The sequence below is a fragment of the Streptomyces sp. 2-1 genome, assembly GCF_048564895.1.
GTDB lineage: Bacteria > Actinomycetota > Actinomycetes > Streptomycetales > Streptomycetaceae > Streptomyces > Streptomyces phaeochromogenes.
The window spans coordinates 10,250,972-10,704,933 of sequence record NZ_CP183383.1; the positions used below are offsets into that span (position 1 = coordinate 10,250,972).

A 453,962-nucleotide genomic window follows, 5' to 3' on the forward strand; every position below is an offset into this window, starting at 1 on the left:
GAAGTCCGCCGCCGGGGTCGTGGCCAGTCCCACCTGGGCGGCCAGCTCCGGGTCGTCGGGCTCGACCAGCACGGCCCCGTCCGCGGTGATCACGAGCGGCAGCCGCTCGCCGTCCTGGTCGGCGCAGGCCAGCAGCCGCTTGCCCTCCGGCTCGTCCGAGGAGTACCAGCGGTAGGGCACCTGGTTGCGGGCCAGGAACTCCCGTACGTCCGACGACCGCGCGGACCAGCGGTGCCCGACGACCTTCGTGATCGGCACCGCCCGGTGGTCGGAGGTCCGCCAGGCGTCCAGGAGGTCGTCCAGGACGGGATAGAGCTTCTCCTCGGGCGGGTCCCAGGGCTTGAGCAGGTAGTGGTCGAGGTCGACGACGTTGATCGCGTCGATGGCCGCGTTCGTGTCCGCGTAGGCGGTCAGCAGCACCCGCCGCGCGCCCGGGTACACGTCCAGGGCCTGCTCCAGGAACTCGATGCCGTTCATCTGGGGCATCCGGTAGTCCGCCAGGATCACCGCGACGAGATCACCGCGCAGCTTCAGCTCCCGCAGGGCCTCCAGGGCGCTCTCGCCGGACTCGGCGCGCACGATCCGGTATCCCTCGCCGTAGCGTCGCCGCAGGTCACGGGCCACGGCACGCGAAACTCCAGGGTCGTCGTCCACGGTGAGGATGACGGTCCGTGCTGCGTCCGTGCCCTGTGCCATTCGTCTCCCACCCCGAGCGGTCGGCGTCCCGGGGCGGCCTGTCTGCGAGACCGTCCCCAGTGCATGCCCATCGTATGTTCGATCGTCCTGCTTCGCTCCGAAACCGGGAGGTACCGCACGGTCGGTGCCTGTGGGGGTGTCGTACGGCCGGTCGGGGGCACCTGGGGACGGGAGGCAATGATGAACGCAAGTACGTTGACGCGAGGCGGCAGGGCCGGGAAACGAAAGGCCGCCCCGGCGATCGAGGGCGCGGCCCGCGCAGGTTTCACCGCACGCGGTGTCATCTACCTGCTCGTGGGCCTGCTGGCGCTGCAGATCGCCTTCGGCGGCAGCGGGAAGCAGGCGGATCAGGGGGGCGCACTCCAGGAGGTCGCCGAGAAGCCCTTCGGTGGGGTCGTGCTCTGGGCGCTCGGCATCGGGCTGGTCGGTATGGCGCTCTGGAGGCTGTCCGAGGCGGTCTTCGGTGCGGCGGGCCCCGACGGCGGCAAGGCGAAGAAGAGGCTGGCCTCGGCGGCACGAGCCGTGTTCTACGGCTTCGTCGCCTACTCCGTGCTCTCCTTCGCCGCCGGTTCCAGCGGGAGCGGATCGAGCGACGGCAAGTCCCGGGACGCGACGGCCAGGGCCATGGAGCTGCCCGCCGGGCAGTGGCTCGTGGCCGCGGCGGGCGTGGGCATCCTCTGCGCGGGTGTGTGGATGGTGGTGCAGGCCGCGCGCCGGAAGTACCACAAGCACATGAGGCTCGGTGAGATGTCGCACCGGGTGCGCCGCACGGTCGACGTGACGGGTGTCGGCGGCGGTGTGGCCCGTGGTCTGGTGTTCGCCGTCGCCGGAGGCTTCGCGCTCCGGGCAGCCGTGGAGTACGAACCTGACAAGGCCAAGGGCATGGACGACACCCTGCGCTCGTTCACCGAGACCCCGGTGGGGCCGTGGCTGCTGGTGTTCATAGCCGTCGGCCTGATGCTCTTCGGGCTGTTCTCGTTCGCCATGGCCAGGTACCGCAAGGTCTGACGGGCGTCCGCACGGGCGGTGCCCCGGGGTCCAGCTGGACCCCGGGGCACCGACACGTCAGCGGGGCAGCCCGCCGGGCGCGGTCGCCCAGTCGGTGTCCGGCTCCTGCGAGAGTCCGAACGTGAGGGTGCCGCCGCCGCGCAGGAAGCGGGCATCCGTCCAGGAGCGGTCGTGCGTACGGCCGTTGAGCCGGACACCGCTCACATACGGATGACCGGCGTCGGCCGAGGGCGCGTCGATGACGATGTCACCGCCACCGGGCCGGTCGACCACGGCGTGCGGGAAGAGCGGCGCGCCAAGCAGCAGGTTGCCGCTGCCCGGGGTCTGCGGATAGATGCCGAGGGCGGAGAAGACGTACCAGGCGGACATGGTCCCGAGGTCGTCGTTGCCGGGGAGTCCGGCCGGTCCGGTCCCGTAGACGGTGTCGAGGATCTGCCGGACCGTCGCCTGGGTCTTCCACGGCTGACCGAGCGCGTTGTAGAGCCAAGGGGCGTGGATTCCGGGCTCGTTGGTCGGGTCGTACCGCAGGGCGTCGCCGCCCTTCACCGACCAGGAGCCGTCGGGCTTGTGGAAGAAGCCGTCCAGCCGGCGCGCGGCCGTCTCGCGTCCGCCCATCGCCTCGGCGAGCCCCTGGACGTCCTGCGGCACCATCCATGTGTACGTGGCGCTGGTGCCCTGCGCGAAACCGCGGTCGCTGCCCGGGCTGAACGGCGTGACCCATGAACCGTCGAGGTTGCGGGCCTGGATGTAGCCGGTGGTGCCCGCGCCGTCGGTGGCGCCCGGGTTGAAGACGTTGCGCCACCAGCCGCCCCGCTCGGCGAAGGCGGCGGCCTGCTCGTCGAGGCCCAGCAGCTTCGCCCAGCGGCCCAGCGCGTCGTCGGCGACCGAGTCCTCCAGGGTCTCGGCAGCGCCGCCCCAGCAGTGGCAGACGTCCTGCGCGGCGTACTGCGAGGTCAAGTACTGGGCGAGGTTGGGCCGTTGGCCCGTGCACTGGCCGGGGCAGCCCGCGTCGGAGAGCCCGTCGGGGTGCGGCACGGTCGCCTGGCGGGCCAGCGAGTCGAAGGCGCCGCGGTAGTCGAAGTTGCGGACCCCCATGGCGTAGAAGGTGGCGAGTGTGGCCGCCGTCGGATCACCGGTCATCACGTGGGTCGGCCCGTTGATGTGCACCCAGCGGTCCCACACCCCGCCGTTCTGCCGTGCGAAGTTGTAGAGGGACTGCGCGAAGTCCCCGGCGATCCGTGGCTTGAGCAGGGCGAGCAGCTGTATCTGCGCCCGGTACTGGTCCCAGCCGGAGAAGTTGCTGTACTGCGCCCCCTGCCCGCGCTCGATGCGCTGCGGCTTGCCGTCCATGCCCGGATAGCGGCCGTCGGTGTCGCTGACCAGGTTCGGCTGCATGAGCGAGTGGTAGAGCGCGGTGTAGAAGGCGGTGCGCTGGGCCGTACTGCCGCCTCCCACGCGCACGGACCGCAGCTCCCGGTCCCAGGCCCGCGTCCCCGCGGCGGCCACCTGGTCGACGCTCGACCTCGGCGCGATCTCCTCGCGGAGGTTGGCCTCGGCGCCCGCCTTGCTCACGTACGAGATTCCGAGCCGCATGCGGACATCGTTGTCAGAGCTGGTGTCGAAGCCGACCCAGCCGCCGGAGCCGCGGCCCGCGCGGTCGGCGCCCGTGGCGTATCCCTCGCCGCCTCCGCCCGAGGTGGCGCCGGGGGAGAGGGTGCCGTCCTTCCACGTGCCCGTGGTCGAGAAGGCACGGTCGAAGGAGGCGCTGAAGTAGAGCCGGTAGTAGCTCTTGCGGTTGTTGACGCCGCCGTTGGCGCGCCGTCCGCAGAACGCGCCAGTCAGCACCCAGCCGCTCACCTTGCGCCCCGCCCGGTCGATCTCGACATGGGCGTCCTCGCTGCCGTTGAGCGAGTTGGAGACCCGGAAGAGCAGGTTGGCGGGCTTGTCGGCGGGGAACGTGAAGTCGGCGACGCCGGCCCGCTTGGAAACGGCGAGGTCGGCCCGGGCACCGGAGTCGAGCCCCACGGAGTAGCGGCCCGGCACGGCCCGCTCGTCGGCGTGCGAGAAGTTCGCGGCGTACACGGAGTCCGTGGTGTCGGCCGACGGTGACGAGGTGACGTCCCCGACGAACGGCATGATCGGCACGTCGCCCGCGGCCCCCGGGTTGCAGCCCGCGCCGTTCACATGCGTGAGACTCAGCCCGCGCAGCCGGGTCGCGTTGTACTCGTAGCCGTTGGCGGCGCCCGTGCTGGTCTGGTCGCCCCGGGTGCTGGTCGGAGACCAGGCGATCATGCCGTACGGGAGGGTGGCACCCGGATAGGTGTTGCCTCCGTTCGTGGTGCCGATGAGCGGATCGACGTACGCCGTGGGGTGGGCCGGCGTGTCGGGGGCGTCGGCCGCGGAGGAGACCGGGCCGGGCAGTGCGGCGGCGAGGGCGGTGGTCAGCGCGAGAGCGGCGGCTCTTCTGCCGAACCTCCGCGCCCCACCTGTGGATCCGAGGACCATGTAACGGAACCTTCCGTCAGGACGGACAGCGGGCACCGGCTGCCCGTCGGGGATCCGGGCCCGCGAAATGCCGCCGAGCGTAGGCCGCCCGGACGCGGGGTGGAACGACAGGGGTGGCAGCGCTGGTGAACGGGTGGTGAATCCGGGGCACTTGGGTCGAGGGGAGATGCCCCGGGTAACGCGGGGCGGGCGCCAACGGGCTCCGCCACCTGACCGGTGACGGAGCCCGCCGAGCCGTGCCCCGGAGCCTTGCGGATCAGGCCGTGTGGAGCGTGAGGCCGTACCGGCTGAGGATCTCGTTGATCGGCTGGTACCAGGTCTCACCGCCGCCGGAGCAGTTGCCCCAGCCGCCGGAGGTGACGCCCTGCGCCTGGTCGCCGCTGATGAAGGAACCGCCGGAGTCGCCCGGTTCCGCGCAGACGCTGGTCTTGGTCATCTGGTGCACCGCGCCCTGGCTGTAGTTGACGGTCTCGTTCTTGGCGAGGACCGTGCCGCAGTGCCAGTGCGTGGTCGACCCCGACCGGCAGATGGACGAACCGACGGGCGCCTCGTTGGACCCGCGGACGAGCCGGTCCGAGATGGTGCCCCAGCCGAGCACGACCGGCACGGTCCACCAGCCGCTTCCGACGTTCACCCAGGCGTAGTCGTTGCCCGGGAACGAGGAGCCCTGGATGTTGCCTATGTAGGACCGGTCCCAGCCGCTGACGCCCTGTCCCGCCCCGCCGCAGTGGCCCGCGGTGACGAAGCCGCCGTGCACCGAGAAGCCGATGGAACAGCGGACGTTGCCGGTGTAGAAGGGGTCGCCGCCGACCGTCCCGGCGGCGAAGGTCTCCGGCGCCGAGGTGGCCTCTTCGACCTTGACGGGACCTGCCGCACGGGCCTTCGAGAGGAACGTGCGGACATCGTTGTCAGCACGCTGCGCGGCGACGACGGCCACGACGACCGAGCTCGCCTTGGCGTCGACGTACCAGTTGCTGACACCTTCGGGCGCGGCCAGCTTGTCGATGCGCGACTTGGCCGCGTCGAGCTGCTTCGCGCTGTGCTTGACGGTACGGACGGTCGCGCCGGTCTTCCGTACGGAATCGACGGCGGCGTCGGAGGCGCCGGCCGTGACGGCGACGGTCAACTTCCCGCTCTTGGCGTCGAACCAGGAACCGCCGTACGCGGCTCCCGCCGCGCGCCGCGCGTCCGACTCGACGGCCGTCGCGGTCTTCTCGGCCGCGAGCCGCGCTTCGGCCTGGGTCTTCGTCAGACCGAAGTCTCGCTGCATGGCGTCGAGGAGACCGGCGGAGGCCGGAGCGCCGGAGGTGCGGGTGGGTTCGGGGGCGCCGGCGGCAGAGGCGGGTCCGGCGGCGAAGGTTGCCCAGGCGCCGACGATGAGGAGTGCGGACAGGCCTGTGCGCATGGTTGTGGTGCGTCTCAAGGCAGTAGCCCTTCGTTGTTCCAGCGAGGTGGGGGTGGAACAGCTGTCTTGTGAGAGCGCTCTCAGTGCATGGCGGGGCAGAGCCTAGCGGCTGTTCATGGTCAGGTACATACCAAAATTGGTTCGCTCTTTACTCATGACCGGCGCGACGATCCGAACCGGCCGGACCGCCGCGCCGCTCGCTGTCCGCCGCCGAACTCCCGGACGGACGGGACCCGTTCTCAGGACGCGGTGCAGGAACCGACCGAGGGAGCCGAGGAGTTGCCGTTCTTCATGACGGTGAACCCGAAGCTCGTCGACGCTCCGGCGGCCAGACTGCCGTTGCCGTTCGGCCTCATGGTCATGACGTTGCCGCTGGAGTCCCAGCTCGGTGTGCCGTTCCAGGTCGTGGAGACCTTCTGCGGGGAGGTCACCGTGACGGTCGTCGTCCAGGTACTGATCGCCGAACCGCCCGCGGTCACGGTCACCCTGCCGTTGTAGCGGTCGCTCCAGTCGTCCGTCCTGCTGTACGACACCGTGCAGGCGGCGCCTCCACCGCCGCCGCCCGAGCCGGTGCCGCCGAGCGCGGTGAGCACGGCGTTGTACGCGGCCTTCTTGTTGTAGTTGTTGTCGAACAGCAGGGGAGTTCCGCTGGCCCGCCACGAGTACTTGTCCGTGACGCCCCAGACGGTGATGCCGGTACAACGGGACACGCCCAGACAGGCGTTGACCACATTGGTGTAGCTGTTGGCCTGCGCTGTACCGGAGCCCTCGATGTCGAGCTCGGTGATCTGCACGTCGACACCGAGGTCGGCGAAGCGCTGCAGGTTGGCGCGGTAGTCGCCGGGCACCGGGGAGGCGCTGTTGAAGTGGGACTGGAGGCCCACGCAGTCGATGGGTACACCGCGCGCCTTGAAGTCCCGCACCAGGTTGTAGACGGCGTTGCTCTTCGCGTTGACCCCGTCGGTGTTGTAGTCGTTGTAGCAGAGCTTGGCCGCGGGATCGGCGGCACGGGCCGTGCGGAACGCCTCCTCGATGAAGCCGTTGCCGAGCTTGTCCTGGAAGGGCGAACTGCGCCGGGCGCCGCTGCTGCCGTCCTGGAAGGCCTCGTTGACGACGTCCCAGGAGTGGATCTTGCCCTTGTAGTGCTGCATGACCTGCGTGATGTGGTTGTTCATCGCCGTCCTGAGGTCGGCGGCGCCGAGCCCGCCGACCCAGCCGGGCAGCTGGGAGTGCCACACGAGGGTGTGCCCGCGGACCCTCATGCCCCTGCTCTGGGCATGGCTGACGATCTGGTCCGCGGCGCCGTAGGTGAAGGAGTTGCGGGTCCCTTCGACCGCGTCCCACTTCATCTCGTTCTCCGGAGTCACCGAGTTGAACTCCGTGTTGAGCGTCGAGGCGTACGGGGCCTCGCCCAGGTGGTTGGCCGCGACCGCGGCGCCGAAGTAGCGGCCCTTCTCCGCCGCCGCGGCACCGAGCGTGCCGGCGGCCTCGGCCGTCCCGGCGAGAGTGGTGACACCGGCCGCGGCGAGCAGGCCCGCCATGCCGATCACCAGGGCTCTTCGGGTGCGGGACTGCCGGGGCGGCGGGGTGGCCGTGGGATCTGATGACGTGCGGGTGATCATGTCGTCCCTTTCCGTCGTTTCGAAAGTTTCGAGCATGTTTCCGATTGGCTGCGCAGACCTTACGGCCGGCTTCAGGAGGCGTCAACGCCCCGCACTGGCAAGGATTCGGGATGGCTCAAGATGCTCGGGTCGCCCCGTGGGTCTCGTCCTGCCCCTTGTCGGGCGGCCCTGTTCTGCCTACATTCCGCACAACAGTCGCCATCGGGCCCGAATGTTTCGAAGAAGGAGGGTCAAGGGACGATCAGGAGGACAACCGAGTGATTCTGCGTCACCGATCGAACCGACCTGACGAGTTCCTCACATGTACGGGTCAAGGTCGACACATGATCACACCCACACACGGTGCCGTGCGCCGCCCCGTCGTCGTTCTGGCCGCCTCTCTCGTCCTCGTCGGCTGCGGAGGAGGACCGGCCACGACGTCGGATCAGAGGCCCGGCACGGTATCGGTGAACGGCAGTGCGGGAGCGTCACCCGCCCCCGCACCCCACGTCGCCCTGAGCGTGGCACCTCAGCAACTGCCCGGCCTGGGCTCCAAGACGTGGGCCAAGGTGCCCCCGAAGACCCGTCAGGCCCTGGTGGTGACGGGCCGGGGCAAGAACTCGTCGACCTCCACCGCGGTGCTGTACGAGCGCACGGAGTCCGGCTGGCACGCCGGGGCCAGCTGGCCCGCGCACAACGCCCTCAGGGGCTGGACCGACCACCACCGGGTGGGAGACCTCCGCTCGCCCATCGGCGTCTACGCGCTCACGGACGCGGGCGGCCTGCGCCCCGACCCGGGCACGAGCCTTCCGTACGACCACTCCGGCGGCTTCAGCATCGGAGGCACGGGATTCGAGGGCGAGCCCCTGGCCGGCTCGTTCGACTACGTGGTCGCCATCAACTACAACCGCCAGGCCGGCACCACACCGCTGGACTGGACCCGCCCCCTCGGAGCCGACCGCGGCGGCGGCATCTGGGTGCACGTCGACCACGACGGCCCCACCCAGGGCTGCGTCAGCCTCCGGAAGAGACACATGAAGGAACTCCTGCGCGCCCTCGACCCCGACCGAGATCCCGTGATCGTCATGGGCAACGCTGCCGCACTCAGACGCTGACCCGGGCCGCCGGACCGGCACTAGGGCCTGTCTGACAATTCCCGTCTGCCTCGCGACGCCATGCACGCACCCTCGCCGCACCGGGCGCAGAGCCAAGTACGTCCAGTACGAGGCTCTACGCCCGGCACGCCGAGAGCACGCACCTGACGCCGCGAGGCCGCCCTCCGGGCGACGACGGGAATTGTCAGACAGGCCCTAGCAGGCGGTTGTGAGGAAGATGTCAGGGCGTGGGAAGCCCCTCACCCACGGTCCCGCCACGGCCCGGGGCGCTTAGCATCGGCCCCGTGTGCGCACATGTGATGGTTGCCGAGGACGACGAGAAGCAGGCGGAGCTGATACGCCGTTCCCTGCTGAGCGAGGGCCACACCGCCACCGTGGTCCACGACGGCGGAGCCGCCCTGGAGGCGGCCCGGCAGCGTCGGCCCGACCTCGTCGTCCTGGACCTGATGCTCCCGGTGATCGACGGCTTCGGCGTGTGCCGGGCGCTGCGCCAGGACGACGACATCCCCGTCCTCATGCTCACCGCACGCTCCACAGAGGAGGACGTGCTGCTCGGCCTCGAACTCGGCGCCGACGACTACATGACCAAGCCGTACAGCCCGCGCGAACTCATGGCCCGCATCCGCACCGTCCTGCGCCGCAGCGGACGCCAGGCCGCCGGGCACCGCGAGGACCCGGTCGTACGGGCCGCCGGGATCGTCGTGGATCCCGTACGGCACGAGGTGGTGTGCGACGGATCGCCGGTGGAGTGCACCCCGGCCGAGTACGAGATCCTGCTGGCCATGGCCGCCGAGCCGGAACGGGTCTTCTCCCGGCAGCAGTTGCTGCACCGCACCCGGGGCATCGACCGCGCCTCGACCGAACGGGCGGTCGACGTGCACATCATGAACCTGCGCAAGAAGATCGAGGCGGATCCGCGCAGACCGGTACGGCTGCTGACCGTCTTCGGTGTGGGCTACAAGCTCAGCGGGGACCGCTGATGACCCGCCCGATACCGCTGCGCAAGAGGCTGCTGGTCCGGCTGCTGATCACGTCGGTGCTGATCGCCATCTGTTCCGTGGCGGCGACGGCCTGGCTGGCGGTGGAGACCACGACCCGGGCGATCCAGGAGGAGCAGGGGCAGGTACTGACCGAGGACATGGACATCCTGCGCCAGTTGAGCGGATACGCGGCCACCCATCGCGACTGGTCCGGCGTCGGGAAGACCGTCCGCGCGCTGTCGGACCGGACCGGGCGGCGCATCGCCCTGACGGCCCCGGACCGTACGCCGATCGCGGACTCCGAGACACGGGACACGGCTCTGCCGCCCAGGGCCGCCGCCGCGGTCGATCCCCTGCACACCGACACCTTCACCGAGCCCGGAGCACAGCGGACCGGCATCGACCCGCGTGCGGTGGGTCCGTTCCGGCTGCCGCGCGCGGAGCGTGAGCGCGTACGGCTGCTGGCCGAGAAGCGCCGGGCCTGCTTCTCGATCAACGGTGTCGAGACCACCATCACGCAGATGGCCAGCGGCCGTTCCGTCCTCGTCGACGAGGACGGCACCGTGGACGGAGGCCAGGTACCGACGCCGTGCGCCGACGGATTGCTCAACACCCCGACCGCGACGGAGGAGAAGGCCCTGGCGGAACTCAACACGTACGCCGGGGACTGCCTGAAGGGTGTCGGCGGGAAGTTCCCCTCGCTCTTCGCCGCCACGGTCGACTTCACGGACCGGTCCATGCTCACGCGCTACCTCGGCCGGAAAGCGGAGACGGGCATCGACACCACCCGTGACCAGGACAAGAAGGCGCAGGAGTGCGTCGACCGTGCCCGGCGTCAGCAACTGGAGCCCTACGTCGCGCCGGCCGCGGAACTGTTCCTCGGCCGCGGCGACAGCGCCGTCCCGCACTTCGACATGTCGGCCGCCAACAAGGCCAAGGTGACAGGCGTCGCCGGCCTCGTCCTCGCCCTCACGGTGGCCGTGACGGTGCTGGTCGCCACCCGGCTCGTACGGCCGCTGCGCGCGCTGACGCACGCCGCCCAGCAGCCGCCGGAGCAGCACGTACGGGTACCCGTGACCACGCAGGACGAGACGGGCATCCTGGCCGTCGCGTTCAACGACCTGGCCGATCGCCGTGAACGCATGGAGGCGCAACGCAAGGCGATGGTCGCCGACATCGCCCATGAACTGCGCACCCCGCTCACCAACATCCGCGGCTGGCTGGAGGTGACCCGCGACGGCGTCGTCGACCCCGACCGCGAACTGCTCGCCTCCCTGCACGACGAGGCGGTCGTCCTCCAGCGGGTCATCGACGACCTCCAGGACCTCGCGGCCGCCGACGCGGGCACGCTCAGGCTGCACCGCGAACCGGTCCGCGCCGACGAACTGCTCGAACAGGTCGTCGCGGCCCACCGGGTGGCGGCAGAGGGGGCGGGAGTCCGGCTGCACATGTCCGTGGCCGCCTCACAGGGCTCACAGGGCTCGCACGGCTCTGACGGCACACCTTGGCTCGACGCGGATCCGGTCCGGATGCGGCAGGCGCTGGGCAACCTGGTGTCGAACGCGATTCGCCACACGCCGGCCGACGGCACGATCACGCTCTCCTGCCGTCGCCAGGGTGACGAGGTCGTCTTCGAAGTGGCCGACACCGGCAGCGGGATCGCCCCGGAGGATCTGCCCAGCGTCTTCGAACGGTTCTGGCGGGCGGAGAAGTCCCGCAGCCGGCGCACGGGCGGCAGCGGCCTGGGTCTGTCGATCGTGCGTCAACTCGTCACGGCCCACGGCGGTACGGTGACGGTCACCAGCGAACTCGGCACCGGGTCGGTCTTCACTCTGAGGCTCCCCGACGCGGGCTGACCGGTGGTTCGGCATCCGTTGGCTGGTGGTTCCGGTACCAGGATCCGCGGTCCTGCACACAACAGTGATCTGGTTGCTCCGGCACCGTTGGCGCAGTGTTGCCCCATGAACACCACCAAGCACCCGGAGGTCAGGATCCGCGTGACGCCTCTGCGTCGCCTCAGGGGTGACGCATACGTCCCGCGCACCGTTCGAGCAGTTCCCGCACAGGCCGACGACGAGGCCCCGCGCGTACGGAGCCGGGAACGGCCCACACGATCGGACGGCCGCCGCCCCGCATGTGACTGAGCGTCGGGAGCGCGAACCGGCCCGGCTCACTCGGCCGGGCCGGTTCGCCCGGCTCCTCAGCCGTCCGCGGCATGCACGCCCGGGGTCAGGATCTCGTCCAGCACCTTGCGTACGGCCTCATAGGCCTGACTCCGCACGTCGGCATCGCGTGACCCGCCGGGATCGCCCCGCCTGAGGTCGTCGCTCCGCGCCTTCCACGTCTCCTCCTCCCGCTCGGCCCAGGCGCGAGCACGCTGGATACGGCGCAGGAGTTCGTCGGAGTCCACGACATCAGCCATGGCATACGGATACCCGCTGGAGCGCTTTCGACAGCCCGTGGGCCCCACTGATCCGGGCGAGGCCCGTGAGCCTCCGCCCGCACCACCCGGTCGTCATCCCGGCGGGGTGCCCGCGTCATCGCGGCGCACCCCGCCGGTGTGCGACTACTCCGTCGGCGCCGGGACGCTCGGCAGAGCGGGCAGACCGCCGCCGAGGAGCCCCGTCAGCACGCCGATCACGTTCGACAGCACCTTCGGCACCTCGGCGACCACTCCTCCCACATCGAGGGAGGTCAGAGCCGAGAGCAGCCCGCCGAGTGATTCCTGAAGCCCTGCCACCGCGTCCGACACCGGGTCGGCCGCGGCCAGCTCGGTGGGACGGTCCACGGTCTCCAGCCGCTCCTCGACGGACGCGGTCGCCTCCGTGACGGCCTGGCCGTGCTCGGCCGCCTCGTCCGCGTCGAGCGGTTCGTGATCCCGGTCGGCGAGGGGGATGAGCGCGTCCAGGAGAGGCCTCAGGACGTCTCCGTGATCCGCCGCTTCCAGGGAGTGGATCCGCTCCAAGGCCGTGTCGGCCGCGTCGGCGGACAGCGGGGCCACCGCGACGGGGTTGCCCACGGACCCCGTGGACACGTCGGAGGCGGCAGTGGCCGTAGCGACCGGCCCGCAGACGAGAGCGGCACAGACGAGGGGCGGGAGAAGGAGCCCGCGGGATACCAGGGCGCGCATACCGGTTCCTTTCGAGGACGGCAGTATCTGGGCCCCACCGTGTGAAACCAGCCGACTCACCGCAACCGATCACACACCGAAAGTGAGCTCCCGCCGCACGCCCACCAGGGCGCCGACCTGCGCTTTTCTTCTGTACGCGCCTGACTCCCCAGGGACCGGCCCGTACCGCCGTCGGGGTACGGCGGTGCCGGAGCAGCCCGATCTGGGAGCGGTCAGGTCGCTTCGCGGTAGAGGACCAGGTGCTCGTGGTACAGCACTCCGTCGCGGACATCGCCCGTGGCGGTGAATCCGATGTCGTCGACGTAGTCGATGTGGCTGCCGGTCACGGTGTAGCTGCCGGTGTACGCGCTCTGCCGGGCGCCGCGGGCCTCGTCGTACCGGCCGTCGGGCAGCAGTTCCTGGCGGATGTGGCCGTCGGCGGTCACCCACATCCCGACGTACGGGTGCGGGGCGCGGGAGGTGTCGTCGTTCGTGCTCGTTCTCGTGGTCATGGCTCCACGGTCGCCCCGGCGGCGCGGGCCGACCAGGCCGCCCTCTTCCCAGGTGGACGACTCCTGGGTGCCGCACACCCAGGAGAGCGGTCCGCTCATGTCGGGGACGGCACGGGACGACCGGCGGGTCAGCGCTCCAGCAGGTCCAGCAGATCCGCGAGCGGCAGCGGCTTGGCCAGGTGGGCGTCGAATCCGGCCTCGTGGGCCAGCGTCCGGTCGGTGCCCCGGCTGAAGCCGGAGACCGCGATGAGGCGCAGCCCGGCGCCGTGCGGACGGGACCGTACGGCACGGGCGACCGCGTAGCCGTCCATGTCGGGCAGCCCGAGATCGCACAGCACGACGTCGAAAAGGCTCGCCTCGGTGGCCGTGACGGCGTCCGCGCCCGTGTGGACGACCGTGACGTGGTGCCCCTGGCGCTCCAGCAGGGTGCGGTAGGTCGCTGCGAGGTCCGTGTTGTCCTCGACGATCAGGATGGCCAACTGCCGTTGCGCACGGCCGGTGGCCGCGGGGCGGGTCGGCTGTGGCGCGTTCGAGGCGGCCGTCGGCAGCAGCACGTCGAACGAGGCGCCCTTGCCGGGCCCGTCGCTGTGCGCGGAGATCCGGCCGCCGTGGAGTTCGACGATGGTCCGGGCCACCGCGAGCCCGAGTCCGAGCCCCTCGGGGGTGTGCGGCCCGGCGGGAGCCGCCCGCATGAACACCCCGAACAGTTCCTCCGCCTGACCGGGCTCGAAGCCGATCCCGTCGTCCCTGACCGTGAGCTGCGCCTGCCCGTCCACGGTCGCCAGGCATACGTCCGTACGGCCGCCCGGCAGCGTGTACTTCAGCGCGTTGGACAGGAGGTTCGTCAGCACCTGGGCCAGCCGCAGCCGGTCACCGTCCACGAGCACCGGGCCGTCGGGCAGCCGGAGTTCGAGGGCCCGTCCCTCGTGGCCGAACAGGCCACGCATGTCGGCGCAGGCGCTCTCGACGGCCGACCTCAGATCCATCCGCTCGGGCACCAGCTCCAGACGACCGGTCAGCGCGCGCGTGCCGTCCAGCAGGTCGTTGCTCATCCGGGCCAGGATGCCGAGCTGCCGCTCCAGGACGGAGAGCGCAGGATGGCCGCCGGGGAGGTCGAGCGCCAGCAGCTCGGTCGCCGCGGTGGCGGCGGCCAGCGGATTGCGCAGCTCGTGCGAGAGCGTCGCGATGAACCGGTCCTTGGCCCGCTGTTCCTCCTGCAACTGCCGCCCGGCGGCGTCTAGTTCGCCGTTCACCCGGCGCAACTGCTCGTTGACCTCACGGATCTCCCGCGCCCGGACGAACAGATCGATCTCCATTCCCTCCGCGCGCATCTGCGCCTCGGCTGCCGCTCGCTCGCGTTCGTGCCCGGCCCGGCGCAGCCGCACGAACTCGGTGACGTCCTCGACCCGGTGGATGATGTGCGTGACCCGGTCGTCGGCGTCCAGGACCGGTGTGTTGACCGGGCTCCAGTAGCGCTCGGCGAAACCGCCCTCGTCGCCCGTCGGGATGTCGTACCTCTGCAGCGCCATCGTGTCCGTGCGGCCCGTGCCCACCACCGTCTCCAGCGAGCGGCGCAGGTTGGTGACGCCGTCGGCCGACGGGTCCTCGGGGTTGTCGGGGAACACATCGAAGATGGGGCGCCCGACGATGCTCCGCCGGGTGCCCGTGGCCGTCAGATAGGCGCGGTTGACCTCGACGATCGTGAAGTCCGGGGCGAGGACGAGCAGCGGGGAGAGCGTGGAGTCGAAGAGGCGCCGGAAGTCCGGGACGGGCTTCGGGGTGCTGGACGGACGGCTCGTGGACATGGCGGCCCTCAGGGGTCGAGACGGTATCCATAGCCGCGCACCGTGGTGATCCGCGGTGCGGGCGCCGGGAGTCGGGAGAGTTTGCCGCGCAGCCGGTACACGTGCTCGATGACCGTCGCGGGCTGCTGCCAGGACGCTCCCCAGATCAGCTCCAGCAGCTGCTCGGCGGAGAAGACCCGGCCGGGGGAGCGGGCGAGGGCCTCCAACAGGGCGTACTCCTTGGGGCGCAGGTTCAGCAGGACGCCCGGCCCGCTCGCCTGGCGTGCGGCGGTGTCGACGCGCAGGGTCCCGACGTCGAGGACGGTCGGCAGCTCGGGCGGCCGGCACCGGCGCAGCACGGCGCCGATGCGGGCGACGAGTTCCCGCTGCGAGAACGGCTTGACGAGATAGTCGTCCGCGCCGATCTCCAGGCCCGCCACCCGGTCCGTCTCGTCTCCGCGACCGCTGACGACTATGACCGGAAGTCGACTGGTCGAGCGCAGCGCCCGCAGCAGTTCGAGACCGCTGCCGTCGGGAAGTCCCAGGTCGAGGACGACGAGATCGATGCCGCCGTCGTGCATGACGGCCTTGCCGGCCCGGGCGTCCATGGCCCACGAGACGCTGAAACCCTCACGCTCGAGATAGGTACGGCACATCAGTGCGAAGTCGGGGTCGTCCTCGATCAGCGCGAGGTGTGGACGCACTCGTCATCACCCGGCCCAACTGCCGCCCGCACGTTGTGTCGCTGGTGAGCGGGCGTTGATGCCCCGACCATGTGGCGAAGGTAGAACAGTAAGCACCCACGGTTCAAGGGGGAGCCGCCCGGGGGAGTTCCGGCGCGGGCGCGTGCGGCGCGGGGAGCGCATGACGCCGCACCAGCCCGTGCCGGAACAGGGGCCACAACCGGCCACGGAAACCGCTCCAGTCGGGCCGGGAGCCCCGCTGTCAGCGGGGCCTGCGGGCCGGTCGCGGCGCGGTCCTGCGGTGGATGGGGCCGCCCGGCGCGTACCAGCCGGCCTTCTTCCGGACAGCGGGCGACGGATCGTTGTCCCGTGCCCGGACCAGGGCGGCGACCGCCTCCGTGTGGGTGTGCACCGACAGCCCGACGAGCTCCGCGGCGAAGTTGCGTACGTGGGCGTCGGGATCCCGGTGCAGCAGCCGGATCCCCCGGGGCAGCACCACGGCCCGGTCGGGACGGCAGGCGTCGCTCTTGCACCGGTCACAGGCGAGCGCGTGCACCGCGGCGATCCGGACCTGGGGGCTGGGGTCGTCGAGCATGGCGATCAGGTCGTCCAGTGCCTCGGTCACCAGCAGGTGGTCCAGCAGCCTGCAGCACTGCTCCCGTACCAGGGCCTCGTGGTGCGCCAGGCCCCGCCGGATGGTCGGCACGGCGGCGGAGCCGAGCCGCATCAGCTCACGGAAGGCCGCGGGCCTCCTCGGCTCGCTGCCCAACGCACGCACCAGAGCGTCTTCGTGTGTCTCCGTGGCCGACATGGCGCCTCCCCGTCCCGGGCTCCCCTCATCGACGAGTCTGCGGAGGCCCTCTCATGGCCCGCAACGCATTTCTTCGCGGCGGATCACCTGCCGCTGTCCTCGGCGAGCGTGTGCGCGACGAGGGCGTTGGCGTGGCCGTGGCCGATGCCGTGTTCGGTCTTGAGCCAGGCCACGAGTTCCATGTGCTTGGTGAGGGGCGAGGAGCGGATGAGGCCCTGCCACTCGGCTATGGGGCGGCCGTACTTCTTCTCTATGGAGGGGAAGTAGCTCGCGGGCCCCTTCACGGTCTCACTCATGGCGGTGTCCCATCCTCTGGTCTGCTGTTTCGACTGGTGTCGCAGTGTTGGACCGAGGCGGTCACGGAACATCATCGGCGGGTAAAAGTGATCTGCGTCACGTATCTCGCGGTGTTCGCCGCGCGCTTCGGCCGACGGCTGGCTAGCGTGACAGGTCAGAGCCTTCAATGACGAGGGAGTCAGAGCCATGGCCGTACAACCTGAGGGAACCCCGTGCTGGGCCGACGCCAGCTTCAGCGATGTCGAGGGTGCCAAGAGCTTCTACGGTGACGTGCTGGGGTGGACGTTCGGCGAGGCGTCGTCGGAGTTCGGGAACTACACACAGGCTTACGCGAACGGCAAAGCGGTGGCCGCCGTCGTCCCGCCGATGCCCGGCGACGAGGGCCCGTCGGCGTGGTGTCTGTACCTCGCGTCGCCGGATGCGGCCGCGACCGCCGAGAAGGTACGCGCCAACGGTGGCCAGGTCCTGATGGAACCGATGAAGGTCGGCGACTTCGGCACCATGCTGCTGGCCCAGGAGCCGAGCGGCGCCGTCTTCGGCGTGTGGCAGGCCGGTGAGCACGAGGGCTTCGAGGCGACGGCCGTGCCGGGAGCCTACTGCTGGGGCGAGTTCTTCACCCGGGAGCCCGAGAAGGTGGACGCCTTCCTCCCCGCCGTCTTCCCCTACCGCGCACAGCAGATGGAGGACGACGCGATCGACTTCAGGATCTTCAACCTCGGCGAGGAGACCGTTCTGGGCCGGATGAAGATGACGGACGAGTTCCCGCCCGAGGTGCCGTCCTACGTCAACGTCTACTTCACGGTCGAGGACTGCGACGCCGCCGTGGCGAAGGCGACCGAACGTGGCGCGATCCTGCGGTTCGGCCCGATGAGCAGCCCCTTCGGACGGTTCGCGGCACTCAGCGACCCCCAGGGCGCGTCGTTCTCCGTTATCGACGTCACCACGACCGAGGGCGAGATGCCGAAGCTGACCGACGTGTCCTGAGCGCGTATCCGATGCGCACGGGTGGGGCGGGCCCGTCCTCGGACGGGCCCGACCGCGACGACCCGCTACGGCTTGCGGCCGACCGCTCCATAGGCGTCGACCACCGAACCGGCGGCCTCCGGACGCCACTGGGTGACCTGCACGACGCCGGGCTCGACCAGCTCAAGGCCGTCGAAGAACCCGGCGATCTCGTCGACGGCCCGCACGTAGTACGGGACGGCGCCACTGGCGTTGTACGCATCCGACGCGGCGATCATGCCCTCGCTGGTGGCGGTGCTGTCGCTGATCACCAGGTAACTGCCCGACGGCAGACCGGCCATGAGGCGCGAGACCAGATCCCGGGCCTGGTCGTACTCGGCGACATGGCCGAGCGTGTTGAGGATCATCAGCGCGACGGGCTTGGAGAAGTCCAGCGTGTGCGCCGCCGCCTTGAGGACGGCCTCGGGCTCGTACAGATTGGCGTCGAGGTACGCCGTCTCGCCCTCGGGCGTGCTGGTGAGCAGCGCGCGGGCGTGGGCGAGGACCAGGGGGTCGTTGTCGACGTACACGATGCGTGCGTCCGGGGCCACACGCTGGGCGACCTCGTGCGTGTTGTCGGCGGTCGGCAGACCGGTGCCGATGTCCAGGAACTGCCGGATGCCCTGCTCGCCGGCGAGGTGTGTGACAGCGCGTCCGAGGAAGTGGCGGCTCGTGCTCGCCACGTCGACGAGGCCGGGGAAGATCTCCTTGATGTGGTCCCCGATCTCACGGTCCACCTCGTAGTGGTCCTTGCCGCCCACGAAGTAGTTCCAGAAACGGGCGGAGTGCGGCTTGTCCGTGTCGATCCGGGCCCGTATCTCGGCAGCTGCGGCGAGTTCGGGTTCGTGCTCTGTCACGAGAGGGCCTCCTGCGGATCGTTGTTCGGCAATCGAACGTCAACTTAGCCGAACGATCCGCTCGCGCGTCCCCGCTCCGGGGGCAACTCGGGCGGACCGTACGGGTTTTGGCCACTGTGGGTTAGTGTCGGGCACCGGCGCAACGGGGTTCAAGGAGGAGACATGGCGATCGAGATCAGTGACAGGCCCGAGGCGCGTCGCTACGAGGCCCGGATCGACGGGGCGTCGAAGGTCGCCGGCTTCGCGGAGTACATCCGTACCGAGGAGCTGATCGCGTTCGTCCACACCGAGGTGAGCCCCGAGAGCGAGGGCAAAGGTGTCGGGTCCGCGCTGGTCCGGGCGTCCCTGGACGAGGCACGTGCCGCGGGACTGCGGGTGCTCGCCACCTGCCCCTTCTACGCGGGCTGGATCGCCCGCCACCCCGCGTACGGGGACCTGCTGTACCAGGCACGCAGCCAGGTCAGCGACTGACACCGACGACACCGCCGACCAAGCCGCACCGCACACACCGAAGGCGCCGTACGCGTGGCCGACGGGCCCCTCTATCCCTGCTGGGCCGTCGCCTGCCAGCCAAGCGCCGGGCCCAGCCGGGTGGCGATGTCGGTGAGGATCTGGACGTAGTCGTCGTGCTCGAAAGTGAAGGGCAGCGCGAACGCCACTTCGTCGATCTCCCGGAACGCCGCGTGCGCGTAGAGCCGTTCGGCGATCTCCGCGGACGTACCGACGAGATCCGGCGCGAACATCAGACGGGCCGGCCCCTGCGGCGTGGCGGTCCGGGGCAGCCGCTTCTCCGCGTACGCCTCGTACTTCGCGCGCTGCTCCGGTGAGGCGCTGTCGGTCGGGATGACGACGAGCCCCTGGGAGACCCGGGCACGGTCGCCGTCGGGGTGGTGGGCACGGAAGGCGCGTACGTGGGACAGTTGGACCTCGGCGAAGTCCTCGGGCTCCTGTGGTCCTTCCGCCTTGACGACGCTGCTGGTCAGGAAGTTCATCGCGTGCTCACCGGCCCACTGCGCCGACCGCAGGCTTCCCCCGCCGTACCAGAGACGGCGGCCAAGACCGGGCGCGTGCGGCTGGACCCGGTCCGAGAACACCTCGAAGCCCTCGACACCGCTGAAGTCGGTGGCCGGTTTGCCGCGTACGAAGTCCAGCAGCCGCGCCACCCGGTCGTACCCGAAGTCCTCGGCGTCGGCGGTGTCCGGATACAGCGCCTGCTTGACCTGGTCGTAGTGCATCGGCGGGCCGACGCTGATGCCGGGATTGAGCCGGCCGCCGGACAGGATGTCGACCGTGGCCAGGTCCTCCGCCAGCCGCAGCGGGTTCTCCCAGCCCAGCGGGATGACCGCGGTGCCGAGCTCGATACGGGTGGTGCGCTGCGAGGCCGCGGCCAGGACGGCCACGGGGGAGGAGATGCCGTACTGGAGATGGCGGTGGCGCAGCCACGCGCTGTCGAAGCCCAGCCGCTCACCGAGCTGGATGATCTCCAGCGTGGACTCGTGGCCCTTGCGGGGGTCGGCCTCGTCGAACAACCCGATGGTCAAGAAGCCCAGCTTCCGCAACGGTTGTGAGGGCAGCGGCACGGGGCTCCTCCATCGTCCTGGGCGGGTTCTGTCGAACGCCTGCGCTGATCACCATTCTGGCAGGCGATCACCGCAGACCGCGCTCGCGGGGTTCGCCCTCAGCCGAGAATGTGCCGGAGATAGGCGTGCGGGTCGGCGAGATAGCGGCGCCAGTGGTCGACCAGGGCGAGATCCTGCCAGGCCACCCGGCGCATCCCGTGGTCGCCGACCTCGATGATGTCCGCCCCCGGCAGCGCGGTCAGCAGCGGTGAGTGCGTGGCGCAGATGACCTGCGCGCCCTGCTTCGCCAACTGGTCAAAATGGCCGAGCAGTTCGAGGCAGGAGCCGAACGACAGCGCCGCCTCCGGCTCGTCCAGCACATACAGCCCGGGCTCCAGGAACTTCCCGCGGAACGCCGCGAGGAAGCCCTCGCCGTGACTGACCGAGTCCGGCGCGAGCCCTTCGCGGTCCAGCGCGTCCATCGCCGTCTCCGCCCGAAGGAAGAACCCCTTGCGGGCCGACCAGCTGCCGAGCATGCGACGCCCGCGTGCTGCCGCAGCGTCGAAGCGGATCCGCTCGCCGAGCACCGACTTGGCCCGGGGACTCGCGTACCGCCAGTCGTGCGAGCCGCCCCAGGAGTCCAGACCGAAGCCCTCGGCCAGCGCCTCGACCAGGGTCGACTTGCCCGATCCGTTCTCACCGACGATGAAGGTCACCGGCGCCGTGAACCGCATCCCGTCCGCCATCAGTCCGCGCACACAGGGCACGGACCAGGGCCACGCGTTCTCGTCGTGCGAGGCGATGTGTGCGTACGCGCGTTCGATGATCACGGGTCGAGTCTTCCACAGCGCACCACGGCGGTCCGAGGGAGTGCTGAGGCCGTCCGAGGACCGTTACGTGCGCGGCTGGTCGCCCTTGTCGTCGCGCTCCGCGTTCTTCTCCTTGATGCGGACCGCTTCCTTGCGGACCTCGGCCTGGGTGGCGCGCTCCTTCTGGAGCCACTCGGGACCCTCGGCCTTCAGCGCCTCGATCTGCTCCGTGGTGAGAGCCTCCGTGACACCGCCGCGCGCGAGCCCCGCGATGGAGACGCCCAGCTTCGACGCGACGACCGGACGGGGGTGCGGGCCGTCGCGGCGCAGGTCCTGCAGCCACTGCGGGGGGTCGGCCTGCAGTGCGGTGAGCTCGGATCGCGAGACGACACCCTCCTGGAACTCGGTGGGGGTGGCCTCGAGGTACACACCCAGTTTCTTGGCCGCGGTCGCGGGCTTCATCGTCTGGGTGTTCTGGTGCGACGTCATGGTGTCCAGGGTATCGAGCATGTGAACCACCGCCGACCACGCCGGGTAACCTGGCCAGGTGACAGGCTCGGAAGATTCCCCTTCGTTCCGGCTCGCGTATGTCCCGGGAGTGACGCCCAGCAAGTGGGTGCGGATCTGGAACGAGCGGCTGCCCGACGTCCCCCTCACCCTCCTCGCGGTGTCCGTCGCGGAGGTCTTCGAGGTGCTGCGCGGCGGCGACGCCGACGCGGGATTCGTACGGCTGCCGGTCGACCGTACGGACCTCAGCGCGATCCCCCTCTACACCGAGACGACCGTCGTCGTGGTCCCGAAGGACCATGTCGTGGCGGCCGTCGACGAGGTGACCGCCGAGGACCTGGCGGACGACATCGTGCTGCATCCCCTGGACGACACCCTCGACTGGGAGCAGCTGCCGGGCCGCCCCGCGATCGAGCGCCCCGCGACGACGGAGGACGCGATCGACCTCGTGGCGGCCGGGGTGGGACTCCTGGTGGTCCCGCAGTCCCTCGCCCGCCTCCACCACCGCAAGGACCTCACCTACCGGCCGGTCACCGACGCCCCCGAGTCGCGCGTCGCCCTGTCCTGGCCGGAGGACCGCACCACGGACCTGGTCGAGGACTTCATCGGCATCGTCCGCGGCCGGACCGTCAACAGCACCCGCGGCCGCTCCACGGCCCAGGCGCAGCCGAAGACCGAGTCCAAGACCAAGGGCTCCGACAAGGGCACCGCTCGTCGGAAACCCGCCGCGGGCAAGGCGACGGGCAAGCCGACCGGCAGGAGCCCGCGGACCGGCTCCGGCGCCCCCAAGGGAACGAAACGCGGAAAGCCCCGCCGCAAGTCCTAGCGACCGCGGGGACCGCCGAGTCCCGCGGGCTACTCCCGGTGGCGTATGCGCCGGGATGATCCGGCCCATACGGTGATGTCGTGACGAGCTTCGACGGACTGGTGGAGCGTGCACGATCACTGTCGCCGCTGACCGCGGATCTGCTGGTGGTCGCCGTGGTCGGGCTGTTCACGGCGTCCGACGCCGCGTCCAACGACCCCGACTACCAGCAGGCGGACGGGCTCACCTGGCTGCTGCTCGCGATCTCCCTGACCGCGCTCGTGTGGCGCCGACGGTGGCCGGTCCCGGTCGCGGTCGTCACGGGCGCCGCCTGCGCGGGCTGGGCGCTGCACGGGCACATCGGGGAACTGCTCAACCTGCCGGTGATCGTCGCCCTGTACACCGTCGCGGTGCTGGGCGACCGACGGCGCACCCTGTGGACCGGGCTCGTCGCGTCCCTCGTCTCGGGCGCGGTCGCACTGCGGGTGGGGCGTGACGTGGCCAACCCGCAGGGGCTGCCGATGCTGGAGATGATCTGGCCGCTGGTGCCCCTGCTCCTCGGCGAAGTCATCGGTACGCGGCGGGAGTTGATGGACGAGTACGCGGCCCGGGCCGTCCGCGCGGAGGAGGAGCGGGAGCGGGAGGCGGCCCGCCGGGTGCACGAGGAGCGCCTGCGCATCGCCCGCGAACTGCACGACATCGTTGCGCACACGGTGACCGCGATGACGGTGCAGGCCGGAGTCGCCCTCGACGCACTCGACACCCGGCCCGAGATCTCCCGGCAGGCGATGCGGCAGGTGCGCGACTCGGGCAAGGAAGCCGTGGGAGAACTGCGGGCCACCGTCACCGTACTGCGAGACCACGACCGCGAGACCATGGCACCCGCTCCCGGACTCGCCCAACTGCCCGAACTGGTCGGCCGGTTCACCGACAGCGGCGTGGACGCGGCACTGCGCCACGACGGCACGGCGGACGGGCTCTCGCCGATGGTCGAGCTGGCGGCGTACCGCATCGTGCAGGAGGCGCTGACGAACGTGGTCAAGCACTCCGGCGCACGCCACGCGGCGGTCTCGGTCGCCCGGCAGGGCGACCGGCTGTGCGTGGAGATCGTGGACGACGGACCACCCTCGCGGACCGAACCACGCTCGCGGTTCGAACCACCGTGGCAGCTCGGCCCACCGCCACCGTCGGCGGCCGAAGGCTTCGGGCTCGTAGGCATGCGGGAGCGGGCCGCCGCGGTCGGTGGCAGCATCGAGTACGGTCCGGTGCCCGGCGGCGGCTTCCGGGTACGGGCCACACTCCCGGCCGTACTCCCGGCCGAGGCACTCCATGGAGGACGGCCATGACCGTGCGCGTGGTGCTCGCCGACGACCAGACCGTCGTACGGGCCGGTTTCCGGGCCCTGTTGGACCTGACCGACGACCTGGTGGTGGTCGCGGAGGCCGCCGACGGGACGCAGGCCGTCGAGGCGGTCCGGCTGACCCGGCCGGACGTGGTCCTGATGGACATCCGGATGCCCGGCGTCGACGGCATCGAGGCCACCCGCCGCATCGCCGCCGACCGCACCCTCGACGGCGTACGCGTCGTCATGCTCACCACCTACCAGGTCGACGCGTACGTCTTCGAGGCGCTGCGGCACGGCGCCGCGGGCTTTCTGCTGAAGGACATCGAGCCGGACGGGCTGCGCGCGGCGATCCGTACGGTCGCGGCCGGACAGAGCCTCCTCGCACCGGCGGTCACGCGGTCCGTCGTCGAGGAGTTCGCCCGGCTGAAGGCCCCGGAGACGGCCGGTGCCGAGCGGCTGGCCGTGCTCACCGACCGGGAGCGCGAGGTGATGGCCCTGGTCGCGGCCGGACTGAGCAACGAGGAGATCGGCCGGGAGCTGATCATGAGCCCGTTGACCGCGAAGACCCATGTCAGCCGGGCGATGACCAAGCTGGGCACGCGCGATCGGGCGCAGCTGGTGGTGCTGGCGTACGAGACCGGGCTGGTCCGGGCGGGGGAGCGGTGAGGGTACTCCCGCGGGAGTAGCGGCCGACTCCAGGCGGCGGATGTCCGGGGCGTCGCCGCTCCCTACGGTCGAAGACATGATCGAGGCACGCGAACTCACCAAGAGGTACGGCGACAAGACCGCCGTCGACCAACTGTCCTTCACGGTCCGGCCCGGCCGGGTGACCGGCTTCCTCGGCCCGAACGGCGCCGGAAAATCCACCACGATGCGACTGATCCTCGGCCTGGACGCGCCCACTTCGGGCTCCGTCACGGTCGGCGGGAAGCCCTACGCCGAACTGCCCGCGCCTCTGTGTGCCGTGGGCTCGCTGCTGGACGCGAAGGGCGCGCACGGCGGGCGTTCGGCGTACCGGCACCTGGCCGGGCTCGCGGCGAGCAACCGCATCCCGCGCCGACGTGTCGACGAGGTGCTGGACCTGACCGGTCTGACCGAGGTCGCCGGACGCCGGTTCAGCGGCTTCTCGCTCGGCATGGGCCAACGGCTCGGTATCGCCGCCGCGTTGCTCGGCGACCCGGAGGTGCTGATCCTCGACGAGCCGGTGAACGGGCTGGACACCGAGGGCATCCGCTGGATCCGCGATCTGATGAAGTCCCTTGCCGCGCAGGGCCGTACGGTCTTCCTCTCCAGCCATCTGATGAGCGAGATGGAGCTGACCGCAGAGCATCTGATCGTCATCGGACGCGGTCGGCTCCTCGCCGACACCACCATGCGCGACTTCATCGAGACCAACTCCCGCGCCCATACGCTCGTCCGCTCCCCGGAACCCGAGAAGCTGCGGGGCCTGCTGGAGGCGAAGGGCGCCGACGTCCGGCTCGACCCGCGGGGCGGCTGGCGCGTGGACGGTCCAGACGCCGCGGCCATCGGCGACCTGGCCCGCGACCACGGACTCGCGATCCATGAACTCACGCCCGCGCACTCCTCGTTGGAGGAGGTCTACACGGCCCTGTCCAAGGACTCGGCCGAGTACCGGACGAGCGCGGTCCGCAGCCGCAAGGAGACAGTCTGATGGCGACCGCCACCCTCACCACCGCCCGGGCCGGCTTCCCGCAGGCCCTCGCCCACGAGTGGATCAAATTCAACAGCGTGCGCTCCACGGTCTGGACGACACTCGCGACCGCCGTCGTGCCCGTGCTGGGCGCGGTGTTCGTGGCCGCGACCGAGAGCCTGCAGCCGGACGACACGGTGCTCGGCGGCAGCCTCACCGCCTCCGTCCCCGCCCAGATGCTGGCCGCGGTGGTCGGTGCCCTGCTGATCACGGGGGAGTACGGCAGCGGCACGGTCCGGACCACCTTCGCCGCCAACCCGCGCCGCGCCACCGTGCTCGCCGCGAAGGCCACCCTGATCGCGGCCCTGATGTACGTCCTGGCCCTCATCTCCTGCACCCTCGCCTACCTGACCGGCGGCGCGATGCTCGACGACGGCCGGTACGCCCAAGGTGAGCCGCTGCCCGCCCTGTTCGGCATCGCCGCCTCCTTCGCCGTCGCCGGAATCCTCGGCCTCGCGGTCGGCACCCTCGTACGCCACTCCGCGGGAGCCGTCACCACCATCATCGGCGTACTGCTCCTGCCCTCCCTCCTCGGCCCGCTCTTCGGCGACGCCCAGCGCTGGATCGCGGGCGTCTCCCCGACGAGCGCCCTGGAGAAGCTGATCCAGACCTCGGACGCGACCGCGGAAACCGTCGGCAGCCTCGGCCCCTGGCCGTCCCTGCTCCTGGTGGCGGGCTACACGGCAGCCCTGCTCCTCCTCGCGACCGGGGCACTGCGCGGACGCGACGTCTGACAGGAACGGAGGAACGCCCATGACTTGGAGCGCCGCTCGACTACGCACCCTGCTCGCCCTCGTGGTCGCCGATCTCCTGCTGTTGGCGGCGGTGTCCGCCACGTGCGCGGAGGCGACCGTTTCCGCCCCGCACGGCGCCCGGATCATCGCCGAGGAGAAGGCCGGTGAGCGCCTGGTCGATCTCACGGTGGACTCGCCCGCGCTGGGCCGTACCGCGAAGGTACGGCTCCTCACCCCGGACGGCTGGGACCGGCGACGGCCCGGCGAGACCTGGCCGACGCTCTATCTCCTGGTCGGCGGCGACGGCAACTACAAGGCCTGGACCGAGGACTACGACGCCCGTCTCCAGGAACTGCCCGCCCTGCGGGACGTACTGGTCGTGATGCCGGAGATGCCGTTGTTCGGCTTCTACAGCGACTGGTTCAACGGCGGCGAGGGCGGTCCGCCGGCGGTCGAGACCTTCCATCTCAGAGAGGTACGCCCACTTCTGGAGCGCCGCCATGGAGCGGGCGTCCGGCGCGTGGCCGCGGGGGAGTCTCAGGGCGGATTCGGTGCCGTCTCCTACGCGGCACGCCACCCCGGGCTGTTCCGGGCGGTGGCGAGCTACAGCGGATTCGTACATCCACTGCGCCATCCCCACGCGGTGCGGGCCGCGATGACGTACCTGGGCCTGGACTGGACGGCGTTGTGGGGCGACCCGGTCGCCCAACGGGCCAACTGGCAGGCCCACGACCCCTATTACCTGGCCGACCGACTGCGCACCACCCCGGTCCACCTCTCCGGCGGCGACGGCACGGCAGGCGTCCTCGATCCGCCCGGGACACCACCGGACGTGGAGATCCCGGGACTTGAGGACCCCGCCGACCCGTTCCCCGAGGACGCGATCTCCCCCACGGAGACCCTCATGCAACGCCAGTCCCGGACCCTGGCCACCCGCCTGGCGTCCGTCGGGGCTCCGGTGACCACCCACTTCTACGCCGGGACGCACTCGCCCGCCTACTGGAAGCGCGAGCTGTACCGCTCGCTCCCCATGCTGCTGCGTGGCCTGGGGATCCGGGACCGGTGACCGTGACGCGCTGCTTCAGTTCTGCGGACGGGGCTGCCCGGAGTCCGGCTGCGCGGGGTGCGGTGCCGCGGCGGGCTGGGCGCTGTCGGCCGGAGTGGTGCTCTTCGGGCCGACGGTCTCGCCCGGGATGACGCGGGGACCGGTCTGCCCGTCCGTCCCGGCCGGCTCGTCCTTCGCCGCCGCGGCCTCGGCCTTGAGGATGCGGGCCGACTTGCCTGCCGAGCGGGCCAGATCGGGGAGCTTCTTGGCGGCGAGGACGAGTATGACGACGACGAGGATGATGGCGACTTCACTCAGTCCGAACATTCGGGTTCTGCCTTCTTCTCTGCCCGGCCGGTCGGGGCAAGGGCACTACGGGGACGGGGTGGTGCGGTGTGCGGGGGTGGGCGACGCAGTGGCGGATGGCGCGGTGCGGGGAGTCAGTCGAAGCGGGTGGCGGCGAGCTGCCGGCGGAGGTAGGGCAGCATGCCGCGCTCCAGCAGCGCCCGCTGCCACCTCGCACGGGCATGGTGCAGATTACGGGCCGATGCTCCGGTCCGGTCGCCGTGGCCGGGGCGTGCGCGCAACGCGGTGCACAGCAGGGCGGTCAGCCCGGCGAGGGTACTCGCGACCGCGATGAGCGCGAACACCCAGCCGGCGGCGACGAGCGAACCGCCCATCGGGCCCTGCGCGTCGGCGAGTCGAAGGCTGTACCCGAGCACGAGCAGGACCGCCGCCGCCGTGCCGGCGATCGGCGGAGTGAGCGCGGCGAGGGCGGGCAACAAGGCTCCGGGACCGGCCGGTTGGGGCTGCCGGTCGTGCTCCACGGTCGTGCCGGACTGCCGACCGTGTTCCACGGTTGTCCCGGACTGCCTACCGGGCTCCCCGGCGGCACGGGACCGCCGACCGCGCTCCACGACCGTGCGCGCGGCGAGGTACTCGCGGTACTCGTCATTCGCCGCGGCCGTGATCTCGTCCACGGCCCGCAGCGCCTGGGCGCGCAGTCGCGTGGCTGCCGCGCTCGTGGGGTCGGCGAGCAGCGCCGTACGGATGTCCGTCGTGCTCAGTGCCTGGCGCAGTACGTCCTCGAAGTCCGCTCGGTCCTCCGGGCGGAGGCGGGTCGGGCCGGCCAAGTGCTCTCCTGGGGTGGCTCGAACGATGGAGGTGCGGCCCGCTTCAAGCGGGGCGCGGGCCCGCCCCCGGTGAAAGGGGCGGGCCCGTGGATACGGAGGGCGAGAGCCGCTCGCTCAGACGCCGACGCCGAAGTCGGAGGCGATTCCGGCCAGACCGGACGCGTAACCCTGGCCCACGGCACGGAACTTCCACTCCGCGCCGTTGCGGTAGAGCTCGCCGAAGACCATCGCGGTCTCGGTGGCGGCGTCCTCGGACAGGTCGTAGCGGGCGATCTCGGCGCCGCCGGCCTGGTTGACGATCCGGATGAAGGCGCCACGGACCTGGCCGAAGCTCTGGCCGCGGTTCTCGGCGTCGTGGATGGACACCGGGAAGACGATCCGGGTGACGTCGGCGGGCACACCGGCGAGGTTCACCTTGATGACCTCGTCGTCGCCCTCGCCCTCACCGGTGAGGTTGTCACCGGTGTGCTCGACCGACCCGTCAGGGCTGGTGAGGTTGTTGTAGAAGACGAACTGCGTGTCGGAGGCGACCTTGCCGGCCTCGTTCAGCAGCAGCGCGGACGCGTCGAGGTCGTAGTCGGTGCCCGTCGTCGTCCGGACGTCCCAGCCCAGGCCGACCAGGACCGCGGTCAGGCCCGGAGCCTCCTTGCTGAGCGAGACATTGCCGCCTTTGGCCAGGGAAACTCCCACGCTGCTCTCCTTCATGCTCGGTTGTGCGGTGCCGGGTCCGGGTGGTGGACCCTAAAATAAATCTACATCACTGTAGAAATGTGGGGAGTGGGTCGGTCGTACTCGGTCGTGAGGCCGGTCCGGACGAGGGGGCGGTTCGCGGGCGAGTGGAGCGCGGGCGGATCTCTATACGATGGACCGCCCGCGAAGTGTGAGTGCGAGTGCGCGGCAGCGGAAGGGAGACAGGGCGTGACGGATCACCGGCGGCGTCCCCGGCGACGGGGGCAGGGTGAGCTGGAGGTGCAGGTCCTGTCGGCCTTGCGGGAGGCGGAGGGGCCGGCGACGGCGGGCTGGGTGCAGGACCGCCTCGGCGGGGATCTCGCCTATACGACCGTGATCACGATCCTCACCCGGCTGCTGGCCAAGGGCGCGGTGACCCGGGAGCGCGCGGGACGGTCGTTCGCCTGGACACCCGCGTCGGACGAGGCCGGGCTCGCCGCCCGGAAGATGCGCAAGGTGCTGGACGGCGAACCGGACCGGGAGGCGGTGCTGGCCAGCTTCGTCACCGCGCTGTCGCCGGACGACGAGCGGCTGCTGCGTGAACTGCTCGGGCAGCCCGAGACGGAGAGGGAAGACTGAAGCCTGATGGGGGTGTTCGTCTTTCTGCCCTTGGTCCTGCCTCTGACGGCCTGGCCGATCGCCCGGCTGGCCGAACAGCGCCTGCACCCGGGCACCGCCACCCGGCTGCTGACCGGCGTGGCCGGTGTCATGGCCGTCTGCAGCACGGTCTGCCTGGCGCTGCTGATGGTCGTCGGCACGGCGCAACTGCCCGGGAACCCGCTGCCCGACGGGTGGTCGGACCCCGAGGTGCGCGCGGCCGTCCCGTACGACGAGGTCGCCGGACGAGCGGCCATCCCCGCCCTCCTGGCCGTGGCCGTGGTGTGCGTGGCAACGCTGTGGCGGCACGGCAGGGTCCGCCGCCGCGCCCACCGAGCGCTGGCCGGAGTGCCCGGCACGGGTGTCGCGGTGCTGCCCGACGAGACGCCCTACGCGTACGCCCTGCCCGGCGGGTTCCGCGACCGGGTCGTCGTCACCACCGCCCTGCTGTCCCGCCTCGAACCCGCTGAACGGCGCGCCCTGTTCGCCCATGAGCGCGCCCATCTGACGGCCCGCCACCACCGCTTCCTGCTGGTCGTGCAACTCGCGGCCCGCGCCAACCCGTTCCTGCGACCCCTGCGAACGGCCGTGTCCTACACGGCGGAACGCTGGGCCGACGAAGAGGCGGCCCACGCCGTGGGCAGCCGCAGGGTCGTGGCGCGTGCGATCGGCAAGGCGGCGCTGGCCTCCCGCGGCACCCCAATCCCGACACTCGCCGGCTTCGCCGCACCGGGCCCCGTACCCCGCCGGGTGGCGGCCCTCCTGGAACCCGCGCCCGCCGCGCGCAACTGGCCCTCCCTGTTCACCACGGTCGGCATGGCCACCTGGGCGGCGGCCGTCGGAACGGCACTCTCCGCGATGTCATCGGCCAACTCCGCCGTGACGATGGTCCTGATCCTGCACGCGGCGACACCACTCTGAGCCATGGCCGACGGCCCGACGGCTGGTCCGGACCCGGGCCTTCGGACCGTCAGGTCACGGACGAGGGCGAGGGAACGTCTCCAGGGCTCTGGCGAGGCCGGCGGCGTCGGTGCCGATCTTGCGGTAGACGGAGGAGAGCAGTCGCGTCACGCCCTGTTCGGTGAGGCTCAGTGCCTTCGCGACCACCCCTGCCGGGAGCCCCTGGGCCGTCATCTCGGCGGCCTTGCGCTCCGGAGCGGTGAGCGTGTCCGTCTGACCGTAGCGAAGGGGCAGCGGTCGCAGTCCGGCCGCCGAGAGCTCTGCCCTGGCCCGGGTCGCCAGCGCCTCGGCACCGCAGTGGACCGCACCTTCCTGGCCTTGGTAGAGACGGTCCGCGGCCTCCTGCAGCCTGCCGTTCCGGGACAGGGCCGCCCCGTGGCCGACCAGCGCACGGGCCAACTCGTAGGAGGCGGGCGACCGTTCGAGATGCTCGATCGCCTCCGTGTACAGGTCGAGCGACGCGGGCCCGCCGGTCACCTCGGCCTCGGTGTGGAGCGCCTGGCCGATCGCGGAGGCCGCGCCGAAGTCACGGGCCCGCTTGACTGCGTCCTGGGCGAGACGGATCGCCCGGTCGGGAGCGGTGTGGGCCACGGCGGACGCCAGATTCAGCTGCCAGGGGCACCAGGTCGGATTTCTCCAGGATCGTGACTCCAGCCATTCGCCTACCGCGGACAACAGGTGCTCGGCCTCGGAGTGCCTGCCCTCGGCCAGGAGCAGTTCGGCGTACACCGTGCGGGGATCCGGGTAGATGACAGCGTTCGGGACCACCTCGCCGTAGTGGTAGAAGTCGGCGAGCTGCCGCGCTTCGTCGGTCCGCCCGCGGGCGAGGAGGATCTGAATGAGGATGCCGATGGCGAACCACTGGGCGGGCACCGCTCCTTCCACCCGGTCGGCGGTGCGCAGTCCCTCACGTACGAATTCCTCCGCCTCGGTGAGGCAGCCGCGACGGTAGCGGATGTAGCCGAAGAGAGTCTGGCCGACGGCCAGGTGGGAGCCGCGCCAGCCTTTTGTCTCGCACTCGGCCATTCCCTTGGTGAACAGTTCCTCGGCGCGTCGTGGCTGGTCGCAGTACATGAAGACGAGGGCGACGGAAACGGGCAGCTCGAAGCCCCGGTTCTCGGCGGTCCAGCTCAGCCCGCCCCGCAAGGACTCCTCGGCATACTCAAGAACGGTCTGCCGTGGCTCGCCCCGCATCATCGCGTCCCAGGACCGAAGGCCCAGGATGTACCGCTCCTCCAGACCACGGCCGGTCAGCCGCGCGGCCAGCCGTGTCAGCCTGCGCGAGCGGGCGGCCGAGTCTGGCTCGTCGGTGCGGAACGCGCTCCAGACGAAGTGGTCGGCCTGCATGCGCAGTCGGACACGTGGATTGGTCGCCTGCTGCGCCTCGTCGGCGGCCACGGCGGCGGCCTCGGCCACCCGGTCGAGGTGGGCCAGCGCCTGGGTCAGCCGGTAGACGATGGAGGCGCGCAGATCGGGGTCGACCCCGGGCTCCGCCAGCGCCGCCCGGAGGTGGCTGACGGTGGCCGCGGGTTCGATCAGGAAGGTCGAGCACGCGAGTTCGTGGAGGAGAGCCGCCCGGTCCTCCGGAAGGGGCGGCTCCTGCAGGGCCCGGGTGAGGACGCGCCGGGCGGCCTCCGGAGCCCCGGCGCACAGATACTCGTGGGCGGCCTCCCGCAGGCAGGCGACCGCCTCGGGCCTGCCCTCGCACGGGACTTCAAGCAGATGCCGGGAAGCGGCGGTGGGCCCGAACCCCGCGGCGTGGACCGCCTCCGCCGCCGCGTTGTGCAGACCGACCCGCAGACTCGCGGAGATGTCCCGGTAGACCGCCGTCGCGATCAAGGGGTGTACGAACTCCAGGCCGCCTCCCTGACCTGGGGCGTCCTTCAGGATCCGAGCGGTGCGCAACTTCTCGGTCGCCTCGGCGGCTTCCTCGCTGCCGACCACCGCGATGGTGGCGGCGAGCTCCGGCGAGATGGACGTACCGAGGACGGCCGCGGCCCACGCGAAGCGGACGGTGGTCGTGCCGAGCCGGTGCAGCCGGTCGAGCAGCCCGGGTCCCTTGACCGCCGAGGCGAGGTCCCGCATCGAGGACAACTCGTCCCGTGTGCCCTTCATACGGCGCTCGCCGAGTCGGATGGCGAGCTCGACGGCCTCGAACGGGCTTCCGCCGGTGGCCGTCCAGCACTCGTGGCAGAACTCGTCCTCGGCTCCCTCGCCCACCTCGTCCCTGACGATGCGCGCCACGCCCGCGGACGTGAGCGGTGCGAGGGAGTAGGGACGGTTCCGGTGGCGTTCGACGAGTGTGCGGAAGACCGCCGCCTCGCTCGGCAGTTCGTCGGGCCGGTAGGCGGCGACGATCAGCAGCGGGAGGTCCTCGGCCCGTGGGGCGAAGGAGGCGAGCCAGTTCAGGGACTCGACATCGGCCCAGTGCATGTCGTCCAGGAGCAGGATGACGGGCGCCTTCATCACCGTGAGGCGCGTCATGACCCAGTCGAGTCCGTCGCGCACCCCGGTCGGGTCCGGCACCCGGGCGCTGCCCGTCGCCTCCAGTCCGAGCGCGGCGGCGACGATGTCGTACCAACTGCCCAGGAAGGCCCGGCGCTCGGGCTCGTCCATCGCGGCCAGGGCGGGTTGCACGAGCTGGCGCACGACGTGGAAGGCCAGCTCCTGCTCCTTCTCTCCGCCCTTGCCCGAGAACACCGTGAACCCGTGGGCCAGGGCCCTGGCGCGTGCCTCCGTCATGAGGGCCGTCTTGCCCAGCCCGGCGGATCCGGTGAAGGTGAGGAGTCCGGTGTGGCGCGGTCGCGGTACACCGTCCCCTGTCTCACTGAGGTCGGCCAACGCGGCGTCGATCGCGCGGAGTTCCCTATGGCGCTCCAGCAACAGATGGCTCTCGGGGTCCGGTTGCCGCAGCTCATGCGCCATATGCCCTACCGCTTCCTGTTTCGTTGATCCTTCGGAAGGCAGCGATGAGCGTACGCCCTTGCGGACATCGGGTGGTCGTATTGAGCAATGAGTACACAGGGACGGGCGAATCATGCATCGGAACGGTTTGAGCGCCTTGCTTTCAGGTAACGTAATTTGATTGGTCTGCCGTCAGTGGACGGAGGACATCGCCGCCGCGTCCGCGTAGCGCGGCACGGTGCGGGACCAGTAGTAGCACCCGCGAATCCAGCCGGACATGCCTTCCACGTAACCGACGCCGGCCGGGCTCAGCTCCGGCTTGATCTTCTCGTAGAGCGTCTCGAACTCGTCGATGGTGCTGTTGATCCGTCGGATGGCCAGCGTGACGGCCTGCGGCAGCGAACAGTCGTACGCACGCTGATAGGCGAGGGCCAGGTTGATTATTCCACCGGTCCGTTGTTCCTTCACCGAGGAGAAGAGGTCGGCTATCCACACTGCCGCATCGACCGAGAGACGCCGCAGGCGCCGCATTGTGGCGTGATGGAGGTCCTCGGGGGCGAGTTCGCAGGGCTGCGCGGCTTCGTACAACGGATAGAAAGGCTCGATGCCTGCGGTCAGTGAACGTATCGAGTTGCACAACCCCATCCGCACCGGAGGAGTGTGCGCCTGAGCCACCGCCTCGTACAGCAGACCGTGCACGTACTCGCGGCTGTTCCAGGCCCATCGTGCCGCCTGTGCGGGCGTGCACCGTTCCTGGACCTGGCGGTGGAGGTCGGCCAGGGCCACTCCGAGGGGTGTGACGGGGGCCTGGCCGTCGCGCAGGATCCCGATGCTCTCGCTGAGCATGGGCAGGAGGCGGCCCGGCCGCCGTCGGCCGACCTCTTCCGCCAGGTCGTCGAAGATGAACTGGTAGGCGATCTGGTTGGCCACGATCTGGAGGACATCGCGGTCCACGGTCGGGCTGTTGTAGGACGCGAGTTCCGCAGGCCGGGTTTTGGCGATCATGGCCGCGACTGCCGGGTCGTCGGTCAGTCCACAGGTACGCAGCCATGCGTCGACGCCTGCCGCAGATTCGGATTCGTGGCGGTTGCTCTGGAAAGGGAACGGCATGTAGAGACTGGCGTCGATGAGGTCCTTCAAGTTGTCCGCGGGAATTTCTTCTTGCAGGGCGACCGTGATTTCCTCATGCGTCGTCGACACCGTTGTCACCTGCCGTTTGGGGATCCTGCGTACGGGATGTCACCGTGGTTCGAGGAGCGAGAGAACGGGCGCGCGGCGGTGTGCCGACCGGTATGCGTGAACGTGGTTCGCAGATCATCGGCAGCGACCTCGGACCCAACGTCACTGCGGGGCGGGGTTGTCCGACCGGTCCGGGCGGGTGGCGCAGCCGCCAGTGACCGGAGATGGTCGCGACGGCAACCGTGGCCTCCGCCATCGCGAACGCGTCCCCGATGCACTTGCGGCTACCCGTGGCGAAGGGGAGCATCGCGTGGTGCTGTGCGGCGGTGGTCCGCTCCGAGCCCGGCAACCAGCGCTCGGGCAGGAACAGTTCGGGGTCGGGGAACGACGCGGGATCGTGGTGCAGGAGGTAGGGGCTGTACAGGACGGTGGCTCCCCGGGGGATTCGGCGCCCGGCGAGCTCTGTCTCCCTGGTCGTGACGCGGGTGAAGAGCCAGCCAGGTGGGGAGTGGCGCAGCGTCTCGGTGACGGCGGACCGGGTGTAGGTGAGCCGTGACAGGTCGTCGAGGCGGGGCCGCCGCCCGTCGAGCACGGTGTCGACCTCGGAGTGCAGGTGGCGCTCGGTCTCCGGATGCTGTGCCAGGAGGCTGAAGGCGGAGGCCATGCAGAGCGCGGTGGTCTCCACGCCGGTGATCAGGAGCGTGATGAGCTGGTCGTGGACCTCCTGTTCGGTGACCGCCGCATCCTCGCCCCCGTCGCGCGCCGCCGCCAGCAGCGTTCCGAGCACGTCGTCGCGGGGAGTGCCCCGCCGCCGGTCCGCGATGACGGAGTCGATGACCGCGTGCAGGCGGTCGACGGCACGCCGATAGCGGCGGTTCGCCGGTGTGGGTAAACGGAACGGGGCGTCGACCGGCACGACCGTGCGGACGAACAGGCCACGGACGATGGTGCCGAGAGCCCTCCGTATCTGGGCGGCCCTGGCGTCGTCGAGCGAGTCGGAGAGCAGGACGCGGCTGGTCACCTTTGTGGTCAGGGCCATCATCGCCGCGCTGACGTCGATCCTCTGCCCGGCTCGCCATGCTCGGCACACCGACTCGGCCTCCTCGCCCATCAGTTGCGTGTAGTCGGCGACGCGGGAGGCGCGGAAGTCCGGCTGGAGCATTGTGCGTTGCCGTCGGTGTGCCTCCTGGCGGCAGGTGACCAGACCGTCACCCATCAGTGCCCGGAGCCTGTCGTACTGCGAACCTCCCTTGTCGAAGGTGCGTGGGTCCATGAGCATCCGGTGGACCAGCTCCGGGTGGCACACCATCCAGGCCCGCAGCGGGCCCAGGCGTAACTCGACCAGATCGCCCCGGGCGGGCAGGGAATTCAGAAAAGCCAACGGCCGACGGAACAAAGCGATACTGTGGCTGATGCTTGGGAATATGCCTGGCGCAGTGCCCACGGTCCATAGTCGATCCGGTTCGGGCATGGCGTCGGTCATCGAATACCACCTGCCTCAGTCGACTCACGTAAATCGGTGAACGTGCCACCGGCTCGGTGCTTGAGTCATGTCCTGCCCAGTTCAACTGCTGTCGGCTCCCCAGATCCACTTTCAGTGGGGGCGCACAGGAGCACAAAGAGGCGTTGGGCGAAACATACTTGATGCATGCTGCATTTACTGGAATTGTCTTTCGTCACTCAAGTGGCCTTTTGTAAAGGGGCACATCAGGGGGACGAAAAAGAGGAACCGGCGGACCCGGATCCTGTACGGGGCCGGAGTTCGTCCGCATCACGAACGAGCCCCGCGACATGGTCGGTGATCGTGTCGAGGATGTCGGCCCAGGCCGCGTCGTCGCCCAGCACGAGGAAGTTCAGGGTCAGCCCGTCGGTCATGGCGGCCAGGTAGCGGGCCAGCACGGGGGCCGGGACGCGGAGTTCGAAGTCCATGCTGCTGGCGAGCTGTTCGACGAGCTCGGTGTAGGTGTCGCAGTACAGCTGGTACTGCCGCCGCGCCAGATGCTCGAACCCCGGCTGACGCAGGGCGTACTGCGTCAGCTCGTACGTGAGCATGTGCTCGCCGGGATGCGCGGACACATGGTCCCAGTAGGCCTGGAAGCCGGCCCGGACGGTCTCCCGAAGGGTGGCCTTCGGCCTGATCGCCTCCTTGACCACCGTGACGGAGTGCTCGGTGATCGTCGTGATGACGGACTCGACCAGGGCCTGCTTGGAGTCGAAGCAGTAGTGGAAGACGCTCAGGGACAGACCGGCCTCCGCGGCGATGGACCGGGTCGTCGTCTTGGAGACGCCGTCCCGGGTCATCGCGCGGATGGCCGCTTCGGTGAGCTGCCGACGCCGTTCGGCCGACGGCATCCGTGCCATGGGTGTTCCCTTCGTTCCGGTGGGCGTCAGCTGCTGTAGACGCCCACCTCGTAAAGGGAGTAGCCCCAGTCGGTGCCCCGGTCCAGCCCGTGGATCCTTACATAGCGGGCCGGCACGCCGTTGAACCGGGCCGTGTCCAGGCCGCCGTCACCGGCGGTGGTGGCCCAGGCGGACTGCCAGGTGGTGCCGTCGGTGGAGACCTCGACGCGGTACGACTTCCCGTAGGCGCGCTCCCATTCGAGGGTGACACGCTTGACCGTGCTCGTGGAGCCGAGATCGATCCGCAGCCACTGGTCGTCGCTCCAGTCGCTCGCCCAGCGGGTGTCCGCGTTCCCGTCCACCGCCCGGCCGGGGGCGTAGCTCGTGAACGGGTTGGACTCCGACGAACTGGCCGACGCGGACGCGCCCTTGGCGAGATTCACACCCGCCTTGTGCCCCTCCGACGCGCCCCAGGTGTCGAGATACGACTCGGCGCCCCGGAAGAGGTCGTCCACGACATCCTGGCCGCCGACCTTCCGGATGTCCTCGATCCAGTCGGGGACCAGCCCGTAGTGCGAGGCGCCGTCGGTGTTCAGGTCCCAGGTGCGCGAACCGGTCGTCTGCTTGTCGATGACCGAGCCGCCGTCGGTGCTGCGGAAGGGGTACGTCACGGGGTTCGAGGCGTCCGCTCCGCGTGGGGCCGGCCAGCCGCCGACGCCGTTCATGTCGGTGCCGTAGCCGTACCCGACGTCGTACTTCTCGCGCAGCGCCTTGGTGCGGTCCGCCTCCGCGCTGAACCCCTCGGAGCCGTGCATGTACTGGGCGATGAAGCCGCCGAGACCGTAGACGCGCTCGGTCCAGTTGAGGTCCATCCAGCTGTGCGAGGAGAGCACTCCGGGGTAGGACTCGGACTCGAAGATGTCGAGGGCCCGGCCGGTGGCCTTGACGCTCATGTGGTCGACCTCGAGCATCATCTTGCGCTGCATCATGCCGCGTACGGCGTACTCGCCCAGCTCGGTCAGCCCGCGTTTGTTGCACTGGGCGTCGTCGTCGTACGACGGGACCTCGACCCCCGCCGGCAGCTCCTCCTCGGCGCTCGGCGCCGCCGCACCTCCGATGGGGTTGTCGTGCTGCGGGCCCGTGCACTTCTCGGTCTGCCAGAAGGTGCCGGTCGACAGGAACTGGCCGACGTTGATCGCCGTACCGAGGCCGCCCTCGTCGAACCGGACTCCGCAGAGCGCGTTGTCGAACTTGTGGCAGAGGAACATGCTGCGTACGCCCAGGTCGTACAGCTCGTCCAGACCGGCGTCGATGTCTTCCTTGTCGCACTGGGCGATGTCCAGGACCTGCTTGCAGCCGAACGGCTCGGACGTCTCGACGCCCAGGATGACGGCCAGCTTGCCCTGCTCGATGACGCTGCGGGCCTGCTCGCTGTCGGTGACGATCCGGAACCAGCCCTTGCCCGTGCCGCCGTACATCTTGTCGATGTAGGCCTGCATGTCGTAGGTCAGCTTCGCCTGCAGACGGATGGACGTCATCTCGTCGCAGCTGCGGTCCTTGAAGGGGTAGACCGAGCAGATCACGCCGTTGGTGACGAGGTCGTTGACGAGTACGCGCTGGCCGCCGCGCCAGGCCCGCTCCACCCAGGCGTAGTAGTTCTGCTGGTGGGTCAGCGAGTCGTAGGCCGGCCAGTCCTTGAAGGTGGGCCAGCCGTCGGGGTCGTGCTTGCCGTCGCCGCCGTTGGTGATGAAGTCGAAGATCGCGAGCGAGCCGTCGGGGTAGTGCTCGGGGCAGTCCTTGAGCGCGTCGGCCACCCCCGCCTCGGAGAACGGCTTGCCGCAGATGAGCCGGCCGCCGAAGGCCTCGTTGGCCATGATGTGGTTGTGCGCGTCGACGAACCCGCGCACCTCGCCCTGGGAGTTGGTCCCCTTGAAGGGCTCGCCGGTGACGCCGATCTGGGAGTCCGGGGCCGGCCGTGCGACCGGGTTCCACCAGTCCGTCCCAGCGGCGGAACTGGGAGTGGGGCCGAGTGTCACGGCCATCACGAGCAGGAGCAACGACAGAACCGTGATCGGTCTGCGCCTGTGGTGCGGCTGTCGAGTCATGGTCATCACCCACGTCTTCGGTCGGCGGACGGCGCAGTCGATGAGCCAGACGGTCGGGGCTCGACACCCCACGGCTGGTTGTCATGACTCGTGCAAGCGATGGGTCGAGAATCGCGACTGCGGTGAACGGAGTCAAGGGTCCGGGACGGATGACCTGATGGTTCGTCGGCCGTGACGGGTCCCGGCGATGAACAGCTGGTGCACATGGACCTCTTGACGACCCGTTGGTCCAGTCCTACCTTCCAGTCAGTTGTTCAAAAAGGCAGTCATCGTTCATATCTGTGAATTCAGACTGACCCCCCACGCCCCAAGGAGCCGACATGCTCACGCGCTTTCGGGCGCTCACCGTGACCGGTGCGGTGTGCGCTTCAACGTTCATGGCCCTGCCGAACGCCGTCGCCGAGGTGGAACCCGGCGGCTGGACCTCCGTCTCTCCGACCTACACCGTCCAGGAGCGAGGCTGTGGACAGGTCGACGGCCTGACCTTCCAGCTCACCTGCTCGACGGCCAGCGGCGACCAGCGCGCCGAGCGGCGGTACGCCACCTACACCGGCGGCACCCGCCAGTTCGAGGGCTACTTCCGGATCAGCAGTCTCAGCGGCACCCGGATCAGCCTCAAGCAGACCTTCAACGAGTCCGCGGCGGGCCCGTACTTCATGCTCGCCGTCGAACGAGGCGGGCGCCTGTACGCGGTCCACGGCGGCGCCACCCTGTCCAACGCGGGCACGGTCGGTGCCACGGTCCGCGTCAACACCGTTCACCAGGTGGGCAGTTCGCACCGCACCTACATCAACGGCTCGCTCCAGCACACCTATGCGAGCCCCGGCGGCAGCTTCTACGACAAGTTCGGCGCCTACCGCACCAATAGCGGCAACGGACCGGCCACCGTCGTGTGGAGCAACGTCCGCTTCTGGCGCAAGTAGCCGAGAAACGATGAGTGTTCCCGTACGCATCGCGGCGCCGACAGCGCTGGTCCTCGCTCTCCTCCTGATGCTGTCGGCCTGCTCGGCCACGACGGGCGGAGGCGGGGCGGACAGGCGTCCCGCGACCGCCGGGCACCCCGTGGCGGGGAAGGCCGATGCCGCCTCGGGGGTCGTGCTCAGTGCGGAGCGCACCACGCCCACCGACATCGATCTGCGCTGGCGGGGCGGCGGTTCGGGTGCCTCCGGCCACGTCCTCGAATTCGCGACGGAGGAGTCGGGACCGTACACCGTCCTGCAGTACCTGCCGCCTCAGGTGACGAGCTACCGGCACCCCGACCTGATCCCGAACACCACCTTCTTCTACCGCCTGCGCGCCTTTCGCGGTCCCGCCTCGAAGCCGGTGAGCGTCACCCTCCCGAAGGGGGAACTGACGGCGGCGGACGAGAACTCCAGCCACGACTGGCTGCCCGCTCGCAAGGATCCGAAGCGGACGGTCCCGGGCCGACCCCTCCGTTCCACGGGTGCGGGAGCGCCCACCGGATTCAAGGCCACGGTCAAGCATGCGAACGGCATTCTCTTCACATGGACGGACCGTGCCTCGGACGAGGCGGGGTTCCTGCTGGAGTCCCGTACGAGGACGGGCTCGGCCTACGAACCCGTCGTGGTCCTCGATCCCGACGTCAATTCCACCGGGCTGATCACCCTGCCCACCGAGAAGGAGGCGTCCTACCGGGTCCGCGCCTTCACCTACGGAGCGCGGTCGAACGTGGTGCGGCTGACCACCGGCGGGTCCACCGGTCCCTGACCTGCCTGACACGGACCGGACCAGGATGGTAGAAGCAGGGCATGACCACTTGTTCCACCTGCACATTCACCTCCGGCACCACCCGCACCTCCGTCCCGGCCGGCGCACGATGACCGCGGGCATCGACACCCCCGACAGCAGGGGCCGCACCGGACTCGACCGGGTCGGCCTGGACCTGACGGGAAACCATCGGGTCAAGGTGCGGGACGTGAAACTCCTGTCCTGCCACTGGTACGTGGAGCGCACCACGACCTTCGACTTCCAGAACGCCGACGGCACCTGGTCCACCCAGGAGCGCGAAACACACGACCGCGGCAACGGCGCCACGATCCTGCTCTACGACGAAGACCGTGAAACCGTGCTGCTCACCCGGCAGTTCCGCTATCCCGTGTACGTCAACGGCCACCCGGACGGGATGCTCGTCGAGACACCGGGCGGACTGCTGGACGAGGACGACGAACACCCCGAGGTCGCCGTACGCCGAGAGGTCATCGAGGAGACCGGCCACACGGTCGGTGACGTCCAGCGGGTCTTCGACGTCTATATGAGCCCGGGTTCGGTCACCGAGCGCGTGACCTTCTACGCGGCCTCGTACGGACCGGCCACCCGCACCCACGAGGGCGGCGGCCTCGACGAGGAGGGCGAGGACATCGAGACCCTCGAACTGCCCTTCCGCCAGGCCCTGTCCATGATCCGTACCGGTGAGATCGCCGACGCCAAGACCATCATGCTGTTGCAGTGGGCGGCACTCGAAGGGCCGTTCAGCGGCGGGAAGGACACGTCCGTCACCGAGTAGGCCACGCGGGTTCAGCGGAGCAGCAGTTGGACGATCGAGACGGTGCCGACCGCCACGATCAGGGCTCGTAGGGCCGCTGGGCTGAACCGGCGGCCGATCCTGGCCCCGAACTGGCCGCCCAGCGCGGAACCGCAGGCGATCAGTGCGACGGCCGTCCAGTCGAAGTCCGCGACGAAGAGGAAGAACGTCGCGGCTGCTGTGTTGACGATGGCGACCAGGACGTTCTTGACGGCGGTGAGTCGCTGCAGCGACTCGTCCAGGAGCGTTCCCATCACCGCCACATAGATGATTCCCTGCGCGGCGGCGAAGTAGCCGCCGTAGACGCTGGCGAGGGTCAGGCCGGTGAACAGCAGAGGGCCGCCGTCGCTGCGGGCCGGGACGCCGGTCCGGGCGCGGCGGCCCCGCAGGAACTTCCCGATCAGCGGCTGGAACGCGACCAGCACGAGCGCGAGGCCCACCATGACCGGCACGATCCGCTCGAACGCCGACGCCGGGAGGGCCAGCAGGAGCGTGGCGCCCGTCAGGCCTCCCAGCAGGGCGCCCACGCCCAGTTTCAGGATGCGCCGGCGCTGGCCGCGCAGTTCCTCGCGGTAGCCGAAAGCTCCGCTCACGTTGCCGGGGATCAACCCGAGCGCGTTGGAGACCGTGGCGGTGACGGGCGGCAGGCCGGTGGCGAGCAGAACCGGAAAGGTGATCAGCGTCCCCGAGCCGACCGCGGTGTTGATGCCGCCCGCGCCCACCCCGGCGGCGAACACGGCGAGACCCTCCAGCGGAGTCACGCGGCTCCCTGCCCGGCGTGACCGCCACCCGTGGCCGGTTCGACGGCGGAGACAGTACGGCGGAAGAGGCGGCGGGAGACGTTCATGGAGCCGACGCTAAGCGGCGGACACTTCGGCATCCGCCGAAGTGTCCCGGCTGCTCCCGCCAGGCTCCCGACCCGGCCGCGCGTCGACGCGCGGCGCGGCCCCACCGTCGGCCGCACCGCGGAGCGGCATATCACTCGAACCGTGCCGTGTCGCCCGCTCCCTTGCGCACGATCTCGGCCTCGCCGCTGGAGAAGTCGATGACCGTGGTCGGCTCGGTGCCGCAGTCCCCGGAGTCGATCACCGCGTCGACGACGTGGTCGAGCTGTTCCTTGATCTCCCAGCCCTGGGTCATCGGCTCCTCCTCGTCGGGCAGGAGCAGGGTGCTCGACAGAAGAGGCTCGCCGAGCTCGGCGAGCAGGGCCTGGGCGACCACGTGGTCGGGGATACGGACCCCGACCGTCTTCTTCTTCGGGTGGAGCAGCTTGCGCGGCACCTCCCTGGTCGCGGGCAGGATGAAGGTATAGCTGCCAGGGGTCGATGCCTTGATGGCGCGGAACACGTCGTTGTCGACCTGCACGAACTGGCCGAGCTGCGCGAAGTTCTGGCAGACGAGGGTGAAGTGGTGCCGGTCGTCGAGCCGGCGGATCGAACGGATCCGGTCGATGCCGTCACGGCTGCCCAGCTGACAGCCCAGCGCGAAGCAGGAGTCCGTGGGGTACACGACGAGCGCGCCCGCGCGGATGGAGTCGGCGACCTGGCTGATCGTCCGCTGCTGAGGATTCTCGGGATGAACGTCGAAGTACTTGGCCACGTGCCGAGCTTATGCTCTCGGCCCCCGCGGCCGACGCAGGCCCTGTGCGGAGGTCCGGTGAGGGCGTCCGATGCGGGGTCCGGTGCGGGTCTCCGCGCGGCGCTGATGAGCCGGGCTCACCAGCGCCGCGAGCGGTTCGGCGTCGAAGGCCGTCAGTCCCTGAGCCGGTCGATCTGCCGGATCTTGTTGGTCGCGTCCAGGGCGGCCACCTTGTACGACTCGGCGAGCGTCGGGTAGTTGAAGACGGCGTCGACCAGGTAGTCGACGGTTCCGCCGCAGCCCATCACCGACTGCCCGATGTGGATGAGCTCGGTGGCGCCCGTGCCGAAGCAGTGCACGCCGAGCAGCTTGCGGGTCTCGGGGGAGACCAGCAGCTTGAGCATGCCGTGCGAGTCGCCGATGATCTGGCCCCGGGCCAGTTCGCGGTAGCGGGAGATGCCCACCTCGAACGGCACGCAGTCCTCGGTGAGTTGGTCCTCGGTCTTCCCGATGAAACTGATCTCGGGAATGGTGTAGATGCCGATCGGCTGGAGGTCGTGCATCCGGTTCACCGGTTCACCGCACGCGTGGTACGCCGCCGTACGCCCCTGCTCCATCGAGGTCGCGGCCAGCGCCGGGAAGCCGATGACGTCGCCGACGGCGTAGATGTGCGGCACCTCGGTGCGGTAGTGCTCGTCGACGGTGATCCGCCCGCGCCGGTCGGCGGACAGGCCTGCCTTGTCCAGGTCGAGGTCGTCGGTGAGCCCCTGGCGGCCGGCGGAGTACATGACGGCGTCGGCGGGGATCTTCTTGCCGCTCTCCAGGATGGTGAGCGTGCCCTTGGGGTGCTGTTCGACCGCGGCGACGGTCTCGCCGAAGCGGAACGTGACCGCGAGTTCCCGCAGGTGGTACTTGAGCGACTCGATCACCTCGACGTCGCAGAAGTCGAGCATCCCGGGCCGCTGTTCGACCACGGTGATCTTGCTGCCGAGGGCGGCGAACATGGAGGCGTACTCCATGCCGATCACGCCGGCCCCGACGATGACCATGGAGCGGGGTACCCGTTCCAGGTTGAGAACGTTGTCGGAGTCCAGGATCGTCCGCTCGTCGAACTCGACGGTCGCGGGCCTGGCCGGGCGCGTACCGGTGGCGATGACGATGGTGTCCGCGCTCAGCATCCGGTCGTGGCCGGTCACTTCGCGCAGGGCGACGGTGTGGTCGTCGACGAAGCGGCCGGTGCCGGCGAAGAGCGAGACGTGGTTGCGGGAGAGTTGGTTGCGGATGACGTCGACCTCGCGGCTGACCACGTGAGAGGTGCGCGCGGTCAGGTCGGCGACGGTGATGTCCTCCTTCAGGCGGTAGCTCTGGCCGTACAGATCGCGCTGGGTGAGACCCGTGAGATAGAGGACCGCCTCGCGAAGCGTCTTTGAGGGGATGGTCCCGGTATGGATGGAGACCCCACCGACCATGTCGGGGCGGTCGACGACGGCGACCCGGCGGCCGAGCTTGGCCGCGGCTATGGCGGCCTTCTGGCCGCCCGGGCCGGATCCGATGACGAGCAAGTCGAAGTCGCGCACCCTCCGGAGTCTGTCAGCCCGAGGCTCTCGCCCGAAAGGGTGAACGGGTGTCGGTTCTTCCCGCTCACTGGAATCCGGCGAGCTCCTGCCCGGTGCGCAGGGTCCAGGAGTGCTCCTCGCCGAGGTGCCGGACACGGTCCTGGAGTATCTGCCGCAGCAGCCGCGCGGCACGCGCCCGGTCGCCCGCCTCACCGACACACCGGGCGTGCGCGTTGCGGCTGCCCAGGGTCGCGGGGTGGTCGTCGCCGAGGATCCGGGTGCGGTCCTGTACGAGGATCTCCAGCAGGTCGGCGGCTTCCGCGGCGCGGCCGACGGCGCCCAGGCCGCGTGCGTGACCGCTGCGGGCGGCGAGCGTGTGCGGATGGTCGTCACCCAGGGCCGACCGGCAGTCCTCGACGAGGCGTTCGTACAGCTCCACGGCTTCCAGCGTCCGGCCTCGGCGGCTCGTACTGCGGGCGTGCGCGGCGCGGATGGCGAACAGATGCGGGTGACCGTCGTCGAGCACGGCGCGGCTGTCGGTGAGCAGCTCGTCGAGCAGCCGCGCCGCCTGGTCGGGATCGCCCGCCTCCCCGGTGAAGAAGGCCCGGTAGCGCCGCCACACCAGGGCGACCGGGCTGCGGGAGCCGTGCGTTCCGCCGTCCCGTGCGCCGTCCCCGTTCGCGTCGGCCAGCAGCGCGGTGAGCAGGGCCGCCGCCCTGGCGGGGTCGCCGGACTCGCCGAGGAAGCGAGCGTGCCCATGACGGGCCGCGACGGTGTCGGGATGGTCCGGGTCGAGGACCTGGAGGCAGTCCCGGATCAGCTCCTCGAACAGCTCGGCCGCCTGCGCCGCGTGCCCGGCCTCCCCCAGGAAGTGGGCATGGTGGCGCCGGTTGTTGAGCGTGTACGGGTGGTACGGACCCTGCGTACGGGTCCGGTCGGCGACCAGACTCTCGAAGAGCCGGGCCGCATGCGCGGGGCGGCCCGCGTCGCCTAGCAGATACGCGCGCCCGTAGCGGGTGCTGAGGGTGTGCGGATGGTCGGCGCCCAGCAGCCGGGTGCGGTCGGCGAGCACGGACTCGAACTCGGCCAGCGCCGGGCCGATCCGGCCGGACTCGCCGAGGAACAGGGCAAGGTTGTTGCGGCTGTTGAGGGTGTGGGAGTGGTCGGCACCCAGCACCCGTACGCGGTCTGCGACGACGTCGCGCAGCAGGTCCGCCGCTTCGGCGGGGCGGCCTGCCATGCCGACGTACCGGGCGTAGGCGTTGCGGTTCTCCAGTGACTCGCGGGCGTCCGGGCCCAGTTCGCCCGTCGACTCGGTCACCAGCTCCCCGTACAGCTCGACGGCCCGCGCGGGGTTGCCCGCCTCGCCCACGCAGGTCGCGTACCACTGGCGGGGCAGCCGTCCCCGGCCCAGGCCCGCCTTCTCGAACGCGGCCATGGCGTGCGAGAGGTCGCCGCGCTGGTAGGCGGTCGTGCCGATGTCGAGTGCTCCCGTGGCGTTCGCGTGGCCGATGAGGGTCTCCCAGACGCTGTCCGGGATGCGCGGCGGCGGGACCTGCTCGTCGAGGGTGTGGTGGAGGTAGTCGAAGGCCTGGAAGCGGTCCCCGTCGTGCGGCAGCAGCAGGCTGGAGGTGGCGTGCAGGGGTTCCGTCGCCCAGGTCAGCGCCTCCTCCCAGGGCTCCGGACGCAGCGCGGTCCCGCCGCGTCGCTCCAGATACACCTCGTGCAACCGGCGCAGGACCTCCTGTGGCAGCGGCTGGTGGAAGCCCGTTCGGCGGGCGTCCGCGGCGGCCGTCACCAGCGCGGCGGCACGCGGATGGGTGCCGGTCGACCAGGCGTTGTGCCACTCGTCCAGCAACTGCGGTGCGGCGGCCAGGTATTCGGCCACCCCGTGCCCGTCCCGGCCGGCGCCCTTGACCGCCGCCCTGATCCGGGGGTCCTCGGTGTGCCGCTCGGCACGGGCGATCTCGGCCGCGCTCCACGTACGGTCGACCCGCACCGTCGTCGCCAGCCGGATCACCTCACGGCCGCTGCGCAGGACATCGAACCCGGGCTCGTTGTCGGCCCCCGACCTGGCCCCGAACTTGCCGTGCTGCTGGGCGCTCATCGTCGCCAGGATCACCACGCTGGAGTCCTCGGTGCCCAGCATCCGCTGCACATGACCCGCGGTAAGCCCGCCGACTCCCAGAAACACGTCGAGCTCGTCGAGCCACACCACTGCCCGGCGTGTCCGCACGACGAGGTCGACCAGGGGAACGGCCGACTCCCGGCTGTCGGGCACGATGAGGTGGTACTTGGCGAAGTGCTTGCGCATCACCTCGTACGCGAGCCGCGACTTGCCCGCCGTCGACTCGCCGACCAGCAGGACGAACCCCTCACCCGCACTGAGCGCGGCCTCCACCTGCGGCATCGTGTCCCGGTCGATGAACGCGGGTACCCGGCCGAGCCCCGCCGCCCCACCACCGCCCGGCGGCGCCGGATGCACCCCGAGCCAGATCGGATCCCGCGCGTCGGCCACGGTCGGCACGCGCCCGCGCCGCGAGATCCTCAACAGCCCCGGTAACGCCTGCTGCCGCGCCGCGACCCGGTCCAACGCCTGCCCGCCCGATGCCGCCGCGGCCCCCGCGGGCCCTGCGACGGCAGCACCGGGCGGCCCGAGAACCGCCACGAGCACCGGCCGAGCCACGGCCGCCACCAGGCGCACCACCCCGGCCCCCACAGACGCGAACCACCCCGCCCGCCACGCCATGACACCACCCCCGTGCGGCTGTTGGTCCTCCTTTTCCCGCTCGGGGGCAGGTGTAGCCATGCCGCGGGCGTTCCGCCTACTCGTTGGGGAACTTCCAGATGTACGGCTCGCCGTCCTCCTCCGACCAGTGGACCTCGAGGGACTTCGCGTTCGAGGGCACCAGGTACGACTCGCAGAAGACGTGGCTCTCGCCGGACTTCCAGCTTGTGACGTCGTACGGGTCCTCGCAGCCGGGGGCGTCGTCGGCGGAGCCGAGGAGCAGGGTGCCGCGCTGTCCGTCCGCCCAGATGGTGGTGCCGTCGCCCGCGTCGGAGTCGCTCGTGAGGGCCGGGCCCGCCTTGTGGGTGTACTTCACGTGGGCGACCGCGAGGGCCATGCCCTTGGCGTCGGCCTTGTCCTGGACCAGCTTCTCGGCCTCGGCCTCGGTGCCGAGATCCACCTTCTGGGCGGTGATCTCGTACGTGACCTTGCCGTCCTCCTCCTCGACCTTGCCCGTGGCGCTCTCGCCGGTGGCCAGGTCGCCCCCGGACGCGGCCTTGGACTGCGATGCGGTGGCCTTGGGCCGGGAGGACTTCTTCGCGTCCGTGCCGGTGTCGTCGCCACCGCCGCATGCGCTGAGGGTGAGCGCGAGGACAGCGGCGGGTGCGACGGCGCGCAGCGCGGAATTGTGGCGCAGCAAGACAGACTCCTTGAGATGAAAGGCGTGGGGGAGGGGCCCCGGCTGCCGGTGGCGGCGCGGCCTGGCGGGCCGCGGTCAACACGGGCGGGGCATGGGGGAGTTCGCGCTCCTCGCCGAGGGCGCGATCACTCGTCCGTTGAAGATCTTGGTGCAACCCAATGCGCTGCGTCAACAAATGTGAACGTTGTGTGAGGTGTGGTCGCCCTGGTGTGGAGGGCGCGTTGAGCTCCGGGTTCGCCGCCGACCCGGGCAACTCCCTGTCTCCCCCGGCAACTTCCTGTTCCGGACAGCTCTCCGACCCGGTCGGCCCCGCCAAGTCCCCGTCCCGGTGGGCGGATCAGGGCGCGGCGGAGCGCGCGACGCGGAACCCCACGTCGTCGACCTGGTAGCTGGGGTGGCTGCGGCGTCGTGCGGAAGCCCGGCAGCTCCAGTGCTCGTCGAACCAGCCGCCGCCGCGCAGGACCCGGTAGGTCCCGTAGACCTCGGCGTCGTAGACGTCCCAGCACCAGTCCCAGACGTTGCCGAGCATGTCGTGCAGGCCCCATGGGTTGGGCTGCTTGCCGCCCACGTCGTGGATGCGCTCGTCCGAGTTGCCGCGGTACCAGGCGATGTCGTCGAGCGGCCCGTACCGCGGCCCGGTCGTGCCGGCGCGGCAGGCGTGCTCCCACTCGGCCTCGGTGGGCAGCCGGTACCCGTCCGCGGACGTGTCCCACTCGACGCCCTCGACACCTTCGTCGTCCGTGTGGAGGACGTAGGCGGGGGTCAACTCCTCATCCCGGGACAGGGCGTTGCAGAACCGGACCGCGTCCCACCAGGACACACCCTCGACGGGCAGCCGGTCACCCTCGGCGCTGCTCGGCCGCGCACCCGTGACCTGTGCGTACAGCGCCTGCGTGACCGGGAACGCCCCGAGCCGATAGGGCGCGAGGTCGACCTGCCAACTGCGTTGCGTCCGCCGGTCCGACAGCGTGACCTGCCCCGGCGGGACAGCGATCATCTCGTTCACCGTGCTCGTGTCCATGAGCGGTCGATCCTACTGAGGATCTTGGCGCGTCTCCGGGACCGCGTAGCCGGGCAGGGACGGCCAGCGGACGGTCAGCACGACCGACTCCTCCTCCGCGAACCACGAGTGGTCGACTCCGGGCCCCCAGACCACGTAGTCACCCTGCTGTCGCAGCGTGACGCTGCGGCCTGGGAACTCCACGCGGAACCGGCCGCTCACCAGGACCTGGAGGGCGGTTCGTTCCTCGCCCTCGACCCACTGCGCTCGCTCGTCGCCCTTGGGATGTACGCCCCACTTGATCTCCAGGGCCTCGCTGTGGCGCGGATCGTCGGCGTCCTTGAAGTGCCCGAGCAGCCAGCCCCGGTCCATCGCCGCGTCCTTGCCCGCGTTTCCCACATACACACTGTCGTTCACGCGGTCGGACGCTAGCAGTTGCCCGCGCCCGGTGCGGCCTCCGGTGCCGCGTCCGGTGCCGCGCTGAGGGCGGTCCACCCACGCCGAGGCCCTACCGTCCGTCCAGGATCGCGGGCAGCTCGTCCATCCAGGCCAGCACCGCCTCCTCGTAACGGATGCCGAAGGCCAGCGTGGCCTCCGTGAAGCGGTCGGGAGCGCCCGCGGCCACCCTCTCCCGGTAGTCCGCGAGCCGCTTCTCGTGGTCGGCGCGGTGCCCGGCGATGAACTCCGTCAGCCGGTCCCGGTCCAGCGCGGAGCCGAAGGCGATGGTGAGCAGCAGCGGATAGCGGATCTGCTCGGAGCCCGGCGGCTCGGCGAGCCACGCGGCGAAGGCGGCCCGGCCCTCGTCGGTGAGCCGGTAGGGCTGCCGCGACCGGGGGCCCGCGGGCCCGGCCTCGACGAGCCCGCGTCCGGCGAGGGCCGTGAGCTCGCGGTAGACCTGGCTCCGGGTGAGGGTCCAGAAGTCGCCGATGAGCTGCTCGGCGGTGTGCACCAGCTCGTACCCGCTGGCTTCCCCGCCGTGCAGGAAACCGAGCAGCGAAGCCGCGGTGGGGTTGAGGTCGGCCATCCCGTTCTTCCCTTGACATTCCACTGTGGACGGTGTGCCATGAAATGAAGAGCACAGTCCACTGTGGCATGTCGGGAGGCGACCATGAGTACACCGGGTTTCACGGCCGGGTTTCAGGGGCTGCACGACGAGGCCGAAGTCGCAGAGCTTCCGGTCAAAGGGGCGCTGCCCGGCTGGCTGGAGGGGAGCCTGCTGCGCAACGGCCCCGCGCGCTACGACGCGGGGGAGCGCTCCCTGCGGCACTGGTTCGACGGGCAGGCGATGCTGCACCGCTTCACCATCGACGGCGGGAAGATCTCCTACGCCAACAGGTTCCTCGACACCGCCTCCCGACGCGCCGTCGAGTCGGGGACGATCGCCTACCCCGAGTTCGCGACCGACCCGTGCCGGTCACTGTTCGCGCGTTTCTTCACCCGCTTCTCGCGCAGGCCCACCCTGAACGCGAACGTCAACATCACCCGCTTCGGCGACCGCTTCGTGGCGCTGACCGAGACGCCGATTCCGGTCGCCTTCGACCGGGACACGCTCGCGACCGCGGGAGTGGTCGGCTACGAGGACGAGTTGAGCGGCCAGCTGACCACGGCCCACCCGCATCAGGACCCCACCACCGGCGACCTGGTCAACTACCTGCTGCACTTCTCGCGCACCAGCGAGTACCGCGTCTACCGCCAGCAGGCCACGGGTACGGCCCGCGAGCTGATCGGCACCCACCGGATCGCCCGCCCCTCCTACATGCACAGCTTCGCGATCACGCGCCGGTACGCGGTCCTCGCGGAGTTCCCGCTCGTGGTGAACCCGATGAGCATCGTGCTCAGCGGCCGGCCGTTCATCGAGAACTACCGCTGGGAGCCGGAGCGCGGCACCCGCTTCACGGTCATGGACCTGCGCGACGGCTCGGTGCGCGGTGTGTACGAGGGGCCCGCGTTCTTCGCGTTCCACCACATCAACGCCTTCGACGACGGCGACGACATCGTCCTCGACATGTGCTCGTACGAGGATGCCTCGATCATCGACACGCTGTACCTGGACCGGCTGCGCGCGGGCGACGCGATCCCGTTCGCGCTGCCCACCCGCTACCGCATCGGTCTCGGCAGCGGCGAGGTCGAGGTGCGGCGGCTGTCCGAGGAGGCACTGGAGTTGCCGCGCATCGCGTACGAGCGGCACAACGGCGTCGACTACCGCTACGCGTACGGTGTGGGCGCCCGCGACCGCAGCGGCGACGACTTCCTCAACCAGCTCGTGAAGGTCGACGTGACGGCGGGCCACGCGCTGAAGTGGTCCGAGGAGGGCTGCTACCCGGGCGAGCCGGTCTTCGTGGCGGCACCGACGGCCGCGCCCGGCGCGGAGGGCGAGGACGACGGCGTCGTGCTGTCGGTGGTCCTCGACTCGGCGCGGGGCTCGTCGTTCCTGCTGGTGCTGGACGCCCGCACGTACGAGGTGCTGGCGCGTGCGGACGTGCCGCACGCCATCCCCTTCGGCTTCCACGGGCTGTTCACCCGCCACACCTCGTAGGTGCGGGCCTCGGTCCTCAAGCGGCCTTCGGTCCTTACGCGGGACTCGCCCAGGTCCCGCTCTCGGCGGAGCGCGACATCGCGTCCAGGGCGGCCGCGCTGTGGACGGCGTCCTCGACCGTGGCGCCGTACGCCGTGCCCTCGGTGATCGAGCGAAGGAAGTTGTAGGCCTCGATGACCTTGAGGTCGTCGTAGCCCATGCTGTTGGCCGAGCCCGGCTGGAAGGCGGCGTACTCGCCGTGCCCGGGGCCCACGTACAGCGTGCTGACCGGCTGGTCCTGGTACGACGTGCCCCGGCTGACGGCCAGCTCGCCCATGCGGCGGAAGTCCCAGGAGACCGCGCCCTTGGTGCCGTGGATCTCGAAGCCGTAGTTGTTCTGCTCGCCGACCGAGACCCGGCAGGCCTCCAGGACACCGCGGGCGCCGGACGCGAAGCGCAGGAGGCAGGACACGTAGTCCTCGTTCTCCACCGGGCCCAGTTCGCCGCCCGCCGAGCGGGTGTGGCCCGCGGTGGCGCCGGTGGGTCGGGCGCGCTCGGGGACGAAGACGGCCGTGTCGGCGGCCAGCGACGCGATCTCGCCGAGCAGGAAGCGGGACAGGTCCACACCGTGCGAGGCGAGGTCACCCAGCACTCCGCTGCCGCCGCGCTCACGCTCGTACCGCCAGGTCAGGGCGCCCTCGGGATGGGCAGCGTAATCACTGAAGAGACGGATACGGACATGCGTGACCGTGCCGATCTCGCCGGAGGTGATCAGCTCGCGGGCCGCCGCCACGGCAGGCGCGTTGCGGTAGTTGAAGCCGACCGTGCCCTGCACGCCCGCCTTCGTGACGGCGCCGGCGACGGCCCGTGCGTCCTCGGCGGTGAGGCCGACCGGCTTCTCGATCCAGATGTGCTTGCCCGCCTCGGCCATCGCGACGCCGATCTCGCGGTGCAGGAAGTTCGGGGCGGCGATGCTCACCGCCTGGACCCGGGGGTCGGCGGCGACCTCGCGCCAGTCCCGGGCCGCGGTCGCGAAGCCGTACTGCCCGGCGGCCTCCTCGGCCCGGCCGGGCACCTCGTCGGCCACGGCGACCAGTTCGGGCCGCACGGGCAGCTGGGGGAAGTGGTGCGGCACACGGGCGTACGCCAGAGTGTGCACCCGCCCCATCCAGCCGAACCCCACGACGGCGACGCCGAGCGTACTCACCATGACTGCCCTTCTTTGGACCGGTCCAGAACTCTTCCGGTTCACACTGAAGGCCCGTTCCCGCACGTGTCAAGCCCCTCAGAGCCCCTCGGAACCCTTTGACAAGCCATCGATCCCTGTGGAACGGTCCATTTCATGAGACCACCGACGATCCGCGACGTCGCCGAACGGGCCGGAGTGTCGAAATCCCTGGTCTCGCTCGTGCTGCGCGGATCCGACCAGGTGCGCCCCGAGAAACGGCAGGCCGTGCTGGCCGCAGTCGAGGAGCTCGGCTACCGGCCCAACGCCGCCGCGCGCAGCCTCAGCGAGCGACGAACCCGGACGGTCGGCGTGCTCCTCAACGACATGCGCAACCCCTGGTTCGTCGAACTGCTCGACGGCCTCAACTCCCTGCTGCACGCCCACGGCCTGCGCATGCTCCTCGCCGACGGCCACCTCAACCTGCGCCTCGGCGAGGACCTCACCCGCGCCTTCACGGACCTGCGGGTCGACGGCCTGATCGCCGTCGGCACGCTGCCGGGCCCCGAGGCGCTGCGCACGGCCGCCACGCGGGTGCCCACCGTCGTCGCCGGCGCCCGCGAACCCGTACTGCCGCACGTCGACCTCGTCGCCAACGACGACCAACTCGGCGCCCGGCTCGCCACCGAGCACCTCATCGCGCTCGGCCACCGGCGCATCGCCCACATCGCGGGACAGGGCATGGTCGGCGAGCTGCGCCGCCGCAGCTTCGAGACGGTCATGCGCGAACACGGACTGGCCGACACGGCCGTCGTGGAACAGGGCGACCTGACCGAGGAGGGCGGCTACCGGGCCACGGTCCGGCTGCTGAGCGCCGGCGAACGGCCCACCGCCGTCTTCGCCTTCAACGACATCGCCTGTGTCGGCGCCCTGTCGGCCGCCGAGGAACTCGGCCTCCGCGTGCCGCACGACCTCTCCCTCGTCGGCTACGACAACACATACCTCGCACGTCTGCGCCACCTGTGGCTGACCACCGTGGATAGCGCCGGCCACGACGTCGGCCGCCGCGCCGCCCAGTGCCTCCTCGACCGCATCGCCGACCCCGCCCGTCCCGCCGAGGTCGTCCTCAGCACGCCGGTGCTGGAGGTCCGGGGCACGACGGCCGCGCCGCGCGAGACCCGCGCCTGAGTCGCGCACGCCACGAGCCCCGACGGCGGACGGCGCCGGTGAACGCCCGACCCGAACGAAGCCCGGGGAGCACCGGCGCGGGGCCGTGTCCTCGCGCGCCAACGGCTCTAGAGTGGGCGGCTTCTGACCGGTTCACCGTGTCCTTCCCCCTGGAGGAGCGCATGTCCCGCAGACCGCCCCGACGTTCCGTGCTGCGTGGCCTGGCCGCCGCCGGAACCGCGGTGATCGGCTTCGACCCCTTCACCCGCAGCTGGGCGGTGACCCCGACCGACGGGCCGCTGCACGGCATCCCCGACCTGGACGGAACCCTCCACACCGACGAGGCCGCGCTGAGCGCCGCCGCCGACGACTTCGGCCACATCGTGCACCGCCGCCCGGCCGCCGTGCTGCGGCCGGGCTCCGTCGCGGACGTCGTGGCGATGGTGCGGTTCTGCGACAGGCGCGGAATCCCGGTCGCCCCACGCGGACAGGGCCACGCCACGAACGGCCAGGCACAGGTCGCCGGCGGCCTCGTCGTCGAGACCGCTCCGCTCGACGCCGTCCAGTCCATCGGCCCCGGCAGCACCGGCGTCAGGGTCGGCGCAGGCGCGAAGTGGAGCGACGTCGCCAAGGCCACCCTCGTCCACGGCCTGACCCCTCCCGTCTTCACCGACTACCTCGAACTCTCCGTCGGTGGAACGCTGTCCGTCGGCGGCCTCGGCGGCCAGACCCACCGCCACGGCGCCCAGGTCGACAACGTCCTGGAGCTCGAAGTCGTCACCGGCGCGGGGGAGTTGCTGCGCTGCTCCCCGACCCGCCACCAAGACCTGTTCCTCGCCGTACTCGCCGGCCTCGGCCAGTGCGCCGTGGTCGTCGGCGCGACCGTACGACTGGTCCGCGCGCCCGAGACCGTACGCCACTACCTCCTGCCGTACGACGATCTGCGGACCTTCGTGGAGGACCAGCGCCTGCTCGTCAGCGACCGACGGTTCTCCTATGTCGAGGGGCAGATCGTTCCGGATGCCACGGGCGCCTTCCGCGGATACGTCATCGAGGCCGTCGCCTACGGACCTCCCGCGGGAGACGTTCCCGACGACACCGCGCTCCTGCGGGGTCTGCGACACGACCCGTCCGGTGCGGAAATCACGAATATCCCGTACTACGACTTCCTCGACCGGCTCGCCCCGGCCGTCGCCGCCCTCAAGGAAGCCGGGCTGTGGGCGTACGCCCATCCATGGCTCAACCTGCTCGTGCCCGGCCGGAAGGTTGCCGAGGTGACAGGCCGGCTCCTGGACGCGCTCACCCCGGACGACGTGGGTCCGGGCGGCGTGGTGCTGCTGTACCCACTGGTGCGCGAACGCCTGCGGACCCCGCTGCTGCGCATGCCCGAGGACCCCGTGCCCTACCTCTTCGCGATCCTGCGGACCACTCCTCCCGACGACACGGAGTCGGTCCGGCGACTGCTGGCGGCCAACCGGTCCGCCTACGACCTGGTCCGCGCGGCCGGCGGCACCCAGTACCCGGTCGGCTCCGTGCCCTTCGACCGGGCCGACTGGCGACGGCACTTCGGGTCCGCCTGGCCCCGGTTCGCCGCCGCGAGGAAGACGTACGACCCGCGCGGGAACCTCGTCCCCGGACAGGGAATCTTCTGACCGGGCCGGTCGGCCGACGACCCGGTCAGCCGACCGGGTCGTCGCACTGCGTCCCGGGTGGGCAGAACCAGAGCAGGGCCGTGTCCACGAGCTCCCGTTCGTCCTCGGTCCCGTCGGCCTCGGAGCCGTACGCGACCAGTGCGTACCGTTCGCCGTCCGTCGCCTCGAAGCGATGGTCGATGACGTGCCGGGTGCCGCCGCCGCCCAGCTCGCCCGCGATCTCGTCGGCCCGGTACTCGTGCTCGGCCGCCTGCCCCACGGCGCTCGGGACCTCCTCCATGGCGACCGGTTCGTAGCCGTCGAGCTTCTCCGCCTCGATCTGCGCGGCCTGCAAGGAGGAGTACGGGGAGGTCTCCATCACCTGGAAGACCTGAAGCCGTCGGGTGCCGTCCGGACTGCGGTAGTCGACGATGTCGATGCCGTACTGCGAGGACCGGCTCTTGCGCTCCCAGCCCTTCGGAAGCGCCACCCGATACCCGGCGACATCCTGGAAGGACTCGTAGTCCTCGGGAAGGGCCGTCGACGACTCGAAGGTCGTGTCCTGCGAGGGCGACCCGTCCGACGGCACGTCGTCTCCGCTTCCGCCCGAGGTCGTCTCCGAGGAGTCCTGCCCGGTGGCGGCGGGTTCCTTGTACGGTTCCGGCTCGTCCTTCCAGGCCAGTGCCCAGATGCCGAAGGCGAGCCCGGCGACCGCGAGCACGATCCCCGTCTGCTGCCGGACGGTCTTCTGCCGCGGCACGTCCAGGTACTGGTCGGTGTGGAAGAGACGTTCGCGCCGGGAACCGCCCCACTCCTGCCGCTCGGTGTCGAACACCCTCATCGCCGCGGCCCTCCCTGTCGCCGTCCCGAGCCCGTCATCTGCTGCCTGCCACCGCCCGTCGTCATCGCGCCGGTCATCCGAGGAGCTGGGCGATGCCCTGGACGACGGCGGTCGCCGAAGCGATGGCTCCGGCGGCAGCGGCCTGCGATCCCAGCCAGCCGCGTACGCCCGTCAGCAGGCGGCTGAGGCGTTCCGGCCCGGCGGCTCCGGTGCGCGTGATCTCGGCCTCCGCGTCGGCCAGTTCACCGTCGAGGGTGGTGTCGTCGGCGCTTCGCTCCCGCGCAGGCAGGGCTTCGCGGAGGGCGCGAATCGCCTGGAGCAGTTCGGCGTGCCGTACGTCCGGCTCCGCCGTCGTCTGGTTGACGGAGTACGCGCTGCCATGGCTGCCGGTCGCGATCGAGCCGCCGCTCATGGAGCCGATGTGCACGCCGCCGGCACCGCCGTCCTGTGTCGGTCGGCCGGGGGTGGGGTGTCCTGTGTCGCTCATGTGCTGGGGTCCTTGGGGTCCGGTACCTAGCTGGGGTCGGTGCTCGGTGTGCCGTGCGCCGGTGCGGGGGCGGTGTTGTGCGAGGTGGCGCTGCCGTTGGGGCCGGTGGCGACGGAGCCGCCGGACATCGCCTGGACGAAGACGCTGCCACCGCTGACCTGGTAGACGTGCTGCTCGAACTGCTCGGTCTGGTAGCCGTGGGTGTGGAGCGCCTGGCGCACGCCGTTCACGATGCGCTCCTCGACGGTCTTGATGTACCGGGTGACGTCCATCTCCTGATAGGGCGACAACCAGGAGGCGGCGGTCAGTTGACGCAGCGAGACCCGGGGCACGTCGGGGGCCGGTTCGCGGGTGGTCCAGCCGGTGCTGAGCTCCCTGGAGACGGTCTTCAAGGCGCTGATGCCCGCGCTCACACCGGTCGCGGGACCGTGGCCGAGGGCACGTACCGCGCCGCGCGCCCAGCCCTCGGGCAGCTGGTCCACCAGGGCGTCCACGTTCCTGAAGTCCTTGCGGACCGGGCCGAGTACGTACGGTGAGACCTCCAGCACGAGCATGCCGCCCTGGGTGTGCACGCGGACCAGGACCGTCACCACGACCTGTTCGTGCCAGGCACCGATGCGGACGCGCAGGAACACGCGCCGCCCCTCGCCGCCCTCGTCGACGGCTTCCTTCAAGTGGGCGGCGACCTGGACGGGGTCGTAGACGGTCGGACCGCCACTGTTGGGTCCGCCCGCCGCCGTCGTGCTCGCGTCCGGGCTGCCGCCGACGTGCAGTTCCTCGTCACGGCCGACACCGCCCGGCAGATAGACGAACCGGTCGATCTCCAGTTCGCGGAGCCGGTCCTTCCCGGTGTGTGCGGCCGAGTCGCGCAGTCGCAGCAACTGGGGCTCGATCATGGCGAGTGCGCGCTCGGCGGTGAGCGGTCCCTTGTCCTGGTGCGGGATCAACGCTCCGTTCGAGGCGGGGTCGGCCGGGGCGGCTGACCCGGCCGGCGGCCCGGAGCGCTTGCGCAGTTCCATCGCGAAGGACCAGGCCCGACGCCGTGTGCCCAGTCCGACGAAGGGGCTGTCCGCTTCGTAGAGGGTCAGTTTGGCCTTCTGCTCGCGCTGAATGTTGGCGAGCAGATCCTCGTACAACGGCCCTGCGGGCAGCTCCGGTTGAGCCGTCTTCTGGAAGGTCCAGCGCGACAGCCAGCGGCACAGGGACCGGCGCTGAGTGGCCTGGTGCCACCATGCGATCAACGCGATGAGCAGCGGAAACAGCAGCGGGTAGGGCGTCTGTACGGTGCCTTGGAGCACCCCGGCCACGTACCAGTACCAGTAGAAGAGGGCGAACATCGCCGCACACCACGTCACCGTGCGGCCGAGGCCCTCGGCCGCCTTGGCCACCGGGTCGGGGAGGCCCGCCTGACGCCCTTCGGAACTCTGCGTCTTCACGGCATGGGCGAACCAGAGGCCGAGGGTGACGAACGCGTAGAACTGGAACCACGGCAGGGGCATTCCGGCAGTGAGCTTCTCGTCGCCGGTGTAGAACGCGGTGAACACGTCACCGAAGCCGACCTCGGCCCCGTCGCCCCAACTGTCCGCGACGCGGTCCCAGAACATCACGACGTCGGAGAGGAAGAAGCCGAGCCAGGCAATCAGCATCAGCCCTGCCGTGCGCGCCTCCTGCCGGGTGACACGCAGGGCATGGGCCAGTACGGGCAGAACGTCGACCCCCAGCGGAGGGGCCACCGGCCGCTCCTGGTGATCCACGAGTTCATCGATGACCCGGCGTCGGAAGCCGGCGTCCTGATAGACGCCGGCGCACAACAGCCGGGTCGCCTCCGTGCGGCTGTACGGATGTTCCGGGAGGCTCACTCCGGCCACGTCGCTCCTATGTCCCCTGGTGTCAGGGGAAGGAAGCTAGTGGACGATCGGCCCCGCTCGTCCGGTCGTCGGGCACCGGCACTTCGTTAGGGTGAAAGGCGCCGTTTCCGCTGGACAGGGCCGTGAGGTTCGAAATCTCGGCCCACCATTCGAAGCCTCAGCCCACCAGCGGATAGTGACAGGCGGCCTGACGGCCCGAAGCGGTCCGGGTGAGCGGGGGACGTTCCACCGCGCAGCGCTCCCGGGCGTACGGGCAGCGGGTGTGGAACGTGCAACCGGTCGGCTTGGCCACCGGGTTGGGCACATCACCGCTGAGGACGATGCGTTCCCGGCGCGATCCGGCCGCCGCCGCGTCGGTGCCGTCGTCGATCTCCGGGACCGCGGACATCAGGGCCTCGGTGTAGGGATGGGCCGGGGCCGCGTACAGCTCCTCGGTTTCGGCGAGTTCGACGATCTCGCCGAGATACATGACGGCGATCCGGTCCGACACGTGCCGGACCACTCCGAGGTCGTGGGCGATGAAGACATACGTCAGCCCGAACTCGTCCTGGAGATCGGCGAAGAGGTTCAGCACCTGGGCCTGGATCGACACGTCGAGGGCGGACACCGGTTCGTCGGCGACGATCAGTTTCGGGTCGGTGGCGAGCGCGCGTGCGATGCCGATGCGCTGGCGCTGGCCGCCGGAGAACTCGTGCGGGTACCGGTCCAGGTGTGCCGTGGCGAGCCCCACGACGTCGAACAGCTCGGCGACCCGCTTCCGGACGGCGCCGGCGTCCCCGTAGCGGTGGATGAGCAGCGGTTCGGCGACGATGTCACCGGCACGGCGCCGGGGGTTGAGCGAGGCCTGCGGGTCCTGGAAGACCAGCTGCATGCCGGGGCGTACGGGACGCAGGCGGCGTGCGGACAGCGTGCTGATGTCCTGGCCGTCGAACTCGACCCGGCCGCTCGTGAGGTCGGTGAGCCTGACCAGGCAGCGGCCGAGGGTGGACTTGCCGCAGCCCGATTCGCCGACGATGCCGAGTGTCTCCCCGGCACGTACCTCCAGCGAGACTCCGTCCACGGCTCGCAGCACCTTGCGGTGCCGGGCGAGCGAGTCGGCGCGCAGGGTGTAGTGCTTGGTGACGTCCGTGGCGCGCAGCAGTACGTCGCCGCCGGGCCGGGTGTCGTCGTCCGCTGCCGCTGTGTCGAGGGCTGTCACGGCGCCATCTCCCTGTCCGTCTCGTCCGTCCTCTGTGCTCCTGCGCCGGCCTCTGGGCCTGCCCGGGCCGCGAGACGCTGCGCCGCGCGGTCGTCCGGTGGCAGCCAACAGGCGTCGCGGTGTGCGGTGTTGGCGTTGCCCGCGGCGAGTTCGGGGCGCTCCTCGCAGCGATCGTGACGTGCCGGACAGCGAGGCGCGAACGCGCAGCCCTCGGGGAGGCTGTCCGGCGATACCGGCATGCCCGCGATGGTGGGCAGCCGTCGCAGCCGGGTTCCGCCGACGCGCGGGACCGAGTCGAGCAGTCCCCAGGTGTACGGATGGCGGGGGCCGTGGAACACCGCCTGGCGAGGGCCTTCCTCGGCCGCGCGTCCGCCGTACATGACGAGGACCCGGTCGGCGATCTCGGAGACCACACCCATGTCGTGCGTGATGAGCACCACGGCGGAGCCGCGTGCGTTCAACTCCCGCATCAGGTCCAGGATCTGCGCCTGGATGGTCACGTCCAGGGCTGTGGTCGGTTCGTCGGCGATCAGCAGTGAGGGGCCGCAGGCGAGGGCCATCGCGATGACCGCGCGCTGCCGCATACCGCCGGAGAACTCGTGCGGGTAGGCGTTCACCCGCGAGGCCGCGTCGGGGATGCCGACGTCGGACAGCAGCTCCACCGCGCGGGCCCGTGCGGCCTTGCGGGACACCTGCTCGTGGGCCCGAATCTGCTCGGCGATCTGCCAGCCCACGGTGTAGACGGGGGTCAGCGCGGTCATCGGGTCCTGGAAGACCATGGCGATCTCCCGGCCCCGCACCGCGCGCATCTCCTTGTCGGGGAGAGCGAGCAGGTCGCGGCCACGGAAGAGGACTTGACCCGAGACCGTGACGTTCGGGTTGGTCAGCAGGCGCAGGACGGCCAGCATCGACACGCTCTTGCCGGAGCCCGACTCGCCCACCACGCCCAGGATCTCGCCGGGAGCCACCGAGAGGGAGAGACCGTCGACCGCCGTGACAGAGCCTCGGCGGGTACGGAAGGTCACCCTCAAGTCGCGTACGTCCAGCAGGGGTTGGCCGGGCAGTTCCTTGACTGGCTGATCAGGCATGGCGGGCCCTCGGGTCGAGTCGCGCGTACAGGATGTCCACCAGGGCGTTGGCGAGGACGACGAAGAAGGCCGCGTACAGGACCGTGCCCATGATCACGGGCAGATCCAGGTTCTGCAGGGCGTCGAACGTGAGCTTGCCGACGCCCGGCAGTCCGAAGACGACCTCGGTGAGCAGGGCGGCGCCGCCCACGAGCGCGCCGAAGTCCAGGCCGAACAGGGAGACGATCGGGATGAGGGAGCAGCGCAGGGCGTGCCGGACCAGGATGCGCCGCTCGGACAGACCCTTGGCACGGGCGGTGCGTACGTAGTCCTCGCCCAGCGCGGTGACGACCTCGCCGCGCAGCAGCCGGGCGTAGATCCCGGCGTACAGCAGCGCCAGGGTCAGCCAGGGGAAGAGCATGCGCAGCGCCCACTGGCCGGGGTCATGGCCCAGTTCGACGTATCCGGGTGGCGGCACCCAGGAGAACACCGTGTCGTGAAGCCGGTTCTGGGTGACCAGGTTGACGACTTCGCCGAGCCAGTAGGCCGGCAGGGACACGCCGACCACGCCGACCAGCATGATCAGTGGGTCGGCGAGCGTGCCGCGCAGGGCCGCCGCGGCGGTGCCCATCACGATGCCCACGGTCATCCAGATGACGGCCGCCCCCACCACGAGCGACAGGGTCACGGGCATCGCCTGGACGATCTGCGGGACGACGCGGGAACCGCGGTTGACGAACGACTCCAAGTCCCGGTCGATCAGCAGGTGTTGCATCATCAGCAGGTAGCGGACGGGCATCGGCCGGTCCAGCCCGAAGGAGTGCCGCACCTGGGCGAGCGTGGCCGGATCGGCGTTGCGGCCCGCGATCCGCGCGGCCGGGTCCACGCCGGGGGTCGCGAAGAAGATCAGGAACACCAGGACGCTGATCGCGAACATGACGAACAGGGCGGACAGGAAGCGCCGGAGGGCGAAGTACAGCATGGGTCACACCCCTCCGCGCAGCCGGGCGCTCGGGTCGAGCGCGTCACGCACGCCGTCGCCCAGGACGTTGAGAGCCACCGTGGTCAGCGCGATGAGCAGTCCCGGGGCGATGGTCACGGCGGGCCGGGTGTAGAGGAGTCCCAGGCCGTCCTCGATGATCGTGCCCCAGCTCGCGTCGGGCGGCTGGACCCCGACGGACAGGAACGACAGCGCCGACTCGGTGAGCATGGCGAGCGCGGTCATCAGCGGCAGGAAGACGATCGCCGTGGGCACGACGTTCGGCAGCACCTCCCGGCGCATGACGCGCAGGGCGGGCGCGCCCGAGCCGATGGCCGCCTGGATGAACTCCTTGTTGCGCAGCACCAGTACCTGGCCGCGCAGGGGCCGGGCGACGTACGGGACGTAGATCGCCGCGATGATCACGACGGGCAGCCACAGGCTCCCCGCGTCCACCGTGACCGGACCGAGCCGCAGTCCGTCGGTGAGCAGCACCACCGACAGGCAGATGGCCAGCAGATACACCGGGAACGCCCAGATGACGTCCAGGATCCGGGAGATGACGGCGTCCACGACACCGCCCGCGTAGCCGGCGAGGACGCCGACGGCCGTACCGATGACGACGGTCAGCAGGGCCGCGGTGACCCCGATGAACAGGCTGGTGCGGCCGCCGTAGAGCAGCCGTGCCATGACGTCGCGGCCCTGGTTGTCGGAGCCGAGGAAGTAGTGGGCGGTGTCCCAGGTGGGCCCGATGGGCGTGACGCCGAGACCGAGGCCGGTACTGCTCGGGGTGAGTACCGGCACGGTCTTTCCGTCGACGACCGTGGTGCCGGAGACATGGGACTGGAACGGGTCGGTGTGGGCGATGTGGTCCGCGTACAGCGGGGCGCACAGGCACACCACGACGACGATCAGCAGGACGACGGCCGCGGCCGTCGCCGGCCTGTTGCGGGACAGGTCGGCGACGGCGGTCCGCCAGGGGCCCGGCGAGCGCCGGGCCTCGGTGGTGGGCAACGGGGCCACGGCGCGGCTCACTTGACCCACAACTGCCCGACGAGCATGTAGAACTGCTTGCTGAACTGGTAGTTGCCGACGCGCTTCGACGTGAAGTCGATGATCTTCGGGTTGATCACCGGGACGACCGGGGACTCCTTCATGATGTCCTGGTCGATCGTGCCCCACTGCTGGTCGGCGCTCTTCTGATCGGTCTGTCCGGTCTTCAGCGCGGTCCGCATCCGCGCGTCGATGCCCTTGTCGCAGAAGCCGGAGATGTTGATGCTGGAGTCGCTGCCCGGGTGGAACGAGGCGCAGGACAGCAGCACGTTGAGGAAGTCGGAGGCCGCCGGATAGTCCTGGTACCAGGACGTCAGGGCGAGCTGCACCTTGTTCTTGGTGTTCTGGATGTACGTGAACTGGATGTTGCCCGACAGCGGTTTGAGGGTGGCCTTGTAGCCGAGCTGGGTGAGCAGACTCTGCAGGTACTGGCCGATCGACTTGTTGACCTCGTCGTCCTGAACGACGATGCCGACCTCCTGCCCCGCCGTACCGGACTTCTTGACCAGTTCCTTGGCCTTGGCCAGGTCCGGGGCCGACCAGGTCTTCCCGCCGCCCTTGGTGTAGTCGCAGGAGTCGACGTGCCCGGGGAAGCCCGGCGGCAGGATGGTGCACGCGGGAGAGGCGAGGTTCTTGCCGCCGTACAGCCGGACCACGGCCTCGCGGTCCACGGCCCAGTTGATGGCCTGGCGCGCCAACTTGTTGTCGAACGGCGCCGAGTTGACGTTGAGCGTCAGATACCAGAACGCGGTCAGCGGGTTGACGTGCGCCTGTGAGGCGTACTTGGTGCCTATCTCGTTCAGGCGGTCGGCGGGCGGCGGATCGTACATCCAGTCCGCCTGGCCGTTCTGGACGGCGGTGACCTCGGACTCGACGGTCTGCCCGAAGGTGTAGTCGATCTTGTCGGGATAGCCCTGGGGCTGGCCTTCCCGCGACCACTCCTTGAAGTGCGGGTTGCGGACCAGCTTGAGCGCCCGGTTCGGATCGTACGAGGCCGCCATGTACGGACCGGTGGTCGGCAGTGGCTTTGTGCCCGCGTCCTTGGCCGGCGAACCCTTCGGCAGCACGCTGGCATGCGGGACGGCCAGCTTGTACGGGAACTCCGGGTCCGCGGCGGTGAGGTTGACGGTGACGGTGCCTGCCGACGCGTCGCCGACGACGCCCTTGTCGAGCGTGCAGTCCGCGGGCTTCTTGATACAGGCGTCCGCGCCGACGATCCCGTTGTAGAAGGTGCCCGCGGTGGGGCTGGAGACCTTGAAGATGCGCTGGAAGGACGCGACCACGTCGTCGGTGGTCAGGGCCTTCCCGTTGGAGAACTTGATGCCCTTGCGCAGGGTGAAGGTGTACGTCTTGCCGCCGTTGGTCACCTTGGGCATGGCCGTGGCCAGGTCCGGTACGACGGTGAACGACTGCTGACCGCCGGTCTTCTTGAACGCCAGCAGACCGTCGTACATCGACTGGTACAGCTGCCAGTACTGGAGTGTGTAGTTCACCTGCGGGTCCAGGCTGCCGGCGGCCGCGTGGGCGACCATCCGCAGGGTGCCTCCCTTGTGCTCCGGCCGGAAGGCGGAGGACCCGGAGCCGGAGGAGGACGAGGTCGGGCCGGAGGCGCTGCCGTCGTCGGAGGACGAGCAGGCGGCGGCGGTGAGGGCGAGGGCGGCGGTGGCGGCGACGAGGGCGGTGCGTCTGGTGCTGCGGGACATCCGGACTCCCGTGGGTGGATCGAACGGTGGAGACAGCGGGGCGGGGCGGCGAGTCGAGTCGGCCTTTGGATCTGGCCGAGTCAGTCGGTCGAGTCGAGGAACGCGCCGACGACCTGGAGGTAGAGCTCCTCCTCCTCGACGTGCGGCATATGGCTGGAGTGCTCGAAGAAGTGCCAGCGCACATCGGGGATGTGGTCGGCGAAGGGACGGACGGTCTCGGGAGTCGCCTCGTCGTACCGCCCGGACACCAGCAGTGTCGGGACGTCGACGAGGTGCAGCCGGTCGATGACCGACCAGTCCTTGAGGGTTCCGACGACGTGGAACTCGTTCGGCCCGTTCATCGTGTGGTACACGGTCGGGTCGGCCTCGATGTTGTCCCAGGTGGCCTGGACCTCGGGCGGGGTCGGGACCAGGCGGCAGACATGGCGCTCGTAGAAGACCTGCTCCGCCGCGTGGTAGTCGGGGTGGTCGGTGGTCCCGGCGTCCTCGTGGGCGAGCAGGGTCCGTTGGGCCTCGGGCGGGAGAGCGGCGCGCAGCCCGGCCGCGCCGGACAGCCACAGCTCCATGGACGCGGGGGAGTTGGCGATGACCAGGCTCCGCAGTCCCGGCGGGCGCCGTACGGCGTGTTCGGCGGCGAGCATGCCGCCCCAGGACTGACCGAGGACGTGGTACGCGTCGGAGATGCCCAAGGCCTTGAGGAGGTTGTCGAGTTCGTCGAGGAAGAGCTGGACGGTCCAGAAGTCGGCGCCCCGGTCGGGCAGATGGGTGGACCGTCCGACGCCGAGCTGGTCGTAGTGCACCACGGGCCGGCCCTGTCGGCCGATGCCCGCGATGCGCAGCGTGTAGTCGTGACCGGCGCCGGGCCCGCCGTGCAGGACCACCAGAGGTGTCTTGCCCGGTTCGCCGGTGATCCGGTACCAGGTGGACCAGCCGTTGAAGTCGACGGTTCCGGTGTGGTTCGGTTCGGGGATCGCCACTGGGAGCCTCCCGGACCGGCCGAGAATCGGTCGGTCCCTGTCTGGAACGAGATGGGTGTGACGGGTGGCTGCGATACTGATTGGGCAAATGGTCAGGGCACAAGACCTTTTAGCGGGGGCAGGGCAAGACGTAACTGCGTGTTTACGTGTCCAGCGCGCGTTTACATGTCCGGCATCCGTGACCGACCTGAGGAGGACCAGCTGACATCCGCACCGCAGCCGCCCGAGCCGGGGGACGAGTTCGCCCGGGTGCTCGACCGTGTCCTCCTCGGTGGTGCCCCTTCACCGTCCCTGCGCCCGGTCCGTGTGACGTCCGCGGTTGACGAGGTCTCCGACCGGCTGCTCACGGCGATCGCCGTCGGGGACTTCCTGCCGGGGGAGCGGCTGCCGGCCGAACGCGAGCTCACCCAGCTCCTGCGGGTGAGCCGTCCCACCGTGCGCGAGGCCGTCGGACGTCTCCAGGCCGTGGGTGTCATCGAGATCCGCCGCGGCCGCAACGGCGGCGCGTTCGTGCGCGAAAGCTGGAGCGAGTCCTCGGCGGCCGCGGTCCGCCGGACGCTGCTGCCCCGCTGGGAGGAGTTCGAGCAACTCTTCGATCTACGGGGGCTGGTGGAGGGCATGGTGGCCGCCACGGCCGCCCGGCGCCGGCGGCCCGAGGACCTCGAACCGATACGCGAGGCCCTCGACGCGTACCTCTCCGCGACGACACCCCGCGAGGAACAGATCGCCGACAGCGCGTTCCACGAGAGCATCTGCCGGGCCACGCACAACCCGCAGATCGCCACGCTCAGCCGGGACCTGCTGACCCGGATCAGCCTCGGCTTCCCGGCGGAACCCTGGGGCAAGGGGGAACGGTCCCACTTCCACCGGGCCAGCAGGGACCACAAGGCTCTCTACGAGGCCATCGCGGCCGGTGAGCCCGCCAAGGCCGAGGAGATCGCCCGCGACCACTTCACCATCAGCGCCGACATGATCCGCGAGGTACTGGCCCGGGTGCGTGCCGGCGGACCGGCCTGACGCGCTGCGGGCCCACCGTCAGAAGGGCGGGATCTCCTCCGGAACGATCCCGAGCTGCCGCAGGAGGCTGTAGAGGTCGGTCTCGCCCCAGAACTCGACGATCCGCCCCTCGCTCAGGCGGTAGGACTTGGTGCCCGACATGGTCAGGTCACGCCCGGTGCGGTCGTGCGTGTACGTCAGGGTGAAAGCGGTGACCACCCGGTCCTCGGCGGCGAACAGATCGTCCACCTGTACGCGGCAGTTGGACAGACCCGGGCTCAATATCGCCCCTTCCGGATAGCGCCGCCCCCGCACATGCTGCCCGGCGCCATGGACCGCCACGTCCTCGGCGACGAGTTCCGCGAGCTCGTCGAGGTCCTGTGTCTCGAACACGCGCAGGTAGCGGAGGACGACCTCGGCGTTGAGCTTGCTCAGGGCGGTCGGCTCGGCGGGCATGGGAGGAACGTATCCAGCGGGGCCGACCGCCACCAGAGGTGTGCCGGCCGGTTGTCAGAGAACGGCAGCCACCTCGAAGCCCGCCTCGGTGATCGCGGCGCACACCTTCGAACCGTCGAGCGCCTCGCCCGTCACGGTCACCGAACCGGTGTCGAGGTCGATGCCGACCCGGTCGACGCCCAGCACCCCGCAGACTTTGCTCTCCAGGGCGTCGGCACAGCGGCCGCAGGTCATTCCGATGACGTGGTACCGCTGTTCAGTCATGATCCCTCGTCTCTTCCCGACGTGCGCACGCACGCTGTGGGAGCCGTTCCGGGATCAGATACGCGTCCGCCGACAGCGGTGTTCACCCCCGCGGGCGACTCACAGGGAAGCAGGTCGGGCGGTCCCACCAGCACCGCCGAGTACGTCCAACGCCGTGACGGCCACGTGCAGTTGGGTGCGGTGGGCGCCGGACTCCAGGTCGTTGCCCAGGAGCCGCTCGATGGTCCGCAGCCGTTGGTAGAAGGCCTGCCGGGAGAGCCCGACGTGCTTGGCGGCGATCGACTTGTTGCCGGCGGCGACGAGATATTCGCGCAGGGTGGAGAGCAGGTCGCTGCCGTGTCGGGCGTCGTGCTGGACGAGGCGCCCCAACTGCTGTTCCACGTACCGCTGGACGCGGACGTCGTCGCGCAGGGAGTACAGCAGTTCCGGCAGACCGATGTCCGACGCGACATGGAAGGGGCGGTCGAGCGTCCCGGGGCCGATCGCGTCGGCGATCTGCTCGGCCTCGCGGAACGACCGGGTGACCTGGCTCAGTTCGGTGACTCCGGGGCCGACCGCCACGACGAGCCCCTCCCCGAACGTGCCGCGCAGATCCCGGCCCACGCGCTCCACCACCGGCTGCCAGGCCGAGGCGCGGGCCAACGCGAGGAGCAGTCCGGTCCGGTGCTCGGACAGATCTCCCACCAGGGCCTTGACGCCCGAGATGGGCAGTTCCGCGGCGAGGTGCCCGGTCACCGTGGTGTTGCCGTCGGCCGTGTCCCCGTGGTCGATGACGACCGGGACGAGGCGGTGACCGGTCGTGGGCAGGCCGAGCGCCTCGGCCCTCAGCCGCGCCTCGGTACGGCTCCGGTAGCGCCAGTGGAGCAGATCGAGCAGGACGGAACTGTGCGCGCGCCGGTCCCACTCGGGTCTGCCGGTCAGCCGCGCCAGGGTGAGGGCGGTGGCGGCCTGTTCGAGGATCATCGTCTGCTCGGGGCCGATCGGCGGGCCGGACGCGTGGGGCAGCATGATCAGCCGCCCCCACCGTCTGCCCCGGTCCTCCACCGGCGCCACGAGCCAGCCCTCGGGCCCGCTCGCCGCCGCCCGATCCGGCGTCGGGGCGGTGCGCGAGCGCCGTGGCCAGGCCTCCAGGACCTGCCCGTCCGGAGGACCGGCGGTCCGGCAGATCACCGCGTGGTGGATGAGGTTCTCCAGGACCACCGGACACCCCGTGAGGTCCGCCGCGGCCTGCACGAACTCCTCCGGGTCCGCTCCGCGCAGGGTGAGGGAGGTGAACAGCTCGCGCACCTGCTGGGCTCGGCGCAGCAGCTCGCCCTGCGCGTCCAGGATCAGCGCGTGGACGGTCTGGGTGACCTCGATGAACCGCACCCCGCGCGCCAGCACGATCAGCGGCAGGTCCCGCTCCCGGCAGGCGGTGACCAGCTCCTGCGGCGCGTGCTGGTAGCGGCGCCCCAGCTCGACGACCAGCCCGGCCACGCCCACATCCGCCAACGAGTCGACGTAGCCGCGCAGTTGGGTGGGATCGGCCGGGTGCGGCATGCCCGTGGTGAGGACGAGTTCGCCGCCCTCCAGGAAGGAGGCCGGGTCGAGCAGCTCGGTGACATGGACCCAGCGGACCGTGCGCGACAGCTGGTCCTCGCCCGCCGCCACCCGGGGCAGACCGGCGGCGATGACGGGCAGCCGCAGCACGTCCGCGACTGTGAGGAACGGCATGGGGGCAGCTCCAGTCCGACGACGTGCCGACCGATCCGGCACGATGTCCGGACCACTCTGAAGGGTGAGACAGACCGGCGCAAGGCCCGATTGCCCAGCTCAGCGCCGCGCCCCGCCCCGTAGAGGGCGCGGGGAGTGGCGCGAGCGACCACGCGGAACGGCCGGCCGCGAAGGCACCACGTGCCCGGTGCGACGGGACGAGGCGAAGAGGCGGCCAGAACCAACGGGACGCCTCAGGGCCGCCGCGCGATCAGATCCGCGACCGTGGCGATCGGCGACGTACGGGCACGCCCACCCGCCTCGTGCCGGTCCGCCCACCCGTAGGCCACGTACAGCCCGCGCACGCCCAGCCAGCGCAGCGGTTCCGGCTCCCAGGTGCCGGGGCGGTGCCCCGTCCACGGCAGCCGGGTCAGCCGGGACTCGCGCCGGAGCACCAGATCGGTGAGGGTGCGGGCGGCGAGGTTCGTGGAGGTCACACCGTGTCCGACATAGCCGCCGGCCCAGCCGAGCCCCGTGGCGCGGTCGAGTCCCACGGTGGCGGACCAGTCGCGGGGCACGGCGAGCACACCGCACCAGGCGTGATCGACCCTGGCACCGGTGGTCTGCGGCAGCATGGCGTAGAGCGTGTCGGTGAGCTGACCGATGGTCCGGGCGTCCACCTGCCCGGCGTCGTCGGTGCGGGAGCCGAAGCGGTACGGGACACCTCGGCCGCCGATCGCGATCCGGTCGTCCGGGGTGCGCTGCGCGTACATGTGCCCGTGCGCCGTGTCGCCCAGCGTCTCGCGGCCCGCCCAGCCGATCTCCTCCCACACCTCCTTCGGCAGCGGCTCGGTGGCGATCATCGAGCTGTTCATGGGCAGCCAGGCGCGGCGCAGCCCCTTGAACGAGGCCGTGAACCCCTCCGTCGCACGCAGGACGACGGGCGCGGTGACCGTGCCGTGCGCGGTGACCGCCCGGCCGGGCTCGATGGCCGTGACCGGGGACTTCTCGTAGAGGGTCACACCGAGCCGTTCGACCGTCTCGGCGAGCCCCTTGACCAGGGCGGCGGGCTGCAGCCGGGCGCAGTGCGGGGTCCAGGCCGCGGCCGTCATGCCGTCGACGCGGATGCGGTCCGCGGCCTCGTCCGGTGTGAGCATCACGGCGTCGGGCACGCCCCACTCGTGGTCGGCCTCGGTCTTGTGGCGCAGCCGGGTCGCCTGTGCGGGGGTGCGGGCCACCCGCAGGGTGCCGCCCTTGACGATGCCGGCGTCGATCTCCTCGCGTTCGGCCACGGCGACGATCTCGTCGACGGCCTCGTTCATCACGCGCTGGTAGTCGAGCACGGCGTCCCGCCCGTACTGCTTCGCCAGTCGGTCGCGTGCGCCGGGCACGAGCCCCGACGCCCAGCCGCCGTTGCGGCCGGAGGCGCCGAACCCGGCGAACTCGGCCTCCAGGATGGTGATCCGCAGCGACGGGTCGGCCAGTTTCAGGTAGTACGCGGTCCACAGTCCGGTCAGTCCGGCGCCGACGATGCACACATCGGCGTCGCGGTCACCGGGCAACGCGGCGCGTGGGGTGGGCAGTTCGGCGAACCAGTGGGAGATCCGGCCGTTGACCGGGCCGGGCTGACCGAGCGTGGTGGCGCTCACGGGATGTCCTTTCACGGCGGCTGGACGAGAAGACGAGGAGACCAGGAGACGACGAAGAAGGTCAGACGCCGAGCAGGGGCGGCAGCTGGGAGAGGTCGCTGATCTCCTCGTACGGCTGGTAGGCGGCCGAACCCGGGAAGCCGTACCGGTTCACCCAGATCCGCCGCATGCCCTCGTACCGCTTGGTCGGCATGATGTCGTACTCCCAGCCCTGCGCGGTGTGGATGATGTCCTCGGGGCCGCGCCCGGTGGCCTTCATCAGGTACTCGAAGGCCTGCGGCAGCGGCTTGTACGCTCCGGCCTGCTCGGCGGTGAGCACGTAGTCCCACTCCACGCCGAGCTCGTCGACGGCGTACGAGATGAGGTCGTCCTCGCTGTTGGAGAGGATGGCGATGTCGTACTCGCCCTTGAGGCGGCGCAGCGCGTCCGGGACCTCGCGGAACGGCGTGAACTTCTTGATGGCCTCGATCAGCGCCTCGCCGTCCTCGTCCCGGTACTCCAGGCCGTGCAGCAGCATGACGTTGCGCAGGGTGCGGCGGACGACCTCGCGGTAGGGGCGGTAGTCGTCGACGACGCCCTGGAAGCGCATGACGTACGCGTCGTGGTGGAACTGGTCCGGGTCCACGCCGAACTCGGCCAGGCGGTCCTTGACGATCTCGTGCGTGGCGCTCCGGGTGTCGAAGTTGATGAGGGTCCGGTAGCAGTCGAAGCTGACGACCTTGCGCATGGAGTGAACTCCTCTGTGTGGGGCGGCGGTTGAGGTGTTTTGAAGGCGAAGTGGTGACGGAGCGAGCGGGTTCAGGGCCGGCTGCTGGCCTCGGTCAGGCCCAGGTCCTTGGTCTCGGGGGCGAGGAAGTAGGAGACGACGAGTCCCACCAGCGTGATCGCCACGGCGACGCCCAGCGTGCCGCGTACGCCCAGGTCCTCGGCGGCGATCGGCAGGAGGAACGTGGAGGTGGCGGAGCCCACGCGGCTCATCGCGGTGGCGATGCCCACGCCCGTGGCCCGCAGATCGGTCGGGAACAGCTCGCTCGGGTAGACGAACTGCAGCCCGCTGCCCGCCGCCTCGAAGAACTGGAAGGCGGCGAACAGGGCCACCACCGCGAAGGCCCAGTGCAGCGGCAGGACCGCCAGCGCGATGAGCGAGACGTTGATGCACACGAAGCTGCTGATCAGGAGCGAGCGGCGGCCGATCCGGTTGACGACCACCAGGCCGAGCCCGATGCCCGCCACCGCGATGGTGGTGATCAGCGCGCTGGCGCCGTACGTGCTCCCCACGCCGAACGCGGACAGCATCTGCGGCTGGAAGGAGCGGACCGCGAAGGCGGGTGCGACCTGACAGATCCAGAAGACGGAACAGAAGACGACGGGGACGGTGTAGCCGCGTTTGAAGATCTCGACGAGATTTCCGAGCCCGGAGCCGCCGCGCTTCTCCTGGCGGCCCTCCGCGAGCAGCTCCTCGTCGCTCACCTCCTGGCCGAGGTGTTTGCGGACGACGGCCTTCGCCTCGTCCATGCGGCCGCGCGAGGCCAGCCAGCGCGGGGACTCGGGGATACCGGCCCGCATGAACAGAAAGATGAGCGCCGGGACCGTGCCGGAGGCCAGCATCCAACGCCAGGAGTCGTCGCCGAGGCCGGTCAGCGCCCAGCCCACCCAGTAGCTCACGCCGTACCCGACCCACCAGGCGAGGACCAGGCCGGACAGGGCCGGGCCGCGCATCCGGCGGGGCACCAGCTCGGTGGTGAGGGCGGAGGCGATGGGGTAGTCGGCGCCGATCGCGATGCCGATGAGCAGCCGCAGCACCAGCAGCTGCCAGGCCTCGGTGACGAAGAACTGGAGCGCCGAGAAGACGACGAAGGTGGCCAGGTTGAGGACGTACATCAGATGACGGCCGACCCGGTCGGTGATCGGGCCGAAGACCGCGCCACCGATGAACACGCCGACCAGGACGGAGGCCGCTATCAGGCCCGTCCACAGGGTGTCGAGGGCGAGTGCGGGCGTGATGAGGCCGAGGGCGACGCCCATCACTCCGAGCAGATAGCCGTCACAGAAGGGGCCGCCCATGGCGACCACCATGATCCGGCGGTGGAAGGAACTGACGGGCGCGTCGTCGAGCGACGAGGCCCCGCCGGTGGTTGATGAGGTCAGAGACATGCTTGAGGCTCCTGGGGGACGCGGGAAGACGAGGGGGACGCGCGCCGGCAGGGGGACCGGGCGAAGGAGGCTTCGTACGTCAAGCATTGGAAAGCGGGGGTGGGGGGATTTTCAGGGGGGAAGGCGCACAGCGCTGTACGCGGTGCGGACCGGTCGTCACCGGGGTGGCCGGGCGAAGCGGTCCGGGGTTGGCCATCACCCTGGTTCAGCGTGGATCCACCGTCAATGAACATGGTGTTCTCTTGGGAGACGGCGGGTGGACAGTGTGTTCCGTGGCCGCCGACCGGTTGACACACCGTCCACAGCGGCCGTCCCGGGAGAACACCGTGGTCATTGACCCTTCCGCCACACCCCCCGGAGGGTGGGAGCGGTACCTCGTACCAGCCGCCCCCGCACCGTCTCACGCCGTGGGAGAACCGCCTTGGCCGACCGACTCGTCGTCCTGCACCGCGGCATCCTGCCGCACAACGCCGCCGGCATCGAAAGCCTCGCGGACACGGTGTACGCCACCGAGGAGGAACTGCCGCACCTCCTGCCCGGCGCGGACGCCCTCCTCTGCTGGCACTCGATCACCCCGGCCGTCGAGGCGGCCTGGCCCGCGGACCCGTCGAGCGCACCGAACTGGGTGCACGTGGCCGCCGCCGGTGTCGACTCCCTGCTCTTCCCGGCCCTGGTCGACAACCCCCGGGTGCTGCTCACCAACTCGCGAGGCGTCTACGACCGGCCCATCGCCGAGTACGTACTCGGCCTGATCCTGGCCCTCGCCAAGGACTTCCCGGGCACCTGGGAACACCAGCGGCGCCGCGAGTGGCGGCCCCGGGACAGCGAACGCATCGACGGACGGACCGTCCTCGTCTGGGGCACGGGCCCCATCGGCCGTGCCGTGGCCCGCATGCTCCGTGCCGTGGGCATGCGGGTGAGCGCCGTAGGGCGTACGGAGTGCGCGGAGGACCCCGACTTCGGCACCGTGCACGCCCTCTCCGGGCTGCGCCCCGCCCTGGCCGCGGCGGACTACGTGGTGCTCGCGGCTCCCCTCACGGCGGCAACCCGGGGCATGGTCGACGCGTCCGTGCTCGCGTCGATGAAGCCCGGCGCGCGGCTGGTGAACGTGGGCCGGGGCGGACTCGTCGACGAGGAGGCGCTTGTTCGGCACCTCACCGACGGCCGCCTGGCCGGAGCGGCCCTGGACGTCTTCGCCCACGAGCCCCTGCCCGCCGCCTCACCCCTGTGGGACCTGCCCGGCGTCATCGTCTCCCCGCACACGGCAGGCGAGGTCACCGGCTGGCGCGACGACCTCGCGGACCTGTTCCTCGACAACCTGACCCGCAGGGCCGAGGGCAGGGAACTGCGCAACGTGGTCGACAAGGAACGCGGCTATGTACGGGAGGACCCTGTGGGGACGTCTCCGACGTAGACCGGGTGGCCGGGTGGCCGGGTGTCAGCCTGGTAGTGACTCGGACAGGGGCAACGCGCCGATCACACCGACCGCGGATCGAATAGCAACAGGAAGCGGGAGCGGGCTGGGCGACTACCTGCGCTCCCGGCGGGGAGCGGGTCCGCCCCGAGGACATCGGCCTGCCGGGCGGGGCCCGGCGGCGGGTCACGGGTCTGCGCCGCGAGGAGGTCGCCCTGCTCGCGGGCATCAGCACCGAGTACTGCCTGTCGCTCGAACAGGGCCGAAAACCTCATCCGCCTCGGCCTGCTCAAGGACGCGACCCTCGCGTAGCCGGCTCGCGCGGCGCCCCCGGGGTTCGGCCGGAACCTCGGGGCGGCTCAGCCGCGCTTCGGCGGTGTGTAGAAGTCGCCCTCGGACGTCCAGACCCCGTCCTTCACGACCACTCGCTGCACGCTGCGGGTGCCGAGGTGGTTGCTCGGGCTGAAGTTCATGACCGGCGACACCCCCGTGTCCACCTTCGTCGCCTTCTCGTACGCCTTGTCGAGCGCGTCGGCCGTGACGGGCCCCTTGATGGTCTTCGCGATCTCCGCGAACACCTTCGCGTTGCTCCAGCCCCACAGCGCGAGGAATCCGGCGGGCTGCTTGGGCTCGTACTTGGCCATCGCGGTCCGGAACTCCTTCACCGCGGGGTCGGTGTCCGAGGGCGCCTTGACCAGCTGCACGGCCTTGAGCCCCTCGGCCGCGTCCTTGGCGAGGGAGACCGTCGACTCCGCGGCGACCGGCGCGTAGGCGTAGGTGGGCAGCGACAGCCCTTGCAGCTTGGCCTCCTTCAGGAAGGCGGCGGCCTCGGGGGAGGTGAGGATCAGGATCACCGCCTGGGTCTTCGCGGCCTTCACCTTGCTGATCACCGGGGTGTAGTCGGTGGTCTGGTACTTGACCGTCAGCCGGTCGACCTCGACCGAGGGGTCCACCTTCTTCGCGACGGGCTCGACCTGCTTGGCCACGTTCACGAACGCGGCCGGGTCACTGTGCACGACGAGGATCTTCTTCGCGCCGTCCTGCACCGTCCACGCCGCGATCGCCGCGGCCTGGTCCTCGTAGAGGGTCTGGGTGCCGAACAGACCGGGGCGCGGCGGCTTGTACCAGGACTCGTTGCCGCCCACCTCGTTGAGAACCGGAACCTTCGACTGATTGAGTACGAACGGGAAGGCCGCCTCCGCCTGGGAGGTGCCGTTCGCGTTCACGATGGCCACGACCTTGTCCTGGCCGACGAGTTCGCGGGCGATCTGCACGGTCTGCTGCGGGTCGGCCGCGTTGTCCTTGACGGTCCACCGGACCTTGCGGCCGTTGATGCCCCCGGACGCGTTGATCATCTTGAAGTACGCCTCGGCACCGGCCTTCTGCGGCACGCCGTACGAGGCGGTGGCGCCGGTCGTCGGGAGCCACGCCCCGATGTGTATCTCCGACGAGTCGCCGCCGGCTCCCGCGGAGTCCTGCTCCGCGCACGCGTTGGCGGTCAGCGCCACCACGGCCAGGACGGCCGTCGTTCCCGCGGCGCGGTGGAATTTTCTCATTGTCCGGAACACGGTCCACCTCGTTCACAACAGTTCACAACATGAGTTCAGTTTGTTTTGTGGCGGGGTTGGTTCACAGTCGGGCGGTGGTCGCGGCGGTCTCCCGGGCGCCGCTGAAGTACGCCGCCTCGGCGAGGGCGGCGAACGACGGGTCCCCGGGCCGCCCCTGAGCGGCGACCGACCCCTCGTGCAACACGGCCACCTCGTGGCAGACGGACATGGCACGGCTGAGCAACTGCTCCAGCAGAACGACCGTCAGGCCGTCGTGGGCCAGTCGCACCAGCCGGTCGTACACCTCGTCGACCAGCGCGGGCGCGAGCCCGAGCGCCGGCTCGTCGACGATCAGGACGTCGGGCCTGACGATCAGGGCGCGGGCGATGGCGAGCATCTGCTGCTCACCGCCCGACAGTCCGGCGGCCGGCACGGACATGCGGTCGCGCAGCCGCGGCGGCAGCCACTCGGTGGTCTCCGCAAGGCGCTCGCGCAACGGTGCCCCGGTGATGCCCGCCGCGTAGGCCGCCACTTCGAGGTTCTCCCGCAGGGACAGCGTCTTGAACAGGGCCCGTCCCTCGGGCGCCAGGCTGGTACGGACGGTCCCGCCCGTCTCCCTGTTCCCGCGCGCGGGCTTCAGCGAGCCGTGCAGGATCCCGGCGAGGGTGCTCTTCCCGGCGCCGTTGGCCCCGGCGATCCCGAGCACGACCCCCTCGCGTACGTCGAGGTCGACGTCCCGCAGGGCGACCACGCCGCCGTAGGTGTGACCGACCCCGCTGAGCCGCAGCACGCTCCGCTCACCGACCCGCTCGGGCAGCTCGGCCCGGCCACCGACCGTACCCAGGTACGACGACCGCACCTCGGGGTTGTCCAGCACGGTGTCCGGGGTGCCCTCGCCGATGGTGCGGCCGAAGTCGAAGGCCAGCACCCGGTGCGCGACGGAGAACAGGTCGTCGAGCACGTGGTCGATGACCAGCACGGCGGTGCCCTGTGCGTGCAGCCGCCTGATCTGCTGTGCCAGCAGTGCCCGTTCGCCGGCGTCCAGGCCGCCGAACGGCTCGTCCAGCACCAGGAGTTTCGGTTCCTCGGCCATCGCACGGGCGAGGTCCAGGCGCTTCTGCAGCCCGAACGGAAGCTCTCCGGGCCGTCGGTCGGCCACGTCGGCGAGGCCGACCGAGTCGAGCAGCCGCGCGACGTCGGCCCGGTCCCGGGCGGTGATCCAGCGGCGCGTGCACAACACGTTCTCGGCGACGGTGAGTTCGGAGAACACCTCCGCGTGCTGGAAGGTACGGCCGATGCCCAGCCGGCGCCGCGCGGTGGCCCGCGCCTTGAGCAGGGAACCGCCCGCGAAATCAACCGTCCCGCTCACCCGGCCGTTGCCGGTCAGGCCCGACACCGCGTTCAACAGGGTTGTCTTTCCCGCCCCGTTGGGCCCGATCACGGCCAGGACCTCGTCCTGCCGCAGCGACACCGAGGCATCCTCTAGCGCCTTCAGCCCGCCGTACGCGACCGACACGTGCTCCAGGCGCAGTACGACGGCGCCTTCACCTGTGACTGTGGCCGTGGCCGGTTGCCGCGGTGCGAGGTCCGCGGCAGGGGTTGGCTTCGGGGGCGTGGGTGCCGGCCGTCGCCACACACGCCGGAGCACCGACCGCAGGGGTGCGCTGAGGAACGGCACCACTCCGCCGGGCAGGAACAGCAGCACCCCGACCAGCACGAGGCCCTGCACGACCGGCTGGGGGAGTCCCACGGCGGACGACAGCGAGGGGTTCCAGGTCAGATAGGCGCCGCCGGCCACCGCGCCGACGATGGTTCCGACCCCGCCCAGCACGCACGCCGCGATGAGCGCGATGCCGAGGTTGAGGGAGAACGGGTCCGGGCTGACGAAACCGGTGATGAGCCCCAGCAGTACACCCGCGAAGCTGGTGAACGCGGCGCTCACCGCGAACGCCAGCGCCGACTGCGCCTCGGGCGCGATGCCGATCGTACGGGCCGCCAGGGGATGCGATTTCGCGGCCACCAGCCGCATCCGCAGTCCGGATGCGGCGGCCGGTACCGCCAGCGCGAGCACCACGGCCGCGGCGCCGACCGCGAGGTACTGGGACTCGGTGCTGCCGCCCGCGAGGGTGCCCAGGCCCAGGGAGCTGCGCAGTTGGAGCACCGCGACGCCCTGGTCGCCGCCGGTCACGCTGCTCCAGCGGTTGACCAGCTCCAGCGTCACCATGGTGAAGGCGAGCGTCAGCAGGGCGATGTAGAGCATCGAGAACCTGGCACCCGCGTACCCGAGGAAGGCGCCGAGTACGGTTCCGGTGACCACTGCTCCCAGGACCACCGTCTCCAGCGACCAGCCGTGACCGCTGCCGTACGCGGCGAAGTAGGCGCCGATGGCGAAGAACGCCGGGTGGCCCACCGACCAGATGCCGGACCAGCCGGCGAGCAGGCCGACCGACAGCACGACGACGGTGTAGATCGCGGCGAGCGCCACCGAGTACATCTGGTACGCCGGAATCGCGCCGGAGGCCATGAAGGCCATGAGCACCGCGCCGGCAGCCGGCCCGAGCGCGGCCTTCGCGAGGAGGGAACGGTTGAAGACCATGGATACGACCCCTCAGACCCGTTGGAAGGTGCGGGTGCCGAAGATGCCCTGAGGGCGGATCAGCAGCACGAGAACAGTGAACGAGAAGACGAATGTGTCCCGGAGGCTGGCTGAGGCGTAGTTCGCCGCGAGGTTGTCCAGCACGCCGACGGTGAGTCCGCCGACGACAGCGCCGTACATGCTCGTCAAGCCCCCCAGGAAGATCCCGGCGAAGGCGCGGAACAGCGGTGCGACGAGGGCGGTCGGTACCAGCCCCGACCTCGGCGCGTACAGACACGCGGCGAGTGCGGCGAGGCCGAGTCCGAGCGCCCAGGCGATCCGGGCCAGGCGCTGCGCCCCGAGCCCGACGACGCGCGCGGTTTCCGCGTTCTCGGCCACCGCGCGCATCGCGGAGCCGAGCGTCGTGCGGGCGAACAGATAGCCCACGACGGCCATCGCCACCGCGGCGACGGCGATCGTCACCAGGCTCTGGACCGGCAGTGCCGCGCCCGACCAACTCACCGTGCCGTTGACCAGGTTGGGGAAGGACTTCGGTTCGTCGCCCCAGATCGAACTGGCCACGTTCTCGACCACCAGGGACACGCCCATCGTCACGACCAGCGCGGAGAACAGCTGGCCCTGGCCCAGCGGCCTGATCACCGTTTCGCGCACCAGCAGGCCCGCCACGACGGTGATGGTGACGGCCGCGACGATGCCGAGCACCGTCGCCACCCCCTGGTCCCGGAGCGAGACCGCCACGTACAGGCCCAGGGTCGCCAGGGACGCCATCGCGAAGTTCACGACGTCCGTGGCCCGATAGATGATGACCAGGCCGAGTCCGATGAGGCCGTACACGGCTCCGCTGGCCACGCCGCTGACCAGGACCAGCAGAAACTGACTCACGGTCCCTCCTTCTTCGAAGAGCTTCGAGAAGCGCGTGCGGCGTGTTCGCGCCACGTGCTCGAAAGCCGGGTGCGCGGTACTCGCCGCTTAGTAAAGTGAACTCAATTCAGTAAGCTAGGCACTCCGGTGCCGGACGGGCAAGACTCGTGCACGGGATTTGTCGGAGTGCGGGTGATCTGGTGCCTGTCCGGCACGATCCGACGGACGGATGGACGGACTGAGAGGCAGACGGGAAGAAAGGCGGGTAGGCCCTAGCTCTGGCGCAGCGCGGTCCGCGCCGCCGCCAGGCCGAACACGAGCGCGGGGGCGAGGCCGCCCGCGTAGGCGCGCCGGTAGAGCCCGCCCGCGTCCGCACCGGCCACGAGCAGGCCCGGTACGGGGTGCCGGCTGTCCGCAGACAGGGCGCGGGCGTCGGCGTCGATCAGCAGACCGCCAAAGGTGAACGTGATGGCGGGCGCGGCCTCGATCACATAGAAGGGCGGCTCGTTGAGTGGCTGCCGGTCGAGCAGCCGCCCGGGGGCCGGCTCGCCGCCCCCGCCGACGGTGTCGTTGTACTCCTCGACCCGGTCACGGATCCTGGCGCCCGGGTAGCCCCACTCCTCGGGCATCCACGCGAACTCCTCCAGGCTGTCGGCGACCGCGCTGCGGGCGCCCGCGCGATGGCAGAGCTGGAACTTGTCCACGCCGGGGATGCCCTCCACGTACGACGCGGAGATCCATTCCCGGTGCACGCGCGCGTCGGCGACCAGCAGCCCACGGGCCTGCGGTCTCTCCAGCAGTGCCATGGTGGTCAGGTGATCCCCGACGGTCTCGTCGACGAACCGTTCGCCCGTGAGGTCGAACAGCAGGGCGTGCTCGCTGTAGTAGAGGGCGAGGTCGACGAACCGGGCGGGGTCGGTGAGAGAGACGCCCGCGGGCATCAGATGCCCGTAGAAACCCGCGTCCTTCTTGCCGAACGCAGCCCCCGCCGCGAGACCGAGCGACAGCCCGTCGCCCCGGCTGTGCGGGTTCGCCCGCAGCTCGATGTCCGCGGCCTGGGGATGTACGTGTTCCGTGCGCAGGCCCGGATTTCCCTGGAATCCGCCGGTCGCGAGCAGGGTCCAGGTGGCGTCGATCCGACGGATCGATCCGTCCGGCAGCACGCACTCCGCACCTGTGACGGCGCCGTTCTCCGTCAGCAGAGTGCGCGTCGAAGTGGCGGTCAGTACCTCGCCGCCCCGGTCGCGGATCAACCGCTCGCAGGTGTCGAGGTAGTGGTTCGTGTCGAGTTGATGCCCCCGGCCGAAGCCGAGTACGGGCACCGGCGGCCGGCATTCCACGCCGAGCGACCGGATCCAGGCCACCGCGTCGGTGAACCCGTCCACCAGGGCCGCGGCGAGTTCCGCGTCGCCGTCGGGATTGACGCGACGCAATTCATCGAAGGTGGGGGTCGTCCATACGAAGCCGGCGAAGCGTGCCGAGCCGCCGGGGCGCTCCGCCTTCTCCACGAGAACCACGGAGCCGCCTTCCGCGGCCACCCGGGCGGCGGCCGAGAGTCCGGCCATTCCGCCACCCACCACCAGCAGATCCACTGTTCCAACACCCATAGCGGGTCCCACCGCCTTGTCGTGTCGCTGAGTGACCTGAACCCTAATTGAACTCACTTCTGTAGTCGAGAGGTGTGTCGGCACGAGCTTTGGCAGGGCAGCTTTCGGCCGGACAGGGCGGCCCGGATCAGTCGGGGACGAGCACCGTACGCCCCCGCGCGTGGCCGGAGCGCAGTCTGTCGATCGCCTCCGGCGCGCTCGACAGGGCGAACTCCTCCGTCTCCACCCTCACCACGCCCTTGCGCGCCAGGGCGACGACCTCTTCGAGCTCCGGCCGCGTCCCCCAGAAAGGCAGCGAGATCCGCACCCCGGGAGGCAGCGCTCCGGGCTTGCGTACGGTGAGCTCCCCGCCGCCGCTCCCGACGACGGCCAGCTCGCCGCCCGCCCGCAGGGCGCCGACCGCGAGCTCCAGGCTGGAGTGGCTGCCGACGAAGTCGAGCACGGCGTCCACGCCGATCCCACCGGCCCGTCGCCGGAGCACCTCCGAGGTGTCGGGCCGCAGCAGCGTGCCGAAGTGCGCGCCGCAGGCGTCGGCCAGCGAGAGCGCCTCCTCGCGTACGTCCACGGCGAGGACCTGCGCCGACGTCGTGGCACGCAGGATCTGCACCGCCAGATGCCCCAGCCCGCCGACCCCGATGACCGCCACGCTCGCACCGCCTTCGACCGGCAGCGCCGGCCGGATCCCGGACACGGCGTGATACGCGGTGAGCCCGGCGTCCGACAGGGGCGCCGCCTGCGCGGCGGGCAGATCGCCCACCGGAACCAGCAGCCGTCCGGACGGTACGAGCAGGAAGTCGGCCATACCGCCGTCGCGCCCCAGCCCCACTCCCGTACCGGTCCGGACGGCGTCGAGGTCCGCGCGGCGGTCGCAGTAGTTCTCCGCGCCGGCCGCGCAGCGGCTGCACAGCCCGCACCCCCAGGGGCCGTAGACGACCACGCGCTCGCCCACCGCCGGACCGGTGGCCCCGGGGCCGCGCTCGGCCACACGCCCGGCGACCTCGTGCCCGAGAGTGAACGGAGTTCGGTACGGAAGGGTGCCGGGCCTGGCGTCCAGGACGTGGAGGTCGGAGCGGCACACACCCGCCGCCTCCACCCGGATGAGGACCTCATCCTCCCTGGGTATCGGGCGTGCCACTTCGGTCAGCACCGGTGGGCCGCCCCAGTGCGTCATCCGGACTGCTCTCATCCTGCCTGTTGACATGCGCGAAACGGTAGCAAAAATGAAGTCAGTTCAATAAGTGAGCGGAGGCGAGTGGATCCGATGGACGACGAAGACACGCCACACGGACGCTTCACGGGCAGAGCAGCGCTGGTCACCGGAGCCGGCTCCGGCATCGGCGCGGCGGTCGCCCGGCGACTCTCCGCGCAAGGAGCCGTGGTCTTCGCCGCGGACGTCGACGGTGCCGCGGCCGAGGCGGCCGCCAAGGAACTGCCCGGCGCACACGCGGTGACCATGGACGTCTCGGACGCCGACCAGGTCGACCGCGCGGTCGAAGGGGTCGTACGGGCGCAAGAGCGCCTGGACGTTGTGGTGCACGCGGCCGGAGTCGACGACCCGGTGGCGAAGCAGTGGATCGCCGATGCACTGCTCGACGAACGGCCTCCCGATGTCGTCACCCGGCTCGACGGGGCTGCTTGGCGGCGTGTCATGCGGGTCAACCTGGACGGCACCTTCTATGTCCTGCGGGCTGCGCTGCGGGTCATGGCGCCCCGCCGGTCCGGTGCGATCGTCACCGTTGGTTCTTCCTCGGCCTTCGACGCTCCGGCCGGCTATCCGCACTACGCGGCCTCGAAGGCCGGTGCGCACGCGTTGAGCCAAGCCGTCGCCAAGGAGGCGATCGCGTTCGGCGTCCGTGTGAACACGGTGGCGCCGGGGCCCACCCAGACGGGGATGGCGGCGCGGACGCCCGCCGCGTTGCGGCAGGACCTGGCCGATCCCCGCGTGCGGCCCTACGCGACGGCTGAGGAGATCGCCGACGTCGCGTTGTTTCTGGCGAGTGATGAGGCGGTGAATCTCGTTGGGGCGGTTCTGCTGGCCAACGGGGGGCGGTTCACGGTGTGAGGGGTTCGTGGGGGTGCGGACCGGATGATCGCTGCGGGTGCGTCGTGGCTGGTCGCGCAGTTCCCCGCGCCCCTGACGGGGCGCCCATGGAACCGGAGTTTGCTTGGTCTAGGGAGGTCTGTGTGAACCGGCTCGATGTGGACCCGGCCGTGTTGCTGGAGAGCGAGGAGCGGCATCAACTGCGGGCGGTTCTGCGGGACTTGTTCGCCGAGAGCTGTGGGCCCGAAGAAGTGCGCAAGCAAGTGGAGAGTGCGCGCGGGCACGACCAGGCGCTCTGGGCTCGGCTCGCCGGGGAGATCGGGGTGCACGGGCTTGCTCTGCCGGAAGAGTACGGAGGTGGGGGCTACACCTTCGCCGAACTCGCCGTGGCTCTGGAAGAGGCCGGGCGTGTGCTGTGTCCGGCGCCGCTGCTGTCGACCGTCGTGCTGACGGGGCATGCCCTGCTGGGGAGTGGTGATCGGCGGGCCTGTGAGCGCTGGTTGCCCGGGATCGCCTCCGGTGCGGTCACGGCCACGGTCGCCGGGTTCGTGCAGGCCGCCGATGTGACGGCCGAGCGCGGGCCCGACGGCTGGGTGCTGCGCGGGGAGGCCGACTTCGTGCCCGACGGCGAGGGCGCCGATCTGCTGCTCGTGGTGGCCCGGGCGCCGGACGGGGAGCGGCTGTTCGCCTGTGAACCGGCGCCGCCGCACGGGATGCACGGCTCGACCTGTGATCGCACGGCCCGTCGCGTTCTCGATCCCACCCGCCGCCAGGCGCTCGTCCGCTTCCGGGGAACGCCGGCCGAACCGGTCGGTGAGCCCGGGCAGGTGTCCGGAATCGTCGACGCCGTCCTCGACGCCGGGCGCGTGGCGCTCGCCGCCGAGCATGTCGGCGGCAGCGCGCATGCCCTGGACGCGACCCTGGACTACGTTTCGCAACGAACTCAATTCGGTCGCGCCATCGGCTCGTTCCAGGCGGTCAAGCACCGACTGGCCGATCTGCTGGTCGAGGTGGAAGGGGCGCGGTCGGCGTCGGCGTACGCGAGCGCCTGTCTGGCTGAGTGGACTCCGGAGTTGCCGGTCGCCGCGAGCGCCGCGGCGGTGGCCTGCACCGGCGCGTACCGACTCGCCACGACCGAATACGTGCAGCTCCACGGCGGTATCGGCTTCACCTGGGAACACCCGGCCCACCTGTATGTCCGCCGGGCGCGGGCCGACGAGGCGCTGTTCGGCACGGCCGACGACCACCGTCTGCGGTTGGCGGGGCTGCTCGGCCTCACCGGCACTTCGGACTGAGTGTCGGCTCCCGATCCATTGACAGGGGCATCTACTGCCCACAGAATCGTACTGAATTCAGTTCAGTTTGGAGGAGCTCATGGCAGTCGAAGACGAGATCCAGTTCGAGCGGGACGGGCACGTCGCACGGGTCTGGCTGAACCGGCCGCACAAGAAGAACTGCGTGACCGTGCCGATCCTCAACCGGCTCGACGAGATCATCACCGAGGTCGACGCCGACCCCGAGCTGCGTGTGCTGGTGCTGCGCGGGCGGGGCAACACCTTCTGCTCCGGGTTCGACCTGGACAGCCTCAAGGCCGAGTTCATCGGCAGCTCCACCGCCATCGACGTCGCCGTGCTGTCGGCGAAGGTCTGCGACCGGCTCTACTCGATGAAGACGCCGTCCATCGCCGTCCTCGAAGGCCATGTCACCGCGGGCGGCTTCGAGTTGATGATCTCCTGCGACTTCGCGATCGCCGCGGACGACGCACTGATCGGCGACTTCCACATTCGCCGCGCGTTGTTCGGCGGGGCAGGTCCCATCTACCGCGTGCCGCGCATGATCGGTGTCCGCAAGACCAAGGAGCTCATGCTCACCGGCAAGCTGCTCACCGGTGTGGAGGCCGCGGAGTTCGGGCTCATCAACTCCTCGGCGCCGGCGGACAAGCTGGACGCGACGGTCGAGGAGTTCTCCGACCAGCTGGTCGACAAGAGCCCGTTCACCATGTGGATCACCAAGATGACCATCGACCGCAGCCTCGACGCCGACATCCAGTCGCTGATGGTCATGGAGCACCTCGCGGTCGGCGTGATGCTCAACTCCGAGGACGCGGCGGAGGGTGTGGCGGCCTTCCTGGAGAAGCGGGAACCGCAGTGGAAGGGACGCTGAGCACCGTGGCGGATCCCGGGAGCCGACTCCGCGGCTCCCGGTGCGCCGACTGCGCGGTGGCCGTCTACCCCGCCGACCCGGCGTGCCCGCGCTGCGGGGGACCGGCCGAGCAGGTCGCTCTCTCCGCTACGGGCACGCTGTGGACGTGGACCGTGCAGCGGTACGCGCCCAAGTCGCCGCCGTACGCCGAACCCGCCGCCGGATTCCAGTCGTTCGCCGTGGGATATGTCGAACTGCCGGAGGGCGTCCGGGTGTTGGCCGTGCTGGACATCCGGCCCGAGGACGCGGAGATCGGCATGCCGCTGACCATCGCGGCGGGGGACGGCGTGCCCAGGGCCGTGGGAGCCAGGGCATGAGCGCCGAAGAGGTGCTGGTCTGCGGCGCCGGAATCACCTCCTTCGCCCGTACGGAGGACGACGGCAGGCAACTCGCCGTACGGGCCGTCCGATCCGCACTCGCCGACGCCGGAGTGCCCTGGTCCCGGGTGCGGGCGGCCTACGGCGGCAGCGACGCGGCAGGCAACGCCGACACACTCGTCAGCGAACTCGGCCTGACCGGCGTGCCGTTCATCAACGTCCGCAACGGCTGCGCCACCGGCGGCAGCGCCCTGGTGTCGGCCGTGGGCGCGATCCGCTCCGGCGCGGCGGACGTCGCCCTCGCCGTCGGCTTCGACAAACACCCGCGCGGCGCCTTCGACCCGCGGCCCGCCGACTGGGGGCTCGACGAGGCCTACGGGCGCGACGGACTCATGGTCACCACCCAGTTCTTCGCCATGAAGATCCAGCGGTACATGCACGACCACGGCATCAGCGCCCGGACTCTCGCACTGGTCGCAGAGAAGGCGTACGCGAACGGGGTCCGCAACCCCCACGCCTGGCGCCGCAAGCCGGTCGACGCGGACGAGATCCTGGCGTCCGGCGTGGTCAACGACCCGCTGACCCGGTACATGTTCTGCTCGCCCGGCCAGGGCGCGGTCGCCCTGATCCTGTGCAACCGCGCGGTCGCCGACGAGCTGGAAGGCACCCCGGTCGCACTGCGGGCCGCGGTCGTACGGACCCGGCGGTTCGGCTCCTTCGAGGTGTTCAGCCCCTGGGCGCCACCCGGGACGCCGACCAGCGTGAGCGCGGACGCCGCCCGACTGGCCTTCGAGGAGGCCGGGTTGGGTCCGGGCGATATCGACGTGTGCCAGCTCCAGGACACCGAGAGCGGTGCCGAGGTGATGCACATGGCCGAGTGCGGGTTCTGCGAGCACGGCGAGCAGGAGCGGCTGATCCCCTCCGGCGCGACCGCGATCATCGGCGCGCTGCCGGTCAACACCGACGGTGGCTGCATCGCCAACGGGGAGCCCATCGGCGCCTCCGGGCTCCGCCAAGTCCACGAGATCGTCCAGCAGTTGCGCGGCAGGGCGGGCGAACGGCAGGTGCCGGGCGAACCGTCGACCGGCTTCACACACGTCTACGGAGCGCCGGGAGTCAGCGCCTGCACGGTACTGACCCGTTGATCCTGGCACCTGATTCGCTCGCCGAAGGGAGGACCATGAGTGATATCCCCGAACCCGAGGAGTTCCGTGCCGAGGCCCGGCGCTGGCTGGCCGGCACGGCGGAGCAACGCGCCGCGCGCCAGGACTGGGACAGCGGCGACGACTCCGTGGCCGTCTTCGAGAACTGGACCGAGACCGAGGAACGCGCACACACCGAGCGGATACGGGACTGGGAGCGCACCCGGTACGACCGGGGCTGGGGCGCTCTCGACTGGCCGCCGGAGTACGGAGGCCACGAACTGCCCTCGTATTACGAGCAGTTGTACCGGACCGAGGAGGCCGCCTTCGACGTGCCCCGGCGCACCGAGGTCTTCCCGGTCACCCAGCAGCTCGTCGCCCCCGCGATCCGCATCTGGGGCACCGACGAACAGAAGGCTCGCTGGCTGCGCCCCATGCTCCGCACGGACGAACTCGCCTGCCAGCTCTTCTCCGAGACGGAGGCCGGTTCCGACCTCGCCGCCGTCCGCACGCGGGCGGTACGCGAAGGAGACGGCTGGCTGCTGCGCGGTCACAAGGTCTGGACTTCCGGCGCCCGCGTCGCCACTTGGGGTGTCGCCGTCTGCCGAACCGACCCGGACGTGCCCAAGCACGCGGGCATCACGGTCTTCCTGGTCCGGATGGACGCGCCCGGCGTGACCGTGAGGCCCATCCGGCAGATGACCGGCGGCTCCAGCTTCAACGAGGTCTATCTCGACGACGTCTTCGTGCCGGACGCGGACCGGCTCGGCCCGGTGGGGCAGGGCTGGCGGGTGACGCTCACCGTGCTCGCGGCCGAGCGGCTGGACTCGGGAAGCCTCGGACTGGACAACGCCGACCGTGCCCTCCACCTTGCCCGCCGACTGCCCCGCCCGCTCACCGGCGGTGAACAGCAGCAGGCGGCAGACCTGTACGTCCGCACCCTCGTTCAGCGACTCATCGGACTGCGCGTCACGGCAGCCGTGGCCGCCGGCCGTGAACCGGGCGCGGAGGCCTCCGTCGGCAAACTCCACGCCACCGCGACCATGCGGGCCACCACCGACCTCGTACAGCAGTTGCTCGGACCGCGACTGGCCGCCGACACGGGGGAGTGGGGCACGTTCGCCTGGACCGAGCACCTGCTCGGCGCACCCGGATACCGCATCGCCGGCGGCAGTGACGAGATCCAGCGCACGATCCTGGCCGAGCGAGTACTGGGCCTGCCCAAGGAGCCGAAAGGGGCGGTGAGTTGAGTACAGCGACCGGCGTGATCGCACTCGCCGGACGGGTGCGCGAGCGGCTCGCCGCCCGGCATCCGGGCCTGTCCTTCGGCGAGTTGCGCACCCTGCCCGGCGGCCACTCGGGGCTCACCTACTCGATCGCGGCGGGATCGGCCTCGTACGTCGTGAAGGCGGTGCCGCCCGGGCAGCGGCCTGTCGGTCGCAACGACGTGCTCCGCCAGGCCGAGGTGCTGCGGGCCCTCACCGGATCGTCGGTCCCCGTGCCAGAGGTGTTCGCCGTCGACGATCGGGAACCTGCCTGGTTCGCCATGGAGTTCGTGGACGGCGAGGCGGTCGAGCCGGTCCTGGACGAGCACCGGCTCGACCCGGGCCTGTGCCGGACCCGGATGCTGGCCCTGGCCGGGGTGCTGAGGGATCTGCACGGCACGAAGACCGAGGTTACCTCGGAACTCCTCGACCCGGCAGGGGAGTTGGAGCGGTGGGGACGCACCATGCGAGCCGTGCCGGAGGACCTCCGGCCGGGTGCGGAGGAGTTGCTGAGCCGCCTCGCCTCCATGGTCCCGGACGGCATGCCACCCACCCTGACCCACGGCGACTTCCGGCTCGGCAACGTCCTGTGCCGGGGCGAGCGACCCGCGGCCGTCGTCGACTGGGAGATCTGGAGCCTCGGGGACCCCCGCATCGATCTCGGCTGGTTCCTCCTCTTCGCCGACCACCGGAACTTCCCTCGACTGGGCCGCCCGGTCCCGGGTCTGCCGACCGAGGAGGAGCTGCTCGCCGCCTACACGGACGGGGGCGCCGACCTCGCCGACCTTGCCTGGTTCCGTGCCCTGGCCCGCACCAAGATGGCCGCGATCATGGGCCACAACCTGCGCAGACACCGCGAGGGCAAGCACCACGACCCCGACCAGGAGCGGCTGCCGCCGACCATCGCGGCGATGATCCGCACGGCGCTCGACATCCTCGCGCAACGGTCTTGAAGGAGCACCACCATGGATTTCGGACTCTCCCCGAGGACCGACGAACTCCGCGCGCGCATGACCGCGTTCATGGACGAGTACGTCTTCCCCGCCGAGCCCGTGTACGACCGGCAACTGGCCCAGGCGGGCAACCCGCACGAACTTCCGCCGGTCATGCGCGAGTTGAAGGAGAAGGCGCGCGCCGAGGGGCTGTGGAACCTCTTCCTCGCACACGGCGACTGGGGTGCCGGTCTGACGAATCTCGAATACGCGCCGCTCGCCGAGCTGGCCGGGCGGTCGGTCATCGGCCCCGAGGTGTTCAACTGCTCGGCCCCGGACACCGGCAACATGGAACTGCTCGCCCTGTTCGGCACGCCGGAGCAACAGGACCGCTGGCTGCGGCCGTTGCTCGCGGCCGAGATCCGGTCGTGCTTCGCGATGACCGAGCCGGAGGTCGCCAGCTCCGACGCACGCAACATCCGCACCCGGATCACCCGCGACAGCGACGAGTACGTCGTCAACGGCCACAAGTGGTACACCTCCGGCATCCTCGATCCGGACTGTCGGCTGATCATCCTCATGGGCGTGACCGACCCGGACGCGCCCACGTACCGGCAGCAGAGCATGCTGCTGATCCCGCGCGACACCCCCGGCATCACCGTCCTGCGCGATCTGCCGATGTTCGGCTACACCGACCGCTGCGGCCACGGCGATGTCCTCTTCGAGGATGTACGGGTGCCCGTGTCGGGGCTGTTGGGCGGTGAGGGGGAGGGATTCGCCCTGGCCCAGGGCAGGTTGGGGCCGGGCCGCATGCACTACGCCATGCGCGCCGTCGGATTCGCCGAGCGGGCACTGGAGTTGATGTGCCGCAGGACCCTGACCCGTACGGCCTTCGGCGGTGCTATCGCCGAGCAGGGTGTCGTCCGCGAATGGATCGCGCGCAGCCGGATCGAGATCGAGCAACTGCGGCTGCTGGTCCTCAAGTCCGCCTGGCTCATGGACACCTCGGGCAACGCGGCCGCCCGTACCGAGGTCGCCGCCATCAAGGTGGCCGCACTGGAGGTCGCCCACCGGGTGGTCGACCGGGCGGTCCAGGCGCACGGGGCCGCGGGGGTCAGCGACGACACCGTACTGGCGCGGCTGTTCGCGATCACCCGGGCGCTGAAGATCGCGGACGGGCCGGACGAGGTGCATCTGCGGACCGTGGCACGCCGTGAACTGACGAAGTACCGCGAGGAGTCGGCATGAGCGGACACGCACTGCACGGCCGTGTCGCCGTGATCACCGGCGGTTCCCGGGGCATCGGCCTGGGCATCGCCAAGGCGTACCGGGAGGCGGGAGCCCATGTGGTGATCGCCGCCCGCAAACCGGACGGACTCGCCGTCGCACGGGAGGAGTTGCTCCGCGTCAAGGGCGACGGCGAGGTGTACGAGGTGATCGCCAACGCCGGGGAGCCGGACGACGCCGCGCGCTGTGCCGAGGAGACCATGGCACGGTTCGGCCGCCTCGACATCCTCGTCAACAACGCGGCCACCAACCCGTACATGGGCGATCTGCTCGACCTCGACCTGCCGCGCGCGGAGAAGACCGTACGGGTCAACCAGTACGGCATGATCGCCTGGACCCGGTGCGCCTGGCGGGCGTGGATGGCGGAGCACGGGGGAGCGGTCGTCAACATCGCCTCCGTCGGCGGGCTGATCGTCGATCCGCACATCGGCTGGTACAACGCCACGAAGGCGGCGATGCTCCACATGACGCGGCAGCTCGCGTACGAACTCGGCCCGCGGGCGCGGGTGAACGCGATCGCGCCCGGCCTGATCAAGACCGAGCTGGCGCGGGCCGTCTGGGAGCCGAGGGAGCCGATCCTCACCGCGAAGCTGCCGCTGCGCAGGCTGGGCACGGTGGAGGACGTGGCGAACGCCGCGGTGTTCCTCGCCTCCGACGCGTCGGCGTGGATGACCGGCCAGACGCTCGTCCTGGACGGCGGGGCGACCGTGCTGCCGATCGGGGTGGACGCATGACGACGGCCTCCCCGAAGAACCGTGACGCGGACCTGTTCTCGCTGCACGGCCGGACGGCCGTCGTCACCGGGGCCTCCTCGGGGCTCGGGGCCCGGTTCGCGACCGTCCTGGCCGCCGCCGGCGCCACGGTGTTCGCCGCGGCCCGCAGACCGGATCGGCTGAAGGAACTCGCCGACGAGGATCCGCGCATCCACCCCGTCGTCTGCGACGTCTCCCAAGAGGCGGACCGGGTGCGACTGGCCGAGACCGTGCTGGCGACCGGCGGACGCTTCGACATCCTCGTGAACAACGCGGGGGCGCCCGGAGCGGTTCGGGCGCAGGACGAGAGCGCCGACGACTTCGCGGACGTACTCGCCGTGAACCTCGTGGCCGCCTTCCACCTCGCCCGGCTGCTGGCGGAGGCGCCGGCCTCCGGCCGTACACGATCCATCGTGAACGTCTCGTCCGTCCTCGGGCTGGTCTCCGGTGCCCCGATGGGCGGCGCCGCCTACGCCGCCTCGAAGGCCGGACTCGTCGGGCTGACCCGTGAACTGGCCGGTCAGTGGGGGCAGTCGGGGATCCGCGTCAACGCCCTGGCCCCCGGCTGGTTCCGCACCGAGATGACTCACGAGTTGTTCGCGGACGAGCGGTCCCGGCGGTGGGTCGAGCGCGGCACGATGCTCGGCCGGGGCGGTGAACAGGGCGAACTGGACGGGGCGTTGCTCTATCTGGCCTCGGACGCGTCCTCGTACTGCACCGGGCAGGTGCTCACCGTGGACGGCGGGTGGACGGCGCGATGAGGGTGACGGTCGAGGTCGACGGTGACGGGGTGGCGCGCGTCGAGATGTGCCGAGGGAACGGCAACGCGATCGACCTGGCGATGGCCCGGGCGCTGCTGGACGCCGCGCGGGAGTGCGAGCGGGCGGGAGCACGGGCGGTGCTGCTCACCGGGCAGGGTCGGCACTTCTGTGTCGGAGGCGACCTGAAGGAGTTCGCGGCCCTTTCCGGTGATCGGCTGGTCGCGCACCTCACCGAGGTCACCGACGCGCTGCACGGAGCGCTGCGGATCCTCGCCGGTCTGGACGCGCCGCTGGTGACGGCCGTGCAGGGGAGCGCGGCGGGCGCCGGGCTGGGGCTCGCCGCGGCGGCCGACCTGTGCTTCGCGGCCTCGGACGCGGGCTTCACGGCCGCGTACACCGGCATCGGGTACTCGCCGGACGCCGGGGTCAGCTGGTCGCTGCCCAGGCTCGTCGGACCGAGGCGGGCCATGGACCTGCTGCTGACCAACCGCCGGATCCCGGCCGCCGAGGCCCTGGACATGGGCCTGGTGAGCAGGATCGTCGCGCCGGAGCGGCTGTACGAGGAGGCCGCCGAGGCCGCGAGCGCGCTGGCGCGCGGGGCCACGGGGGCGTACGGGGCGACCCGGCGGCTGGTCGCCGGGGCACTGTCGGCGGAGTTCGGTGAACACCTCGACGCGGAGGCCCGCCAACTGGCCGCCGCCGCGGTCTCCGACGAGGGGCGGGAGGGCGTGGCCGCGTTCCTCGCCAAGCGCCGGCCCGACTTCACGCACGCCCCGGTCCCATGAGCACCGGGGTCGTGCAGGTCACGCCTCTTTCATTCGCAACCGGCCTTCCATTCGTAACCGACTTGAACTTGGGTCTACTCTCGGACACCCGAGCGGTGATCGGTGCCGGTCGTGGCGAGAAGAGGGAGAGACGATGGTGAGCGCGCGGATCGTGGATCCGGACGAAGGGCCCAGGTCCAAGCGGGCCGCGATTCTCGTGGCGGCCGTGGAGCGGTTCGGTGAGGACGGCTACGAGAACACGAAGTGGTCCGAGGTCGCGGACCGGGTGGGCATCGGGCAGACCGCCCTGTACCACTACTTCGAGTCCAAGGCCCACTGCCTGCTGACCATCATGCGCCTGGAGCTGCAGCGCTCCCACGACATGTTCGTCGAGGCCACGGCCGGGAAGTCGGAGCCGGTCGAGGAGCTGCGCGCGGGGGTCCGTACCGCCTTCGCGGTCACTGAGCAGGAGATCCGCCAGATGCGCATCCTCCAGGCCAACATGTCCCTGCTCGCCACCCCGCGGAAGTCCAAGCGCGAGGAGACCGAGCGCGTCGCGGCCCGCCAGCTGGTGCAGATGGTCGAGCGGGACTGGACGAACCTGCTCATGCGCGGCATGGCCAAGGGCGCCTTCCCGGTCCGGGACGCGCACACCCTCGGGCTCGCCGTCCTCGGGATGATCGTGAGCGTCTGGCGCTGGTACCGCCCGAGCGGAGCCATCCCGCTCCCGGAGATCAGCGACATGATCGAAGGATGCGTGGTGCGCATGGTCGCCGAGTAGCAGTCCCGGCCGCCGGTCACGTCCCGCCTCTTGCCGGGGGCGGGGCACCCGTCTTACATTCAAACTGAAGTGAACTCAGGTTGTTTTAGGAACGCTTGCGGAAACGCTGACAGGAACGCTGACAGGAACGCTGAGGAGAATGATCAGCATGGTGCTTCGCGCATACATGGCCGCCATGGACGGCCAGGACCCGGACAAGGCCCTGGAACTCCTGGAGCCCGACTTCCGCTTCCTCATCGCGCTTCCCGGCGGGCAGCGGGCCGGGGAGTCCCGCGAGGACTTCGCGGGCTACATCGCCGGGCGCGCCGCGGTGGACCGTACCCACGAGATCATGCGGTACGCGGTCGACGGCGATGTCGAGACGGTGTACGGCTTCGTGGTCGAGAAGGGCGTGACCACCGGTGCCTTCCTCTCCGCCGCGCAGGTCTCGCCCGCCGGGCTGATGGCGCGCTACCAGTCCTTCTTCACCACCGACTTCGACCTGGTGGACCGGCCATGACCACACAGTCCCGTGCATCCCAGTCGGCTGCTTCTCGGTCCGCTGCTTCCGGGCCCGCCGCCCCGCAGCCCGGCGCCTCTTTCCTGACGGCCTGGTTCGCGATCCTGGACAGCGAGGACGCAGACCGGATCCTCGACCTGATCAGCGACGACTTCTCGTTCGCCATCCTCTTCTCCACCGGCGGTGACGGCGCGACCGACTTCCACGGCGGCCGGGCCGAGATGGAGGGCTACCTTGCCCAGCGTGAGGTGGGCGTCCGCACCCACCACCTGCTCTCCGCGAGCACCGTCGGCCGGGACGAGCTGTTCCTGGGCGAGGTGCGGCGCCACGGTGAGCTGGAGGCGACCTTCGTGGCCTCCGCGCGCCTGACCGACGCGGGCCGGGTGCGGCGGCTGCTCATCGGGCGCTCGCCTTCCGTGCTGTTCACCTGAGGAGTCCCGACAAGCCCCGGAAGCCCGAGAACTGTGAGGAGAGACGATGTACAACCTCGTGCTGCTGGCCGCCCGGCCGTCCGACTGGACCCATGAGCGGTTCATCGACTGGTGGCGCGGCGACCACGCCGAACTGACGCGCACCCTGCCCGGACTCAGGTCCTGGCGGCACACCGAGATCGACACGGCACTCGAACCGCGCTCCGAGGGCTGGGACGGCGTCTCCGTCCTGGGCTTCGACACCGCGGATGACCTGCGCAAGGCCCTCGACAGCCCCGAATGGGCGGCGGCCGTCGCACAGGTCGGCGACATGAAGGGCCGCCGGATCGCGGTCATGGGCGGCGAGAAGGACATGCTCGCGGGCTGAGCGGGCTGAGCGGGCTGAGCGGCCGGGCCGGCCGGCGGGACGAACATCACCACCTTTCGCGCGACGAGGCGAGGAAGCGGATGCGACAGACAGTACGAGCTTTCCAGGAGCGGGCCGAGGAGGCCGACTTCACGGCCGTCGTCGACGACGCCGGACCGCACAGCGCGCGCGAACTCCTGGCGCGCGCGGCCGACCTGGCCGACACCATGACACCTGACGGAACACCGGGCGGCACGGTCCTCCTCCAGGCAGACAACACCTGGCGCACCGTCGTGGCGACCCTCGCCGTGGGGATGACCGGCGGTGTTCTGGCCCTGGTCAACCGGCACACGACCCGGGCGGAGTTCGCCGCCGCGCTGGAGGACATCCGCCCCGACGTCGTGATCGCCGAGCCGGACGCGCTCCAGGAGTGGCACGGCCGGGAGGGTCTGCCGGGCGCGTGGCAGACCGAGGCCCTGGACGGCTGGACGGTCCTCGCCGGCCGCGGCCCGCGCGACGTCTCCCGCTGGTCCGGCGGCGCCCTCATCGGCCTCACGTCCGGGTCGACCGGGCGGCCCAAGGGCGTCGTCCAGTCCGAGAGCGCACTGCGGTACGCCTGTTCGAGCACCGCCGACATCAACGGGCTGCGCGACGGTGACGCGGTGGCCGCCGTCGTCCCCCTCTCCTCCACCGCCGCGTACTGCTTCGGCGTCTGCATGGCGCTCATGCTCGGCGGACCGCTCGTCCTGAGCGGACGATGGGACCGCGAGGAGGCACTCGCGCGGATGGCGGCCCACGACGTCCGGTGGACCATGTGCGTGCCGACCATGGCCCTCCAGATGGGCTCGGCGGCGGCCGGATCGCGCGTCCTCGAAGGGGTCCGCTCGATCACCGTCGGCGGCGGCCCCATGGACCGCGGAGCGCTCGCCCGCGCCGAACGCTCCCTCGGTACGAGGATCCTGCGGGTGTTCGGCATGTCCGAGTGCCTGGGACACACCTCGCCGCGCCCCGAGGACCCCGAGGAGCTCCGCTTGGACCGCGACGGCCGGCCCTTCCCCGGCACCGAGCTGCGAGCCGTAGCCCCCGACGGAACAGTTCTGGGTCCCGGCCGGACGGGCCGGGCCGAGGTCCGCGGCCCTTCCCTCTTCCTCGGCTACGCGCGCGACGGCAAGGTCGAGCCGCCCGCACTCACTCCGGACGGCTTCTTCCCCACCGGGGACCTGCTCATGACCGGCGACGACGGCACGGTCACCATCATGGGCCGCGAGAAGGACGTCATCATCCGCGGCGGCCGCAACCTCGACATCACCGAGATCGAGCGCGCCGTCGCCGGGCATCCGTCGGTGGCCCGCGTCTGCGTGGCGCCCGTACCGGATCCGCTGCTCGGCGAACGCGCCGCTGTCCTCGTCGTGCCCGAGGACGGCGGCGACGCACTCGGTCTCGACGAGATCATCGCGCACCTCGCAGGCACCGGCCTGTCCAAGGCCAAGTGGCCCGAATTCGCCTTCACCGTGGGCGAGTTGCCGCAGACGACCGTCGGCAAGCTCGACCGCTCGGGAGCCCGCGAACTCGCACGCCAACTGCACGCACGGCTCTCAGCAGAGCCGGAACCGACGCCGACGCAGCAACGGACGTCGAAGCCGGAGTCGGACCAGGGACAGCCTCGTCAAGGAGATGCATGACCACCCCCACGACCCGCGTCACCCGCTTCGACCGCGGCAGGTGGGCGGAAGCAGGAGCCGAGACCGTACGTCCCGGCGTCCACCGCATCCCGCTGCCGCTGCCGGACGACGGACTGAGGGCCGTCAACGTCTACGCCCTCGAAGGGCTGACGGAAGGGGTGGTCCTGATCGACGGGGGATGGTCGATCCCCGAGTCCCGCAAGGCACTTGAGGACGCGCTGGGCGGGCTCGGCCACGACCTCGGTGCGATCAGCCACGTCCTGGTCACCCACATCCACCGCGACCACTACACCCAGGCCGTCGAACTGCGCAGACTGCTCGGTTCCCGGGTCTACCTGGGCTCCGGCGAGCGCCGCGGTCTGGAACTGCTCGGGGAACTGCGTACGGACCAGCCGGTCGGCTCGCTTCGGACGCTGCGCCGGGCCGGTGCCCACGAACTCGCCGAGCGCATCGCCGCGATGGACCACGGCGGCTTCGACCCGAGCGTGTGGGAGGCCCCGGACCGCTGGCTAGAGAGCGAGGAACTCCGGTTCGGGGAAGTCGAGTTGACGGTCGTGCCCACCCCCGGCCACACCCGCGGACATGTCGTCTACCTCGACCGGGACCGGGGCCTGTTGTTCTCCGGGGACCACGTGCTGCCGCACATCACCCCTTCCATCGGCTTCGAACTCGGCGGCGGCACACTGCCGTTGGGCGACTACCTCGCCTCGCTGCGACTGATGACCGCACTTTCCGACGCCCGACTGCTGCCCGCGCACGGACCGGTCGGCGACAGCGTCCACGCACGCGTCGGTGAACTGCTGGCCCACCACGACGACCGGCTCACCGAGACGCTCACGGTTCTCGGCGACCGTACGCTCAACGCCCATGCCGTGGCGGGGGAGTTGGGCTGGACCCGGCGCAAGGTGGCATTCGCCGACCTCACCCCGTTCAACCAGATGCTCGCGGTCAGCGAGACCGCGGCACACCTGGACGTCCTGGTGGCCGACGGCCGTGCGCGCCGCACGCAGGAGGACGGCGTCGACCTGTACGCCGCCGTCGTCCCCGCCACTGCCTAGCGAGCCCCTCGCCGCACCGGCACCCTGAGACATCACAGGATGTGCCCGTCCCCGTTGGATGCCAAGGTCGATGACCATGACCATCGAACGGAGGAACCGATGCTGACGTCACGGCAACTCAGGTCGCGAAAAGGCTCGGCGGCCGTCGCGGGGGCGGCCACCGTCCTGCTCGCCGGGGCCGGGCTGCTCGCGGCCACGCCCGCCCAGGCCGCGCCGCGTCCGTGCCCCGGCGCAGGCCCGGGCGACCCGGCCCGTTGCGCCCAGGTGACCGGCATCGACCCGGGCTCGGCCCTGGTGATGCGTACCGCACCGAACTACGGCGCGACGCCGGTGGCCCGTTGGGGCAACGGGCAGTGGCTGGAGGTCAAACTGCTGGACCACCGGCGACCCGGACGCGGACGGCCACGGCTATCGCTACTGGATGAAGGTCTCCACGGGGAGCTCCAGCGGCTACGTCAACGACTGGTATCTCGACACCGGCGGCCCCAGCACCTGGAAGCCGCTGATCCGCCAGTGCTGACCGCGCCGACCCCACGGAAGGACCCCTCATGAAGCAGTCGAACCAGCCGCACTCGTCCAACCAGCCGCAGTCGTCGGACCTGCGGACGCGGCCCAGGCGCCGTCTGCGTGCGCTCGCCGCCACCGGTGCCGTTCTGACCGCCGCCGCCTCGGCCGTGGTCGGCGGAGCCGGCCCGGCGGGCGCCGCCATCCACCAGTGCAGCATCTCGGGCGACCGGACCAACTGCGCGTACGTCACCGGCATCGACGCGGGCTCCCACCTGGCCGTACGCACCGGCCCGAGCTACGGCGCCGCGAAGTCGCCCGTCTTCGGGCAGTACCACAACGGGGACCAGCTGGGCCTCATCTGCTGGACCACCGGCGACCCGGACGCGGACGGCAACGGCTACCGCTACTGGATGCGGGTCGACAACGGAATCGGCGACGGTTACGTCAACGACTGGTATCTGGACACGGGTGGCCCGGGCACCTGGAAGTCCCAGATCCCGCAGTGCTGAGCCGGACCGTGCGACCTGCCGTGCCCACTGCGGCGGGGCGGGTCGCACGGCCCGTACCCCGTATGACGGGGCCGTCCGGTCGGGTCCCGGTCCCACTCATCGGGCCGTCCAGCCGCCGTCGACGTACAGCTCCGAGCCAGTCATGAAGCTCGCGTCGTCGGAGGCGAGGAACGCCACGGTCGCCGCGACCTCCTCGGGTGTGCCGAGGCGGCCGAGCGGGGTGCCGTCGAGCATGGCGGCCAACCGGGGCGTGTCGCGCCACAGTTCACGTGAGCGCGGCGTCTCGATGAAGCCCGGATGGAGGGAGTTGACCCGTACGCCGCGCTTCGCCCAGTGCAGCGCGGCGTTCTTCGTCATCAGACGTACGGCACCTTTGGCCGCGTGATACGAGAACTGGGCGCCGAAGCCGCCGACCGTGCCGAAGATCGACGCGACGTTGACGATCGAGCCGCCGCCGGAGCGCTCGATGGCCGCGCCGCCGTGCTTCATGCCGAGCCAGACCCCGGTCTGGGTCACGCCGATGACCCGGTCCCAGGTCTCCTGGGTCTCCGTCTCCACGGTGCCCATCGCGGCGATGCCGGCGTTGTTGACCAGCACGGACAGGCGGCCCAGCTCGGCGGTCGCGCGAGCGACGACCGATTCCCAGGCCGACTCGTCGGTGACGTCCAGGGCCAGGCCCATGGCACCGCCCCCGACCTCCTCGGCGAGTTTCGCGCAGCGGTCCACGTCGACATCGGTCACCACCACCGCCGCGCCCTCGGCCGCGAGCCGCCGTACGACCGCGTCGCCGATTCCTCCGGTCGCGCCGGTCACCAGCGCCACCTTCCCGGCCAGTCTCGCTTCCATCGTGTCTCCCACGTGCTCAGCCCTTGACGCCGCGCCAGGCCAGCGCGCCGCCGTCGATCACATACGAGGAGCCCGTGATGAACGCCGCGTCGTCGGACGCCAGGAAGCAGGCGAGCCGGGCCACCTCCTCCGGCCGTCCGAGCCGGTCCACCAACTGCGGTGCGGTCAGCTCCCGTTCCATCGCGTCACGGTCCTCGGCCGCCGTGAAGAAGTCCTGCGCGAGCGGTGTGTCGATGACGCCGGGGCAGAAGCAGTTGCAGCGCACGGGGGCGAGATCGACGGCGGTGACCTTGGTCAGATGGATGACGCCCGCCTTCGTGACGCCGTAGGCGGGGGCGTTCGGGAAACCGGTGAGACCGGAGACGGACGCGGTGTTCACGATGGCCGGGCCACGCCGGGAAGCACGCAGGAACGGCGCCGCGTACTTGGTGGTGAGCCACACGGCCTTGAGGTTGACCTCGTAGACCGCGTCCCACACCTCCTCGGAGAGTGTGTCGACGCTCCGGCCGGGGTCGGCCGTGAACGTGGTCTCGATCACCCCGGCGTTGTTGACCAGCACGTCCAGTCCGTCGAACCGCTCCGCCGAACGCGTCACCATCGCCTCGATGTCGCTGCGCACCCGCAGATCGCAGACGATCGACTCCGCCTTCGCCCCCGCCGCGCGCACCAGCTCGGCCGTCTCAGCGGCGGGTTCCTCGTTCCGGTCGGCGACGGCGACCGCCGAGGCCCCCTGGAGGGCGAGCTCCACGGCGATCGCCCGCCCGATGCCCTGGCCCGCCCCGGTGACGAGGGCGGTCTTGCCGTCGAGAGAACCCAGCATTCCGTTCACTCCCGTCCGCGAGCCGTTGGATCCAGATAGCTGAACCCACTTCAGTTCGATTTCGAGTCTAGGTCCGGGAATCGAGGTCGACAAGGCTCGGGACAGGCCTTCGGCCGGGCCCGGTGCCGCCCGGTGGAGGGCCCGGGCCCAGGGAGGCAGACGTATGGCCGCCGAGGTCCCCTCCCTGGCCGCGCGGACCAGTTCGCGCCGAGCGCCCGGTGCATAGGTTTCCGGCAACACCGGCGAAGTGCGAGGAGAAAGGAGGCGGGCTCGTGGAGAAGACCCAGTACGACACCTGTGTCATCGGGGCGGGACCTGCCGGGCTGGCGGTCGCGAGGGCCCTGGCCGAGAGGAACCTGCCGTACACGCATCTGGAGCGGCACACCGGGCCCGGCGGCATCTGGGACATCGACAATCCCGGCAGTCCGATGTACGAGTCGGCCCACTTCATCTCCAGCAGGACGCTCTCGGGATTCGGCGGCTGGCCGATGCCCGACCACTTCGCGGACTATCCCCCGCACCGCCAGATCCTGTCGTACCTGCGGTCGTTCGCCGACGCCTACGGGCTGACGGACCGGATCGAGTTCGGCGTCGGGGTCGAGGGCGTCGAGAAGAACGCGGACGGGACCTGGACCGTCACCCGGGCCGACGGACGGCAGAGCGTGCACGGCGAGGTCGTGGTGTGTACGGGCGCACAGTGGCACCCCAACCTCCCCGAGCTGCCGGGGGACTTCACCGGCGAGGTCCGCCACACCGTCGGCTTTCGCAGCGCGGAGGAACTGCGCGGGAAGCGGGTGCTGGTCGTGGGCGCGGGCAACTCCGGCTGCGACATCGCCTGCGACGCGGCGCGCAGCGCGGACCACGCGGTGATCAGCATGCGGCGCGGCTACTGGTTCATCCCCAAGCATCTGTTCGGGCGACCGGTGGACACCATCGCGGCCGGCGGGCCGAAGCTGCCGATGTGGCTGGAGCAGCGGGTCTTCGGCGCCCTCCTGCGGATCGTCAACGGCGACCCGAGGCGCCTGGGCCTGCAGAAGCCGGACCACAGGCTGTTCGAGACGCACCCCGCGGTCAACTCGATGCTGATCCACCACCTCCAGCACGGGGACATCACCGCCAAACCGGGGATAGCCCGCGCCGAGGGCAGCACCGTCCACTTCACCGACGGCACGAGCGGCGACTTCGACCTCGTCCTCATGGCCACCGGCTATGTGCACAAGGTGCCGGTCGCGCAGAAGTACTTCGGCGACGAACAGCACCCCGATCTGTATCTGTCGTCGTTCTCCCGCGAGCACCGGGGGCTGTTCGGCGTCGGCTTCATCGAGACCAACTCCGGTGCGTACCAACTCTTCGACACCCAGGCGCAGTTGATCGCCGGGTACATCCACGACACGCGACACGGGCTGCCGAACGCGGAGCGTTTCGCGCAGATGATCCGCAACGACCGACCGGACCTGACCGGGGGCCTGAAGTTCGTCGCCTCGCCCCGTCACACCGGCTACGTCGACAGCGCGACCATCGTGAAGCACCTCGGCAGGATCGCGGCCCGGATGGGCTGGCGCACCGAGGGGCAGCCACCGCCGGTGAAGTCCCCGCGGCGTGCGGAGGTGGTGTCGTGAGCGGCTTCGACTTCACCGACAAGGTCATGCTGGTGACCGGCGGCGCGGGCGGTATCGGCAGCGCGATGTGCCGTCGATTCGCCTCCGGCGGTGCCCGCTGCGTGGTCGTCGACATCGACGCGGCCCGCGCCGAGAAGACCGCCGACGAACTGCACGGCACCGGGCACCTGGGCATCGGCTGCGACGTCCTGGACCGCGTCCAGGTGGAGCGTCTCTTCGACCTGGTCGCCGACACGTACGGCCGGCTCGACGTGCTGGTCAACAACGTGGGCATGACCAGCGCCGAACGCTTCGACGTCCGCAGTGTCGAGAGCATCGAGCGGGAGATCACCCTCAACCTGACCTCCCCGCTGATCGCGACCAGGATCGCGATACCCCTGCTCCAGGCCTCCCGGGACGCCCGGGTGGTCACCACCGTCTCCCTCGGCGGGATCTTCCCGCTGGGCGAGACGCCCATCTACACGGCCTCGAAGTTCGGACTGCGGGGCGCGATGCTCTCCATCGGGCTCGACCTGCGGAGCAAGGGCATCCTCGCCGGGTCGGTGCTCCCGTCCGCCACCGACACCCGCATGCTGCGCCAGGAGGCCGTGGACGGCGGCAACTCCATGCAGTTCCAGGACCCGCCGCAGCAGCCCGCCGACGTCGTGGCGGCCGTTGTCAGCCTGCTGGACAGGCCCCGCCTGGAGGCCTACGCCCGGCCAGGTGAGTCGTGGCTCGTCCGGTTCGCGATGCTCGCGCCGAACCTGCTGCCCAAGGTCCTCCCGCTCTTCCGCAGGAGAGGCGATCGCGGCATGGCCCGCTATCTGGAGGACCTGCGCCGCCGGGGGCTGGCGTGCAGGGTCGACGACCGATGGGAACTGGTGGAAGAGGCATGACCACAGTGGAGAGCCGGTCCGTACTGCGCGTACTCAACCCCACGACGGGGGAACTGAACACCACGATCCCCGCCACGACGGCCGAGGATGTCGCCAAGGCCGCCGAGCAGGCCCAACAGGTCTTCGACTCGGGAGTCTGGTCGCGGTTGCCGGTCCGCGAGCGGAGCGCGGTGCTGCTGCGGCTGGCCGGTCTCATGGAACGCGACGGCGAGCTGCTGGCCCGGCTGGACAGCGAGGACGCGGGCAAGCCGATCTCCGAGTGCCGGGAGGGTGACGTACCCGGCGCGATCGAGTCGATCCGCTGGTTCGCCGAAGCGGCCGACAAGGTCTTCGGCCGGGTGGCCCCCACCGGGTCCGACAGCCTGGGCCTGACGATCCGGGAGCCCATCGGTGTGGTCGCGGCGATCCTGCCGTGGAACTACCCGCTGGCCATGACCGCGTGGAAGGTCGGGCCCGCGCTGGCCGCCGGAAACTGCCTGCTGGTCAAGCCCGCCGAGGCGACACCGCGTTCGGCGCTCCACCTGGCCGCTCTCGCCGCCGAGGCGGGCGTCCCGGACGGTGTCCTCACGGTCCTGCCCGGATACGGCCCGGTCGCCGGGGCCGCCTTGGCCCGCAGCCCCCTCGTCGGCGCGCTGTCGTTCACCGGGTCCACCGACACCGGGCGGCGGATCCTCAAGGACGCGGCCGAGACCAACTTCAAGCGCGTCTCAATGGAGATGGGCGGCAAGAGCCCCCAGGTGCTGATGGCCGACGCCCTCGCCTACGGGGACGAGCTCATCGACGGCATGATCGAGGCCGCGTTCCTGACGATGGGCCAGAACTGCACGGCGGGCTCCCGCATCCTGGTCCATCGGAGCATCGCCGACGATGTCCTGGCCCGGTTCACGGTCGCCGCGAGGGACCTGGTCATCGGCGACCCGGCCGACCCACGAACGCACATCGGCCCGCTCATCAATCGTGCCGCCTTCGACCGGGTCGCGGGAGCCGTGGAGGCCGCGCGGTCCGCCGGAGCCCACATCCACACCGCGGGTCTGCCCGACGGTCTGCCGTCGCGCGGCGCCTACTACCCGCCGACCGTCGTCACCCACGCGCCCGAAGGCAGCGACGTCCTCACCAAGGAGCTGTTCGGGCCGGTCGTGACGCTGCAGACCTTCACCTCGGAGACCGAGGCGATCGCCCTGGCCAACGCCACCGCGTACGGGCTCGCGGCCTCCGTGTGGACCCGCGACCTCGACGCCGCCCTCCGCCTGGCACGCGGCATCCAGGCCGGGGTCGTCTCCGTCAACTCCTACAGCGAAGGCGACATCACGACCCCCTTCGGCGGCTGGAAGGAGTCCGGCTTCGGCGGCGCGGAGAAGTCGACGAACGCCTTCGAGCAGTGGACCAGGGAGAAGACCGTCTGGATCCGCAGCCGCTGACCGACCGCCGGGTACGGGGCGTACGGGGGCATGCGGGGCCTACAGGGCGCCCCGTCCGGCGTCAGCCCCGGGCAGGCCCCTCGGCGCCCAGCATGTCCTCCCGAAGCCGCCGCGAAGAGGTGCCGTGCCAGCGGCGCACCGCTCGGCGCAGGGTCCGCTCGTCGGAGAAACCCGCCTGATGGGCGATGTCACGCAGGGTCAGTTCCGGGCGTCGCAGCAACTGTTCGACGCGCTCCCTGCGCACCCCGTCCACGAGAGCCTCGTACGTGGTGCCGCAGTCGGCCAGCCGGCGCCGGAGCGTGCGCTCGCTGGCCGCGTGCCGACGTGCCTGCTCGGCGAACGACGGCACCACCGGGAGGCTCTGCGCGATGGAGATCTCCATGACCTCCAGCAGCTCCTGGTGGTGCCTACGCGAGGCCATCTGCTCGTCGAGCGTCTCCAACGCCGACGCGAACGTCACCGGATCCCGGCCCGGCATCGGCGCCCGGGCCCACACGGGGTCGATGACGACACGGCTGACCGGGACCCCGAAACGGACCGGACAGCCGAAGAAGGCACCGTACGGGTCGCCGTGGGCCGGTGCGGGGAACGCGAACTCCGCCACGCGCGGGCCGAATTCGGGGCCGACGGTCAATCGGGCCAGCGTGACCGCGGAGGTCAGCGCCTCCTCGATCAGGAAGACGGCGACACCCGGATCCATGGCGGGATCGGGCAGGTCGGCACGGATGGCGAAGCCGTCGTCCTCCTCGCCGGCCGACCACACCACCATCGCCCCGGACAGATTCTGGTACGTCACCCCGGTCTCGGCGGCCTGCCGCAGGTTCTCCGCGGCCATGAGCGCGAAACCGAGCAGCCCCCAGGCGGTCAGGTGTTGAGCGGCGCCCACCTTCATGCCCAGGTGTTCGTCACCGGTGAGTTCCAGGGCCCGCCGGATCACCGCGCTGCCCTGACGGTAGGAGACCCTGAGGGCCGCCGAACGCATCAGGGTCTCGCTCAGACCGACCTGCTCCAGATGCGGGCGCAGGTCGACACCGCGCTCGAAGGCGACCGAGGTGAGATAGCGCAGGATGTTCGGCTGGATCGTGGCCGATGTGCTGCGGCTGGTTCCCGCGGGGGCGGGGGCTCGGGCTGGGGTCGCCGGTACGTCGGCAGCGGGCATAGCGGTCACCTCCTGCCTGGGCGGCCCACCTCTTGCCTGGGCAGACCCACTTCTTGTCCGGGCGCACCACTGTAGGCGGGCGGGACCCCAGCGGCAGGAGGTCTGGCCGGTGAAGTCCCCTGTCCGGCCTCTGGCGCCCGCCTACCCCGTTCAGGCCGGTTGCCTGATGCTCTCGATGATCCGGGCGAAGCCCTCGTCCCCGTGGCCGGCGTCGATCTGGCGCTGGATGAGCCGCTGGACCATGTCGACCACCTCGGTGCCGATGCCCTGGTCCGCACTGGCGGCCACGAGGTCACCGAGGTCGGAGAACACGAGGCTCTGCTGCCCGGCCACCGTGTAGTCCCCGCCGTCGATGACCTCGGCGAACCCCTGGAAGCCGCCGGTCATGGCCGTCAGCCAGGGCGCGGCCAGCGCGGCGAACTCGCCCGCCGTCACACCGGCCGGAGCGACCATGGCGGCGCCGTGCAGGAATCCGGCGAACATGACGTACATGCCTGCGAGCAGGGCGAGGTCGTACAGGGACGCCAGCCCGGCGTCCTCACCGAAGTAGGTACTGGTACCCCACAGTTCGAGCAGCGACTTGTACTCGTCGAAGACATCGGCCGATCCGCTGTAGAGGATCGAGGCCCCGGGTCGGCCGATCATGTCCGGCACGGCCATGATTCCGCCGTCGAGATACGCGACCCCTGCTCGGGCGGCCCACTCCGCGAACTCCCGTGACTGCGCCGGGGACGTCGTGGTCACGTTGACCAGGGTTCGCCCGGCCAGTTCGTCGGAGAGCGGATCGAGGACCTCATGGACCGACGCGTGGTCCAACAGACACACGACCACGAGTCGGCCGGCCAGGACCGCATCACGGGCCGTGGGGGCTACCTCCGCGCCCTGCGCGACGAGTTCGTCCGCCTTCCCCGGAGAGCGGTTCCAGCAGGTGGTCGTGTATCCGGCCTTCACCAGGGCGCCCGCGAGAGCGGTCCCCATCGCACCCAGCCCTAGAACACTCACCCGGACACTGTTGTCGGTCGTCATTTCCGGCGTTTCCCCTCGTGTTTGCGGTTCGGTTCGATCCTCTCCCGGGCCGGTAGGGTTGACCAGTACGGACTAATTAGTCGGGTACTCACCTGTTAGTAAGTACCCCTTGGGGTTCAAGTACCTCTTGGGGTTTGGGTCTTGGGGGACGGATGGCGACCTCGGCACGACGTGGTCCCTATTTCTGCGGCATCGACGCGGCCATGGACGTGGTGGCCGGCAAGTGGAAGTCGCTGATCCTGTGGGAGCTGGACCACTACGGGGTCCGCCGGTTCGCCGAGCTGCGCCGCGGACTGCCGGGCGTCAGCGAGAAGATGCTGATCCAGCATCTGCGGGAGATGGAGGAGGACGGGCTCGTCCATCGTGAGGTGTACCGAGAGGTGCCGCCGAAGGTCGAGTACTCCCTGACGGAGCACGGCGTCTCGCTCAACGCCGCCCTGGCCTCCCTCGGGGCGTGGGGCACCGAACGCATCCGGCGGATCGGTGCCGAGAAGGTCTCCGCCGAGAGGGTCTCCGCCGATGTCGCGGAGACCGCTCAGAGCTAGGCACCTGGGCTTCCGAGCAGGGCGAACCGGCTCCCGGGCACGGCCAACCGGCTTCCCGGCAGTATCAACCGGCGTCCGGCAGGGCGCGGTTGAGGATCGCGTCCAGGTCGGCGGAGGCGGGGAGCGTACCGAAGGCGTGTCCCCAGTCGCCGCCGAGCCGGGTCGCGCAGAAGGCGTCGGCGACGGCGGCCGGGGCGTGACGGACCAGGAGCGAGCCCTGCAGGGCCAGTGCCATCAGCTCCACCAGCCGGCGGGCGCCCGTCTCGGCTCCCTGCACGTCGGACAGCTGGTCCTTCAGCCGGAGCACGGCCGCGTCGAGCCGGGCGTCGGCCCCGTGCGCCAGGGCGAGTTCGGTGAACAGGGCTTCTGAGGTGTCGGGAGAGCGGCCGAGGGCACGCAGCACATCGAGGGCGTTGACGTTGCCCGACCCCTCCCAGATGGAGAGCAGGGGCGCCTCGCGGTAGTGGCGGGGCATGCCCGACTCCTCCACATAGCCGTTGCCGCCCAGGCACTCCAGGGCTTCGGCGGTGAAGGCCGGACCGCGCTTGGTCACCCAGTACTTGCCGACGGCGGTGGCGATCCGGCGGAACGCCGTCTCCTGCGCGTCGCCGCGGATCGACCGGTCGGCGGCTCCCGCGAGCCGCAGGGTGAGCGTCGTGGCGGCCTCGGACTCCAGCGCCAGATCGGCCAGTACGTTGCGCATGAGGGGCTGGTCGATCAGCAGTGCCCCGAAGGCGCCGCGGTGCTTCGTGTGGTGGCCCGCCTCGACGAGGGTCTTGCGCATGAGCGTCGCGCTCATCATCACGCAGTCCAGACGCGTGCAGTTGACCATCTCGATGATCGTCTTCACGCCCTGCCCCTCGGGGCCGACCAGCCAGGCGACGGTATTGTCGAACTCCGGCTCCGAGGAGGCGTTGGAACGGTTGCCGAGCTTGTCCTTCAGCCGCTGGATCCGGAACGTGTTGCGGGTGCCGTCCGGCAGGATCCGCGGCACGAGGAAACAGGACAGCCCGCCGGGCGCCTGGGCGAGTACCAGGAACACATCGCACATCGGCGCCGACGTGAACCACTTGTGGCCGCGCAGCGTGAACACACCCGGCTCGGCCGTCGGCGCGGCCACCGTCGTGTTGGTACGGACGTCCGAGCCGCCCTGCCTCTCCGTCATCCCCATGCCCGCCAGCAGCCCGCGCTTCTCGCCCGGGACGCGCAGTCCCGGATCGTAGACCCGGCTGACCAGCAGGGGTTCGTAGACCGCGGCCAGCTCGGGCTGGCGCCGCAGAGCGGGTACGGCCGCGTACGTCATCGAGGTGGGGCAGCCGTGTCCGGCGTCGGTGTGGCCCCACACGAGTCCGCCGGCGGAACGGGCGACATGGGCGCCGGACCTGTCGTCCGCCCAGGGCGAGGCGCCCAGGCCCTCGGCCACCGCGACGCCCATCAGCCGGTGCCAGCTCGGATGGAAGTCGACCTCGTCGATCCGGTTGCCGAAGCGGTCGTGCGTACGCAGCTCCGGCTCGTGGCGGTTGGCCTGCTCGCCCCACAGCTGGGCCTCTTCACCGCCGGCCACACGCCCCAGACGCCGTACGTCCTCCTCGGCCCAGCCGGCGCCCTCGCGGCGCAGCCCCTCCAGCAGGGCCGCGTCCTCGGAGGCGTCGTACGGGGTGAGGGGCGGGGCCTGGTTGGTGACGTCGTGCGTGGCGGACTGCTCGGGCGCGAGTATCGGGACCATGCCGTCAGTGTTGCACTATTCCTGCGACCGCATCAAGGATGTAACACACGGCTTCTGGGGCGTGCTCGGCCCACGCGGGAGGCGCCCACGCATGCCTGGCGGGGCCGCGCCCGGGTCCCGCCTCGCCTGACCGGGCACAATGCGGTCCATGCGGATGAACGCCACCCAGTCGCCGGACGACGTCGAACTGCGCCCCCTGTCCGCGCGGTCGGTCGTCCTGAGCCTTCTGCTCGGCGTGCATCCGCCGGAGCTTCCGGTGCGGGACCTGGTCCGCAGCGTCGAACCCTTCGGCATCGCCGGTTCCACGCTGCGGGCCGCGCTCAGCCGGATGGTGACGGCGGGCGACCTGGACCGCGCCGACGGGGTCTACCGGCTCAGTGAACGGCTCCTGGAGCGCCAGCGCCGCCAGGACGACGCGGTCCACCCGAGGACGAGGGCCTGGGACGGTTCGTGGGAGACCGTCGTCGTCACCGCGACCGGCCGAGGGCCCGCCGAACGGGCCGAACTGCGCGCCGAGTTGTCCCGCCTGCGACTGGCGGAGCTGCGCGAGGGCGTCTGGCTCCGCCCGGCCAACCTGCGACGACCCTGGCCGACCCACCTCACGGAGTTCACCCAACGCTTCACCGCACGCCCCGAACAGCCCGACCGGGCCCTGGCCGCGACCCTGTGGCCGCTCGACGACTGGGCCCACACTGCGGGCGCGCTACTGGCCAACGTGGCCCGACTGACCCAACCGGCCGACCGTTTCGCCACCTTCGCGGCCATGGTCCGCCACCTGGTCACCGACCCCGTCCTGCCCGACGACCTCCTCCCCACCCCCTGGCCGGCCCCGGCTCTGCGCGCCGCCTACACCGACTACCAACGAGAGGTGACGGAGGCGCTGCACCGGGAACCGACGTCCACGGAGCGTCTCGACGACGACTGAGGCGGTGGCGCGGTCGGGGTGGAGCAGGGTCCAAAGGTGCCACCATCGCCGTTCACGGCTCTGTTTCCGGGGCTCCCGCTTTCTCCTTGTCGGCGTCGACGTCGGTCGTGTCGGTGGGTGGGGGAGTGGTGAGTTCGGCGACCGCCGTCGCCAGGTGCTGTCGCAGTGATTCGGGGAGAGGTCCGCCCTGGACGGCGCCCACCATGTCCTGGGCCAGGTGGTGGAGCTTGGTGTTGGTGTTCTGGGAGACCGCCACCAGGACGTTCCAGGCGTTCTCGGGGCTCAGGCCGAAGGAGGCCATCAGGACTCCGCGGGCCAGGTCGATGACCGGCCGGGTCTGCATGGCGCGCTTGAGCTGGACGACTTCCGCCCGCAGGTCCCGCTCGGCTTCGTCGTGCAACGCGTCCTCCTCCGTGGGGCGCTGTTCCTTGTCGGGGTGCGCGTCCTGGCCGGGAAGGGCCACGGCCCTGGTGGCCTCGCCGGTGGACGCGTGCGTGGGTGCGTATGCGGGCGCGAACAGTGACGACGTCTCGGTGAGGGAGAGCAGTCGCTCGACCACCGGGTCGGCGGCCTGTATGACGACGGTCTTGTCGTCCTTGAGAGCACGCCGACGCAGGCGCAGTAGGACGTTGAGACCGGAGCAGTCGCAGAACTCGACTCTGCTCAGATCGAGATCCACGCCGGTGACCGACTCGGCGAGGGCTCGGCGCAGTACCTGCTTCAGCGTCTGTTCGCCGTCGAGGTCGATCTCACCGGCGATCACGACGGCTGTGCGCGGACCGGTTTGGTGTGCCTCGATCTTGAGGGACGTCGGCGGACGCCCCGTCGCCGCGATGACCGATGCCGCGCCGCCGGGCTCGTACCCGCTCTCGAACTGCGCGGAAAGTGCAGTGTCTCGCATGGCAGCCGCTCCTGAGGCATCCGGCCGTTTCTAACTCACCCAGGCTCAGCTCCCGAGCGTCACACGTCAAGCGATACATGAAAATTCTTTCGTCCTTTTGAATGCGTGAATGACAGGACCTATGCTGTGGCGCATGGGTGGAGTACCTGAGACACATTCCGGCTGGACCTTCCTCACCAACCACGCCCGCGTACTGGCTGCCATCGCCGATGACCAGAACACCCGTATCCGGGACATCGCCGCACGTTGCCGACTCACGGAGCGGGCCGTACAGAAGATCATCTCCGATCTGGAGCAGGGTGGTTATCTCACCCACACCAGGCAGGGGCGCACGAACGAGTACCACATCGAGCCGGGGACCGGCCTGCGCCATCCGGCCGATGCCGGGCTCTCGGTCGCGGGTCTGCTCTCCGTGCTGGCGCAGCACGACGCCGAGCGCGACACCAGATCGCAGCGGCTGCAGACGGCATCCGTCTCCGAACAGGGTTCCGCCGCCGACGAGTGACGAGTGGCGCCGCAGCCACTCGGACCAGGGCAAGATCGACTGGTGAGGCTCGGCGCTCCGGACTACCGTCGGTACAGCGAACGTCGACCTTCACGTCGTCGTACACGCAGGACAAATGCCATGACGGGCGCTCAGACGACACCCTCGGAATCTGCCAAGTCCCCGGAGCGGGGCCGAGGCAGGGGGATCGCACTTCTCGTCATCGCCTCCTGCCAGCTGATGGTGGTCCTCGACATCACCATCGTGAACATCGCCCTCCCGCACATCCAGAGCTCGCTCGGCTTCTCGACCGAGAACCTGTCCTGGGTGATCAACGCCTACACGCTGACCTTCGGCGGTCTGCTCCTGCTCGGCGGGCGGTTGGGCGACATCCTCGGCCGTCGCCGGGTCTTCATGTTCGGCGTGCTGCTCTTCGTGCTCGCCTCCCTGCTCGGCGGACTCTCGCAGGAATCCTGGCAGTTGCTCGCGGCCCGCTCGCTGCAGGGCGTCGGCGGCGCCATCGCGTCCCCGACGGCCCTCTCGCTGATCACCACGACGTTCGAGGAAGGGCCCGAGCGGAACAGGGCGTTCGGTGTGTTCGCCGCGGTCTCGGCCGGCGGCAGCGCGATCGGCCTGCTGGCCGGCGGACTCCTCGTGGAGTGGCTCGACTGGCGCTGGGTCCTCTTCGTCAACGTGCCCATCGGCCTGCTGATCGTGCTGGCGACGCCCCGCTACATCCGGGAGTCCGAGCGCCATCCGGGCCACTTCGACATCCTCGGCGCGCTCACGTCCACCGTCGGCATGGTGATGCTCGTCTACGGGTTCATCCGCGCCTCGGAGGACGGCTGGAGCGACAGCCTCACCCTCGCGGCCTTCGCGGCGGCCGTCGTGCTCCTCGCCGCGTTCATCGCCATCGAGCGCAGGTCGAAACAGCCCATCACGCCCCTGTGGATGTTCCGCGACCGCAACCGGGCGGGCGTCTACGCGATCATGCTGAGCCTGGCCGCCGCGATGTTCGGGATGTTCTTCTTCCTGACGCTCTTCGTGCAGAACATCCTGGGCTTCAGCCCGCTGGAGGCCGGTCTCGCCTTCCTGCCGGTGAGCGCGATCATCGCCATCGGTGCCGGATTCGCCTCACAACTGCTGCCCAAGTGGGGGCCCAAGCCCTTCATGACGGTGGGCGCGGTCCTGTCCGCCATCGGACTCGGCTGGCTCACTCTGACCGGGGTCGACAGCACGTACGCGGGCAGCATCCTCGGCCCCATGCTGGTCTTCGGCTTCGGCATGGGTCTCAACTTCGTGTCGCTGACGCTGATGGCGGTCTCGGGAGTGGAGTCGCAGGACGCGGGGGCGGCCTCCGGCATCCTCAACGCCACCCAGCAGGTGGGCGGTTCGCTCGGTCTGTCGGTGCTGGTGACCGTCTTCGGCACGGCCAGCCGCAACGAAGCCACCGATCAGGTAAACGACTTCATGGCGGAGGCGACCCCGGCCCAGCGCCTCGAGTTCCGCAGAACCGGCGAACTCCCGTCGCCCTGGAGCGACCAGGTGCTCACCTCGGGCATTTCAAGCGCGTTCATCGTCGCGGCGATCATCGCCGTCGTGGGCGCCCTGATCGCCCTGTTCGTCATTCAGGTACGCCCCGACGACCTGGAGCGTCTCCAGGGAAACAGTGGCATGACGCCCGTAGCGGCCGGGGACGTCCCGGAGGCCGGGAACGTACAGGAGAGCCCGGCCGACGCGAGCCGGCCGGCTTCGGACCCGTCCGAGTCCCGCCCGGGACCCGGCGAGGATCCCCCCTCGCACGGCTGAGTGCACGGACGAGCCCAAGGCGGGGCCTCAGGGCAGCGGCTGTTCGGTCCAGATGACCTTGCCCGCGGGGGTGTAGCGGGTGCCCCAGCGTTCGGCGAGCTGGGCGACGAGGAACAGTCCGCGTCCGCCCTCGTCCGTGCTGGCCGCGTACCGCAGGTGCGGTGAGGTGTTGCTGCCGTCGAAGACCTCGCAGATCAGGCTGCGGTCGCGCAGCATACGGACCTTGATGGGGCCCGTGCCGTACCGGATCGCGTTGGTGACCAGCTCGCTGAGCATCAGCTCCGTGGCGAACGCCAGGTCGTCCAGCCCCCACTCGGTCAGCTGACGGGTGACCGACGCGCGCACCTCGCCGACGGCGGCCGGGTCGGAAGGCACCTGCCACTCGGCGATGCGGTCGGCTCCGAGGGCACGGGTGCCGGCGACGATCAGGGCGATGTCGTCACCGGGCCGGTCGGGGAGGAGGGCGTTGAGGACGCCCTGGCAGGTGTCCTCCGGTGACCGGTCGGCGCCGGCCAGCGCGGTGCGCAGCAGCTCGAGGCCGACGTCGATGTCCCGCTCCCGGTCCTCGACGAGCCCGTCCGTGTAGAGGACCAGCCGGCTGCCCTCCGCCAGTTCGAGTTCGGCCGTCTCGAACGGGAGGCCGCCAAGACCGAGCGGCGGACCGGCGGGCACCTCGGGGAACTCCACGTTGCCGTCGGGGCTGACGACGGCGGGCGGTGGGTGGCCCGCTCGGGCGACGGTGCACTTCCGGGAGGTCGGGTCGTAGACGGCGTACAGACAGGTGGCGCCGGTGATCGCGGCACTGCTGTCCTCCGCCGCCTCGTCCTGGTCGATGCGGCCGACCAGCTCGTCGAGGAGTCCGAGCAGCTCGTCGGGCGGCAGGTCGAGCGCGGAGAAGTTGTGCACGGCGGTCCGCAGCCGCCCCATCGTCGCCGCGGCGTGCAGCCCGTGGCCGACGACATCGCCCACGACGAGCGCGACCCGGGCGCCGGACAGCGGCAGTACGTCGAACCAGTCACCGCCCACCCCCGCCTGCGCGGGCAGGTAACGGTAGGCGATGTCCAGGGCGCTCTGCTCGGGCAGATTGCGCGGCAGCAGGCTGCGCTGCAGCGTGACGGCCATGGTGTGCTCGCGCGTGTAGCGGCGCGCGTTGTCGATGGAGACCGCGGCACGGGCGACCAGCTCCTCGGCGAGGGCCAGCTCCTCCTCGTCGAACGGCTCGGGCTTCTCCGAGCGCCAGAAGTTGACCACGCCCATCACCAGGTGCCCCACCCGCACCGGAACGATGATCAGCGAGTGGATCCCGTACTCCACTACCTGCGCGGTGCGCTCCAGATCCTGCGCGAGCCACCCCGGAGCCTCCCGGAGGCTGGGCTCGACCACGGCCTGGCCGGTGCCGATGCTGCGGGCCTGGGGCGTGGATGCGACGAATCTGATCCGCTCGCCCACCGGATAGAGGGGAGCGTCCTTGCGGATACCGCTGAACGCCGTACGCCGCAGATCGGTGCCCGCCTCCGGCTCCTCGCCGCTCAGCACGGCGTCGGCCAGGTCCACGGTGACGTAGTCCGCGAACCGCGGCACCGCCACCTCGGCCAGTTCCTCGGCGGTACGGGTCACGTCCAGGCCCGTACCGATGCCCACCCCGGCGTCGTACAGGAGCTTGAGATGCTCCCGCGCCACCTCGGCCTTGCCGGACAGGGCGCGCAGCTCGGTCGAGTCGCGGAGTGTCGCGACGCTGCCTGCCGGGCCGCCCTTGAGGTCCGTGGGCCGCTGGTTGATCGCCAGCAGCCGGTCGCCGACCAGATGCACCTCGTCCGTCGCGACGCGCCCCGAGGCCAGCAGGGCGGCCGTGTCCGTGTCGAGGCCGAGTTCGAGCACATGCCGTCCCTCGGCGTCCCGGGGGAGGTCCAGCAGCCGGTGCGCCTCGTCGTTGGCGAGCAGCAGCCGCCCCTCGCCGCTGGCGATCATCACGCCTTCCCGGACCGCGTGCAGCACCGCGTCGTGGTGCTCGTACATCCGGGTCATCTCGAAGGGGCCCAGCCCGTGTGTCTGGTGCAGGAGCCGTCTGCTCACCAGTGCGGTCCCGCCGAGGGCCAGGGCGAGAGCCGCGGCGGCCGCGGTCAGCAGGAGCGGGAGCTGCCGGTCCGCGACACCGCCGACGTTCTCGGTCGTGATGCCCGCCGACACCAGGCCCACGACCTCGCCGTCGTCCGACTTGACGGGGACCACGGCCTGTACCAGCGGCCCGATGGTTCCCGTGATCTCCTCGGTGAAGGAGCGGCCCTCCAGCGCCGGTTCGAGGGTCCCGACGAACTTCTTGCCGATCCGGTCGGGCTTGGGATGGGTGTAGCGGACCCCGTCGGTGTTCATCACCACGATGAAGTCCACCTTGGACCGCTCACGGGCCGCCTCGGCCCGCGGCTGGAGCACCGCGGTGGGATCGGAGGAACTCAGGGCTTCGCGGGTGCCGGGAGCATTGGCGAACGTCTCGGCGACGGCCAGGGAGCGGTTCGTGGCCTCCTGGGTGCTGTCGTGCCGCACCTGCAGCACAAGGGCCACCACCGCGGCCACGACGAGCAGCAGAACGATCACCACTTGCAGGACGAACACCTGGCCCGCGACACTGCGCCCGCCCAGCCCGGACCGGAGCCCCGCCGAGGGCCCGTGCCCGCCGTCGTGGGCCCCCCGAGGATCGACTGGATGGCGCGGCGTGTGCCGTGCTCGCCGCGCATGCGCCCGGCGAGGGCGGTCACGCCTGCGCCGCGCACGCAGGCCGCCCAGGCGGGGGGTCGACCGAGCCCAGGATCGACCCAAGAGTCGGACCATAAGCCCATGTCTACACTGCCGGGCGCCATGAGGCGAGAGGGTCATGCCCCGGGAGGGGCGACGGCCCGGGGCGAGTGGCCCAGACCAATGGCGGAAGGAGGGCCTCAGGTCCCTGGGACAGCACGGCCCAGGCATGTGGGGTGGTACCTGGTGGACGCGGCCCGGTGCCGATGATCCCGGGCCGTCCGATGCTGCCGTCGGCACGATCTCGCCGCATCATGGAGAGGGGTACATTTGTGCGCTTTTGTTCCTGGAGTGCGGGAGGCCGTCATGCACAGCCCGGACCGGTACCGGCTGACCTTCACCCATGAGGGATCGGGCGTCGGCGCGACCACGGACAAGGTGGTCGTCGAACGGACCGACACCCTGGGACCGGGCGGAAACCCTGTCTACTGCGATCCCACCGGCATTCTCCGTGCCGAGATCAGCCCGGCGGGGGAGGTGCGGATGCTGGCCAGCGGCGGCTACCAGTCGCCCGTTCCACCGTCCGCCGAACCGCTCCGGCAGTCCTAGGAGCGTGACCAGCACACTCCGGCCACAGGGACGTACGCGGTGAGCCGGTAGCCCCAGTCACCCGCGGCGGTGCCCCTGCATGTCATGTACGGCATGGCTCGACGCGCCTGGCCGAAAGAGCCATTGGTCCTGTGACTGGTCCCGGTTAGCGTGCTTTTCAACCGATCATCAGGGGGAAACAGCATGTCAGCAGGGCCTGTTGTCGATCTGCAGCAACTCGGCGGGGACTTCACCCGCGATCCCTATCCCGTCTACGCCGAACTCCGCGCGGCCGGACCCGTACACCGGGTGCTCGACACCGACGGTGAGGAGGTGTGGTTCGTCGTCGGTTACGACGCGTGCCGTGCCGCCTTCACCGACCCCCGGCTCAGCCGGGACTGGCGCAAGTCCGGGAACATCGGCCAGATCGTCAACACCGAGCAGGACCAGCCGGCGCTCGCCCACATGCTGATGTCGGACCCGCCGGACCACACCCGGCTACGGCGGCTGGTGGCAAGGGAGTTCACCCCACGCCGTATCGACGCTCTGGCCCCCCGCGTCCAGGAGATCGCCGACGAACTGCTGGACGCGATGCTCGCGGGGGAGGAACGGCAGGCGGACCTGGTGGCGTCCTTCGCCTTTCCGCTGCCCATGACCGTCATCTGCGAACTGCTCGGCGTGCCCGCGCTCGACCGGGACGCCTTCCGCGCCTGGTCCAACGAGATGGTCGCCCGTACGAGTCCGGAGGCGGAGGCGCGCGCCTACCAGGAGATGCCGGCGTACCTCGCCGAACTGGTCGCGGCGAAGCGGAGCCGGCCCGGCCAGGATCTGCTGAGCGCGATGATCCACACCGTGGACGAGGGCGGCGACCGGCTCTCACCCGACGAACTCATCGGCATGTGCGTGCTGTTGCTCATCGCCGGCCACGAGACCACGGTCAACCTGATCGGCAACGGCATGCGGGCCCTGTTCGCGCATCCTGCCCAACTGGCCGACCTGCGAGCCGACTTCGGGCTGCTCGATGGCGCGATCGAGGAAATGCTCCGCTACGACGGCCCGGTGGAGAACTGCACGGACCGACTGGCGCTGGAGGACGTGGAGATGGGTGGCGTGACCATCCCCGCCGGTTCCACCGTCCTGATCGCCATGGCCGGCGCCGACCGTGATCCGGAGCGCTTCAAGCAGGCCGACCGGTTCGACATCCGCCGGGACTCGCGCGGCCACATCGCCTTCGGCCACGGCCTGCACTACTGCCTGGGCGCCCCGCTGGCCCGGCTGGAGGGGCGTATCGCGATCCGCACCCTCCTGGAACGCTGCCCGGACCTGAGGCTGGACGCGAACGAGTCCGAGCTGCCCTGGATGCGGGGGCTGTTGATCAGGGGTGCCCGCGAACTTCCCGTGCGCTGGTGAACCGGCGGTCCACCACGCCGGTGACCGACGGTGCTCCGGCCCTTGTTGGTTACCGGCAGTAATAAGGACTGCCGTCGCCGGACCCCGTCCGCCACCAGTACCTACGCGATGGCACGCCCTCATCGACAACCTGACTTCGCGGCGCCCGGCAGGCCTGTCTGCCGGGCGCCGCAAGGCGTTTCAGGCTCGGCTCCCGCTCCGCGGCGATGAAGGCGGCGCAGACGCGACGCGCGCTCGCCGCCCTTCTCTGGGGTAAGGTCCTCGTCACTTCGGAGGCGCCCGTATCTCTCCGTCACATTGACCGGCCTCGCACACCTGCCGGACGACGGAGCGTGTACGCGGACGAGGAGCAAGAAGCCGTATGGCGCCCTCGGGTGAGCTGGTTCATGAGAGGTTGCTATGAATCCGCGAGACGTTTGAACACTCGGGGCCTCCCCTCCGTATAGGGCGGGGGATTGCCATGCCGGCTCCGGCAACAGAAGCGTAGGAGTAGATCCTTGGGACGCAACACGCGCAGACGCCCAACAGGCGCACGACGCGCGACCATTGGGGCGGTCGCGCTGATGCTGGGCGGAGGTGGGCTGGTAGCGGCGAACGTCTACGCGACGGCCTCCGAGAGTGGTCAGAGCCAGGCCGGTCAGGTCCTGGCCTCGGGTGCCGCCACCATCGACTGCCCGGATGTGGGCAGCCAGCTGACGGCGGTGCCGGACGAGGCGAAGGCGGAGGTCGACAAGGAACTCGCCCTCCTCGACAAGCAGATCGCCGAGGCCTACCAGCGGTTGCAGCAGTCGACGCAGGCCATCCAGCAGGACGGTGCCTTCGCCGAGAACTCGATCATGAACCCGCTGAAGGAGAAGCGAGCCGCGACCATCGAGCGGATCGCGATAGCCGTCGACCGGGTGGGGGACCGTCCGCAGGGCCTCGAGGCCTTCGCGGCCTGCATACTTCGCGCCTCGGGCAACCAGGGCGAACAGGGCGGCGACGGACAGAACGGCGAGCAGGGCGGCGAAGAGCAGCAGCAGGGCGACAACCAGGACGGTCAGAACCAGGGCGAAGGCCAGGACAACGGTCAGAACCAGGACAACGGCCAGGGTCAGGGCGACGAGCAGGGTGATCAGCAGGGCGGCAACGGCGGCCAGGCCGGCAACGGCCCTGTGGCCGCCGACTTCGTTGACATCAAGTCGGTCCAGCCCAACGTGCAGAGCCCGCGCAAGCAGGGCAACGCCTCCCGCGGCACCTTCAGCACCGCCTGCGGTGTGAACGAGAACGGCCTGTTCAACTCCGACAACGTGATCGTGGCCCCCGGTGTCACCAACGGCGCCCACCACTTCCACGACTACGTCGGCAACCAGGGCAACAACGCCTTCGCGAGCGACCAGGACCTGGCCGACGCCGATACGTCCTGTGAGAACCAGGGCGACAAGTCCTCGTACTTCTGGCCTGTGATCCGTCTGCAGAACGGCGCCCAGGAGCAGGACGCCGGTTCTCCCGGCGGTGGCATCGAGGGCAACGCCGGTGAGATCGTCACGCCGAAGCAGGTGACCATGACCTTCGTGGGCAACCCGCAGAGCAAGGTCACCGAGATGCCGAAGCTGCTGCGCATCATCACCGGAGACGCCAAGGCGTTCGTCAACGGCACCGCCAACGCCAACGCCTCATGGAGCTGCACCGGGTTCGAGGACCGGCAGCTGAAGGACAAGTACCCGCTCTGCCCGCAGGGCAGTGACGTGGTCCGCACCTTCAAGTTCCAGAGCTGCTGGGACGGCAACAACATCGACAGCGCCAACCACCGCACCCACGTGGCCTTCGCCGACGCCAACGGCGTCTGCGGGAACGGCTTCAAGGCCATCCCGCAGCTCGTCCAGCGGATCGTCTACGACATCGACGCGCCCAGCCTGAACGACGGCGGACGTACAACTCCGCTGTTCGCGGTCGACTCCTTCCCGGAGCAGCTGCACAAGCCGGTCACCGACCACGGCGACTTCATCAACGTCTTCGACGAGGACCTGATGGGGGAGATGGTGGACTGCATCAACGGAGGCCGGAAGTGCGACGCCGCCGACGGTGCGGGTGACGGTGACGGTGGCGGCGCGGGCGAGGAACCCGGCAACTCCCCGTCGCCGACGCCCGAGAACCCGCCCGGCGGCGGGAACAACGGGGACGACGACCCCGCGGACAACGGCAATGGGAACGGCAACGGCGGCGACAACGGCAACGGTGGCGAGGACACCCCGTCGCCCACCGCCACCGCCCCGTCCGGTGGGAACAACCAGGACGACGAGCCCGCCGACAACGGCGCCGAGAACACGCAGAAGCCTTCCGCCGACAGCACCCAGGCCCCCAACCCCGCCGACGGCGAGGACAAGGGCAACGGCGAAGCGGTCCCGAAGGCCGAATCGTCCCCGTCGGCCGTCCAGAGTGACGATGCCGCGGCTACGGGCGGCGACGACAACGACCTCGGCGGCGCTGTGCCTGGCCCCGAACCGTCGAGCGCCTCGGTGCTCGAACCGCAGGCGACCTCGGGCGGACTCGCCGACACCGGGACGCAGTTGTGGCCGGCCGCGGCCGGAGCGCTGCTCCTGCTCGCCGGGTTCGTACTGCTCCGCCGTATCAACAGCAGGCAGACGTGACGCGGTACCGCCACGGTGAGGTAGCGCCACGACGGGGTAGCGCCACAACGAGGTAACGCCGTATCGCAGTCACGGCATCGAGGAGCCGACCGGGGAAACCCGGTCGGCTCCTCGCTTGTGTGCGGGCCCGTAGCTCGGTGCGACCGTCTACCGCGGCGCCTCGTCCGGACCGGAACCGAGCACCTCGGCGACGAAGGTCGCCAACTGCTTCCGCATGTCTTCCCGGGACACGCCCTTCTGGCCGGCCAGGTGCTCGACGAGGTCGGCCCGGACGGTGGCGAGCAGCGCGTGCCCGGTGAAGTCGCTGTTGGTGAGGCCGGGAATCTGCTCCAGTGCGGACCGGAGCAGGCTGTGCCAGCGCTCGTAGTGCTCCGCCTGGTAGGGGCTGTCGTTGCCGGTCGCCTCCAGGGCCAGGGCGAGATGGCGGTTGTCGAGCTTGAAGCACAGGAGGGCGTCGAGCAGGGCGGGTACGCGCTGAAGCGGGGGAGTGTCCGGCCCCAGCGGCGGTGGGCCTTCCTCGACGGCGCTCCCGACCGGTTCGAGTCGCGTCGCGTACAGCGCCCGGATCAGTCCGGTGCGGTCGCCGAAGGCCCTGAAGAGCGTCCCCTTGCCGACGCCGGCCGCCGTCGCGATGTCGGCCATGGTGACGTCCTCGGGGCTCTCGCACTCGGTGAAGAGCGTGTCGGCTGCCGCGAGGACGGCGGCCCGGTTACGGGCCGCGTCCTTGCGTGGTCTGCGCTCGGTCATGCTGCTCCTCCATTTGCGAAACGGACCCTGGGTCCGTATCGTCCATTGAAACGGACCAGCGGTCCGTATCGTACTGGACGGAGCAACGCATGCCCGCGAACACCTCACCGGCAGATCTGTACCGCCACAGCCTGCGCCTGCTGCTGGACAAGAACATCCCCGCCTGGGTCGACCTGTGGGCCGAGAACGGCGTCATGGAGTTTCCCTTCGCGCCCCCCGGCTGGCCCGGGCGGCTGGAGGGCAAGGAGGCCATCGCCGCCTACATGCGCCACTATCCCGACCACATCGACCTGCACGACATCCGCGACGTGCGGATTCACCAGACCACCGAGCCCGACGTCATCGTGGTCGAGATGCGCGGTGTGGGCCGGGTCGTGGAGACCGGCGGCCCCTTCGACATGACCTATATCGCCGTCGTGACCTTCCAGGACGGGCTCATCTCCTCCTACCGCGACTACTGGAACCCGCTCGCCGTCCAGGAACCCGGCGTCGACTTCGTCGCGAGCGGCACCCGATGAGCAGCACCGGCAGGACTCTGGTCATCGGTGCCACCGGTACGACCGGCAGCCGTATCGCCGAGCAACTGATCGCCGCCGGCCATCGCGTCAAGGCCGCCAGCCGTCGCGCGACTCCGGTGCCGGGCGCGGAACCGGTCCGCTTCGACTGGGGCGATCCTGGGACCCACGCCGAGGCGCTCGACGGGGTCGACCGCGTCTACCTCATCCCGCCCCTGGGCGACTCCGACCCGGCGTCGGTCATGCTGCCCTTCCTGCGGCAGGCCCGCGCCGCCGGGGTGCGCCGTGTGGTGCTCCTCAGTTCCTCGGCCGTACCCGAGGGCGGCCCGGCGGTGGGAATGGTGCATCAGGCGCTGCCCGGCCTGTTCGACGAGTGGGCGGTGCTGCGGCCCTCGTGGTTCATGCAGAACTTCACCGGAGCGCACGCCCACGCCGAAAGCATTCGTGCGGACGGCACCATCCTGACCGCGGCCGGCACCGGCCGTGTCGGGTTCGTCGACGCCGACGACATCGCCGCCGTCGCCGTGCGTGCCCTCATCGACGACCGCGCCCCCAACACGGATCTGGTCCTGACCGGGCCGGAGGCGCTCAGCCACGACGACATCGCCGCGATCGTCACGGAGGTCACCGGTCGACCCGTGGTCCACCGCCGACTGGCCCATGAACAACAGCGGGACCGCCTCGCGGCGTTCATACCGCTGGAGTTCGCCACGATGCTGGCCGACATGGACCACGCCATCGCCGGTGGCGCCGAGGACCGCACCACCGGCACCGTCCAACTCCTCACGGGCCGCCCGCCCAACGGATTCCGCGCGGTTGCCGAACGCGAGTTGAGCGATCCAGTCCCCTTGTAAGGGGCCGCCGGTATGCGCCTGTTCGCCGGACACCGGGTCGGCCCGGCGCCCGACGAACCGCAAGGTCAGCCGTGGTAGCCGATGTAGCCGTTGCCGTCCCGGTCGTTGTTGCTCTTCGTGTAGCTGTGCACGTCCGCACGGCTGCCCGCGGGCTTGTAGAGGTAGATGGTGTCGGCGTCGTTGTTCCACATGAAGTTGCAGTTGTCGCGGTAGACGACGTTGTTGGCATCGGAGTCGTTGCCGTTGCCGCCGCGCAACTTCACATAGTCACCGGGCTGGAGATAGTGGTTCGCGGTGAAGGCGAACCGGTTCCCGGTCTTGTCCTTGACGACGTAGCCCTTGAGATTGACGGTCGCCGAGGACGAGTAGTTCTTGATGGTCAGGTATTCCTGGTGAGTGTTGCCGGTGGTGCATCTGTTGGAGTCGCTGCCGGGTGCGTCGTACTGGATGCCCCGGACCTTCAACGCCGATGTGTACTCGGCCGCCTGGGCCGGGGCGGCAACGAGAACCGCCAGCGCACCGGCTGTGAAGGACACGGCTATGACAGGGTGCTTTCGCATGGGAATCCCCCTCCGGATCGCTATGAGGCACTGGAGCCTAGCCATGCCGTGAACGAAGTGTGTCGGGTTGGGGGTTATTGCGATTTCCGTCATGAAAACGTGATAGCGGCGCGAAAGGTGCGGTCCGGGAATTCCCAGGACCACGACGCGAACGTCCCGGCCGACCCGCACTCTCATGCGGGACAGCCGGGACGGTCAGTGCAGCGGGATCAGACCGCCGGGGCCGGGTACGTCGGGTACTCGACCCCGGAGACGTGCTGGACGACGCGGATGACCTGGCACGAGTAGCCGAACTCGTTGTCGTACCAGAGGTAGAGGATCGCGTTGTCGCCGTCGACCTTGGTGGCGCCGGCGTCGACGATCGAGGCGTGGCGCGATCCGATGAAGTCGTTCGAGACCGCGTCCGGGGCGCTGGTGAAGTCGATCTGGCGCTTGAGCGGCGAGGTCAGCGACACGTTGCGGAGGTAGTCGAGGACCTCGTCGCGGGTGGTCTCGCGTCCGAGCCGCAGGCTGAGGATCGCGATCGAGACGTCCGGAACGGGCACCCGGATCGAGCTGCCCGTGATGGGCGCCTTGAGGTCGGGCAGCGCCTTGGCGACGGCGGAGGCTGCTCCCGTCTCGGTGATGACCATGTTGAGCGGCGCGGAACGGCCGCGGCGGTCGGCCTTGTGGTAGTTGTCCAGCAGGTTCTGGTCGTTGGTGAACGAGTGGACGGTCTCCACGTGGCCGCGCACGACACCGTACTCGTCCGCCATCGCCTTCAGCGGCGGGACGATCGCGTTGGTGGTGCAGGAGGCGCAGGACAGGATCTGCTCGTCCGGCTTGATCGTGTCGTGGTTGACGCCGTGCACGATGTTCGGGACGTCGCCCTTGCCGGGCGCGGTCAGGACGACCTTGTCGATACCGGGACGCAGGTGCCCCGAGAGGCCCTCGCGGTCGCGCCACTTGCCGGTGTTGTCGATCAGGATGGCGTCCCTGATGCCGTACGCCGTGTAGTCGACCTCCGACGGGTCGCTCGCGTAGATCACCTTGATCTCGTTGCCGTTGGCGATGATCGTGCTGTTCGCCTCGTCGACGGTGATCGTGCCCTGGAACTGGCCGTGGATGGAGTCGCGGCGCAGCAGCGAGGCGCGCTTCACGATGTCCTGCTCGCCACCCCGGCGGACCACGACCGCACGCAGGCGCAGACCGTTCCCGGAACCGGTCTTCTCGATCAGCAGGCGGGCGACGAGGCGGCCGATACGGCCGAAGCCGTAGAGGACGACGTCGCGCGGCTCACGGCGATCGATCTTGTTGGCGCCCGTGGCGCCGGCGACGGACTCGGCGGTGAACTCGCGCACCGACAGACCGCGGTCGTCGGCCTTGTACGTCGCGGCGAGCATGCCGAGGTCGATCTGCGAAGGCCCGAGATCGAGCTCGGTGAGGGTCTGCAGGAACGGCAGCGTCTCGGTGACCGAGAGCTCCTCGCCGGCTATCTGCCGGGCGAATCGGTGGGTCTTGAGGATGCTGACCACCGACTTGTTCACCAGAGAGCGGCTGTGCAGCAGGACCGTGACGTCCCGCTCCCGGTGCAGCTTCCCGATGAGGGGGATCATCGACTCCGCGATCTCCTCGCGGGTCTTCCAGTTGGTGAACGAGTCGTCATTGACAGTCACAGGTTTATCTTTCGAGCTAGGCGGCGCTCATATGCTAAACCGTCGCCTTTTTGATCACGCCAGCGGCATCGGTCGAGCGGATGGCGTGCCCGCCCGTGGCGGCCGAACGGCGTCGCTCAGCGTCCCGGTGCGGCCGGTCCGGATCCGGCCGGTCCGGGCGCGCCCACGCGCAGCCCGTCCATGACCAGGTCCAGGAGCCGGGTGGCGCGGGGCTGCCAGTCGCCGGCCGGGTCGATCAGCCAGAGGCCGCCGATGGCGAGGATGAAGTCGTCCGCGGTGACGCCCGGGCGGATGGTGCCGGCTTCCTCGTTGGCGCGGAGGAGGAGTTCGGCCGCTTCGGACACCGGGGCGTGCCCGGGCTTCGCCAGGTTCCCCGGACCGCTCGTCGCCTGCTGGATCGCGTTCGCGAGGCCGGCCTTGGCCATGCCGAACCGGGCGAGCTGGTCCATCCACTCGCGCAGCGCCTGCTCGGGTTCCCGCGTCTCGAGCAGCTGGGCCGCGCTGTCGGCGACCTGCTGCATCTCGTGGCGGTAGATCTCCAGGACGAGGGTCTCCCGATTGGGGAAGTTCCGGTAGAACGTGCCCTGCCCGACGCCCGCCTTCCTGGCGATCACGCTGAGCGGGGTGTCCGCGGAGTTCGTCAGCTCGACCAGGGCCACCTTCAGGATGCGTTCGCGATTCCGCTGCGCGTCCGAGCGCTGGGGTCCGTCCTTCTTGGGCTGCACTCGTCCTCCTCGCGGGTCCGTGTCCGAATCCCGACCTTGCTCAACCGGACAACTGTCCGTTACGTTTCCTGTGAGCGGACAACTGTCCGGTTGAGCTCATCCTAGCGCTGGGCGCGGCCGGTGTGGACGCCCGTGACCGGTGTCACCAGCATTCCCTCTCTGACTCTTCTGCCCGCCGGACCGTCCCTCGGACGCCCTTCGGGAACGCGAAAGAAGGCTGATCATGGCCCCAGCCACCCCCTCGACGCATAGCGCCATCAGTCTGAACATCAACGGCGAGAAACACACGCTCTCCGTCGACCACCGCACCACCCTGCTCGACGCCCTGCGCGAGCGCCTCGACATGACCGGCACCAAAAAGGGCTGCGACCAGGGGCAGTGCGGTGCCTGTACCGTCCTGCTCGACGGCCGCCGGGCCGTGTCCTGTCTGCAGCTCGCCGTGGCGGCCGAGGGTCGTGAGATCACCACCATCGAAGGCATGGCCGCCGGCGATCAACTCCACCCGGTGCAGCAGGCGTTCCTCGACCTCGACGGCTATCAGTGCGGCTACTGCACGCCCGGCCAGATCTGTTCGGCGATCGCGGTGATCGAGGAGCACGCGGCCGGCTGGCCGAGCGCCGTCACCGAGGACGTCCGGCCCGAAGCCGGACCACCACCGCTGAGCGCCGACGAGATCCGCGAACGGATGAGCGGCAACCTGTGCCGCTGCGGCGCGTACGTGTCCATCGTCGAGGCCGTCGCCCGTGGGGCCGCCGAGACGCAGACCGTGACGTCCGCGGGCCTCCCGCAGACCGAGGAGGCGGCGGCATGAGGGAGTTCGGATATCAGCGGGTGTTCGACGTCTCCGGCGCGGTCGCGCTGCTCGACGCCGATCCCGACGCCCGCTTCCTGGGCGGCGGCACCAACCTCGTCGACCTGATGAAGACCGGCGTCGAGCGGCCCGGCCGGCTCGTCGACGTCCGCGAACTCCCGCTGGACACCATCGAGTTGACGCGGGACGGCAGCCTCCGCATCGGAGCGACCGTCACCAACAGCGACCTCGCTGCGCACCCCGAAGTCCGGCGCCGCTACCCGGCGTTGACGCAGGCTGTGCTGGCCGGCGCCTCCGGGCAGCTGCGCAACATGGCCACCGTCGGCGGGAACCTGCTCCAGCGCACCCGCTGCGGCTACTTCGCCGACGTGACCAAGCCCTGCAACAAGCGCGTCCCGGGCAGCGGTTGCCCCGCCATCAAGGGCGAGCACCACAACCACGCGATCCTCGGCGCCTCCGACCGCTGCGTCGCGACCCACCCTTCCGACATGGGCGTGGCGCTGACCGCCTTCGACGCGGTCGTGTCGTACGAAACGGCCGACGGACCGGGGGAAGTGCCGCTCAGCTGGCTCTACCTGCCCGTGGGAGACACTCCGCACCGCGAGACGGACCTGCCGCCGGGCGCGCTGATCACCCATGTCACGCTGCCGCCCGCCCCGGTCGCCGCCAACTCCCGCTACCGCAAGGTGCGCGAGCGCGCCTCGTACGCCTTCGCGATCGGCTCGATCGCCGCCGCGCTCGACGTCCAGGACGGCGTCGTACGCGAGGTGCGCCTGGCCTTCGGAGCGGTCGCGTCCCGGCCGTGGCGGGCCCGCGCCGCCGAACGCGTACTGACCGGTGGACCGGCCGACGCCGAGGCCTTCGCCGCCGCCGCGGACGCCGAACTCGCGGCCGCCCGGCCGCTGCCGCACAACGGATACAAGGTGACCCTGATGCGCAACCTCGTGGTGGCCGAGCTGACCCGACTCGCCGAGGAGGCCACCCGATGACCACCGTCACGACCGGCACCCGGGCGGTCAAGGGAGCCGTCGGCACCGCGCACACCCGCGTCGAGGGCCGCGACAAGGTCACCGGAGCGGCCCGCTACGCCGGAGAGATCCCCTTCGCCGAACTCGCCCACGGCTGGCTGGTGTTGTCGACCGTCGCCCGGGGCCGCGTCCGCTCGGTGGACACCGCGCCGGTTCTCGGTATGCCGGGCGTGATCGCGGTCCTGCACCACGAGAACGCCCCGCGGGTCGAGACCGACTACCCGGGGCTGCTCGGGTCCGCGCCGGATCCGACCGTCGCCGTGTTCCAGCACGACCGGGTGCCGCACATGGGCTGGCCGGTCGCCCTGGTCGTCGCCGAGACCTCCGAAGAGGCCCGGGAAGCCGCCGAAGCCCTCGTGGTGCACTACGAGGTGGAACCGCACGACGTCGACTTCTACGCGGGACACCCGGACGCCTACGCGGCGGAGGGCCATATGCCGGGCGTGGTGGAGAAGGGCGACCTGGAGGCCGAACTCGCCGCGTCCGCCTTCGTGGTGGACGAGCGGTACACCACCCCGGAGGAACACCACAACTCGATGGAGCCCCACGCGGCGACGGCCCGCTGGGACGGCGGCCGGCTCGAAGTCGTCGACTCCAACCAGGGCACGACCTGGGTCGCCGGCGAACTGGCCAACCTGTTCTCGCTCGACCCGGCCTCGGTGTGGGTGCGCTCCGAACACGTCGGCGGCGGCTTCGGCAGCAAGGGCGTCCGCCCGCACCAGGTGGCCGCGGTGATGGCCGCGACCACCCTGCAGCGCCCGGTCCGGGTCGTCATGACCCGCCGTCAGATGTTCTCGCTGGCCGGCTACCGCAGCCCCACCACACAGCAGGTCAGGCTCGGCGCCGACACCGACGGGCGGCTGCGCGCGCTGGACCACGGCTCGCTGAGCCTCACCTCGACCGTGCACGAGTTCGTCGAGCCCAGCGCCGGTGTGGCACGGGTGATGTACGACGCCGACGCCCACCACACGGCCAACCGGATCGTACGGCTCGACGTGCCGACGCCGACCTGGATGCGCGGGCCGGGTGAGGCGCCGGGGTCGTTCGCCATCGAGTCGGCGTTCGACGAACTCGCCGAGAAGTGCGGCCTCGACCCGATCGAACTGCGCGTCCGCAACGAACCCGCGCTGGGCCCCGTGTCCGGTCTGCCGTTCAGCGGCCGGAACCTCATCGCCTGCTTCCGCAAGGGCGCGGGCAGGTTCGGCTGGGCGGACCGCGACCCGCGTCCCGGACTGCGGCGCGACGGACGCTGGCTGCTGGGCACCGGGACGGCGGCGGCGTCCTTCCCGGCCGGTGCCGCCCCGTCCACGGCGGCCATCACGGCGGAGGCGGACGGCACCTTCACCGTGCGGATCAACGCGGCGGACATCGGCACCGGGGCGCGGACCGCGCTCACCCTGATCGCGGCCGACGCGCTGGAGGTGGCACCGGACCACATCCGCGTGCGCCTCGGCGACAGCGACCTCGGACCGGCGATGATCGCGGGCGGCTCGATGGGCACCCGTTCCTGGGCCTGGGCCGTCACGGCCGCGGCCGGCGATCTGCGCGAGCGGCTCGCCCTGGGCGACGGCATTCCGCCGGAGGGGATCACGGCCCGGTCGAACACGACCGAGGCCATCGGTGCCCTCGCTCCGAAGGAACGCCACTCCTTCGGAGCCCAGTTCGCCGAGGTGGCCGTGGACGTCACCACCGGCGAGGTACGGGTGCGCCGCATGCTCGGCGTCTTCGCGGCGGGCCGGATCGTCAACCCCCTCACCGCCCGCAACCAGTTGGTCGGCGGCATGACCTGGGGCATCTCCATGGCCCTGCACGAGGAAGCGGTCCGGGACCGGGTCACCGGCGGCCACTACGGAGCCGACCTCGCCGGCTACCACGTCGCCGCGCACGCCGACGTACCGCACATCGAGGCCGACTGGGTGGACGACCCCGACCCGGACGACCCCGTCGGGATCAAGGGAATCGGCGAGGTCGGCATCGTGGGCGCGGCAGCCGCCATCGCCAACGCGGTCTGGCACGCGACCGGCGTACGCCACCGGAACCTGCCCATCCGGCCCGACCGCGTCCTCATGGCAGGCCAGGATGCTTGACATCGGCGAGGAGTTGCACGGCTGGGCGGAGGGGGGCCGGGACTTCGCCGTCGCCACCGTCGTGGCCGTCGGAGGCAGCGCTCCGCGCGGCCCCGGCGCCGCCCTCGCGGTCGACAGCGAGGGAACGGTCATCGGCTCGGTGTCCGGCGGCTGCGTGGAAGGCGCGGTGTACGAGCTGTGCGAACAGGCGTTGGCAGACGGTGAGAGTGTCCTGGAGCGGTTCGGCTACAGCGACGAGGACGCCTTCGCGGTCGGCCTGACCTGCGGCGGGATCATCGACATCCTCGTCACACCGGTGCGCGCGACAGCGCCCGCCCGGACGGTGTTCCGGTCGGCGCTGTCGGCCTCGGCCCAGGGCGAGCCGACCGCCTTCGCCCGGGTCGTCCGCGGCCCGGCCGAACTCATGGGCCAGGCCCTGCTCGTACGGCCCGACGGATCGTACGAGGGCGGGCTCGGCGGGCACCCCGACCTGGACCGGACGGCGGCGGCGCAGGCCCACGCCATGCTGGACAACGGCAGCACCGGAACGGTCGAGCTTTCCGCGGACGGATCGCACTGCCCTGGTGGCATCACGCTGCTCGTCGAGACGCGCGTCCCGCCGCCCCGCATGATCGTCTTCGGTGCGATCGACTTCGCGTCCGCGTTGGTCAGGGTCGGCAAGTTCCTCGGCTACCACGTGACGGTCTGCGACGCCCGACCTGTCTTCGCCACCCGGGCGCGCTTCCCCGACGCCGACGACATCGTCGTCGACTGGCCGCACCGCTACCTCCGGCGCACCGCGACCGACGCCCGCACGGTCCTGTGCGTACTCACCCACGACGCCAAGTTCGACGTGCCCCTGCTGAAGGAGGCACTGCGGATGCCGGTCGCGTTCGTCGGCGCGATGGGCTCGCGTCGCACGCACACCGACCGCGAACGCCGACTGCGTGAAGTCGGCCTGACGGAACGGGAGTTGGCCAGGCTCAGCTCGCCGATCGGGCTCGACCTCGGGGCCCGTACGCCCGAGGAGACGGCCCTGTCCATCGCGGCGGAGATCGTCGCGGCCCGGCGGGGTGGCACGGGCGTCCCGCTGACCGGCTCGGACGCGCCGATCCACCGAGAGGGGGGCGAGCGGGGCGCCGCGGTGGCCGCCTGAGGGGGCGTCAGCCCAGCCGGGACACGTCGAGCGCGATGAGGGCCACGTGCAGTTCGGTCCGGCGCTCGCCGGATTCGAGGTCGAGGTCGAGAAGCCGCTCGATGGTGTGCAGCCGTTGGTAGAGCGTCTGCCGGGACAGCTCGCCCCGGCGGGCGGCGGTGGTCTTGTTGCCGGCGGCGTCCAGGTAGTGGCGCAGCGTCGTCAGCAGGCTGGTGCCGTGCCGGCTGTCGTGGTCGATGAGCTGGGCGAGCTGCCGCTCGGCGAAGCTCTGGACACGTGGGTCCTGGCGCACCGCGTACAGAAGGTGCCGCAGGCCGATGTCGGACAGCTCGTAGTAGGGCTTGTCCGAGGAATGCGGCAGGGCCGCCTCCGCGACACGCGTCGCCTCGCGGAAGGAACGGGCCGCGCGGGAGAGGTCGGTGACCTCGGAGCCGACACTCACGACGGCCCCCGCGTCCAGGTTCAGCGCGGTGCGGCCGAGCTGTTCGACCGTGGGCCGCCAGGACCCCGAGGGGCGCAGGGACAGCAGCACGCCCACGCGTCCGGGGGCCAGTTCGCCCACGAGGGCCGGCACGGTCACCGTCCGCAGGTCCTCGGCCAGCCGGGTTTCCAGGTCCTCGCCGCCCGGGTGGGTGGGGGTGTCGATCAGGACGGCGAGGAAATGGCACTCCTCGGTGGGCAGGCCCAGGGCGGCGGCGCGGGCCCGGGCCTCGTCGGGGGAGCGGTGCCGCTGCTCGGCTATGTCCCGCAGCGCGGTGCGGTGCGCGCTCCGCTCCCAGGTCGTCGCGTGGATGAGTCGGGCGATCGTCAGGGTCATCGCCGTCCGTTCCAGCACGGCCACGTCCTCGGGGCCGAACGACGTGGTACCGGGGGTCCGGGTCGGGGCGGGGAGCATGATGACGCGGCCCCACGGTTCGCCGCGGTACTCCACCGGTGCCACGAGCCAGTGTTCGGGACCGAGCACCTCCGTGTGGTCGCGGGAAGGCGTCGCCCGCGAACGCCGCTCCCACCCGGTGAGCGCCTCCTCGACGGTCCGGCCCGAGGGTTCGCAGATCACCGCGTGGTGGACCAGGTTCTCCAGCACGACGGTGTGGCCGCTCGTCTCCGCCGCCGCCCGGACCACCTCCTCCGGGGAGGCGCCGCGCAGCGTCAGCGCGGTGAACGCCTCGTGGATCTGCTGGGTCCTGCGCATCGCCTGCATCTGGTTGCCGACGATCAGCGCGTGGACGACCTGGGTGACCTCGAGGAAGTTGACGTCCTTGGACAGGGTGACGAGCGGCAGACCGCGGCTGCGGCAGGCCTGCACGAGCGCCTCGGGCGGGCGGTGGTACCGGCGGACCAGTTCGATCACGAGGGCCGCCGCACCGATGTCGGCGAGTTCGTCCACGTACCGCCGGACCTCGGCGGCCTGCTCCGGCAGCGGCATACCGGTGGTGAGGACGAGTTCCCCGCCCTTCAGGAACGAAGCGGGATCCGTGAGCTCGGTGATGTGCACCCACTGGACCCGCCGGTCGAGCCCGGACTCGCCGGCGACCACCCGGGGCTGCCCCGCGGCCAGCACGGGAAGCCCCAGCACGTCGCCCACGGTGAGGGGACGGCCCGTCACGGCCTCCGGCTCGTTCCCGTGCGGCCCTCCGGCCGTCCGGTGTTCCTCACTCACGGTGCCTCCATACGTGCCCGGCCACTCTGACAAGCACCCGCCACCTGCGCAGGGCCGGTCCGGCGGCCGTTGACCGAGTCGTTGACGACGTGCCCGGCTCCGTGAGGTTGACACATCGTCCAAATGCCGTGCCCGGAGCGGACAGATCAGACGTTGTGGCGGTCCGGCTCCCTGGAAATGCTGAAGACGCCGAGCGAGAAACGCGAGAAACGACCGAGCGACATCCGACACAGCGCCGGGAGACGAACATGACCACACTGTCGCCGCACCTTCGCCAGGCCACGCCCGTGGTGGCGGTCCGGGGCGAGGGCGTCCACCTGTACGGGGAGGACGGCCGCCGCTATCTCGACTTCACCGCCGGCATCGGTGTCACCAGCACCGGCCACTGTCACCCCAGGGTCGTGGCCGCCGCCCAGGAGCAGGTCGGCACGCTCATCCACGGCCAGTACACGACGGTCATGCACCAGCCGCTGCGGCAGCTGGTCGACAGGCTGGGCGAGGTGCTGCCGGCGGGGCTGGACAGTCTGTTCTTCATGAACTCCGGCAGCGAGGCCGTGGAGGCCGCGCTGCGTCTGGCCCGACAGGCCACCGGCCGGCCGAACGTCCTGGTCTGCCACGGAGGCTTCCACGGCCGGACCGTGGCCGCCGCCTCCATGACCACCTCCGGCACCCGCTTCCGCTCCGGCTTCTCGCCGCTGATGAGCGGGGTGGTCGTCACCCCCTTCCCGACGACCTTCCGGTACGGCTGGGACGAGGAGACCGCGACCCGCTTCGCCCTCCAGGAGCTCGACTACACGCTCCAGACGATCTCCTCGCCCGACGACACGGCCGCCATCATTGTCGAGCCGGTCCTCGGCGAGGGCGGGTACGTGCCCGCGAACCAGGCCTTCCTCGAAGGGCTGCGCGAGCGGGCGGACCGCCACGGCTTCCTGCTGATCCTGGACGAGGTGCAGACGGGCGTGGGACGCACCGGCCGCTTCTGGGGCCACGACCACTTCGGCGTCACCCCGGACATCCTGGTCACCGCCAAGGGCCTGGCCAGCGGCTTCCCGCTGTCGGGCATCGCCGCCTCCGAGGAACTGATGCAGAAGGCCTGGCCGGGCTCGCAGGGCGGCACTTACGGCGCCAACGCTGTCGCCTGCGCCGCGGCCTGCGCCACTCTCGACGTCGTACGCGACGAGAAGCTCGTCGAGAACGCCGAGGCGATGGGGGCCCGGCTGCGGGCCGGTCTGGAGACGGTCGCCGCGAACACCCCCGGCATCGGGGACGTCCGAGGACTCGGCCTGATGCTCGGCACCGAGTTCGTGACCGAGGACGGGCAGCCGGACTCCGCGACGGCCGCACGTGTGCAACGGGCCGCGGTGGACGAGGGGTTGCTCCTGCTGCTGTGCGGAGCCTGGAACCAGGTCGTACGGATGATCCCGGCGCTCGTCGTCGACGAGACGGCGATCGACGACGGGCTGCGGGCCTGGACCGCCGCCGTGGCAACCGGAACCTCGGCGCCGTGAGCGCTGGTCCGGACTCCCTCACGGGCCACGAGGCGGCGACGCTGCCGCCTCGTGGGCCCGGCGCGTCGGCGGACGACGCCACCGAGGCGCTGTCGCGGCTGCTCGCCGGGACCGCCCCGGGGATGCGGGTCGACACGGGCGGCCGGACCGCCGCCTACGCGTACGACGCCTCCAACTACCGGGTGCCGCCACGGGCCGTGGCCTTTCCCCGCTCCGCCGCCGACGTCACCGCCGTACTGAACGCCTGCCGGGAACTGGGCATCCCCGTCACGGCCCGCGGTGGCGGCACCAGCATGGCGGGCAACGCGATCGGCCCGGGTGTCGTCCTGGACTTCTCCCGCCACATGAACCGCGTGCTGGACATCGATCCCGCGACCGGTCTCGCCAAGGTCGAGGCCGGCGTCGTACTCGACGAACTGCGCACCGCCGCGGGGAAGCACGGGCTCACCTTCGGCCCCGACCCGTCCTCGCACAGCCGGTGCACGCTCGGCGGCATGATCGGCAACGACGCATGCGGCAACCGGTCCGTACGCCACGGCCGGACCGGCCGCCACATCGAGTCGCTGGAGATCGTCACCGCCGATGGCGTCCACGCGATCGCCGACCACACCGGGCTGCACGCGGCCGATCCCGCGGACACCGCGTCCGTCGAGCGCGTCGCCGAACTCGCGGACGAGGTGCGGAAGTTGGTCGCGGACCGACTCGCACTCATCCGGACCGAACTCGGCCGCATCCCGCGCCAGGTCTCCGGCTACCAGCTCCAGCACCTGTTGCCCGAGCACGGCTTCGACATGGCCCGCGCCCTGGTCGGCACCGAGGGCACCTGCGCGGTCGTCGTCGCCGCGACCGTCCGCCTGGTGGCCACGGCTCCGGCCTCGGCCCTGCTGGCCCTCGGCTACGACGACGTCGTGGACGCCGCGGAGGACGTACCGGAGATCCTGCGCTGGTCGCCCACCGCCGTGGAGGGCATGGACGAGGCCATTGTCGCGACCATGCGCGCCCGCCGTGGAACGGACTCCGTCACCGGGCTGCCCGGCGGACGGGCCTGGCTGTACGTCGAACTCGACGGCGACGAGGAGGAGTTGGTCACCGCCCGAGCGGCCGAACTTCTCAACACCCTCAAGGCGCGCGGGCGGATGGCCGACGGGCGGCTGGTGGCGAGCCCGGGGGAGCGGCGGTCCCTGTGGCGGGTCCGCGAGGACGGTGCCGGTCTGGCCGCCCGCCTGCTCGACGGCGGGGAGTCCTGGCCCGGCTGGGAGGACGCGGCCGTCGCCCCGGAGGACCTGGCCGACTATCTGCGGGACTTCCGCGCGCTGCTGGCCGCGCACGAGCTGACCGGCGTGCTGTACGGGCACTTCGGCGCGGGCTGCGTCCATGTCCGCGTCGACTTCGACTTCGCCACGGACACCGGCCGGGCCGCCGCCCGCCGCTTCCTCCAGGAGGCGGCCGCCCTGGTGGTCCGGCACGGCGGCACGCTCTCGGGCGAACACGGCGACGGCAGGGCGCGCGGTGAGCTGCTGGAGGTCATGTACAGCGACCGGATGATCCGGGCCTTCGCCGCGTTCAAGCGCGCCTTCGACCCGGAGGGCCTGCTGAACCCGGGCGTCATCGTGACACCGGCCGCGCTCGACGCCGACCTCGCCCTGCACGGCCCGCCGGTACCGGACGGCCGCACGACGCTCTTCACCTTCCCGCACGACGAGGACGGCTTCGCTGGCGCCGCCCGCCGCTGTGTCGGCATCGGCCGCTGTCGCTCCGACGCGTCGGCGGGCGGCGTGATGTGCCCCAGCTACCGCGCCACCGGCGACGAGAACGACTCCACCCGTGGCCGGGCACGGGCCCTCCAGGAGATGTTGCGCGGCGAGACCGTCCACGACGGCTGGCGCTCAACGGACGTCCGCGACGCCCTCGACCTGTGCCTGTCCTGCAAGGCGTGCTCCACCGACTGCCCGGTGGGCGTCGACATGGCCACGTACAAGGCGGAGTTCCTGCACCAGCACTACCGGGGGCGGATCCGGCCCCGCTCCCACTACTCACTGGGGTGGCTGCCGTTCACCTCGGCCCTGGCGGGTCTGGTCGCGAGGCCGCTGAACGCGCTGCTCCGCGGGCCCGTCGGCAGGCTGCTCGCGCGGGTGGGCGGCGTCACCAGGAAACGTACGATCCCCGCCTTCGCCTCCCGGCGCTCGCTGCGGTCCGCCCTGCGCACGTCCGGCACCGACGAACCGGCCGCACTGCTCTTCGTCGACAGCTTCACGCGCGCCTTCCGCCCGCAGGTGGCCGGGGCCACCGCACGCGTGCTCGCCGACGCCGGGATACCGAGCGCGGCGCGGGATGGCCTGTGCTGCGGGCTGACCTGGGTCAGCACCGGCCAACTGTCCGTGGCGCGGCGGGTCATGGCCCGTACCGTGGCCCGGCTCGACGGCGGACCCGACAGCGAGCTGCCGATCGTCGTGGCCGAGCCCAGCTGCGCCGCCGCGCTCAAGCGCGATGTGCCCGAACTGCTCGGCACCGACGCCGCCCGGCGGGTCGCGGCCCGGGTCCACACCCTGACCGGCGCGTTGACCGACCTCGCAGCACCCGACTGGAGCCCGCCCCCGCTGCCGGAGTCGGTGCTGCTGCAGACCCACTGCCACGAGTACGCGACCTTCGGCAGCCGCCGCCCCCGCGATCTGCTGACCCGCCTCGGGGTGGACGAGGTGACCGAGGCGGAGGGCTGCTGCGGCCTCGCCGGGAACTTCGGCTTCGAGGAACAGCACTACGACACCTCGATGGCCGTCGCCGACCTGTCGCTCCGACCGCGCCTCGACGCGGCTGCGGCCGACGGCAGACCGACCGTGGTGGCCGACGGCTTCAGCTGCGCCACCCAGATCGACCACCTCGACCAGCTCGCGGGCGGCCGGGGAACCGTTGCCGTACATCTCGCGGAACTGCTCGACCCCGCCGCCCCCGCCCGTGCCGACCAGCCTGGAGACACACCGTGAGCATCCTGAACGACGTACCCAAGCAGCTGTTCATCGGCGGCAAGTGGCTGGACGCCGAAGCCGGCGCCACGATGCCCGTGGACGACCCGGCGACCGGCGAGATCCTCTGCCAGGTCGCCGACGCCGGCCCCGAGGACGCCCGGCTCGCCGAGGAGGCCGCCGTCGGGGCGCAGGAGGAGTGGGCCCGTACGGCACCCCGCGCACGCAGCGAGATCCTGCGCCGCGCCTACGAGATCATCCTTTCCCGCACCGACGAGCTCGCCCTGCTGATGACCTCCGAGATGGGCAAGCCGCTGGCCGAGGCCCGCGGTGAAGTGGCGTACGCGGCCGAGTTCTTCCGCTGGTTCTCCGAGGAGGCGGTCCGCATCGACGGCGGCGGCTATGGCGTGCTGCCCGACGGCCGCAACCGGATGCTGCTGACGCGCCGCCCCGTCGGTCCCTGTCTGCTGATCACCCCGTGGAACTTCCCGCTGGCCATGGGCACCCGCAAGATCGGGCCCGCGATCGCGGCGGGCTGCACGATGGTGTTCAAGCCCGCCCCGCAGACCCCGCTGACCAGCCTCGCGCTGGCCGGGATCCTCCGGGAGGCGGGGCTGCCGGACGGCGTGCTGAACGTCGTCACCACCTCACGGGCCGACAAGGTCGTCGAGCCACTCCTGAGGGGCGGCCGCATCCGCAAGCTGTCCTTCACCGGCTCCACGCAGGTCGGCCGGATCCTGCTCGCCCAGTGCGCGGACACCGTCGTACGCGCCTCGATGGAGCTGGGCGGCAACGCGCCGTTCATCGTCTTCGACGACGCCGACCTCGACGCCGCCGTGGACGGCGCGATGATCGCCAAGATGCGCAACATGGGCGAGGCATGCACGGCCGCCAACCGCTTCTTCGTGCACAGCTCAGTGGCGGACGAGTTCGCCGTGCGGCTCGCCGAACGCATGGGGGCGCTCGTCGTGGGACCCGGCACGCGGGACGGCGTGGACGTGGGCCCGCTGATCGACGACGCGGGCCGCGCCAAGGTCGAGGAACTGGTCGCCGACGCCGTCGGACGAGGCGCCCGGGTGCTCGTCGGCGGATCCACCCCGGACGGGCCCGGCCGCTTCTACCCGCCGACCGTGCTGGCCGGCGTGGACCCGGGCAGCCGGCTGATGGACACCGAGATCTTCGGGCCGGTGGCGGCGATCCTCACCTTCGACGACGAGGACGAGGTGATCCGCGTGGCGAACGACACCCCGTGGGGGCTCGTCGGCTACGTCTTCACCGCGGGCCTGGACCGGTCGCTGCGGGTCAGCGAACGCCTGGAGGTCGGCATGGTCGGCCTCAACACGGGGCTCGTGTCCAATCCGGCGGCCCCCTTCGGCGGCATCAAGCAGTCGGGGCTGGGCCGTGAGGGCGGCCGGGTGGGGATCGACGAGTTCCTGGAGTACCAGTACCTGGCGATGCCGGTGAAGTGACCGGCCACGCGCCCGGCCCGCCGCCGCGGCCCGGGCGCGCACCGGTGCGTACGGCTCAGGAGCCCGGGTCGGTTCCGTCCAGCAGGGCCAGGACGCGCTCAGCCGTCTTCCGGCCGGCCCGCTGCTTGATCAGGCCCTCCTTCGCGACGGCCCGCACATGGATCGGGGTGGCCCACCCGCTCCCGCGAGTCACGTCCACGGTGATCACCACCGGGTTCATGGCGAGGGCTCCGCCGCTGGTGAGCACCCGCAGAGTCGCCCGGTCCGTCGTCGATTCCAGCACGACCGGATGCACACCGTGGGACACGCCGAAGAGCAGTGCGCGGACGCGTTCGAGGGCGGTGTCGAAATCCAGCGGCAGCTCACGGTCGAACTCGCCGACGTCGTTCCGCAGGAACCGGGCGGCGAACTTCCCACCGGGATTGATACTGCCGAGGGCTTCCGCCAGGAGCCTGTCCTCCGGCTGCCGCATTCGACCTCCCCCTTCTGTGCCTGCCGGTCGAGGTGGTTCGCCAAGAGTGCGCCACCCGTCAGGGCTTTTCAACGCACATCTTTCGCCCCCGCCGCCCCTACCCATTCCCATCCCTTGTCAGGGGCTCCGCCCCCGAACCCCCGCTCCTCAAACGCCGGAGGGGCTGATCCGGCCCTGGACAGCGAAGCGATGATGGCAGGTATGCGTATCCGAATCGACGCCGTCGACCTGCCCGGCCGTACCAGTCCTGCCCCCGCCGACGGCAAGGTCCCGGCGTACGACAACATCCATGTCGCCGTCCAACGCCGGGACCGGCCGGCCGAACTCCTCGAACCGCACCCGGGCGACGCCAAGTCTGCGACCTGGACCCTGGAGTGCACCGCGGTCACCTCAGCGACCGGCACCGACATCAAGGGCCCCTACGTGCAGGACCGGCTGGGCCGCCGGTTCATCTACCTGTCGTGGGGCACGGTCGACGAGTCCGGCGTCTTCAGCATGTTCCGCCGCGCCAAGCTCATGCTCGACGTGGTCCCGGAAGAGGTACTCGCCGAAGCGGCTCGCGATGGCCTGCTGGTGGCCCGCCTCGGCCTGACCGACGAACAGGGCGGCCCCCTGTGCGCCCGGGTCGAACCCCCACACGTGACCTGGACCGCCGAACCCGCCGAGGCGGCCTGACCGGCCGCGGACAAGAGATCCTGGCGGGGTGTCGATTCGGCGTACCGCTGTTCGTCGGTGGGGTGCAGGGGCTCACAAGGGCCTCGTCAATACCTGGAGGAACCATGAAGTACATGCTGCTGGTCTGCGGAGACGACACCGCCGACACCTCCGGCATGGCCCCCGTCGAACCCTGGGTCGAGGAGCAGGGCGTCCAGCGCGGCGTACGGCTGCACGGCCACCGTCTGCGGCTGCCCGCCGACGCGGTCACCGTGCGGGTGCGCAACGGCGAAGTGCTGCGCACCGACGGGCCGTTCGCGGAGACGAAGGAGTACGTCGCCGGGTTCGACATCCTCGAGTGCGACAGCCTGGAGGAGGCCGTCGAGGTGGCGGCGAAGCATCCGGTGGCGACCATCGGCGCCATGGAGGTGCGCGCGTTCTGGGACGACGAGGACTCCGAGGGGGAGATCCGCCGCCTGGACGCGGAACTGACCGCGGCCGGCCGCGAGCGGGACTTCGACCGGGCGATGGCCTGCTATGCGCCTGACGTCGAGGTCTTCCACCCCGTGAGCGGTCTGGAACAGCGCGGGATCGAGGCCCTCCGCAAGGCCGAGGAGATGTGGTTCTCCACGCTGGCCGGGCCGGTCGAGCGCGAGGTCCTCGAATTCCGCGTACGGGTCGACGAGAGCGTCGCGTTCAGCCACGCGCTCGTACGGATGCGCGCCACGCTGGTCGGCGGTGACTCGCTGGACACCACGGCGCGGGTGACCACCGGCTACCGCGCGGCGGGCGACAGCTGGCAGATCGTCCACCAGCACACGTCCGTTCCCTTCGACGCGGGTATTGCGGGGACCTCCGCAACCGGATGAGGACCGGCAGGGGACTGGCCGGGTGCCGGTCGAGCGCCGGTCGCGTGCCGTCAGCCCGTCCTCAGCACCCGGTCCGCGTTGGTCACCTGCCTGCGGATGTCCCGCTTGATCGCGGCGAGTTCCCGGGTCTTCGCGCTCATCGCCCGCAGCTGGTAGGCCGCGTCGACCGAGGACCAGACGCCGATGACGTTCGTCTCGCGTTTGCACCGTACGTCCGTACCGGCCAGGTCGATCTCGGCTCGGGTGGCCTTCGGACCCGTGAACTCGGGTTCCTTGCCCGGTGCTTGGGTCGGATCGGCGTACTGGTGGCCGTGTCGCTTCATACAGCGCGACCAGGCGCGGAAGACCTCCACCACCCGTGGATCCTTCTGCGAGTCGCTGTAGCTGCCGATGTTGATGGTGCCGACGAGCTCCCGGTTGCCGATCTTCTCCGGGTCGCCCGACAGGGCCGCCGTGGCTTCCCCCTGGCATCCGCCCGCCGGGATGGCGCGCCCGCGTTCGTCCTTGCCCGCCGGGGTGCCGTCGTCGCGGAGACCGGTCAGGAGGAGCATCTCTTCGGGCCCGGGCTCGGGTCCCTCGCTCTGCTCCTTGGAGCGACTCGGTGCGGAGCCGGGGGCCGGGTGGTATCCGTACCGGGCCGCGAGCCGGGCGTCCGTGATCCCGTACCGGTGGGCAGTGTTGGCCGGATTCAGCGTGCCGGTGTTGGGCGCGGTCTCGGTGGGGACGGGCCAGCGGTGGCCGAAACGCTCCATGCAGGACGCGGTGAGCACGGCCCGCGCCCGGAACAGCCGGGCGACCTGCCGGTCGGTGAACAGGTAGGGCTCGATGGGCAGGACCAGCGATCCGACTTCGAGCATCGTCGGCACACCGGTCACGGGAGGCGGCCCTGACACCGTCGGCCCCGGCTCGGCAGCCTGTCCCTCCGCACAGCCCGCGAGGGCGGCGGAGAGGGCGACCGCGGCCCCGATCCGCAGTGTGCGCTGCCTGGTTCGCGCCCGCATGACATGTCCCCCTTGTGTGTGCGGCCGTACGAAGAGCCCGTACGAAGAGACCGTGCGACGGCTCGTACGGAAGGGCCCGTCCGAAGCTCTCGGACGGGCCCGAGCCCGATGTCAGCCGACGCGCCACCAGCTCATCGAGGCGTTGTTGTTCCGCACACCGTTGTTGAGCTGCCGGGAGTTGCCGGGGTAGAAGTCGTCGTAGGGAGCGCTGCCGCTCGCGTTGTAGTTCTCGTTGTAGTAGATCCGCGCGGCATAGTTCGCGTCGTTGTTCCAGGCGCGGTTCACGTTGTTCTTCACGCGCTGGCCGCTGCCTTCACCACCTGCGGCGAAGGTGTGCCCGGCGAAGTCGCTGACCCAGCCGGCGTACTTGCTCCAGGAGCTGTTGCCGGACGCGCTGTAGTAGAGGTAGATGTTGCCGTCCCAGTCGGCGCGCTGGGGCTGGGCGGGCGCGGACGCGTCGGCCTGGGCGGACGCCGGGGCGGTGGCCAGGACGGTGGTCCCGGCGACGAGAGCTGCCGCGACCGCGAGGGAACCGACCATTCGACGTGCAGTTGTCACGAAGTCCTCCGTTTGCCTACGGGCGGCGACGGAAGCCGTCGGCGGTTTCCGTCGCCGTACCCCCGTGGTGCCTGGCCCTGAAGCTAGGCCGGGTCCAGGAGCGCACAGGAACAGTTTCGGCCGTCGCCGAAAGACCAGGGCTGGCGAAATCGGAGCTATCGCGCCCTGCGTTCATCGGCAAGAGTGGGGCGCCTGGGGTAGCAGCCTTTCGGGGGGAAGCTGATGCTGCGTATCCATTTCAGTGCGGAGGACCTCGGCCGGATTCGCCTGGCGACCGGGCCCGATCCCGCTTGGGAAGCTCTGCTCAGCCTTCATGTGCTCGGCGGTCCCGACATCGATGTCGAGTTGCGGCGATGGCGCACGCACGTCCGGACGTCGATCGACACGGCCGCACGGCCCTTGCTGCATCTCGTTCCGCCGCGCGGGTACTCGCCCGACTTCCTGACACCGGCCGAGGGGACCACCGACCCCGAAGCGGCCATCGACACGATCCTGTCCACCTCGCACACTCGCCTGCGGACGGATGTGGAGACCCTCGGGCAGCAGCGACGACTGCCCTCGTGGGCGGCAGCGCTCGCCTCGGGACTGCCCGCTGCGAGACGAGGGCTGGGCACGGCCCTGCGTCGGTACCACCGGCAGGCGCTGCATCCGTACTGGACACAGATCAGCGCATCGGTGGACGCCGAACGGGCCCTGCGCGCCAAGGCGTTCCTGGCCGGCGGGACCGACCGGCTGCTGAGCGGGCTGCATCCCACGGTGCAATGGCGTGCGCCGGTCCTGCAGGTCGCCTATCCCGAGGACCGGGACGTGCACCTCCAGGGGCGTGGGCTGCGGCTCGTGCCCTCGTACTTCTGCCGAGGGAGGCCCATCGCGCTGCGCGACGGCTCCCTTGCCCCGGTCCTGGTGTATCCCGTGAGCCGCGGCATCGACTCCTTGCGGCCCGGCGGTGCCGTGGGGAGAGCGAGCGCACTCGACCGGCTCCTGGGCCGCACCCGGGCGGCGACCCTCGCCACGATCGCGGAGGTGGATAACGCGACCGGCAACGAGATCGCCCGCCGCCTGGCCATCTCGCCCGCGTCGGTCAGCGAACACGCGACGGTGCTGCGTGACGCGGGCCTGATCCACAGCCTGCGCGTACGCAACACCATGCGCCACACCCTGACGCCACTGGGCACGGAGCTCCTGGACGGCCGGGCGGCACGGCCGTCCGAGGCGGCGGAGCAGGGCGACGCGGACGGCGCGGCGGGAGCGCTTGCTCCGTCGACCAGATGAGCAACTCGGGCTTCGGGTGGGGCGGACACGCCACTGCCCGGCGCCCTGATCGGCTGTTTGGCTCAGGTGCGCGAGCGGTGAGTCCCGGGCGAGCCGATGCTGGGCGTGTCCTGCCCCGTCTGCCCGGGAATGATGATGCCGCTTCAGCGCCACTCTCGCCTTCACCTGTGCCTGGTCACTCTGCTGGCCACCGTCTCGATCGGCAGCGGCACGCTGCACCCGGCCGCCGCCGCGCCCGGCGACGGTTCCCGCGACCAACCGGACCAACTGCAGCGACAGCTCGACGGGCTGGTCGCCGCTCCGGGTGGTCCGCCGGGAGTGGTGGTCCTCCTGCAGAGCGGCGACAAGCGTCGTGTGCTGCGCGCCGGAGTCGCCGACCTGACGACCGGCCGCCCGATCGGCCCCAGCGACCACACCCGGACCGCCAGCGCGAGCAAGGCCTACAGCGGCGCGGTGGCCCTGCATCTCGTGCAGCAGGGCGCGCTGGACCTGGACGACACCATCAAGGCCCGACTGCCACACCTGCCCCGAGCCTGGGCCAAGGTGACGTTGCGACAGCTGCTGCAGCACACCAGCGGTCTGCCCGACTACAGCCGCGATCCGAAGTTCCTGCGCCTGCTCGCGGCCGACCCCCGACGGCACTTCGACTCACGACGCCTGCTCGACTTCGTCCGTGGCAAGCGTCTGCTGTTCGGCCCGGGCTCCCAGTACCACTACTCGAACTCGGACAACATCGCCGTAGCCCTCATGGCCGAAGCGGTGACCGGCGAACCCTACGAGACGCTGCTCCGCAAGATCGTCTACCGGCCCCTGGGCCTGCACGAGACCAGCCTCCCGCAGGGGTACGAGATGGTGCGGCCCTTCATGCACGGCTATGACGTCAGTGAGGTCCCGCCGCTGGACGTCAGCGAGTTGATCGGAGCCTCCGGGGTGTGGGCCTCGGGCGGAATCATCGCCACACCGCGGGACATGAACCGCTTCATCCGCGGCTACGCGAGCGGCGCACTGACCTCTCCGGCCGCGCTGCACGCACAGCGCCGCTGGGTCGACGGCGCCTCCGAACCGGCCGGCCCCGGCCGCAACAAGGCGGGGCTCGGCATCTTCCGCTACACCACCCGGTGCGGAGTGGTGCTCGGGCACACCGGAAACACCCCCGGCTACACCCAGCTGATCGCCGCGACACCGGACGGCCGACGCTCCCTCACCGTCTCGCTCACCACCCAGGTGAACCAGACCACGACCCCGGACCTGCTGAAGAAGCTCCGCACGATGGAGGAATCGGCGGTGTGTTCGCTGCTGCGCATGTAGTGATCGTGCAGTGATCGTGCGGTGGCGGCCCCGGAGGCCGCGCTGCGCGATGTATTGACATGTTCCTGCCGCAGTGCCTCTATGGGAGCGCTCCCACGTTTCTTCTGATGCTCAGGTTTCTTGGCGCTCACTCCCTGGAGTCGCAGTGAGAACAACAAGAAGCACCACACGAGGCACGACAAGAAGCACGATAGGAACCACGACGACCAGCGCGTTACGAACGAGCCGCGTCGCCGCCCTGCTGACCCGGCTGGTCACCCTCCTCGGGCTCGTCGCCCTCGGAGTCCTCGGTCCGGCGACGGCTCATGCCCAGTCGTCGCCCGGTGCTCTGGCCACCGGAATTCACATCAGCGACGGCCGCCTGGTCGAGGGCAACGGGAACGACTTCATCATGCGCGGCGTCAACCACGCCCACACGTGGTACCCGGGCGAGACGCAGACACTGGCGGACGTCAAGGCGCTCGGCGCCAACACAGTCCGCGTCGTCCTCTCCAACGGCCATCGCTGGACCAAGAACAGCGCGGCGGACGTCGCCGCCGTCGTCAGCCAGTGCAAGGCCAACCGGCTCATCTGCGTCCTGGAGGTGCACGACACCACCGGATACGGCGAGGACGCCGCGGCCGGCACGCTCGACCAGGCGGCCGACTACTGGATCGGCCTCAAGGACGTACTGGCCGGTGAAGAGAACTACGTCATCGTCAACATCGGCAACGAGCCCTGGGGCAACACCAACCCGGCCGGCTGGACCGATCCCACGATCGCCGCGATCAAGAAGCTGCGCAACGCCGGGTTCGAGCACACGATCATGGTGGACGCGCCCAACTGGGGCCAGGACTGGCAGGGCGTCATGCGGGCCAACGCCCAGACCGTCTACGACGCCGACACCACCGGCAACCTGATCTTCTCGATCCACATGTACAGCGTCTACGACACCGCCCAGGAGATCACTGACTATCTGAACGCCTTCGTCAACGCCGGACTCCCCATCCTCATCGGCGAGTTCGGCGGGCCTCCCGACCAGTGGGGCGACCCGGACGAGGACACCATGATGGCGGCGGCCCAGCAGCTCAGGCTCGGCTATCTGGCCTGGAGTTGGAGCGGCAACACGGACCCGATCCTCGACCTGTCGATCGGCTTCGACCCCGGCCGGCTCAGCTCCTGGGGCCAGCGCATCTTCAACGGCGCCAACGGCATCGCCCAGACCTCACGCGAAGCCACCGTCTTCGGCGGCGGCAACCCGGGGGACACCCAGGCCCCGACCGCCCCCGGAACCCCGACCGCCTCCGCGGTGACGGCCACCTCCCTCAGCCTCACCTGGACGGCCGCCACGGACAACGTCGGCGTCACCGGCTACGACGTCGTACGCGTCAGCGGCGGCTCCGAGAGCACGGTCGCCGCCTCCACCACCAACACCGTCGCCGTGACAGGCCTGACCGCCGACACGACGTACACCTTCGCCGTCTACGCCCGAGACGCGGCCGGGAACCGTTCGGCCCGCTCGGCCACGGTGAACGTCACCACGGACGAGGGCGGGAGCACTCCCGGTGTGGGCTGCTCGGTCGGTTACCGCATCATCGGCGAGTGGCCGGGCGGCTTCCAGGGGGAGATCACCATCCGCAACACGGGCACCACCGCGATTAGCGGCTGGACGCTCGCCTTCGCCTTCGCCAACGGCCAGACCGTCACCAACATGTGGGGCGGGACCCCCACCCAGAACGGCGGCGCGGTGAGGGTCACCCCCGCCTCCTACACGTCCACGATCCCCGCCGCCGGTTCGGTCACCGTCGGCTTCACCGGCAGCAAGGGCGCCGGCAACACCGCTCCGACCGCGTTCAGCCTCAACGGCAGCACCTGCGCCACCACTTGACCCGCTGTACGCGCTTGCCGGTGGGGGCCGTCAGCCCCTGCCGGTCAGGCGGGCCCGTTCCCGGCCGTGACGGTCAGCCCGGCTTCTCGCCCGTCTCGCAGATCAGGCGGGCGATCTCGCGGAGCTTTATGTTGCGGTCCTGAGATGCCTTCTTGAGGACTTTGAAGGCCGTGTCCTCGGTCAGCCCGTGGCGCTCCATGAGGATGCCCATGGCCTCGCCGATCTCGTGCCGGGTCTCCAGGGCGTGGCCGAGCTGCTGGTGCGTACGGGCCGCGGAGAAGGCCACGGCCGCGTGCGAGGCGAGGATCCAGCCGGCCTGCTGTGCGGCCTCGTCGAAGGTGCCAGGCTCCCGGGAGTACACGTTGAGGGCGCCGAGATCGTCGTCCTCGGTGAAGAGGAGGAAGCCCATCGCGCTGCCCATACCCAGCTTGTTCAGCTCGGGGGCGAAGCGGGGCCAGCGATCATGGGGTTGGCGCAGGTCCTGGATCGTGTAGACCTGCTGGCGGTCGGTCACGGCGTCGAAGCAGGGGCCTTCCTGCAGATCCTGCTGGATCCGGTCCGCGCGGCGCACGAGATCGCTCGTCGCCGCCAGCGCGTGCACCTCGCCCCGCCGTACGGTGAGAATGCCGGCGTGTTCGCATCCGTTGATCAGGACCGTCGCATGCTCCACGATGCGGTCCAGGGTGTCCTGCGCCGAGTCCTGGGCCAGCAGGTCCCGTGCCATCTCCGCCAGGGCGACGGCGAACCGCTCCCAGACCTCGCCCGGTTCATCCGTCATGTGTCACCCGCTTATGTGATCGAAGCGCCCTCGCGGCTCCACTGGGGGCCCATCTTGCCACCAGGGCGCCCCCACCGCGTCGTGCGGGCCAGACCTGTCCGGCGGAGCGCGATCACGCCTGAGATTCCTGAGTCACATGCCGCTCGGTGGCCTCGATGTAGTCGTGGAGGGCCTGGCGGGATCGCGTGAGCGTGTCGATGTGCTCGTCCAGCCCCTTCAGGCGCGCCCGAAGGGTGTCCAGGAGCTCTGGGCAGGGTTCGAGGTCGGGGGCCGTGCCCGTGACGCAGGGCTGCAGGTACCGGATCTCCTCGGTCGACAGTCCGGCTTCGAGCAGTCTCCTGATCTGGGCCACGGTCAGGACGGCGTCGTCCGAGTACTCGCGGTAGCCGCTGGTGCCGCGGTCGGGCTCCAGCAGCCCCTGGGCCTCGTAGTAGCGCAGCTGATGCGTGCGGATCCCGGTCCGCCGGCTCAACTCCCCGATCAGCATGCCGATTCCCCCTTGACCTTCATACCGGTGTGAACGTTGACGATTCTGCCATGACCACCGACACACCCAGGGGGAACTCATGACACAGAACCGCGACGCCGACCGCACGCCCGTGACGGTCATCGGACTGGGGCTGATGGGCCAGGCACTGGCCGGAGCGCTCCTGCGCGCCGGGCACCCCACGACCGTGTGGAACCGCTCGGCGGCGAAGGCCGAAACACTGATCGCACAGGGCGCGACACTCGCGGACTCGATCGCCGACGCCGTCGCGGCCGGTCCGCTCGTGGTCGTCTGCCTCTCGGACTACGACACCGCGCACAAGCTCCTCGATCCGGTCGGCGAGCTCCTCGACGGCAGGACCCTGGTGAACCTGACCTCGGGCACCTCGGCGCAGGCCCGTGAGACGGCCGAGTGGGCGGCGCGACACGGCAGCGACTACCTCGACGGCGTGATCCTGGCCGTTCCTCCGGGCATCGGCACGGCCGACGCCATCATCCTCTACAGCGGGCCCAGGGCTGCCTTCGACCTGCACGAGCCCGTACTGAGCAGCCTGGCCGAGGCAACGACGTACCTGGGCGGCGACCACACCCTGTCGGCGCTGCACGACATGGCCGTGCTGGGCCTGATGTGGGGCGTCCTGAACGGATTCCTGCAAGGTGCCGCGCTGCTCGGGGCGGCAGGAGTGGATCCCGCGGCGTTCGTCCCGCTCGTGAGGCAGGGGATCGGGATCGTGACCGACTGGTTGCCCGGTTACGCGCAGCAGATCAACGAGGGCACGTACCCGGCGTTCGACGCCACCCTCGACACCCACCGGGCCGCGATGGAGCACCTCGCCCACGAGAGCGAGTCCCGCGGCGTCAACGCCGACCTGCCCAGGTTCATCCAGGCCCTGGCGGACCGGGCCCTGGCCGATGGACGCGGTGGCGACGGCTACGCGGCGATGATCGAGCAGTTCCGCAAGCCCTCGGAGGCGCGATCATGACCGCCCGTCGGCCTCGCCCCGCCGACGGTGGGCCTTACCCCGTCGGGCGTCGGCGTCGCTCCGCCGGGAATAGCCGGCCCGCGGTCGCGACTTGGCCCTGGACATGACCGACACACCATTCGATCCACGCACGCTGCTCGCGGAGAGCCGGCTCGGCGTTCTCGCGACGATCAAGTCGGACGGCCGCCCCCAGCTGTCGCCCGTCATGCCCTTCTACGACCGGGAGGCCGGTGTTCTCTACGTTTCGATGACCGAGGGACGCGCCAAGACGGCGAATCTGCGCAGGGACCCGCGAGCGGCACTGGAGGTCACCGGCCCCGACGGCGGTTCGTGGGCGACGGCCGAGGGCACGGCGGCCCTCACCGGGCCGGGAACCGACCCCCACGGCCCGGAGGTCGAGGCGCTGGTCGCGTACTACCGGCGTGCCGCGGGTGAGCACCCGGACTGGGACGAGTACCGGTCGGCGATGGTCACCGACCGTAGAGTGCTCATGACGATGACGGTCACCCACGTGTACGGCGCCAGGATCCGCTGAAGGTGCCACGGTGAGCGCCGCCCGGGGCGGGCTCGGGCGGTTCGCCGACTGCGTGACGCACTCACGGTCGCAACACTCGGGGCTTGAAACCGAGGGGCGCGGGCTTGAAACCGAGGAGTGGGAGTCCGCAACCGGGACACCCGTCGGTCACGAGGGGCCGGACGAGCGGCTTCGGAGGGTGCTCCGGAGCCGCTCCGGCCGTGTTGTCAGTGCCCTCCGCAACAATGCGGAGCAGCGAGAACGTCATCGTCCCGGCGATGCGGGATCGCACCCGTCCGACGAAAGGCCGCCCGTACATGACGCCCACCCCCCACCGTCGAGCCGTGCCGCGCGCCCTGGACGGAGGGCCGCTGACGATGCTTCGAGCCCTCCCGCGCACACCCGCTCCGCTCGGCCCCGGCGGAGCCGAGGTGCTGCGTCTCATCACGGTGCAGCGCGTTCCCGTCTGGCTGACCGTGCACGCCAACGGCCGCCGCCGGTACGGCTACTGGCAACCCCTCAGTTCCGGTGCCGGGCTGGGTGTCAGCCATGTGGCCCTGCCCACCGACGAGTGCGACGCGCTGCAGGCGGCGGGCCGGATCGTGCTGGGGGACCCGGTCGTGGACCCGGCGAAGACCACGTATCCGGTGCGTCCCGCGGTGCCCGGCGCGCCACCCGCGGCGGGCACACCGCGCCAGACCCGGCAGGCCCTCTCGGCGTGAACCGAAGACCCTCCAGCCACGCGGCGGCTGAAGCCGGCCGATCCCGAAGCGAAGCCGGCTGACGCCGGAGCAGGAAGGCGGTGTCCGTCGGGAGGAGGGCCGTGCCCGGTCCCTACCGGGGCGAGAGCGGTACGACGGCGGTGATGCGCTTTCCGCCGGCGTCGAGCTCCGAGATCGTGATGTCCCGGGCGAGATGGCAGACGATCGGCCAGCCGTGGCCCCCGACCCGCATGAACCCCCGCTCGTCGATGTGCCGTGCCGATGTCGGCAGTTTCTCGCTGCGGTCGCTCACCGACAGGCGTACTTCCCAGTCGTCCAGCGTCACCTCGAACTGAGTGACACCGCCGCCGTGCAGCATCGCGTTGGTGGTGAGCTCCGAGGCGACGAGCAGGGCGTCGCCGACGGCCTCCTCACCGGCCACGGTGTCGCGCCTGCGGGCCTGTCGTGCGCCTTCGAAGGCGTGCCTGACCGCCTCGCGCACCTCGGCCGGACTCCGCGGCCCCGGTGAACGAGACCGGCCGGGGACCGTCACCGTGTCGATCGGGTGCGTCCGGTGCTCCCCGCACATTCTTCGCTCCTTCGCCTGAAAAGACCTGAAAGCAGGCGGGCCCGCCGCAAGCGCGCAGCGGGCCCTGCGGAATGGATGATCGACATCAGTGACGGAATATGTCCTTCGTCTTTTCCTTGGCCTGGCGGGCGTCACCCTTGGACTGCTCGGCCCGGCCCTCGGCGGTCAGCCGCTCGTTGCCGACCGCGCGGCCGGCAGCCTCCTTGGCCTTGCCCTTGGCCTGCTCCGTCTTGGCTCGCGCCTTCTGGTTCCTGGCCACTGCGATCACGTCCTCACTGCTTCGACGGTGCGCTCTACTATTACGGCTGACCGGGGAAAGCCCGTCCAAACACGGGTGGGTCGAGAATTCGGCGGGCTTCCCCCGAAGGGCCGAATCATTCCTGACCCGGAAAAGGATTCACCGAATTTCACAGAACGAGGAGTCGTGAGCGATGGGCACCGCTGAGCACGTCCCGCAGACGCGGGACATGATCGGGGAGGAGCTGTCCGGTGACGAGGCGCTCACCGCGCTGCGGCACTACGGGGGCCGTCGCCTGCTGGTGGACGCGTTCTCCCGCTTCCGCTACGCGGACGGCTTCACCAGCGCCCGCTCCCTCGGCTTCCAAGTGGTGCTGGGCATGGTGCCCTTCACCATCGCGCTGGTGGGCGTCGCCACCACCGTCCACACCGAGAGCGTCGGCCGGATCATCGAGCTCACCCTCAGCCGGATCGTGCCCGGCGCCAGCGCCGATCTGGTCGAGGACGCCCTGGCCGAGACCGAGCGCAGTGCCGGCTCCGGGATCTGGAGCGCCCTGGCGATGTGGCTGGGCCTGGCCTTCGCGATACTCAACCTGGCCTCGGCCATGGGCCAGGTCGAAAGGGGCGCCAACCGCATCTACGGGATCGAGCGGGACCGCCCGGTTCTGGCCAAGTACGGCCGGTCCCTGCTGCTCGCCCTCGCCGCGGGCATGCCGATGGTCCTCGGTTTCCTCGTCCTGGTCGCCGGAGACGCGGTGGGGGAGTCGGTGGTCCAGGCCCTCGGCTGGTCGCGCGACAACCTCGACTGGTGGGGACCGCTCCAGGTGCCGCTGGGCGTGGTGTTCGTCTGGGTCGCCTCGGCGGTGATCTTCCGCTGGGCACCCCGCAGGGACCAGCCGGGCTACACCTGGCTCGCCTTCGGCTCGGCGGTCCATCTGGTGCTGTGGGTCGCGGCCACCTGGCTGCTGGCCTTCTACGTGGCCAGCAGTGGGTCCTTCGGTGCCGTGTACGGGCCGCTCACGGCCTTCGTCGCGCTGCTGCTGTGGGCGAACCTCACCGGTATCGCGCTCTTCCTCGGTGTCGCCTTCGCCGCCCAGCTCGAAGCCGCCCGCGCCGGAATCACCGCCGCCGTGAAACCGGACCCGGGGCCCGGTCCCTGAACCCCTCGTCGGATCCCGTGGTGATCAGGGCGGGTCAGCCGTTGCCGTATGGGTGTGTCGTGATAGTCTTGATCCAGTTGCAATTGTAGTTCCCGCACACTTCAAGTGGCTCGGATGATTACATATCGCCGGGCGCTTTTGTATTTCCGGCGCTCTTTCCGGACGGGTTCATTGCGGCGACGCAGGGGTTCACACAGTGCGGACCCCCGGGTACTGCCCCGAAGGGGAAATGACATGGCTACTGGAACCGTCAAGTGGTTCAACTCGGAAAAGGGCTTCGGCTTCATCGAGCAGGAGGGCGGCGGCCCCGACGTCTTCGCCCACTACTCGAACATCGCCACCCAGGGCTTTCGTGAGCTCCAGGAGGGCCAGAAGGTGAACTTCGACATCACCCAGGGTCAGAAGGGCCCGCAGGCGGAGAACATCACGCCTGCCTGACGTCGAAATAGCTCGAGGCAGCTGGGGTCCCACCTCGCGGTGGGGCCCCAGCTTGCTGGTTTTTCCAGGAAGTCCCGACCCGGACTTCCTTCTTGTGTCACATCGCTGCGGCCGGTTCGTTTTCCGGTCCCGCACCCGGCTCGTTCTTGCAATTCGTTCGGCTCCTGTCCGCCGAGAATTCCTCGATACGTGCCCTATCGAGGAAGGTTCTTCATGAACCGTTCAGTTCGCACGAACGATGGTTTTTCCAAGGGCCGCAAGGACGGCTTCGGCGGTTCCGGCCGCGGCGGCCGTGCCCGTCCGCAGAGCCAGGGACGGCCCGTCACCCGGTCGGGTGGCAACGGGCGCCGGCCCGCGGCACTGCAGGGCGAGTTCACGCCGCCGACCACCATCACCCCGGGCCTCCCCGCGGTGGCGACCTTCGGTGAACTGGGCCTCCCCGCCGAGTTGCTGGAGACGCTCACCAGCCTCGGCGTGACCGAGCCGTTCCCGATCCAGGCCGCCACGCTGCCGAACTCCCTCGCGGGCCGTGACGTACTCGGCCGCGGGCGCACCGGCTCCGGCAAGACGCTCGCCTTCGGCCTGGCACTCCTCGTGCGCCTGGCCGGGCGGCGTGCCGAGCCCCGGAAGCCGCTCGCGATGGTCCTCGTTCCCACCCGCGAGCTGGCCCAGCAGGTCACCGACGCGCTGACCCCGTACGCCCGGCCGCTGAAGCTGCGGCTGGCCACCGTCGTCGGCGGTATGTCGATCGGCCGGCAGGCCGGTGCGCTGCGGGGCGGCGCCGAGGTCGTCGTCGCGACCCCGGGCCGTCTCATGGACCTCGTCGAGCGCAAGGACTGCCGCCTGGACCGGGTGGAGATCACCGTCCTGGACGAGGCGGACCAGATGGCCGACATGGGCTTCATGCCCCAGGTCACCGCGCTGCTCGACCAGGTACGGCCCGACGGTCAGCGGATGCTGTTCTCGGCCACCCTGGACCGCAACATCGACCTCCTGGTCCGGCGCTACCTCCACGACCCGGTGGTCCACTCGGTCGACCCGTCGGCGGGCACGGTCACCACGATGGAGCACCACGTGCTGTACGTGCACGGCGCCGACAAGCATGCCGCCGCCACGGAGATCGCCGCCCGCGACGGGCGGGTGCTGATGTTCCTGGACACCAAGCACGCCGTCGACCAGTTCACCCGGCACCTGCTGGGCAGCGGGGTGAAGGCCGCGGCGCTGCACGGCGGCAAGTCGCAGCCCCAGCGCACCCGCACCCTGGCCCAGTTCAAGGACGGCCACGTCACGGTGCTGGTGGCGACCAACGTCGCGGCCCGGGGCATCCACATCGACGACCTCGACCTGGTCGTCAACGTGGACCCGCCCAGCGACCACAAGGACTACCTGCACCGCGGAGGGCGTACGGCCCGCGCCGGGGAGTCCGGCAGTGTCGTCACGCTGGTGCTGCCCAACCAGCGCCGTGACATGACCCGTCTGATGTCCGACGCCCGCATCAGGCCTCAGATCACCCAGGTCCGCTCGGGCGAGGCCGAGCTGAGCCGCATCACCGGTGCTCAGGCGCCCTCCGGGATCCCCGTCAACGGAAGCGCGCCGGTCACGGAGCGCCCCCAGCGCGGCGGTACGCCCTTCCGCGGCATGGGCACCCGGCCGGGACGTACCGGTGGCGAGTCCCGCCGGTCCGCCGAAGCCCGCCAGACGGCCGAGGCACGCAAGGCCGCCCGGGTGCGACGCGGCGCCTAGGCCAGTCGGACAGGCCCGGGAACGAGCACACGGCAGTTCCCCGAGTGGCGGCGGACGCGGAGATCCACCATTTTGGTCCCAGATGCGATCATGTTGGCCACATCGGGGAAGTCGAGTCCCATGAGCGAATCAGAGTTTCCGCCCGAAGACCGGCCCGTGGACCTCTATCTCGACCTGTTGCGCGTGCGTATGGCGCCGTCGGACTACGCGGTGCTGCTCCGCATGGTCGAGCCTGTGCTGGAGGCGATGCAGGAGCAACGTGCTGGGCCGATCGAGTTGAGTCTCGAAGGCGAGGACGGTGCGAGCGTCTCGCAGGAGGTCCGTGACGAGGCGTCCCTCGTCGTGGCCGTCGCCGTCACGGGACGGCTGGACAACCAGATCGTCGAGATCGAGACCGAGGAGGTCGGACCCGTCAGGGTCGTCACGGACTCCGGCACCGCGGCCGACCCGGCCAGGTGCCAGGAGATCGCCGACTTCATCGGTGAACGACACCGCCAGGACGAGGAGCTGCGCGGCATCGCGGAGGTGAGCGGCCTGCCCACCGATGTCTGACCCTTGTCGCGCCCCCGGACCCGTCCGGGGCCGGCACACGACGGTGAGGCCCGGGACGACGGCACCGGTGCGTACCGGTGCCAGACGCGTCACACAGCACGCGTTCTCGCCGTGCCCCCGGCAAGGTCCTGCGATGCTTTCGCTCGTGTCGATCACCTCGTCCGTCCCGGAACCGATCACGCCCGACGCCCCGGTCGCACTGCCCCGCCCCCTGCTCACCCAGCAGTGGCTGGATCTCACCTTCGTGCACTGGGCCGTGGATCCGGCGGACGTGGCGGGACTGCTGCCGGACGGCACCGTTCCCGACACCGTGGACGGCGTCACCTTCGTCGGGCTGGTCGCGTTCCGGATGCACAAGGTGGGCTGGCTGCGCCTGCCGGGAGTGCCGTACCTCGGCTCCTTCCCGGAGACCAACGTGCGCCTGTACTCGGTGGACGCGCACGGTCGGCGCGGGGTGGTCTTCCGCTCCATGGACGCGTCCCGGCTCCTGCCGGTGGTCATGGGGCGGCTCGCGTTCCGGCTGCCGTACGTGTGGTCCCGTATGTCCGTGCGCAACGGCGAGGACACCGTCGGCTACACCAGCGCGAGGCGCGTGCCGGGACCGCGCGGCGCGTACAGCCGGCTCGTCGTCAGGCCCGGGGAGCGCATAACCGAGCCGACGGGTCTTGAGCACTTCCTGACCGCCCGATGGGGCATGCACAACCCGTTCTTCGGCGACGCCGGGTTTCTGCCGAACGACCATCCGCGCTGGCCGCTGCACCGGGCGACGCTGGTCTCGTGCGAGGAGAACCTCGTCGAGTCGGCCGGGCTGCCGACGCCGATGGGTGAACCCGTGAGCGTGCTGTACTCCCCGGGCGTCCCCGTGCGTCTCGGGCGCCCGATTCCTCCGCCGCGCGGTTGAGCCCTGACGCGGCCCCTCACGTGGGCGCACGAGGTGCCGGGGTTCAGTGGCGTCGCCCGGCACTCGGACGGCGTGCCGTCAGCAGCAGCGCTATGTCGTCCGGGCGGTCGGCGACATGGCGGGCCTTTGCGGTGAGCCGGTCGGCGACCGCGGCCAGCGAACGGCCGCCGGGGCGTCCGGCGGACGAACCGGCCCGGGCCAGGGCCACGCGCAGCGCGGTGATGCCCTCGTCGATGTCGACGCCGGGCCGTTCGACCAGCCCGTCGGTGTAGAGCGCGAGGATGGCGCCGTGCTCCAGCTGCAACTCCGTCACGGGGTACTGGGCGTGCTGGTCGACGCCGAGCACGACGCCGCCGGGGATGTCCAGGACGTGGGTGCGGCCGTCCGGGTAGCGCAGGATCGGTGGGGGATGCCCGGCGCGGGCGACCTGGGCCAGACCCGTGAGGGGGTCCAGCCGGATGTAGCAGCAGCTGGCGAACAGGCCGGGATCGAGGTCGATCAGGAGCCGGTTGGTGCCGCTGAGTACCTCGTCGGGCGGATGGTCGCCGAGCGCGAAGGCCCTTACGGCACTGCGCAGTTGACCCATGGTGGCGGCGGCCTGGACGCCGTGCCCCTGGACGTCGCCGATGACCAGGGCAAGCCCGTCCCCGGACTCGACGACGTCGTACCAGTCGCCTCCCACGTCCATGCCCTGGGTGCCCGCCAGATAGCGCCCGACGGTCTCCACCCGCGGATGGCCCGACAGACGCCGGGGGAGGAGCGCCTGCTGGAGCCCGCGGGCGAGCGCGGCCTCGGTGTCGTACCGGTGTGCCTTCTCCATGGCGTGGGCAATCAGCCCGGCGAGGGCGGTGAGCACCGTACGTTCCTCGGTGCTGAAGTCGCGGGGACGGTCGAAGCCCAGAATGCAGGAGCCGACGGGGCGCCCGGAGGCGATGAGGGGCAGGAAGGCGCGGGCACCCTCCGTGGCGTCGAGCGGGATGCCGGGATAGGCGGCCGTGAGCTGGTGCATCGACTCGAAGAAGAGCGGCCGGCCGGTGGTGAGGGTCTCCACGCCGGGCAGCCGGGTGTCCAGACCGACTCCGTCGAAGGGTGCGAGGAATCCCTTCGGGAAGCCCGATTCCCAGGCCAGATACAGATGCCGGTCCTGCAGCAGGTAGATGGCGAGCCGACGGCCGCCGAAGGCCGGCAGCAGTTCCTGCATCACGACCGCGGACACCTGGTGGGCGGTGACCGCCTCGGTCAGCGCGATCGCGAGGATGATCGGCCGGTACAGCGGGGCCATCGAGGTGACCGCGGCCGAGGAACCGTCGGCCAGGGGTGCGTCGTCGGCCAGTGCGTCCGCCCCGGGTTGCGGCGCCGGCTCGGGAGGCGGGTCCGCCATACGGTCGGCCGGAATGACCTTGCAGGTCAGGATGTCGGGACCCGGATAGACGGAGAGTGCGAACCAGTCACCTCCCTGGGGGTCCGCGTGGGGCTTCTCCTCGTCCTTGAGCGGCCGTACGACGTGGCAGTGCACCGGATGCGGTGACAGCAGGGCCTCGCGCAGGTGGTCCTCGTAGGTGGGCCTGTCCATCCATGGCACCGCCTCCCACAGGAGACGGCCCACGAGCTCGGACCGCGGTCGGCCCAGGACCTCCGCCGCCCGCGGATTCGCGTAGACGATCAGACCCAGCCGGTCGAGGCAGAACACACCCTCAGGGAGCAGGTCGGCCGCCTTGTCGGCCGCCGAGCCGATGGCCGGATCGAGGACGATGCCGCGGACCGGGTGCCCTCCGGGCGGTACGGACGTGTCGTGCGGGGTCCAGAGCTCCAGCAGCCGAAGCTTGCCGTCGACGGCGTGCACGTGCAGGGGCAGCGGCGGCGGTCTTCCTGCGGCCGTCTCCCGAAGGGCGGCCAGGATGTGATGGGAGTCGGCGGCGGCCACGGCGTCCGCGAGCGCCTGCGGGGTGTCGGCGGCCTCTCCCGGTGCCACCCCGAGCAGGGCGCGCAGCCGGTTGTCGGCGGTCACGACATCGGTTGCCGGATTCCAGGAGAAACGCCCGATGGGCGCGGCAGGGGGGCCGGCCGCCGGTGGCCGCACGCACAGCGGTTCGTCGTCCCAGGCGATCGGGGACCCGTTGCCGTCCTCCAGGCTCCGCAGGGCCGTGCCCAGGTTCTCGGCCAGCTGTGCCATGCGGTCACGGTCGGGCAGCACGGTGGTTGCGTCCGACGTCGAGGGGCGCAGGAGGGTCAGTACGCCGTAGACCGTCGACCCTCCGACCACGGGCACGTACACGGACCCGAACTGGAACGGCAGGCCCGCCGCGAACTGGGGGTAGCGGCGCATCGTCTCCGTGGCGTCCGGGAGCACCACCTGGACGCCCAGCCGGTAGGCGTCCGCGACGGGGAACCGACGGTCGACGTGCAGGCGCCACCAGGGCCGGAACAGGGGCCCGGGCAGCCCTGAGAGCACGGCCAGCCGCAGCAGCCCGGGCGTACTGGACCGCAGGTACACGCCTCCCGCGAAGGCGTCGGCCGCGCCGATCGCCTCCGCCGTGATCCCGGTCAGCAGCGCGGCCAGGCGTGCGGGCGTCCGGGTGTCGTGCTCGGCTCTCCCAGTCATCGGCCCTACCTCGTCCGTGCGCCGCCGAGTGGCTGACACAGCAAGAATGCGCCACGATCGCCTCCGCCTGCACCCGGGCGGGGAACTCCGTGTGAATCCGACGAGGGTAACGGCGCCCGCACGGGCCCGGGCGTCCGGAATCGTGACGGTCGGGTGGCAGGCAGCTACTGTCCGGCACGTCTCCCGGAACAATACGGCGATCCGGCCGACGGGCTCGGCCCGGTCGGTGTCAGGCCGCCGGTCGCACCAGACCGGACTCGTAGGCGAAGACCACCGCCTGGACGCGGGCGTGGGCGCCGATCTTGGCGAGGATGTTGCTGACGTGGGTCTTCACGGTGGTCGGGGCGATGGACAGGCGCTCGGCGATCTCGGCGTTGGACCAGCCGGAGGCGACGGCGGTGAGGACGTCCCGCTCGCGCCCGGTGAGGGTGCCGAGGCCGGCCTCCCCGCCGAGCGGGTGGACGGGGCGCTGCTGGCGGACCGTGTCGATGAGCGTGCGGGTCAGGCCGGGAGTGATCACGGCGTCTCCCGCGGCCACGATACGGATGGCCGCGGTCAGCTCGTCCGGAGTGGCGTCCTGGAGAAGGAATCCGGCCGCTCCGGCGCGCAGCGCGGCGTAGGCGCTTCTCTCTCGGCTGGCAGGTGTCAGCACGAGCACGCGCGGGCGCTGCCCGCCCGCTCCGGTGAGTTCGGAGACCAGCGGGAGGAGGGAGGGGTGGGCGATGCGGCGAATGGTCGCGATGCCGTCCGTGTCGGCGACGCCGCTGTCCAGCAGGACGACGTCGGGGCGGAGTTCGGTGCTGAGACGAACCGCATCTGCTCCGGTCGCAGCTTCGCCGACGACGGTCAGGTCGGGCTCGGCGGCCAGCAGCATCCGCAGGCCGAGCCGCTGCAGGGACTGGTCGTTCACGATGAGTACGGAGGTCATGGCAGGCGTTCTCCATGGGGAGGGGCGATGGGCGGCGTCCTCGCCGGGGACATGCGCGGAGCCCTGAACGAAACTGTTTCGTTCACCTCGATGTCCAGAGTAGCCCCGCCGCTATCGATACGGCACCGTTTTTGTTGTGGTCTGGCTCACTCCTCGCCCTCAGGTCGCGGCGGACCGGTCCGAGAGGCACTTCATCAGCGGCTGGACGCGCGTACCGAACGGTGTGCAGCACGGGGTGCCGGAGTGCCGGACCGGCCATGTCGAGGCAGGCAACTCGGCCTGAGGCGGCAGGTGTTGAAGACCAGGTAAGGGAGGGTGGAGGCGAAGGTGCGATTCCTGCGAAGGCCCGCATTCTGTGAGGCCAGAACGGTAAAATTTATCGTATGAACGCACGGCTGGCTCTGCTCAGCATGGTGGAACCAGGTGTCGCGGAGAGTGAGATCTTCCGGTTGGCACTCCAGCACGCAGTGGGCGAGCTCGGTGCCCTGGGAGGGATGATCCACCTTCGCGGCCCCATGTCCGCCCTGCGGCTGGTGTCCGCCGCCGGACTCCCACCGGCCCTCACCCGGGCCTGGGAGATCATCGACCAGGAGGGCCCGCTGGCCCCCGCCCGCGCCCTGCACCGGGGCAGCGGCGTCTGGGCGCCGCGGGAGCTCACGGCGCATTCGGTGGCCGGGGAGGCCGCCTGGCCGGGCAGTGGACTGGCGGCAGCCCCGCTGTTCAGCGGGGACCGCAGCATCGGGGCGCTCTCCGTCGTCACGGGCGAAGGGGGCGAGCCCACCCGGGAGCAGTGGGACTTCCTGCGGGCCGTGATCGCCTGGACCGAGGAACGCATGGCCCAGGCGCCCCCGCCGGCCGGACCCGCGCAGGCCGAGCTCAGCGGCGAGCGCCTGCGACAGGCCCTCAAGGAGGTCAGCGTCGGCTCCTGGGACTGGGACATCCGCACCGGCGACCTGATCTGGGACGAGGCGGCCCTGGAGCTCTACGGCACCAGACCGGCCGACTTCACCGGCAAGATCGAGAACTGGATGAGGATCGTCCACCCCGACGACCTCGCCCCGACGCTGGGCGCCGCGCAGCGGGCGATCCGCGACCACACGGTCTACGAGGCGGAGTACCGCGTACGCGGCCTGGACGGTACGTACGGCTGGACCCAGGCCCGCGGCAGGGCGACGTACGACGAACACGGCGAACCCCTCCGGATGATCGGCGTGGGCTGGGAGAGCAACGAGTCACGGTCCGCCCGTGACGCTCTCAGCCGCGCCCTGCGCCATATGAGCGACGGATTCCTGGCGTTCGACGACGAGTGGCGGATCACCTTCGCCAATCTGGAGGCGGAGCGCACGCTGGGCCTCTCCGAGGAGGAGTTGTTCGGGCGTGTCCTGTGGGACCTGCCCACGGCACAGCAGGTGCCGGGCATGGAGCGGCGCTTTCGCAAGGCCGCGGCCGAGGACAAGCCCGCCAGCTTCGACGTACACATACCGGAGGGCGACCGTCGCTACCACCTGCGGCTGGTCCCCGGCCCCGACGGCCGCACCCTCTACTTCGCCGACGTCACCGAGAGGCGGCGGCACGAGGAGGAGCGCCAGGCCGCCGAGCGGGTCGCGTCCGAACGTGCGGCCCAGATGGCTGAGCTGACGGCCGCGCTCGCCAAGGCGACGACCTCACGGGACGTGGTGGACGCGCTCGCCCCACGGGTGCTCCCGCCGTTCGCCGCCGCCGGACTCCTGGTGCAGACGGTCGAGGGCGAATGGCTGCACACCGTGGGAGCGGTCGGCTATCCGGACGGCTTCCTCGCCAGAGTCGACCGCCGCCCGCGGATGTCCGGCGACCCGGGCTGGGACGCGATCACGTCCGACACGCCGCTCTTCCTGTCCACCGTCGAGGAACTCGTCGCGCGCTCACCGGGACAGGCCGACCTGCCCGGGAGTGCGGGCAAACAGGCGTGGGCGTTCCTGCCGCTGACGGCGTCCGGCGTCACCTTCGGCGTCTGCGTCGTGGCCTTCGACCGCCCGCGCCGCCTCAACGACGACGAACGCACCCTGCTGACCACGATCAGCGCCCTGGTCGCCCAGGCACTGGAACGGGCGAGGCTCTACGACGCCGAACACACCCGGTCCCGCGAACTCCAGCGCAGCCTGCTCCCCCGGGACCTGCCCACCCCTCCGGCCTGCACGGCGGCGGCCCGCTACCTTCCCGCGGGCCAGGGCATGGACGTGGGCGGCGACTGGTACGACATCATCCCGCTCTCCGGCGGCCAGGTGGCCCTGGTGGTCGGCGACGTGATGGGCCACGGCCTGCCGGAGGCGGCGACGATGGGCCGCCTGCGCACGGCGGTCCACACCCTCGCCGACCTGGAACTTCCGCCCGACGAGATCATGAGCCACCTGAACGACATCGTCGGCGGCATGGGCGAGGAGTCGTACGTCACCTGCCTGTACGCGCTGTACGACTCGACCACGCAGATCTGCTCCATCGCCCGGGCGGGCCATCCCCCGCCGGCCGTGGTCCACCCCGACGGCCGGGTCCACTTTCCGGAACTGGCCCCCGACCCTCCGCTGGGCGCGGCCGAACCACCCTTCGAGACGGTCGAGTTGGCGGTGCCGGAGGGCAGCCTGCTCGTGCTCTACACCGACGGTCTCGTGGAGTCCTCCACGCGCGAGATCGACGAGGGCATGGCGGACCTCGCCGGGCTGCTGCGCGCGGCGCACATCACGGACGTGGACCCGGAGGACGAGCGCGATCGGCTGGAACGTCTCTGCGACACCCTCACGGCCGGACTTCTCCCCGCCGAGCACCAGGCCGCCGACGACGCGGCACTCCTCGTCGCCCGGCTGCACGCCCTGCCCGTCGAGAGGATGGCCTCCTGGTCGCTCCCCGAGGACCCCAAGGCGGCAGGCCAGGCCCGCCGCCACGTCCGTGAGCAGCTCGCCGCCTGGGGCCTCGACAGCCTGACACCGACCACGGAACTCCTGGCCAGCGAGCTGGTCGGCAACGTCGTACGCCACGCCAAGGGACCTGTCAGCCTGCGCCTTCTGCACGACGCCGAGCTGGTCTGCGAGGTCTTCGACGGCAGCCTGACGATGCCCCGCATCCGCCGGGCGACGGACACCGACGAGGGCGGGCGCGGCCTGCAACTGATCACGGCACTCTCCCGGCGCTGGGGCACGCGATACACCGCGACCGGAAAATGCATCTGGACCGAGCAGGCCCTCCTCGGCCCGGACAGCCGCAAGGGCGAGCCGTCCGACGCCCTGGAGCTGATGCTCCCGAATGTCGGGGAGTTCGACGGGGACCTGGACGCACTCCCTTTCGGGGACCAGGAGTTGTAGGGGCCAGGGTCCTTGGGGACCAGCAACTGTCCGGACGGGGCCGGAACTTCGGCTCCTAGACCGCGTCGCGCCACACCTTCACGTCCAAGGTGGCGTACGTCGTTCCGGACGAGCCCTGGTACGTCACCAGCCCCACGTGTCCCGTCCCGCTGATGACGCACATCTGCTGGCCGGCGGCCAGGTCCTTGATCCAGATGTAGCTCTTGTAGCCGGTCGCGGCCTTGCACGCCTCCACGCTTCCCGTTCGCCCCGCCGGCAGCAGGGCCAGGGAGCTGCCGGAGGTGGTGCCGGGCGCGAGGACAGCACCCGAGGAGTAGACGGCGTACGTCAGATCCTCGTCGGAGCTCCCGGAGTCCGCCTTGGAACGCACCGGGGTGTCCGCCAGATACAGGTCGTGGCTCGCGGTCATCCGGATCCCGGAGTACGTGACCGGGGCAGGGGCCTTGGGCGCCGACGGCTCGCTGGACGCGGTCGGGGGCGCCGGGTTCGGAGCCTGTGTGGGCGTCGCGGGCCCCGAAGGGCCGGACGGCAGCGCGGACTTGGCGGGCTTCGGCTTCTTCGACGCCTTGGTGGACGGGGAGTCGGATGCCGACGGGGACTTCTCGGCTTTCGGCGCCGACTGCGACGCGGCCACCTCCGCGGACCCGGTGTCGTCCTTGTCGCCGTCCCCCGGGGCGAGCAGCAGCGCGGCGGCGGCTCCACCGGCGACGAGCCCGACTGCGGCGGCTGACAGTATCCAGGGCCGGGCCCTGCGGCCCGCGCTGTTCGTGGCGACCGGGGAGGTCTGCGCGGCGGTCGGCTCCTGCGGCTGGGGCCATGGGGTTGGTGTGTACGCACCTGGTGCGGCCGGACTCCCCATCACGAACGGCCCGGGCAGCGCGGCGTGGGACTGGCCGGCATGGGGCTGAGCGGCATGGGGTTGCGCCGCGTGGGACGGCGAGGTGGGGGAGTAGGCCGCCGCGGGGCCGAAACCGCCGGAGCCGGCGGGGCCGAAGCCGCCACCTGAGCCCGCCGCCCCGAAACCGCCCGAGTCCGCGGCCCCGAATCCACCGGAACCCGCGGCCCCGAAACCGCCGGAACCGTGAGCGCTCGGAGTCTGCTCCGGCTCCGCCTGGGCCTGGGCCTGGGCTTGGGCCTGGGCCTGATGGGCTCCTTCGGCACGAGCCGCTATCCCCGCGGCCAGTTCGCCCGGCAGCCATGCCCCCGATGTGTACCGGGCCTCGTCACCGCGGTGCGCCTGGATCGTCTGGACGGAGCGGATGACCTCCTCGACGGAAGGCCGTTCGGCGGCGGGCTTGCGCAGACACCGCGCCACCAACTCCCGTATCTCGTCGGGTACTTGGCCGAGGTCGGGCTGCTCGTGCACCACCCGGTAGAGCACCGCGTGCGCGTCACCGTCCCCGAAGGCGCCGCGGCCCGTCGAGGCGAACACGGCGGTCTGTCCCAGCGCGAACACGTCGGCCGAGGGGGCGGCCTCGCCGCCGAGCGCCTGCTCCGGTGCCATGTAGGCGACCGTGCCGAGGGCCATTCCGCTCTGCGTGACCGAGGTGGCGTCCGCCGCCCGTGCGACACCGAAGTCGATGACGCGAGGACCGTCGTCGGCGAGCAGCACGTTCGACGGCTTGAGATCGCGGTGCACGATGCCCTCGCGGTGCACCGCCTGCAGCGCCTCCGCGACACCGGCGATCAGCCGCAGCACGGTGTCGACGGGCAGTGGCCCGTGGTCGCTTATCGCGTCGGCGAGGGACGGACCCGGCACATAGGCCGTCGCACACCACGGGACGGAGCCTTCGGTGTCGCTGTCCACGACCGGGGCTGTATAGAGGCCGTGCACCCGGCTCGCGGACGCCACCTCGGCCTGGAACCGCTTGCGGAACTCGGCGTTCTCGGCCAGCTCCGGCCGGATCACCTTGACCGCGACGGCCCGTCCGCCCGGCGTGTGCGAGAGATAGACCCGCCCCATGCCGCCGGACCCGAGCCGCGCCACCAGCCGGTAGCCGCCCACGATCCGCGGATCGCCGTCCTCCAGCGGCTGGAAACCTCCCGCGCCGGGCCCACCGTTGCTCAACACGCCCACTCCGCCCCAAGATCTGTTCGGTGGCCCCATTGCATCACGGGTCACTCGCGTCCCGTCGCACAGCCGTTCAAGCGGGCGCCGGATCGGGGACCTGTGGTGAAGGTGATGTGCGGAACTCGGTCCCGGGGGCCTTCAGACCCGGGGTATCGGGAGGGCGTACACCTTGTTGAAGTGCTGGGCGATCAGCGGGCCGTCGCTGTCGCAGGCGAGTTGCCAGTCGTTGATGCCGGTGTCCTGGCCGTCGGTGAAGTTCCAGAGCAGCTCGCCCTGTTGGGCGTCGAGCGCGTAGAAGCCGTCCTTGTTGCGGGCGGCCGTGACGAACACCGAGCCGGCGCCCGCCACGAGGGCGTTGCCCAGATCGAGTCGCGGGGTCCGGCGGAACCAGCGCCGGGTGCCGTCGGCGGCGTCGAAGGCCTGGACGCCGTGCGGGTTCCTGGTGGTGCAGTACACCGTGCCGGCCGCGGCGGCCACGGAGGCGAATCCGCCCTTCTCCTCCTTCACCCGCCAGCGCACGGCACCCGACTCCACGTCCACGGCGATGAGTTCGCTGTCGACGGCGAAGACGGTCGCGCCGAGCACCACCGGGGCCGAGCGGGCGTCCGAGTCGGAGTTCATGGGCCGGCGCCACAGCACGTTGCCGCGGCTCGCGGTGCCACGGGCCGTGAGCCGGTGCAGCCCGTCCATGTAGACGAAGCGGCTGGACGCCATGACGGGCTTCAGATCGAGGCCGATGTCCTCCTCGCTGATGGGGATGACATTGGCCCGGCGCGCCCGCAGATCGGTGTTGAGGACGACGTTCGTGGAGGTGGCCGACCCCGGCGACCCGTCCGGGCGGGTGAACCGCAGACCCGAGATGGTGACTTGCTGGTCGCTGAACCCGCCGAGCAGGGTGTCGAACCGGAAGTCCTCTCCGAAGTCCAGGGAGAACCGCTCGACGCCCGTGGCCGGGTCGACGCCCAGTACGGTCGCGCCGGTGCCGAGGGCGACGACATCGCCCGAGACGAGGAGGGGCGAGGTGGGGGACTGGCTGATGCCCCGGTAGGTCCACCGGGGGCGGGTGCCGTCGGCGAGGCCGAGGCAGAACAGCGTGCCCGACTGCGACTTCAGCAGGGCCGTGTCCTTGTAGAGGGCGGCCGGTGCCTTGACAAGTGCGTCGCCCTGGTAGACCCACAGCGGCTTCGGCGCGGGACCGGCCGGCTCCGGGGCCGACCCCGTCCGCTCGTCCGGCTCACCGAGCAGTGCGGCGACGCCGGAACCGAGAGTGACGGCGCCGAGCGCGGCTGCCGCGAGGACCGTACGGCGGGAGGGGCGCGGCCGGGACCGGCGCCGTGAGCGGCGGGTGACGGGGTCGGGCGACGACTTCTCGGGCGGCGGGCTGGGCGTCGGGGCATGGGGGAAGACGACACGGCTGGGGCTCGGGCGCTCGGTGACGAGCTGCTGAACGGCCACGCGCGGGTCGGTGCGGACACCGGCGGTGGCCGCGCGGCCGGTGGTGGCGCCGGCGGGCTCGCGCTCGACGTTGTCCGCACTCGGTCCGGGCCCGAGGTCCAGGTCCATGAGGTCGGCAGCCTGCGCGCTGATCGAGGCGGCCACGGGCTCCGGCAGCCAGCCCGTCCAGTCCAGCGCGTCGGTACCACCGGGCACGCACGCCGCCGACACCCGGTCCGGGGTGGGCCGGGCCGTCGGGGACTTGTCGAGACAGAGCTCGATGATCGTGTCCAGCGGATCCGGAACACCCGTCAGATCCGGCGTACCGTGCACCACTTGGTACAGCAGGGTGGCCGCCGACGAGCCGTCGAAGGGCGCGTTCCCGGTGGCGGCGAAGGCGAGGACCGAGCCGAGGCAGAACACGTCCCCCTCCGGGCCCATCGGGTCACCCGTGGCGTGCTCGGGGCACATGTAGCGCGGGGAGCCCAACAGCACACCGGACAGGGTGAGTTCGTAGCCGTCGGTGGCGCGGACGATACCGAAGTCGATGACCCGGGGGCCCTCGGCGGACAGCAGCACATTGGACGGTTTGAGATCGCGGTGCACCAGCCCCGCGGAGTGCACGGCGATCAGCGCCTCGGCGAGTCCGGCCCCGAGGGCCAGCACGGACTTCGGCGGCAGCGGCCCGTGTTCCTCGACCGCGTCGGCCAGCGTCGGACCGACGATGTGCGCGGTGGCGAGCCAGGGGACGGGGCCGTCCGGGTCGGCGTCCACGACGGTGGCCGTGTATCTGCCGCTCACCGCCCGCGCCGCGTCCACCTCGCGCCGGAACCGGATCCGGAAGTCCCTGTTCGCGGCCAGCTCCGGCCGGATGACCTTGACGGCCACGGTCCGCTGCTGATCGTCCCGGGCGAGGAAGACCTCCCCCATCCCTCCGGCGCCGAGCCGCGCGACAGGACGGTACGGTCCCAGGTGCTCCGGATCCGTGGGACGAAGTGGCTCCATTGCCCTCAGCTCGCCTGTTCATCGTCGAATGGACTTGGGGCGAGAGTAGGTGCTGGAGGGACAGTTGGTGTACGCAACCGAGCAACCTATGGCCATTACTTGACGTTTCAGATAGATACCGCCCGGACGGTCTTCCGGACGGCCTCGGAGGATGCGTACGAGAGTGTCAGGCCCGTCCGCGGGCCTGCTGGGAGCGTCGCGCCAGCGAGTCGATGAGCACCGCGGCGAAGAGCACCCCGCCCGTGATGATGAACTGGACGGCCGTGGGGGTGTCCGTGATCGCCATGCCCGAGGCGATCGACTGGATGATCAGCATGCCGAGCACCGCGGACCAGGTCGTGCCGCGTCCGCCGAACAGGCTGGTGCCGCCGATGACGGCCGCCGCGATGGCGTTGACCAGCAGGACGCCCGAGCCCGAACCCTGGCTCACCGACGTGATGCGCGAGGCCAGGAACAGGCCGCCGATCGCTGCCATGGTGCCCGAGACCGCGAGCACCGCCGTCTGCACCCGCGTCACACTCAGGCTGGCGCGCCGGGCCGCCTCCATGCTGCCGCCCAGTGCGTAGATCTGCCGGCCGTAGTGCGTACGGCGGAGGACGAGGTCGAGGCCGGCCACCACCACGAGGAAGATCAGGAGCGCGAGCGGCAGCCCCTGGAAACGGTTGAGCAGATACGCGGCGGTGAACGCGACCACCGCGACCACTCCCGTGCGGACCGTGATCCACCGGAGCGAGCGGTGCGGCATACCGACGGCCTTGCGTCGCCGCATGTCCTGGTAGGACACCAGGAAGACGACGCCCGAGGCGATCGCCGCCAGACCGTAGGCCGCGGCGTCGTTGGTGAAGTAGTAGCTGGTCAGCTTGGCGACGAGTCCGTTCTCGTCGAGGTTGACGGTGCCGCTGGTCCCGAGGACGTAGAGCATGAGGCCGTTCCAGGTGAGCAGCCCGGCGAGGGTGACGACGAACGCCGGCACCCGGGTTCTGGCCACGGAGAAGCCCTGGACGGTTCCCGCCAGCGTTCCCGCGAGCACCGCGATGATGACGGCGAGCCATTCCGGCACGCCGTGGTTGACGTTCAGCACGGCGAAGGCCGCCGCTGCGAGACCGCTGATCGAGCCGACCGACAGGTCGAGTTCACCGAGCAGCAGTACGAAGACGATGCCGACCGCGATCAGGCCCGTACCCACGATGTCCACGCTGAGGTTGGACAGGTTCCGCGGGGACAGGAAGTTGGAGTTGAGCGACTGGAAGGTGATCCAGACCGCGGCCAGGACGAGGACGACGGGGAGCGAGCCCAGTTCGCCGGCCCGCATCTTGCGCCTGAGGTAGGCGACCCCCCTCTCCGTGGCACGGGTGACGGCCGGCCCGCGGTTCGGCCGCCCGGCCCCGGCGCCGGGTGCGGTGGGCTCGGACCGTGTGGTGTCCGCCGTGTCGCGCGTCCCTTTCACCATCCCGCCTCCTGGGCGGCCGTTCGGCGGGGCACGTTCTCCGTGGCGCCGGTGATGGAGGAGATGATCTGTTCCTGGGACGAGGTGTTCACGTCGAAGAAGCCGTTGTTGCGGCCCAGCCGCAGGACGGCCGCCCGGTCCGCGAGAGCCTTGATGTCACCCATGTTGTGGCTGATGAGCAGAACGCCCAGACCGCGGTCGCGCAGCTGGTCGACTAGGTCCAGGACCTCGCCGGTCTGCTCGAATCCCAGCGCCGCGGTCGGTTCGTCCAGGAGGAGCACCCGCGGGTCGCCGAGCAGCGAACGGGCGATGGCGACCGTCTGCCGCTGACCGCTGGACAGCGAGACGACAGGGGCACGCAGATCGGGGATGCCTCGGGTCAGACGGTCCAGCAGGCCTCTGGTGCGGCGCTCCATCTCCACCTCGTCGAGGAACCCGAACCTGCGGATCTCCTGCCCGAGGAACAGATTGCCGACGACGTCGAGGTTTCCGCACAGCGCGAGGTCCTGGTAGACGGCGGCGATGCCGAGGTCCCGGGCGTCGTGGGGACGCCTGATGTGGACCGCCCGGCCCTCCCACTCGATGGAGCCCTTGTCCGCGGGTGAGACCCCGGAGATCACCTTGACCAGGGTGGATTTGCCCGCCCCGTTGTCGCCCAGCAGAGCGACGACCTGCCCGGCGTGGATCTCCAGCTCGATGTCGTCGAGGACCTCGATGACACCGAAGCGTTTGCATACGCCGTGCAGTGCCAGCAACGGGGGACTCGGCACGGAAACCATCTCCTTCCCGGGGGCGGGCCGGACCTGGTCGGAACCTGCTTGTCAGGTGAGTCCGGCCCTCTCGCAGGCGGCCTCGAGCTGCGGGGTGCAGATCTGCTCGACCGTGTACACGCCGTCGTCGATCAAGGTGTCCTCGATCGTGTCGACCGTCACGGACACGGGGGTGAGCAGGACGGCCGGAACCGTGTGCCCGCCACGGGGCGTCACCTCGCCCTTGGCGACCCGGTCGAGGCTTTCGTTGCGGGCCGCGGCCACGGCCATGGCGGCGCCGGCGGAGGCCTCGGGTGCGAAGGGCTTGTAGACGGTCATGTACTGATCGCCGCCGACGATGCGCCGTACGGCTCCGAGCTCGGCGTCCTGCCCGGTGACCGGGGGCAGCGGGGCGACCTTGTTCGCCTTGAGGGAGGAGATGCAGCCGGCGGCCAGGCCGTCGTTGGCCGCGTACACCCCGTCGATGTTCTCGACACCGAGGGCCGCGATCGCGGCGGACATGTTCATGTGAGCGGTCTCCGTCCTCCACTGGAGGGTGTCGTACGCCTCGCCGATCTTCACCCGCCCCTGGAGCACGGACAGCGCGCCCTTCTTGAACGACACCGCGTTGGGGTCGGTGGGATCGCCGTTCATCATGACGATCTGGTCGTCGGGCGCCCTGTCGCCCATCGCCGTCAGCAGCGCCCTGCCCTGGAGCCTGCCGACCTCCTCGCCGTCGAAGGAGGCATAGCCCGCGATCGGGCCCTCGGCGAGGCGGTCGTAGGCGATGACCGGGACGCCCGCCTGGTCCGCCTTCCTGACCGCGGGGCGCATGGATCTGGCGTCCACGGCCACGAGGATGATGGCGTCGACCCCCTTGGTGAGCATCGAGTCCATCTGCTCCTGCTGGATGGCCACATCGCCCTTGGCGTTGGCGTTCTCGACCGCGCAGTCGTCGCACAGCTCCGTGATCCTCTTCTGGAGCAGGCGCCGGTCCTGTGTCTCCCAGCGGGCTGTGGTGGAGTCCGGAAGCAGCACGCCGATTCTCAGCGCGTTCCCGGTGTCGGAGTTGTCCTCGGCGTCCTGCCCGCAGGCCCCAAGGGCGACAAGCGTCGAGATCACGGTCATGACGATGGCCGCGCCCCGGATGCAGGCCTTCATGTGAAAGACCTCCCTTGTCCTTCACCTCGCGTGACGAGGGGCGCTCACGGTTGTCCGCGCCCGGCCCGAGACGGTCAGGGGGTCCGGGTGCGTCGCGGCGTCAAGGGCTGGCGTGTGACCGGCGTGGCAAGACGAACACGTCTCAACTGTTGCACCGGCCGTGGTGATCTGCGAACGCAGCGGTCCGGCTCCGGCCGTCGGCCGCGGCGGTGACGGCATTCGGCCTGATCTGTCGGGTTCGTTCTTCTATGCGATTCTGGTAGGTGGGCGCCCGATCTCAACCCAGCGGCACCTGCCGCATGGACCGGAGGTAGGTCGCGGACATGCATCATGACGGCCGCGCCCTGGCCGGAGTCTCGGAGCCGCGGGAGTCCCGGACCGGCGCCGACGACAACGGTTCACGGCCACCCCTGCCGAAGGCCGCCGCGAGCGACAGGTCCCTGACGTTCGCCGGAGTGGCGTTGGCAGCGGTCTATGTGCCCGACGCCGGGAACGGCGATCTCCGGTTGGTGGAGACGGCCGGACGCGCCGCGTCCCGGTACCTGCCGCCGGAGCGGCTGCCCCTGTCCGGTGACTCACCCGCGGCGCACGCCTTCCGCACCGACCGGCCGCTGTGGCTGGACCTCGCGGTACTCGCTCCCCCCTCGGAGGGCCGGGACTCCGCAGGCCGGCGCTCTGCAGGCGGGGATTCCGAAGGCCGGGATTCCCAGGGCGGGCATTCCGGGGGCGGGCCGATGTCGTCGTCGGCACAGGCGCAGCCACGGGCGCAGGCGCAGGCTTGGGCGCCGCAGGCACAAGCACAGGCGCGGGCGCGGCAGGCGCAGGCCCCGCCGACAGAGGCACCGCTCGCCGCCCTGCCGCTCGGGGCGGAGGGCAGGCGGCTGGGCTGCCTCGTCGTCGTGGGAGCGTCCTCGGTCGGCTTCGAGGCCGAGCAGCGGCGTTTCCTGGAGCGGTACGCGGACGCGATCGCCGGACTGCTCCGGACCGAGGCCGGCCGCCCCGCGCCCACGTCGTTGCTGAGTCCCGCCCTGCTGAGTCTGGGCGTCGGCTCGTTCGTCCTGATGCCGGACACCGGTCTGATCGAGGCGGACGAGGCTCTGCTCGATCTGGTCGGCATCACACCGGACGACTTCGACGGCAAGGTCGACACCTTGCTCGCGCACGCGCTCCCGGAGGACATGCACGCGCTGATCTCCGTACTGGAACCGTCCACGGAGGCGTTCGGGCGCCGGGAGCTGGAGTTCCGTGTCCGCCGTCCCACCGGTGGAATGCGCTGGCTGAGCCTGACCTGCCGGGTGGTGGCGAGCACCGACGACAGCCCGGAGCAGGTGCTGGGCGTCGTGACGGCGACCTCGGTCCTGCGGCAGAGCGCCGACGACGTGTCCAGGATCCAGTGGCTGACCGCCGCACTCGACGACGCGACGACGGTCCGCGACGTCGGCCGGGTGGTGGTCACCGCCCTTCGCGAGCCGCTGGGCGCCGACCGGGTGGCACTCGCCGAGTTGCGGGACGACCGGCTCATGGTCACCGTGCTAGACCCGCCCCAGCCCGCCGCCTGGCCCGACTCGTGGCGTTCCGAGTGGCGTTCGGAGTGGCCCGACGCACCGGTCAGCGCCCTGCCCACCCTTCAACTGGCGCTGCGGGACGGACGGATGAACCTGTGGTCCGCCGGCACGGCCCTCGAACCCGCGCTCGCGGGCATCGGTGCCGGAGGTCTGGCCGTGCTGCCGCTTCCGGCCAAGGGCCGGGTCGCGGGCGTGTGCCTGGTCGGCTGGGACGAGCCCCACGACTTCGTCCCCGAGGAGCGGTCCCTGTTCACCGCCACCGCGGCGCTGGTCGGACAGGCCCTCAACCGCGCACACGCGCACGACGCCGAGCAGGAACTCGCGACGATGCTGCAGCGCAGCCTGCTGCCCCGGCGCCTCCCCGAGCTGCCCGGCGGGACGGCGGTCGCCCGCTATCTGCCCGCCCGGCGGGGGCTGCAGGTGGGCGGCGACTGGTACGACGTCATCGCCCTGTCCGAGGACCGGGTGGCGCTCGTCATCGGAGACGTACAGGGACACAGCGCCGGAGCCGCGACGATCATGGGCCAGATGCGTACGGCGGTCAGGGCCTACGCGGTCGAGGGCCACCCGCCCGATGTGGTCGTCTCGCGCGCCAACCGGCTCCTCGTCGGTATGGAGACCGATCTGTTCGCCACCTGCTGCTATGCCGAACTGGACCTGGAGGAGGGCAACACCCTCTTCGTCCGGGCCGGGCACCTCTCTCCGCTGATCCGCCATCCCGACGGCACGACCGAGGAGGTGCAGGTCGAGGGCGGGCTCCCACTGGGCATTCTCGCGGAGGCCGAATTCCCCATGACCACCGTCGCGTTGACCCCCGGCACGGTGCTCGCCCTGGTCACCGACGGGCTGGTCGAGGCGGCCGACCTGCCTCTGGACGAAGGCATGCGGCGCACACGTGAGGCCCTCGCCGCCGCCGATCCCGCGGATCCCGGGCGGATGGCCGACGAACTGCTCGGCGGTGTCGACCGTCGCGAGGACGACGTGGCGCTGTTGCTGCTGCGCTACGACGGGATGAAGTCCCGGCCGATCCGGGCCGGTTGGGCGGTGTGGCGGCTGCCCGACGCCGTCATGCACGCCCGCCGTTTCACCGCGCGCACGCTGCGCAAGTGGCAGGTCGAGGACGTGGCCGACGCGGTGCTGCTCGTCGTGTCCGAACTCGTCACCAACGCCCTGGTGCACACCCAGGGCCCGGTACGCGTCGATCTGATGCTCCGCGGGGACCGGCTCCGGGTCTGCGTGACCGACTCCTCGCCGCGCGCGCCCGCCAAGCCCGTGTCCGTGGACTGGGAGTCGACCGGCGGTCGGGGCCTGCTCCTGGTCGAGGCGATGTCCGAGTCCTTCGGGTCGATGCCGGTGGCCGACGGCAAGCAGGTGTGGAGCGAGATCGTCGTGCCGCGACGCGAGCCGACTCCCGCGGACCCGGAGCCCGGGACGGGACAGGAACCCGGTACGGAACAACCCGGTACGGAACAAGGGGCCGGGCCATGAGAACGCGTACGAGACGTCTCGTCGCGGCGCTCGTCGCCGGGCTCATGGCGATGTCCCTGGCCTCGTGCGGAGGAGACGACGCGGCCGACACGGACAGCTTCACCGTCGGTCTGCTGCTCCCGAGCCGGGCGGTTCCCCGCTGGGAGCATGCCGACAAGCCCTTCATCGAGCAGCGCCTCAAGGAGCTGTGCCCCCGCTGCACCGTGGCGTACGTCAACGCCGAGAACGACGCGGCGAGGCAGCGGCAACAGATGATGTCCATGATCACCAAAGGGGTCGAGGTCCTGATCCTTGACGCCGCCGACACCCGGGCGATCCGCTCCTCGATCCAGGAGGCACGCAAGGCGGACATCCCGGTCGTCTCCTACGACCGGCTCGCCGAGGGCCCGATCTCGGGGTATGTCACCGTCGACGGCGGACAGGTCGGCAGGCTCCAGGGCGAGGCCCTCCTGACGGCCATGGACGACAGGGCGAACGGCGAGAACGTCGTCATGCTGAACGGCGATCCGACCAGCCCCAACGCGGCCTGGTACAAGCGGGGCGCCCTGTCCGTCATGACCGGCAAGGTGACGATCAGCAGGTCGTACGACACCCTGGGCTGGAGCAAGGACAACGCCCACACCAACATGTCTGCCGCCATCGCGGCCCTCGGCCCCGACCGGATCGACGGCGTCCTCGCGGCCAACGACGCCATCGCCGCGGGCGCCATCGCCGCCTTCAAGAGCGCCGGCGTCACGAAGCTGCCGCCCATCACCGGCCAGGACGCCGACCTCGAGGCCGTGCGGCGCATCATCAGGGGCGAGCAGTACATGACGGTGTACAAGCCCTTCGCGGCCGAAGCCGACGCGGCCGCCGCCATGGCCGTCGCCCTGGCGCGCGGGGAGGAACTCGACGACGTGGCCAAGACGACGACCGACAGTCCCACCACCGAGGACATCCCGTCCGTTCTGCTCACTCCGAGCGCGGTGACGGTCGACAAGATCGACCAGACCCTCGTCAAGGGCGGCGTGTACACCGTCGGCCAGATCTGCACCGTGGAGCTCCGGCGCGCCTGTGAGAAGGCGGGGCTGACCGACTAGGCGGGGCTGACCCGCTACGGGGACGTGGGCCCGATCTCCGGGACGTTCCACGACGACGCTCTGCCGCCGCCCTCGTCAGCGAACGGGACGCCGCCTGGCGCGCCGGGACCAGACGACGGCGGCAACGATCACGTCGGCAGCCAGGAGCACGATGCCGATGACCAGCAGATAGCCCAGGCCGTCCGCCGCCACGCCGATGATCCCCAGGACGACTGCGGCGAGGACGACCAGCAGGAAGAGCACCATCGCCGGCACACCTCCCTTCGGGTTCCTTCGAGCAGATTGCCGTCTCGGTCGATTGCTGTCTCGGTGGAGCGTGATCTCAGTGGAGCGCGGTCTCAGTGGGGCACGGTCTCAACGACGCGCGAGTTGCCGTTCGCCGTTCGCGCCCGGCTTGTAGGCGATGCCGTAGTACTGGAAGATCTCTTTCTCCTGCTCGGCGGGCAGAATGTCGTCCGTACCGATCGAAGGAGCCTTCTTCACCAGGCTCTTGGCATAGGAGACCTTGAGGTAGCCCGGCCCGAGGGTCGTCTCGTCGAGGGGGACGAAGACAAGACGCTGTCGGGTGGGCAGTCCGGTCCGAACGGTGGCCACGGCCGGTTCGTCGGTGGCGGTGTCCACATAGACCGCTTCGAGCACGCCGATCCTGTGTCCCTTCGGATCGACGACGTCCTGGTTGCGCCATTCTCGGATGTCGGCTGCTTGGATCATGCCGTTCCCCTCTGAGCGAGGCGCCTGTCGGTGCGCGTGGACGTGCACCAACCGCAACAATTTTACTACGGTCCGTGCTGGTCGGACATTCGCGAGTGCCCCGTCGAAGGCCTCCTTCCCGCGTGGTGCGCCAGGGCGGAGACCGAGGATCGGGGCCGGTGCGGCAGCCGTCCATCGCAGCGAGTACCCGCAGACGTCGCACCGTATCCGCAACCTTTGGGCAGGACTACGCTGTCGAGTGAGGCCCCAGTCCCCGGCAGCGATGTCCTGTTCCGCTCCTGGGAGGCCCACCGTGCACCAGGTGACCACGTACCGCGAGGAAGAGCGGCCGGTGACGGCTGTCGCTCCGGCGAGGGATGCGGCTCTGCTGGCCGAGATCGTCGAACTACGAGCCAGGAACGAGCAGTTGGGGCGGGCGCTGGTGACGCGTGCGGTCATCGACCAGGCCCGCGGGATGGTGATGGCCATGGCGCCGTGCTCCAGCGATAGGGCCTGGGACCTGCTGGTGGGGGTGTCTCAGCACTGCAACATCAAGCTCCGGGACGTGGCCGCGGCCCTGGTCGCCACGACGGACGACGAGACGCTCCCGGAAGAGATCCGGCGAGAGTTCCGCCGGGCGCTGCGGCGCCTGCACGCGGTGGACCGGGGGTGACGGCGTGCGCCCGGCGGATGGCACCGGGAGCTGTGAACTCAACTCTCCGGTGCCTTCGTCCCGGCCGGCCGTCGGACGCCCCTGCTGAGTAGCCCTGTCGGCGAGTCCCAAACACCCCCGCGATTCCTGGCCCGTTCGGTCCCTCTGCCCGTCGGATTCCTGGCCCGTTCGGCCGTTCGGCGTTCGGGCCGTGCGGCTACTCGGGCCGTTGGGTCCGGTCGTTGTGGGCGAGGCCGTCCGGATGCTCGGACGTGCGCTCCCCGAGAGGAAGTACCAGCACCTGCAAGGTCGTTGGGCCGGGAAGCCGGTGGATCTGGCCCGCCTCCTGCCAGCCCCAGGTCGTCAGGGCCGCGCAGGTCGATCGATCGGAGCGGTCCACCAATGTGACGCCGAGCGAGGCCTCGTGGTCACCGAGCAGGCGTTCCTGCAGCCGGCGGGCGAGTCCGTGGGCGTGCTGGTGGGGATGGACGACGGTGTCGAGGATCGCGAAGACATGTCCGGAGGCGGTGAGTTGCTCCAGGTTCTGCGGCAGCGGCCCGTGGAACCCCTCCCACCAGGAGCCGTCGCGCGGCACGGGCACTCCGAAGGCGCAACCGGTCAGGGACTGCGCCTCGGCCACCAGCATGTCGAATCCCGGCAGTTGTACGTCGTCAGCGAGGCGGAGCAGGAACTTCTGCCGGTCGCGGAACTCCTCACCGGGTGAGGCGGCGGACGACTCCACGTACAGATCCGCGAGGTCCTCCCGCAGGCCCTCGGCCTGCCAGCGGTTGAGTCGGCGCAGCCGCACCGTGTCCATGGCGGACGGCTCGGAAACTTCGGAGACTTGAGGGTCGTTTGGTTGCGGCGGGGTGCGCATGGGCGCCTCGGTTCCAGACACTGGGAGAGGTGTGGGGACAGGCATCGTTGCCGACTGGCAGTGCACCGCCGGGGTCTGGGACGTGCACTTCGCAGCATAGCCCCGAATCGGCCCCGGGCCGGGGCCCGTTGGGCGTTTGAAGGCGGGCTGCCCGGGAACTCGTCCGACGTGCTTCAGACCGGAGGCACGCCCGTGGGAGCGGCTGTCGCTGCTCCCCAGTGTGCTGCGGTCCGACGGCTCCCACGGTGAGCGATGCCACCGATCAGGGAGACACGTGCCCATGCCGATCGCACCCACGCAGAACCGGCCGCCCAGGCGTCTCTACGACGACGCCCCGGACACCGACGCCGCGTTCCGTCGCATCGCTGCTTTACCGAAGGGCCCGGAGCGTTCCGCACTGGAACAGGAAGTGGTGTGCGCCTGGGCGCCGATGGCCGTACGGCTGGCCCGGCGCTTCCGACATCGCGGCGAGTCCTTCGAGGACCTCAAGCAGGTCGCCCAACTGGGCCTCGTCAAGGCGGTGTCCCGCTTTAACCCGGCCCTCGGCACCGCCTTCCCCAGCTTCGCCATACCGACGATCCTCGGAGAGGTGAAGCGGCACTTCCGCGACGACCTGTGGGTTGTGCATGTACCCAGGCGCGTACAGGAGCTTCGCAGCCGGGTCCGCTCCGCCGGCAACGAGTGGGCTTCGCTCAACGGCCGTGAACCCTCCGCCCTTGAGATCGCCGCGCACACCGGACTCACCGAGGCGGAGGTACGACTGGGCCAGGGAGCCCTGGAGGCGTACACGGCGCTGTCCATGGACGCCCTGCCCGGCCACTCCGCGGACGGCTACGCCCTGACCGACACCCTCGGCGGCACGGAGCCCGGCTTCGACCGGGTCGTCGACCGCGAGGCGCTCCGGCCGCTTCTGCAGGCACTGCCCGAACGGGATCGGCAGATCCTCTACATGAGGTTCTTCTGCGAGATGACCCAGCAACGCATCGCCCTGCAACTCGGGCTGTCCCAGATGCATGTCTCCCGTCTGATCACCCGCATCTGCGCGGGCCTGCGCGATCAGGTGTGGGCCGAGACCCACGATCTGAGGAGGGTGTCGTGACGACGTGACGAGGGCGCGGGTGACGCGTGCACGGGGTGACACATGCACGGGTGGCATGGGGGTGACTGCCGGGGTGCGGGCCCGGACGGTCAGGCGCCCAGACCGACGAGGGGCTCGGAGCCGTCGATGAACGCGCGGGCCACATCGACCAGGCGCCGGTTGTGGGAGCGGGCGTAGCCGCGCAGTGCGGTGAAGGCCTGCTCCATGTCGATGTTCTGGCGCTCGGCGAGCTTCCCCTTGGCCTGCTCGATCAGCACCCGGCTGTTCAACGCCGTCTGGAGTTGTTCGTTGAGGACGGTGCTGCGGTGCGTGGTGCGCTGCTGCAGAAGGCTGATGGTGGCGACGTCGGCCAGGGCCTGCGCGATGAGCGTGGCGGCCGGGTCGAAGGGGCCGGGGGTGGCGCGGAACAGGTTCAGCGCGCCGACGACCTCGTCCCGCAGGCGCATCGGCAGGGCTTGCACGGCGCCGAACCCGCTGCGATGGGCCGCCGTGACGAAGCGCGGCCAGCGGTCGACCTCGCGGGTCAGGTCGGGGACGATCACCGGTGCGCCGGTGCGGAAGCACTCCAGGCAGGGGCCCTCGTCGTTCTGGAGCTGGAAGAGCTCGAGCAGGCGCACCTGTTCGTCGGAGGCGGCCATCACCCGCAGTTTGCCGTCCCGGTCTGCGAGCAGTACCCCGGCGGCGCCCGCGCCGAGCATGCCGACGCAGCGGTCGGTGAGCAGACGCAGGAAGTCGATGAGGTCGAAGTCGGCGACCAGGTTGTCGGCCAGCTCGACGAACGTCTTGGCCAGGAGCTGCTGATTCATCGTGACACCCTCGGTTGAGACTATTCCCGCCGGGGAGGGGCGGGAAGTGCAGCACGTTCGTCGGACGGCACCGATGCGTCAGGTTTCCTCGTCGGTCCGGTCGGGTTCCGCGTCGGGGGAGAGGCGGAGCCGGTGGGCCACCACGTCGGCGGCCACGTCGGCGAGCCGGAGCCCTTGCACATAGGCGTGGGCGCGTAGCCGGATGAACGCTTCCTCGATGCCGACGCCGAGTTGGACGGTGAGGATGCCGCTGGCCTGGTCGATCTCCGCCCGGTACGCGCCCAGGTCCTCGAAGCCTCGCTCCGCTGCCGGCCCGCCACCCGTGGGGTTCGCCTCGACGATCTGCGTGTCGAGCAGGAGCAGTGTCGCGAGATCGGCGAACGCCAGCGCGTCGGCCAGCTGCTCGGCGTCGAGCACGGTCGGCACGTCGGCGTACAGGTCCAGAACTCCCGGGATGATCGCACCAATCTGCAAGGGGAGCGCGAAGACGGCGCGCGCTCCGGCCTCCAGAGCCGCGTCGGCGAACACGGCCCAGTGCTCCTGCAGTTCACCGGTGAGCAGATCGGGCGTCAAGACGGCGGAACCCCGTACGAAGGCATCCACGCACGGTCCCTCGCCCAGCGTGAGCTGGAGCTCCTCCAACTGTGCGCTGATGTCGTCCGTGCTGCACAGCGGATGGCTCGCCGCGGTCCGGGACATCGCCGACAGCCCGGCCCCGCCGACCGGCAGCGCGGCCACGGCCGCGGTGCACACGTCCACCACGCCGGCCCGGGCGCCGCGCCGGGCCGCCTGCTCGGCGACGAGCACCTGTATCCGGTCCGAGCGACTGTCGGCCCTCACCCGTGCCACCGCGTCCAGGCCCCGGAGGTAAGGCGGTTGAGAAAGCGCTGGCGGTCGGACCGGTCCGACCGGCGGTGCGGCTCCCGGGGCGGCGGCGTCTCCCACGAGGCAACGTACGGATCCGCCGGTTCCCCGCTCATGTCCTCCGCCTGCGACGAACACCCATGGTTCTACCATCCTCACGTCGAGGCCGTCTCCCGGACCCGAGCGGTCCGGGAGACACCCGGCACGGGAAGACCCCGGCCTGTTGTCCGTGGTGCGGCGGCCGGGGTCCTGGGCTGCGGGCGGTGCGACTGGCTGAGCTGCGGCTTCCGCCAGAGCTGTCAGCCGGGAGAGCGGGACGGTACGACGGGCCGGGCGGCCGGGGTGACACCGGCGGCGGCAAGGACATGTTCGGCCGAGGCGGCGTTGTCGTCCCGTACGGCCATGGCCATCGCGGTGTGGGCGGGGCCGTGGGCCGTCTGCGGAGGGACCACCAGGAACAGGAAGTGGTCCTGGGCGCCCCGGGTGACGATCATCGTGCTGTCCCCGACGGCGGACCAGTCGATGTGGACCGTGTGCCCGGCGACGACCAGATGGCCCGGGGTCTCGTCCCAGCCGCTCGTGTCGAGGCCGACGCGGGAGATGGTGCCGAGGCGGGCCGTCAGGGCGATGAGCAGGCCGGACAGTTGGCTGCCGATGTCGCGGGATCTTGGCCACCATGCGCCGTCGAACGTCCCCGTGCGTCTGGAGGTCGTCTCCAGCCGCAGCACCGCGGTGCCCGGACGCACCGGCTCACTGCTGGTGTCCGCGAGGAGCTGGACGGGGTCCATGACGACTCACTTCCCTTGTGTGCGGGCCCAGGCCCAGGACCGGAGCCGTCCGCGTCCCCCGCCGTCATGGCTCCGGCGATCACTGGTACCGCTCGTCGCGGCGCGACCCGGAACCTTCTGCGGGGCCGATGGCGCGGGTCCCCGTACAGCCGGCAGCGAGCGGCTGAAGCGGAACGCCGCGATGCGCTCGTCGTGCTGGTTGTTGAGCCGATGGATCAGGAACGCGCCCAGAGCGACCATCGCCAGGATCACCACTACGGTCACGAAGGTCTCCATGGCCGTCACACCTCCTTCGCCGGACGCGGCATCGCGAGAGCGACCGCCGATGTGCCGATTACCGGAGCAACCACTGCCGGGATCCGGGGAGTTGAGGGCGCTCCACCGGCCTCATGGCCTCCTTCGGAGTCCCAGACCGCCTCCACGGCCCGGTCGGTCTCCGTCACTGTGCCGAGGTGCGCCGCCTCCGCCATCAGCTCGCTGGCGGTCGACGTACGTATCGGATCGCTCGCGGCGGCGAGCAGCCAGGCCGCCGCGACGGGATTCGTCTGCGGAGGGATCACCAGCAGGTCCCAGCGGCCCACGCGGTAGGAGAGCAGCAACATCTGGTGCGGGTCCTGCTGGGCCATGAACGAGCCGACCTTCACCACATGGCCCGAGACGGGCACTTTGCGTGGGACGGTCGGCCAGTGTGCGGGATTCACCGTGACCCTGGTGATCCGCCCCCACAGCGAATCGAGTACGGCGGTCAGTGCGGGAAGTTCCGCCCCGAGATCGCGGGAGCGGGGCCACCAGGCGCCGTCCAGCAGGGCCGGTGCGGAGCCGGCGGGAGCCAGCGACATGCGCAGAGCTGGAGGAGAAGGCCGGTCTTCGAGTGTCGGCGCGTACGAAACGGTCGCAGTCATGATGCGAACCCTGCTCCGGGCGGTCGGAACCGGCCCCGGGGTAGTCAATCGCCGAAAACGACACGAGCATGGAGGCCGGTGCGCGAAGTACTCTCGGTAACCCCAGCCTACTCCTCCGTCAAGCCTCACGGACTGTTGTGCCCGGGCGCAGCGGCGGAGACGGGCGGCTACGCGTCGATGACGAGCCCCTTCGCCTCAAGTACGGCGGCGAGGTTGCTGACCTCGATGACGCTCTTCCCGGAGCGGTAGGCGGCGATGTAGGCGTCCTCGGCCTCGACCCGTTCCTGGGACTTGCGCACGACGTCCGCCAGGTCGTCGCGTCGTACCACCACCACGCCGTCGGCGTCGGCGCGCACGACGTCGCCGGGACGGACGATCTCGCCGCCGATCAGCACCGGTTCGGCCATCGGTCCCACGGTCTCCTTGACGGTGCCCTTCATGCAGACGCTGTACGAGAAGACCGGGAAGCCGAGTTCACGGAGTTCCCGCGTGTCCCGGACACCCGTGTCGGTGACGAGGCCGCCCAGGCCCTTGGCGACACACGCGTTGGCCAGTACGTCGCCGAAGGAGCCCGCCTCGGCGTACTCGCCGGCGGAGACCACGATGACGTCACCGGGCCGGGCGTGGGCGATGGCGACCTGCAACATGATGTTGTCGCGGGGAGCGCAGCGCACGGTGAACGCGGGGCCGCACAGCGACATCGCGGGGTCGACCGGCTTGATGGTCGAGTCGAGGGCGCCCAGGCGGCCCTGTGCCTCGTGGATCGTGGCGGCGGAGTACTTGCTCAACTGCTCGACCAGGTCCGGGTCGGGCCGGTCGAACTTCGTGTTGACGCGGATCATGACGCTCCTTCGGGTCTTCAGGAGGGGCGGGCGGGAATTCAGGAGGGATCGGCCGGGGACAGGTCCGCGCAGGCGCGGCCGATGCGCTCACAGGCCTCGGTGAGGACATCGGTGGAGGTTGCGAAGGAGATCCGGAAGTAACCCGGCGATCCGTACGCGGCACCGTGGATGACCGCCACCTGCTGCGACTCCAGCAGATAGCGGGCGAAGTCCTCGTCCGAGCCGATCACTTCACCCGAGGGAGTCCGCTTCCCCAGCACGCCCGTGCAGTTCACGAAGGCGTAGAAGCCGCCGCTGGGCGGGGTGCAGGACAGACCGGGGATGTCGTCGACCAGCTTCACGGTCACGTCGCGGCGGCCGCGGTAGACGGCCACACACTCGCGTACGAAGTCCTGGTCGCCGGTGAGGGCGGCGGCAGCCGCGGCCTGGCTGATGGACGACGGGCAGGACGAGATCTGTGACTGCAGAGTGTTGACGGCCGCCACGAGCGAGGCGGAGCCGGCGCCGTAGCCGATCCGCCAGCCGGTCATCGCGTATGACTTGGAGACACCGTTGGTGAGGAACACCCGGTCGGTCAGGCGCGGTTCGACAGCGGCGAGGCTGGGGACCCGACCCGGCTCGAACCAGATCTCGTCGTAGATCTCGTCGGTGAGCACCTGGACGTGCGGGTGCGCGAGCAACACGTCGGCCAGGGCGCGAAGTTCGTCGACCGTGTACGCGGCTCCGGTGGGGTTGCTCGGGGCGTTGAGGATCACCCAGCGGGTGCGGTCGGTGATCGCCGACTCCAGCCGCTGCGGAGTCAGCTTGAAGCCCTCCGCCTCCGGGCAGGGCACGACGACCGGTGTGCCGTCGTTGGCGAGGACCATGTCCGGATACGACACCCAGTACGGAGCGGGGACGATCACCTCGTCGCCCGTGTCCAGCGTGGCCATCAGCGCGAGGAAGATGACCTGCTTGGCCCCGCCGCCGACGGCGATCCGGTCGGCGGAGTAGAGGAGCCCGTGCCGCTGCTCCAGCTTCTGGGCGATGGCGGCCCGCAGTTGGGGGGTGCCGTTGACCGGGGTGTACTTGGTGTCGCCCCGCCGGATCGCCTCGACGGCGGCTGCCTTCACATGCTCGGGGGTGTCGAAGTCGGGCTCGCCGACCGTCAGGTCGAGGATGGCGAGTCCCTGGGCCTTCAGCTCGCGGACGCGCTGGGCGGCCGCGGTGCTCGCCGACGGCTTGATGCGCTGCACGCGCAGGGCGGTCGTGGAGCTCGTTGCGGTCGTCATGTCAGTCGGTCCGCCTCTCGAAGTTCAGGCCACCTGGCACCTGGAACGTCGGCAGGATCTCGACATGGCCGATGTTCACGTGGCGCGGCGAGCCGACGGCGAACTCGATGGCGTCCGCGATGTCCTCCGGCTTGAGCGACTCGTAGCCGTCGTAGAACTGCTTCTGGGCCTCTTCCATGTCGCCGAGGAGCCGGCCGAAGATCTCCGTCTCCACCCGGCCGGGGCAGATCTCGGTCACGCGGATCCGGCGGCCGTAGCCGTCGACGCGCAGCTGCCGGGAGAGCGTGTGCACGGCCGCCTTGGTGGCGTGGTAGACGGTGTTCCCGCCGAAGTTGTAGACGCCGGCGATCGAGCTGATGTTGACGATGTGCCCGAGGTCGCGCTCGACCATCCCGGGCATGATCAGGCGGACGAGGTGCAGTACGGCCTGGAGGTTGACCGCGATCTGCTCGTCCACGGCGAACTCGTCGGCGGAGAGGATGTTCCCGGTGCGGGAGACCCCGGCGTTGTTGACCAGGACGTCGACCTCGATGCCCCGCAGGGTCTCGGTGAGGGCGGCGGTGTCGGTGATGTCGACGGCGTGCGGGATGCAGCCCGTACGCCGGGCGAGGTCTTCGAGGCGTTCGGCGTTACGGGCGACGGCGTGGACTTCGAGCCCCTGCTTGGTCAGCCGCTCGACGACCACCGCTCCGATTCCGGTGGAGGCTCCTGTCACCAGGGCGGTGTTGTAGTCGGAAAAGGGCATGTGGATGCACTCCTAGAGATCCTGGAGAGAGGTGGGGGGTGAAAGAGAGTGGGGGGTGAAGGGTGACCGGCCGGACTACGCGTCGCGCAGCGGCAGGTGGGCCCTGTCCTTGACCCGGGACACGGCGATGAGCGTGCCGATCGAGGTGACGACTGCGTAGAAGGCAGGCATGTTGACGTTGCCCGTCTTGTCGATGAGGTAGGTCATCAACAGGGGAGCGGTACCGCCGAAGAGGGCGGCCGAGACGTTGTAGCCGAGCCCGTAGGCGGAGTAGCGCACCCGGGTGGGGAAGAGCTCGACGAGCAGGACGTGGATGACGCCGGTGTGGCCGGCGAAGATGACCGCCATGATGCAGGCGCCCAGGATGGCGAGCGGGACACTGCCGGTGCCGATGAGCAGGTAACAGGGAACGCCGGCGATGGCCATGGCGACAGCGGCGCCCGCGAGGACCTTCTTGCGACCGATGCGGTCGGAGAGGCTGCCCATGTACGGGATGGCGATCGAGATGGCCACCAGGCTGGTCGCGGTGACGAGCAGGCCCTGCACCTTGCTGAAGTCGAGCTCGGTGTTCATGAAGGTCGGCATGTAGCTGAACAGGACGTAGTAGCCGGAGCCGTTCATGAGCGGGATGAACAGGGCGAGCAGCATGGCCCGGCGGTGCTCGGGGGAGGAGAAGGCCTCCTTGAGCGGGTTCTTCGACAGGCCCCCCTCTTCCTTGAGGCGGTTGAAGTTGGGGGTGTCGCTGATCCGCTTGCGGATGTAGATGCCGGTGATGCCGAGCGGCACGGCGAGCAGGAACGGGATGCGCCAGCCCCACGACTCCATACGGTCCTGGCCGAGGCCGCTGGTCATGGCGGCGGCGATCAGTGTGCCGGTGAGCAGGGAGAGGAACGAGGCGATCTGGGCGTAGCTCGTGTAGAGGCCGCGCTTGCCCTCGGGGGCGTGCTCGGCGAGGAAGCTCATCGCGCCGGAGGCCTCGCCGCCGACCGAGAAGCCCTGTGCGACACGCAGCAGGATCAGCAGCGCCGGGGCCGCGATGCCGATGCTCGCGTACGTCGGCAGGATGCCGATCGCCGCGGTCGCGACGCTGATCAGCATGATGACGAAGACGAGCATCCGCTGTCGGCCTATGCGGTCGCCGAGGTGGCCGCAGATGATCCCGCCGAGCGGGCGGAAGAAGAACGAGACGGCGTAGCCGAGGAAGACGAACTGGACGGCGGTCGCGTTGTCCGCGTTCGGGAAGAACACGACGGCCAGGGTGCCCGCCATGAAGCCGAAGATTCCGTTGTCGTAGAGCTCGGCGAAGATGCCGACGCACCCGGCGAGGGTGACTTTTCGCGCGGTTTTCGGATCGACGGTGTTCGGCACCGGTTGAGCGGCCACGGTACTCATGACGTTCTCCTGTCTGCTTGGCAGGTTACGGGGAGACGGGGACGGTGCGTGCGGGGCTCGAGGGGATGCGCAGGGCGTCGAAGACGGTGCGCACCCGGTTCTGGAGGGCCTGGACGGCGTTTCGCTGGGAGCGGTGGGCGGCCACCGCCTCGGCGACGGTCCGGCGCCGGAAACGGACGGTCTGGCCCGGTCCGACCTGGCCGAGCGAGGACAGGCCGGTCGCGGTCACGACGGCCAGTACGGGATAACCGGCGGTGACGCCGCGACCACGGTGCAGGACGAGCAGCTCGTCGCCGGCGGGGACCTCGACGGCGCCGACGGGGACACCGCGCGAGAGCACCTCGCCGGTCGCCACGCGACGGGGCACGTCACCGGCCATCCGCAGTCCGATGTGGTTGCTCTGCGGGCTCACGGTGAACTCCGACCGGAACAGCCGGTCCGCCGTGTCACCGAACTCGGCGAGGTCGGGGCCGTCGGTCACGTCGATCGTCCAGGGCGACGGGAGGCGGGTCACGGGGAAGCGGGGCACCGGTGCCCGCAGCCGGAACAGCGGGATGCGGTACTCCGGGTGGTCGACGGGCGGGCAGTGCCGCTGGAGACCGAGCTCGTCCCCGTCGCGCAGCGAGTGGCCGAAGCCGAGGATCGTGTCGGGGGCGCAACTACCTTGCAGGTATGGGGTGTTGAGCGAGCCCAGCACGGCCAGGTAGACCCGGATGCCGCTCCGGATGCCGCTGATACGGATCGTCTCGCCGGACCGTACGGAGAGGGGCTCCCACTGCGGTCGTACGACGCCGTCGACGGTCAGGTCCGCGGGCGCGCCGGTCACCGCGACGAGTACGTCGGTGGACGGTGTGCAGCTGAAGTCCAGGGCGGTGATCTCCAGCAGCGGCGCGCCCTCGTCGTTGCCGCAGAGCACATTGGCGACGCGGGCGGAGTGCTGGTCGAGCGCGCCGTTCACCGGCAGGCCGTAGCGGGCGCGCCCGAACCGGCCCAGGTCCTGCACGGTCGCCATACCGGCCCGGAGGATGTTCAGGGTGTCAGCCATGCGACACCGCCAGGGAGCGGCCCGCGTGGTCGTCCCACTGCTCGGGCGTGATGGGTACGAAGCGGAAGGTGTCGCCGGGCCGGTACGCGGTCAGCGGGTCGGCGTCGAGGTCCTCCAGGACCCGCAGGGGTGTGCGGCCGAGCAGCGGCCAGCCGCCGGGCGAAGGCATCGGGCAGATCACGGCCTGTCGCCCGGCCACCGCGACCGAGCCGGGCAGCACCCGTGTGCGTGGGGAGGACAGTCGCGGTACGGGCCGGGGGAACGCCGGGCCGTCCATCATCGGGGCGCCGGCCGGTGCGCCGAGACAGCGGACGGTGAGGTCCGCGGCGGAGTGCAGGTCCACGACCTCCCGCTCGCTCAGCCCCAACTGGTCGGCGACGACGGGAAGATCGGGGCCGAACTCGCCTCCGTAGACCACCGGGACGACGAAACGCCGGGTCGCGGGCGGCGTCACGGGACCTTCGCCGAGCCGGTCCGCCTCGTGTCGCAGCACGCGCCGTACCGTGTCGTGATCGGTGTCGGCACAGTCGAACTCGACGAGCAGCGAGTCGTAGGTGGGCACGAGGCCGTGCACCCCGTCGAGCCTTACCGCGCCGAAGGCGTCGGCCAGCGCGTGCACGGTCTGCCAGGCGCGCTCGGCGTCCATGCCGACGGCCTTGGCCACGACGGCCGAGTCGCCGCAGTCCACGATCACGACGCTGCCGCGCGTGGTGTCGGCGCAGTCCACGACGCCCGTGCCGCTGTCCATGTCAGGCGGCCTTTCCGTCGAGCACGTCGGCCAGGGCCGTGATCTCGACGTCGGCGGCGAGCAGGTCCTGGCGCACGCGGTGGGCCAGGGAGATCGCGCCCGGGGTGTCTCCGTGCAGCAGCACGGTGTCGCATTCGACGGGGATGTCACGCCCGCCGACGCTGCGTATGACGCCCTCGGTCACCATGCGGATCGTCCGCTCGGCGATCTCCTTCTCCTCGTGGATGACCGCGCCGGGCTCGCTCCGCGGCACCAGCGTGCCGTCGTCGCGATAGGCCCGGTCGGCGATCCCGACGATGCCCACCCGCAGGCCGCGGGCGCGTGCGGCGTCGGCGAGCTCGCCGTCCTGGGCCAGGACGATCAGCGACGGGTCGAGGGAGGCGACCGCGTCCGCGACGGCCGCCGCGTAGTCGGGCCGGGTCGCGACCAGGTTGCCCAGCCGGCCGTGCGGGGCCACATGCCGAAGCCCGGTGCCGTTCGACACGGCGAACGCCTGGAGCGCCCCGACCTGGTAGAGCACATCGGTGCGGACCTCGTCCGGTGTCACCTCCATCGCGCGGCGGCCGAACCCGACGAGATCGGGAAAGCTGGGGTGGGCGCCCACGGCCACGCCGCGCCGCACGCAGTGGCGGACGGTGGCGTCCATGATCCGTGGATCGCCCGCGTGGAATCCGCAGGCGATGTTGGCCGATGTCAGCACATCGAGGAGGGCCTCGTCGTCGCCCATCGTGTAGGCGCCGAACCCCTCGCCGAGGTCGGCCACGAGATCAACCCTGTGCGTCATGACATCCTCCGGACAGAAGAAGAAAACGGCGGCGCCGCATTGTCGATCCGGCGCTCTTCGGGCGGGGTCTGTACGCTGCCTGAAAAGAGGGATTAACGGGGCCGTTACATTTCCTGCGAGATACGCGAGCCGTTCGGTCGAGCGACCTGGAAATCGCGTTTCGGTGAACGTAGTCCGAACGCGAGGGGGCGGCAAATACCCGTTGTGCGTGACGTAATCACCGTTGGATATGACGTCGAGCACACGCGCCAAGGGCCGTCCGGCGGCCCCGCGCCTACCATGAGGCTCCGCCCCCGCTGGAAGGCCGCACATGGACACCAGGCGTCTCTACTCGTTCGTAAAGATCGTGGATGCCGGGAGCATCACGCGCGCGGCGGACATCCTGCACATCGCGCAGCCCGCACTCAGTCAGCAGCTGTCGGCGCTGGAGGCCCAGTTCAAGCAGCAGCTGCTGATCCGCAGCAAACGAGGGGTCGCCCCGACGGAAGCGGGGCGCGCGCTGTACCGGCACGCGCAGCTCATCCTGCGCCAGATCGACCTCGCCCACGCGGCGGTCGACATCTCCGGACGGGCGCCCGCGGGCAGCGTCTCGGTGGGCCTCGCCCCCTACAGCATGGGCGCGGCCCTCGCGCTGCCCCTGCTCAGGAGCGTGCGCGAGCGCTACCCCGACATCCTGCTGCACATCAACGAGAACTTCGGCGGTGTGATCAGCGAGGCGATCATGACCGGCCGGATGGACATGGCGTTCATCTACGGGGCCGGGCCGCTGCGGGGCGTGCAGTTCGAGCCGCTGCGCACCGAGGACCTCTTCCTGATCGCCGCGCCGGGCGGGTCGGTGCCCTCAGGGGAGGGCGACGTCTCCCTCGAAGAGCTGGCCGGCGTCCCGCTGCTGCTGCCCAGCCGCATCCACACCATCAGACAGGTCGTCGACGCCGCGTTCCAGCACGCCTCGCTCGAACCCAGGGTGGTCGGCGAGATCGAGTCGGTCCTGACCCTGATCAGCGCGGTGGGCGCCGAGGTCGGGGCGACGGTCCTGCCCTGGTCCGCGGCGCGCGCGACCCTCGACGTACGGAATCTGGTGGTACGCCGGATCGTCAATCCGGCGATCACGGTGAAACTGTCCCTGTGCACCTCCGACCATCAGCCGCTGTCGGAACCCGCGCACGCCGTGCACGACCTCTTCCATGAATTGATCACGGAATTCGATGAGGACGCAGCCTTCGGGGACACGGCGATGGAGTCATCGACGTCATCGGATTAATGCATCCCGATTTTCGATGACGTCACGCAAATTGGCTATTTGTTGCTCTGGTCTGTGCTGACTAGCGTCTTCACGAATCGAATCGAATGAAATCGACTTCACTGATTTCGTGAAACGCGGATCAAGCACGGGAGAAACAGATGAAGCAGCGTGTGCTCACCACCCGGACCGCCCTCCCCGGCGGGGGAATCGCCCGCCTGGCGTCGCACGCGGAGGTCGTGGCGTGGCCGGGGACGAGCAAGCCCGAAGCGAGGGATCTGGCGGAACTGGCCAAGGGCGCGAGCGCCATCCTGGCCCTGGGCAACGACCAGGTGGACGCAGCCCTGCTGGACGCGGCCGGACCCACGTTGCAGGTCGTCGCGCTGGCGAGCATGGGCTACGACGCGGTCGACCGGGACGCCGCCGCCGAACGCGGAGTCGTGGTCACCCACACGCCCGGCGTTCTCGCCGAGACCACCGCCGACCTCACCTTCGCGCTCATCCTGATGGCCCGCAGGCGCCTCGGCGCCGCCCGCGACTCGCTGGCCGCCGGTCAGTGGGGTCTGTTCCGGATGGACGACTACCTGGGCCTGGACGTGCACGGCGCCACGCTCGGCCTCATCGGCTACGGCCAGATCGGCCGAGCCGTGGCGCGCCGCTCCCAGGGCTTCGGGATGCGGGTCATCCACCACGACCCCTACGCACCCGACGACGCCCTCTCCACATCGGTGGACCTGCCCACGCTGCTCGCCGAGGCCGACGTCGTATCGCTGCACGTCCCCCTCACCCCGCAGACACGTCACCTCATCGGCACCGCCGAACTGGCCGCCATGAAGCCCACGGCCACCCTCGTCAGCACCTCGCGCGGTGGTGTCGTGGACGAGGACGCACTGCTGCGGGCCCTGCGCGACGGGAGCATCCACTCGGCGGGCCTGGACGTCTTCGAGCGCGAACCCATGGGCCAGGAACTCTCCCCGCTGGTCGCCGAGCCTCACGCGGTCACGCTTCCGCACATCGGTTCCGCGACCGAGGCCACGCGGGCCGCGATGGTGGACCTCGCCGTGGACAACATCCTGGACGTACTCGCCGGGGGCCTGGCGCGCACACCGATCCCGGGCGGCGCGGCGACCCCGGGACAGGACAGGGCCCCGCGCCCGGTGGGCGGGCGCGGGGCCAGGTGACGCGGGTCGGAACTCGGCCCGTGCGGGGGTCGGAACACGGCCCGCGAGCGGGTCAGAGCGCGGCGGCTGCGCTGTGCAGGTTCTTGGCCGCCAGCGCGAGTCCCTCGGTCTGGGAGTAGGCCGCGTCCTCGTGCTCGATGTTCACGGCCATGTCCGGGTCGATCTCCGCGAGGGCACGCAGGAACTCGGTCCAGTAGGGGACGTCGTTGCCGTTGCCGACGGCGACGAACTTCCACGCCGGGTTCTCGGGCCAGGCGTTGCACCAGAAGCCGTAGCCGGTGGGCACCTTGTCGGGCGCGTCGGCGGGCACGCGCGTGAACGACGTGTCCAGTACGCCACGGATGTCGGCGCCGGCGCAGAGCGTGGCGTCCTTCGCGGCGGCGTGGAACACCAGCGGGCCCAGCCACTTGATGGAGGCGACGATGTCCATGCCCTGCCACATCAGGTGGGAGGGGTCCATCTCCGCGCCGACGTTCGTCAGGCCGCCCGCGTCGACGAGGCGCTTGAGGGTGACGGGGGAGAACACCACGTTGTGCGGGTGCATCTCGATGGCGACCCGGACGTCGTTCTCCCGGGCCAGCGCGTCGATCTCCTTCCAGAACTCGACGGCCACGCCCCACTGGTAGTCCAGGACGTCCATGTAGACGCCGTCCCACGGGTTCACGACCCAGGACGGGTACTTGGCGTCGGGGTCGGAGCCCGGCGTGCCGGACATCGTGACGACGTGCTTCACACCCAGCAGACCCGCCAGCCGGATGGTGCGGCGCAGATCGTCGGCGTGCTTGGGCCCGACGCCCGGGAGCGGGTTGAGCGGGTTGCCGTTGCAGTTGAGCCCGGTCAGTTCCAGCCCACGCTCGGCGAAGGCCGCCAGGTACTCCTCGCGCGCCTTGGCCGAGGACAGCAGCAGGTCGACAGGGCAGTGCGGGGAGGGGATGAAGCCACCGGTGTTGACCTCCACCGAGGTCAGCCCGTTCTCCTTGAGGATGTCGAGGGCTTCGGTGAGGGTGCGGTCGTGCAGACAGGCGGTGTAGGCGCCGAGCTTGAGGGCCATGTGTTTTCTTCCTTCTCTACAGGCTCTACGAGGGGGTCAGGCGGCGGGCGGGACCGTGACGGCGGCACCACCGGCCCGGGACGACTCGACGACGGCCCGGATGATCTCCATGGTCCGCAGCGCGTCGGCGAAGGTGGCGCAGGCCGGCAGCGGCTCGGCGACTCCCGCGACCTGGTCGAGGAAGGCACGCGCCTGGTACGTGAAGTTGTCGGCGTTGTTGGCGCCCACACCCGGCGCCTCCATCGGGACCCCGCCCGCGAAGTACGGCATCTGCGGACCGGCGATGATCTGCCGGGCGCCACGTGTACGGGCCTCGGGCTGGGCGTCGTCGAAGAGGTACTCGGCGGGCCGGTGCTGGTCGAACGCGGCCCGGCCGCCGAGGCCCAGGACGTCGAAGGCGAGCCCGTTGGGCAGGCCGAAGCCGGTGCGCGTCACCGAGAAGGTGCCGACCAGCCCCGACTCGAAGCGGGCGGTGAAGGACGCGGTGTCCTCGTTCTCGACCTCGCCGAACTCGTCGGAGACCGGCGCGGCGTTGTGGCCGACCACAGCACCCAGCGGCAGGGGCCGCTTGGGGATCTGCGTCGACAGCGAGGCACCTGAGACCGAGATGATGGGGCCGGCGACGTACTCGGCGACATCGATGACGTGCGAGCCGACGTCACCGAGCGCACCGGAACCGGGGCCGCCCTTGAACCGCCAGGTCAGCGGGCCCTTCGGGTCGGTCGCGTAGTCGCACCAGTACCTGCCGCTGAACAGCGAGAGATCGCCCAGCTCGGCGCGCTGCACATGCTGTCGGATCGCCGCGATGCCGGGGGAACGCCGGAAGGTGTACCCGACAGCGGTCACGACCTCGGCGGTGCGCTCCAGCTCGGCCATCGCACGGGCGTCCTCCAACGACCCGGCCAGCGGCTTCTCGCACAGCACGTGCTTGCCCGCGGCGACCAGCGCCTCCGCGATCGGGCGGTGCAGCGCGTTGCCCACGACGATACTCACCGCGTCGATCGTGGGGTCCTCGACGACGGCCTCCCAGCTCGGGAGCGCTTTCTCGTACCCGTAGCGACGGGCGGCGTCCTGGCCGAGTTCGACGTTGGCGTCGGCGATCGCGGCAAGGCGGACCGGCGGCAGGCCGGCACCGAAGACCGTGTTGACGTTGCGGTAGCCGGCGGCATGGCTGCGGCCGGCCATGCCGGCTCCGATCACCGCGACGGAGATGGGTTTGGCGGACGTGGTCATGGCGGGGCCTTTCGAAAGGAAGGGACGAGTCAGGAAGGAGGGGCGTGTCAGCGGGAAGGGACGTGTCAAAGGGAGCGCGTGGTCAGGTGGCGTACTGCCGTCGGAAGTGGCTCTCGATGGCTTCCATCGAGCGGCCCCGGGTCTCGGGAACGGTCCGCACGTAGTACGCGATCGTGGCGGCGTTGACCGCGGCGAAGATCAGGAACGTGGCCCCGCCGATCGCGTCGATCAGAGGCGGGAACACCAGCGTGACCACGAAGTTGGCCATCCAGGTGCCGAAGACGGCGGTGCCCATCGCGAAGCCGCGCAGGCGGAGCGGGAAGATCTCCGAGAGCATCAGCCAGAACACGGTCGCTATACAGCCCTGCATGAACAGCAGGAAGGTCAGCATGGACGCCAGCACGAGGTAGCTGCGGACGGTCGACTCGGGCAGGGCCAGGAAACAGAAGGCGATCAGCACCAGTGAGACGGTGACGCCGACCTGCCCGGTCAGCAGCATGGGGCGCCGGCCGAACCGGCCGAGCAGCCACATCCCGGTCGAGACCGCGAGCACCGCCACGACACCGTTGGCGATGGTGGCCGTGAGCGCGGCCTGGGTGCCCAGGCCGGTGTCCAGCAGGATCGTCGGCGCGAAGTACATGATCGAGTTGACGCCGGTGAGCTGCGTCAGGGCGGCCAGCCCGAACCCGAACGTCACGATCCGCCGCACCCAGGGTGTGCCCAAGTCCCGCCAGCCCGCCCGCCGTTCATGGGCGTCGGCGGTGACTCGGCGCTTGATCTCGGCGAACTCCGCGTCGACGACCTGCTCGTCGCGGATCCGGCTCAGCGTGCGGGCGGCGTCCTCGAACCGGCCGCGGGAGGCCAGCCAGCGGGGAGACTCGGGCACGAAGAGCATCCCGAACCACAGCAGCACGGCCGGGATGGTGGCGATCGCGAGCATCCAGCGCCACACACCGCCCTCGCCCACGGTGTTGGCCATGATCGCGTTCGACGTGTAGGCCAGCAACTGGCCGGTCACGATCATGAGTTCGTTCTGCGTCACGAGTCGGCCGCGGTGCTCGGCCGGCGCCAACTCGGCGATGAACACCGGAACCGTCGCGGACGCGCCGCCGACGGCGAGTCCGAGCAGCACGCGGAACAGCACCATCACCGTGACGTCGGGTGCGAGCGCGGTGCCCAGCGCGCCGATGAAGAACAGCACGGCCAGTCCGAGGATCGTCCGCTTGCGCCCGTAGCGGTCGCAGAGACGGCCCCCGAACAGGGCCCCGAAGGCCGCGCCGAGCACGAGCGACGAGGCGACGACCCCTTCGGTCAGCGGGCTGAGACCCAGCCCGCCGTCCTCGGGCGCACGGGCCATGAAGGGAAGTGCGCCGGAGATGACACCGGTGTCGTAGCCGAAGAGAAGTCCACCGAAGGTGGCGATGACGGTGATGGTCCGTAGCCGCCGGTAGACACGGCGGGAGGAGCTGCCTGCGTTGGTGGTGCTTGGTGTGGGGGCCTCAGTCGCGTCGTCCCTGACGTCCATGGCCACCTCCTGGCAGTTGTCGTGGGGGAGCCGTGCTCCTGCGGGAAGGGCGGACCGTCAGCTGGATGTGGGGAAGTTGAAGCCGGCGGTCACCTGCTGCTTGGGCTGCGGCCAACGGGTGGTGACGACCTTGGGCCGCGTGTAGAAGCGGATGCCCTCGGGACCGTGGATGGGGGAGTCGCCGATGAGGGAGTCCTTCCACCCGCCGAAGGAGTAGTACGACATCGGCACGGGCACCGGCACGTTGACGCCGATCATCCCGACCTTCACGTTGCGCTGGAAGCGGCGCGCGGCCTCGCCCGAGCCGGTGAACAGGGCGGTGCCGTTGCCGTACGGGTTGGCGTTGATGACACCGATCGCCTCGTCGAGGCTGTCGACGCGGACGACGGCGAGGACCGGTCCGAACAGCTCTTCCTTGTAGGCGTCCATCTCGGTCGTGACGTGGTCGAGGAGGGAGGGGCCGGTGAAGAAGCCGCTCTCGTGGCCGTCGATCTTCAGGCCGCGACCGTCGACGACGACCGTGGCGCCCTGCGTGGCGGCGGTGCCGACGGCGTTCTCGACGCGCTCCTGGGAAGCCTTGGTGACCAGAGGCCCCATCTCGATGCCGGGCACGTCACCGGGACCGACCTTCACCTCGCCGGCCTTGCGCTCCAGGATCTCGACCAGACCGTCCGCGGCGGTGCCGACCGCGACGGCGACCGACACGGCCATGCACCGCTCGCCCGCCGATCCGTACGCGCCGGCCGTGATGTGGTTTGCGGCGAACTCCAGGTCGGCGTCGGGGAGGACGACGGCGTGGTTCTTGGCCCCGCCGAGTGCCTGGACGCGCTTGCCGTGCGCAGTGGCCGTCTCGTGGACGTACCTGGCGATCGGCGTCGAACCCACGAAGGAGACGGCCTCGACACCGGAGTGGGTGAGGATCGCGTCGACCGCTTCCTTGCCGCCGTGCACGACGTTGAAGACGCCGTCGGGCAGCCCGGCCCTCTTGTAGAGCTCGGCGACGAAGTTTGCGGCGGAGGGGTCGCGCTCGCTGGGCTTGAGGATGAAGGTGTTGCCGGTCGCGATGGCGATCGGGTGCATCCAAAGAGGCACCATGGCGGGGAAGTTGAACGGCGTGATGCCCGCGACGACCCCCAGCGGCTGGCGGAAGTTGTGCACGTCCACACCGCGTGACACCTGGTCGGAGAAGGACCCCTTCAGGACGTCGCCGAGTCCGCACGCGAACTCCACGACCTCCCGGCCGCGCGTGATCTCGCCGCGCGCGTCGTCGACCGTCTTGCCGTGCTCGGCGGAGATGATCCGGCCCAGCTCCTCCTCGTGCTCCACGAGAAGCTGCCGGAAGGCGAACATCACCTGGGTGCGCTGGGTGAGCGACGACTCGGACCAGGTCTCGAAGGCGGCGGTGGCGGCCGTGACGGCCGTGTCCACGTCGGCGGCCGAGGCCAGGGCGACCCGGGCCTGCTCCTGGCCGGTGGCCGGGTTGAACACGGGGGCCGTCTCCGGGCTGGTCCCGGCGGTGGGGGAGCCGTTGATCCAGTGCTCGATGGTCTTCACGGTGCGGGTTTCCTTTGCGGGGACGGGACTTACAGGTAGTGGCGCTGGGCCTGCTTGCGGGCGGCGTACGTCTCGTACGCGTCACGGGTGGAGTCCAGGGCGGAGGTCTGGCTCACCGGCACGTCCCACCAGCCGTGGCCGGGCGGGTTCGGCCCGTACAGGTCGGTCTCGACGTGTACGACCGTGGTGCGGGTGGCCGTCTTCGCCTTCTCCATCGCCGCACGGAACTCGTCGACGGAGGTGGCGTGCAGGACGTCCGCGCCGAGCGAGGAGGCGTTGGCGGCGAGATCGACGGGAAGCACGCCACCGTCGAGCTGGCCCGAATCACCGTTGCGGAAGCGGTACTTGGTGCCGAACCGCTGGGAACCCAGGGCCTCCGACAGCGAACCGATCGAGGCGAAGCCGTGGTTCTGGACGAGGACGATGATGACCCTCAGCCCCTCGGAGACCATGGTGACGATCTCCTGAGCCATCATCAGATACGAGCCGTCACCGACGAGTACGACGACCTCGCGCGACGGATCGGCCATCCGCGTGCCGACGCCGGCGGCGACCTCGTAGCCCATGCAGGAGTACGCGTACTCCACGTGGTAGGCCTTCGGATCCCGTGCCCGCCACAGCTGTTGCAGGTCGCCCGGCATGGAACCGGCGGCGTTGATGACGACGTCACGGTCGCCCAGGACGTCGTTGAGCGCGCCGAGGATCTGGGTCTGCGCGGGCAGTTCACCGGTCTGCCGGTCGGCCGCGAAGCACTCCTCCTCGATCTCCCTTGTACGGGCGATGAGTTGGCGTGTGCGGTCGCGGTACTCCGGGGAGACCTCCCAGTCCGTCAGCGCGCCCGCGAGGGCCTGGACGCCGAGCCGCGCATCGGCCACCAGCGGTTCGGCGGAGTGCTTCACGGCGTCCAGGCGAGCCACGTTGAGATTGACGAACGTGACGTCCGGGTTGCCGAAGACGGTGTGGCTGGCGGTGGTGAAGTCGGAGTAGCGGGTGCCGATACCGAGGACGACGTCCGCCTCGCGTGCCAGCTCGTTCGCCGCGTACGAGCCGGTCGAACCGATGCCGCCGACCGCGTACGGGTGGTCCCAGGGCACCGCACCCTTGCCGGCGTGCGTGTCCGCCACCGGGATGCCGGTGGCCTCGGCGAAGGCACGCAGCTGGGTCTCGGCGCCGGAGTAGACGGCACCGCCGCCGGCCACGATCAGCGGCCTGCGGGCACCGCGCAACAGACGCGCGGCCCGCTCCACAGCGGCTGCCTCCGGCACCGGGCGGCCCACATGCCAGACCCGGCGCCGGAAGAAGGAGACGGGCCATTCGTACGCCTCGGCCTGGACGTCCTGGGGCAGCGAGAGCGTGACGGCGCCCGTCTCGACCGGGTCGGTCAGCACCCGCATCGCGGCCAGCGCGGCCGGGATCAGCTGCTCGGGCCGGGAGATCCGGTCGAAGTACTTGGACACGGCCCTGAAGGCGTCGTTGACCGTGACGTCCCCGCCGCGGGTGTCCTCCAGCTGCTGGAGGACGGGGTCGGCGGCGCGGGTCGCGAACATGTCGCTGGGCAGCAGCAGAACCGGGATCCGGTTGGTCGTCGCCAGCGCCGCGCCGGTGATCATGTTCGTGGAGCCCGGCCCTGTCGACGCCGAGCAGGCGAAGGTCGCCAGCCGGTCGCGCATCTTCGCGTACGCCACCGACGCGTGCACCATGCCCTGCTCGTTGCGGGCCAAGTAGTAGGGCAGGTCGGCCTCTTGGGTGACGGCCGCTTGCAGGAGCGCCTGGCCCAGACCGGCCACGTTGCCGTGCCCGAAGATGCCCCAGACCCCGGGGATCAGCCGCTGTTCCTGGCCGTCGCGCTCGCTGTACTGGTTCGCCAGGAAGCGCACGAGGGCCTGTGCGGTGGTGAGCCTGATCGTTTCCATCACTCGGTCTCCTTGGCCCCGAACGGCAGCCGGGGGTCGGTCGCCTGGGACTCCCAGGTGCCGCGGACCCACCCGTGGGCGGGGTCGTCACAGATCAGCCAGGCGCGGTCCTGCCCCGGACCAGCCATGACGTTGAGGTAGTAGAGGTCGTAGCCGGGCGCGGCGATCGACGGGCCGTGCCAGCCGTGCGGGATCAGCACGGTGTCGCCGGAACGCACCTCGGCGAGCACGTCGATCGGCCGCTCCGGGGTGCCGTACACCCGCTGGTAGCCGAAGCCGTCCTCGCCCGCGACCTGGAAGTAGTAGATCTCCTCCAGCTCGGACTCGACCGCGCTGCCGCTGTCGTCCGTGCGGACCTCGTCGTGCTTGTGCGGCGGGTACGAGGACCAGTTGCCGCCGGGAGTGAGGACCTCGCACACCAGCAGCTGCTCGGCGTCGAACGTGCCCGGCAGGCAGTAGTTGTTGACCTGGCGGGAGCAGTTCCCGGCACCGCGCAGCTCGACGGGCACGTCCTCCTTGCGCCCGTACCGGGCCGAGTGACCTCCCCGCTCGGTACGGGCGGAGGGCAGCGCGAACAGACCTCCCTGCGCGCTGCTGATCAGGGCCTCCGACTCGCGCGGGAGATACGCGAAGTCGGTGGCCGAGGCGAACACGCCTGTCCGACCGGCGAGTTCGAAGGCCGTGCCGTCCGTGGTGACGGTGCAGGAGCCCGTCAGCGGCAGGACCAGGAACTCGGAATCCCCGGTGGACAGGGCGTGCGCCTGGCCCGGCCTCAGGGTCAGGATCCTGAGGCCGGAGTATCCCCAGCCCGCCGACTCGGGCGTGACCACGAGGTCGTACGAGCCGTCGGCCGAAGTCCCATGGGGGAGGTGGTACTTGCTCGTGTCGTTCACAGCAGGCTCACCGCCCGGTCCACCGCGCCGGCCACGTCGCCGTCCGAGGGGTAGAGCAGGGAGCGGCCCACGACCAGGCCCTGTGCGGTGGGCTGCTTGAGGGCCTTGCCCCAGGAGGCGAAGGCCGCGTCGGGGTCGGTGACCTCGCCGCCCAGCAGGAGTGCCGGGAGGGTGGAGGCGGCGAGGACCCGCTCCATGTCGTCCACGACCGGCAGCTTCAGCCAGGTGTAGGCGGTGCGTCGGCCGAGCCCCGAGGCGATGGTGACCGACTTGATGACGGCGTCGGTGGAGAGGTCGTTGCGGACCCTGCCGTCCTGCCAGGTGGAGAGGAACGGCTCGACCAGCGCGATGAGTTGACGGTCGTTCAGCTCGTCGACCGCCCGGGCGGTGTTCTCCAGGACGGACGGCGTCGCCGGGTCCTGGAGGGCGATGCGGGTGAGCATCTTGCCGCCGTCGAAGCGCATCGCGGCGATCGTCTCGGCGTCGTAGCCGGTGAAGCGGTCGTCGATCTCGAAGACCGACCCCGCGAGCCCGGCCCGGTTCATCGAGCCGAAGACGCTCTTGCCGTCGAGCACACCGAGCAGCAGCAGGTCGTCCAGGATGTCTGCGGTGGCCAGCACACCCGTCACGCCGGGTCGCTCCAGGGCGACGCACAGGCGGTCCAGCAGCTTGAAACGGTCGGCCATGGCGGTGGGGTCGCCGCCGACGCCGTTGGCGCCGCGCGCGGGATGGTCCGCGGCGATGATCATCGCCTTGCCGTGCTCGCCGAGCAGCGAGGTGGACCGAACGCGTCGCGCGGCTGCCGCCGCGACGGCACCGGGATCACTGACCCGGGCCTCCACGATCCGGCTCACGTTGTCAGACAGCACGTCGTCACACCTCTCGCTGAGGATCGTCGAGGGAACCGGGGAAGCCGGAGGAAACAGGGGAACCGGAGGCCGCTGCGCGGAGCTTCGCCTCCACCTCGGCCTCGGTCGGCATGGCGTCGGAGCAGGACAGCCGGCCCGCGACGATGGCTCCGGCGGCGTTGGCGAAGGCGACCGTGCGGCGGGTGTCCCAGCCGGACAGCAGCCCGTGGCAGAGCGCGCCGCCGAAGGCGTCACCGGCGCCGAGGCCGTTGACGACGTCCACCGGGACCGGCGGGATCTCGGCGGTCGAGCCTTCCCGGTTCATGGCGAGCACACCCTTGGGCCCCTGCTTCACCACGGCGAGCTCGACCCCGGCGGCGAGCAGCGCCTTCGCCGCCGCGTAGGGCTCGCGCTCACCGGTGGCGACCTCGCACTCGTCGAGGTTGCCGACCGCGACGGTGGTGTGGCGAAGCGCCTCGGCGTAGTACGTACGGGCCGTCGCCGGGTCCTTCCAGAACATCGGCCGCCAGTCGAGGTCGAAGACCGTCGTCCCCGCCTTCGCCCGGTGTGCCAGGGCGGTGAGGGTGGCCGAGCGGCTCGGGTTCTCGCTGAGACCGGTTCCGGTGATCCAGAAGACGCGGGCGTCGCGCACCGCCGCGAGGTCGAGATCGTCGGAGCGGATGTCCAGGTCGGGGGCCTTGGGGAGGCGGTAGAAGTAGAGCGGGAAGTCGTCCGGCGGGAAGATCTCGCAGAAGGTCACCGGGGTCGGCGCGATGTCCGACGTACCGACGAAGCGGGTGTCGACGCCGTAGCCGTCCAGGGCCGTGCGGACGAAGTCCCCGAACGGGTCGCGGCCCGTCTTGGTGATCACGGCCGCGGAGTGCCCGTAACGGGCGGCGGCGACGGCGACGTTGGTCGGGCTGCCGCCCAGGTACTTGCCGAACGAGGTGACCTCGGCCAGTCCCACGCCTGTCTGGAGCGGATACACATCCACTCCGACGCGGCCCATGGTCAGCACTTCCAACGGCATAACGCGGTTTCCCTTCGCTCCGGAGATCCCGGGGACGGTGGACTTAAAGCGCTTTAAAAGCGCCTACAGCGGAGAACGATGCCTTCGCTCAAATGTCCTGTCAATAGGTTGTTACTACGAGATTTCGCGGGTCGATCGTCGCGCCGCGAGGCCGATGGGGAACGGCGGCGGCGAAGGTCGGAGACCGATGCTTCGCGCGCCGGTTCATCGGCGATGTTCGCGCCTGGCGACTCGGGCCTGATTCGCAGGTCAGGCCCGAGTCAGGAAGGTGCCAGGGCACTGGGCATTCCCGAGCACCGCGCGGGACGCCCGAAGGACGTGGGTGCCGGGGGCGGGCCCGTCAGGACCCGTCCGCCAGGTATCCGTCGATCTTCTCGCGCATGAACCGCGAGGACTCGTGGGCCCGTTCCTCCCACGCGAAGACGCAGGCGGTCAGCGTGCCGTCGAAGTTGTTGGCCTTCAGCTCCCGGAAGAGTTCGCCGAAGTCGACCTCGCCCTGCCCGATGTCCAAGTGCTGGTGGATCCGTGCCGGGGTCCCGGGCGGATTCAGGATGTACCGGTTGCCGGACGACGCCGTGTGGTCGAAGGCGTCGGCGAGGTGCACGTGGGTCAGCAGGTCGCCGGCGTACTGGATGATTCCGGGCGCGTCGTTGCCGATGTGGAAGGTGTGCGGGGCGCAGTACAGGAACGTGACGTTGGGGTGGTTGATGCCCCGGATCAGGTTGACCGCGTCGTAGCCGTTCTCGATGAAGTCGTCCGGGTGCGGCTCCAGGGCCAGGTGAATGCCCTCGCGCTCGAAGACCGGGAGGAGCTCGTCGAGGGACTTCCAGAACTGCGCCTCGCTACGGTCGGCCTGCTCCGGGCGGCCGTTGAACTCGGAGATCATGCTGTCCACGCCGAGGTCGGAGGCGATCTGGATGGACCGCTTCCAGTACCGTACGGCGGCCTGCCGGTCGTCCTCGTCCGGCCCGGACCAGCGGAACAGGGGCAGCATCGAGGAGATGCCGACGCCCGCCGCGTCCAGGGCCTTGCGGAACTTCCGTACGGTGGCGTCGTCGACGCGGGGGTGCCGGAAGAACGGGATGAAGTCCTCGCGGGGGGAGAGCTCGATCCACTCATAGCCCAACTCGGCCACCACAGCGGGTAGTTCGAGCAGCGGGGTGTCGCGGATCATGTATGGATCGAGGGCGATCTTCATGAGGGAATGCCTTCGGGTCGATGGGGGACGGTGGAGCGTTGGATCGGGGCGCCGCTGTCAGCTTTTTCCTTCGGCGGAGGTGGAGGTGGAGGCAGTGACGCCGGTGGTGGTGGGCGTGGGCGTGGGTTTGGGTGCCTTGAGGTCTTCGGCTTCGGGGAGTTCTTCGACGTCGACGCCGCGGACCTGGGCCAACTCGTGCTTCAGCGCGGCGAGTTCGGCGCCGCCTGCCATGTGGTTGGTGAGTTCTTCGAGGGTGACGTCGGCGCGGGCGGCGGAGAGTTCCATGGTGCCCAGGCGCAGGACGCTGAAGTGGTCGCCGACCATGTAGGCGTGGTGCGGGTTGTGGGTGATGAAGATGACGCCCAGCCCCCGGTCCCGGGCGGCGGCGATGTACTTCAGCACCACACCGGACTGCTTGACGCCCAGGGCTGCGGTGGGCTCGTCCAGGATGAGGACGCGGGCGCCGAAGTAGACGGCGCGGGCGATGGCCACGGACTGGCGCTGGCCGCCGGAGAGGGTGCCGATGGGCTGGTCGAGGTCGTCCAGGATGATGCCCATGTTGCGCAGTTCCTGGTCCGCAGTCTGCTTCATCTTGGCGATGTCCAGGCGGCGGATCGGCCAGGGGCCCTTGGTCATCTCGGAGCCGAGGAAGAAGTTCCGCCAGACCGGCATCAGCGGCACGGTGGCCAGGTCCTGGTAGACGGTGGCGATGCCCTTGTCCAAGGCCTCGCGTGGGGTGTTGAGGTGGACGGCCTGGCCGTCGATGAGGAACTCGCCCTCGGTGTGCTGGTGCAGCCCGGAGATGATTTTGATCAGTGTCGACTTGCCGGCGCCGTTGTCGCCCAGCACGCAGGTGACCTGGCTGGGATACACCGACAGGTCGACGGTGTGCAGGGCGCGGACATTGCCGTACGCCTTGCCCGCGCCCTTCAGCTCGACGATCGGCTTGGCGTCCGTGGGCTTGTCCTTGACCGCTGCGCCGTTGGGGGAGGTGTGGTTGGTGGTCATGGCTTTACCTCCGGGTGGCCTGGCGGCGGACCCACAGATTGACGAGGGCGGCGAGCAGGAGCATGACGCCGAGGAAGGCCTTGAACCAGTCGGGGTTCCAGTTGGCGTAGACGATGCCCTGGGAGACCATGCCGAAGATGAAGGCGCCGATCACCGGGCCGATGGCGGAGCCGTAGCCGCCGGTGAGCAGGCAGCCGCCGATGACCGCGGCGATGATGTACAGGAACTCGTTGCCGACGCCCTCGCCGGACTGGACGGTGTTGAACGAGAACAGGATGTGCATCCCGACGAACCAGGCACCCGCCCCCACGCCCATGAACAGGGCGATCTTGGTGAAGGTGACCGGCACACCCACCGCACGGGCCGATTCCTTGCTGCCGCCGGTCGCGAAGATCCAGTTGCCGAACTTGGTGCGCAGCAGCAGCCAGGTCGCAGCCGCGGCGAAGACCAGCCAGTAGAACACCGTGATTTTGACGTCGACGCCGCCGATGCTGATCTCGGACGCGAAGACCTTCTTGGCCTGGTCGAAACCGTCCATGTCGCTGATCGAGTCCGTCGCGACATTGCCCGTGAAGATCTTCGTGATCGCGAGGTTGGCGCCCTGGAGGATCAGGAACGACCCCAGCGTGATCAGGAACGACGGCAGCCCTGTCCTGACCAGCAGATAACCGTTGAATGCCCCGATCGCCAGAGACACCACCAACGCGACGACCACACCGACCCAGACATTCATGGAGAGCTGGAAGCTCCACATGCTTGCCGTCAGGGCCGAGGTCGTCACGGCCACACCGGCGGAGAGGTCGAACTCCCCGCCGATCATCAACAGCGCCACCGGGAGGGCCATGATGCCCATCACCGACGACTCGTAGAGCACGTTGGCCAGCGAACTGGCCTCGCGGAACGGGGAGGCGACCGCGAAGAAGAACACGTACACGGCGATCGCCGCGATGAGCGCGCCGATCTCGGGGCGGGCCGCCAGCCTGCGGGCCAGGGACCGTTCCGAGGTCCGGCCGTCCTTGGGGGTGGCCGGCGGAGCCGGCGACGAGGAACTCGTCGCCGGTGCCGTTGCCTGGATCATCGGGGTCACCGAGTGCCCTTCTCAGCGAACTTCGCGATGGCCTCGACGTTCGACTTGTCGACGAACGCCGGGCCGGTCAGCACCGGCTCCTGACCACCGCCACTGAAGTTGCCGTTGGTCTTGTAGAGCCACAGCGAGTCGACGGACAAGTAGCCCTGAAGGTAGGGCTGCTGGTCCACGGCGAACTCGACGTCACCGCTCTTGATGGCGCTGACCATCTCCTTGTTCAGGTCGAAGGTCGCCACCTTGGCCTTGCTGCCGGACTCGGAGACCGACTGCACGGCGGTCAGTGCGAACGGGGCACCGAGCGTGACCACGGTGTCGATCGACGTGTCCTGCTTGAGCTTGGCGCTGATCGTCGACTTCACGGCCGGCATATTCGTGCCGTTCACGTACAGGTTCGTGGTCTTGCCCTTGAACGTCTTCTTGACGCCCGCACAGCGCTGCTCCAGGCCGACGTGGCCCTGGACCTGGATGACGCAGACGTTGTTCTTGGCGCCGGTCTCGTTGAGCTTCTCGCCGAACGCCTCACCGGCGACCAGCTCGTCCTGGCCGAAGAACTCCAGGAGGCCCTGGTCCTTCCACTGGTCCATGCCGGAGTTGAGGCCGACGACCGGGATACCCGCCTTGCGCGCCTTGGCGATGACGTCCTTCATGGCGTCGGGCTTGGCCAGGGTGACCGCGATGCCGTCGACCTTCTGGTCGATCGCGTTCTGCACGAGGCTGGCCTGCGTCGACGCGTTCTCGTTGTTCGAGTAGATGAGCTTGACGTTGTCCTTGGCCGCGGCGGCCTGGGCGCCCTTGCGGATGATGTCCCAGAACGTGTCCCCGGGAGGCGCGTGGGTGACCATCGCGATGGTGATGCGGGGAGTGTCGGCCTTGCCGACGGCCGCGTCGCCCGAGTCCTCCTCGGCCTTCTTGCCACCGGAGTCACTGGAACAGCCGGCGAGGACCAGGGCGGCCGCGGCGGCCACGGCCACTGCGGGGACGATTCTGCGGGAGCGGGGAAGGGATGTGCGGTTCATGGTTCGTGCACCTCACTGTGCATCTGGTGTTGCGTCTGGTGTGCGTCTGGCTGGGAAAGTGGAGCCGCGGCTGCTGGTTGGGCCGGGTGGTCGCGAGCGCCTGGGTCAGGGTCGCGGTACAGGCGGGGGAGCGGGCTGAACCCGGCTCGGTGGGTCCCTCGGATGCCTGGTGGCGCCTGGGGTCCCACGGCGTCCGGACGCAGGCCCTCGATCCGGTCGACCTAGCGGTCCCCGGATTCGACCTTCACGGCCCTGTCGGGTGGAGAGCGTGCGGAGGCTTCGGGAGCGTGGTTCGTAAGGCGATGCCGCGCCCGGTACCGGCATGCGGGGAGCCGTGGCGGCGGACCGTGCCGCGGCCGAGCGCCTTGTGGGCGTCGACGGCGGCCTGGTGCCTCTCGGGCACCCCGGTGTCATGCACGGCCGAGGCCGCTCCGTAGCCGCCCGGGCGGGTGCGGTCGGCCATGCCGGCGTCGATGACGCCGATTCCGATCGACTGCTTCCTCACTTGAGGCTCCTCTCCGGCGCACGAGGCGCTGTGGCAGGGGAGTCGGAGAACGCGATCCGTGGGGTGACGCGGTCCCGAGCCGACTACGTTGGAACAACAGGACAATTTAAAGCGCTTTAAGTCCTGGTACTATCGGCTCGTTTCGTGAGCGTGTCAAGGGTGTTGCGCGGGGAGATTGCTCAGGGAGGTATCAGTGGATGACGTCGATTCCGCGCGTGACCGGAACGGCACGGGCAAGCGTCCCCGGCTGGAGGACGTGGCCGCCAGGGTGGGGCTGTCCACGGCGTCGGTGTCCCTGGTCCTGCGTGGTGTGTCCGGCCCCAGCGAGCGGACCCGTCAGCGGGTCCTGAAGGCCGCCGCCGACCTCGGCTATCAGGTGGACCGCACCGCGAGCCTGCTGGCCAGCCGACGCACCCGGCTGCTCGGCGTCATGGTCGACGTCCACCGACCCTTCCACGCCGAACTGGTCGAGCACCTGCACACGGCCGCCGAGGCGGTCGGCTACGACCTCGTCCTCAGCACCCAGACCCGCACCCGCGACGAGCACACCGCCGTCGAGACGCTGCTGGCCTTCCGCAGCGAGGCCATGATCCTCCTCGGCCCGACCGTCCCCGCCGACACTCTCGCCGCCCTCGACCGCAGGTCCCCCGTCATCGCCGTCGGCCGCCGGATCGCGGACGCCGCCCTGGATGTCGTACGCACGGCGGACGACGACGGAGTGGGCCAGATCGTGGACCATCTGGTGGGCCTCGGCCACCGTGCGATCGCGTACGTCGACGGCGGCAAGGGTGTCATCGCCACCGACCGGCGCCGCGGCTACCGCACCGCCATGCGCCGCCACGGCCTGGACGCACACATCCGGGTCCTGCACGGTGACCACACCGAGGCGGCGGGCGAACGGGCGGCCCGCAAGCTCCTCGACGGCGACGCCCTGCCCACCGCCGTCGTCACCTACAACGACCAGTCCGCCATCGGTGTGCTGGCCGCCCTGGCCCGAGCCGGTGTCGCCGTCCCGGGCCAGGTGTCCGTGGCCGGCTACGACGACGACACACTCTCCCGACTGAGCTGCTTCAACCTGACCACCGTCAGCCAGAACGCCGAGGAGCAGGCACGGCACGCGGTCGCCGCCGCCGTCGAACGCCTCGACCACGGCCGCACCGAGCCGCGTGAGGTCGTACTCCCGCCGCATCTCGTCATACGTGGCACGACGGCCGAGCCCGCCTGATCCCACACGCGGCACGACGGCCGAGCCTGCCTGACCACCTCTGCCCGTGCTGGTTCCGGGGGCAGGGCCGCTTCCGCCCTGCGGCCGGAACCGCCCCGCGGCGCAGCCGGTCTTCGTGCGCCGAAAACCCGTCGCGATACGTGCGGCGGGTTGTTAGCGTGAACGCATGAGTTACGTCCTCTACCTCTGACCGGGCCCCAGGCTCCGCCCCTCACACCGCAGTTGAGGCGCCGGGAGCCGTGATGCGCCCGCGGCCCGCCCTGTTCTGGGCCTGGCCGTCCGTCAGATCGAAGGCGCGCTTCCACCCCCCATGACACAGGGGTGACGTGTGCCTCCTTCCGGAGGAAGAACAACGTGACCACTCTCAACCTGCCTGCCCGCGATCGGGCCCAACTGACCTGCACGGGCGTCCGCGTCGACCGCGGTGGCCGTACCGTCCTGCACCAGGTCGACATGAAGGTCGCCCCGGGTTCGCGCTGGGGCGTCGTCGGCGAGAACGGACGCGGCAAGTCGACCCTGCTGCACGTACTCGCCGGCACCCTGGCACCCGACGAGGGGACCGTGCACCGCGTCGGCACGCTGGCCCTGGCCGAGCAGGAGATGCCGGCCGAGGACGAGCGGACGGTCGGCGACATCGTCGACGAGCACCTCGCCGACGCCCGCGCCGCCCTCCTACAGTTGGATGCCGCAGCGACGGACCTCGCCGAAGCGCGGCCCGGCGCCGAACAGGACTACGCCGACGCTCTGGAAGCGGCGCAGGCACTGGACGCCTGGGACGCCGACCGCCGGGTCGACGTCGCCCTCGCCGGGCTGGGCGCCGTCAGCGACCGCACCCGTCTCCTCGCCACCCTCTCCGTAGGACAGCGCTATCGGATCCGGCTGGCCTGTCTGCTGGGCGCCGAGAACGACCTCCTGCTGCTCGACGAGCCGACCAACCACCTCGACCTGGCGGGTCTCGAGTACCTCACCGCCAGGCTGCGCGCCCACTCCGGCGGTGTCGTCGTGGTCAGCCACGACCGGGCGCTCCTGTCGGACGTGGCCACCACGATCCTGGACCTCGATCCCACCCGCGACGGCAGCCCGCGCGTCTACGGCGGCGGGTACACCGGCTACCGCGAGGGCCGCGAGGCCGAACTGGCCCGGTGGGAGGCGGAGTACGAGCAGCAGCAGGCCGAACACACCCGTCTCAAGCAGGCCCTGTCCGATTCGCAGAACCGCCTGAGCACCGGCTGGCGCCCGGACAAGGGCACCGACAAGCACCAGCGAGCCACCCGTGCGGGTGGGCTGGTCCGCTCAGTCCACCGACGCCAGGAGGACCTGGAGCAGCACAAGGTCACCGCCCCCGTCCCGCCCCAGCGATTCCACCTGCCCGACCTGCCCGCCCGGCCGGGTGTCGTCCTGCTGCGCGCGGAGGAGGTGACTGTCGACGGGCGGCTGCACCGGCCGACCGGCCTGTCGGTGACATCCGGCGACCGGCTGGCCGTCACCGGGCCGAACGGGGCGGGCAAGTCCACACTCCTGTCCGTCCTGGCCGGTCAACTCGTCCCCACCACAGGCCGGATGCACCACTCGCGCAAGCTGCGCCTGCACCTGCTCGGACAGGAGTCACCGCGAGCGACGCGCCGACGGGCCCATGACCTCTACCGCCGGCACACCGCGCGACTGGTCAGCGCCGGTGTCCTGAAGGAGGGCGAGGTGACAGGACTCGGCTCGCTGGGCCTGCTCACCTCGCGCGACGCCAACAAGGCCGTCGCCGAGCTGTCCATGGGACAGCAGCGCCGACTCGATCTCGCCCTGGCCCTCGCCGCCCGCCCGCACGTCCTCCTGCTGGACGAGCCCACCAACCACCTGTCCATCGCCCTGGTCGACGAACTCACCCAGGCTCTCCACACCACCGAGGCGGCCATCGTCCTGGCCACCCACGACCGCCAGATGCAACGCGACATCCACACCTGGCCGAATCTGTCGCTGCAGCTCCCCGTCGAGGCTGTTCGCGTGTAGAAGCCGCCGATGGAGGAGGCGGACCCCAGACCCCAGCTGTCCTGACCCGGACAACGGCATGGCGCAGACCGGTCCTCGCGACCGGTCTGCGCCGACTTCCCCGGTGGTACGTCGGTGGTACGTCAGACGCGGTCGGCCGCGATCAGCAGGTACTGGAAACTGCCGTTCTTGTACGCGGTCAGGAACGTGTCCTCGATGCCCGTGACCAGGTGGTCGGCCTGCTTGCGGAGTTCCCAGTAGGGGAGGGCGTCGGCGGTCAGGTCCTGTACGTGGACGGGCACCAGCCGGTTCCGGGCCATCGCGCGGAAGTACTCCGACCGTGGGTGGATGTCGCAGATGTAGTGGGCGTTGATGAGGGACACCTCGCGGGAGGCCCGCCCGTACGCGTCGTTGTAGCAGCCGGTGATCGTCACATAGCGTCCGCCGCGGCGCAGCAACCGGGCGTGCTCGGCGAAGAGCAGGTCCAGTTCCACGTACATGGTGGACTCGTTGTTCCAGGACGCCGCGTACGCGCCCGACCGGAAGCCGGTGTCCAGCATGTTCCGATGGTGATAGGCGACCTTGTCGTCGATACCCCGCTTGCGGGCCTGCGCGTTGGCGAACTCGGCCTGCTTGGCGGAGATGGTGACTCCGTCGGCGTGGCAGTCGTACCGCAGGTTGGCCACGACACTGCCGCCGCCGCGTCCGCAGCCGGCGTCGAAGACACGGTCGTCGGGGGAGAGGGGGCCGAGGTGGCTGGAGAGGAGCACGGCCTGTTCCTGCTCCAGACGGTGGAGTTCGGCGGTGAGCCGCTCCCTGCGCAGGTCGGGGTCGGACTCGTCGAGCACGGACCGGTCGGCGGCGCCGATGCCGTAGTGATGGTGGTAGAGGTCGTCGATCCTGCCGAGCTCGAGGTTGACCGGGTTCTCCTCGGCGTTCCAGTAGTCCGCGACGCGGGTCTGGTACGTGGACTGGGTCGGCACCGGGGCTGTCGTGGCGCGTGCGTGGGGGGCGGTGGTCAACGGTGACTCCTCGTGATGGTGCGTGTGACGATGTGTCAGTTCCGTGCGCTTCACCAGTAGTTGGGCAAGTGGTAGCGGTGGGTGTTGGTGGCGTGCCACTCGTGGTTGCCGGCCACCCAGTCGGACAGTCCCTGTGCGTAGCGCTCGACCAGGGGTGAGGTGGCGGACAGGAGCGCCGACTCCTCCTCGAACGCCGCCATGATCCTGTTGTGGATCTCGACCGCCTTGAGATAGGCGGCCTTCAGACCACGTTTCTCGTTCGCGGCGATGACCTGGGGCAGATTCAGATGTGTCGGATCGCTGGCCAGCTCCTTGGTGAAGGAGTACAGGTCGTTGACGATCGTGGTGGCGTTGCACGCGAGGGCGGTGACCCGCTGGATCTCGGGCCGTGCGTACACGGCCTCGGGCAGTTCGTACCCGTCCACGGCGTCGACGATCGACAGACAGGGCCGGAAGTTGTTGAACTGCCGCATCACCAGGTACTCCCACACCTGCGGCACGTACCGGATCTCCGACCAGGCGGCCTCGGCGAGGTAGCCAAGGTGAAGTCGGGCGATGTCGTGCACGAACCTGTCGGTCTGACTGGGAGTGGCGAGGACGGCGTAGTCCCGCAGTGCGAAGTGGTACGAGCGCAGCGGCCCGTCGGCCCGTACGCCGCGGCGCCACTCCTCCTCCAGCTCGGGAGTGCCGTGGTAGGGATCGAGTGCCGCCTGGGCCATGATCAGCCGCCCGCCCAGCCCGCGTGACGAGCCACCCTTGCCCTCGTCCTCCTCGCAGTAGAGGTTGTCGACGAGATTCTCGGCGAGGAGCAACTTGCCTGCGGAGACGAGCCGTTCGAGGTCGGCCGCGCGGGGATGCTGAAGGACGACGGCCCGGCCGAACTGGAAACCGGAGAAGTCCCCCTTCCACGCCGCCGGGAACAGGTCCAGCCCGTGAGCCCACTCCTCCAGTCTGCGGTCGACCTCGGCGGCCTTGGCCGGGTCGGCGGGGGCGACGGGCCGGTACCGCAGCCCGGGGATCGCCCCGCCCCGCCGGGGCGGGCGGGCGAGGCTCGGCGGACCGGGCAGCCGCGACGGCGAACCGGAAGCCGACGGTGTGCTCATTCCGCGGTCCGCCCGACCTGGACGTTCTCCAGGATGCCCGCGGCATCGGGCACGAGGATGGCCATCGAGTAGTAGGCGGTGACGAGGTAGCTCATGATCGCGGTGGTGTCGATGCCCATGAACCGCACGTTCAGACCGGGCTCGAACTCCTCGGGAATGCCGGTCTGGTGGAGACCGACGACTCCCTGGTCCTTCTCTCCGGTGCGCAGGGCGATGATGCTGCTGGTGTGCTGCGGACTGATCGGGATCTTGCCGCACGGAAAGAACGGAACACCCCGCCAGGAGGGCACCTCGTGGCCGTCGACGTTCACCGTGCCGGGCACCAGGCCGCGCCGGTTGCACTGCCGGAAGAAGGCGGCGATCGCCTTCGGATGGGCCAGGAACAGCCGGGTCTTGCGGCGCATCGACAGCAGCTCGTCGAGATCGTCGGGCGTGGGGGCGCCGGAGTACGTGCTGACGCGTTGCCCGTAGTCGATGTTGTGCAGCAGACCGAACTCGCGGTTGTTGACCAGCTCCCACTCCTGGCGCTCGCGGATCTCCTCGACGGTCAGGCGCAGTTGCTGCTCGGTCTGGTCCATCGGATGGTTGTAGAGGTCGGCGACCCTGGTGTGGACGCGCAGCACGGTCTGGGTCAGCGACAGCTCGTACTCGCGAGGCACGAGGTCGTAGTCGACGAAGCCGCCGGCGAGGACCGGCTCGCCCACATGGCCTGCCTGTACGGGGACATCGGCCTCGCCCTTGCGGTTCATGGGTTTGCTCTGCTGCTCCGCGAACGCGGCCAACTGGGCGGCGAGGGACGGGGTGCGGTCCACGAACTGCCTCAGGGAGTCCCAGTTGAGGGCGAGGAGCACGCCCGAGGTCTCGGCCCGCACCGAGTTGAGCCACAGGGGGTCGGCCTGGCCGATCGCCTCGTCCCCCATCCCGTCGCCGTCCGTGATGACGCCGGTTACCTCCTCCTCGCCGTACTTTCCGACGGTGTAGCGGGTGAACCGGCCGTGGACGACGAGGTAGGCCTCCGTGACGGGCTGCCCGGCGTCGAAGACGATCTGGCCGGCGCGCACCTCCCGCACCCGGAACCGGGAGGAGATCTCCTTGAGGGCCTCGGTGTCGGAGTAGCCGCGCAGGGAGGGCAGTTCGGTCAGTGTCTGGGGGATGACCTTGATGTCGTCGGCGCCGTTCTGCTCGAACTGCACCCGGCCCCGGCCGACGCGGAGCTGGAGTCGCCGGTTCACCCGGTAGGTGCCGCCCTTGATGTCCACCCACGGCAGCATCTTGAGCAGCCACCGTGAGGTGATGGCCTGCATCTGCGGTTCGGACTTGGTGGTGGTGGCGAGCTGACGCGCCGCCTGGGTGCTGAGGCTGGTGAAGCGTTCTTCGTCGGTGGGCCCGGCGGCGCTTTCGGGCGAGCTTTCCGGGGCAGACACATTTCCTCCCAAGGCATGAGCGGACGTGAGGGGACGCGCACGAACATGGCTGAACAGGGTGGTGTCGGGGACATCGGGACTCGGGAAGGGTGCGGGCGGCTCGGACCTGACCCGGTGTCAGGGAGGCCGGGTGGGGGGAACGCCCGGACGGCACCCTCGTGTTGGTCCGGGCAACTTGGCAGCACGCGCTGCATGTCAAAGCCAAACAGCCCCGGCCGCCACTCGGGAACCGCGCGCAAGGGGCGTGTTCACGCCCCGACGACGCCACTCCACGGCCCGAAGCAGCCCCTCGACGAGCGCGCACTCCCACGCCGGTCGAATGCGCCCTCCCACCGGCGCGGAGGGCGCACGGACGCCTCGAAGCCTCTGTGCTCAGGTCAGTCGGGGATCCACGTGGATCTTGGGGCCGGGCCCCGCGTGGGCAGGGCGTGCGCCGGCCAGGACGTCACCGACCTGATCCAGGCCGACGGTCGCGGCGACGAGGGGACCGGGGTCGACGGATCCGTCGGCGTAGGCGCGGATCGTGGCGTCGAGGCCGGGGGAGGCGGACAGGATGCCGACCGCCGTGACGTCCTTGAGGGCGAGGGCGCGGGTGTCGATCAGGCTCGGCTCACCGGCCAGTCCCACGTACACGACACGGCCGGCCGGCTCGACCAACTCCAGGGCCAGGCCGGGCAGATGGACGGCGTTGGAGGCGTCGATCACCGCGTCGAACGGCAGGTCCGGGACGGAGTCCTCCGTCCAGACGTGTGCGAAGCCCAGCGTGCGGGCGAAGGCGAGGGACTCTTCGGTGCGGCCCATCAGATGCACCTCCGCTCCGGCGGCGCGGGCGAACATCGCGACCAGCAGTCCTATGGTCCCCGGACCCAGCACCAACGCCCGGTCTCCGGGCTGCAGTTCGGCGGCCTGTGCGGCGCGCAGGGCGTTGCCGCCGGGCTCCACCAGCGCCCCGAGTACGGGACCGACGGAGTCGGGCAGAGCGTGCAACGAGGAGGCCGGTACCGCGAGTTGCTCCGCCAGTGCGCCCGGCCGCGGCCCGCGTATGCCGACCTCCTGCCGCTGCTCGCACACGTGTTGGTGGCCCCGGCGGCAACGGCGGCAGAGGCCGCAGCCGAGCATCGTGTCGCCCATGACCCGCTTGCCGATCCAGGCGGGATCGACGTCGTCGCCGACCGCGGCCACGCGACCGGCCCACTCGTGGCCGATCCGGGTCGGGTAGCTGGAGTGGCCCTGGTCGAGGTAGGCCATCGCACCGGTGAAGAACTCGACGTCGGTGCCGCACACACCGACCCGCTCGACATCGACGACGACCTCGCCCGGAACGGCCACGGGCGCCGGAACCTCCTGGACCGCGTACTTCCCGGGGCCGGTCAGCACGAAGGCGCGTATGAGGTGCACGAGGTCAGTCTCCAATGGTGGGGCGGTCACCGGTGCGGTTCTCCCAGCGGCCCGAGTACGGCACGGATCTCGTCGAGGGCGCCGATCAGGGTCTCCAGGGGTGTCCGGTACGCCAGTGCGCTGATGCTCAGTGCGCCGGAGGGGGTTGTCGGCGAGGTCGCGTACACGGGCAGGGAGAGGCAGTTGACGCCGGTCTCGTTCTCCTGGTCGTCGAGGCCGTAGCCCCGTTCGCCCGTGATCCGCAGTTCGCTGTGCAGGGCGGCTGCCGAACACAGGGTCCGTGGAGTGCGGGGCACCAGGGGCGTCGAGCCGATCCAGGCCTCGACGTCGTCGAGCGTGTCCAACTGCTGGGCGAGCAGCAGTTTTCCGACGGCGGTGGTGTGTGAGGGGTTACGGCCGCCCACCGTCGAGGTCAGCCGGACGGCTCCGGTGGGCGGGTCGACCTTGGCGCGGTAGACGACCTCGCGGCCGTCGAGGACCGCGTAGTGCGAGGTCTCGCCGAACCGGTGGGCCAGTGCTTCCAGCGCGGGACGGATGCGTACGTGCTCGGGGCGGGCCTCGTGGTGGGCGAAGGCCATCCGGAGGAACTCGTCGCCGAGCACATAACGGCCGCGGACGTCCTGGTCGGCCAGACCGGCCCGGCGCAGCGCACCGAGTGCCCGGTGCACGGTCGGCTTGGGGCTGCCGATGACCCGCGTCAGCTCCTCAAGACCCACCCCGTCGGGATACCGGGCGAGTTCCTTGAGGACGGCGAGCACCCGGTCCGATCCCACAAGTCGGCTGCTCTCGGCGCCTGTTGAGCCGTCCGCGCCGAGGTCTGTCGAACCTTCGAACGCCTGCGTATGCTTCATGGCGTTCCAAAGATTAGACCCCTGTGTCGATTATTGGAAGGAGCTCAATGGTGACGCTCCGCAGCGCCCAGTGGTACGCGGGCCAGGACCGCAACGCCTACATCCACCGGGCGTGGATGCGCCGAGGCGTGCCCGGTGATGCCTTCGAGGGCCGCCCGCAGATCGCCATCGCCAACACGGCCTCGGACCTGACTCCCTGCAACGCGCATCTGAACGAGGTGGCGGCGTCGGTCCGCAACGGCGTCTACGAGGCGGGCGGCATCCCGCTGGACCTGCCCGTGGTGTCGCTGGGCGAGACACAGGTGCGGCCCACGGCGATGCTCTGGCGCAACATGGCGGCGATGGCCACGGAGGAGATGCTGCGGGCCAACCCCATCGACGGCGTCGTCCTGTTGGGAGGCTGCGACAAGACGATCCCGTCGCTGCTGATGGCCGCCGCCTCGGTGGACCTGCCCGCCGTCGTCGTGCCCGGCGGCCCGATGCTGACCGGCACCTTCCGAGGTACGCCACTGGGGTGCGGCACGGACGTATGGCGGCTGTCGGAGGAGGTCAGGGCAGGCACGCTGTCCCAGGAGCAGTTCACCCGCTCCGAGTCGGCGATGATCCGCAGCCGCGGGCACTGCAACACCATGGGCACCGCCTCCACCATGGCGTTGGTGGCCGAGGCCCTCGGCACGGTCGTGCCCGGTGTGGCCGGCACCCCCGCCCCCGACAGCCGACTGCTGGAGGCCGCGCACGGCACCGGCCGGCTGGCCGTGGACATGGTCGCCGTCGACCGGCGGCCGGGCACCTTCCTGACCAAGGCGTCCTTCCACAACGCCATCGTTGCGCTAGCCGCGATCGGTGGCTCGACCAACGCGGTCGTCCATCTCCTGGCGATCGCGGGGCGGTTGGGGATCGACCTGTCGCTCGACGACTTCGACCGCATCGGCTCCCGCGTGCCGGTCCTGGTCGACCTGCAGCCGGCCGGGCGCTTCCTCATGGAGGACTTCCACCGTGCCGGAGGCCTGTCCGCCGTCCTGCGCGAGGTACGCGACCTGCTCGACCCGGACGCGCTCACGGTCACCGGCGAACCGCTGGTGAACCATCTCGACGACGCGCCGATCTGGGACGGCGAGGTCATCCGCACCCGCGCCGAGCCGCTGGTCGCCGAGGGCGGTATCGCCGTGCTCCGCGGCAACCTCGCCCCGGACGGCGCGCTCATCAAACCGGCCGCGGCCTCCGCGCACCTGCTGCGCCATCGCGGCCGGGCGGTCGTCTTCGACTCGATCGAGGACTTCCACGCCCGTATCGACGACCCCGATCTCGATGTCGACGCCGACTCGGTCCTCGTGCTGCGCGGCTGCGGGCCCAAGGGATACCCGGGCATGCCCGAGGTGGCCAACATGCCGCTCCCGAAGAAGCTCCTCGAACAGGGCGTCCGCGACATGGTCCGCGTCTGCGACGGCCGCATGAGCGGCACCGCGTACGGCACCGTCGTCCTGCACGTGGCCCCGGAGGCCGCGGCGGGCGGCCCGCTCGCCCTCGCTCGTACGGGGGACCACATCAGTCTCGACGTCCCGGCCCGCCGCATCGACCTCGACGTCCCGGCCGACGAACTGGCCCGCAGGACCCCCACAAAGGCCACCGTCACGGGTTTCGCGAGCCCCCGGCGCGGCTGGGAACGCCTCTACGTCGACCACGTCCTACAGGCCGACACCGGCGCCGACCTGGACTTCCTCGTCGGCTCCAGCGGCTCGGAGGTGAGCCGCGAATCGCACTGACCGACGTCCGCCCCCGGCGGCCGGGCGACCTACTGACTGCCGGGACCCTACGAGGCCCCACGAAGAACCACTACTCGGCCAGGGACTCGAAGTAGGCCTGCTGCGAGGGGTAGTAGTCGTCGAAGCTCGGCGCCGGAGTGCCGTCGCGTGAGGCGACGAGCATGTCGAGGTAGTACGCCCAGCCCGGTCCGATCTCGCCGATCCCCTTCGTGGTCGTGAGGTGATGGACGAACTGGAGCTCCGTCGTCCCGCCCGACTCGGACAACTGCAGCTCCATGCGCCAGTCGCCTGCTTCGTCGGACGTGGAGACGGCGAGGCGCCGCGGCGGCTCGCACGCGTCGATGCGCACCTCGGTCCACGCCTCGCCCTCCTCGAACGCCATCCGGACCCGGATCGTACGACCCGGCGCCGCGTCCCCTTCCCAGGGACCGAACCACCGTGCCGTGCGCTCCGATTCGGTGACGCTCGCCCAGACATCATCGATGGGCGCCCGGAACGTACGGGTCAGGATCAGGTCGTGACCGTCGGCGGTGGGCACGAGCCGACCGTTGGGTACTGGATTCATGCGGTGTCCTCCGTACGTTCTCCACGCTCTCCATGTACTGCCGTGCGACGCATGGACCTCTCACGGCGGGTACGACGAACCTCAGTCTCAAGGGCATCCAGGCGCTGATCCGCCGCCTCCCCACCAACTCGTCCCGAGCCTGAAAGCGTAACCCCGCAGTTACGGATTGGCCTCCAGCGGGCGTGCCTCGGACGACTGCTTCGGGGTTCTGCGCCCACGTCCGACGTCCATCTCCCGCCATTCCGGCCGCAAGCCGGTCAGGTTCGTGGCGAGGAAGTACGTGACCCCGCAGGTGACCAGCACCGGTACGAGCCCGACGGCGGCCACGGCTGTCCCGGCGATCAGCCCGCCGAGGGGGATGCCGGACCAGGCCAGCGAATCGCCGAGCGCGTTGACCCGGCCCAGAATGGGGCGGGGCACCCGCTCGAAGAAGACGGCCCCGATGATCGGGTTGAGGAAGCCCGCGCCGAGCCCGCTGACGGCGAACACGGCCAGCACGACGCCCATCGGCGCGTCGGCGGCGAGGACCAGGAACCGCGGTGCTCCGGCGAACAGGAACCCGGTGAAGAACACCGCCCGCCGCCGCAGCCGGTGTGCGACCGCTGTGGCCAGCAGGCTCCCGCCGATCGCCGCGGCTCCCGCCATGCCGCTCATCAGGCCGATCGCTGTCGGCCCGTTGCCGGATTCCCTGGCCCAGACGGGAATGAGTACCGCGCTGAAGGCCGCGTCCAGCAGGTTGGTGATCCCGACCATGACGATGAGGGCGAGGAGCAGCGGGTCGGCGCGCAGGAAGGTGAAGCCTTCGCCGAACCGTCGCCAGTAGCCCGGCTCCGGCTCCCCGTCCGGCGAGGGGTGTGCCGGGGTTGCGCGTCCCACGTCCCGGGGCAGTGTCATCGCGATGATCACCGATCCGGCCGTGAAACAGGCCGCGTTGACCACAAGCCCCGTCAAGGGGCCGAGCAGAGCCACCAGGGAGCCTGCGGCGGCGGGGCCGACCGTGGAGGCGAGCCGCTCGATCACGCCGGACAGGCCCGCGGCCCGCTCCAGCGGTACCCGGCTGTGGTCGGCCGCCTCCGGCACCATGACCTCCTTGGCGAGGTCGCCCGGACCACGGGCCGCGCCGATCAGCGCGACCAGGGCCAGCAGCAGGGGAAAGGAGAGCAGGTCCAGGGCGTGGAGCAAGGGAACGACAGCGGCGGCCGTCGCACTGGCCAGGTCGGTGACCCAGGAGACGACACGCGGGCCAACCCGGTCCACCAGCGGCCCGGTGAGCGCCTTGACCACCACGTACGGGGTCATCTCACAGAAGGCGACCAGCCCCGTCTGGGTGGCGCTGCCGGTCGTGACCAGTACGAACCAGGGCAGCGCGATGCCCGAGATCCGAGTGCCCGTCAGCGACACGGCCATCGCCGCGAGCACCCCGCCCAGCGCACGATAGGTGCGCGCGTCGGCTAAGAGGTCCTAACAAAGGCGTTGGACGTGGCGGTGAGTGATGAGGCAGGTGGCGAGGCCGAGGAAGGCTTCGTGGATGTCGTCGCGTCGTTCCCAGCGGATCCGCAGGCGGCGGAAGCCGTGCAGCCAGGCGATCGTGCGCTCGACCACGTAACGGAAGATGCCGAGGCCGGAGCCGTGTTTCTCGCCTCGTTCGGCGATCACCGGGCGGATGCCACGCTGCCACAGCAGGCGCCGGTACTTGTCGTGGTCGTAGCCGCGGTCCGCCAGGAGCGCGTCGGGCCTGCGTCTGGGCCGGCCGACGGTGCCGGCCACGGCCGGGATCTTGTCGACCAGGGGCAGGAGTTGGGTGACGTCGTTGCGGTTTCCGCCGGTCAGCGACACAGCGAGCGGGATGCCCTGACCGTCGGTGAGGACATGGTGCTTGCTGCCCGGCCGTGCACGGTCGACCGGGCTGGGCCCGCTTTTGGGCCCCGCCGAGCGGCCCGCACATGGGAGGAGTCGATCACCGCCCGCGACCAGTCCAGCTTCTTCGTGGCACGCAGCTTCTTCAGCAGCACCAGGTGCAGTGCGTCCCAGACCCCGGCCTCGTTCCACGCGGCCAGGCGCCGCCAGCAGGTCATGCCCGAGCCGAAGCCCAGCTCCTGCGGCAGGTACTCCCACTGGATGCCCGTGTGCAGCACAAACAGGATCCCGCACAGCGCCTGCCGGTCCGGGACCCGTGGCCGGCCTTCCACCAGCTTCGGACCCGGATCGGGCAGCAACGGCTCGATGAGCGACCACAGTTCATCCGACACGATCCACGGCCGCGACTGATGTCTCCCCACGAACAGACCAACGACCACCCAAACCGAAAGTCACATGATCAACAGCTTCTGTTAGGACCTCTAAGTCGTCCGTACCGGAGGCCTTCTTCGTCATGGCCTCTCCACGCCTGTGTCCGAGCCTGCGCCTGCGTCCGTGCCCGCGTTCGTGCCCGTCGAGGTGGCGGGCGCGTCGGGCTCGGGCAGCAGGTGGGTGATGACGGAGAACCGCTCGGCGCCCTCGGGGGCCTGTGCCGCCGCCCCCGGTGTGTCCTGCCGATAGCGGGAGATGACCGCCCGCAACTCCTCGTAGAGCGCGGAAGCCTCCTCGGGGGTGATCCGCAGGGGCCAGTCGCTCATGTCGAAGGTGTCCCGCCAGACACGAGGCATGGTCTGAAGCTCGTTGAGCGCCTGCTGGGTGCGTGAGGTGTACGTGGCGGCGACGGACTGCAGGTAGGCCAGTGCGGCCTCGGGTTCCCGCTCGACCAGCTCGTGATCGTTGAACCACGTCCGCTGGTGCACGGAACGCCACCAGCGCTCCCGCGCGTTGCCGCGTTCCGTGTCCTCCTCGACGAGACCGGCCGCGCCGAGCTGGCGCAGGTGGTAGCTGGCCGTCCCGGAATTGACGCCCAGCCGCTCCGCGAGCCGGGTGGCCGTCGACGGGCCGTGCTTCCGCAGCAGTCCCACCAACTGCACCCGCACGGGGTGCGCGAGGGCACGCAGCCCCTTGGCATCCAGAACGACCGAGTCCGGATGGGGAGTCGAGTCCTGCGGCTGCTCGTTCGGTTCAGTCATACCGAGCGACTCTAGACCGCAAAGGGTTCTTCGCAAAGACCTCTTTGCGAAGAACCCTTTGCGGTCAATAGCGCCCCTCGCGACGCCACCCCTTCTTGGCATCATGAGCGCAGTGAACGCGACCGGTGCTTCAGACGAGCGTGACCAGCTTCTTCGTGTGCGGCTGACGAGTCTGCTGGAGGGTGTTCGTCCCTGGGACGAGCAGGAGCGTGTCCATCTCGCCGAGGCGGTGGAGTGGGTTGCCGGCGGGGCTCCGCTCTGGCGGGTGCGGAAACCCGATGTGCCGGCGGTCCATCTCGTCAGCTACTTCGTGGTCCTGGACGAGAAGCGTGGCGAACTCCTGCTGGTCGCCCACCGGAAGGCCGGTCTGTGGCTTCCCAGTGGTGGTCACGTCGAGCCGATGGAGGACCCGTGGGACACGGTGGTGCGTGAGTGTCGAGAGGAACTGTGCGTCGAGGCCGTTCCGGCGGTGGTCGCCGGTAGGGAGCCGTTCTTTCTGACCGTCACGCAGACGCGCGGGCAGGGGCGGCACACCGACGTGTCGCTCTGGTACGTCCTGCGGGCGGACGTCGGCAGCGTCGTCACCTTCGACGAGGGTGAGTTCTCGGCGATCAAGTGGCTGTCCCTGTCACAGGTCCTCGCCGAGCCCGGGGACACTCTCGACCCCCACATGCACAGGTTCACCCGCAAGCTCATGGCCGCGCGGCCAGGGTGAGCGCAACCCCTCCGTCCGGTCACAGCTCACGTTCAAAGCGCGTCAGCCACCGGGGCGTTGGGGTCGGACCCGATCGTGACGCCTTCCTGCGTCGGTGTCCGGCGACGAGCAATGCCGAGCCGGCGAGGGCCGCGATTCCGGTGCCGACGGCCCAGCCGCCAACGCCGCTGCCGTCCTCCTCGGGCAGAGCGCAGGAGACCATGCCGTTCTCGGCCACCTGGACGGGTGCCGTGTCGTTGCTGCGTTCGGTGTCCTTGACCCGGGTGCTACCCGGCCCTGATGCGCCGGTCCGGGCCGAGACGGACACGCAGCCGGAACGGGTGTCGTCGCTGGTGGTGCGCAAGGTGAACTCGTAGAAGACCTTTTGGCCGACCCCGCTGTATTGGCTGCAGGTGTAGCTGCGGCCGCGATTCTTCGTCCGGCAGACCTGGTCGGCCATCTCCTCCTCGGCCTCGGGGTCGTAAGGCGCCCGGATCACCTCGGTGCCGGGCGGTGCGATGAACACGGTCCGGATCTCGCCCGTCACGGCGGGGCCGTTGTTGCGGTAGCCGATGCGGATGCGGTGGGTCGTGCCGACATTGCCGCGCAGCGCTGCGCCGATCGCCTCGATGTCGGCGGTGTTCCGTACCGGCACGTTCACCTCCGTCGGCTCAGGGGTGGTGGTGAACGCCATCCCTTTGCCGCCGGTCGGGTCCGGAGTGAGGGAAAGGGGTGTCCCCTGCCCCGGCGTGAGGCCGGGGTCGGGGTCGTCCACACAGCACGGCGGGCCCGGGTGTCGTCCGGAGGAGTGGAAGGACCAAGCCCCGTAGGACAGTCGCTCGGCCAGCGCGGCACGGCTCGACCTGACCCGCAGCACCGGCTTCACCCGCATCGTCTCGCCGGGAGCTATGACGGCGTCGGGAAGGAGGCATTGGACGGTGTCGGCGTCCTTGGCATAGCGGCAGTTGCTGTGCCGGGTGGCCGCGGACAGATCTGCGGTGCCTTCGATGAGCAGGACGACCCCGCGGGCAGGAACATCGCCGGTGTTGCGGATGACGATGGGCACGCCGAAGGTCTCCCCGACAGCGGTCGCACTGAGCACGGCACCCTTGTTCACCCGCAGTTCGGGCCGCCCGGCGATCACCGTCAGACTGCCTCGGACGGCGGGCAGGCCTTCCGGCTTGAGGGTGTAGCTCAGGCTGCCGGAGTCCCCGGCCCGGGCCCCGGCCGCGGGGCGGAGCTTCAGCTCCTGCGTGTTCCAGCCCTCGGAGTCGGGGTGCAGCTGCTTGGAACAGGTGAAGGACGGCATCCGCGGCCTGCAGCCGTCGGCCCCCGATGCGACGACCGCGACCCCGTCGATCCCCGCCGCGTCCACCGTGAGTTCGGCATTCCGTGGCGGCCCGTCGTACGCGAACTCAAGGCCGAGCCCATCGGAGGTGTACGGCTCCTGCGAATGCAGCGGTACGTAGAAATAGTCCTGCGTGATGTCGCGCGGCCCCCGCTCCGCCGCCGTCGCCCGGCCAACGCCCGCAAGAGCGGTCATCAGAGTCAGGGCAATGGCCACCACCCACCGGACGACGACCGCGCGCCGACGGTCCCGTATCCCGAACATTGCCGCAGTATCCCGCACCACCTTCCGCACCACGTCCTGTACGACCTGCCGTCCGTGGAGCCGAAACAGGGTGGCCCACCCTTGCAGTTGGGGCCTACGATCATGACCAAGGCGGGGTCGTAGCACAGAGGTAGTGCGCCGCGACATCATCTCGGAGGACGTCGGTTCGAATCCGGCCGCCCCGCCCCTTCTTCGACCGCCCCGCCCCTTCGGAGCACGCAGTTCGAGGCCCGCGGCCATGAACAGGCCACGGGTCGAGAGCGAGCTCCAGGCGAAGACGCCTGTTCAGTCGATGATCGCGACGGCTTCGACCTCGACCAGGAGGTCGGGAGCGGCCAGAGCTGCGACGCCGATCCCCGTGAGAGGGGCGGCCGGGGTGACCCCCAGCTTCGCGGCGGCGCGTGCGACCCCCTCCGCGAACAGGGGCATCTTGTCGGGGGTCCAGTCGACGAGGTAGACGGTCAGTTTCACCACGTCGTCGAAGGAGGCTCCGACCTCGGCCAGGGCCGTGCCGACGTTGAGGTAGGACTGCTCGACCTGAGCGGCGAAGTCACCTTCGCCGACGGTGACCCCTTCGGCGTCCCAGGCGACCTGCCCGGCGAGGAAGACCATCCTCGACCCGGTGGCGACCGACACCTGCCTGTAGAGGTCGACCTTCGCCAGTCCTTCGGGGTTCACCAGGGTGATGGCCATGCTGACTCCTTGTCGCAGAGCCCCTGTCATGAGGGCTCGTTTCCGTCGAACCACGCTTCCCGTGGTCTCTTGTGGTTACTGGGAAACCGTAGGAGAGTGTGTGCTGACATGGAAGAACGCACTTTTCAGTGACTGGGGAACCTCATGGTGACCAAGCAGCTCAGCGACTCGCCCAACGAACCCGACGAAGCGGATGTGACGCGCGCGGACTCTCTGGCGCGGGAGATCTTCTCGGACGTCGCCAACAAGTGGGCACTCCTGATCATCGAGTCCCTCGGTGAGCGCACCTTGCGGTTCAGCGAACTGCGGGACGAGGTCGAGGGCATCAGCCACAAGATGCTCACGCAGAACCTGCGCATGCTGGAGCGCAACGGCCTGGTCGACCGGAAGGTGCACCCCACCGTGCCGCCGCGGGTCGAGTACACCCTCACCGAGCCGGGCCAGGGCCTACGGGCGACGGTGGACGGAATGTGCGACTGGACCCACCGGTACTTCGGACACATCGAGGCCTCCCGCCGCAGCTTCGACGGCTGACGTCAACTGCCTTGCCTGTCAGGGGATTTGCCTGCCAGGCAATTCGGCGGTCCGGCATTGGCCCTGACGGCGGGCATCCCCTACTCTCGAAAATACCTACGGGGGTATCGCGTGGAGATCGTGAGGAGTCCTTCATGCCATCCATGTCCTCCGCCCGCCGTTCCGCCCGGCGGCACCACCGGGTGCTGATCGTCGGAGGCGGCACCGCCGGTATCACCGTCGCCGCCCGCTTACGCCGAGCCGGTGTCACCGACGTCGCCGTGCTCGAACCGGCGAGCACCCACTGGTACCAGCCCCTGTGGACCCTGGTCGGCGGCGGCCAGGCCCCGCTCGACATCACCCGCCGCCCCGAAGTCTCCGTGATGCCGAGGCGGGTGTGCTGGATCCGCGAGGCCGCCGCATCCGTCGACCCCGAAGCCCGGACGGTCACCACCACCGAGCACCGCACCATCGGGTACGACCACCTGGTGATGGCTCCCGGCCTCCAACTTGACTGGGACGCGGTCCCCGGCCTGGACACCGCTGTCGGACACGGGGCCGTCTCCAGCAACTACTCCTTCGAGCACGCCCCGTACACCTGGGAACTGATTCGTGGCCTGCGCTCGGGCACCGCGGTCTTCACCCAGCCCACCGGCCCGGTCAAGTGCGGCGGCGCCCCGCAGAAGATCGCCTACCTGGCCGCCGACCACTGGCGCAGGCAAGGGGTGCTGGACCGAATCCGAGTCGTCCTCGTCCTGCCCGCGGACTCCATGTTCGCCGTACCGGTCTGGCGCCGGGCCCTGGAGCGGGTCGCCGAGCGCTACGGCATCGAGGTGCGACTGAACTCGGAGATGACCGCTGTCGATGGCGCTGCCCGCCGGCTGACCCTGACCGATCACTCCACGGGCGACGAGGAGACGATCGCGTTCGATCTGCTCCACGCCGTCCCGCCGCAGAGTGCCCCCGACTGGGTCAAGCACAGCCCGCTCGCCGACCCCGCCAGTCCCTACGGCTATGTGGAGGTTGACAAGTACACCCTCCAACACCCGCGCCACCACAATGTCTTCGCCCTGGGTGACGTCGCGAACCTGCCCACCTCCAAGACCGGTGCCGCCGTCCGCAAGCAGGCCCCCGTCGTGGTCGCCAACCTGCTGGCCGGGATCGGGGCTGATCCCAACGGCGAGCCCCGTGACCTGCGCCGCTATGACGGCTACACCTCCTGCCCGTTGGTCACGGCCCGCGACAGGATGCTGCTCGCCGAGTTCGACTACGACCTGCGCCCCGCCCCCAGCATCCCGTTGGTCGACACCACCAAGGAACGCCGGGACATGTGGCTCCTCAAGCGCTACGGCCTGCCCGCCCTGTACTGGCACGGCATGCTCAAAGGCCTTGCCTAGAAGGCCGGGTGATCCGCGTCCCCGCCCAGCCCTGCCCAACTCGGCCCGTCCAGCCACTCCATGAAACCCGCCGCTCGGACCTGTGGGATACGTGAACTGGCCTACGCGCCAGGCCAGTTGGGACGTACGTTGTGCGGTGAACCATCCACGCCTCGGCCGAGAGACGGGCTGTACTCATGACCGACCACGCGACGACGCCCGGACCCGAGGCGCATCAGAAGATCGACACTTCGGTGCCGCACTCGGCGCGGATCTGGAACTACTGGCTGGGCGGTGAGGACAATTACGCCGTGGACCAGGAAGCCGGCGACGCGTACACCGCCGTCTTCCCCGGCATCGTGACCATCGCCCGCAGCAGCCGCGCCTTCCTGCGCCGCAACATCACCTACCTGGTCGCCGAGGCGGGTATCCGGCAGTTCCTGGACGTCGGAACCGGTCTGCCGACCGCCGACAACACCCATGAGGTCGCCCAGCGCATCGCGCCGGAGTCCAGGATCGTCTACGTCGACAACGACCCGCTGGTGGTGGCACACGCCCGCGACCTGCTCCACTCCACCCCGGAGGGGGCGACGGCCTTCGTCGACGCCGACGTGCTGGACCCGGACCGCATCCTGGCTTCCGCCGCCGAGACGCTGGACCTCACCCGCCCCACCGCCCTCGTCCTGAGCAACATCCTGGGGCACGTCGCCGACCACGACCAGGCGCGCTCCATCGTCACCCGCCTGATGGACGCGCTGCCGTCCGGCAGCCACCTGTCCATCAACGATGGTTCACGCGGCATCGATCCGGACTTCGAGCAGGCCCAGGACGCCTACAACGAAAGCGGCGCCGTCCCGTACAACCTGCGTACCGTCGACGAGATCACGGCGTACTTCGACGGCCTGGAACTCATCGAGCCCGGGGTCGTCTCGGTCCCTCTCTGGCGCCCGGAACCCACCTTCGCCACGCTCGAACCCGTCGGCGAGCACGGCGGCCTCGCCCGCAAGCCTTGACCGTCGGCAGTACCGTCGTGCCTCAGGGGCCGAAGTGCTCCATACGTGCTTGGGCGGGCGGGTAGGGGGACGAGGAGGTCGTTCCGACGGACCAGTACTCGCCGGTGTCGGGGATCCGGGCAAGTGCGTTGAGCACGACCGGTGTTGTCGCGAGCGGGCCGCGTTCGCTCACCCAGGCCGTGCCGTCCCAGCGCAGATAGTGCGCCCGTGTCTGGTCCCAGAAGTCCCAGCCGGCGATACGGTCCGGCCGACCCTGGTCGTCACCGGTGATGCCGCTGAGCAGGCCGACGGTGAACGGCGGGGTGACATGACTCCAAGCCGTGCCGTCCCAGTGCCGCAGGACGCAGCTCGGGGGCTTTCCGGGCGGCCCGCCGACTCCGTAGTCGTAGGCGGTGAGCCAGACGTCGTCGGCGGCGCAGGGGAGAAGCCCGGTGACACCGAAGCGGAACCCTGTGGGCGGCGGCAGTTCCGTCCAGGCTCCGTCCCAGCGGGCGACGACACCGGTTCCGTACACCCATATCTCGCCATCCGGTGTGCGGTGGACGCCCGATGGCGCCTCGGTCGCCGTGCTCGGCAGCAGCGCGTACCAGCGCCACTCCTGTTTGTTCCAGTGCAGCAGCCCCTGCCTGTCACTGTTGCGGCCGGAGACCCAGGCCCGCCCGTCCGGGGCGACCGCCACGCCGGTGAGTTCGGTCCCGGTGTCCTCCTGCCCCGGATACGCCATCTCCTGCCAGGTGACGCCGTCCCAGGCCAGCAGGTGCCCGTGTCCGGAGGTGTCGGTGCCGACGGCCCACGCCGCGTCGAGGGAACCGCCGGCGACGGAGTGCAGTTGACCCGAGAAATCCAGATGGTCCAAGCCGGTCTGTGTCCACGCCGTGCCGTCCCAGACCATCGCCAGGGGCCTGCCCCGTGTGGAGCCGTTCCGGCCCTCCTCGCCCACGGCCCACGCGAGCTCGGGCCCGGCGGCAGCCACGTCCAGGAGCTGCGCGGCCCCCTGCCCGATCGGTACGGGTACGGGTTGCCAGCCAGGGGGAAACGCGGAGGAGGTGGCGCCGCGGGCGGTCGCGAGGGGCCCGGCCGCCGTGGCCAGCCCGAACCCTGCCGCGGTGCCGATCAATCCACTGACGAAGTGCCGTCTTCGCACGGGGACTTCCCTTCATGTACCGAGTAGGGAGGATCCACCGTTGGACAGGACGCCGAAGAGGTCAATGCACGGAGGTGAGCATCTCGCGGCCCGTCGGGAATCGGCCGAAACACCCCCGCCGACATCCTGGAGCGAGAGTGCCGACAAGCCGTACGGCCCTCACCGCACCCGGGGCAGCCCCGTCACGGACATCATGAGTGAGTAGAGCGAGGTCGTGGCCGTGATGAAGAGGTGGTTGTTCTTCGGGCCGCCGAAGGCGATGTTGGAGACCGGCTCGGGCACGCGCAGCCGTCCGATGAGGGTGCCGTCGGGGTCGTAGCAGTGCACGCCCTCGTCGAACGCGGCGGCCCACAGGCGCCCTTCGTCGTCGAAGCGGATGTTGTCGAAGCCGCCCTCGGTGTGCTGGGCGAAGACCTTGCCGTCCGAGAGGGTGCGATCCTCGTGCACGTCGAAGACGCGGATCTGTCCGGCCTTCGTGTCGGCTACGTACAACTGCCGTTCGTCCGCCGAGAAGACCAGGCCGTTCGGTCCGCCGAAACCGTCCGCGACCCGGTCGACCCTGCCGGTCACCGGGTCGATCCGGTAGACGTCGCAGCTGCCGATCTCGCTCTCGGCCCGGAACCCCTCGTAGTCGCTGGTGATCCCGAAGTCCGGGTCCGTGAACCAGACGGAGCCGTCGGAGCGTACGACCGCGTCGTTCGGGCTGTTGAACCGCTTGCCCTCGAAGCGGTCGGCGAGCACGGTGAGGCGCCCGTCGTGCTCGGTGCGGGTGACCCGGCGGTTGCCCTGCTCGCAGCTCACCAGCCGGCCCTCACGGTCGAGTGTGTTGCCGTTGACGTGTCCGGCCGGGGAGCGGAAGACCCCGACCGTGCCCGTGGCCTCGTCCCAGCGCAGCAGGCGGTCGTTGGGAATGTCGCTCCAGATCAGTTGCCGCCAGGCGGGCAGATAGAGCGGCCCCTCGGCCCAACGGCAGTCGGAGTGCAACCGCTCCAGCCGCGCGTCGCCGTTCGCACACCGCCCGGTGCGAAAGCGCTCGTCCAGGACCTCGTACAGATTGTTGAGAATCTCGCCGGACATGGCCAACCTCTCCCCGTGCGGATCTGAGCGTCATGCGGATCTGAGCGGCGTCCGGATCTGAACGTCATGCGTCTGTGAACGCCATGGGATCTGAACACCATTCGCTGTGATCCTAATACGACCGAACCAGATATGGTGGGGCCATGGGGATGGTCAACGGGATCGTGGACGACGTCGACAGGGCGCTGATCGCGGAGCTGCAGCGCGACGCCGGGCAGGCCTACGCGCTGCTCGGCAGGGCGGTCGGCCTGTCGGCGGGCGCCGCTCACGACCGCGTACGTAAGCTCCGTGAACGCGGCGTGATCCGCCGCACGACCGTGGAGGTCGACCCGGCCGCCCTCGGGCGGGGCGTGCTCGCCTTCGTCATGGTCGACTCGTCGGCCTGGATGGGGGAGGCGTCCGAATCGTTCGCCGCCATCCCCGAGATCCAGGAAGCCCACGTCATCGCGGGCACGGCGTCCGTCCTCGTGAAGGTGCGCACGGCCACCACGGAGCAGTTGCAGGACGTCCTGCGGCGGCTCTACGAGATCGAGGGTGTGAGCGGGACGCATGCCACGGTCGCGCTGGAGACGTTCTTCGAACGGCCGGTCCATGCCGACTGACGGTGGTGGGCCGACGCTTGTCGGGTGCCGGGAGGTACCCATCGTGAAACTGCTTGCTGGAAAGGGCACTTCGAAATCGTGAATCTTTGGTCGATCTACCAGCACGGCTTCGCGCGGATCGCCGCGTGCACCGGCCATGCGGCCATCGCCGACCCGCCCGCCAACGCGGAGGCGGTCCTGCGACAGGGCCGCCGATGTGCGCAGGAGGGGGTCGCCGTCGCCGTGTTCCCCGAACTCTGCCTGTCCGGCTACTCGATCGAGGACCTGCTGCTGCAGGACGCGCTGCTCGACGAGGTCGAGGCGGCGCTCCAGACCGTGGTCGCCGGGTCTGCGGATCTGCTGACCGTGCTCGTCGTCGGCGCCCCGCTGCGCCATCGCCACCGCATCTACAACTGCGCGGTGATGGTGCACCGCGGGCGGATCCTCGGTGTCGCGCCCAAGTCCTACCTGCCGAACTACCGCGAGTTCTACGAGCGGCGGCAGATCGCGGCGGGCGACGACGAGCGGGGCGGGACGATCCGCGTCGGCGGCGCGACCGTGCCGTTCGGCACGGACCTGCTCTTCGCGGCCGAGGACGTCCCCGGCCTGGTGCTGCACGCGGAGATCTGCGAGGACATGTGGGTGCCGGTGCCCCCGAGCGCGGAGGCGGCGCTGGCCGGAGCCACCGTCCTCCTCAACCTCTCGGGCAGCCCGATCACGGTCGGCCGGGCCGAGGACCGGAGGCTGCTGTGCCGCGCCGCGTCCGCCCGCTGCTTGGCCGCCTACGTCTACGCGGCGGCCGGACTGGGAGAGTCGTCCACCGACCTGTCCTGGGACGGGCAGACCATGATCTACGAGAACGGTGAACTGCTGGCCGAGACCGACCGGTTCCCGCTCGACGACCAGTACGCGGTGGCGGACATCGACCTCGACCTGCTGCGGCAGGCCCGCGCCCGGATGGGCACGTTCGACGACAACCGCCGCACCCACGCCGCGCGCACCAGCGGCTTCCGGTCGGTGTCGTTCCGGCTCGCCCCGCCCGTGACCGACCTCGGACTGCGCCGCCGGGTCGAGCGGTTCCCGTTCGTGCCGGCCGACCCCAGCCGCCTCGCCCAGGACTGCTACGAGGCGTACAACATCCAGGTCACCGGTCTGCAGCAGCGACTGGCGGCCATCGGCGGCCCGAAGGTCGTCATCGGAGTGTCGGGCGGCCTTGACTCCACGCACGCGCTGATCGTCGCCGCCCGGGCCATGGACCGCGCGGGCCGCCCGCGCAGCGACATTCTGGCCTTCACCCTGCCCGGTTTCGCGACCAGCGAGGGCACCAAGAGCAACGCGCACAAGCTGATGCGTTCGCTCGGAGTCACCGCCGCCGAACTGGACATCACACCGACGGCCCGGCTCATGCTCCAGGAGATCGAGCACCCGTTCTCCTCCGGTGAGCCGGTGTACGACGTGACCTTCGAGAACGTGCAGGCCGGACTGCGCACCGACTACCTCTTCCGGCTGGCCAACCAGCGCGGGGGCATCGTGCTCGGCACCGGTGACCTGTCCGAGCTGGCGCTCGGCTGGTGCACCTATGGCGTCGGCGACCAGATGAGTCACTACAACGTCAACTCCGGCGTCCCGAAGACACTCATCCAGCACCTGATCCGATGGGTCATCAGCAGCGGCCAGTTCGAGGAGGAGACCAACGAGACGCTGGCCGCGATCCTCGACACGGAGATCAGCCCGGAGCTCGTGCCGGGAGAGGAACTGCAGTCCACCGAGTCCAAGATCGGCCCGTACGCGCTGCACGACTTCACTCTCTTCCACATCCTGCGCCACGGCTTCCGGCCGTCGAAGATCGGCTTCCTCGCCTGGCACGCCTGGCACGACCAGAGCGCCGGTGTGTGGCCGCCGGGATTCCCCGAGGCCAAGCGGACGGCGTACGACGTGCAGGAGATCCAGCACTGGCTGGAGATCTTCTGCCGCCGCTTCTTCGGGTTCGCGCAGTTCAAGCGCTCAGCCATGCCGAACGGGCCGAAGGTCCTGGCCGGTGGCTCCCTCTCACCGCGCGGCGACTGGCGCGCCCCGTCGGACAGCACCGCGGCGGTCTGGCTCAGGGACCTCGCCCGCTGGGACGTGCCGCAGAAGCAGGAACAGGAACAGGAAGGGGAGTAGGGACGCACACATGGCCAGCACCGCTCTCCTCGTGATGGACGTCCAACGGGTCATCGTCGACATCGCCGACGACGGCTCCGGATATCTGTCTCGCCTGCGCCGGGCGATCGACGGCGCCCACGCGGCGGGCATCCCCGTGATCTACGTGGTCATCGGGTTACGGCCGGGGCAGCCCGAAGTCAGCCCGCGCAACAGGGCGCTCACCGCCGCCGTGGAGGCCGGCCTCTTCAACGAGGGGGATCCCGGTACCGAGATCCACCACGATGTCGCTCCTCGGAAGGGCGACATCGTGGTGACCAAGCGGCGGGGGAGCGCGTTCTCGGGCAGCGACCTCGACCTGGTGCTCAGGGCGCGCGGCATCGACAGCCTTGTGCTCACCGGCATCGCCACGAGTGCCGTGGTGCTGTACACCCTGTGCCAGGCCAACGACCTGGACTTCGGCCTCACCGTCCTGTCGGACGGCTGCCTGGACACCGACCCCGAGGTGCACAGGTTCCTCACCGAGAAGCTGTTCCCGCAGTGGGCGGATGTCGTCGCCGTCGAGGACTGGCTCAAGGCCATGGAGCCACGAAAGGAACCTGTGTCCGAGGGGTGAGGGGGGAGCCCATCGCTGCCGGTTGGCAGGGCTATGCGTACGGCCGGTCGCCCGCGATGGCGACCCGCTCCGCGACCCGGGGGTGCGGCGCGTAGTCGTTCACCGCGTAGTGCTGGGTCGCGCGGTTGTCCCAGAAGGCGATGTCGCCAGGCTGCCACCGGAACCGCACCTGGTACTCCGGCACATGGGCCTGCTGCGTGAGGTAGCGCAGCAGGCGGTCGCTCTCCTCGCGGTCCATACCGGTGATCCGGGTGGTGAACGAGGTGTTGACGAAGAGCAGTCTCCGCCCGGTCTCCGGGTGGGTGCGCACCACCGGATGCTCCACGGGCGGAAAGGCGTCCTGGAACGGTACGAGCCGCTCGGGCGGGTAGAAGCGGGCGAAGCCGGGGATGAAGTCGTGCACGGCGGTGGCCCCGTCGACGCGGTCCTTCACCTCCTGCGGCAGGTTGTCGTAGGCGGCGGCCATGTCGGCCCACATGGTGTCCCCGCCGAAGGGCGGGACCTCGTGCAGCTGAAGCACGGCGCCGAGCGCGGGCCGCTCTCGGAAGGTCACGTCGGCGTGCCAGACGTTCTCGAAGGTGGGGGCGGATCCACTGCCCTTGTCGAAGCGGACGACATCCTCGCTGGAACCCTGGGCGAGCAGCGGGTTGGTCTCCAACTCCCCCCACTGGCGGGCGAAGTCACGCTGCTGCGCGGATGTCAGGCGCTGGCCGCGGAAGAACAGCACCTTCCACTCCAGCAGTGCCCGGTTCACCTCCTCGCGCAGCGCGTCTCCCAAGGGCCGCGCGAGACTGAGGCCCCGTATCTCCGCCCCGATCGTGCGGCCTTGGGGCACCACCTGGAAGTGTTCGTACGGGCGCTCCTCCCACCCCTCGGGCAGGCGGCGCAGGACGCGCGCGCCCTCGTACATCCCGCCCTCGGGTACGCGGGCCTCGCGCAGTGTGGGCTGTGGTCCGGCGCTCATGACGGTCATGGCTTCCAACTCCTCGTACGTGAACCTCATACGTGTACTTCCGGTGGCAGGCGGCAGGTTGTTCAGGAGACGTGCCCTCGCCTGCCGCGAACGGAGGAGTTCGGCGGCGCGGTGCGAACGTGCACCGGGAGTCGTCCGGGCCATGAGGAAGTGGGAGTCGATCCGGACCGTGAGGAAGGAAGACCGGCACTGTCAGGGCGGGCGCGCGGCGAGCTAAGGGCTCGACAGCTGCCCGGCTAGCGGCCTGAGCGCTCGCACCCGGTTCGATCCGGGACGCGCAGTGGCCCCGTCGTGTCGAACCAGTGTCCGGTCATACCGATGAGTGTGTGAGTTCCGCTGGTCACTGTCAACATGGCGTCGCGCGTCCGCCTGTTGACCCCGACATGGTGTGGTGGCTGGGCCGGGGTGCTGTCCGCCGGGCGGCGGCCGTGTCCGGCCGCCGCTGTGCCACCTGTCCGCACCCCACGGTGGGGTGAGACGTGTCACCCCAGCCGTGTCACCCCGACAAGGCAGACGTCAGGACAAGGCGGAGGTCAGGCGGTGACCGGCTCCTGCTCCGCGGACTTGTCAGCAGCAGGGGTCTCGGCCGCCGTGTAGAAGACGGACGAGCCCTGCTTGGTGCGCTGGACATGGCCCTTGGCGACGAGCCCTTCCACCGTGGTGCGCACGACCTTGGGCTTGATGTCGCGGTCGGGGTGGGCCTGGGTGAGCGCGGTGCTGATCTCCGCGGAGGACCGCGGTTCGGACTGCCGGCCGAGGTGGTTGTGGATCAGCTCCACGAGGGTGGGGAGCTTCGCCGCAGGTGAAGACGCCTTCGGCTCGGGGGTTTTGGCCGCCGCCTTCTTCGGCTTCGAGGCGGTTGCCTTCTTGCGCCTGCCCGACTTGGTCTCGGCCGAGGCCTGTCGCGGCACCGAAGGCTTGGCTGCCGTGACACTCTCCTCCTCGCCCGAACCCGCTTCGAGGCTCTCGGCGCCCAGCGTCCGCTGCAGGTTCACCAGCAGGGCCTGGTCGTGCTGCAGGGCACTCAACTGCTCCTGAAGCGCGGCCACTTCGGCGCCGATACGTTCCTGTTCCTTGGTGTTGCGCTCAAGGTCCGCAGCCACCTGAGCGGCGTACTGCGTCTTGAGTTCCGTGGTCGCTGACTCGACTTCGGACATGGCAGCTACCTCTCCTCCTGCATTGTGTGGTGCTGACGCCGGATGGTACTCGCATCATCCACGCCATGATCCTCACTGTGTGCAAGCTTGTCCCGCACTTCCGCGACCAGGACACAACTGCCTTGGGCTGCATATGCCTGGGGAAGAGTGCACTCAGGTGGCGACAGCACCTCCCTCACGTGCTGTCTCAATTTCAACCTTCAAGGTGAATGCGAAGTCGCCTGACACCCCTGCCGAGTTGGTCTGCCATGTGTGTCGGCCACGTGTGTGGAACGCAAAGGGCCGGCTCGACGCTGTTGGCGTCGAGCCGGCCCTTTCCGGTGGTGCGGTGCACTTCCGCGAACGGTCAGTCCGTGCCGGACTCCATCGCGGCGCGGTCCAGCAGCGCGTCCTCCTCCGAGACCTCGCCGCGGGAGGCGATGGCCTCGGCGCCGCCCTCGGGCATCTCCGGCATGGTGCCGATCAGGCCGGTCGCGGCGGCCTGGGAGGCGCCGATCGCGGGGCTGCCGGTGCCGATCAGGCCGAGGCCGACGTACTGCTCCAGCTTGGCGCGCGAGTCGGCGATGTCGAGGTTGCGCATGGTCAGCTGGCCGATCCGGTCCACCGGGCCGAAGGCCGAGTCCTCGGTACGCTCCATGGACAGCTTGTCCGGGTGGTAGCTGAATGCCGGGCCCGTGGTGTCGAGCAGCGAGTAGTCCTCACCGCGCCGCAGCCGCAGTGTCACCTCGCCGGTGACGGCCGCGCCGACCCAGCGCTGCAGCGACTCGCGCACCATCAGCGCCTGCGGGTCCAGCCAGCGGCCCTCGTACATCAGCCGGCCGAGGCGCCGACCCTCGTTGTAGTACTGGGCGAGAGTGTCCTCGTTGTGGATCGCGTTGACGAGGCGCTCGTACGCGGCATGCAGGAGGGCCATGCCGGGGGCCTCGTAGATGCCGCGGCTCTTGGCCTCGATGATGCGGTTCTCGATCTGGTCGGACATGCCGAGGCCGTGCCGGCCGCCGATGGCGTTGGCCTCCATGACCAGGTCGACGGGGGAGTCGAACTCCTTGCCGTTGATCGTCACCGGGCGGCCCTGGTCGAAGCCGATCGTCACGTCCTCGGTGAGGATCTCGACCTCGGGGTCCCAGAACCGCACGCCCATGATCGGCTCGACGGTCTCCACGCCGGTGTCCAGGTGCTCCAGCGTCTTGGCCTCGTGGGTGGCACCCCAGATGTTGGCGTCGGTGGAGTACGCCTTCTCCGTGCTGTCCCGGTAGGGCAGGCCGTGTGCGAGCAGCCACTCCGACATTTCCTTGCGGCCACCGAGCTCGGTCACGAAGTCCGCGTCCAGCCAGGGCTTGTAGATCCGCAGGTGCGGGTTGGCGAGCAGGCCGTAGCGGTAGAACCGCTCGATGTCGTTGCCCTTGAAGGTCGAGCCGTCGCCCCAGATCTGTACGTCGTCCTCCAGCATCGCCCGCACCAGGAGTGTGCCGGTGACGGCACGGCCGAGGGGGGTCGTGTTGAAGTACGCGCGTCCGCCCGAGCGGATGTGAAAAGCGCCGCAGGTGAGCGCGGCCAGGCCCTCCTCGACCAGCGCGGCCCGGCAGTCGACCAGGCGCGCGATCTCCGCACCGTAGGCCTGCGCGCGGCCGGGCACCGAGGCGATGTCGGGCTCGTCGTACTGACCGATGTCGGCGGTGTACGTGCACGGGACGGCGCCCTTGTCGCGCATCCAGGCGACCGCGACCGAGGTGTCGAGTCCGCCCGAGAAGGCGATACCGACGCGCTCGCCGGTGGGCAGGGAGGTGAGGACCTTAGACATGGGAAGAGTATGCATGATTACGCATGATCATGCAAAGTCCGGCTGGGGCGGCCCTGAGGACGGCCCGTCTCGGCGCCCGGAAGGTGACCCGCCTCGTCCTGGGCGCGGTCGCAGTTGTCGTGGCCGGGTGGGAAGCACGGTGGCACGCGGGCGTCAGAGGTATCTGACGCCCTGTTCCGCGCTGCCGGCCAGGAAGCCGGACAGGCGGGCACCGTAGCGGATCCACCGGCGGCGCAGGCTCGGGGAGTGGGCGAGGTCGGAGGTGTGCAGGAGCAGCCAGGACCAGTTCATGAGGACCGTCCGGTTGTCGCGGCGCTCGAAGCCGGCGTGGCGGTAGGCGGCGTACAGGCGGGCGCCGGACCTGCCGTAGTTCCACTTCTGCCGGGCCAGGGTGGAGAGCTCGGCGCGCAGCCGGTAGTGCATGCGGGCGTCGTGCGCGTAGTCGACCCGGAAGCCGCACAGGTGGGCCCGCCAGGACAGGTCCATGTCCTCGCCGCCGCCCCGGTAGCTCTCGTCCCAGCCGCCGATCGTCGTCAACACGTCTTTCCAGACGGCGCAGTTGGCGCCTCGCGCGAAGGGCAGGAAGTCCGTCTGCTGGGTCATCGGCATCGGCTGCTCGTCGGCGTACGTGGGGCTGAGCACACTGCTGTCCAGGCTGCCGCCGATGAGGTCGGCGTCCGGGGCGGCCGCGGCCAGCCCGGCGAGCCAGCCGGGGTCGGCGACGTCGTCCGCGTCGCAGAAGGCGATGAAGTCACCGCGGGCGGCGGCGATTCCGCGGTTGCGGGCGTAGCCCTCGCCGGGGCGCTCGTGGGCGTCGACGATCCGCAGGCCGGGCAGGTCGGGGCGGGCCTTCTCCGCCACCTCGCGCGTCGCGTCGGTCGAGCCGTTGTCGACGACGAGGACCTCCCAGGGGGCGGTATAGATCTGGGACGCGAGCGCACGCAGCTGTGCCGGGAGCGTGAGCGCGCCGTCGCGGACGGGGATCACGACGGAGACGAGGTCCGGGGTCCGCCCGCGTCCGGACACGTCCACGGAAGGCGCGTGGGTGGAAGAGGACAGGTGGGTGTCCTGTACGAGGTGGGCCCCCGCGGCCCGGGCGGCGGACACGGTGGCGGCGGTGTCGTCGGTGCGGCGTCGCACCAGAAGTCGCGGCACCATGACCCGCGCCGCCCGACGGCCCGACGTGCGCAGCAGATCGCGGCGCACGGCGTACGCGGCACCGTCGAGGCCGGGCGTCAGGGTGATGCCCTCGACCAACGCGTCCGCCCGCAGCCGGAGCGTGCCGCACTGGACGAGGCCCGCATCGTCGCGAGCCGCCCCGGCCAGGTGGCGCAGCCAGTCCGGGAGCGCCTCGTCGCGGCCGTGGAGGAAGGCGACGTAGGGAGTCCGGGTGGCACGCGCGGCCTCGACGCAGACCTCGGCGGCGGTTTCGGACGTGCAGCGCGCGAAGTGCAGGCGTGGGTCCGGCAGTTGGTCCGGCGGCGGGTCCGCCGGGGTGACCACCGTGACCGCGGCGGGGGGCAGGGACTGACGCAGCAGGCTGTGCACCGCGGGTTCCCACTCGCCCCCGGGTGCCGCGACGACCACGCCGATCTCGGGCAGGGTCGGTTCCACGCCGGACACCCGTCACCCGCCCACTGCGACCGGGTCCAGCGTGAAGTCGATGTCGTTGGGCGGCGCGACCAGTAGGGGCAGCAGCTCCTCGCGGGTCGTCGCCTCACGGCGGCGGCGCTCCTGGGCGTTCATGGCCCGTGTGTAGGAGCTGCGTTCCGCGGACCCGAAGCCCGTCTCCGGCGCCTGGGTCAGCGACTGGGGCCAGATCCTGTAGCGGTAAAGGACGTGGCGCACACTGCGCAACCGGTACAGCCGGGCCGCCCGGAGGTGGAAGTCGGTGTCCGCGCCCAGCCGGACCGTGCCGTCGAAGCCGCCGAGCCGCTCCAGCACCTCGCGGCGCACGACCGACGACGGGTGCAGCACCACAGTCGAACGGCCGAGGCGCATCCACAGGTTGCCGTTGCGCGGCATCCGGCGGCGGCCCGTGCTCTGGCCCGCGGCGTCGATGTACTCGTAGGCGCAGCCCACCAGGTCGGCCTTGTCCCGTTCCAGTACGGCGAGTTGATGGCGCAGCCGTCCCGGCAGACTGATGTCGTCGGCGTCCTGGAAGGCGACGTACGGGGTGTCCACGCGTTCCAGGACCTTGTTCTTGATGCGCAGATGGCCGACGTTCTCGGAGGTGCGCAGCACGGTCAGACGAGGGTCGTCGGCGTACGGACGCAGGGCGGCCGTCCATGTCTCGTCGGGGGAGCGGTCGTCGACCACGATCAGGCGGAGGTCGGTCCGGTCCTGGGCGAGGACCGAGGCCGCCGCCGCGCCCAGGTAGTCGGCGCAGTCGTAGTGAGGCAGGACGACGGTGACCGCCGCCTCCTTGTGTGCCGATGTCCGCACGGCGTCTCCATTCCGGGCCGCCGCAGCGGGCAGCCGCCTGTGGTGGCGTGCGGACGGCCGCCGTGCCGGGCGGCCGTCCCGTGTCAGGGTCCGGTGCGTGCCGCCGCGGGCCGTCCCTCGGCGGCCGGGCTCATGAAATCGCCGTCGTCGCCCCACGGCACATGCCGCAGCGGGCGGCCCGCCGCGCCCCGTACGGCGAGGCTCGCGGCGACCGAGCAGAACCAGGTCAGGTGTACGGCCTTGACGGTCCAGCGCTTCAGTCCCCGTACGGGGCCGCCGCTGCCGTCCCAGGCGGCGAGCGGCCACAGGCCGTGGAACAGGGTGCCGGTGAGGTAGGTCCGCGCGGTCGCCCACGGGTAGTCGGCCGTGCACGTCACATGGCTGTAGAGGGACCGACGCAGCCGGCGCAGTGTGTCGTGGGTCCGGGTGACCCGGTAGAAGCTGCCCCGGGCGTCGGGCAGTACTTCCAGGTCGTGCAGCGGGTCGGCCGCGTCGGGGTCGAGGAGTTCGAAGAGCACATAGCCGTCGTCGGCGAGCCGGCGGGCCGGGATGCCATCGGCCACGACGTCGGCCGCGACGAGCATGCAGGCCGCCGCGGGGTAGGAGCCCGGCGGCACGGTGACGCCGGAAATACGGTCCATGGTCCGCGACGCGGCCGACGCGCGGGGCAGGGCCACGAGGTGGGCGCCGACCGCGCCGGCGCAGTCGCGTTCGTGGAAGCGGTCGACGAGCCGGGCGAGACAGCCGGGGCTGAACTCGACGTCGTCGTCAGTCCACAGCCAGCCGGTGTGACCGAGCCGCTCGGACAGCCTGAGCGCCGTGTTGACCGTCCGGAGTTTCCCCCGGCCCGGCAGTGCGAACCCGATGACGGGTACGGGGGCGGCCCTGGTCAGCCTGCGAAGCCGTTCGACGGCCTCCGCCTGCTCGCCGGCGCCGTACTGCATGCCCAGCCAGATCGTCAGGGGCAGCCCGGGACGGGTCTCCCGTACGTCGTCGAGAGCGTGGAGGAGATGACGCAGCGCGGTCTCGTGGGCCGTCAGATCGCAGCGCGCCACGTATGTGGGCAGCAGCACCCCGAGTCCACCGGAGGGCAGTTCCGTCTCCAGGTCCGCCGGTTCCTGCTGGACATCTCCCAGCCTGACCAGTGTCACCGGGGCGTCCGGTGGGGGCAGGGGGTCGAAGCCGCGGGCCACGGTGCGTTGCCACCATGTGCGCCCGCTTCCGGTGCCCCCGAGCATCCGCGTCCCTTCGCCGGCCGACCCGTGCACCACCCGTTCCGGCCCTTCGTCAGATATCGGCGGACGAAGGGGAATTCCCTGTCGACGTGCGTGCAGCACAATGTGCGGAGTGTGCTGATTTCGACGGGGCGTACTCTAACCGGCGCCTTGAAGTGATCACAAGACAGCCGTCCTGTTCCGGGCCGATGGCCGAAATGCCTGCGTTCCGGTTGCACCGGTTCGGTGAATCGTCAGGGCGGACGTGCGGGAATCGGATGGTGGCCTGGCCGAATTCCGCTGCCGTCGCGCGGAGTTCCTCTTGGACGGCATCAGGGAAACGGCCGAAAATGGTCGGCCGGATATTTCCGCCCCCACCCTGTGTGTCGGTGGTGTGTGCGGCCCGCTCGCCGCTCTGTGGCAGGCTAACGGCACAGCATTCCGCGCCATTCGTCGCGGGCGGCGGAAGGAAGAAGGTGTCACACATGAGGTATTCCGCACGTGCGGAACAGCAGTTGGGCGGGACGTCCGGGCCGTCGTCCGGGCGGGACGTCCTGCTGAACGCGCACGGGATCGTGAAGAGCTATGGCCGCCGCCGCGTCCTCGACGGCATCGACCTCGTCGTGCGCGCGGGCGAGGTCGCGGCGATCGTGGGCAGCAACGGAGCCGGCAAGTCCAGCATGCTCAAGATCTGTGCCGGGCTGCTCGCCCCTGATGAGGGCCGGGTGACCATCTCCGGACGCCTCGGCTACTGCCCCCAGAACGCCGGTGTCATGGGCTTCCTCACGCCGCGCGAGCACTTCACGCTGTTCGGCACGGGCCGGGGCATGGGCGGCCGGGACGCCGACCGCCGGGGGCGCGAACTCGCCTCCAAGATCGACTGGCAGGTCGCCCGGGGCACCCTGGCCAAGGACCTGTCGGGTGGTACCCGGCAGAAGCTGAACGTCGTCCTCTCCGCCCTCGGCGACCCGGATGTCCTGCTGCTCGACGAGCCCTACCAGGGCTTCGACCGGGGGTCCTACGTGGACTTCTGGCAGAACGTCTGGGGCTGGCGCGACCAGGGCAAGGCGATCGTCGTCGTGACCCACATGCTCAACCAGCTCGACCAGGTCGACCATGTGCTGGACCTCAGCCCGAAGAAGCAGGAGGCGGGCCGATGAACCGGACCCTGCGCATGGCCGAGATGACACTGCGTGAACTGCTGCGCCGGCGTGGAGTGCTGGGCCTGCTCCTCCTCGTGCCGCTGGTGTTCTATCTCGGTCGGCACGACCAGCCCGGCCAGGCCATCCGGTTCGCCAGCCTGGGCGTCGGGTTCGCGGTGAGTACCGCAGCGCTCTTCTCGGCCGTCGGCGGCCGGGAGATCGAGTCCCGGCTCACCCTGTCCGGCTTCCGACCCCGGCATCTGTACCTGGGCCGCATGATCGCCCTCCTCACGGCCGGGCTGCTGATCTCCGCGCTGTACGCCGTGGTCGTGATCGTGGACCAGGACGTGGCGAACCCCCAGGCGGTCGCCCTGGAACTGGTGCTGACCACTCTGGTGGCGGTCCCGCTCGGGCTGCTGCTCGGCCTCGCCGTGCCCCGGGACCTGGAGGGCAGCCTGCTGCTTATCTCCGTCATCGGCGCCCAGATGGTGATCGACCCGGCCAAGGACGCCGCCAAGGTACTGCCCTTCTGGTCGACCCGGGAGATCATCACGTACGCCGTCGACGGAGCCGGCAGCGGTTCCCTCGTCTCGGGCGCGACGCATGCCGTCGTGGTGACCGCGCTGCTGGTCCTGGCGAGCGGCGGCGTCATGTCGGTGCGATTGCGGAGGCGTACCCACATGCAATTCGTGTGAATCCGCCGCGAGTCCGTGCGGAGGGCCGGAGGAAAGTGACTCTGTCTCGCCGATACGAACGCGTGTAGGGTTGGGGAATCGTCCTGCCGGTGCGTGTCCACGCGTCGGTACGGTGGCCCGGCTCGTCGCCTCTCCCCAGAAAGGAGAGATTCGTGAACGGTGCACAGCGATTACCCCTCGGCGAATCAGCCGAACAAGCCCTTTCGAGGGCAACGGAATTCCTCCGGACCGCACGTGATGCGGACGGTTGGTGGAACGACTACGAAGTCCGTGGCCCAGGCCAGTTCTGGGCCACTGCCTTTGTCGGTGCCTCACTCGCGGAATTACCCGAAGGCCCCGGGCGATTGGCGGCGGTGTCCGCCTGGGAGCTGCTGAGACAGGCCCGCGGCCCGTCGGACGGCTGGGGCTACTGCCCCCAGGTTCCCGGTGACGCCGACATCACTTCCTGGGTCCTGCGACTGGCCGAGGCGCTGGGAGCCGAGGACGACCTCCGCGCGGACGAGGGATACCGCTTCGTCGCGGCGCACCTTCAGCAGGACGGTGGCATCTCCAGCTATCTGCCGCAGATCGCCTCACCCTTCCTGGACCGGGTGGCCCCCCGTTGGGACGCCTGGTACGCCAGTCATGCGTGTGTGACCTCGGCCGCCGCCGGGCTGCTGCAACTGCCCGTGCATGAGCGGCTGTTGAGCAGACTCCGGGAGATCCAGCGGCCGGACGGATCGTGGCCCGCCTACTGGTGGCCGGATCGCGAGTACCCCACCGCGCTGGCGGCCGAGGCGCTCGCCGACGGCCGACCGGCCGGGGACCGTCCCGAGGCACGGGCAGCCGCCCGCTGGGCCGCCGCCAGAATCGGTGCGGACGGTGCCGTGCGTACCGAGTGGGAGCCGGAGGGCTCCGCCTTCGCCACCGCATTCGCCCTGCGTGCCGTGCTGGCCGGCGAGTTGCCGGAGGGCCGTGATGCCGTCCGCCGGGCGGTCTCCTACCTGACCGACTCGCAGGAGAAGGAAGGCAGTTGGCGGCCGTCCGCATGGTGCCGGGTGCCCGGCCCGATGGAGTTCGACCCCGACGCACGTGAGCACTGGGAACGCGGGCGGCGCGGCAAGGCCGCGCTGGGCTCCGTCGTCCTGGACACGAAAGCGCTCTACACCACCGCGTCCGTCGTGGCCGCGCTGGCCAGGGCGAGCACCGTGACGGTGACTTCGGCGGCGGCCGAGCCGAGCGCGGACCTTGCATGACGGCGCGCAGCGCGCCACGACCGGACAACGAGGGGGAACGCTGGTGAAAACGTCACCGCAGTTGGTCCAGCGCACGGAAGTCCCGGCCGTACCACCCCTGCTGGGCCCAGGAGCGGTCCTCGGGCGGCTGCGGGGTCACGAGCGGGGGCCCGTCCACATCATCGACCCGTTCAAGGTGCCGCAGGCCGAGGCCGTGGAGAAGGCGAAGATCCTGGACGACCTCGGCTGTCCCGCCCTCATCCTCGCCAGTACCGACTACGAGTCGTTCGAGTCCCGCATGGACCCGTACGTCGCGGCGATCAAAGAGGTCAGCTCGCTGCCGGTGCTACTGCACTTCCCGCCGCGGAAGGGTTTCGGCTTTCCGCTGGCCCGGGGCGCCGACGCCGTCATCCTGCCCGCGCTGCTCGGCTCCCGTGACGACTACTACGTGTGGAAGAGCTACCTGGAGACCCTGATCAACCTGCCCGGCCGGGCCGACCGCGAGGACTGGCCGGAACTCCTGCTCACCGTCGCCCTCACCTTCGGCGAGGACCACAAGACGGGAGACCTGCTCGGCACGGTGCCGGTGGCCACCACGAGCCCCGAACAGATCGACCGGTACATCGCGGTCACCCGCAGCTTCGGCTTCCACATGGTGTACCTGTACTCCCGTTACGCCCAGGTCCCCGCCGACGTGGTCCGTCACTTCCGGCGGCAGCTCCATCCCGACCAGATCCTGTTCGTCAGCGGCAACGTCCGCCGACGGGAGCACGTCACCGCGTACCTGGAGGCGGGCGCCGACTATGTGGGCTTCGCCGGGGCGCTGGAACACGGCGACTGGCGATCGACGCTCGCCGAGATCACGGCGGACCGGCCGTGACCGCGGTGCTGCCCGAGGCCTACACCACGTCCATGCTGGTCACAGAGGCCGCTAACCGCGACCATGTCACCGACTTCGTGGCCCGCAACGGCGGTTCCCCCGAACTCGTGGCGCACACCGCGGCGTTGCGCCTGTACCTGAGGGTGCCGCACTTCCTCACCGAGTGGGTCACCGAACCGGAGCGGCGCACCGCGGTGGCCCGGGCGCTGGCCATGGACATCGTGGCCATGAAGCTGCTCGACGACCTCATGGACGACGACACCGGGCTCAACCGCGTCGAACTCGCCTGTCTGTGCCTGCACCTGCACCTGACGGCGCTGCGCGAGATGTGCGAACTCGCCGCGGACGCCCGCGCCGTGACCGATGTGCTCGAACACGACTTCACCGCGGTCTGCACCGGCCAGATCCGCACCAAGAGCCACCGCGCGGAGAACCTTGACGAGTGGTGCGCCAACGCCAGCACCTACGGAGCCACCTTCCTCGGTTGCTACGGCTCGCTCTCCGCGATCTGCGGTCGGGAGGAGAGGTCCGTCGACCCCGCGAGGAGGTTCGCCGAGGCGTTCGGCACGATCATCACGATCGCCGACGACCTGACGGACTACGACCGCAATGGCGAGCGGGAGGGAAACCTCGGTCATCTGATGCGCACCGGGGCGGTGCCCGCACAGGACGTCGAGGCGCTGCTGGAGCGGCTGCGCGCCCAGGCGCTGGACGCGGTCCGGGAGCAGCCGGCCTCCTCGGGGCTGGTCCCCGTCGTCGGCCTGTACACCGACGACGTTCTGGACCGGCTGCTGCCTCGGCACCTCGTGCACTGACCGTCGGCCGACGGCCTACCGGGGCTCGCTCCGGTAGGCCATCACGTCGTCGAAGACGAACAGGTCGACGTCGCTGTGCGCGAAGTCGTCCAGCACGTGCCGGGCGGTGTGCGCGATGGCCCGGCCGGGGCCGTTGAGCGAGGTGTTGATCAGGGCCGGGACACCGGTCTGCGCCTCGAAGGAGGCGAGCAGCCCGTGCAACCGCGGCTGGTCGGCACCCAGGGTCTGGATCCGGCAGGTCCCGTTGATGTGCCGGGCCTCCGGCGCTGTGCCTTCCGGCAGCTGGTACTCGAAGAGCATGTACGGGGACGGCCGGCCGCCCGGGTAGAGCTCGGCGAAACGCTCGTCGCGCATCACCGCTCCCAGCGGTCGGTACCACTCCCGCTGCTTGAGCTTCTCGCTCATCCGCTTGCGCATTCCGGAGGCGGCCGGGCTGCCCAGCAGCGAGCGATGTCCGAGCGCCCGCGGCCCGAGTTCGGCCGCCCCCTCCGTCAAGGCCACCACACCGCCGTCCGCGAGCAGCCGGGTGACCGCCTGGGTGTCGTACGGAACGGCCTTCAGTCCCGAGGTGTCCAGGGCGGCCAGGACATCGGCGCGGGGCTCGCCGGTGCCGTTGCCGTACACGCTGAGAGGTTCGGGCCTCTGGCCCAGCACGTAGGTGAGGGCGTAGATGCCGGCGCCCGCCAGGTGGCCCGCGTCGCCGCAGGCCGGCGGTACGGCGATGTCGCGGCCGAAGGCCTCGCGCAGCGACGAGTTGGCGACGATGTTCAGTGCGCAGCCGCCGCCGAGGGCGATGGGCCCCACCCCCGTGGCGGTGCGGGTGACGTGTTGGTCGAGCACGTCGTGCACGGCTTCGGTGAACAGTTCCTGGAAGGTGGCGACGACGTGTGCCGCCGTCTCGAACTCGGGGTGGAACTCGGGGCGTTCGGCGAGTTCGGCGCGTACCCGCTCGGCCAGTTCCAGGTCGTGCATCACGCGGGGATCGACCCCTTGCAACTGCTCGCGTATGCGGGCGTCCGGCTGCCCGTAGCCGCCGAGCGCCATCACCTTGCCGGCGACGCTGGGGCTCTTGCCGAAGCCCAGGAGGTGGCCGATCGCGGTCCAGCCGAAGCCGTTGCCGTACCAGGGCAGCGGATCCTTCGCGATCCACTCCAGGCGGTCCTCCTCGACCCGGAACAGGGAACTGCGGGTGAGCTGTCCGCGGCCCTCGTTGACCAGCACGAGGGTGCCGGTCTCGTGGCCCGCGTAGTGGGCGGCGAGCGCGGCGTGCGAGAGCTCGTGCGTGACGACCACGCAGTCGACACGCCGGCCGAGCAGGTCGCAGGTGGTCCGGTGGTGGGGCGCGCCGGCGTTGATCCGTTCCATCGCTTGGTCCAGGTCCGGGATCCGCAGCAGGGCACTGCGGACGGGGGTGCTGACCGCCACCAGGTCGATCCCGTCGGTGTCCACGCACTCCTGGGACAGCACGTGCTGCAGCGCGATGTCGGAACGGTAGTCGTGCTTGACGCGGGTGAGCCGTTCGGTCTCGATGCCGAAGAGCAGCCGGCCGTCCTCGAAGTAGCCGACGCCGGTGTCGTGACCGGCGGAATGGAGAGAAAGTACCTTCATCAACGCTCCTGGTCAGCGGGTGTGAGGGGGTGTACGGCCGAATACGGGGCCCACTCGACTGCACGCAGCGGCCGACCGGTCAGCCCGCGCAGGTACAGCTCCGTCCCCACCCCCGCGAACCAGGTGAAGTAGAGCCACTTGATCAGAGAGTTCTGGATGCCGCGCCGCCGTCCTCCGGTGCCGTCGAAGCCGGTCAGTGGCCACAGACCGGCGAACAGGATGTGGCGGAAGTAGTGCCGGACCACGGGCAGCGGCCAGTCGGCGAGGTCGACGAGGTGGTTGAGGAGGAGCCTGCGGATCCTGCGGCGGGTCTCGCCCGCGGGACCGGCGACGTAGTAGTGGCAGCGGGCGTCCGGTACGAGGCGCAGCCGTGCGAGTGGATCCGGCAGGTCGGGATCGAGGAGCCGGAAGCAGACGTAGCCGTCGTCGGAGACGTAGCGGCCGGGCATGCCGCCGGACAGGACGTCGGTGGCCACCAGGATGCAGCAGCCGTGCGGGTAGTTGGTCGCGGGCGCTGCGATCGCCTTGGCACGGGCCAGCAGTCGCGAGGTGGCGAACTCCTTGGTGTGCGGGATCTTCGTGGCGCCCACCGCGCCCCGGCAGCCGGCCGCCAGGAAGTCCCGCACCAGTCGCGACAGACAGCCCGGGTCCAGGGTCACGTCGTCGTCGACCCAGCCGACGCCCGTGCAGCCGAGCAGTTCGGCCACCTCGATCGCGGCGTTGAGGGTGCGGGGCTTGCCGGGACCGGGCAGGGAGAGGCCGCACACGGGCACGTGCGGCAGCCGGGTGCGGGCCCGGAGCAGCAGCGCCCGCAGCCGCCGTACGGACTCGCCCTCCTCCGTGTCCGAGGACCACTGCATGCCCACGAACAGCACAGCGGGCGTGTCCGGATGGTCCTCGGTCAGCTCGGCGACTCGGTCGAGCAGGGCGTCGAGGCGTTCCGCCTGCTCGGCGAGGGTGCCGCGGGAGACGTAGGTCGGGGCGATCAGGGCGAGGGCGGGGGAGCCGGTACGCAGGGCGTCGGCGGCGGACCGGGCACCGGGGAGCGGGGTCGCTTCGCCCGACGGACCGTCGGGCAGGAAGTACCGCACCGGCACCGACCAGGACGGCGGCGGGCGGAAGCCGCGGGCCATGGTCCTGCGGATGTGGTGGGTGAGGAACGGTTCGCCGCGCCGCTGCCGGCCGTGGGCCGGCAGCGGCGCGTTGAGACGGACGGGAGGGCCCGGTCGCACGGACGCGGCCGGGCGGGTGGTCTCAGAAGTCACGGTCGGTGTTGGAGGTCGACCGGGCCAGGCTGCGCAGACCGTCCAGCGTGTTGCGCCACTGGCCGGTCGAGGCCATGTGGGACAGCAGCGGCTTCGCCATGGAGCGGCGCAGGAAGAACGCGCGGTAGGCGGCCTGGGCACGGCGCTGGGCGTCGGGCACCAGATAGCCGATCCGCGCGTCGAACTCACCCTGCACGAACCGGTCCCAGTAGTCGGCGGGTATCTGCCCCGCCTCCACGGACTCGGTGTGCAGCGGGGTGCCCGGGAGCGGGGTCGCGGTGTAGAAGCTCGCGTAGTCCAGAGGGATGCGGCAGGCGAGGTCGACGGTGGCGCGGAACTGCTCCCGGGTCTCGCCTAGCCAGCCGACGATGAAGTAGCCGAAGCCCTTGATGCCCGCCTCGTGGGCGGAGGTGACGGCCCGTTCGATCTTCTCGATGTCGCTCTCCTTGCGCATCCGCTTGAGGATCTCCGAGTCGCCGTGCTCGATGCCGAACCGCAGCCGCACACAGCCCGCCCCGGCCATCGCCTTCAGCAGCGGTTCCGGCACCAGGTCCACGCGGGTCGGCGCCTCCCAGCGCACCTTCAGGCCCTGTTCGCCGATCAGCGCGCAGATCTCCCGGACCCGGCCGCGGTGCAGGGTGAACACGTCGTCGTAGAACATGATCTCCTTCACCCCCCACCGGTTCTTGAGCTCCGTCATTTCCCCGACGACGTCCTCGGGGGAGCGGTACATCGACTTCTTGTCGACGGCCTGTTTGAAGCAGAAGCTGCACTTGAAGGGGCAGCCGCGGCTGGAGATCATCGTCGCGAACGGCCGGGGAGCCATGATCGAGTAGTAGCTGTTCATGGGCAGGCCATCGCGGGAGGGCCAGCCGACCTCCTCCAGGTTCACCATCGGGGCGGCGCCGCCGTCGTGTTCGCGGGTGACCAGGCCGCGGATGCCCTCCGGTTTGTCGCCCTGCTCCATCGCCTCGGCCAGCTCCGGCATGATCGTGATGCCTTCGCCGACGCCGACGTAGTCGATGCAGTCGTGGAAGAGGTTCTCGCGCGCGTAGACCTCGCTGTGCGGGCCGCCGAGGATGACCTTGGCGCCGGTGCTCTTGGCCGCCTGGCAGGCCTCGACGGCGCCGGGCAGGCCGGGTGTGGTGGTGCTGACGCCGACCAGGTCCGGTTCGAAGTCGGCGAGCAGCTTGCGCAGACCCTCGCTGTCCAGGCCGAGGGCGGGGGTGTCGACCTGGATGACGTTGTGGAAGCCGGCCGACTTCAGAGCGGTGTGGATGTAGCCCAGTCCGAGGTGCGGCAGGACGCCGGCCCGCTTCTGGATCTGGGTGATCTGACGGGTGTTGAGGCACAGGTCGTGGTGGCGGACCAGCGCGATCCGCAGGTTCCGCTTGCGCCAGCGCGGCAGGCCGGGGCGGGCCGGTGCATTGGTGACGGCCGTCGAGCAGCCGCCCGACGCGGTCCCCGACGCCGCACCGGTACTGATGACGGGCAGTGTCTTCCGCATGATGTCCCCTCCTTCTGGGGTCGTTCGGGCGCTGTTGTCGTCCGGACTCAGGCGGTTCTTCCGGCCGCGAGGGACTCCAGCTGGAGCAGGTAGAGGGCCAGCGGCTGGAGTCGGCTGACCCGCTGCGGTGCCCTCGGGCCGCGGCCCGCGGCCAGGAGCCGTTGCAGGATCCGGTCGCGGCTGTGCCACCAGTCCCGTTCGCTGTGCAGGGTGTGGCCGAGCAGCCGGGTGAGGTACGCCAGCCGGTGCCCGACCAGGACGAGCCCGTGCCGTTGCGGAACGGCCGAGGCGAAGCCCAGTCCGGCGTGTTCCGGGAACGCCCTGTGCAGCGCCTGGTCGTGGAAGGTGCCGTCGATCTGGAAGCGGTGCGGCACCGAGGCGAGGTGGTCGACGAGTGCGTGGTCGAGGTAGGGGGTGTGGATCACCGCGTGGTCGTCGCCCAGCGTGAAAGGGGCGAGGGCGATGGACCGCCGGGTCCGGTTCCAGAAGAAGAACGAGCCGAGCGGGAAGGCGGCGTCGGCGTGCCGGGCCAGTTCGCGCACGAGCCGGTCGCGGGCCCGTTCCCGGCTCCACAGCACGCGGGTCCGGGGTCCCAGGAGGTGCTCGACGTGCGCTCCGGTGCGGCCGGCGGCCAGCAGCCGGTCCGCGAGCCCCGGCAGGTCCGTCACGTCGTACGGGTTCTTCCTGATCAGCGTGATGCTGGGGTTCTGCGCGAGCTCGCCACCGCCGATCCCGTCGTACCAGAGGCCGCTGTGGCGGCGCAGGAAGGCCAGCAGGGACAGCGTCCAGGCGCCGTCCAGGGTGCCCATGCCCTGTGCCGGGTTGGCGGTGTGTTCGGCGCGGAACTGCGAGCGCGGCCGGGCGACGGTGCGGTGGGGCAGGCCGAGGCGTTCGGCGAGGTGGGCGGCGACGCGGGCGTCGGCACCCGGGTCGGGCGGGAACTTCGCGCCGCTGACGCACAGCCGCGGCGTGGCGCCCTGGCGGCAGAGCTCCAGCAGGATGTGCCGGGAGTCCCGGCCACCGCTGAGCGGCAGGACGTACGGTTCCGCGGGCAGCCGACGGGCAACGGCGGCGCGGAACAACTCGACGAAGCCGTCCACGGCGTCGGCCTGTGTGAGGGCCGCGGGACCCGGCACGGGGAGTGCGGGCGAACGGATCAGGGGCCCGTCGCGGGTCCAGGTCAGTGTGGCGGCGGGGGGCAGCGCACGGATCGCGGTGAAGGCGGTGTCCTCGGCGAGGAAGAAGCCCAGCCGGATGAAGACGGCCAGCGCGTCGTCGTCGAGTTCGGCGCTCTCGCCGGGCAGGAGCAGGGCGAGCGGATCGGGGGACAGGGTCAGGGAGTCGGCGTCGGCGCGGTAGTGGAGCGGGTGCATGCCGTACCGGTCGTTGCGGGCGAGGAGGCGTTCGCCGTCCCACTTCCAGGCGGCGAAGACGCCCTCGGGCGGCGCACCCTCGGCCAGCGGGTCCCCGCCGAGGACGTGCCCGAGCCGTGCCTCCTTGTCGCCCTCGGCCCGGACCCCGTCGGGCGTGGCGACGAGCCGGATGCGGGGCTTCACCGGGCGTCCAGCAGGGGCCGCATGGCGGCCCCGATCCGGCGGGCCACCGCCTCCTGGTCGAGCACGGACTCGGCGAAGCCGATCGCGGCCTTCTTGTGGTCCTCGATCGCCGACGGGTGAGTCAGCCAGTCGTCGACGGTGTGGAACAGGTCGTCGGGCGTCGCGCAGGCCCGGCCGAGCCGGTGTTCGTGGATCAGCCCCGGCACCCACCGCTCCATCGGCAGCCCCGACTCCAGCATGAGCACCGGGATCCCGAAGTAGGCCGCTTCGAGCGTGGTGTTGGGGCCCGCCTTCGAGACGAGCAGTCCGTACGGCGATCTGGACGCGCGGTCGATGTAGTCGAAGTACTCGGCCTGGGTGAGTCGGCTGTGGAAGCGCCAGTGCTTGAGCCGTTCGGCGCCGGCGGCGGCGCGGCGCGCGAGGTCGGGGTCGTCGTAGCCGACGAACACCAGGTCGGTGTCCGGAAGGTGTGCGGCGATGTGGTGCACCAACTCCAGGTAGACGTCTCCGCCGCGGTTGCAGAAGACGATCAGCCGGGGGCGGCCGGAGTCGGCGTCCCCGCCCCAGGGGCCGGCCGACGGAGCGGCCGACTCGCTGGTCATGAAGTCTCGTAGATCGTGCTGGGCGACCAGCGGTCCCACCACCTGCACCCGGTCCGGATCGCCGCCGGTCTGTGCGAGGAGGTGGTCCTTCGCCCAGGCGAAACCCACCAGCGTCAGGTCGGGATGCGGGCTGCGGTGCAGTGGCAGCTGGAGGAGTCCCGGGTTGGTGACATGGCTGACCACCCGGGTGCGCAGTCCCGCCAGCCGTACCGCCGCCACGCACAGCCGTGCCACGAAGCCCTTCGTGCCGACCACGATGTCCGGGGCGGTGGAGCGCAAGTGCTCGGTGAGTGGCGCCAGTTCGGTGATCTGCTCCGAGGTGGGGTCGGTCTCGAACCCGGAGGGGAAACGTTCCTGGAGAGAGGCCATCAGGGCCATGTAGCGCTGGGTGCGGACGGTCGCGTCCGGGCTCTCCAGGGAGATCGTGCGGATCGCGGCACCGGCCTCGCCCAGCCAGTTCAGGATCGGTTCCGCTTCCAGCAGTGTCACTTCCGCGTCGACGGCGCCGCGCAGCACCCGGGAGAACCGGGTGGCGGCGAGGTAGTTGCCGAACTCCCCCCAGGTCCGGGGGGACAGCACCTGTATGTGCGGACGGTCAGGGCGCACGGTGGGGCTCCTCGGTGAGATCGAGGCATGCAGGGGACGGGGTGTGCGTGGGGAGCGCCTGGTACCAGAGCTGGTACGTCAGGAGCGCCCACAGCTTGCGTGAGGTGTCGCGGCGGCCGCTGAGGTGGTCGTCGGTCAGCAGCCGTACGGCACGGGCGTCGAACAGCCCGCCGCGGTCCAGCGCGGACGAGGAGAGCGTGTCCAGCAGCAGCGGGCGCAACTCGTGGCGCAGCAAGGCGGCCAGCGGGGCGCGGAACCCGAGCTTGGTGCGCCGCACGATGTCGGTCGGCAGCCAGTCGGCGGCGACCCGGCGCAACAGGTACTTGCCGGTGAAGCGGCGCAGTTTCAGCGAGGTGGGGAGCGCGTTGCCGTACTCGACGAGGTCCAGGTCGAGGAAGGGAGAGCGCAGTTCGAGGGCGCTGCGCATGCCGCCGCGGTCGGTCTTGGTGAGGATCACATCGCGCAGGAAGTGGGCGACGACGGCGAGTTGGCTGCGCTGCACGCCCGTCAGGCCGGGCTGGCCGTCCAGGAGCCTGGAGACCTCGGCGAAGGGGTCGTGCCCGGCCAGGGCCGCATGGGCGTCCGGGCGCAGCAGGCCGGGCAGTTCGGCCGGGCCGAAGGGAGCAGTGGACAGGTAGAAGCGGTGCTCGGGTGCCGCGCGCAGCCCGCGCGCCAGCAGCCCGAGGGCCGCGGCGACAGGCAGATTCCCGGACCGCGCGGGCAGCCTGCGTACGAGGGTTCGCACCAGGGCCTCCAGCCGGGGGGCCGGCATCAGCCGCAGCAGCATCTCGATCGCCCGCTCGGCCTGGAAGTACCGGTAGCCGAGGAGCAGTTCGTCGGCGCCGTCCCCGGTGAGCACGCCGCGGACGTGCTGCCGTGCCGTCCGGCAGACGATGCGGGTGGGCAGCAGGGAGGGATCGGCCAGGGGTTCGTCGGCCCGGGCGTACTCCGACTCCACCACGTCGGCGAGTTGGCGTCCGCCGATACGGACGACGTGGTGCTCGGTGCCTAGATGCCGGGCCACCGAGCGGGCGTGGGCGCTCTCGTCGAAGTCGTGCTGTTCGAACCCCGCGCTGAAGGTCAACACGGGCCGTTGCGGGGAGAGCTGCTGGGCGACGGCGGCCACCGCGCTGGAGTCCAGGCCCCCGCTCAGCAGCACACCGAGCCGGCGGTCCGTGCTCGTGACCCGGCGGGCGACCGCGGCCCGGAACAGCTCCTCGAAGCGTGCGGCGGCCTCCCGCACGCCCGGTGTCCGCGTGTCCGTCGCCAACCGGGGCCGCCAGAACTCCACTTCGCGCAGCCGGCCACCCGAGTGCTCCAGGTAGCTGCCGGGGCGGACCTTGTGCACGTCGGTCACGGCCGACCCGGGCGCACAGAACGCCTGGAGCGTCAGATAGCCGGCGAGGGCCCGGACGTCCGGGGTGCGTGGTGCGTCGGGATGGCGCAGCAGCGCGGTGAGTTCGGAGGCGAAGGCGATCCCGCCGGGGACACGTGTGTAGTAGAGCGGCTTCTTGCCCATCGGGTCGCGGGCCAGCACCGTCGTCGCGGTGCGCGCGTCGTGCAGCACGAAGGCGTACATGCCGCGCACCCGCTCCAGCACCTTCATGCCGTGCAGCTCGTACAGCTCCACGAGCACTTCCGTGTCACCGGCCGTGCGCAACCGGACTCCCGCGGCCCGCAGTTCGCGGCGAAGCTCCTCGTGGTTGTAGATCTCCCCGTTGAGGACGAGCGCGGTGGCACCGCTCGCGGAGACGAACGGCTGCCGGCCCCGGTCCGGATCGACGAAGGTCAGGGCACAGTGCGCAAAGGTCATGCCCCGGTGGTGGCACCAGTTGCTGCCGTCGGGGCCGCGGTGCGCCACTGCGGCCAGCATCCGTTCGGCCGTGGCGCGGGCGGCCTCCTGGCCACCGCTGATGTCGCTGAATCCCACGAAGCCGCACATGCCGGCTATGACCGGTGGGTGGGCGCCATCTGGGCCGGTGAGGCGGTTTCGTGCGGTGGGGTCCGGGCGAGCGACTGCCTGGCCCACTCGATCTGTGTGGCCAGCCCGGCGCGCAGATCCGTCCGCGCGGTGAATCCCAGACGCTTCCGCGCCCGCCCGACATCGGCCGTCGTGGCCCGTACGTCGCCGATGCGCGCCGGACCGTACCGCGCGTCGGGCGTCCTGCCGGTCAACTCGCCGGTCAGGGCCAGGACTTCGTTCATCGACGCGAAACGTCCCGTGCCGATGTTGAGGACGCTGCTGCCCTTGTCGGGTGTCGTCGCGGCGAGCGTCAGCGCGTGCACGATGTCCGACACGTGGACGAAGTCGCGGATCTGGGTGCCGTCGCCGTAGACCTCGATCGGCTTGTTCTCCAGGGTGGCGCGGATGACCCGGCCGATGAACATGTCCGGGCGCTGACCGGGGCCGTAGACGGTGAAGAACCGCAGGGCGCTCACCGACAGAGCGGCGTCGCGGCGGGCGGCGAAGGCGAGGGCGAGTCGTTCCGCGGCGAGTTTGGTGACCCCGTAGGGGGACAGCGGGCGAGGGAGGTCGTCCTCGCTCATCGTGCCCTCCGCGCCGCCGTACACGCTCGAGGACGAGGCCATGACCACGCGGGGCACTCCGGCCCGGACACAGGCGTCCATAAGGCGTTGGGTGGCCAATACGTTGCAGTGGAGATAGTCCGGGAATTGCGTCCAGGACGGGCGCACACCCGGCAATGCGGCTAAGTGGAAGACCGTGGCGGCATTATCCAGACAGGCCGACAGATCCGCTGATACAAGGTCGGCGCGGATCGTGTGGAGGGATCCCAGCTCGGCGGTCGGCGGGATTTCACCGGTGGCCCAGCTCGATTTCCTGTCGATGGCCACCACGTTTGTGCCGCTGCGCCGCAATGCCTCGACGAGATGGGATCCGATGAAACCCGCGGCACCGGTGACCACTGCTTTTCCCGCGGTTCTTACCCCGCTGAGCGCGTCAGCCGACATTGAGTATCCCCCTTGGTTCCGTTGGTATCCGGTCGTTCAAGGCGGTGCTCCGTGCTGGTGCTGTCTCCGGGCGTCGACCCAATGCGGGTGCGCGAAATCGGCCGACCTGGACGTACGCGGGTGCCGGCGAAACATGGCCGAGAATGGTAGTACGCACAACGGCGTGCAAGGCGAATTGCCCAGAAGACCCGTGGAGTCTAACAGCGCGATGAATCGGCGGCAACGGCGTCCTGGACGGCGTTAACCCGACATTAAGCGGCGGATCACATTCCGCATGCGGGCGGCCCATTCCCGGCCTCGCCGCAGGACCTCCCTATGGCGAGTTCACCGGCGTACGCGTCATTCCCAACGCCCGGAGCGGACTTTATGCTGAGGCCTTCCGCCGCCCGGCGCTCGGGGAGGAACGCGTTGGCAGGCAGTCCGTTACGGCAGCTCTCCGTGCTGTTCCGCTATCTGCGCGGGGAACGGCCGTCCGTCCTCCTCCTCGCGGTGCTCGTTCCGCTGGGCATCGGGCTCCAACTGGTGGCACCCCAGATGCTGCGCCGGTTCATCGACCACACGCTGTCCCGGAGCCCCTCGGACCTGCTGCTCGCGGTCGCCGCCTGGTACCTGGCGGCGGCGCTCGGGCTGCTCGTGGTGACGATCGGCTGCGACGCCGTGGCCGCGCGGCTCGCCTGGCGCACCACCAACCGGCTGCGCGCCGACCTGGTGGCCCACTGTCTGCGCCGGCCCTCCCGCTTCTACCAGCGGTACCCGCCGGGCGAACTCGTCGACCGCGTCGACGGCGACGTCACCAGACTCGCCGCGGTGATGTCCGCGCTGCTCCTGGAAGTCCTCGCCCAGATGCTGCTGGTCGTCGGAATCCTCGGCGCGCTCTTCCAGCTCGACTGGCGACTGGCCCTGGTCTTCGCGCCGTTCGCCGTGGGAACCCTTCTGCTGCTGCGCCGACTCGTGGGGAAGGCCATGCCCTTCGTCTCCGCCCGGCAGACCGCGTCCGCGGAACTCCTGGGCTTCCTGGAGGAACGTCTCGCCGGCGCCGAGGACCTGAGAACCAACGGAGCCTCCGCCCACACCCTGCGAGCCCTGGAGACCCGGCAGGCCGACCTGTACCGGCGGGCACGCCTCGCGGCACGGGTTTCCGTGCGCTGGCCCGCCACGGTCCAGGGTCTGTCCACCGTCAGCGTGGTCCTCGCCCTGGGCGTCAGCGTATGGCTGCACGGCCGCGGACAGCTCTCCACCGGCACGGCCTTCGCCTCCCTGTCGTACGCCATGCTGCTGCGCCGCCCGCTGCTGGCCGTCACCACCCGCTTCCACGATCTGGAAGGCGCCGCGGTCAGCGTGCAGCGCCTGCAGGAACTGCTGCGCCAGGACGACGACGCCGGGCGCACCGGCACCCGCCACCTGCCCGCAGGGCCCTTGGACGCCCGGCTCGACCGCGTGTCCTTCTGGTACGACCCCGGTGAACCCGTGCTGCGTGACGTCTCGTTCCGACTCCGCCCCGGGGAACGGCTCGGAATCGTCGGCCGTACCGGAAGCGGCAAGTCGACCGTCGTACGGCTGCTGTTCGGACTGCACCACCCGGTGAGCGGCGGCGTCAGCGTCGGCGGCCAGGACGTGGCCGGACTCGACACCCGGGCGCTGCGCAGCCGGGTCGCCCTGGTCACCCAGGAGGTGCAGGTCTTCCACGCCACGCTCCGCGACAACCTCACCTTCTTCGACCACTCCGTCGACGATCGCCGGGTGCGCGACGCGCTGGACGAGGCCGGGCTCACGGACTGGTGGCGCGAACTGCCCGACGGTCTGGACACCGTGCTGGGCACAGGAGCCCGCGGGATGTCCGCGGGGGAGGAGCAACTTCTCGCGCTGGCCCGGGTGTTTCTGCGGGATCCGGCCGTGGTCCTGATGGACGAGCCGACGGCGCGGCTGGACCCGCAGACCGAACGGCTGCTCATGCCCGCGATGGAGCGGCTGCTGGAGGGGCGGACCGCCGTCGTCGTCCAGCACCGGCCGCACGCGTTGCGTCACGTGGACCGCATCCTCGTCCTCGACGCGGGGACGGTGGTCGAGCACGGGGAACAGACCGTGCTCGCTGCCGACCCGACCTCGCGTTTCCACGAACTGCTGCGCGCCGGCTGACGGGGCGGGAGGGTGGCCGACATCGACGCACGGGGCACGTTCCGGCGGCTCGGGGCAGTGCTGCGCGGTTCGGCGGGCGCGTACTGGACGCTGACCGGGCTGTGGGTCCTGCTGAGGGCCGGGACCCTGGCGGTGGGGCTGCTGTTCCAGCGGCTGTTCGACGAGATCGGCGCCGGCGCCGGGGTCTGGCTGCTCATCGCCTGGGTGGCCGCGATCGAAGGGGCGCGGCTGTGCCTGCAGTTCGGCGTGATGATCAACCGGCTGGAGCCGCGGGTCCAGTACGGAACGACGATGCGGATGCGGCGGGAACTGCTGAGTTCCGCCCTGCGCGGCCAGGGAGTCGCGGGCCGGACCACCCCCGGGGAGGGGCTGCGGGTGGTGGGTGAGGACGTCGACGAGACGGGCTTCTTCGTGGCCTGGGCGCCCACCAACCTGGCGCACTGGCTGTTCGTCGCCGCCTCCGTCACCGTCATGATGCGGATCGACGCGATCGTCACGAGTGCGCTGCTGGCGCTGCTGGTCCTGGTCGCCGTGGTCACGGCGGCGATCCACGGCCGCTTCCTCCGCTACCGGCGCGCCACCCGCAGCGCCTCGGCCGAGGTCGCGGGCGCCCTGCGAGAGGCGGTGGGGGCCGTGAAGGCGGTGCAGGCGGCGGCCGCCGAGGACCAGGTGGCGGCGCACATCGACCGGCTGAACGACGCGCGGGCGAAGGCGGCGGTGCGCGAGGAACTGTTCGCAGGCGTGCAGCGGACCGTGATCGGCAACGCGGCCCCACTCGGTATCGGCGTCGTACTGCTGCTGACGGCGGGCCGGGCACACAGCGGGACGTTCAGTGTCGGGGACCTGGCCCTGTTCACCTTCTATCTGCAGATCCTCGCCGAGGCGCTGGCCTCGATCGGGATCCTCTCGGTGCGACTGCAGCGGGTCTCCGTGGCGCTGGGCCGGATCGCGGACTTCCTCGGAGGACGGTCCCGGACGCCGGCCGAGGAACCGGCGCCCTTGCCCGAACGGGTGCCCGCGCTCCGGGAGTTGACGGTCCGCGGGCTGACCGCTCGGCATCCCGGCTCGGAGCGCGGTGTCGAGGACGTCGACCTGACCGTCGTACGCCATTCCGTCACCGTGGTCACCGGCGGTGTCGGCTCGGGCAAATCGACGCTGATACGGGCCGTCCTGGGCCTGTTGCCGCACGAGCGGGGCGCCGTCCTGTGGAACGGGGAACCGATCCTCGACCCCGCGGCATTCCTGGTGCCTCCGCGCTGCGGCTACACCTCCCAGGACCCGCGCCTGTTCAGCGGATCGCTGCGGGACAACGTCCTGCTGGGCCTCGGCGACGACGACGGGAGGATCTTCGAGGACATCGCGCACACCGCGGTCCTGGCCCCCGACGTGGCGGCCATGCAGAACGGTGCCGACACCGTCGTGGGCCCGCGGGGCCTCAGGCTGTCCGGCGGCCAGCTCCAGCGGACGGCGATCGCGCGGATGCTGGCCCGACGCCCTGAACTCCTGGTCCTGGACGACGTCTCCAGCGCCCTGGACCCCGCGACCGAGCAACTCCTGTGGAGCCGGCTGCTGGACGGCTCGGTCACCGTCCTCGCTGTGTCGCACCGGCCCGCGCTGCTGCGCGCCGCGGCCCGCGTGGTGGTCCTGAAGGACGGGCGCGTGGACGCGGCGGGGACCTGGGAGGAGGTGCTGGCCGAGTCCGCGGAGATGCGGCGCATCTCGTCGCAGTCGGACTAGGCGTGCCGACCGTCACCAACGTCCCCGGACAACACACCTCGCCCGGTCCCGCGGATCACGCGGGCATCGCGGCTTGCGGCACGCCTAGGGCGCCGCCGTCACCGCGGCGTCTCCGCGCGACGCGCCGAGTTCGGTCCAGATCCCGTCCAGCGCGTCGACGAACCGGCGGACGTCGGCCGCCTCGTGAACGGCGGAGGGTGCGACCCGGAGGATCTCCTCGCCCATCGGCACGCTCGGCGCGTTGATGGCCTGCACATAGGCGCCGTGCCGCTCCAGCAGCAGCGCGGACATCGTCTTGCAGAGACGGTCCTCGCCGACCAGGACCGACACGATGTGCGTCTGATCGGACAGGAAGGGGATGCCCCTGTCCCGCAACAGGCCATGCATCAGAGTCGCGTTGGCCGTGAGCCGCTCGCGTTCCCGCTCGGAGCCGCGCAGATGCCGTACGGCGGCGAGCGCGCCGGCCGCCACCGCGGGCGGCAGCGCCGTGGTGAAGATGAACGACCGGGCGAAGGCCCGGACCGCGTCCATCAGGACGGCGGGCCCGGCGACATAGCCGCCGGTCATCCCGAAGCCCTTGGCCAGCGTCCCCATGACCACGGTGAACGCGGGGGCGAGGCCCTCCTGCGCGGCGATGCCGGCACCCTCGGGGCCGTACATGCCGACGGCGTGCACCTCGTCCACGAACGTCACCGCCCCATACCGCTTGGCGATGTCGGCGATCTCCGCGAGTGGCGCGATATCGCCGCGCATCGAGTGCACGGACTCCGTAACGATGAGTTTTGGCCGCTGCGGATCCACACCGGACAGAAGTTTCTCGAGATGCGCGCAGTCGTTGTGCCGGTAGATGAACTTCTCGGCTCCGCTGTGCCGCAAACCGTCGATGATCGACGCGTGGTTCAACTGGTCGGAGAACACGGCACAGTCGTCGATGCGGCCGGCGAGCACGGAGAGCGCGCCCTCGTTGGCTGAATACCCGGAGGTGAACAACACCGCGTCCTGCTTTCCGTGCAGCGCGGCGAGTTCTGCCTCCAATGCGACGTGATAGTGGTTCGTCCCGCCTATGTTGCGCGAACCGCCGGAGCCGGCCCCGCATTCGTCGACGGCGAACTTCATCGCCGCCAGAACGTCCGGGTGCTGTCCCATACCTAAGTAGTCGTTGCTGCACCAGATCGAGATCTCGCCATGGTGTGCCGTACCGGCCGCCGGGAAGCGCCCCGCGATACGGCCGAGCTCCAGAAACTCCCTTTTCCGCTCGGATGTCTCCTGCCCAAGGCGTGCGAAGAAATCCATGTACTCGGACATGTCTCATACTCGCTCTCTGTCGCTTTCCCTCCGGCGCGCCTCATCGTAGGATGCCGTGCGGTCCCTGCAAAGTGCGCCTTCGCGTGAAAGCGGAGTATCAATGACCGAATGTGAAATCTCCCTCCCACGGATTCACAAGGATTCTTCCAGCCGTTCCGGAATGCGCGGACCGCGCCGGTGAGGGGCGGTGCCACGCTCTCCGCGGCGGATGTGCTTGCGGACTCAGCGACACGCTGCCCAGACCACACGGCGCTGGTGGCCGGCCGCCGGCGCATCTCGTACGGCGACCTCTGGCTGACCGCACGCCGATACGCGGCGGTGCTGCGCGAACGGGGCATCGGCCCCGGCGACCGGGTCGCGCTGCTGCTGTCCAACACGCCGGCCTTCCCGGCGGCGTACTTCGGCGTTCTCGCTGCCGGCGCGACCGTCGTACCGGTGAACGCGCTGCTGAAGACGGAGGAGATCGAGTACATCCTCCGGCACTCGGAGGGCCGGGCCCTGCTGTGCGCAGGGTCGCTCCTCGGGGAGGGGGAGCGGGCGGCGAAGCGCGCGGAGGTGCCGCTCCTGACGGTGGAGACGGACGACGACGGCACCGGGACGGCGCTGGACAGGCTCGCGGCTCGGGCCGTGCCGGTCGAGACCCCCGTGCCCTGCGCGCCGGACGACATCGCGCTGATCCTCTACACCTCGGGTACCACTGGCCGCCCCAAGGGTGTCATGCTCAGCCACCTGAATCTGGTCCTGAACATCGACACGACGATGCTCTCGCCCTTCGACATGCGCCCCGACGACGTCCTGTTGGGCTGCCTGCCCCTGTTCCACACCTTCGGCCAGGTCTGCGGCATGGGGACGTGCTTCCGCGCCGGCGCGACCCTTGTCCTGATGCCCCGCTTCACACCGGACGGGGCCCTTGACCTGATGGTGCGCGAGCGCTGCACGGTCCTCATGGGCGTGCCGACGATGTACATCACGCTGCTGGAGGCCGCCGCCCGGGACACCCGCCGTCCGCCGCTCGCCCGGGCGTACTCCGGGGGCTCGGCGCTGCCGGTCCGGGTGCTCCAGGACTTCGAGACGACCTTCGGCTGCCCCGTCTACGAGGGCTATGGCCTGACCGAGACCTCCCCGTGCGTCGCCTACAACCAGAGTGCCTGGCCCCGTCGGCCGGGCACCGTGGGCAAGCCGATCCGGGGAGTGGAGGCCGAGATAGCCAGGGCTGGTACCGAGGACAGGATCGTGCTGCTCCCGCCGGGCGAGGTCGGCGAGATCGTGGTCCGCGGACACAACGTCATGAGCGGTTACCTCGACGACCCCGCGGCCACCGAGGCCGCGCTCGTGGACGGCTGGTTCCGCTCGGGTGACCTCGGAGTCAAGGACCCCGAGGGCTATCTGACGATCGTCGACCGCAAGAAGGACATGATCGTGCGCGGTGGGTACAACGTGTACCCGCGCGAGGTCGAGGAGATCCTGTCCCGCCACCCGTCCGTGGCCCAGGCCGCGGTGATCGGCCTCCCGGACGCGCGCTACGGCCAGGAGATCTGCGCGGTGATCGTCCCTCGCCCCGGCGCCCCCACGGTCGAGTCTCTCGCGGAGGACATCATCGCCTGGACCCGTCGGCGCATAGCCTCCTACAAGTACCCGCGCCGCGTGGAGTTCGCCGCCACTCTCCCCCTGGGCCCGAGCGGGAAGGTGCTCAGACGGGAACTCGTTGCTCTGCTCGGAGCGGGAACGGGCGACATCTAGCTACGGGAGACGGTGACTTGCCGCCGGGCTCGTCGAGGCGGACGGTCCCGGAACGTACGCCATCGAGTCGTCAGGGCGCGAACGTGTCCGTGAGGCGGATGTCGTAGCCGTCCTCTTCCATCAGGACGACGGTCACGCCGAAGGGGGAGGGGTGGTTCATCTCCAGCGGGGTGAAGGAGAAGTCGACGGCCGCCCGGATCGGCGGGACCAGCTCGGCGCCCGGCTGCGGCTCGGGCGCGGGAAGCCAGCGGGGCGCGGGCGACGACTCGCCCTCGGGGGACTGGGACGAAGACTGTTCGGCGTAGGGGAGCTGATGGAGCACGTGGCCGCCGTCCTTCGTGGCGTGCACCATGTTCAGACAGGGTGCCGGGCCCGTGACCGGCAGCTGACAGGCGGTGGCGACGTCGTGGGTCTCCCAGACGAGGACGACTTCGTCGGCGCCGGCCGCCGCGGCGATGTTGGAAAGCTGGGCGATACCGGTCTGCGCGTCCCGGCCGGCGCTGGTGGGGCGCACCCGGATCAGACCGACGAGCTCGCCCCGCACCAACGGCATGATGACCGGGCGGGGCACCGCCCCTTCGCCGAGACCCGCGGTGTACGCGTTCTTCATCGACTCGACCAGCGTGTCCCAGATCTGCGTGTCCACGAACTTCCCCTTACCAACGACCTGTTCACGAGCACGCCGACCCTGTCACGGCAGCCGCTCCGCCGCCAGCGGCCGTGGACAGGGCCGTCGGGGCGGCTGTGTCACCGCCGTGTGGCGGCCACACCGCAGACAGGGGAAAGCCCCGACTGGACGGGGGAGACCAGCCGGGGCCGTAGGCCGTGGCGTGCGGAGGGCGGTCGCCTCTCGGCGGGGTGCTCCATGGGGCTTCAGCCGAACGATCTTCCCCATGGGCTTGAGGTGAGGCCCGGGGACACTGTCCCCTCCGCAGCCACATACAGATGAACGGCCGACCGTCCCCGCTTGTTCCGTGAGGGAGGCCGGGCGCCTTGTGAGTTGGGGCACTCAAGGGCGCGCCGGTCCCGGCGCGCGCCTCACCGGCGGCGCATCCGCCCGGGCACTCAGGGTGTGTCCCGCGTTTCCGTCGGCGCGGCCAGGCCGGACCGGTGCATCACCTGATCCACGGTTTCGGCGAGCGAGTTGCCTGCGGGAATCACGGTCTCGGCGCCGTCCGGCAGGAGGTCCAACGGCCGGTACCAGTCGCGCAGTTCGCTCTCGCCGACCGTGTGGGCGATCGGTTTGGTGGCGTGCCGGGAGAGGGTCTCCTCGAAGGGGACGTCCAGGTAGAAGCAGTGCGTGCGGTTCGGGTGGTCGGCCAGGAGCCGCGCCAGCATCTCGCCGTAGTGCGCGACGTACAGGATGCCTTCCAGCACGGTGTGGAAGCCGTGTTCCAGGGCATGCCGGACGGTCAGTTCGATCAGGCCGATGTTCGCGCCGCCGGGGATGTCGCGCTCGCGCAGCACATCGCGGCGGAGGGTGTCCTGGCTCACCACGGCGAGACCCCGCCCGTATCGTTCGCGCAACCCGGCGGCCACCGAACTCTTGCCGCTCGCGCTGTTGCCGCGCAGCACCACCAGTTGCGTGGGGGAGGAGAGCGTCGTCACCGGGGTCACCCTACTGATGTCGCGCTCGCTCACCGGCGAAGCATCTCCGCTCGCAGCACGAGCAGAGCGACCCGTCCAAGCGACCGTCCAAATGCGCTTGTCCGTCGTCGCGGCAGCGCACTACCTTGCCGGGGTGGATCTCTTCTCACGCTCGTGGACGGCGTTGCGCGAGGCGGTCGCCGAACTGTCGGACGAGGACCTCACCCGGCCGTCCGGCTGTACCGGATGGCTCGTACGTGACCTGGTGTGCCACCTGGTCATCGACGCACAGGACGTCCTGATCACCCTCGTGACCCCCGCCGAAGGGGAGCCGACCCGCGACGCGGTGACGTACTGGGACATCTCCGAAACGCCGCCGACCGGGGACGACCCGCTCGACGCGCTGACCGTCCGGCTGGCTGCCGCGTACGGGGAGCCATGGCTGCTCAAGTTCCACCTGGACGACGTCGGTTCGGCCGCCGGCCGTGCCGCCGAACTCGCCGACCCGGGGCTGCGGGTGGGCACCCGCGGCCAGATCCTCACCACGGGCGACTACCTCTCCGCGTACGTCCTTGAGTGGACACTGCACCACCTCGACCTGATCGCACACCTCCAAGGCGCGGCGGAACCGCCCGCGGAGGGGCTCGCCCGGTCCCGCGAGATGCTGGAGAAGATCGCCGGGTCCGCGTTCCCCGCGTCGTTCTCCGACAGGGACGCCCTGCTGGTCGGCACCGGACGGCGTGCCCCGACCGACGCGGAGACCACCGAACTGGGCGAACTGGCCGCGAAACTCCCGCTCGTCCTCGGCTGATCGTGTTCCACGAGATCCGTGAATTCCATTCAATCGCCGTGACCCGCACAAACGATAGTGCGATCCTCGCGACTGCTTGCACAATCCTCTTCCACCTGGGAGCAAGAGGACCGGCCGTGTGCTGCAATTGAGGCATGTACCTCGACGAGCTCCGCGCCCTCCTCGACCGGCACGCGCGGCCGGACTGGACCACCGCCATCGACGGTGTACTGATCTCGAAGGTCGACCGCTCGGATCCGCCGTCCCAGTCGATGTCCGGCACGGTGCTGGCGGTCATCGCCCAGGGCGCGAAACGCCTCGCGCTGGGCGAGCGGGTCTACGAGTACGGCGCCGGGCAGTACCTCGTCACCTCGGTCGACCTGCCGGTCACCGGGCACTTCACCGAGGCCACTCGGGAGCACCCGGCGCTGGGGTTCGGGCTCGCGCTGGAGCCGTCCGCCGTCGCGGGGTTGCTGTTGCAGGCGGGGGCGGGAGACTTCCCCCGCTCGGGCGGCAGCGCGCCGCAGGGCATCGCCGTCAGTGACGCTCCCGATGTGCTGCTCGACGCCGTGGTCAGGCTGTTGCGCCTGCTCGACGAGCCACGCGACCGGGCGGTGCTCGCGCCGCTCGTGAAACGCGAGATCCTGTGGCGCCTGATCACCGGCGAACAGGGCGGCATCGTGCGCCAGTTGGGCCTGGCCGACAGCAGCCTCAGCCACATCGCGCGGGCGGTGCGGTGGATCCGCGAGCACTACGCCCAGCCGTTCAAGGTCGAGGACGTGGCGCAGCTGTCCGGCATGAGCGTCTCCGCCTTCTACCGCAACTTCCAGACGGTGACCGCGATGAGCCCGATCCAGTTCCAGAAGCAGATCCGGCTGCAGGAGGCCCGACTGCTCCTGGCCACCCACCCCAACGACGTCACAGGGGTCGGCCAGCGCGTCGGCTACGACAACCCGTCGCAGTTCAGCCGGGAATACCGCCGCCAGTTCGGCGCACCACCGAGCCGGGACGCGGCCGGCCTGCGCCGCTCCGTACGTACGCCTGCGGCCGCCCTGCCCTGATGGGGCGCAACCCAATAGAAGAGGATTGTGCAAGGAGGCGGGAGAATTGTTCTTCTTTCTTCCCGTTTCGGAGTGCTTCCATGAATGAGTCGGATTTCCCCAATGGATTCCCCAACGGATTCCACAACTGATTCCTCAGGGGATTCCCTGTCGGAATCCCCGGTGGGGAAATTCAGATCCGCTCATGTGCAGGAGGCACGTCATGAAGGTCGCCATTGTCACCGGTGCCAGTTCCGGTATCGGTCGGAGCGCGGCAATACAGATCGCCAAGCGGGGGGTCGGAGTGATCCTGACCTTCAGCGGCAACAGGCAAGGAGGCCTGGACACCGTGGCGGCGATCGAGAAGGAGGGCGGTACGGCTGTCGCGCTGCCGCTGGACGTCGGTGAGAGCGGCAGCTTCCCGGCCTTCCGCACCTCCGTGGTCGACGTGCTGCGCGACACCTGGGGGCGCGACAGCTTCGACTACCTCGTCAACAACGCCGGCTTCGGACAGATGGCGATGTTCGAGGACACCACCGAGGAGCTCTTCGACCGGTTCATGCGGGTCCTGCTCAAGGGCCCGTACTTCCTGACCCAGACGCTGCTGCCGTTGATGGCCGACGGCGGGGCCGTCGTCAACACGACCAGCAACGCCGGGATGGCCTCCGGTCTGGAGCCCGGCTACTCGGCGTACGCGTCGATGAAGGGCGGCCTGATCGTCCTGACCCGCTACATGGCCAAGGAGTTCAGCGTGCGGGGGATCCGAGTCAACGCGGTCGCACCGGGTGCCACCCGCACCCGGATCTCCGACGACGCGTTTGACCGGTTCCCCGAGGTGATCCCGGCCCTCGCGGCGAAGACGGCATTCGGCAGGGTCGGCGAGCCCGACGACATCGGCCCGGTGATCGCCTCCCTGCTCTCCGAGGAGAGCCGTTGGATCACCGCGCAGAACATCGAGGCGTCCGGCGGCTTCAACCTCTAGTGCACGCCACCGATCCTCTCTGTCGGCCGCACCACGCGACGGTCGAGGACCTGTCCGGACTGCCGCCGCACACCATCTCCGTCAACGAACTCGACCCGCTCTGAATGTGCCGTCACGGGTACGGCCACCGCGTGATCATCGGGGGTCGGGTGGACTCCTGAAGGTCGTGCGGTGGCCGCGGGCCAGGGAGGCAGGACCCGGAGCTCCGTGCCGCCCTGGAGGCGCGTGGCCCCACCCGCCCTCCCCCTTCCGCAGCCCCGATCGGCACCCCGCCTCGACCACCGGCCGGAAGTCACCTGTGGACACGCCTGTCCCATTGATGGGGTGGCGTCTCACGGCTTCGATGGCCCTTTGCCGGGCGGCGCTCGGCCACCGGCATGGCTGGCTAGGGGGTTGGGGAGCGTGCAGCACTCCAGAAGAGTCAGACACCGCGGAAGCGGTTCCAGAGTGAGGTTGAGCGGGTTATCAGGTGCGGCGGCGCTGTTCGGGGTCGCCGCACTCGTCGTCTCGGCGGTTCCTGCCGACGCGGCGACAGCGGGGGCACCGCAACCGCCGAGCCCGGGGGAGGTGATCCCGGGCCAGGAGACGCGGACACCGGCGCTCGTACGGGACATCCGGGAGCAGGCGCCGTCGACCGGCAGCGCGGCGGGCGCGGCCCGCACCTACCTCGACGACAAGCGCAGCAGGTACCGCATCGCGGACGCGCAGCGCGATCTCGTACCCGCCGGGACCACCGGCGTGGGCGGCCAGGAGACGGTCCGGCTCCAGCAGAGGCACCGGGGCGTGCCCGTCCTGGGCGGCCAGTACGTCGTCCGTATGGAGAAGAAGGACGGGGAGCGGGTCGTCACCGGCACCTCGGGCAAGTACTTCACCAAACTGCGCACCGCCACGACGCCCGAGGTCGGCGAGGAACTCGCCGTCGAGCGGGCCGTCGACGCCGTCCTCGCCGAGCTCAACGAAAGGCACTTCGCCGCGAAGCCGCCGCGTGAGGGCGACGAGGACGAGTCCCCGATCATCGGTACCGCCCGCGGGCTCGTCGTCCTGCCCACCGGGGCGGGCGTCCTCACCCAGCGGGTCACCGTGCGCGGCACCGACCCGGCGAGCGGTGAACCCGTACAGCGTGAGGTCTACATCGACGCCCGCGCCGGATATCCGGTTCTCCAGTACAGCGGTATCAAGACGTTCGGCGCCCCCGGCCCGGCAGCCGGGAAGCCGGCGGCGGGCACCGCGTCGAAGCGGGTTCGGGCCGCGGAGAAGGGATCCGGCGTCCGGCTCGACGGCACGACCGTCGCCCTCGACGTGGAACTCGACGAGGCGCGCGGCGAGTACGTGCTGCGCGACCGCAGCCGAATACCCGGCGACGACTTCGCCGACAACGTCCTGTCCACCTGGGACGCGCGCGGCAAGTGGGCCAGTGACGTGGGCGGGCAATGGCCCGACGGCATCCAGGAGTTCGGCTCGCCGACCCCCGCGTTCGGCACCGAGGCCACCGAAGCGGGAGCCGTCGACGCGCACTGGGCCGCCGGGCAGGTCTACGACTACTTCAAGAACAAGCACGGCCGGAACAGCCTCGACGGCCGTGGCATGACCATCAACTCCCTGGTGGGCATCACCGATTACGGGCAGCCGTACGTCAACGCCTTCTGGGACGGCCAGAAGATGGTGTACGGCACCGGCGACGCCGAGTACCGCCCGCTCTCCGCGAGCGTGGACGTCGTCGGCCACGAGATGACGCACGGCGTGATCGAACACTCCGCCGACCTCATCTACGCGGGCCAGTCCGGCGCCATGAACGAGGCGATCGCGGACTACTTCGGCAACGCGATCGAGACCGACGTGTACGACATCCCGGTGACGGACCCCGAAGCGGGTCTCCTCGGTGAGCGGCTCTGCCGTACGAAGACTCCCCGGGAGTGCGCGCTGCGCGATCTCAACGACGGGCGGAACACGGCCAAGTCGTTCCTCGGCGTCGGTTTCGCCACCGACAACGGTGGTGTCCACCTCAACTCGACCATCTTCGGCGGGGCACTCTGGGACGCCCGCGAGGACCTGGGCGCCGAGGTCACCGACCGGATCGTCTACAAGGCCCTGACCGAGTACCTCACACCGCTCGACGGCTTCACCGAGGGACGGGCCGCCGTGCTCGCGGCGGCCCAGGACCTCGGCATCCCGGCTGTCGGCCAGAAGGCGCTGCAACGAGCCTTCACCGCCCACGGAATCGTGCCCGGCTGGGAGCCGGCCCTCGGAGTGGACTCCGACCCGCTCCTCGACCGGGTCAACACGACCCGTACGAACCTGGGTGCGGGCGGCGGCTGGTGGGCGGCGTCCAAGTCCAACGAGGAGGGCTCGGAGCCTTACTCGGTATGGGCCGGACGCGCCGACGGCGAGGGACAGCTCAAGCTGATGAGCCCCAACGACGGCCGCTACCACGTCAATCCGGCGACCGACGGCAGGACGGTGGTGTGGCAGGCCCACGGCTCCGACGGCGTCGACATCCTGGCCAGGCCCCTCGCGGGCGGTCCCGTGAAGGTGCTGTGGCACGGCAGGGCCGTGGGCAGCTCGGTGGACGTCGACGGTGACGTCGTGGCCTTCGACTACCAGAACCACGGCGGCCGTCAGGGCGTGGCCTACCTGAGTCTGAAGGACCCGACCGACAAGGTGACGACCGGCGGCGGGACCTACCACCGGGCGTACTCCTCGTCGGCGAGCAACGGCAAGGTCGCCTACCAGGAGCGGATGCGCGTGCGCGCCGAGTACGCGCTGAACACGGTCGTCGTCGATGTCGCGACCGGCGAGAGGAAGGAGATCCAGACGGCCCCGAGCAGCACGAGCCTCGGCCCGACCGCCATCAACGGCTCGTACGTCTTCTGGCTCCTCGACGAGGGCACGGCCGAGGGCAGGACGGCCCTGCGCCGCGCCGCGCTCGACGGTTCCGGCGTGGTGGACCTCAGCCCGCAGACCGGGCCCGACGCGCTGAACGCGTACGACGTGACGGTGTCCGAGGACGCGGTGACGGTCGGCACCTACCTCCCCGACACCGAGATCCGCAACGAGTCGGTTCCCAAGCTCTACCAGTTCGCGGCGGCCGGCTCGCCCGAGGACCCCGGCACGCGCAAGGGCCGCGTCTCCTGCAACCGCGGCGAGCAGTCGTCGGCCGCCGCGGTGGTGGGCAGCCAGGTGGTGTGGCTGGACGCGACGACCGGCGTCACCGACGTGGTGATCCGCACCCGCCCGACGGGCCGATGCGGCTGACCGCACTTGGCGCACCGACCGCACTGAGTGACTGACAGCGGGCGGTGGCCTGCCGGGTGACCCACCCCGGCAGGCCACCGCCCGCCCGTGCATCGGCCACCCCCGCGCCGGACCCGTACGGACGGGGAATCGTCCGGCCGATCACCGGGTTGGGGAGTCAGTAGCCGAGATCCTCAAGGAGCCGACATGCCCGATGAACCCGCTGTCCGCGGACTCCGCCTGGTGGTCACAGCGGCCGACTACGACGCGGCGCTGCACTTCTACCGCGATGTGCTCGGTCTGGCCGAGCAGGGTGCGTTCGCCTCCGCCGACGGACGGGTCACCATCCTCGATGCGGGCCACGCCACCCTGGAGATCGCCGATCCCAACCACGCGGCCTTCATCGACGAGGTCGAGGTCGGCCGGCGGGTGGCCGGCCACATCCGGGTCGCCTTCGAGGTCGACGACTCCGTCGCCACCACGTCGAAGCTGGCCGCCGGCGGGGCCCGGGTGATCGCCGAGCCGACGCGTACCCCCTGGAACTCGCTGAACTCCCGGCTCGAGGCACCGGCTGATCTTCAGCTGACGCTCTTCACGGAACTCGGCGACCAGGCCGAGGCCGGGCGCGACGCATAGGGGGCGTACGGGGCCCGCTTCTGCCGGGAATACGGCTGCGGGGGCCTCTGTTGTACAGCACAGAATGACATGCCTTCGTCAAGACGAGGAGGCAGAGGACGCCGTCACCTCTCGGTGGACGGCTGTGAGGAAGGAAAGCCCATGAGAGTCGGCATTCACCCCGTTTCCCGCCCGGTCGTCTACCGGGACCGTGCCGCGGACGTCGCGTTCCTCACCCGTTCGACCGCGGACTCGGCGAGGACGATCGAGTGGGAGGACGGCAACACCTACCCCGTGATCGACGTCGAGGTCTCGTCGGCCAGCCACCCGTTCTACACGGGGACCTCGCGGGTCATGGACAGCGCGGGCCGCGTGGAGCGGTTCGAGCGGCGATATGGACGTTCGGCGTAACTGACCCGATGACGCGCGGCCGGCATCCGGGCACGTGGGGCGTCGGCATCCCGGCAGGAGAGGCGTCGGTATCCGAGCAGGAGGAGAGCAGAGCCATGAAGGTGCGCAAGTCGTTGCGCTCACTGAAGTCGATGCCCGGGGCGCAGGTCGTGCGCCGGCGGGGCACGGTGTTCGTGATCAACAAGAAGAATCCGCGCTTCAAGGCCCGCCAGGGCTGACGTACAGCGCGTGCAGCGGGTATCCCCCGCAGGGCGCGTACAGCGTGTGGGCCGCCGGGCCCGGCTTCCTGAGATGAAGCCGGGCCCGGCCTGCTGTGCTCCTCAGCCGCGAGAGGCGCGGGCCGAAGCCGTCCGGCAAGCGGCCGACGCAGGTGAACCGGGTGTGGGAGTACCGGTCGTCACAGGTTGCCCAGGCGGGCGTCCCGCCACAGGTCGACGCCGCCGTCGATGGCGTACTTGTCGATCTCGGCCAGTTCCTCGCCGCTGAAGTCGGGGTTCTCCAGCGCGGCGACGTTCTGCTCCAGCTGCTCGGGGCGTGAAGCCCCGATGACGAGCGAGGTGACACGTTCGTCCCGCAGGGCCCAGGCGAGGGCCATCTGGGCCAGGCTCTGGCCGCGCCGGGCCGCGATGTCGTTGAGGGCGCGCAGCCTGCGCAGCATGTCGTCCGACAGCCACGTGGTGTCGAAAGAGGTTCCCTGCGCCGCCCGCGAGTCCTGCGGGACCCCGTCGAGGTAACGCCCGGTCAGCAGCCCCTGGGCGAGGGCCGTGAAGCCGATGACCCCGAAGCCCTCCTGCTCGGCGGTGTCGAGCAGACCGTCCGTCTCGACCCAGCGGTTGAGCATGCTGTACGACGGCTGGTGAATGAGGAGGGGCGTGCCCAGGTCCCGGAGGATGGCGGCCGCCTCGCGGCTGCGCTCGGCGTCGTAGGAGGAGATGCCGACATACAGGGCCTTGCCCTGGCGGACGGCGGTGTCGAGCGCCCCCATCGTCTCCTCAAGAGGAGTGTCGGCGTCGAGCCGGTGGGAGTAGAAGATGTCCACGTAATCCAGCCCCGTGCGACGCAGCGACTGGTCGAGCGAGGCGAGCATGTACTTGCGGGAGCCGCCGCCCTGGCCGTAGGGGCCGGGCCACATGTCCCAGCCGGCCTTGGTGGAGATCACCAGCTCGTCCCGGTACGGCGCGAGGTCCTGCTTCATCAGCCGCCCGAAGTTGGTCTCCGCGGCGCCGTACGGCGGGCCGTAGTTGTTCGCGAGGTCGTGGTGGGTGATGCCGAGGTCGAAGGCGCGCAGAGCGATCGCGCGCTGGCTCTCGAACGACCGGTCGTCCCCGAAGTTGTGCCAGTAGCCCAGGGACAGGACGGGCAGGTCGAGCCCCGAACGCCCGGTGCGCCGGTAGCGCATGGTGCCGTCGTAGCGGTCAGGATTCATGACGTGGCTCATCGAGTGATCTCCGGGTGGTGCGGTACGGGACGGACCCATCAGGCACGTCGGACCCATCGGGGTCGCGGGGATCCGCCTCCCCACACTGCCCCTGCCTGATCCCGAAGTCCAACAGCTCCCCGCCATGGGATTCAGCGGTGCCGCTTCTGAATCGGGAAGGGCGCTACCTCGGGGCCGGATTGACGGATTGGCGTCCGGCCTCGCTGGGCAGGGAGCCATGGAATGTCATGAGCACGACTACCTTTCCCCCACAAGGAGGTCGACTATGCACGTCCGTAAGCCGACGATCGGACTCGCTGCCGTCCTGACGGTGACCCTGTCGCTGATGGGCGGCCAGGCCGTGGCCACCCCGTCCACGACCGCTCCCTCCGAGGTCGCGGACAGCGCCGTCGCCGCCCGGGTCGTCACCTACGACGCGAGCGGCTCCGCGGAGTTCAAGTCCGCCGTCGACCGCGGTGCGGCGATCTGGAACGAGAGCGTCGACGCCGTCGAACTGCGCCCGGTCGCGACCGGGCAACGCGCCAACATCCGGGTCCTGGCGGACAACGGCTGGCCCCGCGCCCTGCCCACCACACTGGGCAACGGCACCGTCTACATCGGACGCCAGGCCGTTGACCAGGGCTACAACACGATCCGCATCTCGGCCCACGAACTGGGCCACATCCTCGGTCTGCCGGACCGCAAGCCCGGCCCGTGCTCAAGCCTGATGTCCGGCTCCACCGCGGGAATCGCGTGCACGAACCCCTACCCCGACACGGTGGAGAAGGCGGAGGTCGAGGACAACTTCAGCAGCGCGCTGGCCCGGACGGGCGGAGCGGCGCCCAGCGGTGCCGTGATCGTGGACTGACGCACGGTGCCGTGCGCGGGTGTCGGGCGGAGGCCGGGACATCGCGGCGTCCGCCCGCACCCGCACACGGCGACTGTCCGAGCGACCTCTGAGACCTTCTGAGGTCTCTGACCGCCTCTGCAGACCTCTCTGCCGTCAGCCTCGGCGACGCAGCTTGCTCAGGAACCCCTTGGCCTGGGCCCGTCGCCGTGGGTCGGCGGAGGCACGGCGTACCTGCTCGATGGTGCGCCGCCCCTGCGGGCTCCTGGCGAACCGTTTGATCTTCTCGATCATGCCGGGCACAACTCCTCCTAGGGCAAGGCCGGTGACACGTATGCCTGCACGCCCTGTATACCCCGTCACCGGGAAGTAAGCGCCTGACGGGCCCCGCTCACGGGATCAGTGATCAGTACCTGTCCGCGCCGTCTACTGCCCCGCCCGGGGAAAGCACTGTCGGACGTGTCCTCTAAGCTCCCGCGCATGAGCGAGGGGGACAGCGACAGACGCGTCATCGACGGGCGGTTCCGGCTGGAGTCGCGGCTCGGCGGCGGCGGGATGGGAACGGTCTGGCGGGCCACGGACCTCGTGCTGCACCGGAACGTGGCCGTCAAGGAGGTGCGTCCGCCGGACGCGGGGCTGGCCGAGTACGACCCGGACGGCGCGCGGATGCTGCGGGAGCGGGTGCTCCGCGAGGCCAGGGCGCTGGCCAGGATCGACCATCCGAACGTCGTGACGATCCATCACATCGTCGACGGCGGCGAGGGCACCTATCCATGGATCGTCATGGAACTGGTCGGCGGCGGATCGCTGGCCGACCGCCTGGGCCGTGGACCGATGGACCCGGCGGAGACGGCCCGGCTCGGACGAGAGGTGCTGGCCGCACTGCGCGCCGCGCACGACGCGGGCATCCAGCACCGGGACGTCAAGCCCGCCAACGTGCTCCTTCGCCCCGACGGCCGCCCCGTGCTCACGGACTTCGGCATCGCGGCGATCCGCGAATCGACGGCTCTCACCGCCACCGGATCCATCATCGGCACGGCCGACTACATGGCGCCGGAGCGAGTCTCGGGCAACGACGGCGGAGCGGCATCGGACCTCTGGTCATTGGCGATGATGTTGTACGCCGCCGTCGAGGGCCGGCACCCCCTGCGCCGGGGCACGACGCTGGCCACCCTCGCGGCCGTCCTCTACGAGGAGGTCCCGCCGCCGGTGAAGGCCGGGCCGCTGGCGGACGTACTGATGCGCGTGCTGGTACGGGATCCGGCAGCGCGCCCGGATGCCGAGACCCTCGACCGGATGCTCGCCTCCGTGGTCGAGGGCGGAGTGGCCGCCGCCGTGGCCGAGGGCACCACTTCCTACCGGCTGACGCCTCCGTCGGCTGCCCCACCCGCCCCGCCATTTCCTTCCGGATCGGGCGAGTTCGGCCCACCGACCGGCTACCCGACTCCTCAGGATGCGATTCCCGGGCTGCCCAACGCCCCTACGCCGTACCCGGTGGACCCTGCCGGTCCGCCTACGCCCGCCCGTCGCCCGTCCCGGCACAGGCGCTGGTCCAGGGTCGTCCTGTCCGCCGCGGCGACAGCGCTCGTCGGCGTCCTCGTGTGGACCCTGGTGCCGGACGGGGAGAAGTCCGACTCCTCGTCCTCCGGGGGTGCGGGGAGCGGGGCGAAGGCGACACCGTCGTCCAGCAGTACGTCGACGTCCGAATCGTCCGCCGATGCCTCGACACCCACACCCAGGCAGACGGAAAAGGGAAACACCACCGATCTGCTGACGCCCGACGGCATCCGCACCGCGATCAAGGCTTTCAAGAAGGAGACGGGTAGCGACCAGTTCGGCGATTTCTCCGTGTACCCCGAGCACATCTCCGCCTATGTGATGGTCAAGGGCAGCCGGACCAAGTACGACATGTACACCTACCGTGTCGACCGGGGCTCGGAGAAGGGAATTATCAAGGGCTCGCTGTCCGGCGGAAACCAGCCGTTCAGCCTGGACGAATTCGACTGGGACGCTGTTCCCACGCTACTTGCCGAGGCCAGGAAGAAGTTGAACGTCGACGACCCCACGAGCCGCTACCTGCTGGTCAGACAGCCGAACGAACTGCGCGACACCCCCGCCGCCATGGCCGTGTACCTCAGCAACGAGTACAACCAGAGCGGCTATCTGGAGGCCGACACCCACGGCAAGGTGACCAAAGTGATGGCCGCCGACAGTTGATGCCGGGGCCATCACCTCGTCCGTATGCCTCCGCGCGATCTCAGCGAATGCGGTATCTCTCCCAGAAGGGGCCCAGATCCTTGTCCGTCACGGACTGCGCGGCTTTCTTGAAGTCGGCGGTGGTGGAGAGGCCGTACCAGTGGTCGCGGGCGTACCGCTTGAGGAGGCGTGCCATGGTGTCGGCTCCGAGCGTGTCCTCCAGGCGCGACAGGGCGCAGGGGCCGGCCGTGTAGACGAGGTGGTACTCGTCGCGGTGCTTGGCCCAGTAGGCCATTGAGTTGGTGAGTGCGGTGCTCTCGCTCGGCCAGTCGTCGGACCAGCAGTCGCTGGTGTCCCAGCCGTAGAAGCGGGCGTTGGCGTACTGGGCGAAGCTCTCGTCGAGCCAGGGTGCGCCGTATTCGTCGTTGCCCACGATCCCGTACCACCACTGGTGGGCCACCTCGTGGACAACGGCACTGCCCTCTTCGGTGGTGCCGAGGAGGACCAGGCCGGGGTACTCCATGCCGCCGCCGAACTCCTTGGTCATCACGAGGTCGATCTCGCCGTACGGATAGCGGCCGAACTCCTTGCCGAACCGGTCGACAGCGGCGATGCCGTCCTTCCGGTTGAGGCGTACACCCGCGGCGGGTGTGTTCGGCGCCCAGTACGACTTCACGCGCACGCCCCCGGGCGAGGTCTCGGTCGCCGTGCGGAACGGGCCCGCCGCCCACGCGAAGTCCCGGACCCGGTGCGCGACGCTGTGGGTGACCGTGCGCCCGGGCTTGCCGGGGCTGGTCCAAGTGCGGCCGGTCGCCGGGACCTTGAGGGCCGCGGGGTGGTCGATGCGTGCCCGGAAGTCGCTCGCCAGGGCGTAGAAGCTCTCACCCGTCGCCACGTACGGATCGAGGTGCCAGCCCTTCGCGTCGTGCACGGCGAGCACCGGCAGGGCGTTGCCCAGGAAGCGGAACGCGCCCTCACGGCCGAAGCGGGCGTTGCGCTCGGGCACGGTGATGGACACGTCGAAGGCGACGGCCGTCCGCTCACCGCGCGCGAGCGGCTTCGGCAGGCTGATGCGCAACGCCGTGCAGTTCACGGTGAGTTGGCCGGCGGTGCCGCCGCTCACCTTGGTCAGCCTGATGGGGGACGGCTTGCCGGGCGTGCCGCACTTGTCGTCTCCGTTGCCCCACAGGCGTACGTACACCTCGTGCAGGGGCCGGTCGGAGGCGTTGCGGAACGTCACCCGCTGATGGCCCGTCCAGTGGGAGCCGTCGGCGTTGCCGCGCAGGGTCACGTCGTAGCGGAGGCGATCGGGTGTCGCGGACTTGGACTTGCTCGAGTTGGCCTTGGGTGCCGTGACGGCATCGGCCGCGGTCGCGCCCGTTGCCGCGAGCAACGCGACCAGGCCAACGAGCAGACGGCGACCGGTTCTTGACTGCCAGACAGGTAGCGACGACATGGCAGCGGATGATGCCACACGGGTCCGACATTCGCGCCCGCCGCCGCTACAGGTGACGGATCCCGACCGTCGTCCGCCGGGCACGGAGTTCCGTGCCGAGCAGCCGCCGTTCAGCGCAGGCGTCGGACATCCGGGCAAGCGACCTCAGGGGAACCGCCGTACGGATCGGTGACGGTCCTCGTGCCGGTGACCTTGCCGGAGAGGCACAGCTGACCGCCCAGCAGCCTCAGGTCGAGGGTGAACTCCACGCTCTCGCCGGAGCGTTGTGGGCCGTGGATCCGCAGGTCGACGTAACCGAGGCCGCGCAGGACGTCCTTGACCTGTCCCGGTGTCGGATCGGGCGTGCCCTTGAGGGCTTTCGCGATGCGGCGGGAGTGGACGCGGGCATCGCATTTCTCCACGGGGCTCAACTCCTCCTCTTTCCTGGCGTCATCAGGGTCTCTGGGCTCCACCGGGGGCGGCGTCGCGTCTGGCGGTAACGGTTCGGGCAGGGGGGTGAGGGGCGGCTCCGTGGGATCCGGTTCCTCCGGTGGTTCCATAGGGGGCTCCTCGGTCGGCTCGTACTTCAAGCACGGTTCGGAGATGGAGACGAGGAGTTCCATGAACGCCAGGAAGTCGGGGTCCGAGGACTCGGGGTCCGAGGAGTCGATGGGGGAGGGCGTGGCGGGGGCGGTCGCGGTCGAGCCGGCCTCGACCCGGTCGTCACCTCCGGCCTTCTGGTCCTTGTCCGCCGCTCGTTCGGAACCGCAGGCGGTGAGAGCGAGGGCGAGCGCACACAGCGCCGCGGGTATCGCGCCGCGGCGGACGCGTGAGGGGCGCCGCGTGCGACGAATGCGATGATTTTCCCTGGAAAGTCGTCTCATGCTCGCAGTGTGTGCGCGGGCAGCGGACCGCACATGAGTACGGCTACTCAGAGCAAGTCACCTGTGCGCGCCCGGACTTCACCGGTGGCGCCACGCCGCCGTACAGCTATTGCTGCCCCTGGGGGAGTCTCATACGGCGGCCGTCCTGCTCGGCCGTACCCGTGCACGGACGCTCGCGGCGCTGCACGACACGGCCACCACCGGTGAACTCGCCCGCAGACTGCGGATATCGCCGGCCTCGGCCAGTCAGCACGTCCACGCGCCGGCCGCCGCCAACCTGGCCCGCAGCCAGCGTGTCGGCAGTCAGGTGCTGCACACCCTGACACCGCTCGGCGAGGCCCTGTTGCGTGGCCGACTGTCCTCCGACGGGTCCGTGACCTGAGAGTTTCGGGCTCCGCCGAAACAAGTGGTGTGTTCGGTATACCGACCGCCAAGCTGGGGGGCGCCGACCGGGACCTCGACCTGCCCCGGACGAGTTGACAGCGCCTGCACGCCTCACCCCTTGGTTCTCGACCTCATCAACGAAGGAATGCCCCCACATGGCAGACGAGTTGGTCCTGCGCGCCCAGAGATTCGTCAACCAGGCCTACGGCGACAAGATCGGCATGACCGTCGAGGAGAACGGCCGCACGGGCTGGAGCACCATGTACGCCCTCACCAGGGCTCTCCAGTGGGAGCTGGGCATCAGTCCCGTGGCGGACAGCTTCGGCCCCACCACCCTGCGCGTCCTGACGCAGAAGTTCCCCCGGCTCAACAGCGACACCGTGCCGTCGGCCAACTTCTGCCGCATCATCCAGTCCGCGATGTACTGCAAGGGCTATGACGGCGGTGACATCGACGGCGTCTACAACGAGAACGTCAAGGCCGGCATCACCAGGCTCAAACAGGACATGGGGGTCGACGGTGTCTACCCCGGCTCCGACCTGACCCCGAAGGTCTTCAAGGGCCTGCTGAACATGGACCCGTACGTCCTCGTCAGATACGGGGACAGACCCGGTGACGAGGACATCCGCTCGATCCAGCGCTGGCTCAACGGGCGTTACATCCACCGGCAGGACTTCTTCGTCATCCCCTGCGACGGCCACCACTCCCGCGATGTCGCCAAGTCCATGCTGTTCGCCATCCAGTACGAACTGGGCATGGCCGACGGAGTGGCCAACGGCTCCTTCGGCCCCGCGACCCAGGCAGGTCTCAGACAGCACACCCTCAGGGTCGGCAGCACAGGTGTCTGGGTGAACCTGTTCACGGCCGCCATGATCCTCAACCAGCGGCCGCACATCGCGTTCGGCGGCACGTTCACGTCCGACCTGTCCTCGGCGGTCTTCGAGTTCCAGGACTTCGTCAGGATCTCCCCGAACGGCGACGGCGACTACCCCACCTGGGCATCCCTGCTGATCTCCTACGGCGACCAGTCCCGCTCCGGCGCCGCCTGCGACTGCATTACGACCATCACCCCGGCCCGGGCCCAGTCCCTGCTGTCCGCCGGGTACGTGTACGTCGGCCGGTATCTGTGCAACGTCCCGAACGGCCGGGACAAGATGATCAAACCCGGTGAGCTGCAGACCATCGCGGCCAACGGCCTGAACTGCTTTCCGATCTACCAGACCTTCAGCGACGGGGCGGCCTACTTCAAGTACAGCCAGGGCACGCGGGACGGCCTCGACGCGATCGACTGGGCCAAGTACCACGGATTCAAGGACGGCACCCGCATCTACTTCGCCGTCGACTACGACGCGTTCGACCACGAGGTGACGTCCAACGTCCTTCCGCACTTCAGGGGGATCTTCCGGGCGGTGCAGGAGAACTCCCGCTACCGGGTGGGCATCTACGGTCCGCGCAACGTGTGCCGCCGGGTGCGCGAGGCCGGGTACACCGACGCGAGTTTCGTCTCCGACATGTCCAGCGGGTTCTCCGGGAACCTGGGTTTCCCCATGCCGGGGGACTGGGCCTTCGACCAGATCGCCACCGTCACCGTGGGAACCGGTGCCGGAACCATCGAGATCGACAAGAACATCGCCTCCGGACGAGACGTCGGGCAGAGCAGCTTCGACCCCGGCGCGGACACCGCGGGACTGGACGTCGACTTCAACGCCACGTACCGCGCCGCCATGCTCCAGGAGGTGCGCTCGTACCTGGAGTCCATCGGCATCCCCGAGACGGGTGGCGACGGCTGGACCGACCCGGACTGGGCGACCCTGGGAGGCATCTCCAACACCAAGGCGTTCGAGCTGGTCCTCTCCGCGGACTGGCTGTTCACCTCGCTCGCCCGGCAGCTCAGGGTCCGCAAGGCCCTGATACAGGCCCCGGTGCTCTGGGAACTGCGCAAGTTCAACCCACTGGACATCGCCGCCGACACGGCGGTGAAGACCGGCGTGGACGACGACTGCAGCACCGGCTGGGCCCAGATCTTCGCCTGGGTGGCCATCGACGCGCGGAACCACTGCGTCGAGCAGGGCATCATCAACGGTTCGATCCTGGACGACCCCAGGGACAAGCCGTCGGTGTGGACCCAGCTGAACGAGGACCCGATCTACAACATCAAGTCGGCGGCCTACCTGACGCTCTTCAACGCCCACCAGATCAACCTGCCGAGGCCGGGGCTGAACACGAGTGAGGGTGACTCCGAGAGAATCCTCAGCCGCTACAACGGTCCCCCCGTGACGAGTGACGGGAAACCGAACCTTCCCGCCCTGCAGTACGGCCGTGAACTCGTCGGCCTGTACCGGGTGTTGGAGAAGTACTACCGGCTTTCCCGCAATGGCTGACGCGAAGGGGACGAACAGCGTGACAACAGGCAGCACAGGCACAGGCATCAGCACGACAGGCACGACAGGCACGACAGGCATGACGCGACGTGATGTCGTCAGGCACACCGTGCTCCTCGGCACTGTCACCCTGGTGGGCGGCGGCTCGGTGCTGGCCCTGCCCGCCGGGGCGGTGGCCGCCGAGAGACCCGGGCCCGACGACGCCCCCAAGCGGCCGACATCACCGAACGGCTGGGAGCTGGAGGAGAAGGCCAACGACGTCTCCACGGTGTGGACCCGGCCCGTACCGGGCACCGGCCTCGACGTGGACGTACGCATCGGTGACGTGGGGACGGTCCTCGTGCACGTCGTCCGGCGCTTCCACTACGAGATCGACGAACTCCGCAAGGGAGACCTGGCCGGATGGCGCGCCCCGGCCCGGGTGAAGTTGAAGCGGGCGGAGGGCAACCAGGCGTCCGGCACAGCCGTCGCGATCCGGCCGGGCTCCTACCCGCCCGGAGCCGAGGGAGGATTCTTCCCGCCCCAGCTCATGGTGATCCGCGACATCCTCGCCGAGTGCGACGGCGTCGTGCGGTGGGGCGGGGACGACGACCGCCCGTACGAGGCCCTGTTCTCCATCGACGTACCGCCCGGTGACAAGCGGCTGACGGACCTCGTGGCCAAGCTGCGGACCTGGGCCGACGAGCCCGGAGCCGGCCCTGGCACCCAGGTGGACGTGGCCGACGCCGAGCGGCGCAAGGCCGCCACCGCGCTGGCACGTCGGCAGAAGAAGACCGCCTGACACCGAACGTCCGGCACCCGCAGGTGGCCGTGGATCCGTGTGATCCACGGCCACCTGCCGTACGCCCCTGGCGGCGCCGACGGCCGAGCCCGTGGGTCGAGTCATCTAGAATGGCGGCCAACGCGCTTGTATGCGCGGGGAGTTGAGTTCAACGCCAGGGAGAACATCCATGGGCGCCACAGAGACCGTAGGCACACCTGAGGCGGGCTCCGAGCTGGACGCCCGGACCGCGGGGCCGACGGTGCCACGTCTGGTGCTGGGGGCACGACTGCGTCGACTGCGGGAGGAACTGCACTTCTCCCGTGAGGAGGCCGGCGAGGCCATCCGCGCCTCCCAGTCCAAGATCAGCAGAATGGAGTGGGGCCGGCACGGGTTCAAGATGCGTGACGTGTCCGATCTGCTCACGCTCTACGGAGTCACGGACGAGGCCGAGCGCGCCACCTTGCTGGCTCTGGCCAGACAGGCCAACACCCCCGGCTGGTGGCAGCCGTACAACGACGTGGTGCCCGGCTGGATGCAGGCCTACCTCGGGGCCGAACAGGCGGCGAGCCTCCTCCGCTGCTTCCAGCCCCAGGTCGTACCCGACCTGCTGCAGATCCCCGACTACGCTCGCGCCGCCGTCCGGCTCACCAGCCCGGAGGCTTCCGCGGAGGAGATCGACCGGCGGGTCGCCCTGCGCATGCGACGCCGGCACATCCTGCACCGGCGGCAAGCGGTCCAGCTCTGGGCCGTTATCGACGAGGCGGCGCTGCGTCGCCCGGTGGGCGGCACCGGCACGATGCGTGCCCAGCTCAAGCACCTCATCGAGATCTGCCAACTCCCGCAGGTCACCGTACAGATCGTGCCGTTTCTCGCCGGTGGTCACGCCGCGGCCGGTGGTCCGGTCACCATCGTGCGCCTGCCCGGCGGTCTGCTGCCCGACATGGTGTACCTGGAACAGCTCGCCAGCGCCGTCTATCCCGACAAGCCGAGCGAGATCGAGTACTACTGGGGTGTCATGAACCGCGTGGTCGTCCAGGCCGATTCGCCGGACGCGACGTGCACGACCCTCCATCGCATCCTTCAGGAGTCCTGACCCGGGTGGATCAGGACCCTCGATGGCCGATGGAACGCGTGCCGGCCGTCGCGCCCGGCGGCCGGTACGGCGGCGTACGCCAAGTGGGCCGCCGGGCGGCGGACTTCAGCGCTTGAGGGCGACGCCTCCGTACTGGTGCACTTCCGCCGGGAGACCCCAGGCCTCGGTGTCAGGACGCCACCGCGAGCACGATGCGACGCCGGGTTCGAGCAGTTCCAGGCCGTCGAAGTAGCGCTCGATCTGCTCGGGGCTGCGCAGGATGTACGGGATGGACCCGCCCTCGTTGTACTGCCGGATGGCATCGACATAGGCGTCGCTGGTGTCGGTGCTGTCGTACTGCACGAGGAAGCTGCCGGCCGGCAGACCGTCCACCAACTGCCGCACGATCGAACGTGCTTCGTCGTGGTCCTCGATGTGGCCGAGGATGCCCATCAGCATGAGGGCGACAGGCTGGTCGAAGTCCAGCGTCTTGGCCGCTTCCCGCAGGATCGTGCTCGGGTCGCGCAGATCGGCGTCGACGTAGTTGGTGACCCCCACCGAGCTGCTGACCAGCAGCGCGCGGGCGTGTGCGAGCACCAACGGGTCGTTGTCGACGTAGACGATCCGGCATTCCGGCGCCACCCGCTGGGCGATCTCATGGGTGTTGTCCACGTTCGGCAGCCCGGTTCCGATGTCCAGGAACTGCCGGATGCCCTCCTCGGCGGCGAGATGACGGACCGCGCGGGCCAGGAAGTACCGGGCGGCGCGGGCTCCGGTCTCGATCCCCGGGAAGATGTCACGGAACGCGTCACCGGCTATGCGGTCGACCTCGTAATTGTCCTTGCCGCCCAGCCAGTAGTTCCAGATCCGGGCCGATTGCGGCACGGTGGTGTCGATCTTGGAGAGTGCCTCCTGGTCGGAGTTCTCTCGTGCATCAGTCATGGACGCTCCTGTGGGTATGTGTGCGAGTACGTATGTGTGTACGCATGTGTGTGCGTGATGTGCGAACCGCGAAACTGTCGAGTGCCAGTCGTGGAGGGCCACGTTATTCGCCGGGTTTGGATCATGTGTATCCGCAGGCCCAACCTGTCCGTGGTTCGCCGGGCAATGACTTGTTTGTGTTCTCCGGACGGGCCGAAAGTCGACATCCGTGCCGTCACTTCACGGAATTCGCACAGAAGTTCATCAGCCCTTTAGGTTTCAACCGTTACGCTCACCGACAGTCGAGTGGTCGATGTCGGCGCCCCACCCGCCGCGGCCCTCGCCCCCCAGAGGCACAGGAGATTCGGCGTGCATGACGGCGACGTAGTGGTGATAGGCGGCGGCTACGCGGGCGTCCGGCTGGCGAAACGGCTGGACGGGACCGCGCGGGTCACGCTGGTCGACCGCAAGGAGGTCTTCTTCCACCGCATCGCCTCCCTGCGGGCCGGGGTGCGTCCGGAGTGGACGATGGCCCCGTTCATCCCTTACGACCGGCTGCTCGGCAAGGGCCGGGTGGCCGTGGGCAAGGCGGTCCGTGTCGACACCGCCGAGCGGGAGGTGGTGCTGGCCACCGGCGAGCGCCTCCCGTACGACGTGGTGGTGATCGCCACCGGCGCCGACTACCCGGAACCGGCCCGTTTCTCCGGCACCACCGCGGAAGAGGCGGCCAAGTCGTTCGCGGTGCACCAGCAGAGCGTCGCCACCGCGGACCATGTCCTCGTCGTCGGCGGCGGGCCCTCCGGCGTCGAGCTCAGCGCCGAGATCCGCCTGGCCCGGCCCGACGCCCGGGTCACGCTCGCTCACTCCGGCCCGACCCTGCTCCACTCCACGGGCAGTGAGCGGGCCGGGCGCAAGGCCCGCGCCTGGCTGGAGTCCCATGACGTGGAGGTGCGGCTCGACTCGTTCATGTCCCCGGGGCACGACTTCGGTACGTACCGCGACGCGCGCGGGAACGTGGTGGAGGCCGACCGCTCCTTCTGGGCGACGGGCACCACCCCCAACACGCTCTGGCTGCGTCTGGCCGGACACGGTGACTGGCTGAACCCGAGCGGGCATGTGAAGGTCGACCGGATGCTCCGGGCCGAGGGCCGACTGGATGTATTCGCGGTCGGCGACGTGAACGACGCGAGCGAGCTCAAGATCACCCCCGCCGCGCTCGCCCAGGCGGACCTCGCCGCCCACAACATCCGCGCCTACCTGGGTAGTTCGGGTAAACACCGCACGCAGTCCCGCTCGTACCGGCCGATCCACCGCACCCCGCTCATCGTGCCGTTCGGCCAGGCGGACGGAGTGACCATGCTGCCTGTACTGGGCGGCGAGACGGCGGTGCTCGGCGGCCGAACCACCACCCTGGCCAAGGCGAAGACCCTCATGACCCCCTACATGAGGCGCCAATTGGGGTACTCCGCGGCCTGACACGCGAAGCACGGCTTCCCGCACACGAGCGACGACCCCACGGTGGCACCCGTCGTTCGCCCAGGTATGCGCCCTGGGGTAAGGTCCCCACGTTTCCAACTACCGACTGAAGGCGAGCCGGTACGGGGAGTGCGGAAGGGGTGGCGGGACGATGGAATCCCAGTGGGGCGACGGTGGATCCGTGGATCTGGACGACACACCGTTGGAGGCGATGACTCCCGAACCGCTGCTCACCCGGGACTACGAGACACGCCCCTCGCTGGTGTACGAGCGGCTGAGGCAGCGTCACGGCCCGGTGGCGCCGGTCGATCTCCTGGGCGTACCCGCCTGGTTGGTCCTCGGCTACCGGGAGGCACTCGATGTGCTCCAGGACGACGACGGATGGCCCAAGGGCCTGGAGAACTGGCGGGCCCGCTCGGAGGGCCGCGTGCCGTCCGACTGGCCCCTCGGGCCGTCCCTTGAGGTCAACCACGTCCTGATCCAGGGCGGTCCCGGATACCCGCGGTTGCGTACGGCGTGGGACACGGCTCTCAGGCCCTTCCAGGATCCGCGCCACCCCCAGGCGAAGAAGCTCAAGACGGCCGTCACCGCCTACGCCGACGAACTGATCACCCTGGTGGGCCAGGCCGGCGGAACGGGCCTCGCGGACCTGTCCGCCCAGTTCTCCCGGCCCCTGCCGCTGATGGTGGCAAGTCACCTGCTCGGCTTCCCCGGTTCACAGGGCGACGACGCGCTGATGGACATGTGGCGGGTCCTGGACGCCGGTCCGGACGCGGAGCCCGCCCTGGAGCGCCTGTTGGCGACGCTGGCCGAACTGGCCGCGATGAAGCTGAAGACGCCGGGCGACGACTTCCCCTCGCACCTGCTCGCCGCACACCCGGACCTCTCGCTCGACGAGCTGGCCCGTGAGCTGTTCATGCTGCTGGGCATGACCTCCGACCACGTCGGCATCCTCATCTCCAACACGGTGGTCGAGGTCCTCTCGGGAGACGGCGGCGCGCGTGCCAGCCTGTCCGCCGGGATGGTCCGGGAGACCATGAACCGGGTGGTCATGCGCAAGCCACCGCTCGTGAACTTCGTGCCGCGCTTCGCCGCCAAGGACACCCCGCTCGGCAGGTACACGATCCGCGCGGGCGACCCGGTCTGGGTCTCCTCGGCGGCGGCACACGCCGACCCGCTCTTCGCCGACAGCGCGGCGAAGAGCACCACCGTCAGCACCCGGGCGCACCTGTCCTGGGGCGCGGGCCCCCGCCAGTGCCCGGCGCGCGAACTCGCGTCCACGGTCGCGGCGGTCGGTGTGAGCCGCCTGTTCGAGCGGTTCTCCCGCCTCGACCTCGCGCTCCCCGTCGACCAACTCCCTTGGCGCTCCTCGCCCTTCATGCGCGGCCTGCGCTCGCTGCCCGTACGGTACGAACTCGCCTCGGTGCCCGATCAGCCGCCGGCGCACGACCCGGCGGATGAACCGGCCGAGCCGGCGCTGCCGGACCCGTCCGCCCGACAGCGGTCCTCACTGTGGCGCTACCTGACGAGCCTGATCCGCGCGGGCCGCTGACGCCGCAACGCGCGAGCGGGAGTTGGGGTGAAGCCGGGCACGCGCGTGCCCGGCTTCACCCCAACTCCCGCACCACGCGCCCCATTCTGTCGAGCGCCTGGCGCAGGATGGCCGGTGAGGTGGCGAAGTTGAGGCGTACGCATCCCGCGCCGCCGGTGCCGAAGACATGGCCTGAGCTGAGGGCGACGCGGGCTTCGTCCAGGAACATCCGCGCCGGTCCGGCGAGGTCGGCCACGACGCCCGGGCCATCGGCCCGGTGTTCGTCGTGCAGTCCCAGCCGTGTGCAGTCCAGCCAGGCCAAGTAGGTGCCCTGGGGCGGCAGGTACCGGATGCCGGGTTCCTTGATGAGCTGCCCCAGCAGGGTCCGGTTCGCGTCGAGCCCGCCCAGGAGTTCGTCGAGCCAGTCCCCGCCTTCCTGGAGTGCGGCCGTGTGGGCGAGGATCCCCAGGTGGCTGGGCCCGTGGCCGACTTCCTCGGGCATGCGGCGGAGGTCGGCGGCAGCCTCCTCGCCCGCGATGGCCAGGGCGGCTTTGAGTCCGGCGAGGTTCCACGCCTTGGAGGCGGACATCAGGGCGAAGCCGTTCTCGGATCCGGGCACGCCGAGGAACGGCGTGAACGTGGCGCCGGGCAGTACGAGCGGGGCGTGGATCTCGTCGGAGACCACGCGGACGCCGTGCCGGCGGGCGAGTGCCGCGATGGCTTCCAGTTCCTGGCGGGTGTGCACGACACCGCTCGGGTTGTGCGGATTGCACAGCAGAAACGCCGGACATCGGCCGTGCCGCCGCGCCCGTACGAAGGCGTCCTCCAGGGCACCGAGGTCGATGCGCAGGTCGGGGCCGAGGGGAGCCTCGATCACCTTGCGGGCGTCGTGGCCGACGAAGGCGTAGAACGGCGGGTAGACGGGCGAGCACACGACGACGGCGTCGCCCGGGTCGGTGATCAGGCGGAGGACCTCGACGATGCCCATCATGACGTCGGGCACGATGGCCGTGTTCCCGACGCGAAGGCCGTCCCACTGCCAGCGCTCGCCGGCGAAGGCGGCCAGGGCCTCGGCGTAGGCGGTTCCGTGGGCGTACCCGGTGTCGCCGAGGCCGATGGCTCTGTGCAGCGCGTCTGCGACGCAGGGAGCCAGCGGGACATCCATCTCCGCCACCCACAGGGGCAGTACGTCCTCGGGGTGGGCGCGCCACTTCATGCTGGTACGCCTTCGCAACTGCTGCAGGGACACCTGCACAAGTGGATCGGTCCGCCTGGTTTCGGCGTCCTCGGATGCCGCCTGCTTCGTGGTTTCGGTCACGCGATCCTCCAACCGGTGCGCCTGTGCGCGATGAGACCTGCGGCTATGGTTCGCCCATGAGGGCAGCGGTGCACAACCGGTACGGTCCGCCCGATGTGATCAGGGTCGCCGACGTGGACAAGCCGTCGATCGGGGACCAGGACGTTCTGGTGAGGGTGCACGCGACGACGGTCAACCGCACGGACTGTGCCTACCGGGCGGCCAGTCCCTTCTTCATACGCATACTCACCGGCCTTGCCCGGCCTCGGCGTACGGTGCTCGGGACCGAGTACGCGGGAGTGGTGGACGCGGTCGGCGGCGGCGTCACGGCCTTCAAGGCCGGCGACCGGGTGTTCGGCTACAACGAGGGCCGGTTCGGAACCCATGCCGAGTACCTGTCGGTTCCGCACGACGGCGCCATCGCGACCATGCCGGACGGCGTGACCTTCGAGGAGGCCGCTCCTGGCACCGAGGGCTCCCACTACGCGCTGGCCTTCGTCAACAAGGCGGGCATCCAGCCCGGACAGGACGTCCTCGTCTATGGCGCGACCGGCGCCATCGGCTCGGCGGCGGTACAGCTCCTGAAGCATCGCGGGGCCACCGTGACCGCGGTGTGCGACGGGGTGCATCAGGAGCTGGTCAGGGGCTTGGGCGCGGACCGGGTCGTCGACCACACGGCCCAGGACTTCACCCGGGACGAGCAGAGCTACGACGCGGTGTTCGACGCGGTCGGCAAGAGCACGTTCGGCCACTGCAAGCGGTTGTTGAAGCCCGGCGGGGTCTATCTGTCGTCGGACCTTGGCCCCTGGTGTCAGAACCTCCTCCTGCCACTCGTCACGCCTCTCTTCCGCGGCAGGAAAGTCAAGTTCCCCTTCCCGAAGCAGGACCAACAGATGGCGCGGTATTTCCGGGACCTGATGGAGGCGGGAGAATTCCGTCCGGTCATCGACCGACGCTATCCACTGGAGCAGATCGTCGACGCCCATCGGTATGTCGAGACGGGGCAGAAGATCGGCAATGTCGTCATCATTGTCGTACCGCCGAACTGATCAAACCTTTCGTGCGCAGACGTCGGCTCCCGCGGCCCGGACCTCAACGGCACACCGCCCCATGAACCGAAGGGAACCTGTCCGTGGACTCGCTCTTCCTCCCGGCTGCCGGCGGTCACATCCGCTGGATCGACATCCCCGGCAGCACGACGGGGCCGCCGCATGTCTATGTGCACGGTCTGGGATGCGCGGGCTCGGCGGACTTCGTCCACATCGCGACACAGCCCTCGCTCGCCGGCCACCGAGCCATCGTCGTGGACCTGCTCGGCCACGGATACAGCGACCGCCCGGCTGACTTCTCGTACACCCTGCACGACCACGCGCAGACCGTCGCCGACGTACTCGACCACCTCGGCGTCCGGCAGTCCGTCCTCGTCGGCCATTCCATGGGCGGAGCCATCGCCATCATCCTGGCCTCGGAGAGGGAGGGGCTCTTCTCCCGTGTCATCGCGGCAGAGCCCAACTGGCATGCCGGAGGCGGGCTGTTCAGCAAGCCCATCGCCCAGTACGCCGAATCCGGCTTCCTGGACCACGGGTTCGACCTCCTGCTCCACAGCTACGACCCGACCTACGCGGCCCGTGTGCGGGTCACCGATCCTCGCGCCCTGTACCGCAGCGCCCTCGGGCTCATCCAGGCGACGGAACCGGACATGGCCGAGCGCTTCCTCGCCCTGCCTCACCGCCGCGCGCTCATCGTGGGGGCTCACAGCCGACCCTACGAAGAGGAAGACGTGATGCGCGACGCCGGGATCCCTGTCATCGACGTTCCCGACGCCGGACACGACCTGATGCACGAGAACCCGCAGGGCTTCGCCGCCGCCGTCGCGCGTGCCTTGCGCTGAGCGAATGCGCTGAACGGATGCAGTGAGCGGCCGTACTGAACGGACGTGCTGAGCTGACGTACTGAGCGGACGTTCTGAGCAGGCCCGAAGACGCGTCGGGTGTCGGTCCGGCGGCACCCGACGAGGCCCTGTTCCCGGGCGCGTCGAGGGACTCCTGGATGCCCCGTGCGGACGCCGGTCCGCTGAGCGGGACACAGTGCTTCACCCGCCGTTTCGGAATGGGCAGGGTACCGCTCACCATCCACCGTACTTAGTACGGATCCGATCCCAACCGGGAGGTTTTGGGATTGCAGCACATAACCGGACTAGGCCCGCCCAGCCGCTCTTTCACGGCTGCGGGACTGATGAGGCGGGCAACGAGCCTGCCACCCCTGATTCCGTTCATCGCCCGAAGGGTCCTCCGAGGGCTCGCTGTCCTGTTGGTGCTGTCGATCGTCGCGTTCGGACTTGTCCGGCTGCTGCCGGGAAACCCGGCGGACGTCCTGGCCGGGCCGTACTCCGACGCGGCGACCCGGGCACGCCTGACGGAGGATCTCGGGCTCAACCGTTCAGTGACCGAGCAGTACGTGTTGTGGCTCGGCAGGCTGTTCCACGGGGACTTCGGCCAGTCGGTCTACAACGGCCTGCCGGTCCTCGACCTCATCAAGCAGAGACTGCCGAACACGTTGCAACTCGCCCTGGCCGCCACGGTGGTGTCGGTTCTGTGGGGCGTGCCCGCCGGCGTTCTGGCGGCCCTTCGCCAGGGCCGGTTCTTCGACCGGCTGGCCCGTGGATCGGCCTTCCTCGGGCTGGCGACGCCGGTGTTCGTCTTCGGCCTCTGCCTGATCCTCGCGGCCTCGTACGTCGTACCGTCCTGGCCGGCCGTCGGGTTCGTGCCCTTCTCGGACGACCCGGTGCGGAACCTGCAGAGCATCGTTCTCCCCGCGCTCGCCCTGGGGCTGCCTCTCGGCTCGACACTGTGCCGGTTCATGCGCGCCTCGATGATCGAGGTCTACGAACAGGACTACATGCGCACCGCTCTGGCGACCGGGGCGACGCGCTGGCAGGCGACGCTCCGGCACGGTGTGCGGAACGCGTCGGGACCGGTGGTCACGGTGGCCGGACTGCAACTGGCAGGCCTGGTCGGCAACTCCATCCTGATCGAGAACGTCTTCGCGATCCCCGGCATCGGCCAGCTCACCGTCAACTCGCTGCTGCAGAAGGACTACGCGGTCACCCAGGCCTGCATCCTGCTGCTCGGCCTGACCTACATCGTGATGAACCTCGCGGTGGACCTGATCCACCGTCTGATCGACCCCAAGGTAGGTGAATCACGATGAGTGAGTCGCCGGTGCTGTCCAACACATCTGACGCGCCCAACGCAGCTGACACCATGGGCGCGGTCGAGGGATCCGCCGCACGCCCGCGGCGGCGGAGGTTCCGGCCGGGCGTCGGGGTCGCATTCGGCCTCGGTATCCTGGTGGTGCTGGTCGCCATGGCGTACGTGGCGCCCCTGATCCGGCCGTTCTCCGCGAACGAGGTGGCCGGACCGCCCTTCGCGGCTCCCAACGGAACCCACTGGCTGGGCACGGACGACCTGGGCCGGGACTATTTCGTCCGGCTGTGCGTCGCCGGGCGCACCTCGCTGTCGATCGCGCTGGCAGGCTCGGTGCTGGCGCTGGTGGCCGGTTCGGCCATCGGGTTCGCGGCGGGCGTCGGTGGCCGTTGGCTGGACACCCTGCTGATGGGCGGGGTCGACCTGATGCTGTCGTTCCCCTCGCTCCTGCTCGGGCTCGCCGCGGTGACCGTCTTCTCGCCCTCGACGACGACCCTGATCGCGGTGCTGTCGTTCGTCTCACTGCCGCACTTCGCCCGGATCGTCCGGGCGCGCTGCCTCGAAGTCCGCGAGCTGGAGTTCGTGCTCTCCGCGCGGATCTCCGGGGTGCCGTCCTTCATGATCGTCCTGAAGCATCTGCTCCCCAACGTTCTCCCTCTGATGATGGTCCAACTCGCCAACTCGGCAGCCATCGTCATCCTGCTGGAGTCGGCGCTCAGCTACCTCGGGCTCGGAGTTCAGCCGCCGACCCCCAGCTGGGGCCGGATGATCGCCGAGGCGCAGAACTACCTGACGGACTCCCCATGGCTGGTCCTCGGCGCCGGCGGGGCCCTGCTCCTGTCCTCCGTCGCCTGGGGACTCATCGGCGAGGGCTTCGCGATCTCACGCCGCTCAGTCGTCTGACCCCCGCCGTACGGCACAGAGCCGACGGTCAACCCTCCCTGCCCCACGCCCGAAAGTAAGGCGGCCTCACCATGTCCTCACCGATCTCGCCGACATCACCCAGATCGTTCAGATCGCTCAAACCGGTCAGGAAACTGGCCCTCACCCTGGCGGCGATCACCGCCGCGTCGATGGCGCTCTCCGGCTGCGGAGGCGGCGGGCAGACGCAGTCCGGTACGGGCAGCAGCAAGCCGCACCGCGGCGGCACCCTCGTCGTCGGTGACGAGAGCCAGCCGCTCAGCGGTCTGGATCCCATCCTGGCCCAGGCGTTCGACGCCAAGCGCATGGCCGCACAGTTCTACGAGGGCCTCCTCTCACTGGGACCCGACGGCAGCACCCTGAAGCCGGCACTGGCGGCCTCGTGGAAGCAGGCGACACCGACCCGCTACGAGTTCACACTGCGGCCCGGTGTCACGTTCCACGACGGCGAGGCGGTCAAGGCGAGCGACGTCGCGTACAGCCTCAAGCGGATCGCCGATCCCAAGGTGCACTCGCCGTACGCGGCGCTCTACAGGTTCAAGGACGTGACCGCCCCGAGCGCGGACAAGGTCGTGGTGACGCTGGCGCAGCCGCAGTCGTCCCTGCTGCACCTGCTCGCCCAGCCGTGGAGCGCGGGCATCGTCAGCGAGAAGTGGGTCAAGTCCCAATCGGCCAACGCCCTCAAGACGAAGGAGAACGGGACAGGCCCGTACAAGCTTGCGGAGTTCCGGGAGGGCTCCCTCATCAAGACCGTTCGGTTCGACGGCTACTGGGACAAGCCGAAGCCGTACATCGACCAGATCGAGTACCGGGTCATACCCGACGAGGCCACCAGGGTGCAGGCCCTGCAGTCCGGGACCGTGGACAGCATCCAGGTCTCCCTGCCGAAGAACGCGGCCTCGCTCAAGAAGCGCAAGTTCAACGTGGGCGACGGATACGACGTCGGCGCCTACTGGCTCGGCCTGAACACCCTGGAGGGCCCGCTGGCCAACGACAAGGTGCGGCAGGCGATCAGTCTCGGCATCGACCGCAAGCAGCTGATCAGCATCGGGGCGCAGGGAGCCGGTGTCGTCTCCGGGGTCATCCCGGCCGGAGACCCGGTCCTGTCCGGCGAGAAGGCGGACCTGCCCAACAACCAGTACGACCCGGCCAAGGCGAAGCAGCTCCTCGCCGACTCGGGTGCGGGACCGGTGAAGCTCAAGCTGGCGATCCGGTCGAACAGGCCGGACAAGCTCGCCACCGCACAGCTCATCAAGGAACAGCTGTCGAAGATCGGCGTGACGGTGGACATCTCCCAGATCCCCTTCGAACAGCTGGTCAGCAACCTGCTGTCGGGCAAGTGGAACGCCGACATGATGCAGCTGACGTCCTCGCTCAACGCCGACGCCAGTCAGTACCTGAGCCTGTGGTTCGAGAAGAACGGAAAGACGACGAAGGTCGACGATCCGGAGCTCTGGCAGCGGATGTCGGACGCCATCGCCAAGGCCGACACCGCCAAGGACCGCACCCGGATGTACCAGGAACTGAACCAGTACGTGGCGGAGAAGACGTACATGATCGTCCCGTATGCCTCGCCGTCGGTGTACGACGTCTGGTCCAGCAAGCTGGCGGGCTTCAAGACCGAGGCATCCAGTACGCGCATGTTCTTCAAGGACGCGTGGATCGCATGACGGAGCGCCGATGAACGCCACAGTGGTGGACGGTACGGGGAAGACGGAGAAGGACGACCGGAACCCCGCGGAAGCCGTCCTGCGATTCCGTGACTTCAATGTCCGGTACGGCACGGCGCCGGCCAGCGTCCGCGGGGTCGACCTGACCGTGCGGCCCGGGGAGATCGTCGGCCTGATCGGCGAGAGCGGGAGCGGCAAGACCTCCGTCGCGATGGCCTGCCTCGGGCTGCTGCCCAAGCAGGCACAGGTGACCGCCGAGCTGTTCGAGGTGTGCGGCACCGACCTGTCGGCCGCGGACGACAAGGCGCTCACGCGGCTGCGCGGCAGCGACGTCGCGATGGTGTTCCAGGACGCCATGGGAGCGCTCGACCCGAGCATGCGGGTGGGCAGGCAGATCGGTGAGGTGCTGACACGGCACCGTGGCCTGAAGGGAGACGCACAGCGGCAGGCGGTGGTCGAACTGCTGCGCCGGGTACGTGTCCCTGAACCGGAGCGCAGGGCGCGGCAGTACCCGCACCAGCTCTCCGGCGGACTGCGCCAGCGCGTGGCCATGGCACTGGCATTGGCCGGCGAGCCACGGCTGCTCCTGGCCGACGAACCGACGACAGCGCTGGACGTCACGGTGCAGGCCGAGATCCTGCGGCTGCTCCGGACGATCCGCGACGAGTTCGGCGTCGCGATCCTGCTGATCTCGCACGACATCGGCGTGATCGCCCAGACCGCGGACCGCGTGGCGGTCATGAGGGACGGCGAGATCGTCGAGACCGGCGCCGTGGAGGAGGTGCTGCTGCGTCCGGCCTCGGACTACACGAAGATGCTGCTCGGTTCGGTGCCCACGGTGGGCAAGCGGGTCCGGCCCGAGCCCGCGAACGGGAACGGGAACGGGAACGCCGATGCGTACGGGAAGAGTGATGCGTACGGGACAGTTGACCCGGACGGCTCCGCGCTCTTCACGGCGGACGGGCTGAGCCGCAGTTTCCGCTCGGACGGCCATGCCGTGCACGCGCTCAGGGACGTCTCCCTGAGCGTCGGCAGGGGCGAGGTGCTGGGCGTCGTCGGTGAGTCCGGCTCGGGCAAGAGCACTCTCGCCAAGATGCTGGTCCGGCTTGACCGGCCGACCTCGGGTCGGCTGGAGAAGGACGGCGCCGACTACAGCAGGCTCCGGGGCAAGCGGCTGAAGGCCTTCCGGCGTGCCGTGCAGATGGTGTTCCAGCATCCGGCGGGTTCGCTCAACCCGAAGCTGCGGGTGGCGACTTCGGTGCGCGAGCCACTGGCTACGAGCGGTGTGACAGGTGGCGAGGCACGCCGGCGGATCGACGAGGTGCTGGCCGAGGTCGGCCTGCCGCCGGAGGCCGCGGGCAGGCTGCCGCACGAGTTCTCCGGCGGCCAGAAGCAGCGCATCGCCATCGCCCGCGCGATCGCCGCCCGGCCGGAGGTCGTGGTCCTGGACGAGCCGACCTCGGCGCTGGACGTCTCCGTACAGGCACAGGTGCTGGATCTGCTCCTCACGATCCAGCAGGCGGAGGACTTGACCTACGTCTTCATCTCCCACGACCTCGCGGTGGTCCAGGCCGTCTCGGACCGGGTGGTGGTGATGTACGCGGGTCGTGTCGTGGAGGTCGCGGAGGCGGAAGCACTCTTCGCCTCACCGGCGCACTGGTACACCAGGGCGCTCTTCGACGCCGTTCCGTCGCCCGATCCACGCGACCGGCCCGAGCCGGGCGCGATGAGCCCGTCGGACGAGGCACGGCCCGAGAACCTGGCAGCGGCCCAGGGGTGCGCCTTCGCCTCCCGGTGTTCCCATGCCGCGTCCCGTTGCTGGGTTGAGGTCCCGGAACTGTCCACGGTGCGGGCGGGGCACGCCGCGGCCTGTCACTTCCCGGCGGATGCGGACGCGGACGCACAGGCACACGCGGACATCGCGGACAAGGAGGTACGTGAATGAGGAGGGCTCTGGCCGGCATGGATGCCGTGGCCCAGGCGGACTTGGTCCGGCGGGGTGAGGCGTCACCGAGAGAGCTGGTCGAGGCCGCCATCGAGCGCATCGAAGCGACCGATCCGCAGATCAACGCCATCACTCACCGACGGTACGAGCAGGCGCTCACCGAGGCGGGGCGCATCCGCGAGGACGCCCCCTTCGCGGGTGTGCCCACGCTGGTGAAGGCGCTCAACGACAGCGAGGGCGACCCGGCGAACTACGGGTCCGCGTGGGTGGCCCGGCACCGCCGCGTCGCCACGGAGGACGCCGTCATCAACCGACGGCTCAGAGAGGCCGGCTTCTTGGTCGTCGGCCAGACCTCGACGCCGGAGTTCGGCCTGCTATCGGTCAGCGAGAGCGGCGTCCACGGCGTCACGCGCAATCCATGGCGTACGGACCTGACGTCCGGCGGTTCGTCGGGCGGCGCGTCGGCTTCGGTCGCCGCGGGCATGGTGCCCGTGGCGCAGGGAGGCGACGGCGGGGGTTCGATCCGGATGCCGGCCGCGTTCTGTCACCTGGTCGGTCTGAAGCCGAGCCTCGGGCGGATCAGCGCGGGCCCGGGCAAGTCCAACAGGTGGGGACACAGCGTCCCGGCGGTGGTCACCCGGACCGTACGGGACACCGCGGCGGTGCTCGACGCGGTGAGCGGGGGTGCGCCGGGCGACCGGGGTGGCCCCGCCCCCCTGCCACCGGGCGGGCTGGCCGCGATGGTCGGCCGTGATCCGGGACGGCTCCGGATCGGCTTCCTCGCCAGGACGCCCGACCACGCCCCGCAGATCGCGCAGCCCGTACGGGAGGCCGTACTGGACACCGCCCGGATACTCGAGCGGCTCGGACACGAGGTCGAGGAGGCCCATCCCGAACCGATGCTGGATCCGATGTGCCTGAAGGCGTTCTTCGACGCGCTCAGTGTCACCGCGGTCCAGACCGTCGAGACGCTCAGCGCGGAACTCGGGGAGCGGCCAGGACCGGACGACCTCGACGCCGTGACCAGGTTCTGGCTGCGGCGTGGGCGGGAGATCACGGGACTGGAGCTCGCCGACGCCTTCGTCTGGCAGGAGCGGCTGCGCGCCGCCATGTCGGACTGGTGGCAGGAGTACGACCTGCTGCTGAGCCCGGTGTTCGCCACGCCGCCCATGCCGGTGGGCTGGCCGTGGCAGGAAGCCGACGGCCTACAGAAATCGGTCGACGTGCTCACCTTCACCGCGCCGTTCAACACGACCGGGCAGCCCGCGATCTCCGTGCCCGCGACGCTGACCGAGTCCGGCGAGCCCATCGGAATCCAGCTCGCGGCAGCCTACGGGCGGGAGGCCCTGCTGATCGCCGTGGCGGCGCAGTTGGAGACGGAGCGGCCCTGGGCCGCGCTGCGCCCGCCGGTGTTCGCGGACCAGGCGGACCAGGCTGACCAGGCGCACGAAGCAGGGGATGGACCGTACGTTGCGACACCGCGCCTGTCGCGGGACAGGAGTGGGAAATGACCGAGAACCACGTACACGGATCCGCAGGCTCCACCGTGTTCACCAACGCTCGCCTGATCGACGGAACCGGCTCCGCCCCCGTCGAGTCGGTGACCGTGGTCGTGGAGGACGGCAGGTTCACCTACGTCGGACCTGAGGGCTCGTCACCAGCGCCCGAGGGCGCGACGGTCATCGACCTCGGCGGACGTACGCTCCTGCCTGGGTTCTTCGACTGCCATGTGCACTTCCTCATGGACAGCAACGCCGATTTCAGGGGGAGGCTGCTGACCAACCGGCCGACGGTCACCATCTTCGAGCGGGCGCGGCGCATGCGCGAGACGCTGCATGCCGGAATCACGACGGCGCGGGACCTCGGCGGCATCGACGCCGGCTACCGGGACGCGGTGGCGCAGGGCCTGATCGAGGGGCCCCGGCTGCATGTCGCGGTGAGGCTGATGAGCCACACCGGCGGACACGCCGACTTCAGTCTGCCGAGCGGGTTCGACCCGTCGGCGGCCCTTCCCGAGCCCTTCAGCGAACTGGCGGACGACCCGGCCCAGGTTCGGCTGTCGACGAGGCGGCTGCTCCACGAGGGTGCCGACGTCATCAAGATCTGCGCGACGGGCGGCGTGAACAGCCCGAGCGACCAGCCCGAGGACGAGGGGCTGACCGTCGAGGAGATCGCGGCGGTCGTGGACGAGACACGGTGCCACCGCGGTCGGCCGGTCGCCGCGCACGCACAGGGCACACAGGGCATTAAGAACGCCCTGCGCGGCGGCGTGTCCAGCATCGAGCACGGCTACCTCATCGACGACGAGGGCATCGATCTCATGCTGGAGAAGGGCGCGTTCGTCGTACCGACTCTGTCGACCTTCCACATGGGGCGGGACCGCTATACGGCCGAGGCGTACGAGAAGAAGATGCGGATGGCCGATGCCGCCATCGAGCGGCTGAGCGAGGCGGTCCGGCGTGGCGTGAAGGTGGCCCTCGGCACCGACGCGGGAGCCGTCCCGCACGCACGGAACCTCGAAGAGCTCGGCCACATGGTGAAACTGGGCATGTCGCCGCTGGACGTCATCCGGGCCGGAACGCTGAACGCCGCTCAGCTGATGGGGCTGGACGAGACCCTCGGCACCATCGAACCGGGAAAGACCGCCGACCTCGTCGTGTGCGACGGTGACCCGGTCGCCGACATCGATGTGCTCGCCGACCCGGCGAACGTGGTGCTGGTCATGCAGGAGGGACGCCTGGCCAAGCACACGCTGCCCGAGACCGCCGGAGTGGCGAAGGTGGTGTGACGAAGACACTCGCAGCGACCGTCAGCCCGCTCGTACGGCTGCCGGTCGCGTGTCATGCCTGGACGGTGGGGCGAACGTTGATCTCGCCGATCTCGACGTCGGCGGGCTGCTCGATGGCGAAGGCCACCGCGCGGGCGACCGCCGCCGGAGGGATGCCCATCGCGTCCATGTTCTTGCGTGTCAGCTCACGGACGTTCGGGTCCGCCATGGAGTCGGCGAGATCGGTGCGGATGTATCCCGGCGAGATGGCCGTCGTGCGCACCACCCCGTCGGTGGACTCCTTGCGCAGCCCCTCGTGGACGGTGCGCACCGCGTTCTTGGTCGCGGCGTAGACGGCCATCGTCGGAGACACGGTCAGTCCGGCCACGGAGACGATGCTCACCAGGTGGCCGGACCCCTGCTCGCGGAAGGCGGGCAGCGCGGCGGCGATGCCGTTGAGCGTGCCGCGAAGGTTGACATCGATCATGGTCGACCAGCCTTCGGTGTCGAGGTCGGCCAGCGGGCTGATCGGGGCGATGCCCGCGTTGTTCACCAGCACGTCGATACGGCCGTACTGGTCGATGGCGGTGGAGACCAGGCGCCGCAGGTCCTCGGCCTTGGTGACGTCGACGACGCACGCGGTGGCGCGGCCGCCCTGCTCCCGGATGTCCTGCGCTATGGCGTCGATGCGCTCGCTGCGGCGCGCCGAGAGGACGACCGCGGCGCCGCGCTGGGCGAGCAGCCGGGCCGTGGCTTCGCCGATGCCCCCGCTCGCTCCGGTGATGGCGACGATCTTGTCCTGAAGAGATAGCACTACTGCCTCCAAGTAAAGTGGACACGTGTCCGGTCTGTGGTTCAGCTTACCGGACACGTGTCCACTTGTCGGAGGCGGAACATCAGGAGAGGCCCATGAGTACGCCCGCACGCCGTCCGGACGCGGAGCAGAACCGGACCCGCATCGTCGAGGCCGCCCGTGCGGCCCTCGCCGAGTCCCGCCACGTCCACCTCAACGAGATCGCCAAGCGTGCCGGTGTAGGACAGGGGACGCTCTACCGGAACTTCCCCAACCGCGAGGCGCTCCTGGCCGAGGTCTACCGGCGTGACGTGGAGGAACTCGTGACCGCCTCTTCCGCCCTGCTGGCGGATCACGAGCCCGTGGAGGCACTGCGTCGCTGGCTCGACCGAGTGATCGACTACGCCGAGATCAAGTACGGCGTCCTGGCAGTACTGGAGCCGGCCGCGTGGCAGGACCTCGTCGCTCACAGCCAGAACCCCATCGAAGGTGCCCTCGGCCACCTGCTGGACGCCGGGAAGGCGGCCGGTTCCATCCGCACCGACGTGGACGCCCATGGGGTCGTCCTGCTCATCGCCTACCTCGGCCGACTGGACCGGGGCGAATGGGAGTCGAAGGCGCGGCCTCTGATGAACGTCATCCTCGACGGCCTCCGCCGACGGGACGCGGACGGGTGAGGGCGGGGGAGGGGTGACGGTGGGGAGGGGTGAGTGTCGTGGATCGGGCGAGGCGGGATCGGTTCTGGTTCCTGCCGAGGCCGGTCAGTGACGTACTCGGTCAGGCGCTCGCCGGGGTCTCACACCCGCACGGCAGACCCACGCTCGCTCATCTGCGGCGCACACAGCACCCGCTTCTTCCGTACGCGCTTGCCCTCGATCGCCGCGACCGTCAGCCGTGCCGCCTCCGCCGCGATCTGGGTCAGCCCCCAGTCCACGGTGGTCAGCGGCGGGGTGAGCACCCGCGACACCGGATGGTTGTCGAAGCCGACCACGGAGACGTCCCGGCCCACCTCCAGTGAGGCGTCGGCCGCAGCCGCGTAGACCCCGTACGCCAGTGAGTCCGAGAAGCAGAACACGGCGGTCGCAGGGTGGGCTCCGTCCAATACGCCGCGCGCCACCGCCGTCGCCTCGCCCAGCTCCTGTGGGCAGGGGACCAGTTCGGCCTGGAGGCCTAGGCGGTCGGCCGCCTCGCGGACATACACGTCGGCGGGCCGGTCCGGGGTGCTCGGGCGGGTCGGCGTCAGCACGGTCACCCGGCGGTGGCCGAGGCCGTGCAGATACTCCAGTACGGCGTCGATGCCGGCCCGGTTGTCGAAGATGACCTGGCCGGCCGTGCGGGCCCGGCTCAGCGAGTCGCCGACGGCGACCACCGGCAGCGAGTCGGCGATAGCGGCCCAGCCCTTCGCGGAGGGATTCACGGGAGACACCAGCAGCGCGTCGACCCGCTGGTCGCGAAGCTGTTTGGCGAGGGCCAGTTCACGGTCGGGGTCGCCGCCCGCGTCGAGGATCAGCGCGTAGCGGTCGCCGGCCAGCAGCTCCCGGCCGATGGCCGCCATCAACTGCTGCTGCCACAGGTCCTGGAGGTCGCCGGCGAGGACGCCGACCATGCTCGTGCGGCCGCTGACCAGTGCGCGGGCGATGGGATCGGCCTCGTAGCCGAGTTCGGCCGCGGCCTGGCGCACCCGTTCCTCGGTCTCCTTGGAGACGTGTTTGCCGCGCAGGGCGTACGAGACGGCGGCGGTGGAGAGGCCCGTGGCCTCGGCCACCTCCCGAAGGGTGGTGCGCTTGCTGGGCCTGGCCATGCCGGGAAGCCTACCGGGACGCGTCCGCATTGTGAGCACACGGCCCGCCGGGTGCCGCCGTGGTCCGTCCGCACGCGGGTGCCGCTCCCGAGCACGGGCCCCGTCTCCGCCGCCAACGCATGCTTGACAGGCCCGCTTGTTAATCGCTTAAGTTAACCGTATAAGTGAAACGCTTAACCTAGGTTGACCGCCCCTCCTCAACCTTGCCTCTCATCCTTGCCAGCCCGAGGACCGCCGCGTGCCCACCGACGTCCACCAGCACATCTGGCCACCCGACTTCATCGAGTTGCTGCGCTCCCGCACCACACCGCCGTACCTCGACGGCTGGACCCTGCACGCGGGCGGCGAACCGCCCTACGAGGTCGACCCGGCCGACCACGACATCACGGCCCGTACGCGTCTTGCCGCCACCGACGGACTGGGCCTGGCACTGGTGTCCCTCTCAAGCCCCCTCGGCATCGAGTACCTGCCGCCCGCCGAGGCCGCCCCGCTGCTGTCGGCGTTCCACGACGGAGCCCTCGCACTGCCGTCCCCCTTCGGCGTCTGGGCCTCTCCCTGCCTGTCGGCACCGGACCCCGAGGCCGTCGAACGCGAACTCCGGCGCGGCTGCGCGGGCCTCCAACTGCCCGCCACAGCCCTCCTCGACGCGGCCGGCTGGACCCGGTGCGCCCCCTTCCTCGACGTCCTCACCCGCCACGGCAAGCCCCTCTTCATCCACCCGGGCACGGTCCGGCCCACCCCCGACGCTCCTCCGTGGTGGCCGGCCCTGGTCCCGTACATCCACCAGATGCACGCGTCCTGGTTCGCCTTCCGCGCCTTCGGCCGCGCCCGCCACCCCCGCCTGCGCGTCTGCTTCGCCGCCCTCGCGGGCCTCGCCCCGCTCCACGGCGAACGGCTCGCGATCCGCGGCGGCGGGCGGGGCCAGGTCGACTTCGACGCGTTCTACGAGACCTCCTCCTACGGAACTCGCGCTGTGGACGCGGTCGTTCGGGCCGTCGGCATCGACGTGGTCGTCGGCGGCAGCGACCGCCCGTACGCACCTCCCGTCATCCCCGACCTCGGCGCGGCTGCCGCCGTCCACGCGCTGCGCACCACCAACCCCGCCCGCCTCCTGTACGGCCACGCCTGAGCCGTGCCGCCCGTGGCGGACCCGACCCGAAGGGAGCCCCTCATGACGTACGAGTCGCTGCCAGACCGCACCCTCGACAAGCGCGAACTCCAGGCGCTCGTCGACAACCTCGCCACCCGCCCCGACCTCTGGCGCGAACAGGTCGCCTTCTCCGACGAACAAAGGCACTACGCGTCCTTGTACCGCGACGAATACGTAGACGTCTGGCTGCTCTGCTGGACCCGGCAGAACGACACCGGCTGGCACGACCACGACATCTCCTCCGGCGCCGTCGGCATCGTCCAGGGCGCCCTCCACGAGTCCAACCCACGCATCGGCGGCAGCCACCTGTCCGTCACCGTCACCACCGGCGAGTCCTTCTGCTTCGGCCCCGAACACATCCACCGGCTCACCGGCGCGACCGACGACGCCGTCTCGATCCACGCCTACTCGCCACCGCTGTGGCGTCTCGGCCAGTACGACATCACCGAGGACGGCCTGATGCGCCGCATCTCCGTCTCGTACGCCGACGAACTGCGCCCACTGGACACCCCGGCGGCCTGAGGCGGACTGGCCCGACCGGCCGATCGGCGCTCAGCTCCGCCCTCGGTCGAGAGGAGCGCTGACGGCGAAGTCCTCATCGAGCTTCGCGACCACGGCGCCGGCGATGGACGGGGCGTAACTCGCACCCCACGCCTCAACCGCACCGAGGAATCCGACAAGCTGCTCCCGAACCAGGCCCAGCAGCTCGGGCAGTTGAGCCGGCGGAAGCTCGATGGGAAGACCCGCCGGGCGATCCCCATCAGGCCACACTCGGGCGACCGCCCCGGCATGCTCGACCCGCGGCGAGGGATCGTGGCCGAGCCACGGCTCGTCGCCGTTCATCAGATCAAGCCAGTCCCGCCAGTTCTCCAGCCCGAAACAGCACCCAGGCACCACTGTGACCCCAGCCCGAACCGGCTGGAGTTCGAGGACGGCTTCGCCGATGACGCCGGCAAGCCCAACCCCGACATGCCGACGATGATCGTCCGCGTGCGGCTCACCGCAGACGGCGAGAGCGCCACGCTGATGACGGTCGAGAGCACGTTCCCCACGGCCGAGGCGATGGAACAGCTGGTGTCCATGGGCATGGCCGAGGGCATGTCCGCAGGCCTGGGCCAGATCGACGCGCTGCTGGCCGAACCCGCAACCTGATGGCGGGCTGAGTCATTGCTCGGTCGGCACGCAGAGGACCGGGACGCTCGACAGGTGGAGCAGTTTGTGGGGGGTCGAGCCCAGTAGCGCTCCGCGCATCGGGCTCTCCCCCCAGCTGCCCACCACGATGAACCGCGCCTCGTGACGTGACGCGGCGTCGATCAGCGCCTGGGCCGGCTTCTGGTCGATGATCTCGACGGTTGTCCGTACGTCGGCCTCGTCGGCCACCCTGACGGCGTGGTCGAGCGCGACGCGTCCGGCCTCACGGACGGCTTCGTGGTGAGCCCCGTACTCCTCGCCCAGGGTTCCCGGAGCCGCGGCGCCGTAGACCAGCACGAGCGGCTCGTCGAACGCGGCGGACACCTCGATCGCGACACGGAGTGCGCGTGCCGCGCCCGGCGACTCGTCGTATCCGAGGACAACCGACATCTCAGGACTCCTTGCCGTGGACGAGATCGGCGTCGGCCACACCTGGGCGTTCCGACCAGAAGACGGGTGACATCAGCCGCCGTACGACCATGAGCACCACACCGATGAGGGCGATCCCGATGCCGATGACGAGCGGGGGACCCAGGCCGAACCACGAGACACCGCTGTAGGAGTTCTCGGGGTCGGCCATGTCGGAGACCGATTCCACCAGCAGCCACGCCAGCAGCCCGGCGCCGACCAGCGGGCCCAGGCCGATGAGTACGAAGTAACGCACGCTCTCGGTCAGATGGCGGCGGTAGTAGACCGCGCAGGCGACACCCGTGAGCGCGTAGTAGAACGCGATCAGCAACGACAGCGCGGTGAGCGAGTCGAAGAGGGCGTTGGTGCTGATCTGGTTGACGATGAGGTACCAGGCGATGGCGATGCCGGCGACCCACCACGTACTGACGTCGGGCGTACGGAACCGCGGGTGGATGTGGGCGAAGTGCTCGGGCAACGCGTGACGGCGCGCCATGGACAGTGCCGTGCGCGACGCCGGGATGATCGTCGTCTGCGTCGACGCCAGCGCGGACGTCGACACCGCCAGCAGCACCACCCAGTCCCAGCCGCCCATCACCTCGGTGGCGAGCAGCGCGAAGACGAACTCCTCCTCGTCGGCGTTCTCGGCGAGGAACGTCGTGCCGGCGTAGGCGACGACCGCGAAACCGACCGACAGATAGGTCACCAGCAGCACGACCGTCGACCAGACGCCCGCCTTGCCGGGAGCGGTGGCGGAGTTCTCGACCTCCTCGGTGAGATTGACCGCCGATTCCCAGCCCCAGTAGATGAACACCCCCAGCAGCAGGGCTCCGGTCAGCGAAGCGCCGCCGGCTCCGAAGGGGTTGAGCCACTTGAAGGCGGGGTCGATGGAGTCGAAGGAGCTGGTGCCCGCGTAGACCCGGTAGAGCGCCACGACGACGAAGGCGAGCAGACAGGCGACCTGCGCCAGGATGAGGACGTTCTGCACCTTGGCCGACACCTCGGTGCCGACGACGCACACGGCCGTCATCACGAGGATGAGCAGCACGGCGAGCGACTGGCGTACGAAGTCGTTGTCGGCCCAGCTGTCGAGGCCGAACGCGAGCAGTGCGAAGCTCACGGCTACGTCCGCCAGTGAACCGACCACCAGAACCCCGGTCATCGCGATGGCCCAGCCACCGAGCCACCCGGCCCACGGCCCCATGGCCCGGGTGACCCACGAGAAGGTCGTACCGCAGTCCTGGTCGACCTTGTTGAGGTAGTAGAACGCCGATGCGATCAACAGCATCGGCAAGAAGGACGCGACCATCACGCCCGGGGCGTAGATGCCCACCAGCGCCACGATCGGACCGATGACCGCCGCCAGCGAGTACGCCGGGGAGGTGGAGTTGAGACCGATGACGAGCGCGTCGACGAAGCCGATCGCGTTGGCCTTCAACCCGACAGGTGGGGGTGCGTCCGCAGTGTCGTTGGCCATGTTCCCTCGCTCCGGTTGTGCGTGAATCCATACAACAGGGCGTTGTGGAACTTTCTACGCTATTGAGGGCCTCTTGGATACGCATGTCACCTGGGCAGACGTCTCCGGGTGCGCGAGCGCCGACGGGGAGTCAGACGGCGGGGTCATCGGACCCGGGCCCGGGTCCGGGCGTGTCCTCGCGCACGCCCCACGGTGACCCGTACTCCGTCAGCAGGTCGAGGAACGGCCGGGGCGGCAGTGCCTCGGGGCCGAGCACCCCGCTGCCGTGCCAGGCTCCCGACGCGATGAGTTCGAGAGCGGCCACGGGGTTGATCGCGGTCTGCCAGACCACGGCCTGGGAGCCGTACTCCCGCATCGACCACTGGTTGTCGACCACGTGGTAGAGGTACACCTCCCGGGGCCGGCCGTCCTTGGTGCCCTTGACCCACGTACCGGCGCACGTCTTGCCGTGCATACGGTCCCCGAGGCCGGCCGGGTCGGGCAGACAGGCGGCGACCACGTCCCGCGGGGAGACCGTGACCTTGCCCGTTCCGGCGCTGGTGCCGCCGTTCACGGTGACGGGATCGGTGCGGTCCAGGCCCAGTTTGTGCAGGGTCTGGAGGACGCCGATGAACTCGTCGCCGAGACCGTACTTGAAGGTGACTCGGCGGGCCTTCAACCACCGGGGGACCAGCAGCACTTCCTCGTGCTCGACGTTGACGCACTCCACCGGCCCGATGCCCTCCGGGAAGTCGAAGACCTCGGGCTCGCTGAAGGGCGGTGTGGTGAACCAGCCCCGGTCCGCCTCGTAGACGACCGGTGGGTTGAGGCATTCCTCGATGGTCGTCCAGATGCTGAAGGACGGGGCGAAGTCGTAGCCGTCCACGACCAGGTTGGCGCCGTCGCGGATGCCGATCTCCTCGATCTCGTCGAAGAGGACGTCGGCTGCGTAGCGGGCGAAGACGTCCGACAGGCCCGGCTCCACACCCATGCCGACCAGCGCGAGCCGGCCCGCCGCCTCCCACTCGGCGGACCGCGCGAACTGGGCGTCTCCCAGTTTGACGCCGCATTCCTCGTAGGGGCGGGTCGGGTGCGGCCGGGACAGGGACATCGCCATGTCCAGGTAGTGGGCGCCATGGGCGAGTGCCGCGTCGAACAGCGGCAGTACGAAACGGGGGTCGGTGGCATTGAGCAGGACGTCGCAGCGGTGCTCGGCGAGGGCGGCCCGCACACCGGCCGTGTCCGAGGCGTCGAGTCGTACCGCCGTGAACCTGTGCTCGTCCTCCCCGAGCGCCGCGACGGCCGACTCCGCCCGCGCCGGGTCGTAGTCGGCGACGACCATGTGCTCGTAGAAGGAACGCCGGGCCGCGATCCTCGTGATCGCGGTCCCGACGCCTCCCGCTCCGACCAAGAGAACTCGCATGGCGCAGCACCCCTTCGTCCCGCCGTCGCAGGGGAGCCCCCTGCCTGTTCGGTGGGCCAGGACGATATCAGCCGGACCGCCCGGTGAGAGGTGACTGATCCGGAGATGTCGCGCCATGCTCGATCGACTTCGTATGCCCAGGTCAGAAGCGGAGTTCTACTGTGCTGTGCTCCTAGATCGCTGCCGCGCCTCGTTGGGCCGATCGGGGCTTGACGTCGGGCGGCGGGGCGGTGCTGCGGGCCTGGAGTTCGATGGCCAGGGGTGCGGCGGTGAACATCGAGGAGTACGTGCCCACGATGATGCCGATGAGCAGGGCGAGCGCGAAGTCGGTCAGGGAGTCTCCGCCCAGCAGGGTGAGGGCGGAGAGGATGAACACGGCTCCCATGCCCGTGTTCACCGTGCGGGGGAGGGTTTGCAGGATCGCGGTGTTCGCGAGGCGCGAGAAGGGTGTCTTACGGTCGCCGGCCGACAGTTCCCTGATCCGGTCGAAGACGACGACGGAGTCGTTGACGGAGTATCCGATCACGGTCAGCAGGGCCGCGAGGAACACTCCGTCGATCGGTTTGCCGAGCCAGGCGAAGACGCCTACGAGGATCAGGGCGTCGTGTGCCATCGCGGCGACCGCCGATGTGCCGAAGGTCCAGCGGAAGCGCACCGCGAGATACAGCAACTGGGCGGCCAGGGCCGAGGCGAGGGCGATGAGAGCTCCTCGGCGCAGTTCGTCCCCGAGGCTGGGGCCGATGAGCTCGTCGCGGATCTTGTCGGCACTGCCCGCGAGGTCGCCGATCGTCCTGTCCACCTTCGCCGCCTCGGCGTTGGACAGTTGATCCGTCCGTACGGAGAGGTCACCGTCGCCGGAGGTCTGCACGACCGCGCGGGGCAGACCGGCGTCGGCCAGGGCGTCCCGGGCACGGTCGGCATCTACGGGGGTGGAGGTGGAGTACTCCATGAGCCGTCCGCCGGTGAACTCGACGCCGAAGTCCAGCCCTCGGAGCGCGATGCCCGAGGTGGCCAGGACGAGCGCGGCGGCGGACGCGGCCAGCCAGGTGCGGCGACGGCGCATCAGGTCGGGATCGCGGCGGACCAGCCAGTCGCGGACCTTCCCGGTGTCCGCGATGCCGGTGAGACGGGGACGGCGTCGTACGGATCGGCGGGCGACCGCGTAGTCGGCGAGGACCCGGGTGATCACCAGAGCGCTGAGCATGGAGGCGAGAACGCCGATGCCCAGGGTGACACCGAAGCCGCGGACAGGTCCGGAGGCGAGGAAGAAGAGCAGCCCCGCGGCGATGAGCGTGGTGATGTTGGAGTCGGCGATGGCGCTGAACGCGTTGCGGAATCCGGCGGTGAGGGCGGCGCGCAGGCCCTTGCTCTGACGGGCCGCGTACTCCTCGCGGGCCCGTTCGAAGACGAGCACATTGGCGTCGACGGCCATGCCGATGGCCAGGACGAATCCCGCGAGCCCGGGGAGGGTGAGGGTGGCGCCGAGTGCGGCGAGAGCCGCGTAGGAGATGACTCCGTAGCAGGCGAGGGCCACGGCGGCCAGGGCACCGAGGAGCCGGTAGACGGCGATGATGAACAGGGAGGTCAGCGCGGTGCCGATGACGGCGGCCCGGGCACTGGCCTCGATGGCGGATGCGCCCAGGGTCGGGCCGACGGTGCGCTGTTCGACGGTCTCGACCGGCACCGGCAGGGCTCCGCCGTTGATGAGCAGGCCCAGTTCGCGGGCCTCGTCACGGCTGAAGGAGCCGGTGATCTGAGTGGATCCGCCGGCGATGCCCGTACGGCAGGCGACGGAGGAGTTGACCTGCGGGGAGGAGATGACCTTGTCGTCCAGGACGATGGCGACGCGGCGGGCGGGATCGCCGGCCGGACGGCACGCCGCCTCGCCCGTCAGGCGGGCCCAGGCGTCGCCGCCTGCTCCCTTGAAGTCGACACCGACGTACCAGCCGACCCCGCTCTGCTGGTCGATGCGCGCCTCGGCGCTCTCGACGTCCGCGCCGGTGAGCGCCGACGGGCCCAAGCGCACGGACTGACCGGACTCGTCGGGGAGGACGAGTTCCGCCGACTGCTTGGGCAGCGGCTTTCGTGAGGTTTCGTCGGCGTCCGCGATACCGAGGACCGGATGGAAGGCGAGTTGGGCGGTACGGCCGAGGACGTCGGCGGCTTCACGCGGGTCCTGGATGCCGGGCAGCTCGACGATGATCCGGTTTTCTCCGGAACGGGCGATGCTGGGTTCGGCGACGCCGAGCGCGTCGACGCGGTGGCGCAGTACCTCCAAAGTGCGGTCAGTGGCCTCCGAGTCGGCCTTGGCCGTGGGCGAATCCCGGGTTTCCAGGACGATTTGGGTGCCGCCGCGCAGATCGAGTCCGAGGCGGACCGGCACGGTCAGCGTGATGTAGAGCGACAGGGCGAGAACTGCAAGGGCGAAGAACGCCCGCACGCGGATGGCGCGCGTCAAGGGTGCCTCCAACAGGCATACCGCAGCCATGAGAAGGGAGCGGTGGGGATCGACTGGGTGACGTCAGATGCCGTTGGAAGGCGGCGGGCCTCGCCCGCTGTGACGCTCGGAATGCTGTGGAGGCGTGAAGGTGCCCTGCGGGAGCGGCAGTTGCGGCCCGGACTCCGGCAGAGGGAGCACCAGTCCGGGCGGGACGGACACCCCGCCCGGAGCCAGGGTGTGCCACTCGCCCGGCGTGGCCCTGCCTACGCGGGGCTGCTGGCCGCAGGTGGTGGTGCACTTGTCTTCGGCGCTGCTACGGCTGTCGGCCTTGGTCGCGACACTCGTGGCCGGCGGGATCTCCGCCGCCGGTGCCGGGCTCTGGTACGCGGCGGCTGCGACCGGCGTCGATGCGACGGTGGAGGCCGCGGCGGGGATGCCCTGGAGGCCGAGTACGCCGAGGAGCGCGAACAGCGCCGACAGAAGTGCGCCGGTGATGGGCGTGAGGTTCCGGCTGTCGGAGGTGGAGGACGCACGGGTTCGCTGTGCCATGCGGTTCCTCCTCCTCAGGGACAGGGCCGCCACGGGTGGCGGCCCTATCGGACAACGCATGAGGAACGCATAAGGTTCGCGCGGGACGGTACGGATGGCGAATCCGGTCCGGGACTTCGTCAGCCGCCGTTCGCGTCGTCGTCGGGGACCCAGCGCAGTACGTCGCCGGGCTGGCAGTCGAGCGTCCGGCAGATCGCGTCGAGGGTCGTGAACCGCACCGCCTTCGCGCGGCCGTTCTTCAGTACGGCGATGTTGGCGGGCGTGATGCCGACGGCAGCGGCGAACTCGCCGACCGACAGGTTGTGTCTGGCGAGCTGGACGTCGAGGTCGACGATGATCGCCATCAGACGACCGCGGCGATCTCGGTCTGCAGATCCGTCGCCTTGCGCAAGAGGCTTCGCATGATGACGGTGAGCATCGCGAACGCCGCTCCCACGCCGACGCTCGTGATCGCGGCGCCCAGGGCGCTGAGTTCCTCCATGCCGTCGTCGGGAGACGGGATGTCGGCCACGAAGAGATGTCCGGCGACGCCGAGCGCCAGCAGTGTGGCCACGACGGAGGATCCGATGACGATGTCGACCCACCGGAAGGCCAGCGGTGAGAAGATCGCGCCGCGTCGGACCATGGCGAGCAGCATCCACACCGCGACGAGGGCGACCTGGACACAGACGACGCCGACGATCGCCACCGTCACATATGGCGTGGCGAACGGTGCGTAGGGAGGGAAACGATCGACTTCGTCCGCCGCTGTCGTCGGAATGACTACGATCTGGCCGAAGAGGCCGACCAGGATCGCTGCGGCGATACCGGCCCTGAGTGCGGCTATGAAGAGACGATGCATATATCGATTATCGATTGTTATCGATCGAAAAGCAATCGATTTCGTCCAGGAACTGCCTCGGCACGGCACCCACAGGAGCTCTCGTGACGTACGACATCACCGCCCTCCGCTCCCAGTTCCCGGCGCTGGGCGCCGGAACCGCGCACTTCGACGGCCCCGGTGGCACCCAGACCCCGCAGCCCGTCATCCAGGCCATCGCGGACGCGTTGGCGCGGCCTCTGTCGAACCGTGGGCAAGGGACACCGGGGGAGCGGAACGCCGAGAGCATCGTCACCAAGGCCCGCCAGGCCTTGGCCGACCTGTTGGGAGCGCACCCGACAGGGATCGTCTTCGGTCGTAGTGCCACCCAGCTCACCTACGACTTCTCCCGTGCCCTCGCCAAGACGTGGTCGCCCGGGGACGAGGTGGTCGTCACCCGTCTCGACCATGACGCCAACATCCGCCCGTGGATCCAAGCCGCCGCCCAGGCGGGTGCCACCGTGCGCTGGGCAGACTTCGATCCCGCCACCGGCGAACTGACCGCCGCCGACGTCCGTGCCGTTCTGTCCCCGCGCACCCGGCTGGTCGCCGTGACCGCTGCCTCCAACCTGATCGGCACACGTCCCCCGATCACCGAGATCGCCGGCCTGGTGCGCGATGCCGGAGCGCTCACCTACGTCGACGGCGTCCACTACACCGCCCATACGCTGGTCGACCTGGAGCGGCTCGGCGCGGACTTCTTCGTCTGTTCTCCGTACAAGTTCCTCGGCCCTCACCACGGAGTCCTCGCCGCCCGGCCGGAGTTGCTGGAAACGCTGCGGCCGGACAAGCTCCTGCCTTCCACGGACGCGGTCCCGGAACGCTTCGAACTGGGCACACTGCCCTACGAGTTCCTCGCGGGCACGCAAGCGGCGGTCGATTTTCTCGCCGGGCTCGACACGGGGGCCACAGGAACGCGACGACAGCGCCTTGCCTCGGCGTTCACGGCACTCGAAGCACACGAACATGCCCTGCGCACACAGCTCGACAAGGGGCTGTCCTCGCTCCGGGGTGTCCAGGTCCACTCCAGGGCGGTCGATCGCACTCCCACTCTGTTGCTCACGTTCGAGGGGCGCTCGTCGTTGGCGTCGACGGAGGCCTACCGGTTCCTCGCGGAGCGTGGCGTCCACGCGCCATCGGGGTCCTTCTACGCGATCGAGGCCTCCCGTCGACTCGGCCTGGGTGACACCGGTGGCCTCCGGATCGGCCTGGCCCCCTACAACGACGCGGAGGACGTCGAACGGCTCCTGGAAGGCATGTCCGAGTTCCTGGCGCTCTGAGGGGAGCCCTCGATCTTGTTCAGGGGGAGGGTGGTAGCGCCGGATCCGCTCCCCACGCCGCCGCGCACAGCGACCGGTCGACCTCCTCGGTGTAGTGGGCCGCCGCGAGCCATGCGTGGGCGAACCGGTTGATGTCGGCGGGGACGAGACGGCCGAAGACGTCGCGGGACCGGTCAGCCGCAGCCGAATGGAGTTCGTCGAGGAGGTCTCCGGCGCAGGCGAAACCGTAGCGGCCCAGGCGCCGGCTGTCGTTGGCGCTGTCTCCGGGGAAGGCGAGCACGCGACGGCCCGCCGAGGCCGCCTGGTGGACACGGCGGCGCAGGAGATGCAGCGGCGCCTCGTCCGGGGTGGGTGAGGATCCGGCGGGCGCCATCGCCGGGGCCGGCAGGTCCGCGTGCTGGAGGCGGTCGAGACCCAGGTCGAGGTGGGCCTCGGGATCACGCGGGTGGTCGGCGGCGAGGAGCAGCGCCCGGGGCTGGGGAGACGGGTCGAGGCGGGCGACGACCCGAAGTCGGGTGCCCGGAACGGCCGAGAGGAGACGGAGGTTGTCGCGGTAGGGCAGCGCCGGGTGGTCATGGGCGGCGGCGAGGCGGAGCGTCAATCCGTCGCAGTCGGCGAGCAGACAGTCTCCCGCGGCCTCGCGGACCGTACCGGTGAGGGTCACGTCGAGGAACAGCAGGCCGTCCCCGCCGGTCAGGGCACATGATACCTGATCGGCGACGGGCAGTGCCCACAGGTCGGCGAGAGGGTCCTCGCGCCAGAAGGCGCCGGACGCGCGCACCGCCCGTACGCCTGCTCCGGCACCCAGTCGGCCCGTCGGGGAGACGGTCGCGCCGGCCACGGCGAGCCCGGCCCGCGACAGTTCGCGGTGGGTGAGAGCCGTGTCCCCGATGCGTACGGCCCGGTCTGCCGCACCCACCGCCCGGCCGGGCCCTCCCGGGAGGACGTCCGAGACCGTGTAGAGACGGCCCTCGGCGTCCGCCGTCCAGGTGACCGCTCCCGCGTAGCCGGTCGCTGTGAGGACCGGCTCGGAGAACAGCCCGTACAGCCGCAGGGATCCGTCCGGGGCGTACGGCTGCCGTGCGGCGCCGCGCAGGGCGGCGAGTTCGGGGCCGGTTGAGCCCGGAAGGCGATGGGTTGTCCCGAGGACGTCGCGGAGGGCGGCGGTCAACTCGGCGAGGCGGTAGGCCGGATCGGCGCCGCGGGCGGCGCGCAGCTGGGTGACCACGGAGACCGCCGAGGCGGCGATCCGGGGCAGACCGCTGATCCGCGCGGTGTGAGCGGCGCGCAGCAACTCCGCCTGCAGCACGGCGCCTGCCCCGTCCGTACCGGCTTCGAGTACGGCGGCAGCGGCGTCGTACATGGCTTGCGCGGCGGCGCGTTGGTCGGGGGTGGGGGTGTCGAGCTCCGTGGGTGACGCGGACTCGGTGTCCGGCGTGTCCGCCGCGCCTGGCGTGTCCGCCGCGATCGGGGTATTCGCGGAGGCCGGTCCGCCCGGGGAGGCGGGTGCGTCCTCGCCGACCGATGTGGGCACGGCGCCCGGCATCGGCTGTGGCTGGGGTTGTGACTGCGGCTCGGACTCCGGCTCGGGTTCGGCGATCGGTGCCGCCGAGGCCGCAGCCGCGCGATGCAGGCAGTCCGGTGCCAGCAGGCAGCCGCAGCGGATCGCGTCCGTGCTGGTCACGGTGCCGCCGGGGGCGTGCAGTTCGAGGTGGGTGTCGTCGTCGACGGCGATGCGTACGGTGTCGCCGTCGCGGACGGACGGCCGCCCCGCCAGCTTGGTGACGCCGGCGTCCAGCCGCTTGCGGAGCCGGGGCGTGAGCCCTTGGACGAGTTCGGCGGTCACGGCCGGGGCGACCGGAGGCAGGTCGAGGCTCAAGAGACTTTCTCCCCTACCCAGCGGGCGAGTTCGAGTGGGCTGAGGGCGGCGACGGGCATGCCCGCGGCGACGAGTTGTCCCGCGACGCCGGTCGAGTACCGGGGGCGACCGGCGTCGTCCAGGCTCGCGCAGCCGAGTACATGGCAGCCGGCCCCGACGAGACTGCGGACTTCGGCGAGCAGACCACCGAGGGGGTAGCCCTCCTCGAAGTCGCTGATGACCACGACGAGGGTGCGGGACGGCACGGTGACGAGTTCGCGGGCGTGGCGCAGCCCGGCGGCGATATGGGTGCCGCCGCCCACGCTGACCTCAAGGAGCAGCGACAACGGGTCGTCGACATGACCGGTGAGGTCGATGACCTCCGTGGAGAAGGCCAGGAAATGTGTGGACAGGGTCGGAACTCCGGCCAGGACGGAAGCCGTGAGGGCTGCCCACACCGTGGAGGCCTCCATGGAACCCGACACGTCGGTGACCAGGATCAGCCGCCAGTCCGCGGCGCGTTTGGCGCGCGAACGGAAGACGGGGTGCTCAGGGATGACCTGGACGGTGCCGTCCGGGCCGCGGCGCGCGGTCGCGAGGTTGGCGCGCAGCGTGCGGGGCAGATCGAGGCCGCCGCCCGGCCGTCGGCTGGGGCGCGGCAGGACCGCGCCGTGCAGCGCGGGACGCAGTTGTGTGGCCAGTTCCCGGGTCAGCGCCTCGACCAGGCGGCGGACCAGCGGGCGCAGGGCGGCCAGTTGAGCCTCGGGCAGTCCTCCCGCGTGCTGGAGCACGGTGCGCAACAGGTCGACGGAGGGCCGCACGACGTCCGGGTTGAGCTCGGCTATCACGTCCTTGCGGCCCGACGCCGCGGCTGCCGCCAGCACCTCCTCCCGGATGCCCGGTCCGAACAGAGCGGCCAGTTCCTCGGACCACTCGCGCACTCCCGGGTACGAAGCCTCCCGGCCGCCCCCGCCGCGTCGGCGAGGTCCGGTCAGGTCGCCCCTGCTGCCCTCGCCGCGTCCGCTGCCGTACAACTCGTCCAGCGCGGTCGCGAACGCCGAGGCCGAGTGCGGCAGTTGATCCGTACGGCGGCCGAGTACGAGCCGCCAGCGGTCGGCGGACGCGAGGACGTGATCCTCGGGGGATTGCTCAGCAACTCGATCGGTTGCTTCGGCTGGTCCGGCTTGTCCGGTTGCTTCGGGGCCTTCGGGCGCCGGAACGAGGTCGTCCCCCTTGGGCGGAGGCAGGAGCCCGAGCGTGCGCAGGGCGGCGCGGGCCGCGAGGTCCGCGCGGGTCCAGGTGGCGAGTGCGGCGGGGTCGACGCCGCCGGTGTCGGTCAGATGCGAGGTGGCGAGGCGTTCTTCGACGGTGTCGAGGAGCCGGTCGCGTGCCGCCGGGCTGAGGGTGTCGAAGCCTCCCCGGAGCGAGGGGAGCCGGTCGAGGAACTGCCGGTCGGGCATCTCGACGATGCGGTTGAGCAGTGGTTCCAGGGCGGGAGCCGCCGCCTCCAGGAGCGGTCCCGCGGCGGTCAGCACTCCGATGAGCCGGTCGGTGAGGGCGGTCCGGGCCTCGGGAGTGTTGGCCGAGTCGACCCAGGACGCGATGCGATCGCCCAGAACATGCGGGTCCTCGTGACCGAGGAGTACGCGTACTGCTCCGGCGGCGCCGCGCATCAGCGGGGAGCCGTCGGCGGCGAGTCGGGCGAGCGCGTCGGCGAGCCGGATGCCGCCCAAGAGGTCTGCGCGATGGGCGAGTTCGAGCAGCGCGTGTGCGTCGCCCCGGTCCTCGGAACCCGTGAGACCGTCCACCTGCCGCACCGCCGCGGCGGTCAGCAGCTCGGCCACGGTGGCCACCGTGTCGGTACGTTCCTCGTCGGTGTCGAGGCCCGCGACGTGACCCGCCCGCAGTCGGTCCAACAGGGCCAGACCGGCGAGGAGTTCCGGCAGCGTGGCGGACTGCGGCAGCACGTCGCGGATGTCGGCGAGGCGTTCGTCCGTGAGGGCGGGCAGGCCGCACTCCGCCGCCTGCCGAAGGCCGTTCAGGGTTTGCGCGGCCGTGGGCCCGCCCTCGTCCAGCTCCGCGCGCCGGCGTTCGCGCAGCATCCCCTCCGCAGCCTGCGCGGGGGTGACTCCCCGGACACCGGCCGCGGTCAGCACGGCCGCCGTGGCGGGAGTCCAGCGCACCTCCCAGCGAGAGGTCAGAGCCTCGGACCCGCCTGCGCCGACGACCTCCTTCTGATCTCCGTACGGCACGCCGCACACGGTCAGGCGCTGCAACAGGAGTTCACGGCGGCTGTCCAGGTCGGAACGCAGCGGATCCAGACGCAGATCCCGCGTGGTGTCGGCGCCGCGGCTGTCGGGTCCGGGCAGTCCCAACGCCGTCAGCTCCGCCTCCACCGCCGGAGCGAGTCCGCTGCGGGGAGCTCCGGGCGCAGGGCGGCCCCCGCGTGTTCCCACGAGCACCCGCTCCATCGCCTGCGCGACGGCTCGGCCGCGCCCGTACGGTTCACCCTGTGTGAGTACGGTCTGCACGGCTTCGACCAGCTCGCCCCGGCCGGCTGCGGGAAGTCCACGCAGCCGGGCGAGGTCCCCCGCGAGGCGGCAGATCTCCCGGGCGTCGGCGGGGCCCGACGGGTGGCCGAGAGTGCGTAGTCGGGCACAGATCTGGACGGCGGCGCGTGTCAGGGCGTCCTCCAACGCGGCCGGGTCACCTGCCGCGCCCAGGACCAGGTGCTGCCATTCCGGGTCCCGGATGCCCGCCGGGTAGCCGGACCGCTCGTCGAGAAGCGCGTAGGTGTAGGGGATGAGCGAGGTCGTCCATGCCGGGGAGTCGGCGCTAGAGCCGACAGGGGCGGTCGATCGGGGGTCCGCCGGTGTGCCCGGTGACGTCAACGCCGGGGCGTGGAAGGCGCCGACGAGCACTGCTGCGCGTTCGCCGTTCGCGGTGGCGGCGGCCAGCCGGGCGCGCATCCACTCCTCGCGCCGCAGATCCAGCTCGGGCACGCCTCCGGAAGCGGCGGCGTCCTCACGTAGAGCCCAGCCCGTCAGGAGGGCGGCCCGTCGTAGTGCTTCGGGAGGCGAGCCCGGGGCGGCCGTCTCGACAAGGCGGTCCCAAAGATCGTCACCGGTACGGCCCGTGAGCCGGGCCCGTAGCGCGGTGGCGAGGCCGGCTCGGTGGGACGTCTTGTGGTCGCCGATGGGATCGGGAGCGCCGGGTGTCTCGCCGGTGGTGACCCGGTCGGAGCCAGGTGCCTGCGCTGGCGGAGTGGCGGGGCCGCCGGACGGCTGCGCGGACGTCGGAACGCTGGGAGGTCCGGGCTGTTCCGGAGTCGAGCCCCGGTCCGTACCGTCGTCCGGGCATGCGGAGGCGTGCCGTTCGCTGCTCCACGCCCGGTCGGCGAGCGGCAGGTCGCACGCGACTACCGGCACGTCGTGCCGCGCGGCCCAGCGCACCGCGGCGAGTTCGGGCGAGAAGTCGGCGAACGGATAGAAGGCCGGGCCCCGGCCGCCGCCCCCGTCGCGGGGAGCGGCGGCGAGGGCGACCGGCGCCCGCGTCTCCTCATGACCGAGCCAGGGCAGCCATTCCTGCATCTCGTCGGGGAGTTCGACGAGCAGCACGTCCGGCTTGGCCGCGTCCAGCAGCGCGGGCACGGCCGCGGCCAGGGAGGGCGCGTGGTGCCGTACGCCGATGAGGTAGGGCGCCGCCGGGTCGGTGAGGGCCGCGACGGCTTCGTCGGGGGAGAGGGGCACGGTGGTCAGTCCTCCAGGACGGTGCGCAGGTCCCACAGGGTGCGCCAGGTGGCGGAGCCCTGTTCGGCGCGGCGCCTGACGGGGCCGTCCCAGTAGCCGCGCAGCCGGGCCGCGTCGGCGGGGTCGTCCTTGCGGACCACGCCGAGCAGGTGGCCCGGCAAGAGGCCGAGGACGTCACGGTCGCCAGGGAAGTAGGCGGCGGCGAGCCCCAGCGCGCCCGCCACGGACACGGCTTCCGCGGTGCTCATCACCGTGGAGGGCCGCTCGACCTCCCAGCCCTCCGCGGACCGGCCCTCCCTCAGGTCCCGGAAGGCCGTGATGAGGGCTTCCAGTACGGCGTCGTCGACCCGGAAGGGGGCTCCGGCCCGCTCGACCGAGGCGCGTGCCTGACTGCGTACGAGCGCGGTCTCGGCGTCGAGGTCCGCGATGGGGCCGACGGTCTCGAAGTTGAAGCGGCGCTTGAGCGCGGCCGACATCTCGGAGACCCCCTTGTCGCGCAGGTTGGCCGTCGCGATGAGGCTGAAGCCGGGTGCCGCGTGGGCCAGGGAGTCCTCGGTGCCCGCCAGTTCGGGTACGGCGATGCGCCGCTCGGAGAGCAACGACACCAGGGCGTCCTGCACTTCGGGCAAGCAACGGGTGACCTCCTCCACCCGGGCGACGGCTCCGCGGGTCATGGCGGTCAGGACGGGCGAGGGCACGAGGGCCTGCCGGCTGGGTCCCTGGGCCAGCAACAGGGCGTAGTTCCAGCCGTACTTGAGCTGGTCCTCCGTCGTGCCCGCGGTGCCCTGGACGACCAGGCCGCTGGTGCCGCACACGGCGGCGGACAGCAGCTCGGACAGCATGGACTTGGCGGTACCGGGCTCGCCGACGAGCAGCAGCCCGCGCTCACCGGCGAGGGTGACGACACACCGCTCGACCAGGGCCCGGTCACCGACGAACTTGCCTTCTACGACGAGGCGCCGCGGCACACCCTCGGGTGCCTGGGCGTCGTCGGGCAGCCGCAGGGCCCGGCCGTCGCTGCCCATGACGAACGTGACGACGGCACGGGGCGTGAGGTGCCACGCGGGTGGGCGCGGACCGTCGTCGTAGGCGGCGAGGAAGGCCAGCTCGGTGGCGTGCCGGTCCTCGGGCGGGGTGATCTGGCGGGCCGTGTCGGCGGCCAGGGTGGTGGTCATCGGTGGTCCGTCCGGTCGGGTCGGGTGGTGGTCATCGGCGGCGGCCCTTCCGGGTGGCGCGGGTGGTGAGCTTCTCGTATGCGGGCGCGTCGCCGTCCTGGACGCGTTGCCAGGCGTGGGCGAACAGGTCGGGCACCGGGAGGCGGGGCACGGCACGCGAGCGGTCGCGCACCGGGTAGAGGTCCTCCTTCCAGATCTCCACCGGCAGGGCGGGGGACTTGAGGTCGCGCCAGCCGCAGGGCAGGAAGAGGGTGCGCCCGGCGCGCGGGCGCTTCGCCTCGACGACCAGGTCGGTGGCGGCCAGTTCGGTGCGGGCCTTCTTCAGCCGAGCGGGCTTCCAGCCGGTCCAGCGGGCGCAGTTGCGGTCCGTCGGATCGGGCAGGGCCAGCAACTGGAGGTAGAGCACGGCCGCGTCCTCGCTCAGACCGTGTGCCGAGGCCACTTCGGCGACCAGCGCGGGAGCGACGAGGATCGGATCCTGTGCGTGACCGACGGGTCCCTCGATGTCGAGGCCGGCGGCCAGGGCGCGGTCGAGTCCGTCGTCGAGGATCGTGCGCAGGGCCTGGAGACCACCGTCGCGGTCAGGACCCACCAGGCCCTCCAGGAGCCCGAGGACCGCGTCGTCCGGACCGGTGAGGGCCGCGGGGCGGAGCAGGACCGTCTCCTGATCGCCGTACCAGGGGCGCAGCACGAGGGCCTCCCCGACAGGCGTCAGGCCGTGTTCGTCGGCTCCTCCGGTGGCGGGAAGCCCGTATGCCTTGCGCAGTTCGACCGCCGTCGAGCCGCCCTTGTCCGTCCACTCGACGTCGAGGTCGAGCAGCAGCCCGGGGTCGGTGAGCCGGCGACGCAGGGCCGCGAGGCCCTCGGGCAGGCAGGCGCGCAGCGGGTGCCCGTACGGCAGGGCATACGCGAGTGCGGCCAGGGCGGCGACGGCACGGGTCAGGTCGTACCGTCCGGGCACTGCCGCGGGATCCGCCGCGACGAGGTTGCCCTTCTTGTCCGGCCGTTGCACCGTCGTGCGGCTGATCCAGGGGGTGAGCCCCGGATTGAGCACGGCCTCGGCGGAGTCGGCGGGCAGACCGGCGAGATCGACCGCGAGGTCCTCGGGCAGGCGGACGACGGAAGCGAGGCGCTCGGCCCACACCCGTCCCGCGGCTGCGATGTCCGGTCCGGTCGTCCAGAGATCGGCAGGGTCCTCGGGCAGCAGGGCGCTCATGAGGGCGAACCGGTCCTCCCGGCCGAGCGACGACAGGCGGCCGTTGCCCAGATCCAGCTGCCGGGGTTTGAGACCGATCGTGGCGAGTACGTCGGCGCTGGGGTTCTGCGGACGCGCGGCGAGGAGCACGGTGGCCTGGATCGGACCCAGACCGTCGCGGGTCGCGGCGGCGAACGCGGCGGGCGCCTCGGTGGGCCAGGGGGCGGCGCCCTTGTCCCGGATCGTCCGGGTGAGGGCGGCCAGCCCGTCGGCGGGGAACGCCGACGGCACCGCGGTCTCCTTGTCCAGGGTGAAGTGGGCGACGGCGCCGAACGCACCCGAGGGGTCGTGGTCGAGGGCGAGCCAACCGACCCGGTTGCGCTCGTTGTCGACGTTCTGGCAGCCGAGGAGGACCACGGTGCGTCCGTCCCGGCGGAGTACCTGACCGGCACGCTGCTGCTTGGTGTGCGGCTCGCTCAGCAGGATCTCGCGCAGCCCGTTCCCGGGTGCGGCCAGCGGTCCTTCGGCGACCGACTCCAACAGCAGGAGCAGGGATTCCCGTTCGGCGTCGGTCAGGGTGGGCGTGGCGGTCCGGAAGGCCAGCGGCCTCAGCACGGCCAGGACCGACGGCCACACGATGCCGATGTCGGGGATCGTGCGCTCCTCGCTCCGCCAGCCGTCACCGAGGGCGCCCGTCCGCGCGAGGTCGGGCAGCGGCTTGCCCTCGGCGGGCCGTCCGGACAGCACGTGGTTCACGGCCCGGATCTGGCGCAGGGCGGTCCACGCGTGGTTGCCTCCCCACCATCCCCCGAGATCCGCGATGCCGGCGGTGACCGCGCGAAGCGTCCGGTCCTCGCCGTGCTTGGGGCGGTAGTCCGCGAACATCTCCTCGTTCTGCCGCTGTTCGGGCCGTTTCTTCTCGGCCGGCGGGGCCACGAACGCGGCAGCCGTCCCGGTGAGGCGGAGCGCCTCACGGACCAGGGCGGACACGCCGATGATCAGCCGCTCGTCGGTGAGGCCGGGCAGGGCCGTCGACACGGCAGGCCGAATGAAGTCGTCCACCGACGGGACGACGGGCTTGCCGTCGACGATGGTGTTGGCGGCGTCGCCGGCCTTGACGATCTGTGCCTCACGCTCGCTCAGAGCCTGGGCTGCGGCACGCAGCACGACGGCCGCCACCTCGTCGGTGAGCGCGCGCAGCACGGCGGACGCCCGCTCGTCACGGGGACGCAGGGCGTGCCAGAAGGCGACAGGCGGTACGAGCCGGGTGCCCGCGGCGTACTCCCCGCCCCGCTGACCGGGTGTCACCCGGCCGAGTTCGCCGGTGGCGGAGGTGTCCTCGGAGGCGAACAGCACGACATGCTGGTGGAGGTACGCGGCGACGGGCTCGGCACCTCCGGGCAGTCGGAGCGCACCGAGAGGGAAGCCGGCCGCCCGCAGCGTGACGGTCCGGCCGTCCGGCGTACCGGCGGTCGTCCGGGCCTCGGCGCTTTCGCCCTCCGAGCGCACCCAGCGGCCGAGCACCGAGCCGTCGGTGCCGAAGGGGCTGTGTTCGAGGCCGGGTTGCAGCGGCAGGACCTCGCAGTGGTGCTGGAGGAGTGAGGCGTCCTCGCGGATGCCGGACCGCAGGAAGGCGGGCAGGGACGCCCGTCCGTGCGTACCGGTGTCAGGGTCGTACTCCAGCCAGACCTGCTGTCGGCCCTGCCTGCCCTGGCGCCAGCAGGTCGTGCCGTCACCTATGACGGACCGGCTCGGCGGCAGAACGGTGTCGCCGGCGTGCAGGGTGCGCCCGCCGGTGGCACGGCCGCCGCCGGTCAGGGGGATGGAGGGATCACCGGCGTCGTTGCCGTACCAGTGCGGCAGTTGCTCGCCGCCAAGGGTGAAGACTTCGGACGGCCGGGCCGACCAGTAGCCGAACTGCTTGCTGTCCTGCCGCCACATCACGAGCAGTTCGCCGTCGGTGTAGCGGAACTGCGGTTGCTGCCAGCGGTCCAGTTCGACGGGCAGGCGCAGGTCGTGGTCGAGCAGTATCTTGTCCGGTCCGACGACGACGGCCTTGTGCCTGCGGGAGAGGATCAGCGCGGGCCAGGCCTCGGTCAGGCGCAGTGGGTCGTCGTCGCGGCTGCGCCTGCGCCCGCTCTTGGTCTTGGTATCGGTATCTGTCTCGGTGTCGAGGAGGCGCAGCGCCTCGTCCAGGGCGGGCCAGCCCAGTTCGTCGGGGATGCCGGACCGCAGGGTGCGGCCGAGCAGCGGTGCGATCTCGTGCTCCCCGACACGCGCGACCGCTTGAGGGCTGACCCGGGCGGCGACCGGCCGGAAGGGGCGCAGGCGATTGAGCGCTGCGCGGGCGCCGGGCAGCCCCGTCGAGGCGCGGAACGTCTCGGCCGCGTCGTCCAGCCACTCTCGCAGTACATCACCCAGTACGGGATGGGAGGCGAGGGCCTCCAGCACGCCGGCGAGTGTCCGGTCGTCGCTCAGCGCATCGATGGCCCGGTGCAGCAGGGGCCGGAAACGCGGATCCGCGGCCGTGGCGGTCAGGTCGCGCCCACCGGACTCACGATCGCGAAGCCAGCGGTCGAGGGACAGATACACCTCTTTGTCCGCGTCGGGCATCGCGAGAGGAATTCCCTGTGCCACGCACAGGTCCAGGAGGTCGAGGTCGGCACCGGCGTGCCAGCGGCCCGTGAACAGGTCCACGGCCCGGCCGTCGGCACGCAGTTGCGGTGCCATCCGTTCGACGAGCTGGAGGGTGAGCGGGGAGCGGCTGCTGAACGTGCCGCCGTGCTTGCGGTGGGCGGCCCAGCGGCTGAGCCACTCCGCCGCGTCGATGCCGTCGGCCGCGTCGACGGCTCCCGCCTTCTCGCCGTCCTGACTGGCCTCACTGTCCTCGCCGCCCTCGCCGGTGAGGAGGCGATCGGCACCGCTCTCCGCGAGCAGCGTCAACCAGAACTCGTCGTCCTTGACCTCGCGTCCCAAGGTGGTCGGCATGATCTCCAACAGCCGGGCCCGTACGGCCGGTTGCCGCTCGGCGAGGACCGCGAGGGTGGCTCGGTAGGCGGTCCAGAAGGAGAGGGGCGCGCGCACCGCGGCGGGCGAGGCGACCAGGTCGGCCACCAGGGCACATTCCTCGGTGACCCGGGACAGCCCGGCGGCCTTGATCAGCCCGCGGGCGTCCTGCGGCAGCGAAGCGTACGGCGGCATGCCCGCCGCGCAGCGCTCCACGCACAGCTGCCGGAACTGCGACCATGCCGTGGCGGCGTCGAGCCGGTGGGCCAGGTCCTTCACGTACTCCTTGAGCGCCTTGACCGTCAGCGCTCCGGCGAAGGCGAACTCCAGGAACACGGCGCGCTGTCGATCCTCGTCGACGGCGAGCGCGTGCACCCGCTCGGCCTCGCGCGCCTTGCCGAAGAAGGCGGCGGCGTACGTCGTGTTCTCGTGCTGGAGGAAGATCCGGGCGGCCTGCTCGTAGAAGGTGGGCAGGAAGTGCGGCACGGCACGGCCGAGCCGCTCGCCGAGCTCCTCGAAGCCCTCTTTGGCGGTGCCGGGACGGGACTTGGCCTGGCGAGCGAGCCGTTCGACGTCCTTGACCAGAGCCAGTGCGTGGTGGCCGTTGGCCGGGTCGTTGACCAGTGCCCAGGCGGGGAAGCCGAGGGTCTCGCGGCGCACCTGTCCGACCTCGGGGGTCTCCGGTTCGCGGGCCAGACCGAGGAACTCCAGGGCCAGGTCCTCGGCCTCGCCGAGGGTTCCCGGCACGAGACGGACGGCGAGCCGGCCGTCCAGCGCGGGATGGGTGTACGTCCGTACGGTGAGGGAGTCGGCGTCCTCGCCGGTGGTGGTGCCCACGGGCAGGACGGCACCCGCTTCGAGGAGCGCGGTCGCAGTAGTGTGTGCGTAGGTGGTCATGCCGCCTGCTCCTCGTCCTCGATGTCACGCCCGGCGAACAGTGCGGCAGCCATGCGCATGCCCTCCGACCAGGCGACGGGCCCCACCTGACCGAGCTTCAGCACCCGGCCGGAGCCGTCGGTCCACATGAGGGGGCCGGTCTCCGTCTCCTCGTAACCGTCGTAGTCACCGATCCAGACCCGGGCCTCGACGCCACGGGCGTCCTCCCGCACGGAGCAGACGGCGTTGCCGCCGCGCACGCGGTAGCCGAGCTGGGTGGTCCTGCCGTGCAGGAAGCGCAGTTGCTTGAACGCGCCGCCCGCGTAGTCCTCCACGTTGGTGGCCTCGGCGTCGAGGCCCGCGGGGCGCCGCCACACTTCGCGGAAGAGCTGCTGGGCCCGCTGCTCGACGCCGAGTTCGACGGCGAACTCCCGCAGATCCTCAAGGTCGTCGAGAAGGACGGGGTGGGGGAGGTGGACGAGCTCGGGGGCGATGCGGACGCTGTCTCCGTCGAGGTCGACGAGACCGAGCCCGCGGTCGAGGTCGGCGTCCCGGAGGAATCCGGCCACTTCACCGTCCGGACCGGTGACGACGAGATCGCGCAGCGCGCTCTGCCAGGCGGGATCCGGCCACACCCGGGCGATGACGGCGAGTGGCACCGGAAGCGAGCGCACCATCCACTTCTCGACATCGGCGAGGCACTGGCGCTCGTGCCGTTCCAGCCACTCGGCGAGCTGCCGCAGTCCCATGACCGCGGGCTCGTCCGCGAGTTTGGCCGGTACGGACTTCAACTGCCGCCCTGCGGCGTTGCGGCACACCACCTTTCCGCCGTTGAGGCCGACCTCGTAGTCGCCGGCCGTGACCCACCCCATATGTGCCTCCCCGCACTTCACTGATCAAGTGACCGGAACTCTAGGTGAGACCACTGACAACGCCTGCTCCGAGGGCACTCGGACCCGCCTTCGGACCGACTTCGGGTCCGGAGTCAGCAAGTCCCCAGTACCCTGCGGACTTTCGAGGTGTCAGGGGAAACGGGGGGTGCGGGATGGGACGTCAGGATCTCGCGGACGCGCTGGACGATGAGCTGAGGAAGCGGCTGCTGCCCCCAACGGCGGTGCGCGCGCTGGGACTTTGGCTGGCCGGATCCGGTGCTCGGTACGCGGCGGGTGCCGGCGGCCACGCCGTGGAGTACAAGCCCGCGCAATGGTCCGGCGTCGAGTCTTGGCCCGTCGAGCTCCTCGAGCGGTCGCGGACAGGAACCGCGAGAATCAGCCGTGACCAGGTGGTCGCCGCGACCCGCGGGGCAGCAGAGCGCTCGCAGTGGTCCGAAGCCCTGGTCGCGTCGTACGTATGGGGGCAGGGCCGGACCGGCTACGGCCCGCACCGCCTCAAGGAGATCCTGGCGGAGCCGACTGTCGACGACGCGTTGGCCACGGCCGGTGACACCCTTCGCCTGGAGGGCGCCGTCGCGGCGTACGAAGGCCTGCGCGGGGCGGTGAAAGGACTGGGTCCGGCGTTCTTCACCAAGTTCCTGTACTTCCTCGACCAGGCGTATCTCCTCGACCAGGTGTCCTTCCCCGACCTGGCGACGGACGCTCCTGTCGTTCCCCGCGCACTGATCCTGGATCAGCGGGTCGCGCGTGTGATGAGGGCTCATGCCGCGCGGGTGGGCGCGGACATGGGACTGGCCTCCGCGTCGGACGTGGCCGCCTGGATCTGGTCGGACGGTCGCTGGACCTCCCATCGGTACGGGGTGTACCTGGCGTGGATCCACTCCGCGACCGGGCAACTCGCTTCCGCGGGGATCGGATGGCCCGGGTCATGCCCGGATGTGCTGGAACTGGCGTTGTTCGACGGTGTCTGGAATCCCGCGTCCTGACATCCGGCGCATCTGGCATGTCTGGCGCGAAGGAGTGCCTGACCTGCCTTCTTTCGGCCTGTTCGAATCTCGTAGACCGGCGGTCGCGTTCACACGCACTCTTACTTTCATCACAACAACCACACACCTCGGGAGAGACACCATGCGTACCCGCCGCCTAGCCCTCCTGTGCAGCACCGCCGTACTGGCCCTCGGAGGAAGCCTCGCGGTCGCGCCCTCCGCGAGCGCCACGGCCGCCGAGCCGTACTGCAACTACATCTCCGACACCGCCCGGCCCGAGGTCCGTCCCAACGCCGAGGGCAACGCGGTTCGTCAGGTGCAGTGCCTCATCAACGTCTACAGCAAGTACCCGACCTATCTCGATGTGGACGGGGACTACGGCCCGGCCACCGCGCAGGGCATCTACTACGTGCAGACCTGTAACGGCACCGACGGCGGCGCCGACGGCATCGTGGGTCCCAGCACCTGGAACCGCCTCTACAACCCGAAGCCCGCCTGCGCCCTGTAGGGGCACTCCTCCGTTCCATCGGCTGCCCGCTCCCCGAGGGAAGGAGCGGGCAGCTTCGACCGGCCAGGACACCCCCACAGGAGGAATCACGCGATGACGGTCCCGGACTCGAACCCCGCAGGCTCCCGGAGCTCAGCTCGCACGGCGTCCCCGGTATCGCGACGCGTGTTCCTGGGTGGCCTCGGAGTCGCCGCCGCGTTGAGTGTCGTGCCCCGCCCGCCCGCGGCCGCTGCCGCCTCCGCCGCGTACACGTTGCGCTCGCGCGCGGCCTGGGGCGCGGACGAGAGCCTGCGGTACGCCGCCGACGGCACGGAGATCTGGCCGCCGGAGTACTACCCGGTCCAGACCCTCACCGTGCACCACACCGCCGACGGGAGCACCAATCCGGACCCGGCCGCGGTGGTACGCGCGATCTACCGCAACGACACCGTCGGCAAGGGCTACGGCGACATCGGCTACAACTTCCTGATCGACAGGAACGGCCTTGTGTACGAAGGGCGTTGGTCCGGCACCGACGGCACGCCCGCACATGACGCGTCCGGACGGCTCGTCACCGGCGCGCACGTCCAGGGATACAACAGCGGAAACCTTGGAATCGCCTTTCTGGGGACACTGACGACCACGCCCCCGACGACCGCGGCACGCACCGCGCTCATCCAGCTCCTGGCCGAACTGGCCGAGCGCCATGCGATCGCCCCTTTGGGCAAGGTGTCCTACGTCAATCCGGTGAGCGGAGCCGCCCGCGTCGTTCCGGCCATCTGCGGTCACCAGAACTGGGCAGCCACCGACTGTCCGGGTACGGTCCTCGCGGACATGCCCGCCATACGTGCAGAGGTGGCTGCCCTGATCCAGGGCTGACGGACGGTTCGGGCGTACACGGCACTGACTCCGCTGTGTGCGCCCGAAGGATGATCCGTTCCAGTCATTGTCTTCATGAAGGCCGGCGCGGCATTGTCTGCCGCACCGGGCAGGAATCACGCATGGGGGGACCGTGCTGCGTATCCACTTCACGTCGGAGGATCTCGTCCGAACGCGGCTCGCCTGCCGCCCCGATCCCTTATGGGAGATCACCGCCAGTCTGCACCGGTTGCAGTCCCAGATCGGGCGGTGGGCACATGCCGCCTGGTACCGCGACGCCCGTGCCGCTATCGCCACACAGCAACTGGGCACCGTCGTACGCACGTTGCTGTTGCCGCTCTTTCCGCGCGCGACGTACTTCCCCGACTTTCTGACCCCGGCCGAGGCGGGCCACGGGCTGAAGAGCGGGCTCGACGCGATCCTCGACACACCGCCCGCCCGGGTCCGGCACGAGATCGGTCTGCTGGCCCAGGTGAGGAACGTACCGACGGACATGTACCGCCTGGCCGACAAGGACGTGCGCGGGGACCTGGTCGCGGCGCTGCGCAAGTACCACAACGCGGTCATCGCCCCCTACGGCGACCGTATGCAGGCCCGCGTCGACGCCGAGTGCGCCCACCGGGGCCGCGATCTGCTGCACGGCGGAGCGGACGCGCTGCTCGGGGGACTGGGTCCCGCGATGCGCTGGAGAGCCCCCGTCCTCGAAGTGGAGTACGTGGGCGGTGTCGACCGTGATCTGCACCTGGGTGGCCGCGGCCTGGTCCTGATCCCCTCGTACTTCTGCTGGCAGAAGCCGGTCTCCTTCGCCGACCCCGACCTGCCGCCCGTCCTGCTGTACCCGCTGGCATCAGGCGGCCCCGTCCCCCAACAGAGCCCGGCCGAGGCGCCGTTGTCGGCACTGCTCGGACGCACCCGCGCCGCGGTTCTGCTCGCGGTGACGTACGGCGCCACCAACTCGGAGATCGCCCGCGCGGTCTCGGTGTCCCCCGCCAACGCCAGCCACCACACCACGGTGCTGCGCGACTCGGGGCTCATCGCCAGCCACCGCCACGCGAACACCGTCCTGCACACCCTCACCCCACTGGGAGCGGCACTCCTGCGCCTCCCCGACCAGGAGCGGCAGATCACGGTGCAGGACGGCTGAGTACCGGAACCCGGCTTTCCCGGGGCGGCCGTGACGCCACCGGACCGCCCACAGTACGGTCACACACAGGACGGGAGACGCCGGAAGAGGATCACCCATGAGCCCGAACGCGGATGACACCGCACGCCTGGAGGACGCGGTGCTCACGCGTGCCGCACAGGCGGGTGACGTCACTGCCCTGGGTCTGCTGCTCGAACGGCACCGGGCAGGCATGCGCGCGGTGGCACTGAGCATTCTGGGACCGGGGCCCGACGTCGACGACGTACTCCAGGACGCGGCCGTGACCGCGCTCCGCCGGGTGGGCGACGTCCGCGACCCGGCGGCCATCGGCCCATGGCTGCGGATGATCGTGCGCAACGCCGCCCGTTCCCTGCTGCGAGGGTCCGTGGCCTTCCGGCCGATCGACGATCTGCGCCTGCCCTCCACGGACGCCGGACCGGAGCGCCGGCTGGAGCACCACGCGATGCGGGACTGGATCTGGGAGGCCATCGAAGAGCTGTCCCCCACGCTGCGACTGCCCCTGGTACTGCGTCACTTCAGCACCGGCGTCACCTCCTACGAGCGGATAGCCGAGGCGTGCGGAGTCCCGGTCGGCACGGTCCGCAGCCGGCTCAGCCAGGGTCGGGCCAAGCTGGCGACCGCCCTCGCCGCCACCGCGGACGCCCCGCACGGCGACACCGGGCGACGCACCCGCGCCAGCCGGGTCGAGGCACGCGAGACCCTGGCCGCCGCCGAGAGCGGACGGTTCGGCGCACTGCTGACGGAACGCTGGTCGCCCGAGATCGCGCTGCTCAGGGGGAACGAACCGGTGGGCGACCGGAGCCTCCTCGTGCGCGGCATGGACGGCGACCTCGATGCCGGGGTACGGCAGCGCCTGGTCCATGCGGTGGCGAGCCGGTCCCTCGTCGTCTGGGAGATGGACCTCCTCGCCCCCGCCGACGATCCCGACCACTGCCCGCCCTCGGTGGCCTGGCTGATGACCCTGGACGACGCCGGTCGTCCGCACCGGCTGCGCCTCGTGCACCCCAGGCCGGTCCAGGCCCTCCAGTCACTCACTCCGATGTGACGGGCGTCACGTAGGCCGGGTCGAACTTCGCCCTTCCTCCGGCGTCCTGCCGGTGTCATCGACACCTGCTGGATACGGAGTATCTCCATGACCACCTCTGCGACCGAACCTCTGGCCGCCGGAACGCACACCGTCGAGATCGACGGAGTCGCGCAGCGCTATCACGTCCACGGCACCGGACCGGTGTGCATCGCGCACTCCGGTGGACCCGGCATCTTCTGGGAGTACCTGCGGATGCCCGCGCTGGAGCGGCACCTGACGATGGTCTACCCGGAGCCGATCGGCACCGGCGCCTCCGGCAAACTGCCCTCCCACCCCCACGGCTACACCCGGCCGCGCTACAGCCAGTTCCTCGGGGCACTGATCGACCACCTCGGCGTATCCGAGGTGCACCTCCTGGGGCACTCGCACGGCGGTTTCGTCGTCCAGTACCACGCCCTGAACCACCCGGAGCGCATCGCAGGGGTGATCCTTTACGACAGCGCCCCGCTGACCGGCCCCGAACACGGCGCCGAGGCCATGCGTCTGGTCCAGCTGTTCGCCGAGCGGCACGCCGACCACCCTGCACTCCCCGAGGTCCTCGCGGCCTTCCAGGCCATCCCCACGATCTCCGACGACGCGCAGATGACCGCCGTCGCCAGGGGACTGCTCCCCTCGTACTTCGCCGACTACTGGGGCAGGGAGGAGGAGTTCGCCCCCATGCGTGCCTCCGTGCGGGCCACGCACATCTCCGGACTGGACGAGAGCCTCACCCCGCACGTCATCGACGACCGAGCGGACCTCGGCTCAGTCACCGTGCCCGCCCTCGTCGTCGTCGGCCGCCACGACGTCATCTGCGGGGTGCGGTGGGCCGAGGAACTGCACGCTCTGATCCCCGGATCGGAGCTGCTGATCCTGGAGAACAGCGGGCACTTCGGCCACATCGAGGAGCCGGAGGCCTTCTCGCGGGCAGTGACGCGCTTTGTGAACCAGGCCATCAACTAGGCCATTTGGCAGAAGCCCGCGCGGACGGTCCGACCTAGTTTGTACCTGCCCGGAAGCTTCCGACGAACAAGGAGCAATCGCATGAGCACCGTGAAGAACATCGTTCTCGTACATGGAGGATTCGTCGACGGCTCGGGCTGGCAGGCGGTGTACCGCCTCCTCACCCGCGACGGCTTCAACGTCGGCGTCGTGCAGAACCCGACCCACTCCCTCGAAGGCGACGTAGCGGTCACCCACCAGGTCCTCGACTCGCAGGACGGGCCGTCCGTGCTCGTCGGCCACTCCTACGGAGGAGCTGTGATCACCGAGGCCGGCCGGCACGACGGGGTGGCCGCGCTCGTCTACATCGCGGCCTTCGCACCGGACAAGGACGAGTCGGTCGGCACCCTGATCGCCGACCCGGCTCCCGGCGCGCCGGTTCCGCCGATCCTGCCGCCCCAGGACGGCTTCCTCTTCCTGGACCGCGAGAAGTTCGCCGCCTCGTTCGCGGGCGATGTGCCGCCCGAGGACGCGCAGTTCATGGCCGACTCGCAGGTTCCCTGGGGTCTGGGGGCCCTCAACGGAACGGTCACGGAGGCCGCCTGGCGTGCCAAGCCGAGCTGGTATCTCGTCGCGACCGACGACCGCATGATCCCGCCGCCGGCGCAGCGCGCGATGGCCGAGCGTACCGGAGCCACCGTCGCCGAGGTCGCCGGAAGCCACGCCATCTACGTCTCCCAGCCGGAAGCCGTCGCGGAGCTGATCAAGCAGGCCGCCGCCCACCAGGCGTAACCCCCGCACGGGACGGTCACCCGCAACGAGCGTGAACTCTCACGAATCCCGACAGGGTTTCGTGCCACCAGAAAGCAGAGAACCAAGAACATGCGCAAGAAGGTCGTACGTCGAGGAATAGTCGCTGCGGGCACCGCGGGTGCCGCGGCGGCTGTCCTCCTGACAACGTCGGCGTCAGCGGCGCCGACGTCCACCCCGAAGGACGCCGCCAAGCCGACGGTGGTGCTCGTGCACGGCGGCTTCGCCGACGCGTCCGCGAGCTGGAACGACGTGATCAAGCAACTTCAGAAGGAGGGCTATCCGGTCGTCGCCCCCGCCAACCCGCTGCGTGGACTGCCGACCGACGCGCCCTACCTGGCGAGCGTCCTCAAGTCCGTCAAGGGGCCGGTCATCCTGGCCGGCCACTCCTACGGCGGCGCGGTGATCACCAACGCCGCGGCCGGCAACCCCAACGTCAAGGCGCTCGTCTACGTCGCCGCGTTCGTGCCCGACAAGGGCGAGCAGGTCGGTGAGCTCCTCGGCAAGTACCCGGGCAGCGAGATCCCCGACGCGGTCGACCCCGTGCCGTTCCCGAACCAGGACGGCAGCACCGGCTCGGACCTCTACCTCAAGGCCGACAAGTTCCGCAGTGCCTTCGCCGGAGACCTTCCGGTGTCGGTCACCAACGTCATGCACGCCGCCCAGAGGCCGTTCAGCGCGTCTTCCCTGACCGATGTCACCCAGGATGCCGGCTGGCGCACCATTCCCTCCTGGGGTCTGGTCGCGACTTCGGACAAGGCCATTCCGCCGGCGCTGCAGCGCTTCGAGTACCAGCGCGCCCACGCCCGTGGCACGGTCGAGGTCCGGGGCGCCTCCCACTCCGTCATGATCAGCCACCCGGAAGCGGTCACCAAGCTCATCGAGCGGGCGGACCGGGGTACGCGCCGATAGACAGTCACCACTCCGCGACGGCCCGCCTGTCCCCTTCGCAGGCGAGCCGTCCGACGGCGAGCCGTCACGGAGTCGAAGGCGTGCTGCCTTCAAGCGCACTGTCTTCGAGCGCAGGCGGCGAAGTCGACTGGGTCAGGCCCGTCAGGGCGTCGCGCAGTCCGGCGCGCGAGGTGACGTTCAACTTCCGGAAGACACTGCGCAGATGGGCGGCCACGGTTCGAGGAGACAGGAAGAGCCGCGCGGCTATCTGTTTGTTGGTCAGCCCGGTGGCGGCCAGTTGCGCCACCTGCCTTTCCTGCGGGGTCAGTTGTGAGGGTGGGGCCGCGCCGGGGATGACCGTCCTGATGGGGATCCCGCTCGCCCGCAGCTCGTTGCCCGCTCGCGCGCTCCAGGGGGCGGCCCCCAGGCGTTCGAACGTGCTGAGCGCGGCCTCCAGGTGCACGCGGGCCTCGACGCCTGCCTTGGCCCGGCGCAGCCTTTCGCCGTACGCCAGACAGATCCGGGCCCAGTCGAACGGCCATCGCTCGGCGCCGGGCGTGGCGATGGCGGCCTCGAACAGTTCATGGTCCACGAAGTCAGGGGTGGCGATCGCCTCGGCGGCATCCGTCAGCATGGCCAGCCGCGGAGAGATCGACGGGATGTCGGTCTTCCTGACCGCCTCGACATGCGAGGCCGCTTCGGAGTGGCGGCCGGAGTGGGCGGCGGCCTCGGTGAAGTCCAGCAGGAGCCACAGGGCATGCGGCATGTGCGGCGGCAGTTGGCCGGGGGTGCCCACTTCGCCCAGGAAGCGGTAGGCGGCGTCGAAGTCCGCGCTGCCGAGCGCCGACAGGGCCCGGATGTGGGAGGCGTAGACGCGGAGCATGCCCAGGCCCCGGGGGTTCCCCCAGGAGATGAGGCCGTCCGCGATCCGCCGCGCGGTGGCGCTGTCTCCTCGTGCGGCGGCCACCAGCCCCTGAAGGAACTGGGCGGCGCATCCCAGCACGCGGTAGTTGTATGTCGCACACCACCCCAGACCCTCGTCCGTGGTCCTGCGGAGTTCGTCCCACTGCCCGCTGGTGTACGCGTCGTTCGCCAGGAGGAAGAGCGCCTCGATCGCCGACGTGATGGCGCCGCCCCCGCGGCCGTCGTCGATGACGCGCCGCAACGCGCTGCGGCAGCCCGGCAGTCGGTCGACATAGGCGGCCGAGATGGCGGTTCGGATGATGCGCGTGGGGTCGGTCTCCTGGTGCAGGCCGGAGATGAGCTCGTCGAGACCGTCCAGTACGGACAGTGCCGCGTGGGCCGGATCGCCGAAGGCGCCCCGCATCACCGTCAGCAGGGGATCCGAGGAGCACGGCCGGCATCGCGCGACGGCACGGTCGAAGGCGCGCCACAGATCGGGCCGTCCGCCGAAGAAGCACACCCCCAGCAGGGCGTGCAGCGCTTCGCGGAGGACGGTGTCGTCCGCCCCGTCGGGCAGGTCGCGGTGGTCGACGGCGCCGACGAGAAGCCGGTGGGCGGTGTCCACGTCGCCCTCGCCGTTGAGGAGTTGGCTGGCCGCGGCGACGGCGGCGGCCAGGGAGTCGGCGCCGACCGGATCGGCGCGGCCGGCCCGGTCCAGCAGCGCGCGTACGTTGCGGAGGTCGCCGGTGATGTTGGCGCCCAGGTAGGCCGCCTCGGCCAGCCTTCGACCCTTGGCCGTCCCCGTGCTGCTCAGCTCCGAGGCGCGCAGCAGGGTGGTGACGGCACCGACGGCGTCACCGCGGTGCAGGGTGCTGTAGGCCACCTGGTGCAGGAGGGCGGCCACCTGGTCGTCGGGGCCCACGGCGGCTTCGGCGAGGTGCCGGGCCCGGCGTTCGGATCCTTCCGGGAGCTCCGCGGCGAGCGCCAGATGTCCCCACCGGCGTTCGGCGCTGGTCGACAGATCCATGACCGCCGACCGGGTGAGCGGATGCCGGAAGACCAGACGGCCCGTCAGGGCGTCGACCTGTACGAGCCCGTTCCTCTCGGCAGGACACAGCTCCGCCAGGCCGTCCGGGTCGCCCATGGCCTGCCGAAGGATGTGCAGATCGCCCGAGCCGTCCAGGACGGCGAGCAGAAGCAGTTTCCGGGTCGCCTCCGGGAGCGCGCCGACCCGCGTGGAGAAGATCCTCTTGAGACGCTCGGTCAACGGCAGCACCGCCGGCAGCGTTCCTCGCTCCGACCGCTGCGCGTCATTGAGCGAGACGGGCAACTCCAGCAGCGCCAGGGGGTTTCCCCGGGCTTCCGCGACAAGACGCCGTCGAACCCTGGCCGCCATGGCGGGGAACCGCTCGGTCACCAGCTCGTTCGCCGATGCGTCGTCCAGGGGCTGAACCTCGTACGTGGGTATCCCGGTGCTGCTCAGGAACGACTCGTCGCCGGTCCGGGACGCCGCCAGCAGGGCGATGGGGCCGGTGCGAAGGTAGCGGGCGACCGTGCTCAGAACCGCGGCGCTGGGCCGGTCCACCCATGCCACGTCGTCGATGACGAGGGCAAGAGGACTGCTTTCGGTGGCGGCCCGGGACAGCAGGATGTGCACGGCGTTCGCGATGGCGAGCAGCTCGGTCGGCCGGCCGTCGGACAGCCCGCGGACCACTTGCAGGGTTTCCGCCTGCCGCGCGGGCAGAGCGGCTACTTCTCCGGCCAATGGCTGCAATATCTGGTTCAGTGCCGAGAAACTGACACCTTCCTCGAACTGGGAGCCGACGACACGCAGTACGCGGAATCCGGATTCGGAAGCGCGCAGCGCAGCGGCGTCCAACAGCGCGCTTTTGCCCACTCCGGCCTCACCGGTCAGCAACAGCGCGGTACCCCTCGCGACGGCGGTACCGAAGAGCCCGTCGATGATCGCCATTTCCGCTGACCGTCCGACGAGACGACCGACCGAGTTCACACAGGAATTGCCGATGCGATTCCTGTCGCCTTCTGGGACAGGCCGTGAAGGGGGTGCCATGAAGCCTCCCGTAATCGTCGGGCACGATCTCCCGCTTCGGTGGCATTCGTCTCCGTTCGGGAGGCGTTGCCGCCGAAGCGGGAGGGAAATGAGATCTCAGCCGGCCGCCGGAGGCGACGGAAGGCCCCACTGCGAGAAGTCCGTCTGACCGTCACCGCTCTTCGTCAGGAGATCCTTCTTGCCGGACGTCCAGGCGATCGCGATCTTCTCGCCACTCGAAATTTCGACGGTGCCTTTCAGGCGGTCCTTGTTGTCCTCGACGCATTTCAGGAGGATCGACTTCTGCTGGAGAAGGCCCTCGCACGCCTGCCGCTTCTGACCGTCCGCGGACTGGAAGGCGAGCATGACCTTCTTCTTCTGGACGATCATCGCGACCTTGTCGACATCGGATTCCCCGAGCCATCCGCCCTCAAGGCTGTCCGTCTGGCCACTCGCGCTGGCGTTGCTCGGAGTTGCGGGGGTGCTCGGAACTTCCTGGACCGCGCTTGTTTCCGGCGTCGACGGCTTGTCGTTCGACGCGTCGTCGGTGGAATCGTCGCTCTGGCAGCCGGTCAGCAGGACGACGCCGACTCCGGCGGCAACGCCGATCTTCATGAGGTTACGCATTTCGTGCGGACTCCTTCATTGAAATTGACTCGACTCCCGCGGTGGCGTGGCTGCTTGCGGGGCCGTTCTCACTGATTCCGAAACGTTGGTGGAACTTACGAAGCGGCCCCGGCGCATACCAGGCCGAGCGGCCGAGCAGTCGCATGGCGGCCGGGAGCAGCACTCCGCGTACGGCGATGGCGTCGATGAGGATGGCCAGACCGCTGCCGAGGCCGAACATCTGCATGAAGCTGACCTTCGCCGTGGCGAACGCGAAGAAGCCGACCGCGAGCAGACAGGCCGCGGCGCTGACGATCTTCCCGGTGTGACCGAGGCCGTGGACGACGGCGTCCTTGGTGCTCTCGCCCTCGTCGTGGAGCTCCTTGATCCTGCTGGTGACGAACACCTCGTAGTCCATGGACAGACCGAAGGCGATGCAGAAGAGCAGCACCGTCATGGACGTGTCCATCGGCTGGGCGGTGAATCCCAGCACGGAGCTGAGATGGCCGTCCTGGAAGATCCAGGTCATCGTGCCGATCGCCGCGGCCAGGCTGATGATGTTCAGGGCCAGCGCACGGATGGGCTGGACGATGCTTCCGGTGAACAGGAAGAGCAGGATGAAGGTGGTGACGGCGACCAGGCCGCCGGCCAGGGGGAGTCGGCTCGCGATCGAGTCCTTGGTGTCGAGCAGCTCCGCGTCCCCGCCTCCGACCAGGACCTCCTTGGCGCCGGCGGGCGCCGCGATGTCCCGGACGGCCTCGACGAGAGACTGCGCGTCGTCCGACTTGGGCGGAGCGGTACCGATGACGGTGACCCGCTGCGCGTCGGGGCGTTCCAGGGCTTCGTTCGCCGGGCCGGGAGCCTGCCCCTTGCCCTGCGCGTACGTGCCTGTCGCCGCCTCGACGCGAACGACCCCGTCGAGGAGCGACAGCTTCTCCGCGTACGCGTCGACAGCCTCGTAGTTCACGGACCCGTCGGCCACCACCTGGATGGCCGCCTCGTCATCGCCCTCGAAGTCCGCCTGCAAGGCCGTGGACACCTGCCGGCTCGCGGCGTCCTCGGGAAGGACCCGTTCGTCGGGGGTACCGAACGTGACGCCGAGGAGCGGGGCCGCGGCGAGCAGCAGCACCGCGAGGACCGGCACGCTGGTCAGCACCGGCCGGCGCATCACGGTCCCGGCGAGCCGGCCCCAGAACGGTGCACGCCGGCGATGACGGTCGGCCTTGGGCCAGGGGAGCCTGCCGCTGTTGATGCGATGCCCCAGCAGCATGAGCAGTGCGGGCATCACGAAGAGGGTGCCGACGGCCGCGATGACGACCACACCCACACCGGCGTAGGCGAACGAGCGGAGGAAGTACTGCGGGAAGACCAGGAGCGCGGTGAGCGCGACCGCGACCGTACCGGCCGAGAACACGACCGTACGTCCCGCGGTGTGCACCGTCGTTCGAACCGCGTCGGCAACGCTCGTCCCCAACGCGAGCTGCTCCCGGAAACGGCTGATCATCAACAGCGCGTAGTCGATGCCGAGTCCGAGCCCGAGGGCGGTGGTCAGGTTGATCGAGAAGACCGACACGTCGGTGACGCTGCCGAGGAGAGCGAGTTCCGCGAAGGTCCCGGCGACCGCCACCGTGCCGATGGCGAGCGGCAGCAATGCCGCGACCACGCCCCCGAACACGATGAGAAGGAGCAGCAGTGTCACGGGGACCGCGATGATCTCCGCGAGGAGGAGGTCCTTCAGCACCTGCTCCGACAGTTCGGCGCCCACCGCCGTACCGCCGCCGGCCTGGACGGTGAGTCCCTCGTACCGGCCCGTGTACGTGTCGATGATGTCGTGCGCGTGCTCTTCCCGCGTCGATTCATCGCCCTTCACATGGGCGAGGACCATGGCCGAACGGCCGTCACGGGCAAGCAGCGAGTCGCTCTGGGTGTCCCAGTAGGAGACGATGTTGCCGAGCTCGGGTTCCTTGCGCAGATCGGCCACCAACTGTCGGCCGTCCTGCTCCACCGCCGCGTCGGTGACGCGCTGCGTGCCGCTGCTGACCAGCAGCACCAGGTTGGCTTCCCCGCCGAACTTCTCGTCGATGACCCGACTGGCCTGTGTGGACTGCGAGTCCGGGTCGTCGAAGCCGCCGCCCACCAGTTTCCCGAAGGCGCCCACACCCACGACGCTCATCGCAGCCACGAGGACGGAGGCCACTACAAGCACAGCTCTGGGCCACCGAACCGTCAATTCCGCAACGCGGTCAAACATGTCCATCCTTTGATCGAGGGGATCCCATGGAGGCGGATCCCGGTACGACGCCGTTCGGCTGCGCGCAGACAAGACGCGGGACCGGCCCAGGAGTTCGATCCCGTAGACGTGAGCTGGCTCACAGCTGCGGAGCGGCCCACGGCCGGCCTTACGATGAGGCGTGTCTTCCCGGAGCCAGGACCTCACGGTCTCCTCGGCGAGCGCCTGGGACGAGGTCTTCACCGGCCTCCACGGCGCGAGCCGCATCAAAGTGCCTGATCGCCGCGCTCCCTGGGCCGGACGTCTGGAGTGGCAGCGGTCGAAGGTCTACGGCCTCGCCCTGTGCTCCGGCGGAGAGGAAGTGGTCGACAGGGACACCCGGCACATCCGGTCCGATCCCCGGGGCACGTACGAACTCCTCGTACCGCTCGCCGGAAAGGCCTGGGTCGAACAGGGGGCGTCGTCCGGTGAGATAGGGCCCGGCAGCATGGTGCTGTGCGACATCGACCGCCCGCTGACGTTCGCGCACGGTGATGATCTCGTGGGGCTCTCCTTCCTCATGCCCGGCCAGAACGTCGCCGGACGCAGCCCGGTCGCGGCCGAGGGGCCGCACATGCTCAGCGGCGCCGGTGGACTGGGCCGAGTCGTCCGGCAGTTGACGACCACACTGCACGAGGAGCGCGATCAACTCTCCGAATCGACCTTCGACATCGCGTGCGACCGGCTGCTGGACCTGGTGTGCCTGGCAGCGGAGGGCGGCAACGATTCTGCGCCCACCGGGCAACGGGCGACGGTCGAGGCCGCGATCCGGAGTTACATCCGCGAGCATGCCTGCGACAGGGACCTGGACGTCGTCGGTGTCGCGCGGGCGCTCGGCTGGTCCGCGCGCTATGTCCAGCAGGTGCTGCAGGCGGCCAACACCACGTCACGCGACCTCATCCGCCGCGAACGGCTGAACGTCGCCCGATCCCGTCTGGCCGGCGCGAGTTGGTCCACGTACTCGATCGCGGAGATCGCCCATTCCTGCGGCTTCGGCAGCCATGCCTCGTTCGCCACCGCGTTCCGGTCGGAGTTCGGCATGACGCCCCGCGAGGCCAGACGCGGCTAGCCGTTGGCCGGGGTGAAGTACCGGCGGGGATTGTCGACCAGCATGGTGGTGAGCTGCTCCTCGGTGACGCCTGCACGGCGCAGCGCCGGAATCACCTCGTCGTGCAGGTGTGTGTAGTGCCAGTTCGGCGCGATCTGCTCCCGTACGCCGGGAGGGAACCAGTCGATGTGGCAGGACGCGTCGTGCGACAGGACCATCCGTTCGGCGAACCCCTCGTGCGCGAGCGTCGCGACGGTCGCCACCCGCTGGTCGCCGGGCAGGAGGATGTCGAGACCGAAGCGGTCCATCCCGACGTACGAGCCGTTGTCGATGAGTTGGTGCAGATAGTCCAGGTCGGCGGTGTCGCCGCTGTGCCCGATGACGACCGCCCCGAGGTCCACGCCTTCGCTGCGCAGGACGTCCTGCGTGACCAGTCCCGTACGAGCACTCGCGCTGGTGTGCACCGTGATCGGAGCACCGGTACGAAGATGGGCCTGGGCCACCGCTCGCATCACCCGCTCCACACCCGGGGTGAGTTGGTCCTCGATCGCGCACTTCAGGAACGCCGCCCTGATGCCGGTGTCCGCGATGCCCGTGGTGAGTTCACGGACGAACAGCTCGGTCATGCGCTCGGGGCCGCCGAGCATCGTGCCCGGTCCGTGGTACCGGAAGAAGTCAGGGACGTCGGCCAGTGTGTAAATCCCGGTCGCCGCCACGATGTTGAGGTCGACCTGCTCGTTCACCAAGGCGACTCGCGCGACATCGCGTCCGAGCCCGATGACGGTGGGGTCGACGATGGTGGTGACGCCCGTTGCGGCCAGGGCCTTCAGCCGGGTCACCGCGTCGCTGATGTATTCCTGTTCGTCCCAGGTCTCCGGAAGGGCCTGCCGGAGTTCCTCGCTGAGAACGAAGACGTGCTCGTGCATCAGTACGGCGCCGAGGTCACTTGCCGCCACGGGGCCGCGGACAGTCTGTACCTGCGGGGTCGAGGTCATGCGGATCCTTCGATGCTCGCCCGGGACCCGCCAGTCGAGCGGGCGGCCGGGGTGTGGTGGGAGTGGGCTGCTGTCGAACCGTCGCTCCGAGGACAGTCCCGGGTTCGGCCTGGTGACGACTCTCGCAGGGCCGTGGGACGCCGTCTTTCGCGTCGGCGCGCAGTCCTTTCGCACAGGCGTGATGTCCGGCGGGGCCGCCGAGCCGGACATCACCTCAACCGGGCCACGAGTGTGAACTCCCCAACCTGGTACGCGAGTTGCCCTGAAGGGGTCACCGACCGGCGGAAGCCGAGCCGATCTCCACCACACGAGCCCAGGCGGGCGGCGTGTCGGGTACGTACTCGGGATCATCCTCGTCCCACGACCCGGAGGTGTACGGCTCGGAGTCGTACGGCCGTGGGAACAGGCCGACCACCGTCCGGCAGGACGGCTGCGCGCTCGGCCAGGGTGTCTGACCGTCGGTCAGGACCACGATGACATCCGGCCGCGGCCGAGTACGGAGCGCCTTGGCGAAGCCCGTGCGCAGGTCCGTGCCCCCGCCGCCCAGCAGCGGAATCCCCTCGGCACGGCACAACGGGTGCACGACCTCGGCGGACGCGTCGCACGGCAGCACGGAGACCAGGTCCCGGCGGCCGCCCACGGCACGGGAGATCGCGGCGACCTCGCGGAGGGCGCTGCCCAGTTCGGCGTCGCTGACCGAACCGGAGGTGTCGATGATCACGGATACCCGGGGCGGCCTGCGCCGGAGACTGGGGAGCACCACGCCCGGCACCCCGGCCGACCGGCGTGAGGGGCGGCCGTAGCTGTAGTCCTGGCCCGCGCCGGAGCCCGAGGTCGCCGAACGGATCGCCGCGCCCAACAACTCCCGCCACGGCTGCGGTGGTTGGAACGCCTCCTCGGCCCAGCGCTGCCACGCCTTGGGGGCGTTCCCCGGACGGCCCTTGATGCCATGCGCCACCCGGAACCGAACCGCGTCGCGTTCCTGTGCGCTGAGGCCGTGCGCGCCGTTCGGCCCCAGTTCCCACTCCCTGTCCAGGCCATCCGCCCCGCTGCCGCAGTCCAGCCAGGCGTGGTCCTGGGTGCGCGGCCCGAGCCGGAACTGCCGCAGGTAGTCCTCCATGAGCCGGCCCGCGGGCAGCCCCAGGGAGCCCGGGTCGACGACGTCCTGGGGCCAGGCCAACCCGTCGCCGTACACGTCGTCGTTGATCTCGCAGTCCGCGGCGATGTTCATCCGCAGCCGTTCTCCGGGGCCCGTCAGTCCGCGTTCCTTCGCGACCCTGTCACTGCGGCCGTGGTGGTCGCGGAGCAGGTGTGACACCTCGTGCACCCACACACCGGCCAGTTCCTCCACCGGTGTGCGATCCACGAACGCCGGTGAGACATAGCACCGCCAGTGCCGGTCGACGCCCATAGTCGGCACCGAACGCGACTCCACGGTGTGCAGGGCGAACAACGCCGTCGCCAGGTAGGGCCGGGCCCGGGCCGCCTGCAGCCGGGCGGCGAAGAGCTTGTCGAGGTCCAGCGGCCTCGGGGGATCCGGGATCACCGGCTCGCCCTGGTGGCGACCGCGGCCCGGGCCGCCGCCCGGTCCGCCCGCCGGGAGATGGACACCGCTCCGGCGAGCCGCTCGATCGACGCCGGAACGTCCCAGTCCTGCTGACGCAGCGAGGCGAGTGTGGTCGCCGGGACGACCACCAGGTCCGGGGCTCCGGTGTCCAGCGCCCGCACCAGCAGTGTCCACGCGGCGTCCCAGCGCTCCTTGTCCGGGCGCTTGCGGACGGCGGCCACGACACCGTCGAGCACGGCCTGACGCAGATCGCCCCGTTCGGGCAGGGCGGCGGACGCCGGGTCGGCGAGCAGCAGTTCGGGGTCCGGGAGGTCCATACGGTCCAGCCCGGCCAGCAGTTCCAGACCTGGGCCGTCGCCCACCGTTCCCCTGACCAGCAGGGACAGCACCTCCCGGGAGGAACCGGCCGCGGTCGCGAAGGCGATCAGGCACAGGGTCATCTCCCAGCTGCGGGGTGACGGCCAAGGGCCGCCCCGACGCGTCTCGTTGCTGGGCAGCCGGTGTACGAGTCCGGGGCGGGCGGAGAGGAGTTCGCAGACGGCACGGCGGGCGAAGCGCACGGCCTCCGGCAGCCGCTCCGGATCCAGCCGCGGCAGGGTGGCCCGCGGCCAGGTCCCGCCGAGTCCGCGAACCACCACGTCGTGGTCGTGGGTCCACTGGAGATGGACGAACCGGTTGGCCAGTGGCGGGCTCAGCTCCCAGCCGTCGGCGGCCGACGACCGTGGATTGGCGGCGGCCACGATACGTACGCCGGGCGGCAACTGCAGGGCGCCGATGCGCCGTTCGAGTACGAGGCGAAGCAGCGCGGCCTGTACGGCGGGCGGCGCGGTGGACAGCTCGTCCAGGAAGAGCAGCCCGCGGCCGGCCCGTACCAGTCGGACCGCCCAGTCCGGCGGGGCCATCGGGACGCCCTGTTCCGCGGGATCGTCGCCGATGACGGGCAGCCCGGAGAAGTCCGACGGCTCGTGCACGCTGGCGATGACGGTGGTCAGTGGTAGGTCCAGGGACGCGGCGAGCTGTGTCAGTGCCGCGGTCTTGCCGATACCCGGCTCGCCCCACAGGAGGACGGGCAGGTCCGCGGCGACGGCCAGTGTGAGGGCCTCCAGTTGGATGTCGGGGCGCGGTTCCGTGGTGGTGTCGCGCAGACGGGCCAACAGGTCGCCGGCGATGTCCAGTTGGGAGATGGGGTGCGTCGGGTCGGAGGGTGCGCTGGGCGCGGCGAACGGGCTGTATGAGGGCATGTTTGATCACCTGAGGGTTCGTGGAGCGGCGAGTAAAGGCAGGAGCGAGTAGAGGCAGGAGTGCGTAAAGGCAGGAGTGCGTAAGGGCAGGGGTGAGTAGAGGGCAGGGAGAGATGTCCCTGGATCAGCGGCCTGTCGTGTGGCGTGGATGGGAGCGGAGGTCACGTGGGCGAGGCGGATCCGGGCAGACGCGGCCGGGCCCCGGGCCGGCGAGGTCCGCCCGGAAGAGCCCGTACGTGACGCGCCGCCGCGCCGCCTTCTCCAGTTCGTCCCGCAGCGCGCCGTCGCGCAGCAGTGCGTCAGGGCCCAGCAGGCCCTCGACCACGGCCAGTGCTCCGGCGATGTCGCCGTGATGGAGGCGTTCCCGGACACCTGTGAGGCAGTCCGGATGACGGTGGGCCGTGTCGATGGTCTGGAGGCAGGGGAGTGGTGTGCCGGTCAGCTCCGCCAGGAGTTCCTCCCGGCGGATCTCGCCGGGGTCGTGGTCCAGCGGGGACAGGACACCGTCGACCAGGCCGATCCGGTGCTGTTCTCCCCGGCACTCCACGAGGTGCGGTTGCCCTGGCGTGGCGGGCGCCCGCCCGGCGGTCCGGAAGGGTCCTGTCGGGGAGTGTTCCGGTGCCAACGCCGAAGCGACCAGCGGGTGCAGCTGATCGATCTCGATCGAACCACTGCGGATCAGTTCCAGGTCGGGCAGCGTCCAGGTCGCCGCGTCGGGCAGGACCGGCAGCGCGGCGGTGGCCCCTTTCGTGGGCGCCACCGCGAGGGTGAACCCGGGCGACCCCGGGCCCTCACCGTCGGCGACCAGGTCCAGCAGCAACCGCTGCCCGGATCCCACTCGCACGGCGACGGTACCGGTGGACCGTCCCTCGGCGCGGAGCAGTATCCGGGCTTCTCCGGCCCACCGGTCGACGGCCCAACGCGGATCCCACGGCACCGGCTCCAGCGCATCCGCATTCACCAGTGGGAGGCCCCCGCCGGCCTTCACCAGGGCAAGGCTTTCGTCGGCCGACTGATCAGCTCCCGACCGGACCCGTAGCTCATCGCTCCTACGCGCGTCCCACAGATGACGGTGCAGATCGAGGCGGAACCGCCGGTTGGGGCGGGGGTGCGGGTGACGGCGGGCGCCGGCGTCGGCGTGCGACCTGTCCCACAGCGCGAGGCTGATGCGCTGACCGGCATCCGCCCAGGCGGGAGCCGTCCGGACCACCAGACACATCGAGCCGGGGCTGTCACGCGTGCCCGGGCCGTCACGCTCCACCGCGTCGTACCGCGTCAGAGCGATCGTCAGACCCGGGCGCAGCAACCCGTGGGGAGCGATCCTCGGCATGTGCCAGCGCAGCAGATCAGGAGCCAAGTGGCGGAGATCCGCGCGGACTTGGGCGGCGAGATCCCGGCCTCGGGTACGAGCCAGGGACCGCAGATCGAGATCGACATCCACACCGGCGGCGGCGCACGCCCCGGCCCAGTCCCCGGCATGGCGACGGGCGGACGCTGTCTCGATCATGGAGGGCGGCACGGCGAACTCTCGCACGCGCGGCCAGAAGGAAAGGCGGAGATCCTCGTACGCGGTGTCAGTGAGCATCAGCACTCACCTTGCGCGGACGGGACCCCCATTCTGTGAACAGAGTGAGTCGTCATCGCGAGCGACAGTAGCGCCCTCACGCCGACCTGTCAGGTGGTTTTCCGTGGCAGTCAGTTCGGTCAGTTCGGGCCACCTGGATCCGCAAGGGCCTGGAGCACGGCGGCCACGGCTTGCCGCAGCCGCGGGGACGGGTCCGAGGCGAGGGCCATCAGCCGGTCGTGCAGCGCATCGCGACCCGGTGGGGCTTCGCGGCCCGGCGGGAGCGCGAATCCGACCTTGAGCCACTGCTGCAGGGCGGCCGCGGCGCTGTACCGGACCGGCTCCTGAAGGTCGTCGAGCCCCCGCAGCAAGCGGCGTACGTCCTCCTCGGCGCCGTATTTGCCATGACCCGGGCCATCGAGGTCCTCCGGGACGAGCAGCGGGAGCACAGCGGCCCGAACCTGGCTGTCCTCGGTGCTGTCGGCCAGGCGTCGCAGGTTCGGCAGGGCGTCCGCCAGCCCGATGAGGGCATAGCCCGTCCGCCAGGCGGTGCTGGGATCGGACGTGAGGCGAGCGACGAGGGCGTTGGCCACGGGCCAACGCTCCCAGAGGCGCAGTCCGTTGTAGACGGCTGAGCCCAGACCGTCGACGGCACCCGTCTGCACCTCCGTGTCCGGGTCGTCGAGCAGCGGGAGCAGCAGCCACACGGCGTCCCATCGCCCGCACTCGCCGATGGCTTTCGCGGCGGCGGCACGAGTCGGTCCCGGTAGGGCCGTGTCGGCGATGACGCCGCGCAGGTGTTCCACGGCGGACCCGGTGTCCACCTCTCCCAGCGCCTGAGCGGCGGCCGGACCGGCCACGGGGTCGCGAAGCCATCGCCGTGCAGGGCCGATCAGTTGCTGGTCACCCGGCTGTTCCAGCATGTGCAGCAGGCGCGCTGCCACGGCCGGGCTCTGTTCCCCGTCGAGCGCGGTGGCAAGAGCCTCACGAATCTGCGGCGTTTCCACGCCGGACAGTCGCCGCGCCACCGCGATCCGTACATCGGGCGACGGGTCGCGCAGCCCCGAGAGCAGCGAGTCGAGCAGTCGCTCGGTGCACCGGCGCGGCAGCAACGTGAGCGCCTCTATGCGTGCGGCGCCGTCGCCCTCCCGGGCCGTCCGGATCACCTCGGCCTTCACGGCCGGATCGTCCCTCAAATCGTAGATCAGGCTCCGGGCCCGCCCCCACACGGCGCCGTCCGGATCGCCGAGCAGGCTCACCAGCGTCGAGACATCGCCGGGCACGCCCAACGCCGTCAGGCCCACGAGAGCGTTGATGCGGACGTGATACTCCGGGTCGTCGAGCAGCTTCGTGTAGGCACGCACGATCCCGTCGCCGCGCAGCTCAAGGTGGATGGCGGCGAGCGAGGCCCTGCGGCGTACCCATGGATCCATGTCGCCCATCAGGAGCGGCAACACCTTCTCGCCCGCCTCCGGCACCCCGAGCCGGCCGAGGCCGATGGCCGCGGCCTCGCGGACCTGGGGCACCGGGTCACCGGCCGTCTCGGCGAGCACCCAGGCGTGCTCGCGACGGCCGACCTTGCCCAGCCCCTTCGCCGCCGCCACGCGACGCTGCGTGTTCCGACTCGCCAACTCCCGCAGGAAGAAGGCGATCTGGTGCTCCGATCCCATGTCACACCCCGGAAAGGAAGACTTCCGAGCCGCTCGGAGGTTGTACGGCAGGGCTGGGTCCGCCGGGGATCACAGCGCGCGGGCGAAGGCGTCGAGGGCGGCGAAGTCGGTGTCGAGCAGGCCGACCCGGGCGTCGACATGATGGAGAAGCGCCGGGCCCTCGTGGTGCGAGGCGACGAAGGCGCGGTCGGTGTCGTCGAGGTCGTCGTCGACCCACGCGAACGGGCGGCCCTCGGCGTGCGCGACGAGGTGACGGGTCTTCCAGAACGTGCCGTCCGGGCGTATGTCATGTGTCGTGGGCCAGTCCACGACCGGCAACCGCGGAAGGCCGATGACAGGCCCGATGAACGTGTTGGCCTCCGCGCCCCAGGTGGTCGCCCACACCAGGTCGTACCGCTCGCCCAACTCCCTTAGCCGGGAACCGTGTTCGGGGTTGAGCCACACCCGGAGCGGCTTCACGTGGGCCCGTGGCGTACTGGGGTGCTGGGCGATCCAGCCCTCGGGCTTCATCCGATGCGTGCCGTACCCCGCGGGCCGCCGGTGAGGCTTGGCGGCGTAGGGGTTGAGCGGCCCGTCCACGTCGAGGTAGAGAAGCGGCCGGTTCATGCCGATACCCCCTTTCCCATCGCTGTTCCCACCCCGCGGTTGGCTTGCTTACGCGACTTCCGGCCAGGTGGCGGTCACCAGCCAGAGTCGGGCTGTCAGCCGTACGCCGGTGTCCGACTCATAGGTGCGGAAGGCGTCGACCGCCGCGCGCCGGGCGCGCTCCGTGGCCTGCGGGTCGGTGTCCCGCAGCCAGTGCCGCATAGGGCCCCAGCCGAAGAGGAAGGTCGCGGCGTCCTCCGCGTCCGCGCCCCACAGCTGAGTCCGTTCGATCGACTCGGCGTCGGGGCCCTCGAACCCGGCATCGCGCAGTACGCCCGTGGTGCGTTCGGGGTCGGCGAAGGAGGCGGGGCCGGTCTTCGTGTCCTGGGACAGGTCCGGCAGAGGCACATGCTCGGCGACGGCGGCGAGGATGACGGACTGTTCCATACGGCTGAAGGCCTGCGGACAGACGAAAGCGAGGCGTCCGCCCGGCCGCAGCGCCCCTCCGATGTTGGCGAACGCGGCCACCGGATCGGCGAAGAACATCACCCCGAAGCGGCTGAGCGCCACGTCGAAGCCAGCCTCGGGAAAGGGATATACCTGGGCGTCGCCCTGTACGAAGGAGACGTTGTCGAGCTTCTCCTCGGCTGCGCTCGCCCTGGCCCGCTCCAGCATCGGCACGGACAGATCGACGCCGAGGGCACGGGCTCCTCGGCCGGCCGCGAGACGGGTGAGACGTCCGTTGCCGCAGCCGATGTCGAGGACCGAGTCCGTGTCCTTGATGGCGGCGGCGGCCAGGAGAGGCTCGTTGGCGGCGTCGTTGAGGTTGTCGTAGCGCGTCTGGTGGTCGGCCCAGTGGGTGCCTTCATAGCCGTTCCAGGCCTCGGCCTGATGCGTGTTCACGATCGTCGCGTCCGTCATACGTACATGGTGAGGCCCGCTTTGTCGCGTGTCACCGCGTCGGGCGGAGCGCGGGTGGCGCCGTCGGGCGACCGCGTCAGGCGCAGGCGGACGCCTGGGACTGCTCGCGGTACGCTCGGGCCGAGGTCATCAGGCCGTCCAGGGCGTCGCGGGTCTGAACGAGTTCCTCGATGTGTGCGGTGAGCCGTTCGCGTTCCTGGCCCATGCGTTCGAGGGCGGCGTCCGAGTTCTCCTCGCTGGGAGAGTCGACGCAGGGGAGCAGTTCGGTGATGGTCCGGCTGGACAGGCCGGCCGCGTACAGCCGCTGGATGAAGGTGACCCGCTCGACCTCGTAGTCCGTGTAGTGCCGCTGGCCACTGGTGCTGCGGGTGCTGGTGAGCAGGCCCTGCTCCTCGTAGTAGCGCAGCGACCGGACGCTGACCCCGGCCCGATCGGCGAGCTCTCCAATGCGCATGTCGTTCTCCCCACTCCCCGCCGTTGCCCGCGCTGTTACCTACGACACAGGCCTTGCCTCTGACGTCAATGTCAGGTTTTAGCGTAACCGCTGTGCCCGGGACCCGGGCCGACGGATCGCGAAGGAGTCCTGAAGTGACGAGCCTGTTCCAGCGTCATCAGCTCGGCGAACTGACGCTGCCCAACCGCGTCGTGATGGCCCCCATGACTCGGGTGAGGGCCGCTGCCGGCGGCCTGGCGACGCCGTCGATGGCGACCTACTACGCCCAGCGGGCGACCGCCGGGCTGATCGTGACCGAGGGCGTCCAGCCGAGCCTGATCGGGCAGTCCAACCCGGGCACGCCCGGTCTGCACACCGAGGAGCAGCAGACCTCGTGGCAGCCGGTGACGGACGCCGTGCACGCCAACGGTGGACGGATCTTCGCCCAGCTCATGCACGGTGGGCGCGTCTCGCACCCCGACACCACCGGCATGCAGCCCGTCGGCCCGTCGGCGGTGCCCGCAGTCGGTGACGTCTTCACGCCGACCGGGCCCCAGCCCGCCCCCGTGCCCCGCGCGCTGGAGACCTCGGAAGTCCCGGAGCACGCCCGCTCCTACGCCGACGCGGCACGCCGGGCCGTGGACGCGGGATTCGACGGAGTGGAACTGCACGGAGCCAACGGATACCTGATCTCACAGTTCCTCTCGTCCAACGCCAACCTGCGCACGGACGGGTACGGAGGCTCCGTGGCCCACCGGATCAGGTTCGCCGTCGAGGCGGTGTCCGCGACCGTCGACGCGGTCGGCGCGGCGCGCACGGGCATCCGGCTCTCCCCGGGCGGGACCTTCTGGGGCGTGCGGGAGACGGAGGTCACGGAGCTCTACACCGCCCTGCTCGGCGAGTTGGCCCGGCTGGAGTTGGCGTACGTCCATCTCGAAGGGACCGCGGACGAAGAGGTGCTGGTGGCACTCCGCCGTGCCTGGCCGGGCACACTCGTCATGAACCCTGTCGTCCCCATGGGCCCCAAGCAGACCGGCCGGTCCGAGGCCGACCACTGGCTCGGTCTGGGCGCGGACCTCATCAGCTTCGGCCGCGCCTTCATCGCCAACCCAGACCTGGTGGAACGCCTGCGTACGGGTGTGCCGGTCGCGCCCGTCGACGAGGCGACCTACTACCAGGGCGGCGAAGCGGGATACCTGACTTACCCGGCGCACCAGTACAGCGCCTGACACCGGCGGTCCGACGGGGTGGCGTACCCGGAGGCGCGCCGCACCCGGAGGTACGCCGCTCAGCAGCCCCCTAGCCCTGTGCCCTGTCGCCTCGGTCAGACGATGCCGCGGTCCAGCTCGTCGAGTCGGCCGGTCTCCAGGTGCGCGATGTCACCGCCCGAGTCCAGGGCCGCGTCGAGGAGGAAGGCGAGTGAAGTGCCGTACACCGGGACCTCGTTCGGCTCGTCGACGAGGTGGAGGCGCGGGCGGTTCGTGTCCCCACCGTCGGACGGTGCTTTCTCGATCCGGCAGACGACCCAATGGGTGCTCCCTGTACGGGAGTTGTCGACAGCGCCGAGACTCCGGCCGTCCGCGAGGTCGATGATGACAGCGATCGAGTGCGCGCGGTGGCCGCGCCACACCGTGCGGCGCTCGGCGATGGGCCGCAGTCGCCAGGCGCCGTCGAACAGTGTCGCGGAGCCGACACGGCTGTAGAGCGCCACCACGTCCGCGCACCCCTCGAACCAGAGCCCGTCCGGAGAATGCGCGGGGGTGGTGGCATGGTCACGCACGATCCGGTCGATCACGTCATCCATCTCGATCGCAGCCGAGGTGAGATGCCAGCCCGCCACCGGCCGCAGAGATCCGTCCTCGTCCTGGCCGACACCCACGAGTCCGGCGTGCAGGGCGACCACTCGATTGTCGCCCTCCACCCGGTCGTTGATGTGGACGACCAGCCGTGACAGGGTCGCCGGCACGTCGTCGCTGCGCACCCCCGGGCCCGTGTAGAACATGCCGTCGAGGGTCAGGTCGCGTGGTTCGTCGAGGGGGAGTTCCAGCAGCGGATTCGGCCTCGTGACAGCACCGTGGCGGGTCAGGTACGGATAGAACCGTGCGATCCACCCGGTGACCACCTCGCCGCCGTAGGCGTCGACCGGGCTGTAGATGCGGCGCCAGAACGCGGTGTCGATGTCGCCCGCAGCGGCACGGACGAACTGGTCGGCTATCGGGACGAGCGACCGGCACCACGTCTCCATGCCCAGATCGGCGACCGCGTCCAGTCGTGCACGGATCCGCTGCCAGTCCTCGACCGTGCCGGTCAACGTGATCGACGGGATTCCGCAGACGAAGGTCATCCACAAGGCGAAGTACGGCGCGTACGCGTCGAGCATGACGATGCGCCCCACGACGCGCTCGACCTCGGTACTGGTGGAGAAGTCGCACTCGAAGAGGTCGGCGCTCGTGCCGGTGCCGTCGATCTCAGCCGCGAGCAGTTTGTGGAACAACTCCACAGCGTCCTGCCAGGAGTTCGGGTCGTGCGGCATCGGCCCGTCGACGGTCACGGTGAGCCGCTTGCGGCCTGCGTGACGCACCAGCCTCGGCCGCAGTTCCTCGGCGTGCAGCCGGATGTGCTGGGCGAGGCCCTGCGCGATCGTCAGCCACACCGTGTCCGGAGTCAGCACGAGCCGACGGTGATCGGCGAACGCGCGCCCCACCGCCCCGAGCAGCGGATGCACACCGTTCGGGGCGATGACCGGGGTGTTCGGGTCACCGCCGACGGCGAGCGCGTCCACGACCAGGTCCAGGTCACCGAGAGGCCGGGTCGGCAACGGCTCGGCAGCGGGCGTCACATCGTCGATCTCGAAGGTCACCATCGCGCGATTCTATTGAGTTCCGGGCTACTTGGTGATCAGTAGGCTGACCCCGTGGACGCGGAGGAGCATGCGGACGTCATGGGTGCCGGAGTGGACGATCGGGGCTGGTCCAACACCCGTGCCTGGGTGGAGAAGACGCTGCGTGAAGGCGATCGCATCAAGGATGTCGTCCCACTGCGTGGCGGCTGGACCTCGCAGATGCGCCGTCTCGACATCGAAGCGAGGAACGGCGAACCCCGGTCACTCGTCCTGCGATCGTTCGTCAAGCCCTTCTTCGTCAAGCATGCGCAGGGGCTGCTCACGCGCGAAGCGGACATGCTGACGTTCCTCGCGGAGACACCCGTGCCGGTCGCCGACTTCCATGGTGTGGATGCCCTGGCGGAGCACTGTGACCACCCCTCGCTCCTGATGTCCTGGCTGCCTGGACGTGTCAGGCTGGACGACGACGATGACGTGCCGCGCAGGATCGAGTTGCTGGCTCGACAACTCCTCGACATCCATGGGCTGTTCGTGCCGACGCGGGCGCGGCCTCGTACGTACGAGGCCTGGACGGCAGCCGATCGCGTGCGGTTGCCCGAAGGCACGCGGCGGCCCGAGCTGTGGCGACGCGCCGTGGACGTCATCCGCCGTCCGCCCCCGCCCTACCGGCCCTGTTTCCTGCACCGCGACTTTCATCCCGGCAACGTCCTCTTCACCGGCCACGGCGCCGACTTGGCGGTCACGGGTGTCGTGGACTGGGTGGAGACCTCCTGGGGTCCGGCCGACCTGGACGTGGCCCACTGCTCCACCGCGCTCGCCCTGCTGCACGGCGTCGACGCCGGAATGCGCCTGGCCGACGACTACTTGGCGGCCGGGGGAGTACTCGACGGGGATCCCGGAGCTCACCTGTACTGGCGTCTGCTGGATGCCCTGGCCTTCGCACCGGACGCGGAGAAGGTCGCCGGGCCCTGGCGGGAACTGGGCAGGCATGACCTGACACCCATGACGCTCACCAACCGCTTGGAGGACTACCTCCAGGCACTCTTCAGCCGTTACGGATGACTCCGTAGCGGACGACTCGGCTACGGGCGACTCAGCTGAGGCCGACTCCGCTACGAAGGACCGTGCCCGACCGCGCTCCGACAACGGGCGGCGTCAGCCCGGGGCGTCCTCCGGTCCGCCGTCGGTCTCCTCCACCGGTGGCATGAAGGCGCGCAGCCACCGTTCCGTCTGGGCGACGTGGGCCTCGGCCGCTCCGGCGGCGGCGCCCGGGTCGCGGTCGGCGATCGCCGTGGCGAGGACCCGGTGGTCGGCGTCGCTCTTGCGTCGCATCTCGGGGCCTTCGGGGAGGGTGAAGACCTGGTACTTGCGCGAACGGGCGCGGAAGACCGCGAGCAGGGAGGCGAGCGTGGGGTTCTCGGCGGCCCGCGCCACCTCGGCGTGGAAACGGTGGTCCAGCTCCGAGGCCTCGGTGGGGTCCTCGGTCGCCTCCATGGACTCGATGAGCGAGTAGAGCGTCTTCACCGTCTCGGGGGTCCGGCGCGCGGCGGCCTTGGCGGCGACGTGGGCCTCCAGCACCCGCCGGATCTCGTAGACCTCCAACAGCCCTGACAGCGGCAGGAGTTCAAGGGTCAGGGAGAGGCTCCCGATGACGTCCTCGGGCCGGAGTTGGGAGACGTACGTGCCCGAACCGTGCCGCGGTTCCACCACACCGAGCGCCGCGAGCATCCGTACGGCCTCGCGCAGCGGACCGCGCGAAACGCCCAGTTCCTCGCCGAGCTCGGCCTCGGGCGGGATGCGGTCTCCCGGGCCCAGGCGCCCCGTCGCGATCATGTGACGCAGACCGTGGAACGCCTTGTCGACTGCGGACATCCGATTCCTCCCCTGACGGGCCGGCGGCACCACCGAGACCCTCGGGCACTGTAGTCAGTCATCTGATGTCTCGGATGTATCGGCCGGGAGTCATCTGATGACTTTCGCTGCACGACCCTTGCGAGGCCGGAAAACGACTGCCAAGATGCCGAGTCATCATACGTGTCGCCGTCATCCTCTGATGTCTGGTGGCACTCGGGTTCGGTAGATGTGGAGTGATGTGAGCGAGACCGAGGTCACCACCGCCCCGCGTCCCCTGCTGCTGGCGGACGGCCGGCCCGCCGCCCGGGCGTGGTCGCTGGACCCCGTCATGAAGCACCTGAACCACGGCTCGTTCGGGGCGGTTCCGCTGGTGGCGCAGGAGCGGCAGAACGAACTCAGGGCCGAGATGGACAGCTCGCCGGTGGTGTGGTTCCCCGCGCTGCCGCAGAAGATTGCAGACGCCCGGGTCGACCTCGCGGCCTTCCTGCGGGCCACCCCCGACGACCTCGCCCTGGTGCCCAACGCGAGCGCCGGAGTCAGCGTCGTACTCAACGCTCTTCCGCGCCGCCGCGGCGGCGCGATCGTCGTCACCGACCACGGCTACGGAGCCGTGACCATGGGCGCCGAACGGCTGGCCCGGCGCTGGGGCGGCGAGGTCCGCACCGCCCGGGTGCAGCTGGACGCGGACGAGGAGCAGGCGTACGAGGCAGTGATGGTGGAGGTCGACGACGCCACGGACCTGATCGTGGTCGACCAGATCACCTCGCCGACCGCCCGCCGGATGCCGGTCGAGCGGATCGGCGCGGAGGCCGCGCGGCTCGGGATCCCCCTGCTCGTGGACGGCGCGCACGCCCCCGGTCTGCTCGCCGCCCCGCTGGACGGCCTGACATGCGACTTCTGGGTCGGCAACCTGCACAAATGGGGCTGCGCGCCGCGCGGCACCGCCGCACTGGTCGCCCGCGGCGCGCAGCGCGAGGACCTCTATCCGCTGATCGACTCGTGGGGCGCCCCCGACCCCTTTCCCGACCGCTTCGACCAGCAGGGCACGGTGGACGTCACCGGCTATCTCGCCGCGTCGACAGCACTGGACTTCGTCGACCGCACCTGGGGCTGGGACACCGCCCGCCGGTACATGGACGACCTGGCCGGCTACGCCGAGCGCCTCGTCGGAGCCGCCTTCGCCGAACTGGGCGCCGTCCCCGGCGTCGTCGACGTGGGCATGCCCGTTCCCGGGATGCGGCTCGTGCGGCTGCCCGAGGGGCTGGCGGGCAGCCGGATCGAGGCGGACACGCTGCGCGACCGGGCCGCCCGGGAGCTGGGCGTGGAGGCGGCCTTCACCAGCTTCGACGGCATCGGCTACATGCGGCTGTCCGCGCACGTCTACAACACCGCCGCCGACTACGAGTACTTCGCCGAGGACTGCGTTCCCGTCATCGGCGAATGGGCCCGCGCGGCCCACTGACAGCCCGGCGCGTCGACGGCGCGACTCCCCGATACCGCGATCCCCGACACCACGGTCCCCCCGCACACCCACCACGGTCCCCGCCCCCGAAGCCGCAGCCAGTGCGCCCGTATTCAAGGAAGAGGTCGGCACGATGAGTAGAAGGACGGCAGCTCTCGCCCTCGGCACAGCCGCCACCATGGTCCTGACCGGCTGTTCCGCCATGAGCGGCGGAGAAGCCGACGGAACAGTCACCCTCAACATGGTCGAGAGCCTGACGAACCCCGCCCGCACGGACCTGCTGAAGAGCCTGATAGCGGACTTCGAAAAGCAGAACTCCAAGATCAAGGTCAATCTGATCTCGCCGCCCACCGAGCAGGCGGACCAGAAGATCCAGCAGATGCTCCAGTCCGGCAGCGGCGTGGACACCCTCGAAGTACGGGACACCACCGTGGGCCCCTGGTCGAACAACGGCTGGCTCTACGACATGAAGAAGGACCTCAAGCCCTGGAAGGGCTGGGAGGCGATGACGGAGAACGCCGTCAAAGCCTCCGAGACCGCCACCGGCAAGACGTACTTCGTCCCGTACGGCTTCTACGGCCTGAGCGTCTTCTACCGCACCGACCTGATCAAGGAGGCCGGCTTCGACAAGCCCCCGGCCACCTGGGACGAACTGCTCGAACAGGCCTCCGCCATCCACGATCCGGCCAAGCGCCGGTACGGATACGCCTTCCGCGGTGGGGCCAACGCCAACGGCAACGCCACCGCCGTCATCGAGGCGTACGTCGCCGACAAGATCGACCCCGCCGACGGCTTCAAGGTGAAGGACGGCAGCACGATCTTCGCCGCCCCCGAGGCGGTCGACGCGATGAAGACCTACCTCAAGCTCTTCAAGGAGGCGTCCCCCAAGTCGTCGGTCTCCTGGGGCTATCCGGAGATGGTCGAGGGCTTCTCCAACGGTTCCACGGCCTTCCTGCTGCAGGACCCGGAAGTCATCGCCACCGTCTCGGAGTCCAAGTCGATCGCGAAGAACCAGTGGGACACCGCTCCGCTGGTGGCGGGGCCGAGCGGCAAGACCGTACAGCCGCTCGCCACCGCAGGCTGGGGCATCGCGGACGGCAGCAAGCACAAGGCGGAGGCCGTCAAGCTGGTCGAGTTCCTCTCCGAGGGCAAGGCGTCGACGGCCTTCACCAAGAAGAACAGCCTGGTGCCGATCCTCAAGTCGGCGACCGAGGACCCCTTCTACAAGACCGGCCCCTGGTCCAGCTACGTCACCATGACGGAGAACCCGGACACCTACCTCAACGTCAGCCAGCCGCGTGGAGTCGCCTGGTGGGCCGAGTGGCAGCAGAAGGCCGACGCGGACATCCAGAAGATGGTGCTGGGCAAGACGACTCCCGAGAAGCTGCTCGACGGCTGGGACGCGTACTGGACCGAGAAGCGGCAGCAGGAGAACTGACCATGCCCACCGCGTCCGACACGACGAAAACGACGGAGACGACGAAATCGGCGTCGGCGGGGCCCTCCGGAACCGGAGGCACCCCGCCCGGCCGCGGCGCGCAAGGAGGCCGCCGCAAGCCGGAGTTCACCGCCCGGCGCGGCTTCCTGATCGCCGCCTTCATGGCACCGGCCGCGGTCTTCGTGGCGGTCTTCACGTACTACCCGATGATCGCCGGCAGCCAGATGGCCTTCCGCAACTGGAAGCTGGCGGACCTGACCGACACCTCCTGGGTGGGCCTGAAGAACTTCCGCGACGTCTTCGCCGACCCCGCCTGGGGCACCGTGCTGGGCAACACCGGGATCTGGGTGTTCGGTTCGATCGTGCCCCAACTGGTGATCGGCTTCGCCCTCGCGCTCTGGCTGCGCAAGAAGTTCCGCTTCCGGGGCCTCTACCAGGCGCTGATCTTCTTCCCCTGGGCGATCTCCGGCTTCCTCATCGGCATCCTGTTCCGCTGGATGTTCAACAGCGAGTTCGGCGTCGTCAACGACCTGCTCCAGAAGGTCGGCCTGATCGACGAACCGGTCGCCTGGCTGGCCGACCCGCAGACCGCGATGTTCGCCGTCGTGGTCGCCAACATCTGGTACGGCGTCACCTTCTTCACCATCATGATCCTGGCCGCGCTGCAGTCCATCCCCGAGGAGCTGTACGAGGCGGCGGCGCTGGACGGTGCGGGCAAGGTGCGCACCCTCTTCCAGATCACCATTCCGTACATACGGGTCACGCTCGCGCTGACCGTCCTGCTGCGCGTGATCTGGATCTTCAACTTCCCCGACCTGATCTTCGGGATGACCGGCGGCGGGCCGAACAACGAGACGCACATCGTGACCACCTGGATGATCAAGATCACCCAGCAGGGCGACTACGGCAGGGCCTCCGCGCTCGGGCTCATAGTCGTCGCCACGCTGCTGGTGTTCGCGGTCTTCTTCCTCCTGGCCACGCGCGAGAAGCGAGAGGTGAAGTCGTGATCGGCAAGGAGTCCACGGCGGGCCGGGCCACGAAGTTCACCTTCCTGGGACTGTGGCTGGTCTTCACGGTCTTCCCGCTCTACTGGATCACCATCACGTCCCTGAAGGCGCCCGGAGACATCTTCGCCTTCCCGATCGCCTACTGGCCCGAGCACTTCTCGCTGGAGAACTACAGCGGGCTCTTCGGCAAGGCCGACTTCGGCGTCTACCTCACCAACAGCCTCATCGTCGCGTTCGTGGCGGCCGCGGTCGCCACCGCGATCTCGATGCTGTCGGCCTACGTGCTGGCCCGCTTCGAGTTCCGCACCAAGTCCGCCCTGCTGATGGCAGCGCTGGTCACCCAGATGATCCCGACCTTCATCGCGCTGGGACCGCTGTACCTGCTCATGACCGACCTCAACCTGGTCGACAACAGGCTCGGGCTCATCCTCGTGTACGTCGCCGTGTGCATCCCCTTCTGCACGGTGATGCTCCGCGGCTTCTTCGAGAACATCCCGGACGCGCTGGAGGAGGCCGCCATGATCGACGGCCTGTCCCGGTTCGGAGCGCTGTTCCGGGTGCTGCTGCCGGTGATGCGTCCCGGGATCGTGGCCGCGTTCATCTTCAACTTCGTCAACTGCTGGAACGAGCTCTTCCTGTCGGTGACGCTGATGAACAGCGACAGCAACAAGACCGTCCCCACGGCCCTGAACGGCTTCATCTCCAGCTTCAACATCGACTGGGGATCCATGTCCGCGGCCGCGGTCCTCACCATCCTGCCCACGATGCTGCTGTTCGCCTTCGCCAGCCGGCACATCGTCCAGGGGCTCACCGCCGGTGCGGTGAAGGGCTGAGGGCGGCGTCGGGAGAGTGGATGGGGGGGCGGAGGGGCCGCGTGTGGCTCAGCCGCTGCGGCCCTCCAGCGCCGCGGCGATGTCGTCGAGGTCCTTGGCGATGGCCTTGCTGACCGCCCGCGCGCCCAGGCGGCCCATGATCTTGGCCAGCACGCCCGCGACGCCACCGGTCGCCACGGCAGAGAACGTCATACGGACCGTTGTCGTAACCGGTCCGTCGGCTCTCAGCGCCCACTCCGAGATGTAGTGCGCGCCGTGGGACTCGGCCTCCACCACATATCGCTCGGGCGGCTCGCTGGCCGTCACCCACATCTCCTCGGTGGCGTCCTTGCCGAACATGCGCCGCGTCTCCCGCCACCGCGTGCCGACGCCGAAGGCGCCCTCCGTGAGGACGTCGACCTTCGAGACGCTGCTGAGGACGTGCTGCATACCGGCCAGATCGGTGATGGCCTCCCACACCGGTCCCTGGGCCGCGGCGATACGCCGTTCGACTACGACACTTCTGCTGGTCATGGTTCCCATGAAAGCACCAGGGTCCGACAACGGCCTGACGACCGCACGAGGGGACCCTGGGGCTCACTCCCGGCCGCTCTCAGCCACCCACCCGAACGGCCGGGCGCCTCCTGAGGCGCCCGGCCGCGGTGATGGGTCAGCGAGTGATGCCGGCGGTAGTAGGTCAGCGAGTGGTGACGGCGGTGGTGGGTCAGCGCGTGACGTCGAAGGACGCGGCGCGGGACACGAACGTCGTGTCCCCGTCCTTGGCCGTTGCGAGCGCCGAGACGTACCAGGTGCCCCGGTCCAGCTCGGCCGCCTCCTCCTTCGTGACCCGCAGCGTGTACGTGCAGCGGGACGTCTCGTCCGTCGTGCTCTTGCACGTGGCGCTGTCCACGGACCGGAGCTCCGCCTCGGTCGGGTCGAGCTTCGAACTCGCGGGCCACGCAAGGACCTTGAGGCCTGAGATGCCCGAGTCGTCACTCACGTCCGCGGTGAAGGTGAGCTTGCCCGCGCCGCCGTCGGACGGGGCGACATAGCGGGCCGAGCCGTTCTTCACGGTCGGCTCGGTGGCGGCTGAGGCCGATGCCACGGCGAAGCCACCGGCGGTAATTCCGCCTACGACGAAAACACCGACGAGCGACGACACGAGAATGCGCTTGGACATGGGAGATCCCCCTGAATTCGTTTCGGAGCAGATGTTTTTCACCTGCGGAAAGATACGGAAAGCGATCTACGTAATGGCGATCCAAGGAAAGGAACCGAACCGCTGGTCGATCGCCTTCTCGATGGGATCGAGCTTATGGCGCCAGGCATTGCGCGGTCCTCGCGCTGCGGGATGATTGCGGTCTCGAACCGGAGATAGAGAAAGGCTCCCGGGCAGTCCACCGGCCGTCCGTCATCCAGGCGCCGCCGCATCTGTAACCCAGGTAAGAGAACGAAATCCGCCTCCAGCCGGAGCCGGGCCGCTCACCTGCGGCCATAGCCTTGATCCGCCATGAACCGAACTGATACCGAAGACCGGCTGCTCCCTGTCCTGCTGATCTGTGCCCAGGCCGTGGTGTGGCCCGGCGCGGCACTGGCGCGCGGAGCCGTCCCGCCCTCGTCCTCCCTTCTCTTGGCGGCTCTGGTCGCCGGACTGGTGACGGCCGCCCTCGCTCTCCGCCGCACCCGCCCGGTCGTCGCCCTCGTCGTGGTCGCCGCCGCCTGTGCGGCGGGCGCCGGTCCGCTGCCCACCGGAGCGATGGCGGTACTCGGAACCGCGGGTGTCGCGCTGGCCCTGTTCACCGTGGCGACCGAACGCGACACCTTCACCGCCGTGTTGTGCCTGGTGACGCTCGCCGTCTGGCAACTGCTGTACGGCCTCACCCTGCACGGCCTCAGCGACCGGAACGGACTGGACCTCGTCCTGACGGCTCTGCTGTACGTCGTCGCGTGCGGCGCCGGCCTCCTCGTACGCAGGGCCCGTCGTGCCCGGCGAACGGCCGAACACCTGCTGAAGCGGGCGGAGACCGAGCGGCACCGCCTTCCGGCAGAGGAACGGCGCCGTATGGAAAGGGAGTTGCACGACGTCAGCGCCCACCATCTGACGGCCGTGGTGGTGACGGCCGGGGCGGCGCTCGGGCTGCGCGACCGGCGCCCCGAAATGGCCGACGAGGCACTGGAGTTCGCGGCCGAGACCGGTCGCGAGGTCACCCGGGCGCTCGGCGCGGTGCGGGCACCGGCGCCCTCGCGGGAGGACCTGCCGTCGCCGGAGGAACGGCTGCGGGGTCTGGTCGCGGGGTTCCGTCGGCTGGACCAGGTGGTCGACTGCGAGATCGACCCCTTGCCGGACGGCACCGTGGCGGACGCGGCGTACGGCATCGTGCGCGAGGCGCTGACCAATGTGGCCCGGCACGCCCCCGGTGCGCGGACGAGAGTGCTGTGCCGGTACGGCGACACGCGCACGGACGTCGTGGTCACGAGTACGGCACCACGGGCCGGTTCGGCGGCACTTGGTGGGGGCCTCGGCGGTGGGCGCGGCCAGGGCTTCCTGCGGTCCCGGGCACGGGAGGCGGGCGGCACGCTGACCAGCGGCCCGACGGCGGACGGCGGTTGGGAGGTGCGCGCGGTTCTGCCCGGCCGGACCGCCGCCCCGGTGGAGCGGTCCGCCGGGTGGAGCTACCGCCTCGCGCAGGTGACGGCCGCCGTCGGCCTGTGCGTGCAGCCGCTGCTCCCGGCGCTGGTCGTCCGGACGGAAACCGCGTCGAGCAGCTCGCACGTGTCCGCGGGGGTCCTCTTCGCGTTGCTCGCCGCGGCACAGGCGGTCGCGCTGCTGTGGCTGCGCCGGGGGCCCCGCGCCGCCCAGGGCGTCCTGCTCGGTCTGGCCCTGCTCTGGCCCTTGGCGATGGCCACGGGTGACTACACCGGTCCGGTCCTCCTGCCGCCGGCGCTGAGCATGCTCGCCACCTGCGCGGCGCTGGCCGCGGACGCGGCCCGTACGACTGCTGCTGCCTCGGACGAGACACGCCCCGCCGCCGGTCCGTCCCCTGCCGAGAACCGCACGCCCCCGTTCCTCAAGGCCCTGTCGGTCCTCCCGGTCGCGGCCGTGGCGGTGCACGCGGTGGCGGCGACGGCCGCCGTCCTGGACCGGGGCACGACGATCCCCGTCTGGGCGGTCGCCGCGTCGGCGACGGCCGGGGCATCCCTGGCGGTCGGCGCCGCCCGCCAAGCCGGAACCCTGCGCGGGCGGAGCGACCGGGCCGCCCGTGGCACACAGGACGAACGCCTCGCCACCTGGACCGAGGAGGCCGTCCGGGACGCGTGGGCCGAGCGCCGCCGGATCGCCGCCGGGCTGGAGACCACCGTGCTGGCGCGCACCGCCGGCATGGTCGCTGAAGCGGAGGCGGGCCGCCTCGACACGACCGCCGAACGCGCCCGCGAGGCCCTGGCCGCGATGCGCGCCCTCCTCGACACGGTCCGGGAAGGCGAGACAGAGCCCGAACTACGGCCGCAGCCCACCCTCCAAGCCCTCGACCTGCTCGCCCACCAGAGCCGGGCCACCGGCCGCGACGTCGAGATACGGATGACCGACCGCGTGCCCGATCGACTCCCCACCGCCGTGGACCTGGCCGCCTACCACGCCGCCGAGATGGTGCTGGCGGCCGGCGGGGACGAGCCCGCGATGCTCGAACTCGACGCGGACGAGGGTACGTTGACGCTCACGGCCACCGGAGTGCCCCGCGCCGCCCGCCCCGTCGTACGGGAGCGGCTGGTGGCGCGGGTCGCGGCACTCGGCGGCACCCTGACCAACGATGCGCCGGACACCGTCCGACTCCGGCTGCCACTCGTTCCGGATCAGGGCGACAAAGAGCAGGGCGTCGAAGAGCAGGGCGTCAAAGAGCGTGGCCACGAGAATCAAGGCCACGAAGAGGGGGAGCGATGAGTCTCAGAGTGCTGGTCGTCGACGACCAAGGCGTCGTACGGGCGGGGTTCGCCGCCATGATCGACGCCGAGGAGGACATGACGGTCGTCGGTGAGGCCGCCGACGGCGCCGCCGCGGTACGCCTTGCCGAGGAACTGGCGCCCGACGTGGTCGTTATGGACGTCCGGATGCCCGAACTGGACGGCATCGCCGCCACCCGGATCATCACCGGCCGCCAGGACGCGCCCCGCGTCCTGGTGTTGACCACCTTCGACCTCGACTCGTACGTCTTCGACGCGCTGCGCGCGGGCGCCTCCGGTTTCCTGCTCAAAGATGTCCACCCCGCCGAACTGCTGCAGGGCATACGGGTGGTGGCCGCGGGCGAGAGCGTGCTCGCCCCGTCCGCGACCCGGCGGCTCATCGGCCACTACTCGTCCGGGGCGGGCCCTGGAATCCGGGCCGACGCCGGCCCGCGCGAGCTGGACAGCCTGACCGGCAGCCAACGCAACGTCCTCACCCTGGTCGCTTCCGGGCTCAACAACTCGGAGATCGCCGAAGAACTCGGCATCACCGTCGGCACCGTGAAGTCCCACGTCAACGCGCTGCTGCGCAAACTCGGGCTGCGCGACCGCGTACAGGTCACGATCCTCGCGTACGACCTCGGCCTCGCCCGCCCGAACCCGCCCGGCGCCCACCTGTGACGGCCCACCGGCGCGCCCGCCTCATGATCCGACCGGCCTGTCAGACTCGGGCGACGAGCTTGACCTCGACGAGCAGCTCGGGGAATGCCAGTCGAGGCGTGCCGATCATGGTGCTTGCCAGCTGGGGGTCCGGCCGTCCGTAGGCTTCCTTCCGCACCGGCCCTGCCGCGGCGTCACCCGCGTCGGCATCGACCACGTAGATGACTTCGTCGACGACGTCGTCCAGCGATGCGTCGAAACGCTTCAGCAGTTCAGCCGCGTTGGCATAGCACTGGCGCAGCTGCTCACCCATGTTGGAGAAGTCGGTGACCAGCCCGTCCTCATTCACCGGAGCGGGGGCGACGAGTTTCGTCCCGTCGTGTGCCACCTGGCCCGAGAGGTAAATGGTGTCGCCGTGCTTGACCGCCTGAACGTACCCGTAGCTTTCTTCCCAGGGGACTCCGAAGCTTTCGACCTGATCTGTATCTGCCCTGCTCATATCGCTCCGATCGTCAAAGGTGAGTTCGCAGAGAACGCTATGAGGCCGGATTGAGGCGGACCAGACTCAGCCGTGCCACTTTCAGCAAGGATCGTGCCGTATCCGCAGGTCAGGTCCGATCCCGCGCCTGTGAGCTAGCCTGGATCAGGGGCGTAGGAAGCAGCAGGTGGCACGGAGACAAGGGGGCGCAATTGCGATCCGGAGACGACCGGACCACTGTCGCGATCCTTGCGATGCCGCGTGCGTATTCACTGGACGTCAGCATCCCGGCCCATGTGTTCGGTCAGCACGCTGGCTATCGAGTCTTCGTGTGCGGCGACCAGAATCTCGACGCGGTCGACGGTTCGAGCGACCGGCCGTCTCACATCGATGTGGCGGCGGACATCAGGCCGACCCACTCGCTCTCAGATGTGGAGTACGCCGACATCGTCGTGGTTCCGGGCTATGAGGACCCGAGTCTCCCTATCCCGGACGGCTATCTGAAGGCGGTGCAGCTCGCAGGTGAGCGGGGCGCCCGGATCGTCGCCGTCTGCACGGGCGTTTTCGCGCTCGCGGCCAGTGGAATGCTCGACGGGAAGACGGCCACGACGCACTGGCAGTACACCGAGCAACTCCGGACGACGTATCCCGGAGTCGACGTCGCCGAGAACCGGCTGTTCGTCGAGGACGGGGCAATTCTCACGTCCGCGGGTGCGGGATCGGGAATCGACGCCTGTCTCCACGTCATCCAGAGCGATTTCGGGACGACAGTCGCCGACGACGTGGCGAAGGACGTCGTATTCTCCGCTGCCCGCAGTGCGAACGAGCCACAGTACGTGGACGGTTCACCCCCTCCTCGCGCCGGCCTTCGGGCGACCCGGGAATGGGTGATCGAGAACATTGGATCCTCGATCACCGTGCAGCGGATGGCGGACCACAGTCGGCTGTCGCGGAGGACCTTCATCCGGCACTTCGTGCGCGAGACGGGAATGCCACCCATGCACTGGGTCGCCCGGCAGAGGATCCTCGGCGCGCGCCGGCTCCTCGAATCCTCCGACTGGTCCGTGGAGAGGATCGCCGGAGCGACGGGGTTCGGCACGGCCGCGAATTTCCGGACCATCTTCCGACGAGAGGTCGGAGTGACCCCGACCGCCTACCGGAAGACACATGCGGCGACGGCCGTCACTCGGTCACATACGCGTTGAGCGGTGACAGCCCGTCCAGGTCCACCTGAACCCCCTTCAGCCTGGAGCTGTAGAGGAACGTGCGCACAGGCACGTACACCGGAATGGCCGCCGCCTGCTCCATCACACGGCGGTCGACGGTGGACCACTTCTCGCCCGCGGCCACCAGGTCGGCCGTCCCATTGGCCGCGTCGATCGCGTCGTTGACCGCCGTGCTGTTGAGCCGGGAGAAGTTGGAGGTGGTCGGGTAGGTGTAGCGGCCGTCGAAGGAGTCGGGCAGGAACGCCGACGCCAACGGGAGGCCGCTGATGTTCATCGGCAGGCGGGCCAGGTCGTAGGCGCCGTCGCCCACGTTCTCGTAGATGTCGGAGACGTCGACGTTCTTCAGGGTCACCCGGAAACCGGCCTTGTCCAGGGCCTTCTTCACCACTTTGCCTCGTGCTTCGTCGGCTGTCGTCGCATAGGCGAGGGTGAGCGGGAAGTCCGTCTCGCCCGCCTCGGTGAGCAGAGCGCGGGCCTTGGCGGGGTCACCGTGCGCCCCGGCCCCGTACAGGTCGAAGTCGCGCGAACCGGGGATGCCCGGCGGCAAGAGGTGGTGCATGGCGACGCCGTCCTCGCCGCTCGCGGCCAGGACGTCCGCTGCCGGATACGCGGTGGCGATGGCCTGACGGACCTTCAGCTTCGGTACGCGTTTGGTGTCGACGGAGTACGCGAGGACATGGGGGGCCGGTGACGTCACCCGGACCGTGCCGCTGCCGGTGGCGCCGTCCGCCGTGCCCAGCCCGTCCTTGTCCAGCGAGCCGGAGAACGTCATCACGGCCGACTTCGAACCGGCCGCGCGGATCCGGGTCTTGATCTCGTCGAGGGTCAGCGAACCGGTGACCTCGTAGCGGTCGGGGTACGCGGTGCGCACCGGGTCCGTGTCCGCGCGCCACTTCGGATTGCGGGTGAGCGTGAGGTTCTTGGCGCCGGTGAAGGAGTCGACCTGGTACGGGCCCGTCGACGGCAGGAGTGTGGAGGTGCCGGAGATGTCGGAGACCCGCTCCGGCACGGGTGCGCCGTTCGGGCCGGCCAGGACGACGTTGAAGTCGGGGTGGGCGCCGTCGAGGTTGAAGATGATCGTGCGGTCGTCCGGGGTCTCGATGACGCCCGGCGGCATCTCGTGTTCGCCGCCGATGCCGTCCGCGTCCTCGGGACCGAGCAGGAAGTTGCGTAGGGTGCGGTCGCCCATCGGGAACTTGTCGGGGTCGAGGGCGCGTTTGACCGCGAACGCGAAGTCCTGGGCGCGTACGGGCGATCCGTCGTTGTAGGTGAGGCCGGGCTTGAGGGTGAACGTCCAGATGCGGCCCTCCAGCGATGGCCGGCCGGTGTCCTCGGCGAGGTCCCCGACGAGTCGGACGGATCCGTTGGGCAGGGTTTCGAGGGTGGTCAGGCTGCGGTAGACGAGGCGGGAGATCAACCGGTCGGCCCCGGACCACATGTTGCCCGGGTCGAGGGTGGTGATACCGCCCGGCTCGAGGACCGTGACCTTGCCGCCCTTGGTGGCGCCCCGCACCGCCGGGGCGGGGCCCTTGGCATCGGCGTCGGAGCCGAGCGTGAGGGTCTGGGTCTTCGCCACCGGGGCCACCGTGCCGGTGCCGGCCTTCGGCCCGCCGGAGCCGCTCTTCCCGCTTCCCTCGTCGCCGTCGTCGCCGCCGAAGGGCTGGACGACGGCGAATATGACCACGAGCGCGGTGACGGCCGCGGAGGCCGCGATCCAGGTGACGCGCCGCCCACGCAGTCGAGCGGCCGGGGGAGCGGGCGGCTGCTTCGGGAGCGGCGGCGCGAGCAGGTACGAGGTGGGGTCGGGGCTGATGGTTGTGGCGCCCGCCGCGAGTTGCCGTGGGGCTGCGTCGGATGCAGAGTGCTGCGGCTCGGACGATGCGTGGGACGGGCTCCCCGGTGCGGTGGAGGCGGGGTCCTGCCCCAAAGGAGGGGTGTGGTCCGGCAGTTGGGCGGAGGTGGGGACCCGCGACGCGGGCAGGGCCAGTCTCTCGAATACCTCCCGTGCCTCCTCCGCCGTCGGCCTGTCCTCGACCGGCTTCGCCAGCATCCGCCCCACCAGCTCGTCCCACTCGGGGGTGAGCCCCGGACGCCGAAGCGACGGCTTCTCCGGTGTCTCGTACACATGGCTGTGCATCAGTGCGGGCGCCGACGTCGAGTCGAAGGGCGGTGCACCGGTCAGCATCTCGTACACGGTGCAGCCCAGCGCGTACACGTCCGTACGGCCGTCGTCCGCGCCCCGCGTGAAGCGCTCGGGCGCCATGTAGGGGAGGGTGCCGATGGGGGAGTCGGTGGTCGCGGTGAGCCGGCCGCCGGTCGCGGCGTCGAGGAACTTGGCAATGCCGAAGTCGAGCACCTTGACCGTGCCCTCGTCGGTGAGCATCACGTTCGCCGGTTTGATGTCGCGGTGCACGATGCCGGCCCGGTGCGCGGTCGCCAGGGCCCGGCAGACCTGTGCTGAGAGCTCCGCGACCTGCTCCGGCGGCAGCGGCCCGTCGGCCAGCAACTCGCCCACGGTCCGGCCCGAGAGCAACGGCATGACCAGGTAGGGGACTTCGCCGTCAGCCCCGTGGTCGAAGACCGGCACGATGTACGAGCTGTCCAGTGCGGCGGCGGCCCGTGCCTCCCGCCCGAACATGGCGAGCAGTCGCTCCCGCTCGGCGCCGGCCGTGCCGGGTGGCAGGCTCAACAGCTTGACGGCGACCGGGCGTTCGAGCCGCGCGTCCCTGGCCCGCCACACCACACCCATACCGCCCGCACCGATCCGCTCCGTGAGCGTGTACCGGCCGTCCAAGACGGTGTCGCGCATCCCCGCCCCCACTCGCTCAACGAATCAGCGGTCTCAATGTACCTACGCACAAGGGGAGTTGACTGGTTCCCGGGTGAGGTGCGGGGGCTTGCGTGACCGGTGCCGACGTCCCATGCTGGCCGCAACGCCGAGGCAGGGGGGCCTTGAGATGCGATACGGGCGTGCCATACGAGCTGCCGCCTTAGTGGGTGTACTGGTGTGGGCGGCCGGCTGCTCGGACGGCGACGACGACGCGCGTGGATCGTCGGCCCCACCGACCGTGTCGACCCCGGCCACGACCGGCACCCCGTCGAGCAGCTCGTCCAAGCCGGCGTACTACGACAACGACGACAACGTGCTGATGGCCAAGGGTGACTGTTACGGGCCCCCGAGGGGTGACGAACAGGGTCATGCCGTGGAGATGCCCTGCGACGACCCCGACGCCATCGGCAAGGTCCTCAAGCGCGTCGAGAAGAAGACGACCGTGTACACCTACATCGACTGCTCCGACTCCACGGACGACGTGCTGGGCATCAGCGGCGATCCCGGATGGGAGGTCGCGGGCTCGCGTGACTACCTTGAGTACGTGGCCGGTGTGGGCTATGCCTGCGTACGCAACCTCAAGGCCCCGCACCCCGGCGAACCGGGCCAGGGCGGCATGGAGATCCGTGTAGGTGACTGCCTGGAGGCTTCGGACACGGGTGACAAGTACGAGGAAGTCCCCTGCGACGGCGATGTGTTGCCCGACGTCAAGGTCATCGGGCAGCCGGACCTGGACAACAACTGCCCGCGCAAGGACGACACCCAGCTGACGGAGGAGTCCATCCTGAACGTGTCCGGGCTGGGCGGCGGTCCCGTGTACTGCGCGAGGGCGTACGCGGAACTCTGAGGCGGCGTGCGTACGGCGGACGGATTCACCGGATCCCGGTTCCGAGTAGGGTCGTCCAACTCCTGTCGTACGAGCAAAGCGGGCTGGTTCGTGAACCTGGGCATCATCGGGCAGGCAGTCGGACTCTTCGCGGTCACCAACGTCGACGACATCCTGATCCTGGCGCTGTTCTTCGCCCAAGGCGCCGGGCACCGCGGGTCCACCCGCAGGATCGTGCTGGGTCAGTACCTCGGATTCGCCGCGATCCTGGTCGTGGCCGTGGCCGCCGCGCTGGGTGCCACCTTCCTGCCCGAGCCAGTCATTCCGTACCTCGGTCTCCTGCCCCTCGCCCTTGGCCTCAAGGCGGCCTGGCAGGCGTGGAAACACCGTGGTGAGGACGGCGACGACGAGGACCGGACCCAGGCGGGTGGGCCGACGTCCATGGCGGTGGCCGCTGTGACCTTGGCCAACGGCGGGGACAACATCGGCGTCTACGTTCCTGTCCTCGCCACCGCAGGCGTCGGCGGGATGAGCGTGTACGCCGTGGTGTTCCTGATCCTGGTTGCCGTGTGGTGCTTCGCGGGCAGGTTCGTCGCCACCCGTCCGGTCATCGGCACGGCCCTCGCCCGCTGGGGCCACATCCTGCTGCCCGTCGTCCTCATCGCCATCGGCCTGCTCATCCTCGTCGAGGGCGGCGCCTTTGGCCTCTGACCGGCGGGCGCCACTCGTATCGCTCCTTCTCGACCGGGATCAGCCTTCGGACCTCTTCACGCACATCAGCGTCTGCTGGCCGGCCGCGACGAGGGACCGACGGTCGCCCTCGACGCCGAACACCTCCAGCTGGCACACGGTGAGCGTCCGTCCGGGCTTCAGGACCTGTCCCACGGCCTCGATGTGATCGCCCACGGCGGGCGCCAGGAGGTTGATCTTGTACTCGACCGTGAGCACCGACGTGTCCTCGGGGAACAGCGTGAACGCCGCGTACCCGCCCGCGCTGTCGGCGATGGCGCTCGTCGCCCCGGCGTGGAAGTAGCCGTGCTGCTGGGTCACTTCGGGGCGGTTCGGGAGGACGATGTGCACGCGGCCCGGTGCGATGTGTGTGATGCGCGCGCCGAGATGGCCCATCAGCCCCTGGAGTCCGAAGCTGGTCCGGATGCGTTCCTGCACCTCGGGGGTTGCCTCTTCCTGCTGACTCTGGTGTTCCACTGCGCTCCTTGAGTCGGTGTCCCAGCCGGTTGGCCGAGGGGAGGCGGGAGTGTCCCGCGGGGCCGAAGGCGGCGGGCCCTCATCCGGCAAGACGTTCCACGAGGAGGAACCCGCCGATGGCGATCATCATGGCACCGCTGGTACGGGTGACAGCTCGTGCCGCTGCCGGTCGTGCCTGCAGCACGGTCCTGGCCAGTAGGCCCACGGTGAGGTAGACGACGGCGCAGCCGGCCATGTGAAGGGTGCCCAGCAGCGCGGTCTGAGCGGCCACGGGCCAGTCCGCCGCGGGGTCGATGAACTGCGGGAACAACGAGAAGTACAGCAGCAGCGCCTTGGGGTTCAGGCCGCTGATCCCGGCCCCCTTCAGCATGACCTGCCAATTTGAGGCGGCCATCACCTCGGTGGAGGCGCCGGGCGTGACCGGCCGTGCCAGGACGCCCCGGCCGAGCCACATCAGATAGGCGGCCCCGAGGACGGTCAACGCCGTGAGCAGGGTCGCGGAGCTCGCGACGATCACCACCAGTCCGGCCACGGCGAGCACGGTGTATCCCGCGTATCCGGCGACCAGCCCGGCCACCGCGGGGACAACCGACCGGTTCCGCAGCCCTGCCGTGATCGCGTAGGCCCAGTCCGCGCCGGGCGTGAACACCAGCAGAAGATCCACTGCCAGGAAAGCCGCCACGGTGCCCGCGTCCATGCTGAACCGATCCCTCTCTCACTCATTCCTACGAGAGGGAACGCTAGGCGGGATATGCGCGAAGGTGTTTGCGTATTTTCCCCGGATCCGGGCTGCTGGGGCACAATCTTCCCCATGGATGACCTGGACCGGAAGATTCTTACCGAGCTGCAGCTGGACGGCCGTCTGACGGTGACCGAGCTGGCCGCCCGGGTGAAGCTGAGCGTCTCGCCGTGCCACCGGCGCCTGCGCGATCTCGAACGGACCGGTGCGATCCGCGGCTACCGCGCTGTCGTGGATCCGGCCACTGTCGGCCTGGACTTCGAGGCCCTGGTCTTCGCCACCCTGCGCTGGGAGGACCGCGACACCGTCGCATCCTTCGAGCAGGCCGTCGCCGCGGTCCCGCACGTGGTGCAGGCCCAGCGCCTCTTCGGTGAACCCGACTACCTCCTGCGCGTCGTCGCCGCCGACCTGGCGGCCTTTCAACAGCTGTACGACCAGCGGCTGGCCACTCTTCCCGGAGTCCAGCGCCTGACCTCCACCATCGTCATGAAGCACGTTGTCGACGACCGCCCGCTGCCTGCCTGAGACCGGTTTCGGAGGCACCGGTCCCGGGCGAACGCCTGGAATCGGCCAACGGGAGTGCGGGCCGGGACCGAGTGGGAGAATCCCCCTCCTGGGGCCGCGCGCTACGGCCAAGGGACGGTCGGTGCATCTCTCCGTCGGCGCCCGGGAGGACCGGAAGGAACCGTCAGCGTGATCGAGTGGGTGTTTCTCAGCGCCGGAGCAAGGCCCGTCCCCCGGCCGGTCGCCACCCCGCTGGTGTGGGCCGCGGCCTTCGGCGGTGCCCTGTTGCTGGTGGCGACCCTCAACGCCCTCGTCGGCACCGACCGGCCCGCACTCGCGCTGACGGCCCTGTCCCTGCTGGCCGCCCTGCTCGGCGGGCGCTCCCGCTTCACCGCGGCGCCCGGAACGGCCGCGCTGTGCTGGCTGTTCCTCAACGCCTTCGCCATCCCGCCCCTGGGCACCCTCAGCTGGGCCGGACACCGCGACACGTTCTGGCTCAGCTGTCTGCTTGCCGCCGCCCTCATCGGCACAGCGGTCGCCCGCCTCGTCCACGCCCGCGCCGCCTACCGCCGCATAGCCGCGGGAGCCGGCCCCGCGACGTGGGAACCGGGCGAGCGCCCGGAGGACGCCTGACCGTCAGCCCGGGTACGGACCGGCCCACGGGGCGGACTTCGACCGTGCGTGGCCCGTTCGCATGAAGCTTGCCTGCCCCGGGGTGTCAGAACCCTTTCCCCACCCCGTCCTTCTCCATCGTGAGCCCTGCCTGAGCCGGGGACCCCGCGCGTAAGCGCGTGCGCTCCCGCGCCTCCGGCATCCGGACACCAAGTGGCGAAGGGGCGTACCTGTGCAGACCGGCCGACGAGATGTCCTGCGTACCGGAGGGGCCGTCGCGGCTGCCGGCGCCGCGATCGCACTGGGCGGCGCAAACAGCCCGTCCTTCGCCGCCACCCGCCGGACCTCCCTCGCCGGGGGAGCGGAGCCCGGCGCATGGCGCGAGCTGGCCAGGAGCCTGAGCCCGGCCGCCCGGCTGTACCGCCCGGGGCAGCCGGAGTACGCGGCCCGCGCCACCGCCGACAACCAGCGCTACGCGTACGTGCGTCCGGCCGGGATCCTCGTCTGCGCGACGGAGAGCGACGTACAGACGGCCGTGCGGTGGTGCGCGGAACACGGAGTGCCCCTCGCTCCCCGCTCCGGCGGCCACAACTACGCCGGCTACTCCACCACCCCAGGCCTGGTGATCAGCCTGCGCGCCATGAACCAGGTCGTGCCGCGAGGCCATGACCTGCGGCTCGGCGGGGGCGCCACAAACTCCGACGTGTACGCCGCCCGCGCCGCGAACCTGTACTTCCCCGGCGGCCGTTGCCCCGAGGTGGGCGTGGCGGGCCTGACCCTCGGCGGTGGCCTCGGCTTCAACGACCGCAAGTGGGGCCTGACTTGCGACCGGCTCACGGAGACCCGTCTCGTACTGGCCGACGGCAGCCTCGTCCGCGCGGCCGAGGACGAGAACCCGGACCTGTTCTGGGCCTGCCGCGGCGGAGCGGGCGGCAACTTCGGCATCAACACGGCGTTCACCTTCGCCGCCGTACCCGTGGGCAGGCTGCGCGCCACCGTCTTCCACCTCACGTACCCCCTGCACGCGGCCGTCGACGTGCTGGAGGAACTGCGGGACGTCCTCGACACAGACCGCGACAACGACTTCGACGTACGCGTCGGCTTCAGGCACGCCGGCGACGGCACGGCCACCCTCGCCCTGCTCGGGCAGCGGCTCGGCGACGAGGACGGACTGCTCCGCCGGTTCGCCCCCCTGCTGCGGCTGCGCCCCGCCCAAGCGGTCATCGAGGAGCGCGGCTTCTGGTCCGCGCAGGACTTCCTGATGGAGACCCCCGGTCCGAAAGAGGCCTACGCCTCCAAGTCCCTCGTCCCCAACCAGTGGACCGGCCCCGACACCGTGGCGGCCATCGCAGACTGGACCCGCAACTGGCGCCCGGGACCGGGCCGCAGCACCGGATACGTGACCCTGTTCGCCATGGGCGGCGACACCGCGACACGACGACCGGACGAAACGGCCTACCCCCACCGGGAAGCCGCCTTCGTCATCGACATCGGCACCCACTGGAAGCCGGCCGCCCCGCCCACCCAGGTACGCGGCCTGCTCGAACAGACCCGCGCCGCCCACCACATGCTGCGCCGTCACCTGAACACCGACGCCGCCTACGTCAACTTCCCCGACCCGGACCTGCGCGACTGGCGGCGCGCCTACTACGGCGCCAACTACGACCGCCTGGTCGACGTCAAGCGCCGCTACGACCCCGCCGCCCTGTTCCGCTACCAGCAGGCCGTCGGCCGTCCACAGCCCTGAGCCCTCACGGCGTGAGGTAGGTGTGGAAGACGTTCGCGGGGTCGTACGTGGCCTTGAGGGCCTGTAGCCGCTCCCAGTCCTCGGGGGCGTACGACCTCCGGGCGCGGGAGGCGTCGGCGGTGAGGTCGGCCTCGGCGATGTAGTGGCCGGTTCCGTACGGTTCGACGGCACGCATGGTGTCCCGGAGCCAGCGGGTGTTGGCGCTGTCCGCCGCCGGGTCGTCCCAGATCGCGAAGGGGGCGACATAGGTCTCGCCCAGGACCGAGAAGGCCATGTCCTCGGAGAGGGAGCGGTCCCGGGAGGCGGGCCACAGGGGGGCGAGGATGAGCGACTGCTCCGAGGGGGCCCGGGCGAGCGAGGCGGCGAGGACCGGCAGCAGGGTCTCGTACCCGGTGTCCGACCACAGGGTGTCCACCGCGTTGCGGTGCTCTCGGGGCCAGAAGCCGGACGACGTGCCGTACAGGTCCTCGATGGACTTCGGCTCGTCCGTCTGCCGGAACAGGGCGCGTTCGGCGAATGGGCATGCCCGCAGCGGGTCCAGGCAGCGGACCGCCTCGTCACGCGTGCGAGCGAAGGCCGTGCCGGTGAAGCTGATCACCTTGGGCCTCGGTGAAGCCGCCGTGATGTCCGGGGAGGCGGTCGAGAGCATGAAGGACGCCTCGACGTTCGCCGGCAGGCGCTGGGCCGTTTCGGTGGCCCAGCGGGTCACCGTTTCGACCTCGGCCAGGGGAAAGGTGTACGTGGTCTCGGCGACCGCCGCCGGTAGGTCGTGCAGCGTCACACGGAAGCGGGTGGCGACCGCGAAGAACCCGGGGCCCGCACCGCGCGCGGCCCAGAAGAGGTCGGGGTTCTCGCTTCGGCTGCAGGTGAGGGCGTCGCCCTCCGCCGTCACCACCTCGACCGCCCGCACGCCTGCGGCAGCCGGACCGTGAAGGCCGGAGTTCCAGCCGAGGCCACCGCTGAGGAGGTAGCCGCTCAGGGGGACGGGCCCACAGTGTCCGACAGGGAAGGCGAGTCCGTGCGGGGCGAGGGCGGCGGCGAACTCGCGGCCGATGAGCCCGGGTTGCACGGTCGCGGTGCGCGCGGCCGGAACGATCTCGCAGGCGTCGAGCGCGGAGAGGTCGATGAGCATGCCGCCGTCGCGCAGCGGGGAGCCGCACCAGCTGTGCCCATGGGAGCGAATGGCGACCCGGAGACCTTCGGAGCGGGCCAGCCGGACGGCCGCCCGGACATCGCGGTCCGAGGCGACCCGGACGATGAGGTCCGGAAAGCGCTCCGGCTTGAGGCCGTTCCACAGCATGGCCGACCAGGTGCTGTCGTAGGCGGCGTCGCCCCGCCGGACGACCTCCCCCTCGAACCCTCCGCCAACTCCGCCGGCTCCGCTCACATTGCGCTCCTCAGTCGGTGGTCAGCCCGAAGATCAGGATGTACGGCGCCCAGCAGAGCACCAGAGCACCGGAGCACCACGAGGGCCGCCCCGCCATCCTGGTGGTACAAGCCGGACCGGCATCCTTGCGACGCGGCGTCCTGTCTGAAGTCGCGGACGGGATCAGCTGTCGCCCGGACGAGTCCCGGCAGTGGCCTCCACCCGGTAGACCCTCGGCGCCACACCGACCGCGCGCTTGAAGGCGTTGCTGAAGGCGCTCTCGGAGGTGTAGCCGACGGAGCGGGCGAGTGCCGCGACCGGGGCGGTGTCCTGTCTCAGGGCCCGGGCGGCCAGGCTCATGCGCCAGTTCAGCAGGTACGTCAGCGGCGGCACCCCGGCCGCCTCCTTGAACCGTACGGCGAACGTGGTGCGGGACATCGACGCCGCCTGGGCGAGTTCCTCCAACTGCCAGGGGTGGGCCGGGTCGCCGTGCATCAGGCGCAGTGCAGGGGCGAGCCGTTCGTCGGCGAGGGCGCGCAGCCAACCGGGCGGCAGCCCGTCCGAGTCGGTCAGGCAGATCCGCAGCACCTGCACGAACATCAGCTGCGCGAGCTGGGCCGAGACGAACTCGACACCGGCCCGGCCGGCCCTCATCTCGGCCACCAACTGCCCGATGAGCCACCGCAGTACGCCTGCCTCGGGTGAGTCGGCCCGTACGTGGACCAGCTCCGGCAGTGCCCGGCGCAGCAGGTCGCCGCGGTCCCGGCTCAGGTCGATGTGCCCGGACACGCACTCCACGTCCACGCCCTCTCCCTGGCCGAGCCGCCCCATCCGGGTCACCGGGTCCATGACGACGTCGTTGGAGTCCGTCGGCTCGATGCCGGGCCGGTTGCACAGCGTGTACGGATGCCTGCCGTCGGAGACCACGACGTCCCCTTCGGCGAGCCGCACGGGTTCGCCGCCCGTCTCGCGGACCAGCAGGCAGCTGCCCCGCAGTACGGCGTTCACTTTGAGCCGGTCGCGTCCGCGCAGTTCGATGGCCCAGTCCCCGCCGGCCGTGAAGCCGCCGGAGAACACACTGCGGGCGTCGGCGACGGCCAGGGCGTCGGACAGTGGGTCTGCGGTCATATTCGAACTATCACGCAAGTAATGCGGATTCTCAAGCATTCATCGTACGGATCATTCGACCTACGGTGGTCTGGACAGCTCGTCCTGAGGCTTGAGGAGAGACCCGACATGACCACCGCACAGCACCCCCTGGGTTCCGGCTTCGGCGCCGCGTCCACCGCCGAGGAGGTGATCAAGGGGATCGACCTGACCGGCAAGGTCGCGATCGTCACCGGCGGCTACTCCGGCATCGGGCTGGAGACGGCCCGCGTCCTGCGCGACGCCGGAGCCGAGGTCGTCGTACCGGCACGGGACGTGGAGCGGGCCCGGACGGCGCTCAAGGACGTACCCGGAGCCGAGGTCGAGCACATGGACCTGCTGGACCCTGCGTCCATCGACGCCTTCGCGGAGAAGTTCCTCGCCTCGGGGCGTCCGCTGCACCTCCTGGTCAACAGCGCCGGGATCATGGCGACCCCGCTGGCGCGGGACGCGCGGGGATACGAGGGGCAGTTCGCCACCAACCACCTGGGGCACTTCCAGCTGACCACCCGACTGTGGCCCGCGCTGGTCGCGGCCGAGGACGCGCGGGTCGTGGTGCTGTCGTCGCGAGGCATCCGCTTCGCCGGCGTCGACTTCGACGACCTGCACTTCGAGCACCGGGCCTACGAGCCCTTCCTGGCCTACGGCCAGTCGAAGACGGCCAACGCCCTGTTCGCCGTGGAGGTGGACCGGCGCGGACAGGCGCAGGGCATCCGGGCGTTCGCCGTGCACCCGGGGCTCATCGTCGACACCGGCCTGGTCAAGCACCTCGACCCGGCGGCGCTCCAGGCCGCGGGCGCTCTCGACAGCGAGGGCAGGCCCGTCCGTGACCTCACGCGCCAGATGAAGACCGTGCAGCAGGGCGCGGCCACCAGCGTCTGGTGCGCGACCAGTCCGCAGCTCGACGGCATCGGCGGGGTCTACTGCGAGAACGTCGACATCAGCCCGCTGGTGACCCCCGAGAACGAGGCCGCCTGGGCCGGCGGGGATGGCCCGGGCGTGCTGCCCCGCGCCGTGGACCCGGAGGCGGCGGCCCGCCTCTGGGAGGTCAGCGAACGGCTCACGGCCTGACCGTGGCGTCGATGTGAGCCGGCTCGGGCGATGCGGGCCGGCTCTTCGGCGTCGAGGCCCAGGTCGCGGCCACCCGCGACCTGGACCTGGATCTGCCGCGGGCCGCTCGCATCGACGGGGGCGGGAGGCCACCCGGTTGCGGACCGGCACCCAGGCGGCCCAGGCGGCCCTACGAGAGGTGCTGGTGACGCCACATCATGCTTTCGCACTGACGAACGTCATGGCCAAGTGATGACACCACGCCCTGTCAGGTGAGTGTGAAGGCGGGTGAGGTGGATGCATGACCTCGATGCACAGAACCTTGTCCCTCGCCCTCGCCGCAACCGCCGTGGTGGTGACCGCGGCAGCGGGGACCGCGATTCCGGAAGAGTCGGTGGCGGCGACGCCGGACCCGGTGCGGTGGGGTCCGTGCTCGGAGAAGAAGGCCGCTTCACGGGACCCTTCACCCCGGCTGGAGTGCTCGACACTCGAAGTCCCGCTGGACTACCGCAATCCCGACGGCCGGCAGATAGAGATCGCGATCTCCCGGCTGGCGAGCAAGGAACCCTCGAAGCGCCGCGGAGTGCTGCTGACCAATCCAGGCGGCCCCGGCATCCCAGGACTTGGCTACCCGGCCGTTCTCGCCGCCTCCGGGCTGCCGCAGAAGGTGCTGGACTCCTACGACGTGATCGGCTTCGACCCGCGCGGCACCGGCCGCAGCGCGCCCGTGACCTGTGACCTGACGCCGGCACAGCGGAACCGCGGCAACCTGCCGCCGTACGCGCACACCGCGGCCGATGTCGCACGGGCGGCGGGGAACGCGCGGACCATCGCCAAGCAATGCGCTGCCTCGACGTCGGCATCGATGCTGCCGCACACCACCACCGCGAACACCGCGCGGGACATGGACCGCATCCGGGAGGCGCTGGGCGAGCCGAAGCTCTCGTACCTCGGTGGGTCCTACGGCTCCTACCTCGGTGCGGTGTACACGACGCTGTTCCCGGGGCGCAGTGACCGGATCGTGCTCGACAGCAACCTGGGCCCCGGCGGTTACGACGTCACGGCCATGCGGTCGCTCGCCCGTGGAATGGAGGACCGGTTCCCGGACTTCGCGGCGTTCGCGGCCGCGCGCCCCGAGTACGGTCTGGGCGCCACACCGGAGCAGGTGACCGCGAAGTTCTTCGAGCTCGCGAAGCGGTTGGAGGCGAAGCCGGTCCGGGGCATCGACGGGACGCTGTTCCGCGGGATCACCTTCGACCGCCTCTACAGCGATGCGTCCATGCCCTTGTTGGCCGAGATGTGGCAGGCGCTCGACAAGGATCGGCCGCTGCCGCCCGACACCCCGCCGTCGATGGACGACATGGAAAACTTCATGGCCGCTCGTTTCTATGTGATCTGTGGTGACTCGCGCTGGCCGGGGACGGTCCGGGAGTATCAGCGTGATGTGGCGGTCGACCGGCTGAGGTACCCGATGCTGGGCGGGTCGGCGGCAAGCATCGGACCGTGCGCGTTCTGGCCGACCGAGCGGGTCGAGCCACCGGTGCGTATCAGTGACCGGGGCCCGTCGAACGTGCTCATGGTGCAGAACGAGCGCGACCCGGGGACACCGCTGGCCGGCGCCCAGAAGCTGCGGCGGGCGTTCGGAGAGCGGGCCACGCTGGTGACGGCAGACCAGGGCGGGCACGGTGTCTATCCGTTCGGGTCCAACACATGCGCGAACGACACGGTGACGGCGTTCCTGACCACCGGACACCGCCCTTCGCGGGACCTCGCCTGCGGGGTGGAACCGAGCAAGTAGCGGGAGCCGGAGGGGAATTGAGAGGAGGGGAGACATGCTCAAGGAGTGGCGGCATCGTCGGGCCGTGCAGCGGGTCAAGCCCGGGGACGGGCGATCGTTGAAGCGGTTCCGCTGGTGGCAGACGCTTACCCGCGCACTGTTCTATCTTCGGCTGACGAACGACGACGGTCGGCAGGCGGTCTATGCCGTCGACGTCAGGCACCAGAATCACTCGTCCTCGTCCGGTCGGGTGACAGCCCACCTGTACCTCGACGGCAGGCATCACGCGGAGTCCACAGTCCCCGCCGTCTTCCCCGTCGAGGGCGGCACCGTCGAAGTCAGGACGAGCAGCTTCGGACTCAAGCGCTGCCACTACGTCACTGCCGAAGGGGCCGAGTTCCAGCTCGTCCCGGACCCCGCCTCCGCCGAGGGGCGCCGCGCGCGCTTCGACCGCGCGCACCCCGCACTGAGCCGCTGTATGGGTTTCCTCTCGGTAGTCGTGCTCGTCATCGGCCTGGTTCTCCTGATCCTGCAGCTCGCCGAACAGGTCACCCGGGATCCGGAGGGCGTCGCCCAGTACGTCGGGACCTTCACCTCGCCCATTGATCTGACCGCATGGGGCAACATCGTGCTCGGGGTGGCCACTGTGGCGGCCAGCACGGAGCGGGCGCTGCGGCTGCGCTACAGCCGACTGCTCGACGGGGCGGCGGGCTGAGCTCGACAGGGTGGACCTGAGGCCGACGGAGTGGACCTGAGCGTGACGGGTGGGTGCACGTGAACACGCTCGCCCTCGAAAGGCCGGCCCACCAGGGGCCTGTCCGGCGGAACCTGCCGGACAGGCCCCTGGTCCCGAGCAGGACTCAGGGTTCAGCGCTTGAGTGTGAAGGTGAAGTCGCTGGAGAGCTTGCCGCTCAGCCGGACCGCCGAAACGACGCTCCCCTCCATGATCAGTCTCTCGACCTCGGCCCGCGAAAGACCGAAGCCTTCGGCGATCAGCCGCATCGGCCGGACCGGGATCCGTGCCGCGAAGCGGACCGAGACATCGATGGGGTCGCTTGCATCGCTCACGTGGTTCACAGCGCGGTCCAGGTGATCCGACCCACCCGTGTCGAGACGCCAGGCGTTGTCCCAGTCGAGGGCGATGCGGTTACGGCGCCGCAAGACCGGACCCTGGAGCAACTCGGCTGCCAGGCCGGGGTCGTTGTCGTGCAGCCGCTCCAGCAGCTCAGCTCGTACGGAGCGTACATTCGTCCGCTCCAGGACCGTGAGCTTTGTCGTTTCCCCGCAGCCGGTACAGAGGGCGAGGAGCCAGGCGTCGATGAGCTTGTGGTTGGCGTTGACGCGAAACTTGCCGTTCGCCCGGAAACGCCCGGACGCGCACGCGTGGCAACGGCGGAGGACGAGCGGCAGGCAGGTGGGCATGACCACCCAGTCTTCGAGCACAGAAGTACACCGGTTTCAGTGAGAAGTCCGCAGCAAAAGGGAGCGCGGCGCAGATGCGCGACGCGCGACGATTCAGCACTCGGGGGGTCTCACACGGTGTACAACGGCACGTCCTTGCCCAGACGACTTGGTTCGGCAGCACGGTAGTGGCGCACAGCGGCGCTGCTCCACTGCTTTTCGAGCGCCTCACGGCCGGGTTCCGCCCGGCGGATCATGGACTGGGCCTGAGCCGAAACGTGGCTGGGCAACGGTGGTGGAACGTACTTCGGCGATGCCGACGAAGAACTCCTCGCGCGTCCGGATGTCGGCGGACCACCCCAACTCGGCTAGTTCGCCGGTCAGTTCCTCCGGATCGTGGAAGACCATCTGTTCCGTCAGAAGGGATCAGCCTCTGATCACGCAGAACGGATGGCCGGCCGGGTCCGTCAGGACCCGCCATCTGTCTTCGTTCGGCTGGTGATCCGGTTTGCCCGCGCCCAGTTCCAGCAGCCGGGCCTCGGCCTCGTCCAGGTCGTCGACCGTGAAGTCGAGGTGAAGCTGCTGGGGAACCGTCTGGTCGGGCCAGCGCGGAGCCCGGTGGTCGTCGACCCGTTGGAAGCCGACGGTGAGCCCGTTCTCGCAGGTGAGAGCAGCGAAGTCCGCGTCGGATTTCGGGTGGGGTTCCAGGCCGGTGGCCTGCTGGTAGAACGCCGCCAGAGCCAGTGGATCAGGGCAGTCGAGTGTGATCGCGCTCAACTTCATCCGTCGATGATCCCAGGGGACGTGGGCGGTTCAATAGCCGACGCGGAACGTCGCGTCCTGCTGTTCGGTGGACGTGGAGATCGGGTCTATGCGCAGCACGTAGTTGGCGTGGCGAATGTAGCGGGTCGGGTTGTTGTACGAGCGGAACGACGACCAGGAGCCGTCCGCGAGGCCCGCCGTGCGGTAGAAGGTCGCGTCGCCCGCGTACGTCGACGTGCCGTCGTTGACGTCGAGTTGGAGCTGGTAGTTGTAGTGCCGCAGATAGCGGGTGGGGTAGTTGATCGACTGGAAGGAGACCCCGGAACTGTCGGCCAGACCCGGCACGAGCTTCCACTGCGAGTCGGTGTACAGGTCGAAGGGGTACGTGTCGATGCGGGCCGCGTAGTTGGCGTGGCGCACGTAACGGTCCGGGAAGTTGTACGACTTGAGCCTGTTCCAGGTCGGCGCGCCCCACTTGGTGAGCAGGTTGTTGTACTCGGCCGTGGTGATCGTCGCTATGCCGCAGTGCTTGGAGTTGACCGGCTGGGTGTAGGTCTTCTGGTCCAGCGCCGTCCAGGTGCCCGAGGCCAGGTTGGTGGACTGCCAGGCGTAGAAGACACCGTTCGGCGTGTATGTGTCTCCCCACAGGTACCAGGTGTTCGAGGTCAGTGACTTGAACACGGTCGGCGCCTCGGTGCCGCCGTGTGCGACGCCCGCGCTGAACTCGGTGAAGCTGCCCGGGGTGAGGGAGGTGGAGCGGGCGGCCACCAGTGTCTGGTTCTTCTTGAAGTAGAGGTAGTTGACGCCGTTGACGCCGACGGCCATGTTGCCGTCGATGACGTCGTAGCCGGGGTCGAAGAAGACCTGCGGGGCCGAGGCGGTGACGAAGTCGGTCGTGTAGTTCACCATGATCACGTTGTGGCCGCTGGAGTTGACCGAGGAGTAGATGACCGCGTACTGGCCCCGCCCGGCGTCCCAGAACGCCTCGGGGGCCCAGCTGTGGGTGGTCATGTCGTGGAGCTTGAGGCGGCGGTAACCGGTGAAGGTGCGCAGGTCGGCCGAGTCCCAGACATGGATGTACTGGCTGTTGTAGCTCCAGTCGGTGCCCTTGAGGTCGGTGGCGATGACGACGAAGGTGCCGTCCTGCTTGCGCATCAGGAACGGGTCGCGCAGACCGAGGGCGCCTGCGGTGGGGGTGACCACGGGGTTGTTCTGGTTCAGCGGCGTCCAGTTGAGCGAGTCGGGGCTGACCGCGAGGTGAAGGCCGTAGTCGGTGCCCGCGCCGAGGCTGGTCGACTCGGTGAAGTAGCACATCACGTACGCCGAGTCGGCCGCGTGGGCTGTGCCGGCGCCGAGGGCCAGTACTCCGGACGCGGCCAGGGGAGTGGTGGCGGCCATGCGGAGGAAGAGGCGGCGGGACGTCTGGGGTCTTGCGCTCATCTTGGTCTCCAGGCTGCGTACGACGGGGGCGGGTGAGCGGGTGAGCGGGTGAGCAGGTGAGCGGCTGCGCGGCGCGGGGGACCTGGGACGGTGAAGTACGCGGCCAGGCAAGCGAGTTGGCCGAGATTTCGAACCAGGTTCGTAAATTCGATCAGAAGGTAGAGCGCTGTTCGGCGCGCGTCAATCACTCTGTCGAGGCTGTGGTGAATCTGTGCCGTCCGGGGCTGCGGGCTTCCGGCGGGGAGGGGGAGCCGCGTTCGACGGGTCGGTCGAATTCGCACACCGGAGCGGTCAATTCCGGCCAGAATGTCCCCTTCGTGAATCTGGCTGAACTCGATGTCGCCAGATAGGTGCCTGCGGCATCTAATGAAGATCGGTACGACGCACCCTTCGTCCGCGAGGTCTTCGATGACAGACATGACGGATACGGCAGACGTGCGGCCGCTCTCGGCACCCGTCGCCTTCCCCCAGGACCGCACCTGTCCCTTCCAGCCGCCCACGGGCTACGACCCCCTGCGCGCCGCCCGACCGCTCGCCCGCGTGACCCTCTACGACGGCCGGGCCGTCTGGCTGGTCACCGGCCGTGACCTGGCCCGCAGCCTGCTCGCCGATTCCCGCCTGTCGTCCGACCGCCTGCGCCCCGGCTTTCCGGCCACCGCACCGCGCTTCTTGGCGTTCCGCGAACGCCGGGCCGCCCTGCTGAACGTCGACGACCCCGAGCACCACGCCCAGCGTCGGATGCTGGTCCCGAGCTTCACCCTCAAGCGCGCCGCCGCGTTGCGACCGGCCATCCAGCGGATCGTCGACGAATGCCTCGACGCGATGCTCGCGCAGGGCCCGCCCGCCGAGTTGGTGAACGCCTTCGCGCTCCCCGTTCCCTCGACGGTGATCTGCGAACTGCTCGGTGTCCCGTACGCCGATCATGAATTCTTCGAGGAGCAGTCCCGTCGGCTGCTGCGCGGCCGGGACGTGGACGAGGTGCGGGACGCGCGCGACCAGCTCGACTGCTACCTCGGGGCCCTGATCGACCGCAAGTCCGAGTCGTCCGTCGGCGACGGTGTCCTCGACGCCCTGGTCCACGAACAGTTGCGCGAGGGCGCGGTGGACCGCCGGGAGGCGATCGCGCTGGCCACGATCCTGCTGGTCGCCGGCCACGAGACGACGGCCAACATGATCTCGCTGGGTACGTACACCCTGCTCCAGCACCCCGAGCGGCTGGCGGAGTTGCGGGCCGATCCGTCGCTGTGGCCCGACGCCGTCGAGGAGTTGATGCGGATGCTGTCCATCGCGGACGGGCTGATGCGGCAGGCCACGGAGGACATCGAGGTGGCCGGGACGACGATCCGCGCCGGTGAGGGCGTGGTCTTCGCGACCTCGGTCATCAACCGCGACGGGGAGGTCTACACCGAACCCGACGCCCTCGACTGGCACCGCCCCACCCGCCATCACGTGGCGTTCGGCTTCGGCGTCCACCAGTGTCTCGGCCAGAACCTGGCCCGTGCCGAGATGGAGATCGCCCTGCGTTCCCTCTTCGAGCGGGTGCCCGGGCTGCGGCTCGACGTCGCGCCGGACGAGGTCCGCTTCAAGCCGGGCGACACGATCCAGGGGATGCTGGATCTCCCCGTGGCCTGGTAGGGGGTCTCCTCATGCACATCGACATCGACACGGACCTGTGCATCGGCGCCGGCCAGTGCGCGCTGTCCGCCCCGGCCGTCTTCACCCAGGACGACGACGGCTTCAGCACCCTCCTGCCCGGACAGGAGGACAGCGGCGACCCGATGGTCCGGGAGGCGGCCCGAGCCTGCCCGGTCGGTGCCATCAAGGTCTCGGAGACCGCGCGACCGTGACTGCGGTGGTGGCCCCTCGGGCAGGGGCCACCACAGGCGCGCCGCCCGGGCGTGCTCTCGTCCGGCGGGTCAGAAACCGACATCGGCCTCCCGGTACGTCGGTGGCCGACGGACGCGGGACGCCTGCTCGTAGGCGTAGGCGAGCCGGAGCAGAACCGGCTCGCTCCATGCCGTACCCATGAAGGTCAGGCCCACCGGCAGGCCGAACGCGAAGCCGGCCGGGACGCTGATCGCGGGGTAGCCGGCGAGTGCCGCGGGCGTCGACGAGCCGCCGCCGTAGCTGTCCCCGCGGATCAGGTCGATCTTGGCCGGTGGTCCGGTGGTCGGCATGACGAGCGCGTCCAGGTCGAAGCGGCGCAGCACCGCGTCGATGCCCTCGGTGCGTGAGAGCCGGTGGTTGGTGGCCAGCGCCTCTCGGTATTCGCGCTCGGTGAAGTCCAGTTCGTGCACCGCCTCCAGCCCGTCCTGCCGCACATAGCGCAGTTCCCGGTCGGCGTGCGCACGGTTGAACGCGATCAGCTCCGCCAGGCCGCGCGGATGGTCGCCGGGGGCGGCGGCCAGGTAGGCGTTGAGCCCGCGCTTGATCTCGTACGCCTGCACGACCATCGAGCTGGGCAGGTCCTCGAGCTGCTCGGCCGTCGGGATGTCGGCCGGGTCCACCACTGTCGCCCCGGCCTTGCGCAGGGTGGCGATCGCCCGCTCCGCGATCTCGTCGGCATGGTGGCTGTAGCCGAAGTACACCGCTCGCGGTACGCCGATGCGGGCCCCGCGCAGACCGTCGGCGTCCAGGAAGCGGGTGTAGTCGCGATGGAAGTGGCCCCGGCTCGCCTCGGTCGCCGGATCGCGGTCGTCCACACCGACGAGCGTGCCGAGCAGGATCGCGGCGTCGCGGACCGTGCGCGCGATCGGGCCGACACTGTCCTGGCTCGGCACGCCGGGGATCACACCGCCGCGCCCGACCAGTCCGACGGTCGGCTTCACCCCGACGACGCAGTTCGCCGAGGCCGGGTCGATGATCGAGCCGTTGGTCTCCGTACCGATTCCGGCGACGCACAGGTTGGCCGCGGCGGCGACCGCGGTGCCCGAACTGGACTCGTTCGGCGACCGGTCCAGTTTGTAGGGGTTCCTGGTCTGACCGCCGCGAGCACTCCAGCCGGCATGGTGGGTGAGCGACATCCCGCCGGCCCACTCGCTGAGATTGGTCTTGCCGAGGATGACGGCACCGGCCGCGCGCAGCCTGGCTGCGACCGTGGCGTCCCTCGCCGGCCGCAGGCCCCGCAGGGCGAGTGATCCGGCCGTCGTGTGCATCCGGTCCGCGGTCTCCACCAGATCCTTGAGCAGGATGGGCATGCCGTGCAGGGGCCCACGGCGATTCCGCTCGGCGTCCAGGCGCCGGGCCTCTCGCAGTGCGTCGGGATTGACCTCGATCACGGCGTGCAGGAGCGGGTCGACGCGTTCGATGTGCTCCAGGTAGTGGCGGGTGAGCCGTTCGGCGGTGAGCCGTCCGTCGTCCATCCGCCGGCGCAGCTCGACGATGCCTAACTCGTCCAGTTCCGTGGCCGCTGCCTGTGCCGTGTCCGCGGCTCGTCCCGTGGTCGAGGCGTCGGCGCGGGCGGGGACTGCGCCGAGCCAGGGTGCGGCGGCCGTGGCGGTGCCGAGTGCGAGCACGGTGCGGCGGTGTGGGGCGTTGATCCGGTCCATTCACCGCACGTTAGAGGCGTGTCCGAGGTTTCTCGCTCCGGCTGTCCCCCGGCTCTTTGGTGAGAGCAGCCCCCGGTCGCCCCGGGGGCCGGCCGGAACACGGTGCACGGCAGACCTCGGTGGGCCGTTCCTCCACTTGTGTGGATTCAAGTCGTTTGTCTGGTCCGGGTGTTGGGTCGCGGTTAGCGTGCCTTGACCGATGTGCCTCAAGGGGGAGCAGTAGATGCGTAAGACAGGAATCCGCAGGATTCTGGCGCGACTTGGCGTCGCGCTGCTGGCGGCTACAGGACTCGTCCTGACCGGACCGAACGCCGCCCAGGCCAGCACCGTCGTCGACATCCCGGCACCCACGCCGGGCGGCGTCTCCATGACGATGAAGTTCTACGGGGCCGTCGTGCCCCAGCCCTACACCCCGGATCCGGACGCCGCGTACAACGAACCGAACACCTGCGAGCTGTACTTCCGGCAGTTCGACCCGTCCTCGGGCTGTGGCGGTTTCAAGCTCGGGACGGTGCTGCACAACGTCCGCGAGCAGCCCGGCTACAAGGCGGGACTGGCCGGCACCGGCTACTTCGACGCGCACGCCGACACCGACCGCACCTTCGGCTGCCTGCGTCCTGACGGCAGCTTCGACCACTCCACCGCCTTCGTCGTCCACCAGGACCAGCGCCGCCTGTCCCCGGTCTACGTCGAGGGCGGCGCCGCCAACCTCGTCCAGCGGCTCCGGGACTATCCCGACGGCGAATACGGGCCCAACTGGTTCGTCAACTTCACCCCGATCGTGGACGTCGACTGCCCGGCCGGCATGACCCCGACCCAGTACGGGCTGAAGATCAGCAACGTGCGGATCACGATCGACGACCCCGAGATCTTCGGTACGACGACGTGGGCCCACCCGGGGCCGTTCTACGCGTAGAACGTTGCAAAGAACGTCAGAACCGGCGCGTACGAGGGCTTGCCCGGCCCTGAGAGACCCCGGGCCCTCGTACGTCCCCCCGGCCGGTCGGTCCGGGACGACCCGAACTGTCCATGTCTCCGCTGAAGTTGACACCCGCTTCCGGTCGGCGGTGCGGGCATGATGCGGCAAACTCGTGCGCAATCCGTGGTTGATTGCGCAACAAGGCGTATGGCAAGGTCCTTTCACAACTGTCGGGCGTGCCGTTTCATACCGCAGGCCTGATTTCCCTCTTGCCCCCACTCGAGTGGAGTCCGCGTGCCCAAGAGCTCGCACCCTGGCGTGGACGGACAGCGTCCCCGTCACAGCCATGCCCGCCGCCGAGCGGACCGGCACGAGTGGGCCAACCGGCATTCCTTCGGCGCACGGTCGCGGGAATCCCAGAGGCATCTCCGACGAGGCCACGCAGCCGTTCAAGGGCCCGCGCCGACGGTGCGCGGACGGCGGTGCGACGGCCGCGTAACGCGTACGAACAACGCCTGATGCCCTGCTGATCGAATGCGGAGCCGCCCGCTCGACGCGGCCGATGACGGAAGCTCCCCGAGTGCGGGTCGCCGCCTTGTAGGCACGGCTCCCGCACATACCTTCCGGCCTCGGGCCATGAACCCTCGACCGGGTCCTTCATGTGGAGGACCGCCAGGTCGGCCCTCCCCCTTTTGTCATGCCACCGCTGACTGAAAGCACCCCACTCCGTGACCATCTCCGTTTACGAGGGCCAACCGGCCGGTCGGCACGCAGCCATTCCCCAAGGCAGCCTGCTCCGCCGGGTATACGCACCCCGGGCTTTCGACGCGCTTGCTTTCTCCATGTGCACCTACGCCATGCCGCTCCTGGTGCTGGCCACGACCAAGTCCGCGTCCCTGACAGGTCTGGCCTTCGCGCTGGAATGGCTTCCGCGGGTGGCGGCCTTCGGCCTGGCGGGCGACCTGGTCGACCGGCGTGGAGCCGCGATCGTGTTCTTCCTCGCCTCCCTGGCCCGGGCGCTGCTAGTGGCGGCGGGAGGCGTCGCCCTGTTCATGCTCCCGAGCGGGACGGCCGAAACGGTCACCGTGATGGCGCTGGCCGCCGGAACAGGTGCCCTGACACAGTTCAGTTTCATCGCCAACGAAGCCGTGGGCGCGATCGTCAGCCGGCGTACGGCGGGTCAGGCACACAAGGTGCAGGCCGTACTGATCGGGATCGACCAGACCGCCACCCTCACCGGGCCCGCGCTGGGAGGTGTGCTGCTGCTCGGCGGGCCGAGCCATATGCTCGCCGTCCTCGGGGTGTTGTCCGTCCTCGCGGCCTGTCTCGCCCTGCAGACCCCGCCGACGCCACTGCGCGGCTCCGCGAAGAACGGGGTGCGACGGCAAGCAGGGCTCAAGACCGGGTGGCACACGTTGAGTTCACTGCCTGTGCTGAGCTGGCTCGTGGCCGGGCTGGTCGTCTCCAACCTCGCGCTGGGGCTGCTGCAGGCGGCCAGCCCGATCATCGTGATCGAGCGCTTCGGACTGACCTCGGCGGCCGTGGGCACCCTCTGGTCGGCGGCAGCGGCATCCACCCTGCTCGCCATCGCGGCCTGCCGGTTCGCACTCAACCGGCTCGGCCTGTGGGGCGTGGGCGTGGTCTGTTCCACCGTCGCGTCCGCGGCCTGTCTCGCCCTGGCGCAGGCGCCCACCTACATCTCGTACGTCCTGGTCATGGCGCTCTTCATGGCCGCGGACGGCGGCCTGACCGTCGTGCTGCGCACCCTGCGCTCACTCCTCATACCCCCGGCCGCCTTCGGAAGCACCCTCTCCCTGACCATCCTGCTTCTGCTGCTGCCCTTCCCCGTCGCGGGAATCGTGGTTGCTCTGACACCGTTGTCGGCGCTCCAGCACGCCATCCTGGTGTGCGGAATACTCCAGGCCCTCGCCCTCGGCCTGGCGTTCATGCGGTTGCGGGGCGATCCGGTCCTGCGGGGTTCCGGGAACATGGCCCGGGCGACAGCGTGATCTGACGGGTATCGGCGTCCGGCGACCGGTCGGACGCCGATATCCGTGGGCAGGAGCTCTACTCCTTCGGCTGGGTGAAGCGGATGCTGTTGCCGAAGGGGTCGCGGAGCCCGCAGTCGATTCCGTACGGACGCTCGGTGGGGTCCTCGGTGAACTCGACACCCCGGCCCAGCAGCTTCTCGTACGTCTTGCGGCAGTCGTCGGTGGTGAAGATGAGGTGGCCGCCCATCGCCCCCTTGGTCAGCAGCTCCCGTACCTGCTGTGCCGTCTCCTCGGACAGTGCGGGAGGGCCCGGCTTCTCCAGCAGGATCTGGCGGTCGGGGTGACCGGGGACGTTGACGGTCAGCCAGCGCATGAAGCCCAGGGACACATCGGTGTTGACCTCCAGTTCGAGCTTGCCCACGTAGAAGTCGAGGGCCTCGTCCTGGTCGAGGACGTAGATCTGTGAGTGCGTGATCGCGGTGAACATGTGCATCACGCTACCGAGCGGGCCGGACGAAAACTTATCCAAAACTGCTCAGCCGACGGGACGGTACGGACCCTGAGGACGGTCGGCGGATCGTCAGGCGCTGGGACGCGTCCACGCCATGGTGAAACACGTCGGTACGGCCGCGGTCACCGATTCTTGGCGGTACGCCCTCGGCGACCGGCCGACGATGTCGCGGAACGTGCGACTGAAGGTGCCCGGGCTGCCGAAGCCCACCTGGAAGCAGATGTCCGTCACGCTGCGGTCGGTCTCCCGCAACAGGAACATCGCCCGCTCGACCCGGCGGCGCTGCAGATAGCGGTGCGGTGTCTCGCCGAACGTGGCCCGGAAGGTGCGTGCGAAGTGCGCCTGGGACACATGGGCGATCCGGGCCAGTGCCGGGACGTCCAGCGGCTGCGCGTATCCGCGGTCCATCGCATCCCGCGCCCGAAGCATGCGACGGTTGCTCTCCTCTGCGGCACGACTCACGACGCCATCACATCACGGTCCTGGCCGCAGGTCCTGGACAGGATTGCTTTACGTTGCCTTTGCCATTCGGGAACCCTGGTGGCGGTGAGGAGCGTTCATCAGTCGCGGGGCGTGAACCAGCGCGACCGATGATCAGTACCGGACAGGCAACAACCAAAGCCGAGGTGGCAGTAGTGGCGATGTGGGACCGGCTCAAGGACCAGGCCAAGAACCTCCAGCAGTCCCAGAGCGGCAGGGGATCGGGCGGACAGGGCCAGGCACCCTACGGGCAGGGCCAGGCCCCGTATGGGCAGGGCCAGGCACCCTATGGACAGGGCCAGAGCGGTGGCCACGCGCCCGGTTCGTCCTCCGGCGGCTCCAAGGCCAAGCTGGTCGGGCTGCTCAAGTCCCAGCTCGCGTCGGTCAAGACCGAGCTCAAGAGCGGCGCCTACCGGGACGCCAGCATGGCCATGTGTGCGCTCGTGGCCGCGGCCGACGGACATGTGGAGCAGGCGGAGAGGCAGCGTGTCGAGGAGCTGATCGTCTCCAACGAGGTGTTGCAGAACTTCCCGGCGGACCAGCTTCGCCAGCGCTTCAACAAGCACCTGGACCAGCTCATCGCCAACTTCGAGATGGGCAAGGCCGAAGCCCTGCGGGAGATCGCCAAGGCCGCCAAGAAGCCGGTTGAGGCCCGCGCGGTCATCCAGACGGGCATCGTGGTCGCGGGTGCCGACGGGCACTTCGACCAGTCCGAGCAGTTCGCCATTCGTGACGCCTGCGCCGCCGTCGGTCTGTCACCCACGGAGTTCGGCGTCTGACAGCTGCCGCCGCCGACTCCGTCGCCGTCGACTCCACCCCCCGGAATCGGCGGCTCCGCGGAGTCGGCGGCCCCGTGGTCACGCCGAAGGGGATCCACGGCGCGAACCCGTTCCTCCTCCGTCCCACGCGCCGCTGTCCTGACGCGCCTCTGTCCTGAGGGCGAACTGGCCGGTATACAAGTTCAGTCACCACGCAACGGCGCGCCGTCGGCGTCCCGGATCGCGGTGTTGGACCCAGGGGGGAACCTTGAAGAACCGTCGCACCCAGTCCGGCAGCACGGCCCCGAACCGCCGACGGGCGACCGCCGTGGGAGCGGCGGTCAGCGGCTGCGCCCTCGTCGTCGCGTCCGCGGCACCCGTCGCGGCGCACGGCGGAGGGCACGGCCGGGGCACGGACTACGTATCGCTCGGAGACTCCTACACCTCGGGGCCGGGGATCCCGACGCAGGTGGACGCGAACTGCGCCCGCTCCGACCACAACTACCCCTCGCTCGTCGCCGCGGAGCGCAGAACGTCCACGTTCAAGGACGTGAGCTGCGGCGGCGCCACGACCGAGCAGATGTGGAAGGCGCAGGGGACCAACCCTCCGCAGCTCAACGCCGTCCAGCGGGACACCGACCTGGTCACCGTCCAGATAGGCGGCAACGACATCGGGTTCAGCTCCATCATCGGCACCTGCGCCCAGCTGAGTTCCCAGGACCTCTCGGGGGACCCGTGCAGGCGCCACTTCACGTCCTCCGGGGTCGATCAGCTGACGCTGCGGATCCTCGAAACGGCACCCAAGATCACCCGCGTGCTGCGGGCCGTGCACGCCAGGGCGCCGCACGCCCGCGTGCTCGTCGTCGGCTACCCCGCTCTCCTGCCGGACGACGGCAGCGGCTGCTACCCCTCGGTGCCCTTCGCGGCGAAGGACTTCCCCTATCTGCGCGACACCGGCAAACGCCTCAATCTGATGATGCGCGTGGTGGCGCGGTTGAACGGGGCCGAATACGTTGACACGTACGGACCCACGATCGGACACGACATGTGCAAGGCCCCGGACATCCGCTGGGTCGAACCGCTGCGACCGGCTTCGCCGGCGGCGCCGGCCCACCCCAACGCCAAGGGCGAGGCGGCCATGGCACGTGCCGTGCTGCGGAGCCTGAGCAAGGGGCAAGGGCACTGACGGGCCTCCCACGAGGAGTGCGTCCACTCGCCTCATCGGGGGATCACCACGTGCGAAGGGGGGACTCAGGGGGCAGAGGGACCGTGGGAAGACAGAACGTGCGCGGCCGGTGAAGGGATGGACATCGTGGTACGACCGAAGATCCTGGTGGTGGGAGCGGGCTTCGCGGGAGTCGGATGCGTCCGGCGCCTGGAGCGCCGACTCGGGTCCGACGAGGCCGACGTGGCGCTGGTGACACCGGTCTCCTACCAGCTCTATCTGCCCCTGCTCCCACAGGTCGCCTCCGGAGTGCTGACCCCGCAGTCGATCGCCGTGTCGCTGCGCCGCAGCCGCAAGTACCGCACCCGCATCATCCCCGGCGGTGCCATCGGTGTGGACCTGAAGGCCAAGGTCTGCGTCGTCCGCAAGATCACGGGCGAGATCGTGAACGAGCGGTACGACCACATCGTGCTTGCACCGGGCAGTGTCACGCGCACCTTCGACATCCCGGGCCTCACCGACAACGCCCGCGGCATGAAGACGCTTGCCGAGGCCGCCTTCCTCCGCGACCACGTCATCTCGCAGCTCGACCTCGCCGACGCCAGCCAGGACGAGGCCGAGCGGGCGGCGCGCCTTCAGTTCGTGGTGGTCGGCGGCGGCTACGCGGGTACGGAGACCGCCGCGTGCCTGCGGCGCCTGACACAGAACGCAGTCAAGCGCTACCCGCGGCTCGACCCGAAACTGATCAAGTGGCACCTGATCGACATCGCACCGAAGCTCATGCCCGAACTCGGTGACAAGCTCGGCCGCAGCGCCCAGGAGATCCTGCGCAAGCGAGGCATCGACATCTCACTGGGTGTCTCCATCGCGAAGGCCGGCCCGGACGAGGTCACCTTCACCGACGGCCGGGTGATCCCGACCCATACGCTGATCTGGACCGCCGGAGTCGCGGCGAGCCCTCTCATGGCCACCCTGGGCGCCGAGACGGTCAAGGGGCGGCTGGCCGTCAGCTCGGAGATGTCCCTCCCCGGCCACGACGGCGTCTTCGCGCTCGGCGACGCCGCCGCCGTACCGGACGAGGCCAAGGACACGGAGGGCGCCGTCTGCCCGCCGACCGCTCAGCACGCGATGCGCCAGGGCAAGCACGTAGCCGACAACGTCATCGCGTCGCTGCGCGGGCAGCGGATGACGCCGTACGTCCACAATGATCTGGGACTGGTCGTGGACCTAGGTGGTCTCGACGCCGTGTCCAAGCCGCTCGGTTTCGAGCTGCGCGGCCTGCCCGCCCAGGTCGTCGCCCGCGGCTACCACTGGTCGGCACTTCGCACCAATGTGGCGAAGGTCCGGGTGGCGACGAACTGGGCGCTCAACGCAGTGGCCGGTCACGACTTCGTGGCTACCGGACTGCTGTCCCGTTCGTCCGCGAAGCTACGGGACTTCGAGCACACGAACGCGTACTTGACCCCGGAGCAGATCCGGGAGCGCACCGAGACCGGGTGACGCGAGGGGCGCGAGCGACGTGGGACGGGCACCCGAGTGACCCGGAGCGATCCGGGCCACCGGGTGTGGACGGCGATACGCGGGGGCAATGAGCCTGTCGGGCCCAACTCGTCGGAAAAGCCGACGAGTTGGCCGATCCGGAGGAGGATCCACGTGAGCAGCACGTCTCGGCTGGGCAAGGTCCGCAGAACGTTCGTCATGACCGGCTGCGCGGTGGCACTGGTCTTCGGGTCGACGTCCGCGCTCGCCACTCCCGGCAGTGGGGTGACCGGCACGATCCTCGCCCAGGGCACGTCGGCCGGAACCTTGAAGGTCAAGGCAAAGGGGCGCACGGACGTCATAGTCCGGTCCATCACCATCGCGCCGGGCGGTACGACCGGCTGGCACTACCACCCGGGCCAGCTCATCGCAGTCGTCAAGTCGGGCACGCTCACGCGCACGCTGCAGGACTGTTCAGTGGAGGTCAGCCAGGCGGGCACATCGTTCATCGAGCCGGCCGGGTCCCGTCACGTCCACGTCGGCCGCAACCTCGGGACCGAGCCGGTCGAGTTGTACGTCACCTACCTCGTGCCCAAGGGCAGCCCGCTGTCACTCGACGCGGACGCTCCGGCGTGTGCCGGGAGTTAGGCACACGCCGGAGAATTCGGTTCCGTAGAGCTCTCAGCGGACCTGGGGAGCCGTGCCCAGCTGCGCTTCCGCATCCGTGAGGATCTCCGTCACCCGCAGGCCGAAGGCGGCGTCGCACGGATGCGGGCGACCGGTGCGGGCGGCTTCGAGGAGGGCGTCGGCAGCACGGGTGAGAGCCTCGACCGCCCCTTCGGCGGATCCCGGCAGGACGGTCACCCCGGCCTTGCCGCGCAGCTCGACGGCGGCTCCGGCGGCGGCGGGCGGGGCCGTCAGACTGAGAGTCAGGGTGCTCGACGCCCCGCTGACGTGGTGGAGCACCAGGTGAACGGTGTCCTTCGGGCCCCGCGCGGCGGCGGCCACCCGCTCGACGTCGCCGAGCACCGGCATCAGCACGGACAGGGCGTGCGGACCGACGTCCCAGAGGCCGCCCTTCTCCTGCCGCCAGGGCGACGCGGCGAACGGGCTGTCACTCGTGAACACGGCACCGAGCCACTCGGCGCGCGCCGTGAACCAGCCCTCCGTGGCGGCCTGATCGGCGATCCAGGCCTGGATCTCGGGCTGGAAGCGGCTGGTGAAGAAGACGACCGAGGCGACCCCGGCCTGCTCGACGGCCTCGACGACGGCACGCCCCTCCTCCACGGTCGCCGCGAGAGGCTTGTCCAGCAGCAGATGACAGTTCGCCCGCGCGGCGCGCGCCGCGAGCGGTGCCTGCACCGACGGAGGCAGGGCGATGGCGACCGCGTCCACCTCGGCGAGGAGGGCGTCGACATCCTCGTACGCGCGCGTCCCGTGACGGTCGGCCAGCGCCTTGGCCGCGTCGGGGTTCCTGCCCCACACCCCCACGAAGTCCAGTTCGCGATGCCCGCTCAGGGCGGGAGCGTGTGCCATGTCGGCCCAGGGCCCAGTACCGAGCAGTCCGATGCGCATGCCGCCACCTCTCGTCGTGCCTGTCTCGTACGGTGGCCGCCGTCCGTGATCGTCCGGCCCCACCCGGAGTGAGCTTTTCACGCAGGCCCGGACGCTGCCCAGCCCCACCCACCGCAACGGTCACCGCGAGCACCCGGTCCCGCGCGGCTAGCGCCGGCTTCGTACCAGCAGGTAGAGGAAGTACGGCGTGCCGATGACCGCCGTCATCAGGCCGGCGCCCAACTGGGCGGGGGCGATGACCGTGCGGCCGAGGAGGTCGGCCGTGCAGACGAGTGCGGCGCCGAGGAGGACGGCGACCGGCACCATCCGCACGTGCCGCCGGCCCACCAGGGCACGTGCCGCATGCGGGGCCACGAGGCCCACGAAGCCGATGGTGCCCGCCGAGGCGACGGCGGTCGCGCTGAGCAGGACGCTCACCACCAGGAAGCCGAGTCTGGCCGGGGACAGCCGCAGGCCGAGGAGGCGCGGGGTGTCCGCGTCCAGGGAGATGAGGTCCAGCTCGGTGCGCCGGGCGACCGCGACGACAAGGCCCAGCACCAGCACGAGCGCGACGGGCAGGACGTCCGGCATGGTCCGGCCGTACGTCGAACCGGACAGCCAGGTCAGTGCCTTGGTGGCGTTGAACGGGTCGGTGAGCACGATGAGCAGGCTGACCAGTGCCGTCGTACCGGCGGCCATGCCGATGCCGACCAGGACCAGCCGGTTCTGCTGGTAGCCACCCCGGGCGGCCAGCCCGAAGACGATGACGGAGGTGATCGCGGCTCCCGCGAACGCGGCTCCCGCCACACTCCATGTGCCGGCGACGGGCACGGTGGTGACGAGGAGTACGGCGCCCAGCGCGGCTCCGCCGGACACGCCCAACACCCCCGGCTCCGCGAGCGGGTTGCGGGTCACGGCCTGCACCAGCGTGCCGGCCAGGGCGAGCGCCGCGCCCGCGCACAGGGCCGCGAGCACCCGGGGCATCCTGGTGTCGAGAACGAAGGACACGGTCTGACCGGCCCGCCCCTGCGCCCAGTTCACGACATCGCCGAGCAGCAGCTTGCTGTCGCCCAGCAGCGCGCCGGCGATCGTGACGCCGACGACCACGGCGACAAGTACGGCCAGGGTGACCAGGAACGCCGCCCGGCTGGGGATGCGCAACCGGTCCGGTGCCTCGGCCCCGGACGTGTCCCGCAGTCGCAGGGCCATCACCACCAGGAACACGGCGCCGATGAGGCTGGTGACGACGCCGGTGGGGACGGCGACGGCCGTGTCCGAGGGAACGAGGGCCCGCAGCAGCACGTCCGAGCCGAGGACCAGCCCCGCGCCGACCACGCCGGCCACGGGCAGGTTGGTACGGGTGCGGACAAGGCCCCGGAACCGGCGGGCGAGCGGACGCACCAGGGCCGGTGCGCACAGGCCGACGAAGCCGATGGGCCCGGCGAGCGTGACCGCCGCCGCGGACAGCAGAGTTGCCAGTACGACCACGGTCACGCGGGTGGCGCGGACCGGGACGCCCAGTCCGCGCGCGGCGTCGTCACCGAGGGCGAGTGCGTCGATCCGACGGGCGGTCAGCAGCAGGCCGACGAGTCCGATCAGGGCGACGGGCAGCATCTGCAGGACGCCGTCGAAGCCGTTCTGGCTGATGCTGCCCTGGTTCCACTGGTACAGGCCCTCGGTCTGCTCGGGGAACAGCAGAAGCAGGCTCTCCGTCATGGAGGTCAGGCCCAGCGCCAGCGCGGTTCCGGCGAGGACCAGCCGTACGGTGCCCGTGCCGAGGCCGGACAGGGCGAGTACGACGGCCGCGGCCAGGAGCCCGCCGGTGAAGGCGACCCCGGAGGAGGCGAGCAGCGGGAGCGAGACGCCGGTGGCGCCGACCAGCCCGAGCGCCAGATAGGAACCGGCGTTCACCGCGAGGGTGTCGGGAGCGGCGAGCACATTGCGGCTGACGGCCTGCAGCACGGCGCCCGCCACGCCGAGGATGACGCCGACCAGGATGCCGGCGGTCATCCGCGGCAGCCGGGAGGCGATCACGACGGACGCGTCGGACGGATCGGCCTGCCCGGTCAGGGCCTTGAACACCTCGGCCGGTCCGACGGCCGCGGTGCCCTGGGTGATGTCGACGACGGCGAGGACGGCGACCAGGAGGACGAGCCCGGCCGCCACCGCGACCGCGCCCGTCCGGGACGCGGTCGTCGGCGGACGGGTGACGGCGGGAGGCGTTGCGGTGACGGCCATGGCTCCGTTACTTCGTCTGCTTCTGCTTCTGCTTCTTTTCTTTCTCTGCGTCTACTTCGTCAGCGCGTCGACGACGGCGTCGATGTACGCCTCCATCGACTGGGGGCCGCCGAACATCCAGATGCCGTCGGGCAGTCGGTGCACCTTGTCGGCCTTCACGAACGGCAGGGACGTCCACACGGCGTTCTTCGCGAGCGCGCCGGTGAAGGGCGTGCTGCCCTTGTCGTCGTCGTTGCCTATGTAGGCGAACTGGACGTCCTTGGGCAGGGCGGTGAGGCCCTCGACGTCGGTGGTCCCGAGGCCGTAGGCCGCGTCGCCCTTGACCTTCCAGGCGTTCTTCAGGCCGATCTGCTCGTTGACGGCCCCGATGAGCGAGCCGCTCGTGTACGGGCGCAGGGAGACCTGGTTGGAGGTGACGTAACCGTCGGCGAAGGCGAAGTCCGTGCCGTCGAGGCCGGCGTCGGCCAGGGCCTTCTTGCCCTCGGCGACCTTGGCCTCGAAGTTCGTACGGGCCGTCCTGGCCTTGTCGGTGGTGCCGGTGGCCTTGGCGATGAGGTCGAGGTTCTCCAGCATCTGACCGACCTGGTCCGAGGCGTCGGCGGACTTGATGCCCAGCACCGGGGCGATCTTGCGCAGCTGCTTCACGGCCGCGGGCGGCAGGTCGGAGGAGGCCACGATGAGGTCGGGCGAGAGGGAGGCGACGGTGTCCATGCTCGGCTCGCCGCGCGTGCCGATGTCCTTCGGCTCGTTCTTCAGCGGGACGGCGGTGTCCCAGGTCTTGTAGCCCTTGACGTCGGCGACGCCCACGGGGTCGACGCCGAGCGTGATGAGGCTCTCGACCTCGTTCCACTCGGTGGCGACGACCTTGGTGGCCGGGCCGTCGAGCTTGAGCTTCGCGCCGGTGCCGTCGGTCAGGGTGATGGCCTCCGACTTCTTCTCGGTCTTGTCCGCGGCGGGCTCGGTGGTGCCGCAGGCGGCAAGGGCGAGTGCCGCGGCGGTGGTGGCGGCCGCGGTGAGCAGGAGGCGTCTCATGAGGTGGAGCCGAGCCTTTCGGTTCGAGTGTTGCGTGTGTGGTGGCGGCCGATCGGGCGGGTGCGCAGTCGGCCGGTGAGGGGGTCTGTGTCGACGTCGATCCGGATGCCGTAGACAGTCGTCAGGCGTTCCGGTGTGAGGACGTCCTCGGGCAGGCCGTCGGCGACGATCCGGCCCGCTTCGAGCAGCGTGATCCGGTCGGCGATGGCCGCCGCCTGGTCGAGGTCGTGCAGGACGACTCCGACGGCGATCCCGTGGTCGTCCGCCAGGTCGCGGATGAGGTCAAGGAGTTCGATCTGGTAGCGCAGGTCGAGATAGGTGGTCGGCTCGTCGAGCAGCAGCACGCCGGTCTCCTGGGCGAGGCAACTGGCGAGCCACACTCGCTGCAACTGGCCGCCGGACAGGTGGTCGGCGCCCCGCTCGGCGAGGTCCGTGACACCGGTCAGGGCGAGCGCCCGGTCGATCGCGGCGGATGCGTCCGGATCGGGACGGCCGAAGCGGCCCCGGTACGGGTAGCGGCCGAACTCGACGACGTCCCGCACGGTCAGTCCGCTGGGTGTGGGGCGGCCCTGGGTCAGCAGGGCGACGTGGCGCGCGAAGTCACGGGCGCTCAGGGCGAGGCCGTCGGTGTCGCCGTCGATCCTGAGCGTGGCGTGACGGCCCCGCTGCAACCGGGCGATCGTCCGCAGGAGCGTCGATTTGCCGCTGCCGTTGGGACCGACCAGAACGGTCACCTCGCCGGGCCGGAGCGCGACCGCGGCGTCGTGTACGACGTCGACGCCGTCGTACGACACGGTCACACCCGTGGCCGACAGTTCATGACCGCGCAGACGCGGGGCGTCTGCTGCTTCTTCACCAGATCTCACGCGGTGAAGGTTAGCCTAACCTAAATTGATCTTGAAGAGAGTGTCCCGGTATCTGCTCAGAGGGCGCCCGCGTACCGGCTCAGCCGGTCTGCCAGGACGCCGGATTCCACACTCCCGAGCGGCGCAGTGACTGCGGGCAGTGCAGGTAGATCTCGTCGATTTCCAGGACCAGGGCCAGTGTGGGTCGCTGGTCGTCCAGCTTCATGGCGTCGAAGAACGGGGCATCGGTGAGGATGCGGGCCCGGCCGTTGACCCGCAGGACCTCCTTGCTGCCGGGTATCAGGTACAGCAGACCGGCATGCGGGTTGCTGAGAATGTTGTGGAAGCTGTCGCCGCGCCGGTTGCCCGGCCGGTCGGGCAGGGCGAGCGTGCCGGAGTCGATGACGTGCGTGAACCCCGGGGCGTCCCCGCGCGGGGAGACGTCGCAGTTGCCGCGCGCGTCGGACGTGGCCAGCAGGCAGAAGGGTGAGCGGGCCACTATGTCCCGGTCCTTGTCGGTGAGTTGGTCGTGAACCTTCTCGATCACGATGGGCCAGGGCTCACCCAGCAGCTCGCGCAACTCGGCGCTCGACTCCAGCTCGACCCAGCCCTCCTCGGTCGCGGCGTCCGGCCCGTTCCCGGCGATGTCGATCGTGTGCGGCAAGGCCGACTCCCAACGTGTGTGCGTCCAGCAAGTGGTTACGCATGGGGCATTGTCTTGAAGTTAGGCTTACCTTACTTTGCGATGATCGGTCGCACGGCGGTCAATCCGCACCGGTACGGCTCGTCGAGCTCGCCGTCGGGGAAGAGCCGTGCCAGCGCGGTGCGGTTCGCGCCGAGGAGTTCGGCGCGCTCGGCGGGGTCCATGATCACGAAGTGCGAGTGCGTGGCGAGGTTGCGGATGTGCTCCTCGACGGTGATCCGCCGTGACCAGGTGATCTCGCGGGTGGCCACCCGGACCGGGAACGGGGCGAACAGCTCGGCCACCGTCGTCGGGAAGTCGCGGGTGAAGGGTGCGAGCCGGTCCTCCTCCGCCGCGACCCACGGAACGCGGATGTCGGCCTGGTTCCACCACAGGGCCAGTACGCCGTGGGGGCGCAGCACGCGCAACGCCTCGGGGGTGGAGAGGGTCGGGTCGGTCCAGTGCCAGGCCTGTGCGTAGGTGACCACGTCGAAACTGGCGGCGGCGAAGGGCAGTCGGTTCCCCTCGCCCCGCACCAACGGGACCTCGGGCTCGGCCCGTCGTAGCTCCGCGGCCATACCGGCGCCCGGCTCCATCGCGACGACGCGGGCGCCGCGTTCACGCAGCAGTCGCGTGGCGATACCGGTGCCGGCTCCGCAGTCCAGCACGTCGGCGTCGGCCAGTGGTCGGCCGGTGAGCTCCTCCACGGCGTCGAAGAGGGCGGGCGGATAGTCGGGGCGGGTGGCGGCGTACTGCGCGGCAACGGCGTCGAAGGACAGGGCGCGGGGCTGGTTCGCGTGTAAGGCCATGCCTGCGATCTTTGCGGGCCGAGGGTGCAGTTGTCATCGGTCGACCCGCCCTTCCGGGGGTTCGGTGGAGTTGGTGCGGCCCTCATCTGTGAGTACCCGTCCTCGTCTCTATCCGCTAACATAGAATAATTAGATAGATGAATAGGCTAGTGGTGGCGAGGAGTGGCCGTGGACTTCGGGCTGACCGACGAGCAGGACATGTTGCGCGCGACGGCACGGCAGTTCGTCGCCGATGTGTGCCCGGCCGAGAAGGCGAAGCAGTGGGACGAGGAGGGCGTCGTACCGCCCGAGCTGTTCGGGGGCATGACCGAACTGGGTTGGTTCTCCCTGCCGTTCAGCGAGGACGAGGGCGGCGACGGCGGGGGGCCGCTCGAGCTCGTTCTGATCGCGGAGGAACTCGGGCGGGCCAGCTTCGACGTCGCCATGTGCTACATCGGCGTACTCATCCCGGGAATCACCGTGTTCCGGTGGGGCAACGAGGCACAGCGCGACTTCATCCGTGAGCAGGTCATGACCGGACGCCACCGGCTCGCCGTCGGCCTCAGCGAGCCGGACAGCGGATCCGACGCCGCCGCGCTGCGCACCACCGCGGAGGATCACGGCGACCACTTCCTCGTCCGAGGCCAGAAGGCATGGTGCACCGGCGGCGGGCTGCCCGACACGACCATCGCGACCTACGTACGCACGGGACCCCGCGAACCCAAGCACGGCGGCATCAGCCTGCTGCTCGTCGACCCCGCGACCGACGGCGTCGAAGTGCGCCGCACACCCACGCTGGCCCGGCACATCCTGGGCACCAACGAGGTCTTCTTCAACGACGCCCTCGTACCGAAGGAGAACCTCGTCGGGCCGCGCGACGAGGGCTGGAAGGTCATGCTCTCCAACATCGAACTGGAGAAGGTGATCATCAGCGGGGGATACCTGGGCGCCGCCCAGGCCACCCTGGACGAGATGCTCGAGTACGCGCGCACCCGGCACGCCTTCGGCCGTCCGATCGGCAACTTCCAGGCGCTCGCCCACGCGATGGCCGATCTGCAGACCGAGATCGACTCCGCCCGGCTGCTCGCGTACCGCGCCGCCTGGCTGCTCGCGCAGGGCAGGCCGTGCACCCGTGAGGGCTCGATGGCGAAGCTGAAGGGATCGGAGACGTACGTGGCTGCTGCCAGACTCGGAATGCAGGTCTGCGCGGGGCACGGTTTCTCGACCGAGAGCGTGATGAGCTTCCGCTACCGCGAGTCGATCGTCGCCACGATCTCCGGCGGGACCAGCCAGATCCAGCGCAACGGGATCGCCCGCAGCATGGGCCTGCGGTCCTACTGACCGACAGGCCCTCCCGGCGTCCTAGGCAGGGCCTGTCGGTCTCACCGGTCCTCGGCGTCTCCGGCCTGTTGTCCGGCCAGCCACTGCGCGTGCCGCACGTAGTGGCTGTGGTCGCGTGTCACCCAGATTCCGGAGGCGCGGGCGAGGACCGCTCCGCCCGGCGGCAGCGTCAACTCGCCCGCGATGTACCAGCGTGAGCCCTCCCTGCGATCCGCCCACACCCGAAGTTCCAGGGGGCGTTCCACCGGTACCGGCTTCACGAAGCTCACCGTCAGCTCGGCCGTCACGCTCATCACGCCGTGCAGCAACGGGAGATGGCCGAGGCAGTCGTCCAGGACGGCCGCCGTCCAGCCGCCGTGCGCGACATCGGGACCGCCCTCGTGGGAACGCGGACAGCTCAGCTCGAACCTCGCCGCACCGTCCTCGTCGAGCCGCTCGCGCTCGACGCCGAGTCGACAGGAACCGGCGGCGCGGCACCCACCGCACAGCGTCACGCCCCCGGTGGTCCGGGGTGGCTCCGACAGGCCCGACCCCGCCCAGTGCCCGTTCGGCGTCGGCGCGTCGGTCTCTCCGGTTCCCGTCGTCGACATGGTGGAACTCCTCGTGTCAGACATCGGCAAGCAGCGGGCGCAGCTTCCCGGCGATGAGCTGGACCTGGCGGGCGACCATCTCCTCGGGCATCCCGGCCAGTGAGGCCCACAGGAACACCCCTTCGACCGGCAACCCCGCCACGTACGCCTTGATGGCATCGGCGGTCTCCTGCGGTGTGCCGTACAGGAACTGACCCACGCCGGTCGCGCTCAGCCCCGTCTCCCGCCACTTCTCGGGGTTGATCGGACGGGGGGCGGGCTGGTCGGTCCCCTCCACCATGTACCGGCGGTAGCTGTCCCATTGGTAGGAGAGATGCTTGCGGACGACCGGCCAGTCGGCCTCCGGGTCCTCGGTGACGAACGTCGTGAACGACCCCTGCATCCGGCCCGCCGACACGTCGTAGCCGCTCTCGGCGAGTCCTTCCCGGTACGGCTCCAGCAGCGCGGGGTTGAGTGACAGCAGCCCGGTGCCCAGCCGGCCGGCCCGGCGGGCGCCCTGCGGGCCCTGGTAGCCGAGCCAGATCGGCAGCGGGTCCTGGACCGGGCCGGGGGTGACCAGGGACTCGGCCCACAACCCGCGGATCTCCCGCACCCGTTGGTCGGTTGTCGAGTAACGCTTCGTCAGATCGGCGTCGTACAGCCGGTATTCGGGCACGCGATAACCCGTGCCGAGTCCGAGGTCCAGGCGCCCGTCGCTGATGATGTCCACGAGCGCGGCCTGTTCGGCGATCTCGGGGGCCGCGTGCAGCGGTGCGGGGATGACCGCGGTACCGAGGCGGATCCGCCGGGTGCGGGCCGCTGCCGCGGCAGCCATGGTGAGCGGTTGCGGGAGGTATCCGTCCTCGAAGCCGTGGTGTTCGGAGAACCAGACCGAGTCGACGCCGAGCCGATCCGCCTCCTCGCACATCTCCAGCGCGAATCCGTAGACCCGGGACCAACTCTGCTGCCACGGCGGGGGATTGCGCATGTCGAAGTAGATGCCGACCCTCACGAGAGGCCACCTTTCCTTGTTTCGTCAGCGAGCCGGATCGTCGCGCGGGTGACGGCGACCCCGTCCCCGGGCGGCAGCAGCCGTATCGGACGCAGCTCCATCGCCTCGATCTCGGGCAGGTCCTCGACCATCGCGGAGATCCGCAGGACGGTCTCCTCCAGCGCTGCGAGGTCCACGCCCGGGCCGCCCACCCTGCCGTCCAGCAGCGGAGCGGCCCGCAGCGAGCGGACCATCTCCCGGGCGTCGCGGTCGCTGAGCGGGGTCACCCGGTGGGCGACGTCCGCCATCAGATCGGCGTAGTCCCCGGTGAGACCGAAGGCGACCACCGGGCCGAACACCGGGTCGGCGCCGACGGAGAGGAACGCGTCGAGCCCCGAGCCCGGCCCCGAGCCCAGCCCAGAGCTCGGCAGAGAGCCCGGCCCGGACCCCGGTCCGGTGTCCCGTACGGCGATCCCGTACGAGTCCAGCAACTCGGCGGCGAGACGCGGCGATACGGGGCCGGGGGCGCACCCGGCGAGCAGCGACCTGGCCCGGTCGGTATCGACTCCGGGGAGATCGGGGACGACACCCGCGGGGGTACTCCGCCACGCCTGGTAGGCCGCCGCATGCCCGAGCGAGGCCGCCGCCGACTCGGGGAACGCGTAGGTGGGGACGACGAGTTCGCCCCGATGAAGGAGATCGGCGACGCCCGCGCCACCAAGGAAGCTGGCCACCACCGGCTTGGCGGGCGCGGCCTCGGCCGCGTCGAGAATCGCCGCCGCCACCTCGTCGGGCTTGTCCGTCAGAGGAGGCATGAACAGGACGATGGCGGCGTCGATCCCGTCGTCCGCCAGTACGGCGTCGAGCGCCTGCCGGTAGTGCGCGGCGGTCGCCATGGGGGTGAGGTCGGCCGGGTTGGCGGCCTCCGCGCCTGGGCCGAGGGCCGCGCGGAGCTTCTCCCTGGTGCGCTCGCCGAGCGGGGGCACGCTGAGACCGCTCGCCGCGCACGCCCCGACGGTCAGCGCCGCGGGGCCGCCCGCGTTGGTGATCACGGCGACTCTGTTGCCGGGCGGGGGCGGCTGGTGGGCGAGCAGCAGCGCCGCGTCGAACAGCTCCTGGAGGCTGCGCGTACGGATCACGCCGGACTGGGCGAACAGCGAGCTCACCGCCGAATCCGATGGACCTGACGGATCCGCATGCCCCGCCCCCGTCGAATCCCCGCGACCTCCCGAGCCTCCGCGCCGTCCCGAGTCCACCTGACCCGTCGTCTGCGCGTGCCCTGCGTGCCCTGCGTGCCCCGGGTGGACCGCGATGATCGGCTTGCGCGGTGCGACCCGGCGGGCGATGCGTGCGAACCGGCGCGGATTGCCGAAGGTCTCGACGTGCAGCAGGATCACGGAGGTCTCGGGGTCCTCCTCCCACCACTGGAGCAGGTCGTTGGTGGACACATCCACGGCATGGCCCACCGATACGAAGCCGGAGAAGCCCAGTCGCAGTCGCCTGGCGAGGTCGAGCACCGCGAGCCCCAGTGGCCCGGACTGGCTGGACATCGCCACCCGGCCGGGCGTGGGCAGGGCGGGCGAGAAGGTCGCGGCCAGCCTCGCCGCGGGCGTCGTGTTGACCACGCCCATGCAGTTCGGGCCCACCAGCCGCATCCCGGAGGCCCGGGCGAACCGGGACAGCTCCAGCTCGGTCGTCCGCCCGGCCGCGCCGGTCTCCCCGAAGCCGGTGGAGACGACGACCACCGCCTTGACTCCGGCCGCCGCACACTCCCGTACGACCTCGGGCACCGCCTCGGCCCGTACGGCGATCAGCGCCAGGTCCGGCGGCTCGGGCAGCACCCGGACGCTCGGGTACGCCCGGGCTCCCGCGACCTGCTCGGCCCGTGGATTGACGGGGAACACGCTGCCGCGGAAACCGCCTCGCAGCAGGTTGGCCACGAGCTCGTGGCCGATCGTCAGGGGGCGCCGGTTGGCGCCGATCACCGCGACCGACCGGGGTTCCAGGAGGGGGCGCAGGGATCGTCGTACGGCCGTGTGCTCGCGGCGCTCGGCCCGGGCGACCGCCTGGGCCTGCGGGTCGACGGCGATGTCGAAGTGGACGATCTGGCCGGGCGGTCCGGACTCGACCCGGTAGCCGGAACCCAGGAAGACATTGATCATGCGGGTGTTGTCGACGAGGACGTCGGCCTTGAGGACCCGGATGCCCCGGGCGCGGGCGGCAGCGGCGATGTGCTCCAGAAGCAGCCTGCCGAACCCCTCGCTCTGGTCGTCGTCCCGGATGGTGAAGGTGACCTCCGCGTGTTCCGGGTCCTCGGTGTCACGTACGTAGCGCACCAGACCGGCGATCTCGTCGCCGGCCAGCGCGACGAGTGCCAGCTCGTTGAGGTAGTCCACGTACGCGCCGCGCCGGATGACGTCGTCGCGTGCCCGGATCACCGGGCCGAGCGAGCGGTAGGCCAGGGTCGCCCGCGACAGGCCGCCGACGAAGGCGACCAGACGGTCGGCGTCCTCCGGCCGGATGGGCCGGACGAAGGTCGACCGCCCGGTCCTGACGAGTCCGGGCTGTTCCAGGTCCTGGGGATACGCGGGCTGTTCCGGGTCCTCGGGATACGGGGGAGTGGTCACTGTCTCGTCCGGAGTCCTCGCGTCGCCGACGCCGCTCAGACGGCCGCCTCCTGGGGAGTCTGCTCGGGCAGCCGGAACAGTTCGTTGAAGGTGCCGCGGGTGACGCGCTCGCGGATCTCGTCGGACACGCCGTCGAACAGCTCGTGCAGCGTGGACTGCGTGTGCCCGTACGTGCCTTCCAGGTGGGGGTAGTCGTCGCCCCACATCACATTGCGGTAGCCGGTCGACTCGACGATCTCCACCGAGCTCTTGTCGTGCTGGAAGGAGGCGTACACCTGCTGCCTGATGATCTCGCTGGGCAGCCGGCTCAGCTTCGGCCGTACGAACATGCCGTGCTGGCGGTAGGCCTCGTCCATCCGGTCGCCGATGGCCGGCACCCAGCCGGCGCCGCCCTCCGCGATGAGGATCTTGAGGTCGGGGTGACGGTCCAGGGCACCGCCCGCGACCATGTGCGAGACGACGCGCATGCCCGGGTAGGTCGTCTCCATGTAGTTGACGACGGCGCCGCCGGGTCCGCGGAAGACGACGTTCTCGCCACCCGTGCCGATGTGGAAGCCGAGTACGAGACCGGCCCGCTCGGCCGCGGTCCACAGCGGCTCCCACAGGTCGAGGCCGTACTCCTCACCGGGGCGGGTGGAGCACGGGAGGAAGACCGACTGGAAGCCCAGCTCCGCGACCCGCTCGACCTCGGCGACCGCGTCCTCGACGTTGGTCGTCGAGACGCAGGCAGGAGTGATGATGCGCTTCTGCTTCCCGAGGACCTCTGAGTGTGCCCAGTCGTTCCAGGCCCGGACGGTCTCCCGGGCGAGCTCCCGCTCGGTGATCGAGCACAGCCAGAACCCCATGGAGGGAAAGGCGAGTTGGCCCCAGACACCCTCCTGGTCCAGGTCCTTGAGCCGGACGTCGAGGTCCCGGGCGCCCGGCGGTCGCATGGCGTCCATGAAGTCGTTCAGCTGGCGGTCGATGCGCTCGCCGTCGATGTAGAGCACTTCGTACTTGTCGCCGCGTTCACTGCGCGGCGCACGGTCGGCGAGGCGCGGCGGCAGCGCCTGGATCCAGAGGTCGTCGGGTTCCATCACGTGGGAGTCCCCCGAGTTGACCCAGATCTTCGTCATGGCGCTCCTTCGGGTCAATTGATGCAATCAGTTAGCTATTTTAGTCGTATCGGCCTCCGGGTGGAAGGCCGGAAGGGGGAGGAGATCAGCTTCGGCGCCGCTCGATCTCCTCCACCAGCTGCGGGAGCACCTGGAAGAGGTCCCCCACGACGCCGTAGTCGGCCAGCTCGAAGATGGGGGCGTCCTGGTCCTTGTTGACCGCGACGATGGTCTTGGAGGTCTGCATGCCCGCGCGATGCTGGATCGCCCCCGAGATGCCGGCGGCCAGGTAGAGCTGCGGGGAGACCTGGGTGCCCGTCTGGCCGACCTGGTGGCTGTGTGGATACCAGCCCGCGTCCACGGCGGCGCGGGACGCCCCGACGGCCGCGCCCAGGGTGTCGGCGACGCGTTCGATGACCGCGAAGTTCTCGGCGCCGTTCACACCCCGGCCCCCGGAGACCACGACGTCGGCCTCGGTCAGCTCGGGGCGGTCACCGCGCTCCCTCGGCGAGCGGGACAGGACCTTGGCGGCGGCGGAGGCGGGCCCGAAGGTGACGTCCCACTTCTCGACCTCGGGTGTGACGGGGGCCGGTTCGGGGGCCGCGGCGTTCGGCTTGACCGTGATCACCGGGATGCCCCGGGTGACATGAGCCGTCACCTGGTACGTCGCCGCGAACGCGGACTGCTCGGTGACCGGGCCGTCCTCGCCCGCGGTGACGTCGACGGCGTCCGTGATCAGCCCCGACTCCAGGCGGAGCGCGACCCGCGCGGCGGTCTCCCTGCCGTCCGGGTTTGAGGGCAGCAGGATCGCCGCAGGGCCGGTGCTGCCGGCGATCTGGGTGAGCGCGTCCACGGCCGGAGTGACGAGGAGTTCGTCGACCTCGGGGGCGTCCACCACGTAGACCTTGTGCGCGCCGTACCGGCCGAGCGCCTCGGTCGCGGAGTCCGCGTTCCGCCCGAGGAAGACGGCCGACGGTTCGCCCAACCGGCGGGCCAGAGTGAGTAGTTCGAGGGTCGGCTTGCGAACGACGCCTTCGGTGTGATCGACGAGTACGAGGATCTCGGCCACGGTGATGCACTCCTCCAGTTGGAACGGTTCCGGGACGGTAGGTGGGGTGAGGGCGGTGCTGTGCGGGGCGTGGTCAGGCGAACTTCTTGGCCGTGAGGAACGCGGCCAGTCCGGCGCCGCCCGTACCGTCGTCGGCGACGATCTCCCCCTTGGAGCGCGGCGGGCGCCTGGTCGCGGTGTCCACGGCCGACCGTGCCCCGGCCGGGCCCACCTGCCCGGCGTCGATGCCCAGGTCGGTGAGGTCGAGGGTCTCCAAGGGCTTCTTCTTCGCGGCCATGATCCCCTTGAAGGAGGGGTAGCGGGCGTCGCCGGAGCGGTCGGTCACCGACACGACGGCGGGAAGTGTGCCCTGGACCCGGACGGTCGCGGAGTCGCCCTCGCGGCGGCCGGTGACCGTGCCGTCCTCGACCGTCAGCTCCTCGACATGGGTGACGGCTGGGACCCCGAGCCGTTCGGCCAGCAGCGCCGGGACGACGCCCATGGTGCCGTCCGTCGAGGCCATCCCGCACAGCACGAGGTCGAAGCCGTGCCGTTCGATCGCCCTGGCCAGCACGAGTGAGGTGCCGAAGGCGTCGCTGCCCTCGATGTCCTCGTCGCTCACATGGGTCGCCGAGTCGCCGCCCATGGCGAGCGCCTTGCGCAGGGCGTCCTTCGCGTCGTCGGGGCCGACGGTCAGGTAGCTGATCTCGGCGTCGACGCCCGACTCGGCGATCCGCAGGGCCTGCTCGACGGCGTACTCGTCGAGTTCGGACAGCAGGGAGTCGACCGACTCGCGGTCGGTGCTCCCCTCCTCGGTGAAGGTGCGGTCCGCCGTGGCGTCGGGCACGTGCTTCACGCAGACAACGATCTTCACAGTGTTCTCTCCGTGCTCTCCCGAAGGTCTAATGAGTGCTAATAGTTAACTATATGGATCGCGGGAGCGCGAGAGTCTCCCGAAAATCCGTCGAATTGGTTGACTGATTGTGCTGATAGCTGGAAGATCTGGGCAGCCGAGCCGCGAGGAGGCGCCATGGGCGGTGACAGGGACACCGGGGACAGGTACTTCGAGCCACAGGTGGAGACCATGCCCCGCGACCAGCTGAGGGCGCGGCAGGAAGAACGGGTCGTGGAACTCGTCGAGTACGCCTACGGCAACTCCGCCTTCTACCGCGAGCTCTGGGACGAGCACGGGGTGCACCCACGTGACATCCGCTGCCTGGAGGACTTCCGGGCGCGCATACCGTTCATCACCAAGGACATGGTGCGTGCCCACCGGGCCCGTACCGGCGATCCCTTCGGCGGTCTGCTCTGCGTTCCCGTCGAAGGGCTGACCTCCGTCTCCTCCAGCTCCGGCACCACCGGCGACCCGGAGTTCTTCGCCGAGATCTGGGAGGACGCACCGCCCCTGGTCACCGCGCAGGTGCGTGACCTCTGGGAGCTCGGCCTCAGGCCCGGGGACCGGGTGCTGAGCCCGCCCGGCACCTTCCGGAACCTCATGGACCCCGGCTACCAGGCGCTCGGCGCCGTGGTGATCGAGGTGGACACCTGGCTCGGGAAGATGAACGAGGTCGTCGACGCCCTGCGCACCTACCGGCCGGCCTATCTGCAGATGATGTATCCGCAGATGGTGGAGCTGGAGCACCTCGCCGAGACGACGGACCTCAAGGAGGCGTTCTCCTCCCTCAAGGGCGCCTCGTGCGCCGGACAGCCCCTCAGCCGGAAGATGCGCGAGCGGATCCGCGACGACTGGGGCATCGACGTCTACGAGTACACCAGCGCGGCCGACACCGGCACCGCCTGGGAGTGCCGGGAGCACGACGGCTTCCACCTCTGGGAGGACACCGTCTTCGCGGAGTGCGTCGAGGTCGACGAACAGGGCGGATGGCGTGACGTCCCGGAGACGGACCTCGGCGAACTGGTCGCCACCGACCTGGACAACCGGGCCGCCCCGCTGATCCGCTACCGCAGCGAGGACCTCGTCCGCCTCTCGGGGGACCGCTGCGGCTGCGGGCGTACCCACGCCCGGATGTGGGTGGCCGGGCGGCGCGGCGACGAGACGCTGGTCCAGGGTCGTTCCGTGGTCCTGCGCGACATCTGGCTGGCCGTGGAGGATCAGCCGGAGACGGCGTCAGGGGTGTTCCAGATCGTCCGGGACCGGCGCGAGGTCGACGAACTGCGGCTCCGCGTCGGCTACGACCCGGGACTCACCGCAGATGTCGACGCCCTGGCAGGGCGACTCGGCGAGGCCGTGCGCGAGCGGACCGGAGTCAAGCCGGTGCTCGACATGCGCACCGAGGAGGACCTGTTGAAGACCATGACCAGCGTCGCCAAGTTCCCCCGGGTGGTGAAGAGTTGATGGCCCGCGCCGACACTCTGGCCCGCGCCAGGACACTCGAACGGCCCGAACTGGCCTACCTCGTACGTTTCCCCACCGCCGACGGCATGCGGGACATGGAGCTGACCTGGGCGGAACTCGCCCGCGACACCGACTGGGTCACCGCGCGGCTGTGGGAGCACGGACTGGCCGCCGGACAGCGGGCGTTGCTGACCACCTCCGGCTTCGAGGGCTTCTGGGGTCATGCGGTGATCGGCGCACTGCGGTCGCTCAAGGTGACCTACGGCATCGCGGAGGCGATGGGCTGGGACCACCGCCGCACCTCGGTCTTCCACCGCGAACTGGACCCGCACGCGGTGATCGGCCTGTCGGCGGAGACCCTGGAAGGGCTCGCCGGAACGGCTGACCTGGGTGACATGTTCCGCTCGACGTCCCTCGTACTGGCCCGGCCCGCGGCCGTGCCGATACTCCGCGGGGTGGGTGTGTCCGCCTGTCTGATCTCCGCCGTGGGACCGGCTCTCGCGCTGGAGTGCCCCGAGCGGTGCGGAGCGCACGTCAACGGCGCCGAATGGCGGGTCGGCGAGCGCGCGGACGGACAGCTGTACGTCGCGGCGGGGGAAGGGCGTGCCTCGCTGCTCCCCGAGACACCGCTCGATATCGCGGGCCGTGTCGTCACCGGCAGGTGCGCCTGCGGCAGCGAGGACCCGCGCGTACTGCTCGGCGATGCCAACTCGCCGTATTCAGCGCCGTATTCAGCAAGGAGTTGAGGATGTCCGAAGGAGTGGTCGACGGCCGTGTCGTGGTCGTCACCGGGGCAGGCAACGGGATCGGCAGGGCACACGCCCTGGCGTTCGCCGCGCACGGCGCGAAGGTCGTGGTCAACGACCTGGGCGGCTCACGCGACGGAGGGGGCGCCTCGGCCGGGCCCGCCCAGACCGTGGTCGACGAGATCGTCGAAGCGGGCGGCGTGGCGGTTGCCAACACGGACGACATCTCCACCTGGGAGGGCGCCGGCCGGCTCGTCCAGCAGGCCGTGGACACCTATGGCGGCCTCGATGTGCTGGTCAACAACGCCGGCATCCTCCGCGACCGGATGATCGTGTCGATGACCGAGCGGGACTGGGACAGTGTGCTCGCCGTCCATCTCAAGGGCAGCTTCGCGACCCTGCACCACGCGGCCGCGTACTGGCGGGTGCGGGCCAAGTCCGGTCACGACAACGACGCCCGGGTGATCAACACGACGTCTCCGTCCGGCATCTTCGGCAACCCGGGCCAGTCGAACTACGGCTCGGCCAAGGCCGGTATCGCGAGCCTCACCGTCATCGCCGCGGCCGAACTCGCCCGCTACGGCGTGACGGTGAACGCCATCGCGCCCACCGCGCTCACCCGGCTGACCGAGGACATCGAGATGATGAAGCGGGCCGCCGAGAGCGAGGACCTGACCCCGGAGGCCATCTCGCCGCTTGTGGTGTGGCTGGGCTCGGCGGCGTCGCGCGAGGTCACCGGCCGGGTGTTCGGCGTCGTCGGCAACCGGATCACCGTACTGGAGGGCTGGGTCAACGGCCCCGGCGCGAGTGCCGAGACCCGGTGGACTCCGGAGGAGCTGTCCTCCGTCGTCCCGAACCTCGTGGCCAAGGCGGCTCCGAACGCCGACGCCCTCGGCAACCGGAACGGGGCGTGACATGACGACAACGCAACTACCGGTCACCGAGGGCCTGTTCACCTGGCCCTCCTCCGAATCCGAACCCCTCCGGCTCATCGGTTCCGAGTGCACGGCGTGCGGTCTGGTGAGTTTCCCGGCGGCCTCGGACTGCGTCAGGTGCGCGAGCGACGAGTCGAGGATACGGCTGCTCGCGGACCGCGGGACGCTGTGGACGTACACGACCCAGAACTTCCGCCCGCCGTCCCCGCCGTACGACGGCCCCGAGAACTTCGAGCCGTACGCGGTCGGTTACGTCGAACTCGTCGGCGAGCTGCTGGTCGAGGCCCGTCTCACCGAGCCCGACCCGGAGAAGCTGCGGATCGGGCAGGACATGCGGCTGACGCTCGTGCCCTATGCCGTGCGGGACGACGGCACCGAGGTCATGACGTTCGCGTTCGCCCCGGTCGAAGAGTCCGCCGAAGTCGAAGAGCCCGCCGAGGCCGGGAAGTTTGCCCAGGCAGAGCCGGTCGAGGAGGAGGCGTCATGACCGAGGCCGTCATCATCGGGGTGGGGCTCCACCCCTTCGGCCGGTTTCCCGGCAAGCCCGCCATGAACATGGGCGCGGACGCCGTGCGGCTGGCGCTCGCCGACGCGGGCGTGACCTGGCCGCAGATCCAGGGCGGTTACGTCGGCAGCTTCGAGGTCGCGAACCCGGACGCGATCGTCGGCAAACTGGGCCTGACGGGCGTTCCGTTGCGCGGTGTGTTCAACGGCTGCGCCACGGCCGGTACGGCGGTGGCTCTTGCGGCCCGGGCCATCGAGACCGGCGAGCACGACCTGACCATCGCCATCGGTATGGACAAACACCCGCGCGGCGCGTTCGCCGCGGATCCCTCCGTGGCCGGTATCCCCTCCTGGTACGGGCAGACCGGGCTCTTTCTCACCACCCACTTCTTCGGCATGAAGATCAACCGCTATATGCACGACCACGGCATCTCCCACGAGACGCTCGCGCGCGTGGCGTCGAAGAACTTCCGCAACGCGGCCGGAAACGAGAAGGCCTGGCGCCGAACTCCCCTCACACCGGAGGAGATCCTCGCCTCCCCGGTCCTCAACCACCCGCTCCGCCAGTACATGTACTGCGGCCCGGACGAGGGCGCCGCGGCCCTCGTGCTGTGCCGAGCTGACCAGGCCCACAAGTACACGTCCACGCCTGTACGGATCCGGTCCACCTCCCTGCGCAGCCGCAGGCTCGGCGCCTTCGAGGTGCAGAGCCCGTCGTTCCCCGTCGGGGAGCTCGTGGAGAGCCCGACCGTGGATGCCGCCCGCGAGGCGTACGAACGGGCCGGCATCGGACCCGAGGACGTCGACGTCGCCCAGCTCCAGGACACCGACGCCGGATCGGAGATCATCCACATGGCGGAGAACGGCCTCTGCAAGGACGGCGAACAGGAACGCCTCATCGCCGAGGGCGCCACCGAGATCGGCGGCCGGCTCCCGGTCAACACGGACGGCGGTCTGCTCGGCAACGGCGAGCCCATCGGCGCCTCCGGCCTGCGCCAGATCCACGAGATCGTGCTCCAACTGCGCGGCACGGCGGGCACCCGGCAGATCCCCGGCACACCGCGCGTCGGTTACACCCACCTGTACGGCGCGCCGGGCGTGTCGGCGGTCACGATCCTCTCGACCTGAAAGCAGCAGGGGACCCGCGATGGAACATGACATGCAGGACTTCACCGCCGAGGCGCGCCACTTCCTCGACGCACACGCGGCGAAGGCCCCCGACCGCACCGCCTTCACCTGGGGCGAGGGCGACGACACGATGGCGTACTTCAGCAGCCTCCCGCCGGAGGAGGAGCGCGAACACGTGCAACGGGCGAGGGACTGGCAGCGGATCCGCCACGAGAACGGCTTCGGCTGGATCACCGGCCCGCCCGAGTACGGCGGCCGTGGCCTCACCCCGGTCCACGACCTGCTCTACGACGCCATCGAGTCCGAGTACGACGTCGCGGACACCGGCACGCTGAGCGTGATCGGTCTGGGCATGATCGGCCCGACGATCCTCGCCCACGCCCAACCCCGCATCAAGGACCGCTGGTTGCCCGCGATGTACCGCGGGGACGCCATCGCCTGCCAGCTGTTCAGTGAGCCGGGCGCGGGATCGGACCTGGCGAGCGTGGCGACGAAGGCCGTCCGTGACGGCGAGGACTGGGTGCTCAACGGGCAGAAGGTGTGGACGTCGGTCGCCCAGCACAGCCAGATCGGCCTCGCGCTGGCCCGTACGAACCCGGACGCGCCCAAGCACCGCGGCATCACGGCCTTCCTGGTCCCCATGGACGCCCCCGGTGTCGAGGTCCGGCCGCTCAGGCAGATGACCGGCGGCGCCGACTTCAACGAGGTGTTCCTCACCGACGTTCGCGTCCCCGACGACCACCGCCTCGGCGAGGTCGACGGTGGCTGGACCGTCGCCCTGACCACCCTGATGAACGAGCGCGCGACGGTCGGCAGCGAGGGCGCGGGCCCGGTCGCCGCCGCCCTGTCCCCGGACCGGCTCTCGGCACTGATGCGTGCCACCTGGACCTGGGACGACCGCGCCCTGCGCGCCTGTCTCGCCGAACTCCTCGTGGACGCCATGGCCACCGAACACCTCAACACGCGCGCCCTGCGCACCCTGCGGGCCGGCGTCACACCTGGCCCGGAGAGGTCCGTCGCCAAGCTGATGTACGGTCAGAACCTCACCAGGGCCGCCCACTTCATCGCGGACTGCCTCGGACCCCGGCTCATCGCCGACACCGGCAAGTGGGGCACGTACGCCTGGTCCGAACTCCTCCTGGCCACCCCGGCGTTGCGCATCCTCGGCGGCACCGAGGAGATCATGAAGAACATCCTCGCGGAACGGGTCCTCGGTCTGCCGAAGGAGGCACGCGCATGAGCGCCGACGAAAGCGAGCTGAGGCAACTCCGGTCTTCCGTAAGGGAGTTCCTGGAAGCCAGGTCTCCTGAGGAAGCGGTCCGCAAGCTCATGGAGAGTGAGCCGCGCTTCGACCTCGACGTGTGGGCCCAAGCGGCCGACCAGCTGCGGCTGCCGAGCCTGGTGATCCCCGAGGAGTACGGCGGCGACGGCTTCGGCCCGGTCGAACTGGGCGTCGTCCTGGAGGAGATGGGCCGCGCCCTGCTCTGCTCACCCTTCTACTCGACGGTCGTGCTCGCGGTCCAGGCCCTGCTTGCCTCCGGCGACAAGGGCGCCTGCGCGCGTCATCTCCCCGGCATCGCGGCCGGGCGGACCACCGCGGCCCTCGCTGTCGCCGAGGACGGTGGCTCCTGGGACCCCGCCCTGATCTCCGCCCGCGCGGTGCCTGACGGGGACGGAGGCTGGCGGCTGAGCGGCCGCAAGTCCTTCGTGATCGACGGTACGACGGCCGAACTGATCCTCGTGGTCGCTCGTACCGTCGCCGGTCCGTCGCTCTTCGCGGTGGAGCGGACTTCCGCCGGTTTGGCAGCCGAACCGATGGAGACCCTGGACGCCACCCGCGCGATGGCCCGGCTGACGTTCGACGCCGTGCCCGCGACGCTCGTGGGCGCGGACGGGGCGGGCGGGCGCGTCATGACGAAGGTCCTGGACATCGCCACGGTCGGACTGGCCGCAGAGCAGGCGGGCGGGGCCCGTCGGTGTCTGGAGATGAGCGCCGACTACGCCCGCACGCGGCATCAGTTCGGCCGGCCGATCGGTTCCTTCCAGGCGGTCAAGCACAAGTGCGCGGACATGCTCGTGCAGGTGGAGCTGGCCGAGGCCGCGTCCCGCGAGGCGGCGCAGTTGGCCGCCGAGGGCGCTCCGGACTTCCCGGTCGCCGCCGCCGTCGCCCACGCGTGCTGCTCACGGGCCTACGTGTTCGCGGCCATGGAGAACATCCAGGTCCACGGCGGCATCGGTTTCACCTGGGAGCACCCCGCCCACCTGTACTTCCGGCGGGCCAAGTCCTCACAGCTGCTCTTCGGCGGCCCGGCGGTGTACCACGAGCGGTTGCTGGACCGGCTCGGCATCTGAAGTCGACGCCGCGTCAGGACCAGTTCCACGCCTGGTTGGTGTTGCCCGCGCAACCCCAGCCCTGCACCCTTTGACCGTCCTGGCCGGAGGTCTCGGCCTCCGCGTCCAGGCAGAGGCCGTTCGGGACGCCGACCAGTGCTCCGCCGCCACCGAGCCGCCATCTCTGGGCGCTCTTCCCGTCGCAGTTCCTGGCCCGGATCTGCTGGCCGTTCTGGCTCCCCGTGCCGGAGTCCAGGCAGAGGTGGCTGCCCTGGTTGACGACGAGGTACTGGGAGTCCTGACCGGACACCCGGTACAGCGCCCACTTCTGGGTGGCCGTGCCCTGGCATCCCCACACCTGTGCGTCCGGCTCGCGGATGTCGAGGCACCGGGCGACCGACGCCCCATTGACGCTCTGGGTCACCGTGACCGAGCCGGCCTTTACCGGCCCTGGCGGCTTGCCGTACAGCAGCTTCTTGGTCGTCCCGCCGACCCTCCCGTCGACGGTGATGCCGGCCTCGCTCTGGAGAGCCCTGACCGCGGTGCCCGTCGCCTCCCCGAACCGCCCGTCGACGGTGACGCGCCGGCCGTGCCCTACGAGCAGCATCTGCAGTGCCTCGACGCAGACGCCCTGGGATCCCGACGTGATCTCGGCGGGACAGGGGGCGGTCCGGATGTCCAGCGTCGCGGGATCCCGTGAGCCCCCGCCGCTGGGGGACTTCTCCGCCGCCTGGTCGGGGCCCGTCTTCGACGGAGTGGCCGTGGGCGCCTTCTGTGAACTGGTGGGCACCGAGACCGGGTTCTCCGTCACGGCCGACGACGCCTCCGGCCCGGGGCCGGCCGAGGGTGCGGTGTCGCCCTGCCGCAGAAGGGCGACGGTGATGCCCCCGGCGACCAGGACGCCCGCCAGGGCAGCGGTGCCCGCCATCAGTTTTCTGCGTTTCCCGGGCGTCGGCCTTCTGCGCCTTCCGGGCGTCGGCGCGGCAGGGGCGACGGACGCGACAGAGCTGGTGGAGGAGGGATCCACGGGCGGGGCCGCGGCGAGGACGGCGGGCTGTCCGGTGTGCGGTGGAGCCCACTTGGGGGCGGACCGGGGAGGCTGCCCGTCCGGGGCCGGCAGCTGGTGCCCGATGGCGGTCCTGAAGACCGCCTCCGGTAATGGGCGGCTCAGAGGATCCTTGTCCAGACAGGCACGGATGAACTCGGCCAGTTCCGTATCGACGGCCGCCACCTTGGCGAGGACTTCCTCCCGCGGCGGTTCGAAGGCCACCCGGTGCAGGACGTCGACACCCGTTCCCTCGCCGAACGGCGCCCGCCCGGTGACGGCGAAGGCGAGGGCGGAAGCCAGCGCGAAGATGTCCGAGGCGGCGGTCACCTCGTTGCCCCTGACCTGTTCCGGGGACATGAAGGCGGGCGTGCCCACGTTCTGGCCCGTGACGGTGATCGAGGCGCCGTCGGTGGCCTGGACGACACCGAAGTCGATGACGCGAGCACCGTCGGCCGCCAGGATCACATTGGACGGCTTGAGGTCACGGTGGACGATCCCCGCGCGCCAGATGGCTTCGACCGCACGCCCCATGTCGGCCATCAGCCGCCAGGCCACCGTCGCGTCGATCGGCCCGCGCGCGGTGACGACTTCGTCGAGCGTCGGCCCCGGGACGTACTCGGTGGCCACCCACACCAGGTCCTCGTCGAAGCCACTGCCCAACAGCCGTACGATGTGCGCCCCCTGGACACGGTCCAGCGCACCGACCTCGCGCTCGAAGCGCTTTCGGAAAAGGGGATCCTCCGCGTATTCGGACCGGATCACCTTGACCGCGGCCATTCCCGTCCCGCCGACGGTGTCCCGGCCCAGATAGACCCGGCCCATCCCGCCGCTGCCCAGCCGTGACATCAGCACATAGGGGCCGACCCGTGCGGGATCGTTCTTCCGGAGCGGGACCGGGGCCGGCGGGTCCATGCCGACCGCCGCGTAGGCGAGCGCGACGGACCGGTTGAGCTGGGGGTCAGTCATGGTGGATCCCGGTCTCTCGCGTGACATGTGCGACGAGCGCGGCGTGCGCGACTGACGTCGGTCAGCGGGAGACTATCCCAACATCCTTGCGAAAATGGCGAGTTGGTGTTCGATTCAACCTTGTGTCGCACTTCCCAGCAGCGCCTTCGCGATGATCACCTGCTGCACCTGGCTCGTGCCCTCGTAGATACGGAAGAGACGGGCGTCGCGGTAGAAGCGCTCGACGGCGACCCCGCGCATATAGCCCGCGCCGCCGTGGATCTGCACCGCGCGGTCCGCGACCCGCCACACCATCTCGCTGGCGAAGTACTTCGTGCAGGACGGGCCGATCTTGGTGTCCGTACCCGCGTCGAAGGCGCGGGCGGCCTCCAGGACCGTGGCGCGTCCGGCGTAGTAGTCGGTCATCGAGTCGGCGACCAGGCCCTGGACCAGCTGGAAGGAACCGATCAGCCTGCCGGACTGGCGGCGGGTGCCGGCGTACTCGACCGACTCGTGGACCAGCCGCTCGGCCATGCCCACGCAGAGCGCAGAGATGTGCACCCTGCCGTGCGCGATGCAGCCCATCGCCGTGCCGAAGCCCCGGTTCAGGCCGTCCTCGCCACCGACGAGCGCGGACGCCGGTACCCGTACGTCGTCGAAGAACACATCCGCCGTCCAAGCGCCGAACTGGCCCATCTTGTGGTCCTTCGGAGCCACGGTGAGGCCCGGCGTACCGGCCGGCACCAGGAACGTGGAGATCCCACGCGTGCGTGGCGCGTCGGGGTCGGTGCGGGCGAAGACCATGAAGACGTCGGCGAGCGGAGCGTTGGTGATGTACCGCTTGGCGCCGTTGATCACCCACTCGTCGCCTTCCCGATGGGCGCGCGTGGTCAGCGTCGACGGGTCGGACCCGGCCTCGGGCTCGGTGAGCGCGAACGACGCCAGTACGTCACCGGAGGCGATCCTCGGCAGCCACTCGGCCTTCTGCTCCTCCGTGCCGCCGACCATGAGGACATGACCCGCGATGCCGTTGTTGGTCCCGAACATCGACCGCAGGGACGGGGTCGTGTAGCCGAGCTCGAACATGAGCTGGGCCTCCTCGTACATCGACAGCCCCAGCCCGCCGTACTCCTCGGGCAGCGCGAAGCCGAACAGGCCCATCTTCTTGGCCGCCTCGCGGATGTCCGCGGGCATCTCGTCCTTCTCGTCGATCTCCGCCTCGAGCGGCACGACACGCTCCCGGACGAAGCGCCGGACCTCGGACAGCACCGCGCTGAAGTCAGCCGCGTCCATGTCGACTCCCTGATAGTCCTGATAGCCCTGGTTGTAATCAGTGATCTGTTTCAGTGATCTGTTTGTGTCTCGTCCGGCTTCCGCTCCGGCCGGTAACACACGGCCAGCAGTGCGGCGGCGCTCGCCGTGCCGATGCCCGCGGCCAGCAACGCGGGCCCCACACCCGCGCGTTGGCGTCGCAGCAGCCCGTCGAGCGAGTACCTGCCGTTGCCCAGCGCCGCCAGTGCGACGGCCGCGCCGCCCACGACACCGACGTACTCCCAGCCGCCCTTGAAGACGAAGAAGCCCTTGCCGCGGTGATCGGTCCGGGCCGCCACGGCCATCAGGCCGACGGCTGCCGCCGCCGGGAGGGGGTTGGCCGCGCCCAGGGTGATGCCCACGCCCGCCGCCATCTCGGTCCCGGCGGCCATCCGGGCGTGCACCTCGGGCGGCTTCAGGCCGAGTGCCTCGAACCAGCCCGTCGTGCCCTTGAGCCCGCCCGGCCCGGCGACCTTGTTCCAGCCGTGCGCGAAGAGCATCGGGCCGAGCGTCGCGCGCAGCACGAGTGCGGCGACGTCGTGGCCGCCCCGGCTGCCTCGGGCCTTCACTGGCCCACTCCGGTGGCCCGGCCGGCGGGGGCGACCCCGTACAACTGCGGCACGGCGTCGACGAGTTCGTCGTACGTGAGTGCCTCGCCGGACCGGCTGGGGTGGACGCCGGCGACGGTCCAGCCCTGCAGGCGGTTCAGCCGGTTGCCCTCGATGCGCAGGACCTGGCCGGTCAGCCAGGCCGAGGTGTCGGAGGCCAGGTAGACGACGACACCGGAGGCGTTGGCGGGATCGCGCGGATCGAAGCCGTCGACGGCCTGGAGGGACGCGCCGACGTCCAGCCCGTCCGTCATCCGCGTGGCCGCGATCGGTGACACGGCGTTCGCGGTGACGCCGTACCGGCGCATCTCCAGGGCGGTCAGGACGGTGAGCCCTGCTATCCCGGCCTTCGCGGCGCCGTAGTTGGACTGGCCCTGGTTGCCGAACAGGCCGGTCCCGGACGTCGTGTTGATCACGCGGCCGGCGACACGCTCACCCCGTTTCGACGCCTCGCGCCAGTACGCGCAGGCGTGCCGCGTCAGCGCGAAGGTGCCCTTGAGATGCACGGCGATCACCGCGTCGAACTCGGCCTCGCTCATCGAGAACAGCATGCGGTCGCGCACGATCCCCGCGTTGTTCACGACGATGTCGAGGCGGCCGAACTCCGCGACGGTGTCCGCGACCATGGTCTCGGTCGCAGCCCAGTCCGTCACCGAGGCGTGGTTGGCGACGGCCCGGCCGCCGAGCTTGGTGATCTCGGCGACGACGTCGTCGGCGGGGGAGTCGCCCGTCCGTTCGCCGTGCACGCCGGAGCCGAGATCGTTCACCACCACGGTCGCGCCGGCCTCGGCGAGCGCCAGGCAGTGCGCGCGCCCCAGCCCTCTCCCGCCGCCGGTGACGATGGCGACCTTGTCGTCGAGGATGCCCACGCCGTACCTCCTGAGCAGATCTGTCGGGTCAGTTGAGTTCGCGGAGTACTTCGTCGGTGTGCTCGCCGAGTGTCGGCGCGCCCCCGCGTGGCTTGTCGTCGACGCCCCAGAAGGCGACGGGTGTCGCCACCGTCCGCAGCATCGGAGCGTCACCCATGCCGGGCTGTTCGACGAACGCCCCGACCGCCTCCGCCTGCGGATCGGCCGACACCTCCGCCAGGGTCTGCACGGGCGCCCACCACACGCCCTCGGCGTCGAACCGCTCCGCCCACTCGTCCAGCGGGCGCCGCGCGAACTCCTCGTCGAACACGGCGATCAGCTCGCGTACGTGGCCACGCCGGGCCTTGCCGGACGCGAACCGCTCGTCCGTCGCCAGGTCCTCGCGGCCCAGTGCCTTGACGACGCCGGGCCAGTGGCGGTTGCCCTCGAGACCGACCAGCCAGAACCAGCGGTCGTCGGAGGCCCGGTAGGAGTTGTAGAGCGGGGACTCGTGCTCGGTGCGGTGTCGGGTACGCCCGCGCTTGCCGAAGAAGTTCTGCAGGGCCAGGTCGTTGCCATTGGCGTACGTGCCGGAGCGGAGCAGCGACACGTCGACCACGCCGCCCTCACCCGTGCGACCTCTCCGCAGCAGGGCGGCCAGCACCCCCGCCACCAGGTTGGACGCCGCCGTACGGTCGCCGAGGCCGGGGCGGATGCCGGGCGGCGGCTCTCCGGCCGGGTTGAGCATGGCGGCGATGCCGGGCCGGGCCCAGAAGGCGGAGACGTCGTATCCGGCCCGGTCGCGCTCGGCGCCCGTCCAGCCGTAGCCCGTCAACGTGCCTATGACCAGGCGGGGATGGCGGGCGCTTAGCTCGTCCGGTGCCAGGCCCAGGCGTTCCAGGGCGCCGGGGCGGAGATTGGTGACGAAGACGTCGGCGCGCTCCAGCAGCCGCTCCAACGCGTCCTTGCCCTCGTCCGACCGCAGGTCGAGGACGATCCCGCGCTTGCCGCGGTTGTCGGTCTCGAACGGGGGCGCGCTGTCGATGTCCTGACCGACGTGCCGGAGGGTGTACCGGTTGGGGTCACCGGTCGGAGCCTCCACCTTCACCACATCGGCGCCCCAGTCGGCGAGCATGGTGGCAGCGGCAGGCGCCGCCACCCACATGCCCAGCTCGACGACGGCAATGCCCTCCAGTGGCCGCACGGTCCACCACCTCCACACCGGTTCGGATCAGTCGGGATCAGTCAGGGATCTGTCGGGTGAGTCGTCCGGGACGCCCGCTACCTGCCGCGGAAGTCTCCTGGGCGGCGCTCGCGGAAAGCCTTGAGCCCCTCGGCCCGGTCCTCGGTGGAGAACAGCACGGAGACGGTCTCGCGCTCGTACGCGATCGCCGTCTCCAGGTCCATGCCGAGCCCGTGGTCGATCAGCCGTTTGCCCGCCGCGAGCGCCAGCGGTGCCCCGGCCGTCAGCGTGGCCGCCAGCGCTTCGGCGGCGGCGAGTGCTCCGCCGCGCTCGGTCAGTTCGTTGACCAGACCGAGCTGCCAGGCCCGTTCCGCGTCGATCGGCTCGCCGGTGAGGATCATCTGCTTGGCGATCGCGGGAGGCAGCAGTCGCGGCAGCCGCTGTGTGCCGCCCGCGCCCGGCAGAACGCCGAGCTTCATCTCGGGCAGGCCGAGCCGCGCACCCCGCTCAACGACCCGCAGGTCACAGGCGAGCGCCAGCTCGAGACCGCCGCCGAACGCGAACCCGTGGACGGCCGCGACCGACGGCTTGGGGAATTCCTCCAGAAGCGCGTACACATCGGTCAGGCGCTCCACGAAGGCTCGGAACTGCCCGGGTGCCGTGAACGACTCGATCTCGCTGATGTCGGCCCCGGCCGAGAAGGCGCGGCCCGCTCCCGTCAGGACCAGGGCGCGGACGTCGTCGTTGTCGCGTACGTCGTTTAGTGCCTGTGCGAGCCGGTCGACCGTTTCGGAGCCGACGGCATTGAGCTGTCCGGGCCGGTCCAGGGTCAACACGGCGAGTCTGTCGCGGAGTTCGACGTTCAGCACGGTGCTCACCTCAGACCATCGTGAGGCCGCCGCTGACCGAGAGCGTCTGCCCGGTCATGTAGGCGGCGTCGTCGGACGCGAGGAAGGCCACCACTCCGGCGATCTCGGTGGGCCGGGCGACGCGGCGCAGCGGGATCGCCCGCACGGTCGCGTCGTACATCTTCTGGCTGTACTCGGCGACCTGGCCGAGCAAGGCGGTGTCGGTCGGCCCCGGACAGACGCTGTTGACGGTGATGCCGTGCCGGGCGACCTCGCGGGCCAGTGCCTTGCCGAAGGCGATGACCCCGCCCTTCGTGGCGGAGTACACCACCTCGCCGGACGAGCCGACCCGGCCGGCGTCCGAGGCGATGAGGACGATCCGGCCGCCGCCGCGCTCGGTCATCGAGTCGAGCACGGCCCTGGTCATGGTGAGGGTGCCCCGCAGATTGACCGCGATGATCCGGTCCCAGGTCTCCTCGGTACTGTCGACGAAGCGGCCGATGACGTCGACGGCCGCGTTGTTGACCAGGATGTCCACCGGGCCGAGTTCGGCGTTCACCAGCTCGACGGCCGAGCGCACGGCCACGCTGTCCGAGATGTCCACGCCGACGCCCGTCGCGTGGACGGAATGCCGTTCGGCGAGTCCGGCGGCGACCTTCACTGCGGCCTCCTGGTCCAGGTCGCAGACAGCGACCGAGGCCCCCTGGGCGGCGAGTCGGTCGGCGATCGCCTCGCCGATGCCGCGGCCCGCTCCGGTGACGAGTGCCACCTTGTCCCGTACGCTCACGCGCCCTCCCTCGCCCAGCCACCGATACAGCGCTATCGTATAACTACTTCAGCTAAATAAGCGAGATGCATGAGTGGAGTCGAGCATGCGCCGTACGATCTTCACCGCGGAGCACGAGCTGTTCCGGGACACCGCCCGCACCTTCTACCTGCGTGAATGCGCCCCGAACACCGAGCGGTGGGAGCGGGACGGCCAGGTGGGCAGGGCCGCGTGGGCGGCCGCGGGCAAGGCCGGGCTCATCGGCTGGCAGTTCCCGGAGGAGTACGGCGGGCAGGGGATCTGGGACTTCCGCTACAACGCCATCATGGCGGAGGAGATGGCCGCCACCAGCTCGGTCGGCATCGGCCTCGGGCTGCAGAACGACGTCATTCCGCCCTATCTGATGCACCTCACCACCCCGGAACAGAAGGCCCGTTGGCTGCCCGGAGTGGTCAGTGGCGAGACCATCTGCGCGCTCGCGCTGTCCGAGCCGGCCGCCGGGTCCGACCTCAAGGGCATCCGCACCACCGCCCGCCGGGACGGCGACGAATGGGTCATCGACGGCTCGAAGACCTTCATCACCAACGGCATCCTGGCCGACCTGGTCATCGTGGCCTGCAAGACCGACCCGGACGCCGGGCACAAGGGCATCAGCCTGATCGTCGTCGAGCGCGGCACCGAGGGTTTCGAGCGCGGGCGCAAGCTGGACAAGGTCGGGATGAAGGCCCAGGACACCGCCGAACTGTTCTTCCACGACGTCCGCGTCCCCGTCGAGAACCTCATAGGGCAGGAGGGGCGCGGTTTCTATCACATGATGGGCAACCTCCCCACCGAGCGGCTGGCCATCGCCGTCTCCTCGCTCGCCGCGGCCGAGCGCGCCTACGAGCTGGCGCTGGAGTACGCCAAGACCCGTACGGCCTTCGGGCAGCCGATCGGACAGTTCCAGGCGAACCGGTTCGCCCTCGCCGACATCAAGGCCAAGCTGGGCGTCGCCCGGGTCTACGTGGACGGCTGCATCATGGCCCTCTTCCAGGGCGAGCTGACCCCCGAAGAGGCGGCCGCGGCCAAGTACTGGACCTCGGAGACCGGCTGGGAGGTCATCGACCGCTGTATGCAGCTCTTCGGCGGCTACGGCTACGTCAACGAGTACGAGATCGCCCGCATCTGGCGGGACAGCCGGGTCCAGCGGGTGTTCGGCGGGACCTCGGAGATCATGCAGGAGATCATCGGGCGGTCGCTCGGACTGTGAGCCCGTGGGGCGGGACGTGCTCCAGTCATTGCTTCAGTCATTGACTACCTTGGCTAAATAGGTTAGCTATTTAGCCTGGATGCGCGGACGGCGCCGGACGGTTTCAAGGAGGCATCCGTGGTCACGGTCGATGTGAAACTGCACCAGGACAGAGCCGAGCACGATCTGCCGCAGCCGAGGCTGGTCATCGGCGGCAAGGACATCACCGACACCAGCGGTGGCCTCTACGAGCACAGGAATCCGGCGACCGGCCTGGTCCAGGCGCTCATCCCCCTCGCGGGTGCCGCCGAGGTGGACCGGGCCGTGGCCGCCGCCCGCCAGGCCTTCGAGGTGTGGGGCACCATGCGCTTCGCCGAGCGCCGCCGACTGCTCACCCGCTTCGCCCAGCTGCTCCGGGACCACATCGCCGACTTCGCCGCGATCTGCCCGCTGGAGAACGGCGTCTGCATCGGCGGCTGGGCTTCGAGCGTCGGACCGCACGTCGCCGAGTGGACCGAGTACTACGCCGGCTGGGCCGACAAGATCGAGGGCATGGTCGGCGCGGCCTACAGCCCGCACGAGAACGTCGAATACACCATCGCCGAGCCCTACGGCGTCATCGGCCACATCATCACCTGGAACTCGCCCGCCCTGTCGCTGGCGATGAAGGTCCCGCCGTCGCTCGCCGCCGGGAACACCGTGGTCATCAAACCGGCCGAGTCGACACCGTTCTCCGCGCTGCTCTTCGCCGATCTCGCCCGAGAGGCGGGCATCCCCGACGGTGTGATCAACGTCGTCACCGGGCTCGGCGACGCGGGCGCCGCCCTGGTGACGCACCCCGGGGTCGACAAGATCTCCTTCACCGGCGGACCCGCCACCGCGCGCCGCATCATGGCCGACGCGGCCCTGAGCCTCAAGCCCGTCGTGTTCGAGCTGGGCGGCAAGTCTGCCAACCTGCTCTTCGCCGACACCGACCTGGACACCGTCGTGCCGTACTGCGCCGCCTTCGCCATGAGCAACACCGGGCAGGGCTGCGCGCTGCCCACCCGGCTGCTGGTCGAGCGGCCGGTCTACGACGAGGTCGTCGCGCGCGTCACCGGGGTCGTGGCCCACCTGCCCGTCGGCGATCCGCTCGACCCGACGACGTACATAGGACCCCTCATCAACGAAGCCGCCCGCGACCGGGTCCAAGGCGTGATCGACAAGGCCGTCGAGGGAGGCACGGGCCGACTCGTGTTCGGCGGTGAACGCATCGACTCCGACGGCTACTTCGTGTCCCCGACGATCTTCGCGGACGTCGACAACCGCAGCGACCTCGCCCAGCAGGAGATCTTCGGCCCGGTCCTGGCCATCACCCCGTTCGACACCGAGGACGAGGCGGTAGCCCTGGCCAACGACAGCGAGTACGGCCTGTCCGCCTACATCCAGACCCGTGACATCGCGCGCGTCAACCGCCTGGTGCCGCGTCTGAGGGCCGGCACCGTCTACGTCAACCCCGGGCCGAATCCCATCACTTCGCCCGCCACGCCCTTCGGCGGCGTCGGCCTCAGTGGATTCGGACGGGAAGGCGGCAAGGCCGGCCTGGAGGAGTTCATCAACGTCAAGGGTGTCGGCATCGGCCGCGTCTGACCCTCACCTTCCGAAGCCTTTGGAGCCATGAGCATGCATTCCGCCCGCCGCATGACGCTCGGCGACATCATCCGCGAGCACCGAAGGTCCTTCCCCGACGGCGTCGCCCTCGTGGACGGCGAAGTCCGGCTGACCTGGCCCGAGTTGGACGAGCGCACCAACCGGCTCGCCCACGCCCTCACGGATGCCGGGGTCGGGCCGGGCGACCGCATCCTGTGGCTGGGACAGAACTCCTTCCGGATCTGGGAGCTGCTCGGTGCCGCGGCGAAGACCGGAGCCATGGTCTGTCCCGGGTACTGGCGGTGGGCAGCCCCCGAAATGGCGTTCGCGGTCGAGGACTTCGACCCCAAGGTCGTCGTCTGGCAGGACGAGGAGATCGGCGACACGGTCGGCAAGGCGCGGGCCGAACTGGGCAGCGACCACCGGGCGTTGTGGCTGCGACACGACACCGAAGGCCCCGAGTCGTACGAGTCCTTCCTGGCCTCCGGATCGCCCGAGGACCCGTCCATCGACGTCGACCCGGACTCCGCGCTCCTGGTCATCTACACCGCCGCGATCACCGGACGGCAGTCCGGCTCGATGCTCTCGCACCGCAACCTGCTCGCCATGGGTACGAGCAGCGCCTGGATGGGCGACATCGGCCGGGAGGCCGCCTTCCTCGGCGCCGGACCGATGTTCCACATCGGCAACTACCAGTTCTGGGGCGTCCCGGCCTTCGTCCACGGCGGCAAGAACGTCATCGTCCGCCGCGTGATCGCCGAGGAACTGCTCCCGCTGCTGGCGGCGGAACAGTGCACCCACGCGTATCTGATGCCCCCGACCATCGCGCAGCTCGTCGCCCTGAACCGCGAGGCAGGCCACGACCTATCCCATCTGCGGGCCAGCGTCGCCGCACCCCTGTGGCAGGGCACCGTGCCGACCGACCAGAGCCGCTTCACCCGCAACGGCGGTGGCGAGGGCCGTGGCTACGGGCAGACCGAGGTGACCGGGTTCGCCGTGACCGGCGCCCACGGCGGCTCGGGCACCGGCAACGCGGGACGCCCGGGACCCTTCAGTGCCGTACGCATCCTGGACAGCACCGGCGAGGAGTGCGCGATCGGCGAGGCCGGCGAGATCTGCGTCCGCGGCGACCTCGTGCACCTCGGCTACTGGAACCGGCCGGAGATCAACGAGGAGCGTTTCCGCTTCGGCTGGTGGCACACCACCGACCTCGGACGGCGTGAGCCCGACGGCACGATCAGCTTCCTCGGGACGACGACCCGCATGCTCAAGTCGGCGGCCGAGAACATCTTCCCCGCCGAGGTGGAGAACTGCGTCGAGTCCCATCCCGCGGTGAAGGAGGCCGCCGTGATCGGCGTGCCCAACGAACGCTGGGCCCAGGACGTCAAGGCCGTCGTGGTGCTCCGGGAAGGCGCCGACCCGGTCACGGCGGCGGACATCGTCGAGCACTGCCGGTCGCGCATCGCCTCGTACAAGAAGCCGAAGACGGTGGAGTTCGTCGAGGCCCTGCCCCGCACCAAGGACTTCGCCAAGGACTACGAGGCACTCGACGAGCGGTTCGGCGGTGGCGGCTATCCCGGCGGCGACACGCTGGGCGCGGGACGGTGACCTCGTGAACGACCGCGTGCCCGTGGTGGTCGGCGTCCACGCCACCGAACAGGCGCTGAGCCTCCCCGACCGTGACGCCATGGATCTCGCCCTCGAAGCGGTGTCCGGAGCGATCGCCGATGCCGGGCTGACCCCGGCGGACGTCGACGGAGCCCAGGTCGACTGGCCAGGCCCCGGCGGCGTACCCGGCGAAGGCAGCTCATGGGCCCGCATGCTCGGCAGGGACCTGCGCTGGACCAGCGACTCGATGCTGGACAACGCGGGCTCCCGGGGCCTGCTGAAAGCGGCGGCGGCCGTACGGGCCGGACTCGCGGACACCGTCGTGGTCGGCGGCTGCAAGCTGGTCGCCCGCGGGGCAGGCCCCGTCGGGGCCGGTGTACCGCTGGAGTTCGCCGACGTGTGGGGCAGCTACGTGGTCGCGCAGTTCGCGCTGGTCGCGGCACGGCACATGCACGAATACGGCACCACGGCCCGCCAGTTGGCCGAGGTCGCCACGACGATCCGCAACAACGGCACGACCAACCCCGAGGCGATGATGTACGGCCGCGGCCCGTACACCGCCGACGACGTGCTCGCCTCCCGCATGGTCGCCACACCCTTCCACCTGCTGGACTGCTGCATCGTCGGCGAAGGCGGCGCCGCACTCGTGGTGACCACCGCCGAACGAGCCCGCGACCTGCCCCACCCGCCCGTCGCCGTACTCGGCGGAGGCATGGAGTACCACCAGGCCGCGTACGCCAATCCGGCGCTGCACTGGGAGGTCGGGCAACTCGGCCGCGACGCCGCCGCCCGCGCCTACGCGATGGCCGGCATCGGCCCCCACGACGTGGACGTGTTCTCCCTCTACGACCCCAACTCCTTCGAGATCATCAGGCAGTTGGAGATCCTCGGCCTGTGCGGCGAGGGGGAGGGGGGACCGCTGGCAGCCAGTGGCGCCATCGCCGTCGGCGGCAAGCATCCCGTCAATCCGGACGGCGGCTGCCTGGCATACGCGTGGAACGGGACGCAGCAGATGACACTCAAGGTCGTCGAGGCCGTGCGCCAGTTGCGCGGCAGCGCGGTGCACCAGGTCGAGGGCGCGGAGCTGGCGGTCGTCGGCAACGCCGGATCCGGGGCGCAGCACTACGAGATGAGCGTGCTGGGGAGGACCCGATGAGCCGGCCCGTACCCGTCCCCACCCCGCTGTCCCGGCCGTTCTGGGACGCAGCGAGTCGTGGAGACCTGGTCGTGCCCTGCTGCACGAGCTGCGGCCTGCGCTTCTTCGTGCCCGAACCCGCCTGCCCCGGCTGTATGTCCCGGGACTGGCGGTACGTGCCCAGCACGGGCCGCGGGACCGTCTACTCAGTGACCGTCGTTCACCGGGCGCCCGGCCCCGGCTTCGACACACCCTTCGCGCTCGCCGTGATCGACCTCGACGACGGCGCGACCCTGCTCTCGCACGTCGACGCCGGTGATCCGGACGACGTCGTCATCGGCATGCGCGTACGCGTGGATTTCCGGCCGTACACGGACGCGATCACGCTCCCGTACTTCGTGCCGGACACGAGACATGAGCGACCGACAACCGAATGAGCGTGGAGGTGGGCGCGGTGACGAACACGCCGGTACGGGTCCCCAAGATGGCCGAGCTGGTGGCGGCACAACTGCGCCGCAAGATCGTGCGTGGGGAGCTGACTGAGGGGGAGGCGCTGCCGGCCGAGACGGCGCTGATGGAGGAGTTCGCCGTCTCCAGGCCGACGCTGCGCGAGGCGTTCCGGGTACTGGAGTCGGAGTCGCTGATCAGTGTGCGCAGGGGAGCCAGGGGCGGGGCGCGCGTGCAGATCCCGGAGGGCACCGTCGCCGCCCGCTACGCCGGAGTGGTCCTCGAATACCGGGGTACGACCCTCAAGGACGTGTACGACGCCCGTACGGTCATCGAGGCGCCGTGCGCCGGGCTGCTCGCCGAGCGGCGCACGGACGAGGACCTGGAGCGACTGCGGGCCGCCGTCACCGAGGCCGAGGCGCTGATGGACGACCCGTCGGCCTTCATCCGTGCCCACATGGAGTTCCACGCGCTCGTCGTGGAACTCGCGGGCAACGAGACGCTGAGCGTCCTCAACGGCATGGTCCGGCACATCATCGACCAGGCGAACTGGTCCCACGTCGACCTCGACGCCGGCAGCCCCGAGAACATACGGGCCAACCGCCGCGGCTTCCGCGCCCATGGCGCGCTCGTCGAGCTGGTGGCCGCCCGCCGGGCCGAGGCCGCCGAGGAGCTGTGGCGCGTCCACCTCCAGGAGGCCGAGGACTATCTGCTGCAGAGCAGGTCCATGACGACGGTCCTGGACCTGCTCGGCTGACAGACGGTGACCGACTGACAGACAGCCGTCAGCTGCCGTGCAGTTCCTGCACGATCGGCTCCCACACCTCGGCGTCGATCTCGTACGCGGTGTAGAAGGACACCCTGTCGACCAGCGCCCCGTACCGGCGGTGGATCTCGGCCGCCACGCGCTCCGGCTCCGCCACCACGGCGAAGGTGTGCAGTACGTCGTCGTCGACGAGCCCGCCCATCGCCTCCCACTTGTCGGCGCGGTCCGACTTCGACAACGCGTTGAGCTCGTCGCCGAGTTCACCCCAGCCGTGCAGTTCCAGGACACCGCGGTAGGCGGGCGTGCTGCCGTAGAACGCGATCTGGCGCCGGGTGCCGTCCACCGCGCGGGCCAGCTCCTCCTCGGTCCGGCCGGTCGCGGTCAGCAGCAGATGGGAGACGGAGAAGTCGCCGCGCGTACGGCCCGACTTCGCGAGCCCGGCCTCGACGGTCGGGAGCGTGACCTCCCGCAGATACCGCTCGGTGGTGAAGCCGTGCGCGAGAAGTCCGTCCGCCACCTCGCCCGCCACCCGGGTCATCGCCTCCCCGACGGCGGCCACGAAGACCTGGGGCGCGCCGCCAGGAGCGGGAGGGGGAGAGAAGAACGGGGACATCAGCGTGTGCGTGTAGAAGTCGCCGCGGAAGTCCAGCTTCTCGCCCTCGTTCCAGGCGGCCCAGATGGCACGCAGCGCACTCACGTACTCCCGCATACGGGCCGCGGGCCGGCTCCAGGGCATGGCGAAACGCCGCTCTATGTGCGGCTTGATCTGACTGCCTAGGCCCAGCACGAAGCGTCCGCCGGAATAGGTCTGCAAGTCGTGGGCGGTGTACGCGAGTTGCATGGGCGAGCGGGCGAAGGCCACCGCAATGGCCGTACCGACCTCAAGCCGGTCGGTGTGCTCGGCCGCCAGCAGCAGCGGCAGGAAGGGGTCGTGCTTGGACTCCGAGGCCCACAGGCCGTCGTAGCCGGCCTTCTCGTGGTGCCGGGCCTCCTCGACCACCTCGGCGGTACGCCACACGTTGAGCTTCCCGTCGACCTTCATACCGCTCCTCCGACCACGTTCGTACCGCTGTCCAACCCGATGCGCTGTGCGAGCAGTTCCCGGTGGTACGCCGGATCGCCGAACAGCAGTTGTGATGTCTTGGCCCGCTTCAGATACAGGTGGGCCGGGTGCTCCCAGGTGAAGCCGATGCCCCCGTGGACCTGGATGTTCTCCGCCGTCGCGTGCAGACAGACATCGGAGCAGAACGCCTTGGCCAGGCTTGCCACGGCGGGCAGTTCCGGGTCCTCGTTCTCGGCCGCGAGCAGCGCGTAGTGCGCGGCGGCACGGGCCGACTCCACCTCCAGCAGGACGTCCGCCAGGAGGTGCTTGACGGCCTGGAAGGAGCCGATGGGCCGCCCGAACTGGTTCCGCACCTTGGCGTACTCCACCGCCATGTCGAGCGCGCGGGAGGCCACTCCGACCTGCTCGGCGGCGAGCGCCACAGCGGCCCGGTCGAGCACCTCCGACACCAGGTCCCAGCCGTCGCCACCGCTCGTACGGAGCCGGGTCGCCGGTACGTCGTGATACTCGAGGTGTGCCTGCCTGCGGGTGGGGTCCATCGTGGGCAGGGGCTCACGGGTCAACCCGGCCGCGTCGCCGTCCACCCAGAACACGCCGATGCCTTCGCCGGTACGGGCCACGGTGAGGACGACATCGGCGGCGGCGCCGTCGAGCACGAACATCTTGTGCCCGGTCAGCAGCCAACTCCCCGCCGACTCACGGGCGGTGAGCCGGATCCCCTCGGCGTCCCAGCGGGTGGGGGCACCTCCCGGACCGCCAGGGCCTGGGGGAGAGCCCTCGGTCAGGGCCAGCGTCCCGACCAGCTCGCCGGAGGCAAGGCCGGGCAGCAGCCGCTTGCGGGCGTCCTCGTCGTCGCAGCGCAGGAGCGTGGTGGTCGCCAGCACGGCCGAGGCGAGAAACGGCGCGCACAGCAATGCCCGACCCAACTCCTCCATCACCACGCCGACTTCGACCGGCCCGTACCCCGCACCGCCGTACTCCTCGGGGACGGCAAGCCCCTGGAGACCGAGCTCCGTTCCCATCCGACGCCACAGTGCCCGGTCGAAGCCTTCCGGGGTCTCCATCAGGCGCCGCATCTCGGTCTCGGGGGAGGTGTCCGCGAGGAACGCCCTTACCGTGCGCCGCAGTTCCTCCTGCTCCTCACTGAACGCGAAGTCCATGCCCCTCAGCCCTTCTCCGTGGCCCGGTGACGGCCGCGCGACGCGATGATCTTCTCCACGACGGCGATGTGGTCCGGGTCGTGCATGGTGTCCCGCTCGGCGAGCAGGGCAGGCTCCAGCACGCTGGTCAGGGCCTGCTCCAGGTGCAGGTTCACCGCCCGCTTGGTCTCGCGCAGCGCCCGCGCGGGCAGGGCGGCCAGCCGTCCGGCCAGGTCCATGGCCTCGTCCAGCAGCTTGTCCTTCGGTACGACGCGGTTGGCGATGCCCAGCCGGACGGCCTCCTCCGCGCCGACCCGGTCGCCGAGGAACAGCAGCTCCTTAGCCCGGGTCAGGCCGACGAGCAGCGGCAGGATGAGTGCCCCGCCGTCGCCCGCGACCAGCCCTACCTGGACGTGCGGGTCGGCGAGGTAGGCGTCGTCGGCGATCAGCACGAGGTCGCTCAGCAGAGCCAGGCTGCAACCGAGGCCCACAGCGGGCCCGTTGACCGCCGCGATCACCGGCAGTGGGCAGCGGACCATGCCGGTGATGATCCGCCGGGCCTCGTCGACGTTCCGCTCCCGGAAGGCCCGGTCGCGCTGGACCCGGGTCATGATGTCGAAGTTGCCCCCGGCGCTGAACGCCCGCCCGCGACCGGTGAGTACGACCACTCGCGCCTCCGGGTCGTCGGCGAGCGTGCCCCACACCGACGCGAGAGTGGAGTGCAGCTCCTCGCTCATCGAGTTGAGCTGTTCCGGCCGGTTCAGCTCGATCAGCCGGACCGCCCCGTGGGAGGTCACCACCAGATCCGCCGGATCAGTCATGTCCGCACCACCGCAATCCATCAATGAGTCAGTAGAGTGTAATGCTATAACTAATTAAGCTAACTGGGAACCGGTCGCAGGGTGACGAGGCCGACCGCGGGGCGACGAGGCTGACGGAGGACGGACATGCCGGAGCAGGAGTACGAGACCGTGCGGGCCGAGGTGGCGGACCGGATTCTCACGGTCACCCTCAACCGGCCGTCGAGGCTGAACGCCTTCAATCCGCAGATGATGCGCGACCTGCTGGACGTCCTGGACGCGGCCGACGCCGACGACGAGGTGCGCGTGGTGGTGGTGACCGGTGCCGGTCGCGGGTTCTGCGCGGGCGCCGACGTCAGCTCCGGCGGCTCGTCCTTCGACCACCGCAAGGCTGGCGCCTGGCACCGGGACACCGGCGGCCGGGTCGCGCTGCGAATCTACAACAGCAACAAGCCGGTGATCGCGGCGGTCAACGGCCCGGCGGCAGGCGTCGGGGCCAGCATGACCCTGCCCATGGACATCCGGTTGGCGTCGACCTCGGCCAAGTTCGGCTTCGTCTTCGCACGCCGCGGCATCGTGCCGGAGTCCGCCGCGAGCTGGTTCCTGCCGCGGGCCGTGGGCATGCAGCGGGCCATGGAGTGGGTGGCGACCGGCCGCGTCTTCGGCCCCGACGAGGCATTGGCGGCTGGGCTGGTCCGCTCCGTCCACCCGCCGGAGGAGCTGCTGCCCGCGGCGTACGAACTCGCCCGTGAGATCGCCGAGAACACCTCGGCGATCTCGGTCGCGCTGTCGCGCCAGATGATGTGGCGGATGCTCGGCGAGTCCCACCCGATGGCCGCGCACCGCCTCGACTCGCGGATCATGAGCCAGATCGGCGGCGGCCCGGACCCGGTCGAGGGCGTCGAGTCGTTCCTCGCCAAGCGGCCGCCCGAGTTCCCCGGCAGGGTCAGCAAGGACATGCCCGCCGTCTACCCCTGGTGGCAGGACGAGGAGTTCCGGCCCTTCGGGGAGTAGCACCGATCCTCGACGATCCCCGCGACCGGATCATGGCCGAAACGCCACTCTGCCCCACAGTCCGGGACGGCCGCGAGATCACCGACACCGGCCTCGACAGGCCCGACAAGGGCCGAGTGGTCGTCCGCTGGCGCCTTACGAATTGATGAGATCTGTCCGAAACATTGTCGTAGTTTCCCTGAAGTGTTAGCGTCCGCACGGCGTTCATTCAGTTGAATGCGTTAAACCATTACGCCCTGGACGGTGACCATGAGCGATGGTTTCCTGTACGAGTCCTTCCGTGGTGTCGACTGGGGAGTCGCCACGGCGGACACCATCGCGGCCCCGCCGCCGCCCCCGCCCGAGCGCGGCGGGCACTTCCGGCAGTGGACCGACGACGTCCGGCAGCTGGTCGGTGTCACTCCCGACGCGCACCGGATGGTGGCCGGCTGGCCACGGCTGCAGCATGACGGCCCCGGCGCCTGGGACCGGCAGGCCCTGGACCGCTGCGACCGCTCCCTCGACTCGCTGCTCGAACTCGGTCTGAAGCCCGGGCTGACACTGCTCGACCGGTCACTGCCGCCCTGGCTGGAGGCTTCCGGCGGCTGGCTCGCCCGTGACACCGCCGAACACTTCGCCGCCTTTGCCGCCGAACTGGGCCGCCGCTTCGGCGACCGCGTGACGCGCTGGATCACCTCCACCGACCTGGCTGGACCCACACTCGCGGACCATGTGGCCGGGATGTACACACCGGGCCGGGGAATCGGACGCGCGGGCCTGTCCACGGTCCACCACATCCTGCTTGCCAATGGACTCGCGACCCAGGCACTGAGGGCCGCCGGTGCCGGCGGCCGCATCGGCACCACGGTCACCCTCGTCGGCGGCTACCCGGCCACCGACGACCCCTTCGACCGCCTCGCCCTGGAACGCCTGGAGAGCTGGACCAACCGCCTCTTCCTGGACCCCATGCTGCTCGGCGAGCACATGGTCACCGAGGACGACGTCTCACCGGTCGAGGCCACCGGCTGCGTACACCCCGGCGACCTGGAGATCATCGCCACCGCCCAGGACATGCTGGGCCTCTCCTGGCACACGCCCTTCCGTGTCACCGCACCGGAGAACCTGCCCCACGTACTGCCGGCCGACAAGTGCCTGGGCACCCTCAACGAGGTGAACCGCCTGCTCGTCGGCCTCGGGTTCGCGATCACCCCGTTCGACGACGTGGAGACGACTGCGTACGGATGGCCCCTCGTCCCCGAGGCGCTCGCCGACGCCGTCGCGGACCTCCACGACCTGTACGGGGAGTTCCTGCCCCCGCTGTCCGTCATCGACAACGGCATGGGCGATCTGGACCTGGTCGACGAGACGGGACACAGCGACGACACCCGGCGCCGAGCACTGCTGCGCGCCAGGCTCACCTGGCTGGGCAGGGTGATCGCACGCGGCGTGCCCGTCTGCGGCTACGAGTACTGGTCGGTGCTCGACAACCTGGAGGCGAAGTTCCGCTACACCCGCCTCTACGCGATGGCGGTCCCGGACCACGAGCCCCCACCGCGCCCGCCGATGCCCTCGGACTGGGTGCGTGGAGGGGCGTTCGCGGGCCCGGTCCCGTCCGGTGCAGTGGCCGGCCTGACTCTCGTGCCGACCGGGCCCCGCGCTCAGAGCGTCGGAGCCCCGTAGTCCCTGCCCCGGATCAGTCGCACCGGGGTGTAGACGAGCACGTCCTCGTCCCGCTGGTTGCGTACGGTGATCCGGCTGGTCACCACGCCCCGGCCGGGCTTGCTGGAGGGGCGGGAGTCCGTGGTCTCGACGACGGCGTACAGCGTGTCGCCGACGTACACCGGCCCCTGCACGGTCAGCTCCATGTGCAGGAAGGCGAGGCCCGTGCCGTGCAGCACGTTCGTCTGGAGTACGAGTCCTTCGGCGATGCAGTACGTCAGCGCCCCCGGGACCAGCCGGCCCGTGTAGCCGCCGTCCGCGGCGTGCGAGGCGTCCCAGAAGAGCGGCTCGTTGAAGCCGCCCCAGGTGATGAAGTTGACCAGGTCCGTCTCGGTGACGGTGCGGCGGGCGGTCCGGAAGACCTGGCCCTTCGGCATGTCCTCGTACGTCATCCCCCTGACCAGCGGCGGGATCTCGGTGGCTGTGTGCTCCGATGTCATGGTGGGCTCCTCATGCGTTCGTGGGCGTGTGTGGGTGTCCGTGGACGCCCGCCGGTCAGAGGTCGATCGGGTGCTTGTCCGCCACGCCCTCGAAGTCAGGGGCGCGCTTCTCGCGATGGGCGGCCAGCCCTTCGACGACCTCGTGCCCGCCGAACCCGAAGAACTCCAGACCCAGCGACGCCTCGAAGATCGGCTGGGCGGTGCGGTACCAGTGGTTGAGGGACCGCTTGGTCCAGCTGATGGCGCTGGCGGGCCCGGCGGCCAGCGCGGTCGCCACCCGCAGACCCTCCGCGTGTACGTCCTCGTCGTCCACGCACTTCGACACCAGGCCGATGCGCTCGGCCTCCTCGCCGGTGAGCGTCTCGCAGGTCAGCAGGTAGTACTTGGCCTTGGCCATACCGCACAGCAACGGCCAGCAGATGGCGGCGTGATCACCGGCAGCGACCCCGAGCCGAGTGTGCCCGTCGACGATCTTCGCCCGGCGCCCGGCGATGGAGATGTCCGCCAGCATGCCGACGACCAGCCCGGCGCCGACGGCCGGGCCGTGAATCGCGGAGACCACAGGCTTGGAGCAGTTGATCACCCCATACACCATGTCCCGAGCCTCGCGCATGACCCGGGCCCGCACCGCGTACTCCTCGGTCAGGGCATCGATGGAATCGAAGGTCCCGCCGGCCGAGAACGCCTTGCCCGCTCCCTGGACCAGCACCGCGCGCGTCTGCTCGTCACGGTCCACGACCGCCCAGACATCGGCGAGCTCGCCGTGCATCCGGGGATCCACGGCGTTGAGGTTCGGGGCGTCGAGCACGATACGGAGCACGCCGGACGCGGGCCGCTCGAACGTCAGGCTCGTGAACTGGTCGTATAGATCGGTCACGTCGCGCTCCTGGTGTATTCAGTGCGGATACTATAATTATCTAACTGTATCGAGGGGTGGGCTAGCAAGCGGTCGGCAACCGCTTCGCACCGAGGACGGGAAGCGCGGCATGGATCTCACCTTCAGCGAGGAACAGGACGAACTGCGCAAGGTCGTACGGTCGTTCCTCACCAAGCACGCCACGGAGGCCGACGTGCGCCGCCTGGCCGCGGACCCGAGCGGGTACGACCCGGTCGCCTGGCGGCGGATGGCCACGGAGATCGGCCTGCAGGGACTGGCCGTGCCGGAGAAGTACGGCGGCTCGGGCTTCGGCTACGTCGACCTGGGCGTCGTCTTCGAGGAGACGGGCCGCGCGCTGCTGTGCGCGCCGTACTTCGCCACCGTCGCCCTGGCCGCCGAGACGCTGCTGTGCTGCGACGACGAGAGGGCCCGCGGCGACCTTCTTCCCGGTATCGCGTCCGGCGAGACCGTGGCCACGCTCGCGCTCACCGAGGAGAGCGGCCGGTGGGACGAGGCGGCGATCCGGCTCACCGCCCATGACGAGGCGGGCGGTTGGCGGCTGACCGGCATGAAGACGTACGTCCTCGACGGACACCTCGCCGACCTGCTCCTGGTCGCCGCCCGCACCCCCTCAGGCATCAGCCTGTTCGCCGTCGAGTCCGGGGCGCCGGGCCTCGCCCGCACGCCCCTCCCGACCCTCGACCAGACCCGCAAGCAGGCGCGGGTGGAGTTCACGAACACCCCCGCCCGTCTGCTGGGCTCCGAGGGCGCCGCCTGGCCGGCCCTCGAACGCACCCTCGCCGCGGCCTCCGTACTGCTGGCCGCCGAACAGGTCGGGGGAGCGGTCGCCGCGCTGGACGCCGCCGTGGAGTACGCCAAGATCCGTGAGCAGTACGGACGGCCCATCGGCTCGTTCCAGGGGATCAAGCACAAGTGCGCAGACATGCTCGTCGAGATCGAGTCTGCCCGCTCGGCCGCGTACGGCGGACTGTGGGCGCTGGACGCGGGCGACGAGGTGGAGACCGCGATCTCGGCGGCCCTCGCCCAGGCGTTCTGCTCGGAGGCCTTCACGAAGGTGGCCGGCGACAACATCCAGGTCCACGGCGGCATCGGCTTCACCTGGGAGCACCCCGCGCACCTGTACCTCAAGCGGGCCAAGAGCTCCGAGGTGCTGCTCGGCACGCCGTCGTACCACCGGGAGCTGCTCGCCGCCCGGCTAGGCATCTGATCATCGGCAAAGGAGCTGGCATGGAGCTGGACTTCGGGCCCGCGGTACGCGACTTCCGCGACGAGCTGCGGGACTGGCTGGCCGAACACCTCGTGGGGGAGTTCGCCGAGCACCGGGGCGTGGGCGGCCCGACCGACGGGGCGGCCTGGGACATCCGCCTCGCCTGGGACCGCGAGCTGGCGGTCGGGAACTGGCTCGGTGTCGGCTGGCCGCAGGAGTACGGCGGACGGGGGCTGGGGCTCATCGAGGAGATCGTCTTCGAGTACGAGTACGCCCGCGCGAACGCCCCCTACCGGGCCACCGGCAATGCCCTCGACCTCCTCGGACCGATGCTCCTGTCGATGGGCAGTGAGGCACAGAAGAAGCGCTTCCTGCCGCCGATCCTCTCCGTCGAGGAACTCTGGGGGCAGGGCTTCAGCGAGCCGGGCGCCGGCTCCGATCTGGCCTCCGTACGCACGCGGGCCGAGCGGGACGACGGGGGCACCTCCGTTGAGGGCACCTCCCGCCCGAGCGGAGTGGAGAGCGGGGGAGAGTGGGTGGTCAACGGGCAGAAGGTGTGGACATCCTTCGGCGTCCACGCCGACTGGCTCTACGTCCTCACGCGCACCGACCCCGACTCCCGGCGGCACAAGGGGCTGACGATGCTGCTCGTCCCGGCCGACCAGCCGGGCGTGGAGATCCGGCCCATTCGCAACCTCGCGGGCCAGGACGAGTTCGCCGAGGTCTTCCTCTCCGACGCACGCACCGACGCCGACATGGTGGTGGGCGAGGTCGGCCAGGGCTGGCGCACGGCGATGGCCACCCTCGGCATCGAACGCGGCACCACCCTGCTGCCCCAGCAGCTCACCTTCGAGCGGGAGGCCGAGGCCCTGATCGGCCTGGCCCGCGAGCGGGGCGCGCTCGACGACCCGATGCTGCGCCGCCGGATCGTGGACGCCTGGATCTCCGTACGCATCATGCGCACCACCAACCTGCGGACCATCGCCGAACTGACCGCGGGCCGCCAGCCGGGACCGCAGGCCACCACGGCCAAGCTGTACGCCTCGACCCGGCACCAGCAACTCGGCCATCTGGCCATGGAGTTGGCCGGACCCGCCGGGCAGATCGTCGGCGAGGACTACGGCCTGGACACCCGGCAGCGCTCCTTCCTGCTGTCACTCGCGGAGACGATCTACGGCGGGTCGAGCGAGATCCAGCGCAACATCATCGGGGAACAGCTCCTCGGCCTGCCGAAGGAGCCCCGGCCATGAGCGACGCCGCGGATCAGCAACTGCGGGGTGCGGGAGGGTCCTTGGAGGACCGCATCGACCGCGTCGAGTCGCACCTCGCCATCCAGCAACTGCCCATCCGCTACGCGCTCGCAGTGGACGCCCGCGACCTAGACGCCTGGGCCGGCTGCTTCCGGCCGGACGTGGAGATGGGCCGGCACGGCCGGGGCCGGGAAGCGCTGCGGGCGTACATCGAGCCTCTGGTCCGTGGCTTCCGCCGCTCGGTGCACCAGATCTGCGGCCACCGCATCGAGTTCACCGACCGCGACACGGCGACCGGTGCCGTCTACTGCCGTGCCGAGCACGAGGTGGGGGACCGGTGGATCGTGATGGCCATCTGCTACCGGGACGACTACGCGCGCGTGGACGGCGAGTGGTACTTCTCCCGCCGCCGCGAGCAGCACTGGTACGCGGCCGACGTGACCGAGCGCCCCCAAGCCGTGGGCTTCAACGGCTGGGAGGGGTCCGGAGAACCGGCGCTGCCGGACGCCTTTCCCTCATGGGCGCCCTTCTGGAAGGACATGTGATGCAGCGAGGCACACGGCTGGCCGGGAAGACGGCTCTGGTCACCGGCGGAGGGCAGGGCGTCGGCCGCGGCATCGCGCTCGCGCTGGCCGCCGAGGGGGCGGCCGTGGTGATCACCGGCCGCACCGAGAGCAAGCTCAAGGACACCGCCGGAGAGATCGCCGAGCGTGGCGGCAGGGCGCACCTCGTGGTCGGCGATGTGGGCGAGCGCGGCGACGTCGACCGCATGGTGGCCGAGACGGTACGGGAGTTCGGCGGGCTCGACGTGCTCGTCAACAACGCCCAGTCCTCGGTCCAGTGCCGGCTGGAGAAGACGTCCTACGAGGACGTCGAACTCACCTACCGCAGCGGGCCGTTGGCCGTGTTCCATGCGATGCAGGCGGCCCTGCCCCATCTCAGGGACAGCCGCGGAAGCGTCGTGAATCTCGGCTCCTCTGCCGCCGTACAGGGAGAGGTGACCTTCGCGGCCTACGCGATGGCCAAGGAGGCAATCCGGGGGCTGACCCGGGTTGCCGCGCGGGAGTGGGGTGCGTACGGGATCCGCGTGAACGTCGTCTGCCCCGCGGCGCTCAGTCCGGCGGCGGAGGAGTATCTGGCCGCGCACCCGCAGAAGGCCTCCGAACTCGCCCGCGAGATTCCGTTGGGCCGGCTCGGCGACCCGGAGGCGGACATCGGCCGCGCGGTCGCCGCGCTCGTCAGCGATGACATGGTGTATCTGACCGGGGCGACGCTGATGTTGGAGGGGGGCCGGACGTTGATCGGGTGACCTGGTGTCCGCGGTGATTCACGGCCGGCCACCTGGACCGTTACGAGCCGGGGGCCCGGTACTGGATTTGGCCGGCTTTGCGCAGGGCGTCCATGGTCTCGTCAATGGTCAGGAGAACGGTCGTCTCGAACGAGCTGAGTGCGCCGCCTCCGCTGATCGACAGGGCGACCGCGGCCATGGAGACGTTGTCGGGGGCTTCCCACAAGTTGTAGCCGTCACGGGTGCCGAACGCGTACCAGAAGCCGTGTAGCTTGCCGCCGACGGACTCGATGTACGACTGAGCGGCCTTTGCGCGATCCTCGGGGTGGCCGATGAGCCTCGCCCAAGTCTCCGGCGTGTAGCTGAACCTCGATAGATAGAGCGGCATCATGTCTCCCTTTCGTCCCAGCAAGGGATGCCCCACAGGGTGTGATACGCCCCCGAGGCCGCGCGCGTTTCCCCCGAACGGCCGGGATGATGACCGGCACGGCCACTGCCGTGAGCGACCCCGCCCGCATCGGAACCACAGCATCGAAGCCCTCAGCTCGGGAAGCTCGGATGCCGTGTGGGTGGGAAGGTGGCTGACCTGCGGCGGAACGATGGCGGCACCTGATGCCCACGGCCTGCACTCCCCGGTGTTCCCCATGGCCTCCCGCACAACCTGGCACGTGTCTGGCACGTGTGCCTGGAGTGCCGGTCGCAGGAACAAGAGCGTTGTCAGTGGCGGCTGTTAGCTTCCGTGGCAGAGATGAGCCGGTTCGCTGTTCTCACCGAGGAACACGGCGGCCAAGGGGGGTGGCCGGACAGGGGTCTCCGGACCAGCAGGTCCCGGGACGCCGAATGGCTCCGCACCCACCCCCCTCACAACCTTCTGTTCCGTAGCTCTAGACAGATCGGTCAGCGACAGTGATTCCGGTCGGTCAGCGGTCCCCGGGGAGGCACTACAGGACGGGGTCGGTTGCTGCGGTTGAGATACCACGCTGCTGTAGCGCCGGCCGGACTGCCGGTCACTCCTGACCTACCCCTCGACGTTCTTGAACGCGTTCAAAAAGGTGTCACTATGCGCAATGCCCATCGTGGTCACCTCTCCTTGGCACCGACTCGGCCGTGTCGGCTTGTGCATCGCTGATGCCGTCGGTCGCTACCTGCTGATCTGGGTGGCGGCGTGGCTCGTCTACGCCCTGACAGCTCCCCGCCAGCACGAGCTTGTGTCCTACCTGCCTCGCACCCGCTCGTACTGGGAGGACACCGCCTACTACCTGCCAGAACTTCGTGGCGCTCCTCTTTGTCCCAGTCCTGGCGCAGGTGGCCTTCGCGCTCTGGCTGATGCCGGTTCCCCTGGTTCGCTTCCCCGTGAAGGCCGAGGACTGATTGCCCAGGCGGGCGCGCGCCGAGTGGTGGCAGATGGACAGGCTTTGCGGATCGACATGCATGGCCCCGGCTTCCCTGCGGGTTGAGCGCCCCCAACGTCACTGGGCCACCAAGGGTGACGGCGTCCTCACTCCCGGGCGAACTCCGCGACTCCCTGTCACGCACAAAACAACGGCCGTGCAAGGCAAGTCGGGCTTGGGTTCTTTCGGTACGGCCCCCACGGGCTGCCGGCATGGGCTTGAGGGCCTACCGGGGCTTCGGGATGTCCTCATGCATGTGTGTGCTGCGGCCGATGGACTGCCGGTCGGCCGAATGCCGCGTGCGCCCGCACGGATTGCCGCGCCCGGACACGGTCGGGTCTGTCACGAGGCACACTTCCCCAGAGCTGTACAGGTCGGCGCACCGGAGGGGCCAAGTGTCAGAGTCGCCGCGGCGGAATGGCGTACGCGCTAGTTCGGACACACCCGCGGCACTTTCAACCGGAACAAAAGCCTCGCCGTATGCTCCCCCGCCTCACACGACCCCCCGCGCCCGCAACCCCGCCAACTGCCCCTCCGTCACCCCCGCAAGCCTGCCCAGGACTTCCGCGGTGTGCTCGCCAAGGCCGGGCGGCGGGCCGTAGCCCTCGACGGGGGTCGCCGTGAAGCGGATCGGGTTGGCGAGGAGCGGGAGGTGCCCGGACACAGGGTCGTCGACGTCGACCAGCATGCCCCGATGCTGGATCTGAGGGTCGGCGAAAACTTCGGGCATCTCGTTGAACGGCCCGGCAGGGACGTCGTGTTCGTCGAGAACGGCGAGCCACTCGTCCCGCGTACGGGTCAGCATGATCTCTTCGAGGACCGTCAGGATCTCCGCACGATGGACGATCCGCGCGGAGGTCGTACCGAACCGCGGATCCTGAAGAAGGTCGCTGCGCCCGGCCGCAGCGCAGAACGCGGCGAACTGCTTGTCGTTGCCCGCGACGAGGAACAGCGGCTTGTCCTTGCACTGGAAGGCCTGTGAAGGGACCCCGCCGTAGCCACCGTTGCCGCGCCGCTGCGGAACCTCCCCGGACACGAGGTAGTTCATCGCGAAGTGCGACAGCGAGGCGAGCCCGCAGTCGAGCAGGGAGAGGTCGATGAACTGGCCCTCGCCGGTGGCGTCCCGGTGTCGCAGCGCCGCCAGGACGGCCGTGGAGGCGTACAGCCCGGTGAGGATGTCGACCATGCTGACCCCGACCTTCATCGGCTCGTCGGGGTGTCCGGAGACGCTCATCATCCCGGACATGGCCTGGAAGATGCCGTCGTAGCCGGGCCGCTGGGCGTACGGGCCGCTCTGGCCGAAGCCGGTGACCGACAGGTACACCAGGCGCGGGTTGAGCTCGCGCAGGCTCTCGTGGTCGAGGCCGTACTTCGCCAGCGTCCCCGCGCGGAAGTTCTCGACGAGGACGTCCGAGCGGGCGGCGAGGGCGCGGATCAGCGCCTGGCCTTCGTCGGTGGCGTGGTTGACGGTGATCGACTGCTTGTTGCGGTTGCAGGAGAGGTAGAAGGCGGCCGTGTCGGTGCGGTCGCCCTCGGGCCCGGCGGCGAAGGGCGGGCCGTACGTCCGTGAGTCGTCGCCCGTCCCCGGGCGCTCGACCTTGATCACCTCCGCGCCGAGGTCGGCGAGCATCTGGGTGGCCAGCGGGGCCGCGAGGATGCGGGACAGGTCGAGGACGCGTACTCCGGCCAGGGCGGTCGACGGCATCGAGGGGCCTCCCTCTGGGAGGGCACTCCATGCCGGAGTGCCCTGTGACGAGCGAGCTAATGAGTTATATAAATAATACATCTGGAGCTCGAGCTCGTCCCGTACGATTGCTTCAACTATCCAATTCATGTAACTATATCGATCGGCCGGACAGGCCGAGACCGGAGGGCGTGCGGATGACCGTCGCGGCGAGGACCCTCACCGACCAGGAGCAGCGCGAACGCCGTGCGTGGTTCCGGGCCCGCTGGGAACGCGGGGTCGCGTTCAACCGCAACTGCCGTATGCGCATGCTCCGTTGGGACCCCGACGGCGTCGAGGTGGCTCTCCCTTACGCCGAGGCCCTCTCCGCCCACGAAGGCGTCTTCCACGGCGGGGTGATCTCGGCGCTCATCGACACCGCGGGCGCCGGAGCCGTGATCGCTGGGCACGACTTCCAGAAGGGGAGCCGGCTCAGCACCGTGTCGATGTCGGTCCAGTACCTCGCGCCCGCCCGGGGCCGGGAGGCCGTCGCCTTCGCGCGCTGCGTCAGACGGGGCCACCGACTGCACTTCGCCGACGTCGACGTGCGGATGACCGACGGACGCATCTGCGCCCGGGGCCAGGTGGTGGTGACCATCTCGGGGGAGCGGCCGGGCGTCGGTGACCCCATCGAACCGTTGACCGAGGAGTGACGTGATGTCCGACGAGCCCACCCAGGACCAGGACCTGGTGCTCTACGAGGTCGACGAGGACGGCGTCGCCACCGTCACCCTCAACCGGCCCGAGCGCAAGAATGCGTGGAGCATCCCCATGGAGCGCCGCTTCTTCGCGCTCCTCGACGAGGCCGCCGAGGACCCCGCCGTCCGGGTCGTGGTCATCACGGGCGCGGGCCGGGCGTTCTGCCCCGGCATGGACGTCCAGCGGCTGGAACAGAACGCACAGCCGGGCCAGTCCCTCAACCTCCAGGCTCGCGTCCCCATGTACAGCAGGCGCAACATGCCGAAGCCCCTGATCGCCGCCGTCAACGGCGCCTGCGCGGGCATCGGCCTGGTCCAGGCACTCATCTGCGACATCCGCTTCGCAGCCCGCGGGGCCCGCTTCACCACCGCCTTCACCCGCCGCGGCCTGGCCGGCGAGTACAACATGCCGTACGTGCTGCCACGCGTCGTCGGCCTGGAGAACGCGCTCGACCTGCTGCTGTCCGGCCGGGTCTTCGACGCCGACGAGGCGAAGGAACTCGGCCTCGTCAGCCGTGTCGTGGAACCGGAGGACCTGCTCGACGCAGCCCGCGCCTACGCCCGCGACATCGCCCGCAACTGCTCCCCGCGCGCCATGGCCGTCGTACGCCACCAGGTGTACGGCGATCTCGACCGCGACTTCACCGGGGCGCTCGCCCGCTCCTACTCCGCCATGGAGTTCTTCGCGGGCTCGCCGGACTTCCGGGAGGGCGTCGCCAGCTTCGTCGAGAAACGGGAGCCGAAGTTCGAGGGACTGCCTCCCGACTTCGACCCGGACGAGGCCACCCGCGACGCCTTCCTGCCGTACTGACCCACCGTGCTGAGCCGCCACGCGGCGCGCCGTACCAACCGCAGTACCGACCGCCGTTCCGACCGAGGAGACTGGACGATGACAGGGCAGCCGTTCCCCGTCGAGGCCGGGCACATCATGATGTTCGCCCGCGCCATCGGCGACGAGACCCCGGCCCACCGGGGCGAGACCGCACTCGCACCGCCCACCTTCACGATGGCGAGCGCCCAGTACGACCCGGACCATCGCCTGCGGCCCAGGCCGGGCGAGGAGTGGTTCGGGTCGGGGAGCGGCCCCGGGGTGATGCCCGAAGGCGGCGGCGGGCTGCACGCAGAGCAGCACTTCGAGTACCACCGCCCGGTCCGCGCGGGGGAGACCCTGTACGCGACCACCGTCCCCGGACGCAACTGGGAGAAGCAGGGCCGCACCGGCCGTCTGCTGTTCAGCGAGCGCGTCACCGAGTACCGGGACGCCGCCGGCGAACCCGTCGTCAGCGCCCGGACCGTGGCCGTCGTGCCCGAGGGCCCGGCAACCCCGAAGGACGCACGATGAGCCTGAGCGCGGACGGCATCAAGGTCGGCGAGACCCGGGAGAGCGTGCTGGTCGAGGACCTGAAGCGCACCCGGATCGTGCAGTACGCGGGCGCGTCGGGCGACTACAACCCGCTCCACACCGACGAGCGGTTCGCCACCGAAGTCGCGGGATATCCCGGCGTGTTCGCCCATGGAATGCTCACGATGGGCATGACCGGCCGGGTCCTCACCGACTGGGTCGGCACCGAGGCACTGCTGACCTTCGGGGTGCGCTTCAAGGCGCAGGTGTGGCCCGGGGACACGCTGACGGCCACGGCGACCGTCGAGTCCGTCGAGGACACACCGGCCGGACCGGTCGCCCACTTCTCCGTGCGTACCGTCAACCAGAACGGCGCCGAGGTGGTCACCGGCACCGCGGCGGCCAGGCTGGAGCCCTGAACCCGTGGTCGGCGTGCAGGAGGCCGTAGCGGCACCCACCTGGACCGCGATGGTGAACCGCGCCTGCGACCACGCGCGACCCGCCGTCCGGTTCCGCGACGTGAGCTGGACAGGACGCGAACTCCTCGACCGGGCGGGCGGCGCGGCCGACCTGCTGGACACGCTCGGCCTCGCCCCAGGCGAGCCTGTGCCCGCGCTGATCGCCACCTCACCCGACGCCCTCGCGCTGGTCATCGGCGGCGCGGGATCGGGCCACCCGCTCGCCCCGCTCGGCGTCCGAGCGACCCCGTACGAGATCGCTGCGGTGGTCAAGGCGTCGGGGTCCCAACTCCTGCTCACCCAGCCGGAGTTCGCCGAACTCGGTGAGCATGTCGCCCAACTGGTCGGCTGCCCGGCCGTCGTCGTCCCCGAACCGCGCCCGAGCGGACGGGCGTTGACCGCCGAGCCCGACGCGCTCGCCGCCGTACTGCACACCTCCGGGACCACCGGCATCCCCAAACCCGTCCCCATGACACAGCGGCGGCTGGCGGCCCGCGCCCACGTCAACGGCCGGCTTTGCGCGCTCGACCCCGACAGCTTCTACGGCGGCAGTGCGCCCTTCCACCACATCGCGGGCCTCGGCAACATCGCCGTCGCCCTCGCCGCCGGCGCGCTGATCACCGGCCTGCCGCGCTTCACCGTCGAGGGCTGGGCCCTGCTGCGGGAACTCGGCACCACCCACACCAGCATGGTCCCCGCGATGCTGGAAACGCTGCTGGCGGCCGGTCAGGCCCGCCACGAAGGGCTGCGCGTCCTCCAGTACGGCGGCGCGCCCATCCGCCCCGGCACACTGCGGCGCACGTACGAGGCGATGCCCGGCGTCCGCATGCTCAACATGTTCGGCCAGACCGAGGGCTCGCCCATCAGCGTGCTCACCCCCGAGGACCACCGCGAGGCGGTCGCCGGACACACCGCACTGCTGCGGTCCGTCGGACGGGCCGCCCCCGGCGTCGAACTGCGGGTCCGGGACGCCGGACCGGACGGGGTCGGCGAGATCCACGCCCGCGCCGACCATCTCTTCCGCGTGGACGCCGAGGGCTGGCTGCACAGCGGCGATCTGGGCCGGGTATCGGAGGACGGCTATCTCTACCTGTCCGGCCGACGCACCGACATGATCATCCGAGGCGGCGAGAACGTCCACCCGCTGGAGGTGGAGACGGTTCTCGCCTCGCACCCCGGCATCGCGGACGTGGCGGTCGCCGCCGCGCCGGACGACAGGCTCGGCCAGACCGTCGTCGCCTTCGTCGTACCGTCCGACCGTGACGACCCACCGGAACCGGCGGCGCTCAGGACGTACGCCCGCGACCGCCTCTCCGGGTTCAAGGTGCCCGTCCGCTGGTGGTTCGTGGACGAGCTGCCGCGCAACGCCAACGGCAAGGTCCTACGCCGCGGCCTGCGGGAACCGCCGGTGAACAAGGGAGACTCGTATGACGCCTGACCACTCCGTCGTCGCCCCGGAGACCGTCGGCGTCGACCCGCACCGGCTCGACGTACTGCTGCGCCGGATCCGGCTGGAGGTCGGCCACGGATCGCTGCCGTCCGCTCAGGTCGCCGTCGCCCGGGGCGGCCGGCTGGTGGCCTTCGAGACCTGGGGCGATGCCCGTCCGGACACCCGGTACATCCTGCAGTCCGTCGGACGGTCGATCGTCGCGGGCGTCGTGTGGAAGCTGATCGGCGACGGGCTGCTGGACGTGGACGAGCAAGTCGCCGCGATCATCCCGGAGTTCGCGCCGAACGGGAAGGAGGAGGTGACGGTCGAGCAGGTCCTCACGCACACCGCCGGCTTCCCCTTCGCACCGCTCGGGTACCCGAAGATGCTCGACCGCGAGCAGCGGCTCGCCGCGTTCGGCCGCTGGCGGCTCGACTCCCCGCCGGGCAGCCGCTTCCAGTTCCACCTCACCTCGGCTGCCTGGCTGATCGCCGAGATCGTCGAGCGGCGTACGGGCCTGACCTTCGCCGAGTACCTGCACGAGCGGATCGCCCGCCCGCTGGGCCTGTCCTCGGTCGAACTCGGCGTCCCTGTGGACCGACAGCCCGGTACCGTCGCCCCGATGACCGCCACCGACCGCACGGACGACGACCAGGACCCCGACCCGTGGGGACCCTGGTACCTGTCCGACCCGCGCGTGCTCGCGGCCGGCGAGCCGAGTCACGCACTGGTCGCCACCGCCGCCGACGTCGCCCTGTACTTCCAGGCGCTGGAGCACTCGGGCCTGTGGAAGCCGGAAGCGGTGGCGGAGGGCACCCGGATCCGCCTGACCGAGCACCCGCACGGCGAGCAGATCAACGGGGGCGGCAGTGGGCGGCGTACGAGCATGGGGCTGTTCGTCACCGTGGCCGGTCCGGACGCGGGCAGCCAACTGCCTTCCACGGGCTCGCAGTTGCTCTTCGGCAGTGCCGGAGCCGCGTACCAACTGGGCTTCATGGACCCGGAGTCCGGCCTGTCCTTCGCCTGCCTGAGCAACGGCTACCCGCTCGCGGGCTATGACCAGTCGCGGCGCGGCACGGCTCTGCTCACCAACCTGGCGAACCTCGCGGCCGACCTCGTCGAGTGACTTCTGGCCGAAGCGCCAAGCGGCCGCGCGCCATGTCCTACTGATTGAGCCCGGTACCGAAGTCGGTACCGGACTCAATCGCGGAGACTGCCAGACTCAACGGCTGATCAGCTGCTGCGCGTTGTTGTACATGATGTCGTCCTGGACCGACTCGTCGAGCTCCGCGAGGAGCTTGCGGTAGTCGGCCGGGTTGGCGATGCCCTCGGCGTGCGGGAAGTCCGAGCCCATCACGATGGACTCGTGATAGCCGAGACGCTTCACCAGGCTCGGGATGTCGTCCTCCGGGTAGGGCACCACCCGGATGTGCTTGCGGAAGACCTGGCTGGGGCGCTCGTCCAACTGGCCGCCTATCCAGGGGCCGTTGCGGCCCATGCCGCGGCTCTTGTCCATGTGGCGGACGAAGTGGGGTACCCATTCGGCGCCGAATTCGGACACCAGGACGTTGATGTCGGGGAAACGCCCGAAGAGGTTGTCGAAGATCAGCGCCGACAGCGTCTCCTCGATCGGACGCTGGCCGTAGGTGTTCATCCACTGCCACGCGGACATCCGGAAGTGGATCGGGCTCGCGTCGTGGCCCCAGGCCGGGGCGACGTGCGAGTTGTAGTAGAACTCGCTGATGTGGTAACAGACGCTGGCCTTGGCCTCGTTGACCAGTTTCCAGAACGGGTCGAAGTACGGGTCCCCGGGTGAGCGGCCGTACTGCGGGCCGGTCGGCAGCATGATGAACCGGGCGCCCTGCTCCAGCACGAACTCCAGCTCCTTCACCGCACTGTCCAGGTCGCGCAGGGACAGCAGGGCGGGGGAGTAGATGCGGTCGTTGTGGTTGAAGCCCCACACCTCGTTCATATAGCGGTTGAACGAGTGGTAGTTGGCGTAGAGCGGCTCGACGCCCTGTACGTACTCCTCGGCGACCAGTGCCCAGCCGCCCGGGTAGATGATCGTCTGGTCCAGGCCCTGCTCGTCCATGACGCGCAGCCTGGCCTCGCGGTTCTGGTACGACTTGTGCATTGGCTCGAACTGGTACGTCTCGTCGGGGTTGCCCGAGGCCATCGCCTTGAGCATCTCCTTGAGCGAGCCGGGCCGGTAGACCTGCCCGAACTCCGGTTCCAGGCAGACCACGATCCGGTCCCCGGCGAGGATGACCTCCCGGCCGTCCGGCAACGTCACCGGCGCCACGGCCTGGCCCAGGAACTCCTTCGGGAGGTAGCGCGTGAAGGAGTCCCGTTCCTCGTACATGTGCTGGTCGCAGTCGAAGATCCGCTTGCGCTGTTCGGCCATGGCCGTCGCCTCCACCCTGAAGCCATTCAGTACGCCTCCTATAATTATCTAACTATTTGGAGAACGCAAGGGAGGATGAGAGACGGCTGTTCGGGTGGTCAGTCGATGAGCTCCAGGACCGTCTTCGGGCCCAGTGCGTTGACGACGTCGTCGGCGCTGGAGATGTGGCGCTGCCACAGCTTCTCGGCCTCGTCCGCCTTGCCCGCCTCGATCAGGCCGACCAGCCGGACGTGCGCCCGGTGCCCCTTGAGGGCCTGCGCCTTCTGGGTCTCGGCGTCGGTGGCGGCCGCCGTGTACGAGGCGTTGGCCCGGTCGATGATGTTGCGCAGCATGCCGCAGAGCAGGATCAGTGTCTGGTTGCCGGTGAGCTCGACCAGGAGTGCGTGGAACGCGTCCTGTGCGTCCACCAGGGCCAGTGGGCTGTCCAGCACGGCCTTCTCGGCCGCCACCGCGTCGCGCAGCCGCTTGATGTCGTCCGCCGTGTGCTTGGTGGCGACCTGGCGCGCGCACGGCGGCTCGATGAGGGCCGCCGCCCGGTAGACATCCCCGAGGGTGGCGCCGCGGTACTCCAGGATCAGGCCGGCGAAACGGGCCGCGACGTCCGAGTCGGGCGCGCTCACCCGGGCGCCGCCGTGCGCTCCGCGGCGGACCGTGATCAGGGACTCCGACTCCAGGACGCGGAACGCCTCGCGCAGGGTCGGCCGCGAGATGCCGAACTGCTCCATCAGTCCCGACTCCGGCGGCAGCGCGTCGTCGGGCTTCAGTTCGCCGCGTACGATCTGGCGCCGCAGGTGTCCGGCGACCAGTTCGGCCGTCTTCGGTACGCGCACCTGGCGTCCGACGGGGCCGCGGGAGGGAGCGGGCACGATCGGCGTCTCTGCGCGGGCTGCCTCAGCCACGGTGGCTCCTCATATAGCAAAATGAATCGTCTTAGTGCATCGAGGGTACCAGGTCAAGGGTCGGGTGATCTTGTCCGTGCGGGACTTGGTCTGGCGCCCGGGTCGCCGTTGGGTATATAGATGATTCATCTAGCTATAAACCCGACGCGGGCCCGTGGGAGTGACCTCGATGACCGAGAACCCGACCCCGGTGATCCTCACCGAGCTGACCGACGACGGGGTCATGCTCCTCACCCTGAACCGGCCCGAACGGCACAACGCCTGGACGCTGGAGATGGAGCTGCTCTACAACGAGCTCTTCGACCGCGCCGAGGCGGATCCGGCGGTCCGTGCCGTCGTACTGACGGGGGCGGGGCGCAGCTTCTGCCCCGGCATGGACATGAGCGTGCTGGACGGGGCGTCCTCCGGCGCGAGCCCGTGGCCGACCGACCGTCTGCCGCCACGCACCCGGCCCATGTCCTTCCCGAAACCCCTCGTGGCGGCCGTCAACGGCGCCTGTGCCGGCATCGGATTCAACCAGGCGTTGATGTGCGACGTGCGGTTCGCCGTACCGGACGCCAAGTTCGCCGCCGCCTTCAGCGCGCGCGGGCTGGTGGCCGAGGACGGCGTGTCGTGGCTCCTGCCCCGGCTTGTCGGATACGGGAACGCGAGCGATCTGCTGCTGTCCTCACGCCGGATCACCGGTACGGAGGCCCTGGCGATGGGCATGGTCAACCGTCTCGTCGAGCCGGCGGACCTGCTCCCGACAGCGATCGCGTACGCGACCCGGCTTGCCTCCTCGGTCAGCCCGTACGCGATGTCCCTCATCAAGCGGCAACTCGCCGACGACCAGTCGAGGAGCTTCACCGAGAGCCGCGACAGTGCGGCCGCGCTGCTCGCCACGGCGAAGCGGGCGCCGGACTACCGCGAAGGCGTACGCAGCTTCATCGAGCGTCGGCGGCCGGAGTTCGCGGCGCTCGGGGCGCCGCCCGCGCCGCTCCGGGAGGAGGCCTCGTCATGACACGAGCCGAACTGCCGCTGCACTGCCGCACGATCACCGTGACCGCATACGAGGAGGAGGGCGGTGGCGAGATCTCGGTCGAGGCGGTGCTGCGCGACGAGCGGCCTCGGGTGGAGTCCCCGGCCCATGTCGTCCACCGGATGGTGCTCGAAGTGCGTGTCCGCCTCGCGGACATGGTCGTCGTGCACGCCGACGCGGACATGCGCACCTTCCCGCACGCCGAGTGCCCGCTGATCACCCCTGTCTTCGACGGGCTCGTCGGGCTGAGCGTCGCCGCCGGATACAACCGGGCGATCCAGGAGCGGTTCCGAGGTGTGTCCGGCTGCTCCCACCTCTACGAGTTGGCCCGCGCCCTCGGCCCCGCCGTCGTCCAGGCGGCCATCTCGGTCAACGCGCGCCGCCGTGACGCCGGTGAGCCGTCCCACGATCCGCGCTCCGCGGCGGGAGTGCTGAACAGTTGCCATATCTGGGCGCCGGGCGGGGTGGGGCTGCGGAAACTCGACGCGGGGTGGCTTCCGGGCACCGGCCCCCGGCCGGTTCCGGGGGTGGAGGCGTTCGGAGGGGAGTAGGTGGTTTGTTTCCGCCCCCGCCGCCCCTACCCATTCCCGTCACTACTCGGGGGCTCCGCCCCCGAACGCTCGCTCCTCAAACGCCGGAGGGGCTGGATTTTCCCGGCCCGGGCCGACACCTTCAGCCCGTCCGGCGTTTGAGGACGAGGCCGTTCAGGCCGATGCGGGGGTCTGGGGGCGGCAGCCCCCAGGGACGGGACGGGTAGGGGCGGCGGGGGCGAGATCAAACCCTCGGCTCGCGCGGCAACCCGAGCACCTTTTCCGCGAGGATGTTCCGCTGCACCTGGGACGTCCCGGCGTAGATCGTTCCGGAGAGGGCGATCAGGTAGGTCGTCGACCAGGACGCAGAGGAGTTCGCGGCGCCGGGATCGTCGGTGCGATACGTGCGCAGGGGCGGCCGTCCGACGGGAACCTGGCCGTGGAGGCCCATGATGTCCATCGCCAGGTCGGTGACCTTGGTGTGGTATTCGCTCCAGTACAGCTTGGCGATCGACGTCTCGGGGCCGGACTCGGCGCCCTTGAGCCAACCGGTGAGGATCCGGTAGCCGAGGAAGCGCATGATCTCGACCTTGGACCAGCACCAGGCGATCCGCTGCCGGATCACCGGGTCCTGGTCCTTGCCGTAGAGGCGGGCCAGCTCGACGAGACGCTCGACCTCGGCCCGGAAGAGGATCGGATTGGTCGCAGCCTCCTCTCCGCGCTCCACGCCCAGCAGACTCTGCGCGACCGTCCAGCCGTTGTCGACACCGCCCACGACGAGGTCGGCCCGGGTGCGGGCACCGTTGAAGAAGACCTCGTTGAAGTGAAGCTGGCCGCTCATCATGCGGAACGGCCGTACCTCGACGCCGGGTTGGTCGAGCGGCACGAGGAGGAACGAGATGCCGCGGTGCTTGGAGGCGTCCGGGTCGGTGCGGGCCAGGACGAAGATCCAGTCGCTGTGGTGGGCGCCGGAGGTCCACACCTTCTGTCCGTCGATCACCCACTCCCCACCGTCACGTACCGCGCGCGTCCTGAGGGAGGCGAGGTCCGAGCCTGCGTCCGGCTCCGAGTAGCCCTGGCACCAGGTGTCCTCGCCGCTGAGGATGCGCGGCAGGAAGTGACTCTTCTGCTCCTCCGTACCCCAGCGCAGAAGCGTGTTCGCCAGCATCTTCACGCCGAAGGTGTCCTGCGGCAGACCGAACGGCACGCCCGCCAGGGCCAGTTCCTCCACTAGGACGACCTGGTGGAGCTTGGACAGGCCGCGGCCGCCGAACTCCTCGGGCCAGGTGAGCGAGAGATAGCCGTGCTCGGCGAGCCGTCGCCGCCAGTCGCGGGCGAAGGTCCATGCGGCCTCCTCGTCCAGGGCGCCGATGCCCTTCCAGTCGGTGGGCAGGGCATCGGCGAGGAACGCCTTGACCTCGGTGCGGAACGCCTCGGTCTCCGGGGGATAGGTGATGTCCACCTGCAGTGCCTCCTGCGCTCGGCCGCCCCATCGCGGTATTGATTGTTTCAGTGTAATAGGTTATCTATTTAAGAGGAATAGCCACGAGCCAGGGCGGGCTGACATGGGACTGCTGGACGGCCGGAACGCGGTGATCACCGGCGGCGCACAGGGCATCGGATTCGAGATCGCCGGCGTGCTGGGCGGTGCGGGCGCGTCCGTCGTCATCGGCGACATCGACGAGGACGCCGCGGCGCAGGCCGCCGAGCGTCTCGCCAAGAACGGCGTGGCCGCCACCTCGCTGCGCTGCGACGTCACCGACGAGGACGAGGTCGCCGCTCTCGTCGCCCACGGCACCGACGTGTTCGGACCGGTCGGCGTCATGGTCAACAACGCCGGGATCACCCGCGACGCGACCCTGCGCAAGATGGCCCTCGCCGACTTCCGCGCAGTCGTCGACGTCCACCTCGCCGGAGCCTGGAACGGAACCCGGTACGCCGCCGAGGCCATGCGCGCCCACGGACAGGGCGGCAGCATCGTCAACATCTCCTCCATCGCCGGCAAGGTCGGCAACTTCGGGCAGACCAACTACAGCGCGGCCAAGGCCGGACTCGTCGGCCTCACCAAGGCGTCCGCCAAGGAACTGGCCCGGGCCGGCATCCGCGTCAACGCCGTACAGCCCGGCCTCATCCGCACCGCGATGACCGAGGCGATGCCCCAGGCCGCCTGGGACGCGAAACTCGCCGAGATCCCCATGGCGCGCGCGGGCGAACCCGCCGAGGTCGCCCAGGTCGTCCTCTTCCTCGCCTCCGACATGGCGAGCTACATCACCGGAGCCGTGGTCGAGGTGACCGGCGGCCGGTACATGTGACCCCGCTCCCCGCCCGACCCGTACCTCTCATGAAAGGCACGACGGATGCCCGCCCTCTTGCGTGACGCGGTGATCTGCGAACCCCTGCGTACCCCGGTCGGCGGCTACGGAGGCGTCTTCCGCGATGTGACGGCGGCCGAGCTCGCGGCCACGGTCGTACGCGCCGTGCTGGAACGCACCGGCGTACCGCCCGCCGCCGTCGACGACGTTCTGCTCGGCCAGTGCTACCCCAACGGCGAGGCCCCCGCCATCGGCCGCGTGGCCGCCCTGGACGCCGGTCTGCCCGTGGAGGTGCCGGGGCTCCAGATCGACCGCCGCTGCGGCTCCGGGCTGCAGGCGATCATCACTGCGGCGATGCAGGTGCAGACCGGCGCGAGCGACCTGGTGCTGGCGGGTGGCGTCGAGTCCATGAGCCAGGCCGAGTTCTACACCACCGATGTGCGCTGGGGAGTACGTGGCGCGGGCACCACGCTGCACGACCGGCTGGCCCGCGGCCGGGTCACCTCCGGCGGTGTCAACCACCCTGTTCCCGGTGGCATGTTGGAGACGGCCGAGAACCTGCGGCGCGCGTACGGCATCCCCCGTGAGGAGCAGGACCGGCTCGCCCAGAGCTCGCACGAGAAGGCCGTCGCGGCCCAGCGGGAGGGCCGGTTCGCCGACGAGATCGTCCCCGTCACCGTACGGACCCGGAAGGGCGAGACGGTCGTCGACACCGACGAACACCCGCGCCCCGGCTCGTCGTTGGAGAAACTGGCCTCGCTCCGTCCCGTACTCGGACGGCAGGACCCCGAGGCGACCGTCACCGCCGGGAACGCCAGCGGACAGAACGACGGCGCCTCGATCTGTGTCGTCACCCATCCCGAGCGCGCGGCCGAACTGGGCCTGCGCCCGCTCGGCCGCCTGGTCTCCTGGGCCGTCGTGGGCGTGCCGCCCGAGACGATGGGCATCGGACCGGTGCCCGCCACGGCCAGGGCGCTGGAACGGGCGGGACTGAAGCTCGCCGACATGGACCTGATCGAACTCAACGAGGCCTTCGCCGCCCAGGTCCTCGCCTGCACCCGTGAATGGGCCCTGACCGAGGCCGACTTCGACCGGTTCAACGTCAACGGCTCCGGTATCTCGCTGGGCCACCCCGTCGGAGCCACCGGCGGCCGCATCCTCGCCACCCTGCTGCGCGAACTGGACCGCCGAGGGGCCCGCTACGGCCTGGAGACCATGTGCCTCGGCGGCGGGCAGGGCCTGGCCGCGGTCTTCGAACGGCCGACGCACGCACACAACGCGCTCAACGCTCCTGGAGGACGCTGATGGCCGGACTGATCGCATATGGCGCGTACGTGCCGTACCACCGCCTGGCGCGAACGGATGTCGCCGCGGTACTGGGCACCAAGGCGGGCAAGGGAACCCGGGCGGTCGCGGGCTACGACGAGGACACCACCTCCATGGCCGTCGAGGCAGCCCGTGGGGCCCTGGCCCTCGACGGCCTCCGCCCCCGCATCGGCCAGCTCTTCCTCGCCACCGCCGCGCCCGCCTACCTCGACAAGACGAACGCGACCGCCGTGCACGCCGCACTCGGCCTCGACGAGCACGTCCTCGCCGCCGACATGGCCGGCTCCGTACGCTCCGGCCTCGGCGCCCTGGTGACCGCCGCCCGTTCCCCCGTCCCGACCCTGGCGGTCCTCTCCGACCTGCGGACCGGGCTGCCCGGCTCCGCCGACGAGGCCGCGGGCGGCGACGGCGCCGCGGCGTTCGCGTTCGGCGGCCACCGCAACGGGGCGCCCGTCATCGCGGAGCTGCTCGCCCACGACACCGTGAGCGACGAGATCCTCGAACGCTGGCGGCTGCCCGGCTCGCCCAACTCCCGCGTCTGGGAGGAGCGGTTCGCCGAGGAGATCTACGTGACCCTGGCGGGCAAGGCGCTCGGCGCCGCACTCGACCAGGCGGGCCTGGACATCGGCGCGATCGACCACTTCGTGGTCTCCGGACTGCACGCGCGGGCCTGTGCGACCGTGCGGCGCACGGCAGGTGTGCGCCCCGAGGCGGTGACCCCGGACCTCACCGGGGCGATCGGCAACGCGGGCACCGCCCAGCCCGGCCTGCTCCTCGCCGACGTCCTCGACCGTGCCCGCCCCGGCGAGACCATCGCGCTGGTCGTTCTCGGCGACGGCGCCGGAGTCCTCCTCCTGCGCACCACCGAGGCGCTGACCACGCACCGCGGCGCCCGCCCGGTCGCCGCCCAGATCGCCGCGGGCAGCGCCCCGGTGCCGTACGCCACGTACCTCTCCTGGCGAGGTCTCCTCGACCGGGAGCCGCCCCGCCGGCCGGACCCCGAGCCGCCCTACGCCCCGCCCGCGCACCGCCGGGGCGGCTGGAAGTACGGCTTCGTCGCCTCGCGCTGCGAGAAGTGCGGCACCCGGCATCTGCCGCCGGACCGGGTGTGCGTCTCCTGCCGGAGCGTCGATGCCATGACCGACGAGCCGATGGAGCATGTACGCGGCACCGTCGCCACGTTCACCGTGGACCGCCTGGCCCACACGCCGAGTCCGCCGATGCTCGTCGTGGTCGTCGACTACGACGGCGGTGGCCGGTTCCGCTGCCAGCTGACCGACGCCACCGAGGCCGACGCCGTCATCGGCGCCCGGGTGGAGATGACGTTCCGGCGCACGGTCACCGCGTCCGGAGTCCACAACTACTTCTGGAAGGCCCGGCCGGTGCGCACGGGCGACACCGACCAGACCGAGGAGACACACGGATGAGCTCGCACGGAATCCGGGACCGGGTCGCGATCGTCGGCATGGGCTGCACGACCTTCGGCGAACACTGGACCCGCTCGGCCGACGATCTGCTGATCGACGCCGTCGGCGAGGCCGTCACCTCGGCCGGCATCACCCTCGACGACATCGACGCGTTCTGGCTCGGCACCCAGGCGTCCGGCGTCTCCGGGCTGACCCTCAGCAGGCCGCTCCACCTGCAGTACAAGCCGGTCACCCGCCTGGAGAACATGTGCGCCACCGGCTCCGAGGCCCTGCGCAACGCCTGTTACGCCGTCGCCTCCGGCGCGTACGACGTGGCCATGGCGGTCGGCGTGGAGAAGCTCAAGGACTCCGGCATGTCCGGGCTCTCGGGCACCACCATGCCGGGTGCGGGCGACGACAGCCGCGGCGAGATCACCGCCCCCGCGAACTTCTCCCTCCTCGCCCCCGCCTACGCCGTCAAGTACGGCCTGTCGGAAGAGGAGTTGAAGGACGTCATCACCCGTATCGCCTGGAAGAACCATGTCAACGGCGCCCGCAACCCCCGCGCCCAGTTCCGCAAGGAGGTGCCGCTCGAGCGCATCAGGTCGGCGCCGATCGTCGCGGGGATGCTCGGTGTGTTCGACTGCTCCGGGGTCTCCGACGGCTCGGCCGCGGCGATCGTCGTGCGGGCCGAGGACGCCTACAAGTACACCGACAGGCCCATCTTCGTGAAGGCGCTGTCCTTCGTCGCCGGTCCGGCGGACGGGCTGCTCGATCCGGAGTACGACTTCACCACGTTCCCCGAGGTCGTCGCGTCCGCCCAGGAGGCCTACCGGCAGGCAGGCATCACCGACCCGCGCGCCGAGATC

General features: G+C 70.3%; 401 protein-coding genes and 1 pseudogene (2 of these 402 running past the window's edge). 191 read left to right on the forward strand and 211 right to left on the reverse strand.

Annotated elements, in window-relative coordinates:
• Positions 1–696: the 5' end (the start) of an FAD-dependent oxidoreductase gene (locus ACN20J_RS44765; RefSeq protein WP_189842740.1), read on the reverse strand. Its footprint begins 981 nt before the window's first position; 696 of the gene's 1,677 nt are visible here — the first part of the coding sequence; the start codon lies at positions 694–696; its stop codon lies beyond the left edge, outside the window.
• 180 nt (positions 697–876) lie between these two features.
• On the opposite strand from ACN20J_RS44765, the gene ACN20J_RS44770 reads away from it, so the two are divergent.
• Positions 877–1,704, forward strand: coding sequence for a DUF1206 domain-containing protein (locus ACN20J_RS44770; protein WP_189842739.1), 828 nt, complete (start codon positions 877–879; stop codon positions 1,702–1,704).
• A gap of 57 nt (positions 1,705–1,761) precedes the next feature.
• On the opposite strand, the gene ACN20J_RS44775 is transcribed toward ACN20J_RS44770, so the two are convergent.
• From ACN20J_RS44775 to ACN20J_RS44785, 3 genes are all read right to left on the reverse strand, one after another.
• Positions 1,762–4,209, reverse strand: a complete 2,448-nt coding sequence (locus ACN20J_RS44775; protein WP_419668259.1) for a GH92 family glycosyl hydrolase — start codon at positions 4,207–4,209, stop codon at positions 1,762–1,764.
• Positions 4,210–4,465: 256 nt separating this feature from the next.
• Positions 4,466–5,614 carry a S1 family peptidase gene (locus ACN20J_RS44780; RefSeq protein ID WP_361912665.1) on the reverse strand — a complete coding sequence of 383 codons (1,149 nt, stop codon included), beginning with the start codon at positions 5,612–5,614 and terminating at the stop codon, positions 4,466–4,468.
• Positions 5,615–5,853: 239 nt separating this feature from the next.
• Positions 5,854–7,155: an endo-1,4-beta-xylanase gene (locus ACN20J_RS44785; RefSeq protein WP_419669069.1), complete on the reverse strand. Its 1,302-nt coding sequence runs from the start codon at positions 7,153–7,155 to the stop codon at positions 5,854–5,856.
• Positions 7,156–7,559: 404 nt separating this feature from the next.
• Here ACN20J_RS44785 and ACN20J_RS44790 point away from each other — a divergent pair, with 404 nt between their 5' ends.
• From ACN20J_RS44790 to ACN20J_RS44800, 3 genes are all read left to right on the forward strand, one after another.
• Positions 7,560–8,330 carry a L,D-transpeptidase family protein gene (locus ACN20J_RS44790; protein WP_419668260.1) on the forward strand — a complete coding sequence of 257 codons (771 nt, stop codon included), beginning with the start codon at positions 7,560–7,562 and terminating at the stop codon, positions 8,328–8,330.
• Positions 8,331–8,614: 284 nt separating this feature from the next.
• On the forward strand, positions 8,615–9,310 hold the full coding sequence (locus ACN20J_RS44795) for a response regulator transcription factor (RefSeq protein ID WP_189842735.1): 696 nt from the start codon (positions 8,615–8,617) through the stop codon (positions 9,308–9,310).
• Positions 9,310–11,166, forward strand: coding sequence for a sensor histidine kinase (locus ACN20J_RS44800; RefSeq protein ID WP_419668261.1), 1,857 nt, complete (start codon positions 9,310–9,312; stop codon positions 11,164–11,166). The genes ACN20J_RS44795 and ACN20J_RS44800 overlap by 1 nt, the downstream gene beginning before the upstream one ends.
• Positions 11,167–11,510: 344 nt before the next feature.
• Here the strand turns inward: ACN20J_RS44800 and ACN20J_RS44805 are convergent, their stop codons facing one another.
• From ACN20J_RS44805 to ACN20J_RS44835, 7 genes are all read right to left on the reverse strand, one after another.
• Complete coding sequence (locus ACN20J_RS44805; RefSeq protein WP_189842733.1) at positions 11,511–11,732, reverse strand: hypothetical protein; 222 nt, start codon at positions 11,730–11,732, stop codon at positions 11,511–11,513.
• Positions 11,733–11,876: 144 nt separating this feature from the next.
• A complete protein-coding gene (locus tag ACN20J_RS44810; protein WP_419668262.1) occupies positions 11,877–12,440 on the reverse strand; it encodes a hypothetical protein in 564 nt (187 codons plus the stop codon).
• Between the two features lie 212 nt (positions 12,441–12,652).
• The gene (locus ACN20J_RS44815; RefSeq protein WP_419669070.1) at positions 12,653–12,931 is read right to left on the reverse strand and encodes an Atu4866 domain-containing protein; all 279 of its coding nucleotides are present in this window, start codon (positions 12,929–12,931) and stop codon (positions 12,653–12,655) included.
• 128 nt (positions 12,932–13,059) lie between these two features.
• Complete coding sequence (locus ACN20J_RS44820; protein WP_361989938.1) at positions 13,060–14,736, reverse strand: ATP-binding protein; 1,677 nt, start codon at positions 14,734–14,736, stop codon at positions 13,060–13,062.
• A gap of 8 nt (positions 14,737–14,744) precedes the next feature.
• Entirely contained in the window at positions 14,745–15,419 is a 675-nt protein-coding gene (locus ACN20J_RS44825; protein WP_190230098.1) for a response regulator transcription factor, read from the reverse strand.
• Positions 15,420–15,660: 241 nt separating this feature from the next.
• Positions 15,661–16,209, reverse strand: coding sequence for a HEAT repeat domain-containing protein (locus tag ACN20J_RS44830; protein WP_419668263.1), 549 nt, complete (start codon positions 16,207–16,209; stop codon positions 15,661–15,663).
• Between the two features lie 83 nt (positions 16,210–16,292).
• On the reverse strand, positions 16,293–16,505 hold the full coding sequence (locus tag ACN20J_RS44835; RefSeq protein WP_189842729.1) for a DUF4287 domain-containing protein: 213 nt from the start codon (positions 16,503–16,505) through the stop codon (positions 16,293–16,295).
• Positions 16,506–16,692: 187 nt separating this feature from the next.
• On the opposite strand from ACN20J_RS44835, the gene ACN20J_RS44840 reads away from it, so the two are divergent.
• Complete coding sequence (locus ACN20J_RS44840) at positions 16,693–17,490, forward strand: VOC family protein (RefSeq protein ID WP_361912309.1); 798 nt, start codon at positions 16,693–16,695, stop codon at positions 17,488–17,490.
• A gap of 65 nt (positions 17,491–17,555) precedes the next feature.
• Here the strand turns inward: ACN20J_RS44840 and ACN20J_RS44845 are convergent, their stop codons facing one another.
• Positions 17,556–18,365 carry an SAM-dependent methyltransferase gene (locus ACN20J_RS44845; RefSeq protein ID WP_189842727.1) on the reverse strand — a complete coding sequence of 270 codons (810 nt, stop codon included), beginning with the start codon at positions 18,363–18,365 and terminating at the stop codon, positions 17,556–17,558.
• Positions 18,366–18,527: 162 nt separating this feature from the next.
• On the opposite strand from ACN20J_RS44845, the gene ACN20J_RS44850 reads away from it, so the two are divergent.
• Complete coding sequence (locus ACN20J_RS44850; protein ID WP_419668264.1) at positions 18,528–18,836, forward strand: GNAT family N-acetyltransferase; 309 nt, start codon at positions 18,528–18,530, stop codon at positions 18,834–18,836.
• Positions 18,837–18,907: 71 nt separating this feature from the next.
• On the opposite strand, the gene ACN20J_RS44855 is transcribed toward ACN20J_RS44850, so the two are convergent.
• From ACN20J_RS44855 to ACN20J_RS44865, 3 genes are all read right to left on the reverse strand, one after another.
• Positions 18,908–19,945 (reverse strand): LLM class flavin-dependent oxidoreductase, encoded by a 1,038-nt coding sequence (locus ACN20J_RS44855; protein ID WP_419668265.1) that lies wholly within the window; start codon positions 19,943–19,945, stop codon positions 18,908–18,910.
• Positions 19,946–20,043: 98 nt separating this feature from the next.
• The gene (locus tag ACN20J_RS44860) at positions 20,044–20,754 is read right to left on the reverse strand and encodes an AAA family ATPase (protein WP_190230094.1); all 711 of its coding nucleotides are present in this window, start codon (positions 20,752–20,754) and stop codon (positions 20,044–20,046) included.
• A gap of 63 nt (positions 20,755–20,817) precedes the next feature.
• Entirely contained in the window at positions 20,818–21,243 is a 426-nt protein-coding gene (locus ACN20J_RS44865) for a DUF5997 family protein (protein ID WP_361912324.1), read from the reverse strand.
• Between the two features lie 37 nt (positions 21,244–21,280).
• On the opposite strand from ACN20J_RS44865, the gene ACN20J_RS44870 reads away from it, so the two are divergent.
• The 6 genes from ACN20J_RS44870 to ACN20J_RS44895 all read left to right on the forward strand — a co-directional run bounded on the left by ACN20J_RS44870 (position 21,281) and on the right by ACN20J_RS44895 (position 26,901).
• The gene (locus tag ACN20J_RS44870; RefSeq protein WP_361912327.1) at positions 21,281–22,066 is read left to right on the forward strand and encodes a LysR substrate-binding domain-containing protein; all 786 of its coding nucleotides are present in this window, start codon (positions 21,281–21,283) and stop codon (positions 22,064–22,066) included.
• 80 nt (positions 22,067–22,146) lie between these two features.
• Positions 22,147–23,391 (forward strand): sensor histidine kinase, encoded by a 1,245-nt coding sequence (locus ACN20J_RS44875; protein WP_419668266.1) that lies wholly within the window; start codon positions 22,147–22,149, stop codon positions 23,389–23,391.
• The gene (locus ACN20J_RS44880) at positions 23,388–24,056 is read left to right on the forward strand and encodes a response regulator (protein WP_189842720.1); all 669 of its coding nucleotides are present in this window, start codon (positions 23,388–23,390) and stop codon (positions 24,054–24,056) included. The genes ACN20J_RS44875 and ACN20J_RS44880 overlap by 4 nt, the downstream gene beginning before the upstream one ends.
• 76 nt (positions 24,057–24,132) lie before the next feature.
• Positions 24,133–25,062, forward strand: a complete 930-nt coding sequence (locus tag ACN20J_RS44885) for an ABC transporter ATP-binding protein (RefSeq protein ID WP_190230089.1) — start codon at positions 24,133–24,135, stop codon at positions 25,060–25,062.
• Positions 25,062–25,835, forward strand: a complete 774-nt coding sequence (locus ACN20J_RS44890; RefSeq protein WP_419668267.1) for an ABC transporter permease subunit — start codon at positions 25,062–25,064, stop codon at positions 25,833–25,835. The genes ACN20J_RS44885 and ACN20J_RS44890 overlap by 1 nt, the downstream gene beginning before the upstream one ends.
• A 19-nt stretch (positions 25,836–25,854) precedes the next feature.
• Positions 25,855–26,901, forward strand: a complete 1,047-nt coding sequence (locus ACN20J_RS44895) for an alpha/beta hydrolase (protein ID WP_419668268.1) — start codon at positions 25,855–25,857, stop codon at positions 26,899–26,901.
• A 15-nt stretch (positions 26,902–26,916) separates the two neighbouring features.
• Here the strand turns inward: ACN20J_RS44895 and ACN20J_RS44900 are convergent, their stop codons facing one another.
• From ACN20J_RS44900 to ACN20J_RS44910, 3 genes are all read right to left on the reverse strand, one after another.
• On the reverse strand, positions 26,917–27,207 hold the full coding sequence (locus ACN20J_RS44900; protein WP_419668269.1) for a twin-arginine translocase TatA/TatE family subunit: 291 nt from the start codon (positions 27,205–27,207) through the stop codon (positions 26,917–26,919).
• Between the two features lie 113 nt (positions 27,208–27,320).
• The gene (locus ACN20J_RS44905; protein ID WP_419668270.1) at positions 27,321–28,013 is read right to left on the reverse strand and encodes a hypothetical protein; all 693 of its coding nucleotides are present in this window, start codon (positions 28,011–28,013) and stop codon (positions 27,321–27,323) included.
• 114 nt (positions 28,014–28,127) lie between these two features.
• Positions 28,128–28,703 (reverse strand): TerD family protein, encoded by a 576-nt coding sequence (locus ACN20J_RS44910; RefSeq protein WP_055617887.1) that lies wholly within the window; start codon positions 28,701–28,703, stop codon positions 28,128–28,130.
• Between the two features lie 228 nt (positions 28,704–28,931).
• On the opposite strand from ACN20J_RS44910, the gene ACN20J_RS44915 reads away from it, so the two are divergent.
• Positions 28,932–29,321, forward strand: a complete 390-nt coding sequence (locus tag ACN20J_RS44915; RefSeq protein ID WP_055617888.1) for a BlaI/MecI/CopY family transcriptional regulator — start codon at positions 28,932–28,934, stop codon at positions 29,319–29,321.
• A gap of 6 nt (positions 29,322–29,327) precedes the next feature.
• Entirely contained in the window at positions 29,328–30,260 is a 933-nt protein-coding gene (locus tag ACN20J_RS44920; RefSeq protein ID WP_364191767.1) for a M56 family metallopeptidase, read from the forward strand.
• Positions 30,261–30,314: 54 nt separating this feature from the next.
• Here ACN20J_RS44920 and ACN20J_RS44925 read toward each other — a convergent pair whose 3' ends face one another.
• The 5 genes from ACN20J_RS44925 to ACN20J_RS44945 all read right to left on the reverse strand — a co-directional run bounded on the left by ACN20J_RS44925 (position 30,315) and on the right by ACN20J_RS44945 (position 38,827).
• On the reverse strand, positions 30,315–33,224 hold the full coding sequence (locus ACN20J_RS44925; protein ID WP_361912350.1) for an ATP-binding protein: 2,910 nt from the start codon (positions 33,222–33,224) through the stop codon (positions 30,315–30,317).
• A gap of 171 nt (positions 33,225–33,395) precedes the next feature.
• Entirely contained in the window at positions 33,396–34,403 is a 1,008-nt protein-coding gene (locus tag ACN20J_RS44930) for a (-)-alpha-amorphene synthase (protein ID WP_361912353.1), read from the reverse strand.
• Positions 34,387–35,763, reverse strand: coding sequence for a cytochrome P450 (locus tag ACN20J_RS44935; RefSeq protein WP_361912356.1), 1,377 nt, complete (start codon positions 35,761–35,763; stop codon positions 34,387–34,389). The genes ACN20J_RS44930 and ACN20J_RS44935 overlap by 17 nt, the downstream gene beginning before the upstream one ends.
• Positions 35,764–36,089: 326 nt before the next feature.
• Positions 36,090–36,743 carry a TetR/AcrR family transcriptional regulator gene (locus tag ACN20J_RS44940; RefSeq protein WP_190230081.1) on the reverse strand — a complete coding sequence of 218 codons (654 nt, stop codon included), beginning with the start codon at positions 36,741–36,743 and terminating at the stop codon, positions 36,090–36,092.
• A gap of 26 nt (positions 36,744–36,769) precedes the next feature.
• The gene (locus ACN20J_RS44945) at positions 36,770–38,827 is read right to left on the reverse strand and encodes a discoidin domain-containing protein (protein ID WP_419668271.1); all 2,058 of its coding nucleotides are present in this window, start codon (positions 38,825–38,827) and stop codon (positions 36,770–36,772) included.
• 320 nt (positions 38,828–39,147) lie between these two features.
• On the opposite strand from ACN20J_RS44945, the gene ACN20J_RS44950 reads away from it, so the two are divergent.
• The 3 genes from ACN20J_RS44950 to ACN20J_RS44960 all read left to right on the forward strand — a co-directional run bounded on the left by ACN20J_RS44950 (position 39,148) and on the right by ACN20J_RS44960 (position 41,351).
• A complete protein-coding gene (locus ACN20J_RS44950) occupies positions 39,148–39,750 on the forward strand; it encodes a hypothetical protein (RefSeq protein ID WP_361912364.1) in 603 nt (200 codons plus the stop codon).
• A gap of 10 nt (positions 39,751–39,760) precedes the next feature.
• On the forward strand, positions 39,761–40,555 hold the full coding sequence (locus tag ACN20J_RS44955) for a fibronectin type III domain-containing protein (RefSeq protein WP_419668272.1): 795 nt from the start codon (positions 39,761–39,763) through the stop codon (positions 40,553–40,555).
• A 109-nt stretch (positions 40,556–40,664) separates the two neighbouring features.
• Positions 40,665–41,351 carry an NUDIX domain-containing protein gene (locus ACN20J_RS44960; RefSeq protein ID WP_419668273.1) on the forward strand — a complete coding sequence of 229 codons (687 nt, stop codon included), beginning with the start codon at positions 40,665–40,667 and terminating at the stop codon, positions 41,349–41,351.
• Between the two features lie 11 nt (positions 41,352–41,362).
• On the opposite strand, the gene ACN20J_RS44965 is transcribed toward ACN20J_RS44960, so the two are convergent.
• From ACN20J_RS44965 to ACN20J_RS45000, 8 genes are all read right to left on the reverse strand, one after another.
• Positions 41,363–42,130, reverse strand: coding sequence for a sulfite exporter TauE/SafE family protein (locus ACN20J_RS44965; protein WP_419668274.1), 768 nt, complete (start codon positions 42,128–42,130; stop codon positions 41,363–41,365).
• Between the two features lie 217 nt (positions 42,131–42,347).
• Positions 42,348–42,968: an L-threonylcarbamoyladenylate synthase gene (locus ACN20J_RS44970; RefSeq protein ID WP_055611488.1), complete on the reverse strand. Its 621-nt coding sequence runs from the start codon at positions 42,966–42,968 to the stop codon at positions 42,348–42,350.
• Between the two features lie 152 nt (positions 42,969–43,120).
• Complete coding sequence (gene sthA, locus ACN20J_RS44975; RefSeq protein WP_189842708.1) at positions 43,121–44,524, reverse strand: Si-specific NAD(P)(+) transhydrogenase; 1,404 nt, start codon at positions 44,522–44,524, stop codon at positions 43,121–43,123.
• 64 nt (positions 44,525–44,588) lie between these two features.
• Positions 44,589–47,312 carry a tetratricopeptide repeat protein gene (locus ACN20J_RS44980; protein WP_419668275.1) on the reverse strand — a complete coding sequence of 908 codons (2,724 nt, stop codon included), beginning with the start codon at positions 47,310–47,312 and terminating at the stop codon, positions 44,589–44,591.
• Positions 47,313–47,328: 16 nt separating this feature from the next.
• Positions 47,329–47,931: a hypothetical protein gene (locus ACN20J_RS44985; RefSeq protein ID WP_419668276.1), complete on the reverse strand. Its 603-nt coding sequence runs from the start codon at positions 47,929–47,931 to the stop codon at positions 47,329–47,331.
• A 337-nt stretch (positions 47,932–48,268) separates the two neighbouring features.
• Complete coding sequence (locus ACN20J_RS44990) at positions 48,269–48,952, reverse strand: formylglycine-generating enzyme family protein (RefSeq protein ID WP_190230076.1); 684 nt, start codon at positions 48,950–48,952, stop codon at positions 48,269–48,271.
• 12 nt (positions 48,953–48,964) lie between these two features.
• Positions 48,965–49,348: a signal peptidase I gene (locus tag ACN20J_RS44995; protein WP_190230075.1), complete on the reverse strand. Its 384-nt coding sequence runs from the start codon at positions 49,346–49,348 to the stop codon at positions 48,965–48,967.
• Between the two features lie 91 nt (positions 49,349–49,439).
• Positions 49,440–49,955, reverse strand: a complete 516-nt coding sequence (locus ACN20J_RS45000; RefSeq protein WP_189842703.1) for a PadR family transcriptional regulator — start codon at positions 49,953–49,955, stop codon at positions 49,440–49,442.
• An 84-nt stretch (positions 49,956–50,039) separates the two neighbouring features.
• Between ACN20J_RS45000 and ACN20J_RS45005 the strand changes: the two genes are divergently transcribed.
• Positions 50,040–51,467 (forward strand): carotenoid oxygenase family protein, encoded by a 1,428-nt coding sequence (locus ACN20J_RS45005; protein WP_419668277.1) that lies wholly within the window; start codon positions 50,040–50,042, stop codon positions 51,465–51,467.
• 34 nt (positions 51,468–51,501) lie between these two features.
• On the opposite strand, the gene ACN20J_RS45010 is transcribed toward ACN20J_RS45005, so the two are convergent.
• The gene (locus ACN20J_RS45010; RefSeq protein ID WP_419668278.1) at positions 51,502–52,656 is read right to left on the reverse strand and encodes a Gfo/Idh/MocA family protein; all 1,155 of its coding nucleotides are present in this window, start codon (positions 52,654–52,656) and stop codon (positions 51,502–51,504) included.
• A gap of 132 nt (positions 52,657–52,788) precedes the next feature.
• On the opposite strand from ACN20J_RS45010, the gene ACN20J_RS45015 reads away from it, so the two are divergent.
• Both ACN20J_RS45015 and ACN20J_RS45020 read left to right on the forward strand, forming a co-directional pair.
• Positions 52,789–53,799, forward strand: a complete 1,011-nt coding sequence (locus tag ACN20J_RS45015) for a LacI family DNA-binding transcriptional regulator (RefSeq protein WP_055611497.1) — start codon at positions 52,789–52,791, stop codon at positions 53,797–53,799.
• A 161-nt stretch (positions 53,800–53,960) separates the two neighbouring features.
• Positions 53,961–55,430, forward strand: coding sequence for an FAD-binding protein (locus ACN20J_RS45020; protein WP_419668279.1), 1,470 nt, complete (start codon positions 53,961–53,963; stop codon positions 55,428–55,430).
• 25 nt (positions 55,431–55,455) lie between these two features.
• Here ACN20J_RS45020 and ACN20J_RS45025 read toward each other — a convergent pair whose 3' ends face one another.
• The 9 genes from ACN20J_RS45025 to ACN20J_RS45065 form a co-directional block, all read right to left on the reverse strand.
• A complete protein-coding gene (locus ACN20J_RS45025) occupies positions 55,456–56,250 on the reverse strand; it encodes a hypothetical protein (RefSeq protein ID WP_419668280.1) in 795 nt (264 codons plus the stop codon).
• Positions 56,251–56,323: 73 nt separating this feature from the next.
• On the reverse strand, positions 56,324–56,737 hold the full coding sequence (locus ACN20J_RS45030; protein ID WP_419668281.1) for a hypothetical protein: 414 nt from the start codon (positions 56,735–56,737) through the stop codon (positions 56,324–56,326).
• 26 nt (positions 56,738–56,763) lie between these two features.
• Entirely contained in the window at positions 56,764–58,605 is a 1,842-nt protein-coding gene (locus ACN20J_RS45035) for a hypothetical protein (RefSeq protein ID WP_419668282.1), read from the reverse strand.
• 157 nt (positions 58,606–58,762) lie between these two features.
• Positions 58,763–59,803 carry an ABC transporter ATP-binding protein gene (locus tag ACN20J_RS45040; RefSeq protein ID WP_361886267.1) on the reverse strand — a complete coding sequence of 347 codons (1,041 nt, stop codon included), beginning with the start codon at positions 59,801–59,803 and terminating at the stop codon, positions 58,763–58,765.
• On the reverse strand, positions 59,800–60,891 hold the full coding sequence (locus tag ACN20J_RS45045; protein WP_419668283.1) for an ABC transporter ATP-binding protein: 1,092 nt from the start codon (positions 60,889–60,891) through the stop codon (positions 59,800–59,802). Before ACN20J_RS45045 ends, ACN20J_RS45040 begins: the two co-directional genes overlap by 4 nt.
• Positions 60,884–61,852, reverse strand: coding sequence for an ABC transporter permease (locus ACN20J_RS45050; RefSeq protein ID WP_362294525.1), 969 nt, complete (start codon positions 61,850–61,852; stop codon positions 60,884–60,886). Before ACN20J_RS45050 ends, ACN20J_RS45045 begins: the two co-directional genes overlap by 8 nt.
• Before the next feature lie 3 nt (positions 61,853–61,855).
• Positions 61,856–62,872: an ABC transporter permease gene (locus ACN20J_RS45055; RefSeq protein ID WP_190230066.1), complete on the reverse strand. Its 1,017-nt coding sequence runs from the start codon at positions 62,870–62,872 to the stop codon at positions 61,856–61,858.
• An 8-nt stretch (positions 62,873–62,880) separates the two neighbouring features.
• Entirely contained in the window at positions 62,881–64,605 is a 1,725-nt protein-coding gene (locus ACN20J_RS45060) for an ABC transporter substrate-binding protein (protein ID WP_419668284.1), read from the reverse strand.
• An 80-nt stretch (positions 64,606–64,685) separates the two neighbouring features.
• On the reverse strand, positions 64,686–65,582 hold the full coding sequence (locus tag ACN20J_RS45065; protein ID WP_361886279.1) for a proline iminopeptidase-family hydrolase: 897 nt from the start codon (positions 65,580–65,582) through the stop codon (positions 64,686–64,688).
• A gap of 165 nt (positions 65,583–65,747) precedes the next feature.
• On the opposite strand from ACN20J_RS45065, the gene ACN20J_RS45070 reads away from it, so the two are divergent.
• Complete coding sequence (locus tag ACN20J_RS45070; protein ID WP_190230063.1) at positions 65,748–66,599, forward strand: FadR/GntR family transcriptional regulator; 852 nt, start codon at positions 65,748–65,750, stop codon at positions 66,597–66,599.
• An 18-nt stretch (positions 66,600–66,617) separates the two neighbouring features.
• On the opposite strand, the gene ACN20J_RS45075 is transcribed toward ACN20J_RS45070, so the two are convergent.
• The 6 genes from ACN20J_RS45075 to ACN20J_RS45100 all read right to left on the reverse strand — a co-directional run bounded on the left by ACN20J_RS45075 (position 66,618) and on the right by ACN20J_RS45100 (position 72,793).
• Positions 66,618–67,034: an ester cyclase gene (locus ACN20J_RS45075; RefSeq protein ID WP_190230062.1), complete on the reverse strand. Its 417-nt coding sequence runs from the start codon at positions 67,032–67,034 to the stop codon at positions 66,618–66,620.
• A 54-nt stretch (positions 67,035–67,088) separates the two neighbouring features.
• Positions 67,089–67,298 carry a heavy-metal-associated domain-containing protein gene (locus tag ACN20J_RS45080; RefSeq protein ID WP_189842689.1) on the reverse strand — a complete coding sequence of 70 codons (210 nt, stop codon included), beginning with the start codon at positions 67,296–67,298 and terminating at the stop codon, positions 67,089–67,091.
• A gap of 99 nt (positions 67,299–67,397) precedes the next feature.
• Positions 67,398–69,011, reverse strand: a complete 1,614-nt coding sequence (locus tag ACN20J_RS45085; RefSeq protein ID WP_189842688.1) for a PucR family transcriptional regulator — start codon at positions 69,009–69,011, stop codon at positions 67,398–67,400.
• A gap of 233 nt (positions 69,012–69,244) precedes the next feature.
• A complete protein-coding gene (locus ACN20J_RS45090) occupies positions 69,245–70,639 on the reverse strand; it encodes an NAD(P)/FAD-dependent oxidoreductase (RefSeq protein ID WP_190230060.1) in 1,395 nt (464 codons plus the stop codon).
• A 61-nt stretch (positions 70,640–70,700) separates the two neighbouring features.
• Positions 70,701–71,366 carry an HAD-IA family hydrolase gene (locus tag ACN20J_RS45095; protein ID WP_189842686.1) on the reverse strand — a complete coding sequence of 222 codons (666 nt, stop codon included), beginning with the start codon at positions 71,364–71,366 and terminating at the stop codon, positions 70,701–70,703.
• Positions 71,367–71,437: 71 nt separating this feature from the next.
• The gene (locus ACN20J_RS45100; RefSeq protein ID WP_190230059.1) at positions 71,438–72,793 is read right to left on the reverse strand and encodes an MFS transporter; all 1,356 of its coding nucleotides are present in this window, start codon (positions 72,791–72,793) and stop codon (positions 71,438–71,440) included.
• Between the two features lie 421 nt (positions 72,794–73,214).
• Between ACN20J_RS45100 and ACN20J_RS45105 the strand changes: the two genes are divergently transcribed.
• Positions 73,215–74,207, forward strand: a complete 993-nt coding sequence (locus tag ACN20J_RS45105) for a D-2-hydroxyacid dehydrogenase (RefSeq protein ID WP_190230058.1) — start codon at positions 73,215–73,217, stop codon at positions 74,205–74,207.
• A gap of 359 nt (positions 74,208–74,566) precedes the next feature.
• Here ACN20J_RS45105 and ACN20J_RS45110 read toward each other — a convergent pair whose 3' ends face one another.
• From ACN20J_RS45110 to ACN20J_RS45130, 5 genes are all read right to left on the reverse strand, one after another.
• A complete protein-coding gene (locus tag ACN20J_RS45110; RefSeq protein ID WP_190230057.1) occupies positions 74,567–75,763 on the reverse strand; it encodes an ABC transporter substrate-binding protein in 1,197 nt (398 codons plus the stop codon).
• Between the two features lie 73 nt (positions 75,764–75,836).
• Entirely contained in the window at positions 75,837–78,350 is a 2,514-nt protein-coding gene (locus ACN20J_RS45115) for an ATP-binding cassette domain-containing protein (protein WP_419668285.1), read from the reverse strand.
• A 12-nt stretch (positions 78,351–78,362) separates the two neighbouring features.
• The gene (locus tag ACN20J_RS45120; RefSeq protein WP_143641202.1) at positions 78,363–79,232 is read right to left on the reverse strand and encodes a branched-chain amino acid ABC transporter permease; all 870 of its coding nucleotides are present in this window, start codon (positions 79,230–79,232) and stop codon (positions 78,363–78,365) included.
• Positions 79,233–79,483: 251 nt separating this feature from the next.
• Positions 79,484–80,818, reverse strand: coding sequence for an FAD-dependent oxidoreductase (locus ACN20J_RS45125; protein ID WP_190230054.1), 1,335 nt, complete (start codon positions 80,816–80,818; stop codon positions 79,484–79,486).
• Between the two features lie 127 nt (positions 80,819–80,945).
• Positions 80,946–82,019, reverse strand: a complete 1,074-nt coding sequence (locus ACN20J_RS45130) for an NAD(P)-dependent alcohol dehydrogenase (protein WP_246575340.1) — start codon at positions 82,017–82,019, stop codon at positions 80,946–80,948.
• 60 nt (positions 82,020–82,079) lie between these two features.
• Here ACN20J_RS45130 and ACN20J_RS45135 point away from each other — a divergent pair, with 60 nt between their 5' ends.
• The 18 genes from ACN20J_RS45135 (at position 82,080) to ACN20J_RS45220 (ending at position 98,094) form a co-directional block, all read left to right on the forward strand.
• Positions 82,080–82,880: an SDR family NAD(P)-dependent oxidoreductase gene (locus ACN20J_RS45135; protein WP_190230053.1), complete on the forward strand. Its 801-nt coding sequence runs from the start codon at positions 82,080–82,082 to the stop codon at positions 82,878–82,880.
• A 122-nt stretch (positions 82,881–83,002) separates the two neighbouring features.
• Entirely contained in the window at positions 83,003–84,154 is a 1,152-nt protein-coding gene (locus ACN20J_RS45140) for an acyl-CoA dehydrogenase family protein (protein ID WP_246575338.1), read from the forward strand.
• Between the two features lie 79 nt (positions 84,155–84,233).
• A complete protein-coding gene (locus ACN20J_RS45145) occupies positions 84,234–85,022 on the forward strand; it encodes an enoyl-CoA hydratase/isomerase family protein (RefSeq protein ID WP_055617729.1) in 789 nt (262 codons plus the stop codon).
• Positions 85,023–85,027: 5 nt separating this feature from the next.
• Entirely contained in the window at positions 85,028–85,378 is a 351-nt protein-coding gene (locus tag ACN20J_RS45150) for a Zn-ribbon domain-containing OB-fold protein (protein ID WP_246575336.1), read from the forward strand.
• Positions 85,375–86,523 (forward strand): thiolase family protein, encoded by a 1,149-nt coding sequence (locus ACN20J_RS45155; protein ID WP_190230050.1) that lies wholly within the window; start codon positions 85,375–85,377, stop codon positions 86,521–86,523. The genes ACN20J_RS45150 and ACN20J_RS45155 overlap by 4 nt, the downstream gene beginning before the upstream one ends.
• Before the next feature lie 35 nt (positions 86,524–86,558).
• Entirely contained in the window at positions 86,559–87,770 is a 1,212-nt protein-coding gene (locus ACN20J_RS45160) for an acyl-CoA dehydrogenase family protein (protein ID WP_419668286.1), read from the forward strand.
• On the forward strand, positions 87,767–88,738 hold the full coding sequence (locus ACN20J_RS45165; RefSeq protein ID WP_419668287.1) for a phosphotransferase family protein: 972 nt from the start codon (positions 87,767–87,769) through the stop codon (positions 88,736–88,738). The genes ACN20J_RS45160 and ACN20J_RS45165 overlap by 4 nt, the downstream gene beginning before the upstream one ends.
• Before the next feature lie 12 nt (positions 88,739–88,750).
• Positions 88,751–89,965: an acyl-CoA dehydrogenase family protein gene (locus tag ACN20J_RS45170; RefSeq protein ID WP_419668288.1), complete on the forward strand. Its 1,215-nt coding sequence runs from the start codon at positions 88,751–88,753 to the stop codon at positions 89,963–89,965.
• A complete protein-coding gene (locus ACN20J_RS45175) occupies positions 89,962–90,738 on the forward strand; it encodes an SDR family oxidoreductase (RefSeq protein WP_419668289.1) in 777 nt (258 codons plus the stop codon). The genes ACN20J_RS45170 and ACN20J_RS45175 overlap by 4 nt, the downstream gene beginning before the upstream one ends.
• The gene (locus tag ACN20J_RS45180) at positions 90,735–91,517 is read left to right on the forward strand and encodes an SDR family NAD(P)-dependent oxidoreductase (RefSeq protein ID WP_361886339.1); all 783 of its coding nucleotides are present in this window, start codon (positions 90,735–90,737) and stop codon (positions 91,515–91,517) included. The genes ACN20J_RS45175 and ACN20J_RS45180 overlap by 4 nt, the downstream gene beginning before the upstream one ends.
• Positions 91,514–92,302, forward strand: coding sequence for an enoyl-CoA hydratase-related protein (locus ACN20J_RS45185; RefSeq protein ID WP_419668290.1), 789 nt, complete (start codon positions 91,514–91,516; stop codon positions 92,300–92,302). The genes ACN20J_RS45180 and ACN20J_RS45185 overlap by 4 nt, the downstream gene beginning before the upstream one ends.
• A gap of 133 nt (positions 92,303–92,435) precedes the next feature.
• A complete protein-coding gene (locus ACN20J_RS45190) occupies positions 92,436–93,062 on the forward strand; it encodes a TetR/AcrR family transcriptional regulator (protein ID WP_361912471.1) in 627 nt (208 codons plus the stop codon).
• Positions 93,063–93,210: 148 nt separating this feature from the next.
• The gene (locus tag ACN20J_RS45195) at positions 93,211–93,561 is read left to right on the forward strand and encodes a nuclear transport factor 2 family protein (RefSeq protein ID WP_361886344.1); all 351 of its coding nucleotides are present in this window, start codon (positions 93,211–93,213) and stop codon (positions 93,559–93,561) included.
• Complete coding sequence (locus ACN20J_RS45200; RefSeq protein WP_419668291.1) at positions 93,558–93,992, forward strand: nuclear transport factor 2 family protein; 435 nt, start codon at positions 93,558–93,560, stop codon at positions 93,990–93,992. The genes ACN20J_RS45195 and ACN20J_RS45200 overlap by 4 nt, the downstream gene beginning before the upstream one ends.
• A gap of 46 nt (positions 93,993–94,038) precedes the next feature.
• Positions 94,039–94,359, forward strand: a complete 321-nt coding sequence (locus ACN20J_RS45205; protein WP_189842668.1) for an EthD family reductase — start codon at positions 94,039–94,041, stop codon at positions 94,357–94,359.
• An 80-nt stretch (positions 94,360–94,439) separates the two neighbouring features.
• Positions 94,440–96,020, forward strand: coding sequence for a class I adenylate-forming enzyme family protein (locus ACN20J_RS45210; protein WP_419668292.1), 1,581 nt, complete (start codon positions 94,440–94,442; stop codon positions 96,018–96,020).
• A complete protein-coding gene (locus ACN20J_RS45215) occupies positions 96,017–97,078 on the forward strand; it encodes an MBL fold metallo-hydrolase (RefSeq protein WP_419668293.1) in 1,062 nt (353 codons plus the stop codon). Before ACN20J_RS45210 ends, ACN20J_RS45215 begins: the two co-directional genes overlap by 4 nt.
• A gap of 548 nt (positions 97,079–97,626) precedes the next feature.
• Positions 97,627–98,094, forward strand: coding sequence for a hypothetical protein (locus tag ACN20J_RS45220; RefSeq protein WP_189842664.1), 468 nt, complete (start codon positions 97,627–97,629; stop codon positions 98,092–98,094).
• A gap of 96 nt (positions 98,095–98,190) precedes the next feature.
• On the opposite strand, the gene ACN20J_RS45225 is transcribed toward ACN20J_RS45220, so the two are convergent.
• Positions 98,191–98,940 carry an SDR family NAD(P)-dependent oxidoreductase gene (locus ACN20J_RS45225; protein ID WP_419668294.1) on the reverse strand — a complete coding sequence of 250 codons (750 nt, stop codon included), beginning with the start codon at positions 98,938–98,940 and terminating at the stop codon, positions 98,191–98,193.
• Between the two features lie 16 nt (positions 98,941–98,956).
• Positions 98,957–99,760: an SDR family NAD(P)-dependent oxidoreductase gene (locus ACN20J_RS45230; protein ID WP_190230038.1), complete on the reverse strand. Its 804-nt coding sequence runs from the start codon at positions 99,758–99,760 to the stop codon at positions 98,957–98,959.
• Between the two features lie 272 nt (positions 99,761–100,032).
• On the opposite strand from ACN20J_RS45230, the gene ACN20J_RS45235 reads away from it, so the two are divergent.
• The 3 genes from ACN20J_RS45235 to ACN20J_RS45245 are packed head-to-tail and all read left to right on the forward strand — an operon-like array spanning position 100,033 to position 103,672.
• Positions 100,033–101,379, forward strand: a complete 1,347-nt coding sequence (locus ACN20J_RS45235) for a flavin-containing monooxygenase (protein WP_419668295.1) — start codon at positions 100,033–100,035, stop codon at positions 101,377–101,379.
• Entirely contained in the window at positions 101,376–102,254 is an 879-nt protein-coding gene (locus ACN20J_RS45240; RefSeq protein ID WP_213089909.1) for an SDR family NAD(P)-dependent oxidoreductase, read from the forward strand. Before ACN20J_RS45235 ends, ACN20J_RS45240 begins: the two co-directional genes overlap by 4 nt.
• Positions 102,230–103,672 carry an aldehyde dehydrogenase family protein gene (locus ACN20J_RS45245; RefSeq protein WP_419668296.1) on the forward strand — a complete coding sequence of 481 codons (1,443 nt, stop codon included), beginning with the start codon at positions 102,230–102,232 and terminating at the stop codon, positions 103,670–103,672. Before ACN20J_RS45240 ends, ACN20J_RS45245 begins: the two co-directional genes overlap by 25 nt.
• A 61-nt stretch (positions 103,673–103,733) precedes the next feature.
• Here ACN20J_RS45245 and ACN20J_RS45250 read toward each other — a convergent pair whose 3' ends face one another.
• A complete protein-coding gene (locus ACN20J_RS45250) occupies positions 103,734–104,831 on the reverse strand; it encodes an AraC family transcriptional regulator (protein WP_419668297.1) in 1,098 nt (365 codons plus the stop codon).
• Between the two features lie 150 nt (positions 104,832–104,981).
• Entirely contained in the window at positions 104,982–105,833 is an 852-nt protein-coding gene (locus tag ACN20J_RS45255) for an NAD(P)-dependent oxidoreductase (protein WP_419668298.1), read from the reverse strand.
• A gap of 176 nt (positions 105,834–106,009) precedes the next feature.
• On the opposite strand from ACN20J_RS45255, the gene ACN20J_RS45260 reads away from it, so the two are divergent.
• Positions 106,010–106,402, forward strand: a complete 393-nt coding sequence (locus ACN20J_RS45260; protein ID WP_189842657.1) for a winged helix-turn-helix transcriptional regulator — start codon at positions 106,010–106,012, stop codon at positions 106,400–106,402.
• A gap of 64 nt (positions 106,403–106,466) precedes the next feature.
• Here ACN20J_RS45260 and ACN20J_RS45265 read toward each other — a convergent pair whose 3' ends face one another.
• Positions 106,467–108,128 carry an acyl-CoA dehydrogenase family protein gene (locus ACN20J_RS45265; protein ID WP_419668299.1) on the reverse strand — a complete coding sequence of 554 codons (1,662 nt, stop codon included), beginning with the start codon at positions 108,126–108,128 and terminating at the stop codon, positions 106,467–106,469.
• Between the two features lie 148 nt (positions 108,129–108,276).
• Between ACN20J_RS45265 and ACN20J_RS45270 the strand changes: the two genes are divergently transcribed.
• Positions 108,277–109,053 carry a PaaX family transcriptional regulator C-terminal domain-containing protein gene (locus tag ACN20J_RS45270; protein WP_419668300.1) on the forward strand — a complete coding sequence of 259 codons (777 nt, stop codon included), beginning with the start codon at positions 108,277–108,279 and terminating at the stop codon, positions 109,051–109,053.
• Between the two features lie 52 nt (positions 109,054–109,105).
• On the opposite strand, the gene ACN20J_RS45275 is transcribed toward ACN20J_RS45270, so the two are convergent.
• Positions 109,106–109,954 carry an anti-sigma factor antagonist gene (locus ACN20J_RS45275; protein WP_419668301.1) on the reverse strand — a complete coding sequence of 283 codons (849 nt, stop codon included), beginning with the start codon at positions 109,952–109,954 and terminating at the stop codon, positions 109,106–109,108.
• A 133-nt stretch (positions 109,955–110,087) separates the two neighbouring features.
• Between ACN20J_RS45275 and ACN20J_RS45280 the strand changes: the two genes are divergently transcribed.
• Positions 110,088–110,459 carry a helix-turn-helix transcriptional regulator gene (locus ACN20J_RS45280; RefSeq protein WP_189842654.1) on the forward strand — a complete coding sequence of 124 codons (372 nt, stop codon included), beginning with the start codon at positions 110,088–110,090 and terminating at the stop codon, positions 110,457–110,459.
• Positions 110,460–110,579: 120 nt separating this feature from the next.
• Complete coding sequence (locus ACN20J_RS45285; protein ID WP_419668302.1) at positions 110,580–112,247, forward strand: MFS transporter; 1,668 nt, start codon at positions 110,580–110,582, stop codon at positions 112,245–112,247.
• A gap of 27 nt (positions 112,248–112,274) precedes the next feature.
• Here the strand turns inward: ACN20J_RS45285 and ACN20J_RS45290 are convergent, their stop codons facing one another.
• Complete coding sequence (locus ACN20J_RS45290) at positions 112,275–115,073, reverse strand: SpoIIE family protein phosphatase (protein ID WP_419668303.1); 2,799 nt, start codon at positions 115,071–115,073, stop codon at positions 112,275–112,277.
• Between the two features lie 270 nt (positions 115,074–115,343).
• Here ACN20J_RS45290 and ACN20J_RS45295 point away from each other — a divergent pair, with 270 nt between their 5' ends.
• The 3 genes from ACN20J_RS45295 (at position 115,344) to ACN20J_RS45305 (ending at position 119,605) form a co-directional block, all read left to right on the forward strand.
• Positions 115,344–115,586, forward strand: a complete 243-nt coding sequence (locus tag ACN20J_RS45295) for a DUF6296 family protein (protein ID WP_189842651.1) — start codon at positions 115,344–115,346, stop codon at positions 115,584–115,586.
• Positions 115,587–115,769: 183 nt separating this feature from the next.
• A complete protein-coding gene (locus tag ACN20J_RS45300; RefSeq protein WP_361886395.1) occupies positions 115,770–116,975 on the forward strand; it encodes a cytochrome P450 family protein in 1,206 nt (401 codons plus the stop codon).
• Between the two features lie 563 nt (positions 116,976–117,538).
• Positions 117,539–119,605 carry a DUF1996 domain-containing protein gene (locus ACN20J_RS45305; protein ID WP_419669071.1) on the forward strand — a complete coding sequence of 689 codons (2,067 nt, stop codon included), beginning with the start codon at positions 117,539–117,541 and terminating at the stop codon, positions 119,603–119,605.
• A gap of 147 nt (positions 119,606–119,752) precedes the next feature.
• Here the strand turns inward: ACN20J_RS45305 and ACN20J_RS45310 are convergent, their stop codons facing one another.
• Positions 119,753–120,352, reverse strand: coding sequence for a TetR/AcrR family transcriptional regulator (locus ACN20J_RS45310; protein ID WP_419668304.1), 600 nt, complete (start codon positions 120,350–120,352; stop codon positions 119,753–119,755).
• Positions 120,353–120,441: 89 nt separating this feature from the next.
• On the opposite strand from ACN20J_RS45310, the gene ACN20J_RS45315 reads away from it, so the two are divergent.
• Positions 120,442–120,870: a nuclear transport factor 2 family protein gene (locus ACN20J_RS45315; RefSeq protein WP_361990132.1), complete on the forward strand. Its 429-nt coding sequence runs from the start codon at positions 120,442–120,444 to the stop codon at positions 120,868–120,870.
• Positions 120,867–121,721: an NAD(P)H-binding protein gene (locus ACN20J_RS45320; protein WP_419668305.1), complete on the forward strand. Its 855-nt coding sequence runs from the start codon at positions 120,867–120,869 to the stop codon at positions 121,719–121,721. The genes ACN20J_RS45315 and ACN20J_RS45320 overlap by 4 nt, the downstream gene beginning before the upstream one ends.
• A 65-nt stretch (positions 121,722–121,786) precedes the next feature.
• On the opposite strand, the gene ACN20J_RS45325 is transcribed toward ACN20J_RS45320, so the two are convergent.
• The 3 genes from ACN20J_RS45325 to ACN20J_RS45335 form a co-directional block, all read right to left on the reverse strand.
• Complete coding sequence (locus ACN20J_RS45325) at positions 121,787–122,281, reverse strand: lamin tail domain-containing protein (protein WP_189842646.1); 495 nt, start codon at positions 122,279–122,281, stop codon at positions 121,787–121,789.
• Between the two features lie 209 nt (positions 122,282–122,490).
• Positions 122,491–123,936, reverse strand: coding sequence for a glyceraldehyde-3-phosphate dehydrogenase (locus ACN20J_RS45330; protein WP_189842645.1), 1,446 nt, complete (start codon positions 123,934–123,936; stop codon positions 122,491–122,493).
• A gap of 116 nt (positions 123,937–124,052) precedes the next feature.
• A complete protein-coding gene (locus ACN20J_RS45335) occupies positions 124,053–124,661 on the reverse strand; it encodes a TetR/AcrR family transcriptional regulator (RefSeq protein ID WP_189842644.1) in 609 nt (202 codons plus the stop codon).
• A 223-nt stretch (positions 124,662–124,884) separates the two neighbouring features.
• Between ACN20J_RS45335 and ACN20J_RS45340 the strand changes: the two genes are divergently transcribed.
• Genes ACN20J_RS45340 through ACN20J_RS45355 form a run of 4 tightly spaced genes read left to right on the forward strand, consistent with a single transcriptional unit; the run spans position 124,885 to position 129,722 of the window.
• Positions 124,885–125,472 carry a (2Fe-2S)-binding protein gene (locus tag ACN20J_RS45340; RefSeq protein ID WP_190230025.1) on the forward strand — a complete coding sequence of 196 codons (588 nt, stop codon included), beginning with the start codon at positions 124,885–124,887 and terminating at the stop codon, positions 125,470–125,472.
• The gene (locus ACN20J_RS45345) at positions 125,469–126,461 is read left to right on the forward strand and encodes an FAD binding domain-containing protein (RefSeq protein ID WP_361990142.1); all 993 of its coding nucleotides are present in this window, start codon (positions 125,469–125,471) and stop codon (positions 126,459–126,461) included. Before ACN20J_RS45340 ends, ACN20J_RS45345 begins: the two co-directional genes overlap by 4 nt.
• On the forward strand, positions 126,458–128,587 hold the full coding sequence (locus tag ACN20J_RS45350) for a xanthine dehydrogenase family protein molybdopterin-binding subunit (RefSeq protein WP_189842641.1): 2,130 nt from the start codon (positions 126,458–126,460) through the stop codon (positions 128,585–128,587). Before ACN20J_RS45345 ends, ACN20J_RS45350 begins: the two co-directional genes overlap by 4 nt.
• Entirely contained in the window at positions 128,580–129,722 is a 1,143-nt protein-coding gene (locus ACN20J_RS45355; protein ID WP_189842640.1) for an XdhC family protein, read from the forward strand. Before ACN20J_RS45350 ends, ACN20J_RS45355 begins: the two co-directional genes overlap by 8 nt.
• A gap of 7 nt (positions 129,723–129,729) precedes the next feature.
• Here ACN20J_RS45355 and ACN20J_RS45360 read toward each other — a convergent pair whose 3' ends face one another.
• The gene (locus ACN20J_RS45360) at positions 129,730–131,382 is read right to left on the reverse strand and encodes a PucR family transcriptional regulator (RefSeq protein ID WP_419668306.1); all 1,653 of its coding nucleotides are present in this window, start codon (positions 131,380–131,382) and stop codon (positions 129,730–129,732) included.
• Between the two features lie 248 nt (positions 131,383–131,630).
• Here ACN20J_RS45360 and ACN20J_RS45365 point away from each other — a divergent pair, with 248 nt between their 5' ends.
• From ACN20J_RS45365 to ACN20J_RS45375, 3 genes are all read left to right on the forward strand, one after another.
• A complete protein-coding gene (locus ACN20J_RS45365) occupies positions 131,631–132,890 on the forward strand; it encodes an aspartate aminotransferase family protein (protein ID WP_189842638.1) in 1,260 nt (419 codons plus the stop codon).
• A 122-nt stretch (positions 132,891–133,012) separates the two neighbouring features.
• Positions 133,013–135,871: an FAD-binding and (Fe-S)-binding domain-containing protein gene (locus ACN20J_RS45370; protein ID WP_419669072.1), complete on the forward strand. Its 2,859-nt coding sequence runs from the start codon at positions 133,013–133,015 to the stop codon at positions 135,869–135,871.
• A gap of 5 nt (positions 135,872–135,876) precedes the next feature.
• The gene (locus ACN20J_RS45375) at positions 135,877–137,319 is read left to right on the forward strand and encodes an NAD-dependent succinate-semialdehyde dehydrogenase (protein ID WP_419669073.1); all 1,443 of its coding nucleotides are present in this window, start codon (positions 135,877–135,879) and stop codon (positions 137,317–137,319) included.
• A gap of 55 nt (positions 137,320–137,374) precedes the next feature.
• Here the strand turns inward: ACN20J_RS45375 and ACN20J_RS45380 are convergent, their stop codons facing one another.
• Positions 137,375–137,791: a hypothetical protein gene (locus ACN20J_RS45380; RefSeq protein WP_189842637.1), complete on the reverse strand. Its 417-nt coding sequence runs from the start codon at positions 137,789–137,791 to the stop codon at positions 137,375–137,377.
• A 201-nt stretch (positions 137,792–137,992) separates the two neighbouring features.
• Between ACN20J_RS45380 and ACN20J_RS45385 the strand changes: the two genes are divergently transcribed.
• Together ACN20J_RS45385 and ACN20J_RS45390 are read left to right on the forward strand one after the other, a co-directional pair.
• On the forward strand, positions 137,993–138,466 hold the full coding sequence (locus tag ACN20J_RS45385; RefSeq protein ID WP_189842636.1) for a DUF5990 family protein: 474 nt from the start codon (positions 137,993–137,995) through the stop codon (positions 138,464–138,466).
• A gap of 104 nt (positions 138,467–138,570) precedes the next feature.
• Complete coding sequence (locus ACN20J_RS45390) at positions 138,571–139,314, forward strand: nuclear transport factor 2 family protein (protein ID WP_419668307.1); 744 nt, start codon at positions 138,571–138,573, stop codon at positions 139,312–139,314.
• Positions 139,315–139,364: 50 nt separating this feature from the next.
• Here ACN20J_RS45390 and ACN20J_RS45395 read toward each other — a convergent pair whose 3' ends face one another.
• Positions 139,365–140,315: a hypothetical protein gene (locus ACN20J_RS45395; RefSeq protein WP_419668308.1), complete on the reverse strand. Its 951-nt coding sequence runs from the start codon at positions 140,313–140,315 to the stop codon at positions 139,365–139,367.
• A gap of 111 nt (positions 140,316–140,426) precedes the next feature.
• Positions 140,427–140,873 carry a hypothetical protein gene (locus tag ACN20J_RS45400; protein WP_259333869.1) on the reverse strand — a complete coding sequence of 149 codons (447 nt, stop codon included), beginning with the start codon at positions 140,871–140,873 and terminating at the stop codon, positions 140,427–140,429.
• 222 nt (positions 140,874–141,095) lie between these two features.
• Here ACN20J_RS45400 and ACN20J_RS45405 point away from each other — a divergent pair, with 222 nt between their 5' ends.
• From ACN20J_RS45405 to ACN20J_RS45415, 3 genes are all read left to right on the forward strand, one after another.
• Entirely contained in the window at positions 141,096–142,145 is a 1,050-nt protein-coding gene (locus tag ACN20J_RS45405; protein ID WP_361886442.1) for a winged helix-turn-helix domain-containing protein, read from the forward strand.
• A 135-nt stretch (positions 142,146–142,280) separates the two neighbouring features.
• Positions 142,281–143,453 (forward strand): serine hydrolase domain-containing protein, encoded by a 1,173-nt coding sequence (locus tag ACN20J_RS45410; RefSeq protein ID WP_419668309.1) that lies wholly within the window; start codon positions 142,281–142,283, stop codon positions 143,451–143,453.
• Positions 143,454–143,643: 190 nt separating this feature from the next.
• Complete coding sequence (locus ACN20J_RS45415) at positions 143,644–145,320, forward strand: cellulase family glycosylhydrolase (RefSeq protein ID WP_419669074.1); 1,677 nt, start codon at positions 143,644–143,646, stop codon at positions 145,318–145,320.
• Between the two features lie 73 nt (positions 145,321–145,393).
• Here the strand turns inward: ACN20J_RS45415 and ACN20J_RS45420 are convergent, their stop codons facing one another.
• Both ACN20J_RS45420 and ACN20J_RS45425 read right to left on the reverse strand, forming a co-directional pair.
• Positions 145,394–146,098 (reverse strand): GAF and ANTAR domain-containing protein, encoded by a 705-nt coding sequence (locus ACN20J_RS45420; RefSeq protein WP_361886448.1) that lies wholly within the window; start codon positions 146,096–146,098, stop codon positions 145,394–145,396.
• A 112-nt stretch (positions 146,099–146,210) separates the two neighbouring features.
• Positions 146,211–146,585 (reverse strand): MerR family transcriptional regulator, encoded by a 375-nt coding sequence (locus tag ACN20J_RS45425; RefSeq protein WP_361990168.1) that lies wholly within the window; start codon positions 146,583–146,585, stop codon positions 146,211–146,213.
• Positions 146,586–146,664: 79 nt separating this feature from the next.
• On the opposite strand from ACN20J_RS45425, the gene ACN20J_RS45430 reads away from it, so the two are divergent.
• The 3 genes from ACN20J_RS45430 (at position 146,665) to ACN20J_RS45440 (ending at position 148,803) form a co-directional block, all read left to right on the forward strand.
• Positions 146,665–147,567, forward strand: coding sequence for an NAD(P)-dependent oxidoreductase (locus ACN20J_RS45430; protein ID WP_419668310.1), 903 nt, complete (start codon positions 146,665–146,667; stop codon positions 147,565–147,567).
• Positions 147,568–147,670: 103 nt separating this feature from the next.
• Entirely contained in the window at positions 147,671–148,102 is a 432-nt protein-coding gene (locus tag ACN20J_RS45435) for a PPOX class F420-dependent oxidoreductase (RefSeq protein WP_189842627.1), read from the forward strand.
• A gap of 296 nt (positions 148,103–148,398) precedes the next feature.
• The gene (locus ACN20J_RS45440) at positions 148,399–148,803 is read left to right on the forward strand and encodes a hypothetical protein (protein ID WP_189842626.1); all 405 of its coding nucleotides are present in this window, start codon (positions 148,399–148,401) and stop codon (positions 148,801–148,803) included.
• 112 nt (positions 148,804–148,915) lie between these two features.
• Here the strand turns inward: ACN20J_RS45440 and ACN20J_RS45445 are convergent, their stop codons facing one another.
• Together ACN20J_RS45445 and ACN20J_RS45450 are read right to left on the reverse strand one after the other, a co-directional pair.
• Positions 148,916–149,371 (reverse strand): ATP-binding protein, encoded by a 456-nt coding sequence (locus ACN20J_RS45445; protein WP_419668311.1) that lies wholly within the window; start codon positions 149,369–149,371, stop codon positions 148,916–148,918.
• Between the two features lie 85 nt (positions 149,372–149,456).
• Entirely contained in the window at positions 149,457–149,630 is a 174-nt protein-coding gene (locus ACN20J_RS45450; protein ID WP_269649886.1) for a CsbD family protein, read from the reverse strand.
• A 172-nt stretch (positions 149,631–149,802) separates the two neighbouring features.
• Here ACN20J_RS45450 and ACN20J_RS45455 point away from each other — a divergent pair, with 172 nt between their 5' ends.
• The 5 genes from ACN20J_RS45455 to ACN20J_RS45475 all read left to right on the forward strand — a co-directional run bounded on the left by ACN20J_RS45455 (position 149,803) and on the right by ACN20J_RS45475 (position 154,402).
• Positions 149,803–150,768 carry a YihY/virulence factor BrkB family protein gene (locus tag ACN20J_RS45455; protein WP_419668312.1) on the forward strand — a complete coding sequence of 322 codons (966 nt, stop codon included), beginning with the start codon at positions 149,803–149,805 and terminating at the stop codon, positions 150,766–150,768.
• 234 nt (positions 150,769–151,002) lie between these two features.
• Positions 151,003–151,206, forward strand: a complete 204-nt coding sequence (locus ACN20J_RS45460) for a cold-shock protein (RefSeq protein WP_055614959.1) — start codon at positions 151,003–151,005, stop codon at positions 151,204–151,206.
• Between the two features lie 213 nt (positions 151,207–151,419).
• Complete coding sequence (locus ACN20J_RS45465; protein ID WP_419668313.1) at positions 151,420–152,949, forward strand: DEAD/DEAH box helicase; 1,530 nt, start codon at positions 151,420–151,422, stop codon at positions 152,947–152,949.
• A gap of 120 nt (positions 152,950–153,069) precedes the next feature.
• Entirely contained in the window at positions 153,070–153,501 is a 432-nt protein-coding gene (locus ACN20J_RS45470) for a hypothetical protein (RefSeq protein WP_189842622.1), read from the forward strand.
• Between the two features lie 133 nt (positions 153,502–153,634).
• Complete coding sequence (locus tag ACN20J_RS45475) at positions 153,635–154,402, forward strand: YqjF family protein (RefSeq protein ID WP_419668314.1); 768 nt, start codon at positions 153,635–153,637, stop codon at positions 154,400–154,402.
• A 43-nt stretch (positions 154,403–154,445) separates the two neighbouring features.
• On the opposite strand, the gene ACN20J_RS45480 is transcribed toward ACN20J_RS45475, so the two are convergent.
• Both ACN20J_RS45480 and ACN20J_RS45485 read right to left on the reverse strand, forming a co-directional pair.
• On the reverse strand, positions 154,446–157,004 hold the full coding sequence (locus ACN20J_RS45480; RefSeq protein ID WP_419668315.1) for a SpoIIE family protein phosphatase: 2,559 nt from the start codon (positions 157,002–157,004) through the stop codon (positions 154,446–154,448).
• A gap of 229 nt (positions 157,005–157,233) precedes the next feature.
• A complete protein-coding gene (locus ACN20J_RS45485; protein ID WP_190230009.1) occupies positions 157,234–157,932 on the reverse strand; it encodes a LuxR C-terminal-related transcriptional regulator in 699 nt (232 codons plus the stop codon).
• A 383-nt stretch (positions 157,933–158,315) separates the two neighbouring features.
• Between ACN20J_RS45485 and ACN20J_RS45490 the strand changes: the two genes are divergently transcribed.
• Positions 158,316–161,264, forward strand: coding sequence for a SpoIIE family protein phosphatase (locus ACN20J_RS45490; RefSeq protein ID WP_419668316.1), 2,949 nt, complete (start codon positions 158,316–158,318; stop codon positions 161,262–161,264).
• 55 nt (positions 161,265–161,319) lie between these two features.
• Here the strand turns inward: ACN20J_RS45490 and ACN20J_RS45495 are convergent, their stop codons facing one another.
• The 5 genes from ACN20J_RS45495 to ACN20J_RS45515 form a co-directional block, all read right to left on the reverse strand.
• Positions 161,320–163,335 (reverse strand): protein kinase domain-containing protein, encoded by a 2,016-nt coding sequence (locus ACN20J_RS45495; RefSeq protein ID WP_419668317.1) that lies wholly within the window; start codon positions 163,333–163,335, stop codon positions 161,320–161,322.
• A 138-nt stretch (positions 163,336–163,473) separates the two neighbouring features.
• Positions 163,474–165,699, reverse strand: coding sequence for a protein kinase domain-containing protein (locus ACN20J_RS45500; RefSeq protein WP_419668318.1), 2,226 nt, complete (start codon positions 165,697–165,699; stop codon positions 163,474–163,476).
• 241 nt (positions 165,700–165,940) lie between these two features.
• A complete protein-coding gene (locus tag ACN20J_RS45505) occupies positions 165,941–167,224 on the reverse strand; it encodes a sugar ABC transporter permease (RefSeq protein ID WP_419668319.1) in 1,284 nt (427 codons plus the stop codon).
• A complete protein-coding gene (locus ACN20J_RS45510; protein WP_142940581.1) occupies positions 167,218–168,000 on the reverse strand; it encodes an ATP-binding cassette domain-containing protein in 783 nt (260 codons plus the stop codon). Before ACN20J_RS45510 ends, ACN20J_RS45505 begins: the two co-directional genes overlap by 7 nt.
• A 42-nt stretch (positions 168,001–168,042) precedes the next feature.
• Entirely contained in the window at positions 168,043–169,131 is a 1,089-nt protein-coding gene (locus tag ACN20J_RS45515; RefSeq protein ID WP_361990196.1) for a sugar ABC transporter substrate-binding protein, read from the reverse strand.
• A gap of 323 nt (positions 169,132–169,454) precedes the next feature.
• On the opposite strand from ACN20J_RS45515, the gene ACN20J_RS45520 reads away from it, so the two are divergent.
• On the forward strand, positions 169,455–172,184 hold the full coding sequence (locus tag ACN20J_RS45520) for a SpoIIE family protein phosphatase (protein WP_419668320.1): 2,730 nt from the start codon (positions 169,455–169,457) through the stop codon (positions 172,182–172,184).
• Entirely contained in the window at positions 172,181–173,263 is a 1,083-nt protein-coding gene (locus ACN20J_RS45525) for a substrate-binding domain-containing protein (RefSeq protein WP_419668321.1), read from the forward strand. Before ACN20J_RS45520 ends, ACN20J_RS45525 begins: the two co-directional genes overlap by 4 nt.
• 75 nt (positions 173,264–173,338) lie before the next feature.
• Here ACN20J_RS45525 and ACN20J_RS45530 read toward each other — a convergent pair whose 3' ends face one another.
• Positions 173,339–173,509: a hypothetical protein gene (locus tag ACN20J_RS45530; RefSeq protein WP_190230003.1), complete on the reverse strand. Its 171-nt coding sequence runs from the start codon at positions 173,507–173,509 to the stop codon at positions 173,339–173,341.
• Positions 173,510–173,617: 108 nt separating this feature from the next.
• Positions 173,618–173,974, reverse strand: coding sequence for a PRC-barrel domain-containing protein (locus tag ACN20J_RS45535; RefSeq protein ID WP_189842611.1), 357 nt, complete (start codon positions 173,972–173,974; stop codon positions 173,618–173,620).
• A 301-nt stretch (positions 173,975–174,275) separates the two neighbouring features.
• On the opposite strand from ACN20J_RS45535, the gene ACN20J_RS45540 reads away from it, so the two are divergent.
• On the forward strand, positions 174,276–174,626 hold the full coding sequence (locus ACN20J_RS45540) for an ANTAR domain-containing protein (protein WP_259333865.1): 351 nt from the start codon (positions 174,276–174,278) through the stop codon (positions 174,624–174,626).
• 196 nt (positions 174,627–174,822) lie between these two features.
• Here the strand turns inward: ACN20J_RS45540 and ACN20J_RS45545 are convergent, their stop codons facing one another.
• The gene (locus ACN20J_RS45545) at positions 174,823–175,422 is read right to left on the reverse strand and encodes a hypothetical protein (RefSeq protein WP_246575321.1); all 600 of its coding nucleotides are present in this window, start codon (positions 175,420–175,422) and stop codon (positions 174,823–174,825) included.
• A gap of 340 nt (positions 175,423–175,762) precedes the next feature.
• Here ACN20J_RS45545 and ACN20J_RS45550 point away from each other — a divergent pair, with 340 nt between their 5' ends.
• Entirely contained in the window at positions 175,763–176,581 is an 819-nt protein-coding gene (locus tag ACN20J_RS45550) for a SigB/SigF/SigG family RNA polymerase sigma factor (protein ID WP_189842609.1), read from the forward strand.
• 89 nt (positions 176,582–176,670) lie between these two features.
• Here ACN20J_RS45550 and ACN20J_RS45555 read toward each other — a convergent pair whose 3' ends face one another.
• The 12 genes from ACN20J_RS45555 to ACN20J_RS45610 all read right to left on the reverse strand — a co-directional run bounded on the left by ACN20J_RS45555 (position 176,671) and on the right by ACN20J_RS45610 (position 186,768).
• On the reverse strand, positions 176,671–177,387 hold the full coding sequence (locus ACN20J_RS45555) for a GAF and ANTAR domain-containing protein (RefSeq protein ID WP_055615989.1): 717 nt from the start codon (positions 177,385–177,387) through the stop codon (positions 176,671–176,673).
• 78 nt (positions 177,388–177,465) lie between these two features.
• Positions 177,466–178,227 carry an ANTAR domain-containing protein gene (locus tag ACN20J_RS45560; RefSeq protein ID WP_419668322.1) on the reverse strand — a complete coding sequence of 254 codons (762 nt, stop codon included), beginning with the start codon at positions 178,225–178,227 and terminating at the stop codon, positions 177,466–177,468.
• Between the two features lie 323 nt (positions 178,228–178,550).
• Entirely contained in the window at positions 178,551–179,039 is a 489-nt protein-coding gene (locus ACN20J_RS45565; RefSeq protein WP_419668323.1) for a DUF5994 family protein, read from the reverse strand.
• Between the two features lie 6 nt (positions 179,040–179,045).
• On the reverse strand, positions 179,046–179,315 hold the full coding sequence (locus tag ACN20J_RS45570; RefSeq protein WP_190229998.1) for a hypothetical protein: 270 nt from the start codon (positions 179,313–179,315) through the stop codon (positions 179,046–179,048).
• Positions 179,316–179,320: 5 nt separating this feature from the next.
• Positions 179,321–179,941 (reverse strand): DUF5994 family protein, encoded by a 621-nt coding sequence (locus ACN20J_RS45575; protein WP_419668324.1) that lies wholly within the window; start codon positions 179,939–179,941, stop codon positions 179,321–179,323.
• Positions 179,942–180,108: 167 nt separating this feature from the next.
• Complete coding sequence (locus tag ACN20J_RS45580) at positions 180,109–180,783, reverse strand: 4-carboxy-4-hydroxy-2-oxoadipate aldolase/oxaloacetate decarboxylase (RefSeq protein ID WP_189842604.1); 675 nt, start codon at positions 180,781–180,783, stop codon at positions 180,109–180,111.
• A 38-nt stretch (positions 180,784–180,821) separates the two neighbouring features.
• On the reverse strand, positions 180,822–182,054 hold the full coding sequence (locus ACN20J_RS45585) for an aspartate transaminase (RefSeq protein WP_361886515.1): 1,233 nt from the start codon (positions 182,052–182,054) through the stop codon (positions 180,822–180,824).
• A 1-nt stretch (position 182,055) separates the two neighbouring features.
• The gene (locus ACN20J_RS45590) at positions 182,056–182,799 is read right to left on the reverse strand and encodes an SDR family oxidoreductase (protein ID WP_190229994.1); all 744 of its coding nucleotides are present in this window, start codon (positions 182,797–182,799) and stop codon (positions 182,056–182,058) included.
• 75 nt (positions 182,800–182,874) lie between these two features.
• The gene (locus tag ACN20J_RS45595; RefSeq protein WP_189842602.1) at positions 182,875–184,191 is read right to left on the reverse strand and encodes an MFS transporter; all 1,317 of its coding nucleotides are present in this window, start codon (positions 184,189–184,191) and stop codon (positions 182,875–182,877) included.
• Positions 184,192–184,216: 25 nt separating this feature from the next.
• The gene (locus ACN20J_RS45600) at positions 184,217–185,236 is read right to left on the reverse strand and encodes a biotin-dependent carboxyltransferase family protein (protein ID WP_419668325.1); all 1,020 of its coding nucleotides are present in this window, start codon (positions 185,234–185,236) and stop codon (positions 184,217–184,219) included.
• Positions 185,229–185,984 carry a 5-oxoprolinase subunit B family protein gene (locus tag ACN20J_RS45605; protein WP_189842600.1) on the reverse strand — a complete coding sequence of 252 codons (756 nt, stop codon included), beginning with the start codon at positions 185,982–185,984 and terminating at the stop codon, positions 185,229–185,231. The genes ACN20J_RS45600 and ACN20J_RS45605 overlap by 8 nt, the downstream gene beginning before the upstream one ends.
• A gap of 1 nt (position 185,985) precedes the next feature.
• Positions 185,986–186,768, reverse strand: coding sequence for a LamB/YcsF family protein (locus ACN20J_RS45610; RefSeq protein ID WP_189842599.1), 783 nt, complete (start codon positions 186,766–186,768; stop codon positions 185,986–185,988).
• 310 nt (positions 186,769–187,078) lie between these two features.
• Between ACN20J_RS45610 and nac the strand changes: the two genes are divergently transcribed.
• Positions 187,079–188,029 carry a nitrogen assimilation transcriptional regulator NAC gene (nac, locus tag ACN20J_RS45615; protein WP_419668326.1) on the forward strand — a complete coding sequence of 317 codons (951 nt, stop codon included), beginning with the start codon at positions 187,079–187,081 and terminating at the stop codon, positions 188,027–188,029.
• 140 nt (positions 188,030–188,169) lie between these two features.
• Positions 188,170–189,189, forward strand: a complete 1,020-nt coding sequence (locus ACN20J_RS45620) for a 2-hydroxyacid dehydrogenase (RefSeq protein ID WP_419668327.1) — start codon at positions 188,170–188,172, stop codon at positions 189,187–189,189.
• 52 nt (positions 189,190–189,241) lie between these two features.
• On the opposite strand, the gene ACN20J_RS45625 is transcribed toward ACN20J_RS45620, so the two are convergent.
• The 13 genes from ACN20J_RS45625 to ACN20J_RS45685 form a co-directional block, all read right to left on the reverse strand.
• Positions 189,242–190,240: a sugar phosphate isomerase/epimerase family protein gene (locus ACN20J_RS45625; RefSeq protein ID WP_419668328.1), complete on the reverse strand. Its 999-nt coding sequence runs from the start codon at positions 190,238–190,240 to the stop codon at positions 189,242–189,244.
• Between the two features lie 36 nt (positions 190,241–190,276).
• Entirely contained in the window at positions 190,277–191,473 is a 1,197-nt protein-coding gene (locus ACN20J_RS45630; protein ID WP_419668329.1) for a Gfo/Idh/MocA family protein, read from the reverse strand.
• Positions 191,474–191,555: 82 nt separating this feature from the next.
• The gene (locus ACN20J_RS45635) at positions 191,556–192,998 is read right to left on the reverse strand and encodes a sugar porter family MFS transporter (RefSeq protein ID WP_419668330.1); all 1,443 of its coding nucleotides are present in this window, start codon (positions 192,996–192,998) and stop codon (positions 191,556–191,558) included.
• 57 nt (positions 192,999–193,055) lie between these two features.
• On the reverse strand, positions 193,056–194,552 hold the full coding sequence (locus tag ACN20J_RS45640) for a CoA-acylating methylmalonate-semialdehyde dehydrogenase (protein ID WP_190229986.1): 1,497 nt from the start codon (positions 194,550–194,552) through the stop codon (positions 193,056–193,058).
• 29 nt (positions 194,553–194,581) lie between these two features.
• On the reverse strand, positions 194,582–196,465 hold the full coding sequence (iolD, locus tag ACN20J_RS45645; RefSeq protein ID WP_419668331.1) for a 3D-(3,5/4)-trihydroxycyclohexane-1,2-dione acylhydrolase (decyclizing): 1,884 nt from the start codon (positions 196,463–196,465) through the stop codon (positions 194,582–194,584).
• Entirely contained in the window at positions 196,465–197,358 is an 894-nt protein-coding gene (gene iolB / locus ACN20J_RS45650; protein WP_419668332.1) for a 5-deoxy-glucuronate isomerase, read from the reverse strand. The genes iolD and iolB overlap by 1 nt, the downstream gene beginning before the upstream one ends.
• Complete coding sequence (locus ACN20J_RS45655) at positions 197,355–198,227, reverse strand: Cgl0159 family (beta/alpha)8-fold protein (RefSeq protein WP_266756169.1); 873 nt, start codon at positions 198,225–198,227, stop codon at positions 197,355–197,357. Before ACN20J_RS45655 ends, iolB begins: the two co-directional genes overlap by 4 nt.
• Before the next feature lie 4 nt (positions 198,228–198,231).
• On the reverse strand, positions 198,232–199,236 hold the full coding sequence (gene iolC, locus ACN20J_RS45660; RefSeq protein ID WP_419668333.1) for a 5-dehydro-2-deoxygluconokinase: 1,005 nt from the start codon (positions 199,234–199,236) through the stop codon (positions 198,232–198,234).
• A 340-nt stretch (positions 199,237–199,576) separates the two neighbouring features.
• Complete coding sequence (locus ACN20J_RS45665) at positions 199,577–200,434, reverse strand: sugar phosphate isomerase/epimerase family protein (protein ID WP_361912647.1); 858 nt, start codon at positions 200,432–200,434, stop codon at positions 199,577–199,579.
• A 57-nt stretch (positions 200,435–200,491) separates the two neighbouring features.
• The gene (locus ACN20J_RS45670) at positions 200,492–201,442 is read right to left on the reverse strand and encodes an ATP-binding cassette domain-containing protein (protein ID WP_419668334.1); all 951 of its coding nucleotides are present in this window, start codon (positions 201,440–201,442) and stop codon (positions 200,492–200,494) included.
• 4 nt (positions 201,443–201,446) lie between these two features.
• A complete protein-coding gene (locus ACN20J_RS45675; RefSeq protein WP_419669075.1) occupies positions 201,447–202,520 on the reverse strand; it encodes an ABC transporter permease in 1,074 nt (357 codons plus the stop codon).
• A gap of 5 nt (positions 202,521–202,525) precedes the next feature.
• A complete protein-coding gene (locus ACN20J_RS45680; protein ID WP_388370465.1) occupies positions 202,526–203,545 on the reverse strand; it encodes a sugar ABC transporter substrate-binding protein in 1,020 nt (339 codons plus the stop codon).
• 244 nt (positions 203,546–203,789) lie between these two features.
• The gene (locus ACN20J_RS45685) at positions 203,790–204,050 is read right to left on the reverse strand and encodes a hypothetical protein (protein WP_419668335.1); all 261 of its coding nucleotides are present in this window, start codon (positions 204,048–204,050) and stop codon (positions 203,790–203,792) included.
• A 193-nt stretch (positions 204,051–204,243) separates the two neighbouring features.
• Between ACN20J_RS45685 and ACN20J_RS45690 the strand changes: the two genes are divergently transcribed.
• Together ACN20J_RS45690 and ACN20J_RS45695 are read left to right on the forward strand one after the other, a co-directional pair.
• The gene (locus tag ACN20J_RS45690; RefSeq protein ID WP_419668336.1) at positions 204,244–205,275 is read left to right on the forward strand and encodes a LacI family DNA-binding transcriptional regulator; all 1,032 of its coding nucleotides are present in this window, start codon (positions 204,244–204,246) and stop codon (positions 205,273–205,275) included.
• A 354-nt stretch (positions 205,276–205,629) separates the two neighbouring features.
• Positions 205,630–207,276: an ABC-F family ATP-binding cassette domain-containing protein gene (locus ACN20J_RS45695; RefSeq protein WP_419668337.1), complete on the forward strand. Its 1,647-nt coding sequence runs from the start codon at positions 205,630–205,632 to the stop codon at positions 207,274–207,276.
• Positions 207,277–207,398: 122 nt separating this feature from the next.
• Here the strand turns inward: ACN20J_RS45695 and ACN20J_RS45700 are convergent, their stop codons facing one another.
• The 5 genes from ACN20J_RS45700 to ACN20J_RS45720 form a co-directional block, all read right to left on the reverse strand.
• Positions 207,399–208,277: a geranyl diphosphate 2-C-methyltransferase gene (locus ACN20J_RS45700; protein ID WP_419668338.1), complete on the reverse strand. Its 879-nt coding sequence runs from the start codon at positions 208,275–208,277 to the stop codon at positions 207,399–207,401.
• A gap of 50 nt (positions 208,278–208,327) precedes the next feature.
• Positions 208,328–209,380, reverse strand: a complete 1,053-nt coding sequence (locus ACN20J_RS45705; protein WP_419668339.1) for a family 2 encapsulin nanocompartment cargo protein terpene cyclase — start codon at positions 209,378–209,380, stop codon at positions 208,328–208,330.
• Positions 209,377–210,804, reverse strand: a complete 1,428-nt coding sequence (locus ACN20J_RS45710; RefSeq protein ID WP_361886544.1) for a family 2B encapsulin nanocompartment shell protein — start codon at positions 210,802–210,804, stop codon at positions 209,377–209,379. Before ACN20J_RS45710 ends, ACN20J_RS45705 begins: the two co-directional genes overlap by 4 nt.
• Before the next feature lie 372 nt (positions 210,805–211,176).
• Entirely contained in the window at positions 211,177–212,202 is a 1,026-nt protein-coding gene (locus tag ACN20J_RS45715; RefSeq protein WP_419668340.1) for a zinc-dependent alcohol dehydrogenase, read from the reverse strand.
• Between the two features lie 26 nt (positions 212,203–212,228).
• The gene (locus tag ACN20J_RS45720; protein ID WP_419668341.1) at positions 212,229–213,053 is read right to left on the reverse strand and encodes an IclR family transcriptional regulator; all 825 of its coding nucleotides are present in this window, start codon (positions 213,051–213,053) and stop codon (positions 212,229–212,231) included.
• Between the two features lie 47 nt (positions 213,054–213,100).
• Between ACN20J_RS45720 and ACN20J_RS45725 the strand changes: the two genes are divergently transcribed.
• The gene (locus tag ACN20J_RS45725) at positions 213,101–214,816 is read left to right on the forward strand and encodes a dihydroxy-acid dehydratase (RefSeq protein ID WP_419668342.1); all 1,716 of its coding nucleotides are present in this window, start codon (positions 213,101–213,103) and stop codon (positions 214,814–214,816) included.
• A gap of 70 nt (positions 214,817–214,886) precedes the next feature.
• Here ACN20J_RS45725 and ACN20J_RS45730 read toward each other — a convergent pair whose 3' ends face one another.
• From ACN20J_RS45730 to ACN20J_RS45745, 4 genes and pseudogenes are all read right to left on the reverse strand, one after another.
• Entirely contained in the window at positions 214,887–215,381 is a 495-nt protein-coding gene (locus ACN20J_RS45730; protein WP_189843082.1) for an SRPBCC family protein, read from the reverse strand.
• A gap of 159 nt (positions 215,382–215,540) precedes the next feature.
• Positions 215,541–216,788, reverse strand: a complete 1,248-nt coding sequence (locus tag ACN20J_RS45735) for an MFS transporter (protein WP_419668343.1) — start codon at positions 216,786–216,788, stop codon at positions 215,541–215,543.
• Positions 216,789–216,842: 54 nt separating this feature from the next.
• Positions 216,843–217,678 (reverse strand): annotated as a pseudogene (locus ACN20J_RS45740) (IS5 family transposase).
• A gap of 72 nt (positions 217,679–217,750) precedes the next feature.
• Entirely contained in the window at positions 217,751–218,431 is a 681-nt protein-coding gene (locus tag ACN20J_RS45745; protein WP_361922846.1) for a winged helix-turn-helix domain-containing protein, read from the reverse strand.
• 103 nt (positions 218,432–218,534) lie between these two features.
• On the opposite strand from ACN20J_RS45745, the gene ACN20J_RS45750 reads away from it, so the two are divergent.
• Positions 218,535–219,146, forward strand: a complete 612-nt coding sequence (locus ACN20J_RS45750) for an NUDIX domain-containing protein (RefSeq protein ID WP_189843080.1) — start codon at positions 218,535–218,537, stop codon at positions 219,144–219,146.
• 19 nt (positions 219,147–219,165) lie between these two features.
• On the opposite strand, the gene ACN20J_RS45755 is transcribed toward ACN20J_RS45750, so the two are convergent.
• Both ACN20J_RS45755 and ACN20J_RS45760 read right to left on the reverse strand, forming a co-directional pair.
• Positions 219,166–220,737, reverse strand: a complete 1,572-nt coding sequence (locus ACN20J_RS45755) for a hypothetical protein (RefSeq protein ID WP_194532052.1) — start codon at positions 220,735–220,737, stop codon at positions 219,166–219,168.
• 285 nt (positions 220,738–221,022) lie between these two features.
• Positions 221,023–221,430, reverse strand: a complete 408-nt coding sequence (locus tag ACN20J_RS45760; protein ID WP_189843078.1) for a RidA family protein — start codon at positions 221,428–221,430, stop codon at positions 221,023–221,025.
• Between the two features lie 144 nt (positions 221,431–221,574).
• Here ACN20J_RS45760 and ACN20J_RS45765 point away from each other — a divergent pair, with 144 nt between their 5' ends.
• The 3 genes from ACN20J_RS45765 to ACN20J_RS45775 all read left to right on the forward strand — a co-directional run bounded on the left by ACN20J_RS45765 (position 221,575) and on the right by ACN20J_RS45775 (position 224,332).
• Positions 221,575–221,964, forward strand: a complete 390-nt coding sequence (locus ACN20J_RS45765) for a winged helix-turn-helix transcriptional regulator (protein WP_189843077.1) — start codon at positions 221,575–221,577, stop codon at positions 221,962–221,964.
• Positions 221,965–222,098: 134 nt separating this feature from the next.
• Positions 222,099–223,340: an FAD-dependent oxidoreductase gene (locus tag ACN20J_RS45770; RefSeq protein WP_419668344.1), complete on the forward strand. Its 1,242-nt coding sequence runs from the start codon at positions 222,099–222,101 to the stop codon at positions 223,338–223,340.
• A 176-nt stretch (positions 223,341–223,516) separates the two neighbouring features.
• The gene (locus ACN20J_RS45775; protein WP_419668345.1) at positions 223,517–224,332 is read left to right on the forward strand and encodes an SAM-dependent methyltransferase; all 816 of its coding nucleotides are present in this window, start codon (positions 223,517–223,519) and stop codon (positions 224,330–224,332) included.
• A 22-nt stretch (positions 224,333–224,354) separates the two neighbouring features.
• Here the strand turns inward: ACN20J_RS45775 and ACN20J_RS45780 are convergent, their stop codons facing one another.
• Together ACN20J_RS45780 and ACN20J_RS45785 are read right to left on the reverse strand one after the other, a co-directional pair.
• Complete coding sequence (locus ACN20J_RS45780) at positions 224,355–225,476, reverse strand: hypothetical protein (protein ID WP_419668346.1); 1,122 nt, start codon at positions 225,474–225,476, stop codon at positions 224,355–224,357.
• A gap of 159 nt (positions 225,477–225,635) precedes the next feature.
• A complete protein-coding gene (locus tag ACN20J_RS45785) occupies positions 225,636–226,553 on the reverse strand; it encodes an SMP-30/gluconolactonase/LRE family protein (protein ID WP_419668347.1) in 918 nt (305 codons plus the stop codon).
• 164 nt (positions 226,554–226,717) lie between these two features.
• On the opposite strand from ACN20J_RS45785, the gene ACN20J_RS45790 reads away from it, so the two are divergent.
• The 3 genes from ACN20J_RS45790 to ACN20J_RS45800 all read left to right on the forward strand — a co-directional run bounded on the left by ACN20J_RS45790 (position 226,718) and on the right by ACN20J_RS45800 (position 229,892).
• On the forward strand, positions 226,718–227,155 hold the full coding sequence (locus ACN20J_RS45790; protein ID WP_419669076.1) for an Lrp/AsnC family transcriptional regulator: 438 nt from the start codon (positions 226,718–226,720) through the stop codon (positions 227,153–227,155).
• 78 nt (positions 227,156–227,233) lie between these two features.
• On the forward strand, positions 227,234–229,297 hold the full coding sequence (locus ACN20J_RS45795) for an NAD(+) synthase (protein WP_419668348.1): 2,064 nt from the start codon (positions 227,234–227,236) through the stop codon (positions 229,295–229,297).
• Between the two features lie 10 nt (positions 229,298–229,307).
• The gene (locus ACN20J_RS45800; protein WP_190229962.1) at positions 229,308–229,892 is read left to right on the forward strand and encodes a cysteine hydrolase family protein; all 585 of its coding nucleotides are present in this window, start codon (positions 229,308–229,310) and stop codon (positions 229,890–229,892) included.
• 31 nt (positions 229,893–229,923) lie between these two features.
• On the opposite strand, the gene ACN20J_RS45805 is transcribed toward ACN20J_RS45800, so the two are convergent.
• From ACN20J_RS45805 to ACN20J_RS45830, 6 genes are all read right to left on the reverse strand, one after another.
• Complete coding sequence (locus ACN20J_RS45805) at positions 229,924–230,865, reverse strand: TauD/TfdA dioxygenase family protein (protein WP_419668349.1); 942 nt, start codon at positions 230,863–230,865, stop codon at positions 229,924–229,926.
• 533 nt (positions 230,866–231,398) lie between these two features.
• Entirely contained in the window at positions 231,399–232,022 is a 624-nt protein-coding gene (locus ACN20J_RS45810; RefSeq protein WP_419668350.1) for a BlaI/MecI/CopY family transcriptional regulator, read from the reverse strand.
• A 346-nt stretch (positions 232,023–232,368) separates the two neighbouring features.
• Positions 232,369–233,823, reverse strand: coding sequence for an argininosuccinate synthase (gene argG, locus ACN20J_RS45815; RefSeq protein WP_189843069.1), 1,455 nt, complete (start codon positions 233,821–233,823; stop codon positions 232,369–232,371).
• Between the two features lie 153 nt (positions 233,824–233,976).
• Positions 233,977–235,437, reverse strand: coding sequence for a glycosyltransferase (locus ACN20J_RS45820; RefSeq protein WP_361886588.1), 1,461 nt, complete (start codon positions 235,435–235,437; stop codon positions 233,977–233,979).
• A gap of 12 nt (positions 235,438–235,449) precedes the next feature.
• The gene (locus tag ACN20J_RS45825) at positions 235,450–236,268 is read right to left on the reverse strand and encodes a glycosyltransferase family 2 protein (protein WP_189843068.1); all 819 of its coding nucleotides are present in this window, start codon (positions 236,266–236,268) and stop codon (positions 235,450–235,452) included.
• Positions 236,269–236,351: 83 nt separating this feature from the next.
• Positions 236,352–237,506 carry a glycosyltransferase family 2 protein gene (locus tag ACN20J_RS45830; protein ID WP_419668351.1) on the reverse strand — a complete coding sequence of 385 codons (1,155 nt, stop codon included), beginning with the start codon at positions 237,504–237,506 and terminating at the stop codon, positions 236,352–236,354.
• A 461-nt stretch (positions 237,507–237,967) separates the two neighbouring features.
• Between ACN20J_RS45830 and ACN20J_RS45835 the strand changes: the two genes are divergently transcribed.
• From ACN20J_RS45835 to ACN20J_RS45855, 5 genes are all read left to right on the forward strand, one after another.
• Positions 237,968–238,642, forward strand: coding sequence for an ABC transporter ATP-binding protein (locus ACN20J_RS45835; RefSeq protein ID WP_419668352.1), 675 nt, complete (start codon positions 237,968–237,970; stop codon positions 238,640–238,642).
• Positions 238,639–239,319 (forward strand): hypothetical protein, encoded by a 681-nt coding sequence (locus tag ACN20J_RS45840; RefSeq protein WP_190229957.1) that lies wholly within the window; start codon positions 238,639–238,641, stop codon positions 239,317–239,319. The genes ACN20J_RS45835 and ACN20J_RS45840 overlap by 4 nt, the downstream gene beginning before the upstream one ends.
• A gap of 353 nt (positions 239,320–239,672) precedes the next feature.
• On the forward strand, positions 239,673–240,554 hold the full coding sequence (locus tag ACN20J_RS45845) for a prenyltransferase/squalene oxidase repeat-containing protein (RefSeq protein WP_419668353.1): 882 nt from the start codon (positions 239,673–239,675) through the stop codon (positions 240,552–240,554).
• Between the two features lie 43 nt (positions 240,555–240,597).
• Complete coding sequence (locus ACN20J_RS45850) at positions 240,598–241,413, forward strand: geranylgeranylglyceryl/heptaprenylglyceryl phosphate synthase (RefSeq protein WP_364194199.1); 816 nt, start codon at positions 240,598–240,600, stop codon at positions 241,411–241,413.
• Positions 241,410–242,228, forward strand: coding sequence for a class 1 isoprenoid biosynthesis enzyme (locus tag ACN20J_RS45855; protein WP_361886596.1), 819 nt, complete (start codon positions 241,410–241,412; stop codon positions 242,226–242,228). The genes ACN20J_RS45850 and ACN20J_RS45855 overlap by 4 nt, the downstream gene beginning before the upstream one ends.
• 15 nt (positions 242,229–242,243) lie before the next feature.
• Here ACN20J_RS45855 and ACN20J_RS45860 read toward each other — a convergent pair whose 3' ends face one another.
• Genes ACN20J_RS45860 through ACN20J_RS45890 form a run of 7 tightly spaced genes read right to left on the reverse strand, consistent with a single transcriptional unit; the run spans position 242,244 to position 252,342 of the window.
• The gene (locus ACN20J_RS45860) at positions 242,244–243,836 is read right to left on the reverse strand and encodes a carbamoyltransferase C-terminal domain-containing protein (RefSeq protein WP_419668354.1); all 1,593 of its coding nucleotides are present in this window, start codon (positions 243,834–243,836) and stop codon (positions 242,244–242,246) included.
• A complete protein-coding gene (locus ACN20J_RS45865) occupies positions 243,836–245,101 on the reverse strand; it encodes a hypothetical protein (protein ID WP_246575313.1) in 1,266 nt (421 codons plus the stop codon). The genes ACN20J_RS45860 and ACN20J_RS45865 overlap by 1 nt, the downstream gene beginning before the upstream one ends.
• Positions 245,091–246,608, reverse strand: coding sequence for a B12-binding domain-containing radical SAM protein (locus ACN20J_RS45870; protein ID WP_189843061.1), 1,518 nt, complete (start codon positions 246,606–246,608; stop codon positions 245,091–245,093). The genes ACN20J_RS45865 and ACN20J_RS45870 overlap by 11 nt, the downstream gene beginning before the upstream one ends.
• A gap of 47 nt (positions 246,609–246,655) precedes the next feature.
• Positions 246,656–248,164, reverse strand: a complete 1,509-nt coding sequence (locus tag ACN20J_RS45875) for an asparagine synthase-related protein (protein ID WP_361913231.1) — start codon at positions 248,162–248,164, stop codon at positions 246,656–246,658.
• Positions 248,161–249,372, reverse strand: coding sequence for a Moenomycin biosynthesis protein MoeGT1 (locus ACN20J_RS45880; RefSeq protein ID WP_190229953.1), 1,212 nt, complete (start codon positions 249,370–249,372; stop codon positions 248,161–248,163). The genes ACN20J_RS45875 and ACN20J_RS45880 overlap by 4 nt, the downstream gene beginning before the upstream one ends.
• Entirely contained in the window at positions 249,362–251,314 is a 1,953-nt protein-coding gene (gene asnB, locus ACN20J_RS45885; RefSeq protein ID WP_190229952.1) for an asparagine synthase (glutamine-hydrolyzing), read from the reverse strand. The genes ACN20J_RS45880 and asnB overlap by 11 nt, the downstream gene beginning before the upstream one ends.
• 5 nt (positions 251,315–251,319) lie before the next feature.
• Positions 251,320–252,342: an NAD-dependent epimerase/dehydratase family protein gene (locus ACN20J_RS45890; RefSeq protein WP_189843057.1), complete on the reverse strand. Its 1,023-nt coding sequence runs from the start codon at positions 252,340–252,342 to the stop codon at positions 251,320–251,322.
• A 408-nt stretch (positions 252,343–252,750) separates the two neighbouring features.
• On the opposite strand from ACN20J_RS45890, the gene ACN20J_RS45895 reads away from it, so the two are divergent.
• The gene (locus ACN20J_RS45895; protein ID WP_419668355.1) at positions 252,751–254,478 is read left to right on the forward strand and encodes an ABC transporter ATP-binding protein; all 1,728 of its coding nucleotides are present in this window, start codon (positions 252,751–252,753) and stop codon (positions 254,476–254,478) included.
• 12 nt (positions 254,479–254,490) lie between these two features.
• Positions 254,491–256,215, forward strand: a complete 1,725-nt coding sequence (locus tag ACN20J_RS45900; RefSeq protein WP_419668356.1) for an ATP-binding cassette domain-containing protein — start codon at positions 254,491–254,493, stop codon at positions 256,213–256,215.
• An 84-nt stretch (positions 256,216–256,299) separates the two neighbouring features.
• On the opposite strand, the gene hemA is transcribed toward ACN20J_RS45900, so the two are convergent.
• Positions 256,300–257,520, reverse strand: coding sequence for a 5-aminolevulinate synthase (hemA, locus tag ACN20J_RS45905; protein WP_419668357.1), 1,221 nt, complete (start codon positions 257,518–257,520; stop codon positions 256,300–256,302).
• 177 nt (positions 257,521–257,697) lie between these two features.
• Between hemA and ACN20J_RS45910 the strand changes: the two genes are divergently transcribed.
• Entirely contained in the window at positions 257,698–259,260 is a 1,563-nt protein-coding gene (locus ACN20J_RS45910; RefSeq protein WP_419668358.1) for a long-chain-fatty-acid--CoA ligase, read from the forward strand.
• A 70-nt stretch (positions 259,261–259,330) separates the two neighbouring features.
• Here ACN20J_RS45910 and ACN20J_RS45915 read toward each other — a convergent pair whose 3' ends face one another.
• Together ACN20J_RS45915 and ACN20J_RS45920 are read right to left on the reverse strand one after the other, a co-directional pair.
• Entirely contained in the window at positions 259,331–259,906 is a 576-nt protein-coding gene (locus ACN20J_RS45915) for a hypothetical protein (protein ID WP_189843053.1), read from the reverse strand.
• Positions 259,907–260,325: 419 nt separating this feature from the next.
• Positions 260,326–260,901: an AAA family ATPase gene (locus ACN20J_RS45920; protein WP_419668359.1), complete on the reverse strand. Its 576-nt coding sequence runs from the start codon at positions 260,899–260,901 to the stop codon at positions 260,326–260,328.
• Between the two features lie 100 nt (positions 260,902–261,001).
• Here ACN20J_RS45920 and ACN20J_RS45925 point away from each other — a divergent pair, with 100 nt between their 5' ends.
• The 7 genes from ACN20J_RS45925 to ykgO all read left to right on the forward strand — a co-directional run bounded on the left by ACN20J_RS45925 (position 261,002) and on the right by ykgO (position 268,134).
• Positions 261,002–261,658 (forward strand): maleylpyruvate isomerase N-terminal domain-containing protein, encoded by a 657-nt coding sequence (locus ACN20J_RS45925; protein WP_189843052.1) that lies wholly within the window; start codon positions 261,002–261,004, stop codon positions 261,656–261,658.
• A gap of 134 nt (positions 261,659–261,792) precedes the next feature.
• Positions 261,793–262,698 (forward strand): AraC family transcriptional regulator, encoded by a 906-nt coding sequence (locus ACN20J_RS45930; protein ID WP_189843051.1) that lies wholly within the window; start codon positions 261,793–261,795, stop codon positions 262,696–262,698.
• Positions 262,699–262,900: 202 nt separating this feature from the next.
• Positions 262,901–263,659 (forward strand): SDR family NAD(P)-dependent oxidoreductase, encoded by a 759-nt coding sequence (locus ACN20J_RS45935; protein WP_189843050.1) that lies wholly within the window; start codon positions 262,901–262,903, stop codon positions 263,657–263,659.
• Positions 263,660–264,106: 447 nt separating this feature from the next.
• Entirely contained in the window at positions 264,107–266,911 is a 2,805-nt protein-coding gene (locus tag ACN20J_RS45940) for a M4 family metallopeptidase (RefSeq protein WP_259333914.1), read from the forward strand.
• Between the two features lie 186 nt (positions 266,912–267,097).
• A complete protein-coding gene (locus tag ACN20J_RS45945; RefSeq protein ID WP_189843048.1) occupies positions 267,098–267,526 on the forward strand; it encodes a VOC family protein in 429 nt (142 codons plus the stop codon).
• 141 nt (positions 267,527–267,667) lie between these two features.
• A complete protein-coding gene (locus ACN20J_RS45950; RefSeq protein WP_189843047.1) occupies positions 267,668–267,916 on the forward strand; it encodes a type B 50S ribosomal protein L31 in 249 nt (82 codons plus the stop codon).
• Between the two features lie 95 nt (positions 267,917–268,011).
• The gene (ykgO, locus tag ACN20J_RS45955; RefSeq protein ID WP_055617363.1) at positions 268,012–268,134 is read left to right on the forward strand and encodes a type B 50S ribosomal protein L36; all 123 of its coding nucleotides are present in this window, start codon (positions 268,012–268,014) and stop codon (positions 268,132–268,134) included.
• 179 nt (positions 268,135–268,313) lie between these two features.
• Here the strand turns inward: ykgO and mgrA are convergent, their stop codons facing one another.
• Entirely contained in the window at positions 268,314–269,354 is a 1,041-nt protein-coding gene (gene mgrA / locus ACN20J_RS45960; RefSeq protein WP_189843046.1) for an L-glyceraldehyde 3-phosphate reductase, read from the reverse strand.
• A gap of 265 nt (positions 269,355–269,619) precedes the next feature.
• Between mgrA and ACN20J_RS45965 the strand changes: the two genes are divergently transcribed.
• The gene (locus ACN20J_RS45965; protein WP_189843045.1) at positions 269,620–270,201 is read left to right on the forward strand and encodes a snapalysin family zinc-dependent metalloprotease; all 582 of its coding nucleotides are present in this window, start codon (positions 269,620–269,622) and stop codon (positions 270,199–270,201) included.
• Between the two features lie 135 nt (positions 270,202–270,336).
• On the opposite strand, the gene ACN20J_RS45970 is transcribed toward ACN20J_RS45965, so the two are convergent.
• Positions 270,337–270,474, reverse strand: a complete 138-nt coding sequence (locus ACN20J_RS45970; protein ID WP_169801986.1) for a hypothetical protein — start codon at positions 270,472–270,474, stop codon at positions 270,337–270,339.
• Between the two features lie 186 nt (positions 270,475–270,660).
• Here ACN20J_RS45970 and ACN20J_RS45975 point away from each other — a divergent pair, with 186 nt between their 5' ends.
• Complete coding sequence (locus ACN20J_RS45975; protein WP_189843044.1) at positions 270,661–272,397, forward strand: serine/threonine-protein kinase; 1,737 nt, start codon at positions 270,661–270,663, stop codon at positions 272,395–272,397.
• 40 nt (positions 272,398–272,437) lie between these two features.
• Here ACN20J_RS45975 and ACN20J_RS45980 read toward each other — a convergent pair whose 3' ends face one another.
• Positions 272,438–273,832: a M1 family metallopeptidase gene (locus ACN20J_RS45980; protein ID WP_189843043.1), complete on the reverse strand. Its 1,395-nt coding sequence runs from the start codon at positions 273,830–273,832 to the stop codon at positions 272,438–272,440.
• A 110-nt stretch (positions 273,833–273,942) separates the two neighbouring features.
• Positions 273,943–274,695, reverse strand: coding sequence for a hypothetical protein (locus tag ACN20J_RS45985; RefSeq protein WP_259333913.1), 753 nt, complete (start codon positions 274,693–274,695; stop codon positions 273,943–273,945).
• Positions 274,696–274,804: 109 nt separating this feature from the next.
• Between ACN20J_RS45985 and ACN20J_RS45990 the strand changes: the two genes are divergently transcribed.
• From ACN20J_RS45990 to ACN20J_RS46005, 4 genes are all read left to right on the forward strand, one after another.
• Positions 274,805–275,077 (forward strand): winged helix-turn-helix domain-containing protein, encoded by a 273-nt coding sequence (locus ACN20J_RS45990; protein WP_189843042.1) that lies wholly within the window; start codon positions 274,805–274,807, stop codon positions 275,075–275,077.
• A gap of 157 nt (positions 275,078–275,234) precedes the next feature.
• Positions 275,235–277,460 (forward strand): glycoside hydrolase domain-containing protein, encoded by a 2,226-nt coding sequence (locus ACN20J_RS45995; protein ID WP_189843041.1) that lies wholly within the window; start codon positions 275,235–275,237, stop codon positions 277,458–277,460.
• A gap of 79 nt (positions 277,461–277,539) precedes the next feature.
• Entirely contained in the window at positions 277,540–278,241 is a 702-nt protein-coding gene (locus tag ACN20J_RS46000) for a hypothetical protein (protein ID WP_189843040.1), read from the forward strand.
• Positions 278,242–278,410: 169 nt separating this feature from the next.
• The gene (locus ACN20J_RS46005; RefSeq protein WP_189843039.1) at positions 278,411–279,316 is read left to right on the forward strand and encodes a helix-turn-helix domain-containing protein; all 906 of its coding nucleotides are present in this window, start codon (positions 278,411–278,413) and stop codon (positions 279,314–279,316) included.
• A gap of 105 nt (positions 279,317–279,421) precedes the next feature.
• Here the strand turns inward: ACN20J_RS46005 and ACN20J_RS46010 are convergent, their stop codons facing one another.
• Positions 279,422–280,237 (reverse strand): SAM-dependent methyltransferase, encoded by an 816-nt coding sequence (locus tag ACN20J_RS46010; RefSeq protein WP_189843038.1) that lies wholly within the window; start codon positions 280,235–280,237, stop codon positions 279,422–279,424.
• Between the two features lie 348 nt (positions 280,238–280,585).
• On the opposite strand from ACN20J_RS46010, the gene ACN20J_RS46015 reads away from it, so the two are divergent.
• Positions 280,586–281,692 (forward strand): NAD(P)/FAD-dependent oxidoreductase, encoded by a 1,107-nt coding sequence (locus tag ACN20J_RS46015; protein ID WP_190229936.1) that lies wholly within the window; start codon positions 280,586–280,588, stop codon positions 281,690–281,692.
• 151 nt (positions 281,693–281,843) lie between these two features.
• Positions 281,844–283,244: a cytochrome P450 gene (locus ACN20J_RS46020; RefSeq protein WP_189843036.1), complete on the forward strand. Its 1,401-nt coding sequence runs from the start codon at positions 281,844–281,846 to the stop codon at positions 283,242–283,244.
• A 55-nt stretch (positions 283,245–283,299) separates the two neighbouring features.
• Here the strand turns inward: ACN20J_RS46020 and ACN20J_RS46025 are convergent, their stop codons facing one another.
• Positions 283,300–284,541: a MalY/PatB family protein gene (locus ACN20J_RS46025; protein ID WP_419668360.1), complete on the reverse strand. Its 1,242-nt coding sequence runs from the start codon at positions 284,539–284,541 to the stop codon at positions 283,300–283,302.
• 56 nt (positions 284,542–284,597) lie between these two features.
• Here ACN20J_RS46025 and ACN20J_RS46030 point away from each other — a divergent pair, with 56 nt between their 5' ends.
• The 8 genes from ACN20J_RS46030 to ACN20J_RS46065 all read left to right on the forward strand — a co-directional run bounded on the left by ACN20J_RS46030 (position 284,598) and on the right by ACN20J_RS46065 (position 295,050).
• Positions 284,598–285,569, forward strand: a complete 972-nt coding sequence (locus ACN20J_RS46030) for an NAD(P)-dependent alcohol dehydrogenase (protein WP_419668361.1) — start codon at positions 284,598–284,600, stop codon at positions 285,567–285,569.
• An 83-nt stretch (positions 285,570–285,652) separates the two neighbouring features.
• Positions 285,653–286,411: an alpha/beta fold hydrolase gene (locus ACN20J_RS46035; RefSeq protein WP_419668362.1), complete on the forward strand. Its 759-nt coding sequence runs from the start codon at positions 285,653–285,655 to the stop codon at positions 286,409–286,411.
• A gap of 344 nt (positions 286,412–286,755) precedes the next feature.
• Positions 286,756–287,730: an ABC transporter permease gene (locus tag ACN20J_RS46040; protein WP_257678032.1), complete on the forward strand. Its 975-nt coding sequence runs from the start codon at positions 286,756–286,758 to the stop codon at positions 287,728–287,730.
• Positions 287,727–288,629, forward strand: a complete 903-nt coding sequence (locus ACN20J_RS46045; protein ID WP_419668363.1) for an ABC transporter permease — start codon at positions 287,727–287,729, stop codon at positions 288,627–288,629. The genes ACN20J_RS46040 and ACN20J_RS46045 overlap by 4 nt, the downstream gene beginning before the upstream one ends.
• 71 nt (positions 288,630–288,700) lie before the next feature.
• Positions 288,701–290,317 (forward strand): ABC transporter substrate-binding protein, encoded by a 1,617-nt coding sequence (locus tag ACN20J_RS46050; protein WP_361913158.1) that lies wholly within the window; start codon positions 288,701–288,703, stop codon positions 290,315–290,317.
• 10 nt (positions 290,318–290,327) lie between these two features.
• Entirely contained in the window at positions 290,328–292,262 is a 1,935-nt protein-coding gene (locus ACN20J_RS46055) for a dipeptide ABC transporter ATP-binding protein (protein WP_419668364.1), read from the forward strand.
• Complete coding sequence (locus ACN20J_RS46060; protein WP_419668365.1) at positions 292,259–293,773, forward strand: amidase; 1,515 nt, start codon at positions 292,259–292,261, stop codon at positions 293,771–293,773. Before ACN20J_RS46055 ends, ACN20J_RS46060 begins: the two co-directional genes overlap by 4 nt.
• Positions 293,770–295,050 (forward strand): amidohydrolase family protein, encoded by a 1,281-nt coding sequence (locus ACN20J_RS46065; RefSeq protein WP_419668366.1) that lies wholly within the window; start codon positions 293,770–293,772, stop codon positions 295,048–295,050. Before ACN20J_RS46060 ends, ACN20J_RS46065 begins: the two co-directional genes overlap by 4 nt.
• A 52-nt stretch (positions 295,051–295,102) precedes the next feature.
• Here ACN20J_RS46065 and ACN20J_RS46070 read toward each other — a convergent pair whose 3' ends face one another.
• On the reverse strand, positions 295,103–295,843 hold the full coding sequence (locus ACN20J_RS46070; RefSeq protein WP_419668367.1) for an SDR family oxidoreductase: 741 nt from the start codon (positions 295,841–295,843) through the stop codon (positions 295,103–295,105).
• 95 nt (positions 295,844–295,938) lie between these two features.
• Here ACN20J_RS46070 and ACN20J_RS46075 point away from each other — a divergent pair, with 95 nt between their 5' ends.
• Positions 295,939–296,499, forward strand: a complete 561-nt coding sequence (locus tag ACN20J_RS46075; RefSeq protein WP_419668368.1) for a TetR/AcrR family transcriptional regulator — start codon at positions 295,939–295,941, stop codon at positions 296,497–296,499.
• A 119-nt stretch (positions 296,500–296,618) separates the two neighbouring features.
• Here ACN20J_RS46075 and ACN20J_RS46080 read toward each other — a convergent pair whose 3' ends face one another.
• A complete protein-coding gene (locus tag ACN20J_RS46080; protein ID WP_189843025.1) occupies positions 296,619–297,623 on the reverse strand; it encodes a LacI family DNA-binding transcriptional regulator in 1,005 nt (334 codons plus the stop codon).
• Between the two features lie 238 nt (positions 297,624–297,861).
• On the opposite strand from ACN20J_RS46080, the gene ACN20J_RS46085 reads away from it, so the two are divergent.
• The 3 genes from ACN20J_RS46085 (at position 297,862) to ACN20J_RS46095 (ending at position 299,925) form a co-directional block, all read left to right on the forward strand.
• A complete protein-coding gene (locus ACN20J_RS46085; RefSeq protein ID WP_419668369.1) occupies positions 297,862–298,752 on the forward strand; it encodes an amidohydrolase in 891 nt (296 codons plus the stop codon).
• Positions 298,753–298,794: 42 nt separating this feature from the next.
• Positions 298,795–299,295 carry a cysteine dioxygenase gene (locus ACN20J_RS46090; RefSeq protein WP_189843023.1) on the forward strand — a complete coding sequence of 167 codons (501 nt, stop codon included), beginning with the start codon at positions 298,795–298,797 and terminating at the stop codon, positions 299,293–299,295.
• Positions 299,296–299,562: 267 nt separating this feature from the next.
• Positions 299,563–299,925 carry an SRPBCC family protein gene (locus ACN20J_RS46095; protein WP_419668370.1) on the forward strand — a complete coding sequence of 121 codons (363 nt, stop codon included), beginning with the start codon at positions 299,563–299,565 and terminating at the stop codon, positions 299,923–299,925.
• A gap of 12 nt (positions 299,926–299,937) precedes the next feature.
• Here ACN20J_RS46095 and ACN20J_RS46100 read toward each other — a convergent pair whose 3' ends face one another.
• The 7 genes from ACN20J_RS46100 to ACN20J_RS46130 form a co-directional block, all read right to left on the reverse strand.
• Positions 299,938–300,354, reverse strand: a complete 417-nt coding sequence (locus ACN20J_RS46100) for a universal stress protein (RefSeq protein ID WP_189843019.1) — start codon at positions 300,352–300,354, stop codon at positions 299,938–299,940.
• A gap of 1 nt (position 300,355) precedes the next feature.
• A complete protein-coding gene (locus tag ACN20J_RS46105; protein ID WP_419668371.1) occupies positions 300,356–301,849 on the reverse strand; it encodes an APC family permease in 1,494 nt (497 codons plus the stop codon).
• A 130-nt stretch (positions 301,850–301,979) separates the two neighbouring features.
• Complete coding sequence (locus ACN20J_RS46110) at positions 301,980–303,251, reverse strand: saccharopine dehydrogenase family protein (protein ID WP_419668372.1); 1,272 nt, start codon at positions 303,249–303,251, stop codon at positions 301,980–301,982.
• Between the two features lie 172 nt (positions 303,252–303,423).
• Positions 303,424–305,709: a protein translocase subunit SecD gene (gene secD, locus ACN20J_RS46115; protein WP_419668373.1), complete on the reverse strand. Its 2,286-nt coding sequence runs from the start codon at positions 305,707–305,709 to the stop codon at positions 303,424–303,426.
• A 63-nt stretch (positions 305,710–305,772) separates the two neighbouring features.
• The gene (locus tag ACN20J_RS46120; RefSeq protein WP_190229919.1) at positions 305,773–306,240 is read right to left on the reverse strand and encodes a hypothetical protein; all 468 of its coding nucleotides are present in this window, start codon (positions 306,238–306,240) and stop codon (positions 305,773–305,775) included.
• Between the two features lie 119 nt (positions 306,241–306,359).
• Entirely contained in the window at positions 306,360–306,584 is a 225-nt protein-coding gene (locus ACN20J_RS46125) for a helix-turn-helix domain-containing protein (protein ID WP_190229918.1), read from the reverse strand.
• Positions 306,584–307,081: a DUF2975 domain-containing protein gene (locus ACN20J_RS46130; protein WP_362294867.1), complete on the reverse strand. Its 498-nt coding sequence runs from the start codon at positions 307,079–307,081 to the stop codon at positions 306,584–306,586. Before ACN20J_RS46130 ends, ACN20J_RS46125 begins: the two co-directional genes overlap by 1 nt.
• An 83-nt stretch (positions 307,082–307,164) precedes the next feature.
• Between ACN20J_RS46130 and ACN20J_RS46135 the strand changes: the two genes are divergently transcribed.
• Entirely contained in the window at positions 307,165–308,379 is a 1,215-nt protein-coding gene (locus ACN20J_RS46135) for a cysteine desulfurase-like protein (protein WP_419668374.1), read from the forward strand.
• A 19-nt stretch (positions 308,380–308,398) separates the two neighbouring features.
• On the opposite strand, the gene ACN20J_RS46140 is transcribed toward ACN20J_RS46135, so the two are convergent.
• From ACN20J_RS46140 to ACN20J_RS46160, 5 genes are read right to left on the reverse strand one after another with little or no spacing between them, the layout of a single operon-like run.
• On the reverse strand, positions 308,399–310,258 hold the full coding sequence (locus ACN20J_RS46140) for a hypothetical protein (protein WP_419668375.1): 1,860 nt from the start codon (positions 310,256–310,258) through the stop codon (positions 308,399–308,401).
• On the reverse strand, positions 310,255–313,986 hold the full coding sequence (locus tag ACN20J_RS46145; protein WP_419668376.1) for a vWA domain-containing protein: 3,732 nt from the start codon (positions 313,984–313,986) through the stop codon (positions 310,255–310,257). The genes ACN20J_RS46140 and ACN20J_RS46145 overlap by 4 nt, the downstream gene beginning before the upstream one ends.
• A 5-nt stretch (positions 313,987–313,991) precedes the next feature.
• A complete protein-coding gene (locus tag ACN20J_RS46150) occupies positions 313,992–315,161 on the reverse strand; it encodes an ATP-binding protein (protein WP_189843009.1) in 1,170 nt (389 codons plus the stop codon).
• A 31-nt stretch (positions 315,162–315,192) separates the two neighbouring features.
• The gene (locus tag ACN20J_RS46155; protein WP_419668377.1) at positions 315,193–320,259 is read right to left on the reverse strand and encodes a hypothetical protein; all 5,067 of its coding nucleotides are present in this window, start codon (positions 320,257–320,259) and stop codon (positions 315,193–315,195) included.
• Positions 320,256–321,110: a DUF4132 domain-containing protein gene (locus ACN20J_RS46160; RefSeq protein WP_419668378.1), complete on the reverse strand. Its 855-nt coding sequence runs from the start codon at positions 321,108–321,110 to the stop codon at positions 320,256–320,258. The genes ACN20J_RS46155 and ACN20J_RS46160 overlap by 4 nt, the downstream gene beginning before the upstream one ends.
• 173 nt (positions 321,111–321,283) lie before the next feature.
• Between ACN20J_RS46160 and ACN20J_RS46165 the strand changes: the two genes are divergently transcribed.
• The 8 genes from ACN20J_RS46165 to ACN20J_RS46200 all read left to right on the forward strand — a co-directional run bounded on the left by ACN20J_RS46165 (position 321,284) and on the right by ACN20J_RS46200 (position 328,378).
• On the forward strand, positions 321,284–322,117 hold the full coding sequence (locus ACN20J_RS46165) for a hypothetical protein (RefSeq protein ID WP_419668379.1): 834 nt from the start codon (positions 321,284–321,286) through the stop codon (positions 322,115–322,117).
• 142 nt (positions 322,118–322,259) lie between these two features.
• Entirely contained in the window at positions 322,260–322,625 is a 366-nt protein-coding gene (locus ACN20J_RS46170; protein WP_189843005.1) for a peptidoglycan-binding domain-containing protein, read from the forward strand.
• Positions 322,626–322,832: 207 nt separating this feature from the next.
• Complete coding sequence (locus ACN20J_RS46175) at positions 322,833–323,483, forward strand: N-acetylmuramoyl-L-alanine amidase (protein ID WP_419669077.1); 651 nt, start codon at positions 322,833–322,835, stop codon at positions 323,481–323,483.
• Between the two features lie 133 nt (positions 323,484–323,616).
• Complete coding sequence (locus tag ACN20J_RS46180; protein ID WP_361989263.1) at positions 323,617–324,627, forward strand: ArsR/SmtB family transcription factor; 1,011 nt, start codon at positions 323,617–323,619, stop codon at positions 324,625–324,627.
• 97 nt (positions 324,628–324,724) lie between these two features.
• On the forward strand, positions 324,725–325,693 hold the full coding sequence (locus ACN20J_RS46185; RefSeq protein ID WP_419668380.1) for an RNA polymerase sigma factor: 969 nt from the start codon (positions 324,725–324,727) through the stop codon (positions 325,691–325,693).
• A gap of 87 nt (positions 325,694–325,780) precedes the next feature.
• Complete coding sequence (locus ACN20J_RS46190) at positions 325,781–326,677, forward strand: alpha/beta fold hydrolase (RefSeq protein ID WP_419668381.1); 897 nt, start codon at positions 325,781–325,783, stop codon at positions 326,675–326,677.
• Positions 326,678–326,758: 81 nt separating this feature from the next.
• A complete protein-coding gene (locus ACN20J_RS46195; RefSeq protein ID WP_189843000.1) occupies positions 326,759–327,448 on the forward strand; it encodes an alpha/beta hydrolase in 690 nt (229 codons plus the stop codon).
• A 90-nt stretch (positions 327,449–327,538) separates the two neighbouring features.
• Positions 327,539–328,378 (forward strand): alpha/beta fold hydrolase, encoded by an 840-nt coding sequence (locus ACN20J_RS46200; protein ID WP_419668382.1) that lies wholly within the window; start codon positions 327,539–327,541, stop codon positions 328,376–328,378.
• A 64-nt stretch (positions 328,379–328,442) separates the two neighbouring features.
• On the opposite strand, the gene ACN20J_RS46205 is transcribed toward ACN20J_RS46200, so the two are convergent.
• The 3 genes from ACN20J_RS46205 to ACN20J_RS46215 all read right to left on the reverse strand — a co-directional run bounded on the left by ACN20J_RS46205 (position 328,443) and on the right by ACN20J_RS46215 (position 334,167).
• On the reverse strand, positions 328,443–331,331 hold the full coding sequence (locus tag ACN20J_RS46205; protein WP_419668383.1) for an ATP-binding protein: 2,889 nt from the start codon (positions 331,329–331,331) through the stop codon (positions 328,443–328,445).
• A gap of 96 nt (positions 331,332–331,427) precedes the next feature.
• The gene (locus tag ACN20J_RS46210; RefSeq protein ID WP_419668384.1) at positions 331,428–331,937 is read right to left on the reverse strand and encodes a hypothetical protein; all 510 of its coding nucleotides are present in this window, start codon (positions 331,935–331,937) and stop codon (positions 331,428–331,430) included.
• Complete coding sequence (locus ACN20J_RS46215) at positions 331,930–334,167, reverse strand: MMPL family transporter (protein WP_419668385.1); 2,238 nt, start codon at positions 334,165–334,167, stop codon at positions 331,930–331,932. Before ACN20J_RS46215 ends, ACN20J_RS46210 begins: the two co-directional genes overlap by 8 nt.
• 160 nt (positions 334,168–334,327) lie before the next feature.
• On the opposite strand from ACN20J_RS46215, the gene ACN20J_RS46220 reads away from it, so the two are divergent.
• Positions 334,328–335,254: a helix-turn-helix transcriptional regulator gene (locus ACN20J_RS46220; protein ID WP_364189315.1), complete on the forward strand. Its 927-nt coding sequence runs from the start codon at positions 334,328–334,330 to the stop codon at positions 335,252–335,254.
• On the opposite strand, the gene ACN20J_RS46225 is transcribed toward ACN20J_RS46220, so the two are convergent.
• The 8 genes from ACN20J_RS46225 to ACN20J_RS46260 all read right to left on the reverse strand — a co-directional run bounded on the left by ACN20J_RS46225 (position 335,251) and on the right by ACN20J_RS46260 (position 344,230).
• Positions 335,251–336,228, reverse strand: a complete 978-nt coding sequence (locus ACN20J_RS46225) for a phosphotriesterase family protein (RefSeq protein ID WP_419668386.1) — start codon at positions 336,226–336,228, stop codon at positions 335,251–335,253. The two genes, ACN20J_RS46220 and ACN20J_RS46225, sit on opposite strands and share 4 nt — an antisense overlap.
• Positions 336,229–336,499: 271 nt before the next feature.
• On the reverse strand, positions 336,500–337,774 hold the full coding sequence (locus ACN20J_RS46230; RefSeq protein WP_419668387.1) for a DUF2201 family putative metallopeptidase: 1,275 nt from the start codon (positions 337,772–337,774) through the stop codon (positions 336,500–336,502).
• Complete coding sequence (locus ACN20J_RS46235; RefSeq protein WP_190229899.1) at positions 337,771–339,036, reverse strand: AAA family ATPase; 1,266 nt, start codon at positions 339,034–339,036, stop codon at positions 337,771–337,773. Before ACN20J_RS46235 ends, ACN20J_RS46230 begins: the two co-directional genes overlap by 4 nt.
• Before the next feature lie 124 nt (positions 339,037–339,160).
• Positions 339,161–340,621, reverse strand: a complete 1,461-nt coding sequence (locus ACN20J_RS46240; RefSeq protein ID WP_419668388.1) for a hypothetical protein — start codon at positions 340,619–340,621, stop codon at positions 339,161–339,163.
• Between the two features lie 119 nt (positions 340,622–340,740).
• Positions 340,741–342,270, reverse strand: coding sequence for a HEAT repeat domain-containing protein (locus ACN20J_RS46245; RefSeq protein WP_419668389.1), 1,530 nt, complete (start codon positions 342,268–342,270; stop codon positions 340,741–340,743).
• 69 nt (positions 342,271–342,339) lie between these two features.
• A complete protein-coding gene (locus ACN20J_RS46250; protein WP_419668390.1) occupies positions 342,340–342,876 on the reverse strand; it encodes a hypothetical protein in 537 nt (178 codons plus the stop codon).
• A gap of 48 nt (positions 342,877–342,924) precedes the next feature.
• Positions 342,925–343,776, reverse strand: coding sequence for a class I SAM-dependent methyltransferase (locus ACN20J_RS46255; protein WP_419668391.1), 852 nt, complete (start codon positions 343,774–343,776; stop codon positions 342,925–342,927).
• Positions 343,777–343,852: 76 nt separating this feature from the next.
• A complete protein-coding gene (locus ACN20J_RS46260; RefSeq protein ID WP_189842988.1) occupies positions 343,853–344,230 on the reverse strand; it encodes a MerR family transcriptional regulator in 378 nt (125 codons plus the stop codon).
• Between the two features lie 134 nt (positions 344,231–344,364).
• Here ACN20J_RS46260 and ACN20J_RS46265 point away from each other — a divergent pair, with 134 nt between their 5' ends.
• On the forward strand, positions 344,365–345,438 hold the full coding sequence (locus ACN20J_RS46265; protein ID WP_419668392.1) for an alkene reductase: 1,074 nt from the start codon (positions 344,365–344,367) through the stop codon (positions 345,436–345,438).
• 95 nt (positions 345,439–345,533) lie between these two features.
• Here ACN20J_RS46265 and ACN20J_RS46270 read toward each other — a convergent pair whose 3' ends face one another.
• Entirely contained in the window at positions 345,534–347,072 is a 1,539-nt protein-coding gene (locus ACN20J_RS46270; protein WP_419668393.1) for a DUF4419 domain-containing protein, read from the reverse strand.
• A gap of 78 nt (positions 347,073–347,150) precedes the next feature.
• On the opposite strand from ACN20J_RS46270, the gene ACN20J_RS46275 reads away from it, so the two are divergent.
• A complete protein-coding gene (locus ACN20J_RS46275; RefSeq protein WP_419669078.1) occupies positions 347,151–348,113 on the forward strand; it encodes a phosphotransferase family protein in 963 nt (320 codons plus the stop codon).
• Positions 348,114–348,206: 93 nt separating this feature from the next.
• Here the strand turns inward: ACN20J_RS46275 and ACN20J_RS46280 are convergent, their stop codons facing one another.
• Positions 348,207–348,923, reverse strand: a complete 717-nt coding sequence (locus tag ACN20J_RS46280) for a FadR/GntR family transcriptional regulator (RefSeq protein ID WP_189842985.1) — start codon at positions 348,921–348,923, stop codon at positions 348,207–348,209.
• A gap of 220 nt (positions 348,924–349,143) precedes the next feature.
• Here ACN20J_RS46280 and ACN20J_RS46285 point away from each other — a divergent pair, with 220 nt between their 5' ends.
• The 4 genes from ACN20J_RS46285 to ACN20J_RS46300 all read left to right on the forward strand — a co-directional run bounded on the left by ACN20J_RS46285 (position 349,144) and on the right by ACN20J_RS46300 (position 353,645).
• The gene (locus ACN20J_RS46285) at positions 349,144–350,367 is read left to right on the forward strand and encodes an aminotransferase class V-fold PLP-dependent enzyme (protein ID WP_419668394.1); all 1,224 of its coding nucleotides are present in this window, start codon (positions 349,144–349,146) and stop codon (positions 350,365–350,367) included.
• A gap of 133 nt (positions 350,368–350,500) precedes the next feature.
• Positions 350,501–351,805: an ABC transporter substrate-binding protein gene (locus tag ACN20J_RS46290; RefSeq protein WP_189842983.1), complete on the forward strand. Its 1,305-nt coding sequence runs from the start codon at positions 350,501–350,503 to the stop codon at positions 351,803–351,805.
• A gap of 2 nt (positions 351,806–351,807) precedes the next feature.
• Positions 351,808–352,812 (forward strand): carbohydrate ABC transporter permease, encoded by a 1,005-nt coding sequence (locus ACN20J_RS46295; RefSeq protein WP_189842982.1) that lies wholly within the window; start codon positions 351,808–351,810, stop codon positions 352,810–352,812.
• On the forward strand, positions 352,809–353,645 hold the full coding sequence (locus ACN20J_RS46300; RefSeq protein ID WP_419668395.1) for a carbohydrate ABC transporter permease: 837 nt from the start codon (positions 352,809–352,811) through the stop codon (positions 353,643–353,645). Before ACN20J_RS46295 ends, ACN20J_RS46300 begins: the two co-directional genes overlap by 4 nt.
• A gap of 48 nt (positions 353,646–353,693) precedes the next feature.
• On the opposite strand, the gene ACN20J_RS46305 is transcribed toward ACN20J_RS46300, so the two are convergent.
• Positions 353,694–354,158, reverse strand: a complete 465-nt coding sequence (locus ACN20J_RS46305; RefSeq protein WP_419668396.1) for an SRPBCC family protein — start codon at positions 354,156–354,158, stop codon at positions 353,694–353,696.
• 190 nt (positions 354,159–354,348) lie between these two features.
• Positions 354,349–354,804: a DUF5707 domain-containing protein gene (locus ACN20J_RS46310; RefSeq protein ID WP_190229889.1), complete on the reverse strand. Its 456-nt coding sequence runs from the start codon at positions 354,802–354,804 to the stop codon at positions 354,349–354,351.
• A gap of 330 nt (positions 354,805–355,134) precedes the next feature.
• Here ACN20J_RS46310 and ACN20J_RS46315 point away from each other — a divergent pair, with 330 nt between their 5' ends.
• Both ACN20J_RS46315 and ACN20J_RS46320 read left to right on the forward strand, forming a co-directional pair.
• Complete coding sequence (locus ACN20J_RS46315) at positions 355,135–357,561, forward strand: histidine kinase (protein WP_419668397.1); 2,427 nt, start codon at positions 355,135–355,137, stop codon at positions 357,559–357,561.
• Positions 357,558–358,241: a response regulator gene (locus ACN20J_RS46320; RefSeq protein WP_189842978.1), complete on the forward strand. Its 684-nt coding sequence runs from the start codon at positions 357,558–357,560 to the stop codon at positions 358,239–358,241. Before ACN20J_RS46315 ends, ACN20J_RS46320 begins: the two co-directional genes overlap by 4 nt.
• A 40-nt stretch (positions 358,242–358,281) precedes the next feature.
• Here ACN20J_RS46320 and ACN20J_RS46325 read toward each other — a convergent pair whose 3' ends face one another.
• Positions 358,282–358,719 (reverse strand): Rid family hydrolase, encoded by a 438-nt coding sequence (locus ACN20J_RS46325; protein ID WP_189842977.1) that lies wholly within the window; start codon positions 358,717–358,719, stop codon positions 358,282–358,284.
• A gap of 191 nt (positions 358,720–358,910) precedes the next feature.
• Here ACN20J_RS46325 and ACN20J_RS46330 point away from each other — a divergent pair, with 191 nt between their 5' ends.
• On the forward strand, positions 358,911–359,903 hold the full coding sequence (locus ACN20J_RS46330; RefSeq protein WP_419668398.1) for a GlxA family transcriptional regulator: 993 nt from the start codon (positions 358,911–358,913) through the stop codon (positions 359,901–359,903).
• On the opposite strand, the gene ACN20J_RS46335 is transcribed toward ACN20J_RS46330, so the two are convergent.
• Positions 359,881–362,733 carry an ABC transporter substrate-binding protein gene (locus tag ACN20J_RS46335; protein ID WP_419668399.1) on the reverse strand — a complete coding sequence of 951 codons (2,853 nt, stop codon included), beginning with the start codon at positions 362,731–362,733 and terminating at the stop codon, positions 359,881–359,883. The two genes, ACN20J_RS46330 and ACN20J_RS46335, sit on opposite strands and share 23 nt — an antisense overlap.
• A 184-nt stretch (positions 362,734–362,917) precedes the next feature.
• On the opposite strand from ACN20J_RS46335, the gene ACN20J_RS46340 reads away from it, so the two are divergent.
• Entirely contained in the window at positions 362,918–363,601 is a 684-nt protein-coding gene (locus ACN20J_RS46340) for a hypothetical protein (protein ID WP_419668400.1), read from the forward strand.
• A 90-nt stretch (positions 363,602–363,691) separates the two neighbouring features.
• The gene (locus ACN20J_RS46345; protein WP_419668401.1) at positions 363,692–364,291 is read left to right on the forward strand and encodes a cadmium resistance transporter; all 600 of its coding nucleotides are present in this window, start codon (positions 363,692–363,694) and stop codon (positions 364,289–364,291) included.
• Between the two features lie 39 nt (positions 364,292–364,330).
• Here the strand turns inward: ACN20J_RS46345 and ACN20J_RS46350 are convergent, their stop codons facing one another.
• Complete coding sequence (locus ACN20J_RS46350; protein WP_189842973.1) at positions 364,331–364,786, reverse strand: PaaI family thioesterase; 456 nt, start codon at positions 364,784–364,786, stop codon at positions 364,331–364,333.
• Between the two features lie 79 nt (positions 364,787–364,865).
• Positions 364,866–365,483, reverse strand: coding sequence for a LysE family translocator (locus ACN20J_RS46355; protein ID WP_189842972.1), 618 nt, complete (start codon positions 365,481–365,483; stop codon positions 364,866–364,868).
• Positions 365,484–365,597: 114 nt separating this feature from the next.
• Here ACN20J_RS46355 and ACN20J_RS46360 point away from each other — a divergent pair, with 114 nt between their 5' ends.
• From ACN20J_RS46360 to ACN20J_RS46370, 3 genes are all read left to right on the forward strand, one after another.
• The gene (locus tag ACN20J_RS46360) at positions 365,598–366,050 is read left to right on the forward strand and encodes an Lrp/AsnC family transcriptional regulator (RefSeq protein WP_189842971.1); all 453 of its coding nucleotides are present in this window, start codon (positions 365,598–365,600) and stop codon (positions 366,048–366,050) included.
• A 168-nt stretch (positions 366,051–366,218) separates the two neighbouring features.
• Complete coding sequence (locus tag ACN20J_RS46365; RefSeq protein ID WP_419668402.1) at positions 366,219–366,662, forward strand: hypothetical protein; 444 nt, start codon at positions 366,219–366,221, stop codon at positions 366,660–366,662.
• Positions 366,663–366,873: 211 nt separating this feature from the next.
• Positions 366,874–368,388 (forward strand): FAD-binding oxidoreductase, encoded by a 1,515-nt coding sequence (locus ACN20J_RS46370; RefSeq protein WP_189842969.1) that lies wholly within the window; start codon positions 366,874–366,876, stop codon positions 368,386–368,388.
• 4 nt (positions 368,389–368,392) lie between these two features.
• Here the strand turns inward: ACN20J_RS46370 and ACN20J_RS46375 are convergent, their stop codons facing one another.
• Positions 368,393–369,775: an FAD-binding oxidoreductase gene (locus tag ACN20J_RS46375; RefSeq protein WP_259333907.1), complete on the reverse strand. Its 1,383-nt coding sequence runs from the start codon at positions 369,773–369,775 to the stop codon at positions 368,393–368,395.
• Between the two features lie 162 nt (positions 369,776–369,937).
• Positions 369,938–370,882, reverse strand: a complete 945-nt coding sequence (locus ACN20J_RS46380; protein WP_189842968.1) for an AraC family transcriptional regulator — start codon at positions 370,880–370,882, stop codon at positions 369,938–369,940.
• A gap of 108 nt (positions 370,883–370,990) precedes the next feature.
• Between ACN20J_RS46380 and ACN20J_RS46385 the strand changes: the two genes are divergently transcribed.
• From ACN20J_RS46385 to ACN20J_RS46395, 3 genes are all read left to right on the forward strand, one after another.
• Entirely contained in the window at positions 370,991–371,971 is a 981-nt protein-coding gene (locus ACN20J_RS46385; RefSeq protein WP_189842967.1) for an oxidoreductase, read from the forward strand.
• A gap of 289 nt (positions 371,972–372,260) precedes the next feature.
• On the forward strand, positions 372,261–373,748 hold the full coding sequence (locus tag ACN20J_RS46390) for an alpha/beta hydrolase (protein ID WP_189843104.1): 1,488 nt from the start codon (positions 372,261–372,263) through the stop codon (positions 373,746–373,748).
• Positions 373,749–373,782: 34 nt separating this feature from the next.
• Positions 373,783–374,442: a hypothetical protein gene (locus ACN20J_RS46395; protein WP_189842966.1), complete on the forward strand. Its 660-nt coding sequence runs from the start codon at positions 373,783–373,785 to the stop codon at positions 374,440–374,442.
• A gap of 152 nt (positions 374,443–374,594) precedes the next feature.
• On the opposite strand, the gene ACN20J_RS46400 is transcribed toward ACN20J_RS46395, so the two are convergent.
• The 3 genes from ACN20J_RS46400 to ACN20J_RS46410 all read right to left on the reverse strand — a co-directional run bounded on the left by ACN20J_RS46400 (position 374,595) and on the right by ACN20J_RS46410 (position 377,330).
• Positions 374,595–375,170, reverse strand: coding sequence for a DUF1062 domain-containing protein (locus ACN20J_RS46400; protein ID WP_189842965.1), 576 nt, complete (start codon positions 375,168–375,170; stop codon positions 374,595–374,597).
• Between the two features lie 384 nt (positions 375,171–375,554).
• Entirely contained in the window at positions 375,555–375,911 is a 357-nt protein-coding gene (locus tag ACN20J_RS46405) for a VOC family protein (protein WP_189842964.1), read from the reverse strand.
• 30 nt (positions 375,912–375,941) lie between these two features.
• Positions 375,942–377,330: a glycoside hydrolase family 43 protein gene (locus tag ACN20J_RS46410; RefSeq protein WP_189842963.1), complete on the reverse strand. Its 1,389-nt coding sequence runs from the start codon at positions 377,328–377,330 to the stop codon at positions 375,942–375,944.
• A 408-nt stretch (positions 377,331–377,738) separates the two neighbouring features.
• On the opposite strand from ACN20J_RS46410, the gene ACN20J_RS46415 reads away from it, so the two are divergent.
• The gene (locus tag ACN20J_RS46415) at positions 377,739–378,965 is read left to right on the forward strand and encodes a cytochrome P450 (RefSeq protein ID WP_189842962.1); all 1,227 of its coding nucleotides are present in this window, start codon (positions 377,739–377,741) and stop codon (positions 378,963–378,965) included.
• An 11-nt stretch (positions 378,966–378,976) separates the two neighbouring features.
• Entirely contained in the window at positions 378,977–379,177 is a 201-nt protein-coding gene (locus ACN20J_RS46420; RefSeq protein ID WP_189842961.1) for a ferredoxin, read from the forward strand.
• 69 nt (positions 379,178–379,246) lie between these two features.
• Here ACN20J_RS46420 and ACN20J_RS46425 read toward each other — a convergent pair whose 3' ends face one another.
• On the reverse strand, positions 379,247–380,878 hold the full coding sequence (locus tag ACN20J_RS46425; RefSeq protein WP_189842960.1) for an amidase: 1,632 nt from the start codon (positions 380,876–380,878) through the stop codon (positions 379,247–379,249).
• Positions 380,879–381,101: 223 nt separating this feature from the next.
• On the opposite strand from ACN20J_RS46425, the gene ACN20J_RS46430 reads away from it, so the two are divergent.
• Positions 381,102–381,794 carry a hypothetical protein gene (locus tag ACN20J_RS46430; protein WP_189842959.1) on the forward strand — a complete coding sequence of 231 codons (693 nt, stop codon included), beginning with the start codon at positions 381,102–381,104 and terminating at the stop codon, positions 381,792–381,794.
• Between the two features lie 731 nt (positions 381,795–382,525).
• Positions 382,526–383,806: an MFS transporter gene (locus ACN20J_RS46435; protein ID WP_419668403.1), complete on the forward strand. Its 1,281-nt coding sequence runs from the start codon at positions 382,526–382,528 to the stop codon at positions 383,804–383,806.
• Positions 383,807–383,864: 58 nt separating this feature from the next.
• Here ACN20J_RS46435 and ACN20J_RS46440 read toward each other — a convergent pair whose 3' ends face one another.
• Together ACN20J_RS46440 and ACN20J_RS46445 are read right to left on the reverse strand one after the other, a co-directional pair.
• A complete protein-coding gene (locus ACN20J_RS46440; protein WP_189842957.1) occupies positions 383,865–384,275 on the reverse strand; it encodes a VOC family protein in 411 nt (136 codons plus the stop codon).
• 93 nt (positions 384,276–384,368) lie between these two features.
• Positions 384,369–384,761, reverse strand: coding sequence for a helix-turn-helix domain-containing protein (locus tag ACN20J_RS46445; protein ID WP_419668404.1), 393 nt, complete (start codon positions 384,759–384,761; stop codon positions 384,369–384,371).
• Positions 384,762–384,934: 173 nt separating this feature from the next.
• Here ACN20J_RS46445 and ACN20J_RS46450 point away from each other — a divergent pair, with 173 nt between their 5' ends.
• The 4 genes from ACN20J_RS46450 to ACN20J_RS46465 all read left to right on the forward strand — a co-directional run bounded on the left by ACN20J_RS46450 (position 384,935) and on the right by ACN20J_RS46465 (position 388,829).
• A complete protein-coding gene (locus ACN20J_RS46450) occupies positions 384,935–385,558 on the forward strand; it encodes a tellurite resistance TerB family protein (RefSeq protein WP_419669079.1) in 624 nt (207 codons plus the stop codon).
• Between the two features lie 247 nt (positions 385,559–385,805).
• Complete coding sequence (locus ACN20J_RS46455) at positions 385,806–386,723, forward strand: SGNH/GDSL hydrolase family protein (RefSeq protein WP_189842955.1); 918 nt, start codon at positions 385,806–385,808, stop codon at positions 386,721–386,723.
• Between the two features lie 117 nt (positions 386,724–386,840).
• The gene (locus tag ACN20J_RS46460) at positions 386,841–388,202 is read left to right on the forward strand and encodes an NAD(P)/FAD-dependent oxidoreductase (protein WP_361886873.1); all 1,362 of its coding nucleotides are present in this window, start codon (positions 386,841–386,843) and stop codon (positions 388,200–388,202) included.
• Between the two features lie 198 nt (positions 388,203–388,400).
• Positions 388,401–388,829: a cupin domain-containing protein gene (locus ACN20J_RS46465; RefSeq protein WP_189843102.1), complete on the forward strand. Its 429-nt coding sequence runs from the start codon at positions 388,401–388,403 to the stop codon at positions 388,827–388,829.
• Between the two features lie 33 nt (positions 388,830–388,862).
• On the opposite strand, the gene ACN20J_RS46470 is transcribed toward ACN20J_RS46465, so the two are convergent.
• From ACN20J_RS46470 to ACN20J_RS46495, 6 genes are all read right to left on the reverse strand, one after another.
• Positions 388,863–389,756, reverse strand: coding sequence for a Gfo/Idh/MocA family protein (locus ACN20J_RS46470; RefSeq protein ID WP_190229870.1), 894 nt, complete (start codon positions 389,754–389,756; stop codon positions 388,863–388,865).
• Between the two features lie 147 nt (positions 389,757–389,903).
• A complete protein-coding gene (locus ACN20J_RS46475; protein ID WP_419668405.1) occupies positions 389,904–391,973 on the reverse strand; it encodes an iron ABC transporter permease in 2,070 nt (689 codons plus the stop codon).
• Between the two features lie 51 nt (positions 391,974–392,024).
• Positions 392,025–393,005, reverse strand: coding sequence for an iron-siderophore ABC transporter substrate-binding protein (locus ACN20J_RS46480; RefSeq protein ID WP_189842951.1), 981 nt, complete (start codon positions 393,003–393,005; stop codon positions 392,025–392,027).
• Positions 393,002–393,871, reverse strand: coding sequence for an ABC transporter ATP-binding protein (locus ACN20J_RS46485; RefSeq protein WP_419668406.1), 870 nt, complete (start codon positions 393,869–393,871; stop codon positions 393,002–393,004). Before ACN20J_RS46485 ends, ACN20J_RS46480 begins: the two co-directional genes overlap by 4 nt.
• Positions 393,872–393,950: 79 nt before the next feature.
• Positions 393,951–394,514 (reverse strand): MSMEG_1061 family FMN-dependent PPOX-type flavoprotein, encoded by a 564-nt coding sequence (locus tag ACN20J_RS46490; protein ID WP_419668407.1) that lies wholly within the window; start codon positions 394,512–394,514, stop codon positions 393,951–393,953.
• A 71-nt stretch (positions 394,515–394,585) separates the two neighbouring features.
• Positions 394,586–395,341 (reverse strand): class I SAM-dependent methyltransferase, encoded by a 756-nt coding sequence (locus ACN20J_RS46495; RefSeq protein WP_419668408.1) that lies wholly within the window; start codon positions 395,339–395,341, stop codon positions 394,586–394,588.
• A gap of 168 nt (positions 395,342–395,509) precedes the next feature.
• On the opposite strand from ACN20J_RS46495, the gene ACN20J_RS46500 reads away from it, so the two are divergent.
• Positions 395,510–396,661: an acyl-CoA dehydrogenase family protein gene (locus tag ACN20J_RS46500; RefSeq protein ID WP_190229865.1), complete on the forward strand. Its 1,152-nt coding sequence runs from the start codon at positions 395,510–395,512 to the stop codon at positions 396,659–396,661.
• A gap of 41 nt (positions 396,662–396,702) precedes the next feature.
• Here the strand turns inward: ACN20J_RS46500 and ACN20J_RS46505 are convergent, their stop codons facing one another.
• From ACN20J_RS46505 to ACN20J_RS46530, 6 genes are all read right to left on the reverse strand, one after another.
• Positions 396,703–397,251: a PaaI family thioesterase gene (locus ACN20J_RS46505; RefSeq protein WP_419668409.1), complete on the reverse strand. Its 549-nt coding sequence runs from the start codon at positions 397,249–397,251 to the stop codon at positions 396,703–396,705.
• 16 nt (positions 397,252–397,267) lie between these two features.
• Positions 397,268–398,242, reverse strand: a complete 975-nt coding sequence (locus tag ACN20J_RS46510) for an LLM class flavin-dependent oxidoreductase (protein ID WP_419668410.1) — start codon at positions 398,240–398,242, stop codon at positions 397,268–397,270.
• Positions 398,239–400,848 carry a GNAT family N-acetyltransferase gene (locus tag ACN20J_RS46515; RefSeq protein WP_419668411.1) on the reverse strand — a complete coding sequence of 870 codons (2,610 nt, stop codon included), beginning with the start codon at positions 400,846–400,848 and terminating at the stop codon, positions 398,239–398,241. Before ACN20J_RS46515 ends, ACN20J_RS46510 begins: the two co-directional genes overlap by 4 nt.
• A 35-nt stretch (positions 400,849–400,883) precedes the next feature.
• A complete protein-coding gene (locus tag ACN20J_RS46520; RefSeq protein ID WP_189842943.1) occupies positions 400,884–401,963 on the reverse strand; it encodes an amidohydrolase family protein in 1,080 nt (359 codons plus the stop codon).
• A gap of 85 nt (positions 401,964–402,048) precedes the next feature.
• Positions 402,049–403,011: an electron transfer flavoprotein subunit alpha/FixB family protein gene (locus tag ACN20J_RS46525; protein ID WP_419668412.1), complete on the reverse strand. Its 963-nt coding sequence runs from the start codon at positions 403,009–403,011 to the stop codon at positions 402,049–402,051.
• A gap of 73 nt (positions 403,012–403,084) precedes the next feature.
• A complete protein-coding gene (locus ACN20J_RS46530; RefSeq protein WP_419669080.1) occupies positions 403,085–403,846 on the reverse strand; it encodes an electron transfer flavoprotein subunit beta/FixA family protein in 762 nt (253 codons plus the stop codon).
• Between the two features lie 174 nt (positions 403,847–404,020).
• Here ACN20J_RS46530 and ACN20J_RS46535 point away from each other — a divergent pair, with 174 nt between their 5' ends.
• The 7 genes from ACN20J_RS46535 to ACN20J_RS46565 are packed head-to-tail and all read left to right on the forward strand — an operon-like array spanning position 404,021 to position 411,011.
• Entirely contained in the window at positions 404,021–405,346 is a 1,326-nt protein-coding gene (locus ACN20J_RS46535; protein WP_361912948.1) for a phenylacetate--CoA ligase family protein, read from the forward strand.
• The gene (locus tag ACN20J_RS46540; RefSeq protein WP_419668413.1) at positions 405,346–406,092 is read left to right on the forward strand and encodes a hypothetical protein; all 747 of its coding nucleotides are present in this window, start codon (positions 405,346–405,348) and stop codon (positions 406,090–406,092) included. The genes ACN20J_RS46535 and ACN20J_RS46540 overlap by 1 nt, the downstream gene beginning before the upstream one ends.
• Before the next feature lie 2 nt (positions 406,093–406,094).
• Complete coding sequence (locus ACN20J_RS46545) at positions 406,095–407,006, forward strand: SDR family oxidoreductase (protein WP_190229858.1); 912 nt, start codon at positions 406,095–406,097, stop codon at positions 407,004–407,006.
• A 1-nt stretch (position 407,007) separates the two neighbouring features.
• Positions 407,008–407,514, forward strand: a complete 507-nt coding sequence (locus ACN20J_RS46550) for a Zn-ribbon domain-containing OB-fold protein (protein WP_419668414.1) — start codon at positions 407,008–407,010, stop codon at positions 407,512–407,514.
• On the forward strand, positions 407,511–408,659 hold the full coding sequence (locus ACN20J_RS46555) for a thiolase family protein (RefSeq protein ID WP_419668415.1): 1,149 nt from the start codon (positions 407,511–407,513) through the stop codon (positions 408,657–408,659). The genes ACN20J_RS46550 and ACN20J_RS46555 overlap by 4 nt, the downstream gene beginning before the upstream one ends.
• A gap of 19 nt (positions 408,660–408,678) precedes the next feature.
• Entirely contained in the window at positions 408,679–409,899 is a 1,221-nt protein-coding gene (locus tag ACN20J_RS46560) for an acyl-CoA dehydrogenase family protein (protein ID WP_419668416.1), read from the forward strand.
• Positions 409,896–411,011 (forward strand): acyl-CoA dehydrogenase family protein, encoded by a 1,116-nt coding sequence (locus tag ACN20J_RS46565; RefSeq protein WP_419668417.1) that lies wholly within the window; start codon positions 409,896–409,898, stop codon positions 411,009–411,011. The genes ACN20J_RS46560 and ACN20J_RS46565 overlap by 4 nt, the downstream gene beginning before the upstream one ends.
• A gap of 13 nt (positions 411,012–411,024) precedes the next feature.
• On the opposite strand, the gene ACN20J_RS46570 is transcribed toward ACN20J_RS46565, so the two are convergent.
• From ACN20J_RS46570 to ACN20J_RS46600, 7 genes are all read right to left on the reverse strand, one after another.
• Positions 411,025–413,004: a protein kinase domain-containing protein gene (locus ACN20J_RS46570; RefSeq protein WP_419668418.1), complete on the reverse strand. Its 1,980-nt coding sequence runs from the start codon at positions 413,002–413,004 to the stop codon at positions 411,025–411,027.
• A gap of 114 nt (positions 413,005–413,118) precedes the next feature.
• Positions 413,119–414,276 (reverse strand): acyl-CoA dehydrogenase family protein, encoded by a 1,158-nt coding sequence (locus tag ACN20J_RS46575; protein ID WP_189842932.1) that lies wholly within the window; start codon positions 414,274–414,276, stop codon positions 413,119–413,121.
• Positions 414,277–414,326: 50 nt separating this feature from the next.
• Positions 414,327–414,863, reverse strand: a complete 537-nt coding sequence (locus ACN20J_RS46580) for a DoxX family protein (RefSeq protein ID WP_361989119.1) — start codon at positions 414,861–414,863, stop codon at positions 414,327–414,329.
• Positions 414,860–415,771 (reverse strand): SDR family NAD(P)-dependent oxidoreductase, encoded by a 912-nt coding sequence (locus ACN20J_RS46585; RefSeq protein ID WP_361886933.1) that lies wholly within the window; start codon positions 415,769–415,771, stop codon positions 414,860–414,862. The genes ACN20J_RS46580 and ACN20J_RS46585 overlap by 4 nt, the downstream gene beginning before the upstream one ends.
• Before the next feature lie 28 nt (positions 415,772–415,799).
• On the reverse strand, positions 415,800–416,954 hold the full coding sequence (locus ACN20J_RS46590; RefSeq protein ID WP_189842929.1) for a CaiB/BaiF CoA transferase family protein: 1,155 nt from the start codon (positions 416,952–416,954) through the stop codon (positions 415,800–415,802).
• Between the two features lie 77 nt (positions 416,955–417,031).
• Complete coding sequence (locus ACN20J_RS46595) at positions 417,032–417,811, reverse strand: enoyl-CoA hydratase/isomerase family protein (RefSeq protein ID WP_189842928.1); 780 nt, start codon at positions 417,809–417,811, stop codon at positions 417,032–417,034.
• Between the two features lies 1 nt (position 417,812).
• Positions 417,813–418,568, reverse strand: coding sequence for an SDR family NAD(P)-dependent oxidoreductase (locus ACN20J_RS46600; RefSeq protein WP_189842927.1), 756 nt, complete (start codon positions 418,566–418,568; stop codon positions 417,813–417,815).
• Between the two features lie 85 nt (positions 418,569–418,653).
• Between ACN20J_RS46600 and ACN20J_RS46605 the strand changes: the two genes are divergently transcribed.
• From ACN20J_RS46605 to ACN20J_RS46630, 6 genes are all read left to right on the forward strand, one after another.
• Positions 418,654–419,796: an acyl-CoA dehydrogenase family protein gene (locus tag ACN20J_RS46605; RefSeq protein ID WP_189842926.1), complete on the forward strand. Its 1,143-nt coding sequence runs from the start codon at positions 418,654–418,656 to the stop codon at positions 419,794–419,796.
• Positions 419,797–419,913: 117 nt separating this feature from the next.
• Positions 419,914–421,404, forward strand: a complete 1,491-nt coding sequence (locus tag ACN20J_RS46610; RefSeq protein WP_419668419.1) for an aldehyde dehydrogenase family protein — start codon at positions 419,914–419,916, stop codon at positions 421,402–421,404.
• Between the two features lie 27 nt (positions 421,405–421,431).
• Positions 421,432–423,012, forward strand: coding sequence for an AMP-binding protein (locus ACN20J_RS46615; protein WP_419668420.1), 1,581 nt, complete (start codon positions 421,432–421,434; stop codon positions 423,010–423,012).
• A gap of 4 nt (positions 423,013–423,016) precedes the next feature.
• On the forward strand, positions 423,017–424,168 hold the full coding sequence (locus tag ACN20J_RS46620; RefSeq protein WP_419668421.1) for a thiolase family protein: 1,152 nt from the start codon (positions 423,017–423,019) through the stop codon (positions 424,166–424,168).
• Positions 424,165–424,584 (forward strand): Zn-ribbon domain-containing OB-fold protein, encoded by a 420-nt coding sequence (locus tag ACN20J_RS46625; protein WP_419668422.1) that lies wholly within the window; start codon positions 424,165–424,167, stop codon positions 424,582–424,584. Before ACN20J_RS46620 ends, ACN20J_RS46625 begins: the two co-directional genes overlap by 4 nt.
• Before the next feature lie 17 nt (positions 424,585–424,601).
• Positions 424,602–425,351 carry a FadR/GntR family transcriptional regulator gene (locus tag ACN20J_RS46630; RefSeq protein ID WP_419668423.1) on the forward strand — a complete coding sequence of 250 codons (750 nt, stop codon included), beginning with the start codon at positions 424,602–424,604 and terminating at the stop codon, positions 425,349–425,351.
• 28 nt (positions 425,352–425,379) lie between these two features.
• Here ACN20J_RS46630 and ACN20J_RS46635 read toward each other — a convergent pair whose 3' ends face one another.
• Genes ACN20J_RS46635 through ACN20J_RS46645 form a run of 3 tightly spaced genes read right to left on the reverse strand, consistent with a single transcriptional unit; the run spans position 425,380 to position 428,383 of the window.
• Entirely contained in the window at positions 425,380–426,402 is a 1,023-nt protein-coding gene (locus tag ACN20J_RS46635; protein WP_419668424.1) for an LLM class F420-dependent oxidoreductase, read from the reverse strand.
• Positions 426,399–427,583, reverse strand: a complete 1,185-nt coding sequence (locus tag ACN20J_RS46640; RefSeq protein ID WP_419668425.1) for an acyl-CoA dehydrogenase family protein — start codon at positions 427,581–427,583, stop codon at positions 426,399–426,401. The genes ACN20J_RS46635 and ACN20J_RS46640 overlap by 4 nt, the downstream gene beginning before the upstream one ends.
• Positions 427,584–427,588: 5 nt before the next feature.
• Positions 427,589–428,383: an enoyl-CoA hydratase/isomerase family protein gene (locus ACN20J_RS46645; RefSeq protein ID WP_326726889.1), complete on the reverse strand. Its 795-nt coding sequence runs from the start codon at positions 428,381–428,383 to the stop codon at positions 427,589–427,591.
• A 126-nt stretch (positions 428,384–428,509) separates the two neighbouring features.
• Between ACN20J_RS46645 and ACN20J_RS46650 the strand changes: the two genes are divergently transcribed.
• Positions 428,510–429,376 carry a crotonase/enoyl-CoA hydratase family protein gene (locus ACN20J_RS46650; protein ID WP_419668426.1) on the forward strand — a complete coding sequence of 289 codons (867 nt, stop codon included), beginning with the start codon at positions 428,510–428,512 and terminating at the stop codon, positions 429,374–429,376.
• Between the two features lie 249 nt (positions 429,377–429,625).
• Complete coding sequence (locus ACN20J_RS46655) at positions 429,626–431,035, forward strand: family 1 glycosylhydrolase (RefSeq protein WP_419668427.1); 1,410 nt, start codon at positions 429,626–429,628, stop codon at positions 431,033–431,035.
• Here ACN20J_RS46655 and ACN20J_RS46660 read toward each other — a convergent pair.
• Both ACN20J_RS46660 and ACN20J_RS46665 read right to left on the reverse strand, forming a co-directional pair.
• Positions 431,014–431,514, reverse strand: coding sequence for a MaoC/PaaZ C-terminal domain-containing protein (locus ACN20J_RS46660; protein WP_190229837.1), 501 nt, complete (start codon positions 431,512–431,514; stop codon positions 431,014–431,016). The genes ACN20J_RS46655 and ACN20J_RS46660 overlap by 22 nt on opposite strands.
• A 55-nt stretch (positions 431,515–431,569) precedes the next feature.
• Positions 431,570–432,391, reverse strand: a complete 822-nt coding sequence (locus ACN20J_RS46665; protein ID WP_359724392.1) for an enoyl-CoA hydratase/isomerase family protein — start codon at positions 432,389–432,391, stop codon at positions 431,570–431,572.
• Positions 432,392–432,500: 109 nt separating this feature from the next.
• On the opposite strand from ACN20J_RS46665, the gene ACN20J_RS46670 reads away from it, so the two are divergent.
• The 4 genes from ACN20J_RS46670 to ACN20J_RS46685 are packed head-to-tail and all read left to right on the forward strand — an operon-like array spanning position 432,501 to position 436,178.
• Positions 432,501–433,619 carry an acyl-CoA dehydrogenase family protein gene (locus tag ACN20J_RS46670; protein ID WP_419668428.1) on the forward strand — a complete coding sequence of 373 codons (1,119 nt, stop codon included), beginning with the start codon at positions 432,501–432,503 and terminating at the stop codon, positions 433,617–433,619.
• A 20-nt stretch (positions 433,620–433,639) separates the two neighbouring features.
• A complete protein-coding gene (locus tag ACN20J_RS46675) occupies positions 433,640–434,869 on the forward strand; it encodes an acyl-CoA dehydrogenase family protein (RefSeq protein ID WP_190229834.1) in 1,230 nt (409 codons plus the stop codon).
• Positions 434,866–435,414, forward strand: coding sequence for a nuclear transport factor 2 family protein (locus ACN20J_RS46680; RefSeq protein ID WP_190229833.1), 549 nt, complete (start codon positions 434,866–434,868; stop codon positions 435,412–435,414). Before ACN20J_RS46675 ends, ACN20J_RS46680 begins: the two co-directional genes overlap by 4 nt.
• Positions 435,414–436,178, forward strand: a complete 765-nt coding sequence (locus tag ACN20J_RS46685) for an SDR family NAD(P)-dependent oxidoreductase (protein WP_419668429.1) — start codon at positions 435,414–435,416, stop codon at positions 436,176–436,178. Before ACN20J_RS46680 ends, ACN20J_RS46685 begins: the two co-directional genes overlap by 1 nt.
• Positions 436,179–436,218: 40 nt before the next feature.
• Here ACN20J_RS46685 and ACN20J_RS46690 read toward each other — a convergent pair whose 3' ends face one another.
• Positions 436,219–436,545 (reverse strand): GYD domain-containing protein, encoded by a 327-nt coding sequence (locus tag ACN20J_RS46690; protein WP_419668430.1) that lies wholly within the window; start codon positions 436,543–436,545, stop codon positions 436,219–436,221.
• 1,496 nt (positions 436,546–438,041) lie between these two features.
• Entirely contained in the window at positions 438,042–439,253 is a 1,212-nt protein-coding gene (locus ACN20J_RS46695) for a CaiB/BaiF CoA transferase family protein (protein ID WP_419668431.1), read from the reverse strand.
• Between the two features lie 176 nt (positions 439,254–439,429).
• Between ACN20J_RS46695 and ACN20J_RS46700 the strand changes: the two genes are divergently transcribed.
• The 6 genes from ACN20J_RS46700 to ACN20J_RS46725 all read left to right on the forward strand — a co-directional run bounded on the left by ACN20J_RS46700 (position 439,430) and on the right by ACN20J_RS46725 (position 444,324).
• The gene (locus ACN20J_RS46700) at positions 439,430–439,924 is read left to right on the forward strand and encodes a PaaI family thioesterase (protein WP_189842909.1); all 495 of its coding nucleotides are present in this window, start codon (positions 439,430–439,432) and stop codon (positions 439,922–439,924) included.
• Positions 439,925–439,928: 4 nt separating this feature from the next.
• Entirely contained in the window at positions 439,929–440,780 is an 852-nt protein-coding gene (locus tag ACN20J_RS46705; RefSeq protein WP_419668432.1) for an enoyl-CoA hydratase-related protein, read from the forward strand.
• A 78-nt stretch (positions 440,781–440,858) separates the two neighbouring features.
• A complete protein-coding gene (locus ACN20J_RS46710) occupies positions 440,859–441,311 on the forward strand; it encodes an FAS1-like dehydratase domain-containing protein (protein WP_419668433.1) in 453 nt (150 codons plus the stop codon).
• Positions 441,308–441,730, forward strand: a complete 423-nt coding sequence (locus ACN20J_RS46715) for a MaoC/PaaZ C-terminal domain-containing protein (protein WP_189842906.1) — start codon at positions 441,308–441,310, stop codon at positions 441,728–441,730. The genes ACN20J_RS46710 and ACN20J_RS46715 overlap by 4 nt, the downstream gene beginning before the upstream one ends.
• 4 nt (positions 441,731–441,734) lie before the next feature.
• Positions 441,735–443,207 carry a class I adenylate-forming enzyme family protein gene (locus ACN20J_RS46720; RefSeq protein WP_419668434.1) on the forward strand — a complete coding sequence of 491 codons (1,473 nt, stop codon included), beginning with the start codon at positions 441,735–441,737 and terminating at the stop codon, positions 443,205–443,207.
• Positions 443,197–444,324, forward strand: coding sequence for a serine hydrolase domain-containing protein (locus ACN20J_RS46725; protein WP_419668435.1), 1,128 nt, complete (start codon positions 443,197–443,199; stop codon positions 444,322–444,324). Before ACN20J_RS46720 ends, ACN20J_RS46725 begins: the two co-directional genes overlap by 11 nt.
• A gap of 96 nt (positions 444,325–444,420) precedes the next feature.
• Here ACN20J_RS46725 and ACN20J_RS46730 read toward each other — a convergent pair whose 3' ends face one another.
• Positions 444,421–445,602, reverse strand: coding sequence for an amidohydrolase family protein (locus tag ACN20J_RS46730; RefSeq protein ID WP_419668436.1), 1,182 nt, complete (start codon positions 445,600–445,602; stop codon positions 444,421–444,423).
• A 98-nt stretch (positions 445,603–445,700) separates the two neighbouring features.
• Positions 445,701–446,501, reverse strand: a complete 801-nt coding sequence (locus ACN20J_RS46735; protein WP_190229826.1) for a FadR/GntR family transcriptional regulator — start codon at positions 446,499–446,501, stop codon at positions 445,701–445,703.
• A 169-nt stretch (positions 446,502–446,670) separates the two neighbouring features.
• On the opposite strand from ACN20J_RS46735, the gene ACN20J_RS46740 reads away from it, so the two are divergent.
• Together ACN20J_RS46740 and ACN20J_RS46745 are read left to right on the forward strand one after the other, a co-directional pair.
• The gene (locus tag ACN20J_RS46740) at positions 446,671–447,501 is read left to right on the forward strand and encodes an enoyl-CoA hydratase-related protein (RefSeq protein ID WP_419668437.1); all 831 of its coding nucleotides are present in this window, start codon (positions 446,671–446,673) and stop codon (positions 447,499–447,501) included.
• The gene (locus ACN20J_RS46745; RefSeq protein WP_419668438.1) at positions 447,498–448,070 is read left to right on the forward strand and encodes a DUF2889 domain-containing protein; all 573 of its coding nucleotides are present in this window, start codon (positions 447,498–447,500) and stop codon (positions 448,068–448,070) included. The genes ACN20J_RS46740 and ACN20J_RS46745 overlap by 4 nt, the downstream gene beginning before the upstream one ends.
• A gap of 223 nt (positions 448,071–448,293) precedes the next feature.
• Here ACN20J_RS46745 and ACN20J_RS46750 read toward each other — a convergent pair whose 3' ends face one another.
• Positions 448,294–449,511 (reverse strand): acyl-CoA dehydrogenase family protein, encoded by a 1,218-nt coding sequence (locus ACN20J_RS46750; protein WP_419668439.1) that lies wholly within the window; start codon positions 449,509–449,511, stop codon positions 448,294–448,296.
• A 103-nt stretch (positions 449,512–449,614) separates the two neighbouring features.
• Between ACN20J_RS46750 and fabG the strand changes: the two genes are divergently transcribed.
• The 4 genes in view from fabG to ACN20J_RS46770 are tightly spaced (at most 45 nt apart) and all read left to right on the forward strand, a layout consistent with a single transcriptional unit that may run on beyond the window.
• On the forward strand, positions 449,615–450,361 hold the full coding sequence (gene fabG / locus ACN20J_RS46755) for a 3-oxoacyl-ACP reductase FabG (RefSeq protein ID WP_419668440.1): 747 nt from the start codon (positions 449,615–449,617) through the stop codon (positions 450,359–450,361).
• A gap of 45 nt (positions 450,362–450,406) precedes the next feature.
• Positions 450,407–451,666: an acetyl-CoA C-acetyltransferase gene (locus ACN20J_RS46760; RefSeq protein WP_419668441.1), complete on the forward strand. Its 1,260-nt coding sequence runs from the start codon at positions 450,407–450,409 to the stop codon at positions 451,664–451,666.
• Positions 451,666–453,114 carry an OB-fold domain-containing protein gene (locus ACN20J_RS46765; protein WP_419668442.1) on the forward strand — a complete coding sequence of 483 codons (1,449 nt, stop codon included), beginning with the start codon at positions 451,666–451,668 and terminating at the stop codon, positions 453,112–453,114. Before ACN20J_RS46760 ends, ACN20J_RS46765 begins: the two co-directional genes overlap by 1 nt.
• Positions 453,111–453,962, forward strand: the 5' portion of a protein-coding gene (locus ACN20J_RS46770; protein ID WP_419668443.1) for an acetyl-CoA acetyltransferase. 357 nt of this gene lie beyond the right edge of the window; 852 of the gene's 1,209 nt are visible here — the first part of the coding sequence; the start codon lies at positions 453,111–453,113; the stop codon falls past the right edge of the window. The genes ACN20J_RS46765 and ACN20J_RS46770 overlap by 4 nt, the downstream gene beginning before the upstream one ends.

What these genes read in the sequence shown, in the direction of transcription:
- ACN20J_RS44770 (WP_189842739.1), top strand. Translation starts at nt 877, where the DNA reads ATGAACGCAAGTACGTTGACGCGAGGCGGCAGGGCCGGGAAACGAAAG.
- ACN20J_RS44775 (WP_419668259.1), bottom strand. Translation starts at nt 4,209, where the DNA reads ATGGTCCTCGGATCCACAGGTGGGGCGCGGAGGTTCGGCAGAAGAGCC.
- ACN20J_RS44780 (WP_361912665.1), bottom strand. Translation starts at nt 5,614, where the DNA reads ATGCGCACAGGCCTGTCCGCACTCCTCATCGTCGGCGCCTGGGCAACC.
- ACN20J_RS44785 (WP_419669069.1), bottom strand. Translation starts at nt 7,155, where the DNA reads ATGGCGGGCCTGCTCGCCGCGGCCGGTGTCACCACTCTCGCCGGGACG.
- ACN20J_RS44790 (WP_419668260.1), top strand. Translation starts at nt 7,560, where the DNA reads ATGATCACACCCACACACGGTGCCGTGCGCCGCCCCGTCGTCGTTCTG.
- ACN20J_RS44800 (WP_419668261.1), top strand. Translation starts at nt 9,310, where the DNA reads ATGACCCGCCCGATACCGCTGCGCAAGAGGCTGCTGGTCCGGCTGCTG.
- ACN20J_RS44805 (WP_189842733.1), bottom strand. Translation starts at nt 11,732, where the DNA reads ATGGCTGATGTCGTGGACTCCGACGAACTCCTGCGCCGTATCCAGCGT.
- ACN20J_RS44810 (WP_419668262.1), bottom strand. Translation starts at nt 12,440, where the DNA reads ATGCGCGCCCTGGTATCCCGCGGGCTCCTTCTCCCGCCCCTCGTCTGT.
- ACN20J_RS44815 (WP_419669070.1), bottom strand. Translation starts at nt 12,931, where the DNA reads ATGACCACGAGAACGAGCACGAACGACGACACCTCCCGCGCCCCGCAC.
- ACN20J_RS44820 (WP_361989938.1), bottom strand. Translation starts at nt 14,736, where the DNA reads ATGTCCACGAGCCGTCCGTCCAGCACCCCGAAGCCCGTCCCGGACTTC.
- ACN20J_RS44830 (WP_419668263.1), bottom strand. Translation starts at nt 16,209, where the DNA reads ATGTCGGCCACGGAGACACACGAAGACGCTCTGGTGCGTGCGTTGGGC.
- ACN20J_RS44835 (WP_189842729.1), bottom strand. Translation starts at nt 16,505, where the DNA reads ATGAGTGAGACCGTGAAGGGGCCCGCGAGCTACTTCCCCTCCATAGAG.
- ACN20J_RS44840 (WP_361912309.1), top strand. Translation starts at nt 16,693, where the DNA reads ATGGCCGTACAACCTGAGGGAACCCCGTGCTGGGCCGACGCCAGCTTC.
- ACN20J_RS44850 (WP_419668264.1), top strand. Translation starts at nt 18,528, where the DNA reads ATGGCGATCGAGATCAGTGACAGGCCCGAGGCGCGTCGCTACGAGGCC.
- ACN20J_RS44865 (WP_361912324.1), bottom strand. Translation starts at nt 21,243, where the DNA reads ATGCTCGATACCCTGGACACCATGACGTCGCACCAGAACACCCAGACG.
- ACN20J_RS44880 (WP_189842720.1), top strand. Translation starts at nt 23,388, where the DNA reads ATGACCGTGCGCGTGGTGCTCGCCGACGACCAGACCGTCGTACGGGCC.
- ACN20J_RS44885 (WP_190230089.1), top strand. Translation starts at nt 24,133, where the DNA reads ATGATCGAGGCACGCGAACTCACCAAGAGGTACGGCGACAAGACCGCC.
- ACN20J_RS44890 (WP_419668267.1), top strand. Translation starts at nt 25,062, where the DNA reads ATGGCGACCGCCACCCTCACCACCGCCCGGGCCGGCTTCCCGCAGGCC.
- ACN20J_RS44895 (WP_419668268.1), top strand. Translation starts at nt 25,855, where the DNA reads ATGACTTGGAGCGCCGCTCGACTACGCACCCTGCTCGCCCTCGTGGTC.
- ACN20J_RS44900 (WP_419668269.1), bottom strand. Translation starts at nt 27,207, where the DNA reads ATGTTCGGACTGAGTGAAGTCGCCATCATCCTCGTCGTCGTCATACTC.
- ACN20J_RS44920 (WP_364191767.1), top strand. Translation starts at nt 29,328, where the DNA reads ATGGGGGTGTTCGTCTTTCTGCCCTTGGTCCTGCCTCTGACGGCCTGG.
- ACN20J_RS44925 (WP_361912350.1), bottom strand. Translation starts at nt 33,224, where the DNA reads ATGGCGCATGAGCTGCGGCAACCGGACCCCGAGAGCCATCTGTTGCTG.
- ACN20J_RS44940 (WP_190230081.1), bottom strand. Translation starts at nt 36,743, where the DNA reads ATGGCACGGATGCCGTCGGCCGAACGGCGTCGGCAGCTCACCGAAGCG.
- ACN20J_RS44945 (WP_419668271.1), bottom strand. Translation starts at nt 38,827, where the DNA reads ATGACTCGACAGCCGCACCACAGGCGCAGACCGATCACGGTTCTGTCG.
- ACN20J_RS44950 (WP_361912364.1), top strand. Translation starts at nt 39,148, where the DNA reads ATGCTCACGCGCTTTCGGGCGCTCACCGTGACCGGTGCGGTGTGCGCT.
- ACN20J_RS44955 (WP_419668272.1), top strand. Translation starts at nt 39,761, where the DNA reads ATGAGTGTTCCCGTACGCATCGCGGCGCCGACAGCGCTGGTCCTCGCT.
- ACN20J_RS44960 (WP_419668273.1), top strand. Translation starts at nt 40,665, where the DNA reads ATGACCGCGGGCATCGACACCCCCGACAGCAGGGGCCGCACCGGACTC.
- ACN20J_RS44980 (WP_419668275.1), bottom strand. Translation starts at nt 47,312, where the DNA reads ATGGCTACACCTGCCCCCGAGCGGGAAAAGGAGGACCAACAGCCGCAC.
- ACN20J_RS44990 (WP_190230076.1), bottom strand. Translation starts at nt 48,952, where the DNA reads ATGGACACGAGCACGGTGAACGAGATGATCGCTGTCCCGCCGGGGCAG.
- ACN20J_RS45000 (WP_189842703.1), bottom strand. Translation starts at nt 49,955, where the DNA reads ATGGCCGACCTCAACCCCACCGCGGCTTCGCTGCTCGGTTTCCTGCAC.
- ACN20J_RS45005 (WP_419668277.1), top strand. Translation starts at nt 50,040, where the DNA reads ATGAGTACACCGGGTTTCACGGCCGGGTTTCAGGGGCTGCACGACGAG.
- ACN20J_RS45010 (WP_419668278.1), bottom strand. Translation starts at nt 52,656, where the DNA reads ATGGTGAGTACGCTCGGCGTCGCCGTCGTGGGGTTCGGCTGGATGGGG.
- ACN20J_RS45015 (WP_055611497.1), top strand. Translation starts at nt 52,789, where the DNA reads ATGAGACCACCGACGATCCGCGACGTCGCCGAACGGGCCGGAGTGTCG.
- ACN20J_RS45020 (WP_419668279.1), top strand. Translation starts at nt 53,961, where the DNA reads ATGTCCCGCAGACCGCCCCGACGTTCCGTGCTGCGTGGCCTGGCCGCC.
- ACN20J_RS45025 (WP_419668280.1), bottom strand. Translation starts at nt 56,250, where the DNA reads ATGAGGGTGTTCGACACCGAGCGGCAGGAGTGGGGCGGTTCCCGGCGC.
- ACN20J_RS45030 (WP_419668281.1), bottom strand. Translation starts at nt 56,737, where the DNA reads ATGAGCGACACAGGACACCCCACCCCCGGCCGACCGACACAGGACGGC.
- ACN20J_RS45045 (WP_419668283.1), bottom strand. Translation starts at nt 60,891, where the DNA reads ATGCCTGATCAGCCAGTCAAGGAACTGCCCGGCCAACCCCTGCTGGAC.
- ACN20J_RS45050 (WP_362294525.1), bottom strand. Translation starts at nt 61,852, where the DNA reads ATGCTGTACTTCGCCCTCCGGCGCTTCCTGTCCGCCCTGTTCGTCATG.
- ACN20J_RS45060 (WP_419668284.1), bottom strand. Translation starts at nt 64,605, where the DNA reads ATGTCCCGCAGCACCAGACGCACCGCCCTCGTCGCCGCCACCGCCGCC.
- ACN20J_RS45070 (WP_190230063.1), top strand. Translation starts at nt 65,748, where the DNA reads ATGTCCGGCATCCGTGACCGACCTGAGGAGGACCAGCTGACATCCGCA.
- ACN20J_RS45075 (WP_190230062.1), bottom strand. Translation starts at nt 67,034, where the DNA reads ATGCCCGCCGAGCCGACCGCCCTGAGCAAGCTCAACGCCGAGGTCGTC.
- ACN20J_RS45080 (WP_189842689.1), bottom strand. Translation starts at nt 67,298, where the DNA reads ATGACTGAACAGCGGTACCACGTCATCGGAATGACCTGCGGCCGCTGT.
- ACN20J_RS45085 (WP_189842688.1), bottom strand. Translation starts at nt 69,011, where the DNA reads ATGCCGTTCCTCACAGTCGCGGACGTGCTGCGGCTGCCCGTCATCGCC.
- ACN20J_RS45095 (WP_189842686.1), bottom strand. Translation starts at nt 71,366, where the DNA reads ATGCGCAAGGTCGTCAGCTTCGACTGCTACCGGACCCTCATCAACTTC.
- ACN20J_RS45100 (WP_190230059.1), bottom strand. Translation starts at nt 72,793, where the DNA reads ATGTCTCTGACCTCATCAACCACCGGCGGGGCCTCGTCGCTCGACGAC.
- ACN20J_RS45110 (WP_190230057.1), bottom strand. Translation starts at nt 75,763, where the DNA reads ATGAGAAAATTCCACCGCGCCGCGGGAACGACGGCCGTCCTGGCCGTG.
- ACN20J_RS45115 (WP_419668285.1), bottom strand. Translation starts at nt 78,350, where the DNA reads ATGGTCTTCAACCGTTCCCTCCTCGCGAAGGCCGCGCTCGGGCCGGCT.
- ACN20J_RS45125 (WP_190230054.1), bottom strand. Translation starts at nt 80,818, where the DNA reads ATGGGTGTTGGAACAGTGGATCTGCTGGTGGTGGGTGGCGGAATGGCC.
- ACN20J_RS45130 (WP_246575340.1), bottom strand. Translation starts at nt 82,019, where the DNA reads ATGTCAACAGGCAGGATGAGAGCAGTCCGGATGACGCACTGGGGCGGC.
- ACN20J_RS45135 (WP_190230053.1), top strand. Translation starts at nt 82,080, where the DNA reads ATGGACGACGAAGACACGCCACACGGACGCTTCACGGGCAGAGCAGCG.
- ACN20J_RS45145 (WP_055617729.1), top strand. Translation starts at nt 84,234, where the DNA reads ATGGCAGTCGAAGACGAGATCCAGTTCGAGCGGGACGGGCACGTCGCA.
- ACN20J_RS45155 (WP_190230050.1), top strand. Translation starts at nt 85,375, where the DNA reads ATGAGCGCCGAAGAGGTGCTGGTCTGCGGCGCCGGAATCACCTCCTTC.
- ACN20J_RS45160 (WP_419668286.1), top strand. Translation starts at nt 86,559, where the DNA reads ATGAGTGATATCCCCGAACCCGAGGAGTTCCGTGCCGAGGCCCGGCGC.
- ACN20J_RS45170 (WP_419668288.1), top strand. Translation starts at nt 88,751, where the DNA reads ATGGATTTCGGACTCTCCCCGAGGACCGACGAACTCCGCGCGCGCATG.
- ACN20J_RS45175 (WP_419668289.1), top strand. Translation starts at nt 89,962, where the DNA reads ATGAGCGGACACGCACTGCACGGCCGTGTCGCCGTGATCACCGGCGGT.
- ACN20J_RS45180 (WP_361886339.1), top strand. Translation starts at nt 90,735, where the DNA reads ATGACGACGGCCTCCCCGAAGAACCGTGACGCGGACCTGTTCTCGCTG.
- ACN20J_RS45185 (WP_419668290.1), top strand. Translation starts at nt 91,514, where the DNA reads ATGAGGGTGACGGTCGAGGTCGACGGTGACGGGGTGGCGCGCGTCGAG.
- ACN20J_RS45190 (WP_361912471.1), top strand. Translation starts at nt 92,436, where the DNA reads ATGGTGAGCGCGCGGATCGTGGATCCGGACGAAGGGCCCAGGTCCAAG.
- ACN20J_RS45195 (WP_361886344.1), top strand. Translation starts at nt 93,211, where the DNA reads ATGGTGCTTCGCGCATACATGGCCGCCATGGACGGCCAGGACCCGGAC.
- ACN20J_RS45200 (WP_419668291.1), top strand. Translation starts at nt 93,558, where the DNA reads ATGACCACACAGTCCCGTGCATCCCAGTCGGCTGCTTCTCGGTCCGCT.
- ACN20J_RS45205 (WP_189842668.1), top strand. Translation starts at nt 94,039, where the DNA reads ATGTACAACCTCGTGCTGCTGGCCGCCCGGCCGTCCGACTGGACCCAT.
- ACN20J_RS45210 (WP_419668292.1), top strand. Translation starts at nt 94,440, where the DNA reads ATGCGACAGACAGTACGAGCTTTCCAGGAGCGGGCCGAGGAGGCCGAC.
- ACN20J_RS45215 (WP_419668293.1), top strand. Translation starts at nt 96,017, where the DNA reads ATGACCACCCCCACGACCCGCGTCACCCGCTTCGACCGCGGCAGGTGG.
- ACN20J_RS45220 (WP_189842664.1), top strand. Translation starts at nt 97,627, where the DNA reads ATGAAGCAGTCGAACCAGCCGCACTCGTCCAACCAGCCGCAGTCGTCG.
- ACN20J_RS45225 (WP_419668294.1), bottom strand. Translation starts at nt 98,940, where the DNA reads ATGGAAGCGAGACTGGCCGGGAAGGTGGCGCTGGTGACCGGCGCGACC.
- ACN20J_RS45230 (WP_190230038.1), bottom strand. Translation starts at nt 99,760, where the DNA reads ATGCTGGGTTCTCTCGACGGCAAGACCGCCCTCGTCACCGGGGCGGGC.
- ACN20J_RS45245 (WP_419668296.1), top strand. Translation starts at nt 102,230, where the DNA reads ATGGGAACTGGTGGAAGAGGCATGACCACAGTGGAGAGCCGGTCCGTA.
- ACN20J_RS45250 (WP_419668297.1), bottom strand. Translation starts at nt 104,831, where the DNA reads ATGCCCGCTGCCGACGTACCGGCGACCCCAGCCCGAGCCCCCGCCCCC.
- ACN20J_RS45260 (WP_189842657.1), top strand. Translation starts at nt 106,010, where the DNA reads ATGGCGACCTCGGCACGACGTGGTCCCTATTTCTGCGGCATCGACGCG.
- ACN20J_RS45265 (WP_419668299.1), bottom strand. Translation starts at nt 108,128, where the DNA reads ATGGTCCCGATACTCGCGCCCGAGCAGTCCGCCACGCACGACGTCACC.
- ACN20J_RS45270 (WP_419668300.1), top strand. Translation starts at nt 108,277, where the DNA reads ATGCGGATGAACGCCACCCAGTCGCCGGACGACGTCGAACTGCGCCCC.
- ACN20J_RS45275 (WP_419668301.1), bottom strand. Translation starts at nt 109,954, where the DNA reads ATGCGAGACACTGCACTTTCCGCGCAGTTCGAGAGCGGGTACGAGCCC.
- ACN20J_RS45280 (WP_189842654.1), top strand. Translation starts at nt 110,088, where the DNA reads ATGGGTGGAGTACCTGAGACACATTCCGGCTGGACCTTCCTCACCAAC.
- ACN20J_RS45285 (WP_419668302.1), top strand. Translation starts at nt 110,580, where the DNA reads ATGACGGGCGCTCAGACGACACCCTCGGAATCTGCCAAGTCCCCGGAG.
- ACN20J_RS45290 (WP_419668303.1), bottom strand. Translation starts at nt 115,073, where the DNA reads ATGGTCCGACTCTTGGGTCGATCCTGGGCTCGGTCGACCCCCCGCCTG.
- ACN20J_RS45295 (WP_189842651.1), top strand. Translation starts at nt 115,344, where the DNA reads ATGCACAGCCCGGACCGGTACCGGCTGACCTTCACCCATGAGGGATCG.
- ACN20J_RS45300 (WP_361886395.1), top strand. Translation starts at nt 115,770, where the DNA reads ATGTCAGCAGGGCCTGTTGTCGATCTGCAGCAACTCGGCGGGGACTTC.
- ACN20J_RS45305 (WP_419669071.1), top strand. Translation starts at nt 117,539, where the DNA reads ATGCTGGGCGGAGGTGGGCTGGTAGCGGCGAACGTCTACGCGACGGCC.
- ACN20J_RS45310 (WP_419668304.1), bottom strand. Translation starts at nt 120,352, where the DNA reads ATGACCGAGCGCAGACCACGCAAGGACGCGGCCCGTAACCGGGCCGCC.
- ACN20J_RS45315 (WP_361990132.1), top strand. Translation starts at nt 120,442, where the DNA reads ATGCCCGCGAACACCTCACCGGCAGATCTGTACCGCCACAGCCTGCGC.
- ACN20J_RS45320 (WP_419668305.1), top strand. Translation starts at nt 120,867, where the DNA reads ATGAGCAGCACCGGCAGGACTCTGGTCATCGGTGCCACCGGTACGACC.
- ACN20J_RS45325 (WP_189842646.1), bottom strand. Translation starts at nt 122,281, where the DNA reads ATGCGAAAGCACCCTGTCATAGCCGTGTCCTTCACAGCCGGTGCGCTG.
- ACN20J_RS45340 (WP_190230025.1), top strand. Translation starts at nt 124,885, where the DNA reads ATGGCCCCAGCCACCCCCTCGACGCATAGCGCCATCAGTCTGAACATC.
- ACN20J_RS45345 (WP_361990142.1), top strand. Translation starts at nt 125,469, where the DNA reads ATGAGGGAGTTCGGATATCAGCGGGTGTTCGACGTCTCCGGCGCGGTC.
- ACN20J_RS45350 (WP_189842641.1), top strand. Translation starts at nt 126,458, where the DNA reads ATGACCACCGTCACGACCGGCACCCGGGCGGTCAAGGGAGCCGTCGGC.
- ACN20J_RS45355 (WP_189842640.1), top strand. Translation starts at nt 128,580, where the DNA reads ATGCTTGACATCGGCGAGGAGTTGCACGGCTGGGCGGAGGGGGGCCGG.
- ACN20J_RS45365 (WP_189842638.1), top strand. Translation starts at nt 131,631, where the DNA reads ATGACCACACTGTCGCCGCACCTTCGCCAGGCCACGCCCGTGGTGGCG.
- ACN20J_RS45370 (WP_419669072.1), top strand. Translation starts at nt 133,013, where the DNA reads ATGCGGGTCGACACGGGCGGCCGGACCGCCGCCTACGCGTACGACGCC.
- ACN20J_RS45380 (WP_189842637.1), bottom strand. Translation starts at nt 137,791, where the DNA reads ATGCGGCAGCCGGAGGACAGGCTCCTGGCGGAAGCCCTCGGCAGTATC.
- ACN20J_RS45385 (WP_189842636.1), top strand. Translation starts at nt 137,993, where the DNA reads ATGCGTATCCGAATCGACGCCGTCGACCTGCCCGGCCGTACCAGTCCT.
- ACN20J_RS45390 (WP_419668307.1), top strand. Translation starts at nt 138,571, where the DNA reads ATGAAGTACATGCTGCTGGTCTGCGGAGACGACACCGCCGACACCTCC.
- ACN20J_RS45395 (WP_419668308.1), bottom strand. Translation starts at nt 140,315, where the DNA reads ATGCGGGCGCGAACCAGGCAGCGCACACTGCGGATCGGGGCCGCGGTC.
- ACN20J_RS45405 (WP_361886442.1), top strand. Translation starts at nt 141,096, where the DNA reads ATGCTGCGTATCCATTTCAGTGCGGAGGACCTCGGCCGGATTCGCCTG.
- ACN20J_RS45410 (WP_419668309.1), top strand. Translation starts at nt 142,281, where the DNA reads ATGCCGCTTCAGCGCCACTCTCGCCTTCACCTGTGCCTGGTCACTCTG.
- ACN20J_RS45420 (WP_361886448.1), bottom strand. Translation starts at nt 146,098, where the DNA reads ATGACGGATGAACCGGGCGAGGTCTGGGAGCGGTTCGCCGTCGCCCTG.
- ACN20J_RS45425 (WP_361990168.1), bottom strand. Translation starts at nt 146,585, where the DNA reads ATGCTGATCGGGGAGTTGAGCCGGCGGACCGGGATCCGCACGCATCAG.
- ACN20J_RS45430 (WP_419668310.1), top strand. Translation starts at nt 146,665, where the DNA reads ATGACACAGAACCGCGACGCCGACCGCACGCCCGTGACGGTCATCGGA.
- ACN20J_RS45435 (WP_189842627.1), top strand. Translation starts at nt 147,671, where the DNA reads ATGACCGACACACCATTCGATCCACGCACGCTGCTCGCGGAGAGCCGG.
- ACN20J_RS45440 (WP_189842626.1), top strand. Translation starts at nt 148,399, where the DNA reads ATGACGCCCACCCCCCACCGTCGAGCCGTGCCGCGCGCCCTGGACGGA.
- ACN20J_RS45445 (WP_419668311.1), bottom strand. Translation starts at nt 149,371, where the DNA reads ATGTGCGGGGAGCACCGGACGCACCCGATCGACACGGTGACGGTCCCC.
- ACN20J_RS45455 (WP_419668312.1), top strand. Translation starts at nt 149,803, where the DNA reads ATGGGCACCGCTGAGCACGTCCCGCAGACGCGGGACATGATCGGGGAG.
- ACN20J_RS45460 (WP_055614959.1), top strand. Translation starts at nt 151,003, where the DNA reads ATGGCTACTGGAACCGTCAAGTGGTTCAACTCGGAAAAGGGCTTCGGC.
- ACN20J_RS45465 (WP_419668313.1), top strand. Translation starts at nt 151,420, where the DNA reads ATGAACCGTTCAGTTCGCACGAACGATGGTTTTTCCAAGGGCCGCAAG.
- ACN20J_RS45470 (WP_189842622.1), top strand. Translation starts at nt 153,070, where the DNA reads ATGAGCGAATCAGAGTTTCCGCCCGAAGACCGGCCCGTGGACCTCTAT.
- ACN20J_RS45475 (WP_419668314.1), top strand. Translation starts at nt 153,635, where the DNA reads ATGCTTTCGCTCGTGTCGATCACCTCGTCCGTCCCGGAACCGATCACG.
- ACN20J_RS45480 (WP_419668315.1), bottom strand. Translation starts at nt 157,004, where the DNA reads ATGACTGGGAGAGCCGAGCACGACACCCGGACGCCCGCACGCCTGGCC.
- ACN20J_RS45485 (WP_190230009.1), bottom strand. Translation starts at nt 157,932, where the DNA reads ATGACCTCCGTACTCATCGTGAACGACCAGTCCCTGCAGCGGCTCGGC.
- ACN20J_RS45490 (WP_419668316.1), top strand. Translation starts at nt 158,316, where the DNA reads ATGAACGCACGGCTGGCTCTGCTCAGCATGGTGGAACCAGGTGTCGCG.
- ACN20J_RS45500 (WP_419668318.1), bottom strand. Translation starts at nt 165,699, where the DNA reads ATGGGGGAGGTCTTCCTCGCCCGGGACGATCAGCAGCGGACCGTGGCC.
- ACN20J_RS45505 (WP_419668319.1), bottom strand. Translation starts at nt 167,224, where the DNA reads ATGGTGAAAGGGACGCGCGACACGGCGGACACCACACGGTCCGAGCCC.
- ACN20J_RS45510 (WP_142940581.1), bottom strand. Translation starts at nt 168,000, where the DNA reads ATGGTTTCCGTGCCGAGTCCCCCGTTGCTGGCACTGCACGGCGTATGC.
- ACN20J_RS45515 (WP_361990196.1), bottom strand. Translation starts at nt 169,131, where the DNA reads ATGAAGGCCTGCATCCGGGGCGCGGCCATCGTCATGACCGTGATCTCG.
- ACN20J_RS45520 (WP_419668320.1), top strand. Translation starts at nt 169,455, where the DNA reads ATGCATCATGACGGCCGCGCCCTGGCCGGAGTCTCGGAGCCGCGGGAG.
- ACN20J_RS45525 (WP_419668321.1), top strand. Translation starts at nt 172,181, where the DNA reads ATGAGAACGCGTACGAGACGTCTCGTCGCGGCGCTCGTCGCCGGGCTC.
- ACN20J_RS45530 (WP_190230003.1), bottom strand. Translation starts at nt 173,509, where the DNA reads ATGGTGCTCTTCCTGCTGGTCGTCCTCGCCGCAGTCGTCCTGGGGATC.
- ACN20J_RS45535 (WP_189842611.1), bottom strand. Translation starts at nt 173,974, where the DNA reads ATGATCCAAGCAGCCGACATCCGAGAATGGCGCAACCAGGACGTCGTC.
- ACN20J_RS45545 (WP_246575321.1), bottom strand. Translation starts at nt 175,422, where the DNA reads ATGGACACGGTGCGGCTGCGCCGACTCAACCGCTGGCAGGCCGAGGGC.
- ACN20J_RS45550 (WP_189842609.1), top strand. Translation starts at nt 175,763, where the DNA reads ATGCCGATCGCACCCACGCAGAACCGGCCGCCCAGGCGTCTCTACGAC.
- ACN20J_RS45555 (WP_055615989.1), bottom strand. Translation starts at nt 177,387, where the DNA reads ATGAATCAGCAGCTCCTGGCCAAGACGTTCGTCGAGCTGGCCGACAAC.
- ACN20J_RS45565 (WP_419668323.1), bottom strand. Translation starts at nt 179,039, where the DNA reads ATGGACCCCGTCCAGCTCCTCGCGGACACCAGCAGTGAGCCGGTGCGT.
- ACN20J_RS45570 (WP_190229998.1), bottom strand. Translation starts at nt 179,315, where the DNA reads ATGGAGACCTTCGTGACCGTAGTGGTGATCCTGGCGATGGTCGCTCTG.
- ACN20J_RS45575 (WP_419668324.1), bottom strand. Translation starts at nt 179,941, where the DNA reads ATGACTGCGACCGTTTCGTACGCGCCGACACTCGAAGACCGGCCTTCT.
- ACN20J_RS45580 (WP_189842604.1), bottom strand. Translation starts at nt 180,783, where the DNA reads ATGATCCGCGTCAACACGAAGTTCGACCGGCCCGACCCGGACCTGGTC.
- ACN20J_RS45585 (WP_361886515.1), bottom strand. Translation starts at nt 182,054, where the DNA reads ATGACGACCGCAACGAGCTCCACGACCGCCCTGCGCGTGCAGCGCATC.
- ACN20J_RS45590 (WP_190229994.1), bottom strand. Translation starts at nt 182,799, where the DNA reads ATGCCCTTTTCCGACTACAACACCGCCCTGGTGACAGGAGCCTCCACC.
- ACN20J_RS45595 (WP_189842602.1), bottom strand. Translation starts at nt 184,191, where the DNA reads ATGAGTACCGTGGCCGCTCAACCGGTGCCGAACACCGTCGATCCGAAA.
- ACN20J_RS45600 (WP_419668325.1), bottom strand. Translation starts at nt 185,236, where the DNA reads ATGGCTGACACCCTGAACATCCTCCGGGCCGGTATGGCGACCGTGCAG.
- ACN20J_RS45605 (WP_189842600.1), bottom strand. Translation starts at nt 185,984, where the DNA reads ATGGACAGCGGCACGGGCGTCGTGGACTGCGCCGACACCACGCGCGGC.
- ACN20J_RS45610 (WP_189842599.1), bottom strand. Translation starts at nt 186,768, where the DNA reads ATGACGCACAGGGTTGATCTCGTGGCCGACCTCGGCGAGGGGTTCGGC.
- nac (WP_419668326.1), top strand. Translation starts at nt 187,079, where the DNA reads ATGGACACCAGGCGTCTCTACTCGTTCGTAAAGATCGTGGATGCCGGG.
- ACN20J_RS45620 (WP_419668327.1), top strand. Translation starts at nt 188,170, where the DNA reads ATGAAGCAGCGTGTGCTCACCACCCGGACCGCCCTCCCCGGCGGGGGA.
- ACN20J_RS45625 (WP_419668328.1), bottom strand. Translation starts at nt 190,240, where the DNA reads ATGGCCCTCAAGCTCGGCGCCTACACCGCCTGTCTGCACGACCGCACC.
- ACN20J_RS45630 (WP_419668329.1), bottom strand. Translation starts at nt 191,473, where the DNA reads ATGACCACGTCCGCCAAACCCATCTCCGTCGCGGTGATCGGAGCCGGC.
- ACN20J_RS45635 (WP_419668330.1), bottom strand. Translation starts at nt 192,998, where the DNA reads ATGGACGTCAGGGACGACGCGACTGAGGCCCCCACACCAAGCACCACC.
- iolD (WP_419668331.1), bottom strand. Translation starts at nt 196,465, where the DNA reads ATGGAAACGATCAGGCTCACCACCGCACAGGCCCTCGTGCGCTTCCTG.
- iolC (WP_419668333.1), bottom strand. Translation starts at nt 199,236, where the DNA reads ATGCCGTTGGAAGTGCTGACCATGGGCCGCGTCGGAGTGGATGTGTAT.
- ACN20J_RS45665 (WP_361912647.1), bottom strand. Translation starts at nt 200,434, where the DNA reads ATGAAGATCGCCCTCGATCCATACATGATCCGCGACACCCCGCTGCTC.
- ACN20J_RS45670 (WP_419668334.1), bottom strand. Translation starts at nt 201,442, where the DNA reads ATGACCACCAACCACACCTCCCCCAACGGCGCAGCGGTCAAGGACAAG.
- ACN20J_RS45675 (WP_419669075.1), bottom strand. Translation starts at nt 202,520, where the DNA reads ATGATCCAGGCAACGGCACCGGCGACGAGTTCCTCGTCGCCGGCTCCG.
- ACN20J_RS45680 (WP_388370465.1), bottom strand. Translation starts at nt 203,545, where the DNA reads ATGAACCGCACATCCCTTCCCCGCTCCCGCAGAATCGTCCCCGCAGTG.
- ACN20J_RS45705 (WP_419668339.1), bottom strand. Translation starts at nt 209,380, where the DNA reads ATGAGCACACCGTCGGCTTCCGGTTCGCCGTCGCGGCTGCCCGGTCCG.
- ACN20J_RS45720 (WP_419668341.1), bottom strand. Translation starts at nt 213,053, where the DNA reads ATGAAGCATACGCAGGCGTTCGAAGGTTCGACAGACCTCGGCGCGGAC.
- ACN20J_RS45725 (WP_419668342.1), top strand. Translation starts at nt 213,101, where the DNA reads ATGGTGACGCTCCGCAGCGCCCAGTGGTACGCGGGCCAGGACCGCAAC.
- ACN20J_RS45730 (WP_189843082.1), bottom strand. Translation starts at nt 215,381, where the DNA reads ATGAATCCAGTACCCAACGGTCGGCTCGTGCCCACCGCCGACGGTCAC.
- ACN20J_RS45735 (WP_419668343.1), bottom strand. Translation starts at nt 216,788, where the DNA reads ATGGCCGTGTCGCTGACGGGCACTCGGATCTCGGGCATCGCGCTGCCC.
- ACN20J_RS45745 (WP_361922846.1), bottom strand. Translation starts at nt 218,431, where the DNA reads ATGACTGAACCGAACGAGCAGCCGCAGGACTCGACTCCCCATCCGGAC.
- ACN20J_RS45750 (WP_189843080.1), top strand. Translation starts at nt 218,535, where the DNA reads ATGAGCGCAGTGAACGCGACCGGTGCTTCAGACGAGCGTGACCAGCTT.
- ACN20J_RS45755 (WP_194532052.1), bottom strand. Translation starts at nt 220,737, where the DNA reads ATGTTCGGGATACGGGACCGTCGGCGCGCGGTCGTCGTCCGGTGGGTG.
- ACN20J_RS45760 (WP_189843078.1), bottom strand. Translation starts at nt 221,430, where the DNA reads ATGGCCATCACCCTGGTGAACCCCGAAGGACTGGCGAAGGTCGACCTC.
- ACN20J_RS45765 (WP_189843077.1), top strand. Translation starts at nt 221,575, where the DNA reads ATGGTGACCAAGCAGCTCAGCGACTCGCCCAACGAACCCGACGAAGCG.
- ACN20J_RS45770 (WP_419668344.1), top strand. Translation starts at nt 222,099, where the DNA reads ATGCCATCCATGTCCTCCGCCCGCCGTTCCGCCCGGCGGCACCACCGG.
- ACN20J_RS45775 (WP_419668345.1), top strand. Translation starts at nt 223,517, where the DNA reads ATGACCGACCACGCGACGACGCCCGGACCCGAGGCGCATCAGAAGATC.
- ACN20J_RS45785 (WP_419668347.1), bottom strand. Translation starts at nt 226,553, where the DNA reads ATGTCCGGCGAGATTCTCAACAATCTGTACGAGGTCCTGGACGAGCGC.
- ACN20J_RS45800 (WP_190229962.1), top strand. Translation starts at nt 229,308, where the DNA reads ATGGCCAGCACCGCTCTCCTCGTGATGGACGTCCAACGGGTCATCGTC.
- ACN20J_RS45805 (WP_419668349.1), bottom strand. Translation starts at nt 230,865, where the DNA reads ATGACCGTCATGAGCGCCGGACCACAGCCCACACTGCGCGAGGCCCGC.
- ACN20J_RS45810 (WP_419668350.1), bottom strand. Translation starts at nt 232,022, where the DNA reads ATGTCCGAAGTCGAGTCAGCGACCACGGAACTCAAGACGCAGTACGCC.
- argG (WP_189843069.1), bottom strand. Translation starts at nt 233,823, where the DNA reads ATGTCTAAGGTCCTCACCTCCCTGCCCACCGGCGAGCGCGTCGGTATC.
- ACN20J_RS45830 (WP_419668351.1), bottom strand. Translation starts at nt 237,506, where the DNA reads ATGCTCGGGGGCACCGGAAGCGGGCGCACATGGTGGCAACGCACCGTG.
- ACN20J_RS45835 (WP_419668352.1), top strand. Translation starts at nt 237,968, where the DNA reads ATGAGGTATTCCGCACGTGCGGAACAGCAGTTGGGCGGGACGTCCGGG.
- ACN20J_RS45840 (WP_190229957.1), top strand. Translation starts at nt 238,639, where the DNA reads ATGAACCGGACCCTGCGCATGGCCGAGATGACACTGCGTGAACTGCTG.
- ACN20J_RS45860 (WP_419668354.1), bottom strand. Translation starts at nt 243,836, where the DNA reads ATGAAGGTACTTTCTCTCCATTCCGCCGGTCACGACACCGGCGTCGGC.
- ACN20J_RS45870 (WP_189843061.1), bottom strand. Translation starts at nt 246,608, where the DNA reads ATGCGGAAGACACTGCCCGTCATCAGTACCGGTGCGGCGTCGGGGACC.
- asnB (WP_190229952.1), bottom strand. Translation starts at nt 251,314, where the DNA reads ATGTGCGGCTTCGTGGGATTCAGCGACATCAGCGGTGGCCAGGAGGCC.
- ACN20J_RS45890 (WP_189843057.1), bottom strand. Translation starts at nt 252,342, where the DNA reads ATGTCGGCTGACGCGCTCAGCGGGGTAAGAACCGCGGGAAAAGCAGTG.
- hemA (WP_419668357.1), bottom strand. Translation starts at nt 257,520, where the DNA reads ATGTCCGAGTACATGGATTTCTTCGCACGCCTTGGGCAGGAGACATCC.
- ACN20J_RS45930 (WP_189843051.1), top strand. Translation starts at nt 261,793, where the DNA reads ATGTACCTCGACGAGCTCCGCGCCCTCCTCGACCGGCACGCGCGGCCG.
- ACN20J_RS45935 (WP_189843050.1), top strand. Translation starts at nt 262,901, where the DNA reads ATGAAGGTCGCCATTGTCACCGGTGCCAGTTCCGGTATCGGTCGGAGC.
- ACN20J_RS45945 (WP_189843048.1), top strand. Translation starts at nt 267,098, where the DNA reads ATGCCCGATGAACCCGCTGTCCGCGGACTCCGCCTGGTGGTCACAGCG.
- ACN20J_RS45950 (WP_189843047.1), top strand. Translation starts at nt 267,668, where the DNA reads ATGAGAGTCGGCATTCACCCCGTTTCCCGCCCGGTCGTCTACCGGGAC.
- ykgO (WP_055617363.1), top strand. Translation starts at nt 268,012, where the DNA reads ATGAAGGTGCGCAAGTCGTTGCGCTCACTGAAGTCGATGCCCGGGGCG.
- mgrA (WP_189843046.1), bottom strand. Translation starts at nt 269,354, where the DNA reads ATGAGCCACGTCATGAATCCTGACCGCTACGACGGCACCATGCGCTAC.
- ACN20J_RS45965 (WP_189843045.1), top strand. Translation starts at nt 269,620, where the DNA reads ATGCACGTCCGTAAGCCGACGATCGGACTCGCTGCCGTCCTGACGGTG.
- ACN20J_RS45970 (WP_169801986.1), bottom strand. Translation starts at nt 270,474, where the DNA reads ATGATCGAGAAGATCAAACGGTTCGCCAGGAGCCCGCAGGGGCGGCGC.
- ACN20J_RS45975 (WP_189843044.1), top strand. Translation starts at nt 270,661, where the DNA reads ATGAGCGAGGGGGACAGCGACAGACGCGTCATCGACGGGCGGTTCCGG.
- ACN20J_RS45980 (WP_189843043.1), bottom strand. Translation starts at nt 273,832, where the DNA reads ATGTCGTCGCTACCTGTCTGGCAGTCAAGAACCGGTCGCCGTCTGCTC.
- ACN20J_RS45985 (WP_259333913.1), bottom strand. Translation starts at nt 274,695, where the DNA reads ATGAGACGACTTTCCAGGGAAAATCATCGCATTCGTCGCACGCGGCGC.
- ACN20J_RS45995 (WP_189843041.1), top strand. Translation starts at nt 275,235, where the DNA reads ATGGCAGACGAGTTGGTCCTGCGCGCCCAGAGATTCGTCAACCAGGCC.
- ACN20J_RS46000 (WP_189843040.1), top strand. Translation starts at nt 277,540, where the DNA reads ATGACGCGACGTGATGTCGTCAGGCACACCGTGCTCCTCGGCACTGTC.
- ACN20J_RS46005 (WP_189843039.1), top strand. Translation starts at nt 278,411, where the DNA reads ATGGGCGCCACAGAGACCGTAGGCACACCTGAGGCGGGCTCCGAGCTG.
- ACN20J_RS46010 (WP_189843038.1), bottom strand. Translation starts at nt 280,237, where the DNA reads ATGACTGATGCACGAGAGAACTCCGACCAGGAGGCACTCTCCAAGATC.
- ACN20J_RS46020 (WP_189843036.1), top strand. Translation starts at nt 281,844, where the DNA reads ATGGAATCCCAGTGGGGCGACGGTGGATCCGTGGATCTGGACGACACA.
- ACN20J_RS46030 (WP_419668361.1), top strand. Translation starts at nt 284,598, where the DNA reads ATGAGGGCAGCGGTGCACAACCGGTACGGTCCGCCCGATGTGATCAGG.
- ACN20J_RS46040 (WP_257678032.1), top strand. Translation starts at nt 286,756, where the DNA reads ATGAGGCGGGCAACGAGCCTGCCACCCCTGATTCCGTTCATCGCCCGA.
- ACN20J_RS46045 (WP_419668363.1), top strand. Translation starts at nt 287,727, where the DNA reads ATGAGTGAGTCGCCGGTGCTGTCCAACACATCTGACGCGCCCAACGCA.
- ACN20J_RS46050 (WP_361913158.1), top strand. Translation starts at nt 288,701, where the DNA reads ATGTCCTCACCGATCTCGCCGACATCACCCAGATCGTTCAGATCGCTC.
- ACN20J_RS46055 (WP_419668364.1), top strand. Translation starts at nt 290,328, where the DNA reads ATGAACGCCACAGTGGTGGACGGTACGGGGAAGACGGAGAAGGACGAC.
- ACN20J_RS46060 (WP_419668365.1), top strand. Translation starts at nt 292,259, where the DNA reads ATGAGGAGGGCTCTGGCCGGCATGGATGCCGTGGCCCAGGCGGACTTG.
- ACN20J_RS46065 (WP_419668366.1), top strand. Translation starts at nt 293,770, where the DNA reads ATGACCGAGAACCACGTACACGGATCCGCAGGCTCCACCGTGTTCACC.
- ACN20J_RS46075 (WP_419668368.1), top strand. Translation starts at nt 295,939, where the DNA reads ATGAGTACGCCCGCACGCCGTCCGGACGCGGAGCAGAACCGGACCCGC.
- ACN20J_RS46080 (WP_189843025.1), bottom strand. Translation starts at nt 297,623, where the DNA reads ATGGCCAGGCCCAGCAAGCGCACCACCCTTCGGGAGGTGGCCGAGGCC.
- ACN20J_RS46090 (WP_189843023.1), top strand. Translation starts at nt 298,795, where the DNA reads ATGACGTACGAGTCGCTGCCAGACCGCACCCTCGACAAGCGCGAACTC.
- ACN20J_RS46095 (WP_419668370.1), top strand. Translation starts at nt 299,563, where the DNA reads ATGCTCGACCCGCGGCGAGGGATCGTGGCCGAGCCACGGCTCGTCGCC.
- ACN20J_RS46100 (WP_189843019.1), bottom strand. Translation starts at nt 300,354, where the DNA reads ATGTCGGTTGTCCTCGGATACGACGAGTCGCCGGGCGCGGCACGCGCA.
- ACN20J_RS46105 (WP_419668371.1), bottom strand. Translation starts at nt 301,849, where the DNA reads ATGGCCAACGACACTGCGGACGCACCCCCACCTGTCGGGTTGAAGGCC.
- ACN20J_RS46110 (WP_419668372.1), bottom strand. Translation starts at nt 303,251, where the DNA reads ATGCGAGTTCTCTTGGTCGGAGCGGGAGGCGTCGGGACCGCGATCACG.
- ACN20J_RS46120 (WP_190229919.1), bottom strand. Translation starts at nt 306,240, where the DNA reads ATGGCACAGCGAACCCGTGCGTCCTCCACCTCCGACAGCCGGAACCTC.
- ACN20J_RS46125 (WP_190229918.1), bottom strand. Translation starts at nt 306,584, where the DNA reads ATGGCGATCATCGTCGACCTCGACGTCCAGCTCGCCAGACACAACCTG.
- ACN20J_RS46130 (WP_362294867.1), bottom strand. Translation starts at nt 307,081, where the DNA reads ATGCATCGTCTCTTCATAGCCGCACTCAGGGCCGGTATCGCCGCAGCG.
- ACN20J_RS46150 (WP_189843009.1), bottom strand. Translation starts at nt 315,161, where the DNA reads ATGACCACCACCCTGGCCGCCGACACGGCCCGCCAGATCACCCCGCCC.
- ACN20J_RS46155 (WP_419668377.1), bottom strand. Translation starts at nt 320,259, where the DNA reads ATGACCACCTACGCACACACTACTGCGACCGCGCTCCTCGAAGCGGGT.
- ACN20J_RS46160 (WP_419668378.1), bottom strand. Translation starts at nt 321,110, where the DNA reads ATGGGGTGGGTCACGGCCGGCGACTACGAGGTCGGCCTCAACGGCGGA.
- ACN20J_RS46165 (WP_419668379.1), top strand. Translation starts at nt 321,284, where the DNA reads ATGGGACGTCAGGATCTCGCGGACGCGCTGGACGATGAGCTGAGGAAG.
- ACN20J_RS46170 (WP_189843005.1), top strand. Translation starts at nt 322,260, where the DNA reads ATGCGTACCCGCCGCCTAGCCCTCCTGTGCAGCACCGCCGTACTGGCC.
- ACN20J_RS46185 (WP_419668380.1), top strand. Translation starts at nt 324,725, where the DNA reads ATGAGCCCGAACGCGGATGACACCGCACGCCTGGAGGACGCGGTGCTC.
- ACN20J_RS46190 (WP_419668381.1), top strand. Translation starts at nt 325,781, where the DNA reads ATGACCACCTCTGCGACCGAACCTCTGGCCGCCGGAACGCACACCGTC.
- ACN20J_RS46195 (WP_189843000.1), top strand. Translation starts at nt 326,759, where the DNA reads ATGAGCACCGTGAAGAACATCGTTCTCGTACATGGAGGATTCGTCGAC.
- ACN20J_RS46200 (WP_419668382.1), top strand. Translation starts at nt 327,539, where the DNA reads ATGCGCAAGAAGGTCGTACGTCGAGGAATAGTCGCTGCGGGCACCGCG.
- ACN20J_RS46205 (WP_419668383.1), bottom strand. Translation starts at nt 331,331, where the DNA reads ATGGCACCCCCTTCACGGCCTGTCCCAGAAGGCGACAGGAATCGCATC.
- ACN20J_RS46210 (WP_419668384.1), bottom strand. Translation starts at nt 331,937, where the DNA reads ATGCGTAACCTCATGAAGATCGGCGTTGCCGCCGGAGTCGGCGTCGTC.
- ACN20J_RS46215 (WP_419668385.1), bottom strand. Translation starts at nt 334,167, where the DNA reads ATGTTTGACCGCGTTGCGGAATTGACGGTTCGGTGGCCCAGAGCTGTG.
- ACN20J_RS46225 (WP_419668386.1), bottom strand. Translation starts at nt 336,228, where the DNA reads ATGACCTCGACCCCGCAGGTACAGACTGTCCGCGGCCCCGTGGCGGCA.
- ACN20J_RS46235 (WP_190229899.1), bottom strand. Translation starts at nt 339,036, where the DNA reads ATGCCCTCATACAGCCCGTTCGCCGCGCCCAGCGCACCCTCCGACCCG.
- ACN20J_RS46240 (WP_419668388.1), bottom strand. Translation starts at nt 340,621, where the DNA reads ATGCTCACTGACACCGCGTACGAGGATCTCCGCCTTTCCTTCTGGCCG.
- ACN20J_RS46245 (WP_419668389.1), bottom strand. Translation starts at nt 342,270, where the DNA reads ATGGGATCGGAGCACCAGATCGCCTTCTTCCTGCGGGAGTTGGCGAGT.
- ACN20J_RS46250 (WP_419668390.1), bottom strand. Translation starts at nt 342,876, where the DNA reads ATGAACCGGCCGCTTCTCTACCTCGACGTGGACGGGCCGCTCAACCCC.
- ACN20J_RS46255 (WP_419668391.1), bottom strand. Translation starts at nt 343,776, where the DNA reads ATGACGGACGCGACGATCGTGAACACGCATCAGGCCGAGGCCTGGAAC.
- ACN20J_RS46260 (WP_189842988.1), bottom strand. Translation starts at nt 344,230, where the DNA reads ATGCGCATTGGAGAGCTCGCCGATCGGGCCGGGGTCAGCGTCCGGTCG.
- ACN20J_RS46270 (WP_419668393.1), bottom strand. Translation starts at nt 347,072, where the DNA reads ATGGTGACCTTCGAGATCGACGATGTGACGCCCGCTGCCGAGCCGTTG.
- ACN20J_RS46275 (WP_419669078.1), top strand. Translation starts at nt 347,151, where the DNA reads ATGGGTGCCGGAGTGGACGATCGGGGCTGGTCCAACACCCGTGCCTGG.
- ACN20J_RS46280 (WP_189842985.1), bottom strand. Translation starts at nt 348,923, where the DNA reads ATGTCCGCAGTCGACAAGGCGTTCCACGGTCTGCGTCACATGATCGCG.
- ACN20J_RS46290 (WP_189842983.1), top strand. Translation starts at nt 350,501, where the DNA reads ATGAGTAGAAGGACGGCAGCTCTCGCCCTCGGCACAGCCGCCACCATG.
- ACN20J_RS46295 (WP_189842982.1), top strand. Translation starts at nt 351,808, where the DNA reads ATGCCCACCGCGTCCGACACGACGAAAACGACGGAGACGACGAAATCG.
- ACN20J_RS46305 (WP_419668396.1), bottom strand. Translation starts at nt 354,158, where the DNA reads ATGACCAGCAGAAGTGTCGTAGTCGAACGGCGTATCGCCGCGGCCCAG.
- ACN20J_RS46310 (WP_190229889.1), bottom strand. Translation starts at nt 354,804, where the DNA reads ATGTCCAAGCGCATTCTCGTGTCGTCGCTCGTCGGTGTTTTCGTCGTA.
- ACN20J_RS46315 (WP_419668397.1), top strand. Translation starts at nt 355,135, where the DNA reads ATGAACCGAACTGATACCGAAGACCGGCTGCTCCCTGTCCTGCTGATC.
- ACN20J_RS46320 (WP_189842978.1), top strand. Translation starts at nt 357,558, where the DNA reads ATGAGTCTCAGAGTGCTGGTCGTCGACGACCAAGGCGTCGTACGGGCG.
- ACN20J_RS46325 (WP_189842977.1), bottom strand. Translation starts at nt 358,719, where the DNA reads ATGAGCAGGGCAGATACAGATCAGGTCGAAAGCTTCGGAGTCCCCTGG.
- ACN20J_RS46335 (WP_419668399.1), bottom strand. Translation starts at nt 362,733, where the DNA reads ATGCGCGACACCGTCTTGGACGGCCGGTACACGCTCACGGAGCGGATC.
- ACN20J_RS46355 (WP_189842972.1), bottom strand. Translation starts at nt 365,483, where the DNA reads ATGGACGCGGGCACCGTGGCGGCTTTCCTGGCAGTGGATCTTCTGCTG.
- ACN20J_RS46360 (WP_189842971.1), top strand. Translation starts at nt 365,598, where the DNA reads ATGGATGACCTGGACCGGAAGATTCTTACCGAGCTGCAGCTGGACGGC.
- ACN20J_RS46380 (WP_189842968.1), bottom strand. Translation starts at nt 370,882, where the DNA reads ATGACCGCAGACCCACTGTCCGACGCCCTGGCCGTCGCCGACGCCCGC.
- ACN20J_RS46385 (WP_189842967.1), top strand. Translation starts at nt 370,991, where the DNA reads ATGACCACCGCACAGCACCCCCTGGGTTCCGGCTTCGGCGCCGCGTCC.
- ACN20J_RS46390 (WP_189843104.1), top strand. Translation starts at nt 372,261, where the DNA reads ATGCACAGAACCTTGTCCCTCGCCCTCGCCGCAACCGCCGTGGTGGTG.
- ACN20J_RS46395 (WP_189842966.1), top strand. Translation starts at nt 373,783, where the DNA reads ATGCTCAAGGAGTGGCGGCATCGTCGGGCCGTGCAGCGGGTCAAGCCC.
- ACN20J_RS46405 (WP_189842964.1), bottom strand. Translation starts at nt 375,911, where the DNA reads ATGAAGTTGAGCGCGATCACACTCGACTGCCCTGATCCACTGGCTCTG.
- ACN20J_RS46410 (WP_189842963.1), bottom strand. Translation starts at nt 377,330, where the DNA reads ATGAGCGCAAGACCCCAGACGTCCCGCCGCCTCTTCCTCCGCATGGCC.
- ACN20J_RS46415 (WP_189842962.1), top strand. Translation starts at nt 377,739, where the DNA reads ATGACAGACATGACGGATACGGCAGACGTGCGGCCGCTCTCGGCACCC.
- ACN20J_RS46420 (WP_189842961.1), top strand. Translation starts at nt 378,977, where the DNA reads ATGCACATCGACATCGACACGGACCTGTGCATCGGCGCCGGCCAGTGC.
- ACN20J_RS46425 (WP_189842960.1), bottom strand. Translation starts at nt 380,878, where the DNA reads ATGGACCGGATCAACGCCCCACACCGCCGCACCGTGCTCGCACTCGGC.
- ACN20J_RS46430 (WP_189842959.1), top strand. Translation starts at nt 381,102, where the DNA reads ATGCGTAAGACAGGAATCCGCAGGATTCTGGCGCGACTTGGCGTCGCG.
- ACN20J_RS46440 (WP_189842957.1), bottom strand. Translation starts at nt 384,275, where the DNA reads ATGTTCACCGCGATCACGCACTCACAGATCTACGTCCTCGACCAGGAC.
- ACN20J_RS46460 (WP_361886873.1), top strand. Translation starts at nt 386,841, where the DNA reads ATGGACATCGTGGTACGACCGAAGATCCTGGTGGTGGGAGCGGGCTTC.
- ACN20J_RS46465 (WP_189843102.1), top strand. Translation starts at nt 388,401, where the DNA reads ATGACCGGCTGCGCGGTGGCACTGGTCTTCGGGTCGACGTCCGCGCTC.
- ACN20J_RS46470 (WP_190229870.1), bottom strand. Translation starts at nt 389,756, where the DNA reads ATGCGCATCGGACTGCTCGGTACTGGGCCCTGGGCCGACATGGCACAC.
- ACN20J_RS46475 (WP_419668405.1), bottom strand. Translation starts at nt 391,973, where the DNA reads ATGGCCGTCACCGCAACGCCTCCCGCCGTCACCCGTCCGCCGACGACC.
- ACN20J_RS46480 (WP_189842951.1), bottom strand. Translation starts at nt 393,005, where the DNA reads ATGAGACGCCTCCTGCTCACCGCGGCCGCCACCACCGCCGCGGCACTC.
- ACN20J_RS46495 (WP_419668408.1), bottom strand. Translation starts at nt 395,341, where the DNA reads ATGGCCTTACACGCGAACCAGCCCCGCGCCCTGTCCTTCGACGCCGTT.
- ACN20J_RS46505 (WP_419668409.1), bottom strand. Translation starts at nt 397,251, where the DNA reads ATGTCGACGACGGGAACCGGAGAGACCGACGCGCCGACGCCGAACGGG.
- ACN20J_RS46520 (WP_189842943.1), bottom strand. Translation starts at nt 401,963, where the DNA reads ATGACGAAGATCTGGGTCAACTCGGGGGACTCCCACGTGATGGAACCC.
- ACN20J_RS46535 (WP_361912948.1), top strand. Translation starts at nt 404,021, where the DNA reads ATGGGCGGTGACAGGGACACCGGGGACAGGTACTTCGAGCCACAGGTG.
- ACN20J_RS46540 (WP_419668413.1), top strand. Translation starts at nt 405,346, where the DNA reads ATGGCCCGCGCCGACACTCTGGCCCGCGCCAGGACACTCGAACGGCCC.
- ACN20J_RS46545 (WP_190229858.1), top strand. Translation starts at nt 406,095, where the DNA reads ATGTCCGAAGGAGTGGTCGACGGCCGTGTCGTGGTCGTCACCGGGGCA.
- ACN20J_RS46550 (WP_419668414.1), top strand. Translation starts at nt 407,008, where the DNA reads ATGACGACAACGCAACTACCGGTCACCGAGGGCCTGTTCACCTGGCCC.
- ACN20J_RS46555 (WP_419668415.1), top strand. Translation starts at nt 407,511, where the DNA reads ATGACCGAGGCCGTCATCATCGGGGTGGGGCTCCACCCCTTCGGCCGG.
- ACN20J_RS46560 (WP_419668416.1), top strand. Translation starts at nt 408,679, where the DNA reads ATGGAACATGACATGCAGGACTTCACCGCCGAGGCGCGCCACTTCCTC.
- ACN20J_RS46565 (WP_419668417.1), top strand. Translation starts at nt 409,896, where the DNA reads ATGAGCGCCGACGAAAGCGAGCTGAGGCAACTCCGGTCTTCCGTAAGG.
- ACN20J_RS46570 (WP_419668418.1), bottom strand. Translation starts at nt 413,004, where the DNA reads ATGACTGACCCCCAGCTCAACCGGTCCGTCGCGCTCGCCTACGCGGCG.
- ACN20J_RS46575 (WP_189842932.1), bottom strand. Translation starts at nt 414,276, where the DNA reads ATGGACGCGGCTGACTTCAGCGCGGTGCTGTCCGAGGTCCGGCGCTTC.
- ACN20J_RS46605 (WP_189842926.1), top strand. Translation starts at nt 418,654, where the DNA reads ATGCGCCGTACGATCTTCACCGCGGAGCACGAGCTGTTCCGGGACACC.
- ACN20J_RS46615 (WP_419668420.1), top strand. Translation starts at nt 421,432, where the DNA reads ATGAGCATGCATTCCGCCCGCCGCATGACGCTCGGCGACATCATCCGC.
- ACN20J_RS46625 (WP_419668422.1), top strand. Translation starts at nt 424,165, where the DNA reads ATGAGCCGGCCCGTACCCGTCCCCACCCCGCTGTCCCGGCCGTTCTGG.
- ACN20J_RS46635 (WP_419668424.1), bottom strand. Translation starts at nt 426,402, where the DNA reads ATGAAGGTCGACGGGAAGCTCAACGTGTGGCGTACCGCCGAGGTGGTC.
- ACN20J_RS46640 (WP_419668425.1), bottom strand. Translation starts at nt 427,583, where the DNA reads ATGGACTTCGCGTTCAGTGAGGAGCAGGAGGAACTGCGGCGCACGGTA.
- ACN20J_RS46645 (WP_326726889.1), bottom strand. Translation starts at nt 428,383, where the DNA reads ATGACTGATCCGGCGGATCTGGTGGTGACCTCCCACGGGGCGGTCCGG.
- ACN20J_RS46650 (WP_419668426.1), top strand. Translation starts at nt 428,510, where the DNA reads ATGCCGGAGCAGGAGTACGAGACCGTGCGGGCCGAGGTGGCGGACCGG.
- ACN20J_RS46655 (WP_419668427.1), top strand. Translation starts at nt 429,626, where the DNA reads ATGAGCGATGGTTTCCTGTACGAGTCCTTCCGTGGTGTCGACTGGGGA.
- ACN20J_RS46660 (WP_190229837.1), bottom strand. Translation starts at nt 431,514, where the DNA reads ATGACATCGGAGCACACAGCCACCGAGATCCCGCCGCTGGTCAGGGGG.
- ACN20J_RS46670 (WP_419668428.1), top strand. Translation starts at nt 432,501, where the DNA reads ATGGATCTCACCTTCAGCGAGGAACAGGACGAACTGCGCAAGGTCGTA.
- ACN20J_RS46675 (WP_190229834.1), top strand. Translation starts at nt 433,640, where the DNA reads ATGGAGCTGGACTTCGGGCCCGCGGTACGCGACTTCCGCGACGAGCTG.
- ACN20J_RS46680 (WP_190229833.1), top strand. Translation starts at nt 434,866, where the DNA reads ATGAGCGACGCCGCGGATCAGCAACTGCGGGGTGCGGGAGGGTCCTTG.
- ACN20J_RS46685 (WP_419668429.1), top strand. Translation starts at nt 435,414, where the DNA reads ATGCAGCGAGGCACACGGCTGGCCGGGAAGACGGCTCTGGTCACCGGC.
- ACN20J_RS46690 (WP_419668430.1), bottom strand. Translation starts at nt 436,545, where the DNA reads ATGCCGCTCTATCTATCGAGGTTCAGCTACACGCCGGAGACTTGGGCG.
- ACN20J_RS46695 (WP_419668431.1), bottom strand. Translation starts at nt 439,253, where the DNA reads ATGCCGTCGACCGCCCTGGCCGGAGTACGCGTCCTCGACCTGTCCCGC.
- ACN20J_RS46700 (WP_189842909.1), top strand. Translation starts at nt 439,430, where the DNA reads ATGACCGTCGCGGCGAGGACCCTCACCGACCAGGAGCAGCGCGAACGC.
- ACN20J_RS46705 (WP_419668432.1), top strand. Translation starts at nt 439,929, where the DNA reads ATGTCCGACGAGCCCACCCAGGACCAGGACCTGGTGCTCTACGAGGTC.
- ACN20J_RS46710 (WP_419668433.1), top strand. Translation starts at nt 440,859, where the DNA reads ATGACAGGGCAGCCGTTCCCCGTCGAGGCCGGGCACATCATGATGTTC.
- ACN20J_RS46715 (WP_189842906.1), top strand. Translation starts at nt 441,308, where the DNA reads ATGAGCCTGAGCGCGGACGGCATCAAGGTCGGCGAGACCCGGGAGAGC.
- ACN20J_RS46725 (WP_419668435.1), top strand. Translation starts at nt 443,197, where the DNA reads ATGACGCCTGACCACTCCGTCGTCGCCCCGGAGACCGTCGGCGTCGAC.
- ACN20J_RS46730 (WP_419668436.1), bottom strand. Translation starts at nt 445,602, where the DNA reads ATGGCCGAACAGCGCAAGCGGATCTTCGACTGCGACCAGCACATGTAC.
- ACN20J_RS46740 (WP_419668437.1), top strand. Translation starts at nt 446,671, where the DNA reads ATGACCGAGAACCCGACCCCGGTGATCCTCACCGAGCTGACCGACGAC.
- ACN20J_RS46745 (WP_419668438.1), top strand. Translation starts at nt 447,498, where the DNA reads ATGACACGAGCCGAACTGCCGCTGCACTGCCGCACGATCACCGTGACC.
- fabG (WP_419668440.1), top strand. Translation starts at nt 449,615, where the DNA reads ATGGGACTGCTGGACGGCCGGAACGCGGTGATCACCGGCGGCGCACAG.
- ACN20J_RS46760 (WP_419668441.1), top strand. Translation starts at nt 450,407, where the DNA reads ATGCCCGCCCTCTTGCGTGACGCGGTGATCTGCGAACCCCTGCGTACC.
- ACN20J_RS46765 (WP_419668442.1), top strand. Translation starts at nt 451,666, where the DNA reads ATGGCCGGACTGATCGCATATGGCGCGTACGTGCCGTACCACCGCCTG.